Source organism: Bacillus sp. NEAU-242-2, assembly GCF_027853835.1.
Classification (GTDB): Bacteria; Bacillota; Bacilli; order Bacillales; family Bacillaceae; genus Bacillus; species Bacillus velezensis.
In genome coordinates, this window is the sequence record NZ_JAPNNY010000001.1 from 460,820 (window position 1) to 922,192 (window position 461,373).

Sequence of the window (461,373 nt, forward strand, 5' to 3'; positions counted from 1 at the left end):
TGCTGTCTTCAGCCACATAAACCCCTTTTAAGTCGAGCGCTTTGATTTCTTTCGCTTTTTTATTGGAAATTTTCCGCCCCTCGGGTGAGATTTTTTCTATGGAGGTTTTCTTAGTAATGTGTTTGTAGACCTTCTCTTCCGACATATTTAAAACTGACGCGAGAAGCTTGCCCGTTTTTATGGGATTTTGAATCTGGCGCGGTACGACAAAGACGGTCGGCGCGCTTTTATTCGTAGCCAGCTTCACGCCGTTTCGGTCAAGGATCTCTCCCCGCTCAGGCTCAAACGGCAAATTCCGGCTCCAGGAATCCTTAGCCAAAGAAGTCAGCTTTTCCCCCATCACAAATTGGACATAGCCTAATCTGCTGTCAATGATCAAAAAAATGATTACGCCAAAAAGCAAAACCAGTAATAAACGTTTTCGAACCGTTACATTTGAAACGCGCAAGGGACCGTCCACTCCTTATTTAGGCTTGTTTCAATTTATGCCTCAGCTTGGACACATAGAACGGCCGCGCATAAAAAAGAAGCCCGCGGGCATCCGCGGACTTCTCTGTCCCGTTAATCAGGATTTTTAAATTTCACCTTAATCACGGTATTTTCTTTCAGTTCTTTGCCTTTTTTCACACTTTGGCTTGAAGCGTAACCTTCACCGCTCACATCGATGTGAATGCCTGATACTTTGCTGAATTGAAGCACTTCCCGTCTCGACCATCCGGACATATCCGGCATCGTCATCTTTCCGTCTGTTTTCAAGAAGATTTTCTGATTGGTGATCACATCTTCTCCGGCTGTCGGATACTGCTCTTTTACGGCAACATCGCTGCCGATGACAATCGGTGTGAGGTGTTCATTTTTCGCTTCCTTCTCAGCGCCCGTGACCGTTTTATCTGTCAGGTCAGGCATCTTTTGGCTTTTCGTTTCTTCCTGACCGGAATCTGTTTTTTCCGTCGGTTCGATATTCATGTAGTGGAGGCTGTTTTTCATCGTCGGGTTAAAGATTTCCGCGACAGGATCAGAGCTGCTTTGACCCGCTTTTAACTGCGGCTGCTGCACGGCTACATAGATGACGAGCTTAGGATCATTTTTCGGCGCCATGCCCATGAATGAAAACACATAGTTGCTCGTTCCCCTTAAATATCCGCCCGTCCCGGCGATTTGTGCGGTTCCCGTTTTACCCGCGACGTCAAAACCTTCAATTTTATAAGGTTTCCCCGTTCCGATGTCTGATGTCACGACTTCTCCGAGCAGGTTCCGGACTTTTTTCGCCGTATCGGCTGAAATCGGCGTGCCTACTTGCTCTGGTTTTGTCTGCTTGACGACTTTTTTCGTATCGGGGTCGACAATATGATCAATGACGTAAGGTTTCATCATTTTGCCGTTATTAGCAATCGCCGTGACGGCCTGAAGCTGCTGGATCGGTGTTATCGCCGATGCTTGGCCGTAAGCCGTAGACGCTTTGTCAAAATCATATTTGTAGTTAATTTTACTTGATACTTCACCGGGCAGATCAATCCCTGTTTTTTGATAGAGCCCGAATTTGTGCAGGTACTCATTAAACCGGTCAAACCCCAGTTTTTCGTTGGCCAGTTTGGCGAAAGCAACATTCGATGACCTCATGAGGCCGTCATGGAAGCTTGTCATACCCCATCCGGCGCCATCGTTCCAATCTTTAACAGGTTTGCCTCCCACTTTATATGTTCCTGATTTATATTTCTCGTTTGCGGAAAACACATTTTCCTGAATCGCCGCGGCAAGCGTAAAGATCTTCATCGTTGAACCCGGTTCATACGCGTACGACACTAAGTCGTTGTAATAATTGGTGACGTTTCTGATATTCGGGTCAAAACTCGGACGCTGCCCCATCGCAAGCACTTTGCCTGTTTTCGGTTCTACGACAGCCGCCATAATTTTTTTCGGTTTATATTTTTCCGCTACTTTCGTCATGCTGTCTTCTAGAAAGGTTTGAATTTTCTGATCAATGGTTAAATATACATTGTCACCGTTTTTAGGTGCGGTGATTTTTTCCTTGCTGTTCGGAAGTTTCCAGCCGGATTTATCACTTTCGTAAGTGACGGACCCGTCACGTTCCGTCAGATAGTTATTCAGTATTTTTTCAAGCCCTAAAGAGCCTTGTATCTCGTTTGTTTTTTCATTCACATCGGCATAGCCGAGAACATTTGACAAAAATATGCCGTTCGGATAGTAGCGCTTCGTATCTCTTAAGAAAGAAATACCCGGAAGATCCATTTTTTCGATCTTCTGTTTTTTCGCATAAGAGATATCGCGGCCGGCCGAACCGAATTCCACCTGCTTCGCGCCATTCCTGTTTAAGATGTCCAGAATCTCGCTTTTATCAAGATTGATAACGGTCGCCAGTTTTTCCGCCGTTTTCTCTTTGTCTTTGACATGCTGAGGATGCTTCTTGTCGGTCGTCATCTTTTTATCAAGCACGGCAATGAGCTTATATGTCGCCGTGTCCTCTGCAAGCACTTTGCCGTTTCGGTCAAGAATAGAGCCGCGGCTCGCTTCTATCGTCCGCTTTTTTTCGTGCTGCTCGGTCGCTTTTGTTGCAAGTTCTACACCGTTTGCTTTACCGGTTAATTGAATGTACGCCATTCTCCCGAGAATGACAAAGAAAAAGAGAGCGAAACAAATACTGAGTATCGCTGCTCCTCTGTTCATAAACTTATTTTTTTTCGGCATGGGTTATCATTCCTGTATGTTTTTCACTTTTTTATCTTTCAGATTCAAACCGTGCTTTTTAGCGATATCCATCAGGCGCTGCGGCTGGCTTAAGTCAGCCGCCGTCTTTTCGAGATCACCGATCTGCTTATTCTTCTCAGATACTTTCTCCTCTAGTTTTTGCACCTCAATATTGGATTGGTACGCTGCGTATGCCTTTGATACGATAAACATTGATGTGGAGAGAACGGCAATGGCAAACAGGACGAGCAGCACCTTTTCCCCGAGTGTAATGGAAGCCCTCTTTTTGACAATCACCTTTTTTTCGGGACTTATCACTGGCCGTTGTTGTTTTTCCTGCTGGTAAGCTAAGTTGCTCATAGGCTGATGACCTCCTTTAATGTTGTCATTTGCTGCCCGTTATTTTCGTTTCTCCGCAATGCGGAGCTTCGCTGACCGGGCGCGGTTATTTTCTTCAAGCTCCTCTTTTGATGCCGTAATGGGCTTTCTCGTAATCAGTTTTAATTCCGGTTCAAATTCTTCCGGTATCACGGGAAGACCCGGAGGCAGTTCGGGAAGTGATGATTTTTCCTTGAATGTCGTCTTGCACATTCTGTCTTCCAGCGAGTGAAAAGTGATCACAGACACCCTTCCGCCCGGCTTCAGCACCTCTATCGCTTGCAAGAGGGCCTCTTCAAATACTTGAAGCTCGTCGTTTACGGCGATTCGAATGGCTTGGAATACACGTTTGGCCGGATGACCTCCGCTTCTTCTTGCCGGAGCCGGTATCGCGTCCTTTATTAGATCGACCAGTTGGCCGGTTGTTTGAATAGGCGATTTTTCTCTTGCCTCTTCAATTTTCCGGGCGATCTGCTTGCTGAATTTTTCTTCTCCGTATTTAAAGAAAATCCTCACAAGGTCCTCATACCGCCATTCATTTACGACTTCTTTCGCCGTAAGGGCGGCCGACTGGTCCATCCTCATGTCCAGCGGTGCGTCATGATGATAACTGAATCCCCGTTCCGGTGTATCAAGCTGCGGAGAGGATACTCCTAAATCAAATAAAATTCCGTCGACACTCGTAATGCCGTGTTCATGTAAACACTCTTTTAAATAACGAAAGTTGCTTTTTACCAGAATGAGCTGTCCTTTGTATTCGGACAATGTTTTCTTTGCGTTTTCAAGTGCCGTGTCATCTTGGTCAAAGGCGATCAAGCGTCCTTTTTCCGATAATTGCTGCAATAAATATGTACTGTGCCCGGCGCCGCCAAGGGTGCAGTCCACATAGGTTCCGTCCGGTTTGATATTTAAACCGTCGACGGTTTCACGAAGAAGTACTGTCTTATGCTGAAACATTTGTGTCGGTCCCACCTTTATCAGGAATGAATTGAATTGTCAGTTGTTGTTGTGATGCACGAAGATCCATTATATATCAAATCCAATCATGTTTTCAGCAATTTCAGCGAATGAATCTTCTTGCTCTTCTGTGTATTGTTCCCATATTACCTTACTCCACAATTCAATTCGATTGGAAACCCCGATGACAACACATTCTTTTTCCAGTTTTGCGTAATTCAGAAGAGATGACGCAATATTAACCCTTCCCTGCTTGTCCAGTTCGCATTCGGTCGCACCGGAAAAAAAGAATCGGGTAAATGCGCGGGCGTCTTTTTTGGTGAGCGGCAGAGCCTTCAGCTTTTCTTCAATCAGCTTCCATTCATTCATCGGATAGCCGAAAAGGCATTGGTCAAGTCCTCTTGTCAGCACAAACTGCTCACCGAGGCCTTCTCTGAATTTTGCGGGTACGATCATGCGGCCCTTTGCATCAATTGTATGCTGGTATTCACCCATAAACATGATAAGGACCCCCACTTTCTCCCCTAAACTCACCACTATCCGCCACTTCTCTCCACAACCTCATTTTACACTGTTTACACATAAAAAAAAACCCTGAACTATTCAGGGTTCTTTAAAACTTTATTTCAAAGTTTGACAATCTGATGTTGGTTTTGAAAAGAAAATGGCAGATGTTTGAAGGTTGTGAAGAATTTTGGACCGTAACGGTTCAAATAATACATCACATTCCAAATCCGTTCCTGCGGAGCGCCGAGCGGTCTGATGCTGTTTTGGATTCTTTCATAGTCACGCAGCACAAAACCTTCTTTTTCTTCAATTCTTTTCGTTACCGTCCGTTCTAAAAACAAGAGCTGATCCTGAATGAAGGCGGCATTCTTCTGTAAGAGCGGCTCAAGGCTTGAATCGACCTTCAGCGCTTCGTTCCTTGCACGTTTATGGACGGCTTCAATCTGTGACTTCGCCTGTTCCATTACAGAAGAAAACTCTTCCGGAATCTGCTCTTCAAAATAAGTGTCTTTCAGGTGTCCGGTGCCGTGTTCGATCGCTTCCTGAAGCGGGATATTCCGTTCTGAAAGCTTCTTTTCAATATGGCGCTCAAGAATCGTAATGTTCAGTCTCGGCACTACCGGAGTCATGCGAAAGCCCATTAATGAGAAAGCCTGCTTCAGCTCACCCCAATAATTGATCTCCCCCGGTCCCGCGATAAACGCCAGAGTCGGGATGAGAAACTCCTGCATAAGCGGCCTTGTCACAACGTTATTGCTGAAACATTCCGGTTTTTCTTCCATATGGGTATGAAGCTCGTCGTTCGTCCACTTCAGGTCAAGCTCCTTAATGACAAAAACGCCGTTTTCTTTTTCAATTAAGAAACGCTCTCCCTCGTGTTCGTAAAACAGATTAGCCTGATCTTTGTCCGATTCAATAATCGGGTGATAACCGGCTTCCCGCATAAGACGCTGCTGGTCTGACACAGCTTTGGCAAGCTCGTGATTGTGTTTTAAAATCTGCTGAAACATACCCGTTTCCAGCTTTTTAATCCCCGGATCTCCCGAATTCATCAGAATAAGGCCTTCTTCTTGAAACAAGTCGGCGATCAACAGCTCAAAAAAGTCCGTGAATGTCTCTGATGAGCGTAAACATCGCTTCACGTTTTGAAGGAGTGTGTTTGTGTGATCCGTTTCCTCAAAAGCAGCGAACACTTCATCAATCCAAGCCGCGCATTTTTCCTGATCAAGCTCGGTTTTAGCCGCCGATGTTTTTTTCCAGTACGACTGCGGCAGTTTCCGCTTCACCGGACCTTTATTCTCTGTTGACGTATGCACATAATTAATTTCTTCCAGATCGTGATCTTCACCGGCCACCCAGAAGATCGGAGCGACAGGAATCTGCAGCGCCTCTTCCTGCTGTCTGGCAAGTACGATAATGGAGATAATTTTATGTATGGTGTAAAGAGGCCCTGTTAAAAGACCGGCCTGCTGGCCGCCTACAACCGCTGCGCTTTTTGGATCTCTCAGTTTTTCGATGGAGGCCTGCATGGCGTCGGAATGAAATTTTTCGTGATAGGAGGATAAATAATCCGCTAATTCCTCTCTGGCAAACGGCCGCGAAGAGAGGTCATGAAGCCGCTTTTGCCATACGTCCTCTGAATGAATATCATAATCAAAAAATGAAGACATGTTTTCTCCATCTATATAGTGCTGCACAAACTTATTTTGACTTTTGATGGAAAGTTCAGTTAGCTGCATCTGTCTGGAACTTCCTTTCTCCAATAAATAGTTAGGTTTCCGAAATGAGTATAGCATGTTACCGGAAAACCTCAAAAGACTTTGTTTCAATTTCTTTCTAACGCTTTTATGCTGCGGTGTAAAAACGTGAGATGAACGGCCGGCAATCCGCGGCTTTCCGCTTCTTTTACAAGATAGCCGATAATCGCATCGGCCTCTGTCCGCCTGCCTGCCATGATATCGACGAGCATGGAAGAATGATTTTTTTCCGTCAGTCTGCAAACTTCGCAAACCTTGTTCCACGCTTTTTCTCTATCGGCGAGGCCAAGTATTGTCTCCGCTTCTTCAAACACGTTTCTCATATATTTTTTGTAAGCGTCATTTCTTAACAGCTCTCCGTTTTTCACACGCAGCAATGCAGTTAACGGGTTGATGCATACATTGATGATCAGTTTTCCCGTTAACAGCCGATACCAGTCGTTTTCATCATATACGGGAAAATCCCGGTGCATGCCGGAAAAGATGCTTTTGAGCGTTTCCGGCCGGGATGCGCTGAATACACTCCATCTTACGGCTCCCGCTCCCGTATGTTCAACGGCATGATCCGATATCTTTTTTGCTCCGTGCTCAACAGTGCCGGCATAAAGCGAATGATCCGTATGCCAATCTTTAATGTCGTGTATGTGTCCCATGCCGTTTTGCAAAAACAGCACATTCGTCCCTTTTACCGTCTCAAGATCCCGCAGCACAGCACTGAGCTGGTGCTGTTTAACGGCTGAGATTAAGAGGTCGAATCCGGAAGTGATGCCTGTTTGCGCTCTGCATGCCGCCGTACATTCTATTCCGTCTTTCAAAAGCCGTATACCGCCTGAGTTAATCGCATCAGCCTGCTCCGTCCGCCGCGTAATGACCGTTACCTGATGGCGGGACGATAAGTAGTAAGCACATAAAAGACCTACCGCTCCGCCGCCGATAATTCCGATTTTCACACTGTCACACCCTATATCTGCATTTTTCCATATTATCATAGCAGAAGCCGCCGCAAATTACTTCAATTTCGTTTTGAGCAAAAAGACAGGCAAGCATATTATAGTTGGAATTTTCAATTAAAGCGTTTACAATAATGGTAGAACACAACAAAGGGGGAGTTTGTGTTGAAAATAGAGCGCCTGCTCATCAACTTTAAGACACTCGAAGAATTTAAAAGGTTTAAGGAATACGGGATGCAGGAGCTGTCGATGCTTGAAGATCTTCAGGATAATATCATTGAAAATGACAGCACCTCGCCTTTTTACGGGATTTACTTCGGGGATAAACTAGTGGCGAGAATGAGTTTATATCAGGTAAACGGAGGCGCGAATCCGTATTTTGATCAGCGTCAGGACTTTTTGGAACTGTGGAAGCTTGAGGTTCTTCCGGGCTATCAAAACAACGGATACGGAAAAGCGCTTGTTGATTTTGCAAAATCTTTCAGAATGCCGATCAGGACAAATTCACGCATGAAATCAGCAGAATTCTGGGATAAGATGAATTTTGAGCCCGTTAAATATGATATGGCGCGTGATAAAGGAGAAAATCCTTACATCTGGCATCCCGATATGGACGGTGAAATGACATCCGGAGAAACGGCATAATAAAAAACCGGCCGGGCCGCCGCCCTCAGGCCGGTTCATTTTACAGGCTCTGCGCCGATTTCCTGTCGTCTTCTTTTGAATTGACCATCCTTCTCGCTCTGTCCATAATGTCAATTAACGCTTTATAATCTTCTTCCGTCATCTCCAGCTTGTTTCTCAAGCTTTCATTTTCCTCACGCAGATCCTCGACTTCTTTTTGCAGCGCGGTCAGCTGTTCTGTGAGTTTTTCTTTTTCATGACGAACATCCGCTGCGGCCGGCGACTCTTTAAATTGCTGAAGAAACAAAATGACATCATCAATGGACAGCTCTTTTTCTCCTTCCGCCCTGCGGATCGGAGGCTGTTTGACGGTTCCCGGCAGATTGGCGGAATGCACCCCGATCTGCTTTCTTAATTCCTTCCGCTGTTTTTTCGCCAGTTCTATCCCTGACTGATATTGTTTTCTGACATAAGAATTCCATCTGAACCCGCAGGCGGCAGCCGTTCTCGTCAGCGCTCTGCCGACTTCTTCAAAAGCGGAAAGCTGGGTCCCGCCTTCCCGAATATGCCTGAGCACCACTTCGGCCAGCAGCAAATCTTCATCTTGCGTCCAAGCGTCTTGTCTCGTTATCGTCAATCGTATCTCCCTCCATATTTGCTCATTTACCTCATACATATGCCGCTGATAGATTAGATAGACTACTGGCGCTCACAATTTTTTCGGCGGAAGCAGGCCGGAGGGGCAAAAAAAAAAGAAAAGCGCAGGAACCGAGATTCCCGCGCTTTTCTTCATACATTAATTGCTTTTAACATTTATGTCTTTGCCGTTGTATGATCCGCATGCTTTACATACACGGTGAGACAATTTCATCTCTCCGCATGACGGGCATTCTGTCATACCAGGTACATTTAGTTTGAAATGTGTACGGCGCAATCTTTTTTTCATTTTAGAAGTTCTTCTAAAAGGTACAGCCATTATTCCCACCTCCTTAAAGAGTTAAGATTCATCATCTTGTGTTAAGAGCTTTTTCAGATCCGCAAGTCTGGGGTCGATTTGATTTTTCTTGTCTTCCTCAGAAATCACTTGCCAATCCTTCCCCACTTGGGGAGCGGCTCCTTCTTTTTGTTCAGTTTCACAAAAGACTTGCATAGGAATTTCTAAAAGAATCTCTTCTTTTACGATCGGAGTTAAGTCAACGATATCGTCTTCAGCAATATGAACGTCCTCATCTTCTATATCATCCGACTTATGAAATCTAAACAGTTCTTTTGTCGCGATTGTAAATGGATACGGCACATCAACTAAAGTTCTTGAGCACGGCAAAACCATTTCGCCTGAAATCGTAAAGTCAAACGAAACTTGCTTGGATTCAATCTCCGCGCGGCCCTTCACCCGGACGGGAGAAATGCGGCGGATGTCAGAATTCAATTTTGTCAGCTCATTTAACTCAACTGTTTCATCAAATTCAAAGCTCTTTTTCGCCATTTGATGAAGCTGATAAATCGTCCATTTCATTTGTATCACCTCAGGAAAGCAACAAACATGATTATAGCTTTTCAGAATGTTTTTGTCAATATTTTTTCTTTACAGCATAATGCCGCCGTCATGCAATCGTTGACAGCCGGATAGGCTATGCATACACTAAACGAAGCGGACTAAAATATGCACTTCATTTGCAAATGTACCACACGAAGCAAAACATAGCAAGAAAGGCGGGACAAATATGAAAGCAGTCGGCCTGGTTGTTGAATATAATCCCTTTCATAACGGACACCGCTATCATGCGGAACAAGCAAAAATCAAAACGGACAGCAGCGTCGCGGCGGCGGTGATGAGCGGCCCTTTTTTGCAGCGCGGGGAACCGGCCGCCGTCTCAAAGTGGGCCCGGACAAAAATGGCGCTGGAAAACGGCGTAGATATCGTCATTGAGCTCCCTTATATATATGCCGTACAAAAAGCGGAATTATTCGCGCGCGGCAGCGTTTCGCTTCTTCATCATTTAGGATGCAGCAGCTTGTTTTTCGGCAGCGAAAACGGGCGGATCGAACCCTTTATTGAAGCGTCTGAAGCGTTCAGCCGAAAGGAAGATGACTGCAACCTGATTCTGAAAGAGGAGCTGAAAAAGGGTCTCAGCTATCCGGCCGCCGCCTCAAAAGCTTTTTCACACATATTCAAAGGGCGGGACATGCTCGATTTGTCCAAGCCGAACAATATTCTCGGTTTTCACTACGTTAGAGCGATACACGCCTTCGGTTCCGCTATGAAGCCTTATACGACAGCCAGAATCGCTTCCCAGTATCATGACGACGAGCTTCCCGGAGATAACAGCCGGATAGCCAGCGCAACAAGCATCCGGAAAGCGCTGATAGAAAAAGGAACGGCGGCCGCAAGGAGCTTTCTCCCGGAAGCGTCTGCGCGTGAGCTGGAGGCATACAGAAATGCATACGGGATATGGCACAGCACGGAAGACTATTTTTCATATGTAAAATACAGCCTCAGCACTCTGTCCGCTGAAGAATTGAGCCGAATCTACGAAGTGGAAGAAGGCCTTGAGCACAGAATTTTGCGCACCATCAGACAAGCCCGATCCTATCGCGAAATGATGGAACGATTGAAAACAAAACGATACACGTGGACGAGGCTGCAGCGGATGAACACGCACATTCTGACACGGACGAAAAAGGAAGACATGCATCGGCTTTTACAGCCTTCAAGCGCTCCTTATATCCGTCTTCTCGGAATGACGAAAAAAGGACAGGGGTACCTGTCGGCAAAGAAAAAAGAGCTTACCGCACCTCTCGTCAGCAAGCTCTCTTCTTTCTCTCATCCCGCTCTGGATCTGGACATACTGGCGGGACGGGTTTACAGCCTGCCGATAAAAGAACCTGAACGCACATTGTTTGAGAAACAGGAATTTTCACAAGCGCCGATCCGCTATGATGAAGACGAAAAGCGTTTTTTGAATGCGTAAAAAAAGCACCTGCCTGTATCAGGTGCTTTTTACTTTCAGCTGATCCAAATAGTCAAGTGCGTCCTGCATGGTGTCGACAGGGACGATCTTCATATCGGACTTGATTGCTTTCGCCGTTTTTACCGCATTTTTGTAATCAGAATTTTCAGCTCCGTTTTGATTCGGCGCAAAGAAAATATCTTTTCCCGCTTTGTCTGCGGCGACGACTTTCTGATCGATTCCGCCGATCGGTCCGACCTTGCCGTCCACGTCGATTGTCCCCGTTCCGGCTATATTATAGCCTTTTGTTTCGTCAGGTTTTGTCAGCTGGTTGTAAATTTCTAAAGACATCATGAGCCCCGCAGAAGGCCCGCCGATGTTTTCAATGCTGAAATGGAGATCCGGCTTCACTTTCACGTTCCGGTCCGTATATAACGCGACGCCGATTCCCGCTCTTTTCGGGTCGTCCGGGAATGATTTCAGCACAATGTCAACGGTCTTTTCTTTCGTGTCCCGTTCAATGTGAAACGTTACTTTTTCCCCCGCTTTTTTGCTGCTGATATAATCAATCAGCTTTTCAGCGGATTCGTATGTTTTCCCGTCCGCGCTGATGATTTTATCACCGACCTCTATTTTTCCTTTTGCCGGCATGTCAGAGACGACTGAGCTGGCGAAAATCCCGTTAAATGAATATTTCACCTGTTTCCCGGCTTTTTGATAAGCGGCAATGACCGCGTTTTCTTGGGAGCTTTTCATCATTTGCAGCTGGCGCTTCATATAATCCGAGTCCGATTCGCCCTCTTCTTTTATGCTTTCATCAGGGACGATTTCATCGTAAGGATGCACTTTCGCCCAAAGATATGTATACGGATTGGCGGGGCCTACTTTGACAGTCATCAAGGAAAGGCTTCCTTTTTCAGGATAGCCTCCGTCCACCTTAATCAGCGGTCTCAGCTCTGATGCTTCTCCCGGCTGTGTAATGTAATACGGAAGCTTAATAAATGTAACAGCAATTAATAAGATCAGGATGATAAACACCCAGCGAAAATGTTTTGCTTTCATATGAGTTAGCCCTCCCAGTTCTCTATTTCTTGTTTAATCCGGCCGATCATCCGGTCTGCGGCTTCTTCGCCCGCTGTGATCATATGATCAATGTTGGCAAAAGAACTTGAGCTGAATGATTCAAGAGAAGGGCGGATCATGACGTCTGCGGCAATGGTCTGGTGACGGACCAATTCATTTTGCAGTATATCCATACTTTGCATGATTACATCAAAAATATGTGCCGCTTTTTCCGTTTTTTTCACTCGGGATACGTCAGAGGCGATGACGATATCAGCACCCATGTCTTTTACGGCGGAAACCGGGATTCTGTCAACCACCGCGCCGTCGACTAACATACGTCCGTTCATTTTTTGCGGGACGAAAACGCCCGGTATGCTGATGCTCGCGCGGACGGCTTCGGACACTGAACCTTTCGTAAAAACGAGTTTTTCGCCGGTCTGAAGGTCGCAGGCCACGATGCCGAGCGGGATCCGCAGTTCTTCTATCGGCTTGCCGTACGTATAGGCATGAACAAGCTGCCTGATGCGGTCTCCTTTTAAAAATCCGAGCCTCGGCATCGTATAATCCGCGTACACCCGCCGCTTAAATGCTTTGGCGACTTTTTTCATCGTAGCCACGTCATGCCCGGCCGCATAAAAGCTTCCGACTAATGCTCCCATACTGCTGCCGGCAATCATATCAATTGGAATCTGATGCTTATGTAAACTGGATAACACTCCGAGATGAGCGATGCCTCTTGCCCCTCCCGAACCTAACGCTAACCCGATTGTAGGTTTGGCCAACGCGACGAACCCCCTAATAGACATCCTATACATGAATTCTATGGTCTAAATTGAACCCCTATGCTCGTATATTAGTACAGGATGACAAATAGGTACTTGCCCGGCCGCCTTTAAGGTCTGTTCTATATTTTATCATGATATAAATGTCAGTGTGCAATTTTAGCATCGGGGAGGTAAGAATGAATTTGTCTAAGTTTCATACATTTTTGATTTCATTGTTTTTCATTTTTTTGACAGCGACGGTTATTTCACACCCTCAGGCCTCATTCGAAGCCTCCAAAACCGGTCTTTCCATGTGGTGGGAGGTCGTTTTTCCTTCATTGCTTCCGTTTTTTATTCTATCTGAGCTTTTAATCGGATTCGGCATTGTCAAATTTGTCGGCCTTTTACTCGAACCCTTTATGCGTCCCATTTTCAGAGTGCCGGGGGTCGGCGGATTTGTACTGGCTATGGGCATGGCTTCAGGCAATCCGGCCGGCGCGAAGCTGACTGCACGGCTGCGCCAGGATAAACAAATCTCCAGAGTAGAGGCTGAACGCCTCGTCTCTTTTACCAATTCATCCAATCCGTTATTTATATTCGCTGCCGTGGCGGTCGGCTTTTTTCATAACGCGTCTCTCGGCATTCTGCTGGCATCGGCTCACTATCTCGGAAACATCGCCGTCGGCCTGACGATGCGTTCATACGGACGGAAAGAAGAAGCGGCGTATACCGGTAAAAAGACGATCGCTCTCCCTTCTCTGAAGGAAGCATTTCTGGCCCTCCACAAGGCGCGGCTTTCGGAAAAGCGGCCGCTCGGAAAAATTTTGGGCGACGCCGTCACCTCTTCTGTACAAACCTTGCTGATGGTGGGCGGTTTTATTATATTGTTTTCGGTTTTCAGCCGGTTATTATCAATCGTACAAGTCATGGATGTGCTTTCTGTATTTACAAACGCGCTGCTTTCACTTTTTCATCTTCCGGCAAATCTGGACATCCCTCTTATCAGCGGAATGTTTGAAATTACACTTGGGAGCAAGCTGGTCAGTGAAGCTGATGCCGCCTTGCTGCCGAAAGCCATGATTGTGAGTTTTATTCTCGGGTTCAGCGGCCTTTCCGTACAGGCCCAGGTAGCCGGCATTTTATCGGAAACAGATATCCGCTTTAAACCGTTTTTCGCGGCGCGTATCCTTCAGGGCATTTATGCCGCACTCTTTATTCTCTTACTGTGGAAGCCGCTTTACCTTGCATTGGACGAACCTTACCAGTCCGTATTCCTCCCTTTCCGCGATCAGGACGCGGGATCAGCTGCCGTCAGCGGATGGAATACACTTGTTGAAACCGGGCCCGCCATCACGCTGACAGCTCTCGCCGTATACGCATTGATTTATTGTTACAGGCTGTCAGCACGGACAAAAAAAGGATGAGACGCCGATCAGCGCTTCTCATCCTTTAAATTTCTGCTTCAGCGCCTGTTCAACTTCCGGAGGAACAAACTCTGAAACAGGCCCGTTATATTTTGCGACTTCTTTTACGATGCTTGAACTTAAAAAAGAGTACTGATTGTTCGTCATCATAAAAAAAGTTTCTATTGATTCGTCAAGCACGCGGTTGACGGAAGTCCCCTGCATCTCATATTCGAAGTCAGAAACGGCTCTGAGCCCTCTGATAATCGCTTTCGCCCGCTTTTTTTTCGCATAGTCGATTAACAGTCCCTGTGACGTCTCGACCGTAATATTCGGAATGTCTTTTGTCACTTCTCTTAACAGCTCACAGCGTTCCTCGACTGTAAACAGCGGCTGCTTAGAAGAATTATTGAGCACGCATACGTACACATGCTCAAACACGTTTGCCCCCCGTCTGATAATATCCAGATGTCCGTAGGTGACGGGATCAAAACTTCCGGGACATACAGCTATACTTGCCACATCATTACCCCCTATTTCGGTATATCGTCACTCCTGTAAGCCCGTAGATTTCCCTTCTTGTTACAGAAAGCGCGCCGACGGCTTCCGGAAGCGCAACGGCTTTATCATGCTCGGCTACGACAAAACCGTCTTCATTCAGCATGTTCTGCTCATCAATCATTTCGATAAGCGCTTTCAGCTTTTGTTCCTTATACGGAGGATCTAAGAAAATTCCGTCAAAACCTTTTTCCCGTTTCGCCGCGGCATAGAGGGCCCGCTCTGCATCATTGCGGTATACTTCCGCTGAAGCCAGCAGATCGAGCGCTTTGATATTTGCTTTTACCGTTTGGATGGCTTTGAAATCACGGTCCACAAAGATACAGCGGTCAAATCCGCGCGACAGCGCTTCAATCCCGAGACCGCCGCTCCCCGCAAACAAATCCAGCCCCGTTCCTCCGTCAAAATACGGGCCGATCATATTAAAAATAGACTCTTTTACTTTATCCGTCGTCGGCCTTGTTGATGTGCCCGGCACCGCCTTTAAGGCTCGTCCTTTTCTTGAACCGGAAATCACTCTCATTATTCACACCACTTTTTCTGAAAACTTTGATGTTTCTCATCGGCTGAGCCGTTATGTATAAAAACAATCCCTATCTTATCATAAAGCATTCTTTCAAACAATGAACGTGAAAAACGTGTATACATATTCACATTCCTGTCAAGACTACGTGTAACAGCATCAATGAATGATGTTGTTGCCAACCGCGGAGAAGACTTACGTTTCCCCATAAGTTCTTCCTCCGGTTTCTCCTCTCCCTTTTCCTTCTCCTTAACTTGTTAAGGAATAGAAGGACCCCGCAGGTATCTGCGGGGATTTTTTTATATGCCGACTTTATAATCGTACTCTTTCGCTTTATCAAGCTTTGATTCAAATTCCAGCTTTAAAAAAGGTTTATAAGAAGGCTCTACCTTCTTCACATAAGAATAAGAAGAAATCTTTTCCATTGTTTTTTCGATCAGGTCCATATCGCAATACAGCACAACGTATTTCAGCCGCTTGGAAACATAATGAACGTTGCCGAATTTTCTCAGCATTTTGCTGTGTTTTAAGGAATGCAGATATACGATTATGCCTTGGCGCTTATTTTCCATCATGATCACCCGCCTGACTTTCTGTTCATTTTATGTAAAAGACGAGACGGCCGTCTCGTCAGGAAACTTTGCATCCGCAGCCGCCGCCGGAACCGCAGCCGCCGCCGCAGGATGACAGGCCGTCAAAATAAGGATTCCCCGTCGGCACTTTTACATGCTCCGAGACGGCCGTTCCGAGTTCAATGCTGATCTCGTCAAGCAGCGACTGAAGCTCAGTCTCCGCTTTTTTAAATTCGGCCACCTTATCGTTTAAATCGAGCTCCCGCTTCATTTCTCTCATTTTGCGGGAAATCTCTCTATAATCAGGATGGTATTTGCCGAAGCGCTGCACATCCTCATACTGCTCTTTAACGCTCATAAAAGAACGAATGATCCGCCCTGCCTCTTCATCTTCACGGAGACGCTTGTAACAATCGCGGTAATTTTCAGCCGTCTCAGACTGCAGAATCATGCCGGCAAGCTGCTCCGCTTCACTTTGAAGCTTGACGGACTCAATTGTTGCATACATAAATACGCACCTCCAGTTGCTAGTTTACCATGAAACCACCCAATTGGAAAATGCGGCGTTTAAACGCTTTTTAATCCTGCGAACGCATGGCGTGTACCATCTGCATCATCATCTGCGCCATTTGAATCCCGTTTGAGAATTGACTTACCCGATGCGGTATCGTCTTTTCATAAAAATTCATCATGTCAAGCTGAAAAGAATTGAGATCGTCCGGTTTTCTCGCAAGTCTGCGGTACCAGACGGGACGCTGCCGTATAAACCGTTTCCGTTCCTCATCTGCGGATATGAATTCCTGAACCTCTTTTCGCATACACGATCCCCTTCTTTAATCCTTTCTGAATGAAAAAGGATGTTGTCCGGAGCCTTGCCGGGGCTGCTTCGTGCTGCTCCCCGAAAATTGGCTTAAAAGGCTTTGCAATGATGAAATGGACTGGCTCATTTTATTGATCTGCTCATTCATTTGGTTGATATCCATCTTTTTGACGGCAGTGACCATTTTTGAAACGAAATCGTTCTTTTCAGCTGGTTCCTGTTTGGTTTCCGCGTCGGAAGAAGGCTGAACGGCCTCGTCTTTAAAAGGGTCCCACATCGGATCATCCTCGCCCAGAAGAACCCAGTTTTCATAGACTTCCTGCCAGCTTCTTTGTTCCTTGCGAACATTTTGGATCAGTTTGGGATGCTTTTTTACGAATTGTTTAAAATCATCGATTGATTGCCGTGATTGCTGATTCGCCACAATTCTCACCCCCTCCGAAAAGTTTTGCCTGCTATAATGTATCGGTTCATGCGCCTTAATGTTCGCCTAAATTGCGAAAAAAAGCAGGTATATTTTTTTCAGCAGGAGCGCCGCTCGCGAAAAAACATAAAAAAACCGCGGGGGACGCGCCCCTCTGCGGTTTTTTACTGCCAAGGCTTAATGAAGTTTTGCGTATAATACTTCCGGTCCACGCCGACACCGAGGTGCGTATAATCCGGGCTTAACAGCGCCTTCCTGTGGCCTTCGCTGTTCAGCCAGCCCTCCACGGCTGCAGGACCGTCCACATAGTTGTAGGCAATATTTTCACCGGCCTCCCGGTATTTCACATCGCCTTTTTCCAAGCGGTCCTTCAGAGTCCCGTATTTCTTTGAGACGTGAGAGAAATACTTGTTATCCTTCATGTCCTTGCTGTGGCCGAATGCCACTTTCGCGGCGCCTTCGTCCCATTTCAGCCTTGCCAGTCCGTGTTTCACGCGGATGACATTTGTAATGTCGAGAATCTGCTGTTCACTCGCTCGTTCAATGTCGTTCCATTTTTTATCAGAAACTGGCTCGGGTTCTGTCAGCTTTCCTCTGTACATGACCTCATACGGCCTTTGTTTCACAAGCGTTTCCGCATCAAAAGCCCTGATGCTTGACAAGTTCCCGTCAAATTTGTCCATGTACAGCTGAACATACATTCCGCCTATCTTGACGGTGGGACGGGTATTGATATCTTCTTCGGAAAACTCAAACCGATACGTGTTTCCCTTGTCAGTCACATTGACAAAAGGAGAAACCTGCGTCGTTTTAAAAACTTCGCCCGTCGATTCGCCGATCTTAAACGGTTTTGCGTTGATGCCGCTTCCCGAAGCGTATAAAGTCACGGCTTTATCATTCAAAATACCGACTTGTACGTATTGGTCTTTCCCCTGGTTGTACACCCACCACTCGTAATCGTAGGCAGAAGGATCTTTCCGGGACGGTTCCCCAAGTTTCTTTTTCACATCGGCGGCAGATTTCCCCATGAGAGAAAGCAGTCCGGATGACGGCATTTTCAGCCGTTTTCCGCTCTCTTCTTCATTGGAAACCTGAGGCTCCTCCTGATTGGTCTTTTTCTGAGGAGCCGATCCATATTGTATAAACAGAACATACGCTCCGTAAATAAGCAAAAGGATAACGAGAGCCCTTGCGATATTTTTCAACCTCTCACCCCCATATCATCAAACCGTTCTGTTATTGTTTACTCTTATACAGTACAGCCTATTTGCATCGTCCGTGATTTATGTTTAATGGATAAACCCCTCCGGACCTCCGTCTTCAGAAATGTCAGACAGCGCCCGGCCTGCTTGCTCATTTGATTGCTCGGCCAACGAAAGATCGCCGAGCGTAACAATGCCGACCAGTTTTTTATCCCTTGTGACGGGAATTCTTCTGAGCTGATGTTCAGCCATCAAATGGAGCACCTCCTCCACAGAGGCGTCTTCTTCTGCACTGATAACCCGCTCTGTCATTGCGTCGGTTATTTTTTGAGAGTTCGGCTTTTTTGAAGCAATTCCCCGTAATACGAGATCTCTGTCTGTCACGATCCCGACAAGTGTGGCGCCGTCTTCATCCACTATCGGAATGGCGCCGACATCCGCGTCTTTCATCTTCACCGCAGCTTCATATACATTATCTAATACTGTACAATATTGCAAGTCTGACGTCATGAGCTTATTGATCTTTGTCATTGCGGAATTCCTCCTTTTTTCTGCTACTATTGTCGTCAAATTTTTGTTTTTGCATACTTTCACCGTATGAATCATTGAAAGTGTAACGCTTTCATACTATGATTGTCAGGAAAGGGCATTTTTAAAAGGAGGGGGAAGGTTTGAAGTTTGAAAACAGCGGTCTTGAAGGGGTAACAGCGGAGCTCAGCCGCTTGAATGATCTGATGGAAGGTAAAGGGCTCATTCTGGCTGGACAATGGGATTATGAAAGAGTGACTTACGACAAAAAGTTTTCAGTACCTGAGGGGACATTTTATCTGCGGATTCAAGGAACGGCAAAAGAGGGCGATGTCGGCGGCAGACGGGCCGTGATTCAGCTGAAGGCCCCTCTTTTAGGAAAGCATTATTATCCGCACGGCGTAGAATACGGCAGCGCTGAAGAATTTCCGGAACATGTCATCGCTGAAAGCAAAGCTTTACTGCTTGAATTGGAAGAGTCATTAAAAACAGTGCAAATGTAATAAAAAAGTACAGCATATTCTGCTGTACTTTTTTTTATGAGACGGTATGCTCGATATACGGCGGCTCTGACAGCGTATCTTTTTCCCGTTCCGTTCTGACCCACTGAAAAAAGATGACAGCCAAATATATTCCGTAGACCGCCTCTTGAATGATTTTCATCAGCACTGCCCCAAGCTGCTGATCTTCCAGAGGAGGCAGCGTGTTAAACATCTCCGGTCCGGATAAAGGGATCTCCTCCAGCAAATCTAAAGGAACGCAAAGCTTCATTGCTTCGGCCCAAGCCGCCGGATCTGTATACGTGGCATACATGGGCGCCCCGCTGAACATAATGAGCGCGCAGGCCGGCGTTAACAAAATCCCGTCTGCCATAATATACCCCAGCTTCATTAAACCGCTGAGACGGGGCAGACCGTCCACCTTATGCACAAGCGGCCACCACATAAAAAACGCCGTTACAAAGATGAGTCCGTTCATCAGCGTGTGATACAGCGAATCTGTTTTGACGAAATCAAATATAAACGGGATGTGATACAGCGAAAAAATACCGTTAAACAGCACTAAAGCGATAAGCGGCATTGAAAAAAACGAAAACAGCGGCTTTACGACAGGACGGAAGATCAGTTTTTTCCATGCCCAGCCGGGAATTCCGGAAATCAACAGCGGCGGTACGACTAAAAACAGAACCGCCATCTGCGCCATATGGGCGCTGAACATCACATGGCCCAATAAATCAACCGGACTTCCCGCAGCCGCGTAAAAAAATAGCGCGGAAAGCACAAACAGCACCTTCTCCTTAACGGCCACACGTCCTTTATGCCGGCTGCACCAGTAAAAGTAAACACCTGTTATCACGGCAGTTATACAAAACAGATACGGGCTCCACATTGCGCGAAACCCGAACATTTCCAAATTAATCAAATCTCTCACTCCCCGCCGCCCCGATTACCACCAAATAATCGTGACAAATGCAAGCACGGTGATAAACGCGACAAATATTCCCGAATACAGAAATAATGACGGCGCTTCATGCCCCTTCTGGCTCATATGCATAAAGTAAAACAGCTGAAAGATGACCTGAATGACCGCAAGCAGGATCAGAAACGGCATCGTAAACCATCCGGCAATGCCGTCTGCAGCCACCGTCAAAAACGCGACAAGCGTAAGGCCGATCATCAAGCCGAAGGATATGACCTGATATTTCATTTCCTCGGCATTTTTCCTTCTCCGATATTCGAGATCCGTACTGACAGTCCCTCTGTTTTTGTTATCGTCCATCGTTATCCCACCATCCCCATCAAATATACAACGGTAAAGATAAAGACCCACACGACATCGATAAAATGCCAATATAAGCTGGCCACATAATATTTCGGCGCATTATAAAGGCTGAGCCCTCTTTTCGCATTCCGGATCATGAGCGCGCTGATCCACAACAGCCCGAACGCCACGTGTGCTCCGTGTGTGCCGACGAGCGTGTAAAACGCTGAGCCGAGCGCAGAGCTTGTAATGGTAAAGCCGAATTCGTGAGTGTAATGCATAAATTCATAGATTTCAACCCCTAAAAATCCCGCTCCCAATAATACGGTAACCAGAAGCCACACCTGCATTTTTTTAAAGGAGAAATTTTTCATATGATACATCGCATACACACTCGTTAAGCTGCTCGTCAAAAGAAGCATCGTCGCGATAAACACGATCGGCAGCTCAAACATCTCAGCCGTTGACGGCCCTCCGGCTTTTGATTCCCGTAAAGCAAGGAATGTCGCAAATAGCGAGGCGAACAGAACTGTTTCGCCGCCGAGAAACAGCCAAAATCCCAAAAACTTATTTTTCCCCTCCAGCGTTGCTTTTTCAGGAGAAGCCGGAAAGGTTTCAGCCGTCATTTTTTCCTGCAGCTGCATTACGCCTTCACCCCTTTATCATCATTCGGCAGATCTTCTTTGTGAATATGATAGCCGTAATCATCGACCACAGAGCGAAGCAGCATGGTAAAGAATGTGATGCCGAGCCCTATGAAGATAACCGGAAGCCCCCATGAATAATCGGAGTGGTATAAAAACCCGAACGCTGCGACAAACAGCCCGAAAGATATGATAAACGGCATGATGGAGCCGTTCGGCATATGAATGTCCTCTACAGGCTCTGCAGGCGCCATCCCTTCATTTCCGGCCTGCTTTTCAATCCACAGCGGGTCAAGTCCCCGGACAAACGGAAGCTGTTTAAAATTATATTCCGGCGGCGGCGAAGAGACCGCCCATTCAAGCGTACGACCGTCCAGCCACGGGTCGTTCCCGACGTATTTCCCCTTTATTGAGGTATAAATAATATTGACGACGAGTAAAGCAGCCGCGCCCGCCATGAAAAACGCGCCGATTGAACTGATCAGGTTGCCGGTATCAAGCCCCTGGCCGGGCAGATATGTGTAAACGCGCCGCGGCATTCCCATCAAGCCGAGAAAATGCTGAATGAAGAAGGTAAGATGAAACCCGATAAAAAATAAGACGAACGAAATTTTCCCCATCGTTTCATGAAGCACCTTCCCGAACATTTTCGGCCACCAGAAATGCACGCCCGCCAGGATGCCGAACACAACGCCGCCGATAATGACGTAGTGGAAATGCGCTACGACAAAATACGTATCGTGGAACTGATAATCTGCCGCTGCGGCCGCCAGCATGACACCTGTGACTCCTCCGAGTACGAAAGAGGGAATAAAGGCGACGGCATACAGCATAGGCGTCGTGAATTTGACGTTTCCTCCCCAGATGGTCAAAAGCCAGTTGAAAATTTTAATGCCGGTAGGCACCGCGATCGCCATCGTCGCAACCGCAAATATCGCATTAGCGATCGGTCCGAGTCCCGTCGTAAACATGTGGTGAACCCATACCATGAACCCGAGAAAGCCGATCAGCACGATCGCAAAGACCATAGACGAATAACCGAACAGACGTTTCCTCGCAAATACGGGAATGATTTCTGAAAAAATCCCAAAGGCGGGAAGAATTAAAATGTATACTTCCGGATGCCCGAAAATCCAAAACAGATGCTCCCAGATTATCGTATTGCCGCCCAATTCAGGATTAAAGAAATTCGTTCCGAACAAACGATCCAGCATCATCAGCGCCAAACCGACGGTGAGCGGAGGGAATGCGAATAAAATGAGTGCCGACGCCACAAATGTCGTCCACGTAAACAGCGGCAGTCTCATATACGTCAAACCCGGCGCCCTCATATTAATAATTGTGGCGAGAAAATTGATTCCCGCAATGAGCGTCCCTAAGCCTGATATTTGCAGACCGAGCACGAAAAAGTCTATGCCGTGCCCTTTCGAATTCAGCGCAAGCGACGCGTACGACGTCCAGCCTGCATCAGGAGCGCCCCCTAAAAACCAGCTCAGATTCAAAAAGATGCCTCCGAAGAAAAACAGCCAAAATCCGAGCGCATTCAGAAATGGGAATGATACGTCACGCGCCCCGATCTGAAGCGGCACAACCGCGTTCATCAGCCCGAATAACAGCGGCATCGCTGCCAGGAAGATCATTGTCGTGCCGTGCATCGTCATAATTTCATTAAACTGCTGAGCACCCATAAAATCGTTCCCCGGCCTCAAGAGCTGAATCCTGATAAGCATGGCCTCAAGTCCGCCGACGACGAAGAAAAATCCCCCGGCGATCATATATAAAATCGCGATTTTCTTATGGTCAACCGTCGTCAAATAATCCCAAAGTAAAGAGCTTTTTCTTTGCTGTCCTGTAAGCGTATTCATCATTTGCGACCTCCCCCCTGATATCTCCCTGTCCTCACTTGTTCTCCGCTTTCAGCCCTTTTAAATATTCATACAGCGCATCCGTTTCAGCGTCCGAGAGCTTCGGATAAGTGCCTGTCATTTTATTGCCCGGTTTAATGCTGTCCGGATTTTTCAGCCAGGCTTTTATATTCTCTTTATTCGCATCCTTAATACCGGCCACTTTGACCCGTTCACCGAAGGTAGCGAGGTTCGGAGCCGTTCTTGCCGCTTCAGCCCGTTTATCATTGGGCTCAACCGCATGACAGCTCAGGCAGTTTTTTTCCTTAAACAGCTCTTCTCCTTGCGCGGCTAAACCGGAATCTGTTGTATGCTTATAATTTTTCATCGCTTTCGTCCATTGTTTAAATTCTTTTGACGGCAGCGGTTTCACTTTGAAATCCATCAGCGCATGTGAAGGCCCGCACAGCTCTGCGCATTTCCCGAAGAAATATTCTCCCGCTTCTTTGCTGCGTTTAGAATCGAAGGTCAGAAAGAAAGTATTGTCATTATCCGTATTCGTATCGATTTTTCCCCCGGCTGACGGAATCCAGAAAGAGTGTTTCACATCTGAGGACTTCAGCTTGAAATAGACGCGTTCATCTGTGGGAACGATCAGCTCCTGACTTGTCACAAACCCGTAATCGGGATACTCGAATTCCCACCAGTATAAATTCGCCCTTACATTAATCACGAGCGCATCCTCTGCTTTACGGTTTTTCTTATCCATCGGCGACGTATCCGCCAGTGCCAATGTATCAATGACAACCGGAATGACAAGAATAATCAGAAGCAGGATCGGAATAACGGTCCAGGTGATTTCTAAAAAACGGTTCCCCTCCACCTGTTTCGGTATCGTGTCTTCCCCTATACGCGACCGTCTGAATCTCACAATGACGTAAAAGAAAATAACTGCTACGACCGCAACGACGACAACCATGATAAGTGTGCTGAGCACCGTCAGATCATATTGTTTATCAGCCACTTCGCCGGCAGGCTTGAGTGTGGACAGAAACGGTTTTCCACAGCCGCTCAATAAAAGCGGCACTAAGGCTAATAATGATAAAAGACGCCAACGCTTTAACATTTCACCCAACCCCTTTTTTGAATCAGTACGAGATGCACAAGCAGTAAATCTGCTTCCAGCCGAAATACTTCATTTCCTCATTTCTTAAAATATGAGATTTTTTACTTAAAATTCCATCTATGTATAAAAGCAAAGCCGCCTGATTAAACAAAAGGTCAAGGCGGCGTTTACTAGTTGTCATTGTTTGTTTTGGCGATCAAACAAGCTCATTATTCAATTAAAACAGCGTGAAGACCACCATCGCTACAAAATAAATGGTCATGTAGTTAAGCGAATAGACAAACATAAGGGTTGCCCACTTCATGATGTTTTTCATGCGGAATCCCATCAGTCCGAGAACAAGCCATCCGACATTAAGCAAAGTGCCGAGAATGACGATCGGAAGACCGAGACTGCCGAGGAAAAACGGAAGCGGCAGCAGGCATGCGACCCAGACGATAATCTGTCTTTTCGTCACTTCAAAGCCGTGCACTACCGGAAGCATCGGAATATTCGCTGCTCTGTAATCTTCCGTCTTTTTAATCGCAAGCGCTAAAAAGTGCGGAATCTGCCAGATGAATAAAATCATGAATAAAACCCACGCGACAACACCAATGTGCCCTTCAACCGCTGTCCAGCCGATTAACGGCGGCACGGCGCCTGATACACTTCCGACAACCGTATTAATCGTATAACGGCGTTTCGTCCACATTGTATAAAGAACAACGTACGTAAACACGCCGATAAAACCGATGACTGCTGCCATCACGGTGGTCATCAAAAGCATGATAAGTCCTAAAGCAATGAGTAAAATTCCTGACCACAGCGCTTGATTCGGCTGAATCTTTCCGGTTACCGTCGGTCTTACTTTCGTGCGTTCCATTAAATGATCAATATCACGGTCGTAATAGTTGTTAACCGCACAAGAACCGGCGATGATCAAAGAAGATCCTATTAATGTAAGAAGCACGGTGTTTAAATTGCCTAAAAAACTCAGACCGGATATATGTAACGCAAGCCACATGCCGGTAAAAGTCGTAATTAAATTCGAATTGACGATTCCTATTTTGATAAGCGAAAGGAAATCCTTCCATGCCGTCGTCTCTTCAATCTGTCCGTCTATAGCTGTATCGTTTAAAATTCTGGAATTAGCCATAACGTAAACCTCCCTTACAAACCTAAAGCAGGTTTTTTAAGACCTGCAACTCTATCATACAAGATAATGACCTGTAAAAAAACATCCTCTTAAATATTAAACGAGAAACAGGAATTTATTTGTGAACTTTTTATGAATTTTACCAAATCCGCCGGTTTCATAATAAAGCGGTTACTTTATTTCTATCAGACCCATCTGGAATAATCAACCCCATTATCTAAGAAGTCCTGATTCTATTATATTTTTGTGAACAAACAGAATTGAGAATTGCCACAAAACACATATTCGCTTACACTTGGTACGTATATCATTTTGTCCAGTTTGTTAAGAAGGTGAATGTAAAATGAATAAAGCTTTGAAAGCGCTCGGTGTGCTGACGACGTTCGTTATGCTCGTCGTGCTGATCGGCGGCGCTCTTGTCACAAAAACAGGATCGGGTCTCGGATGCGGAAGGCAGTGGCCGCTTTGCCACGGCCGGTTTTTCCCGGAGCTTAACGCCGCTTCTATCATTGAATGGAGCCACAGACTCGCAAGCGGTGTCTCAATCGTTCTCGTGCTGAGTCTCGCTTTTTGGGCATGGAGAAAAGTCACGCCTGTTTTCCGTGAAACAACCTTTCTCGCCATTATGTCCATTATCTTTTTATTTTTACAGGCGCTTCTCGGCGCATTAGCGGTTGTTTTCGGATCAAATGCGCTCGTTATGGCGCTTCATTTCGGCATATCGCTGATTTCTTTCGCTTCTGTTCTGATTTTGACGCTGCTCATATTTGAAGCTGATAAATCAGACAAAAAGCTCGTCAAGCCGCTCAGAATCGGCAGGAAAATGCAGTTTCATATGATCGGCCTTTCGATTTACACGTATATCGTCGTTTATACGGGGGCTTACGTCCGCCATACGAAATCAAGCCTTGCCTGTCCTGACGTTCCGCTTTGCAGCAGGCTGAACCACGGGTTTCCGTCTCATTTTCAGGAGTGGGTGCAGATGGGCCACAGAACGGCAGCGCTGCTTCTGTTCGTATGGATTCTTGTCGCTTTTGCGCATGCGGTGCGCTCCTACAAAGACCAAAAACAGATTCTTGGGGGCTGGATAGCGGCTCTTGCCTTTGTTGTATTACAGGCGCTCTCCGGAATCATGGTTGTTTATTCAGAAATGGCCACCGGCTTTGCACTTGCCCATTCGCTCTTTATTGCCGGTCTGTTCGGCGTCTTATGCTATTTCTTATTATTAATCGCCCGCTTCCGCTATGAATCAAAACAGCGGAACATCTGAGGCACACGAAAAGGCCGAAGCATCAGAGCTTCGGCCTTTTTACATATAAAAAACCTGATCGCACACGGGGCGGATCAGGTTTTTTATGTTCATTTTTTACGCTTTTTCAATTTCGATCAGTAAATCGCCTGTCTGAATCGGTTCACCGTTTTTCACATGAATCTGCTGTATCGTCCCGGAGAACGGCGCCTGTACCGTCGTCTCCATTTTCATCGCTTCATTAATCATCAGATGATCGCCTTTATTCACCTTTGCCCCGGTTTCCGTTAACAATTTAATGACTGTTCCCGGCATAGATGCCGCAATGTGGCTTGGGTTTGTCCGATCTGCTTTTAATTTTTCCTGCACGGACGATTTAATGCTTTCATCTTTAATGACCACCTCGCGCGGCTGGCCGTTCAATTCGAAATAAACGACACGTGTTGCATCTGGCTGCGGTTCACCGATAGATACAAGCTTCACGATCAGCGTTTTTCCGCGCTCGATTTCCACTTCGATTTCTTCACCGAGTGTCATGCCGTAGAAGAAAGTCGGTGTGTCCAATACGGAAATATCACCGAAGCGTTCAGCCGTTTTAACATATTCAGTAAACACCTTCGGATAAAGAGCATACGCGATTGCGTCCTGATCACTCAATTCCATCTGATGCGTTTCTTTCCATTCTTCTTTAATGCCTTCAAAAGATACCGGTTCAAGCAGCTCCCCCGGTCTTACCGTGATCGGCGTCTGTCCTTTCAGAACGAGCTTTTGCAGTTTTTCCGGAAATCCGCCGTGCGGCTGGCCGATCTGCCCTTTAAAGAGCTCAACGACTGAATCCGGAAAATCAAGCGTTTCGCCTTTATCATAAACATCTTGTTCTGTTAAATTGTTTTGCACCATGTAAAGCGCCATATCTCCGACGACTTTGGAAGAAGGTGTTACTTTCACGACGTCGCCGAACATGCGGTTGACGACGCTGTACATGTCTTTCACCTCATTCCAGCGATCGCCCAGGCCGACTCCTTTTGCCTGCTGCTGCAGATTGCTGTACTGGCCGCCCGGCATTTCATGATTATAAATCTCAGTATGCGGAGACTTCATCCCGCTTTCAAATTCACTGTAATACTGACGGACGGATTCCCAATATTGTGACAGTCTTTCCACCTGCCGGACATCCATTTCAGGACGGCGGCTGTTTCCTTCAAGCGCATGATAAAATCCGCTTGCGCTCGGCTGTGAAGTCAGACCCGCCATTGAGCTGACGGCGACATCCACGATGTCCACACCCGCTTCAACAGCTTTGGCATAGAGAAAGACGCCATTGCCGCTCGTATCATGCGTGTGAAGATGAACGGGAATATCAATCGTTTCCTTCAGCGCTGAGACAAGTTCGTATGCGGCTTGAGGTTTCAAAAGACCGGCCATGTCTTTAATGCCGAGAATGTGCGCACCAGACGCCTCAAGCTCTTTCGCCATAGAAAGATAATATTGCAAATCATATTTCGTCCGGGTCTTATCAAGAATATCTCCCGTGTAACAAATCGCAGCCTCCGCCACTTTTCCGGTTTCACGGACGGCATCGATCGCCAGCGTCATCCCTTTTACCCAGTTCAGGCTGTCAAAGATCCGGAATACGTCAATACCGGACTCCGCTGACTGCCGGACAAATTTTTGGATGACATTGTCGGGATAGTTTGTATAACCGACGGCATTTGATGAACGAAGGAGCATCTGGAACAATGTGTTCGGCACTTCCTTACGGAGATCTTCAAGGCGTTTCCAAGGGTCTTCTTTTAAGAAACGGTACGCTACATCAAATGTCGCGCCTCCCCACATTTCAAGGCTGAACAGTTCAGGCCACAGGGCAGCCGTAGGATTCGCGATTTTTTTCAAATCATTGGATCTGATCCGTGTTGCGAGCAGGGACTGATGGGCATCCCTGAACGTTGTATCGGTCAGTAGCACGGATTTTTGCTCTTTCACCCAGTCTGCAAGCCCCTCGGCGCCTCTTTCACCAAGGATCTGTTTCGTACCGCTTGCCGGCTTTTCCCCGATATCTAACGTAACGGTCTGAGGCTTATCAAATGCAGGTTTTTCTTTTTTCCCGATTCCCGGAAAACCGTTCACCGTGACATTTCCGATATAGGAAAGCATTTTTGTTCCGCGGTCCTTCTGTTTTGGGAAAACAAACAGCTCAGGCGTTGTGTCGATAAACGATGTGTCGTATTGGCCCGTCAGAAATTTTTCATGCTTTGCCACGTTTTCAAGAAACGGAATATTGGTCTTAATGCCTCTGATCCTGAATTCCTGCAGGTTGCGGACCATTTTCGCTGATGCCTGTTCAAACGTCAGCGCCCATGTCGACAGCTTGACGAGCAGTGAATCATAATAAGGCGTGATGACGGCGCCCTGGAAGCTGTTTCCCGTATCAAGGCGGACGCCGAAACCGCCGCCTGAGCGGTAAGCCATAATTTTACCCGTGTCAGGCATAAAGTCATTCAGCGGATCTTCAGTGGTCACACGTGATTGTATCGCATACCCGTTTGTAAAAATGTCTTTCTGCTCTGGGATATTGACGGCACGGCTGTGCAGTCCGTGGCCCTGCGCAACGAGAATCTGCGTCTGAACGATATCAACCCCCGTTATCATTTCCGTAATCGTATGCTCCACTTGTACGCGCGGGTTCACTTCAATAAAGTAAAATTCACCGCCCGCTACGAGAAATTCCACGGTCCCCGCATTGATATAGCCGACATTTTTCGCAAGCGCCACAGCCGCTTCACAGATTTCGTCCCTTAATTCAGGCTGCAAAGATACACTCGGCGCCACCTCAATGACCTTTTGATGGCGTCTCTGAACGGAACAGTCCCGCTCATACAGATGGACGACATTGCCTTCTTTATCTCCGATCACCTGAACTTCAATATGCTTAGGATTTTCGATCAGTTTTTCAACATACACTTCATCGTTTCCGAATGCGGCTTTCGCTTCTGATTTGGCCCGCTCAAACGATTCTTTCAATTCGCTTTCGCTTCGGACGATTCTCATTCCGCGGCCTCCGCCTCCGAGCGATGCTTTAATAATAAACGGAAATCCGTGGACTTTTGCGAATTGTTCGACATCTTTTATTGTTTCAGCCGGTCCGTCACTCCCCGGAATAACGGGGATACCGGCTTTTTCCGCCTGCTCCCTCGCCTTTACCTTATCTCCGAACATATCCAAATGCGCTGACGTCGGTCCGATAAATACGATGCCCTCTTCTTCACAGCGTCTCGCAAATTGGATATTTTCAGAGAGAAATCCGTAGCCCGGATGAATGGCATCAACGCCGTTTCTTTTTGCGATCTCAATAATCCCTTCAATATCAAGATACGCGTCAATCGGTTTTTTGCCTTCCCCTACAAGATAAGCTTCATCCGCTTTATAGCGATGATAGGAGCCCGAATCTTCTTTTGAATAAACGGCTACCGTTCTGATGTTCAATTCTGTGCACGCCCGGAAAATCCGGATCGCAATTTCTCCCCTGTTTGCTACTAACACTTTTTGGATGGATTGTTGTGACAAACTTTTCTCCCCCTTGGCCTAATAAATATGTAGTTTATAATAAAGGAATATCCGCCCTGTGTATACACTTGTTTTTTAGAGATACACAGATTTTTCCGTCTGCCGTCTTTTTACCCCCTTAGACGGAACGGGCTCCCTCTTTTTCTTCTTTTCTGAGTACTTGACATGCATGCTGACATTCACCAATATACCGGCGCTCGTTAATAACAAAAACATTGATGATCCCCCGTAGCTGATAAACGGCAGCGGAACACCTGTGATCGGAATTAAACCGCTGACACCGCCGAGATTGATAAAGGTCTGAATCGCAATCATGCTGGATATCCCGATTGCCAAAAGGCTTCCGAACGGATCTTCACATTTTCTCGCAATATAAAAACCTTTTAACACGACAAAAGCCAGCAGCACAATGACAAACAGGACGCCGAAAATGCCGAGCTCCTCTGAAATAACCGCCATAATAAAGTCTGTATGCGATTCAGGCAGATAACCGTATTTTTGAATGCTTTCTCCAAGACCGAGACCGAAAAAACCGCCTGAGCCGATTGCATAATACGAATTTATAATCTGCAGGCCTGATGTGCTGGCGTATTTAAATGGATTTTCAAGGCTTTCAAACCGGCTCATACGCCCGGGTGTCAAAATATCGTCCCATTTCAGATAGATGATCGGGCTGACAAGGAGTAATACGATTCCCGCCATGAGAACCAGCCTGAGCAGGGTCCTTCCGCTGAATCCCGAACACATAATGACGCAAAACGCGATCAGACCGATAATCATCGCCGTTCCGAAGTCGGGCTGAATAGCGATAAGCGCACAAATGACTACGGTGACGATCACCGGCGGCGCAACCCCCGTCAAAAGCTGATCGATGTAGCTTTGTTTCTTTGCGTACACTGCGGCAAGATACAGTATCAGGGTCAGCTTGACAAATTCCCCCGGCTGAATGGCCATTCCGCCGATTTTAAACCAGCTTTGCGCATTTCCGGCAACATGTCCGAAAACAAACAGCGCGCAAAGCGCAGCCACTGACGCAAGCAGTATGATTTTCTGAATCTTTTGATGGGCGAACACTTTGTACGGAAAAACGGCCGCGATAATAAACAGCACAAACCCCGCGATGACGGCGAACAGCTGCCGTTTAAAGAAATAGTCGCTGCTCACGCCGTAACGCATAACGGCGGTAATCATGCTTGAGCTGTATACCATTACCAACCCGAAACTGCACAGCAGAATGATAGCGCATATCAATGAATAATCGTAAGATTTTAACATTCTTTTAAACATAACATCCTCTTTCCTGCTTAAAGCTTACGTTTAATACCTATTGCGTATTATATTTTACTATAATTCATAAACAATTTACGCAGTTTCTTTATAGTTTTTCGGATGAAATGCAGATTAAGAGACCGTCTTACGAAAAGAAGATGCAAAAAAAACGGTTTACGGTTATAAAAAAACCCAAACCGTTGAATAGTTTGAGTTTGATCATTTATTTTCCTGTAAACGCGTCATGCAAAGCAGACAGTTCTCTTTCAAGTCTGTCCAGCAGCTCTTTGCCGTCGTTTTCGTCAACTAATCCCAGGCGGACAGCAAAATCGATTTCCCTCGACAGTCCGAACATCTGAGTATCCAAGACCTCTTCATACAGAGGACATTGAGGCATCGTTAAGTTATCCATTTGTACTCGGATCAGCTTCAAAATCTTCTCAGCATCTAACTTCAACAGCTCGAATGCTTTCTGCTGATGGTCAACTATAATCTCTGAAGCCAAAAGTATCCCTCCGTTCCCCAGGCGAGTACCTAATTCTTCTATTTATCATAAAGGGTATCAGATGAAATTGCAAGAGGATTTAAGCAGATGTTATGATAAAAAATGTTTCAAAAAATACTCAGCCTGTATTTCTCAGACATGATTTCCAAAAGCTTCACACCCGCGATGCTGTTGCCTTTTTCATCAAGCGCCGGGCCGAATATACCGATTCCGAAGTTGTACGGCGAAATGCCCATGATTCCTCCCGAAACGCCGCTTTTAGCGGGAATGCCGACCTTTATTGCGAATTCCCCGCTCGCATTGTACATGCCGCATGTCACCATAAACGTCTTGCAGATTCTCGCCACATCTTTTTTAATGACCTGCTCCCCGGTTTCCGGATGCTTCCCGTCAAGGGCGAATACACAGCCGATTTTGGCTAAATCCAGACTGCTCATCTTAATCGCGCACTGTTTTGTATACAAATCCATGACCTCTTCAACATCGCCTTTAAAAATGTCATACTGCTTCATGTAATAACACATGGCCCGATTAATCATGGAAGATTTGAATTCCGATTCCGCGACATGTCTGCAATATGTAATGTCCTGATTGTTCGCAAGTCTTCTGATGAATCCGAGCAGGTAATCCAGGCGGTCTTTCGGCGAATGCCCTTTAATTAAACCCGTAACGATGAGAGCTCCCGCATTAATCATCGGATTTAAAGGCTTGCCCGGATTCACTGTTTCAAGCTTAATCATGGAATTAAACGGGTCGCCGGTCGGCTCCTGACCCACGCAGCTGAACACCTTTTCCTTTCCGTAATCCATCAGTACGAGCGCCAGAGAAAGCACTTTCGAAATGCTCTGCAGCGTAAATGTCCGGTCGGCGTCTCCTGCCGTCAGACATGTATTTTCCGCATGATAAATCGTGACCGAAAGGCTGTCTTGTTCGGATTCAGCAAGAGCCGGAATATAGTCTGCCACTTTGCCTTCTTCGGTCCTTTTTTTCGCTTCCTGAACTAATGCGTCCAGCTCTTGGTAATGCCGGCATACCATGTCGATCATCCTCACTTCGCTGCCGTTGTATACATCTAAGTTTGCGACGCAAAGTGACAATTCATGCGAAAACTTTTATACTTTAAGTAAAGGGGGGCTTCAACATGAGCGTTATTCAAGTAAAAGGCAATGTTACATACCCGATTACAATTGATCCGAGTGTCTGGATTTTCGATGACCGCAAGTTTCCGTTTGAAAACAATCAGCCCGTTCATCCGGACGGCTCTGCAGAAACCCAGGAGCATACACTTGATCCGGAACGGGTGATCAGAGAAGGGCGCATTTCGCCGCCGACTTTAAAAAGCGAAAAACGTTATGAAAAAGAAAGACTGATGAACGGCAGCTTCGCCATGAAGCTCGGCGCTGTTTTAGCAAATGCCGAGCCGAAAGAAAGCGCTGTCCTGTGCGCATTTATTTCAAAATCAGAAAGAATCGAAGTGCCGCTTGAAAAGGCGATGGACGCAATCGCGCATTTCAGCGATGCGGGGAAACCGCTTCAAGACGGCGGCCCGGTCCATTTTTACGTGGACGGAGACTTTGAAAAACCGATAACGGGCGTCACAGAAATCGAAGTTTTATAACAAATCGGCGGCAAGCTGTGCAAGGCCGGATCTCTCACCTTTCACAAGCTTCACGCTGCCGGAGACGGTTTGTCCTTTAAACCGCTCTACAACATAAGCAAGTCCGTTGTTTAAACTGTCTAAGTATGGGTGATCTATTTGCTCCGGATCGCCCATCAGGACAATTTTGCTGCCCTCTCCCACCCTTGTCAAAAGCGTTTTGACCTCGTGCCTCGTCAGATTCTGAGCCTCATCAATAATAATAAACTGATCCGGAATGCTTCTTCCCCGAATGTATGTCAGCGCCTCCACCTGAATCGATCCGATTCCTGCCAAAATCGCTTCAAGTTCACCCGGCTTTTTCGCATTGAATAAAAATTCAAGATTATCAAAGATCGGCTGCATCCACGGCTTGAGCTTTTCCTCTTTTTCGCCCGGCAAATATCCGATATCCTTTCCCACCGGGACGATGGGACGCGCGACGATCAGCTTTTTATAAATACCGAGATCCTCCGTCTGCAGAAGCCCTGCCGCGAGAGCAAGCAAGGTTTTTCCCGTTCCCGCTTTTCCGATCAGGGTGACAAGCGGGATATCTTCCCTCAGCAGGAGTTCGAGCGCCATTGTCTGCTGGACGTTCTTCGGCCTGATACCCCATACGTGCTCATCATCGAAAACGAGTCTTTTTACGGTCTCTCCTTTCTTATCCGCCATGCCGACCGCAGACGAAGATCCTCCTAATTCATCTTTCATCAGCACAAATTGATTCGGATAAACCTGATGCTGCTGAAGCTCCTTGACTGGAATTTGTTTGTTTTTATAAAACGAGGCAAACCGCTCTTTATTCATAAATATATCTTTGTACCCGCTATATATTTCATCATGGTCAACGACTCTGTCGTTTAAAAAGTCCTCCGCCAAAAGCCCGATGGCATCCGCCTTTACCCTGACAAGCACATCTTTGCTGACCAGGATGACGAGGCGGCCGTTTTCTTTCGTTTCCTCCTCAAGGCTTAAATTTTTTGCCACCGCCAAAATGCGGTTATCATTCGTTTTTTCGATAAAAATTTCTTGGAGCTGATGAAATGACCGGTGGTTCAGTTCAATTCTGAGCGTTCCTCCGTTTTCAAGCGGAACTTTCTCGTGCAGCCTTCCTTTCTCCCTGAGCCCGTCTATCAGCTTAGATACGTGCCTCGCATTTCTCCCGACCTCGTCCATATACCGCTTTTTTGAATCGACCTCTTCCAGCACGACGGCGGGGATGACAACTTCGTTTTCTTCAAAGGAAAAAATGGCGTTAGGATCCTGCAAAAGTACATTCGTATCTAACACATAAATTTTACTCAAGTCTCAGCCTCCTGAAATAAGGATCAAAGCCCATCGTGTGCTTCTCTTTCCGCGAAAAACGGGGATGCCTGCTAAAATATATGATTTGGTGAATAAAGATAGAAGGTTAATTCAACAATAAAATAAATGAAAGCATTCAAGGAGGGAATCTGACGTGCGAATTCTTTTCATTATCATACAAGCCTTGTTTATCCTGACCGGCTGCACTGCTGTACAGGACGGCCGCGGCCGCAATATTCAGAACGAATCAACCGATCAGCGTGATGCAAAACCGATTCATGTAAAAAATACGGCTCCTGAGACAGCTGAAAATCCCGGCCGGACAGACATCGCTAAGCATCTCGTCGAGGTAACCGAAAAAATCCCCGGCATTTCAGATGCCACCGCGGTAGTACTCGGAAGATACTCCGTTGTCGGAATCGATGTGGATGACAATTTAGAAAGAAGCAAGGTGGAGAGCATTAAATACACGGTTGCCCAGGCGTTAAAAAACGATCCTTACGGCGCCAATGCCGTTGTCGTGGCTGATCCTGATACGGTTTCCCGTCTGAGAGGCATGGGCAGCGACATTAAAGCCGGCCGCCCCGTTTCAGGCATTTTGGACGAACTTGCCGCCATCGTCGGTCGTGTCATGCCGGAAGTCCCGAATGATGTGACCGACAATGAAAAAGAATCACCGACTCAATCGAATGATGATCAGCTGAACCAAAGAGACCAGAACAAGCTGCAGAACGAACAGAACGATCAATCGGATCATCATATGAAAAACCGCCAGTAAAAAGCAGCGCCCGCTCCAAAAGAAGGGCGCTGCTTTCTTTCCCTTTGGCAGGAGGGGCATCCATGATATAATGCTTGTCATAGTGAAAGAGGTGAAAATCAATGAGAGTAAAATGTTCCATTTGCGACAAAATCGAACAAATTGATGATGAAACACTGACAGCCAAACGCCTCCGCAATCGTCCGATTCATACATATATGTGCCGGGAATGCCATGACCGAATCAAAATCAAAACGGAGGCGCGGCTGAATACCGGACACTTTTCCTTTCATCCTGGACAAAAAGCGAAAAAAGATAAACTGAAAAAATAAACAGAATAAAAAATGACCCGCCGGAAGGCAAGGTCATTTTTTATTGCGGTTTAGCTGACTGGCTTTTTTTGGACTGGTGCAGACGGATTTTGTAAATGATCAAAATCAAGGCGGCAACAACAAGCCCTTCTCCGACCGGCAAAAACACACCGAAAAAAGTCAGCACGGTGCAGCCGAGCACGAGAAAGAGATAAACTGCCGCAGCCTTCAAAACCGGCAGCCGTTTGGCAAAGCCGAGTTTAAATACAATCACCGAAAGCACGACGATCGTTCCGTATAACAGCCACATTCCCGCCAGCGGATGCTCATCCACTTGGTAAAGAGCCGCAAAGAACGACAGCCGTTCACTTACTTCATTCAAAAAGATCCCCCTCCCCTTTTCCGTTCGGGTTCTACCTTTTCAAATTCTGCAAGTGATTAAGACATTCCTGCTGTTTTTTTCTTTTTCGCCGCTTTTTCACGTTCGTTTTTATTCAGGATTTTCTTTCTTAAACGGATGGATTCCGGCGTTACTTCGCAGTATTCATCCTCGTTTAAGTACTCGAGTGATTCTTCAAGCGACATAATGCGCGCTTTCTTAATCGTAGTCGTTTGATCCTTCGTAGCGGAACGTACGTTTGTCTGCTGTTTCATTTTGCTGACATTGACAACAAGGTCATTGTCACGGTTATGTTCGCCGACAATCATGCCTTCATACACTTCTGTTCCGGGCTCAACGAAGATGACGCCGCGGTCTTCAATACCTTGAATTCCGTAAGATGTCGCTTTTCCGTTTTCCATGGAAACGAGCACACCCTGACGTCGGCCTCCGACTTGGCCTTTTTGCATCGGCTGATAGCTGTCAAACGTGTGGTTCAGGATACCGAAACCGCGTGTCAGTGACAGAAACTCAGTAGAATAGCCGATGAGTCCGCGTGAAGGTACGGTAAAGATCAGGCGGACCTGGCCGTTTCCGTTATTAATCATATCAAGCATTTCGCCTTTTCTCGCACCCATTGATTCCATAACAGAACCAGTATGCTCTTCAGGCACGTCAATCTGCACGCGCTCAACAGGCTCGCAGCTGACGCCGTCAATTTCCTTAATGATAACTTCAGGTTTAGACACTTGAAGCTCATAGCCTTCACGGCGCATGTTTTCAATTAAAATGGACAGGTGAAGCTCACCGCGTCCTGAAACAACCCATGCGTCTGGTGATGCAGTCGGTTCGACACGAAGACTGACGTCAGTTTGAAGCTGCGCATTCAGACGCTCTTCAATTTTGCGGGCTGTGACATATTTGCCTTCACGGCCTGCAAACGGGCTGTTGTTTACGACAAATGTCATTTGAAGCGTAGGCTCATCAATGCGCAGAACCGGCAGCGGCTCATGGTGGTCAGCCGGACAAACCGTTTCACCGACGTTGATGTCTTCCATGCCCGAAACGGCAACAAGGTCTCCCGCTCTCGCTTCTTCAATTTCCACGCGTTTCAATCCTTGGAAACCGAAGATTTTCGTTACACGGAATGATTTAACCGTTCCGTCAAGTTTCATCAATGAAACCTGCTGACCCACTTTCATCGTGCCGCGGAAAACGCGTCCGATACCGATACGGCCGACATAATCATTGTAATCAAGCAGCGCCACTTGGAATTGAAGAGGCTCTTCGGCGTTATCTACCGGGGCAGGGACATGTTCAAGAATCGTTTCATACAGTGATTCCATGTTTTCGTCCTGCTTTTTCGGATCCAGACTTGCCGTTCCGTTAATCGCAGAAGCGTAGACGACAGGGAACTCAAGCTGTTCTTCGTTTGCGTCAAGCTCGATGAACAAATCAAGCACTTCATCAATGACTTCTTCCGGGCGGGCGAAATCACGGTCGATTTTGTTTACGACGACAACCGGATTTAAGTTCTGCTCAAGGGCTTTTTTCAGTACGAAACGGGTTTGCGGCATGCAGCCTTCATATGCGTCAACGACTAACAGAACGCCGTCAACCATTTTCATAATCCGTTCTACCTCTCCGCCGAAGTCGGCGTGTCCCGGAGTGTCCAAAATATTAATGCGTGTATCTTTATAGTTAATCGCAGTATTTTTCGCAAGAATTGTAATACCGCGTTCACGTTCAAGATCGTTTGAATCCATTGCGCGTTCGGCAATATTTTCGTTGGCACGGAATGTTCCGGCTTGGTGAAGCAATTGGTCTACCAAAGTCGTTTTCCCATGGTCAACGTGGGCAATAATCGCGATGTTGCGAAGATCGTTTCGAAGTTTCACATTTTCATCTCCTAAAAAAATTAGATAACTTTCATATTATACCACACATCCTCTTTAAAAGCGTTACGTTTTTCTGTAAACTGAAAGTATGACGTTAAAGGGGATGGAAATATGAAAAAATTGAATTGGCTCTTATTATTATTTGCATTCGCAGCAGTCTTCAGCATGATGCTGATCGGCGTATCAATCGCTGAGAAAAGCGCATGGGGTATCATCGGAAGCATTGTTCTCGTTATCGCCATGATGGGAAGCGGTTTCACCGTAAAGAAAAAAATGCGCGAACAGGGACTGCTTGATTAAAAGCATGACCCTTTGCAAAATTCCGTAAACATGGAAAGACAATATCTTATGAAGCCTGAATCAAAGATTCAGGCTTTTTTACCTCCTCAAAAACAGACTCCAGATGTAAGGCTTATCTCCCCCGCCGTCTAGTCAGGAAGCCGGGAATGACGGCCCCCATTCTAGTTACATCAGCAGATTCCCTCAGAATATACAGTCTGAAATAGTCCGGCATCGTTATGCAGAAAATACCATACCTCCTATATCAATTCCATCATTGTCTTTTTATACTTGTGACTGTAAGCAAATACACATGACAAGGAGAGAATGAAATGAAAACATCTTTTTTGAAGAAAACCGCTGTAACTGCCGCCGCAACCGCCTCAGCCGCCTTGCTTGCATTCAGTCCGCTTGATTCTGCCGGCGCAAAAACGATCCAGGCAAATGAACCACATGCCCTGCAGGCTTCCGCAGAGAAAACACCGGAAGACGCGGCAAAACTCATTGACATCATCGGCCAATCGATTTACAAAAAAGACGGCATCTATTATTTTGACAGTAAAAAAGCGGTTGAATTGGGATTAGATAAAGAAACCGCACAGACCATTCAAAAGCTGTGGGACAGCTCAACGGAATTTTTAACCGTCCTTTCCCAATGTATTGAGAAAACGGACGGCGAATATACATTTAATAAAGAAAAAGCTGTGGAGCTCGGCTTTACGGAAAAAGAAGCTCTTATCGTTGATCAGCTGTTCACCGCTTTTTCCCAAAGTCTTCATATCCTTCAATCTGCGCTGATTGAAGAAGACGGTGTGTATACGTTTGATCAGGACCTTGCTGAAAAAGCAGGAGCAGGAAAAAAAGAAGCAAAGCTGTGTGCCGGATTCTTTAATTCACTGCCCCAAGAATTGCTTGAAGGTATTTATACAGCCTTTCATCCGGCTGAGTAAACGGATAAAACGCCCGGTCATTCAGCCGGGCGTTTTTTTAAATCAGCAGTTTAAGGATCAGCATGATAAAGAAAACAGCCCCGAACAAACCGGCTGCTTTTATCAGCAGCTTCCCGTAATACCGTTCCTTAAACCGCCTTTCTTCTTCTGCATAACAGGCTGGCGCCTTCATCTCAGGGCTGCCGAGGTCAAGCGGCTCCTTCATCATATGATATAAACTTTCGCACTTACCGCATGATTCAAGGTGGCGGGAAATAAACCGCTCCGTTTCTGTTTCACAATCGCCTTCAATATATAAAGGGAGTAAATCTCTCACTAAACAGCAAATCATATCTGTCCGTCCTTCCTTTTTTCCGCCAAGTGCTGTTTCAGCTGCATTCTCGCCCTGTACAGGGTGCTCTTCACCTTCGAAAGACTCCAGTCCAAAACATCAGCAATCTCTTCGTAAGACAGCTCTTGAAATATCTGTCGAAATGCTGAATAAAATGACTGAAAATCTCTGACATCTGAAACAATCCTTTTCGTTTATTAAGGCCTCACCTGTTTAGACAAACGGCTATAAAAAAAGTTTTACAGATCGGAACATTTTTCCTCTATCATTTTTCCCGACTTCATTTGTCATTTTTTTCAGAATAAATCGCATCATTCGACTCATGTCTGATTCAACACGTGCCTCTCGGCTTATCCCCTGACGCTGCCCGCCGGAAGCCTTTACGGGACGATTCTATCAATTCATCAGCGGAGTCTAGTTTTATATTGCAGAATGAGAGAATGCTGGTTTATTATAACAATATAAGTTTTCATTATTTTCAAAAAGGGGGATTTATTGTGGGTTTAGGTAAGAAATTGTCTGTTGCTGTCGCCGCTTCCTTTATGAGTTTAACCATCAGTCTTCCGGGTGTTCAGGCCGCTGAGAATCCTCAGCTTAAAGAAAACCTGACGAACTTTGTGCCGAAGCATTCTTTGGTGCAATCTGAATTGCCTTCAGTCAGTGACAAAGCAATCAAGCAATACTTGAAACAAAACGGCAAAGTCTTCAAAGGCAACCCTTCTGAGAGACTGAAGCTGATTGACCACACGACCGATGATCTCGGCTACAAGCACTTCCGTTATGTGCCTGTCGTTAACGGTGTGCCTGTGAAGGACTCGCAAGTCATTATTCACGTCGATAAATCCAACAATGTCTATGCGATTAACGGCGAATTAAACAACGATGCTTCTGCCAAAACGGCAAACAGCAAAAAATTATCTGCAAATCAGGCGCTGGATCATGCTTTTAAAGCAATCGGCAAATCACCTGAAGCCGTCTCTAACGGCAACGTTGCAAACAAAAACAAAGCCGAGCTGAAAGCAGCGGCCACAAAAGACGGTAAATACCGCCTCGCCTATGATGTAACCATCCGCTACATCGAACCGGAACCAGCTAACTGGGAAGTAACCGTTGATGCGGAAACAGGGAAAGTCCTGAAAAAGCAAAACAAAGTGGAGCATGCCGCTGCAACCGGAACAGGTACGACTCTTAAAGGAAAAACGGTCTCATTAAATATTTCTTCTGAAAACGGCAAATATGTAATGCGCGATCTTTCGAAGCCTACCGGAACACAAATTATTACGTACGATCTGCAAAACCGACAATATAACCTGCCGGGCACACTCGTATCAAGCACTACAAACCAGTTCACAACTTCTTCTCAGCGCGCTGCCGTTGATGCGCATTACAATCTCGGCAAAGTGTATGATTATTTCTATCAGACGTTTAAACGCAACAGCTACGACAATAGAGGCGGCAAAATCGTATCTTCCGTTCATTACGGCAGCAAATACAATAACGCGGCCTGGATCGGCGACCAAATGATTTACGGAGACGGTGACGGTTCATTCTTCTCGCCTCTTTCCGGTTCAATGGACGTCACGGCTCATGAAATGACACACGGCGTTACACAGGAAACGGCCAACCTGAACTATGAAAATCAGCCGGGCGCTTTAAACGAATCCTTCTCCGATGTATTCGGGTACTTCACCGATACTGAGGACTGGGATATCGGTGAGGATATTACGGTCAGCCAGCCGGCTCTCCGCAGCTTATCCAATCCGACAAAATACGGACAGCCCGACCATTACAAAAATTATCAAAACCTTCCGAACACTGATGCCGGCGACTACGGCGGCGTGCATACAAACAGCGGAATTCCGAACAAAGCCGCTTACAACACGATTACAAAAATCGGCGTGAAAAAAGCGGAGCAGATTTACTATCGCGCACTGACGGTATATCTCACTCCGTCATCAAGCTTTAAAGATGCAAAAGCAGCTTTGATTCAATCAGCGCGGGACCTTTACGGCTCTCAAGACGCTGCAAGCGTAGAAGCGGCCTGGAATGCGGTCGGCTTGTAAACAAGAAAAGAGACCGGAGAAATCCGGTCTCTTTTTTATATCTGAAACATTTCACAATGGCTTCACCATGATCATATATGTCTTTTCCCGATCGTCTTTTTCAAGCTTAAGCTGTTCAAAGCCGCATTGACTTAAAAACAAAACCCATTCCTGCCTGTCCAGGGGAACGGCTGAAAACATCGCTTTATGCTCTCCTCTCAGCCGGCCCGCAATCTCTTCAATGACCGCGCGTCCGATTCCTTTCTCTTTTGCCTCCGGAGCGACGGCCACGGTTCCGAGCCACGGTTTTCCGTTTGAAGGGGCCCATTCCAAATGAAAACTGACGGCGGCAGGAGCGCCGTCAATCTCCCATACGAGCCACGTTCCATTGTACATGGAGTATGCAAGCATAAACTCCGCCGCATTTTTTGTTCCGAACTCTTCCTTTTTCCACACCGGGTGCGATGCCGCCAGCTGCTCCAGAAACCCGAGATCTTCTTCTTCAAAATCTCTACCTGTCAGCATGTAAATAGTCGTCAAAGATAATTTTATGTATAGCCGGATTGCCCGCAAGCACGCTGTGGTTGTCTAAAAACGTGAACGGTTCGCCGTCTGTGGTCGTGTAAATGCCCCCGACTTCGTTCAGCAGCACGCAGCCGGCAGCGTAATCCCACGGCGCGAGCCTCATCGTAATATATGCGTCAATGCGGCCGGCCGCAACACTGGCCAGCTCAAGTGCCGCCGAACCGTAGGAACGCGTTCCTCTGACCCGTTTTACGAGCGGCGCCAAAATACTCGGGTCAATCCTTCTGTTTTCCGTCACCCATGTGGCATTGATTGCAATAATGGCTTCTTCAATGGAAGCTTCTTTTAAAGGAGCAAGCGGCGCATCGTTCAGATAAGCCCCTTTTCCGCTGAATGCGTGATACAGTTCGTCCTGCATCACATCATAAATTAAGCCGATTTTGCCTTTTCCGTCTTCAAAGATGCCGATGGAGATCGCGAAATGCCGCTTTTGATGGACAAAATTCATCGTCCCGTCAATCGGATCAATGATCCAGACGATTCCGTCAAGGGAGCGGAGTTTATCCCCCTGCCCTTCTTCTCCGAGAATCCGGTGTCCGGGAAAAGTTCCTTGTATACGGTCAATGAAAAAGCGCTCCGTCTCTTTATCAATATTTGTGACTAAATCATTCGGATTTGATTTTGTTTCAATCGTCAAGCTTTCCTGCATGGATTGTCTGATTCTCGTTCCGGCTTCTTTTACCCATTGTTTTGCGATATCATCAATTTCCGTCCAATTTGTCATACCGTGTACCTCTTTTCTATGTATAGCTTATTCTATAGCATACTGATAAAGGCGATGAAAAAGCAAGGAAAATGAAAAAAATGCCTTCTCACGTAAAAACGAACCATTTCCTGCGGTTCGTTTTTACTATTCTTTATCCGTTAAGCCGAATCCATTCTTTTCTGAGACGTTCCAGTTTTCTTTTGCTGAGATCGATTTGATCTTCATTCTCTTTTTGCATGGCCTCGTACAGGGTTGCCAATTCATAATCAACCTCTAGTCTCCAGACAGCTACACGGTTATTTTTTTCCTCCCTGAATCCTTCCTTCACCACTTGCCTCATTGTCTTTCGCCCCTTCCAGAGATCATTTGTTAAAAAAGCATCCCATTTTTCCAATTTATTAATGATACTTCTTATATCGTATGGAAACTTATATTCGGCTGTAACAACATTCTTAAAATTGTGTGTTTACCTATTCGTTTTTTACCACCAATCCTCTCGTCTCAAACGTTCTCAATGTTTTTGCGGCCGGCGGCGGCTGTGGTAAAATATGAATACTTACGATAAGGAGGAAAAAGATGACTCAGATGCGTTTTACAAAAGAAGACTTCGATACATTTACAATAGAAGGTTTAGACCCGCGCATGGAGGTGTTAAAAGAACAAGTCCGTCCGAAGCTGACCTTGTTAGGAGAGCATTTCGCACCGACATTGTCAGCATTGACAGGAGATGAAATGTTCCCGCATGTCGCCAAGCACGCGAGAAGATCTGTCAACCCGCCGGCTGACAGCTGGGTTGCCTTTGCCAACAGCAAACGCGGCTATAAGAAACTCCCTCACTTTCAGATCGGTTTATGGGACACCCATATGTTTGTATGGTTTGCCATCATTTATGAATCTCCGATAAAAGAGGAATACGGCAGATTGCTGGAAGCGAAGCAGGAGGAAATCACAAAACAGATTCCCGGTCATTTTGTATGGTCGCCGGATCATACGAAGCCAGGTGCGTACAAGCAGTCCGACATGGATCAGGAGCAGCTGAAAACATTATTTGAACGCCTGCAGACAGTGAAAAAAGCAGAGCTTTTATGCGGCATTCAGCTGCAAAAAGAAGACGTGATCAACATGAACAACAATGAATTCCTGCAAACCATTGAAGATGCTTTTAGGAAGCTTTCCTTTTTATACACAATGACTCAGAAAGTCTCATAACATAAAAAGCGGGCCGATTGCCGGCTCGCTTTTGTCTACATTTTGATAATCGCTTGATCTGATTGTTTCGCCTGTTTCACAGTCCGATACGGGGAATAGGTGCTGTCAGCTTCAAATTGGCTGCAGATTTTCTTTTCTTCCGCTTTCCCGGGAACGATTTCTTTAAAGCGGCGGTACGCATTCAGAAGTCTGTCTCGGTCAGCTCCTTTTTCATAGGCGTGTTCCACCTGCTGAAAAAAAGCAATGACGTCCACGGCCTCCTCTGTCGTCCAGTCCTCATTCATCGGATATTGATATTCCAAATGTCTTCACTCCTTTATCATCATGCTCAAAATAAGCATCTTCCATAGATCATAAATTGTTCTTTACTTTCTTTCAAGTTCATAATATAATTCATTTGTTTTACGTTTAAAAAACGGGTAATAAAACTGAATGTAATACAAACTAATCCGTAGGTATTATGATAAAGGTGGGAAAACAATTGCCGCAACATGAAACACCCCTGTACAGCGGACTGAAAAAGCACGCGGACAGACAGCCTGTCCAATTCCACATTCCGGGCCATAAAAAAGGCGCGGGAATGGACCCGGAATTCAGACAATTTATCGGAGAAAACGCGTTAAGCATAGATTTAATTAATATCGAACCTCTGGATGATTTACATGCGCCAAAGGGCATCATTAAAGAAGCCCAGGATCTGGCCGCGGAAGCATTCGGCGCAGACCATACCTTCTTTTCCGTACAAGGGACGAGCGGCGCCATTATGACGATGGTCATGGCCGTATGCGGACCCGGAGATAAAATCATCATTCCGAGAAACGTTCATAAATCCATTATGTCGGCCATTGTATTTTCCGGAGCGGTGCCGATTTTTATACACCCGGAAATTGACGATGAGCTCGGAATTTCTCACGGCATTACGCTTGAGTCCGCCGAGCGGGCTTTGACGGAACACCCTGACGCAAAAGGCCTGCTTGTCATCAATCCGACATACTTCGGTGTGGCAGCTGACTTGAGCAGCATTGTAAAGCTCGCGCATTCTTTCGATGTGCCTGTTCTTGTCGATGAAGCGCACGGCGTGCATATTCATTTTCATGATAAGCTTCCTCTGTCCGCCATGCAGGCGGGCGCTGATATGGCAGCCACAAGCGTGCACAAATTGGGAGGCTCCCTGACGCAGAGCTCCATTTTAAATGTGAGAGAAGGCCTTGTTTCCAAAGAAAGAGTACAGTCGATTTTAAGCATGCTGACGACAACGTCAACATCCTATCTGCTTCTCGCTTCACTGGATGTCGCAAGAAAACGCCTCGCTACAGAAGGCCGCGATCTTCTTGAAGAAACGATTCTGCTGGCGGATCAGACACGGGAACGCCTCAATCAAATTGAAGGCATCCGCTGTGTCGGCGAAGAAATCACTGGGTCAAAAGCTGCCTTCAGTTATGATCCGACTAAATTAATCATTTCGGTCAAAAACCTCGGCCTGACGGGTCATGACGTTGAAAAATGGCTCCGCGAATCATTTAATATCGAAGTCGAGCTGTCCGATTTGTATAATATTTTATGTATTTTCACCCCCGGAGACAGAGCAGGAGATGCCGACCGTCTTGTAAGCGCGCTTACAGACATTTCAAAGCAGGCTTCTGCAAATGACTATGCTCATCAGCAAGCGGAAGTTCTGCTTCCTGAGATTCCTCTGTTAGCGATGACGCCAAGAGACGCTTTTTACGCAAATACGGAAGTCATTCCGTTAACAGAATCCGCGGGACGGATCATTGCAGAGTTTGTCATGGTGTACCCGCCGGGAATTCCGATCTTTATTCCGGGTGAGATCATTACTGAAGAAAATATCAGCTACATTTTTAAAAACTTGGACGCCGGCCTTCCTGTGCAGGGTCCCGAAGATGCAACGCTTGAAATGATCAGAGTCATCAAAGAGCAAAAAGCCATCCAATAAACATAAATAAGCCCGAAACGAAATCGTTTCGGGCCTTTTTACGCTTTTTACTCTTCTTCAAGATGACACTGGCATTGTCCGCAGCATGTTCCGTATAACGTCGTGACCTTCTCATCCTCAAAGTAATGAATCGCTTCGTTACAGTCTTGGCAAACAATTGTACCCATCTGTCATTCCCCATTTCTCAGAATTTGAAAACGCTTAATTTTCACTTGTTGTTATTATATTATTATGTCACATTTAATATGTCAACTGATAAATTGTATAACACATTTATTTTTTACGGTCTTTTTATAGCTCGAGGGTCAATCACGGTATATCCTTTATGACGCAATCCTTTTACAATGTCCGGCATGGCTTCAGCCGTCCATTTCCGGTCATGCATCAATATGTTGGCGCCGTCCCGCAGGTAAGGACTGCTCAGGGTGATATCGGTAAGCGCTTTTTTGGATTGATATTTCTGATCCCAATCATACCCGAAGGTCCAGTTCATTTTCACCATTCCTTCTTTTTTTATAAGTCTGTCACTGTAGTCCGTATTGCTTCCGAAAGGCGCCCTGAAAAATGCGGGTTTCTCTCCTATTACCTTTTCAACCGCTTTATTGACGCCAATGATTTCTTCCCGTTGTTTTTGTTCGGAAAGATCTTTTAAGTTTTGATGAGTCATTGTATGATTTCCGATCATAAAGCCTAACTCATGAATATGCTTAAGCGCTTTCTTATTTTCATCTTTTTTCAAAAAATGTCCGTTTACAAAAAAGATCGCTGACGCATTAAGATCATGCAGTTTGTCCGCAATCTCAGCGGCATGCTGATCAGGCGCGTCATCGATCGTTACCAATGCGATCGGTTTTTTTTCTTTCTGTTCATCCATTTTTTCCACAGAAAAGGTTTTCGGATTGATATAGTAACGGGGCTCCGCCTTCTGTTTTTTCTCTTTTTTATGATGGTTTTCCCGTTTGGCATGATTGGCCGCGGCTTGAGAATAGGGTTTGTTTGTTTGCATCTTTTCATTTGATTGGCAGCCGGCGAGTAAGCACATACATATGACGGCTGCAGCGGCTTTATACATGACAATCCCTCCTGATATGGTTTTGCCCCCAGTATAACGAAAAAACAGCGCTCTCACGAAAAACAATGTGCCTTTTTTACACATCGGCTGTGCAAGTTGTCACACGTATTATTTCTTCATTAAAAACGGTTTCAATTATATAACAATTCAGTAACAAGCCTTAGGTTTTTCACCTCTCGTGATACACTTGATATAGTCCTTATAAATGGATGAACCAATATATTATATAAAACAGAGGAGTAAGATAGATGCGCTACCGTACGGTGATTCCCTTTTTTTTGATGCTGTTCGTTCTGTCAAGCTGTTCGGTTTCTACTGTCATTCCATTCAAAAATAACCGGATCGACAGCATTCATCACACTCAAATCTTGTTTTTTTCCGATGAAAATCATATAGATAAAGAAGTTCCTTATTACGATGCGATTCTTGATTTAGAAAAGAAATATCCCCATCATGTCGATCAAATGAAGGTTTATGACAACAGAAAGGGATGGGAAGAGGAAATCAACACGTTCCCTGCGCTGATGGTGATCAATCATCGGCATGTGGTCATGAAGATTGAGGGATCCGTAAAGAAAAAAGAGGATATCATCAAACCTATGCAGCATGTGCTTGCACAATAAAAACAGCCCCCGCTTTTACAAACGGGGGCTGTTTCTTTGTTACATCATTATTTTACGATGTGGATCGGGCTTCCGATTGCTACTTCGGCAGCTTCCATAGTGATTTCGCCCAATGTCGGGTGAGCGTGAATTGTCATTGCGATATCTTCAGCAGTCATCCCGCCTTCGATCGCCAGGCTCAATTCAGAAATCATGTCAGAAGCGCTTGCGCCGGCAATTTGCGCACCGATTACAAGACCGTCTTCTTTACGGGTGATCAGCTTCATGAAGCCGTCAGTTTCGTTAAGAGACAGCGCACGTCCGTTTGCTGCAAACGGGAACTTAGCTGCAACGACTTCAATGCCTTCTTCTTTCGCCTGTGCTTCAGTGTAACCGACAGAAGCCAGTTCAGGCTCAGAGAATACAACCGCCGGAATACCGAGGTAATCGATTTCAGCCGGCTCTCCTGAAATAGCTTCCGCAGCGATTTTACCTTCGTAAGACGCTTTGTGAGCCAATGGAGGTCCGTCAATGATGTCACCGATTGCGTAAATGTTCGGTACGTTTGTGCGGCACTGCTTGTCTGTTTTAATGACACCGCGGTCAGTCATTTCGATACCGACTTGCTCAAGGCCGAGCTCATCAGTGTTCGGACGGCGTCCGACAGTGATTAATACGTAATCAGCATCAACCGTTTTTTCTTCGCCTTTTACTTCGAATGTAACTGTTACGCCGTCAGGTCTTTCCTCAACGCCTTTAGCCATGGCGCTTGTATGGATTTCAACGTTGCCTTTTTTCTTCAGTCTGCGGGTAACAAGGGAACTCATTTGTTTTTCGAAGCCAGGAAGAATTTCATCTCCGCCTTCTAAAATAACCAATTCAGTTCCGAAGTTCGCATACGCTGTTCCAAGCTCAGTACCGATATAACCGCCGCCGATAACAACAAGCTTTTTCGGAATTTCTTTAAGCGCAAGTGCGCCTGTAGAGTTCAGAACGCGTTCGCTATATTTGAAGTTTGGCAATTCGATAGGGCGAGAACCGGTAGCAATGATTGCGTTTTTAAATGTGTATGTTTGCGCAGAGTTCTCATCCATTACGCGGACAGAGTTGCTGTCTACGAAATAAGCTTCCCCTTTTACAACGTCCACTTTATTTCCTTTTAAAAGACCTGCAACACCGCCGGTAAGCTTATTTACAACAGAAGCTTTCCATTCTTGGACTTTTGTAAAGTCAACCGTTACGTTCTCAGCAGTGATTCCCATGTCATCTGAATGTTTTGCATTCTCGTAACGATGGCCTGCATTGATGAGCGCTTTTGAAGGAATACAGCCGACGTTCAGACAAACGCCTCCAAGCGTTGCTTTTTCAACGACTGTTACTTTTTGTCCAAGCTGAGCAGCGCGGATGGCAGCTACATAGCCGCCGGGTCCCGCACCAATCACAAGAGTATCTGTTTCAATAGGGAAATCTCCTACTACCATAACATTACGCCTCCATTAAAATAAGTTGTGGATCGTTCAGTAAACGCTTGATGTGGTTTAACGCATTTTGTGCAGTTGCTCCGTCAATCATACGGTGGTCAAAGCTGAGAGAAAGAGCTAAGACAGGAGCAGCTACAATTTCACCGTCACGGACGATCGCTTTTTCAGCAATACGGCCGATACCGAGAATCGCAACCTCTGGGTGGTTGATAACCGGTGTGAACCATTGGCCTCCGGCAGAACCGATATTTGTGATCGTGCAAGAAGCGCCTTTCATTTCCGCAGGTGCAAGCTTGCCTTCACGCGCTTTTGTAGCAAGGCTGTTGATTTCATCAGAGATTTCGAAAACGGCTTTACGGTCGGCATTTTTCACTACCGGCACAAGCAGGCCTTTTTCGGTATCCGCTGCAATTCCGATGTTGAAGTAATGTTTTTGGATCACTTCATCTGTTTTATCATCAATCGATGTGTTTAAAACAGGGAATTTTTTCAAAGCGGATGTTAATGCTTTGACGACGTAAGGCAGATAAGTCAGCTTGATGCCTTGATCAGCAGCAACTTGTTTGAACTGTTTGCGGTGAGCAACAAGATTTGTTACGTCAACTTCATCCATAAGAGTTACGTGCGGTGCAGTATGCTTAGAGTTCACCATTGCTTTCGCGATCGCTTTACGGATACCGCTCATTTTTTCGCGTGTTTCAGGGAATTCGCCTTCAGGAGCCTGAGCCGCTGCAGGTTTAACTGTTTCCTGAGGTGCAGCTGTTTCTTGCGGTGCCGCTTCTTGAGCCGCTCCTCCATTTGCAAAGCTGTCGATATCTTCTTTTACAACACGTCCGTTATTGCCTGAACCTGTTACTTTACGGATATCCACGCCTTTTTCACGGGCATATTTGCGTACGGAAGGCATCGCGATCACGCGTTTGTTCGGATCAGCTTCCACTTGGTCCTGCTGTCCTGCGCCGGTTTCTTTTGCAGGCTCTTTAGGAGTCTCTTCTTTAGAGATATCCTGCCCTGCTTCAGCAGACGACTGAACTTGAGCCTCAGTTTTCGCCTCTCCTGAATCATGGCTTCCTTTGAATTGAAGATCTTCGTAACCAGGTGCGTCAAACGTAATAATCGTTTGTCCAACAGTTGCAACTGTTCCCTCTTCAACTTTTAATTCTAATACTTTTCCTTTAACAGGTGAAGGAATTTCTACCACTGCTTTATCATTTTGCACTTCAGCCAGAACATCGTCTTCTTCTACCTCGTCGTTCGGCTTAACAAACCATTTTACGATTTCGCCTTCGTGGATACCTTCCCCGATATCCGGAAGTTTAAATTCAAATGCCACAGTTTTCGACCTCCTAGTTGATTAAGCAAATTTTAGTTATGCATACGCAAGCATTGAACCTAGTAAACAGACTCCTTCATCATAAGAGAAAAGGACTCTCTTTACCGTCTTTTATGATGCCTGATTAAAATTCAAGAACTTTTTTCGCAGTTTCAAGAACGTCTTTATGGTTTGGAAGCCATACGCTCTCAGCAAGCGAGAAAGGAAATACTGTATCAGGCGCCGCAACACGCAGAACCGGAGCTTCCAGGCTCAGAATCGCGCGGTCATTGATTTCAGCTACAACGTTGGCAGCGATGCCGGCTTGTTTTTGAGCTTCCTGCACGACAATTGCGCGGCCTGTTTTTTCAACAGAAGCAATAATCGTATCAATATCAAGCGGGCTTACAGTGCGAAGGTCGATAACTTCAGCAGAAACGCCTTCTTTTTCAAGCTCTTCAGCAGCCTTAAGCGACTCATGAACCATCGCGCCGTATGTGATGATAGAAAGGTCAGTACCTTCGCGTTTCACATCAGCTTTGCCAAGCTCGATTGTGTATTCCTCCTCAGGAACTTCCTGACGGAAAGAACGGTAAAGTTTCATATGCTCTAAGAAAACAACCGGATCATTGTCTCTGATAGAGGCAATCAGCAGTCCTTTTGCATCGTAAGGAGTGGAAGGGATAACAACTTTAATACCCGGCTGCTGAGCGATAAGGCCTTCCAAACTGTCAGCGTGAAGTTCAGGTGTATGAACCCCTCCGCCGAATGGAGAACGGATTGTCACCGGAGAAGTCCAGCGTCCGCCGGAACGGTAGCGGAGACGAGCCATTTGTCCTGAGATTGAATCCATTACTTCATATACGAATCCGAAGAATTGGATTTCCATAACAGGACGGTAATCTTGCAGGCCTAAACCGAGAGCGAGACCGCCGATACCGGATTCAGCAAGCGGCGTGTCAAATACGCGGTCCTCACCGAATTCTTTTTGAAGGCCTTCAGTTGCACGGAATACGCCTCCGGCAACGCCTACATCTTCCCCGAAAAGCAGAACGTTTTCATTGTTTTTCAGTTCTGTGCGTAACGCATCAGTGATCGCTTGAATCATTGTCATTTGCGCCATGGCTTACTTCGACTCCTTCGCTTTGTAAATTTCAAGTTGTTCTTTCAAGTTGAACGTCGGCTCTTCAAACATATTCTCAATCAGCTCTGTTACTTTCGGTTTTGATTCGCCGTCAGCCTTTTTGATAGCTTGTTTGATTTCTTCTTTGGCCTGTTCAATCACTTTGTTCTCTTCTTCTTCAGACCATAGTCCTTTGTTTTCCAAGAACTTGCGGAAACGTACGAGCGGGTCTTTTTGCTCCCATTCATTTTCTATTTCTTTCGTACGGTATTTAGTCGGATCGTCACCGGACATTGTATGAGGTCCGTAACGGAATGTAAGAGTTTCAATCAGAGTCGGACCTTCACCGTTAATTGCGCGCTGGCGTGCTTCTGCGGTTGCAGCGTAAACGGCTAGTGCGTCCATTCCGTCTACTTGAACACCTGTAATACCGACGGCAACTGCTTTTTGGGCAATTGTCTGCGCGGATGATTGCTTTTCTACAGGAGTTGAAATCGCATAGCGGTTATTCTGAACAACGAAGATCGCTGGCGCTTTAAATGCTCCGGCAAAGTTCATTCCTTCATAGAAGTCACCTTGAGAAGCTCCGCCGTCACCAGTGTAAGTAATAGCAACCGCTTTTTTACCGCGCTTTTTAAGACCTAAAGCTACACCTGCGGTTTGAATAATTTGAGCACCAATAATAATTTGAGGTGATAAAGCATTTACTCCCTCAGGCATCTGATTACCTTTAAAATGGCCTCTTGAGAAAAGGAATGCCTGATGTAAAGGAAGCCCGTGCCAAATCAGCTGAGGAACGTCACGATAACCCGGAAGGATAAAGTCGTCCTGTTCAAGCGCGAAGTGTGATGCAATTTGAGAAGCTTCCTGGCCCGCTGTCGGTGCATAGAAACCTAAACGTCCTTGACGGGAAAGAGAAATTGAACGCTGGTCTAAAATGCGGATATACACCATTCTTCTCATTAATTCTTTTAACTGATCATCTGAAAGATCAGGCATTGCGTCTTTATTTACGACTTCTCCTTCAGCATTTAAAATTTGGAACGTTTCAAACTGCTTATTAATAGCATCAAATTGTTTTTTGCTATCAACAATTGAAGTTTTTGTCTTTGCAGCCATTTTTTAAACCACCTCTTCTTTTGATTTAACAGGGTTAGGATACCGTTTAGCCATCCGTATTAAAAACAGTCTTATCATGCTCTGCAATTCTAAAAATAATCATTCAGAAATTCACATAGCGCTTAAGCAAAGATAATGACGTTTAAACTGTACTAATAAAAAAAGATTTTTTATTAGTACAATATGATCAACAACCATAGTTTACAGTAATTAAACAAAGCCGTCAATTATTTATAACCTTATTTTGAAACCGCTTATAAAACTTAAGATCATACTGCGCCAAACTGTACTATAAAAGACTTTAAACTGTATTATAAAAAGGCTCTACTGTACTATAATTAAAAAAAATTACAAAGAGTAAATTAAGTTATTTAACTTCGAGGGCGGGCTTTGAGAAGATGCCGCGGGATAAAAACGGGCAGTTAGCAATCGTCCCGCCTGCCGGACAGACGGGACGATGCTTTTGTCTAATTATTCAATACCCGCCCACACGATATTCAGCGGCGTCAGCACGGCATGAGGATGAAACTCGGAAATCGGAGTGAAAAATACATACGTAAAATCTTCGGCTGGATCAGAAAACATGCCGCACCAACCCATTCCAAGATGTGAGAAGGTGCCTTCTGTCATGAAATAATGGTCACCGGCCGGCCACAAATTAATGCCTAAACCAAAGCCGCCTTCCTCTCTGGGCGCTCCGAAGAAGTAAAAAGGAAGACCGGGCTTTATTTGATTTCTCAGCATGGCCTCGACTGTTTTTCTTCCAAGCAGCTTCTTATCTTTCAATCTGCCTTTATTTCTAAACATTTCAGCTAACTTCCAAATATCTTCCAGCGAAGAGTACAGACCGCTTGTCGCTTTATTCGGAAAATACGGGTGATGACTTTTTTCCAGCTGTACGCACTCGTGTTCATTGATCACACAAACTTCTTCTTTTAACGCATCAGGCACATAAAAAAACGTTCTTTCTAATCCGAGCGCTTCAATAATATGCTTTGTCACATACTGTTCGTAGGATACGCCTGTTACTTTTGAAATAATGATGCCAAGTATAACAAAGCCGGTTCTGGAATAGTTCCATGCTTCATCCACTCCGTACTCTAAAGGCGTACTGATCAGATAGTTTATCCATTCTTCCTCATTCGTTAAGTCAATCGCTTCAGCCTTTTGAATATCCAGCTCAAAACTTAATCCCGCCGTATGAGTCAAAAGGTGTAAAATTTTAATGTCTCCGAAACCCGGTTTATCAAACGCAGGCAAAATGAGCTTGACCGGCATTTTCAGATCGAGCAGACCTTTTTCGACGAGCTGCATGACGGCTACAGCGGTAAACACTTTTGTCAAAGAACCGATTTCTCTGATTGTATCAAGCTGAAATGTTTGCTTTTCTTTTTGTCCGCCGGTAAATTCCCCTAACGACTCAGCTGCAAAAACCTCGCCTCCTCTTGACATCATATAACTCGCACATTGCAGATCTCCATTGTCTATCATCGTCTGATAATGGCTGTTAAGAGCGTTAATTTGTTTCATATCAAATGCCGGATTGCTTATTGTTTGTTTCATTGTTTTCTCCCCCTGTACTGTATGTATCGTTTTCATCCCTTACTTACTGATTTCTTGATGAATTCTGACACCGCTTTATTAAATTCTTCCGGATGTGTGAAGTTCGGAAGATGCCCCGCTCCCTTAATTTTCTTTAATTCTGCATTGCTCAGCAGTTTCTGCAGCCTTTTTGTTTCTTTCTGATCAACTACGCTTTCCTTCTCACCCGTAAGGATAAGCGTTCTTGTATGAATGTCTTTTAAAAAGCCGATCGTAGAATAGCCTTCTTGTTGATGTATCTTCATAAAACGTTCAATAGAAGCATTTAAGAATTGATTCCTGTATAAACTTTCATATTCATGCGATTTTCCTATAGCTATAAAATCATTTTTCAGTTTTTCCTCAACACTGCTTTCAGGGTCTTCTTCGTATTCGGTGTAACTTCCGGAAAGAATGAGTGTTTTTACTTTTTCAGGGTATTCATAGGCTATCCTCTGCCCTATCATGCCTCCCCAAGAAGCTGCCGCAATGTGGATCGGCCAAGCAACCCCTATCTCGTTCAGCACTTCGATAAAAGTCTGAGCCAGCCCGCTCAATGTAAAATCGGCGCTCCCCTCACTCAGCCCGTAACCCGGTGTGTGGATGACAATTACATTAAATTGGTCTGCCCACTCCTTCATCTGTTCTTTCCACATGTAAGCAGTGGTAGCAAAACCGCAAATCAGTAAAATTGTTTCACCCTTACCGCTCATCAATATTTCCATATGCCGGGCATTTTCTGTGTTTGCCAGAAAATGAACGGTTTCCGTTTCTTCTGTCTGGTAAAAAGCGATGAGTTTTTTTGCGGCATCGCTTTGATCGTGCTGAAGGGCTCCTTTCTTCAGTCTGCTCCAATAATGCAAATAATCGTCGAGATGACGATTGGAAGCTGTGCCGAGTATTCGGAATGGACTTTCAGCTTCTTCTTCCGTAACGATTGACGAAGCATCAAAATCGGCTGCAATCGCTGAATCTCTTACTAGAGGCGGTGCTGAACGGGCGGATAACGGATTGAAATCATTTTGTATTTTTTCTTTTTCTCCGTATAACACGATCAGCTGGTGGCCTTGGCCGAGAAGCGAGTGTTCAAAAGCTTTGATTCCGGCAGTATTTTCTAATGGGTGAAGTCCGTACTCGGTTTTCATAATGTCTTGAATGCCGGGATCAACTGACATGCCTCCGTCCTTCCAGAAAGGCCAATTTACAGCGATGGTTTTTCCTGATCTCCCCCCCTCCTTTCTCATACATTCCCTCCACTCGGCAAAATGCTCCAGAAAACGATTGGCGTAGGCGTAATCGGCTTGACCCAGACTTCCGATTTCTGATGAGATGGAAGAAAACAAAACAAAAAAGTCTAAAGGCATATTTCTGAGCGCTTCATCCAAATGAATCACACCATTGACCTTTGATTGCAGCACCGCCTGAGCTTCCGCGTCTGTTTTATTCATAATGAAAGAGTCTTTTAACACGCCTGCACTGTAAATGACCCCGTTGATTTCGGAATAATCAGCATGAATTTTTTCCGCTAACTTGATGACCTGCTGTTTATCTGACATGTCAGCCTGGATGTAAGAAATGCTTGCCCCGTCATATCGGATGCTGTCTAATTTTTCTTCCATTTCTGCTGTCATTTTCGATCGTCCGGCAATGATAACGCTGGCTCCGTGATTTGCATAAATAAACGCTGAAATAATCCAGCCGATGCCGCTTAACCCTCCGATTATGAGATACACTCCGTTTTTTACAAACTTTGCGGCCTTTTGCCCTGATTGCAGCGAAGCATCTTTGTATGCTGTCACCCGCCTTTTTTGATCGCCGTCATATTTCACAGCCTCATGATGTCCGGCGCTTAATTCAGTGAGAAGCAAAGGTGCTTTTTCAATGGTCTGTCTTGAAGAAATCTCAACCGTTTTACACTTTATATTCGGCTGCTCCGCATTCAGCGTTTTAAAAAAGCCTCCAATCGCGGCGTAAACCGGATTTGTATATTGATCCTTGTCATGTACGTACAAAATGTTGATGTTATCTTTTATTTTTTGACGGATCAACGCTTTGCTTAAATAAAGGATTGAATAAAAGCTGTGAGTCAAATCTAACGCTGCCTCAGTATAAGCTTTTTTTGACAGGTAATGAATGATTGACGCCGGAAACGCTCCGGACTTTTTCATATCATCTAACAGTCTGGTGTAATGAGCAGACTGCTCCGGATTAAATTTATAATGCTTTTCATTTACCATTTCATATTCAGCAGCGGCTTCCGCATAAATAACATTTTCACTGCCGATGTACTTTCGGATTTCATCACTCAATGAACTGTCGAAATCGAAAATCAATGTATTTTCCTTAGACACTTCTCCGGATTTTAATGGCGATTCTATCCATTCTTTTTGTAAATATAAAGATTCAAGCATCGGCTTTTCAGACGGCTCTTTCGTTTGCGTTTTTTCTTTAAAAGCTGCGGCCGGCGTATTACGCACAGCATATTTTTCTTCTAAATAAGCTGCTAAATCATGAATATTGTTATAATCAAAAAGCAATGTCGGATACAGTTGTGTATCTAATCTTTCCTCGAGCATTTTCGATATATGAAGCAGCTGTTTTGAGTCAAGACCCAGTTCGTAAAAAGATTGATGTTTGTCCGCTTTATTTGGCGGCGTGTTTGTAACATCTCCAATAATGGATGACAGCTCATCTGTTAATGTTTTTTGACTGTCTTGGTGCTGAACTGTATCAGAGATAGAGTCTGTAACGCGAGCTCCGTATTTCTCCTGCAGATATTCTGTCAATTCACCGATTGTGGAGTAATCAAATAATAAAGTCGGGTACAGCTTTGAACCTAACATCAGTTCTAATTTTTTGGATAAGTCTAATAACTGTTTAGAATCCAAGCCCATCTCGTAAAAGGAAATATCATTCTTCACCGTTTCAGCAGGCTTTTCAATCATGCCGGCTATCTCTTGGATCAAATTATTTCTGATCATTTCTTTATTGCTCGTTACGCTGCCGACCTCTTTTGCTTTATGGGAATGCTCCAGCCTTTGTATTGATTTTTCATTTCTGACTCTTTTCACACCGAATCGTTCATAATAAAAAGCAAGCTCTCCATCAGGCCTGTATACTTCTATGTCCGCATATAAAATGTCTTTAGAAGGCGGCTGCGTTATACTGTTTTTATTAATATACACAAAACAAGATCCGGTTGTTTTATGCAGTGCCCGGAATGTCTCAATATATATAGGGATAAACGCATTTGTTCCTTCATCCGGCAAGTCTGATGTAAGGATTCCCAACAGGCTGAGAGATCCATCCAAAAATGCGGGATGCATGTAAAAGTCATCTGTATATTCTTTTGAAAGTCCGCTTAAACTGACCTCTCCCAGAATATAATTTTCACCTTCATATACCGTACCTTCCAATTTCATAAAATCTTTATGAATCAGGCCGCCCCTGCGCAAATTACGATAGGCGGCTTCAGCATCCGAAGTCCGGACGGCCCCTTTCTTTAATGCTTCGATTGAAATTGTCTTTTCGTTTATCGCATTTTTTCTTATGATTTCCGCCTGCAAGTTGACTGACGCTTCACCTTCCGCCTTTTCAGCGACCCATTTCCTGCTTGTTGTTTCAACAAGCCAGCCGTTTTCTTGTTCCATAAACTGGAAGGTGACTTTTTTATCAAAATGGACTGACGTGGCAACAGGTTCACGGAATAAAACATGTTTGATTTCAAAACTTCGGGGTGATATCCCTTTATCAGCTAAAAATCGTGTTATTAAATCCAGATACGTTACGCCGGGTATCGTACGCACTTGATGAAGGACATGGTCTGAAACAATATAATCGTCATGTTTGACTAATACGCTGAACCTCATGCAACTCGACAACCTTTCTTCTTTTACAAAGTAAAGAAACAGAGCAGGTGCTACTCTGTTTCATCAATAATTTCAAGAAGCCGTTTTTTATTCTGTTTGATTTGTTTTTTCCGATTTGAATCCGGCCAGTACTCTTTTCTGACAAACTCGGCAGGCGGCAGCGGAGTTCTGACGGAATGATATGAATCATCCAGGCCGCTTACCAAAAGGTGGGCGTTTGTTCCGCCAAAACCGAAAGCGCTGATGCCCGCTCTCCGTTTTCCATCCTTCCAGCTTCTCAGTTCTGTATTCGGATAAAAAGGCGACTTTTCAAATTCAAAGCGGGGATTTGGCGTTTCACAATTCAATGTAGGCGGAATTTCCTTATGCCATATTGATAAAATCACTTTAATGAAACTTGCCGCTCCGGCAGCGCTTAATAAGTGTCCGATATTGGTTTTTACACTTCCTACTCCGCAAAATTGCGTTTTGTTTGTGTCTCTTCGGAATACTTTTGTCAGAGCCTGAAGCTCAATCGGATCTCCAATCATCGTGCCTGTGCCGTGAGTTTCGACGTAGCTGACTGATCCGGGAGTGATATCGGCTTTTTCAAATGCATCTTGAATAACCTGCTCTTGAAGCTTAGGATTCGGAGTCGTAATTCCCATTGTCGCACCGTCGTTATTAATAGCTGATGCTTCAATGATACCGTATATCCGATCTCCGTCAGCTTTTGCTTTCTCCAGCGGTTTTAACAGAACAGCGCCAAAACCCTCTCCGGGTACAAAGCCGTTTGCCCTTTCATCAAAAGTAAAACACTGACCGTCCGGCGAAAGAGCTCCTCCTTCTGTTAACATCAGGTAAGGAATTTCATCCAAAAGCAGATCCGCCCCTCCTGCCAGCGCCATTTCTGAATCACCGTTTTTTATGCTTTGGCAGGCTAAATGAATGCTGACTAATGAAGAAGAACAAGCGGTATCAGAAACCATGCTTGGACCGTGAAAATTAAAGAAATGCGACACATGTGAAGCAATAAAGTTTTGACTAAGCCCGACGATGTGGCTGCTGCTTTCTTTCGGCAGTTTGTGACCGTAGCCGCCCATTCTGGAACCGACAAATACGCCGACTTTTTTTCCCGATAATTCTGTTTCTTCATAACCGGCATCCCGTACAGTCTGTACACTCGTTTCCAAGAAATGTCTTATCAGCGGGTCCGTTTGGATGGCTTTCTCCTCTTCCATGCGGAAATACTCCGGATCGAAGCTGCCGATTCCATTGATAAATCCTCCCCATTTGCTGATGCTTTTTCCCTTTTGCTGCACCGGAGAGTAATTTTCTTCTATATTCCACCGGGAATCAGGTACTTCTTTAATATGATTCTTCCCTTTTCTCAGATTGTCCCAAAATTCCTCTTTATCAGCCGCGCCCGGAAACTTACATCCGATTCCGATAACAGCTATCTTTGCAGAGGAAGGCGTCTGCGGTTCTGTATCTCGGCTCGTCACAGACTGCATATCATGCTGATTGCTGCTTTGAGAATCAGTCTGTTCGATTTGTTTTTTCAACGGCGGCGCCGTCTTACCGATATATTCCGCAAGACCATGAATCGTGTTGTGTTCAAGAAGCACAGTAGGGTCGATTTTTTTCTGAATCATTGCTTCTATACGATGTATAATGCTGACAAGAAGTATAGAATCCACACCGTATTCCTGAAAATCCGTATTTGGGTTAAGCTTTTCAAGGGGTATGCTCAATTCCTCGGCAAATATGGCAGAAAGTTCACTGACAAGCCCTTCTGAACGATCAAAAGTGCCGGGAGTCTCCTGTCTTCGGGCTGGAAATGAAGCCTTGCCGGTTTTATTGATGTTCAGGAGACTGTCTGCATGAAACACTGTTCCTTTTTTCACGATAGGAATGATATTGGCCGATTTTTTCTCCAGTGCATGATACAAAATCGCCAGTCCTTCCCGCGTGGAAAGAGAGTCCAATCCCAATTCATCATATAAAGGACTCGTCACAGTCCCCATTCCGACTTCTTTCCAGCTCGGCCAATTGATGGACGTGAAATACGTTCTCCCCTTTTGAAAATGATAAGCCGCGAAATAGTCCATATATGCGTTTGCAGACGCGTAATCAGTCATTCCTTTCGACAGTTTGGGTGACTGTGCTGCAATTGATGAAAACAGAATAAAGAAATCCAGCGGCCTATTATTAAAAATCCGCTCCAAATTCTGAAGTCCAGTGACTTTCGGCCCGTACACCGTCTTAAATTCACTCATTCTTTTATGAATAAAGGCCGGATTTCCGCCGCTGTGCAGTCCTGCACAGTGTATGACACCGCTAATATCTTTAAATTCAAGGCTTACTTGGTGAAAGAATGAACGAAGCTTCTCTTCATTTGTGAGAGAACCGCTGTAATACAGATAGTCGACACCTTTCTCTTCAAAACTTTGAAACAGTTTTATATTGCTGACTGTCTTTTCGTCCTGTCTGCCCTCTTTCAGCAAATGATCCCATTCACTTCGCAAAGGTAATGGACGCGTACCCGTCAGCACGAGTTTTTTCACTCCCCGTTTCACCAAATCTTCAGCTATTGCTCTGCCAATGCCCCCTGTCCCGCCGGTAATGATGATGGCTTTATCCGCAGGAAATGAAACCGGCCCGCCGGTATGGATTCTTTCTTCTTCAAAATACGGAACATACCTGACGCCGCTGCGGTAGCATACTTCATTCTCTCCGGTACATTGCGCCCTTTCAATCTCAAAGATTTGTTTAAGCTTATGCGTTTCTTTCATGCTGTCTATATCTATTGTTTTCACATGAACAAAGCCGTATTCCGCAGAAAGGGCTTTCAGAAAAGCCGCTGATTCTGCACCCGTCAGCTTTGGTTTTTCCGCTTTAAATACCTGCAAGCCATTGGTGATTTGTAAAATGGATAATGGTGTTTCCTTTTTACTCCGCTTAATTATTTCTTGTATAAATAAGAATTTACCATATGGGATGCCGTTCTGATTGTCACTCTGGTTTCCGATATCTGAGAAATCAAATATATTTTCGACCTGCCGCTCACCGCCCGAGAAGATCTCACGGATAACGTCGTATGCGTGGTTTTCATCTAATAAAGAACACTCAAACATTTGATCAGAGTGTTTTATAAATGAAGAGTGATGTTTTATGACAATCAGATTCTCCTGATCTATATCCGAACAAATGGTGCGGGCAATTGATTCTGTGTCTTGATTCACAAATACAACTGTCAGTCCGTACTCTTTTGTTTCGGAAGGATTTACAAACGGATTCTCCCTCCATTTTTTTTGCAAGTGATGTTGAAAAGAATGCTGAGGGATCTCTGTCCTCTCAGTCCTGGACGGAACCCAATAACGTTCTTTTGCAAACGGATAAGTCGGAATTGAGATCCGTTTACCCGGCTGCTGTAAATGTTGATGAACGGATTTCCAGTCGATATCCGCCCCCCAAACCCATAATTGAGCCAGCTTTTCCGCTTCACCGTTCTCAATAATGGTCTTTACAAACAATTCACCTGCTCTGCCTTCCGTTAACGCCTTCATTTTTTCAGCAAATGCATCTGATTGCTGATTAACATATACGCCTGGAACTTGCTTGTCACCGCGGCAAAACTCAGATAATTTATCTTTCATTTCTTTAAGAGAGGTACCGGTAATCGCCGCTCTAGCCTCCATCGCTTCTCTGCCCGATTGTGTAGTGTATGCCAGATCCCGTAAAACGACGCTTTCCGATTGGCCGCCTTCCATCACTTCATTCGGGAACATGTTTCTTATCGCTCCGGCATATTCCTTCAGTAAGTATTCAGTAACCGCTTGAATAGAGGGACAATCCGTTAATTCATACATCGTGAGTTCAATATGAAACATTTCGTTAATAAAATCCGCCATCCGGCTTAATTCCAAAGGCCCTACGCCAAATTCACTCAGGTGATCAGAAATATTAATTTCTTCTGGATGGATATGAAGCAATTCCGAAACAAACGGTTTGAGTACTTCATTCACCTTTTCTTTCATATCAGGCTGTTTATCCTTTACTTCAGGACTTAGTGAACGCTGAATAAAATCTTTCATGTTTTCGGCATACTCAAGAAGACGTTCATTGTCTTTAGCAGATAACAGGACAATATGCGGTTCGTTCTCAACATGTTCTGTTGAGACGTTTGTTTCTTCATATTCTTCTATAATGATATGAACATTCGTTCCTCCGGCTCCGAATGAGCTGATTCCCGCTCTTCTCGGAACAGTTACTGTTTTTCCGTTTTCCTGCAGTTTCGGTTTCTTCCAGTCTTGCAATGACCGCTGTACATAAAAGGGAGATGCTTTAAAATCAATATTTGGATTCAACGTCTCCGCATGTATGGAAGGAAACAGTTTTTTCAATTTCATTTGCAAAAGAACCTTTGTCAAACCGGCAATTCCCGCTGCGGCCTCAAGATGACCGATATTTGATTTGACAGAACCGATTGAACAATATTGAGTGTGCTCCGTAAATTCCCGAAACGCTTTTGTTAATCCGGTGATCTCAATCGGGTCTCCCAGTGCGGTTCCCGTTCCGTGAGCTTCAATATAACTAATTGTACGAGGGTCAATACAAGCTTTCTGAAGCGCGTCCTGTATCAGTTCAGACTGACCATTTGGATTAGGAACCGTAAAACCGTTTGTTCTCCCTCCGTGATTGACCGCTGTCGCTTTAATCAGCGCATAAATATGATCTCCGTCCCTTACCGCTTCCGCCGCCGGCTTTAAAAGTACGGAGCCCACTCCTTCTCCCGGTACATAACCGTCACCGCCCTCGCCGAATGTACGGCATCGGCCATCACTTGCAAAGAAGCGGCTTTGATTTAATAATGTATATTTATTCGGATGAAGTGTAAGATTGACCCCGCCCGCAACAGCAAGTGTGCTTTCCCCTCTCCGTATACTTTCACAGGCTAAGTGAATGGCGTTAAGAGAGGATGAACACATTGTATCCACCGCCATACTCGGCCCCTTAAAATTAAAGAAATACGATATTCTGTTTGCTATTGCAGAAAATGGAGACCCGACGGCCAGTTCATTTCCTTTAAGTGATTCTTCAACGCCGAAAAATTGATAGCTTCCATATGTGACGCCTGCAAATACTCCGACCTTTTTGCGGGTCAGATCTGAAGGTTTATAACCCGCATCCTCTATGGTATTGTACACTGTCTCTAAAAAGAGACGTTCCTGAGGATCAAGAAAAGCCGCTTCTTTCGGTGATATCCGGAAAAATAAAGGATCAAACCGGTCTGGATTTTTCAGAAAACCTCCCCACTTATAGCAGCTTCCCTCGAGCATTTCCTTCCGGTCATCAGGAATTTCGCTTACGCAATCCCGTCCATTCATCAGCACATTCTGGAACTCTCTGATGTTTTCCGCACCCGGGTATCTGCCGCTGACACCAATAATGGCTATATCAGCAGAAAGGGGATCGGCCGCAAAGTGCTCTTTTGAATCTTCTCCTTCAGAGCGTGCCGGCGCTTTTGTTTCCACCGGTTTTCTTTTTTGCTTTTTTTGATATGAAACAAGTTCAGATTTGCCGGCCGGGTTCAGCAGTTTCATCATTCGTTCGCTGTGATGACTCAGGAAATATTCGGCTAACTGCGATATTGAATGATATTCAAAAAATAATGTTTTCGACAATCTGCCGATACTTTGCTCCAGCTTTTTGGTCAGACGCATGATCATCACTGAATCAATGCCGTATTTCTCCAGGTATTGTTTTTCATCTATGAGTGAGGCCGGTAATTTCAATTCCTCTGACATTATATTTTTTAGATAACTGATGATATTTTGTCTTAATTCATCGCTTTGTAAATCGGCATCTTCCTGCTGGTATGAATGTAAGCTGATTGTGCCGGCACGCTTCAGCACATCCTCAATCTTTTCTTTTCGGCCTTTCAGGGCAATCAGCTGTTCAGATGATTGACACAAGCTGTTCTCCAGAGCCTGTATTCCGTCACTGTCATCTAACGGGTCAAGGCCGAGTTCCTGTTTCATGTAGGATATTCCTTCATCGTCAATATTCATACCGCCGGAAGTCCATAGCGGCCAATTGACTGACACCACCCTTTCGGCAGACTCTTTTGCGGTCATAACTGCTGCATACTGATCCAAAAAGGCATTGGCGAAAGCATAGTCACATTGGCCGGCTGATCCGAAGACTGCCGATGTGGATGAAAACAAGACAAGTAATTCAACTTTCATTTTTTTGATTTCTTCCGCCAGCCAGAGCGTGCCATAAACTTTCGAACTTGTGACTTGATCGATTTCTTCTTTTGTCTTTCTTAAGATAAAAGAGTCACGGAGTACGCCGGCACTGTGAAATACTCCATGTAAGGTGCCGAACTGCTCTTTTGCAAAAGCAAACATCCGTTCAGCATCACTTTGTTTTGAAACATCAGATCGGATGTATTCAATTGTTGAACCTGAGCTTCTTAAATATTCGATCTTTTTTTTCTGCTCTTCAGTTAAATCAGAGCGCCCTGTCAATATGAGATTCGCTTTCCATTTTTCCGACAGATGTTTTGCCAGTATATAACCGAGACCGCCCAGGCCTCCTGTAATCAGATAATTCCCATGATGTTTCAGCGGCTGGGTTAAATCGAATGAGCCGGCTTTATTATAGCTTTTCGTAAAACGTCTGCCGTTTTCATAGCGCACTTCAAAATGGATATCCCGTTTTTCGTCACACTCTCTCTGATATATATCAGCTATTGCTGGAAGAGCGGCTCCCGCACCCTCTGAAAGAGTGATATTGATAATCTGATAGTGAAAATTGGGGTGTTCCTGGTGAACGGTTTTCACCAATCCGCCGAGAGCATGATGCAGCGGCAGTTGTTCTTTATTCTCAGTTTGAAAAACATGCGTCAGTTTTAGTATCTTTTTCCATTTTAGTTCAATCAGCGCCTGTGTAATATACAGAAGAGAAAACAATCCGTTTTCCAATTGTTTCTGTATACCTCCCTTACTCATGTCAGCCTGAGAATCAGACCACAAGTGAAGAATCTTTTCGGGCGTCTGATAATGATCATGAATGTATCGGAACAGCTTTAGATAATCGTCTTTTTTCACGTGGTTCATACAAATCGTATCATCATGTAAAACAGTAAATTCTTTTCCGCGGATGACAAACAAGAGAGTGCAGTCCTTAAACAAACCGCTCAATTCTTGTATTTGCCGTTCATTTTCTGCAAAAATCAGGAGCAATCCCGTCAAGGGTACGCTCTTCGTACTCGGAATGAACGATTCAGTCCATTCCGGCTTGTAATATAAAAGCGGATGGTTCGATGCCCGTGATTTTTGATTCTGAATGGATGTCACACGGGCATAGCCTTCGTCAGCCGACATTTGTCCTGTTTGAATCAGATCAAGAATATCGCTGATTTGTTCACGTTTTCCGTTCATCATTCTTCCCCCATTAATTGTTTCAATACAGCCTTCTGATCAATATCATTGGTTTCTAATTGACGCAGGAGACGAATGAGTTCATCGTCCGTCTGAACAGTGTCTTTTTCATGACCATATCTGAATCTCACATCTCTGCACTCCGCCAGAATGCTTCCGTTTCCATCTGTAAATGTCATATGACACGTTACATCACGGCTGTTCTGCCGGTTCTCTTTTTGAGTATAGACGTAAAAATTTTGAGCGAGAGGCTGATAGACATCCGCCGCTCCCATTCCGATCAATTCCGGGAAGGTTTCTCCGCTGACAAAAAACGCACTGGCTTGAATCGCGGACTCAAGCGCTTCAGGTGAAATCGTAAAATTTTCTCTTTTTGCATAAAGCTCATCCGGCATTGAATGAAGCGACAGCATTCCGTAACTGTTTTTCACTGATTCTATGACAAAAGGCGCTTCAGCCGGATGTTCAGTCATTTCTGATTTGACTTCAGCAATATCTAGCGCTTCAGGAAGCATACCGCTTTCAGGCTTAACCATATGCGCATTTCCCCTGGCAAGACGTACTTTATTCTCATTTTTTGTGTTTGCATATATGTCAAACCGCGCAAAGTCACGCTCAGGCGTCAGCGTAATCATCAGTTCCCGTATATCAGTCATCCCGTTCATGCTTTCGGTCCACAATAAATCGGTCAATGTTTGAACTGGTTGTCCAAATGCCGCCGCTGCATTGACGATAGCCATTTCAGCCAAGGATGCGTAAGGGAAAAAGGACACGTTTCCTTCAGACAGACTTAGTGCGAACGGATGATTACGGCTGATTTTTTTCGTGAAACTGAACTGATTAAAATCGGACGTGTTACTCCCCAAGAAAGGGTGACCCGTCTTACTCACATCCGCTGAAACAAGTGCTTCCCCTTTTTCCGCTATCCAATACCGCTGTTTGATCAGCGGTTGTCCCGGAATAGAAATCCTGCGGGCATTCCGATTCACCTCAAAAGTCTCCCAATCTATCTTTCTTCCGTTTACCCATTTGGATGCTGCTTCGGCGTAATCTGAACAAACGTGAGGCATTTCATTGTGAACTTCTGATTCGAATGTATTACCGGTATAGCTTAAGCTGCTTTTTTCACCCCTGGTATAAGCTGAAAGCTCTTCAGCAATGACCTGCCCGGAATCTGCCACTATCGCCAGCCGTTCTTCCATATGATCGCGTCCCGTCTGAAGTGTATAGGCAATATCCTGAAGACGCAGTTTATGATTGTTATCCTTCGATTCATTTTCTGATAGAAAATCAGCCATAACCTTCGCATATTTTATCAGCCGTTGTTTGTCTTGAGCCGATAAAACAAAGATCACTCGGCCGCTTTGATGATCAAAAGCTTTTGGCGGCTCATACGCTTCCAATATAAGATGCGCGTTTGTTCCTCCTGCCCCAAAAGCGCTTACCCCGGCTCTCAAAGGATGAACAGCATGGCTGTTTTGCGGAATATTCCATTCAGCCGCTTTCCGCTGCACTTGAAAAGGAACCTGATCAAAATCTATAAACGGATTAACAATATCGGAATGCAGAGAGGGAACAAGCTGCTTATTCTTCATTTGGAGAAGCACTTTCGTTACCGCAGCGATTCCTGCCGCAGATTCTAAATGTCCGATATTTGATTTCACCGAACCGATGGCGCAAGGATGGTTCAATTGATAGGAATCTTTCAGTCCTTGAATTTCAATCGGATCGCCTAATGACGTCCCTGTTCCATGCGCTTCAATATAATTGACGGTGTTCGGATCAATGTCAGCTTTACGAAGCGCTTCTGAAATGACCTCCGCCTGTGCATCCGGATTCGGTATGGAATACCCGCTCGTCTTTCCTCCATGGTTAACGGCGCTTCCCTTAATCACGCCGTATATTTGATCTTGATCTTCTATTGCTTTTTTCAATGGTTTTAACAATACGGCTCCGACTCCCTCACCGGGAACGTAACCGCTTCCGTCTTTTCCAAAACTCCGGCATCTGCCGTCACTTGATAGAAACTGTCCCATGCTGAGGAACTTATATTTATTCGGATGTATTGACAAATTCACTCCGCCTGCTAATGCCATATCGCTCTCTCCGCAATGTATGCTTTGGCATGCGTAATGAATAGAGGTTAGTGATGAAGAGCACATTGTATCCAGAGCCAAACTCGGACCTTTTAAATGAAAGTAATAAGACACCCGATTGGCAATTGAAGAATAGACGGAAGCCGGCGAGAAAGCCACTCCGTTTTCTTCTCCTTCAAATAGTTGATATTGGCCCCACATTGCACCGACAAATACACCGACTTTCATCTTTTCCAGCATGTTTCTCGGGTACCCTGAGTCTTCAAAACAATTTTTGGCCGTTTCTAAAAAGAGCCTTTCCTGGGGATCCATAAGTTCTGCTTCCCGTGGGGAAATATGAAAGAAAAGCGGATCAAATTGATCGGCACCGCTGATAAAACCTCCCCACTTGCTGTAAGACTTCCCTTTCATATCTCTGTCTTCGCTGAAGAAATCATCCATATTCCAGCGGTCAGGCGGGATTTCTGTAATACAATCTTTTCCGCTCTTTAAATTATCCCAAAATTCAGGTAAGTCTTCGGCCATGGGATACTTTCCGCTTAATCCGATAATGGCAATGTCTTGATGCCTTATATCAGCCGTTTCATTTATTTGGATCTCACGGCTTTCATCCTCCATTAAGGTATCTTGAAGTGCAGATTCCAATTTTTCTTTGTCACCTTCAAACACGATCAGCTGTGATGCGTTCAGAGAGAGTGAATCTTGAAAAGCTTTGATCCCATTGGTTTTACTAAGAGGAACCATACCGATTTTTTGTTTCATCCATTTTTCAGTTTGTTTATCCACTTTCATGCCGCCGTCTTCCCATAGGGGCCAGCCGATGGCTACTGAGACGCCGGAGCGTTCTTTTTTCCGCCTCATTCCTTCACGCCACTCAGCGAAAAGATCGATGAACCTATTGGCCAATGCGTAATCCGTCTGTCCGATATTCCCGTACATCGAGCTGCTTGATGAAAACATCACAAAGAAGTCCAAAGGTTCGGTTTGCAGCAAGCTGTCCAATAAGACCGTCCCATTTATTTTCGGAGCGATCACTTCCTGAATTTCATCTTTTGATTTTTGAATCAATAAAGCGTCGTGCGTCACACCGGCACTGTGTATCACACCGTTGATTTCTCCGAATTGCCTTTTAATGGTTTTTATGATTCGCTCTGCATCGCGGCTATCTGAAAAATCTCCTCTTATATATTGAACCGAAGAACCGCCTGCTTTCATTCGCCTGATTTTGTTCTTTTTGTCTTCCGTCAGTTCAGAACGGCCCGCTAAAATAATATTGGCTTTCGTTTGCGCTGCGATATGTTCTGCAAATATAAGGCCTAAGCCGCCGGCCCCTCCTGTAATCATGTATACTCCGTTTTCTTTAAAGGAGAAACTTGAGTTTTGAGCCGGTTCTGCTTCCCGTAAGGCACGGACCCAGCGCACATTTCCTTCATAATAAAGATCGGTTTCTCCCGGATGCGCTTCAGTTGATTCGCATCTGATGATTTCAGCTGTAAGAGCCGGCAACGATGACTTGTCTGAAACTGATATCCCGATTGTCTTAAGGGCCAGTTTCGGGTTCTCAAGCAAAATAGACTGCCCTGCGCCATGGACTGAAGCGTAAAGCGGCTGATCATTTTTATGATCCGCCGGATAAAGGAAAAGCGATACAACCTTTTTTTCCGCCTTGCTGCGCATCAATGCCCGGCTGAAAAAGAATAGCGGGTAAGCCCCTTTAGAAAGCTGTTCACTTATTTTTTCCGGGCCGGCAAATGATCCTTCCGGCCACCCGTAAACCACGGTGTCGGGCATTTGCCCCCTTTTTTTCAGATCAGCTGCAAGCCTGTCAAAGTGAGCTTCCTCCCTGTGGTCTATCTCATAAACACCGTCTCTATGATAGGAGAAACGATTCCCTGATAAAACGAGAATGATCTGTGTATTTTCGAATCCATTTTCAGCATTTTCCCGCATAAAATGAAAAAGCTCTCTGTCATATTGAAACAGCAGACATGTTCTTTTCTTTTTATTTCCGCAATGCGGGTCCCAAGCGGCAGCCTTTTGTCTCCAATACGGCGTTAAATAGGTCAGAGCCGTATGATTCTCTCCATGATGAAGAGGGAGGTCTTTTTCAACGGAAGTCTTTTCGCCGCTCTCCGCAAAATAATTTGCAAGTTTTTGAATCGTCGGATACTCAAACAATAAAGTAGGATACAGTTCCCTGCCTGTTTTCTCCTCCAATGCCTTTACGGCTTGCATAAGTGTGACGGAATCCAGGCCTTGTTCATAAAAACCTTTTACCACAGAGAGTGTTTCAGGGGCAGTCCCTTTGATGTCTGCGATCAGCTGCTGAATGTTTCCTTCTGTTATAAGAGCGGAAAGATTTTCGTTCTTACTTTCTTTCATGTCAGGCAGTTCAGCCGGTTGATTTTGCGTTAAGAAATAACTGGACATTTTTTGATTTTCTTTAATATACGCGGCGAGTTCCCGGATCGTTTTCTGCTCAAACAGGAGTGTAGGATACAGCTGTTCCCCTGTTTTGTTTTCAAGTTCTTTGACAATGGCAAGCAAAGAAGCGGAATCCAGGCCTTGTTCATAAAAACCAATGTCTGTCCTTATGTCACGCAGATCTAGATTTGAAACCCCGGATATTAATTCTTTAAGGTGTGTCTCAATGCTTTCGCTTCGATCTATGATGGAATCTTTTCTGATCAGGCCGTCTTTTGGCTGAGAAGCCGCTTCAGTTTCCAAACGAGTCTGCTTCAGGTTTTCAATTAAATCTTTTGAGCGAATATGTTTCACAGACAGCCGCGTAAAATAAGCGATCATCTCCCCGTGTGCATCGTACAAACCGTAACTGACTTGGATGACATCCCCTGAATCATGATGTTGGTCTTGCTTCTCTATGTACACATAACACCTGTCTTCCAGGCGCTTCGTCATACGGAAAGATTCAATATGAATGGGAATATACGTTTTCATCCGGCTTGCCGGAGATCCTTGTGTAAAATATTCGGGGCATGCCTGATAAAGGATCGATATGATGGTAGACGCATCAAGAAAAGTGGGATGTAATTGAAAATAGCCGGTATATTGTTTGGCAATTTGGCTGAGCGACAACTCTGCAAGTACAGAATGATCAGACGCATAAACCTTCCCCAGACTCTTCATAAATTCAAAATGCTCTATATCAACCTTTTTTAAATAGTCATAACATATCTCCATATCGGCTTCACGGACGGAGGCATGTTTGATTTCATCGATATGAATTGAACTCATGCTTTCCGGGAATTTCTGCATGAGCCTGCAGTTCATATTCTCATCCCAGCTTTCATCCAGAATGCGGTCATCTTTTACCTTTCTGCTCTTCGCCTGGATTTCCCATCCCTGTTCCAATCCCTGAAAACGGATGCGGATTTCTCTGTCAAAGGTATCCGATGTTGCTACAGGTTCCAAATACAAAATATTCTGACACTCGAGTTCTTCAATAGGCAAACCTTTACTCAGCGCCATACGGTATATCATATCTAAAAATGTGACACCGGGTATAATCCGGGTGCCATGCACCCGGTGATCCCTGACAATATAGTCCGTATGTTTAATTGTTAATGTGAACTGATAGTTTTGATTACTGGCCACCTGTCTCATTCCTTTTCTTTTCTTTATAATTCTTTGAAATCAAGTAAAGGAATCAGCAATTCTGACTCTTCCTTTTCTGGAGTTTCTCCATTGTCGATCCAGCATTGTTCCTTATTGAATATAACCGGAGAAAGCGGGTGTCTTTTTGTCTCTCCATATCCTAATGTGAGATGGCTGTCGCTCAATATCATATGTGCGTTCGTGCCCCCGAATCCAAAAGAACTGATTCCGGCTCTCAAAACCCCTTTTCTGGGACGCCATTCTTTTAAAGACGTGTTCGGAAAGAATGGCGACTGATCAAATTTAAAACGCGGATTTGGCGTTTTACAATGTAATGTCGGCGGGAGCATCTGATTTTTTATGGATAAGGCAACCTTTATAATACTCGCTATCCCCGCTGCGCTCATTAAATGTCCGAAATTCGTTTTTACGCTGCCTACTCCGCAAAATTGCGTTTCTTCCGTAACCTCCCGGAACACTTCAGTCAGCGCTTTTAATTCAATCGGATCTCCTATCATCGTACCGGTGCCATGCGTCTCGACATAACTGAGAGTATCTGCATCAATTCCGCCTTTTTTCAGGGCTTTTTTTATCACTGCGCTTTGCGCTTTCGGATTAGGTGTTGTCATTCCCATTGTCTGTCCGTCATTATTAACCGCGGATGAGTCAATTACCGCGTAAATTCTGTCACCTTCGGCAAGGGCGTCATCAAGTCTTTTCAAAAGGACTGCGCCGCATCCTTCTCCCGGTACAAATCCATCTGCCTTTTCATCAAATGTATGACATTTTCCTTCAGGTGAAAGCGCCCGAGCCTCACTCAGCATGACGTAAGGCTTTTGATCCAGCAAAATGTCAACCCCGCCCGCAATCGCCATATCTGACTCTTTTGACATCAGGCTTTGACAAGCGAGATGGACGCTGACCAATGAGGAAGAACATGCCGTGTCTACAACCAGATTCGGTCCTTTCAGATTAAAAAAATGTGAGATATGCGCGCCTATGAAATTTTGTCCTATACCCACGATCGTATTTTTTGAAGGTGAACCTATTTTGGACATAAACGTCCCGGTCCGCGAACCGATGAAAACGCCGACTTCTTTGTTTGATACTTCTTCTTTTGTATAGCCGCCGTCTCTCAATGTCTGGACGCTGACCTCAAGGCATTTTTTGATTAACGGATCAAGCTCTGATGCTTCACTTTTGTTCATATTAAAAAACGCGGGATCGAAAGACTCAATATCTTGAAGAAATCCGCCCCACTTACTGATACTTTTTCCTTTTTCATAGGTGTCAGAGTAGTATGAAGAAATATCCCATCGCGACGCCGGGACTTCACGGACACTATTTTGTCCTTTCTTCAAATTTCTCCAGAACGTTTCTGTGTCCGGAGCATCCGGAAACTCACAGCCCATTCCGATAATAGCGATTTGGTTCAGACTGGTTGGTTGCATTTGAGATCCGCTGTCCCGTACTTCGGAAGCATTTTGATTTATATGTTGCTCTTTTTTCCGAACCTCAATGTTTTCTGAATTAATTTGAGGACTGATCCCCTCACTTGCAAATAACTCGTTCAAATAGGCGCCCAGTTGTGAAAAACTCGGATACTCCAGAAAAGCCGAAGGTTCAATTTTTATTTGAAATGCATCTTCCGCTTTTTTGACAAGCTGAACGAGTAAGATTGAATCAACTCCGTAATCCGCAAAAGACGTATCCTGATCTAATTTCCCGTAAGGTATTTTCAGCTCTGCGGAAAAAATCTCCATTAACTTCCTGATCATAGCTTCATTGTCTCCATGACCAGAGATCACTTTTTCCTCAGCATCCGGGTTATTTTTAGCAGCTTGAATTCTTGTCTGAAGCAGCTGCTGCAGCTTGAATTTCTCCTGATGTGTCTTTGCCGGTATAAGGCATGGATATCCGTTTATCGTCATGATTTCATCTAGCATAGAAATACCTGTTTCTGTTGAGTGTGAAAGTAAACCGAGTGCCTGATATGATGGACTTGTCACCTCGCCCATTCCAATGTCCTTCCAGCTCGGCCAGTTAATTGATTGATAATATGTTCTGCCGGCTGCATGCTGATACGCCGCAAAGTAATCCATAAAAGCGTTCGCCGCGGCATAGTCACTTGTTCCGGCGCCTAATAAAGGAAAAGCGCTCGCAACAGATGAAAACAAAATGAAGAAATCAAGTTCGTCATCAATAAAAATGTCATGAAGTACCTGCATCCCTTGAACCTTTGGCTCAAATACTTCTCTTATTTCTTTATCAGATTTATGGATAAAAGCCGGATTCGAATGATTGGCTGCACCAGCGCAATGAATCACCCCGCCGATTTTGCCGAACTTCATTCTCACCTCTGAAAAGAAGCGATGTAATTTTTCTTTTTCCGTGAGCGGCCCGGAATACACTTCCACCTGAACTCCCTTTTGATCCAACTCATGCAGCAGTTGTAATTTCGAATAAAGAGGTGACTTTTCATCGGTGTCTTCTAACATGCCGGCTATTTTATCAGATTCCGGAAGGTCGGTTACTCCCATCAGCACAAGTTTTTTGACTCCCTTGCCGGCATAATGTCTGGCAAGTTCTGCTCCGATCCCTCTTGTTCCCCCTGTAATAACCAAGGTTTGATCCGTACGGCAGACCGGCAGACCGGATAGTTTCCGGTTTATTTCCGCTGCATGTAATTTCTCGACGTATGGAATATAACGTTCACCGTTCCGGTAGCAGATTTCACTATACAGCCCGTCAGCGCAAGCTTCATCTGTGATTACCTGTCTCAGTTCCGCCGCAGTCCCGACATGCCCGTCTACATCTATTGTTTTTGATTTTATCTTTTGATACTCCGCGCTCAGCATTTTATATAGTCCGGCTGTTTCGGCTCCGGCTAACGACGGCTTGTCATTCAGAAATGTCTGCAGCCCTCTTGTCACATGTAAAACGAAAAGCTGTTTACGTGTCTTTATGATTTCCTGCAGCAGTGTCAGCTTCCCGATTGTGCCGGTGCGTGCCCCGTTTTGATTACTCCGCAAATCTGACAGGTCAATCATGCCGATGATTTCCGGATTTTCTTCTATGACTGCTAGAGCCGTTTTTTTGGCTTCCCCATCCGATTGATCCCAGTTATCTGCGCAAATGACAGCGGATTCAATCAGAGGATCTGAATCAAACAATTCGAATGCAAGCCGCTCACTTTCACTATTAGCCAGGATCATCACCTGTCCTTTCGTAAAAGCGGAAGGCGCAGCCTTTTGTTTTTTCCACGATTTTTTTAATACATCAAATGATAAGTCAGTCGGTGCATGGGGCAGACTCTGCGGTACACCTGTTTTTTTCTGTTTCTCTGCTGCTTTAGCGGCAGGCACCCAATATCTGTTCCGTTCAAAAGGATATGCAGGAAGAGAGATAAGCTTCGGTAATTCCGCAGTGTACATTTCTTCCCATTCAACGTCTCCTCCGTTCACCCAGTGAATGGACATATCTCTTGCATTTTCAAAGTGAGCGGCTGACAGGGCATTCTTTTGACCAGCGCCTCGGCGGGCCTTTCCCCTATATAAACCGTTTAACTTATGATCTGACCGCAAATACATCGTCAGCTTATTGCGAAGATCGTCAATGCTGCTAACCTCAACAGCGAGCCGCTCTTCCATAGCGTTTCTCCCGGTCTGCGAGGTGTACGCGGCATCAGCTAGTGACGTTTTTGGCTCCAGTTCTTTTATATATGCATCAATCAAGAGTCTGAGCCGTTCTTCATTTTTGGCAGAAAGCAGAATAATTTGCGCCTTGTTGCTCTGTACCGTTTCCATCTTTTCTTCATTCTTATACTCTTCGATGATGATGTGGGCATTAGATCCTCCAGCGCCGAACGAACTGATGCCCGACCTTCTTGCTTGATTTTGCGGCGTCTTCCAATCAGTCAGTTCAGACTGCACGTAAAACGGTGTTTCCTCAAAATCAATATTAGGATTTAAGTTATCGGAATGAAGGGAAGGAGCAAGCTGTTTATACTTCATTTGCATCAGCACTTTTGTGATAGAAGCAATTCCAGCCGCGGCCTCTAGGTGTCCGATATTTGACTTAACCGAACCAATTGCACAACGATAATCGCTTTTCGAGCTGTGCAAAGCTTTGGTTAAACCTGAAATTTCAATCGGGTCTCCCAAAGATGTCCCGGTGCCATGCGCTTCAATATAACTTATGCTGTCTGCATCAATCCCCGCCTTATCAAGAGTTTCACTGATGACGTTTGCCTGCTCGCCCGGATTTGGCACAGTGTATCCGTTTGTTTTCCCGCCGTGATTTACAGATGTTCCCTTAATCACACCGTAAATCCTGTCCCCGTCAGCCTTTGCGGCAGAAAGCGTTTTCAAAAGAACGGCCCCGACTCCTTCTCCCGGCACATATCCGTCTCCTCCCGCTCCAAAGCTTCTGCAGCGCCCATCGCTTGAAACAAAATGATTTTGAGAAAGTAAAGTATATTTATCCGGGTGTAAGGATAAATTCACTCCTCCCGCTATGGCGAGGGTGGATTCTCCCCTTTTTATACTTTCACATGCAAAATGAACAGCAGAAAGTGAAGAAGAACACATTGTATCAATTGCAAGGCTGGGTCCGTGCAGGTCAAAGAAATATGACACCCGGTTTGCGATAGACGAATAAGAAGATAAGAGCGCCTGACGTCCCTCATCATCTGAAGCACCGGCTGCAAATAACTGATAGTGGCTGTAGGTGACGCCGACAAATACACCTGTCTTATGCCGTTTCAACTTTTTCTTTGTGTAACCCGCATCTTCAAACGTGTGCCATGCTGTCTCTAAAAATAACCGTTCCTGAGGATCAATTAACTCGGCATCACGAGGCGAAATTGAGAAGAACAGCGGATCGAATTTATCAGCGTCTTTTATAAAACCTCCCCATTTGCTGTCATGACGGGCATTGTCACCCGTGTGATAATATTTCCGAAAATCCCAGCGCTCTTTCGGTATTTCCGTTATACAATCTTTTCCGGAAGAAATATTTTCCCAAAACTGTTCCACATCCTTCGCCATCGGGTAGCGGCCGGCTATACCGATAATTGCAATATCTTCCTCGGAAGGTGCGGATGGTATGCGGGAAACGGAAAGCTTCTCCCGTTTCGCCGGCGCCGAATGATCAATTCGCTGTTCGGCTGCCGGTAAAAACGCCTTCTTCAACTCATGTTGATAGTGTTCAAGAAAATACTCTGACAACTCTTCAACACTGCTGTATTCAAAGAAAAGAGTCTTAGACACTCTTCCAAAATACTTTTCCAGACGGGAGTTAAGACCTAAAATCGTTAGAGAATCAATTCCGTAACGGTCAAATGTATCCTCGGGTAAAATGCTGTCCGCCGGTCTTCCCGTTTCCGCACCGACAATCTCTGTCAATAGACGGACCGTTTGCTTTTTCAGATCTTTTTCATTTAATTGCGGCAGACTGTTGTTTTCAGGCACAGTCTCTATCTTTTTATGGTCAGTTGAGAGTAATTCACTTATTCTATCTTTGTCTCCGCTGATAACAGCCAGCTGAGAAGCAGAACGGCTCATACTGTCCTGAAAAGCGGCAAGCCCTGCTTGGGCAGATAAAAGTTCCAGCCCCGTGTGTCTTAAAGCCTGCAGCTCTGCCGGACCAACTGTCATATTCCCCGCATCCCATAAAGGCCAATTAATAGAAAGTGTTTTCCCGGGACGTCCCTTCATGCTTCGATACTGGGTGAATCCGTCCATACATCCGTTAGCGAAGGCGTAGTCGCTCTGACCCGCATTAGGCAGAACGGCCGAAAGGGATGAAAACATAACGAAGAAATCAAGAGGCTCTTCTTCAGCTGCTTTATCCAGCCAAACGGTTCCGAATACTTTAGGCGCTATAACTTCTTCTATGCTTTCTTTCGCTTTTTTTATGATAAATGCATCCTTAACAAGTCCGGCACTGTGCAAAATTCCGTTTAATTCTCCGAATGTCTGCTTAATGTGCTTAATTAACGCGTCCGCCTCTTTTTCCTTTGAAATATCTGCCGGGACATATAAGGCTTCAGCGCCGCGATTTTCAAGAGCGCTCAATTTTTGCGCCGTTTCACGGGATGCCGGGGAACGCCCGGTTAATACCAGCTTGACTTCTGCCTGTTTCGCCAGATATTCCGCAAACAGATACCCGAGACCGCCGGCTCCTCCCGTAATTAAATACACACCGTTCTTTTTTACACTGAAACTATGTTTCTCCCCATCTTCTTTTTTTACTCTTTTAAGCTGCCTTTTATAATAATGTCTCGGCTCATAACAGGTAAAGTGGTCCGTCTTGCATTGATTGTTCCATTCAAAAGAGATGACATCTGCAATATGCTGCTTTGTAAACGGCTCGTCAAACATTGATTTCAGCTCTGCAGCCTTACATGTGAAATTCGGGTTTTCGGCCTGTACGGTCTTAAGAAAACTTTCAACCGCGTTATAAATGGGCTGAACCTCGCCCTCGGTATTTTCATACAGATACAAAATTTCTGCTTTCGGACAAAGTTTGTTCGCCATGAAGGCCTGAAACATTTGAAACAAGGAAAACAGACTTTTATTGAGCTGCTTTCTCATTGCATCTTCTGTATTTTTGAAGAGCCCGGCAGCTAAAAAATGAATAATATGGCGGGGTCTTATATTTTGAGAACGCAGAACCCCGCATAACGCATCATAATCCTTATCTTTTGCAAAGTTCATTTTAAAACGACCGTTCCGGCAATCTTCGAAACGCTCGCCGGAAGTCACGTAAATGAAAGGCGCCTCATAACCTTCAAGCTGTCTCTTCATTACGGTATACATGCTGTCGTCTTTGCAAAAAAATAAAATTGGCTCTTTCGTATTCGGGAATTTTTCACTGCCTTTAAATTCATGTCTATCCCATACCATTTCATATAGATGGGTTTTCCCCAAGCTCTTAATTAATTCCAGCCCTTCTTCACGCGTCAGGCTGCCTTCTTTCACCTTTTTCACGATTTGCTCAATTTGCATCGTTTTTTCATTCATGGAAAAGCAACTCCTCTATCAGCTCTGACGTCTCTTTCGTATTCATTTCACCTGTTTGTGCTTTTTCAAGAAGCGACATGATTTCTCCATCTGCTGTATCTTTATTTGAGTTGTGAAGCTCAGTGTTCGAGAAAGCCTCAGCCTTCTGCGCTTCATCTTTATTTAAATGAATCCAATGTCTGTTCTTGCTGAAAGGATAAAGAGGAAGAGACAGTTTAACCGGTTTGAGTTCCTCCTCATACAAGTCTTCCCAGCTGATTTCACAACCGATCGTCCACAACTGAGCCAGTTTGGCCGGCTTGTTTTGCTGAATCAGTGATTGAACATATGCATGACCTTCGGGGCCGCCGAATAAAGGAGCGTACAGACTATCAAAATCCGTTACATTTCCTTCATAAACACCTTGCAGCCTGCTCCCCTGAATGTAACCGTTTAATTTTTCAAGAAGATCTCCGATATTCGAGCAAGTGATCGCAAGGCGGCATTCAAATGGTTCCCTTCCGGTTTGCAGCGTATATGCTATTTCTTCAAGACCGATTCCGGACTTTTCTCTAAAATTGCCGTTATACGGTTTATCAGCTGATCGATTCCGCACGCTGCTGATATAGCGGCACAGCTCGCTCAGGGTCATTAATTCCTGAAATATGTCTAGTGATATTTCTGTGCCGTACATTTGGTTTATAAAAGAGATTAATTCGGAATAAGCCAACGGATCAAATCCGAATTCCGAAAGAGGTGTCTTTGCATCTATATTTGCGGTATCTAAACGCAGGATACCCGCTGCCGCTTCCCGAACCGCCTCTTGCACATCACGTTCCTGCACCTCTTGCTGACTGAATTGAACTGATAGTTCTTCATGTAAAAACGCTGTTAACTCTTTGGCTTTAACCATCAGCCTTTCCTTTGTTTTGGCCGATAGAACAATGATTTGATCCCGCTCGGCAGTTACTGCTTTATCTTGTCCGTATTCAAATTCTTCCACGATGACATGAGCATTTGCCCCGCCGAATCCAAAGGAACTGACTCCGGCACGGCGCGGAATTTCATTTCCTTTTCGATCTTTTAATCTGGCCCACTTCATAGTTTTATTGACAATATGAAACGGTGTTCCGCTTAATTGAATGTAAGGGTTCAGCTCCTTGACATGAAGTGTGGCAGGCAATGTTTTATACTTCATGGATAGTAATACTTTAATCAGCCCCGGCATTCCAGAGGCGGGCTCTAAATGACCGATATTCGTTTTTACTGAACCGATGCCGCAATATTGGTCATGATTCTTTCCTGGATGCGGCTCAAAAGATCCAAACGCTTTTTTCAAGCCTTCAATCTCAATCGGATCTCCCAGTTCTGTTCCGGTTCCGTGTGCTTCAATATAAGATATCGTATCAACAGGAATATCGGCATTTTTATAAACAGACGTTAACAGTTCTGCCTGAGCTTCCGGGTTCGGAGCGGTCAATGAAGCAGATCTTCCTCCGTGATTTTCTCCGGTTCCTCTCAGGACTCCGTAAATATTGTCTCTGTCATTCATTGCCGCTTGCAATGGTTTCAATAACAGAACAGCTGCACCTTCACCGCGGACATAACCGTCGGCAAGTTTATCAAACGTCTTACACCGGCCGTCCCTAGACAAAATACCGAGTTTATCGGTATACATATGCGTGACTGGATCTAAAAGCAGCGAAACCCCGCCTGCTACCGCCAGCTCACTTTCACCATTTTGAATCGAGCGCACAGCTCTGTGGATTGCTACAAGACTGCTTGAGCAGGCTGTATCAATGGACTCACTCGGACCTCTGAAATTAAAATAGTGGGATACACGATTGCTGATGAGCGCCTGGCTGTTTCCGGTTCCCGCAAACGCATGCGCCCCGTCCGAATGCCTCATCAGCAGCTGGCGGTAATCATTAAATTGAATGCCCGTAAACACCCCGATATGTTTGCCTGACAGCTTTGAAGCTTTGTAACCCGCATCTTCTATCGCTTTCCAGGTTTCCTGCAAATAAATTCTGTGCTGAGGATCCATGAGTTCTGCTTCCCGCGGATTAATATTGAAAAACGCCTCATCAAATTTATCGGCATCTGTGATAAATCCGCCCCATTTCGAATGTACTTCGCTGCTTCCTTTGCCTTCGGCGTATTTTTTCCAATCCCATCGATCCGGGGGAATTTCCTGAATCGAATCTTTTTCATTGATTAAATTGATCCAAAACTCATCTGCATTTTTTGCTCCCGGAAAAACACAACTCATCCCGATAATGGCAACCGGCTGCTTCTCCGGATGATGGTCAGCCTGTCTTGCTGTCTTTTTTTCAAACGGAAAACTTCGCGGCGGCTTCACGGTTTTCCCTGCGGTTTTCCCGGCGTGCACTACTTTCCTTTTTTCAGAAATGGTTTTTTCTGCATCTGTATTCCCTTTTGCAACAGTACGCAGTTCACTGCTTAGAAATTCTGAAAGAGACTTTATATGGCTGTAAGTAAAGAAAACGGCAGGTGTCAGCTTAAGCTTGTATTTTTTATTCAGTCTGACAGCTAATGTTTTCAAACTGATAGAATCAAAGCCGAGATTGCCGAAATTCTCTGCCGTATCCAGCTGTTCAATGTTTATTTTCAATAATTCCGACACCATTTGCTTCAGTTCTTCAAGGACATTGTCTGCAGAATCCGGTCCTGTATAAGAACTTTCCTCTTGACGAACCGGAAGTGTATTTACTTTTTGATGCGGCAGATCATTTTTTGCTGGTGTTGTTCCGGCATCCCCGGTAACAACCGAAATTTGCGGACAGTCACTTGCCAAAATTGTCTCAAAAGCCGCTATCCCTTCTTCCGTTTCCAAATAATCAAACCCGGATGCGGAAAGATATGCGTCTTCAGCTTCTTTGTTTAAATGCATTCCGCCTTTACGCCACAACGGCCAGTTAATCGAAATGCTCTTGCCTTGTCTCTCTTGCCGGCGGCTCTGTTCGGATCTCCAATTTATATATTGATCTTGAAAATAATTGCCCATCGCATAGTTAACCTGTCCAAAATCTCCGAAGACCGAAGACATAGAAGAAAATACGATAAAGAAATCAAGCGGCTCATCTTTCGTTAATTCATCTAAGCATACCGTTCCTTCAATTTTAGCAGTCATGCCTTCCGTAAAATCAGTCAGATTCATCTCTGTAAATAACCGATCATCGGCATGACCAGCTGAATGAATAACGCCTTGAAGGGAGCCCCAAGTCCGTTTCGTTTCTTCTATGACCCATCCCATCGTCTTTTGATCTGCGGCATCAGCTTGATAATATACCGCGTCTCCTCCAAGCGCCTGCAGCCGGTCAATGTTATGGCGTTTATCAGCTGTTAACGGTGACCTTCCCGTCAATACCAATTTTGCTTGATACTGAGAGGCTAAATATTTTGCGAAAATCAGGCCCAGACCGCCCAAACCGCCCGTTATGAGGTAAATCCCTTTCTGTTTCAGCTGATGAGAGTGCTCTGTATGATTGAATACATACTCCTTTAATGTCTTAACATACCTCTTGTCATTTATATATTTAACTTCTTCCGCCTGCCGTTCCACGCCTGAAACCATTTCGTTAAGACAAAATTCAGCCATTTTTTCAATTGATATACGTTCTGAAAAACCGATTGACTTCACATTCTCTGCGGATGGCACCAACATATTTGCCGTTTTTAAACAGCCTGCAAGAGCGCCCGTATACGGATCATTCACGCCTTCTTTAAAAGAGTGAACAAGAAGCAGAGAATGCAGATAAAGAGAGGCATCATTGCGGGCGCTCAGGGCTTTTAATAAATAAAAAATTGATTCCAGGCCGCTGAGAAGGCGGTCACCCGCGTAAAATGTTTCTCCCGTGTGCAAGATGACATCAGGAGAAAACCCCTTTTTCTCCAATTCTTCGAATAAACGAATATAATCTGACGTCACTTCCGGGTTTATACAGAATGTCAGCAGATTTTGATCGGTCTGCCGCTGATCCGGCGTGACGAGAATGACACGGCTGTCTGATTGATTTTTCAGAGCTCCAGCCAATGCTTCATCTTTTGCAAAAACCAGAATTGTTTTTGGCTCCCTATCTTTCATTTCAATCAGAGGGTTTTTTTGATCCCACTTATGCTCATAAAAACGTACATTTTTATTAGGCTTTTCGCCAAAAACCAGCCCGCTCAGTTCCATCAAAATCCCGCCGGCATTGTCTAATACATACACATCATAAGCCGAATCGCTTTCTTCAGTTTGTTCTGCATATACATAAACGGGTTCAGTCTCATGATCAAAAATCGTACATTCTTTAATATTTTCCGGGAGCTCTCCGGCATTTTCCCCCGCAAGGTATATGACGGCTTGATATGCGCTCTCAATCACTTCCGGTTTGATTATGCACCCTTTCGGCCCGGCCTTTGCTTTTATCTTTAAAAGCACCTGTCCGTTCCTGCTGACGCAGTGCTCTGCCGCTTTCAGACTGTCACTGCAGCTGTATCCGAATTCGGCAAGCCGCTGATAAAACGCTTCGTACGGTATCCGGTCTGCACGCTGAGACAGAAACGGCTCAAGATGAATATTTCCGTTCTCGTACGCCCCGTCTTCTAATTCGATCCGCCCTGAGGAATAAATGGATGAGTCGCTCTGTTTTTCTATAGAATACGATGCACCCTGATTATCCGGGGTTAATACAATCCGGATCTGCTCATTGCTTTCGCTTTGTAACATCGGTTCTCTAAAGGAGAGCTCAGTTAATTTAATAATCGGATTTCCTGAAGCCATCGCTCCGGCAGCTCTCGCCATTTCAATCTGGCTGAGAAACGGAAACATTTCCTTGTCTTGATACTTTGTTTTTATATACAAATTGGTATCGCTTACATTGATAAGAAACTTCTGTGCTTTAAAATCAGATATATTGCATGAAATGTAAGGATGCAGATCGTTATTTACGTTCATAAAGCGGCTTCCCGTATTTTGCGCATCTATTCTGCATAGCTCTTTGGCAAATGGATATCCGGGTGCTGATACCCGTCTCAAAGTGACATCTTTATAAAGTGACGGCCAATCTACTCCGTTACCGCCAACCCAGTATTCAGCAATCTTCACAAGATCCCTGTTTGCGGCTGCTTCTTCAATCTCAGCTTTGTTCATCCTTTGAGCTTCTGTTGTGTCTTTGCCGCTTGTAAAAATATGATCCCTCGCGTTTCCGAGAGTATAGTCTGTCAGCCCTTTAAGCAATTCATCTCTTGTGGAGGCGATAACAGCCAATCTGTGCGGCATTTCTTCTCTGCCGGTTTGTAAAGTAAATGCTGTATTTCTAAGTGTTTCTAATGGATAATCTCTGGCTGCTATATGTTCTTTTGCGCGTTTTGCATATTCTGCCAGCCTGTCGGCATTTTTTGCAGAAAAAACAAATAAAAGCTGTTCAGGTTCTTCAGCCGGGAGAGAAGAGAAAGCCTCATCCGTAAATTCTTCTAAAATAACATGGGCATTAGCTCCTCCTGCCCCGAAAGAACTGATTCCGGCACGCCTGGGAACGGATGACTCCCATTTTTCTGCACTGCCCGGTACATAAAAAGGTGTTTTTTGAAACGGTATATTTTCATTCAATTCAGCAGAATGAGTCAGTGACGGAACAATCGTTTTATGTTTCATTTGAAGAATAACTTTCGTAATGCCCGCTATGCCTGCAGCAGCCTCAAGATGTCCGATATTTGATTTAACCGATCCGATCGCGCATGTCTTCTTATCGCGTTCGGCACCTGAAAATGCTTTGGTCAGACCGGTGATTTCAATCGGATCTCCTAACGCGGTGCCTGTTCCGTGAGCCTCTATATAGCTGATGCTTTTTGGATCAATACATCCTTTTTTTAAGGCTCTCGTAATGACCTCACTTTGAGCTTTTGGATTCGGCACGGTATATCCATTCGTCTTAGCACCGTGGTTGATCGCTGTTGCCTTAATAACTGAATAAATCTGATCACCGTCGGCAATAGCCTTTTTTACAGGTTTCAGCAGCACGGCACCTGTCCCTTCTCCCGGCACATAGCCGTCTCCTCCTGAACCGAAGCTTCTGCACCGGCCATCACTGGATAAAAATCCGCCTTGAGTCAGGAGTTCGTATTTATGAGGATGAATGGATAAATTGACGCCTCCTGCAATTGCAAATTCACATTCATTCCTGATTAAACTTTCACAGGCAAAATGAACAGCCGTTAATGATGAGGAACACATCGTGTCCAAAGCAATACTTGGCCCGCTGAAATTAAAGAAGTAGGATACCCGGTTTGCGATTGATGCATATGAGGAAGAAACGGCCGCTTCGTGACCAACGCTGTACAGCTGATATTGGCCGTACATAACCCCTGCAAAAACACCGACGTTTTTTCTTTCAAGCGTTTTCTTTGCGTACCCGGCATCTTCTATGGTGTGCCAAACCGTCTCTAAAAACAGTCTTTCCTGCGGATCAATTAATTCAGCTTCGGCAGGAGAAATATTAAAGAACAACGGATCAAAATGATACACATCGTCAATAAATCCCCCCCATTTGCTTTGGTTTTTTACTTCGTCGCCCGCCGCAGGCTGATAGTGCAGCCCCGAATCCCACCGATCCTCAGGTATCTCAGTTATACAGTCTTTACCGTTCAATAAGTTTTCCCACAGAGTATCAAGATCATTTGCCATCGGGTAACGTCCGCTGATACCGATAATAGCGATATCATTGTCATGATACTTCTCCTGCTGGACCTGATTTTTCATCTGGATTTTCTGTTTCCCGTTAACATCGGCTGTCTGTTTATTATCTTTTTTCTTCTGAGATGGGGTGCCGCTCCCGTTTTCTCCTAACCGGAGTTTATGAAGAAGAGTATCCCTGTGCTCCTCAACGAAATACTGTGACAATTCTGCCGCAGTCTGATATTCGAATAACAGCGTTTTTGAGAGCGCGCCGAAATGTTTTTCAAGCTCATTCGTCATATTGATAATCATAACGGAATCAAGTCCGTATTTTTCCAATGCCTCTTCTGCATCTATTTTGTCCGCAGGCATCCTGAATTCTGCAGCAATTATTTTTATGATAAAATCAGATGTTTCAGCTGTCAGTTTCTCTGAATCAAATGATTCGATATTTCTCCCTTTTCCTTCATCTGCCTGAATGCTGTCTTTTCGTTCATATAATTGAGTAACATGGTTGTCAATTTGCTCATCTCCGTAAAATACAGTAAATTGCGAAAAACCGGAGGACATTGCGACTGCAAACGCTTTTTTACCTTCTTCTTTTTCTAAAGGATAAAAACCCGCCTTTTTCATTGTCTCTACCGTGCGCTCATCCACTTGCATGCCGACTTCTTTCCACAGCGGCCAGTTCAGAGAGAGAGAAATCGTATCAGAATGCTGGGCAGAACGCATATTCATGAAATGATCCATATAGCTGTTTCCAAACGCGTAATCAGATTGCCCGACATTTCCCAACACTGCGGAAGTAGAGGAGAAGCAAATGAAAAAGTCAGGATTTTCTTTCTCAACAGCATCATTCAGCCACATCGTACCCAATACTTTCGGTCTGATTACCTGATCGAATTCCTCTCGTGACTTGTTAAGAAGGAAAGAGTCACGGATGATTCCCGCGCCCTGAATGACCCCGTTTACTTTTCCATAAGAAGTTTTGGCTTTTTTGACTACATATTCGGCTTCTTCCTTATTGGTAATATCAGCCTGAACATAAACAGCTGAAGAACCGGCATCCTCCAATCGCCTCAGCTGTTTTCTTATATGGTCTGAAAGCGGAGATCTTCCTGTTAAAACAAGGCAGCATTTTGTTTGAAAAGCCAAATATTCTGCAAAGGTAAATCCTAATCCGCCCGCGCCGCCCGCGATAATATATACTCCATTTTCTCTCAGCGGCACATCTCCGCTTCCGGAATTTTTTTCGGGTTCATACGTTTTGAGGTGTTTGACATAACGCTGCATGTCTTTATAACGGATCTCTACATCTGAAGGCTGGAAATAGTTCAGCTCATTGCGTATGATATCAGCTGCGTGAACGGCTGCTATTGACTGCTCCATTTCAATGCTTTTTGCTGAGATTAACGGATTTTCCAGCTGCAATGTCCGCAAAAATCCGCTTGCCGCCGCGTAAAGAGGCTGTTCTCCGGAAAGATGCGAAAAATATCCATATAACAGCTTGATCGGTTTGCGGCAGTTATTTTTGAAGAGCGCCTGTTGTAATAAAAACAAAGAATTGACTCCGCTGTCGCATTGTTCACGAATCGCTCTCTCTGTTTTTTCAAACGGCATGTCTGACCATAAATGCACCGCTTCCCGTATATCTGACTTTTCTTCTTCTATAAGCCATCCTAACAGGTCTATGTAATCTTTTTCAGAGCGGGGGTCGATTTCAAATACACCGTCCCCGGTTTTTCGAAACTCTTTCCCCGGCTTAACCAAAATAACCCTTGTATCATGCAATGCAGCAAGTTCTTTACTCACATCTTCATTTTTATCAAATAATAAAAGGCTGCCCTCACGCCGGCCGCCTTTTACATGAATGCTGAGATCTGTCCGCTGCCAGACCGTCTGATAATATATCGCCTGTCCGTTAACCCCTGCGGAATGAAAACCAAGCTGCTGTATCCGCTTTACTCCTTCTTCCAAAGAAATGTTGCCGCTTTCTATGTCAGAAAGTACTTTTTTTCTAATATGACGGGCTTCTTTCATAAAAATCTTCATCCCCTTTACAAATGGCACTTCCGCAAAATGATAAACTAATCCTGCATGCGCTCCAGCACATAATCAGCTTCCTCCGCAGTCAGTTCGCCCGCTTTTAATTGTCTGAGGAGCTCTTTTACTCTCTCGTTCTTTCCATTGGAATCCGCTGTTGCACGAGTCTGTGCCTCCGCGGAAAACGTTTCTTTTTTACGAATGGTTACATCCTTCAAACCTGCAAGTCTTTCTCCTTGTTCATTAAGCAGCTGAATATCGTAAATAAGCTCGGATTGACCTTTTTGGCCTGTTTTACGCGCATAAGCCCAGCATTCTGCTGAAACTTTTTTCCGAATCGTAATCTCACCTATTGAAAAAGGAACATAAACAGATGCCTCTTCTCTTCCGTCCGTAATCCCGAACAAAGATTGCAGAGCCCCATCAATTAAAGACGGATGCATTGTATAATTTTCAAGTGCATATGCGGCTTCTTTTGGCAGCAATAAGTGTGCAACCGCTTCTGTTTTTCCGCCCCATAAACGTTGAATCGGCTGAAAAGCGCGCCCATACAGGAACCCGTTTTCCCGAAAATACTTGTAACATTCATCTTGTTCACGGACAAAAGCACTTCTGTTTATCATCTCTTGTCTGTCGATATTCTCTATATCATCATCGTAATGATGATCATAATCTAATTCCCCCGTCACAAATCCATTCCTTACAGCAGCATCCTCGTCAGATGACATATTAAATAATATTTTGCCGTCTTTTACGGAAATGTGAGTGTAAATGGTCAGGCTCTCTTGCAAAAGCATGGCCGGTCTTGCAAATATCACGTTTTTTAAACGAGTGACCTCTTTCTTTCGATATGACCGCGTTCCCGCTGCGCATGCCATTTCAAGAAAAGCAGCTGCCGGGAGAATGCTCTTGTTTTTTACGATGTGGTCTTTTAACCAAATCTCTTTTTCTCTTAATGTCGTTTTAAAAAACTGCTGTTCCAGAGTAGATTCATTCGAATCCAGAAGCGGGTGCAGTGAAGACTGCCGCGGCAATATTTCCGGAACTATTGCACTTTGATTTCGAGGCACCCAGTAAGACTCCTCAGCAAATGGATATAAAGGAAGCTTGACCTTTTGCGGAGTATACTCTTCATATAACTCTCTCCATTGAATATCAGCCCCGAAAGACCATAATTTTGCTAGAAGATTCAAGTCCTTTGTCTCCATCATCACTTCGAGGAATTTATCTTTCATCTTTTGATCATGAAAGATAAAGACTTTATCAAAGTCTTTCGTAACATTGCCTTTGTATACGCCCTCTCCAATTGTTCCTTCAGTACAGAAAGTTCTCAGCTTCTCCTTAAGTTCCGGCAAATCGGAAGCTACAACAGCAAGTCTGTCTTCCATCGGCTCCCTGCATGTCTGCAATGTAAAAGCGATATCAGCTGCCGAGGCTGTTGTCTCCCGCTCTGTGAATTGCAGAAGGCGCCGGGCGTATTCTTTCAGTCTGTCTTCATTTTTGGCAGAGAGAACTGCGGCAAACGGACCGCTTATTGTTTGTGTGTCCGCATGGTTTTGATATTCCTCCACAATGACATGGGCATTTGCTCCTCCCGCTCCGAACGAACTGATTGCTGCTCTCCTGTTAGAGGCGCCTGATTCTTTCCGCCACTCTTCTTCTTTCTGCTGAACGTAAAAAGGCGTCTTTTCAAATCGGATATTTTGGTTCAGCTGTTCCGAGTGAATGGATGGCGCCAATTTCTGGTGCTTAAATTGCAAAAGAACTTTTGTAAGGGCTGCTATACCTGCGGCAGACTCCAAATGTCCGATATTAGACTTCACTGAACCTATGGCACAAAATTGTTTATCATCCGTAAATTTCTCAAAAGCTTTTGTCAATCCTGCGATCTCAATCGGATCTCCGAGCGAGGTACCCGTTCCGTGTGCTTCCAAGTAGCTGACGGATCGCGGACTGATGCCCGATTTCTTGAAATTTTCAGCAATCAGCTCAGCTTGTGCATTCGGATTCGGAACCGTAAACCCATTGGTTTTTCCGCCATGATTTACAGATGTTCCTTTAATCACTCCGTATATATGATCCTGATCAGCAATTGCTTTTTCCAGAGGTTTCAACAGGACGGCTCCCGAACCTTCTCCCGGGACATAGCCGTCTCCGCCCTCTCCGAAACTTCTGCACAATCCTTCGGTGGAAACAAAATTACCTTGACTCAGCCAAAGGTATTTGCTGGGGTGTATGGACACATTAACGCCGCCCGCAAGCGCAATTTCACTTTCCCCTCTTTTAATGCTCTCACATGCCAAGTGAATGGCCGTCAGCGATGATGAACACATCGTATCCAGTGCAATGCTCGGGCCGGAGAGATTAAAAAAGTATGAAACCCTGTTCGCAATAGATGAAAAGAAGGAACTGAGCGCAATCGGATTGCCCCGCGCAGTTTCTTCTGCGCCGAATAATTGATATTGTCCGTACATGGCTCCGACAAACACACCGGCTTTCATACCGTTAAGCTTCTCTTTTGTATATCCTGAATCTTCAAACGTATGCCAGGAGGTTTCGAGAAAAATTCGCTCCTGAGGGTCCATCAGCTCAGCTTCTTTATGAGAAATATGGAAAAACAGCGGATCGAATTGATCAACACCGCTGATAAAACCGCCCCACTTACTGTTGATTTTCCCCTTCTCCATTCTGTCGGGACTGTAAATTGATCTGAAATCCCAACGTTCCTCGGGGATTTCAATAATACAGTTTTTCCCTCCGGCAATGTTTTCCCAGAACTCCTCAAGAGTATCGGAATTCGGATATCTTCCGCTCACACCGATAATGGCAATATCCTCACCCGGCTGAACCATGCTCGGTGCAGGTGTATCCTTCTGCTGCCGGTGCTGTTTTTTACTCGGATTTTCTCTTTTCTTCTGCACTCTTGTTACCGGAGCTGCCCCTGCGGCCTTAAGGACTTTTTCTTTAAAAGATGTTAGGAAGAAGTTTGAAAGCTCTTCAATGTTCTGATATTCAAAAAAGATTGTTTTCGGAAGATCCCCGAAAGTATCTTCAAGCTTTGAAATAAGTGACATGATCATAAGTGAGTTGATTCCGAACTTCTCAAAAGAGTCTTTCGCATTTATTTTATGAGCTTGGATTTTCAAGACACCGCTGATGATCTTGATTAAATAGTCATTGACTTTTTCTTTCGCAGCATATTCCTCTTCTTCATCGTATTCCGCCGTGAGTGTATCTTGATCTGCTGCAGCTGTATTTCTTTGAATCGAAAGCGCTTTTATCATTTTATTCCGCTCACCTTCTGCAGGCATTAAGCTGGTAAATGAAGACCCCAGCATTTTCAGAAACGCTTCCAGAACAGAGGAAGTTCGCATCGGAGTCATTCCGTATTTTTCTTTTATTTGAATGATTCCATTGCTGTCGAGACTCATTCCGCCATCTTTCAATAACGGCCAATTGATTGATAGTGTTTTTCCGTTTCGAGAGAGCTGGGATCGAAGCATTGCAAAACTGTCCATAAAATGATTTGCGTACGCATAGTCACTTTGGCCGGCATTTCCGTAAGCGGCAAAAGAAGAAAAGAGAACAAAAAAATCAAGATCTTCGTCTTTTGTCAGCTCATCCAGCCAGATTGTCCCGTAAACTTTCGGTTTCAGTACGTCCGTAAAATCACTGAGACTTTTATTTACAAGAAATGAGTCACGAAGGATGCCGGCAGCATGGATGATCCCGTTTATGCTGCCGTACCGCTGTTTAACGCCGAAAATGAATCGCTCTGCCTCTGTTCGATCTGTTATGTCCGTCCGCTGATATTCAACAATAGAGCCGCTCTCATTAAGCTTACTGATCCGTTCTTTTTGATCAGCTGTTAAAAAAGAACGGCCTGTAAGTATAATCACGGCTTGGTTTTCATTAGCGATGTGTTCCGCAAACAGCAGCCCGAGTTTTCCGGCTCCTCCGGTAATGATATATATGCCGCCTTTTTGATACGTTACAGATCCGTGATCGTGTTCCGGAATATCAATAGGCTGCAGCTCTTTCACATAACGGGTATATGAGTCTATTAAAACCTCACATTCATCCGTTTGACTGCGCTGCATTTCACTGATTGCAGCATCCCACATCTCGGAAACCGGAGGATTTATGTCAGAATCCTCGTGGCGTATCTGTATGGTTTTCGCTTTAAGCTTGGAGCTTTCCATGTTTACCGTCTTCATGTACCCTCCGACAGCTTCATGAAACGGCTGATTCAGACCGCTTTTCCAATAAATATGCAATAACGTAACAGGTTCGTTTCTTCGCATTAAAGCTTTTGATAATAAAAAGAGCGAGTTTATCCCTCTGCGAAGAGTTTCATTAACGGATTCTTCAGTGATTTCTCTGATTTCTCCGTTCCATAAATAAAGCACGACATCAGGTGTAAATCCGTTTTCAGCCAAATCAGACAGCAGCATTTCGACATGATGTTCATCAGAAGGATTGATTGTGCATCTATTCCGTTCAATTCTGTAATCAGAATCGGGCGTTACGAGAATGACACGGTTATGTTCTCCATTCATCATCTCGGCATGCTGAAAGAGACGGTTATCCTGATCAAAAATCAGCATATTCCCCGGTGCCTGCTGATTCGGCATATCAATGTGATTTGTCCTTACCCAATCGGTCTTAAAAAAAATGGTTGGGGACGGAGCTTGTGATCCCGGCTCCGCCTTTTTTTCCATTTGTTCTTTTCTGTAAGTGCGAATTAGCTCCAGTCCTGCATCAGGAGACATTTGCTGTTCTTCAATTAAGGAAAGTATTTGTTTGATCTGCACTATTTTCCCTCCAGCAGCTGATAAACTTGGTCAGCAGAAAGTTCACCGTTTTTCAATTGTTCCAATAAGAAGAGAATTTCCTGATCTTCATTTTTATGACCTGCGGTTAATTCTCCCCCGGTCACTTTTCTGACAGAGAAGTCTTTCATGCTCACGGCTATTTCGCCGCTCTCGTTAATAAAATCAATGTTATACGTATAAAAACCGGTTTCTCTCACCGAAACATGGCATCGGGCAGTAAGCGCCCTCTTAATGTGAAGCTCTCTAAGTGAATAAGGAACAAATAAGCCGTCTTTCTCATTTTCTCTTAACAAAAATGCCGCCGCTTGAAAACCGCCGTCAATTAATGAAGGATGGAGTGTAAAATGTGAAAACCCGTTCGCTAAATGATCCGGAAGCTCCAATTCTGCCATTAACTCCACATCACCGCGATATACGGCTTTCAACGTTTGAAAACCGCTCTGATATGTCAGGCCCATACGACTGAAGCGGTGATAACACTCTTTCCGGCTTATGACCGTTTTACTGCGGCGTATGGACTTATCAATATCGACATACTCAGGATTGCTGTTTATGTCTCCGAATACTGTTTCACATTGTGTGCAGATTTGCTGCACGCCATCCGGGCCCTCTTTACATATCGTTACGTTCAACTTATCTTGTTTCATTTCCAAGCCGGTATAAATGTGCAGCGTTTTTCCTTTATATAATATAGGTCTGTTCCACATCACGTCTTTTATTTTATATACTTTACTTTCTCCGCTTATTTCCGCACAAACAAGAGCCATTTCAAGCGAAGCGGCTCCCGGCAACACACAGTCTCCTGAAACAAGGTGATCAGTGACGAAAAATTCAGTTCCGGAAATAACAGTTTTAAATGCTTGTTTCTTTAATGTTGAGACATTCTCGCTGATTAATGGGTGAAGACTTTTGCTATTAACCTCGCTTTTGTTCTTTTTCGGAGTAAACCAATAACTCTCTTTTGCAAACGGATAAGACGGCAGCGGCACTCTATTCAATTTCTTATTGCCGATTGTCTTCCATTCAAACTCGGCTCCATTGGCCCACCATTGTGCGAGCAGCTCCTCTTTTCCGCTTTGAAGAGCCTCCTGAATCATATATTCAGAAACAGCTGCGCGCTCTTCAGTGTTTTCGCTTATAAATACGCCTTTTTGCACCTTGCTGTCATCAAAAAAGCTGACGTATTTATCTCTCAGCTCAGTCAGACTCGCTGCACATACGGCAATTCTTTCGTTCATTGCTTCCCGGCCGTTTTGCAATGTAAATTCCATGTCACTGGCATTAACGGTCATGTCACCGGCAATCACGCGATCCAAGTAATGAACCATAAGCCGGATATACTCAAGTAATTGATCTTTGGTTTTCGCAGATAAAACAAAAATGTGTGTTTTACCGTTGTTTTCCGGCACTTCTTTTTGAGGTTTCCTATATTCCTCTAAAACAATATGCGCGTTCACACCGCCGAATCCGAATGAGCTGATACCTGCTCTCCTCGGCAGATCGTTGTTCTCTTCATCTTTTATCGGATTCCACTTTTGAGCGGTTTCTGTGATATAAAATGGCGTATTTTCCAGTTTGATGTATGGATTGAGTTCTGAAAAATGGGCGAGTCCCGGAAGTTTGCGATATTTAAAAGCCAGTAATACTTTCAGCACTCCGGCTATTCCGGCAGCGGTTTCGAGATGGCCGATGTTTGTTTTCACAGACCCGATTCCGCAGCTTTTCTGTTTCTCAAAAGGAATGTCCCATTCTTGATATAACGTTTTAAATGCCTTTATGATGCTGTTTACTTCAATCGGATCGCCAAGACTTGTCCCTGTGCCATGCGCTTCTATATATCCCGCAGTGGCGGGACTGACCCCCGCCTTCCGCCAAGCTTCGGTTAATAAGTCCGCCTGTGCGTTCGGATTCGGAGCTGTCAAAGAATTGGCGCGGCCGCCGTGATTTACAGCTGACCCTTTAATCAAACCATAAATATGATCACCGTCTGCCTGTGCTTTGCTGAGCGGCTTAAGCAATACTGCAGCCGCCCCTTCACTCCTTACATAGCCGTCAGCGCTTTTATCAAACGTTTTGCACTTTCCGTCTTTGGAAAGCATACCTGCTTTATCAAAAGCTATAAACAGAGTAGGGCTTGTCATAATATGCACTCCGCCTGCAATCGCCATTTCAAAATCGCCTCTTTGAATCCCCTCAGCCGCACGATGGAGTGCAACTAACGAACTTGAACAGGCAGTATCAATCGGTTCACTCGGACCCGTCAGGTTCAGCTGGTAAGAAATACGATTAGCCAATATACAATGATTTAAACCGGTTGCGGTCTGCGCCTGAACAGAGACGCCATTTTCATTGAGACGTTCCGCATAGTCCGTTGTGGCGACCCCTGCAAACACCGCAGTTTTCGTCCCTGCCAAATCAGACGGCTTATAGCCCGCATCTTCTATTGTTTTCCATACAGTCTCCATAAAAATTCTTTGCTGGGGATCCATTAATTCTGCTTCGGCGGGAGAAATCCCGAAAAACAACGGATCAAAACTGTCCGCGCCTTTGATAAACCCGCCTTTTTTTATTTTTGTTCTATTAACGTCCCTGATCGGATCGCCGTCAAACTCTTTCCAGTCCCAACGGTCTTCAGGAATGTCTGTAATCATATCCCGCCCTTTTTCAATTCCTTCCCAAAAGTCTTCCAGCGTATCTGTTTGGGGGAAACGGCCGCTTATTCCCACTATTGCAACCGGCTCATTCATATGTCTTTCCTCTTGCCTGGTTTTGTTTTCAGGCTCAGGGGAATGTTCATAGGATTCGGGCGGAGGCGTGCTGTACAATGTTTTTTCGTCTGCTGCAGAAAAAGGTTCTGTCTCAGCAAAAAGGATTTCTCCGTATTGCTCGATTACATAATCAGTCAGTTCAGCCAGTGAATTGCATTCAAAGAAAATGGACGGCAATAATTCCGTACCATATTGTTGATTGATTTCATTTCCGAGTCTGGTAAACGTAATAGAATCAAATCCGTACTCGCCGAATGAAGTCTCTTCTTCTATTTCCTTTCTGTCAATCTTTAAAATACTTGACATCATCTTTGCGATGCCCTCAATCAGATTTTCTCTTCTGTCTTTCGCCGCAGATTCATCTGAAGAAAAAGACCCGCAGAGATGAAGCTCTTCGGAATACTCACTCTTTAAAAACTCAAGAAGTTCATTAAAATCAGTAAGACCGAAAAAATCTGACGGCATCATTGATATTCCTAATGTTTCGTTTAATTCGTTGCCCAGCATTGTAAACATAATTGAATCAAATCCGTATTCGCTTATCGGCAGTTCAAAATCAAATTCCCGTTCTTCAATTTTTAATACGCCGGTGATGATGCGCGTCAAAGTGCTTTTTAAAGATTCAGTTATTGACAGCTCTTTCGGTTCGTGATTTTCGTCGGCGATTGCCGGGTCACTTTTTCCGCTGTCAATCGTTATCATTCGTTCCAGCTTTAATTCATTACCGCTAAATACCATTATTTGATGTTCACACCCTGTCATTGCTTGATCAAATGCTGCAAGGCCTTCCCGTTTTTCCAGAGGCAGCATTCCGAAACGGTCATAAAGGAACTTCTCTGAATGAATGTCAATTTGCATACCGCCTTCTTTCCATAAAGGCCAATTAATCGAGACTGTTTTTCCAGGTTTATTTTCCGCCGCTCTCATTTCCGCAAAATAATCCATAAACCGGTTTGCATAAGCATAATCAGTTTGTCCGGCATTCCCGATTATTGCGCTGATAGATGAAAACATAACAAAAAAGTCCAGAGGTTCTCTGTCTGTATACCGGTCAAGCCATATCGTTCCGTAAACCTTGCTGGCCAAGACTGAATCGAGATCCTCTTCACGCTTATTGATGAGTAATGAATCTTTTATCACACCGGCGCTGTGAATAATTCCTTTAACAGGACCTAATTTGTTTTTGACGAGTTTTATCAGGTTGTTGACATTTTCCTTATCAGAAATATCGGTTCTTACATAAAAAACCTCTGATCCGTTTTTTTCGAGCTCTTTTACATTGCTTACGGCTTCCTCAGAAAGCTCTGACCTGCCGATAAGCACAAGTTTTATTCTCCCTTTTCGCACAAGATGTCTGGCGAAAATCAGTCCCAGACCGCCTGTTCCTCCTGTAATGAGGTAAACTCCCCCTTCTTTTACTTCCATCTTTTTGGAGGGCTCTGCCCTTTCAATTTCTGCAGAGTGTTTCACCTGCCTGATTCCATCTCTGTATCTGATCTCTGAAGCATCATCGCTGATGACTGTTTCTTTCACAAGGTTTTTTAATTCAGGCAGACCGGTGTTCAGCTGTAACTGAATTCCATCGCTGTGTATTTCAATATTTTTACCGGACAACATTGGATGTTCTAAATGAAGCGACCTAAAAAAGCCGCTCATTGCCATTTGATAAGGTAAGATTTGATTGTTCCTTGTGAAAAATACATGTGATATCAGGATTTTATGTCTTGGGATTGTTGCTAACAGAGCTTTCGTTACATTGAAAACCGGCAAAACAGCCTTTTCCAGCTTTTCATGAATGTTATGCTCAATTCCCGTTTCAGGGCTCATCCCGATTAAAATGACGCGGTCAATTGTCACTTGTCTTTCTTTAAGAATCGCCAGCAATTTCTTATAGCCTTCAAGTTTGACGCTGTTCAATTCAAAGGAATCAGCTTCTTTTTCTTGAAAACTGCCGCCATGGCGGACAAAGATCATGTTCAGGCCGATATCTTTATATGCCTGGCGGATCAGCGGTTCTGATATATCCTGACGGAGTGAAATCACAAGGCAGCTGTTTAAACCGCTGCCTTCAGGCTGATGAAGCATAGGGGCCCGCTTCCACATATCAGTGTAATACTTAGCTGAATGCCGCTCATTTTGAGTCTGCGGTGCAGCCCTTAATGCCTTCAACGCTAAGTTTTTTATTTTAAGACTTACAGATCCGTGTTCATCCATAAATAGTATATGAAACCTTTTGACATCATCATGTTGTCTTTCATCGGCAGCAGTAATGTAAGCATAGCCGCTTGCCGAAGGTGGTTGAAGAATTTCCAGCTCACCTAATTCAAAAGGCAAATATGCGGTGTGATCGTCTTCCTGAGTGGACGTAAACCCGGTTGTGGATTGAAAAATGCCATCCAATAAACACGGTTCCAGCAGCGCGCCGGATTTTTTATGAATGCTCTCAGGAAGTGATATTCGTGCAAGAACAGCATTTTCATGGATAAACAGCTGTTTTATTACCTGAAAGCCGGCTCCATAGTCCAAACCGCTCTGCCGGAAGTTCCTATAACACTCAGCGCCGCTGATTAATCTTTTCTGTCCGGTTAACCGGCTGTCCAATTTAAAATGCTCTGTATGAGAGGCGTCTTTATCTCCGCATGTGATAATGTTTCCTTGGCAATGAACTGCCGCTTCAGGCTGCATATCGGTTTTCACCACAAATCTGCCGTCTTTTTGATTCGGCAGCAGATCTATCATTATCGTCTTTTCTTTTTCAACGGTTATCGGAACCGCCCATACAACCTGACTCAGTTTTATGACTGATTTTCCGTACAGCCTCTCTCCCGCTTCTCTGGCCGCTTCGATGATTGCCGCTCCGGGCAGAACCGTTTTCCCATGCACAACATGGTCTTTTAAATAATATTCAGAATCTGAAAGCGTTTTATAAAATCGGCACTCACCTGCAGAAAAATCAAATAAAGGAGCTGTACCGGCTGCTGATGTTGTTTGCGCCTTATTTGATACCCACAGTCTGTTTTTTAAGAAAGGGTAAGTCGGCAGCGCAATTTTTGCCGGTTTTCTGCCGGTGCGGAAATCTTCCCAGCTTAAATTCCCTCCCGATACCCAGAATTCAGCCATTTCGGCTAATGTGGTTCTGCCGGATTTGAGCGGAAGATCTGATTGCCGCTGTCCGCGTTTATGATTCGGTTTTTTCCCTCTGAATATTTCGTGATCGTCAATTCCATTATAAAAGTGATTTAATTTCAACATCAGATCATCGATATTATTTGAAATGACAGCAAGCCTTTCCGGCATGGCTTCACGCCCTTCAAGAAGGGTATACGCAATATCAGAAAGGTGAAGCGGCTTATTTGTTCCCGCCGGCTGTAAACACTCGCCCTGCTTATGACGAGCCTTTTGAAGATATTCCTCCAGCTGTTTTGCTGATTCCTGTAAACTCAGTGAATGCTTGGCTGAGAGTACGATAAGTTCCTCACTTTCCTCACAATCCGTTTGACAGTCAGCAGCAGACTCATACTCTTCCACAAGGATGTGTGCATTTGCCCCGCCCGCTCCGAAAGAACTTAATCCCGCACGCCGCGGATATTTGCTGTCAGAATGTTTTTCATTCACGGGTTTTATCCAGTCGGCGGTTTCCTGCTGGAGACAAAAAGGTGTCTCTTCCAGATAAAGATCCGGATGCACCCGTTCAGCATGCAGTGTTGCGGCTATTTTTTTATACTTCATTTGTAAAATAATCTTTGTCAGGCCGGCAATACCCGCGGCCGCTTCGAGATGACCGATGTTAGATTTAATCGATCCGAGAGAGCAATATGAAACATCTTCGGTATAAGCTCTGAACGCCTTGGTCAGGCCTCGGACTTCAATCGGGTCACCCAGCGGCGTTCCCGTGCCGTGGGCTTCAATAAAGCTGACACTTCTGGCGCTCCAACCGGCCGCTTTAAGAGCTCCTTGGATTAAATCCGCCTGTGCGGCAGGATTAGGCACCGTATAGCCATTCGTCTTTCCGCCATGATTAATTGCCGTTCCTTTTATGACGGCGTACACAGTATCATTATCACGTATGGCATCTTTAAGCGGTTTAAGAATAACGGCCCCGACACCTTCCCCGGGCACGAAACCGTCGCCGCCTTCTCCAAAACTTCTGCATTTTCCCGATTTTGAAAGCATTCCCATCTGACACCGGTATAAATAGTCAGAAGGATGAAGATACAAATTTACTCCTCCCGCAACCGCAACAGAGCACTCACCTTTTTTTAAACTTTGGCAAGCCATGTGAATTGCCGTTAAGGATGAAGAGCAAGCCGTATCTACAGGGATACTGGGACCCGTAAAATCAAATGTGTAAGACACTCTGTTCGCGAGAGACCATGGGAACGAATTTGGAAGTACATCGTTTTTGTCCGTCGGTATTCTTTCGCCGAGCAGCTTGTAAGAATTGGTTGTAACTCCCGCAAATACACCGACATGTTTTTCGGTCTGCTTCCTCAACCCTTCAATGGTATATCCCGAATCTTCAAATGCTTTCCATACGGTTTCGAGAAATATTCGTTCCTGAGGATCCATCGCTTCTGCTTCTCTCGGCGATATTTGGAAAAACAAAGAATCAAATGATTCAGCATTCTTTAAAAATCCGCCCCATTTGCAATAAATTTTTCCCTCATGCGCTTTAGCGGGGTCTGGATCATAGTAGGTCTCATAATTCCATCGTTCTTTCGGAATTTCTGTGATTGCGGTTCTCTCTTTTGATAGAAGATCCCACAATTCTTCGATATTTTCAGCCCCGGGATAACGGCCGCTGATACCGATTACCGCTATCCCGTCAAGATGTTCTTTTTCCTCCGCCGCAGGTGCAGTGATGTCTTGTTCCGGCCTGGCGGGGGTAATGCTCTGAATCTGTTTTCCTTTTTCCTCCCGTGAAAATAAACGCCCCAGCCGATCCGGGTATTCCTTTACAAGATGATCTGCTAAATCTCTGATTGTATGAAATTCAAATAAAAGCGTTTTCGAAATTGCTCCCAGTGACTGCTCCAGCTTTGTGTTGCATTGATGAATCATAACCGAATCCATTCCATATTCAGCCAGATGCACATCTTGATCGATCTCTTCCCGTTCTGCACCGACCTCAGAGGAGATGATATTGGTTAAAAACAAAACTGTCTGATCCAAAATATCGCCTTGAGCCAAAGGAACGGCACTGCCTGTCTCTGTTTCGTCCGTCAAAAATCTCTGCTGCATAAATTGTTCAAAGCGTTCGTGATCACCGCAGACTGCAATATTATGCAGCTGACCCGAAGTTACAATCCGCGAAAACCATTGCGTTCCGTCTTCAGCAGGAAGTTCTTCGAGCCCGGAACCATGAAAAAGAGACGTCCGCCCTTGACCTGACAGGTTCGCCCCCATTCCGATGTCTTGCCATAAAGGCCAATTGATTGTCAGGGTGCGGCCGCTGCGCAGAAACTTTTGCCGTTTCTGTTCCCGATATTCGGCGAAATGATCTAAAAAGCCGTTTGCATATGCATAATCACACTGTCCTTCGTTCCCTGCAATAGAGACGACTGAAGAAAAAACGGCGAAAAAATCCAATTCGAGCGACTTCGTTGCATGATCAAGATTCAATGCGCCATGAACTTTCGGAGCAATCACCTCTGAAAGTTCATGCTTTGTTTTTCGAAAAAGCAGCGAGTCTCTGATAACTCCTGCACAATGAATGACGCCATGAAGACCTGCATGCTGATCGGTAATATCGTCAATCATTTTTTTTACCGCTTCTTTATCGGATATATTCGCCTGTATATAATAAACCTTTGCTTTAAAGCTGTTCAGGTATTCTAAATGTTTCTGCTTATCTCCGTTTAAAACAGATCGCCCCGATAGGATAATAGTGGATCTTTCAGTTTTCGCGCAATATTCAGCGATTTTACTGCCAATCCCCCCGAATCCCCCTGTAATTAAATATACTTTATCTTTTTCAGGGTATTGAATGGTCTTTCTGTTTGTTTCTCTCTGCTTCTCTAACATCCGTGCATATCTTACGCAGCCTCTGTAAGTGATATGAATATGCCGATCAGGCGCTGTGTTTATTTCTTTATAAAGAATGTCAGCCTTCTCTGAAAATGAAACGGATGCAGAATCATGTTCAAAGCAAACCGTCTTACAATGCAACTGCGGGTACTCTTGTTTTATCGATTTTAAAAAACCGTTCACACCTTCAAAATACGGCAATTTTTCTTTTTGATCTGCGCTGAATGTATAAATGAACGTTACTTTGTTTATAAGGTTCTCGCTGATTAAAGCCTTAGTCAGATAAAACACAGAATAAATTCCTGATTCGAGTGTTTCTTCCAGTTCAGGCTGTTTTTCAGACCAAGTATGCAAAATTGCATCAGGCGCTGCGCCTTTTTCCTTTAACAGACGAATGACACCTTGATAATCTTCGGGACGCTGCCTGTTGATGGTGAAAACACTGTCGCTTATCTGCTCTAAACGCTCACCGGGCATAATAAGGTATGCGGACGTATTCTCTCTTTTTTTCAGCTCTTCAAAATAGTCTTTATTCCCGGAGAACAACAAAATAGTACAGGCTTGTCCGCTGCCCGCTTCATTCTCAAGTTCGGTTTCTTTCCATACCGGCGTATAAAGTGCCTGATTCTTCTTTTCTGAAAAAGCCGCGTCTGATTTTACCGGCTGAGGGTTTAAAGAAAATTGAGAGCGCTCAAACGGATAAGGCGGAAGCGGGGCTTTTCTTTTATGATAATCACCTAGTTTCGCCCATTCAATCTCTTCTCCTGAAAGCCACATTTGCATAAATGAATGATAAAGAGCCTCATCGGCTGGTTTGTCCGCTTCAAAAGCAGCCGCTTTGTTTAGTTTTGCTGATGGAGGGAGCGATCCGAATTGAAAAACTGAAAAATCAGAGATATTCACATCCGGCTCCGTTCCCTTTTCTTCCGTGTGAAGCGGCATATGGTCAGCTATCTCCTGAGACACGGCATCCATTTGATTGTATTCTGTCATCAGCGGAAAACGAGTCTTATCATAAAAACCTGCCGGCTGCTCATTCATACAAGCAACAGCCTGTTTAATTCCGTCTTGCTTTTTCAATAACATGCTCAGAAAAAGTTCTTTAGACAAGATTCCCTCATCCAGTAAATTTAATATTTCCAGAACATAATCATTATCAAAGAATCCATCATAATCTGTTAAATCCCATCTCTTATACAGTCTTCTCATAGAGGCAAGGATAGCCATGATCGCCGCTTCCTCATCAGCCGGCAATGCGTTTCTTTTATCCGCCGTGCGATTCACAATATAAGATAAAATCTCGATTTCCTGAGTCTTTCCCGCTTTATCCCACTCTTCTAAAAACCCTTTAAACGTATATTGGTGCTCAAGAAGCAGCCGTGTTTTCCCGTACAGGCGGTCTGTAAAATCAGCCGGGAAGCTCAGACCGTTCAGCAGCATCCTTACATATTCTTCATTTAATCGAACCGGCGGGTACGTTTTTGCAGTGTACGGATTGACAAATGGAATGGTCGACGGCTCACAGGATAAGTGCGAAGGTTTTTCAGCGCCTGTGATGACAGAAATGGCCTTTTCAATTTTGATGATATCCGCTGCTGCAAGAGCGACGTAATATCCGTCTCCGGCGCCTGTAATGAGGCTTGGCTTAAAACCGGATGCCAGGATACTTTTTATGATTTCCGTATTGATAACTAAAGAATACAAGCGGATTTTCTCAGGCGTCCATTTTCTTTTAAATGAACTGTGCAATGTTGGTATACCCTTCAGCACCGACCTTACGTTCTTTTCTAAATCAGGGAACACGCGTTTCAAAACGGCAAATTGTTTATAACTTTCCCATTTGAAGTCACCGATGGCAAGCGCCCATTCAGAATCTTGTTTCCTCCGAAAACTTAATCCCTCTTTAAGCTGATTTTTAAATTCCTCCTTGCTGCCTGCCAATAAACCAGCCCTGTAATCAAACGATGCCCTTGTTAAAAGGGTGCTGCTGATCACTTCATTTGATATTTTGCAAAATTCCTCAGAATCGTCAGAAAAGGTTCTCCAATTATGTATCATTTGTTTCATGCTTTCTTCACTTTTAGCGGAAAAAAGGAAGGGAACCCTTCCCTTTCTGTCAGATTCGTCTTTTGTATGTATAAATTCTTCGATGATGACGTGAGAGTTAACACCTCCAAAACCGAAGGAGCTGATTCCGGCCCTGAGCGGAGCCCCGTCTGCCGCCTCCCAATCACTTGAATCAAGCGCCGGCCTAAACGGTGTTTTTTCAAACTGTATAATTGGATTTACCGTATGTACATTCAGGCTTTTCGGCACCCTCCGATGTTTCATCATCATTAGAACTTTTATCAATCCAGCCATTCCCGCCGCTGCTTCTGTATGACCGATATTTGTTTTCACACTTCCGATCCTGCAATATTGAGTATCCTCAGTATATTGCCGATACGCTTTTGTCAATGCTTCTATTTCTATCGGATCGCCCAGAGATGTACCTGTGCCATGTGCTTCTACATAAGAAACCGTCGCAGCATCAACAGCAGCGTTGTGTAAAGCTTCTGAGATGACCCGGCACTGCGCTTCTGCTCTGGGAGCGGTTATGGAACGGGATTTACCGCCATGATTAACAGCTGTCCCTTTTATGATCCCGTATATATGGTGACCGGCTTTTACTGCATCACCAAGGCGCTGCAGCAATACAACGCCTGCCCCTTCTCCGGGAACATACCCGTTCGCCGCTGCGTCAAAGGTTTTACATTTGCCGTCAGGACTCAGCATTCTGGCTTTAGAAAAAGAAATATATTTTCCGGGTTGGAAATTCAAGTTTACTCCCGATGCGATTGCATAATCGCTTTCTTTTGTCCGCAATGACTTAACCGCTTCATGTAAAGCAACAAGCGACGATGCACAAGCGGCATTTACAGACATGCTTTTTCCGGTCAAACCGAATGTGTATGAAAGCCGGTTGGAGAGCATAGCTTCGAAACTTCCTAAACAGGCGTAACTGTCGATTTCCGATTCAGCATGACCTGTCTGCCGGTAGTCAGAATTCATAATACCCGCAAAAACAGAAGTGGTTTTACGCTGGAGATCCCGCAAAGAGACCCCGGAATCTTCGATGCACCGCCAAGTTTCTTCTAAAAGGATTCTTTGCTCAGGATCCATGTTTTTCGCTTCCCGGGGAGAGATATTAAAAAACTTATGGTCGAAATGGTCAGCTTTATGAATAAAACCTCCCCACTTGCTGATTGTTTTGTTCGGTATACTGATATCAGCTGAATAATAAAGATCGGGATCCCACCGTTCAATCGGCACTTCCCGGATGGAATCTTTGCCGCTATTTATGTTTTCCCAGAATTCATGATAATGATCTGCATCGGGGAATCTGCAAGCAACCCCGATTATCGCGATATCCGCACTCTGTTTATTCAAATGAACCATTGGCCTCCACCCGCCCCTTCTTTAGTGTAGAAATAACGTATCCAATCTGCGCCTTAGCAGACTTTCGGTCTCATTCATCATTTTTTCACCAATGTCATCGACATGTCTGTTTCTCCATGATTCCAAATCCGTGCCCTTTACCCAATGATTAAAAGCGCCTAAAGACGGGCCGCAATGAACTTGGAAATTCACCTTTTGTTCTTCCTGCCCTTCCAAAGCAAGCAGACATCCTCTCTGCAAATACCACTTAAATAGTAACAGCATCTTATATTTTTGATTGCGCTCAGCTTTTTGGGCCAGGTTCGGCTGTTTTTCTATTATGCTTTCGTAGATTTCATCAAAAGTCTTGTTAAAATAAACATTTTCGAGCTGAATTTTTGTCTTTTCATCTATCTCACTCAAAGACTCATATTGTTGGTAGATTTGAAATAATTTATTTGCCCTGACCGGAAACAGCGTGCCCTTTTTCAGCACCTGCACCTTTGTTCCGAACTCAAACAGAGTCTCCGAAGGCGCATAAGCAGTGTCGCATATTCCTGTCTCACTCAGCATTTCTTTAACAAAACCGCTTGTTTCGGCTTCAACTGTACATTGATTAATGGATCCCGTCATAATAAAATCAGCGCCCATTAAAAAAGCAGACGCCGCAGACTCGGGAGTTCCGATTCCTCCCGCGGCCCCGACTCTGATCTTCCTTGCGTATTTGTGTGTTTCCATCATTTCATCCCGCAGGTTAACAAAAAACGGCAGCATCGCCGTCAATGAGCCCTGTTCGGTATTACTGCCGCAATCTGCTTCAATAATGATATCGTCTGCTGCCGGAACACGGCTGAGCCACTCCGCCTGCTCTTCCGTCAGCATACCCTGCTGACACATTCTCTTTACGATACTTTGAGGAGGCGGACTCAGAAATGCGGCCGCAACTTCCGGCCGTGAAACTTTGGCAATGATCCGATTATGAGGTATGACCCTGCCGCTTTTGTCCATCTTCAACTGATGCGCTTTGTAATAAATTAATGGCGCGCTGACGGAAAGATACGAAGACGCTTCTATTACCCGTACGTCATGCTTGATATATAAATCTATCAATTCCTTTTCTCTATCTTGATGATCCGGCTCAAATCGCAGATTCATTCCGTAGGGCTGGCCACTTTTGAGTGTCTTCTTAATAGTAATAAGAGCCTGTTCAATTTCCCTTATAGTTAAACCCGCTGTGCCAAAGAACCCCAGCATTCCTTTCTTCCCGAGGCGGATCAGCATTTCAGCGGAAGAGATCCCTCTATGCATCGCACCTGCCAAATACGCGTATGTCAAACCGTAATCTTCTTTGAAAGATTGATCACCCAATTGGGACACCGGTGAAGCCGCACTGCTTTCTATATTTTCGGCCAAGAGGCCCTTCTCTTTCCCGCTTTCCGAATTGTCCTTGTTCCCTTCAGAAAACAAGAGACTGTCTTCCGGCGCACTAATATTAAGCGGTTCCTCATCTCTTTGTATGGTTTGAATTAATTTAGTCAGAATGTTTCCGGGACCGATCTCTTCAAACACAGTGACGCCTTGTCCCATTAAGTACCTGATGCTTTCAGTCCATTTCACCGAGTTTGTTATTTGTTCAATTAAATTCCGTTTGATATCTTCTTGTTTATAAGGTCTTGCCGTATAGTTAGAGATGACCGGGAAATTCAATTCAGAAAAATGAAACTCCTCGATAAATTCCGCAAATTCACGCTGTGCACTTTCCATAAAACGAGAATGAAAAGCTCCGCCGACTTGCAATACGATATAAGCTTTCGCCCCTTCTTTTTCAAAAAAAGAGGCTGCCCGCTTTATCTCTTCTGCAGCCCCTGCTATCACAATTTGTGAAGATGTATTGTAATTGGCGATATCTATTTGGCCGAATTCATACTTTTGAAGTATTTTTTTTATGTGATGCTCATCCAGTCCGATCACGGCAGCCATTCCGCCCTCGGAAGCCTCACTCATTAACTCGCCTCTTTTAGCAACCAGCCGGAGACCTGTTTCAAAATTAAAAACGCCGGCCGCAAAAAGCGCAGTATATTCACCCAGACTATGTCCTGCAACAGCATCAGGGCGTGTATGACCTTCTTTTAAACCCTTTAAATATTGCAGTGCGCTCACTGTATAAATTGCAGGTTGTGTATACTTCGTATCAGTGAGCCTCTCTTTTTCATCTGTAAGGCATAAATCCTTTATGGAGTATCCTAAAATATGATCTGCCTTTTTAATGAGCTCACTGAATTCATCGAATAAGTCTCTGCCCATTCCTTTAAACTGCGCTCCCTGTCCGGGAAAGACGTAAGCAAGCATTTGTTTTCCTCCTTGTTCCGTATTTCTGCCGTTTCTTTTCGTTCCGATTGTTATTTGATTAACATTTTTCACTTCAATTTTAAAATTGTCATTTACTTAATAAGCAATACGAAGCAAAATAAAAAAACCTTTATGCCGGATAAAGGTTTAAAAGCAAAAAGCATGTGCAAATATCATATTGCCGCAAATATAAATAGATAGAATTTTCTGATAATTAAAACCACATTTTCATTCCGTTTTTTATATATCAATATAATAAAAACATTCCAACGTGCCGAAACAACGATTGGTTTTATGTGAATATTTCCCTAAATAAATACTATACCATGATTTACATGTTGTCAATGGGAAACACACGTATATACCAATTCTTCAGCCGCCATTTTACAGGCGGCTGAACTCGGTTGTTATCAGTTCATCAGCCCATGCCGATATGCCTTCACTATACTATTCGCGGAATAATAGTTCTTTCTCTTTGTTGTAGTCTTTAGTAAATTGATTGAACTCCTCTGCTTGTTTATGCACCTTTTCGTAAACTGAGTTTACTTTGCTGATCTGCTCTTCCAGCTGCGCTAATGTGAGCTTTTTATCTTTAATCAGTTTATAAAGGTCCTTATCAAGTGAAATGGCTTTTTCGTACTTTTTGTACAAAAGATCATAAGATGCATATCTTTTCTCCATTAAAGCGACAGCATGCCCGGCTTTTTCTTTTACTTTCTTATCCTTTATTTCTTGAGAAGTTTTTTTTGCGGATTCAAATGCTTTTTTTGAATCATCAATACTGTCTTTTTCTGCTTTCAGATGTTTTTTTCGCTGATTTGCATTGCTCAGAGCCTGATCAGACAGTGTGACGATTTTCTTGTAATCATCCATATTCAGTTTAACCGCGCTGTCGTAAAGCTTGTGCTCTTTTTTCTCCAATTTTTCCAATGTTTTCTGCTCTTTTTGAAACGGTTTTTCCGCTTGAACGGCTTTTTCCATCGAGTCATGAAGCGATTCAACCGGATCTTTTCCCCCGCAGCCCGCAAGCAGCATACTTGCGGCGCCGAGCGCTCCGATTCCTGCTAATACCTTTTTTTGAATCATATTCACTTAAAATCCCCCAATCTTGACAATTTCCACTATAGAAGCCCGAACGCTTTTTGACAATAGCTGAGCTGTAATTGGCATGACCGGGTAAAAAGACGCTTACGGTGCTGTCAAAGAATACTGGCGTAAAAAATTGAGAAAACAGGGCGGATGACCATACATCTTTTTGGCTTTTACATAGTTTATAGTAGACGCCGGCCCTGCTGACAAAGGGTCAGCGTAATTAAAAGAGGAGGTTTTTTTATGTACGGATATGGATTTGGCGGCGGATTTGGCGGCGGTTGCTGCGGCGGCGGATACGGTTATGGCGGTTACGGTTATGGCTGCGGCGGCGGATATGGCCGCACATTCGCATTAATCGTCGTATTGTTTATCTTATTAATCATCGTCGGTGCCGCTTATTTAGGCTGCGGCTGCTGACCTTATACACCATGAAAATCGGCCGGCCTGCTATGGCCGGCCAATTGTTTCGTTGCGCCGCGATAAAGAAATTCGCTATAATTTACATATTAAGCTTTAGGAGTGAAGTTTCTTGATTACTATGGAAAATATTGTACGCGACGGACATCCCGCGCTCAGAGAGATCGCTGAAGAGGTTCAGCTTCCCGCTTCTGACGAAGAAAAACAGCATCTTGCTGATATGATTGAGTTTGTGAAAAACAGCCAAAATCCTGAATTAGCCGAGAAATACAACCTTCGTCCGGGCGTCGGTCTTGCCGCTCCGCAAACAGACGTAAAAAAACGGATGATCGCCGTCCATGCAGAAGATGCGAAAGGCACTTTATACAGCTATGCTCTTTTTAACCCTAAAATCGTCAGCCACTCAGTGGAAAAAAGCTACTTGACGAGCGGAGAAGGCTGCCTGTCGGTAGACGAACCCATTCCCGGCTATGTGCCGCGCTACGCCCGCATCCGCGTGAAGGCGGTGACGCTTGAAGGAGAACAGATTGACATCCGCCTCAAAGGTTTTCCGGCCATCGTGTTTCAGCACGAAATCGATCATCTGAACGGCGTGATGTTTTACGACCATATCGATAAAGAAGATCCGTTCAAAGAACCTGAAAACGCCATTGCCATTGACCGTTAAAAAAAAACCGGCACTTCCCAAAGTGCCGGTTTTCTTTATTTCAAAAGGCCCAGTTCTTTGACGGCCCAGCTGATTCCCTCTTCATCCACCGGCTTTGTGACGAAATCGGCGGCAGCTTTTAATTCCGGAACCGCATTTCCCATCGCCACCCCGGTGCCGACAAAACGGATCATCTCAAGGTCATTTAGTCCGTCGCCGAATGCATAAGTATCACTTACGCCGTACGGAAGCCGCTCAAGCACTCTTTTAATGCCTTCCGCTTTTGAACCGCCTTTCGGAAGCACATCCGTGGACAATTCATGCCAGCGGACGTAATCAAACTCCGGAAAAGCGGCATATGCTTTTTCTTCATGTCCGCGGCAGAATAAAAGCAGCTGATAAATTTCTTTTCCTTTATAAAATGTTTCATCAACTTCGGGATAAGGCGCTTTCAGACTGCCGATTCCTTCCGAGACGTGCGGATGTCCGGGGACGGTCGTTTTCATCGTGTCTTCCGCCATAAATACGACGGGGTGCTCCCCTTCTGCCGCCTGCTTTAATAAACGCGCAACCGCATCTTCAGGAAGAGGATTTTTATAAATGACCTCACCTTCAAATACGACATACTGGCCGTTGTATGAAATAAATGATTCAATCTCAAGCTCTTCCAGAATCGGTTTTACCATAAACGGGGACCTTCCGCTGGCGATAAAAACGTGATGGCCAGCCTCTTTAAGTGCCGTCACGGCGTTTCTTGCGCTATCGGGAATATGTTTATCATGGTCATAGATCGTGCCGTCAATATCAAAAAAGATCAGTTTTGGTTTCATGTCAATTTCTCCTTTTTCCCGTTTATCAGTCGTGTCTTTTTCAATATCATCATACAGAAAGTTTTTCTTCCGGAAAACCGCCTTGATCAAATTCCAGTTTTACCCACGAAAACAAATTCATTTTTTCCGCATACTACTGCTATAAAGGGCTTTAAAGGAGGTATACGATGCTGCGCCGATTACGGAAGAAACTCAGAAGACAGTGGGGCGGAATGCTCCGGAAAAAAGTCATCGCGTAGAAGGGATCTTTCGGTTTTTGAAAGTCCCTTTTTTGCTCGAGACTTTCCTTATAATCCGTTTTCGAATATAATAGAATAAGCGAGTCTAACATACGGCATTTAAGGAGAGATTTGGATGATTTATAAGGTATTTTATCAAGAGAAGGCTGACGAAGTACCTGTTCGGGAAAAAACAGATTCACTTTACATTGAGGGCGTTTCAGAACGGGACGTCAGAACGAAACTGAAAGATCAGAAATACAACATTGAATTTGTTCAGCCTGTGGACGGTGCTTTTTTAGAATATGAGAAGCAGAGCGAAAATTTTAAAGTATTGGAGTTATGAGCGGAATGAAATTTGTAAAAAATGACCAGACTGCCGTTTTCGCCCTCGGCGGATTGGGCGAGATCGGGAAAAATACGTACGGGGTGCAGTTTCAGGATGAAATTGTACTGATTGATGCGGGAATCAAGTTCCCGGAAGATGAACTTCTCGGCATTGATTACGTAATCCCCGATTACACGTATTTAGTAAAAAATGAAGATAAAATTAAAGGTCTGTTTATCACCCACGGTCATGAAGACCATATCGGCGGTATTCCGTACCTGCTCAGACAAGTAAATATTCCCGTTTACGGCGGTAAACTCGCGATCGGCTTACTTCGGAATAAACTTGAAGAGCACGGGCTGTTAAGACAGACCAAATTAAACATCATCGGTGAAGACGACATCGTGAAGTTCCGCAAGACGTCTGTATCCTTCTTCAGAACGACACACAGCATTCCGGATTCATACGGAATCGTCGTCAAAACACCGCCGGGCAATATCGTACATACCGGGGACTTTAAGTTCGATTTCACACCGGTAGGCGAACCGGCCAACTTGACAAAGATGGCTGAAATCGGGAAAGAAGGCGTTTTGTGCCTGCTTTCTGACAGTACAAACAGTGAGGTGCCTGATTTCACCATGTCAGAACGCCGCGTAGGCGAAAGCATTCACGATATTTTCCGAAAAGTGGACGGCAGAATTATATTTGCGACATTCGCTTCGAATATACACCGTCTTCAGCAGGTGATTGAAGCAGCCGTTTTAAACGGCAGAAAAGTTGCCGTATTCGGACGCAGTATGGAATCGGCTATTGAAATCGGACAAAATCTCGGTTACATTACCTGTCCTAAAAATACGTTTATTGAGCATAACGAAATCAATCGTTTGCCTGCCAATAAGGTAACGATTTTATGTACGGGGAGCCAAGGTGAACCGATGGCGGCGTTATCACGCATCGCTAACGGGACGCACCGGCAGATTTCCATTAATCCCGGAGATACAGTCGTCTTTTCTTCCTCTCCGATACCCGGAAACACAATCAGCGTAAGCCGCACCATCAACCAGCTGTACCGTGCGGGCGCAGAAGTCATTCACGGTTCATTGAATGACATTCATACATCCGGACACGGCGGACAGGAAGAGCAGAAATTAATGCTCCGCCTGATCAAACCGAAGTTCTTTATGCCGATTCACGGTGAGTACAGAATGCAGAAAATGCACGTCAAACTCGCGACTGATTGCGGCATACCTGAAGAAAACTGCTTTATCATGGATAATGGCGAAGTGCTGGCCCTCAAAGGCGAAGAAGCCGCTGTGGCAGGCAAAATTCCGTCCGGCTCCGTTTACATTGACGGAAGCGGAATCGGTGATATCGGCAATATCGTGCTCCGCGACCGCCGCATTCTTTCAGAAGAAGGCCTTGTTATCGTTGTTGTCAGCATCAATATGGACGACTTTAAGGTTTCGGCGGGACCTGATTTAATCTCAAGAGGTTTTGTATACATGAGAGAATCCGGTGATTTGATCAATGACGCGCAGCAGCTCATTTCGAACCATCTGGAGAAAGTAATGGATCGGAAAACAACGCAGTGGTCCGAAATTAAAAACGAAATTACCGATACGCTTGCTCCGTTCCTATACGAAAAAACAAAACGCCGCCCGATGATCCTTCCGATCATTATGGAGGTCTAAAAAAACTGCACTCATTACGAGTGCAGTTTTTTTATTGCAGCGGAATATGCTGAAAGGCTTTGACATCAAACAGACCGGCCGCCGTCATTTTAATATCCGGAATCACCGGAAGGGCTAAAAACGATAAGGTGAGAAACGGATTGAAATCACCGGTGAATCCGAGCAGAGGAAGCTTTTCATGAAGCACGCCCAAGCTGTCATTGACCCATTCCGCCGACTTATCAGACAAAAGCCCGGCGATCGGAAGCGGAACGGAGTGAAGCAATTCTCCGTTTTTCACGGCTGTTAATCCGCCCCCGGTGTCACGGAGCCTGTTGATTGCTTTTGCCAAATCGGCATCGTTTGTACCGACGGCGATGATATTATGGGAATCGTGAGAAATGGTTGTGGCGATGGCGCCTTCTTTTAACCCGAACCCTTGTACAATCCCGAGTCCTATCATTTTTTCGCCGCTGTGCCGCTCTGCGACGGCGATTTTTAATAAATCATTATCTGTATCAGAACGAAACGCGTCAGCAGACGGTGCAGGCACTTCTTTTTTTCTCGTCTCCAAATGATTCGGTATCATTTCGATTACTTTCATTTTCCTGCCCTCTTGAATCGGTATATGAAAATCAGATTCAGTCAGCGGCGATTTCAGCCGCACTGTATCCAACAGTGCCTGGTCCGGCGAATAGGAACCGGCAGACTGTTCATCAACTGTTCGTCCGTTCTCGGCAACGGTACGGCCGGCGACCATGGTCTTCGTGACGGCAGCCTCCCGTACATCTGAAATGAACAGCAGATCTGCGTCAAAACCCGGCGCTACCGCCCCTTTTGTTTCAAGGCCGTAGCACTCAGCCGCATTTAAGCTGGCGAGCTGATACGCAAGGAATGGATCAAGTCCCGCCTTTATCGCCATTTTGACTTGGTGGTTCACACTTCCTTCTGAAAGCAGATCATCTACATGCTTATCATCCGTACAAAAGAAAAAGCGGCGCGCGTTTTTTTCATTCACCGCCGGCAGCACATTGAGCGTATTTTTGGCCACCGATCCTTCGCGCAGCATGACGTACATTCCCCGTCTGATTCTGTCCAGCGCTTCTTCTTTTGTCGTCACTTCATGATCATTTGACACCATTGCGGTTCTGTATATATTGATGATATCTGAAGACAGTCCGGCTAAATGCCCGTCGATCCGTTTTCCGTGACGCTTGGCATCAAGCAGTTTCTGAAGCATATCCTCTTCACCTTCCGCAACAGACACATAATCCATTACTTCCGCAAGCCCGAGCACCTCTTTCTCCTGATAAAAAGGCTTTAAATCCTCGGCTTTTAATACAGCTCCTGAGCGTTCAAAGCTAGCGGCGGGAACACAGGAAGGAAGCATGAAACGGATGTTCAGCGGCGCCTTTTTCGCCTGCTCTATCATAAATGAAATGCCTTTTGCTCCGGAAACATTCGCAATTTCGTGAGGATCAGTAATGACAGTCGTCACTCCGTGAGGGAGGACGGCTTTAGCAAATTCAATCGGAGTAACCATAGAGGACTCGATATGAACATGTCCGTCAATAAAGCCCGGAACGATCATTTGACCTTCTGCATCAATGACTTCTTCCCCTTCATATTCGCCCAGCCCGACGATCACTCCGCCCGTAATGGCGATATCTGCAGAAATCCATTCCTGGTTAAATACATCCATGATTTTTCCGTTTTTAATGACGGTATCGGCTTTTTGTCTGCCGGCTGATGCATTCAGCCGTTCAGCCAGTGTTTCTTTGTTCAAAATGAGGCCTCCTCTTTTTCTTTATATGGTACAATATGCTATCGGATCGCCTGATCATAGTCAATAAAAATTGCAGAATATACCGCTTACACAATAAATGTCTTTCTATTCTGACATAATAAAAGACCGTCCTTTTACGGACGGCTTTTCACTTTGTATGAAGCACTCTTTTTTCAAATCGGGAAATGTCCGTAAGAGAGCCGATAACGATGAGAATATCTTCTTTTTGAATCATTTCAGTCGCCAGCGGAGATACGATCACTTCTTTTTCTCTCTTGATGGCCACGATATTAATGCCGTACTTCGCCCGGATGTCCAGATCAAGCAGTGTGTTGCCCGCAAGCCTGCTGTTGGCCACGATCTCCACAATGCTGTGTTCGTCGGACAGCTCCAAATAATCAAGCACATTATTTGATACGATGTTGTGGGCGATGCGTTTTGCCATGTCACGTTCAGGGTGGACGATGTGATCGGCCCCGATTTTCGCAAGCACTTTCTCATGATAATCGTTCTGCGCTTTAACCGTGATCGTGTTCACGCCGAGTTCCTTTAAGATCAGCGTCGTTAAAATGCTCGCCTGTATATTTTCGCCGATTGCCACAATGACGTGGTCAAAGTTGCGCAGCCCCAAGTTTTTCAGCACCGATTCATCGGTTGAATCGCCGATGACCGCGTGTGATGCGATTTTGGCGTATTCATTTACTTTATCTTCATCAATATCCATCGCCATGACCTCAAGGCCTTCTTCACTTAATGCTTTGCAAATACTTCCGCCGAAGCGTCCGAGACCGATAACGGCAAACTCTTTTCTCATAACAGTACTCCTTTAAACAATATCTCTAATAGGAATAGTATCACATTTTCGGCAATGAGTTCATATAGCGTTTAAGCTTCTCTGAAAAGGCGGGTGATAAATACAGGTCCGCTCCGCGTTCGATTTCTTCCTGATAGTGACCCGGAGGCGCAATTTCCTCAGCTTTATCAAGAACCAGAAACGTCAGGACGCCTCTGTATACACGGCCGCCGGCACACACTTCTATGAACGCGGGACGGTATGTGTGATTATCAACACCTTCTCTTTTGTACAGATAGGTTGCCGCTTCAAACGGGAGCTTGTACAGCACGCCTTCAGTTCGTCCCCCGTCTTCAACAAGATCGGCTCTGGAACCGTCAGGACGCCTTAACGTGAATCTCGTCGAATACCCTTCAACAACCGCCCCTCCGACCGGCTCGGCAAAGAAGTGGTCGACCCCCGCCTGTTTAAACCGGGCATTGTCCATACAGGAGCCGTAAGCGAAATAATAAACCGGACTGTCATCCTCCCGTTTCATAAAACGGTATTCTTTCCAGTCTCCGCTTTTGATACGGCTGAATGAGGCACACTGGCCGGGCTTTACGACATATGCGAAGGCGGTTTTATTCCCGGCATCCGTCGTCACGGCAACCTCTTTCCGGTCAAAATCAGCATAATACATATCCAGCTTACGGATCATCTGATGATCTGTTTCATACAATTCCCCGTACACAAAAGCTGTTTCTGCTAAAGACGCCGCAGGCTGACCTTTATCCGTTTCGTACAGCACACCGTTTATCGCGGCCTGCTCGCACACACACGGAGCGCTTTTCAGCAGTTCATGGTTTTCTTCACGCTTCCGTAACAAACCGTATACAAAAAGAAGCAAGTTATTTTTCCTCCTTTTGGACAGCAGCCGCTTCTAACGGCAGAATCACCTGAAACGTACTGCCTTCTCCATTTTTGCTCTTAATGTTAAGTTTACCATTATGCTCCTTCAGAATTCGTAAACAAATCGGAAGCCCGAGACCCGTTCCCTGATCTTTTGTTGAGAAAAACGGTTTGCCGATGTTTTCAAGCTTTTCTTTCGACATGCCGTTTCCTTCATCCTGTATGCTGATCACCGCGTATTCTTCATCCCGTTCTGTATAAATATGAATATTCCCGCCGTCAGGCATCGCTTCAATCGCATTTTTAATAATATTGATAAATACCTGTTTCAGCTGGTTTTCGTCACCGTTGACCATACAGGACTCAGTCTGCCTGAAATCCTTCTCAATCACAGTGTTCGACAGCACCGCGTTCGTGTCAAGAAGCGTCGCCACCTGCCTTAAAATATGGTTGAGATGATGAGCGGTAAACGTCACGGTCTGCGGCTTGGCGAGCAGAAGCAGCTCCCCCAGCACGAGATCAATCCTTTTAATCTCCGAAAAAATAATATCGAAATAATCCGTTCTTTCCGGATACTGGGCTTTCATCAGCTGGAGAAAGCCGCTGACTGACGTTAAAGGATTTCTTACTTCATGGGCGATTCCTGCCGCAAGCTCTCCGGCAATGGCCAGCTTTTGAGATTGCATGGCAAGGCGTTCGTTCGTTTCCAGAAGCTCGTCGACCGCTTTTTTCCGTTCACTGATATCAGACATCGTCCCCAGGCTCCCGACAAATTTCTGTCTGCGGTCATAATACAGCTTATAATGGACTTCCCCCCAAAAAATCGTGCCGTCTCTTTTAATATATTTGGCCGTAAACATTCCTGACGGGGACTGCTGCTTGATTTGGGAGATAATATAATCAATGATATGTTTTTCTTTTATAAAATAATCATTATACATCGTGCCCATACATTCGCTGATGGAGTGGCCCGTAATCGTCGTCCAGGCCTGATTCAAATATGTAATATTCCCTTGTGAATCCGTCTGAAAAACGATTTCCTGCAAATTGTCCATGATCCGGTTTTTCTCATCTGAAAGCGCCTTTGCTTTCTGCTCGCTGTCCTTCAGCTCCGCCAGCAGCTGCTTTTTATTGTCCACATAATAAGCCAGCAGCCAGACGCTGATTAATGTGACGGCGGTAAAGGTGATGTCAACGGGCCAGTTAATCGGATTCCGTTCAATCATATAAAATAAATAATCCCAAAACATAATAAAAATCATTGCCAAGATTAAGGAAATGATACGCGCTTGATATTTTCCCATAGTCCCACCTGCCGCTAGCATTTCTACATATATTGTAACATTGTTGACTGCATTATTGACTAAAAAATGATAACTATTCCCAATTAATTGAGCAGGTTCGCTTACTTTTCCCGTGAGTTTTTGCACAAGTTCATAATAAAAGGACGGAATGATGCCCCGCCCTTTTTGCTGATTATGATCTATCTTTTAACGCTTCCTCGATTTCCTCAAGCAGCATTTTCGCTCCTTCAGGACTTAAAATAATTTTGCCGTTGCCGTACTCCTGATTTTCGGAGGTAATTTCCCCGGTCATTAAGCAAATGCCGTGCGGCTTGTATTTTTTTAAGACAATTTTGTCTCCGTCAACGAAAAATTCAATACTATCTTTAATAGCGATATCCAATGCTCTTCTCAATTCAATCGGCATGACAATACGCCCGAGTTCGTCTACTTTTCTTACTACACCAATTGATTTCATAGAAATCCCCTACTTCCTTTAATGTCTCTTCTTTATGTCCAAGGAAAATCCTTCATAAACGTAGACGAAAGGAACGGAGCAAAAGTTTCTCAGCATCCGGAAATGAATGTTTTTTACAGAAAAAAAGCCTTTTGAAATACGGGATACAGACTTTCCCTCCTTTTTTACAAAAACATTTCATTCCCGGCGGAAACCCCCAAAAATCGTGGTTTTTCTCAGAAACTTTAAATGTAGAATCAATTAAATCAGGATAGGGATTGGGTGAAAACATGTTTCAATCAACTGAGATCGGAATCGACTTAGGAACCGCTAATATACTTGTTTACAGTAAAAATAAAGGTATTATTTTAAACGAGCCTTCCGTTGTCGCTGTAGATACAACAACGAAAGCGGTGCTTGCCATCGGAACGGATGCCAAAAGCATGATCGGAAAGACGCCGGGGAAAATCGTCGCCGTACGGCCGATGAAAGACGGTGTCATTGCTGATTATGATATGACAACTGACTTATTAAAACACATTATGAAAAAAGCCGGAAAAAAAATCGGAATGACCTTCCGCAAACCGAATGTCGTCGTCTGCACGCCTTCAGGCTCAACAGCCGTTGAACGCCGCGCCATCAGTGACGCTGTCAAAAACTGCGGAGCGAAAAACGTTCACTTGATTGAAGAACCCGTAGCCGCTGCAATCGGGGCCGACCTCCCTGTTGACGAGCCGGTCGCAAACGTCGTCGTAGATATCGGCGGCGGTACGACTGAAGTCGCCATCATCTCATTCGGTGGCGTCGTATCCTGCCATTCGATCAGAATCGGCGGCGACCAGCTTGATGAAGATATCGCCTCGTTCGTCAGAAAAAAATACAACCTGCTGATCGGGGAACGTACGGCAGAACAAGTGAAAATGGAAATCGGATTTGCATTGATCGAACATGTGCCGGAAACGATGGAAATCCGCGGGCGTGACCTTGTAACCGGTCTGCCGAAGACAATCAGACTGCAGTCTAATGAAATTCAGCACGCGATGCGTGAGTCGCTCCTGCATATTCTTGAAGCGATCAGAGCGACGCTTGAAGATTGTCCGCCGGAGCTCAGCGGTGATATCGTTGACCGCGGCGTCGTGTTAACCGGCGGAGGCTCCCTTTTAAACGGGATGAAAGAATGGCTGACAGATGAAATCGTCGTTCCCGTTCATTTGGCGGCAAATCCGCTTGAATCAGTGGCTATCGGCACTGGGCGTTCATTAGACGTCATCGACAAGCTGCAAAAAGCGATTAAATAATAAGATTGTGCTTCTTTTTTCTCCGGCCGGCTCATATTGTGAGAACTGGAGAAACATTAAGGAGGAAGCATATGCTTAGAGATGTGGGAAGACGCGTAGCAGTAGCCGTCATTTTAAGCGGAATTATTTTGGGGGGTATGAGCATTTCACTGGCCAATATGCCCCATTCTCCGGCCGGCGGCGCCGTAAAACTGAATCACCCGTAAAGACGCAGCAAAAGCTGTGTCTTTTTCGTTTGTGCTCCTTTCTTTCCTTTATGAGGCGTTATTTGATATGATGAGAAAAACCGATGAGGAGGAATGAACGATGAGTTCGTTTACTGAAAAGTTAAATACATATGCTCAGCTGGCGGTAGAAGTCGGCGTCAATGTCCAAAGAGGACAGCATGTCGTAATCAATGCCTCAACTGATGTCCGGGAACTTGTCAGACTGCTTGCCAAACATTCTTATGAAAAAGGCGCAAAAAACGTCACCGTAAATTGGCAGGACGATGAACTGTCCAGATTAAAATACGAGATGGCACCTTTTGAAGCGTTTGAAGAGTATCCTGAATGGGAAGCAAAAGGAAAAGAAGAGCTCGCGAAAAAAGGGGCTGCGTTTATTTCTGTCGTCTCATCCGACCCCGACCTGTTAAAAGGCACTGACGGCAAACGGATTGCAGCGTTCCAAAAAGCCGCCGGAAAAGCATTGCATACATACAGACAATATATTCAATCAGATAAGGTCAGCTGGACGGTGATCGGAGCTGCTTCAACAGGCTGGGCGAAAAAAGTGTTCCCGGATCAGCCGGAAGAAACAGCCGTTCAGCTTTTATGGGAAGAAATTTTCAAAACGACCCGCGTAAATGAAGAAAACCCTGTGGAAGCATGGAAAAAACATGATCAAAATCTTCATGAAAAAGTGGAACACCTGAACAAAAAACATTACAGCGCCCTGCATTATCAGGCTGAAGGAACAGACTTAACCATTGAACTGCCGAAAAAACATGTATGGGCAGGCGCGGGAAGCGTGAATGAAAGCGGTCACGAATTCATGGCCAACATGCCGACAGAAGAGGTTTTCACCCTTCCGCAGCGTGACGGGGTGAACGGCACGGTTTCCAGCACGAAACCGCTGAGCTACGGCGGCAACATTATTGATAACTTCACTCTTACCTTTGAAAACGGCCGCATTGTCGATGTGAAAGCTGAAAAAGGCGAGGAGATTTTAAAAGGCATCGTCGAAACCGATGAAGGCTCACACTATCTCGGTGAAGTGGCCTTAGTGCCTTACGATTCACCGATTTCACAATCAAATATTTTATTTTACAACACACTGTACGATGAAAACGCCTCTAACCACTTGGCGATCGGCAGTGCGTATGCCTTTAATATTGAGGGCGGCAAACAAATGACACGGGAAGAGCTTGTTAAAGAGGGCTTAAATGAAAGCATTACACACGTAGATTTTATGGTCGGTTCCAAAGACATGAATATCGACGGTATTACCGCGGACGGGAAAAGAGAACCGATCTTCAGAAACGGAAACTGGGCATTTTAATAAAAAAAGGAGGCGATCAGGCCTCCTTTTTATTTCGCTTCATACATTTGCAAGTTGGCGCAGACGGTTTCCAAAACAGGTGTATCAATTGACAAGCCTTTCGCTTTCTCAAGCAAAAAGCCGTGTAAATGATCACCTTCCGTCACCCTGCCCTTTTCCATATCTCTCAGCATCGACGATTTCATATGGTAAGACATGCTTGTCAATGTGCGATAACTCTCTTCTTCCAGACCAGGATCTTTCGGGATGCCGGCAGCCTTGAAAATGGCTCCGATTTCGGCAAAGAGGCGCTTTGCCGTGCTGCGGCCGCCTGCTGTTTCTAAAATCGGTCCGACCGGCTGTTGAAACAGAGTGGTCACGCCCGCCTGCGCGGCAATAAACATATATTTTTTCCAAATGTCCTTTTCAATCTCCCGGCTGATGATGACATCCGCTTTCACACCTGCAAATGCGTTTTCCAGCTCATTTATACGTTCCGTGCGTTCCCCGTTCCATTCACCGAAAACAAAGCGGTGGGCAGCGCTCGTATGAAGAATGTCCCCTTTGTCGTTAAGGGCGCTCTCAATAAAGCAGAGGCCGCCCAGCACCTGCCGTTTTGAAAAAGCTTCAAACAGCTGGTTATAGTGCCTGTATCCGTTTAAAAAAGGAATAATGACCGACGAAGGTTTGACAAACGGTTTGACATCCCCAATGACGTCCTGCAAAGAATACGCTTTTGATGCGATGATAACGGCGTCAAACTCTCCATCTTCGCCCGCCATGATTATTTTCGGCTTGATTGAAACATCACCATTTGCACTTTTGACGGTCAATCCCGTCTCTTTTAATTGTTCCGCCCGCTTCTGACGGACGAGAAACGTAACGTCATTTCCCTTTTCTGCAAGACGTGCGCCAATATATCCGCCCACTCCCCCAGCTCCGACAACTAAAAACTTCATGATGCATTCCTCCGTCTCTTTTCAATTTATGTATTCCTTTATTGTAACGGGAAGTCAGAAGATTGAAAACTTTTTTCATAAATAAAAAAGCAGAGTCTCCCCTGCTTCTTTATTACGCGTATAGCTCTTCAAGCTTTTTCTGCACATCCGCGTTTTCAAGAAATTCGTCATAAGACATTTGTTTGTCAACAATGCCTTTAGGCGTTAATTCAATGATGCGGTTGGCAATTGTCTGTACAAACTGATGGTCATGAGATGAAAACAGCATAGCGCCTTTAAAGCTGATTAAGCCGTTGTTAAGCGCCGTAATGGATTCCAAATCTAAGTGGTTTGTCGGTTCATCCAGAATTAAGATATTCGCGCCGGAAAGCATCGCTTTTGAAAGCATGCAGCGCACTTTTTCTCCTCCGGAAAGGACGTTTGATTTTTTGTTGACTTCTTCTCCTGAGAACAGCATGCGTCCTAAGAAACCGCGCAGAAAGCTTTCGCTTTGGTCATGCGGCGAGTATTGGCGGAGCCAGTCGACAAGGTTCGCATCGCTGCCGTCAAAATATTCGCTGTTGTCTTTAGGGAAGTACGCCTGAGAAGTGGTCACGCCCCATTTAAATGTGCCGCTGTCTGCTTCCATTTCCCCGGAAATGATTTTAAACAATGTCGTAACGGCAAGTTCGTTGCGGCCCGTAAATGCAATTTTGTCTTCTCTGTTCATAATAAAGCTGACGTTATCAAGCACCTTAACCCCGTCAATCGTTTTTGTTAAGCCTTCAACCCGCAGCACGTCATTTCCGATCTCGCGTTCCGGCGTGAAATTGACATAAGGATAACGGCGTGATGACGGTTTGATATCATCAAGCGTGATTTTATCAAGGAGTTTCTTTCTTGATGTCGCCTGCTTTGATTTAGAGGCGTTGGCGCTGAATCTGGCCACGAACTCCTGAAGCTGTTTAATCTGCTCTTCTTTTTTCTTGTTGGCTTCCTGAGAAAGCTTTAAAGCAAGCTGGCTTGATTCATACCAGAAATCATAGTTGCCGACGTACACTTGAATTTTATTAAAATCAAGATCGGCGATGTGCGTGCACACTTTATTTAAAAAGTGACGGTCATGGGATACGACGATGACTGTGTTCTCAAAGTTGATTAAAAACTCTTCCAGCCACTGAATCGCTTTCAGATCCAAGTGGTTGGTCGGTTCATCAAGCAGCAGAACGTCCGGCTTGCCGAACAGCGCCTGTGCCAAAAGCACTTTCACCTTTTCTGAACCGCCTAAGTCGGCCATTTTCTTCGTATGCAGGTCTTCAGAGATGCCCAGCCCCTTTAACAAAATAGCGGCTTCACTTTCAGCTTCCCATCCGTTTAATTCCGCAAACTCTCCTTCAAGTTCAGCGGCGCGGATGCCGTCTTCATCTGAAAAATCAGGCTTCATATAAATCGCGTCTTTTTCCTGCATGACTTCGTATAAACGTTTATGTCCCATAATGACGACTTTCAGCACTTCACAGTCTTCATATTCAAAGTGGTTCTGCTTCAGAATGGCAAGACGTTCGCCCGGACTCATATGGACATCGCCGGTCTGCGGCTCCAGCTCACCGGATAAAATTTTCAAAAATGTTGATTTTCCGGCACCGTTTGCGCCTATTAATCCGTAGCAGTTGCCCGGCGTAAATTTAATATTAACATCTTCAAATAACTTGCGATCCGCAAAACGCAAGCTCACATTATTTACAGCAATCATTTAGAATCCTCCATCGTGTCTATCATCATTAAAAGTATACCATGAATAAAGGGGAAGAGAAATGTTTCCCTGCGAATATACGGGTTTGAAAAGATGCAGGCGTCAAACCCGGAGCGCTGTGATACAATAGATATATATACATATTCATCACGGAGGAACAAGTTGAAGCTTTTAACACTCACAGAATACTGTCTTATGATTTTCTTCACCGGGGTTTTTCTGGCCGTCACAGGCTTTACGGCACGTGACATCGGCTTGTATGTCGGAATCGCCCTCATTTATACGTTTTCGCATCTCTTTTCAAAACGGATGCTTGAAAAACGCGGCAAAGAGAAGAAGCAGGTGAATCTTTTTTTCAGCGTTCTGGCCATTGTCGGATCAGTGCTGGCCACGGTATTGTTCATCGCCGTCGCGGCCTCGTTTGCCAAATAAAAAACGCCTGCTGTCCGAATCGGGCAGCGCGGCGTTTTTATTTTGTCTGACGCATATCATGAAACGGGAAGAACACAAACTTCGAGGTGCCGACGATCCGGTTTTCGGCTATTAAGCCGAGGCCATTCCGGCTGTCCATTGAATTCAGCCGATTGTCGCCCATGACGAAGTATTTGCCTTTCGGAACCTTTACGGGGCCGAAATCTCCCGTCAGGTTGACTCCCAGTTTTTTCGCTTCTTTTTTATTGCTCGCGAGGTACGGTTCTGCGATTTTTTTGCCGTTTATATAAAGCGTGTCATTTTTCATTTCCACCGTTTCTCCAGGTTTTCCGATGAGCCGCTTTACATAATGGACTTTCGACGTATCGCCGTTAATAATGACGATGTCCCCCCGCTCGATTTCTCCGATATAATTGACGCTTTTGTTGACAAACAGTCTTTCACCGTCATGTAATGTCGGGTACATTGATGATCCTTCCACTAAGTACGGTTCAAACAGGAAATGGCGGATTAACAGCGCAAGTGCAACCGCTATAATGATGGCCTTTCCCCATTCCCAATACGTGTTGGATTTTCTTTTTACCGATTTTTCAGAAGTAGGTTTTTGTTCTTCAGTCAACGTGGTTCCTCCTAGACGATCACTGTTTCGGTTCATGTACCATCTTTACTTTATCACAACTCATCACAAAATACATAACGCTTCTATGCGCATATGATTGAAAAAAGCGCCCGTAAAGGACGCTTTTCGCTTATTTCTCTACTACCGGTTTTTTGATGATTCCCAAGATAACCGCCGTTACAATCGCTCCGATCACGATGCTCATTAAGTAAAGCAGCGGATGGTTCGTAATGAATGCAACGAATATTCCTCCGTGCGGTGCAGGAAGCGTTACCCGGAAAAACTCTGTCAGTCCGCCCGCTACCGCAGAACCGACAACGGCTGCAGGGATGACGCGAAGCGGATCAGCCGCTGCAAACGGGATGGCGCCTTCTGTAACGAAAGCTGCTCCCATGAAGTAGCACGTAATACCGGCTTCACGGTCACGTTTAGAGAATTTGTGTTTAAAGAATGTTGTCGCCAGTGCGATTCCAAGCGGCGGAGCCATTCCGCCCGCCATGATGGCCGCATGCGGCGCATAGTTTCCGGCATCGATCATCGCGATACCGAAAGTGAACGCCGCTTTATTGAGCGGGCCGCCCATGTCGATAGCCATCATACCGCCTAAAATAATCCCCATTAAGACAAGGTTTCCAGTTCCAAGGCTTTCAAGCCAATTTGTTAAGAAATTCATAAACGCTGCTACAGGTGTGTTAATGACAAACTGCATCAGGACACCGGTGATAAAAATACCGAGCAGCGGATAAATCAATACAGGTTTTAATCCATCAAGAGTCTGAGGGATAAAGACAAACAGCTTTTTCAAAAGGACTACGACATAACCGGCTAAGAATCCGGCAATCAGTCCGCCCAAGAATCCGGCATTCGCCTGCGTAGCCATAAATCCGCCGACCATACCCGGCGCAAATCCCGGACGGTCCGCAATACTCATTGCGATGAATCCGGCAAGAACTGCAACAATCAGTTTTAGCGCATTATCGCCGCCGATAAAGTTCAGCGCTGCAGCAAACGTGTTGTATGTCGGGTCTTTCGGATCAGCTGAATGAATTCCCCAGAAGAATGAAATCGCAACGAGAATTCCGCCGCCGACGACAAATGGCAGCATGTTGCTGACACCGCTCATTAAGTGTTTATAGAAAGTACTTCCGATGCTTGTGCCTGATTTCTGTTTCGGGCCGTCTTCATTTGAAGCGGAAGATCCTCCGCCGCTGCCCTCGTAAATCGGCGCATCTTGGTTAACTGCTTTTTCAATCAGTTCCTGTGGACGTCTGATACCGGCCGTCACAGGCACTTGAAGAACATGTTTGCCTTTAAAGCGCTCCATTTCAACCTGTTTATCAGCCGCCACGATAATCGCAGGCGCGTCTTCAATTTCTTGAGCCGTCAGCTTATGTTTAATACCGCTTGAGCCGTTTGTCTCGACTTTAATGTCAACGCCGAGCTCTTTCGCTTTTTCTTTCAGTGCGTCAGCTGCCATGAACGTATGAGCGATACCTGTCGGGCATGCCGTAACCGCAAGGATTTTCCCTTTTCCTGACGGCGCTGCCTGTTCTTCCTGCTCTTCTTCTTCCTCATCGTCATCTTTGTCATGCTGATTGATGATGTCAATGATCGCATCTTCTGATTCAGCTTCAAGAAGCTGTTTGCGGATTTCCTCACGCATAAGAAGCGTTGAAAGTCTTGATAATGCTTCAAGATGCGTATTGTTCGCTCCTTCGGTTGCCGCAATCATAAAGACCAAGTGTGCCGGCTGACCGTCTAATGATTCATAATCCACACCATCTTTAGAACGGCCGAATGCGATGGCCGGGTTAATGACGCTCGCCGTCTTCGCGTGAGGAATGGCAATACCTTCGCCGATTCCCGTCGAGCTTTGGCTTTCACGATTTAAAATGGCTGCTTTGTAAGCCTCTCTGTCATTTAATCTGCCGGCTTTGTCAAGCACTGTCACCATTTCATCGATAACGTTTTCTTTCTCTTTGCTTTCTATATTGAGATGAATTGTATCTCTTGTTAACAGCTCAGTTATCTTCACTTTTCTTTCCTCCTCTATAGACGTGTGACTTTAACTTCAGGAAGAAGCTGCTGTACAAACTCTTCAGTTCCGAGTTCTTCAGAAAATGCCGTCGCGCTTCCGGAAGCAACTCCTAAACGGAACGCATCTTCCAAAGGCAGCTGTTTTGAAATTCCCGCAAGGAATCCCGCGACGACGGAATCACCCGCGCCTACCGAATTGACAAGCTTTCCTTTAGGAACATTGGCGAGGAAAACCGCCTCTTTCGTAAATAAAAGCGCACCGTCGCCAGCCATCGAAACAATCGCGTGTTCAGCGCCTTGTTCAATTAATTTTTTACCGTAAGGAACGGCAGCTTCGGCTGAATCAATGACCGTATTGAACATTTCCCCAAGCTCATGATGATTCGGCTTCATCAAAAACGGTTTCATTTCTGTCGCTTTCATCAGCGCTTCACCGGAGATGTCCACCACTACCCGGGCATTCTGCTTTCTGCATGCCTCAGCAATTTTTTCATACGTGTTATGCGGCAGGGAAGAAGGGATGCTTCCCGCTAAAACGACGATGTCTCCCTCTTCCAGAGCGGAGAACTGTTCTAAAAAGGCATTGAACACTTCGTCTGAAATCGTCGGGCCCTGTCCGTTAATTTCCGTTTCATCGCCCGTTTTCAGTTTTACATTTATACGCGTGTCTTCATCCACCTCAGAAAAAGCCGTTTCCAGACCTTCCTGCTGCAAAAATGACGTGATATAATTTCCGGTAAATCCGCCGACAAACCCCAATGCTTTTGACGGCACATGGTGTCTTTTCAGTAATCTCGAAACGTTGATGCCTTTTCCGCCGGGATACTTCGTGTCATAGCTTGAACGGTTTAAACCGCCTACGGCAAAATCTTCAACGTGAACGATATAGTCAACAGACGGATTGAGGGTTACAGTGTAAATCATGGTTTCACTACCTTTACGACAGTTTTTTCTTGGTAATTATCGAATGCATGTTCTTCAGCTTCAGTGGTAATGATAGCTGCATCGCCCAAGGCGGCGAACGCTGCGAAAGAAATCTCGCCGAATTTAGAAGGATCGGCTAAAACATACGCATTTTTCGCCTGTCTCACAGCCTTTGTCTTCAGAAGAGCCTCATCCGGATCGGGTGTTGTAAAGCCGGCTTCAATGTGCACGCCGTTCACCCCGAGAAAGCTTTTGTCAAAACGGTACTGGCTGACCGCCGTTAATGAGGCGCCGCCGATCATCGCACCTGTTCTATGCTTCACATATCCTCCGAGAAGATAAAAAGGAATCCCTTTCCTTATTAAAGCGTCGATATGCATAACCCCGTTTGTGACAACCACAATGTCCTTTGTATGATCTATAAAATCAATCATGTGCAATGTAGTTGTTCCCGCATCAAGGTAAATACAGTCACCTTCTTCTAATAAAGATGCCGCTTCTTCAGCGATCTTCAGTTTATCCTGAAGGTTTTTGGAGGATTTTTCAAGCATATCGGGTTCTTGCCTGCTGTTGGAAAGTTTAGACGCCCCGCCGTGAACGCGCTTTAAAAACCCGCGCTCTTCAAGTGTTGATAAATCTCTTCTGATCGTTGATTCAGAAGCATTTGTCATGCTTATCAGCTCTTGAATCTTCACCACATCTCGCTTTTCAATCTGATCCATAATCAGCTGATACCTTTCAGGAGTGAGCATATTCCGCCTCCTTTGAAAACGTATTCATTTCGGCTGCAAGATAATTGTAAACGCTTTTTTTACTTCAAGCAACTAAAATCACTCAAATTCATTCAATAACTATCAAAATCTTTCACATTTGTTCATATTAACGTATGTACATAGGGTTTGTAAACTGTAAATTCGACAAAAAGGGGGACAATTGTATGACATTTTCTTTTTATCATAAATGAAAAAAGTCTATTATATTCATTCAATCATTAAAACACAAAAAACCCCATGCAGACTGCATGGGGCGCCGGTTATTCATACCGTAACGCTTCAATCGGATCTAAGCGTGATGCTTTGTTGGCGGGCAGCATGCCGAAAATGACACCGATCAGCATACTGAACAGCACGCCGATACAAACCACCTGCCAGGAAACGAGCGACGGCCAGCCTGCGATAAGGGAAACGAGTGTTGCTCCCCCGTAGCCGAGACCGATTCCGATTAAGCCGCCGATTAATGTAAGCACAACAGATTCAATTAAGAATTGTGTCAGAATCTGTCCTCTCGTGGCACCGAGCGATTTGCGGATGCCGATTTCTCTTGTCCGTTCCGTCACTGATACGAGCATAATATTCATGACCCCGATCCCGCCGACAACGAGAGAAATACCGGCGATCGAACCGATGATCGTCGTCATAACGGTCGTGACCTGACCGATTCCCGCCGCGATTTCTTCCATATTCATGACTTGATAGGCCTCTTTTGTACCGTGATTGTCATTTAAGAGACGGGCCGCTTCTTTTCCTGTTGTTTTGATCTGATCAGCGGACTCCGTCTGAACGGAAACGTTGCTGTAGTCGTTAGTACCGAAAGACGTTTTCAGCATGTTGAACGGCACATACATTTCACTGAGTCCTAACGATAAAAAGCCGCTCTCTTCTTTCAGTACGCCGATTACTTCTACGGGCTGTCCGCCGGCCCAGACGATTTTTCCGAGCGGAGACGTTTTCCCGAACAGCTTTTCAGCCATTTTTTTCGAGATGATTCCCGCTCTTTTCCCGGAAAGAAAATCATTGTCCGTAAATGTCCGTCCATCTTGAACGTCCAGCTTTTTTACGTCCAAGTAGCCGCTGTTAATGCCGTTCAGCGTAATATCCGTGTCTTCTTCATGGTAACGGGCCGTCATGGATTTTACCGCGGAAGCGACAACCTGCTTTACGCCGTCCACTCCTTTTAATCCATTAATATCTTCTTCTGTAAAACTCGCTTGCTGTAAGGCGTTCGGATTGGCTGTTAATTCTTCATCACTCGGCAGGTAAAACAATTCAATCGTATTGCCCGGCCCGCTGATGGATTGCTTCAGCATTTGCTCTCCGCCCTGGCCGACAGCCACAACAACGATTACTGAACCGACGCCGATAATGATTCCGAGCATTGTCAGAATCGATCTCAGCTTGTGAGCTCTTACGGAACTGAGGGCCATCCGGAGATTTTCTGACAGGCTCATTCCCCCACTCTCCTCTGCTCAGAATCGCGGGAAACGATCATGCCGTCACGGACGAAAATCACTCTGTTTGTACAGTCCGCCACTTCAGGCTCATGAGTGACAAGCACCACGGTCACGCCCTCTGCATTAAGCTCTGTGAACTGCTCCATAATGGAAATGCTTGTTTTCGTATCCAGCGCGCCGGTCGGTTCATCAGCTAAAATGAGCTTCGGTTCGTTCACGATAGCTCTTGCAATCGCGACACGCTGCTTCTGGCCGCCGGACAGCTCATTCGGCATGTGACGCATCCGATCCGCCAAACCGACTTTTTCCAGCGCGTGCTCAGCCCGTTCCTCACGCTCTTTTTTGCCGATACCGGCATAGATCATGGGGAGTTCGACATTTTTTCTTGCATTCAATCGCGGCAGCAGCTGAAACTGCTGAAAGACAAATCCGATTGATTTGTTCCGGACCGCCGCAAGCTCTTTTTCGGTGCATGAAGAAACATCTTCGCCCGCAAGCCTGTAACTGCCGGACGTCGGTCTGTCCAGACAGCCGATGATATTCATAATCGTAGATTTTCCCGATCCCGACGGTCCCATAATTGACGCATATTCTCCTTCTTCAATCGTCAGGTCGATTGAACGGAGAACATCAAACGTCTCCTTGCCGATCTGATAGCTTTTTTTCACCTTTGAAAGCTGAATCATCTATGCTTTCACATCCGTTCCGTCAGTCAAACCGTCAGCCGGATTCAGAATGACTTTATCATCCTTTGAAAGCCCCTCTTTTATCTCCGTAAGCTGATTTGCGGTATCGCCGACTTTAACTTTCACGCGTTTGGCCTTCCCGTCTTTTACCGTAAAGACCCAGTGCTCATCTCCGTCTTTTTTGACTGCGGAGGACGGCAGCGTGTCAGCTTTCCGTTTGTCGGTTTCAATGTTCATAATTAATTTAAATCCCGGCTTGCCTTCCGGAAGGTTTCCGATCAGCTTAACCTGAAACGGATACTGGACGGCTTGTTCCGTGCTTTCCCCCGAAGCAGCGCTTGACTTTTGATCCGGAACGAGGCCGACAGCCGCCACTCTCCCTTTCCACGTTTTGCCGGGGATGGCGTCTGAGGTGATTGTAACGCTTTGGCCCTTTTTCACTTTCAGCGTGTCGTATTCGGACAAATTGCCGGCAACGACCAGGTGTTCCGGGTCTCCTATATGTATAACCGGTTCTTGAATATCCGATTTTTTAGAAGCCGCTTCTTGATTTACCGAGATAACCGTCCCGTCCATCTCACTCTTAACATTGAGATTCGACACTTGATTTTCAAGAGACTGCTTTTGCAAATCAGATTGCTTTAATTCGATTTCCGCCGTTTTTTGCTGAAGCTGCAGATCAGTCCGTTCGGATTCAATTTGTTTTTTGGCTTCCGCTTCTCCCACTTGTTTTGCCAGATCTTGTTCCTTGCTGTTTAATGCTCTGAGTTTTTCTTCAACTTGTTCGATTTGCATCCGTTTTGATTGTTCTGTCAACTCATTTTGTTCTTTATCAAGGTTGAGCTGCTCATTTGTATAAGTGACTAACGACGACCCTTTTTTTACTTTGTCGCCTTCTTTTACTTTCACTTTATCAAGAGTTCCTTTATCTGCTTCATAAAAAACATACTGTTCTTTAGAGAATTTAAGTGTTCCCGGAACCATAACCGTAGATGAGATTTCTCTGTTTTCCATGGTTCCGGTTTCGATTTTTTTTCCGGCGCTGCCGCCCGCGGGAGCGGCAGACTTATAAATATTGATACCGATGAATACTGCAACAATTACGGCGATGCCGATTCCGATCCAAATTTTTTTCATGTTATACACCTGCTGTCACTGAACTTAACAGTCCTCCGACTGCCGAAACCAAAAGCATAATAACAAACAGGACAATCGCGGAAGTCCAGGCCGCTTTTTTCGAAATACCGCCTGTATAGCGAAGTCCCAAAGCGAGCAGAATATAGCTCCAGATGCTGAAAATATCGATCGCGCTTAAAAAGACCGATACGCCGTCTCCGGCCGGTATGACACTCGCCAAAGATGTGACAGGGTACAGTGAGCCCGCACCGGTAAAATAAATGACAAGTCCGTTAATGACTAAGCCGATGTTAGTAATAAATGCAGTAAAGAGGCCGAGTGAGAGCATTTTTTTATAAGTTGTCACGCCGCCTGAAATTTTGACGCACAGCCAATAAATAAGCGGAACGATAAAGAGACCGATAATGCCTCCGAAAATCCCTCCGAAAATCGAGCCGAATTTCGCAATGGTTTTGGTCATTTCAATCTGATCATCGGTCAATCCGTCAAGAGATGAGCTGTTCAGCAGTTCTTCATAATTCATCCCCAGTCCGCGCAAAATACTGCCGGCCGCGATGAGAATGATGACAATCAGGAGAGGAATGCCGATGACCGGCTTTTCTTTTAATCTTTTAAACTGCACAACAGGACTTGTAATGACGCCGAAAATTGACGGCTTTTCCGTGACTGCCGTATTGCTTTTTTCCAGGTTTGGTTCCATATGGCTGATGCCTCCTATGTATTATTCTGTTTATACGTACGCTTTAGGCTGAGAGAAGTTTCAATTTTTTTGCCGTTTGCGTATTTATGCTAAATTGTAACACAAATTCTCAGCTTTACGTTCCATAATTATGTAAAAAAAAGCATCGTCAGACCGGTATGACGGGTGGCTCAAAACCTTGTAAAGGCACTGTTATCAGCCTATTCATGCAGTGAAAACCGCCTCAATTGAAAAACCCTTTAAATCCCATTTAAATATTCTCTGAAATTCAGCGCCTATAAACAAAAAAGCCGGATGGCAATGATGCACATCCGGCTCTTTTTTCACCCTCCGCTTACAGGAGGGATAAAGGCAATGGTATCACCTTCTGTTACGGTGCTGTTGTCTTTTACATATGTTTCATTGATTGCGATCATGGCATTGTCAATCGTCTGAAGGCCGTACCGTTCCTTTAACAGCGTTTTTACAGCAGACGCCGCCGTCTCTTTTTCGTCAAGTTCAATGACCGGTGTTCCCGCCTGCTCCGCAAGCCCGGCAAATAATAATACTTTAATCATCGCGATTCCCCTTTATCCAAATCCGGTTTTCCGTTCGGATAGGGCGTTGTTTCCAGCTGATCGCCTATCCATTCTTCCCCGTCTTCCCAGATTTCCTTTTTCCATATCGGCACAATCTGTTTTATCCGTTCAATTGCATATTCATTCGCCTCATATGCCGCCTTTCTGTGCGGAGAAGACACGGCGATTACGACCGCTGCTTCACCGATATCAAGGACGCCGACACGGTGAGTGATTGCAGCTTCGGCTCCTTCCCATTTCGCGCTGATTTCACTGCCGATTTGAGAAAGCATTTGAACAGCCATCGGTTCATACGCTTCATATTCGAGACGCACCGTCCGCCGTCCTGCAGTCCACTCTCTGACCGTGCCGATAAACGTTGTGATGGCGCCGGCTTCACGCTTTTCAACTTTTTTTACGATATTTTCCGCAATGATAGGTTCCCTTGTAATTTGAAAACGTTCCATTTAAGCAGATTCCCCTTTCAGCTGCGAAAGCACAAACATAATGGCAGCCGGATCGTCCGCATGGAATACGGGCTTGCCTGCATCTGTCGGCATATGCTCCGTATTTCTGCTGACAACCGCGATCACGCGCTCCAAATGCTTCAGCTTTTGCCAATCTTCGCTGTTTTTGATCATAATGATTTTCGGATGCGGCGCATGTTTAAACCCCTCTATGAGAAGACCGTCAATTCCCAGACATTCATACAGACTGATCAAACCCGCCAGATCCCATTTTTTTCGCGCCGTAAGCTGCAGGACGCCGTCCCCTTCTACTGCCGTAACCGCGGCTCCGGCTTTTGAAAAACGCTCCGAGTCTTTTCCGTCAGAAAAAGGTTCCGGTTCTCCGCCATGTCCGTGATGTTTTAAACATCCAATATCGCACTCTTTCGGCGCCGCTTTCAGCACACGTTCAATAAACGTTGTTTTACCGCTGTTTTGAAAACCTACGATCTGGACGATCGGGAAAGAATTGACCACGGCCATTCACTTCCATTCTCATCACGGATGAGGAGCGCGTGAACCGTCCGGCCCGCTTCATATCCCCTCGTTCCTCCCGGCAGAAGGATAAACGCGTTTGCTTCGGCAAGAGATGTGACTGAGCTTGATTTGTCGAGACCGACCGGTGACGCCATCATTTTTCCGTCCTTATGATAAACAAACGCCCTCACAAATCTCGTAAACGGATTCGGCTTCGGAAAGTCGTTTGTTAACACGGCTTCCGCCCATCCGGAATGAGGTTTTTCATTCAGAAGCCACGTCTGAATCATCGGTTTGACAAACAGGGTGAATCCGACATAACATGCGGACGGATTGCCTGAAAGGCCGAACAGCAGCATGTCATCGGCCCGGGCGACAGTTGTCACGCTCCCCGGGCGCATTGCCACTTTGTTAAAAAGAACTTCCGCTCCGAGCTTATTATAAATGTCCGGAAGAAAATCAAAATCGCCGACTGACACGCCGCCGGTCGTGATCAGAAAATCAACTTTTTTCATAGCTTCCTTCACCGCAGCATAGCTGTCATCAAAATCATCGGAAATTTTCCCTAAGTTCAGCGGTACCGCACCCGCTTCAATGACCTGGGCATACACCATGGCAGCGTTGCTGTTGCGGATTTTCCCCGGCTCAAGCGGATCGCTGACATGAAGAAGCTCGGTTCCCGTTGCGATAATGCCGACAACCGGCTTTCTGACCACGGGAACGGAAGCATAGCCGAAGGTTGCTAAAAGAGCGGTTACGCCCGGCGTGATTTTCGTCCCTTTTTTTAATAGCGAGCTGCCTTTTTTCGCATCTTCTCCTTGATATGAAATATTATCGCCCGCATGAAAAGGGCGTTTCACTGACATGTAATTCGTGCCGTTTTCAGAAAACATTTTTGTCAGCTCAAGCATCACTACGGCATCGGCGCCTCTGGGAATCTGCGCCCCCGTCATAATGCGGACCGCTTCATAAGGCCCGAGTTCTTTTTCTGACACGGCGCCTGCTCCGATATGGTCAATGACTTCAAAGGTGACGGCATTGTCACGGGAAGCCGTTTTTGAATCGCTCGCCCTGATGGCAAACCCGTCATACGGGGAACGGTTAAAGGCCGGCACATCATGATCCGCCTTAACATCCTCCGCCAAATAGCGGTGGAGACTGTCCTCAAGCGCCACCCATTCGGTATCCCCCTGTTTTTTATACCGGCTCACCCGGCGGACTGCTTCGTCCACCTGAATCGGCGTTCTTTTTTCAAGCATAGCAATACATCCCCTTCCTACAGTCCGATCACTCTGGCCAGAACTGAATTCGCTTCTTTTATATCGTTTGTACCGTGAATCAGAGCCCGTCCGTCCTGAAAAATAACGATTCTGAAGCGCTCGTACGCCATGTGCAGCAAAAATTCATTTGCTTCCACTTTACCGATCTGCTTCAGACGTTTGACAAGCTCTTCTTTATCCAGCCTCTTTAAGGCTTCCGATCTGATTTGAACGGTGTCTCTTCCGCACAGCACGCTTGCTTTCGGCCTGTTTTCAGGCTGCAGATACGGATATACGGGCTCCGCGCCGCAGGAAGGGCAATGATCCCGTTTGATCTGATCCACATTTATGCTCATATTGGTGTTATTCCACACGTCAAACGTGAAAAAGCGCCGATTTACCGCCGCATGATTTCCTGTCAGCAATTTCAGCGCCTCCGCCTGCTGATAAGCGGAGACGATATGAACCGCCGGAGGTATGATGCCTGCTGTATCACATGTCGCTCCGCCTACGGGCATTTGCTCAAACAGGCAGGATAAACACGGCGTAACCCCCGGAATAATCGTCATGCACATTCCCTGACTGCTGACACAGGCACCGTAAATCCAAGGTGTTTTCGTTTTCTGCGCCAGATCATTGATGACCATTCTCGTTTCAAAATTATCTGTCGCATCCACGATGCAATCCGCTTGTTCGATCAGCGGTTCAAGTGTTTCCGCCGTACCTTCCGCCGCGTAAGCATCGATATGTATATCACTGTTTACCTCTAAAAGACGCGCCTTGGCCGCCATTGCTTTCGGCAGGCGCTGTCTCGCGTCTTCTTCTGTATACAGCTGCTGTCTTTGTAAATTGCTCCATTCCACATAATCCCGGTCAATAATCGCCATACGGCCCGCTCCGGCTCTTGCCAGGCCCTCTGCCGCGGCTGTTCCGAGGGCTCCGGCTCCGACAATCAGGACACTGCTGTCAGCCAGCGCCTGCTGCCCTTTTTCCCCTATCGGCTTAAATCTTGTCTGCCGCGAATAGCGCTCTTCCATCTGTGTTGTCCCCTTGCATTTTTATTTCCATCATACCATGTTTCTTCCCGATCAGTCCTGATTTGAAGACTCGACATGCGCCAAAAGTCTGGTGTAATCATCCCGTGTGTTGACATTAGCGAACTCCTCCGGCCCGGCGCCGATGTCTTCAGCCTGCACATAACAGACAGACAGCCGTTTCAGCGTGTCTGTCATTTTCAGTTTGTTTTGTGTCAGCTGATCAAAAAGCACATCCTGCACCCGTTTATGGTAAACCGCCAAGAGGGGCTGCTCTCTGTTTTCACAAACCGGTATGACAGCGTCCAGGTTTCCGGTCAGCTTCATTTCAAGCGCAGCCATCGTTTTTCTTGTCACGAGCGGCGTGTCACAGGATATGACCGTATATGTTTCGCCTTCCGTTTGTTCCATTGCCGTATATATGCCGGCAAGCGGGCCCATTCCCCGAAACCGCGGCTCATCGGCAAAAACATGCCGCTCCCTGTTTGATAAGAACTTTTTTATATGCTCAGGGCGGCTGATAATTACCGTTTCTCCGCCGCCGAAGGCTTTTTTCGCCTGTTCATAAAACATGCCGCCCTTCCACTTTGCAAAAGCTTTCGGTTCTCCGAATCTTCGGGAAGCTCCCCCCGCTAATATTACATTCACCCGTTTCATGTCATCTCTCTCCCATTCTATATAAAAGCATAGCAAACGCCTCAGCCGAAATACAATATTACGTTGCTTGTCTGTTTAATTAAGAGGAATAGCCGTTGTTCCTTTCCCATATTGTAGTGTTAACATCATGAGGGAGATGGTTCTTATGAAAATATCAGGTCCGTTTTTCCACGACACTTCTCAAGAGAACCTTTACTTGAAATCCGAACTTTCCAGATGCAGAAAAATAATTTCAGAATTTGAAGCAAGCTACTTCCATCAAAAAAATAATAAGCTTCAGGAGGAAAACGCCAATATTAAAGAGCGGCTTCACAAGCTTTCTGACGAATTGGAAGCCATGGCTCAAAAACACAAACAGACAAGTGACACGGAGCGTTCTTTGCATGAAATCAGAGCCGGGCTGCTCGATAAAATCGTCATTCTGCAAGAACTGCTTCAGCAGGAAACGTTTCGTCGGAAAAATGAGATGGAAGAAAAGCATCGTCTGCATCTTACAAATATAAAATTTGAAGAAGAAAATAAAAACTTACATACCCGCATCCGCTCACTTGAGACCGCCATTCAAACCGAACGGACTTCTCACGAAGATATGAAACAGCGTTATCATGCCGCTGCAGACGAAAATACCCGGCTCCAAACACAAATGATAGAAAAAGAATACCAGCTCAAACATATTAAAATAGAAATTAATCATATGAGAGATCGAATACTAGAAACAAAAGAACGGCTTGTAGAAATAGAAAAAACGAAAGAAAAGTTATTTCAAGAAACCATTCTTTCGTATAAACGGCAGCTGGACGAAAGTGATGCTTGGATTGCCGGCCATTTTGCTGATATTGACAGCCGCACGGCGGAACCGGCGGAACAAACTCTGGAAATCCCTTCCGTTTCCAAAGAGACTGTTCAGGCAGAAGACTTGCTTACAGCCGTTACCGAACAAGTCATCTCCCTGCAAAAACAATTTGTACAATCAGAGTCCCGCGATCAGTCGTTTGATGAAAAACTGGATGCGTTGAAAGAACGCGCTGACGGCGAAAAGCCTTTCCAAAAATATGTTGTCAAGCTTGAAAAAAAGCCTGGAAAAGATGCGTCACTTCCGCAGAATAAGCGGGAAAGCGCAAAAAAACTGCTTGAGTAACGCAAGCAGTTTTTACTGTTTTATTCAGCAGCCGTATCATTTGCCGTTTCTGCTGTTTCCTGAGAAATTTCTCCCTCAAGAATATATTGGCCGCGGTATGGTTTTTTCACTTCCGGATACATTTTAATTAAGCTTTGCATAAATGTTGTCATATTAGGAATTTCAAGGCCGCTTTCCTTTTCAATTTCCTTTTGCAGTTCGGAACTTTTGATCGCTGCATTGTGGCGTTTCAATGTTTTAATCGCTGCTTCGCGCAGTTTTGCCGCTTTCGATCCCGGTCTCGCCGTCCCTCTTCTTCTTCTTGTAGAACCGTCTGGAATGCCTGCGGGAAGAGACGTAATAGACTGCATCTGCTGCTGGGAGGATTGAGGCTGTGTCTGCGGCTTTTGATAGCTTCTCATTTCCTGTGCTGCAAGCTCTGCAAGTACCGGGAGGGAGTCATTTTTTTTCTCCGGACGAAACTCTTTTTTTGTATCGGACAGGCTGCCCGTATTGTCTAATTCTCTCAGTTTTGCATATATTTTATCACGTTCTATTTGATATTCACGAATGACTTTTACCTCTGCTTCGTTCAATTGTTCTAAACGTAAGCGCAGCGCTTCTCTTTCATTAAACATGTGTAAAACCCCCTGTCAAAAATTTAAACGCTTTTATTAAGATATTAGATTACAAAAGTAATTTTATCAACTATTATTTTATCATTTTACTATTTTATTTACTCTATGAAAAATTGCTTATTTTCTGAAAATGGTACTTTATATACAAAAATCCCTTATCATATAGGGGATTCTGGACAAAGTTCCAATTTATTCAACCATTTCAAAATATAACTTGAAATTACTTGTTTAATGAAAATTAGCGTGATATCTACAATTTTCGACTATAATATGTAAAAGATAATGATATGGATAAAACAAGCGGTACAGCGTGTTTACCGCTGTTTCTCTTATTTTTTAAGCCACACATGTCATATTGGAATTTTTTATCCAATAGACACAAAAAAACCCTGTTACCTAACGGCAAAGGGTTTGCAGAACCGAGACAATAGTCCGACGGAGATTGTCCCGATTACTCAGAAGCCTGCTCCGTTTCTGAAAGTACCCGGCTGATGCGTTTTTCAAGCATTTTCATCCCGCTCTCTCCCGCTTGAAAATGGCGGAGCTGTCCGTTTTTATCAAAAACGTAATAAGCCGGCACATATTCATTTTCAAATACGTCAGTCAGCGTATGATCGCTGTCGACGTAAATCGGCTGAGAGATATCGTGCTCAGCCGCTGTTTTCTTGATTTTCTCAAGATCAAGATCGTCTTCGGAACGGGGCGTGTGGACGGCCAACACATTCAGCTGATCTTTATATTTATCACGAAACCCGTTCACCTCAGGCATCGCTTCTTTACACATGCGGCAGCTGGCGGACCAGAAGTGAATCAGTGCCGGCTTTCCGCCGACCAGCTGTTCCTTCGTGACTTCTCTGTTAATCCATGCTTTAGCGCCGGACAATTCAGGCATTTGCTGATGTAATTTCATCTCATTTCCCTCCTTATGAAAAAGTTTTTTGCCGGGGCTTTCAGTCCGCCGGGCAACGTCCTCCTGTTTTCTCTCCAAAGGATATGATTTGGCTGAATCACCATGTTAAAATGAGTGTGGAGATTCTTTAGTACATATCTTCACAAAAATGAAGATATTGAAACCGGGGCAATATGAACAAATCATAAATGTAATAACTGGTTTCTATGAAAAGGTTTATCTTATTTAAAAAACGGGTATATCACTTTTAGCTTTTTCTGCAATAGACTTGAAAGGAAGACATCACTATGATTGATTTAAAACACTTTGATTGGGCCGGGCTTCTCACATCTGCCGGGATTTTCATCATAAAGCTGGCTCTCATTATTTTAGCGTACTTTATTTTCCGGACGGCAGGAAAAAAGCTGATCAAGCATCTGTTTCAGAAATTCGAGCAACAAAACAACCTCTCCACGGGCCGCGCTTATACTTTGCGAAGCCTCGCGCTCAATGTGTATGGATACATCCTGATATTCGTTTTTATCGTGATGATTTTGGATTTATTTCACTACAATCCGAGCGCTCTCATTGCCGGCGCCGGCGTGGTCGGTCTCGCAGTCGGCTTCGGGGCTCAGGGGCTTGTCAGTGACATCGTCACCGGATTTTTTATCCTTTTGGAAAAACAGATTGACGTCGGTGATTATATTACGGTTGCCGGCTACAGCGGCATTGTCGAGCAGGTCGGTCTCCGTACAACGCAAATCCGGAGCTTTGACGGCACGCTTCACTATCTTCCCAACCGGGGCATCACGAATGTGAGCAACCATTCCCGCGGAACGATGCAGGCGCTTGTCGATATTAAAGTGCCGCTTGAAAAAAATCTTGATGAAACCATTCAAATCCTGCAAACCGCGTGTGACAAAGCAGCCGCTGAGCTCCCGCAGATTAAGGAAGGGCCGGACGTCATCGGGGTTCAAGATTTAAGCACGTCAGAAATGGTGATCAGAATCATTGCCAAAACAGAAAATATGGAGCAATGGCGGGTTGAACGCGTACTGCGGAGAGAAATAAAAATCGCGCTTGACCGTTTTAAAAACGCCGCTTCCGCCGAATAGAAAAACCGAAGCGTAAGCTTCGGTTTTTTCTTTTTAATGAAATTTTTTTTCCACTTCGCTGCAGATTTCGTCGGCGGTCATTCCGGAAGCCGTAATGACGGGAGCCTGAGTTGATGTATCGGCAATTCCTTGAACATTGCTGTCAAGTCCGGTTACGACACAGCAGTCACAATTCTTCGCATCCTCAGGAGTCTTCATCATCACTACGTCATATCCTTTTTGTTTTAACGCCTGTTCTACATCCGATAAAGATTGTTCAATTCCAATTTTTTTCGTCATATTGAACACCTCCGTTATGTAGAATGCTCAATTTTTGTTAGATTATTCTTCTTTTCGGATTTAATTGGCATACTTCGAAAAATATCCAACCATGACATTTACCGCGGTTTCCATCGCATCTTCATCCGGGTTCAGCTTGGCGTGATGAAGCCCGTGGGATGAATCGGCCCCCAGCCAGAACATAAAGCCGGGATATTTTTTCAGCATATATCCGAAATCTTCTCCGGTCATCGCTTCTTTCGCCGTTTTCACGTCAGCAAGCTGATGATCGCTGACAAATTGCATAAATTCTTCGGTCAGGCCGCTTGTATTATAAACTTGATGATAAACGGACGGATACGTGACTTTTCCTTTGCATCGGAAGCCGATTTCAATTCCTTTGACAAGCTCTTCAATCCGCTTTTTCACCATACGCATTGATTCCTCGGAAAGCGTCCGGATGGTTCCCTCCAAATGAGCATGCTCTGCGATGATATTTTGCGCCGTGCCCCCGGTAATCGTTCCGACAGTAATTACAGCGCTGTCAAGCGGATCCGTATTTCTGGATATGACTGTTTGGAGCTGCGTGACAAGCGTGCTCGCGGCAATGACCATGTCGTCTGCTGTATGCGGATATGCCGCATGTCCGCCTTTCCCCTCAAGATCGATGACAAGCTCGCTCGTATTGGCAAACAGCAATCCGCTTTTGGTGGAAATGGTGCCGACCGGCAGCTCAGGTGCTATATGGAGGGCGGTGATCAAATCCGGCGTCCATTTTTTCAGCACATCGCTTTCAAGCATCGGTGCCGCCCCGCCCGGTCCTTCTTCAGCCGGCTGGAATAAAAAGAGCAGATCATGTTTGACGGGATGATGGACAAAATGATCAATAATGCCGAGCGCGATGGTCATGTGCATATCGTGTCCGCATGCGTGCATAAAACCGGGGTGCTCAGATGCAAACGGAAGCCCCGTCTGCTCTTCAATCGACAGAGCGTCTATATCCGCTCTGTAGGCGAGCATTTTTTCCGGAGCCGTGCCGTTGACTTTGACAAAGATGCCGGTTCTCCAAGTTTCGATTTCAATTCTTTCTTCCGGATATTGGTTTAATAGATTCAGCAGGTACTGCTGGGTTTTATATTCCTGAAAGCCGATCTCCGGAATGCGGTGCAGATCTCTTCGGATGGCAATGAGCCGCTCTTTTTCCATATGTATTCCTCCTTGAGATAAGAATAAGGCGTGGATTTTATCATCCACGCCCATTCTATCAAACCATTCCTTACAGCTGGCGTAATTCCTGTTTGATTTCTGTTTTTCCTTTTGTTTTTTCATCGATATCTTTGATTTTTTTCGCTGGTGTTCCCGCTACAACGGTATACGGCTCGACGTCATTTACAACGATGGCTCCGGCGGCGACAACCGCGCCTTTACCGATTGTTACGCCTTCAAGCACAACCGCATTTGCGCCGATCACAACGTCGTCTTCTACGACAACAGGCTTAGCGCTAGGCGGCTCAATAACGCCCGCTAATACAGAACCCGCTCCGATGTGGCAGTTTTTGCCGACAGTCGCGCGTCCTCCGAGAACAACGTTCATATCAATCATCGTACCTTCGCCGATGACTGAACCGATATTAATAGATGCACCCATCATGATAACGGCATTGTCGCCGATTTCGACTTGGTCGCGGATAATAGCGCCGGGCTCGATTCTCGCTTTCACATCTTTTAAATCAAGCATCGGGATCGCAGAGTTGCGGCGGTCATTCTCAATGACGTAATCCTCAATTTTGTCTTTGTTTTCTTCGATTGCGCTTTTAATTTCAGCCCACTCGCCAAAAACGACGCCGGATTGGCCGTTCAGGAATGTTTTAGCGGAATCGCCAAAGCTGATTCCTTCAAGATCGCCTTTTACATACACTTTTACAGGCGTTGATTTTGTACTATTTTGAATAAATGAAATAATTTCATTTGCATCCATCATTTTCATATGTATTGTCCTCCTCTGATTTTCTACCTCATTACTGTAACAAAGGAAGGATACAAAGACAAGAAAAAAAGGAACAAGCCTTTATTCTGCCGGCTGGCTGCACAGCGCGGCAAACTGTCTTCCGAATTCCCGGAGCTCTTCTTCCTCACTGCCCTCAGGATTGTTTTCAATTTTGACCGGCGGCAGCACCACCCGCCCGCCGCGGGCCGTGATTACTTTTTCCAATTCGTCAACCGCTCCGCAAAAAAACTCATAGGACGTATCTCCGGAACCGAACAAAGCAAATGTTTTTCCCGTAAGCTCCAGGTTTTCCATATCTTCAGCAATATCGAGCATTTCATCAGGAAGATCCCCGTCTCCCCACGTATATGTGCCTAATAAAATATACTCGTAATCATTAAAAAGTTCGGCATGAATATCCATCGCTTCATATCTGTCTACGGAGGCTTGTGCTTCGATCAGCCCTTTTTCAATTAAATCCGCCATCGCCTCGGTGTTTCCTGACATTGTAGCGTAAACAAGCAATACATTCCCCATCTTCGTCTCTCCTTTATGCATAAAAACTAATGTGCGAGCCGAACCGCCTCATACGGTCTGACAAACTTACTTTCGTAAAGGCCCGCGCAAAAAAAGTTTTCTTCCCGGTTGGCCACCCGCCATCCGTGACCGCGGATCGTATCAAACCACTTTAATTCACCGGCGGCAAGATCAGCTTGATAAATACGCGAAAATCCGCTTTCGCCCTGTGACGATGTGACATAAATAGTCCCGTTATCCTCAGAAACGTCGAGAAATGACTTTTCCCTTACAGCGTCCCCGGCTGTAATGGCAAACTCCTCTTGCGTCCGCACGTTTCGAACGGCAACCTCCCCCCGTTCTCCCTTTGCCGCGCCCTTTGCTGCAATGAGCCAGTCATTCTGATACATCATCATTGAAGCCGTCATGCGCTGCCTTTCACGGCTTATACGCCGGATGCGGCCTTCCGTCAGATCATACGCCCAAATGCCGCCATGATTCATATGAATCCGGGTGCCGATATAAATCGTCTGACCGTGTAAACAAAGCGAACGGATGACAGGCGGCTCCTTTAATTGTGAAAAGGGCTTAGCCACATGCCAAGTGACGCCGAAATCATCAGATAAGTAGAGGCAGTATGTGCCGTGCGCACAGACAAATCCGTCATTCCGTCCGGCAACGGCCCATACGGAGGCGCTGGTCGGAAATCGGGAGGCCGTCCAAGTCTTTCCTTGATCGGCCGATCTGAGGACGGCGCCTTTTTCTCCAGCTGCGAATATGTAGGGCCCTATATAAGTCAGCACATGAATCCTGCTTTTCACTCGGAATAGTCTTTTCCAGCCTTCTTCCGCCGAAAAATGAAAAATACCTTCGTCTTTCACAGCGACAAAAAATCCCGAAGATACTGATGCCATGACAGCCGTCGCGCCTTTATGAAACATGGTACCGGTCTCCGTGGTGAGCGGCCCATGCAAGAAAACCGCGGACAAATTCTTTGCAGCATTCTTGATCTTCAGCCGTCTCGGGCGCCAGCTCAATTTTCAGCGTTTCCGGGTATAAATTGGCTCCGGCCTGTTCAAACGCATCGCAAAACAGCGTGACCGCTTCGCAAAACTTCGGGTAGGCGTGATCGCCTGAACCGAAACAGGCCGTTTTCAGTCCGTTGAGCTGGCTGTGCAGAATATCTTCGTAAAAATCTTCCGCTTCGTAAGGAAGATCACCATCCCCCCATGTGTATGTGCCGACAAAAACATAATCATATGCTTTGAGAGAATCCGCATCTGCTTCGTCCATATCAAGACAGTCAACCGCTATCTGATGCCCGCTCAGTGTTTCTTTTATAATGCCGGCAATATCCTCTGTATTCCCCGACATGCTTGCGTATATCATTAATGCTTTCTGCATATGATCACCTCGTAATTGATAATGATTTTCATTAACATATATAACACTTTAAATGATAATGATTTTCATTGTCAATAAAAAATAAAAAAAGACAGCATGATTGCTGTCTTTCTAAAATGGGCGTTCCTGTTTCAGCATATCTTTAATGACAGAAACAAAAGCCTGCACCTGTTTTAATTCAAATGCCGGCTCATAACCGAGCAGCCATGTGTCACGGCCGATGGGATGATCCTTTGTATCAAGCAGGGGCATTTTATTTACTTTGTCTTCCTCTTCTAAGGTGACTGACGGCAGAATGGCATAACCGATCCCGTGCAGCGCCATCTGCTTGCACGTTTCAATCTGATCGACAAGGATGGTCTGTTTCGGCGAAGTTTTGAATTTTTGATGCCACCAATGCTGAATTTCCTGAAAATATGTACTGTCACTTTTGAATTGAATAAACGGCCGATCGGTATGGGCAATATCATCAATACAGGAAATTTCCGTATCGACCAAATATAAATGATCGGTCATTAAATAATCTTTCCGGCCTTTCCATTCCGGATTTCCCCGGATAATGCCGATATGTACCTGATCTTCATACAGACTTTTCAGCATTTCGCTGCTCCACCCTGTAATGAGAGAGACCTTTGCATTCGGATATCGTTCCACATATGTTTTTAACACTTTCGGAAGCCAGTGCTGCCCGATAATCGAGGCGACGGCAAGCTTTAATGTGCCGTGAATCTCACCCTCAAGTTCATCAATGTTTTCTCTGATTCTTTCTTGCCGATCCGTGACGTCATTTGCAAATTGTATGATTTTTTCTCCTGCCGGCGTTACCGTAAGTCCTTTTTGAGACCTAAGAAAGATCTTTGTTCCCCAGGCTTTTTCAATGGTCTGCAATCGCTGGGACAGAGCCGGCTGTGACACGAATAACCGTTCGGCAGCCTTCCTCATGTTTAATTCCTCAGCTAAAACTACGAGCATATGAAGCTCTTGAAGCTGCATGTCGTCCTCCTTTTCAATGCCTTTTCATATTTCTTATCTACCATTCTAATCAAATAAAGGCTGCCGAGGCAAGCGCCACTCATATGTATGCGTTTTCTTTTTCTGGCATGCGAAAGAACAAATAGGCTGATCGTGCGAGCCTACTTATTCAATGATCTGATATGACTGCTCAACTGCTTTAATACGACTCTTCTCGTGAAAATGCCTTCAAAGACGCCTTCATCATTTTCAACGCAGACAAAGCCGTTGTTAATGACCATGCTGAACCCTTTGATAATCGGATCATTGATGTGGAGACGGGGAATGTCTTTCAGCATGACTTCCTCAACCGTAATTTGATCCAGCTTCTCAAACTCGATCCGTTCAAGTCCGAAAATGCTGTTCATAATCATATTTGTCCCGATCAAACCGTGCAGACGGTACGAAGCGTCAAGGACGGGAATAGCGGTATAGCCGGTTTTCGTCAGCACTAATAGAGCATGCTCAAGGTTGTTTCCGACTTGAACGTGCGCCACTTTATCCGCCTCGATCATAAATTGTCCGACTGTTGCATCAAGAAGCTGATCTGATTGTAAGCTAATCATGTCACTTCGACCCCTTTACATTTTTCATCAAAGCATGTATTCCCTATATTGCAATAATATAAACATTATCATTTTTTGTCGAAAAGTTTCCGTCAATAAAAAAGATACTCTTTGCAATCGAGTATCAATTTATAGGCCGCTGATTAATTTTCGTTCCGAAAACGGTCATAGAGCGTTACGAGTTTTTTATAAGTGGTTCCATCAACGCTTTTTGACCCTGCTTCTATATCGTTGATTTCGCTGGTCAAAAGCTCAATGGCATATTCTTGATTGATCAGGATATTCAGCAGAAGTTTCTGTTCTTCTTCCGTAAATCGTTCACCGATAAGACTCATACGTAATCAGGCCCCCTATTTTTAACTGAATACCTCCGAAAGCAAGGTGAAATTTGCTTTCAGCTCTACCGCTAGAATAAGTAAACAGAAAAAAATCGTCAACCGCATAATTCGACATTTTGCGGATTCTGTATGAAATATTATTTTGTGTAACGATTGGCATAACTGAATGCTGTGCAGGAATCGGGCTTGATTTTCGCTTCAATGCCCATCGAGGTAATGCGGCCGGTCATTTCTTGTATCAATTCTTTTGTCAGCCCTTTTTGACCGATATCCAGATGCACTTCAAATGAAAGATCCGCCCCTTCATCCGCAAAAGGCAAGAGCAAATCTGTCAGTTCCATAAGACGGCCGTCGAGGATATGCGCAGCCATCTCCTGGCTGAACGCGGTTTCCAGCGAGATTTTTTCGCGAAGGCTATGTATCGGTCTTGCAAGATCGTGATTTTTCAAACAGCCCCAAGCTCCCTTGCCTGTACGGTGCAAGTGTATAGCCGTAATAAACTTTGTGAAGTCGCGGTAAACTTGTGAATCCGTCCCTACAGACAGCACGTATGCTGAACGGGGGTCTTTATTGACAAAGCGTTTCAGCCGCTCCGTCACGTCTTGAAAGGTCATCTGTGCCTCAGAAAGATTATAAAACAGAAAAGAATCAGCCATGTACGGACACTCCTCTTTCCAGAGTCTACAACCAAACGAACAAGCACGTTCCTTTGCATGATTTAATAAAGCTCCGCTTGCGGAAGACCGGAAGCTTGGTCAGCCTGAAAAATCAAATCACATTACTGAAGGAGCTCAAAAATTTCAATAGAAATCATGTCAATGTTATCAAACGGATACGTGTTAGGTTTTTCACCTTTTTGGAAAACCGTCAGTTCAAACGTTTGATTTTTTTCGAAATATTTAACACTGCAAATTTTTTCGCCGTTAACTTCAAAATAACGCTGCATCGGCTCGTTAGCCGCTTCCGCTGTTTCTTGCAGACTTTGCAGCCGCGTGATGATACCCATTAATTGTGACATTCTAAAAAAAGACTCCTTTCAAAAAACAACTTCAAATCAACAAGTATTTATTATAATACAAGTCCTACAGAGCATCATACCATAAAGTAGACCGGGATGGCATTTTCCCGCTGGATTTTCAATAAGAAAATAAACGGGAAAACTGTGTTTTCGAATAGTTTGAAGCTTTTTTCGGAATGTCATACACCTTTCAAAAATAATTTTTCGCTTTTTGAGCCGCCATTGTCAGATGTATGTGAGGAGAAGCCTTTTTATGAGGAGACAGCATAAAAAAACTTGGCGGGGGTAGCGCCAAGCTTTTTCGGATCTTGATCTGATAGAGGGGTTGGGGAACAGAGAGTAACTTCTCTCTATAACTAAATGATAATGATTATCACTATCATTGTCAATCGTTTTTTAAAACTTTTTCACATTTATAAAAAAAAGCGGCATACAGCAGCCGCTTTAAAGTAACCCGTCCTGTTCATATAAATAAGAGTAAGGCAGATCGATAAATAAATACATATTGTCATCCATCGGGTATGAAAAGGTTCTGATCATCTCACCCGTCTCAATATCACTGTACAGGTCACTGAAAAAGCCTTTTCTTGAATTCCGCATCTTCATAATGTTTTCTAAAAAGTACGGACGCCAGCTCCAGTTTTTCTCCACGTATTCAGGCTGATAAAGCCATTCGCCGGACTGCTTGAACACATTTCCCGTCAGCTGATAGCCTTCTTCATCACACATATAAATTCTGAAACAGCAGTCGGTCAGGTTTTCCGCCAGTTTTTTAATAAACTCATCGTCCGCCTGATGGGTTTTCTTCAGCTCGGAAACTGCCTGATTGACCCGCTTATAAAAATTCTCAGAGTGTTCGTATACTGTCTCCAGCTTCTTTTTTTCTCTCGTGATAAATTGCTGAAACTCCGTTTTCAAGCGTGCTTTTAACAGGCTCCGGTCTATAAAATCGCCGCTCGGCGCCTGCAGATAATAGCCTTGAAAAAATCGGCCTCCGTTTCTCCATGCGTACTGGAGCTGAAAATCAGCTTCTATATCTTCATACAGCAGCGCGGCGCCGATTTTTCTCGCCAGCAATGAAATGCTGTACAGCACATGCTCATACGAAGGTGACGGCTGAGATACTTTCAGCGCCTGCAAATCTATTTTCAGAAGGTCCGGTGAAAGGAGCGCGATTCTGTCCAGGTTGCTGCTCTCCTTACCTATATTGTCCACCGCGATTTTAATGCCGTATGTACGATAGTAGGCAAGCATATGGTACAGCTGTTCAATGTCGCCTTCGAAATTGTGCTCGGTGATCTCAAGCACAATACGGTTCAATTCAATGCCCTGCTCTTCGTATTCTTTCAAAAGCTCAAGAAAGCTTTCTCCGTGGTCAAGCATCAATACATTCGCATCCTGATTGATAAAAATCAACAGATCGCGATCAGCTTCTTTAAACCGCTCCAGCGCCTGCCTGATGACTCTGTCATCGACCTCAAGCTTATATTCTTCCGGAATGCCGGAATCTAAGAAAAACGGCCCGAGGCTCTCAATCTCCGCATCTGCCAAAATCCGCCCAAGCACTTCGTAGCCTACGACTCTTTGTTCCTCAGCGTTAAAAATCGCTTGGTAATACGGAATGACATCATCAATATTCGTCAGTATATCAAGTGGGTCCAACATGTTATCACCTGCTTCTCTATCTTTGTCTGATTATACACAATTATATCAGCACCACAAATGTTTAGATTAGGGGAAAAAGGAGGCAGTATGGCAGCAGTTTAAAATAAAAGGGGAAAACTTTTTAAGATCACTCTTCAGACCGGTTAATTAAGGACGTTATTCATTTGTTTCACCATCACAAATAAAAGGATAAATATAAGAGCATTATAACCGGCGGCTGTCCAAAAATAATGGCTCCAATCAGTACTGTTAAATATCCAATCATCATCATGTTTCAACTGAAAGAAAGTTCCTTTTTTATCTAAAGTGCCAAATGTAAGAGTTGTTAACCCGCCAGCACTCTTGGAAACGTCAACTCCATACATTGAACCGGCATGATCAGTATGATTTATTGGCATATACGTATAATCAGATAAAATTGTTTCCGCCAGCTTGGTTGGCAGAGACACATATCATACAGCCGATGTATCGCCTCCGAGCCCACTCAAATACTCCCTGGCTTTAATAAATTTCGTTTCATCAGGAAAATCTATATGATATAGCTTTTCAAATCTGATTATTTCATCAGATGTAAGATTGGTATTTTGATAATACTCCGGAGTAAAAGCGCAAATGATAAAGTACCAAATATTAAAGATGATAACGCAACTGCTTAAAAATAGTACAACGAACCATTTTAATAATTTCTTCACTTATTCACCTCTTAATCTTTAAAAATTATATCATAATTTTGAATAGAAAAATAAAACAAGCGAACGTTCACCTTTAACGTTCGCTTGCTTCGCAAAATATGTCATGTAAATTAAAACGGGTAAGGATTCAGCCATTGCCCCCCGTCCATTGTGATACAATCCCCGTTTATATAGGATGCTTCATCGGATAGCAAAAACGCTGCCAAAGCGGCGATTTCCTCCGGTGTCCCCAGACGGCCGAGCGGCACACTGTTCATAGTGCGGGACACCGCTTTTTCCGATTCAAACAGCTTCTCCGCACCGCCTGTCCGTTCAATCGGGCCGGGGGCTATCGCGTTTGTGCGGATGCCGTATTTGCTCCCCCATTCAACGGCCAGCGTTCTTGTCAGTGACAATACCCCCGCTTTGGCTGCAGCGGAATGAACGACACCCGCTCCCGCTCCCCATGCGTATGTAGCGGCCATATTTAAGATGACGCCCTTCTGCTCCTGCTCGATCCAATGCCTTGCCGCGGCTTGGCTGCAGAAAAATGTGCCGTTTAAAACAATCTCAATAACAGCTTTCCATCCATTGGGCGTCAGCTTCTCTGCCGGGCAAATAAAATTGCCGGCCGCATTGTTAATCAGCGCATCGAGCCGGCCAAAGACTTTTTTCGCTTCTGTAATCATGTCTGAAGCGGCGGAATCAGAACGGACATCCATTTGAAAACAGGCGACCTGCCCCTCAAAGGTCTCAATTTCTTTTTTTGTTTCCTCAAGTGCTTCACGGTTCCTCCCTGTCACCATGACGTGCCATCCTAATTCAGCCTGTTTTTTCGCCATTGCTTTTCCCATGCCGCTTGAACCGCCTGTAATGATTACCGCTTTCTTATCCATAACAAACCCCCCTTATATTGAATGAATAATCATTCATAATCTTATCATAGATGTCTTTCCGCGTCATTACATGCTGAGAAGGGATTTTTCAGCCAGGCTGATGATATAATAGAACAACTCTGACAAAGGTTGGTTTTACAGATGGAGAAAATGACGAGAAGAACATTTTTAAAAAGAGGATTCGGCATTTTGGGTGCAACTCTTGCAACGGCTTGCGGAGGTTACGGCTATGCCCGGTATATTGAACCGCGCATGATTGAGATCACCCGTCATACAATCACCAACCGCCTGATCCCCCGCGGCTTTGACAATTTTAAAATCGTTCAATTCAGCGATACGCATCTCAGTGATGTGTTTACATCCGGTGACTTGAATAAAGCAGCGGAAAAGATCAATCAGCTGAAACCCGATCTGCTCATCTTTACGGGAGATTTAATTGATAAGCCGCATTTATTTAATGATCACCAGCAAGCACTCGCCGTGCTGCAAAATCTGGAAGCTCCCTTCGGCAAACTTTGTGTTTACGGAAACCATGACCACGGAGGCTACGGTACGAACACGTACAAGGCTCTGATGGAAGCGGCTGATTTTCAAGTGCTTCGAAATGGCTGCCATCAGGTGCAGCTGACAGACGGAAGCCGGATTGAACTCGCGTTTTTGGATGATGTAATGCTCGGAAAACCCGATTATGAAGGCACCCTGTCCCGCCTTTCCGAAGATGCGTTTTCCATTTTAATCGTCCACGAGCCTGATGCCGCTCTCAAGATCGGCGGATATCCCGTAAACCTCCAGCTGTCGGGACACACTCACGGCGGCCAGGTCCAGCTCCCGTTTTTCGGCCCTCTCATTACGCCTCCATACGGAAAAACGTATACCGACGGCATGTATACGCTGCATGACACAACCGTTTACGTTAATCGCGGGCTCGGTACGACAAGACTGCCGTATCGATTTTTAGCCAGACCGGAAATCACGCTGTTCACATTGAAAACCGTACAAAAATAAGACTTTTATCCCGATGCACAGACACCCCCTCCGTAATATGTATATGGAAAAGAGCAAAAAGGAGGGTGATGAAACTGCTGACATATCAAGTGAAACAAGGAGAAACCATCTCAAGCATTGCGCAAGACTTCAGAATAAGCACTGCTGCTCTCCTTCAGGCAAATCCCTCAATCCAATCGGTCATATACGCGGGACAGCATATTATCATACCGAATCTTCCCGACCCATCCACCATCCCCTATTCCATTGTCGTGTATATCGGAGCGAAGAAACTGGAGTTATACCGCCTTGGCAGGCTCATCCGTACGTACCCCATCGCAGTCGGAAAAATATTGACGACCACGCCGACCGGAGAATTTTACATTGTGAACCGCCAGCCTAAGCCCGGCGGCCCGTTCGGCGCTTATTGGCTCAGCCTCTCTAAAATTCATTACGGCATTCACGGAACAAATAATCCTTCCTCCATCGGCAAAGCGGTATCAAAAGGATGCATCCGGATGTATAATCAGGACGTCACTGAACTTGCCGCTACCGTGCCTAATGGAACAAGGGTGACCATTATAAGATAGAAAGATCTTATTTGTTAATGGAACGAGCTGATGATAATATATTACAGTGGGACCTTTAGGGTAAGGAGCGTGTTTATGGATATATTTAAAAATCGCAATTTTGTCCGTCTCTTTTTCGCAGCACTCGCTTCTCAAATGGGAACGACTGTAGGTAATATGGCTTTCGCTTTTTACTTGCTGGACCATTTTTCAAACCAGCCGGCATACACAACTTTGGCTGAGCTGATGTATTCACTGCCGACAGTTTTCGTATTTCTGATTGTCGGTGTCGCAGCTGACCGGCTTGACAGGAAAAAGGTCGCAGAGAATTGTGACTGGATCAGAGCCGGACTGACGATCATATTGTTTGCCGCATTATACACTGGGAGCATCCCTCTCGTGTTCTGTATTTTGTTCATCAGAAGCGCCGTGACCAAGTTCTTTTTCCCGGCGGAAGCCAGCCTTGTACAAGCTATTCTGCCTAAGGAGCATTATGCGAAAGCGGCGGGACTTAACCAGATCCTGTTCAGCATCTTTATGGTATTCGGCGTCGGTATGGGCGCGTTTATGTATAAAACGATCGGTATGCACGGAGCCATTATCCTTGATTTTGTCAGCTTTATTGTATCAGGCTTTCTGATCCGCGCCTGCCGCATTCCGAAAGAAGCCCGTCAGCCGAACGGCCCTTTTAAATGGGGAGATTCGTTTCTGAAAGACTCGGTCGCTGATTTTAAGGAAGGGATCGTATATATTGTTAAAAACAAATTGCTTGCTTCCCTTATTTTCGGCTTTTTTATCTTTGGTTTTGTCAACGGCGGCTTTGCCGTACTGCCGATGTTTACGATGAAATACGGACTTGCGCCGGACCATTATGAATCACATACTTCCATCTTCACCGTCGCACTCGGCTTCGGCCTGCTTGCAGGAAGTGTGATCGGAACGATGATCGCAAAAAAAGTCAAACCGCATCATTTGATGTCGATTCCTATTTTGGCAGCCGGACTGCTCATTTTTGTCCTCGGCTATACGGATAAGCTGTGGATTTATTATGCGGCGGCTTTCATCCTCGGCATGTGCATCGGCCCCGTCAATATCGCCATCGGCGGCTGGATGCCGAAAATCGTTCACCCGAAAATAATGGGCCGGGTCAGCGGCTGGCAGGACCCTTTTATGATGTTTGCCCAATCGATTACACTCGGACTGGTTGCCCTGTTATTTCCGAAATTCGTTGCCAATATTGATTACCTTTATTACGGCATGGGAATCGTGATTTTAGCGGTATTTGTGTTCTATTTTATCGCTCTTCCGAAATACAGCGCCGAGGCAGCAGAGGTCGATGTACAGCAATCATTAAAGGCTGATTCCGAAAAACATGCGAAACCTGTCTAATAAAGGAAAAAAATGCGCCCTTTTCATCAGAAAAAGGCGTATTTTTATAATCAATATTTGCATTTCAACGCTAAAAAAGTATAATCTATATATGAACTTGATCAATGCAAAGGAGAGAAATAATGGACGACCACGCTTATTCGAAAGAGCTGCAGCCAACCATCGAGAATCTTTCAAAAGCTGTTTATACTGTGAACCGCCATGCAAAAACCGCCCCCAACCCTAAATACCTTTATCTGCTGAAAAAACGGGCATTACAAAAGCTTGTGAAAGAAGGCAAAGGGAAAAAAATAGGGCTTCACTTTTCAAATAATCCCAGGTTTAGCCAACAGCAGTCAGACGTACTTATCTCTATCGGAGACTACTATTTTCACATGCCTCCAACAAAAGAAGACTTCCAGCATCTTCCGCATTTAGGTACGTTAAATCAATCGTACCGCAATCCTAAAGCACAAATGTCTTTGACAAAAGCGAAAAACGTATTGCAAAAATATGTGGGCTTAAAGGAAAAACCGCTTGCCGCCAACAGGCAGCAGCCCGCTTATCATAAACCCGTATTTAAAAAACTTGGTGAGAGTTATTTTTAATTCCGCCGCAAAAAAGCCGATGCGTCATGCATCGGCTTTTTTCTATTCAATCACGTACGTATCCACTTTTTTAATGAGCTCGCTGATTTCAGGCTTGCTGATCTGTTCATCCGCTCCGACTACTTCGCCCCGGTGGCGCAGGTCGTCCGTTATGAGGGACGAGAAAATCATAATCGGCACATCAGAGCTTTGCGGGTTATCCTTAAGGAGCTTCGTCAAACGATGCCCGTCCATTTTCGGCATCTCAATGTCACTGATAATCATGTCAATATGATCTGACAGGTTTGCTCCGTTATCCGTCAGTTCCACGACGTAATCATACGCTTCTTTTCCGTTTTCAAACGCAACGATTTCACTGTACCCCGCCTCAGTCAGCTCATCCGTCAAAAGACGCATCAGAAGCGGCGAGTCTTCAACGATAATCAGTTTTTTACCCGCCCGTCTTTCATCAAATCCTTCCTGATGGACATGATAAGTCTCAACACCGGATGCTGATTCAATATCGTAAATGATCTTTTCATAATCAGGCAGAAAGATCATCGTGTCTTCCAGTTTGATGATTCCCGTTAAGTGCCGCTCCATGCCCTGGTTCAGGGAAGTCGGCTTTTCAATCGCCTCCCAGGACACCCTGTGGATTTGTGAAACGGAACCGACGTGAAAGACGATTTTCCGCTTGTTGAATTCCGTTACGATATATTTATCGTCTTTTGCTCCTTCGGCATCAACGCCGAAAAAGGTATACAGACTGATGACGGGAAGAATTTCGCCTCTCAGCTTAATCATCCCTTCTACGTCTTTATGAGACTGAGGCACAGATGTGACATCTACCGGCTGAATGATTTCCCGGACTTTCATCACATTTATGCCAAATGTATTGACGCCTACTTCAAATTTGACGATTTCTAATTCGTTTGTGCCTGAATCCAATAAAATATCGTATTGTTGTAAAGACAATTCAATCCCTCGCTATCCGCATTCAGTATTGTACTGTATATATCGGCTGTAAACGGAAAAAGTGAATGTATTCGGGCCAACTGGCCATGAACTCTTTATAAAAAGATGCTTTTTTCTGATATCCCATTGACTTTTTGACATCGAGTGGTAAAATAGTCAAGGATTTTTCAGGAAGAAGGGTGTAATAAATGGGTACAGTAGTCATATTCGACCAAGATCAAATGATGGTGTTAGAAGATATCAGCAAAACGGCTTACCTGCAAATGAAAAAAGAGGCGAAAGATCGTCCCGACAAGCCTGCTCCATACATCTTATGGCGGGAAGACGTCAGCTTTGAATACGGGTATTAATGACATTCGCCACATATCACAATAGATAGATCATGATACAATGAAGACAATCATTTCAGCTGGTTGTCTTATTTTTTTCTGAAAGAAGGTATGTTTTCACATATCGGACATATACTCGGGATAGTTCAATAAAAAGATGACAAATGCTCAGCTAGTGGTAAAATAGGATAAACTCAATATATAGTATAAGGTGATGAATTATGGAACATTTGCTTAATCCGAATGTAAAAGAAATTGAAATTTCAGGAATTCGCAAATTCTCAAATCTTGTAGCTCAGCACGACAATGTCATTTCGCTTACGATCGGCCAGCCGGATTTCTTCACGCCGCACCATGTCAAAGCGGCTGCCAAAAAGGCAATCGACGAGAACGCAACGGCATATACTCCGAACGCGGGCGGCCTTGAGCTGAGACAGGCCGTACAGCTTTATATGAAGAAAAAAGCTGATTTGAATTATGAAGCTGAAACTGAAATCATCGTCACAACCGGGGCAAGCCAAGCGATTGACGCGTCTTTGCGGACGATTTTATCTCCAGGCGATGAAGTAATTCTCCCCGGGCCGATATATCCGGGCTACGAACCGATCATCCGCATGTCGGGCGCCGTTCCGGTCCATGTAGATACGACGACTCACGGATTTAAGCTGACGGCGCGGCTCATTGAAGAATCGCTGACACCAAAAACAAAATGCGTCATTCTTCCTTATCCGTCAAATCCGACCGGAGTGACATTGTCTGAGGAAGAGCTGCAAAACATCGCAGCCGTCCTGAAGGGCAGAAATGTTTTTGTCCTGTCTGATGAGATTTACAGCGAATTAACCTATGACAGACCGCATTATTCGATCGCGTCTTATTTGAGAGACCAGACGATCGTCATCAACGGCCTGTCAAAATCACACAGCATGACGGGCTGGAGAATCGGTTTCATTTTCGCACCGAAAGAAATTGCCAAGCACATCTTAAAAGTTCACCAATACAGTGTGACATGCGCGTCTTCAATCTCTCAGAAAGCGGCTCTTGAAGCGGTGACAAACGGTGTTGATGATGCGCTTATTATGAGAGAACAGTATAAAAAGCGGCTTGACTATGTATATGACCGTCTTGTCTCAATGGGGCTTGACGTCGTAAAGCCGTCAGGCGCATTTTATATCTTCCCTTCCATTAAGTCATTCGGAATGTCATCGTTTGATTTTAGTATGGCTCTTTTAGAGGATGCAGGTGTGGCTCTTGTGCCCGGCAGCTCGTTTTCAAAATTGGGTGAAGGGTATGTGAGGCTGTCATTCGCATATTCACTGGATACATTGAGAGAAGGCTTGGACCGGCTGGAAGCATTTATTTTAAAAACGAGAGAATCCATGCAGACTATTTAAACAACGGCATAACGCCGTTGTTTTTTTATTGTTTCGGGAATGTAATGTGAAAGGCCGTGCCTCTGTCCGGTTTGCTGTCTACTTGGATGGCTCCCTGATGGTTTTTAATAAGGTTGAATGTGACCATCAGCCCCAGGCCGGTTCCTTTTTCTTTCGTTGTCAAAAACGGTTCGCCTATTCGTTTCAGCACGTTTTCCGGTATCCCGTCACCCTCGTCTTTCACCGTCACATTAACGGAATACTCATCTTCTGTCATGATGATGTGAACCGTTCCCCCATCCGGCATCGACTCAACGGCATTTTTAATCAGATTGATAAACACCTGTTTCAGCTGATTTTGATCACCGTTAATATACATGCTGTCATGTTCGTAATCCGTTTTGATAAAAATCCCTTTAAGATTCGCCTGCGTCTCTAAAAGAGCGGTTACTTCACTTATAATTTTCTTTAAGTTTACACGCTCTTTCACGGCGTTTTGCTGAGGTTTGGCAAGCATTAAAAGCTCACTTAAAATTAATTCGATTCTGCTCAGTTCAGAAAACACAATTTCAAAGTAATGTTCGTTTTCCTCCATCGTCGGCTTCATGAGCTGTAAAAATCCTTTGATCGCCGTCAGCGGATTGCGGATTTCGTGAGCGATCCCCGCTGCCAGCTGCCCTGCGATAGACAGCTTTTCCGACTTCAGCATTAATTCCTCCGTCTGCTTCCGCTCAGAAATGTCACGCAGAATGACCTGCACGGCCGTTTCTCCGAAAAACGTCGTCGGAATGCAGACCATTTCCGTGTAGATCAGCCGGTTTTTAAAGGTAAACCACGATTGCTTAATGATTTCTGACTCGGTCTTTCGGTTGATAATATTTTGGATCCGCTGTTTCACGCCGTCATGATCACAGGGATGAAGCTGATCATAGACGTTTTTCCCGATTAAATCTTCATATGTTTCAGCCTCAAACAGCGAAATGCCCGATTCATTCATGAATACCCATTTATCATTGTGAATCACGGCGATCGTGTCAATTGAATTCTGAATGAGGAGCTGATAACGTTCTCTGCTTTTTTGCAGAATCGTTTGGAATTTTTTCCGTGAAGAAATATCAATCAGAAGCAGCAATTCCGCCCGCTGATTTTTATATGTCGTCGGTGCCGCCTTCACTTCTAAATGAACGGGCGTGCCGTCGAGCCTTCTCCACGTCTGTTCGATCATTCCGACTTCCATTCCTTTTTGCATCCGCACAATTCGGTTTTTCACAATGTCGTGATACTCTTCTTCAATAAACTCATAAGAGCGCCTGCCGATTACCTCGTCTTTGCTTTCGGCTCCCAGCATGGCAAGCATCGCGTTGTTGGCGTAGGCGATTGTGCCGTTGATGCTGACATATAAAGGATTCGGCAGCATTTCGACAAGACGCTCGAATTCGCCGTTTCCAGCCGCATCTTCCGACTGTTGTTCTGCCTTTTGCTTCTTTTGTTCATACATATAAGGCCGGCGGGGTGTCTTCTCCTCAAGCACCTTGATTTTGAGGATGATTTCCCGATCCGTCCCCTCCATTTGCGGTGTGACAATTTCCACACCCGCTTCAAGCCATACGATGGTATGATCTTTTTTAATAAGACGAAAGGTGCAAGGCATCAAATGATGCTCATTATAGAAGTAACTTTCAACCAAAAATTGATCTTCTTCATGCAGGAATGTTTTGAGAAATGACCCGATCATCTCTTCCTGAGAATAACTGAAGTACGATTTGCAGTTTGCAGAAATATACATAATACGCCCGTTAGACGTCAAAACGGCATGAAGATCGGTTTTCGATTGAAACTGTTTGACATGCTGAGTATCCTGTTCCACAGAATCCCTCCTTTGCATTATACTCGCACTGCAGGCTGGACACGGACTGATATAAAAAGAAATTCCACTAGATTGATTCGCTAAAAAATGAGCATTCTCCTTCTATTCTTATTGTGAACGTCAATTTTCCTGAATGAAAGAAAGGGCGCACGAGATGTTCGGCCGCCCTTTCATTTGTTATTTTTTATTGTATTTCTTTTCAAGTTCTTTGTAAGCGTCAATTGCTCCCTTGGCAATGTTTTTGCTGACGGGATCGTGATCATCTCGAACAGACGGTACGACGACGCTGAATGCCACTCGTGGATGTTCTGACGGATAATAGCCGACAAAGGTTAGGTTATACGTGTCTTTCCCCCACCAGTTTTTGTTCGTGCCGTAATAGTGGGTCTCCGCGGTTCCCGTTTTTCCGGAAACATCGGCGCCGGACCCCTGGAATGTTGAATAAGCCGTTCCTTGAGGTGAGCTTGTGACCAGTTTCATTCCTTTATGAACTTGATCAAAATCGCTCGGGCTGTTATTTACTTTGTTCAAAATTTTAATATCCCGCTGTTCAATCGCTTTTCCAATCTTGTTTTTGCTGTCCGGTTCATGAATGCTTGTGACGATCCTCGGCTGGACGCGATACCCGCCGTTTGCGATGGCTGAAATATATTGAGCCATTTGAAGCGGCGTATACGTATCAAACTGTCCGATCGCAAAGTCAAGCAGCAACCCCCCGACCATTTGCGGATTTGACTGCATGCCCGCTGATTCCTGTGGAAGATCAATTCCGGTCTTCACACCCAAACCGAATTGGGCGTAGTAGTTGCGCATTTTTTTAATATCGTCTAATCCGGCCGGCAGTGTACCGTACGGCCTGTAGTTAATGCCGGCGATATGCATGGCCACATGAAACATATATACGTTTGAACTTCTTTGCAGCGCGGTCAGCTCAGTAATGGCTCCCATTTGTGTCCACGATTGTTTTCTCGTGTTGCCTTTAAATACAAGCGGTGCATCGACAAATGTTTTATAATGCGGGAGGCCGCTTTGGTAACCCGCGAGAACAGTCGCTCCTTTAACAGCAGAGCCCATCTCATATTGTGTCGTAAATGATCCGATCGCAAAATCCTGTATTTTATTTGTTTCGAGATCGATGCGTTTCCCCGCCATTGAGAGAATATCCCCGTTGTTCGGGTCCATCATGACGGCAAATCCTCTGTCAACCATATAGTTGCCTGCGGCGCGGCTTCTTCTCAGCTCTTTTTCAATGACTTTTTCAACTTTCGACTGCAATTCCATATCGAGCGAGAGCTGCAGATCGTAGCCTCTGCTGCCTTCATCGACGGGCTTTTGGCTGACGACTTCACCTTTGCTGTTTTCCACATACTCTACTTTTTCTTTATGTGCGTTTAAATAGTCTTCATACTGATATTCAATGTAGCTTTTTCCCACCCGGTCATTCAGTGAGTATCCTCTTGTAACATAATAATCTTTCCGTTCGCCCAACAATCCCTGTTCCGGTGTCGTCACACCGCCGAACAGAGAGTACAGTGTTTTGTCGTACGGATATTTACGCGTCCAGTCATTAATTACGTCAATGCCGGGGAGCTCTTTCAGGTGCTCGGATACGACAGAAACTTCTTCATATGTCAGGTCGCTTTTCGGTTTCTGTTTGTTGTTTTCATGTTCGTCAAGCAGTGACCCGCTGTTTCCGTTTCCGTTCAGCTTATTCGGGTCCATTGATTTGACGACTTGCGGCTGATAGGCGTTGCCGCTTGAAAAACGCGTATAAATCGCCGCGATTTCCAGCTCTTTTTTATTTTGTTTGATCGCATCAATCTCCTGCTTTGGGACGCGTTCAATCTGGCGTTTGTACACTTCTTGCGGCTTCAGGCTGTTTTCTGAATCCTTCATAAGCTTTTCCGCCTTCTTCGGATGTGCGGCAAGCCAGTAATCAATGATATTTCGATCCTTCATAAATTCAGTATCAATATGAATCAGTGCGGCGAGATTTTTTGCCGTTTTCAATTTGTCCTTTGCCGAGGTTTTTGAGGTGGATACATATACAATTTCAGGCACAGCCTGGTTATCAACCGCCACCCTGTTCCGCTTGTCATACATCTTTCCCCGCGGTGTCGGATAATAGGCGGTTTTTGCATTTGCCTTCTCCGCATCCTGGCGGTGTTTATCCCCTTCGACAATCTGGACGATGCCGAGTTTAAAAATCAGTGCCGTAAAGAGAAGAAAAACAATCAAAAAATAGAGATTCATTCTCAGCGCTCTGTAACGTTTCGTTTTTTTCTTTGGTTCGCGCGCAACTTCAGCCACTTTCTGTTACACCTCTCAAATCATTGAATATATTTACATAAACAGATTTTAATTGTAACATTTTTGTAAAAGTTGTTACAGCGAAAACGGGTAAAAAAAACTGTCAAGATCAAATTATCTTAAAATATATCTAACACTTCAAATAATTTGAAGAGATGTAACGGATTTTAAAAAATAAATACAGATCGTTTTTCCCGGTATAGAGCCATTTTTCTGCGCTCAATTACAATTATGACAAGAGTTTGTTGTCAAAGGAAATGGCTGGCTGCATTATGACAAAAAAGCTGTGATAAGATTTTTCATGTAGAAAAAAACTTCTCTGGGAGGCTATTAACTATGAAAAAAGCATTTCTCTTATCTGCCGCCGCGGCAGTCAGTTTGATTACATTCGGAGGCATTCAGCAGGCATCTGCCAAAGAGCTGTCATGCCAGCACGTCGTTACCGTGAAAAAAGGAAACACTGTACAGCATCTGACTCTTCAAGAGGCTGTTGAAAAACTACATATGAAAACGAGCGTGAAAAAGCTGAACGTTAAAAATGAGAAAGAACTGACTCAGCTGCTGCAAAAACACGCAAAGCATTCTGATATGACAGTTAAAGACGTTCAAAAAGAAACACCGGCAAAAACGGCCCCGACAGCTGCCGAAAAACCGAAAGCCGATCAAAACCAGACGGCTGACAATGCAAAGCAGACAGATAACACAAACAACAGCAGCGAGAAAACTCCTTCATCAGTCAGTGCGTACGAAAAGAAAGTCGTTGAATTGACAAATGCAGAGAGACAAAAGCAAGGCTTAAAACCTCTGCAGATTGATGAAAAATTAAGCAAATCAGCTCACGCAAAATCACAAGATATGAAAGACAAAAACTATTTCGATCACCAAAGTCCGACTTACGGCTCACCTTTCGATATGATGAAGTCTTTCGGAATCACTTATAAAACTGCCGGTGAAAATATCGCCAAAGGGCAGACGACTCCTGAAGCCGTCGTTAAAGCTTGGATGAACAGTGAAGGCCACAGAAAGAACATCATGAATCCTGAGTTCACTCAAATCGGTGTCGGTTATGTAGAATCAGGAAACATCTGGACACAGCAATTTATCGGAAAATAAATAATAAAAAAGATTGCCCCTGCGGGCAATCTTTTTTTTATTTCACCCAAAGCTTATAAATACTTTGAGTTCCGCTGTTTTCTTCACCTTGCGCGGAAAGCTTGTCGTACAATGATTTGGCAAGCGCCAATCCGGGCATTTCTTCTCCCATCAGCTCCGCTTCTTCAAGGGCAATGCCCATGTCTTTAATAAAGTGTTTCACGTAAAATCCGGGCGCAAAATCGCCTTTCAGCATACGGGGAGCGAGGTTTGACAATGACCAGCTGCCAGCCGCTCCGGTTGTAATGCTTTTCAGCACTTGTTCCGGGTTCAGACCGGATTTTTCCGCGTAAGCCATCGCTTCAGCCACTCCGACCATTCCTGCTGCAATCGCGATCTGATTACACATTTTCGTATGCTGGCCGCTGCCGGCCGGCCCTTGATACTGAATGTTTTCCCCCATAACAGAGAAAAGCGGCAGGCATGCTTCAAACGCTTCTTTTTCTCCTCCGGCCATAATGGCAAGCGTTCCGTTCCTCGCGCCGATGTCTCCGCCGGAAACGGGTGCATCCAGGGCGTGAATGGACTTTTCTTTGGCTTTCTCCGCTATTTTCTTCGCCAGAGATGGTTTTGATGTCGTCATATCAATGACAAACGCCCCTTCTTTTGCTTGCCGGAGAATGCCGTTTTCGCCGAGATAGATTTCCTCGACATCACTCGGATAGCCGACCATGGTAATAATGATGTCAGCTTTCTCTGAAAGGTCTTTGACCGTCTCCTGCCAGACCGCTCCCTTATTCAGAATCTCTTCCGCTTTTTGTTTCGTCCGCGTGTAGACTAAAACAGGATAGCCCGCTTCTAAAATGTGCGATGCCATACTGTTTCCCATGACGCCCAAACCGATAAATCCGACCGTTTTGTTCACTGCGCTTTCCTCCCCTGATGCGATTCATATATCACTCTTTCATGTCTATATTACCATATTATAGGCTGATAGAGTCCGCGTTACAAGGTGAATTTAGAAATGGCGCTGATCAGATCTTCGCTTGCGCTCTTTAACATATCAGTCGATTGCTTCACTTTTTCAAGCGTAACGAGCTGTTCATCAGTGGAAGCATTCACTTCTTCCGCGGCTGCCGCTGATTCTTGAGAAATGGCGGAGATGCTTTGAATCGCTTCTTGAATCGCGGCTTGTTCTTCACTCATTTTTTGAATGTCATTGTAAATATGATCTATACCTTGAACGAGAGACTGCATTTCCGTCGTGATCAGATTGAGAACCTCACCCGTTTCATGAATGGCGCTGTTTTGTTCATCATTCATTCTGCTTGCCTCAATCATCGCGTGTGACGCTTCTTTTGTCTCAGATTGAATCAGACGGACCGTCTCACTGATATGGCCGGAAGAAAGAGCTGATTGTTCAGCAAGCTTGCGGACTTCTTCCGCGACGACGGCAAAGCCCCGTCCGCTTTCTCCCGCTCTTGCGGCTTCTATGCTCGCATTCAGCGCCAAGAGATTCGTCTGGTCTGAAATAGCAGATATTGCCGTCACGACTTCTTCTATGTTTTTCGTTTGTTCTTCCAGGTCATTCAGCATTGCCTCTACTTTTTTCGTTTCTGAATTGGCTTCGTTTGACTTCATCAGCAGCTGCCCGAGCGCGTCCAGTCCTTTGTAGCTGGCATCCTCTGAAGACTTTGAGAGTTGTTTTATGCTGCCTGCGCGATCTGCGATTCCTTTTATTTTGACTGAGAGATTTTCCGATTTTTCGTTGATCGTCTCAACCTCTGACGCTTGCTCTGTCGCTCCGGCGGCGACTTCCTCTATCGCTTTTGCGATTTGTCCGCTCGTTTCATTTGTTTCTTGTGAAATGACGGTTAGCTGGTCAGATGTATCAGACACATTTTCTGAGGAGGCCTTGACCTGTTCGACCATCTCTTTCATATTTTCAACCATTTGGTTAAAGTCTTTTGTTAACTCGCCTACTTCATCTTTTGATTTCGTCTGAGCGCGGACGGTTAAATCTCCCGCTGAGACTGAATTTGTTTTTGCGATCAGCTGCTGAATCGGCCCGGTTATCGTTTTTGCGAGGAAATAGCTGAGTCCGATCGTAATCACAAGGGCGATCAGTGACATAAAAATGCTCACCGTGTTCATTTTGTCGGCTACTCCCATCAGCTGATCTTTTTCAAACTGCGTTCCGACTTTCCACCCTGTTTCTTTTACCGTTTGGTAGACGACCATGTTCCCCTGCAGCTCTTTGATGCCTTCTTTGTCCGCAGTGATGTCTTTTAACGTCTGATCTTCCGAAATATTTTTTCCCTGTTTTGCCGGATGGGCCAGAAGAGAGCCGTTTTCATCCGCTAAAAAGGCAAATCCTTTATACGGAACCTTTTGCTCGTTGACCATGCTCTGAATAGAGGACAGCTTCAAATCTAAGCTCGCCACTCCGACGACGGTTCCGCTGTTTTGAATGGCTTTTGACGCCGTCACGATCATGTCTCCCGTCACTGCATCTTTATAAGGGTCAGTCCAGACAACCTTATCGGGTTTTTCAGCCGCCATCTTATACCACGTTCGATTTGTCGGATCATAGTCTTTGGCAAAATCGGCCTTTGGATATGTAAACATTTGTTTGTTTGCGGTTCCGACGTACGCAAGCGCGACATATTTGTCATTCTGTCCGATCTGTTTTAACTCATCGTTAAAAAGCCGCGCGGTTTCTTTCTTCCCATCTGATAGAAAAGACCGGGACAATTCACCGTCTGCTAATCTCATTAATACGGTCTCATCATTTTTCAGCTGAAGCTCAATGTTCTGACCGAGTGAATTGGTGACATTCTCTGTCGTACGTTTTGCTTCCTCCGTCATCATCGGCTTTAATGTCAAATATGAAGAAACCGTTAAAAAAACAACCGTTACAATAAGCATTGCCGAGACAAACACAGCAATTTTGATATGCATTTTTTTAAACATAACCATCCCCTCCTGAGAGTTATATCGGTCTTTCGGCCAAGAAAATGAATAAATCTTGAAATAAATATCAAACATTTCCGTCATTTGGCGCAGCAAAAAAAAGAGCCGTCATGCCGACAGCTCTGCCTTACGTAAAATATTCGATTTTCGCTTTCGGAAAATAGGTTTCGATATAAGATTCGAGTGTTTCCCTTAAGGCATGTTCTTCGTCTTTTTGGTATATATATTTGCCGATTCCGTAGCGTCCCCATTTGTACCTGCGCTTTTCTTCATCAAGCTCAAGCTTTGTTTTCGGATAGTTCTTCTCAATCACCCGTTTGGCCGGTTTTGTAAAACGATGCTGGATCAGTTCAAATGTGATGTCATGCCGAACGTCTTCATCAAGCGCCGCATCCAATTTCTCAAACAGCTCCTTATAGCCTTCCTCCCAGCCATCGTGAATATAAATCGGCGCCACGATGAAACCGAGCGGATAGCCCGCTTTAGCGACTTTGACGGCGGCTTCGATCCGTTTGTCGAGCGGAGAAGTTCCCGGTTCAAAGTTCTTAATGACATAATCGGCATTGATGCTGAATCTGAACCTAGTCTTTCCGTTATGTTTTGCATCAAGCAAATGATCGACGTGGTGAAATTTAGTCACGAATCTGAGCTGTCCCAATTCGCTTTGTCCGAAATGTTCAATGGCTCTTTTTAATGTATGTGTCAGATGATCGATTCCTACGATATCAGACGTACAAGAGGCTTCAAATCTTGTAAATTCCGGCGCCCGTTCTTTCATATACTCATCAGCCTGATCCAGAATCTCTTCCACATTGACATATGTCCGGATGTAAGGCTTTGATCCCATCGTCGTCTGCAGGTAGCAATAGTGGCAATGCCCCATACAGCCCGTCGCAAATGGAATGGCATATTCGGCGGACGGCTTTGAAGAATCGAATTTCAGTGTTTTCCGGACGCCGATTACCAATGTTGATTTCGCGTTCCGGTATTGCTGCAAGTGATTTTTCCCCGGAATATTCCGGACTTGATTATGCGATGTTGTTTCTCTGATCTCAAGCCCCATGTTTTCAAACTTATTCTTCAGCTCTTGTCCTAACGGGTATTCGAGCGCTCTCGGTTCTATATAAACAAGCTGGGGCACAAACGGCTTCAGCATGAACTGACACTCCCTTTTTACATTTTCTCATGTTGTTACTTTCCGTTTAAAAGAGAGTGAATATGCGTTGTAAACATTTCCTTTGATCAATGGTACCGGTCTTCTTCAAAAAGCTCGCTGTAAAGCGCTTCCGCTTCCTCATATGTCGAAAAGACCGCGTCATCTTCGGCCAGCGGATGATAGGTTTCGTATAAAAACAGAGACAGTTCTCCCTCATGGTACGGGTGATGGACGATCTCCGCCTCTTTAATATGGGCAACATTGGCGGCATGCGGATTGCGGTAAATCACATAGACCGTATCCCCCGCTGCAAATGATTTTGTCATGATAATCCCTCCTGTTGAACGTTATTGTTCCCCCCTTTTTTCCGAATATGAAAAAAACCAGACGGCTTATACCGTCTGGCTGTTGTATTACTTATTGAATGTTTCTTTAACGAATGCGACAACCTCTTCTGTCGTGCTCATAGACAAGATTGTTTCTTTGAATGATTCAGCTTCTTTTTTAGAAAGCTTGCTGATCTGCGTTCTTGCCGGAAGGATGGATGTAGCGCTCATTGAGAACTCATCTAAGCCTAAACCGAGAAGAATCGGAATCGCAATTTCGTCTCCCGCCATTTCTCCGCACATGCCGACCCATTTGCCCTCTTTGTGAGCGGCTTCAATAACAAGGGTGATCAGACGGAGAATCGCCGGATTGTATGGCTGATACAGATAAGCTACGCGCTCGTTCATGCGGTCAGCAGCCATCGTGTATTGGATCAAGTCATTTGTTCCGATACTGAAGAAGTCAACTTCTGTAGCAAACTGATCTGCGATAACGGCTGTAGACGGAATCTCTACCATCATACCGACTTCAATATCGTCAGAAACCGCTACGCCGGCTTCGACGAGTTTTTCTTTTTCTTCGAGAAGAATCGCTTTCGCCTGTTTAAACTCGTTTACTGTCGCAATCATCGGGAACATGATTTTTAAGTTTCCGTATGTACTTGCACGAAGCAGCGCACGAAGCTGAGTTCTGAAGATTTCTTGCTCTTCAAGGCAAAGGCGGATGGCTCTGTAGCCTAAGAACGGGTTCATTTCTTTAGGGAGCTGCAGGTAAGGAAGCTCTTTGTCGCCGCCGATATCCAATGTCCGCACGACAACTGATTTTCCTTCCATACGCTCAAGAACCGTTTTATAAGCGTCAAACTGCTCGTCTTCTGTCGGAAGCTGGTCGCGTCCCATGTAAAGGAATTCCGTACGGTAAAGCCCTACAGCTTCTCCTCCGTTTTCAAGAACGCCTTTTACATCGTCAGGTGTGCCGATGTTTGCGGCAAGCTCTACATGATGGCCGTCTTTTGAAACAGTCGGTTCATTGACGAGCTTCGCCCACTCAGCTTTTTGCGCCAGGTAAGCACTGTGCTTTTCTTCATATTTCTTTAACGTTTCACTGGAAGGATCGATGATCACATCACCATCGATGCCGTCTACGATCACCGTAACACCGTTTTCAATTGTCCCTGTAGCCGCTTTTGTGCCGACAACAGCCGGAATTTCAAGCGAACGGGCCATGATCGCGGAGTGTGAAGTGCGTCCGCCGATATCAGTTGTAAAACCTTTTACAAACTGGCGGTTTAATTGCGCCGTATCAGACGGTGTCAAATCTTCAGCCACGATAACAACCTCTTCTGAGATCATGCTCGGGTTCGGAATTTCCACGCCCAGCAGGTGCCCCGTCACACGTTTTGTTACGTCACGGATATCCGCCGCACGCTCTTTCATGTATTCGTTATCCATTGATTCAAACATAGTAACGAACATGGAAGCTGTTTCTTTCAAAGCGAATTCAGCATTGACTGAATCTGTGCTGATTTTCTCCTTTACCGGGTTCAACAGCTCAGGATCACTCAGAACTAAAAGGTGCGCGGAGAAAATGTCAGCTTTGTCTTGTCCCAGTTCTTTTAAAGCATGCTCTTTAATTTTTTCAAGCTCTTCTTTAGAACGTACAATCGCTTCATCAAAACGGCTTACTTCAGCCGCAGCATCAGCAATGTTTTTCTTTTCAACCGTTAAGTCCGGCTCTTCAAGCCGGTATGCTTTCGCAATCGCAATTCCGGCTGAAGCGCCTATTCCTTTTAATTCTTGCATTACTCGCCGAGTCCTTCGCTTTTCATTGTTTCTTCTAAAGCGTTAAGAGCATCGTTTTCGTCAGCGCCTGAAGCGGAAATTGTGATTTCAGCGCCTTTAGCGATACCTAGAGACATAACGCCCATGATTGACTTAAGGTTTACTGTTTTGCCGTTATATTCTAAGTTTACGTCAGCATCGTATTTGCTTGCAGTCTGTACAAGAACTGTCGCAGGACGAGCGTGGATTCCGGAATCTGCTGTTACTTTAAATGTTTTTTGTGCCATGATTATCATTCTCCTTTAAATTAAAGCTATTTTACTACACAATATTATATCATACAGCCGTACTTGTCATCTGACAAGCACGGCGTATTTATATGCTTATTTTCCGATTTTCACAATATCTTTTTGTTCCCGTTTTACGGTACCTTCGGCCGAAAGGGAAATCGCTTCACCCTCGGCAAGATTTGTAAAGACAATCGGTGTCATTAATGAAGGAACATGAGGTTTAACCGCTTCAAGATCAACTTCAAGCAGCTTTTGCCCCGGTTCAACCCGGTCACCCTCAGAAACAAAAGAAGTGAATCCTTCGCCTTTCAGACTGACTGTGTCGATTCCGAAATGAATCAGGATCTCTCTTCCGCCGTCAGACTGAAGACCGATCGCATGTTTTGTCGGGAAAACATTCAGCACTTTTCCGCGGACAGGCGATACGACGATTCCTTCTTCAGGAAGAATCGCAAAACCGTCACCCATCATTTTTCCTGAGAACACCTGGTCAGGCACATCGGTAATCGGATGGATTTCGCCGGTGATCGGAGAAGCGAACACTTCTTCACCCTGCTCGTTTCGGAGCGGATCTGCGATAACCTCTTCAACCTGCTGGCTGACTTCTTCTTGCGCGGATACTTTCGGTTCAGGTCGCGGCGTGCGTCCGGCGATAATATCCTGCATCTGTGTTTTTAAACCGTCAGAACGCGGGCCGAAAATGGCCTGAATGTTGTTTCCGACTTCAAGAACGCCTGAGGCGCCAAGCTGTTTCAAACGAGTCTTATCCACTTTCTTCTGGTCGTTGACCGTAACGCGGAGTCTCGTGATACAAGCGTCAAGGTGCTTAATGTTTTCCTGGTCACCCATTGCCTGCAGGATTTCATAAGGAAGGTCGCCGGCTTCGCCTGAGGCGCCCGCACCTTCATCCGCAGCCTCTTCTTCACGGCCCGGCGTTTTCAGATTGAACTTTCTGATCGCAAACCGGAAACCGAAGTAGTAAATGAGTGCTAGTCCTAAGCCGACCGGAATGACAAGCCACCAAGCCGTCCGGTTAGGCAGAATTCCGAACAGGAAGTAGTCAATCAGACCGCCTGAGAACGTCATACCGATTTTTACATGCAGCAGCTGCATAACCATAAAGGAAAGTCCCGCGAATACGCAATGAATCGCAAACAGGATAGGAGCCACAAATAAGAATGAGAATTCAAGCGGCTCGGTAATTCCCGTTAAGCAACTTGTCAGAGCGGCAGAACCCATGATTCCGGCTACAAGTTTTTTCTTTTCAGGCTTCGCTTCATGATAGATTGCAAGCGCTGCCGCCGGAAGACCGAACATCATAAACGGATATTTCCCCGTCATAAATGTTCCCGCCGTCAGCTGTACGCCGTCTTTGATCTGAGCCATGAAAATCCGCTGATCTCCGCGGATGATGTCTCCGGCCGCATCTTTATAGCTGAAAAATTCATACCAGAACGGCGAGTAGAAAATGTGATGAAGACCGAACGGAATCAACGACCGCTCAATCATCCCGAAAATAAAGGCCGCCAAGGTTGGATTCGCTTCCACAAGACCCGTGGAGAAGGAATTCAGACCGTGCTGGATCGGAGGCCAGATCACTAACATAATAAGTCCGAGAATTAATGCGGAAATTGATGTGATAATCGGGACGAACCGCTTACCCGCAAAGAATCCGAGGTACTGCGGAAGTTCAATTTTATAAAACTTGTTGAACAATAACGCGGCCAGAACCCCGACGATAATACCGCCGAACACGCCCGTCGCCAAAGTGGGTATCCCCAGCATGTTAATATAGGCCGGATGGTTTTCCGCAAAAAACTTTGCCCGTTCAATTTTGTCAGACGGAATACTGCCGTTCGCCATAAGCACGGCGCTCATGGATACGTTCATGACCAGGTATCCGATAATGGCCGCGATTCCGGCAACACCGTCTCCGTTGGCAAGACCGATCGCAACCCCTACTGCAAAAAGAAGCGGCAGGTTGTCAAATACGATTTGGCCGGCGCTTTCCATGACGTTCGCCACAAGCTGAACGTTATCATTGCTTAAGAAATGCATGACTTGAATCATATCTTTGTTCTGCATGGCATTCCCTAACGCAAGCAAGATCCCCGCAGCCGGTAAAATCGCAACCGGAAGCATAAGAGCACGGCCGATTTTCTGGAGAACGCCGAATAATGCTTTAAACATAAAAGATGTACCTCCTCTGTTAGCTAGTGTGACCTTACAGCGAAAATTCATGACAACGAATTCACTGGCGCAAGTCTTCAGTTTAACCGTTTACATTTGCCCTTTTACACAACAAAAAAGGCATGAGTAAAAAGGGTGTGCAAAATAACGGGATCGTTCTTCCCGTTTTTTACCCTCAATCACTCATGCCTGATCGAATCAGTGACACGTTTTTAAGGTTTCAACTGAAATTATGAAATTTTATTGGTTAATCGGTACAAATGAAGCGTGAGATAAACCGCTTCCGCCTCATGAACTGGTTTTTTCAGTATTTGCTGCAAGATTTTTATCAGTTTCCAAGCAGTATTGTAGCATAGCGGGTATTCATTTTTCAATAATAACATTAACTTTTCTGGTTCTTTTGTCTGCTCTTCCCGATTAATCCTGTCTATGGTAAATCTGATATGCCGGATCAGCCGCAAATAGTGGACGCTTTCTTTATTCACTTTCATCTGGAAAGATTCCTCAATCACCTGAACGAGGCGGGACATCAGCTGTGAATGCTGATTGACCTCTGAAAGGGGCCGATTCGTCAGGGCGGAATGGATATGCAGAGCGATAAAGCCGATCTCTCCTTCAGGAAGGCAGATTCCCGTCTTTTCATTAATCATGCCGACGACTTCACGGGCAATTTGGAATTCTTCCGGATAAAGCGTTTCGGTTTCCATGAGAAACGGGTTTTTAATGTCAAACCCCTGCTGCAGCCGCTTTACCGCAAAGGCGATATGGTCAGTCAGCGCAATATGGATATGCTCATTTAACGGTTGGCTTGTCCGCTTCTTGATATGATAAATGACGTCATTGGAGATGTCGACAAGTGTCTCGTCCACATAACCGAGGAGCTTTTTAAATTGTTTTTGTTCTTTTTCATCCTTTAAGATGAACATCTTGTCATACCCTTTATCTTCAATGACATCCGCTTGTTTTTTTCCAAAGCCGATCCCTTTTCCGATTAAGACGACCTCACTGTATCTATCATGTGTTGCGATGAGCACATTGTTATTTAATACCTTTTCAACTGTAAAGGACCCCTTCATGATCCTCAGCTCCTTTGTCATTCAATACCTCATATCGTACAAAACGAACGGAAAGCGCGTCAATTCTTTTTTTAGACGGTTGATCGTTCAATAAGGCGGTAATCAAGAACTTTCCTTCCCGGAGGCCCGCCGCTGATCCGGTTCTCAAGCATGTGAAAAGCCTGCTTTCCCATTTCTTTCGTTTGTATATCTATTGTGGAAATACCTAACATCTTGCTGATATCATGATTGTCGATGCTCAAAATCGCAAGCTCTTCCGGGATGCGCGTCCCGTTTGCCTTGGCTTCAAGGTAAAGACCTGCGGATACTTGATCATTCGCCGCAAACAGCGCAGTCGGTTTGTCATCCCAGCTCTTCCATCTATGAAAAAGGGCTTTCCCGTCAAGCAGCGTCAGCACCTTTTCCACAACCAGCTCTTCCCTGTAAGGCTGCCCGATCTTCTTCAGTGCCTCTTTATATGCGGCGATGCGGACTTGACTGTTTTTTCCCTTTTTTCTGGCCAGGCTGATCGCTATTTTCCGGTGTCCCTTTTCTATCAGATAATCCAGACCGTGCCGAAATGCTTCCCGATGCGGATTACTGATGGAGGAAAGCCCTGCCGCATCAGTGTACTGGCAGAGGATGAGCGGTTCTTTCACGGTAAGCAGATGCCCATCAGGAATTGCTTTGGAGCAGATAATCAGGCCGTCCACTTGGCGCTCCTGTAATTGCGATAAGGCAAAACGTTCTTTTTTCTGCTGATAATCTGTCTGGTATAAAGAAAGATGCACGCCTGACGCTTCGGCAGCCTCGGCAATACCTGCAACAAGGTCTGCAAAATACGGAAGATTCACCGACGGAAGCACAACGCCGATCATATCGGAAAAACCTTTGGATAAATGCACAGCATGAATGTTGCGCGTGTATCCGAGCGATTGCATCGCTTTTTTCACTCTTTCTCTTTTGTCCTTACTTACATAAGGATGATCGTTTAAAACTCTTGATACCGTTGTAACGGAAACCCCGGCAGCGCCGGCAATGTCTCTGATCGTAGCCATGGCGTCCCCCCTTTCTTTTTTTCCCTTGATCTGGAATGCGTTTCATACAGTAAGCTAGAAACAGATACATCCTATTCGTTTGAAAGGAGAAGAACAGCGATGGGGATTCTTTGCTTAATCGGTTTGTGTCTGGCCATACTCGGCGGCAGTTACCTTGCCCTGCGGCCCCTGAATGAAAAGCATGATATCAAACCATTTCAGCATTTTGATGATTTTTTCATTTAAAAGGTGATAAAAAAGGACGCTGCGTTCCAGAACCGTCCTTTTTTATCACAAAGCTTTCTATTTCAGAATCGTTAATTCTTTCGGATACTGCGTTAATGCTTCGGCGCCGTCTTTTGTGACAAACACATCGTCTTCTATGCGCACGCCGCCGACATCCGGCACGTAAATCCCCGGTTCTATCGTGTACACCATGCCTTCTTTGAGGAGTGTGTCGTTCGCGCTGCTCATTGATGGATATTCGTGAACCGAAATCCCGAGTCCGTGGCCGAGGCGGTGCGGGAAATAGTCTCCGTATCCGGCTTTTTCAATAATGCCGCGGGCTTTTAAATCAAGATCGCCGATTCTGACGCCGGGTTTGCTTAATTGAAGCGCCGCCTGTTCAGCTTTAAGCACCGTTTCGTAAATCTCTTCCTGTTTCGGGCTGATTGATTGGTATGCGAATGTTCTCGTAATGTCTGAACAGTAGCCGTCAAGAATAACGCCCAGATCAAACAGGACAAAATCGCCTTTTTTCAACCTGTCTGCACCCGGATTCCCATGGGGCTGGCCTGATTTTTCCCCGAACAGCACCATCGTTGAAAATGACATGCCCTGCACACCTTTTTTCTTCAGCTCAAACTCAATCTGTGCGAGTACTTCGGTTTCACTCACACCCTCTTTAAGCGCCGCGACACCGACTTCAACTCCGTAATCCGCGAGTTTTGCCGCTTCCCTGAGAATGCTGATTTCCTTCTCATCTTTTACGAGGCGGAATTGGTTGAGCGTTTCTTCTGCCGAAACAAATGCTGCGCCCCCTGAAGCTTGTTTGAGCTGTTCTGAGCGGGAAAGAGAGATCGAATCCTTTTCAACCGCGATGGAATCAAGCGGCACATTTCGTTTTGTGAGCTCGGCTTTGATCAGCTCCCACGGATCTTCGTGATCGCCGTAGCCGATAATACCATGCTCCCATCCGGCGCTTCGGGCTTGTCCGGCTTCCATTCCCGGACAAACGAAAAACGGCTCCTGTTCCTGAAACAGGAACAATCCCATTAACCGCTCATGCGGATCTGTGTAAAAATCAGTTAAATAAAATACGTTTTCCTTTGTATGTATAAACGCCGCATCATGTCCTTCTTTTTTCAGCCAAGATGAAACACGTTCTAATCTGTTCATTTTTTGCTTTTCCTCCTTACCAAAGTGACTCTTTATTCATTCTATCAGTTTTCCGGCGTTTATGCTGTGAACGAACATTAAAAAAACAGCCGCCCGTGTGCGGCTGTCATGTTTATTTTAATAATCTCAGTCCGTTCAGTATGACCAGAATCGTGCTCCCCTCATGCCCGATTACGCCAAACGGCAGTTCCATCACCTGCAGAAAGTTGGCGCAGATCAAAAGGCAGATGACCGAGAGCGAGAAAACAATATTCTGCTTAATAATCCGGTTCATTTTCCTTGAGAGTCTGCACATTTTCACAAGCTTGTGAAGATCATTTTTCATAAGGACTAAGTCAGCCGTTTCTAGAGCCACGTCCGTTCCCCCGCCCATCGCAATACCGACGTCAGCGGTTTTCAGAGCGGGCGCGTCATTAATGCCGTCTCCGACCATGGCGATTGTGCCGTACGTTTCTTTCAGCTTCTTCACTTCTTTTGCCTTTTGGTCCGGCAGACAATCGGCAACAACCGTCGTCATGCCCGCCTCTTTCGCGATGGCAGCCGCAGTTTCAGACTGATCGCCAGTGAGCATGGCTGTTTGAATGCCCAGTGATTCAAGCTCAGCCATCACGGCTTTGGCTTCAGGGCGGATTTGATCCTTTAAGGCGAAGCAGCCTGCAATCCGGTCATCTTTTTTAACAAAGACCAGTGTAAAGCCTTTATCCTTTAATTCTTTTCCCGATGTCTGCAAAAAAGCATCTGCCGCATGTTCACCTGCAAATCCCGCTTTTCCGACCATCCATTTGACGCCTTCTATTTCAGCCTGAACGCCGAATCCCGACGTCTCGTCAATCGATAGATGGCCTGCGGGCGCGGCGCCCCGGCTTTCGGCAAATTCAGCTATCGCTTTTGCAAGCGGGTGGCTTGATTGCTTTTCTATCGCATACACCGCCTGCATGATCTCATCTTCACTCACATGTTCCGCTGCTTGAAATGCCGCGACTGCCGGCTGTCCCTTTGTGACCGTGCCGGTTTTGTCAAATGCGATCATCCGTACGCTTCCCAGCTGCTCTAAAAACACACTTCCTTTAACCAATAATCCGTTGCGGGCCCCATTTGAGATAAGGGAAAGCGCAGCGGGCATAATAGAAGCGACAAGCGCGCACGGGGAGGCGACCACCATAAACACCATCGCCCGGTAAAAGGTTTCACTCCAGCTCCAGCCTAAAGCGAAATGAGGAACGAATAAAAGCACAGCCACGGCTAACAGCACGCCTTTGACATAGACACTTTCGAATCGCTCAATAAATGCCTGAGCCGGTGACACGCTGTTTTGGGCTGATTCCACCAGCCGGATGATTTTTCTGAATAAAGACTGTTCATTTGTTTTCGTCACACGGACCGTTAAGGAGCCGTTTCCGTTTACCGTTCCTGTAAACACAGAATCTCCTGCTGTTTTTTCCGCCGGCATCGCCTCACCCGTCAGCGCCGATTCATCGAGGCTCGTCACGCCAGACTCAATAATCCCGTCTGCCGCTACGCGTTCGCCCGGCTTAATGACGATCATGTCACCGATCTTAAGTTCAGCAGCCGGCACCCGCTTTTCCCGTCCGTCCGCAAGCAGGGTCGCTTCCTCCGGTTCCAGTTTCATCAAAGATGTTAAATCACGGCTGCTTTTATTCATCGTATATGTTTCGAGCGCGCCGCTTAACGAAAAAATAAAGATAAGAACAGCGCCTTCCGCCCAATAACCGATCAGGGCGGAGCCGACAGCCGCAAAAATCATCAGCAGTTCTACATTTAACGCCTTCGTCTCAATGGTATCCTCAATTCCCTCTTTCGCTTTTGCAAATCCCCCGATCAGGAAGGCAAGGATATACAAAGTGACGGACAGGCCTTTTGTTTCGCTAAAAAACCAGGCCGCAAGAATAAGGACGCCGGATACGAGCGCCGCAATGAGTTCTGCATGCTGGAGCCATTTTTTTCCGGCCCGCTCTTCTTGTATCTGCTGTTGTGAATGGGTTTGTGTCATCACTTGTTCATTCATTATGAATTCTCCTCTCTAATTGAGAACGCAAATCATCTTCAATTCCCCGATAAAAGTAAAACAGCCGCCTGACAGGCAGCATTTTCACAGTGTTATCGCAGTGTTTTCTTTATTATAGCATGCCGGCGGAAGATTTCAATTATAATTGTTTTAATTTCTTTTTGATAATAATTATCATTAGCGTTTCTTCAGCTGTTCATTATATGCAAAAAAAGGTGCGGGAGGAATTCCTCCCGCACCTTTTTAATTCTCTGACCATTCTTTTAATTGTGAGGCGGTCATCGGACCGACGATCTTTTTTTCGATTTCTCCTTTTTCATTCAGCAGAAATGACGTGGGAATCGTCATGACATCGTATTCCTTCATAAGCTCGCCTTTCGTGTCAAGAACAATCGGGAATGTGAGATGGTGCTGAGTGACAAAGTTTTGAACGGTATTTTTATTTCGCTCGGCATTCATCAAATTTACCGTTACAAGGCTTACATCATCGGACTGATGCTGTTCAAAATACGTTTGGAATTGCGGAAGTTCTTTTTTGCACGGCGGACACCACGATGTCCAAAAATGTAAAATCGTTTTCTGCCCTTTATTCGGAATCGATATTTCGTCTCCTTCAATCGTCTTCATCAGAAACACGGCGGGAACTGCCTGTTTTTCTGATGAGGCTTTTGCTTCAGGCATCCAGACGGCGGCAGCTATCAAAAGGACTGCACATACAATTAGGCGGGTTTTATGCATATGATCTTCCTTTCACGCGTTTCGGATAGCTTGCCCTTCCTTATTGAAATGTATCAGCCTTTTCAGCTTTCGATCCGGGGCGCTGTTCTTCCGCCGCCCGTCAAAAACACGGAGACACCGAGGTCTTTGCAGATCGTCGCGTAATGTAAACTTGTCAGAAGGATCATGCCGGTATTCATACCGAGTATAATGCCGAGCATTTGCAATTCCGGCATAGAACCGAGCACATACATCATCGAAAGCCCTACAATGCTGCTCCATACGTTATGATAAAACGCCGTTTTCACGTGGCCGATGCCGATCAGACAGGCTTGAAGCGGCATCACAAACAGATGAAAAAGAAAAAACGGCCACAAAAGCTGCAAATAATACTGCGCTTCCGGAGACTGAAAAAACAAATGGGTCAGCGGGCCTGCGAACTGAAACATGACCCAGACTGCCGGAATGCCGTAGCCGAATGTAATAAAAATCGCTTGTCTCAGCCGTTTCAGCACAATATCATATTGGGACAGCGCATATGCTTCTGAAATGCTGGGAATCATGACGACCATCAGCGAATGGGCGATAAATGCGGGAAACGAACCGATTGTCATCGCTACACCGGCAAGCATGCCGTATTGATCAATCGCAGCTGTCCCGGCAACCCCGGACGCCAGCAGCGCTCCTTTAACCAAGAAGGGTTCAACTGCGTTTGTCACCGCATGAAATATACGAAGTCCCGTTGTCGGGATGGATACGGCCAGGAGGCGTTTCCGCACGTCTTTCCCGCGAAGATGAATGTGCTGATGGCCGGAAAGCGCCCTCCGCGCCAAAATAAACTGCGTATACAAATAAACGAACACCACAACATCGCTTGCGACCAGCACAAATAACGAAATAAGCACGGCCATATCAATTTCAAAAGAGTACCATTGAAAAAAGATAAACAGACAAAGCACTTGAATGATTTTTTTCAAGACATTCGCAACCGCGATTTTTCCCATTTGCTGCACACCCATAAAATAACCTCTGGCGATGGATGTAAAAGCGACAACTGGAATCAGCCCGATGACAATCCCTTTAATAAAGGGGTGATACGTATCGAATACAGGAATGAACGGCAGCGCGATGCTTGCGGCCGCGGTTGAAAACGCGGTAAAAACGGCGGTCATTCTGAAGGCATGCCGGAGCATGCTTTCATGCAGCTTCTGATTGGATTCCGCGATGAATTTTGAAATAGAGATCGGAAGCTCCAGACTGGCGATTACGATAATTAAAAAGATGGTGGGCAGAATGCTCATGTAAAGCCCCATCCCATGCTCGCCAAGCTCCCGCGCCAGTATCATATTCACGACAAATTCCAGACATTCCGCGAAAAAGGCGGCGATGGATAAAAGAATGATCCCTTTCACAAATCGATTCATGGTGTCTCTCCTTGTCTCACGTTCTTCCATCATCATATGAGACAAGTTCTGAAAATATTTTCGATTTCTCAAAATTGAAAAAAGCATAGCGGGGATATTTTTGATCCCGCTATGCTTACATCGCAAATACGTGTCTGCCGATCCGTTCGATAATTTTTCGGGAACGGATCCAGTGGTCAGATGCCGTTTTCGGATTGTAGAAAAACAACGCGTTCGTTTCTCTGCCCGGATGGTCAAGCGCCTCATTTGCGGCGGCGATGGAATCCTTATCCGGCTTTTGATTAATGCTTCCGTTTGCTACCGGTTCAAATGCATTCCTTTGATAGATCACGCCCCGAATGGTATCCGGGAAACCGTTTTTTTCAGTGCGGTTCAGCACTACGCTGGCTACCGCAACCTTCCCTTTATAAGATTCACCTTTCGCTTCTGCGTGAACGAGACGTGACAGGAGTTGTCTGTCAGCGCGGGAATACGTTTTTTTCGGCGGCTGATAAGCCGTCTCTTCCGGTTTTGCTTTCTTCTCTTGGTGAGATGAAAGCTTTATCGGTTGGATAGAATGCTTATGATCCGTTTTTGAAAGCTTCGGAACCGGGCTTTTTTTATTTAAATCAGCAACCAGGGTGCTGGGTTCTTGCTTTGGCTTCTTCGCAAAAGTAAACAGAGCTTCTGTATGTTCAATTTTTGATGCAGGCATAAAACATAGAAAAAAGACAGCCAAGGCAGCAAATTTTGTCGTCATACGATTTCCTCCTTAAATACTTCACTACCTTAACAAGAGCTGTGCGCAAATTCACGTTTAAAGATTTTCCAGTGCTCCCAATCAGCTTTTATAATGGAAGAAGTTTGTTAACAGCCTTGTTATTGGCAGGAAAACAGCCGTCATTTTCACAACATTAACCAAATAGCAGTAAAAGTATCCATCGGAGGGATTTTACATTTTGTTTACATCTGTTACAGCCAGATGAAATGAGAAACTGAAACCAAAAAAAGACTCCTCAAGGGCGAGGAGCCGTCAGCTTCTTGGATGTTCTAAATACTGGAAGATAACATCTCCGCCCTGCTGGGCAATACCGCGGAAATGCTTAAAATCTTCCTGCTTCGATAAAACTGCTCGAAATGCAAGAAAATGTTCTTTCTGCACCCTGAATTCTTTGATTTCACCGGTGCGCATTTGGTTGATACGTTCTGAAATTTCCTCAGGCAGCAACGAATACAGCCTCCTTTTCTCGGCTTTTTCCCGAAAAACAATATACCATCTTTCCCCCGCCGGGACAATGATTGAGCGGGCTGATACCCATATCGCTTTACTTCTTAAAGAAAATACTGCAAAATATTTTCAAACAGGATTTATGATAAAGGAGAGGAAGCTCGTGAAAATTGCTAAGGTTGGAAACGTCATTGAATTTAAAAACGGATTAACCGGTATTGTTGAAAAAGTAAATGAAAACTCCGTCATCGTTGATGTAACCATCATGGATAATTATCGTGACCTTGAATTAGATTCCCTCACTGTCGTCAACCATAAGAATTATAAAATCATCAGAGACTCCTATTAAACCCCCCGAACAATCCGAACCATTTACATATCCCGCACAAAAGCTGCCGCCCGGCAGCTTTTTCAAATGAATTCAGATCTCGGTCATTTCCACAAAAAAATCACCGGTCTCATCTTTATTGTAAAGATTTGTGACGGATGTATAGTAGTTGGTTATTTTACCGCGGAATTCAAGCCCACGCTCGGGCGCCTTGATGTCAAATGTTTTTTCGTACAAAAGGACGGCAATATCATGATACGTTTCAGAGGTCACCTTCAATACGAATGAAATCATACGGCCGTCTTTACCCGCACTTTCTTTACAATCATACATTTTCAGCCTTACACCGTTTAACTCTAACGGCTCCATAACGAACACTCCTTCTTTTTACAGGACATGCTACCATGCTGGCCATTCCTTTACAATTGATCCGCTCCGAATAAGAAAAAACAGCGCAGGTCTTTACAAACATACGTTCCCTATTTTATAATGAAACAGACGAGCTGCCATCCAGCACCCGTCACGTATTGAAGCGGCGAGTACACTCCCCCCGGGTTTACTCGTCTTTTTCTTTTCTCCAAATGATCTCTCTTTCCCTTATAGAAGTTCTGTGCGAATATCATGCACCTTTTTGGCTGCGTGGCAGAGACGAAAAATACCCCCGCTTAAAAGCCGGGGGTATTTAGGTTATATTCCGAGACCGCCGGCACTCCCGAGGAAACTTCCCATTCTTCACCGAACTTTTGAATAGCATATAGTCGCAGTTATCACATCGTCCTGCTGTAATCAAGACTACATTTAAAATAAGGGGTCATACATATTAGACATATATAATATGCAAATGCACCCGATTGTTAAGTGTATTACTTCACAAATTATCCAATTTGCAGTTCATTTGTTACAAGAAGTTCACCTAGTTTCTAAAGTATAGGTTTTTCCATTACTACTGTTTTAACTTCATAACCATTAGGGTTGGTAACCGTTTCTTCTTTATAAACTATGTAACCCATTCTTTCGTACAAGCTTATATTTTTTGGTAATGATGCACGAACACGGCATTCTATTTTCTTTTTTTTATTTTCAATAGCATAATTCTCAATCCATAATAATATTGCTTTCGCTATCCCTTTTCCTCTTGCGTGTGATGTAACGGATAATCTTGAAAAATATATCGAGGTATCTTTTAATGTGATTCTAGAAGAAGCAACTGGTTCCCCATCTACAAAGCACAACAATGCTTTTTCTAATCCTTGTTTCATTGCATTTAATAGATGATCTAACGGTTCATTTAATGCACTAGAGGGAACTTCAAGAAATCTATATTCTTCAAATGCCTCTAACATAATTTTATGCACAATCTGATATTCTTCTGCACTTGCTAATCGTATTTCTAAATTCATTTTTTCCCTCCAAGTTAATGTTATTTAGAACTATTATATCTTTTTTATAATTTTCTGTTGTGCTAACTGCCATGTTTCTTCCAAAATTAAATTTTTATTTATTACAGGAATGCTGCCCGGCTAAAAAAAGCAACTGCTCTTATTGCAATTGCTTTCGTTTTCAACATTTAGGTGGAGCATTTTATATATTTTTATACCTGAGCGTAAGCAACCTTAGAAATAAACTGAATAGACTATACTTGCTCTTTTAAAAAGACTTATAATGGTCGCAGAGGTGGTCAAAATGAAACTAAATGCAGCGCCGCGCCTAAACGCCGTTATGAAGGCGAAAGGGTGGACGCAGGTAAGACTTTCGGAAGCATCTGGTGTGCCACAAGGTTCGATATCGCGCTTCGATAAGAATAGTCGCCACTAAGACTGGCACGTTTTTTCGATTGCGAAAGCGCTCGACGTAGAAGTCGATGAGCTATTCGAAATTGAGGACGCTGAATAAATAGAACGTATTGAAAAATCCCCGCCTAGAAAGACAGGGATCGTGGTCACACTATGGCTTCTTCGGGTCACAGTCGGGTCACACTTCGCTGTGACTCGCTCACATTTCCGTCTAAAACTGACGCTAAATGTTCGGGTTTTACCGTGACCTCACTCCGTTTCACACTTCGGACCGCAACCGGGGGTATTTAGGTTATATTCCGAGTCCGTACTCCGTCTGAAATTAACGGTTGTCAATCGTCTCCGGATACATATCATGATTCATCATCCGATGTTCGGCCATTTTTTCATATTTTGTTCCCGGTCTGCCGTAGTTTGTATACGGGTCAATGGAGATTCCGCCTCTTGGCGTGAATTTGCCCCATACTTCAATGTAGCGGGGGTCCATTAATTCGATCAAATCATTCATGATGATGTTCATGCAGTCCTCGTGGAAATCTCCGTGGTTGCGGAAGCTGAAAAGATACAGCTTCAGCGATTTGCTTTCCACCATTTTTTCGTCCGGAATATAGCTGATGTAGATGGTTGCAAAATCCGGCTGTCCCGTTTTCGGGCAAAGCGACGTAAATTCCGGGCAGTTGAATTTAACGAAATAATCACGGTTCACGTGTTTATTCGGAAATGATTCCAAAACCTCCGGCGCATATTCAAATAAATAGTTTGTCCCTTGATTACCCAGGAGCGTAACTCCTTCTAATTCTGATTCTTTTCTTGTCATATAAATCTCCCTTTCTATTAAACTCCCCGTTTATTGCCCCAAAGCAATGTATGCAGCTGAGGCAGGACTCTGACGAGATTCAGATCCGAATCGGCAGAAACCTTATCAACGAGTGTTTCGTATTTTCCGAGCAGATGTGCGATCAATGCCCGGTCGTCCGTCGTATGGACGTTATCGTTTCCGACCTGAAGATAAAACGGAATATTCGGATATCGCTTGTGCACGGTTTTCGCGAATTGGAGATCTTCATCATTAAAAATGACGACCTTTAAGCTGACCGCGTTAAGCCTTTCTGCCGCATCAAGCGAAGACACAATGTGATCGAGCTTTGCAAAATCGGTTGTCATCCCCGAACTTGGCGGCTTCGGTGAAATCGTCAGGTCGTTAATCATTGTGAACCAATCCTGATAGACCGTTCCCTGCGTTTCTAAAGCGGCGCGCACCCCGTGCTCTTTCAGCAGCAGAATCAGCGCGTCAAGCTGCTTTAACAGCGCCGGGTTTCCTCCTGAGATGGTGACATGAGAAAAGGCGTCTCCGCCGATTTCTCTCAGCTCGCGGTAAATGTCTTCCGCTGTCATCCAGCGGATATCTTTTTTGGCTGAGCCGTCCCATGTAAAAGCGGAGTCGCACCAGCTGCAGGAGTAGTCGCAGCCCGCCGTGCGGACGAACATGGTTTTCTGGCCGATAACCATGCCCTCCCCTTGTATCGTCGGTCCGAAAATTTCTAATACCGGAATTCCTTTAGCCATTCCTATCACCTTTTTTCGGGCGGTATACGCAATAGCTTGTCGGGGTTTCCCTGACAAAAACCTGCACGCAGACCGGCTGATTCTCCAGTGTTTCGAGGTAGGACTGCACCTTATCATAAATCGTTTTGGCCACGACCTCGGTCGTCGGCAGTGAATATCTGTCATCTTCAGAAAATTCCTCATGGTCATTCAGCAATGTATGGTCATAAGCGCCGTGCACCAATTTCTTCAGCACGCTGAAATTCACGAGAAAGCCTGAATCGTCCAGTTCATCCCCCGCAACTGTAATATTTACTGTATACGTGTGCCCGTGGACTCTGCTGCACGCTCCGGCGCTTTCGCGGGGAATAAAGTGCGCGGCTGAAATGTGCATGTCCTTATTCAACTCAAACGAATAAGGATGCTGAACCTGCGGGTAAATTTGAGAAAGCAATTAGTTCCGCTCTCCTTTCATTTTCATATATTCATCATATCCTTTATTGCGGAGCAGGCATGCCGGGCATTCGCCGCATCCGTCCGCAATGATGCCGTTATAGCAAGTCAGTGTGTTATTCTTTACAAAATCAAGCGCGCCGAGCTCATCCGCAAGTTTCCACGTTTCTGCTTTGTTCAGCCACATAAGCGGCGTATGAATGACGAACGGCTTTTCCATCGCCAAGTTGACGGTGACATTGCAGGATTTGACAAACTCGTCACGGCAGTCCGGGTAGCCGCTGAAATCAGTCTCGCAAACACCGGTAATAATGTGGCGCGCACCGATTTGATATGCAAGAATCGATGCAAAGGATAAAAATACAAGGTTGCGTCCCGGCACAAAGGTTGTCGGCAATTCCCCGTCCTTCGCTTCAATTTCGATATCATCTCTTGTCAGCGCATTCGGCGCAAGCTGATTTAAAAGAGACATATCAAGCAAGTGGTTTTTGACACCGAGCTTTTCGGCAATCGATTTTGCCACATCGATTTCTTCTTGGTGACGCTGATTATAATGGAATGTAACAGTTTCCACTTCTTCAAAGTTTTGCAAAGCCCATAATAAACAAGTCGTGCTGTCTTGGCCTCCGCTGAACACCACAACTGCTTTTTCTTTTTTCATGTCTTTCTCTCCCTTATCTATCATTCCATAAAAAAAGCGCCTTTTTCGGAGAAGGCGCCCTAAAAAACATAAAAAAACCGTATCCAAGGATACAGCTCGTCCTTAGTTTTTTATAGAGGGTGTAGCTAGAACCTCTCCCGCATCAATACGGATTTTCTTCTTTTTTCACTTTTGCTATCATACCATAATATTGTTTCCCGTGACAATAAAAAAACAGCCTGAAACCTGTGTCAGGCTGCAAAAGCGGGTTTAAGCCCCGCGTTTCTTCCCCGGAAATACCATCAGCGCAATCCCGATCAGAACAAATAGAGCAGGCCAGAAAACAGAAACCGGAATGATCGGCTGATACGTCATCATAAAGCAAAGTGCTGTCAAGGTCAGCACCGCAACCGGGATGAGCAGCGCCTTCTGTTTCCCGCCGAACAGCCACAGCTCAAATAAACCGAATGCCGTTGCCAACAGGTAAACAGGCCATGTCACATCGGAGTAAGACCAATTGGTTGCCGTTTCAAAGACAAACAAGAACCCCGTAATCAATAAGATGCCGCCCGGTACGAGAAGCCCCGCGTTTTTGACAGGTTTCGGGCCGAAAATCGGAATGTGAAAAGCGGCGCCCAGCAAAAGAATGAGAACGGGCCAGCCGCGTTCGCTGATGACTTCATTTGCATTGGTGAATATGCCGAAAATGCCCGCGGCGCACAGAACCGCCGCAGCAGTCAAAAGCCCTCTTTGCCTTCTGCCGAACAGCCAGGCTTCAAACAGGCCGAACGCAACGGCAAAGAGGTAGACAGGCGATGTCACATTTGCGTATGTCCAATCCGTCAGCGTTTCAAACCATAACAAGCCGCCCGTCACAAGCAAAATGCCGCCCGGAATAAGAAGGCCCGATCTTTTTTTCGGCTGCATAAAGGCAGCGGCGTGAAACAAAAGCCCGGCTGCGATGATCAAAAGCGGCCACAGCCCCGTCATCAGCATTCCGGCAAAGCATAGTGCTCCCGCGGCTGTCAGGATGAAAGCAGGAATCAATACGCCGATCTTTCTCCCGCCGAAATACCACAGCTCAAACAGACCGAGAGCAGGCGCCCATATATAAACAGGCCACGTCACGCCTGAATACGTCCATCCCGTTGCGGTCTCAAAACAAAACAGGCAGCCCAGCACAAGAAACATACCGCCGGGAACGAGCAGTCCCGCCTGTTCAGGCGTTTTTTTCGCAAAAATAAATCCGGCGTGAAACCCTGCGGACATTATAATGAAAAGAAACGGCCACGCCGAACCTGCGGATATATGTATAACTCCCGCCTTCTGTAAAAAAAACGCAATGCCGATACAAATAAAAATAAATCCCAATAATACACGTCGATCCTTCATCTCTTACTCCTCCCCATCATTTCCCAATTCATTATACAGAAATGGCAGTAAAAAAGAAGGGGAATTCCCAAAAAATACAGACATTTTCCTTATATCCTTATTTTTCTTTCGGGATTTTTTTGCAAATCAATGCGCCGATGAAAGCGAGACTCACATACCCAAACACCGGATAAACGGTGGAAATCAGCTGCCCGTAACCGATTTGGCTGATAATGAAAGCAAACGCCAAAATGCCGCCGTAAATATATGTACTTTTTATATGAAGAAAACTGTTTAATTGTTTTTCCAATCCGTATAAATTGCCGATAACCGACGTAAACACTTCCCCGAAAATAATAAACAAATAAATGATATGAAGCGAACGCGAATACGAATAGACGACTTGAGCCATCGGAATGTCAAACTCCAGCACATCCGGCAGCACCGATAATGATAAGAAGCTCGCGGCAAGCACCAGTGTCAACAGAACGCCACCTAAATAAGCTCCCCTTCTGATCACCTTCTCTGAAGACATTTCGTTCGCAAGCGGCACAAGGACGGCTTGGGCGAGCGATAAATTTAACGCGCCGTAAGAGACGGCGGACAAAAGCCAGTTCCACTTATCAGGCCATACCCATTCGTCCGCGTTTCTCGTGCTTGTAAATACAAATGAATCAGCTGTCACGATAAAAGAGAAAGAAATTAAAAGCGGCACAACCAATATATTGACGCCGACCACACCTTTAACACCGCTTGTCATGACGGCAAAGCTCAGTACGATCGTCAGAAGGATCCCCGCTTGTGCGGGCCATCCAAGCTGTTCATGAAACAGCGCTCCAGCTCCGGACAGCATGACAGAGGTCACTCCCAGCAATATAAACATCATAAACATGTTCACGGCGCGGCCGATGGACTGGCCGAATAAATATGTGTTCAATTCCTGATAAGATGCTGCATGAATCCGTTTGGAAATGATCATGATTTTGGCGCCTAAATATGTAAACATCAGACCGCTTACCACGATACCGAACAGACCGATCCAGCCGAACTTCAGAAAAAACTCAACGATTTCCCGTCCCGTGGCAAAACCGGCTCCTACAACCGTGCCTACGTATACAAATGCAAGCTGACTTGCAGAACCTTTTGTTTGTCCCATTTCACCCTCCGGCTAAACGCAGATTTGTCCAGGCCTTTATATATGCTTATGAGACAAGTCTCCCGAAAAGACGAACAAATCGTCCTTCCCCGGAAAAAACAGATTCAGCTCTCTCCTCTAAGCAAAAATATTGAAAGAAAAAAAGGGCCGGCGTATACTCTTCATCAAGAAAGGTCAAATCATTCCATTTCCTTTCCGACTATATTGGTCAAAAATAATCAAACCTCACGAATATCACTTATCATGCTGTAAACATTTATTTTTCGGGGTTTGAAACAAAATACTTGAAAGTCAAAGAAGGTCAGAGTATACTAATAATCAAAGAAGGTCAAAGTTTCGGCCTTATTTTCTAATCCATTTGGTCAAAGATGATCAAACATTTTTCGAGGAGGTTTTGGCAAATGCGTTGTCAACATTGTCAGAAAAACGAGGCGACGATTCGCCTGAACATGCAAGTCAATTCCATTCAAAAACAATTCGTTTTATGTGAAACATGTTATACAGAATTAACCCGAAAACCGTCTATGAGCATGGGGCCGCAATCATTCGGATTCCCGTTTGAGCAAGGTTTCGCTCCCAATCAAAATAAACAGCAGTCCGGCCCTGAAAAAGGCCTGCTCGACGAGCTCGCTCAAAACGTCACAAACGGCGCAAAAGCAGGTCTGATTGACCCTGTGATCGGCCGCGATAATGAAGTGGCGCGCGTAATTGAAATTTTGAACCGCCGGAATAAAAACAATCCGGTGCTGATCGGTGAGCCGGGCGTCGGTAAAACGGCTATTGCAGAAGGCCTCGCGCTTAAAATCGCTGAGGGCGATGTGCCGAACAAATTGAAAAACAAAGAGCTTTACCTGCTTGACGTCGCTTCTCTCGTCGCCAATACAGGGATCAGAGGCCAGTTTGAAGAAAGAATGAAACAATTAATGAACGAATTAAAAGAACGGAAAAACGTCATCTTGTTCATTGATGAGATTCACCTTCTCGTAGGCGCCGGCTCTGCCGAGGGATCAATGGATGCCGGGAACATCCTGAAACCGGCGCTTGCCAGAGGCGAGCTGCAGGTCATCGGGGCGACAACGCTGAAAGAGTACCGCCAGATTGAAAAAGATGCGGCGCTTGAAAGACGCTTCCAGCCTGTCATGGTTCACGAGCCTACAATAGAACAAGCCATCAGCATTCTGGAAGGCATTAAAGATAAATACGAGAAATACCACGGCGTCACATTCAGCAATGAAGCAATAAACGCCTGTGTTACGCTTTCATCCCGTTACATTCAGGACCGCCACCTGCCGGATAAAGCGATCGACTTATTAGATGAAGCCGGCTCTAAGGCGAACCTGGAGCTTGATACCGTAAATGAAGAAGATGCGGCTGAGAGACTCAAAGCAATTGACGCGGAGAAAACAAAAGCGCTTCATGAAGAAAATTATGAGCTTGCCGCGAAACTGCGTGATGAAGAAGCGGCTTTGGAAAAGCAGCTGGCGCATGAAACACCGGCCTCTTCACCTGAAATCGGTGCGGAGCATATTCAAGCCATCATTGAACAGAAAACAGGCATTCCGGTCGGAAAACTCCAGGCTGATGAACAAGTCAAAATGAAGGAACTTGAAGAGCATCTTCATCAGCGTGTCATCGGTCAGGAAAAAGCCGTGAAAAAAGTGGCGAAAGCGGTCAGACGAAGCCGCGCCGGCTTAAAATCCAAAAACAGACCTGTCGGCTCCTTCCTCTTTGTCGGACCGACCGGAGTCGGAAAAACTGAGTTATCAAAGACACTCGCAGATGAACTGTTCGGTACAAAAGATTCCATTATCCGTCTCGATATGAGTGAATACATGGAAAAACACGCCGTATCAAAAATTATCGGTTCACCGCCGGGATATGTCGGACACGATGAAGCCGGTCAATTAACGGAAAAAGTGCGCCGCAATCCGTACAGCATCGTGCTGCTCGATGAGATTGAAAAAGCCCACCCTGATGTCCAGCATATGTTTCTGCAGATTATGGAGGACGGCCGTCTGACAGACAGCCAGGGCAGAACGGTCAGCTTCAAAGATACCGTTTTGATTATGACTAGCAACGCTGGAACCGGCGAAAAACAGGTGAAAGTCGGATTCCAATCTGAAGAGAGCGTCATGGAAGAACAAACGCTGATTGATTCACTGAGCGCGTTCTTCAAACCGGAGTTTTTAAACCGGTTTGACAGCATTATTGAATTCCAATCCCTAAAAAAAGAACATCTCGTGAAAATCGTCAGCCTGCTTCTCACAGAGCTTGAAGACACATTAAAAGAGCGCGGCATCAGCCTGAGCGTCACCGATGATGCGAAAGAAAAAATCGCTGAAATCGGCTACCACCCCGCTTTCGGAGCACGCCCGCTCAGAAGAACCATCCAAGAATTGATCGAGGACGAAATGACAGATCTTCTATTGGATGACAACGAAATCAAAGCCTTCCATGTCGTAATGGAAGAGGACGGCATCAAAGTCCGGGCACAATAACAAAAAAGCGGTTCCCTCCTCGCGGGGAGCCGCTTTTTTGTTATTTCTCCATGCCGGAAGGGAGAAACTGTGAAGAATTCGGGAACAATTTCTCAATCACCCTAAAGTTCCATGCACTGCCACCGATATTAACCATAGAAAGCTAGTATAAAGGATTTGGTGAAAACTATGGATAAAACATCGATTATCGGTATCATCCTCGCCGTGATTGCTTTAAGCGTGGGCATGGTGCTGAAAGGGGTCAGCTTAAGCGCACTCGCTAACCCGGCAGCTATTCTGATTATTTTGTTCGGTACGATTTCTGCGGTGATCATCGCATTCCCCGGAAAAGAAATCAAAAAAGTGCCTGCCCTTTTTAAAGTGCTGTTTAAAGAAAACAAACAGCTGACAATTGCGCAATTAATTCCTATGTTCTCTCAATGGGCGCAAATCGCCAGACGTGAAGGTCTGCTCGCATTAGAAGCAAGCATTGAAGACGTGGATGACGCATTTTTGAAAAACGGCCTGAGCATGGCGGTTGACGGACAAAGCGCAGAATTTATCAGAGATATTATGACTGAGGAAGTTGAAGCGATGGAAGACAGACACCAGGCCGGCGCAGCCATCTTTACACAAGCCGGCACATATGCGCCGACACTCGGCGTTTTGGGTGCGGTCATCGGCCTTATCGCCGCTCTTTCCAACATGAACAATACCGAGGCGCTCGGACATGCCATCAGTGCGGCGTTTGTCGCCACCCTTCTCGGGATTTTCACAGGGTATGTACTTTGGCATCCCTTCGCCAACAAACTGAAACGCAAATCAAAGCAGGAAGTCAAACTGCGTGAAATCATGATCGAAGGCGTTCTGTCAGTGCTTGAAGGACAGGCCCCGAAAGTGATCGAACAAAAACTTCTCATGTATCTTCCTGCGAATGAACGCGCAAAAGTCGCTGAACAAGAAGGAGAGGCAAACAATGGCGAGAAAAAAGAAGAAGAAGCATGATGACGAGCATGTGGATGAGTCTTGGCTGATCCCGTACGCGGATTTGCTCACCCTTCTTTTGGCTCTGTTCATTGTATTGTTCGCCATGAGCTCGGTCGATGCGGCGAAATTCCAAATGCTGTCTAAATCATTTAACGCCGTGTTTACCGGAGGCACGGGTGTTCTTGAATATTCAAGCGTCACCCCTCCTGAAAACGAAAAAGACGGCATTGATCAGTTAAAAAAAGACAAGGAAAAGGAAAAAGATAAAGAACAGAAAAAGAAAGAAAGAGAAGCAGCCGACCGCGAAGAACTTGAAGGCGTGCAAAAGCAAGTCAATCAATTTATAAAAAACAAAAAGCTTGAAACTCAGCTGGAAACAAAGCTGACTAAAGAAGGACTCTTAATTACCATTAAAGACAGTATCTTTTTTGATTCCGGACGGGCGGATATCCGTCAGGAAGATATTCCGCTTGCGAAGGAAATCTCGAATCTCCTTGTGCTGAATCCGCCGAGGAACATTATCATCAGCGGACATACGGACAATGTGCCGATTAAAAACTCACAATATCAATCTAACTGGCATTTAAGCGTCATGCGGGCCGTCAACTTCATGGCTATTCTCACGGAAAACCCGAAACTTGACGCAAAAGTATTCAGCGCCAAAGGTTTCGGAGAGTATAAACCGGCCGTGTCGAATAAAACCGCTGAAGGGCGCAGCAAAAACAGGCGCGTCGAGGTATTGATACAGCCTAGAAACGCCGCGACTGACCAAAATCAGTAATATAAAAAAGGAAGCCTTTCAAACGGCTTCCTTTTTTATTTCTGATGAAAATGTTTAGCGTTTAACCCCACTCTTTTCAGCATTTCCGTACACATTTCTATCTCTTCATCACTCAGCACACTGATCATTTCTTTAATTTCTTCAGCATGATCGGGGAAAATATCGTCCAAAAGACGGATTCCCTTTTCGGAAATTTGTGCGAAAGTCACTCTTCTGTCAGTCGGCGAGGCTTTTCTGATGAGAAGTTCTTTTTTCTCTAATTTGTCAACAACGTATGTAATACTTCCGCTCGCTAATAAAATTTTGTCGCCGATCTGCTGAAGCGGCTGGTTGCCTTTGTGGTACAGCAGCTCAAGCACCGCAAATTCCGTCGGGTTCAGACCGTGCTTATGAATATGTTTATTCATATGGTCGTTAATAGATCGGTACGCACGTGACAGTACAATAAATAATTTCAATGAGTTTTCTGTTTTATCCGTCATACATTCAATCATCCTTTTACAAAAGAAACCGTTACAGAGAAACATTAATAAACAAAATGAAAAATGTCAACAAAAATGTTTCCAAAATTTCTCTTCTTTTTGTCTGGCCTTAATAAAATAATTTGTTTTTCTATCATTTTGGTTATTTTTTCTTATTAAAGAAGTATAAAAATGATATAATACCTCTATTCAAGTGTGATGTTGGAGCGATGCAGAGTGAATACATTTAAAGGTGCCCGGGGAAAGATCAAACTTTATCTCATATTGGTGATCATCCCGGCACTTATTATCAGCTTTTTCATTTATGAAAAAGAAAAGCAGAAAATAGCCGATAAACACATACAGGAAGCCAGTATGATGCTCAACCTTCACCGCAATAAGCTCAATTATTTAATCGGTGAAACAAAAGCCCGGATGACAACACTTGCGATCGCTGTCGATAAGCCTGTCAATGAAGAAAAGATCATTGATATTCTCGATCAGGCTTTTGAGGATGAACCCAGATTCAGCGGTCTGTATATGCTGAATTCCAAAGGTGATGTCATCGCAAGCACGACTGATCTGAAATCAAAGGTGAATTTGGCCGACAGACCGTATTTTACGAAGGCGAAAAAGACGAAAAAAACGGTTATCACAAATGACTACTCCAGCAGAATTACAGGCCAGCGCATCTTCACGATCTGCGTGCCGGTGTTAGACGCAAAACGGGAAGTCACGGATTATTTAGTAGCCGCCATCCAAGTCGATTATTTGAGAAATATGATCAATATGCTGAGCCCTGACGTTTATGTCAAGGCAACCAATCAGAATAAAGTGATATTTGCCAGCGGACGGGCTGATCAATCAGAAGGGGTGCAACCGGTCAGCGGCTATCTGGATGATATTAATTGGAATATCAATGTTTATCCGAAACCGGTTGAGCTGAACGAGCTGACCAAAAGCGTGCTGCTGCCGATGTCCAGTATTGCCGTGCTGCTGAATATTCTGTTCATCCTCGTTCAATATTATCTGCTTAAGCGCAAGACCCAGCTGGAGCGCGCTCAAAATGAAGCGCAGAAATTGGAGCTGATCGGAACGCTTGCCGCCAGCACCGCCCATGAAATCCGCAACCCGCTTACAGGGATCAGCGGCTTCATTCAGCTTTTGCAGAAAAAATACAAATCGGAGGAAGATCAGCTGTATTTCTCAATTATTGAGCAGGAGATTAAGCGGATCAATCAGATTGTCAGTGAGTTTTTAGTGCTTGGAAAACCGACTGCTGAACGGTTGGAAGTGAACTCGCTGCAGGATATTCTTGATGAGATTATGCCGATTATTTATTCTGAAGGGAATCTGTATAATGTGGAAGTGAATGTGGAGATTCTCGTCAATCGGCCGCTCAAGGTCAACTGTACGAAAGACCATATTAAACAGGTGATTTTAAATGTCGCAAAAAACGCACTGGAATCCATGCAGGAAGGCGGCCGGCTGTCCATCTATTTAGAAGCCCGCGACCATAAAGCAGTCATTAAGGTGGCCGACAACGGAATGGGCATTTCTGAAGATATGCTTGAACACATTTTTCTTCCGTTTGTCACGTCAAAGGAAAAAGGCACCGGCCTCGGCCTTGTCGTATGTAAACGAATCATGCTGATGTACGGCGGTTCGATTGACATTCAAAGCGAAGTCGATAAGGGGACAGAGGTCACCATTACCCTCCCTGCCGCTTCACGATGAAAAAAACACCCTGGATCGGGGTGTTTTTTATTTAAAGAAGAATATGTGTAAGAGGATATACCAGAGGAACGGCATCATAGCCGGCAGATAGTACGAGGCGCTTCGTGAGCCGTGCCAGCGGAAAAATCTGCTGACTGTACGCGGTCATCTTTCGGATGCGGCGCTTGATCAGGAAGCGCATTCAGTCTTCGTTATCTGTTTTATCATCAATCATTTGTTTGCTTCATATGCAGGCATGACGTCACCGCGGGAGAACAAGCCTATTTTCTTCACAAGGCCCTGTATTCCTTGGTGATGTGTGCGATCACGGTTTACCAGCTGCTGATACGCGTTCATCAGACAGTCCAGTTCCTGGCTGTGCCTGATCGTGTCATATCCGGTAAACCCTTGTCTGTTAGCCGCATCTATCATCATTTTTCTTTTTTTATCAATAGATACAAGCAATTTTTCTTGTTCAGAATAACTGCCCATTCACTTCACCCCTCACCGCTAAAAGAATAGGAAACAAGTTTGATTGGGTTATTGAGCATTATTACAGATTATACTTTATTTGTAAACATTTTTTTACTAAATAACTTATTTTTTCATTTCATATTGGAATCTTTAGCATGAATACGAGAATAATACCCATTCAGGTAATGATATAAACAGAATGCGGCATATTCAAGATTTAAAAAACAGCCACAGCTGACTTTATATTACAATAAAAAACCTCTCATGCCGGCGGGGGCATGAGAGGTTCGGGCGTCTATCAGTTTTGCACACTTTCATTTTCGTAAATCGGCACCCAGCCCTCAGTCGTCACGAAAATTCGGATTGCGACGACCCGGCGGTCTTCCTGAAGCGTAAAGTAGTGGCGGATGTTCTCCGGAACTGAAATCAAATCTCCCGGATTTAAACGGACGTCGAAAAATGTGCCGTCTTTGCCTTGAATGACGAAGATGCCGTGTCCGCTGACGATAAAGCGGACTTCATCATCTGTGTGGTGATGTTCTCTTTGGAAATTTTTTAATAATTCATCAAGATTCGGCGTGGTATCTGATAAAGAAATGACATCCTGAGACTGATATCCGCGCCGGGCTGAAATATCCTGAATCTCCTTGTCAAACACTGCGAGAATCCTTTCTTTTTCATCTTCTGTCAGATTGTATTTCTCCGAAAGCTCAGACGGAAGTTTTTCAATGTTCCACTGCTCATAGATCACCTCTTGTTCGTCTAAGAAGCGCGCTACTTCTTCCTGTTTTTCAATGAGCGTATTCTTTTCGTCATGAATTCTGATGGTCGCCATTTTCTATTCCTCCTTTTATTTTACAAGCTGCGGCCGCAGTGACAGAAGCTTGAGGTGGCAGCTGAATAAAAATTCATAGGCTTCCAGCACCCTTTTCGCTTCAAATGCGGTCCGCCCCCATGCCGTAATGCCGTGATTGCGGATTAACACCGCGCCTGAGCCGGCGTCCGCATGGTGCGCGAAGCTTTCGGCCAATGCCGGGATGTGCGCCGGGTTGTCAATGATCGGAACGGTCACGGACGCGTTTTCCTCCCATAATCCGAGCGCCTTAATCATCTCCTGCCCCTGAAAAGTGATTTGTTTTTCATCCCCGTAAAGCTCTGAGATGACATTATTATTGACGGTATGGACATGCAGACAGCAGCCCGCGTCTGTCTTTTGGTATAAGTAAGTATGGAGAAGCGTTTCCGCTGAAGGTTTTAAAGAATGGCCGGTCTCAGCGGGCTTCCCGTTCTCATCGATTAAGAGAAAATCTTCGTCTGTTTCTTTTCGTTTGTCTTTTCCGCTCGCCGTAACGAGGAAAGTCAGCGGCGCGTCGGATACTTTGATGGAAAGATTCCCGCTCGTTGCCGGGAACCAGTCTCTTTCGGCCAGCTCGCGCTTTACCTCGGCAAGTTCTCGCCAGCGTTCTTCTTTTGCAGCCATGCCTGCACCTCCCCGATGTTTTCAATGCCTGTTCTCACCTCATGAAAATCTTGAAAAGGCAAATGCCGGAGGCCGAGTTCTTTGCATTCAGTCAAAAGATAATCTCTCGCAAAACACATATCGGATAACTTTGCAGCCTCGACATCCGTGACCGAATCACCGATCATAATGAGAAATTTCTGCTGATCGGACAGCTTCCGGATGACTGACGGTTTGCAGCAGCCGCATTGATTGGTGCAGCCTCCGTCACAGGCGTGCGGCCAGTCTATATGAATATATTCATTGTCAAAGGATGCATGATTGCAGAAAATCAGCTCCTTTTCTACGATCCCTTCCAAAAGCGGATGCACAAAAAAGTCCATTCCTCCGCTTACGATATAAAACGGGAGGCCGTTTGACCGGACAAACGAGACAAAATCCAAAAAGCCGTCCCGTATTTTCGCATCCTTCAGAATAAAGCCGGTCAGTTCTTCTTTTAAGCTGCTCGGCAGCAGTCCGAACATCCGGCCGACCCCTTCTTGGATTGATATGCTTTTAGACAGAACACCGTCTTTTAATTCAAGCCACTCAGGAGGCGCGAATTCTTTCATCATGCTGACAATGTTGTCGTTCATGGTGACCGTGCCGTCGAAATCACAAATAATCAGCGGTGTGCGGGTCATACGGCTTCCACCCTTCCCCATTTGTCTAATGCGAGCTGAAGATCTTTGCACGACGCGGCTTTTTCTTCAATCGGCTGCGCTTCAAGCACCGCATCAATGATGGCGCGGAACGCTTTTCCGCCGCCCTCGGCTCCTTTCGGATGGCCGTGAATGCCACCGCCGGCATTGATGATGTGATCGATACCGAAATCGCGCATCAACAATGGCACCATACCGGGGTGAATGCCTGCTGACGGGACGGCAAACGACGGATGAAAGACATCGTCTTTTACACATTCATCATGGATTGCAAGCGCGGACTCCTTCGGAAGAGCAACGGATCCGTAAGGTGACGGAAATAAGCTGAAATCAGCGCCGCAATAGCGGTTCAGCTTGCCGAGCAAAAGCGCATGCGACAAGCCGTAAACGGGAGATGATGTGAACGCGCCGCTGACTGCCGGATGCGCCATGATCGGAAGCGGGATTTCCCTGTCTTCGGCAAGGCTCTGCATCACATCTAAACCGTAAGCGAACACATTCAATAAAAGCGCGTCCGCCCCGAGTTCTGCCGCGCGCCTCGCTTTATCCCGCAGTTCAGCGGTCCTTCCCGTAAGGTTTACGGCATACAGCGTTTTATGCCCCGTCTCCTCCCGGGTTTCCTTCAGGACTTGTTTTCCTGCGATAATGCGGGTTTCAAACGGAGCCAGTTCATTTTCAAAGAAAATTTCGTCATCTTTAATCAGATCCACGCCGCCGAGCGCCTGCTGTCTGAGCTGCTCTTTAATGTCGGCGAGATCCCGTCCGATCACGCCTTTAAATATGCTCATCAGAAGCGGTCTTTCAAATTCGCCCAGCAGTTTGCGGATGCCGTATATACCGAATTTCGGCCCGGGAAGGGAGCGTTTAAACCCTTCGGAAAATTCAAGATCAGTCAATTTTATTTTTCCGTCCAGTGACAGCTTTCCGAATACCGTCGTCAGGACGGCCGGAATATCTCTTGAAAAGTTCGCCTCAGGATAGGCGATGGTGATGACGGATTGTGTTTCGTTTTCTGAGGTTCCTTCTTTCTCCTCAACTTTTACGACCCGGCCTTTATGTTTTCTGAGCTGTTCCTGCTTCACCAGGGGCAGGTCAGTCCAGGAGCCTACCGTCAGTCCCGCCGCAATCTGTTCCGCCCGCTTTTCACTGTCCGTTGTGTCTGTCAGAAGATATGTTGCCAATACTTCGCTCATGCGTGAACGCCTCTCTTTCTTTCACAAAACATAAAAAAACCTCTTCCGTATGAGCAGAAAGAGGCTTCGTGTTATGTCCGAATCTTATCTCTCAGCTCCTGCTGCAAGAATTAGCACCGTGCTTTATCAGTCGGTTGCCGGGCTTCATCGGGCTCGTCCCTCTGCCTGCTCTTGATAAGAATAATGATTTTATAAAGTATTTTGAATTATCGCATTGTTATCCTGATATGTCAATGCTTTTTCAGGTGAAAAGATTCAGTTTCCCGATCCGTTCCGCAGCTTCTTTAAGTCTTTCTTCACTTGTCAGAAGACCGACTCTTATATAGCCTTCCCCCCATTTTCCGAACCCGTTTCCGGCAGCGACGGCGACATCCGCTTTCTCGAGCAGCAGATCTGAAAACGACTGTGACGTATAACCGTCGGGCACAGGGAGCCATGCAAAAAAGGAGCCCGCCGGAGCCGTCACATCCCAGCCGATACCGCGGCAGGCTTCAATCCATGCATTGCGTCTCGATTCATATCTGTCATTTTGCGCTGCGACGCATGCCTGATCCGCTAAAAGAGCGGCTGCCGCCGCCTGCTGCGCCGCGGGAAACAGGCTGACAAACATATGATCCTGATAAAGGTTGATCGCTTCGATAACAGAAGCGTTTCCGACGGCAAATCCGACCCGCCAGCCCGCCATATTATACGTTTTGGACAAGGTATAGATTTCGATTCCGGTCTCTTTTGCGCCTTCCGTCTGCAAAAAGCTCAGCGGTTTATGCCCGTCAAAACCGACGGCTCCGTAAGCGAAATCATGAACGACACAAATGCCGTTTTGTTCCGCAAAACCGACCGTCTCCTCAAAAAACGCCTCTGTCGCCACAGCGCCGGTCGGATTATTCGGATAATTGAGATACAGCATCTTCGCCTCGCTCCGCACCTTTTCAGGAATTACGCTGTAATCAGGGAGAAACCCTCTTTCTTCCGTCAGCGGCATCATTTCCATTTTCGCTTTCGCAAGGGCGACGCCCGACCAGTAATCAGGATATCCGGGATCAGGCACCAGAATGGTATCTCCCGGGTTTAAAAGACATTGCGGAAGCTCAACAAGTCCCGCCTTGCCTCCGAACAGCACGGCGACTTCCGTTTCCGGATCAAGCGTGACCCCGTACTCCCTTTCATAAAATGCAGCGGCTGCTTTTTTGAAGCTGTAAGCGCCCCGGAATGAGGAGTATTTATGATTTTCCGGCCTTTCGACGGCACGCTTCATTTCTTCAACGATATGCTGAGGCGTCGGCTGATCAGGGTTTCCCTGCCCTAAATTGATGACGTCTCTGCCTTCTTTCAGCTTTTGATTCACTTTTTGCACCAATGATGCGAAAAATTGTTCCGGCAGCTGTTTGAGTACATCTGAGATTTCAAAGTTCATATTTTTCACCTTCTAAAAATGTCTTGAAATGATAGTCCATCATCATATATGGTTAAATAAAAAAAGTAAAGAGAAACTTGAGGTGTTAAAAAATGAAATGGACCGTTTCCTGTTTGCAATTTGATATTTCATACGGAAATCCTTCAGAAAATTTTAAAAAAGCAGAATCTTTGATTGAGCAAGAAAGCCGCCATGCGGATGTAATCGTGCTTCCTGAGTTGTGGACGACCGGCTATGATCTCACACGGCTAGACCAGCTGGCGGATGAAAACGGCAAAGTTTCGAAACAGTGGCTTAAAGAAACGGCAAAAACATACAACGTACACCTCGTTGCCGGATCTTTTGCGGTCAAAGAAGGCGAAGATGTCTATAACACCATGTACATCGCCGATAACAGCGGACAGATCGTGAAGCGGTATCAGAAAGCCCATCTGTTTCAGCTGATGGATGAACACCTTTACTTGTCAGCAGGAAACAGCGACGGTTCCTTTGAGCTTGACGGTGTCAAGTGCGCCGGGCTGATCTGCTATGATATCCGTTTCCCCGAATGGATCAGAAAGCATACGTCCCAGGGCGCGAATGTCCTGTTTATCTCTGCGGAATGGCCTCTGCCCCGCCTTGATCATTGGCGAAGCCTGCTTATCGCCAGAGCAATTGAAAACCAATGTTTTGTCGCAGCCTCTAACTGCACGGGGTCCAATCCCGATAATGAATTTGCCGGCCACAGCCTGATTATTGACCCGTGGGGCCGGATTTTAGCCGAAGGAGACCGGACGGAAGGCTCAGTCCGGGCGGAAATTGATGTGTCAGAAAGCGCGGCCGTCCGCGGAACCATTCCGGTTTTCCAAGACTTGCGGCGTGATTTATATTAATTTTCAAAAAAACGTTGACAAGAATATCCGGCACCTGCTAATATTTTCATCAACTGATTAATCCGAATTGTGATACAAATCAATATATTTTCTCTTATCGAGAGTTGGGCGAGGGAATTGGCCTTTTGACCCCAACAGCAACCGACCGTAATTCCATTGTGAAATGGGGCGCGTACATTTTGCGCCGAGACGATTGTCTCATAAGGCACGGTGCTAATTCCATCAGATGTTATCTGAGAGATAAGAGGCGGACTGCACTGTTTCAGCCTCCTTCTCTTTCAGAGAAGGAGGCTTTTTTTTCGGGCGTATTCTCCGTCACGATCTCTTACTACCACTACATAATTGGAGGGTAAATCCATGTCAGCAACTAAAACAAGTCTTTATGAACAATTAACAGAAAGCTCCGCCGCCGCGTTAGCTGTCAAGCTCGGCTTATTCCAAAGCAAAAGCACTCTGACATGCCGTGAAATCGGCGACGGCAATTTAAATTACGTCTTCCATGTTTACGATAAAGAAAACCAAAAAGGACTGATTATCAAACAGGCGATTCCTTACGCGAAAGTCGTCGGTGAAAGCTGGCCGCTTACAATTGATCGGGCGAGAATCGAAAGCAGCGCCCTCATCCGCCAGGGCGAACACGTGCCGCACCTCGTTCCGGCCGTTTACTATTCCGATACTGAAATGGCCGTCACGGTAATGGAAGACCTCTCACATTTGCAGATTTCAAGAAAAGGGCTGCTGGAAGGGCAGCATTATCCGAACTTATCGGTTCATATCGGTGAATTTTTAGGGAAAACGCTTTTTTACTCATCCGATTATGCGCTCGATGCGAAAGTAAAGCAGCAGCTCGCAAAGCAGTTTACAAATCCTGAGCTTTGCAATATTACAGAAAGGCTTGTGTTTACAGAACCGTTTCTCGACCATGAGACAAACGATTTTGAAGAGGAGCTGCGCCCATACGCAGAAAAAGTTTGGAACAATTCCCGGCTGAAAGAAGGCGCTGACGAATTGAAAGCCATCTTTCTGAATTCCGCGGAAACATTGGTTCACGGCGATCTGCACACGGGAAGCATCTTCGCCGATGAACATGAAACAAAGGTGATTGATCCCGAGTTTGCTTTCTTCGGACCGATCGGGTTTGACATCGGCCAATTTATCGCCAATCTGCTGTTAAACGCCCTCAGCCGCGACGGTGACGACAGACAGCCGTTATATGACCATACTGCCGCCGTATGGGATACATTTGTGAAAACATTCAGTGAAGCATGGGAGAAAGACTGCCTGCCTTCCCGCAGACACCTGCTGGAAGACACACTGAAAAACGCGTTTGAAGAAGCGGTCGGTTTTGCGGGATGCGAATTGATCCGGCGCACGATCGGACTCGCCCATGTGGCTGACTTAGATGAAATCACTCCGTTTGACAAACGAATCGAACGGAAGAAGCTGGCGCTTGAGATCGGCGCCTATTATATCGAAAACAGAAAAGAACTGAAGCATATCACCGAAGTTCTGGCCCAATTTAAGCTCCGTGTAAAGGAATGATGCAGCATGACCAATGAATTTGCCATCCCCCGTTCTGTGGAATGGAAAGAAACCTACATCCGCATTTTAAATCAGCAAAAGCTTCCCGACGTCACTGAATATGTGGAACTTGAAACAAAGGAAGATGTATTCGACGCGATTGTCACGCTGAAAGTAAGGGGCGCCCCGGCCATCGGTATAACCGCGGCATTCGGACTCGCGCTCTCCGCCAAGTCGTTTGAAGCCCGCGACCTTTCAGATTTCCGACGTCAGTTCGCGGATGTCAAAGCGTATTTAAACAGTTCGAGGCCCACTGCCGTCAACCTCGCGTGGGCGCTTGACAGACTGACGGATTCCATCAGGGATGCAATCTCAATCAATGAAGCGAAGACAACGCTCGTTCATGAAGCCATTCAAATTCAGATTGAGGATGAAGAAACCTGCCGAATGATCGGCCAAAATGCGCTGCACCTTTTTAAAAAAGGCGACCAGATCATGACCATCTGCAATGCGGGCTCGATTGCTACAAGCCGGTACGGTACGGCGCTTGCTCCCTTTTACTTAGCGAAACAAAAAGACCTCGGCCTTCATATCTACGCATGTGAAACAAGACCCGTTCTCCAAGGATCACGGCTGACGGCGTGGGAGCTGATGCAGGGCGGAATTGATGTCACACTCATTACGGACAGCATGGCCGCCCATACAATGAAGGAAAAACATATTTCAGCAGTCATTGTCGGCGCTGACAGAATTGCTAAAAACGGAGATACGGCCAACAAAATCGGAACGTACGGCCTCGCTATTTTGGCAAACGCCTTTCAGATTCCGTTTTTTGTGGCCGCACCGCTTTCGACCTTTGACTTGCAGATTGAAAACGGCGATCAGATTCCGATTGAAGAAAGAGATCCGGATGAAGTCAGACAGATCTCAGGCATACGCACCGCTCCCGAAGATGTGCCGGTCTTCAATCCGGCCTTTGACATCACACCGGGCAGCCTGATTTCAGGCATTATCACCGAGAAAGGAATTGTGACCGGTTCTTACACGGAAGAAATTGAACAATTATTCGCTGACTGCCAGCTGAGCTGAAAAACCGCTGATGATGTTGCCTCAGGCAATGTCAGCGGTTTTTTTGTCTGCATAATGTAATCACTTCATCTTTTTGGGCAGCTGAAATCAGATGCATTTTAAAAAACAGCTCTGCATAACCGGCTATCTTTTGCGGACGGCTCATTTTCATCAGGCTTCGTCCTCCTTTTTCATCAGACCAACTTTTTTCACTTAATAAAATGATATGTCGGACGCGAAAATACGGAACGTGCCATATGTTTTATTTTTCTTTATAGGATATTTGTTCGATGTTCAGCAGCACCGCTTTTACATCCGTCTTCGTGCCCGCGTATCCCGTTAAGGCGCTGTTTTTGCCGATTACCCGATGGCACGGGACAAAAATCGGCAGCCGGTTTCGTTTATTGGCTTGTCCGATGGCGCGCACCGCTTTCGGTTTTCCGATCGCTTCAGCCATATCGCCGTAGCTTCGGGATTCTCCGTAAGGAATCATCGTCAGCGCGTTCCATACCCTTTCCTGAAAGGGTGTGCCTTTTTGTCTCAGAGGCAGAGAGAATTGCTTTCTTTCTCCTGAAAAATATGATGCCAGCTGCTGTTTCGCCTCCGACAGCAAAGCGGTTTCGCACGGCTTTACGCCGGGCGCGTCTTTTTGCCATTCCTGAAAATCTTCCCCGGTGAGAAACAGGCCGGTAATAAAGCCCTCTTCCTCTGTTACGATAACGGTTCCAAACGGCGCTTTTACACTTGTAAAACAGATCATTCCCCGCTCCTTCTTTCTTCGGTATTCTGCCGGATCGGAAGCGTCAAATGAAAAACCGTGCCCTTCCCTTCTTCACTTTCCACATGAATGCGTCCCTGATGTTCTTCGATGATTTTATAGCTGACCATCAGACCGAGGCCCGTTCCCCTGTCTTTTGTCGTGTAAAATGGCTCGCCCAGACGTTTTAATTTGTCTTCGGAAATACCTGTTCCTTCATCTTGAAAAGAAATCAAAATGTGGTCTTGATCAGAAGGCTGGATGGTCACATAGATATTGCCGCCGCCCGGCATGACTTCAATGGCGTTTTTTAAAATATTGATAAACACCTGTTTTAATTGATTCGGTTCACAGTAAATCGGCGGGATGTTTCCGGTCAGGTTCAGATGAATCTGCACATTGACAAGATTGGCCTGGGCATTCAAAAGATCAGCCGTGTCTTTCATAATCTGCGTCACGTCTTTTTCTTCATATAATATCGCCTGAGGTTTCGCTAAAATTAAAAATTCAGTGATGATAGACTCGATGCGTTTTAATTCTGAGGTAATGACGTTAAAGTACAGAGAATATTCGCCTTCAATGCTTCCTTGAAGAAGCTGAATGAACCCTTTCAGCGCCGTCATCGGGTTTCTGATTTCGTGGGCGATGCCCGCCGCCAGCTCCCCTACAACATGAAGAGTGTCGGATTTCCGCAGCCTCTCTTCAAGCTCTTTGGCCTCTGTGACATCTTTAAAGATGGCCAGATTCATATTTTGAATGATATTTCTTTTGAAGGAGAATTCCAGTTTGCGGCTGTCACTGCTGCTTAACAGGAAGGGGATTTCATTATCCATTCCTTCTAAATCAATCTTTCTGGCGGGAACACCCGCGTTTTCAATATCAAATAAAGAAAGAATATCCGGAACGGTGTACGCTCTCAGCTCCTCATCCGGCATGCCGAGTATACGGCTTGCGAGAGGATTCGCGTCAATAATACGGAATTGGTTGTCAAATAAGACCTTGCCGTCCATTGAGCCGTTGAATACTTTTCTGAATTTCAGCTCGCTTTCCCGCAATTCTTTTTCCATCCGCTTACGATCGCTGACATTTCTTAAAATGGTTAAATGCTGACCTTCAAGTATGGTTCGTTTTGATGTGAACTCAAGCTCTTTAAATTGGCCGTTTGCCATCTGAAACAGCATCTCTTCACGGATTTCCCCGTATTTTTCATATTTCTTCTTAATCTGCTTGTATTTTTTCTGCGGATCAACGATAAACGTACATAAATTCGTCTCCACCAGCTTATCCATCGGCAGTTCGAAAATGCGGCACGCCGATTCGTTTGCTTTGGCAATCTTTCCGTCATCAGACCAAATGACAATCGCGTCCATGGCGTTTTCAAAAATTTCGCGGAATCGCTCTTCGCTTTTAAAGAGTTTCAATTCCATCAACCGTTTCTCTGTTATGTCTCTCATAATGGACATGTAGAACCCGCTGATTAAGTTGGACGTAATCGTAAATTCAAACAGCTTCTCTTCGCCGGACCGAAGCTTGACGGGCAGTTCTCCTTTGGCGTTTCCTTTTCTGCGGAGGGTTTCCCAGATTTCTTTCAGATGCTTTTTGTTTTCTCCGTCGGTAAAATGGCGGAGCGACAGATGGGACAATTCATTCTGGCCGATCTCAAAGCTTTTGCAAAAAGAGAGGTTCGCATCAATAAACCCGCCGTCCTTATCAAACAGCACGATGCCGTCGACAGCCCTGTCAAACAAATCTTTAAACAGCTGCTCGTTCATGGAGAATTCGCGCTCTAATATTTTTTTAGAGGAGATGTCCCTCATCACCACAAAAAAATAATCCTCCCCAATTCCGTCTCTGGCGAGGAATTCAATGTATTTCGTCGCGCCGCTGTCAAGCTTAATCGGCACCTCTTTCCACAGATGGCCTTTTTTTAAAAACCTTTTCACGGCCTTATTCAGTTCTTCCTGAGGCACGGAATATAAAAAGTCCAGGACGGAGCGGTTAATAAGGCTCTCTGCCTCAATCTGCATCATCCGGGCCGCAGCCTCGTTCGCCTGGACGATTTTCATTTCCTTACGGCATATAAAAATGGCATCAAGCGTGTTATTCATAATCACATGATACCGGTTCAATTCACTCTTCAGGCGGTCATTTTCCTCTTTCATCCGCTTCAGCTGCTCTTTCAGCGACTCGTTTGTTTGCAAATCCAGAGTTTCAGCCATTCAGTACACTCCTTCTTCAAAAACCTATCCTTCAATATTTCTACAAAATACCTCATCTTCCTTCAATCGCCCTATACATTTCAGAAAATTTCAATGATATGACAAGTTAAAGTCTTTTTCTACGATCCTTACCTCCCCGTTACATCATCCTAACAATCCCTTTTTTCCTCCTTCAATTTTTTGTTTTTTATTTTAAAATGAACACCAACAGGAAATAATCATGCAGTGGATGATTTTTGAAGAGAAGGTGATGCTATGACAAAATCGCGAGACAGTTACTTTGACAACGCCAAGTTTATCTTGATTTTTCTGGTAGTGTTCGGCCATATCCTCCGGTCATTTATTAACGGAAATGAGTTTATGCTCCATCTCTACAAATTCATTTATACTTTTCATATGCCGGCCTTTATCCTGGTTTCCGGCTATTTCGCAAAAAACTTTAAGCGGAAAGGTTATGTGAAGAAGCTGGCTGTGAAGCTGATTATTCCGTACCTGATTTTTCAGGGCATTTACTCGGTTTTTTACTACTTGATTCAGGATGAAAGCATGACAAGCGTCAATCCGATTGATCCGCAATGGTCTCTCTGGTTTTTAGTCAGCTTATTCTTTTGGAATCTGCTGCTTTATCCCTTTACGAAGCTGCCGAAAATGTGGGCGCTTGGTGTGAGCTGCGGGCTTGCCGTCATGATTGGGTATCTTGATTTTATCAGCAGCACGCTGAGTCTTTCACGGACGTTTGTCTTTCTTCCGATGTTCCTCGTCGGGTTTTATTTGAAAAAACAGCACTTTGATTTACTTCGGGCTAAAAGGGGCAGGCAGATTGCCGCGGGCGTACTGGGGATTGTTTTCCTCTTATGCTGGTGCATTGATTTTGATTACTCGTGGCTGTTCGGATCGGAGCCTTATTCTACATTCGGCACAGTGTCGCTGTTGAGCGGTCTGTCACGGATCGGCTGGTATGTTTTGGCCTTTGCCGCCACTTTCAGCTTTTTGGCGCTCGTTCCGCAAAAGCGTTATTTCTTTACGAAATGGGGTACGAGAACGTTTTACGTGTATCTGCTGCATGGATTCATTATAAAAATGCTGCGGCAGATCGGGCTTGAAGATCACTTGTCTGATTATCAGAATTTAGTCATACTCTTAATGTTAACGGCCGCTCTTACGTCCATTCTCTCCAGCAATGCGGTGAAAACGGCTGCACAGCCGTTTATTGAGCTGCGGATAACAGGCTTGCTTGAAGCGGTGAAAGGAACAAGAAACGGTGCTTATTCGAAATAATAAAATACCTCTTAAGCGTTATCGCTTAAGAGGTATTTTTTATTTTTTGCCGTCTTCTTTTTTCTTCGGCTTCGTCTGTTCAAGCGTTTCAATCCATTTTCCGGCGTTATAATCACCGAGCTCGCTTGAAAACTCTTCTTCAAGCAATTTAGGGTCCATCGGCTTTTTATGGTTTTGCATGTCTTTGCTGTGGCGGTTTTTTTTCGTCATGTTACTCGCCTCCTTGTTTGCCGTGTTTTGATTTGCGGTTTGCGCCTCTCAGTCCGGGATCACCGTCGTATTGTGTTTTGTATGCATCTTTGTCCATGCTCTCAGTCGGTGTGTTGTTGTTGGTCAAAGCTTCATTCTTTGCTGCTTTGCGTTTCATTTGATTTCCTCCTTCTGTCAGCAAATCTGTTTTGAATTCATTAAGCATTTTTTTAAAGTCGCGCACTGTCACGTGTTTGGCCTCATCAATGAGTTCATAGCCGATCTGTCCGTTCGGCTCAAGCAGCACATATTTAAAATCTTGAATGTCTCCGAGGCCTTCCTGCCTGATCCTCATTGACAGCTGGTCTTCGGTAAAACGCATTTTTTTTAAGTTTTCCGGGATGATTTTTCCGTTTCTGACAACGGCGACGGTTTTTCCTGAAAATAAAAACTCAAAAAAGCTTGATTTGATTTCTAAATATTCCATCAGGATCAGTACCGCAATAAAAATCGCCGCCGCGAAAATGGTTTCCCATAAATTATGTTCAATAAACGGCTGAATAATAATCGAGCCGATCGAAATCATGATGACTGTTTGGGTCACCGACAGCTGGCTGATTGATTTCCGTCCGGCGATCCGCAATAAAAAGGTACCGACCGCTATCATAACTACCGACTTCCAAAATACGGCAAACAATGACGTCACCTCTTTACAAGTAGAATCTCCAAAGAAACTGTTTCCACTCATCCATTTTACGGCAATAAAAAAACACCGCTTTCTGAAAAGCGGTGTCAGCCGATAATTATTCTTTCCTTCGGATAATGATAATTTGCTTCGATTTCTTTTCGTCCGATCAAATAAAGGAACGTCAAAATGCCGATCCGGCCGATAAACATCACAATCATGATCACACATTTTCCGATGTCGCTTAAATGCGGAGTAATCCCGAGCGACAGGCCGGTCGTTCCGAAAGCGGAACACACTTCAAAAAGCAGCCCGAGCAGCGTCTGATTTGTCTCCGTCACGGAAAGAATCAGCGTCGACCCGAACACGAGCAGAATCGCCATCATCGTAACGACCAGCGACTTCATGACATCAGCCTGATGAAGCTCGCGTTTAAAGACCTTGACCGCTTTATTCCCTCTGGCAAAATGAAACAGAGCAAGAAGGTTAAGCGCAAACGTCGTCGTACGGATTCCGCCGCCGACCGAGCTCGGTGATGCGCCGATAAACATGAGGGCACAGATGAAAAATAATGTCGGCGCCGACAGCTGGCTGATATCAATTGTTGCAAGCCCGCCGCTTCGTGTAGCGGTTGATTGAAAGAGACATAAAAATAAAACATCATGCCAGCTTTTCCCCTTCATAACATGGCTTCCTTCAAGCGCGTAAATGCCCACGGCTCCGAACAAAACGAGCATTCCGAACGTAACGGTCGTAATTTTCGTAAACAGCGTGAATGAGTATCTGCGCTGTTTTGAAAACAAAAAGTCTTTTACTTCTACGAGCACCGGAAAACCGATCGCACCGAAAATAATCAGAAGCATCGTAATAAACTGCACGAAATAGTCATGTCTGAACGGGACGAGTGAATTTCCCGTAATATCAAAACCGCCGTTTGTCGTGGCGCTGACGCTCGCAAAGAATCCGTGCAAGTACGCCTGTTCAAACGAATCATAATACGTTAAAAAATATGTTCCTAAGATGATGCCGCCTAAAAACTCGATTAATAAAATCAAAAACAGCACTTGTTTCATCAGGTTGACGATACCGGAAAACTGCGATTGATTCTGATCCACCATAATGAGCTTCCGTTCCCGCAGACCGATCCGTTTGCCCATAATGAGCCAGACGAATGTTCCGAGCGTCATAATGCCGATTCCGCCGAATTGAAGCACGAAAGCCAAAATGACAATCCCGGCCGTGCTGAATGTATCAGCCGTGTTGACGACCGTTAAACCGGTGACACTGACTGAGCTGACAGCCGTAAACAGCGCGTCTATAAACGACCAGCTGGCCCCTTGTTTGTGGGCGGCCGGCAGACTTAGCAAAATAAATGCCACCGTCACAGCAAGAAAATAATATAATGCAATCAGCTGTGCAGGCGACAAGATCTGTATGAATTTTTTCAGTTTTAATTTCATAAGATAGTTCCTTCTGCCTCTCAAATGTAGTACGTAATTATTCTAATGATATTGGGAGAATTTTTAAAGGTCTTTTTAGAAAGATTTTTCATTACCTTATGTAATTTGCCGATCTTTAAACAAAAAAACCTCTGAAACGATTGTCAGAGGTTTTGTTTATTATTTTGCTTCCAGCCTGCGGATACGCTCATCGAGATCAGGGTGTGTGGAGAACAGTGACGAATGCTTTTTGCCGTTAATTTTTAACGTCTGCACTGCCGTCTGGTCTTCTTCATTCACATGTCCTGTATAAGACTTCAGCGTACGCAGGGCGTGAATCATTTTATCCTTGCCGGCAAGGTCTGCACCGCCGCGGTCAGCGTGAAACTCTCTGTGGCGCGAGTAGGCGAAGACGACAAGACTGCCGAGAATGGAAAAGATAATCTGAAACACGATCATCGCGATAAAATGCACGACCGGTGCGAGGTCTTCTTTGACAAAGCGGCTTGCAACCCATGCCGCGATTCGGGAAAGGAATACGACGAACGTATTGACGATTCCCTGCAGCAGCGTCATCGTGACCATATCACCGTTTGTGATGTGTGCGACTTCATGGGCAAGAACCCCTTCCACCGCAGCATCATCCATCTGCTGCAATAAACCTGAAGAAACCGCGACAAGCGAACGGCGCTTAGAAGGTCCGGTCGCAAAAGCATTGACTTCCGGGGAATGATAAATGCCGACTTCAGGCATTTTCGTCATCCCTGCGGCACGGGACAATCTGTGCACACGGTCAACCAATTGCTGTTCTTCATAGCTGAGTGACTGTTTCTTCGGATTTAGTACCCGGACGCCCATCATCGTTTTGGCCATCCATCTTGACATTCCGAGAGAAATAAAAGAACCGACAAAACCGACGACAAGACTGAACACGAGCAATGCCATCAGATCAATGCGGCCATTTTGTATATACGAGCCGACACCGGTAACGCTTGTAATAATCGTAAGCACAATTCCGATTGTCGTAATGACCAAAAGGTTCGTTAAAATAAACAGAAATATTCTTTTCGCCATAATTACCTCCGTCTTTTTTAAGATCAAAAGAACTTATTTAATTAAATTATAAATGATCTGTTTGAAAATGCAACAATTTCGACGTATGATGTTAATGTAATTCTCAGTAATATTAGAAAGTGAACACGTAATCAATCAGAGGTGAACCATGAACACGTTTAAACTGACCCGAACTGATATGGTCCGGCTTCTTTACGCGTTAAAAGGCCAAGGAGACGCAACTCCTCTCCAAATCTTATTGCAATCAGCGGATATGACATTGGATGAAGCGGAAAGCCGTCTGCATATCCCTGAATTTCTGACGAGATTCGAACGAAAAAAAGAGAAAAAGGAATACGGGCTTTCAACTAACGAGATTGTCGAGCTGGGAAATCTGTGCGAGCTGACGTCTTTAAAATCAACCGCCGTCCAAAACTGGGTGAAGCGCGATATTAAAGATTTAATCGGCCACCCCTTACTCGGCAAAAAATATACAATTGAACAAGCTGTCATCCTTCTCATTGTACGTGATTTAAAATCAATTTATGACTTCGAACATATACGCGGCATATTAAAAATCGCTTTTAACACGATCACAGACAGATCAGACGACGTCATCAGCCCGATCAGCTACTATGAAAGCTGCGCCCAAGTGATTGATTATCTTCATCATAAGGCAAACCCGCCGATGAAGGAAACGAGCCTGCAGGAGCTCGTTGAAGAGCAGACGGACAAGCTCAAAGGCTGCTTTAAAGAACTCGGAAGCGGACAATGGAACGATATCAGATCCATCATCGCGGTCACGGTGCTCTCCGTTTTGACTTTCCATATTCAAGCCTCAGCCTACAAAATGACCAGCCATTTATTATAATTCATAACGCTTCTTCGCCCCGGTGTCTGCGCCGGGGTTTTTTTGCTGTACAACAATTGCCAGCATAATCAATACCGTTCCGTTTGAAACTAAAATGCGTAAACACATCTTGCCAGAGAAAAGGAGATGAAAAAGATGGCGAGCAGAAATAAACTCTTAGTTCCAGGGGCTGAGCAGGCACTTGACCAATTTAAATACGAAGTGGCTCAAGAATTCGGCGTGAACCTTAGCTCTGATACAGCAGCACGCGCAAACGGCTCTGTAGGCGGGGAAATGACAAAACGTCTTGTACAGCAGGCTCAATCACAATTAAACGGGAAAAATCAATAATGCAGCTTATTCGCCGGGACTTCTCGGCGAATTTTGATATTTATCGGCATTCTCCTTTCCGTGCCGGTAGCCGTTCGGATTCCTGCGGTCTGACGAATCTTCATGATGCCGATAGGAGTCCCAATGTTCATTGCGATCATGATTCCGCTGATTCCAGTAATGATTGTAATACTTTTGCTTAGGCTCTTTGTCATTTCCGTTTTCCTGAGGATTTTGTGTTGGGGGCTGCTCTGTTTCCCCATCTTGTTCCTTCTGTGTGTTTTCTTCTGATCCGGAAGCTGCATTTTTGTCGGTTTGCTGACTGCCGTCCTGACTGTCCGGCTTCGCTTCTTCCGTGCCGGGCGCTGTTTCATTGTTTTCCGGCTTCTCTGCTGCCTTTTCTTCATCAGGAGCTGTCTTTTCATCAGCCGCCGGCTTTTCTGTGTCCGGCTGCTTGCTTTGATCAGCGTCTGTTTCGGTATCTTTCTGATCTGTTTCATTGCCGTCGGTTTGCTTTTCAGACTGTTTTTCTTCTGTTTTCTTTTCGTTTCTTCTTATGTAGCTGCCTGTTGACATCCCTTCCTGTTTTGCTTTTTCTCTTGTTTCCATATCAGATTCAAGCGATTGGACCTGGTAGGTGCCCTTATATTTTTCAGTCATGTCAGCCAGCTGTTTTTTAACGCCTTTTTTATATGTATTGTCATCTGTATTTTCATAAACCGTGGAAATTAAAATCTCTTTTGATTCCTTTACATATCCATGCTTGCTGCAATCGGTAATAATATTACTGATGACTTCCTTAAAATCGCTGCTTTTCCAATCTCCGATGTCACTGATGACCTGTTTGGCGTCATGGTTCAGCGGTGTCAGTTCAATGACTTCATATTTGCTGTTTAAAGCCATTTCAATGCTGGGATTAATGTCAAGCGTCATATACGCGTAAGCTTTGTTATCAGAAAAAACCGGGAGTAAAATTAAAATAAACAAAATAATAGCAGTCATCGTAAACACTCCCAATTTAAAAGGGCGCAGTTTCAGAAAATCAAAAAAGCTGGCCCTTCTTCCCATACGCGTTTCGCCTTCGAACGTAATTTCCTCTCCGATTTCACAAGTGCGGTGATCATTTTTTGTTTTTAAAAATTGTCCGTCAGGGGTTAGCAACGTGACGAATTTTTTATTTTTCTCTACTATGATCCCTCTTCTCATGAGTGCAACACCCCTTTAAGATAATCTTTTAAATAAATATAATCACCTGTAATAATAATACTCATGGCGATGATATATTTTCGGTTCCGTTCGATCGTTTTTCTGCTGACCGAGACGAGCTGCTCCAGCTGTTTGACAGGAAGCTGTTTTTTCTGGTGCAAAATGGACGCCAGCTCTTCATTTTCAACAAGCGTGTAGGCTACCTTAATCGCATTCTGCCTCGCATCTGTATGCTTCGGCGATTGTTCCAGCAGCTCTTTAAAAGACAGGCCGTATTCTTTCAGCTGCTTCTGAAAAAAAAGAATTTCTTCCCGGCGCTGTTCCTGCTCTATCTGTTTGCGGTATTCATCAATGGAAAGCTCCGCTTCGATAAGGCTCTGCGAAGATTCCTGGTCGTCGCCTTCCTGCACATCCATATTGATATGCTGAGCGGTTCTTGCTTCTTTTCTGATATAGTCTATCACTTTTCTTTTTATAATCAGCTCTGCAAATGCAAGCAGCGAATTACCTTTTTCAGCCGAATACTTTTCAATGGCTTCGTTAAACGCGATCAGCCCGATGCTGAATTCGTCGTCTTTTTCATCTATATATCGTTTACAAACGGATGAAACCGTCTTCGCGATAAAAGGCTTATATTGCTGTATTAAATCGTTCTGCAGATCTTTGTCGCCTTTTTGTATTTTTTCAACAGATGTTTCAAGCGTTTGCTTCTTTTTTCCCAATTTAAACAAAAGGCTAAGCACTGGTTTCACCTCAGTTCCTCCCTATAACTACTCATAATCATAGCTAATTTAGTAGGGATTCGCAAAGGAAGAAAAAGAGAAATCGATTTCATTTGTCTCAATTATGACAAGCCAATAAGACGTACTATACATGATTTCGTGCCCCCATGCAGAATTAAGGGGGTTTTCTCTGTGTTTTTTGTAACAATGCTGTTATAAAATTGTTATCATATGTCTTAAATGTAAGCGTTTCAAACAAAAAAGGGAACCTGCTTTTTAAAAAGCCAGACTCCCTTTTTGATCATTTTACGCGTGTTCTCTTTTTTCCGATGCCGCGCCGGACTCTGTTTGTTTTGCTCCTGACATAAACCATCCGCAAACCGCAATGGCAGCCAGAACCGCCCAGAAAATGATTTTCCAGGCCGCCGAATGGATGACATCTGCCGGAATTATACCGAGTTCCTCATGGGCCAACGTATAAAGAGCGAGCTTCACGCCTACCCATCCGACAATCACAAATGCCGCCGTTTCAAGGCCCGGCCTGGTTTTCAGTAAGGATACGAACATTGATGCCGCAAAACGCATAATGATTAAACCGATTACGCCGCCGGCTAAAATAACGAGAAACTGACCGCCGTCCAAACCGCCGATGGCAGGAAGCCGTGTTCCCGGAAGCGTTACGGCAAGCGCGACCGCCGCTAAAATGGAGTCAACGGCAAAAGCGATGTCCGCGAGCTCCACTTTCAAGACAGTCTGCCAAAACCCGCTTTCTTTCTGCTTTTTCTGACCGGCGTTATCTTTAAATACATACCGCTTCAGCAAATGGCTGACCGCAATGTAAAACAGATATAAAGCGCCGATGGCCTGGACCTGCCAAACATTCACCAGAAAAGAAATAGCGAACAGCGACCCGAAACGCAAAATAAATGCGCCCGCCAATCCGTAAAATAAAGCCTTCTTCCTTTGTTTTTCAGGAAGATGCTTCACCATCACAGCCATCACCAGCGCGTTATCCGCCGCCAAAATCCCTTCCAGCCCGATTAAAACGAGAAAAACCCATCCATACTCCAATAATAATGCAAAGTCCAATCCATTCCCTCCGTTTCTTTTTTCTATCATCCGAGCTTATACCGGCGGTTTTTTTACGCAAAAAAGACCTTTGCCGATATAAGGCAAAGGTCTTGCTAGACATGAATGATTGGCATGCCAACAAAGCCGATGGATATGATCCATGAATTGACGACTTTGTTTCCGGAATATCCGGACGCTACTCCCCTTTGGGATTTCAAGAAATATTTGTTTATACGCTCATAATAAAGCCTGTTTCATCATTTGTCAACGCTTAACTTTTTTAACAAATTGAGAAATTTTTTCTGTTTTGATCCGCTGTTTTCTTCTCTTCCATAACATCCAAAGAACGAGAAGCAACACAATGAATATACCTAGCGGCAGCATATATTGATCGAGAATGGAACCGACGCTTTTCCAATTTTCCCCGAGTTTCATTCCGAGGTATACGTAAGCAAATGTAATCGGCAGCATCGCTGCATATGTATAGAGAGAGAACACCCAGATATTCATCTTTGCAATGCCGCACGGCAAAGAAATCAGCGTCCTGACCCCCGGTATAAAACGGCCGATGAACGCTACCAAACCTCCGTGCTTCTGAAAGAAATCATCTGTTTTCTCCAGGGATTCGGGTTTTATCCATATATACTTTCCATATTTCAGCAAAAACGGCCGACCGCCCAGCCTGCCGATCCCATATAAGACAAGCGGACCTGAAACACCGCCGAGTGAACCGGCAAACACGGCACCGGCAAGCGTCATATCCCCTTTTGAGACCCAATAGCCCGCAAGCGGAAGAACAATTTCCGCCGGGATGAATTCTATACTGAGCGCCAAAAAAATTCCGGCGTAAGATAAGCTTTTAAACGCTTCAATTATTGATATGATGAAATCTTCGATGATCTATCACTCCCGGCTTACACCTATATTCTGAAATTTAAGAATGATTTTAACACAAAACCTTGAGGCTGAAATATCTTTTAGACATGCCCGTTATAAATGTGAGTCGTTTCAGATCGGTATAGCGGGAGGGAATGACATGCGCAATACAACGTCCCGCCTGTCTCCTGATTGCTCGTCTGGCGGCGGTTACATCACTTAAGATCTCCGGAAAAGTTACCCTTCGCGGTAAGCGGCGGCTGACCGCGAATTCAGTTCATATGGGCAATGCGTTTTTGCCGGGATCTTTGCCACCGAATCTGTTTTATGGGAGCGGGAAACTCTCAGTCACTACATGGAAATGTGTGGGCATTTCCCGGGGAATGATTCTGTATAATCTTTTTGATCAACCATTGATGATTTTCGGGGACTTCAGCGCTTTAAAGAACTTACCGATTCACTGATTGTAAATAGATGAATAAGAATGCGATTTCCTTTTCAGCCGGCCATTACCGCATGAGGAAATGGAACAGCAGCTCCATGAAGCGCCGCATCACCCATAAGTTGCTACACATGGAACGGACCCGTTTATCCACAATAAAGACAAAAAGGAGTTTTTATTCATGCACACGATGTGGAAGGGTTCGATCAGTTTCGGCCTCGTCAATATCCCGGTCAAGCTCTTTGCGGCCACTGAAGATAAAGATATAAAATTCCGCAGTCTTCATAAAGAAGACCATGCGCCGATTAAATACGAAAAAATCTGCACCGGATGTGAAAAGAGTCTGGAGCCTGATGAAATCGTGAAAGGCTATGAGTATGTAAAAGGGAAATACGTCATTATGACTGACGAAGACTTGAAAGACGTAAAACAGGAACATGAAGAAAAAGCGGTTGAGATTGTTGACTTTGTCCAGCTGCAGGAAATCGATCCGATTTATTTTAACCGGTCATATTATGTCGGGCCGGGAGACAACGGTACAAAAGCCTATACACTTCTGCGGGAAGCGCTGAGGACGACGGGTAAAATCGGGATTGCTTCCATTACGATCCGCTCTAAACAGCAGCTTGCGATTCTTCGCGTGTATGACAACTGCATCGTGATGGAATCCATTCATTATCCGGATGAAGTCAGAAATGCCGGACATGTGCCGGGCGTTCCTGAGCAGACAGCCGTTAATGAAAAAGAGCTGCAGACGGCGATCACGTTAATTAATGAGCTGACAACCGAGTTTGACCCAGAACAATATGAAGACACATACCGGAAAGCCCTTCTCGCCAAAATTAACGATAAGCTCGAACATGAAGAAGCGGGCGTGACACCTGCTCCTGCCGGCCCTCGCGAAGATGTCATTGATCTTGTCAGCGCGCTTCAGGCAAGCATCGACCGGACGAAGCGGCCGAATCGCGAACAGGCTGCACCGGCACGGACAAAAGACACAGCGTCAGCAGGCGGCGGAGGCAAAAAGCAGAAGACGACCAGACAAAAAGCCGGAACGTCTTAATCATGGTGCTGACGATGCAGCCGATTTTGACCTCTGTACCGCCTGAAGGCAGCGAGTGGCGCTATGAGGTAAAGTATGACGGATTCCGCTGTCTTCTCCGCATAGACGAAAGCGGTGTTACATTAACCAGCAGAAACGGACAGACGCTGACGAATCAATTTCCGGAAATCACGGCTTTTGCGGCCCGGTGTTTTCAGCACATGAAAGACAGGTTCCCCATTACGCTTGACGGAGAGCTTGTCTATTTAATCAATCCGTACAGAGCGGACTTTGAGCATCTTCAAATCCGCGGACGTTTAAAACGGACGGAAGCAATTGAAAGCACCGCTGATAGACGGCCGTGCCGCTTTCTGGCATTTGATCTCCTCGTTCTGGAAGGCGCCGGCACCGTCTCATTACCGTATGTGAAACGGAAGCGCGCCCTTTCCAAGCTGCTTAAAGAAGCAAATCTTCCCGCCTGCCCTCATCACTTAGCGGAAGAAGCGATTCAATACATTCCGGAGCACACTGACTTTAATGCGCTTTGGGACAAGGTCGTCCGCCATGACGGAGAAGGTATCGTAGCCAAAAGGGCTTCCAGCGGCTGGTCGGAAAATAAACGGTCTCCCGACTGGCAGAAGTATAAACATATGAAAACGGCTCACGTGCTATTAACCGGATTCAATCCGAAGAACGGGTATGTGACGGCCTCTGTTTTGAAAGACGGCATCGTCGTCCCGATCGCTTCCGTTTCCCACGGCATGCAGGCGGAAGAAAAAAACGCCGTCAGAACCATTATGGAGACCCACGGAAAAAAACAAAAAAGCGGCGAGTATACACTTGAGCCTTCTATCTGCATGACCGTGCAGTATTTAACCATATTGCAGGACACGCTGCGTGAAGTATCTTTTGTGTCCTTTCAGTTTGAAATGGATTGGACGGAATGCACGTATCAGCAGCTTATCCTCCGCTCTAAAACGCTGCCGCCGAAGCTGCAGTTCACAAGCCTGGATAAGATCGTTTTTAAAAAACGTGAAAAAACGAAAGCAGATTTCCTTAGTTATATGGTAAAAATGAGCGATTTTCTGATGCCCTTTCTTAAAGATCGGGCCGTCACGGTGATCCGTTATCCGCACGGCGCGCCTGGCGAATCTTTTTTTCAAAAAAACAAACCGGACTACACGCCGGACTTTGTCTCAAGCGTGTTTGACGGGAGCCACGAGCACATCGTATGCAGCAGCATACCGTCACTTCTATGGCTGGCTAATCAGCTGGCGCTTGAATTTCACGTTCCGTTTCAGAAAGTTCATTCTGAAAGGCCCGCAGAAATCGTCATTGATCTTGATCCTCCGTCAAGGAATGATTTTCCCATGGCAGTAGAGGCTGCGCATGTGCTGAAACAGCTGTTTGACTCATTCAGCATGACGTCATTCCCGAAGCTCTCCGGAAATAAAGGCATTCAGCTCTACATCCCGCTTTCACCGGAAGCATTCACCTATGAAGAAACCCGTGCCTTCACAATGCTCATCGCCGATTATTGCGTCAGGACGCGCCCGGATCTTTTTACGACAGAGCGGTTTATCAAAAACCGAAACGGCAGGCTCTACCTAGATTATTTGCAGCATGCCGAAGGGAAAACCATTATCGCCCCCTATTCGACCCGGGGCAACGAATTGGGAACGGTTGCGGCTCCCCTTTATTGGAGCGAAGTCAACTCCTCTTTAACACCTGATGATTATACGATCGATACAGTAGTGAACCGCGTCAGGACAGAGGGAGATCCGTTTTATGATTTTTACCGGAATCCGCAGGACGGCCCGCTTTCAATCGTGCTTGAGCAAATCAAGAGAAAGAGCTGACGCTTTTTGTCAGCTCTTTTCAGTCTGATACGTGCACATCAATTTTTCTTTGGAAATAAATAAATAGCAGGAGTAAGGAATGTTTTTGAGGGTGAGCTGTTTTGCAGTAAAGTATAAAATCGGAAGATGGGCCGCTTTCTTAAACAGCCTGTAGCAGCCGCTGGACGGTTTTATCACATCAAAACCGAGTCTCGCCGCTCCTTTATGAAGCATTGTAATGCCGACGACTCCCTTAATCTCGTCTTTCCGTTTATGCCGGTTAATATAATCCGCTAAATGAGGCATGGATTGATATACCTTCTGATATAGCATAATCCCCCTTCTGACCGCGCTTTCAATAGGCTGCAGCTCTTTCAGGAGTTTGACATTATGAAGATGAATCTTAACTAACACGTCGTTTTTTTTAATTCTGGTTCCGTCGCTCAGGATGACTTCTTTTCCTTTATATCTAGTCAAACGGACGCGGAATACATTCGATTGCCGTTTATCAATCAGCGTCAGCCGGGTAAAGAAGAAATAAAGCGGATCAAGTAAGTACCATATAGACAGCAGACAGCTTCTCACATGTTCACCTTCTTTATATTCAAAGCACCCTCATATTTTGGCATGGGGCATGTCACATTATGATTGGTAAATAATGATGCCGCCCTGTATCAGCTTATGCAAAAACCGCGTCAGGCTCTACTGTCCGAAACAGAAAAAAACACTCTTCATGAAGAAGAGTGTCTGTATCCGCTTTCTTTTAACGGAAAAGCAAATGCTGGCTGTGAATTCCCGCTTTTTTCAGTAAGGCTATCAGCTGTTCCTGTTCCTCAGGCATAAGTCCTGAAAACGCTCTCGCAATTCTCAATGAATGAATCGGATAAATTTTATCCAAATACTCGTTTCCTTTATCAGTTAAATGGGCGTAAACAGACCGTTTGTCCTTCGGGTCTTGTTCTCTGACCAAAAACCCGTTTCTTTCAAGCTTGTCGATGACATAGGTGACATTCCCGCTGACAAGCAAAAGACGCGACCCGATTTGCTGAAGCTTTTGCGGTCCTCTCGTATAGAGCAGCTCCAAAACGGCAAATTCAGTCGGATTAAAACCGTGTTCTTTACTGTCGCGGATGCTGTGTTCAGACACACTCTTGAAAGCCCTTGCAAAAACTTTGTACAAATTCATCGAACGCATCACTTCTTCTTCGTTAAATGATAATCTCATCATATCTACCCCGTATTTAAGATTTTTATAAAAAAATAATGTAAACCCTTACAATTCATAAGAGTCGTTCTTTGTTTTATATTCTATTCGTGCCGTTTTTCAGAATTCCTTCTTTTTTATATAAAAAAATACCCTTATACATCATTTAATTTGTATAAGGGTTCCGTTCTTTATAGGGAATGTTCCGAAAAAAATACGCGTATTCCTTTCTCAGCTCCGTAATTGTCATGGAATTAAGTATTTCTTTCGTATAGACTCCGATCTGCAGAAGCTTTTTGGAATAATGGTTTCTCTCTTTATCCAATGCATTTTGAAGCAAACGACTCATGACGGCCTCCTTTGTTTTCCGTTATTCTATGATCAGAATAACGCTTTTATATCAAGGATGTATAAAGCCATTGTAAAACTTCTGTAGATTATGATGTTTTTCGGTAAAGACCGTTCTGGACGGCTCTGAGCAGCGGAAAAGCGTGTTCCCCGGCAAGCTGCATGAACGCCTCCAGCATTTCATCGCGTTTCATATCTAATTCAATGATTTCTTTTGCCAGTGAAACCGCTTTTTCTTTCTCCATTCCTATCCTTCCTCCTCATTGTGTCTGTATAATACAGAATAAAACGGGGCACAGGACCATGCATTAACCTTGTCAATTTTTCTGCCGCTTTTTTTCTAAAATTTTCTATTCCGCGTCAGAAAACCTGACAAGCGTCAGGTTTTTTCTCTTTTTTTCTTATATAATATGAGTAAAAGACATCCAGGGGTGGAAAAATGACGACAGACGAACAATCTTACAAAGATAAAAAAGTAATCTCGATCGGCATTGTAAGCGAATTAACCGGATTGTCAGTCAGACAGATCAGATACTATGAAGAACGGAAATTAATCTACCCGCAGCGATCATCACGGGGAACGAGAAAGTATTCCTTCGCGGACGTTGAGCGGCTGATGGATATTGCCAACAAACGGGAAGACGGCGTGCAGACGGCCGAGATTTTAAAAGACATGCGAAAAAAAGAACAGGCTCTCAAAAACGACCCACAGCTCCGCAAAAAAATGCTGGAAGGACAGCTTAATGCTCATTTTAAGTATAAAAACCGCTGATCAAAAAAGTCCGCCTCCTGTGAGACGGACTTTTTTTATAAAGCATGAAGAAATGCAGTTGCAATGCCGAAATAAATTAATAAGGACAAAATATCGTTCAGTGTCGTAATCAGCGGGCCTGACGCAATCGCCGGGTCAATGTTCAGTTTATGAAGAATAATAGGGACGATCGTTCCGGCCATCGTACCGATAATCAACGTTGCAAGCAGCGATGAACCGACGACAAAACCGAGCGTTAAGTCTTTCTGCCAGACGGTTGCGACAATCGTTATCGCGATCGCACAGACGATGCCGATGTAGATACCGGTTCTTAATTCACGGAAAATCAGTTTAAAGATGGTTTTTTTATTCATTTCTTCTTTAGCCAGTCCTCTGATGACGACGGCGAGTGACTGTGTGCCTGTATTACCCGTCGTTCCCGCGATCATCGGCATGAAAAACGCGAGGGCGACTACTTTTTGCAATGTATCTTCAAAATAATTCAGAATGCTTCCGGAAATCAATCCGATAAACAAAAGCAGAATGAGCCACGGCAAACGTCTGTACGCCGCCACGTATGCTTTCGTATCAAATGTAATCGCCTTACCGGAGGCTGCGAATTTTTCGTAATCTTCATCGGCTTCTTTGATCACGACGTCGATAATATCATCGACAGTGACAATACCGACAAGCACATTATTTTCTTCCACGATGGGAATGGCTAAAAAGTCATACCGCTGGATCAGCCGGGCGACTTCTTCCTGGTCTTGGAGCACCCCGGCCGAGATGACACGCGTAAACATGAGATCCTGCACTTTATCGTCAGGCTCGCCGAGAATTAAATCTCTGTAAGAGAGCACCCCGACAAGCTGCTTGCTGTCATTAATCACGTACAAGTAGTTAATTGATTCTGCGATTTCCGCAAAGCTTTTCAGCTTCACGACCGCATCTTTTACTGTATAATGCTGCGGAATCCAGACGAAGCGGTTCGTCATCATCCGGCCCGCCGATTCTTGCGGATAGTTCATCAAAAGCTGTACGGCCTTTGATTCCTCAGCCTCCATGCTGGATAAAAGCTGTTCTTTCAGTTCTTCATCCATCTCTTCCAGCAAAGCGGCGAGATCGTCGTTATCCATTTTATTCATTGCGAGAGTGGCTTTCGTTTTACCGACTTTATGCAAAACGGCAAGCTGAAATTCCCGCTCCAGCTCTCCGATCATGTCGGTGATGTCATCAACCGTCATATATGACAGATAGCGGGCCCGGTGCTTTTCCGGCATTTCTTTAAATAAAAATGCCATGTCATAGGGCTGAAGCTCATCTATCATGTTTCGGAATTCTTTTATTTTTCCGTCCCGCAATAAAATGATAATGCGTAATATGAGTTCGTCATAGGTCATGTTTTGGACCATCGGGACTCGTACCTCCTTTACGGAGACGCGCCGTCCGTCAAGGGAAGTGCGGCGGTTTGTCTCCTCATCATGTCGTCACTGGTTATCTGGCTGTATATGGGTACTTCTTCTGACATACTCGAATGGGGAGAATCCATACTCCGCACCTCCTTATCATGCTCAGTCGTGTACGTTTTGAGGCATAAAAAAAACCTTCCGATATGAAGGCGAAAACAAGCACGGCAAATAAACGTGCGGGGCCTCCAATCGTAGAGCTTTAGCACTGTATGGCATAGGACAGCCATCCAGCTGCGTTAAGAATCACCTTATGTCGATGATTCCTGTTGACCCATTGGCGTCTTTGGACATTTTTGGGCAGCAGCGTATCTCCATACAGGAGCCTCACCTAACGAAGTTCTTATTTGAATTGACACACTGAGATTACAGAAAAAAAAGGAATGTGTCAACCTTAAATTTGTGATTTCAGCACATGCCTATAAAATAAACGGAATAAAGGCATAAAACCCTTATTCCGGCAAATCGCTTTCATCCTCTTCTGAAAGGAAATGATAGGATTCATGCAGCATGAGCGCGTATTCCCCTTCTTTCGTCGGGTGCGGTACATACTCAGCCTCGTTGATATACTGCTCTTCCCTTTTCTTCATATGACAGACCTCCTTTTCAATTTTAGATTGTCCAAAAGAAGCTCCGTTATCATAGGAAAGAAAAAATCACTTGCGGAGAAGGACATGCAGCTATATTTTTCGGATCGTGAAAAAGTTCCTAAGCAGCCACGGGCCCGGTTTGAAACCGAGCGTTAATTGCCACGCGCCGATCGCCTGCAGTCCGAACTCCCGAACGAGAACCATTTTTTCACTCATGCTCCGTACATCCTCAAACCACACTTCATGCGTTCTTCCATTTTCATCAGTATACCGGAAGTAAGGGGAACGCTCCTGCTGGGAATAACGGATCATTGATTGATGCTTCATCGCCGTTTCCATGGCGCGCTGATTGGAGATGGCGGATCCGATCGTTCCCGGACGGTACGGAATCACCCAATCATACCCGTACAGCGGAACACCGAGAATCACTTTTCTTCTCGGCACCCTGCTGATGGCAAAATTGATCGTTTGCCTGACCTCTGTTAAAGGTGCCACGGGTCCCGGCTCACTGCCGGCGTGGTGCCAGTCGTACGCCATAATGAACATGTAATCGACGACGGCTCCGATTCCGCCGTAATCATATCCCCTCAGCCACGGCACTGCATCACTTGTTTTCGCCGGAACCGATATCGTTAACGCGAGCTGATGCTCTGAAAGCCGGGTTTTTAACTGCCGGAGAAATCCTGTGAAGAGATCCCTGTCAGCTTCTCTGACCCGTTCAAAATCGATATTTACACCGCCGTACCCCTTTCTTACGGTTAAGGAGACGATATTGTTGACGAGATTCGTTCTTGCCGCCGGATTTTGCAGCACTTGATGGGCTAATTCCGGACTGAATCCCCCTTCTGTCAGATTCGTAATGACGGCAAGCGGGCGCACTCTGTTCTGCCATGTGGTTTCTATTGCGGTTCTGTCGTTTAAATCATTCATGATATCTCCGTTCGGGCCGAAATGATATTCAAACAAAGAAATCGCCGATGAATAGGGTGCAAAATCATTAATGAGCTCTCTATCCGCTTCAGGCGTCCGAATGACATAAAATTGCAGGGTTCCCGCAAGATAGTTAGAGATATCAGGGATCTTCACTTTCATACCCGTCCGCAGCCGGTTCGGCGGAATATCCGGGTTTGCCTGCATCAGCTGCATCTGCGGCACATAAGCCTTACCTGCGATAACGGCATACGTATCATTCGGCTGAACCGTATATTCATTAAGGGGGATTAAAAGCGCCTGTCCCGGCACGATATTCGTTTCCTCAAGCCCGTTGACGCTTCTGATGCTGTCAACAGGATATCCGTACTTTCTGCTGATGGAAAATAACGAGTCGCCAGACTGCACTGTATGAACAAACATAGATGTCCTCCGTTTCCTTTTGATCAAAAGGGGTCTTCTTATCTTTATGAATGATCCTCCGGTCCGATTCCAAACTCTGTTCGGAGAAAGGCTGTTTACAAATCAGACATGATCAACTATGATGATGTCATCATAAAAAACTGTATAGGAAACGCACTAGGGGTGCTGTTATCGGCTGAGATAAAACATGCGGCAAGCGTGTTTTGATCCCTTATAACCCGATCTGGATAATACCAGCGTGGGGAAGTGCAGATTGACCGGAGCGCAGGGTTTTTCCCCATGCGTTTTCGTTCTGCTGCTGCATATTCCCTCGGATATGCAGTTTTTTATTTTTCATTAAAAAACGGGGGAGGACACCGCAATATGAAACTTACGATCAATCGTCTTTCGTAAAATCAACTCTTTCATACAAACAACTATCCGATAAGAAAGCAGGAGATCACAATGAAAAATTGGAAAATGAGAGAAATTGTCGTCATGTCCGTCATCAGTGTTGTATTTGCTGTCATTTATTTAGTATCAACTCATGCAAGCAATATAGCGGCAGGATTTTTCGGCCGGATGAGTTATGAACCGATTTACGGTATCTGGTTTATCGTCTCGGTGATTGCCGCGTACATTATTCAAAAACCGGGAGCGGCTCTCGTTTCTGAAATCATCGCCGCGTTTGTGGAGTGCTTACTCGGAAATCCGTCAGGACCGATGGTGATTCTGATCGGGATCGCACAGGGAATCGGTGCGGAAGCGGTCTTTTTAGCGACACGCTGGCGGGTGTATACCCTGCCCGTGCTTCTTTTATCCGGTATGGGGTCTTCTGTGACAAGCTTCATTTATGACTTGTTCGTTTCCGGATACTCTGTTTTGAATCCGGGTTTATTAGCCGTCATGCTTCTCATCCGTCTGGTCTCAGGTGCGCTTCTTGCCGGCCTTCTCGGCAAAGCAATCAGTGATGCGCTGGCTTACACAGGAGTGCTGAACGGCATGGCGCTCGGAAAACAATTCAAGAAGAAAAAGAAACAGGTGAACCAAGATGCAGGCATCTGAACCCCTTCTATCGGCCAGCTGTCTTACCTTTTCTTATGATCAGGATGAAAAGCCGATTTTTCAAAACGTGTCCTTTCAGCTCCGCAAAGGAGAGCGGGCTTTGTTGCTCGGGCCGAGCGGATGCGGCAAAAGCTCGCTCGCTCTCTGTTTAAACGGTCTGTACCCGGAAGCATGCGATGGGGTTCAATCGGGAACCGTTTCTTTATACGGAACACCTCTTTCACATCTGACAGAACCCGCCGCCAGATCCATCGGCGTCGTGTTTCAAGATCCGGACCAGCAGTTTTGCATGCTGACGGTTGAAGATGAAATCGCCTTCGGCCTGGAAAATTTGCAATATACAAAAGAAGATATGGACGCAATCATCGATGACGTTTTAGAAAAATTAGAGATCACTCATCTGAAAACGCGAACGATCGCTTCGCTGTCAGGCGGTTCAAAACAAAAAGTGGCGCTTGCCTGTATCATTGCAATGGAACCGGAACTCATTATTTTGGACGAACCGACGGCACAGCTTGATCCATATTCCGCACGTGAATTAGTGCGGCTGATCAAAGATCTTCAAGCAAAAAAAGGCTTCGGCCTTCTCGTTATCGAACATCAGCTTGATCACTGGGCGCCGTGGATGGACAGGACGATTGTGCTTGACGAAACGGGTCAGAAGGTGATGGACGGAGAGACGGATGTTATCTTTGAAACCAAGATTGAAGAGCTGATGCAGCTCGGCATTCCGATTCCGCGTGTGATCTCATTGCAGGAGCACGTCAGCATTCCTTTTACATTGTGTAAAGAAAATCTGTTTCACGAACCTGTACCATCTCTGCCTGAACCCAGGCCCGTTGCGCTTTCGGCAGAAGACGCGCTGAGCGTTCACGGGCTGTCATTCTCAAGAGGAGCAGACGTCATTTTTCAGGATGTGAGCTTTTCCGTAAAAAAAGGATCAATCACCGCGATTGCCGGCCCTAACGGAACAGGAAAATCCACGCTCCTTTCTGCTGCGGCCAAGCTCATCCGTCCGCTGGGCGGAGACATCAAAATAGACGGCAGACCGATTGATTCCTATTCTGAAAAAGAGCTGCGGCGGCAGATCGGATATGTTTTCCAGAATCCTGAACACCAGTTTGTCACAGATTCCGTCATTCAAGAGCTGATGTTCAGTTTTGAAAGCAACAGAGCCGCAAAGGAGAAAGCTCTTCAGCTGTTAACCCGATTCGGCCTGAGACGCCATGCCTCACAGCATCCGTTTTCTTTAAGCCAAGGACAAAAACGCCGGCTCAGCGTCGCGACGATGCTTATGCACAATGTGAACGTTTTGATGCTTGATGAACCGACTTTCGGACAGGATGCCAAAACGGCGCGGGAGTGTATGCAAATGCTCCGTGAGATTCAAAAGGAAGGAACGGCTGTTTTGATGGTGACACACGATATGGAACTCGTCTCGGATTATGCCGACACGATCCTTGTGCTCTGCGGCACGAAACTGGTATTCCGGGGAACTCCCGACGCTTTGTTTTCTGATAACATCGGGATCGCCGAGCAGGCACATTTGGCTTTGCCGCTGCGGTATGAATGGATGAAACACGACAGGAGGCGGAGAAATGAACTTGCGGCTGGAGGCTGTTAACCCGTCAATAAAGGCGGCGGCTGTATTGTTATGCGTCATTATGCTGTCATTTATTTATAATCCGTACACCCCTGCTTTGTTTTATATCATCATTGCGGGAGGCGTCCTCTCGGCGGGGCGTGTGCCGCTGAAAAAATGGCTGCTGTTCACGATTCCGTTTGTCATTCTGGCCTTCGGTTCTTTATGGACAGCCGCCGTATTCGGAAACGTCCCGACAACCGGAAGCAATCTGCTGTTTAAGCTCGGGCCGATTGCCGTCAACAGTGATAACGCGGCGCTCGGGATTTCTATCGCGTTTCGTATTCTATGTTTTTCCGCTTTGTCGATGATGTTTCTTTTTACAACCGATCCGATTCTGTTCATGCTCAGTCTGATTCAGCAGTGTAAGCTGCCGCCCAAGCTTGCATACGGCGTTATCGCGGGATTCCGGTTTCTCCCTCTTCTGAAAGATGAAATCCTGATCATCCGGCAGGCGCACAGAATCAGGGGTGCGGCGTCTGATTCCGGGCTGAAAGGGAAGCTCTCCGCCTTCAGGCGCTTCACCATTCCGCTATTGGCAGGCGCAATCAGAAAGGCGGAACGCACGGCGATCGCGATGGAATCTAAAGGCTTTACGGGGAGCCGAAACCGCACGTTTTACAGAACTGTTACTGTGCGCCGCGCCGACTGGTGCTTTTTCCTGCTCGTGCTTCTGTTATTCGGGGCAAGCTGGCTCATTTCATTGTTGTTTATATAAAAACAGGCCGCCGGAGTGATTCGGCAGCCTGTTTTGTTATGTATGTTATTGATGATAATTGAGAGCCTGAGCGAGATTGGACTTGACCGTAATATCTGAGAAATTAATGCCGAGCTGTACGGCGGTTTGAGCGATTTCCGGCCTGATTCCGGATAAAGTGGACGTGACGCCGATCAATTTCAGCGCCTCAATTAATTTAAAAATCTGATGCGCCACCATCGTATCGACAACCACTACACCCGACAGGTCAATTAACAGATGTTCAATCAGCCGTTTTGCACATGTGCTCAGCGTATTTTCAAGAATGAATTTGGCGCGCTCCGTGTCAATATCGCCGACAAGCGGCAGCAGCGCCGTCCGTTTGCTCAGCGTGATAACCGGCGAGCTTAACTCCAAAATCATTTCTCTTTGCGCATTCAGCTGCATTTTTGAGTTATGCTCAGCATGATCGACAAACGTGTAAATCGTAAAATCAAATACTTGCGTAATTAAATTCTCCCATTTCTTCCTTTCTCCCTGAGCAAACGAAGATTCATGTTTATCGGCAAACGCATCATAATAACTGATGTATAGTCTCCGGTTTCTCATGAATTCACGGACCACATACTGGACGGGAGTATCCAGATGCTTCTGGTCTTTCGCAAGCTCAATCACCCACCGCTCGAACTCTTCTAAAAATTCTTTTTCCGGCATGATATACATTTTATTAATATGCCGGTAAAATTCTTTATCCTGCTCCGTCAGTTCTTCTGTGATGACGGGATTTGTCAAAGAATAAATCGAATTCGGATCCGAATCTTCCATCGTTTCGATCCACTCTTTCGCAATTTGATCCACTTGTTCTGAAAAATAGCTGTATAACGCTTCATTTATCTTCATCTCTCTTCTCCTTTCCCATTTCCAATTATAGCGTCAGCGGGTCATGAATGAAAATGAAAGCTGTCAAACTATCCATTTATTTGAAATTTTTTAGTCCGATAGATTACGCCTTTTTTATGAAAATGCTTCAAATGACTCTTTCCGGCCGGCATGCTCTGCCATAAAATAGTAGCAACACCCTTGTATCCACTCGCAAGCATAAAAAAGGAGGGCTTTTTTATGAATGGTGAAATGCATTTGATTCCTTATGTCACGGATGAACAGATCATGGATGTGAACGAGCTTCCTGAGGGGATTAAAGTGATTAAGGCGCCAGAGTTGTGGGCAAAAGGGTTTAAAGGCAAGGATATTAAAATCGCGGTGCTTGACACAGGCTGCGACATCAATCATCCTGATTTGAAAGACCGGATTGTCGGCGGGAAAAACTTCACCGATGATGACGGAGGCAAAGAAGACGTGATTTCCGATTACAACGGACACGGGACACACGTTTCCGGAACGATTGCAGCCAATGATTCAAACGGCGGAATTTCGGGTGTCGCGCCGGAAGCAAGCCTTTTAATCGTTAAAGTTCTCGGCGGGAAAAACGGCAGCGGCAAATACGAATGGATTATTAACGGCATCAACTACGCCGTTGAACAAAAGGCGGACATTATTTCCATGTCACTCGGCGGGCCAAGCGATGTGCCTGAACTGAAAGAAGCGGTCACAAATGCGGTAAAAAGCGGTGTTCTGGTCGTTTGCGCGGCAGGAAACGAAGGCGACGGAGACGAGCGTACAGAGGAACTGTCGTATCCGGCCGCTTACAACGAAGTGATCGCAGTCGGATCAGTCTCAATCGCCCGTAAATCGTCTGAATTTTCAAACGCTAATAAAGAGATTGACCTGGTGGCTCCGGGAGAAAATATTCTCTCCACCCTTCCCAACCATAAATACGGGAAGCTGACGGGCACTTCAATGGCCGCCCCGCATGTGAGCGGAGCGCTTGCCTTAATAAAAGGGCTTGAACAGGACGCGTTTCAGCGGACGCTTTCTGAGGCTGAAGTCTACGCCCAGCTCGTGCGGCGGACCCTTCCTTTGGACATCGCCAAAACATTGGCCGGGAACGGATTTCTGTATTTAGACGCGCCTGAAGTACTGATGGAAAGAGCCGAACAGGCACAGCTGCTGTCTTTCTGATATTTTTCTCGTATAATGATTGATCAGTTTGTCACATCACCAATTTTTAAATTGTGAGATTTTCTATTGACAGTGATCTGAATAAGCTGATAAGATAACCAACAAATGATGTAACTTTTCAAAAAAATTGAAATACTTTCTCTTATCGAGAGTTGGGCGAGGGATTGGCCTTTTGACCCCAACAGCAACCGACCGTAATTCCATTGTGAAATGGGGCGCGTGATTTTTGCGCCGAGACGATTGTCTCATAAGGCACGGTGCTAATTCCATCAGACGTGATCTGAGAGATAAGAGAGGCTTGCATTTTGAAGTTAAAGCCTCTTTCTCTCATGAGAAAGAGGCTTTTTTGTTACATCTCACTTAAAGGAGGAGACTTAATGACAACAATCAAAACTTCGAACCTCGGTTTTCCGAGAATCGGCTTGAACAGAGAATGGAAAAAAGCACTTGAGGCTTATTGGAAAGGAAACACTGATAAAGAAACGTTTCTTAAAAAGCTTGACGGTTTATTCTTATCAGCTGTCAAAACACAGCTTGACCAACATATCGATATCGTGCCGGTCTCTGATTTCACTCATTATGATCATGTGCTTGATACCGCCGTCAGCTTTAACTGGATTCCGGAAAGATTCCGCAGCATCACGGATCCCGTTGATACATACTTTGCGATTGCCCGCGGTGTAAAAGACGCCGTTTCCAGTGAAATGACGAAATGGTTCAATACCAACTACCATTACATCGTTCCTGAATATGATGAAAGCATTGAATTCCGTCTGACGAGAAACAAACAGCTTGACGACTACCGCCGGATCAAAGAAGAATTCGGAGCGGAAACGAAACCTGTCATCGTCGGTCCGTATACATTCGTCACGCTTGCGAAAGGATACGAAGAATCAGAAGCGAAAGCGATTCAAAAACGCCTTGTTCCTCTTTATGTGCAGCTGCTGAAAGAGCTTGAAGCAGAAGGCGTCAAATGGGTTCAGATTGATGAGCCTGCCCTTGTGACAGCTTCTTCTGAAGATGTCCGCGCCGCAAAAGACCTCTATGAATCTATTACAAAAGAGCTTTCAGGACTGAATGTCCTCCTGCAGACATACTTTGATTCAGTTGATGCATATGAAGAACTCGTTTCTTATCCCGTACAGGGAATCGGACTTGATTTCGTGCATGATAAAGGCAGAAACCTTGAGCAATTGAAAAAGCACGGCTTCCCGAAAGATAAAGTGCTGGCAGCCGGTGTGGTCGACGGCCGGAACATTTGGAAAATCGATGTTGAAGAACGCCTTGATGCAGCTTTGGATATCCTCAGCCACGCTGATGTTGAGGAGTTATGGATTCAGCCTTCAAGCAGTCTTCTGCACGTGCCGGTGGCGAAACACCCTGACGAGCATCTTGAAAAGGATTTGCTGAACGGCCTGTCATACGCTAAAGAAAAACTGGCGGAACTCGGCGTCTTAAAAGAAGGGCTTCTGTCCGGAAAAGCGGCCGTCAGTGAGCAGATCGAAGAATCAAAAGCGGCACTTAAGGCTTTAAAAGCATTCGCAACAGGAGCGAACTCAGCTCAAAAAGAAGAGCTGAATCAGCTGACGGAAAAAGATTTCTCCCGTCCGGCAAGCTTTGAAGAACGATTGGCGCTGCAAAATGAATCACTCGGTCTTCCTCTTCTGCCGACGACGACAATCGGAAGCTTCCCTCAATCTGCCGAGGTGCGGAGCGCACGGCAAAAATGGCGCAAAAAAGATTGGACGGATGAACAGTACCAAGCCTTTATTAATGCGGAAACGAAGCGCTGGGTTGACATTCAGGAAGAAATCGGCTTAGACGTGCTCGTTCACGGAGAATTTGAGCGGACGGACATGGTCGAATACTTCGGTGAAAAACTGGCCGGATTCGCCTTTACGAAATATGCATGGGTGCAGTCTTACGGTTCACGCTGCGTACGTCCGCCTGTCATTTTCGGAGATGTCGAATTTATCGAACCGATGACGGTAAAAGATACGGTCTACGCCCAATCGCTGACTGAAAAACACATGAAAGGCATGCTGACGGGACCTGTCACCATCTTAAACTGGTCATTCCCGCGTGTGGATATTTCAAGAAAAGAAATCGCCTTCCAGATCGGGCTTGCCCTCAGAAAAGAAGTAAAAGCGCTTGAAGATGCCGGTATTCAGATTATCCAAGTGGATGAACCCGCGCTCCGCGAAGGACTGCCGTTAAAAACGCAGGATTGGGATGAATATTTAACTTGGGCCGCAGAAGCATTCCGGTTAACGACATCTTCTGTGCGAAACGAGACACAGATTCATACGCATATGTGTTACAGCAACTTTGAAGATATCGTAGATACGATCAATGATCTTGACGCGGATGTCATTACAATCGAACACAGCAGAAGCCACGGAGGATTTTTAGAGTACCTGAAAGAACATCCTTACGTGAAAGGCCTCGGACTCGGTGTATACGACATTCACAGCCCGCGTGTGCCGGCAACTGAAGAAATCTATCAAATTATTGATGACGCGCTTGAAGTGTGTCCGACTGACCGCTTCTGGGTAAACCCGGACTGCGGACTGAAAACAAGACAGCAGGAAGAAACCGTTGCGGCATTAAAAAATATGGTCGACGCCGCGAAACAGGCACGAAAAAAACAAGCTCAGCTTGTATAATGAAAACAGCCATCCGTAATTTGCGGATGGCTGTTTTTCTGGCGTGCTACTTATTATGCAGCGCTTCTGCAAGTTCGTACAATGAATCATACTGCTTCATTTGATAGCCCCGCCCTTCTTTTTGCAAATACCCTTTTTGGCAGAATTGCGTCAGCACATGCAAGAGATGACGGTAAGATACACCCAAATAATCACAGACCGTTACGTGCTTCTCTTTATAAACCCCTTTATAAGCCGTCTGCAAAATAAAATCAGCAAGCCGGTTTTCAAGCGGGAACGCCAGACTTTGTGAATATTTCGAAGCCATAAGCGTTGCCTTAGCACTTAAAAACTTAGCCAGCTCACGCAGGAATTTCGCATCCTGCAGCAATTGCGCGCGGCAGCGGTAAATAGGCAGAGCAAAACAAACAGTCTTCGCTGAGGCTTGAATTCCTTTTGTGTAATACCCTTCATGTAATAGTTCCATCTCTCCGATGTAATCATTTTTGTTGATAAAATTAATTAAAGAGACTTTCCCGTTTTGGTGGGTTACATATATTTTCGCTTTTCCTTCAATCACGTAAAACAGGAAGTCAGGTCTCCTGCCCTCTTGAATAATCCATTCGTCCCGCTCATATTCGCGCACTTCCATAAACTCTTCAGCGGGGAAAGAGAATAAATGCGCGATTGAGTGTTTTTTTAACTGATGCCGCTTTTTCTCGCCTTTATAAATTTCCATCGTCCACCCCAAAAATATGAGATATCTCATATTGTCTTTATGTCCTTACATGATAACATGCCAATTAAAGGAGGAACGGGAATGAAAGCATATCGCTGGATGAGTCTGCATTTTTTTAGTTTTTTTATGACATGGGGTGTTTTTCTGCCCTATTGGACGGGATGGATGGTGCATATAAAAGGGGTTTCCGTATCCGAAGCCAGTTTCATTATGAGTCTGGGCCTGGCGGCAAGAGGGATTTCCACATTATTTTTCTTCCCTTATTTATCAGGAAAATTCAGCAGCAAAGCCTTATTAAACGGCGCCAGAATCGGGACGCTTCTCGCACTTTTATGTTATATTCCGGCTGATTCTTTTCAAAGCCTGCTTCTTGTCACATTAGTGCTGCATGTGTTTTACCCGGCTTTAATGCCTGCTTTAGACAGCGCTTGCGGCGTCCTTGTACAGCATAACGAATTAAAGGCTTATGGGACTAGCCGACAGTGGGGATCCGCGGGTTTTGTTTCAGCCGGCGTCATCCTGTCCGTCTTTACAGGTATATTCGGAGATCAAGCGATTTTATGGGCACTGCTTTTGGGCACTGCTTTTGGGCACCCTGATATTCGCATCCCTAAGCTTTATGCATGCGCCAGCTGTTCTTTCAAAACGGCCGGAAACAGACCGTGCAAGAAAAGAGGGCATGTTTGCCTTATTCCGCATTAAATATTTCGGTCTGGTGCTCGCAATCGTTATCTTACTGCAGGCGGCACATGCATCTTACTACAATTACGGTTATCTCTTTTTGCAGGAAATCGATGCGCCCGCATATGCCATCGGAATCATCATCAACATCGCCGTTATCGCGGAGATTATCTTCTTTGCAATCGCTGACCGATACTTTCATCAATTTACGGCAGGCTCTTTGCTCGCCCTGGCGGCGCTTGGTGCTACCGTACGCTGGATACTCGTATTTGCCTTTCCGCATGTCATCATTTTCTGTATTGCGCAGACGCTGCATGCCTGTTCATTCGCGATGGGACACTATGCATTTATGAAATACTTAATTAAAAATATTTCACCCGCGCAAATCCCGAAAGCCCAAGGCATATATTCAGCGCTTGCTCTCAGCTGGAGCACTGCGGTATTTACTATTTTCGGAGGTTTTTTATATGAAATTGAACCCCGGTATGCCTTTATCGGAATGATTGTTTGTACGATACCGTCCATGCTTCTCGCCCTTTTATACAGAAAACTTGAAATGAAAAAGAGCGTTTTTGCAGGAAACGCACAAGATATATAGCCATCGCTTTATAGACGATCACATGTCCCGCTGTCATTTTGACCGATTTGCGAATGCTGTGCGATGTATTTTCTCTATATTTAAAGTATTTCCTTCATATATGATGAAAGTAATGAAGAGAATTCGTTCAGAAACTTGGACAGAATCAGTGAATATAATGATACAGTACTGCTTACGCTCATTTGGGGGAACTTTGTTCGTAATAAAATGATTTTCAGCCAACTCATAAGGAGGGACATTGTGTCACAGCCTAATTTGCCCAATATCACCCCTGTCGTTACACTTTCCAGAGACGATACCATTAACCTTCTTCTTTCGTCAATTGCTATGGAAGAGCTGGGAATGGCACATATTCTGAATGCGGAAGGGGAAAAAATCCAGTACGCGCTCGGAACGATTCCCGGATTAACAGGACCCCCGTCAAGTCTTGCGGATATTCTTAATCTGAATGAGAGCGTCCGGGATACGCTTGACAGCTTAATGAAACAGGAGCTTCTTCTCGGTTCAAAATTGGACAGTATCTCAAATATCCCTACACTGGCGGGGCCGACTGGTGCCACGGGGCCGACGGGAGCAATCGGCCCGGCCGGAGCGACGGGGCCAACCGGACCGATCGGGCCGACAGGGGTCACCGGTGCGGGTCTTCAAGGGATTGTTGCTTTTAATCCGCTGACCGCCCCTACTTACACGACCGGACAGGTTGTCTTGTATAACGGCAGCTCTTATGTCGCAAACGTAAACAGCCCGTCGGGAACCCCTGAAACCTCAGCTGACTATACACTTTTAGCTGCGGCGGGAAGCACCGGCGCTACTGGCTCCACAGGACCTACCGGAGTTACCGGGGTTACTGGCGGTACTGGATCAACTGGAATTACTGGCGTTACAGGACCGACCGGTGTTACCGGGGCTACCGGCATTACAGGGCCTCCGGGAAGCACCGGAACAAGTCTGACAGCCACTTCCGGCTATGCGAGCAATACGGGCGGCGGTGTTGTCGCAGTTATTAACGGCGGCACGGCCATTTCCTTACCGAATGAACAAAACCTCTCAGCGGATATTACCGCTAATGCCGCAAATACTGTATTCACCGTTGCTCCGGCAGGACGGTACTATATTTCCTACCATATTAATTTAACGGCCGGCCTGCTAGTAAGTTCGCGCATCTTAATCAACGGCACTCCGGCTGCAAGTTCGATTATTGCCCCGGTCGCGTCTTTGGCAAACTTCAATAACTCCTTTATTGTGACTTTGACAGCAGGCAGCACCATTCAGCTCCAGCTGTTCGGATTATTGGGTGCGGCCACATTGCTTGGAGGAAGTGCCGGCGCAGCTTTAAACATTATTCGATTATCTTAATGGAACATGCAAAAAAAAGGATCAGGCGTTTGTCCGCTGATCCTTTTTTAATTGAGACAGAAGTTCTTGCGCGGGTTTAAATTGCGGATTGAACTTCACGGATTTTTTGGCGTAAGCGATGGCCGTCATATCATGGTTTAATGCAGCATGGCATTTCGCCATATAATAAAAAGCTCTGAAATCGCCGGCACCTTTTAAAATGAAGTGATCAGCGTTTTCTCCTTCAACCTGAGTTCCGGCTTCAAATGCTTTGATTGCCGCTCTGTACTTTTCCAAATGATATAATACAAGGCCTTTATAATAATGAAGATTGCTGTAATCAGGATAAAGCTTGAGCACTTTTTCAATCCCTTGTTCGGCTTCTTCATATCGCTTGAGCTCAAGCAATATTGTATATTTTAGAAAATACAGAAGAGACGGAGGCATTCGTTTCTCACTTAAAAATTGAAATATCGAGCCGTTGACAAGATGTAATGCTTTTTCATAGTCTTTTATTCTGTAACATTCACTTGCCAAATGATAGACTAGCCACGGATCAGGATTTTCCTCTGAAAGTTCTTCATTTAATATGCTGATATTCCGTTTATGTTTTTGCTTGATTTTTTCTTCCTGCTCCAAGTAGCCGTAGTGATGAATCACACATGGGAGCGTGAAAAAAGCATTGTTTTCTTCCTCATTGGGAGCCGAGATATTCTCGTGAATTCTGCCTTGATACAGAAGGCCTTTATGATTGCGGAACAGCCTCGGCTGCATGCTTTCAAACGCTTCGTTTTCATCGAGCTGCTTCCCCGTATAATTGATGATTTTCAAAAGTCCCCGGCTCGGTAATCCGTCATGAAGCAGCGAAGTTAAAAAACGGCCCGTCTCCTGATCGAGCTCTTCATCCGCGTCAAGCACTAAAATCCAATCCCCTTCGGCATGCTGCAGGGCGTAATTTCTGGCCTTTGCGAAATCATTCTCCCATTCGAAATCAAACACTCTTGCCTGAAAGCTTTTGCATATATCTTTTGTATTATCTTGTGATCCGGTGTCTGCGATGACGATCTCATCAGCGATGTCTTGTACACTTGATAAACAACGGGAGATGTATCTCTCCTCGTTTTTCACAATCATGCAAAGAGTCAGTTTACATTCAGCATTTCCGCTCATTTTCTCACCTTTCCCGATTTTGGAGTTGTTGATTGAACCAAGGCCGTTCAGGAGTGCCGTTCATCGTTATGATGACAGGCCGCACCCATCTGACGGCAGGTTCGGCAGTTGATTCTGCATCCCATTCCTGAAGCTGCCTGACAGCCCGCTTCGTAATGGGATGCGCCCGAAATTCGCGCGGGCTTTCAAAAATGAATTTTTTCGTTCGTTCCGTCACTGTCTTCATTTCATGAAAGTGCCGCTCATACATCTGCTTCTGTTCTTCTTCCAAGCTGATCATTAAAAACAGCCGGCCGCCTGTTTCCATCTGCCAGCGGCACAATGCGGAGAACAGCCTGATTTCTTCTTTGTAATTTGAACCCCTTCTTTTATCCACGGTCACAGATAATATATTTAACAGCGCCATCGTGAGACAATGCAAGGCTTCAAAAGATGTCTGTTTCGCTTTTGAGATGCTTGGATACGGCATATGCTTCACCCGTCTTTTTTTATGAACGCTCCCCGCCTTTTTTCTTCCAATCGCATTCCTCACAATCCCCGCACTCACAGCAGCCAATGCGGCCGTAAAACAGGTCGTCACACGGATCTTCCGGATCACTGGGATCGTCCGGATTCCACGGGTCATCAGGATCGCCCGGATCACTCGGATTACTTGGGTCGTCCGGATTCCACGGGTCATCAGGATCACCCGGACCACTCGGATTACTTGGATCATCCGGATTCCACGGGTCATCAGGATCGCCTGGATCACTTGGATTACTTGGATCGTCCGGTTCTATACAGGCTTCAGCATCCTGTAAGTAGATAATGTCTTCAAGCTTCGTCTGCAAAAGGAGTTGTGATTTCATGACGGTGCGCAGGAGCCGTTCAGTGCTTCTATTGATTGATGATAATTCCCCTAAGGAGGGATCGCTGGAAGCGCTGAGAAACATTTGAATCCTTTCCGCTTCCGCCTGCAGAATATGGGATAGTCCGATTTCTTCCATAGCCACGGATGAAAGAAGGAGGTTCAGGGTCTCACATCTGGAGAGTGTAATGTCGGGGGTGATGTTCGGTATGTTTGGAAGAGACATCGATTTCTCCCTCTTTTCTCTTGGTGTCATTATGCAAAAGTGCTATATCGTATTCTTATTCCGGGAGAGAAGAGATCATTACTGATGTTTTCGTTAATAAAATATCCCGGATATGAAATCCGGGATATTCGTTCGTTTCTTTATTTCAATTCAAGTTTGACGTCTACATTTCCTCTTGTTGCTTTTGAATACGGACAGAACTCGTGAGCGGCGTGCACAAGTTTCTCCGCCGTTTCTTTATCAAGATCTTTTGTATCAATGACGAGCGTTACACCGATTTTGTAACCTCCGTCACTCTCATCTTTTAAAAGGCTGACCTGTCCTTCAATTTCAGAGGTCATGTCGATTTTTTGTTTTTGGGCGGCGAGCTCAAGCGCTCCCCCGAAGCAGGCGGCATATCCTGCCGCAAAGAGCTGTTCAGGGTTTGTGCCGGTTTCTCCGTCTTTTTTTGCATTCGGCATGATGATGTCAAAATCCAGCACCCCGTCTTCGGATTTAATATGTCCTGCTCGTCCGCCGACTGCGGTCGCTTTTGAAGTAAATAATGCCATTATTATCAGCCTCCTCATTGTACTTACTGTATATATTGCCCCTGCTCATATTTTTAAACATGATTGCAATAGGAAATGGGCCGTTTTTCGGCTACAATAGGGGTAACGTTAACAAAAAAGAGTTGGTGAAAGAAGTAATGGCAGAAAAAGATTTTGAACATATGAAACTGGAGAATCAGCTTTGTTTTTTGCTGTACGCAAGCTCAAGGGAAATGACAAAACGGTACAAACCGCTGCTTGATAAGCTCAACGTAACTTATCCCCAGTATTTGACGCTGCTTTTATTATGGGAGCACGAAGAACTGAATGTGAAACGGATGGGTGAGCTTTTGCACTTGGATTCCGGAACGCTGACACCGATGCTGAAACGGATGGAGCAGCACGGAATCATCATGAGAAAGCGGTCGGCTGAAGACGAGCGATCCGTGACGATCAGGCTCACAGATGAAGGACGGGTCTTGCAGAATACAGCGGCGGATATCCCCATTGCCATGCTGGAACAGACGGGACTGTCAAAAGAGGAATTAAAGCAGGTAAAACAGTCGCTTTATGAGGTTTTGAAAACGCTGCACGGCAAAAAATAAGGATGCCCCGAATGGGCATCCTTATTTTTATTCTGCTGCCAGAAGCTTCACTTCAATATTTCCCGCCGTCGCTTTTGAATACGGGCAGACACCGTGCGCTTTTTGGATAAGGGCTTCAAGCTCCTGTTTCTCAATGCCGGATGCTTTGACCTCAAGCGTAACACCGAGTTTATATCCTTGGTCGCTTTCATCTTTCAGCAGACTGACATGCGCAGTGACCTCTGTTTCAATACTCAGACGCTCTTTTCTTGCTACGAGTTGAAGAGCGCTGTCAAAGCAGGCTGAATATCCTGCGGCAAACAGCTGTTCAGGGTTTGTAGCTTGTTCGAGCTTTTTTGCTCTTGGCGTTCCCGGCATGGCAACATCAAGATTCAGCACCCCGTCAGAAGACGTGACTTTCCCTTCACGTCCGCCTGCGGCTGAAACGGTTGCAGTAAATAATGGTTTTGTCATGTAAATTCACCTCTGTTATATTGTGCACAACTTAATTTTACAAAATATAATAGAAGCCGTCAATCTTTCCGCATAAAAAAAGCTCACCCTTTTTGAAGGATAAGCTTAAAAGATTATACCCGGATTTGTCCGTTTCCTTTGATGATGATTTTTGTAGATGTTAACGCCGGAAGCCCCATCGGCCCTCTCGCGTGAAGCTTTTGCGTGCTGATGCCGATCTCGGCTCCGTATCCGAATTCAAAACCGTCCGTAAACCGGGTTGAAGCATTATGATACACGGCGGCGGCGTCCACGGCGGTCTGGAAGTAAGCCGCATGCTCGGCGTTCTCCGTCAGAATGGCTTCTGAATGGTTTGTGCCGTACTGCTGAATGTGGCGGACCGCCTCCTGTACGTCCTGCACCGTTTTCACACTGAGAATCGGCGCCAAGTACTCCGCTCCCCAATCGGCTTCTTCTGCTTGTTTCGCTTGAGGCTCCAGTCCGCAAATCACCTGGTCTCCTCGGAGCTCCACCCCTTTTTCTGTCAGCTGATTCAGCAGCTTTCGCCCGTGTTCTTCGGCCCATTTTTCATGAATCAAAAGAGATTCAATTGCATTGCAGACCGAAGGACGCTGTGTTTTGGCATTGATGACGACCTCGCTTGCCATTTGAGGATCTGCTGACTCATCTATGTACACGTGGCAATTGCCCGCTCCGGTTTCTAAAACGGGTACGGTTGATTCCCTGACCACAAGATCAATTAAATTTTTACCGCCGCGCGGGATCAATACATCCAGCCCGTCATTTAATGTAAAGAGCTGTTTGGCGGTTTCTTTGCTTGTATCTTCTATGAGCTGAACGGCATCAATCGGAAGCTTTGACAGTCCCAGTGCGCGCTTCATCACACTGACAAGCGCTATGTTGCTGTGGATGGCGGAAGAACTTCCTCTGAGCACAACCGCGTTTCCGGTTTTCAGACAGAGTGTGGCCGCGTCTACGGTAACGTTCGGTCTGGCCTCATAGATCATGCCCACTACTCCGAGGGGCACGCGGATTTTTTCAATAGATAATCCATTCTCTTTTTGAATGGTCTCCAATGATTCACCGACGGGATCTTCAAGACCGATTAGCAGTTCCACGGCGTCCGCGATATCGAGCAGGCGTTTTTCATCAAGCGTCAGCCTGTCAATAATGTCAGCTGTCAGTCCTCTGTTCCGTCCTGCTTCAATATCTTTCTGATTCTCTGTTAAAATCAGCTGCCGTTCATTTCTGAGGCCGTCTGCAATACATTGGAGCGCTTCGTTTTTTTCAGCCGTCGTTTTCATGACCATTTCGGCAGCCGCTTCTTTTGCCAAAGCCGCTTTTTGCAATACTTCACTCATTTGTGTTCCCCCTCGTCAAATAAATTCACCCAATCATCTCTGTGAATCACTTCCACCTGCTTCGTTCCTGAAAGCTGGTCGCTCCGCTTCCCTTTGGCTTCTAAAATTTCATCGGATGAGTACTGCGTCTGCCCTTTGCCGATAATGCCGCCGGGCCCTCTGACTTCCACTACGGCTCCTTTCGGAAAACTGCCGCAGACATCGGCGACGCCGGCCGGGAGTAGACTTGACCCGTTATGGATCATCGCCTGCTCCGCTCCCCCATCAATGATAATTTCCCCTGATATCGGAGAATGAAACATGATCCATTGCCGTGTATTATTCACTGAGGACAGGTCTTTATCGCCGATATAAGTGCCGTCGCCTTTTCCGTCTAAAATCACCATCAGTTTTTCACGTCCGGAGCCGGTTCCGATAAACACCTTCACCCCGAGCGACAATGCGGTCTGGGCGGCGAGAAGTTTTGACTTCATGCCTCCGGTGCCGACCTTTGAGCCTGCTGACCCGGCATATCCGAGCAATTCAGGTGTGATGTCATTCAGATAGTCAAACCGCTTTGCGTCCGGGTTTTCATTCGGGTTGGCATCGTACAGCCCGTTAATGTCTGTGAGAATCATTAATTGGTCTGCATGAATCAAACCGCTTACAAGCGCCGACAGCATGTCGTTATCACCGAACGTCAGCTCTTCGACTGATGTGGAATCATTCTCATTAATAATCGGCACGACGCCGCGCTCCAACAGTTCCATTACGGTGGCATAGGCATTTCTGTACCGCTCTCTTTTTGAGAAATCATTTCTTGTTAATAAAATTTGTGCCGGCGTCAGACCGTATCTTTTTAAATGGTCCATATATTGCTGCATTAAAAGCGTCTGGCCGACTGCGGCAGCTGCCTGTTTTCCTTTTATCGTAACGGGTCGCGACGGATAGCCGAGAGCGGAAAAACCCGCTGCTACCGCGCCTGAGGTAATGAGGATCACTTCATGCCCGTTTTCTTTTAATAAAGAAATGGCTTCCGTATGTTCCTTGATTTTTGCTTCATCAATACTTCCGTTACTGTTGGTGAGCGAGCTGCTCCCGATTTTCACAACAATTCTTTGTTTTTTCATCGTTTCTCCTCCGTGGCAATAAATCCAAACCGGCTCTCGTCAATAAAAAAAAGCCCATTCCGTCCTGAAAAATAAGGACGAAATGGGCTTTCCGTGGTACCACCTTGTTTGAACGCGTTTTTCACGCGTCCCGCTTTCCTGTAACGCCAGGTATCGCGCCTGAGTTTTCCCCTCAGGACTCCAAGGCAGGTTCGGCAGGTTTCATGCGGCAAAATGTTTCAGCGGGCCATTTTGCTCTCTGTCACAGAAAGTTCTGCGTACTGATCCTCTTCAACGCTCAATGATTTTTTTATATTATGCAAAGAAAACAGGTTCTTGTCAAGACATTTTCATCCATAAAAAACAGCCCGCCTCCCCGGCGGACCGTCATTAATTAAATACGATCGTTTTGTTTCCGTGAACGATGACGCGGTCTTCCAGATGCCATTTTACGGCTCTTGCCAACACGCTCCGCTCAATCGTTCTGCCGATATTCTTCAGATCCTCTGCGTGATCTCTGTGATCGACGCGTTCAATATCCTGTTCAATAATCGGCCCTTCGTCAAGATCGTCCGTCACATAGTGAGAGGTCGCGCCGATTAATTTCACTCCGCGCTCATAAGCCCGTTTATACGGATTAGCGCCGATAAAGGCCGGCAGGAATGAATGGTGGATGTTAATAATCCGATTCGGATGGGCAGATACAAAATCAGACGTCAAAATCTGCATGTAGCGGGCAAGAACGATCACATCAATCTTATACTGCTCCAGCAGTTCAAGCTGGCGCCGCTCAACTTCGGCGCGGATGTCTTTGTTAGCTTTCATGTAATGGAACGGAATATTCAGCGGCTCGACCACTTCTTTCGCCTCTTCATGGTTGCTGATGACGACCGCAATTTCGGCCATCATATTGCCGCTTTGCCATTCCCAAATGAGTTCATGAAGGCAGTGCAGCTCTTTGGATACAAAGATCGCCACTCGCTTCAGCTCACTTGCCAGAGAGAGGCTCCATGTCATGTTGAATGTCTGGGCGATTGAGGCGAACGCCTGCTTTAAATCCTCTTTTTTCTCACGAATGCCCTTGCAGTCGAATTCGATCCTGAGAAAAAAACGTCCGCCTTCAGGGTCAGTCGTATATTGATTTGATTCAATAATATTCGCGCCGTGTTCAAACAAAAACGCGGACACAGCCGATACAATTCCCGGCTGATCGGGGCAGCTGACAAGCAGGCGCCCTTTTTCCTCATTCCCGCGGCGGTATTCTTTCAGCCGCTGTGTCATATATGAATTCATCTGTTTTAATCCCTCGTATCTTCATAATTCGTAACTTATTATAGATTATACTGAAAATTTGATAAAAATCAATTTACGAAAGAATTTTCAGCCCTACGGCTGCGCACAAAATAAGCGCAATGAAAAAGATGCGCTTCGCATCCTTCTGCTCGCCGTAGAAAAGAATGCCGGCTAGTGCGCCGCCCGCCGTGCCGATACCGGTCCAGATCGCATAGGCCGTGCCCATCGCAATCGTCTCCATCGCATAAGAAAGCAGGGAAAAAGAAGCCGCAAATCCGACGATTATGAAGAGAATCCACTTGACTTTCTTTTCTTTTTGAAATTGATTCATTAAAATGACCCCGAGCATTTCACAAAGACCCGCGGCTATCAGGCTGATCCAATGCATTACGCCTTCTCCTCCTTCGTCTCAGGCTTATCCTGTGTGACCAGCTTTAATCCGATGACACCGATCAGCAAAACGCCGATCAGCACGATTTTCACCGGATCGGCCTGTTCTTTGAAAAGCAGGATTTCACTGAGCACGGTGCCCGCTGTCCCGAGTCCGGTAAAGACCGCATATACCGTTCCTACGGGCAGGCTGTCCGTCGCCTTGATTAATAGATAAAAACTGATGATGATTCCCGTAATCGTACCGCTCCACGTCAGTGCTGAATCAGCATGTTTCAGGCCGGTGACCCATACCACTTCAAATACGGCCGCTATAACCACTAAACCCCATTTCATGTTCTTCATCCTTTCTGTTTCCGGACAATACAAAAAGCCCGGAATAGTCGTCTCACATGAGATTGACTCTCCCGGGCTTTTTTCCCTCCGTGTGCATATGCGGGATATGTCCGCATATGTGTTTTCTCTCGGACCAGGCCATGTATGAACATGCGGAACCCTAGAAAACATGTCTGTTCGTATCATACTACATTTCGTCGAAACGTTCAACGTCAGATGTGATGTCAAATACCGTCAGCCGCCTCCCCCATTTGGTAACGGTCTCACCGGGCACCATGCCGATTTTTTCAGCGACGCGGACGGAGGCAGCGTTTTCCGGATCAATCAGCGCCGCTATGCGTCCGTATTGCTGCGTATGAAAACCGTAGTCCAGACAGGCGTTCGCCGCCTCTGTCGCATAGCCGCAGCCCCAGCGGCGGCGGGCAAACATATAGCCGATTTCCATCAAAGTGTTTCCGCTTATCGTCTGCGGAACGATTCCGCATTGACCGAGAAATGCGCCCGTCTCTTTATCCTCTGCGATCCAAAGACTGACGCCGTATCCTGCGGCCAATCGTTTGTTCCAGGCAATCCATTCCTTCGTTTCCCGTCTGCTTTTAAGAGAAGGATAATATTTCATGACCTCTCTGTCGGTAAACAGCCCGTACAAATTGTCTTCATCGTCATCCCGCATAGTCCGCAGACGGATACGCCCGGTTGTCAGGATGGTGCCGGAAGACTTATGTTTCATCATGCACGCCACGTCTCCTTTCCCTGTAATAGATTATGGATCCGGCAGGAAAAGTCCTTTTTCAGCATAAAAAAACCGCTTTTCAAAAAAGCGGTTTGACGATTACCAAGGCTTATCTGTTCCGAGCGCCTCGGCCAGGGCCTTGCTGTGTTTTAAGCGGTTTTTTCGTTCTCCGGCGCGCTGTACGGCCGTATTGTGAAGCATGATTTCTTCCTCGGTTTCCGGCACGATTCGCGGAACGCGCACCGATTTCCCATTTGAATCGAGCGCGACGAATGTCAGAAACGACGTTGCCGCAAGCTCGCGTTCACCCGTCATCAGGTGTTCTTTAATGACTTTGACAAACACCTCCATAGAGGATGTGCCGACCCATGTGACGTAGGATTCAAGGCATACGGAATCCTGTTGGCCGATCGGGCGCAAAAAATCTACAGAATCCATTGAGGCCGTGACTGTTTCACACCGGCAGTGGCGGGCCGCGGAAATTGAAGCGATATCATCAATATAGCTCATCAGCTTTCCGCCAAACAGCGTATTGTGATTATTCGTATCAAGCGGAAAAACCCTGCTTGTCTTGACAACCCTTGTTTCTTTGCAAAATCTTGATTCTGGCAACTTCATATTATTTAAACTCCCCTTTGGTGTCTGGTCGTTTTGACATTTCATCTGTACCCTATTAAACAATACTTTGCTCGTTTTGTCTAAAATTTTAAATATTAAGTTGGTTAGATATTCTATCAGAAATGTTTCATTATTCATCACATCCGGGAATAATAAACGCACATTGAATACCGATAGGAGGATATCACATGGACGTATCCATTCCCAAATCCACGCGGAAACCGGCTTGCCGCAGTGAGTTTGATGCTTTGCAGACAGTCATCTTATGCCGGCCGGAACACATGACCATCAAGGATATTATTAACGGAACGCAGAAACATTTCCAACAAGAAAATATTAACATACCCGTTGCCCTCAAACAGCATAGTGAGTTTATTGACATTTTAAGATCTCATCAGATTGAAGTCGTCCTGCTGCCTGCCGATCCCGCATTGCCTGAGCAGGTATTCACCCGGGATATCGGATTTGTCTTAGGCGAGACGGCGTTTATTTCAAACATGGCGGCTTCAGTCCGGCAGGGAGAAGAAAAAGTGTTTCAAGACCTGCTTGACGATAAGAAAATCCCTTATACGCAACTGAAAAAAGCGAACATTGAAGGCGGCGACATCTTGATCGCAGACGGCACCGTTTACGCCGGGCTGAGCAAGCGCACGGATAAAGCGGCTGTCCGGGAGCTGCGGGAGGCGCTGCCGGAGATGACTGTTGTGCCGATCCCTCTCAAGGAGGATTTCTTACATTTGGACTGTGTATTTAATATGATCTCGGAAACGGAAGCGCTATACTGCAAAAATGGCTTGCGGCAGAAAGAAATTGATCTTCTCGCCGAACGTTTTGAGATGATAGAAGTTCCTGAAGAAGAGCAATTCACGCTCGGCCCGAATATCCTGTCCATCGGGAATCAGACAATTATCAGCCTGCCGCAGCACCGCCATACGAACCGCGAGCTCAGAAAAAGAGGTTATACAGTCATTGAAACCGAGTTTTCCGAAATTATTAAGTCAGGCGGTTCCTTCCGCTGCTGCACCTTGCCGCTTGTCAGAACATCTTAAACATTTACAAGGCAGTTTCCTTCAAGATACGTTAATATAGAGAAGACAAGACTCTAAAGGGGGAAACCGAATGGCTAAGTACATAGGATACGCGGGAACATATACAAAAGGCGGAAGCGAAGGCATTTATTGTTTTGAACTTGATACAGAAGCGAAGAGGCTCAGCCGGCCGAAGCTGGCAGCAAAGCTCGGCAACCCGACATACGTCACTCCGAATTCTGATAACAGCATGCTGTATTCCATTGAAAAGGCAGACGGAAAAGGCGGCGTCGCAGCCTATCAGATTCATCAGAACAGCGGGGAATTAACGTTTGTAAACCACCAGCTGATTGAAGGCCCGTCTCCATGCCACGTCAGCATTGATGATAAACATGAATATGTGTTAACCGCTAATTACCACAGCGGAAAAGTGCACGCCTTTCCCGTCAATGAGGACGGAAGTCTGCAGGAGCCGGCTGCCGAAGCCGCTCATACGGGAACAGGTCCTCATGAAAGACAAGAGAAACCGCATACCCATTTCGCAGGCTATACACCTGAGCATAACTACATTGCAGCCGTCGATTTAGGGACGGATACGCTGTATACGTACCAAATGAAAAACGGTTCGCTCACAGAGGTGAAAACTCATTCTTTCGCACCGGGTTCAGGGCCGCGCCACATCGTTTTCCATCCGGCGGAAAAATACGCCTATGTCATGACGGAAATCAGCAATGAAGTCATCGCGCTTGAATACAACCCGACCTTAGGTGAATTCAGAGAGCTGCAGGTCATTTCCGCTTTGCCTGAAGGCTTTACGGACAAATCGCAAGGCAGCGCAATCCGCATATCTAAAGACGGCAGATTTCTTTATGCCGCCAACCGCGGACATGACAGCATCGCCATCTTTAAGATCAACCAATATTCCGGTGAATTGTCTCTTATTGAATGGGTGCCGACAGAAGGCAACTGGCCGCGTGATTTCGCGTTTGACCCTTCCGAGACATTCCTTGTCGCGTCAAACGAAGAAACGGGAAATCTGGTTTTGTTTGAACGCGATCCGGAAACAGGCAAATTGACTCTGCTTCAATCTGACATTCCGGTTCCGTATCCGGTCTGCGTGTCATTTCTGCATCAGGTTTAATCAAAAAGAAAGCTGACATTATATTGTCAGCTTTCTTTTTTGTATAAATGGCAGGCGACAAAACGCCCCGCCTTCACTTCTTCAAGCTCAGGCGTTATCTTACCGCAGAGCTCCATCGCTTCAGGACACCGCGTCCTGAATACACAGCCGCTCGGCGGGTTAAGGGGGCTCGGCAGCTCCCCTTTCAGAATAATCCGTTCACGCTTGTCCTCAAGAAGCGGATCAGGAATCGGGATTGAGGATAAAAGGGCCTTCGTATAAGGGTGAAGCGGTTCCCGGTAAAGCGCAGCGCTTTCTGTAATTTCCATCATGCGGCCCAAATACATCACGCCGATCCGGTCGCTGATATGCTTGACCATTGATAAATCGTGGGCGATAAATAAAAATGTCAGCCCTTTCTCTTTCTGAAGCCTTTTTAAAAGGTTGACGACCTGAGCCTGTACCGACACATCCAGCGCGGAAATCGGCTCATCCGCCACGATAAATTCAGGATGCAGAGAGAGCGCTCTGGCAATTCCGATTCTCTGCCTCTGTCCGCCGCTGAATTCGTGGGGATACCGGCTGCCGAAATCCGGGTGGAGCCCGACAGCTTCAAGCAGTTCATCCGCCATCATCAGACGGGCTTTTCTTGTATTGTAAAGATTGTGGATTTCCATCGGCTCTAAAATAATTTCCCTTACGGTCAGGCGCGGATTTAACGAGGCGTAAGGGTCTTGGAAAATCATCTGCAGCTTGCGGAAGAAGACCGACCGCTGTTCTGCCGCGGCACGGTGTATATCCGTCCCTTCATATGATACCGAACCGGCCGTCGGGTCATACAGACGGAGAATAACTCTTCCGAGCGTCGATTTACCGCATCCCGATTCTCCGACAAGTCCGAATGTTTCCCCTCTTTTAATGTGAAAACTGACACCGTCGACTGCTTTTACGGCTTTCTTTCTTCCTGCGTCAAAATGCATTTTCAGCCCGCTGACTTCAAGGAGCGGAGATGCCGTCATTTTCTATTCCCCCTTTTCGCTTATACAGCGGCGTACGGTGCATAATTCTTTTTCATAGATCGTTCCTTCCAAAGACAGCACTTCGATTGTTTTTCCCGTTTTCGGGGAGTGCAGCATTCGGCCGTCTCCCAGCGCCAAACCGACATGGTGGATCGCGCCTTTTCCTTCTTCATAGGCGAAAAACAAAAGGTCAGCCGGCCGGATATCGTTTACCGCCGCGCCGCACCCGGCTTTTGCTTGGTCCTTTGCATCACGGGGAAGGGTATAGCCGTTTGCTTTAAATATCGAATACATAAACCCGGAACAGTCAAACCCGAAACCGCTCAGTCCTCCCCATAAATACGGAAGCCCGAGAAACATCATGCCCGTTTCGATGACATCGGCTACCCGTCCTTCCGTATGCCGGTACTCGTCTGCGTCAGCTTCATTTACGAACCGTTCTCCGAGAGGCGTCACAACCCGAAAAAAGCCGTTCTCACGTCCTGATGCCGGAAGACGCGTTAAGAAACTTACTTCCAAGTCCGGTTCGCCGTTTGTGTGATATAAAAAAGCTGTCGGTTTGGTAATCCATACGGCGGGGGAAGATGTATAAAAGCCGTCTTTTGAAAGCTGGCTTTTTTTCATCCAGCCCGGATATCCGCGCGCATCCTTGTTTGAAGGCTGGCCGGGAACGGCAACAAAAGCCCATTCCCCTTCCTCTTTGAGAATGATCACCTCTTCCCCGAAAAGCGCTTGCGTTTGGACAAGGTTGTCTGTACATAATTGCAGCCGCTCTTCATATCCCATAGACGCTAACCATTTTCTGATCTGCGGCGGGTTTTCAAGCATCGGCGCATCATACGAACGGGGAGATGACGGCAGCGTCCATACGTTGGCTGCCGCCGCTGTAACGGCTGCTCTCATCTTTTCGCCTCCTCTTGTATCGACACACCGATAATGCCGAGACCCGGTTCATCGGGAATCGTAATCTGACTGCCGCTGTATGTGATGCCGCCTTTAATCAAATCATCTTTCAGCATAAGCGGCGCATCAAAATCAAACCTTGTCACATTCCGTTTGCCCGCGGCAAAATGAGCCGCGGCGGTGATGCCGAGCTTGGTCTCAATCATGCTGCCGACCATGCATTCCACGCCGCATGTTTCGGCCATGGCATTGATTGTTTCCGCCTGCTTTATGCCGCCCGCTTTCATCAGCTTAATATTGATTAAATCGGCGCTTCTCGTCTGCAGCACGCAAAAGGCCTGACGGGGGGTAAAGACGCTCTCATCCGCCATAATCGGCGTGTCTACGGCATCGGTGACCTGCTTCAGCCCGGCGATATCGTCTTTATGAACAGGCTGCTCGACCAGCTCAATGCCGAGGCCGGCGTCTTCCATCTTTCGGATCGCAGTCACGGCTTCTTTCGGCGTCCAGCCTTGGTTGGCGTCCAATCTCAGTTTGACGTTACCGCCGACACGTGATCTGATCGCCTGAATCCGGGCAACATCGTCCGATATGTCACCTATGCCGACTTTTATCTTTAAAATATGAAATCCCTTGTTCACATAGCGGTCTGCATCCCCCGCCATCTCCTCAGGAGAATTGACGCTGACGGTAAAATCTGTTTCCAGTGTATTCCGATAGCCTCCGAGAAGCCGGTAAAGCGGCTGTCCGTGCATTTGCGCCCATCCGTCATATACAGCCATATCCACCGCAGCTTTTGCGCTTTGATTTCTTTCCAACAGCCGGCTGATATCATACAAAACAGCTTCCATGCCGGAAAGGCTCCGCCCCAAGAGAGCAGGCTTCAGCACATCGCGGACTGCGCTTTCAATACCGTCCGTGCTGTCGCCTGTAATGACAACCGTCGGCGGCGCCTCGCCCCAGCCGGTCAGACCGTTGTCAAATGTGAGCTTCACAATGACCGATTCAGCATTGTAAACCGTGCGCAAAGCGGTCTTAAACGGCTTTTTCAGCGGCACGGACATCCGTCCCGTTTGAATATCTGTAATCCTCACACCTGATCACTCCCTTCCGGAAACCCCCGATTCAATCGTTACCGCTTTGGCCGCCGTATCCATAACCGCGCGGGCCCCGATCGGAACGGCGAAGCTCGGTGAACAATGGCCGATTTTAAAGCCTTTAAGCGCTGGCTTTCCTGATTTGACAATGTAATCGTTCAGCACTTGCTCTAAAGTAAGAGACTTTTCTTTATGCTTCGGTTCGCATTGGTGAAAATCACAGACCAGGATTCCGACTGCGTCTGACAGTTTTCCGGCCATCTTTAATTGATTCAGCATCCTGTCGATTTGATACGGCTCCTCATCAATATCCTCGATAAACAGCAATTTGTCTTTCGTATCAATTTCAAACGGCGTGCCGAGTGTGGATGTAATGAGCGACAGATTGCCGCCCGAAAGCTCTCCCTCGGCCCTTCCGCCTGTCAGCACCTCCAGCGGAGAAATGTCCTCCGTATAGGTGAATTCCGTTTCTGTAAAAAGCTGATGATACGACGCTTTTGTCAGGGGATCAGCATCTTCAAGCCCGACATCCGTGCTCAGCATCGGGCCGTGAAATGTGACGAGCCCCGTATTTTGATGAATGGCGGTATGTAAAAACGTAATATCGCTGTATCCCCAGAAAATTTTCGGATTGCGGCGGATTAAGCCGAAATCGATGTCGGCGGCAATGCGGCCCGTGCCGAATCCTCCGCACGCGCATATCACCGCTTTGACATTCTGATCACTAAACATGTCATGGAGATCATCGAGGCGCGCCCGGTCTTCTCCCGCCAAATAGCCGTGACGGGTCTTCAGCGCCCGGCCGAGTTTCACTTGAAGGCCAAGCTCATTCTCTAAAAACAGCAGCGCGGTTTGCAGCGTCCCGCTCTCAGGCGGGCTTGCGGGCGCAATCACACCGACCGTGTCGCCTTTTTGCAGTGCTTTCGGTTTATGGTTCATGACTTTTTCAATCTCCTTTCCGGATTGAAAAGTGAAACACGCCGCTCCTTTAACGGCAAAAGAGCGGCATATGTTTCCGCTGTAAGATCAGGACTTTTCCGCCCATTTCAGATCAATGTACCCGACGGGGTGCCGGACAATGCCCTTCACGCCGCTGTTCTGCAGATGCACCTGATTGTAAAAGTAAATCGGAATGATCGGAACCTCGTTCATGAGCAGCTTTTCCGCTTTATGCATGAGCGCAAAACGTTTTTTGGCATCGGCTTCCTGTTTTGCCTGCTTGATGCAGCCGTCGTATGCCGCGCTGCCCCAGCCGGTGCGGTTCATGGAATTATCCGTTTGGAAAGCCTCAAGAAAACTGATCGGATCTGCGTAATCCGGTAAAAATGAGCTTTGAGAGAACTGGAACTTCAGTCCTTTCTGCTCTTCTAAAAAGACGTTCCATTCCATATTGGCGAGCTTAACGTCTATACCGAGCACACTTTTGAGCTTCTGCTGAATCGCTTCCGCTATTTTCTTATGCTCCGGTTTTGTGCTGTATGTCAATGTAACGGCGGGCAGCTTGTCATAATGCTCTTCCGCCATGCCTTTTTCCAGCAGTTTTTTGGCTTCTGATTCATCCGGAGTTAGTAAACTGCCGCCCGCTTCGCGGAAATCTTTCCCGTCAGGCTGAGTAAATCCCGGGGATACAAAGGCATGTGCCGGCTTTTCACTGTTTTTGGTCACATAATCCGTGATTTCTTTCTGATCAATCGCTGCCGCGAACGCTTTTCTGATCTTTTCATTTTGAAACGGCTCCATTTTAACGTTAAAACGATAGAAATAGAGTCCGGCCTGATCCCAGGTGCGGACATTTTTTCCTCCCATCAGCTGCTCGCTCAGCTCTGCCGGCACAAAGGCGGTATCCAAATCCCCCGACTGGAACATCTGATAGTCGGTATTCCGGTCACTGACCATCGCCCATGTCACTTTATCCAGTTTCACCGTCTTTTTATCCCAATACGTCTCGTTTTTGACCATCGTCATGCTGTCGTCATGCTTCCATTCCGTCAGTTTGAACGGCCCGTTGCCGACAAAAGTTTTTGCTTCAGTGAACCATTTCGGATCAGCCTTGGCGACCTTCTCATTAATCGGGAAATACGCCGGATTGGACACGACGCTCAAAAAATAATCCTGCGGGGCCGCCAATGTGACGACAAGCGTTTTTTTATCCTTTGCCGTGACTTTCACGTCTTCTCGTTTGCCTTTTCCGCTGTTAAATTCTTCCCCGCCTTTGATCATGTAGCCGAGAAAAGCGGAAGATGCGCCCGTTTTCGGATCGAGCATCCGCTTCCAGGCGTACACGAAGTCTTCCGCCGTGACGGGATCGCCATTTGTCCATTCGGCGTTATCACGGATATTGAAGGTATATGTCAGCTTATCAGCGGACACCTCCCAGCTTTCCGCCATGGCCGGTTCGGGCTTATTATCTTTTCCGAGCCTCGTCAATCCTTCCATGATGTTATTCAGCGGCTGCCAGGAAACATTATTAAATCCGATCGGCGGATCAAGTGAGGTCGGCTCATTTTCGTTATTGAGCCGCAGCACCGTCTCACCCCCCTGTTCTTTTGCTTTGCCGGGTTCTGTCCCCGCCTGTTCATTGGCTGTACAGCCCATCAGAGCAAACGAAACAACAGCAATCACACCGATCGCCCATCTCTTTTTCATTTCAATCCCCCTTTTTCCTCTGCTGCCGTCAGCTGCTGCTTCAGCCGCTCTGCACGGTGATCCTGAAGCCAGCAGTTGACGATATGGCTTTTGGATTTCACGGTTGTTGCCGGGTATACCTTTTCACAGACGATCATCCTGTCCGGGCAGCGGGCGGCAAACGGGCAGCCCGGCGGCGGATCGAATAAATCAGGCGGCGTCCCGTCAATCGGCGAAAGCTCACTATCCTCCATATCCAGCCGCGGCACTGAACGAAGCAGCCCCTTTGTGTATGGATGAGCCGGACGGTAAAAAATATCATGCCTCGTGCCGATTTCGGCGATTTTCCCCGCATACATGACGGCAACTCTGTCGGCGGTCTGAGCGACGACGCCGAGATCATGGGTGATCAGAATAATAGACACGCCTGTTTTTCTTTGAATCTTCTTAAATAATTCAAGGATTTGTGCTTGAATTGTCACATCAAGAGCCGTTGTCGGTTCATCGGCGATCATAATTTCCGGCTCGCAGATCAGAGCCATCGCGATCACGATCCGCTGCCGCATGCCCCCGCTTAATTGGTGGGGGTACTGCTTCAGGCGGGATTTCGAGTCCGGGATACCGACCAGATCCAACATGGCGAGAACCTCGGATTCAGCTTGTTTTCTTGTCATGGCGCGGTGTTCCAACAGCGCTTCTGATAGCTGATCCCCTATGGTCAAAGTCGGGTTGAGCGCCGTCATCGGGTCCTGAAAGATCATAGAAATTTCGCGCCCCCGGATTCCCCGCATTTCCCGATCCGACATTTGGCAAAGGTCTTTCTGTTTAAATTGTATGCTTCCGGATTCAATCTTTGCCGAATGTTTCGGAAGTAGACTCATCACGGCTTGTGACGTCACGCTTTTTCCGCATCCCGATTCACCGACGATCGCAAACGTTTCACCTTTATATAAATCGAAGCTGACGCCTCTCACGGCTTTTACAGTGCCTCCGTATGTTGAAAAAGTAACATGCAGATTTTGAACGGAAAGAACTTGCTGCGCCATTTTTCCTACCTCCTCAGTTTCGGGTCTAACGCGTCCTGCAAGCCGTCTCCAAGCACGTTAAACGCGTACATCGTTAAGGAAATGAAAAAAGCGGGAAAAAACAGCCGCCACCAATGGCCTGATAAAATCGCCGGCAGCCCGTCATTTGCCATGACTCCCCAGCTTGCAAACGGCGCCTGAATGCCGAGTCCGAGAAAACTTAAAAATGATTCCGCAAAAATCGCCGCCGGCACCGTCAGCGTCATTTGGACAATAATGGCTCCCATCGTATTCGGCAGCAGATTTTTCTTAATGATCCGAAATGTTTTCGCTCCAAACGTTTTCGATGCCAATACGTGTTCATCATGCTTCATCCTCAGCACCTGCCCTCTCACAATCCGCGCCATGCCGACCCATCCCGTCACGGTCAGAGCGACGATAATGGAACTGAGCCCCGGCCCCATCAGCACCATTAACAAAATGACAACGAGCAGATACGGCAATCCGTAGAGAACCTCGATGATTCTCATCATGGCGCTGTCTGTCCGGCCCCCTTTGTAGCCCGCGACGCCTCCGTAGATAACGCCGATCAAAAAGTCGATCAGTGCCGCCATCACACCGACAAATAAAGAGATTCTCGCTCCGTACCACGTTCTTGTAAACACGTCCCGGCCAAGTTCATCGGTTCCGAACCAGTGTGAAAAAGACGGCGGAAGATTCTGCTCGGCGAGCGTCTGCCTTGTCACGCTGTGCGGTGATATCAGCGGGCCGAACACAGCCGCTAGAAACAGGCAGCATAATATCACAAGTCCGGCCATCGCCAATTTGTTCTTTTTAAGCCGCCGCCACGCATCCTGACTGTAAGACAGGCTCGGACGCTTGACCGACTCGGTTTCACCCTTTCTTTCCGCGCCCGGCTGAAACCAGTCATCAGGCACTTCTGTGTGTTTTACCGTTTCTTGCGGGAGATTCATCAGGATCACCCTTTCTTATGAAGTTTTATGCGCGGGTCTAACAGGCCGTATGCTAAATCAACCAGAAACAGCAGGACGATCAGAATCACACTGTAAAATACGGTCGTTCCCATGATGACCGGGTAATCACGCTGATTGATGCTTTCTACGAAATATTTGCCCATTCCCGGTATGGCAAAAATTTTCTCGATGACGAAACTGCCCGTTAAAATACTTGCGGCAAGCGTCCCGAGCACTGTCACAACAGGCATAAGAGCATTTTTCAATGCGTGTTTGATCACAATTTTGACGGGAGAAAGCCCCTTTGCTTTTGCCGTGCGGATGTAATCCTGAGTCAGCACTTCGGCCATGCTTGATCTTGTCAGCCGCGCGATAATGGCCATGGGACCGACGGCAAGCGCAACAGTCGGCAGAACCATGTGAACTGGACTCGTCCAGGTAGCTGCCGGAAACCATTTCAGATGAACCGCAAATTGCTGAATCAGCAGCGTAGCCATTATAAAATTCGGAATGGAAATCCCGAGCACCGCAAGGCTCATGGCCGCATAATCGAGAAAGCCGCCGCGCCTGAGAGCGGCCGTTATGCCGAGCGCGAGTCCGGAAATCACAGCGATGATGATCGCCGTTATCCCAAGCTCGAAGGAAACCGGAAATCCGCGTTCAAGCATGGCGTTTACACTGTCTGACGGTTTTTTGATTGAAGGACCGAAATCAAAGGTAAGAATGGATTTTAGATAGATGGCGTATTGAGTGATAAGAGGTTCGTTCAGATGGTAGTAGGATTCAAGATTTCGCTGGACCGCTTCGTTTGTGCCCCGCTCTTCGTTAAAAGGCGAGCCGGGTATCACTTTCATCATGACAAATGTCAGAGTGGTGATGACGAGGACGGTCATCATCATGGCGATAAAACGTTTGATAAAATACCGCAGCAATGCCGTTCACCCCTTTAACAGAATGTTGTTCTCATGGCGAGTTCTGTCATGACGAGCATGGCCTGATAGGCTTCCGGCATGTCTTTTGCCTGAAATTGAACGATTGTCGTTCCCGGGATGATTTCTGTGCCCGGCATTAAATGGGCCCATTCAGCCTGTCCGTAATTGGCAAATTCAATGCCTAATACAGGTCTTTCAGGCGGAGTCAGCGGTTTGACCTTATCTTTATTTTTGAGCGCATAGGCTGTTTTTTCCGTCAGGAGCCGTCCGGCTTTTTGAGGGGACAGGCATTTGACCGCAGTTCTTGAAATGGTTTGTTTGACGGCGGCAGTCGTCACATTCGGGATCAGCTCCTCCGCCTCTTTTGCGGCGCAATCATCTCCGGCAGCCATGATGACCGGGACATCGTAAAATCCGGCGAGATAGGCATTTAACCCCAGTTCACCGACCGGCTTATCATTTATGTAAAAGTGGCGGACGCCGAATATCATGCTGTGCGACATGACGCCCGGCATCGACGCTCTCGCATGATAGCCGATAAACATCACACCTGAATACGATTCATCAAGCCCCTGCATCATGGAAAACGGCTTGACATCCCCCGTAATCAGCTCTGCCTCAGGGTGAAGCTTTTCCGCGAGCAGATTATTCATCTTTGAGTGGCTGTCATTCACGGTCACTTCCGTGCATCCGTTATTAAACGCTTCTGCGATGCACCAGTTTGCTTCTTCGGTCATCAGAACCCTGCCGCGCTCATAATTGTGCATGCGGGAATTGACAAATGTTTCATCAGGCAGTCCGGAAATCCCTTCCATATCCACAGATAGATACAGTTTCATGTAATGCCTCCTTTTTTACTTAAAATTTCGATATTAAATTATGAATATTCTAACAAATTATATTAAAAAAGGATGAAACATGCAATATACCATTCTGCCATTATAGGAAAAAACAAACCCTTTTCACCGGGAAAAGGGTTTGCTGATAGAAAAAGTTACATACCGTTTTTGTTGATAGGGTGACCCCGAAACTGTCTGACCGCACTTCTGTATTCGCGATCGGGAATGACCTGATGCCTGATCGGTCCAGGAGCCTGCGGCGAAGGCTCTTCATCCGCCTGCTTACGGACGGCATGCGGTTTATGCGCCAGCTTATGTCCCATGCCGGTCGCATTCATGACAAATGATAAACACACTAAAAGCAAGCTTAAGATGAAAGCAATAAGAAACAAATCGCTGTATGTCCCCATCAGCAGGTCATGCGGCGATTGTGTGCCGCGCGCGCCCCGAAGCATGCCGGAAGCATCTCTTTTCGTAAAATACCCTATTAAAACAGGTGCGCCCATATAAATGAACAGCCTCAAAAACTGAACGGCCGTCATGCGTTTCACCAGTTCCGGAAGCGGTCCGCCCAACGCGGCTCCCATCAGTCCGGCTGCCACGATAAGCCCTGTCCCGGCCGCCAGCATCACGAAAAGCCCCGCAAATAGAATAAGGGGTATATGATGATCCGCCGTCATCCATTGGAAATTCACGAACACCAGTATAACAGAGCCTGTTATGCCGAGCATGCCCGGACCGACTTTATCATATGCTAATGCACTGATAACAGCGGCGATGGCCACGCCTCCCAAAAGGCTCGCATAAAGGAATATCTGTTGAGTTTGTGACATGTGATATGCGGTCTGAAGCTCCCCGTGAAATGCAGAAAGACTGACCGCTATGGAAATACTGCCCGCAGCGATCATGAAAACACCCAAAATCGGCTTTGGAATCAGCATAAGTTTAATCGAAATCAGCGCATGTTCGTTTCTGTACTGCATAATCAGCAAGATCAGAAGAATGACGATGCTTCCTCCAAATCCCGCCAATGTCTGCCATGATGAAAAGCCCCATTTCGGCAGATGAATAAATGTATAGGCGGTCAGCACAGCTGATACACCCGCTAACAGAAAACCGATGCCGTCAAATGGAGATTTTTCAGCATTTTTATGAACGTCATCCCTCAGCCACATATAACTGAAAATGAGGCCGAAAAAAGACAGCAGGCCAAAAATGCCGAACAGCCAATGCCAATGGCCGGCGCTTGCCGCCGCCGTGCCTAAAACGGTCCCCATAATGACGGACCCGTAAAATCCGCCGATTAACACAAATAATGCGTAATTCCGGCGTTCAATCGGAAACGAAAGCACCAGCATCGGAATCATAATCATCAGCATAGTGCCCGCCGCAGCTCCCTGTAAAAAACGGCCCGCGGCGAGCGGATAAATATCATTTGTCACAGCAGCAAGCAGCGCTCCGATGACACCCGCGGCCATCGAAATCATATAGACAGGCCGGGAGCCGAATCTTTTTCTTAAATACGGCCCCGCCGGCACGAATAAGGCAAATGCCATATTACCGATAATAATCGGATGAAGAGAGTCAAAGTTTTCCCCGCCGACCGTCTGCCGGACAAGGCTTTGGACAGCCGAAAGAGCGGTATTCGACATCAGCCCCGGCCCGACCGCCAGCACAGCAAGCAGAGAAATGATCCAGTGATGTTTTTCTTTCATTTGACAGCTCCTTTCTTACTATTTGACAAAGTGAAAAAGCTAACAGATTTCCCCCATTAGCTTAACAGAATTTTTCATATCTTTTCATGTGAAGGATTGAACATAATATCTCATTTATTATTTCAAATCCGATGGAAATTGTCAATATAAAGCGCCGCCGTCCGATTTCGTCTTTTTCACAATTTCCCACAATCTTTTCATTATTATCCCACACTTTTTGTTTAAGATGGAGTCAGTAATAATAGGCAAATCATGCTATGATGAAATAGAGAAACGGAGTGAACATGATGGATAACTATCGTGATGAAAATCGGACAGACCAAAAAGAACAGGAAGTCCTTTTAGTAAAAGAAAACCCGCAGCCGGCCGGATATTCCGCGCCGGACGAGGACAAGAAAAAACGAAGCTTCGGCTGGTTCAGACCGCTTCTCGGCGGAGTGATCGGCGGAGGGCTCGCCCTCGGCATCTATACATTTACGCCGCTTGGAGACCATCAGACTCAAGATACTTCCAATCCGGCTCCCGCTCAGGAAACGTCATCGGTAACCGCTAAGCAGACATCTTCTGAATCCGGCAGCGGCAAATCGGCAAACAGCTCATCGGCAAATTCAAGCAGCATTTCGAATATGGTGGAAGACATTTCACCGGCGATCGTCGGAATCACTAATCTGCAAAAGCAGCAAAGCAGTTCCGATTTATTCGGATTCGGATCAAGCTCAGATTCAAACTCTAATTCATCGGGTGATGATGCGGAAACGGGATCGGGTTCAGGCGTTATTTTTAAGAAAGCAAACGGCAAAGCGTATATCATTACGAATAACCACGTGGTCGAAGGCGCCTCTTCCCTTAAAGTGTCATTATATGACGGCACCGATGTAACAGCTAAACTCGTCGGCAGCGACTCTCTGACAGACTTGGCCGTTTTAGAAATCAGTGATAAACACGTAACAAAAACGGCAAGCTTCGGCAGCTCATCCGCTCTCAGAACGGGTGAATCCGTCATCGCCATCGGTGATCCGCTCGGAAAAGACCTTTCCCGCACCGTCACACAGGGCATCGTGAGCGGCTTAAACAGAACCGTCTCGATCTCCACGTCAGCCGGTGAGTCAAGCATCAACGTCATCCAAACCGATGCCGCCATCAATCCCGGAAACAGCGGCGGACCGCTCTTGAATACAGACGGCAAAATCATCGGCATCAACAGCATGAAAATCAGCGAAAATGATGTAGAAGGCATCGGCTTTGCCATTCCGAGCAACGATGTAAAACCGATCGCCGAAGAGCTTCTCACGAAAGGACAGGTGGAGCGCCCTTATATCGGCGTGAGCATGATCGACTTGGAACAAGTGCCGCAAAACTATCAGGAAGGCACACTCGGCCTCTTCGGCAAACAGCTGAATAAAGGGGTTTACATTCGCGAAGTGGCGCAGGGATCCCCTGCTGCCAAAGCCGGATTAAAAGCAGAAGACATCATTATCAGCTTAAAAGGGAAAGAAACTGACACGGGCAGCGAACTTCGCAATATTCTCTACAAGAATACGAAAGTCGGCAGCACCGTTGACGTGAAGATTATCAGAAACGGCAAGGAAATGACGAAAAAAATGAAACTGACTCAAAAAGAAGAAACATCTTCTTAACAAAAATCCAAGGCAGCCGCCTTGGATTTTTTTATATACAGCTGAAACTTTAGGCCTGGATCAGCCGTATGACTCAGTGTGCAAAGGAGGATACATACACATGAAACAAACCGGACTTTTGCTGGTCGTTACCGGCCTGATCTTGCTGCAGCTGAGCATTCAGCTTCCTCAGCAAAACGCTGCTTGGGGAATGACGCTTGGTGCAAGCATTTTACTGAACCTTTCGGGAACCGGACTGATCATGCGCTCTCTGCACACGCAGACCGGCCGCAGATGAATGAAAAAAGCCGCGGGACATTCTGTCATCCCGCGGCTTTTATTTTACATAAAAGCACCCTGTCCGCCGGCCGGACAGGGTGTTTGTTAAGACATATGCTGGTCCCGATAAATCTTTTCGTTTTTCATACCGTACGCTTTTTGCACGATATAGAGCGGACGGTCTTTTGCTTCGTCATAAATCCTTCCGATATATTCGCCGATCATTCCGAGCATTAATAGAACGATGCCGCTGAATAACAGCTGTATCACAATCAGAGAGGACCAGCCCGTAATGGTGCTGTCTGTAAAAAGCTTCATGTATAAAACGATAAACATATAGAGAAAACCCGCTCCGGACATGAGCATTCCCGCATAGCTTGCCGCCTTGAGCGGTTTATGAGAGAACGTTGTGATCCCGTCCATGGAAAGCTTCAGCATTTTTTTAAGCGGGTATTTCGTTTCCCCCGCAAGCCGCTCATCTCGTTCATATTCTACAGCAGTCTGCTTAAAGCCGACCCAGCTGACGAGTCCTCTGACAAAAGGGTTTTTTTCTTTTAATCTTTTCATCTCATCACAGACTTTTCTGTCCAGCAGGCGGAAATCTCCGGTGTCAAGCGGAATATCAATATCAGTCACGCTCCGCAGCAGCCGGTAAAACAGAGAGGCCGTCTGTTTCTTGAAAAAGGTTTCTCCCTTTCGTTTCGTTCTGACGGCGTACACCACATCGTAGCCTTCTTTCCACTGCTCAATCATATCAAGGATTAATTCAGGCGGATCCTGCAAATCGGCGTCAATGACGGCGATTGCATTCCCCTCTGCATAATCCATGCCCGCTGTGATCGCGATCTGATGTCCGAAGTTTCTGGAAAAATCAATAATTTTCACTCTCGGATCAATCAGACTTTGCTCTCTTAAAATCTCAATACTGCGGTCTTTGCTTCCATCATTAACAAAGATCAATTCATAATGCTCTTTTGTTTGATCCATGACTTCTTTCAGGCGCTGATAGGTTGTCTGAATGACGAGTTCTTCGTTATAAACCGGGACGACTATTGAATATTGAATATGTCTGCTCATGTTTTTTCCTCCTATTCATCAGATTGAAGTTCGTATAGTGAAGCTGACTGATTCATTCCGCCCGGCCCGCCGCTCATCCGGCTGTTTTTACCCGCGGCCTTGCTGCTTTTTGTATCAGCTGCATCATGATTTTTCGTTTTCTGATCTGTGCTTGATTGCCATTTGTCTGAAGATACTTTCTTTCCGTTTTTCTCAACCCATTCAACAATATCGTTGTTTCCGCCTTTGCCCATTCCGGATGTTAAGAAGTATTTTACTTTCCCTTCTTTTACGAGCTTTTTAAATTGAGTCAGCGTAATGGCCGGGTCAGACCCGCTGAATCCGCCGATCGCCATGACCGCTTTTTTCGTTTTTATAATGTAAGGCGCCGCTGTGTTGGAATCGGTTGTAGCAAATAGATAGTCTGCTCCGGCGTTATGTTTCTCTAAATAGTTGATCAGTTTTGTATTGACAGATGCGTTATCCATTCCCATGCCTTTTCCGCTTGCTGACGCAAGCTGAGGGCCTGTTTCAGGCAATGAGCTGTTGCCTCCGTACAGAAGCGGTGTGCTTGCCCAATAAATCGGCATCACCATCAAGACGAGAAGGGCTGCAAGTGAAACATAGTAACTGAGCGGTTTTTGGCGCTGTTTGAATACGAACAGGGCGATTGCTGCCACTGCGCCGAGAACGCCTGCTCCGATGCTCCAGCCTGCGCCGATTTGATCATTGTAGTTTCTGAGGATAAACAGTTCAAATCCGGTTGTCACAAGAATAGCGGCCGGCAATAGCCAAGTTTTCCATCCCGCCTGCTTGCGGTACAGATGAACGAGGGCGACCCATCCCGCACCGGTAAGAGCAGCAATCGGAGGCGCCAGCATAATGAGATAATAATGGTGGAAAAATTCCGCCACACTGAAGAATCCGGCAATCGGCACAAGCCACGCTGCCCAAAAGATCGTTTCCTTCTGTTCTGCTGATAATCTTCTTCTTTCTCTCGCCCCGGCGATCAATAAACCGGCCAATCCAAAAATCGCAAACGGCAGGAGCCAGCTGATCTGATCTGATAATTCTTGTTGGAAGAGTCTCAGCGGACCGGGTGTTCCCGTACCGAACATTCCTGAACCTGACTGCATTTTCGAGCCGGTGCCTGTACCGCTTTTTCCTCCGCCAGGACCGCCATTGCCGCCATCTCCGCCGCTTGGAGGGCCTCCTTGACCGCCGCTTGGCATTTGGCCGTTAGATGGAGGTGCCGTCATACTGCCGGTTTGTGATTTGTCTCCGCTTGCTGACTGGCCGGGCGGTTTTTGCATTTGTGAAGAACCGCCGGAAGAAGACATCTCTTTCGATGCGTTTCCGTCGGGCCCGCCCTGGCCGCCGGAACTTTGCCCCGTCAGCCGCTGAATCCCGTTATATCCGAAAGCCAATTCCAATACGGAGTTTGTCTGGCTGCTTCCGACATATGGCCTTTTGTCTGTAGGAATATTGTCAACAATGAGCGGCCATGACAATGAAACGGCTGCTAATACGGCCAGCGCGCTTACCAGTGAAATGATTTTTTTCTTAATCGTGGTATTTGCCGCCATCATATAGAACAGCAAGAAGGCCGGTAAGATCATATAAGCCTGAAGCATTTTTGTGTTAAAGCCTACTCCGACGACAAAAAATGCCGCCAAAAGCCAGATCAGTTTTCCTTTTCGAATCGCTTTAAAGAGAAGCCATGTGGCGAACAAGAGGAAAAAGACCAGTAACGCATCGACATTGTTTGTGCGCGCTACGGCTACAGCAATCGGCGTACACGCCATGACAAACGAAGCGATGCGCGCCGCCGTTTTTCCGAACGTCGGCTTTATTAATAAGTACATGAATAGAACTGAACCTACCCCCGCCAATGCCTGAGGCAGGATGACACTCCACCCGTGCATACCGAATATCAGCGCGCTGATCGTTTGAATCTGGTATGTAACAGGCGGTTTATCTACCGTGATAAATCCGGCTGCGTCAAATGAAGCGTAAAAGAAATTATGAAAGCTTTGAAGCATACTCGTTACCGCTGCGGTGTAATAAGGATTCACCGTATCGTCATTCCAGATGTTGTACATATTCAAGAATGCGGAAGCGAGTAAAATGAGGATTAAGACCGCGTCTATCTCGCGTTTTTTCATTTTCACCTGTGTTTTCACTCCTTTTGTTTAACTTTGAACAAGTGTAACAACCAAATGTGAAAAATTTATTAATAAACAAAGACAATTATTTTGCCGTTTACAAATAGGTAAAAAGAATGACAAAACGGGTAAAAAAGCAAAAAAAAGATGCCCCCGTCAAGCCGGAAGGCATCTTTCATTATTTCTGATTTACTGAATCGGTTTCAGCCGCGCTTCTATTTCAGAACGGCGGTGTTCGAGATAAGGCGGGAGCGCAACCGTTTTGCCTAGCTCCTCAGGTTTTTCATCAACCATAAATCCCGGACCGTCCGTTGACAATTCAAACAGAATTCCGTTCGGTTCCCGGAAGTACAGCGCTTTGAAATAATAACGCTCTACAATGCCTGAGTTGCTGAAACCTTCTTTCGTAATGATGCGGTGCCATAAAGCAAGCTCCTCCTCATTCTGAACACGGAAGGCCACATGGTGCACGCTGCCTTTTCCAGGACGCTCGCGCGGAAGATCGTTTCTTTCAATGAGATGGACTTCTGTACGCGCGCCACCGTTTCCGGATTCGAGCACCGTAACCATGCCCCGGTCTTCATGTGTTTCTTTCCCGATTTCAGTGAAGCCCAGCACATCGGTTAACACACGCAGCGTCGGTTCTGGGTACGGGACGGTCAATTCAACGGGACCAAGACCGCGGAAAGAATATTCTTCCGGTATGCCGCTTTGCTTCACCGCTTCACCGATGTCTTTTCCTTTTTCGTCAGCTGTCAGCACAAGCCGCTGTCCTTCATGATCCTGAAAAGCGAGTGTGTCCCTGCCCGCTATTTTCACGATCTCACTGTGAGAGACCTGATGCTCTTCAAATCGTTTTTTCCAATATTGAAGCGCTTGTGCATCCGGAACACGCAGGCCGATTGAAGAAATACTGTTTGTCCCCGCATGGAACGGCGCGATCCGAGGAATCTCGAAAAACGTCAATTCCGATCCCGGATTGGCTGATTCATCACCGTAAAATAAGTGATACATCGTCGGTTCATCCTGGTTTACCGATTTTTTCACAAGCTTCAGCCCCAGGATATTTCGATAAAAATCTAAATTTTTCTGCGCATCAGCCGTCAATGCTGATACATGGTGTATTCCATTAACTTTCATTATGTTATCCTCCAGTCAATTATCTCGATTTCGAGATATTTTATATATACAATTTATGTTATCCGGATCGTAAAGTCAACCCATCTGCTTCACAGACGGTCTGCAGACTGCCGTTCTCAAAATAACGAACTTTTGATATTAAAAAAACCATTAACGTTCGCTTTTAAAACAGTATTTTTTCCTTCTCAAAAGCATAAACCTTTATCTTTTAGGCAAAACACCAAAATCAGAAAATTTATTTTATTCGTGTTTCAGCAATTAGGGTTTACAATATGGAAAATAGTTTTTTCAGCATGACGATTTTACATCTGGAGGGAAAGGATATGCAGATTGAAGAGAACGGACTTAAAAAAGAGATCGGCCTTACCATCGCCCTCTCACTTGTTATCGGCACCATCATCGGTTCCGGCGTATTTATGAAACCAGGCGCCGTGCTTGCCTACTCCGGTGATGCGAAAACCGCGCTTATCGCGTGGCTGTTAGGAGGCATTTTGACGCTTGCCGGCGGCTTGACCGTTGCGGAAATCGGCACTCAGATTCCGAAAACGGGCGGACTTTATACATATCTCGAAGAAGTGTACGGCGAATTTTGGGGCTTTTTGTGCGGATGGGTTCAAATTATCATTTACGGCCCCGCCATTATCGGAGCAATCGGCTTGTATTTCGGCTCCTTGATGGCCCATCTGTTCAGCTGGGATTCCGGCTGGTCTAAATTGATCGGGATTTCAGCCGTTTTGTTTTTAAGCATCATTAACATTATCGGAACGAAATATGGCGGCATCGTACAGGGAATTACGACTGTCGGCAAATTGATTCCGATTATCTGCATGATCGTGTTCGGCCTTTGGAAAGGCGATCAGCATATTTTCACAGCCGTCACAAGCAGCATGTCGGAAATGAATTTCGGCGCTGCCATACTGGCCACCTTGTTTGCTTATGACGGATGGATTCTGCTTGCGGCACTCGGCGGCGAAATGAAAAATCCGGAAAAGCTGCTCCCGAGAGCGATGACGGGCGGACTTTTGGTCGTCACCGCCATTTATCTTTTCATTAACCTTGCGCTGCTGCACATTCTTCCTGCGACCGACATCGTCAAACTCGGTGAAAATGCGACCGGCACAGCTGCCGGAATGCTGTTTGGCGACATCGGGGGAAAATTGATCAGCGTCGGAATCATCGTCAGCATCTTCGGCTGTTTAAACGGAAAGATTCTCGCTTTTCCGCGTGTCTCGTTTGCGATGGCGGAACGGAAACAGCTGCCGTTTGCCGGACAGATTTCGCGGGTGCATCCGACATTCCGCACCCCGTGGATTGCCGTGTCATTTCAGATCGCGCTGGCCATTATTTTCATGATCGCCAGCAATCCCGATAAGCTGTCTGAAATCTCTATTTTCATGATTTATATTTTTTACGTCATGGCTTTTTTCGCCGTGTTTATCCTCAGAAAAAAAAGCGGAGGAAAACCGCGCGCCTACAGCGTGCCTTTGTATCCGATCATTCCTGTTTTGGCCATCGCGGGTTCACTGTTTGTGCTGATCAGCACGATCATTACAGATACACTGAGCTGCGCGCTGTCCCTCTTGATCGGCCTCGCCGGGCTGCCGCTTTATTTTTGGCTGAAAAACGGCAGAAAAAACTGACAAAAACGGTTCCTTTTACGGGAGCCGTTTTTTTTCTGGCAAAATCACGTGCAAAAGTTGACAGCAAATTCACATCTTTTGTTATACTTTTTAAGCAAGATGTCTGAATTCGAAGTATGTTACGTTTTTTTGGCGAAGTGGGTAACATAAGAAAAACAGGATGAGACACGTTTTTACGAAAAAATCAAGAGGCGTTTTTTTCGACTTTATCTGTTTTTTTTCGACAAAAGGCTATATAATAATTTGATGTGTGCATTGTCTCATTCAAACAATGGAGGGTTTTTAATGATAAAAAGAAAAAAAGATAAGTTCTCACTCCTTTTAACAGAAATCGCAAAAAACATAGACGAAACCGCAGAATACTTTGTCAACTTTAAAGTGACGAACCAGACGACTTTAAAGGAATTTGCCGATACGTTAAAAGAGTTTGAAACAAAAGGAGATAATCATGTTCATGTCATGATTAAAGAGCTGAACAAAGCTTTTATCACTCCCATTGAACGTGAAGACATCCTTGAGCTGACAAACAGCCTCGATGACGTGCTTGACGGAATCGAACATTTTTCAGCAATGATGGAGATTTTCTCGATCACTTCTTCAGATGAGCATATCGATAAGTTCAGCGGATACATCAGAGAGTGCGCGAAGGAAATTTTAATCACGATTGAGCTGCTTGCAGAAAACCGATTGAAGGACATTCACCCTCACGCCATTAAAATTAAGGAATACGAGCACAGCTGTGATAACCTGCACCGTAAATCATTAAAAAATCTGTTCGGCACAGAAACCGATCCGATTAAAGTGATTCAGTACCGCGAGATTTACGAAACGCTTGAGGAAATTGCCGACTCTTGCCAAAGCGTTGCCAATAACCTTGAAACCATTATTATGAAAAACGCGTAACGAGGGGTTATAATGGATACTCTATTACTTTTAACGATATTAATTGTCATATGCGCTTTGGTATTTGACTTCATTAACGGATTTCACGATACCGCAAACGCAATCGCCACCTCAGTTTCGACAAAAGCGCTGAAGCCGCGGCACGCAATCGTCATGGCCGCCATCATGAACTTTCTCGGAGCGATGACATTTACCGGTGTGGCGAAAACCATTACGAAGGACATTGTGAATCCTTATACATTAGACAACGGGTCAGTTGTCATTCTGGCGGCTCTACTCGCCGCAATCGCCTGGAACTTGATCACATGGTATTTCGGCATTCCGAGCAGCTCTTCACATGCGATTATCGGAGCGATCGCCGGAGCGGCCATTGCAGCGTCAGGTTTTGCGACGCTTAATTATAAAGGGTTCATTAAGATTATCGAAGCACTTATTTTATCGCCGATTATCGCCTTTGTTCTCGGCTTTATCGTATATTCGATCGTGAAGCTGATTTTTAAAGACAGCAATCTGGCGAAAACAAATAAACGCTTCCGCAGAGTGCAGATTTTGACGGCTGCCATTCAGTCCTATACACACGGAACAAACGACGCGCAAAAAGCGATGGGTATCATTACGATGGCGCTTATGACGGCCAATTTACATAAAAGTGATGCCATTCCTTTTTGGGTGCAGCTCTCTTGTGCCCTGGCAATGGGTCTCGGCACATCCATCGGCGGCTGGAAAATCATTAAAACCGTCGGCGGAAAAATTATGAAAATCCGTCCGGTAAACGGCGTATCTGCCGACTTAACCGGCGCAGCCATTATTTTCGGGGCCACGTTTATTCATCTCCCTGTCAGCACGACGCACGTCATTTCGTCTTCCATTCTCGGTGTGGGCGCTTCCCACCGCGTAAAAGGCGTAAACTGGGGAACGGCTAAACGGATGCTTATTACATGGGTCATCACCCTGCCGATTGCAGGTACACTCGGCGCCATCGCCTTTTTCATCTTAGATCTCTTTTTCTGATGACATCCGCTTCTTTACAGAAGCGGTTTTTTTTGTGACAGGAAAATGATGTCATGACATAGAATGAACATAGCAGACCATTTTTCGAATTGTGAGGGATGCTCATGCTTTTGTTTTTTCAGATCATGGTGTGGACGATGGCGGCCGCACTCATTTTATATGTGTACGCATCCTGGCGGTATGAGGCAAAGGTAAAAGAAAAAATGTTTGCCATCCGTAAAACGTGGTATTTACTATTTGTAGTAGGCGCCATGGTCTATTGGACATATGATCCCGAATCGCTCTTTGCCGCATGGAGACAATATTTGATTGTTGCCGTCTGCTTTGCCCTTATTGATGCGTTTATCTTTTTGAGCGCGTATATCAAAAAGCTCGCCGGCAATGAATTAGAGACGGATACGCGGGAAATTTTAGAAGAAAATAACGAAATGCTTCACTCCTATCTTGAAAAACTGAAAACCTATCAATATCTGTTGAAAAATGAACCGATCCATGTATATTATGGAAGTACAGAAGCTTATGCGGAAGGCATCAGCAGACTGCTGGCCGCTTATGGAGAAAAAATGAATGTCACGGCTTCCTTGTGCGACTATTCCGCACAATCGGATAAGGACCGCTTGACGGAGCATATGCCTGATGCGGCGGACGTTCAGTCCCGTCTTAACCGTAAAGACGTCTACTATGATCAAAAAGGCAGGCTTGTGCTTATTCCGTTTACAGTCCAGAACCGCCATTACGTGATCAAACTCACGTCGGAAAACCTGTTGACGGAATTCGATTATTTGCTTTTCACATCGCTAACGAGCATTTATGATTTAATGCTGCCAATAGAAGAGGAAGGTGACGGTTAAATGGAGCAGGCATTTCAAAACGGGCAGCCGGAACAAAGAGCGAAACCGTTCAAAATGTTTAAAAAACGTTCAATGACAAGTATCGCAAGTTACCAGGTCAGCCCTCATACCGCCAGAATTTTCAAAGAAAACGAGCGGCTGATTGACAAGTATAAACAAAAAAAAGCTTGATTACACTAAGGACAGGAGACACGGCTCTTGTCCTTATTCCTTTTTTCCTTATCTTTCATATAATAAAACCAACAAAGAGATGCGACAGGTGATGATGTGAAGAAAATTGTCAGGCGTGTAAAGTTTGTGGATTACGGACGCTTCGGGCTTTCCGCTTATTCGCTGAGGATGCGGGCGAGGAATCTCGGGCTATTGAACCGGTTGAAAAAGAAAAAAGGCTGAATCCCGCAATGTGAACGGGACTCAGCCTTTTTTGTTAAAGCTGCATCAGAATTTTCGCTTTTACAGCGGGACCGTAGACGCCGTCAGACGTCAGTCCGTTTACAGATTGGAAGCGGGCCACGGCATCTGCCGTTTTCGGACCGTAGATACCGTCAATGCCGTTATTGACAGCTCCTTTTTCAGGATAGAAATAAAGCGCTGCGAGCGCGTTTTGCACCTGGTATACCTTTTCACCGGACGTGTACGGCTCTGTCAGCTTGATCACCTCGTCCGGAAGAGAATACAGTGCTTCAACCGGCGGGCTGACGATCAGCACTTGTCCGACTTTAATCAGGTTCGGGTCAGCGATGTTATTCCATTTCTGCAGATCGGCCACGCTGACGCCGAATTTCCGCGCGATCGCCGACAGCGTATCTCCTTTTTGGACGGTATACGTCTGTCTTTCCTCAGAACCGATTCCCGCTTTAAACTCATCCCATGTATCCAGCAGTCTTCTCGGACAAAGCTTTCCTGACCAATGCTTGTGCGCAACGACATTCGCAAGCGGGATGCCGTGCGACGTCATTAATGTGCGGATGAGCCATTGGGCGTTTGCCACGGCCTGTGAAAAGTTGCCGTCTGCGTTTTCACAAATTTCAATACCGATGGATTTACGGTTGCCGTCCCCGTTTCCGTCACCGGCATGCCAGCCGTTTTCGTTCAGCGGAAGATGCTGATAAATTTCCGTATCATCGACTGTGAAATGCCAGCTTGTCGGTGTATCGGGATTTTTCACATAGCTTGCGTGACTTTTGGCGTTAGCTCCGACTGCGGTATTGGCTGTATTGTGCACCGTAATGTAAATCGGTGTCATTGCATAGCCTGGGCGGTTATTGTTTCCTGCCGGGATAAAATCCTGTGTGATTTTTACCATATTCTCATCTCTCCTATTTCGATAAATTGTTTATTTTTAATAAAGCCTGCTGTTTTTTCCCTTTTGCTGTAACATAATTGTTTTTAAACCAGGCGGCGGCAGTCGTTATGATTGTAAAAACGGCCGACCCGGCGGCATACAGCGTATCTGCAAGCTGGCTGACCTGGTCCTCCTGAATATTCAGCGGCGATTTGCCGAACATCAGCAAAGTTTGATTCAATAAAGCAAGCAAAAGAAGCACCGTCCTGACGACCGTGCCTTTGTCCGCGAATTTCATATCGGTTTCCCCCTTACTTTTGCAGCAGATTGTACATGATGGCGATGGCTCCGCCAATGACGCCCGTGCAGATTGCTGTCACGATCGCTCCTGTAATGGTCCGCTTAATCCATGTTGTGTTTTCGTCAATTTTGTTCAGTTTTTCATTCAGCGTCATGATTTGCTGATCCTGCCGGTCTGATACCCGCTCTAATGCGGCTACCCGCTGTTCAAGCACCTTTTGTTCACCTTTGATGCCTGCGAATTCTTTTTGCACCGCTTGTTCATCCAGAAGCACTTCCGCTCCCCCCTCTTACATTGTTCTCACCTCCCTTCGGAAGCTTCATTCTTAAGAAAATGCCGTGCCTTTGACAGAAAGGCTCCCGCCGGAAATGCTCTTGATTTCCATGACGATTTCCTTAAAGCCGGCAATATCAAACGACCACACTTCTTCTGTGCCTGACGTACCGGCGGCTGATGTCCCGTCATCAGACCTGATTCCTCTGATCGGCACATTTTTTCCCGAGATGGATCTCCCCCAAAACGCGACATGGCCCGACTCAGCCGTGCCGGTGATTTCGACGAGAAGTTTTTTCCAAGCGCCCGCTGAGAAGATGCTTCCCACGCCCGCCTCTGCTGCATTTTCATGAAAAATCACGTCAGTATATGAAAACGCCATATCACCGCCCGAACCGACAGATTGGTATAAAACAAATTCGGACTGTTTTTGATTTCCATTTTCAAAACGGAACCGGTAATATCTTTTTGTCAGGCAGACCCACCCCGAAGCGGTCAGCACTCCGCCTTTTACTGCGACAGAATGTGAAGCTGTCCACGAATTGTTATCCTCGCTCTCTTCGATAAAAAGAGTTCCGCTGCGGTCCGAATAAGCCCACCCCTGTGCTCTGTTTATTAAGACGGCTCCTAAACGGTCTTGTCCGAATTGACTGTAAACTTCAATCGCTTCTAGCGGCGTATTGGTAAGAAGCTCTGCCATTCCGGACAAATCAGCAACCGGTGTGACATAATCGTTTTTGTTACCGCGATAAGCTTTTACAGCGCCGGGCCTGCCAAGTTGATCGGCGGGAAATTCAAATGGATGCTTTTTCATCGGCCGTCCTCCTTTTCTCATTTATTAAAAATGACAAATAAAAAAAGCCGTCTGGCTTATGACACAGCATTTTTATAGTCTTCGTATGTTTCACCCGTTATTTCTTGAAATTCCTCAGGTGTGACATACTTCGCGGCCACACCTTCAGCCAGATCTTCGGCAGAGCAGTCATCATAGCCCATAGCCTGTTTTACCATTTCTGTTGAGGCCCACTCATAAAACAAGGCGTAAACCCAAAAGTTAAGCTTTTTCATTTTTTCATTCTCCTTTTACGTGTAAGAGTTCCAGTTTTAAAGACGCTAATTTTTCACCTAAAGCTTTATTCAACATCTCTGTTTTCTCCCTTGCTACCACTTCGGCAGACAATTGTACACCTAAAGCATTTTGAGCTTGTTCTGCTTGTTTTCTCGCTAGTTTTTCATCTGCCAGTTGCTGTCCGATTTCTTTCAACTGTTCCACAATGGGATCCGGCTCCACCACATCCTGATACTTGTTTTTTTGATTTTCCTTATATTCTTGATCAGCAGATTCGTTCCAAATTTTATTTACTTCATCAAACTGCGGTCTCCATAAGCCGTCCGGAGGTTTTATGGTTGTTGAGTTTTGCGGCATTGTACTTGATATACTGTCTAAGATTTCAGGCCTTTGAAAATAAAAACTCTCATCATACAAAAAGACTTGCATATTCATCCCTCATTACAAAGTGAAATTATTATCTATTGAAATCCCTGTAATATTTTCCTCTATTTTAGCGAATTTTCCGCTAAATCTCAGTTCACCCGTTGGTTCGGCATAATATTTTGTTACCCCCGTTGTTCCAAAGAAAGTGGCAGCCATTGCTTTCTGTGTTGAAGGATGAGCTTCAGCAGGGAGTACAGCAAAAACACTATCGAAGTCTGGAGGAACCACTTCACCACGGGTGAATACTTGGTTGCCCCACACTGCATACTGAGGTTTTCTTCCGCCAACCTTATGTCCATTAATTAGCGTTAAATCATACCAAGTTATTTTATTAAAATCTTCTTCAGTAAATAGACGTTTCCACCCCTTAAAAACACCGTCTGTATGAACAGTTGCAATCCATACATTGTTATCGTAACTTCTCCAAGCTAAAATCGACTTCCTCCCTGACTCCCCCTCAACCACATCATAGTTAAACCAGGAATTATCATTTTCAACCGGATTGTTTTTAAGCTGAGCACCCATTCCACAATAAAACCCCGAGCTCAGCGCCAGTATGTCTGATCCGTTTTCTAATCGTGTCCGTCTCCCATCATCCTTTGTCAACTTCGCCAACTGGCCGCCGTTCCATTTGTCTCTTTCGATAGGGCTTATATGAATTGATGAATCTATCGCATGTGCATCGACCTTTGACTGCGCTCCAGCTATGGATTCAATTGGATACCAATTGATTGCTGTTTGATTAGAGTTATAATAAAACCACCATGCATTACCCTTCACGTCTACAGCATAACCATTACCTATTCCCGGCTGCCCCACTAACTGCATACCGCGCAGACTCGTATTTGACGGGTTGTCTGTTACTGCATTGGTTCCGTAAAAAGTTACAGAACCAACATCTTTTAACGAGTCATAAAACGAGCCGGAAGTTAAATTGATTTTTTGCGTGCCGTTATCAGCGGTGATTTTAAACAGCTGCCCTGCATTCCATGTATCCTTCTCAGCTTTCGTTACATGGATATCAGTCTGATTTGTGTGGGCATCGACTTTTTTTTGGGCGCCTTCCGAAGTTTCTAACTGAACCCAATCGGTCCAGCCGGAAGCTTTAAGGGTTTTTCTCCATGTGCCTCCTTCATAATCCATTGCCAGAGCCTCACCATAAGACTTGAATCCGATATATAAGCCTCTGGTGGAAAGCGGAGGAGTATGAACTCCCGTGTTATTTGTGTAAAAGAAAAAAGATTGATTAAGCTGGTCTACAATTTGATGAAAATCCAAGCCATCTTGTATACTTATTAAATATTTCCCTGAATCATCCGTCAGCTTTGTTAATTGCCCGTTATTCCACTTCTGGCGCTCTTCTTTCGTCACATGCCGGTCCAGATCTTGATTGTGCTGGTCGAAATCTTTTTTTGCTGCCTGCTGGACGTTGTCCACGTTTCCGAGGCCGATTTGCGCCTTTGTCGTTTTGTGCGGGTTGTTCATGTCGTTTTTATGGGCCGCCAGATCCGTGTGGGCGTCTTTTATGCCTTTTTCCCAGCGGTTGACATCATCTTCATTAATCGGATCGTCCGGAAGCCAGTCTGTTTTTTCTTCGTAAGCCATCGTTACACCACCTCAAAGGTAAATCTTAAATCAAGCGTTCTGTTATTGCTGAGATCTAAATTTGTTTTTCGTTCTGTAATGACGCTTCCTGTTTCGTCAAGCATCTGCACGGTTTCAATGTGTTTGACGTCTTCTTCTCTGCGTGTGAGAACGGTGACTGCGGCATCTTTTACGGAAATGTCCGCAATCGGAGTTTCTTTGCCGTTTAACAGCACTTTTGTGATCCTGTTTTTCAGATCGGCTGCGGCACGCTGTCTGTAAGCGGCTGATATCATGGTAAGACCACCTCGTTATTGTTGAGTGTGACGGAATAACCGACCTTCAGTTCACTGACTTTTCGGTATCTCCGATTGTTGAGAATGACCCGGTCTTTGATTTCCAGTGTTTCGTTTAATGCGGCTCTCAGTGTATACGCCAAATGAGCGGGTTTGATTTTTTCAAGCGTTTCAATCAGCTCGTTCATGTGCTGCAGGTCATCAAGCCCGATATCGGCATAAAAACGATACTGCCCCGGGAACATCCGAACATAAGCTGACGGATGTTTTAAAAAACGGTTTAGCGCCTGCTCGATCGCTTGATGGGTGATGGGCGGAATATTCGACATCTTCGAAATCAGCCTGAGCCGTCTCATATCCTCCGTGTCACCTGATTCCCGCGGTATTTTTAATATTTTTTCCCAGCGGTCAAGCCCCCATGTCGCCGTCGTGATAAAGAGCTGATCGGTCAAATCGAAAATATCGTTATTCTGCCGCTCAAACTCAGGAGCTTCCGCCTCAAGCAGTTGTGCCATCTCTTTTAATCGGGTTAAAAACGGCGGGAGGTACGCCGTCATCTCATCGAGTCTGCTCAAGGATTCTCACCTCTTTGAGTTTCGGAATTTCCACGTCACTGAGCACGAGGTTTTCCGCCGCACCGTTCATTTTGATATCGGCGTAGTCACTGACGGATGCCGAGTTATAAACGATGTTGTTAATTTGTGATAAACGGACGGTGTTTTCTTCGAAGGCCATTTTCTTAAATAAATTCAGGACGCCTTTTTCAATCTCCGCTTTTACGTCATCGATCGAGCTGTTCAGCTCAGGCAGCACGGAAGCGGAGATTTCGATTTCTTTCCATACGGCGCTTTCCACCGTTACTGCCGCTCCGATCGGCGCCTGTCCTTCTCCCTGCCCTTCGTCCGGATCAATATAATCCTTTACTTTTTTGATCAGAATATCTGATGCCGGTTCCAAATTCGCATTTGTGATGACAACTTTCACCGTTCCGTCTCCGTTCCAAAGCGGGAAGATTTTCGCCCTGCCGACGCCGTCAACCTCTTCGGCCCATTGTTTATAATGCTGTTTATTTGCGCTGACTGCTTCCCGGCGGACACGGGTAAAATAGCGCGCCCTTAAGCTGTTGTCGTCTTCTTCCTCACGGCCGGGAATCAATATATCGCGCACGACTGCTTTCTCAAGCCCGGGTATCGTATCAAGCGGCAGCAGGTTTTGCCCTGAAATGCCGGCATTGCCCGCTTCACCGGCTGTTTCACATTCAAGCGTTCCATCCCCCGTATATTGAAAATACAGGTTATCAACGAAGAAACGGGAGCCTGGCGGAATGGTGATGCCCGCTGTGAATTCTCCGGCTCTGACCGCTTTTGTGGCAGGTGTTCGTTCAATTCCCGCTTCAGCAGCACGCCTGTCCAGAAATTCTCCCTGAGCCGTATCGGAAAACACGAGCTCCAGCACGGTATCCAGCCAAATATAAGACTTTGCGAGCTCAGCGGCCGCAGGCGCGAGCGCATTGTAAATGACGCTGCCTTCTCTCGTATCAATGTCCGCCGTAACGCGCGCCAGCATTCTGTCCATAATGTCGTCAAACGTCTGAGCTTCAAACATCCTCACCCAGCACCTCCTCTATCTCAAGCATGCCCTCATCAGTTTCAACGGTAAAAGAGACGATGAAGGCATCATCTTTTTTCTCAATCTCAAAATTGGTAACGGCCAAAATCCGGTCATCATACAGCAAGGCTTCTTCTATCAGTCTTGGAATCTCCATTTTTTTATAAGCATCCGTCGTGTTCTGATCTGAAAGCACTTCCTGAAGTTCGTTTCCGATATCATGGCTGAAAACCGAATATGAATACCGTTCTGTGTGAAGAGCGATATAGACGAATTGTCTGATTGCGTCCAGTCCGTTTATCAGTTCATTGGTAATCCGGTTGTTTTCAAAATCAATTCGGTAGGTTTGTGAAGTCTCAACGGCCTCACTCGCATCCTCCAAATCTTCAAATTCGATTTCCGGTGTCAGGGCCATTGCACCCGCTCCTTTTAGATTTGTTCATGTAAAAAAGCCCTCTTCGGCAGATAAAGCGGCTTTAATAGGCTGATATTCTCGTATATCTCCGTCCGGATGCCGGTTAAATTTTGTCCAGTACAAAGAAAGACTGTCCTCCTGTTAAAGCGGCGGTCATCACCCGATCTCCCGCCTGGAGCTGATCCTCTCCCCCGGATCTCAGCCGCTTCGGCACAATGAGTGCATCAGACGGAATCAAAAGTTTGTCGTGATCTTTCAGTTTCAGCTCGAGCGGCGAAACGGAGGTCACTTCGGCCGGGATCAGCTCCACCGGCGCTTCGGCGTCAACCGCTCCGACGGCTAAATGTTTAATGGCATCACTTAATCTCATCAGGATGTCCCCTCCGGAAGTGAATTTTTCTCCGTGACATCAATCGTCATGGTATGTTTTGTTCCTTGGAATTCATGGCGGTCCGTATCTACATAATAGGTTTTCTTCAGCCCGATTTCCGGAATTGAAATATAGACGGGCAATCCGCTTTCCAACCCAGGAATACCGATCGCCTGTATATTTTTCAGCTCTTTCTTAATGCCTTTTTTCTCAGCCTGCTTCACTTTTGCGCGCTGTTTCAGCTGGGCTTCGTTAATGTCGTCAGAAACCGTTTCGGTATACTGCAAAACGCCGAATGTTTTCATGCCGGCGCTGTCTGAGGCGGAAGCCTTTATCGTTTTATTGTCTTTTTGCAGCCGCATGACAACACGGGTTGCGGTGTCATCAATAGAGGTGCTGTATTGATACCCTGTAATATTAACTCCTGTTTCCAGCACCCATATGTCAGACGGCTCCGGCCATTCACGCAAGCCGAGCCTGCCTTTTTCTGAATAGAGCTGATAATTGCGCCCCGTCTGGCTTTTTGTCTGCTTTAACGCTTTTATCATCATATCGTAAAGGCTTGTATCATTTTTAAAAACGAGTGATTTAATGGTATGGCCTGTGTTGGCAATGGATGTGACGGGAATTTGAAAATCGCTGGCGATCCTTTTTAATATTTGATCAGCGCGCTTGTTGGAAAACACGTAAACGTCCTGGTTTTTCACAAGGTATTGGAGCATATCGTATGCGGTGAAGGCGACGGTATGCTCATCGGGCGTTCTTGCAAAAACAATACCGCGGAACAGCTCTTTTCCGTTCCATTTGAACAAAACCGTATCCCCTTCTGATACGCCGTAATACGTCTGGCTGCCCTGCTTTACGACAATCGTCGCTTCGATGGAGCGGGGCGCCTGATATCTGTGTCCTTCCAGCGTTACGCTTTCTGTGACAAGCTCAAGCCACTCCGTTTCTTTTATGACAAATAGTTCAATCATCTTTTCACCCGTTTCATTGCGGTATCTTCAGCTTCTGCCCCGGGAAGATCCAATGCCCCGGCTGCCGGATATTCCGTTTGCTGCGTTTAATCATGGCGGTTTTATTCGCGTTCCAGATTTTCCGCCACTCCGTGTGTTTTCCGTAAAACTTGCCGGCGATGTCCCAAAGCGTATCCCCTTTTTTGACGGTATATGTTTTGGGTGAAGCTTTGGACGGGCGCTTCGCTTTCGTTTTTTTCTTTTGTTTGATTTTTCTTGGCGAAGCGGTTTTATATTCTTTCAGTACGATATCAAAATTCCGGTCGCCGATTGCATTGTCACCTTCGCTGTAATTAAAGCTTTCAATACTGCATGTGACATTGATTTTTGTCCCTGTAATCAAAAACTGAACGGGTTTTTTCGCTTTCATCCATGCTTCAATGGCTGAAATGGCTTTTTCCGGTGAAGGAATGCTTTGATATTCGACAATCGGGCTGTACCGTTTCGGAAAAAAAGAAGAGAACGAAATTTCTTTCGCTCCCGGTTCTTCGATAAACGTCACCTCTCCAAGTCCGGTGACTTTCACGGAATCATTCTGCACGCTGTTTGCGATATCAATCGCTTCAGGGAGAACGGGAAGCCGGAGCTTGTCCTTCCCCTGAGACAGCCAAAATTCGTAAACAGATTTAGTCAAAAGCAACGGCCCCCTTTGCTCCGGTATAAATGTCTTTTTGCAGTTCATCAATCAGCGCCTGTTTGATTTTGGCGGCGAGGCTGTCGGCGTCCTGTCCGTTATGGAAATGCTGATCGCCGCTGAATTCGATTTTAATTTCTTTTGTTCCCGTTTTTTGAACGGTTTGTCCGCCGCCTTTAACGGCTGCGGATACCGTGCCGGCTGAAAGCGCCGCCGGTTCCGTCTGGGACGGATCGGACACTTCCATGCCGAGCGCCTGAGCCGCTTTTTGCAGCAGATAACGGCCGCGGATGCCCCGCTCTTCAGGGATGATCCACTCCCGTTTGTTCCCTTCGCCGACACGGGCGATCTGCTCCTTGGTAATCAGACCCCCATTGGCATAACCGACGTACGGGCCGCCATGAGCCATACTTTTAATCCCGGGGACATTGCTGATCGAGCCGTATCGGCTTTTAATATAGCCGATAGCGGCAGCGGCGTTGTGGATTGGATTTCTGATATCATTCATGCCCGGCGCTTTGTGATCTTCAAAGGTGCTCGGAATCGTCTGCATAAGCCCCTGTGACGGGTGTCCGGCTTTGGCGTTGCTGTCCCATAGATTAATGGAATTAGGGTTGCCGCCTGACTCATGCTGTGCGATCGTCATTAATCCCGGAAGCCAGCTGATCGGCGTATTGGTTGCTTTCATTGCGGCCAAAAGCCATTCTTTGACGCTTCCTCCCGCTGCACCCATGCCGGAAAAGGCTGCTGCAAGCGAGCCTGCCTGTTTTTCGGCGTATTTTTTCACGTCAACTGAGCTGAGGCCTTTGACGACGCCGACTGAAGCAAAGCGTCCGAGACTCATCATGACACGGGAAGGAGAGTGAATATCAAGCTCTTCCCTGAATGCGTCCTCGACTTTTTTGGCCATATCTTTGGCCGCCTGTTTGACTTCGCTTCCTTTTGCAGTCATTCCTGATACGAAGTGTCCGATCAGGCCTGATCCCCAGCCGTTCGCGGAATCTCTTGATTGAACAAACGGTTTATTGATATGTGTGCTTACGTATTGCGACGTTCCCGTATCTTTTGCATTCTGTCCGGCCGAATATCCTTTCACTGTGGCGGCGCCCCATGATGACGATTGATTAACCGCCGATTGATAAGGTGCTTTCACCTTTGTTTTTAAAAATGAATCGGTGCCCGTCGGCGATGTATTCTGACCTTTGGCATAGCCCGCAACGACTTGCTTTCCGTAACCGGGTGAAGACGAAATGAGGGCATTGAACGGCGTTCCGATGTTTTTCTCCTTCCAGCCGTCCATATCCACCGATTTATTGCTGATTCCGCTGTCAAAGCCTTCAGTAAACTGTTTGCCGAGTGATGAAGCCGTCCCGCCAAGTCCGGATGCCTCTACAGACGCTGCGGCCGATACAGATGCAGAAGAAGAAACACCGCCCGCTCCCGCCGGCACAGCGGAAGACTGAGCCGAAGCCGCACCCATATCATCGACAACACGCATGCCGAGCTTAGACGCAGCTTGTGAAAGCAGCATCTTTCCGCGTCCGCGATTGTTGTCGACGGGGATGACAAATTCTTTACCGGCTTCACCGATCCAGGAAATGGTCGGCTTTGTAATGTAGCCGCCCGTGGCGTTTTTGTCCGGTTTTTTCTTTTTATCTCCGCCGCCTGTGACGAAGTCCATTACGCCTGAAATCAATTTGCCGCCGGTTTTATCCCAAATCTTTTTCACCCAGTCGAATGCTGCAGAAAAAGCATCTGATATGGCTGTTCCCACTTTGACAAGAGGTTCTTTTATATGTTTCTCAAACCAGCCGCTTAACCCTTTCCATATATCCTTTACCGTATCTAAAGCAGTCGTGAAAGCGTCTGATATTCCTTTTCCGACTTTTTCCACCATGTTTTTCACCGGGTTCCAGACAATATCCATGAACCAGCCGGATACCGTACTGAAAACAGATTTAATTTTATCCCAAGCTCCTGTGATTTTACTCCAAATGGACGTCGCTACTCCGACGACAGCCGATTTTACGGGCTCCCAGACAGTGCTCATAAACCAGCCGGATACTGTGCTGAAGACACCTTGAATCGTCGTCCATGCATTCACGATATTTGACCAGATGCTTGTCGCCACTCCGACGACAGCCGTTGAAACCGGCGTCCATACATTCTCCATGAACCAGGATGACACCGTGCTGAAAATCCCTTGAATCGTCGTCCACGCATTCACGATATTTGACCAAATGCTTGTCGCCACTCCGGCGACAGCTGATGAAACCGGCGTCCATACATTTTCCATGAACCAGGATGAAACGCTTCCCCAAGTATCTTGTATTGTTGTCCAAGCACTTTGCGCCGCTTCGGAAATATCATTCCATGTGTCTTTCAAAGCCCCTGAATCAAAGGCCTCTCCCAAGCTGGAACCGCCTAAACTGCCGGCGATGCCGCCTACCGCGCCGCCGATTAATGTGCCCACTCCGGGAACAACGCTGCCGATTGCCGCTCCGGCCGCGGCTCCTGCAAGACCGCCGCCTGCTGAGCCGACCTTCTCTCCTGCATTATCTTTATTGATGCCGGCTAAATCAGTAAGTGATAACAATTCACCTATGCCGGGAATTCCTTTAGCGGCACCTTTTAACCCTTTCATACCGCCTTTCAGCGCCTTTGAATCTCCTAAGCCTTTCAAAAGCCCGCCGATGCCTTTACCTGCCCCTTTTGTTTTCGGCGTGTTTACGGATGCCTGTTTGCTTTCCTTTACGGAGGAACCTCTTTTCGAAGATTTATTCCGCCCTTCGACTTTACTGCTTTTGCCCCTCGTCACTCCGGTACAGCAGCAGCCCCCCAAAGCCCCGCCTGTTTTTTTGGCTGACCTTCCTGAAGATTTCGGTGATGGTCCCGTGCGCTGCGGACCCTTTGTCAGATCAGGACGCTTCGGGCTGTTGGTGCCGCCGGCAGAAAGGCTCCCCTTACTCTTTTCTTTTTTCGTGCCGCCTCCTAATAATCCGCCGACATTGAGTTTGCCTAATTTTTCAGCGATTCCTGAAAATATTTTTTCTATTAATTCCCCGGCTTTTTCGATGATTTTGTCCGGGCTGAATTTCTCAAATTTCTTGGCAATCTTGCTGACAATTTTATCAACAAATGCCTCAGCTTTTTCGATGATCGCATCAGGACTGAATTTGCCGAACTTTTTATCAATGCCTCCGAACAGTGAGGAAGTAAACTGCTCCACTTTTTCCAAAATCTTATCCGGATTGAGAAAATCGAATTTCTCAGAAATTCGGTCAATCGTGTCATTTACAAATTGTTCAGCACGGTCGATTAGCTTATCAGGACTGAATTTACCGATAACGTCGTCGACTTTCTTCATAAACGAATCAGTAAAATGATCCAGCTCTTTCAATATGGTCTCCGGACTGAATTTGCTGACAACGTCATCAACCTTTTTCATAAATGAATCAGTGAATTTATCCAGTTCTTTCAATATGGCTTCCGGACTGAATTTACTCACGACTCCGTCTACCTTTTTCATAAACGAATCAGCGAATTTGTCCAGCTCTGCTAATATCGTTGCCGGGCTGAATTTGCTTGCGATTTCATCCACTTTCCCCATGAATGAGGTCGTGAACTTGTCCAGTTCGGCTAATATCGTTGCCGGGCTGAATTTGCTTGCAATTTCGTCCGCTTTCCCCATGAATGAGGTCGTGAACTTGTCCAGTTCGGCTAATATCGTTGCCGGGCTGAACTTGCTTGCGATTTCGTCCGCTTTCCCCATGAATGAGGTCGTGAACTTGTCCAGCTCGACTAATATCGTTGCCGGGCTGAATTTGCTTGCGATTTCATCCACTTTCCCCATGAATGAGGTCGTGAACTTGTCCAGCTCGGCTAATATCGTTGCCGGGCTGAATTTGCTTGCGATTTCATCTACTTTTCCCATGAATGAGGTTGTGAACTTGTCCAGTTCGGCTAAAATCGTCTCCGGGCTGAATTTGCTTGCGATTTCATCTACTTTTCCCATAAATGAGGTCGTGAACTTGTCCAGCTCTGCTAATATCGTTGCCGGGCTGAATTTGCTTGCGATTTCATCTACTTTTCCCATAAATGAGGTCGTGAACTTGTCCAGTTCGGCTAAAATCGTCTCCGGGCTGAATTTGCTTGCGATTTCGTCCACTTTCCCCATGAATGAGGTCGTGAACTTATCCAGTTCAGCTAAAATCGTTGCCGGACTGAATTTGCTTGCGATTTCGTCCGCTTTCTTCATAAAGCTTGCAGCGAATTTATCCAGTTCCGCTATGATTGTTTCCGGATAAAATTTGGATGCGATGTCATTGACTTTTTTCATGAAGATGTCTGCAATGGAGTCAAGCATTGAAAAATCATTTTTCGGCGAAGCAGGAGCAGCAGATGCAGAAGCTTTTCCGACGTCCGGCATATTCTTTTGCATTGCAGCCAGCTGTGCTGTCACCGTTTCGTTTAACGATAATTGAATGACATTGTTTTTCCCCGTCAGCGAATCAATCCCCGCTGAAATTCGGCCGACTGTTTTCATGACGTGATCTATGACGCGTATAGTGACAGAGTACCCGTTCTTTAACGCAGATTGCATGTAGCGTTTGATACGTTCCATGGCAGGAGTCACTTCGTCTGACGCATACAGTGAAACGGTAAATCCTTTAAAACCGGCAGCCAGATCCCGCAATCTCTCAAATGCCGCTGTCGCGCTGTCTTTTGCTCCTATTTTAACGGTTAAAGACGCAGGCAGACCCGCTAATTGGGCTTGCACCTTTTGAATGACGGCACTGGCTCCGTCTTCAGCTGAAATAGAGATCGTTTGTGCGCCCAGCTTTCTTTTCATAGAGCGCTGGATGCGGTCAATTGTTCTTAAGACAGATTTACTCTCTTTGCGTATATCAATTTCACTTTGGCGTTTTGTCATTTTCCTGTATTTCTCAAGCGCTCTGAAGCCATTTTGGATTTTCCTTATTTTCTTTGAAACCCGATCTTCCAATTCAAAACGAGCGGTCAGCTTTGCCATGATGTCGCTCCCCCTTTCTTCGCTTGTTTTTCAAGAATGTCCAGCTTGTAACCGATTAAACCGTACAACAGCGCCTTAAAATGTCTCGGTGCTTCATATAACTCTTTCAGTTCTGATGGAGAATAATGAAGCTCATGCATCGCGTAATAGAGATACACGGCTTCCTTATTCCCATCTTTTATCAGTTTTTTGCTTCTTGCTCCAGATCTTCTAATTCATCTTCAAAACCGTTGATCTCAATCGCTTTATTCAGCCAATTTGCATACTCACCGCCGACTGAAAGAACGCGTTTTGCCACCTCGACCGGATCTGCCGTTTTGTAAGCGTCGCGGAGCTCCTTAGACCGGAAATCAGGGTAAATCGTAGATTCAACCGCGATCCGCGCATAGAAGCGCTGGCTGTCTAAGTCTTTTACGCGGCCTCTGCCCTTCACATTTTTATATGTCGTGCTTTCCTTCTCCAGTTCGTCAATGCGCTCAGTCGTAATGGCTTTAAAAATAAAAGGCACGATGTTTCCTTTTTTATCGACAAAACGCTTTGAAAGCGGAACCCGAATCTCCTCAGCCTCGACTGTTTTACCCGGCATAAAGAATGACAGATCAAATACTTGTTCGTTTTTTTCGCTCATGATGAAAACTCCCTTACTCTTTTTTTTATAAAAAACAGGCCTGTTAAAGGCCTGTTTCACTCATAATGATCCTGATTAAAACGTTTCAGAAAGCTTTTCCGGCACATCGAAATCTTCAAAGGTAAACGGCACTTCTTCTTCGAGCGCTTCTGAGTCTACGTCCAGTCCGGCGATTTTTGCAGAATCAAAGTTGACGTCATACAGGGTGACGCGTTCTGTTCCGCGGCCTGATGATTTGTCGTCAAGAACGGCTTGCAGCGTAAAATACGGGTCGCTGCCTTTTTTCACGTAATCCATCATAAGCACAGCGAATTTGGATGTGACCTTATAGAATGTTGCCGTGCCCGTTCCGTTGGCGCCTGTTGTTTTATGTCCCGTCATGCGGCGGCCCATGATGTTTACTTCTGATTTGTTTTTTTCCACGTTTGCTTCAAACGTTTTAATATGCGCCATCTCTTCTCCGTCGAGAAATAAACGGCCTTCTTTTCCTGAAATTGTGTTTTGCGCTTTTAATGCCATCTTAGTTTACCTCCACATTAAAGTAGAATTTTTCTGCCGCATCCACAGGCTGCACGGCGAGATCGATTAAAAAGCCGTCGCGGTCTTCATTAAGGCCGATTGTAATGTCTTTGTCTGAATCAAAGTTAGCGATGCCGCCCGCATCCTGAAGCGTTGTCAAATATTGAATAATCATCGTTTTGACGAATTGAAGGCCGTCATTTGTCGCTGGAAGATCGCTTCCGGTGCCTTTTTTCGATTTAATTAAGGCTTTCAGTTCACGTGTCAAATCGTTATTCACCGCATCAAGCACACGGACGATTTTGTTTTTCGCGAACTTTTTGTTTTTCTCTGCCGTAAATGTCACCAATGAGTTGATATCTTTTTCAACGCTGACTGACTTATCACGGGCATCATAAGAGAAAAGGAATTCACCTTTGGAAAGACGTTCGATCACTTCATCATGAGTCAGGCGGTGCAGCACATCGACGGCGCCTTCGTATTCAACGAATGTTAAGGATTGATTAAATGCGGCGCTGGCACTTGCGCCTGCCACCCAGGCGGTCGCATCTTCAGCTTTAATCTCAGTTCCGTCTTCCAGCAGCACACCTTCAGTCACATTGATAATGCCTTCATAATCTCCGCTGTAATGGGCAGTCACCCCTTGCACTTTCTGTCCCTGTGCATCGCGAAGGCGTTTAATGAATGCGGCAAATGTCGCTTTCAGCTGATCGTTTTCCGCGACAGGAAGAGCAATGACATCGAAATTCTCCGTTTCAGCCGCAGCTAAAAAATCCGTATAGTCTGAGTTGACCGGTGCTTTATCAGTTCCTCCCGCGAGACGGATGCCTGCCTGCGGGTTTAACGTTTCCCCGGATTCTTCCTCAGTGCCTGTCAGCGGGATGGAAGCCGACAGTTCGCCCGTTCCCGTAAATGTGACATAGCCGTTTGCTTTTAATTCTTCGGCTTTTTTCACCGTTTGTTTGTCAACTTCCGCTTCATCCATGTAAGTGGTCACATCGAAAGCGGTCTGATCAAGGACATTTTCACTGATGCGGATGATGATGTCATTTCCTTTTGAACCCCCGTACAAAGCGGTTGCTTTAACACCTTGCGAAAGATCTGCGCTCGCTCTGATTCCCTCTGTCAGACGGTACATCAAAACGGTTTTTGCTTTCTTTTTCGCCTCACGAAGCAGAATCAGTGACGGATCTTCAATACTGAGCCCCACTTTTTTATTCAAATCTTCAACGCTTGAAATGGAAACGAATGTTTTCGCTTCCCCCCAGCCGGATGCGACGGGAAGGGCGACAATCCCGCGTTCACCGATCGATACCCGCTCCTGGGCGGTTGTTTTAAAGTTAAAATAGATTCCGGCACGTTCTTTTTCTTTTCCTTGCGTAAATGTTCCGCCATTCATTATTGCATGACCTCCTTGGTTAAAAATGCTTCAATGTAAGACTTGGCTTGCGCTTTTGTCATTTGTTTTTGCTTCACGCCGAATAAAGCCCCCTGGAGAATCTCGGGTTTTACGCCGAAAAGCTCCTTCGCGTGCTTTGTTAAATCCGCCGTGTCATAAAGAACCGCTCGTTCCGCAGTTGCGGCGTTTTTCTTTTTATATTGTTTCACTTTTGTTTCACCCCGCTGTTAATGTCCACATCCCGCAGTGCGGGAGATGTTTGTTTCTGATAGTAGTAGCGGCTCGTCCAGCGGATGGTGATCACTGCCTCGCCTTTGTCTCCGACTCTTGTTTCGATACGGCTGATGCGGACGAAATCACCGGTATCCTCCCCTGATTCCGTAAGCAGCGGGATCAGCTGTCTTGATTCTCTCACCGCATCGGCGATCCGGTCGGCTGCATAGAGCGCCTGCACCGAGTCGGCATGGAACAGCTTCACATTCAGACTGTATGTCTTCTTAAAGGTGGAGACTGTGTCATTCTCGTCAAAAGCGTACGGGGGCGGGATGTAAAGTGACGGCACCTGAAATTGTTCAGGCAGTTCATTTTCATATACGGGCACGCCGCATTGCTGATACAAAAAAGCGGCGATTGAACCGGTTTCGCGATTCATCCGATATCTCCCCCCAACGTGTTAAGCCACTGATTGAAACGCTTATCCAGCGATTCGGCGAAGAGTGTTTCATACAAAAGAAGGGCTTTGTCCCAAAACCCATTTCCGCTGATCCACTGTTTTTTGAGCGCCATTCCCGTTGAAGCTGACGGATCATAGATGAACCGGGAGCCTTGAAAATACCCGGGCACCCATCTGACATTTTCATCTGAGACGGTCCAATGTCCGTCATTTATGAATGAGGCATACTCTACATTGGTGCCGATTTCAAGGGTCAGTCCCCCGTTTTCAATGATCCATACATGATCCTGCGCTCCTTTTCGGAAAGAAGACAGCAGGCTTTCTGTATCAATCCCTCCCGAATGAATAAGCTCCTCCCGTACCAAGTCGAGAAAATCCTCTCCTGACTGTTCCAGCCATTCGCCTGCCTGACGGGCAAATTCTCCAGATGATGCCTTTTGCAGCGACCGATTCCATTGTTCAAGGTTTTTTATGTTCATAGTCTGTCATCTCTCACAGCGATAACCTCCCAATGGTGCTGTCTTGCTTTCTTCGGCATTTCCAGAATATACGCCTGGCCTTCCCAAATGATTTTGTCATTGACACGCACAACGGCCTCTTTCGGAAAATGAACGAGAAACCGCTGATATACCTTATGATCAGGCTCAAGCTGAATAAGCTGCTGCTGTTTTTCAACAAACAGACACGGCACGTCTTCATAATCGGGCACTTCCGGATAAGAAAAGACAGGCTGGAGCTTTTCGGCGGGAATCCCGAAGCGTCCGGCCTTCGGAACTGACACCGTCTCATGATAAATATCGCATCTGTCAGTGAGCAGCCGTTCGTAGCTCATAAAGGCCTCACCTTTGCGTGTGCAGAAACCGGGGAATAACCCGGCGCGATATATTCACAGAGCAGATGGTGCACCGCCGGTTTTCTGATTCCGCCTTCACCTGCCACCGTATACGAGTAGTCGCCTATCTTTTCAGATTGATAGGCGGAAGCGGCTGCTTCATTCTGGTTGATCAGCGCAAAATATTGAGAAAGCTTTAATAACGCAAGCTTAATCTTTTCGGGAAGCGGTGAGTAAACAGGGTCAGTGAACGAATGCCCCGCTATTCTGGCCGCTTCCGCCTCCGCCTCCAGAATGTCCTGTATAAGAAGCGCCTCCGGCCTGTTTTTGACTTGATCATAAACTGAATATGAAACAACGTCAGACGGCTGAATTAACATAACTGCCACCCCCGTCTTATTCTTTAACGTTTACGATTTTGGCGCTTGCATCTTCTTCTTCAAATTTGCTGTCAAGTTTAGCCGTCAGTACGATAATAAATTTGCGGCTGCGAATATCTTTATCTACTTCGATTCGGATATTTCTTGAAAAACCGAGAATGATATTTTTCGGGTGAGTCAAAATGATGTCAGACGCATCGTACTGGGAATCACCTTCTCCGACTGAGTACGGCTGCAGATTGGACACTCCTTTGACCGGAACGCCGAATGCTGAAGACAAACCGCCCTGCACCGCAAGATCTCCCAGATTGGTCTGACGGTCAGCCACACGGTCTTTCCATTCAATCTCCATGCCTTGAGATGTGTAAAATCTGAATTCCTGAGGCAGTCGCAAATATTTTGCCGGAATGGCTTTTAAGCCTTTTTTAAATGTGGCTCTGGACAGCTCTTCCCCGTTTCCGTCAATGACGTGAGATACAGTCTGCTTTCGGATTCCGTCAAGCTGTGCCAAGTACGGATCAGAAGAAGATGTATCGCCGTTTACGACAAGCTCCTCAATATCGACTGCCGCCCGCTCCGCCAAAATCTGCATGATCGTCTGCTGCAGGCCGTCTTTTTCAATATTGTTTTCAAGCGTGTCATAGGTGATATTAATTTCCGCAATGACTTCTTTCGTATTCAGCTGCACCGTACTTGTTGACGGGACGGTCAGCTGATCGTCAGTTAAAGCTTTTCCTTCCTCAGCGGCACGCAGAATACGCTGGCCGAAACCGATTTTTTCAAATTTCTGCGAGTCATTTTCCATTTGAATCACACGCGATTCGCTGAAAATGGTCGGCGTGTTCTGCACCATGCGGATAAATGCTGAAGCTTGTGCGGGGTTCATTAAACCGCCGCTTTTTAAAGCGGAAAGTGACATTTCCGCCTTTCTGATGATATCTTGATTTCTCACTCTACAGTTCCTCCTTCTGACTGGGCTTAAAGCAGTCCGCTCCAAATGGATTTTTTAACAGGCTCTTGGCCGCCCGTCTCTTCTTCCGGCTGCTTTGATGCGCCTCTTACTTTTTCAAGCGCTTCAATGCGTTTAATAATCGGCGCCAGCATGTCCTCAACAAGCGTTTTCAGCTTTTCTTCATCAGACGGCGCAGCCGCCCCGTCTTTGTCTTCCGTGTTCTGGTCCAAACTGTCAAGCCGCTTTAAAAGCGGGTGCAGCGCGTGTTCAATCGATTCTCTTACGTCTTCTTTTCTCATCTTGTTCAAGTCCTCTCCCTTGCGGTTTCTTGATTTGCGGTCACGGTCGAGAAATTGCTTGACCGCGCCGAATAAGCCGGCTTGCTTTTCTGCCGGCTCTTCGTAAACGTCAGCGGTTCCCGCCATGCTGTAGCCCGTAATGATACCGGCTTTAATCTGATCCCATACTTCATCGGAAGCTTTGGTGACAAGCACCCAAGATCCTTTCCGGATCACAGCATTCCCGATTTCAAAGTCATCCGGGGCGACGTACGACTCCACCACCTCGCCGGTCCCGCCTTCAAAGTTATGATTTGTATCGATGTTGCGGGCGTCCGCCAAAAAACCGTGAGCGGCCTTTTCAATCTCTTCAGCCGTCATATAATCGCCATGTGCATCGGGGACATCCGGCTCGTAAACGATGCCGTAAACAAGCTTCTGCTCATCCGATTCGTTTTTTGTAAACACCTGCACCTTTTTTTCAAATGACGGAAGGCCTCCGGCTGATTTTGTAAAAAAGAATTCCGTTTGGTTCGCCGCCTTATCGACATAGCTCACAAAACTGATGACGGCATTTCTCAATTCTCTCGGCACGAGATGTTTTCACCCCCTTTCAGGATTGCTCCTATTTCCCTTTCAGCACCGGCCGGCTGTAGTACTCTTCAGGCCATTCCTCAAGCGTCTTGCCGAGCACTCTTCCCGCCAGATCACGGAGGTCATTAGGAGAGACCGCGCCGGCGGAAATAAATGGCGTAAGCACCTTCGCAATTTCAAGCGGATCGCGAAAATCAGGCCCTTTTAATGTGAGCTGTACATCGTGGAGACCCAGTTCAGGCAAAAATAACGTGTTGAGCTTATTAATCAGCGTTTTCCGCTCCGGCTGAAACACCTGCTCCTCCGTGATTTTCCGTGCCGTATCGGCTGTGGCTTTGTTGTATTCCTGCGCCTCTCCCGTATAAAGCGGCGGGAGACGGAAAGCGGAACGGAGTTTATTTCTGCTTTTGTCGTCATATTCAAGAAACAGCGCATCATCCTGCAGAATTTCCGCAAGTGATTTAATTTCAACAGACACGGGCGTAATGTCTTCGCCTCCGTGAAGGTCTTTTTCCTTCGCAATGCCTTCCGCCTCAATCAGCAGAAATTTGTGGGCGTTTTCCACCCCTTCCAGGTCATTCATATAATCCTGAAGCTCTTTGTACGAGGTTTCTGACAGCATGCCGTTTTCAACCGTAATGGCGGCCGGCACATGACGGCCCTGCTTGAAATACATAAAATTCAGTTCTTCCGCTTTCCGGGCGCCGTACAGATTGACGATATTGCCGACCCAGCGCGGAATGCCGTAAGTGCCGCTGCCGATTTTTAAGTGAATGGCTTCATTTGCCCGGTATTCTTCAGACAGGGTCTTTACGTATTCGCCGGTTCTCATGTCCATCATGCGGGGATCGCCGTATTCCTTAAAAAACACTTTCCGACCGTTCAGCATCTGAACATATTTACGGAACCGTTTTTGCCTTTTAATCGTTTTGGATGCGCCGTTTTCTTCATATGAAAATGTAACTTCAACGGGATCAGTCACACCGCAGACGCGCATATGTTTTACATCCAGATATTCAATCCCCGCCGGTTTTCCCGCGCCGTCCCGAAGCACTTCGAGGAAACCGTTGCCCGTTTTTTCGCGGTCTTCTATCGCATATCCGAGGACCGTCTCGGCCGATTCATCAAAATGAAGACATTTGTAAAAGCTCTCCAGCTTCATCCAGTTTTTTTCGGCCCGGGCCTTTTTTGACGGGGAGCAATCTGGGCTATTTACATCAAAGGTATATTCCACATCGAACCCAAAACCCGTAATATTGACCCGATACGCGTCAATGCACTGCTGAAGAATCGTCGAGTATTCGGCGATTGTTTTCAGTTCAATGAGATTATAGGGCGGTGAAATGATGTCTTCGCCGTACAGATCGGCAAATTGATCTTCGTTCATCTGCCTTGCCTGCGGCGCGGCCATTTTTGATTTAAAGACGGTGGCTCTAACGTTTTGATAGTTCGGCAACGCCTATCTCCTCCTTTCCCGATTCGGACGTCTCCGTTTTTGTGATGCATCTTTCAGATCCGCCGCGTCATAGTCATCCAGCGCATACCAAATGGCTGAAAGTGTGTGGGGATCAATCGAAAACTCATCTTCCGACAGAGCGCCGTTTTTGTTTTTTGCGTACGTTAAGTTCTGCAATTCGCGGATCGTATTTTCACAGCTGTCTGAGCAATAGATGTGTCTGAACCGTTTCAGCTTTTTTGTATACTGAAGTCTTGAGCCCGGAAACTTTTTGGCCGCGACCATGCAAAATCCCTGCCTGCGGAAATATTGGATGCTTTTCGGCTCAGCCGAATCCGCTTTGATCAGCTCTTTTTGATCCGCCAATTCCTGAAGCTCCTCAGCTGTCTGATCATCGGTCATTTTGTTTTTGTAATACTCCCAGAAAATATAAAGATCTTTTTGATCCGGATCGACGGCAAGCCGAATGACCGCATTGTATGACTCTTCAAAACCGAAATCCATGCCCGTCCGAAACAGGGGGCGCCTGATGGAAGCAATCCGCTCCGTTACTTCGTTGTGCTCCATGACCTGAAACTGCGGAAACACGCGGATGCCGTTGACGCCGAACTGTCCTTTGCGGGCGATCCGGTACAAATCAGGATCGTAATGCCGTAAGCTGTCCAGCTGCTTAATATAGCTTTTCGGCAAAAACAGATTATCGCACGCTGTGGAATGGTGGTAATACGTATCTCCCTTAACGACGGTGCCTTTTTCATACAGCGTCTGATCATCCAATACGAACCGTTTTTTTTGGTCATCACGAAAAAAATGCCGGTACGTCCAATTGGAGGTGCCGACGGGATTTGTGGTGCATATCATATGCAGCGAAAGCTCGGGATGACGCAGACGGCCGATCAGCTCCTTAAAGCCTTCATACTTCACTTCAGAGCATTCTTCAATCCAAATCAGTGAAATATGATGAATGGATTTCAATTTGGCCGGGTTGTCCATCCCTTTAAACATAATCCGGCTTCCGTTTGAAAATCTCAGCTGCATCGGCGAAGAAACGGCCTTTACGGCATGTCCCAGCTCAAGCTCCCCGATAATGTCTTCAAACAAGGCAAACGTAGAATCCCTGTGCGTATCGAATACTTCCCGCACGACAAGGGCCGTCCGCTTTTCACGAAGCAGCTTCAGGATGATTTTCAGCGCGGTATGATAGCTTTTTGACGAGCCGTAGCCTCCAACGAGAAATTGGTACGTTTCATTCCAATTGAACAAATAATCTTCAAAGCGCGGGTTGACCGCTTTTTCAATCATGACCGTTCCTCTTTCCGCGTAATGACAATGTCAATCGGCTTTTGGCTGTCTTCTGTTTTTTCCATCTTCTGCTGAGCCAGCTTTAATTTTTCATTTTCGATTTTTTGTTTAAATTGATCGGGGAAAAGGTCAAAGTACAAGGACAGCTTTTCAAGAGCCTTCATCTTGTCGGCAAGCTTTATTGCAATGCCTTCTTTCCCGAGTTTTGCTTCCGTGACGATGGTTCCGTCCAGAAGGTGCGAATCTTTAACGTCAACGTAGCTGATCTCCTGCATAATCGGATTATCATTTTCGTCAAAGAGCGGCCCTGATTTTCCGAAGGCCTGAACCTCTTTTTTTCCGAAGGTTACATAATCGGTAATGTCGGCGAAAGCGATTTTCACATAGACTTGAAGAACGTCCATCGCTTCGACAAACACTTTATTGACCATTTCCTTTTTCATGCGGCTGATTTCTTTAGCGACTTTTTCGTTTTTTAACAGCCTGCTTCCCGTCACATGCGCGCTTTCCGGTGAATACCCGGCTTTTATCGCAGATTGGGTGGCGTTAAAGCTTTTCACATAATAAAGACAAAACAGCCGCTGGCGTTCGTTTAACTCATCACCTTCGCCCGGGGTGTTTTTTCCGCCGCTTTCCGCGTTCTTATTAAGCGCCTCGTCCCAGCGCCCTTCTTTTTTCCATCTGCCGATCGTTCTTGCGGATACGCCTGATTTGCCGGCAAGGGCGCGATTTGTGATGCGGCCTTTATGAGACTGATAGATTGTAAATGCCTGTTCTCTTTTTGCGTTTTTCATGCTACGGCATCACCGCCACCTCCGACATGATTGTCTATAATAAAAAGCGGCTTCTAATCGGGCCGCTTTTTGTGATCTACTATTCACTTCTAGGTGGCAAACGTATGACAACTTATGAAGCAGGCGATTGATTTCTTTGTTCCTGCTGTTTTTGAATTTTCAGAAGCGCCCGTTTGACCGTCGTTTGTACGGTTGATTTCTTTACATTCAGCAAGGCGGCGATCCGTTCATACGAAAAGCATTCCGCTTTGTGGAGCAGCAGCATTTCTTTTTCTCTATCCGTTAAAACGGCTAATGCGTCCCGCAGTCTGATTCTGTCTTCTTCAGTCACATTTGCGGACGGTTCAAACATCAGCGCCTGCGAATAGGTTTCTATGATTCTCGGATCTTTAATGAGCATTCTCTGATAAGCGTCTCTGCGGTCTATCGCTCTTCTTATGCCGGGCTGCCGGCCTTTTTCAAGCCATTCGATGACATACTCCAAATCTGTAATAATCGTTCTGATGATTTTTTTATCTTTCAGTTCTTCTGAAGTAAGCACCGTTTCATCGGCTGCCTCCAGCTGCTTGTACCACTTTTTCGTCTCTTTCAGCGTGCGTTTATATTCAAATAGTAAGTCTTCCATGTAGATCCTCCTCTTTTTCGGAACAAAAAAAGGACACCAACCAATGCGCAGCATGTGCGCGATTGATCAGTGTCCGCAGGCTTTCCGTCTTGGACGTATTCTGTTTTTTTCGATTAATTCAATTTAAAGCCGATTTCATATTCGACCCGGGCCAGATCCCCTTTTCGTGTTTCGACAAGCGTTTTGCCGTGCTCCGGCGCTTCGGCGAGCCATGCTTCCTTCTTCAGTCCGTCTACTATAATCACCCGAACCTTGCCTTCTTCCAGCTGGCTTTTTAATGTTGTATGTTCAATGTCAGTCAGTTTTTTAGGATTCATGTTTTACGTCCTCCGTCTTTTTCAAAATGTTCACTTCATGTATGAGGCTTCCGAGCTTATTTATGAACGCTTCTTTTTCTTCAGAACTTTCTCCCCGGAGCAGGCGGAGAGCCGTTTCGGCCGCCTCAAAGAGTTCCGGGGCTTTCGCCATCAATGCCGCGTTGATCTGCTGTGAGTATGAACTTAAGTTGAAAACGGCCGCGATGAGCCTTCCGTTTGAATAAGGGAACTTCTCTTTATCCGCTTCGCTGTAAGCGGAATAAATGTAAATGGGTTTTTCTTCTCCGCTGTGTACGGCCCGCCATGGAGCGGGGCTGTGTTTTTCTTGCAATGGTGATCCTCACTTTCCATCAGCCTCATGCCATGCTTCAATTTGCTTTTCTATCCGTTTTGCCCTGAACAGCAGGCAAAAAAGCCATTTGATATATTTACACACGTGCATCAAGCCTCGCTTTTGCGTCTTGAACCATTCGTTCAAGCCGTTTAATGACCGGCGTTAAATCAGTGCCTGTTTTACAGTTCGGGCAAGGGTGAAAGACAGCGCCGAAACCCGTTTCCATCACAATGACCTTCTTCGGCCCGCACAGCTTACACATTATCTCGCCCCCTCTAATCTGTGGTTTACGTCAAATGAATTGCCATTAATGATGACTAAATAATCGCTGCACATCTCATAAATTCTTGTGCCCAAGGCTTCATCAACCTGCACCAATCCGTCACATGCCAGCTCGCTCGAGATAAGAACCGGCTTATGATTTAAATAGCGGTAATTCACGACGGCGTACATTTGTTCAATCTGCCAATCGGTCGCCCGGGGTTTTCCGTTCAGCGGTTTGAACAGATCGTCAATAAAAAGCACATCCGCCTGTTTCATACGGCCAAGCTTTGCATCGAGCAGATCAAAATCATTTTTTAAATCCGTAAAGCCCTCCACAAAAGGAAAATACAGCACCGGTGTCTGCTTCTGTCTCATGACATAATTGCTGAGAGCGGTCAAAAGATGGGTTTTTCCCGATCCCGGACGCCCTAAAAGGGCAATGCTGTTTTTCCGGCAGTTTTTCATCTTGTCGAAGTTCTCAACATATTCAAGGGCGCACTCATATGCGTCGACGACTGCCTGAGGCTTGCCCCGCGTGATAAATCCTTTGAAATCCAGCTTCCGAAAGGCATCTGTAATCTCACTTGCGCCGAGAATGCGTTCTACTTTCCGTTCGGCGGCGCAGCGGCACTTAACCCATACTTCCATTCCCAGCTGGTTTTTGAGATAACCGCCCTGATCTTTACAGAGCGGGCAGTCAAAGCGGCTTTTGTCTGATTCTTCCGGTCTGTCCGCCAGTAATGGACGTTTTCCGTTTTTCAGGTCGGCAAGAATCTGCTCGATCGTTCGTTTTGTCATGTATCGTATTCCTCTCTTTTTTTGTTGTGATTGTCCTTCCCGCAATTCGTGCATTCAAGCGGTCTTCCATAAACTTGGCGCAATAGCTGAAAGCCTTGATCGTTTCAGCTGAAGAGGTGCGCCGCTGTTCAAAAGCGGTAAAGCATTCGCCGAGCCATTTGATTGCTTCTTGTGCTGACGCACCGAGGGAAACAATACGGGCGATGGCCTGATAATCCCGGGGCGACGGATATACGCTCCGCCCCTCCTGTGCAGACCTTAATCTGATAAAATGGGCGGCAATGTCGTTAATCGCTTCTTCAGCAGTATGATTTTTTGTTATATCTATTTCTCTCCGGACATTTTTGTCCCGGTGATCCGCCGATATTGTCCGGTCAGTTGCTTCCGGGCGGGTTAATGTCTTTTTCGGCGTGAATCTTTTCGAGTGCTTTACGGAGACGATGAGTCCGTAAGGGGCGCGGACGGTTTTGATATACTCATGCTGTTCCAAGCTCTCGAGCCACCGCCTGACGGTTTTTTCGCTGACCGCGAATACATCGGCCATTTCTCTTGCTTTTACGGGCTTATGTCCGAGGACGATCCCCCACTTTACGCCGTCTTTTACATGTTCCTTTGTCGTTGAGCTGATGAACCATAAAAACAGCCAAATGGCGGACCCTATTTTGTCATAATGTTCAGAATTCAATAATCCGGAATAGATGAAAAACGGGTAGCTTTTACGATTCATAAGGGACGTCTCCATTTTTCTTCAGACGTATATAGCGCTCATACTGCAATCGGTTATCAAATCGGAATACCGGTAGTCCGCAAGCGGTAAAAGATATCGAACCGCCTGCTTTTCCTAAACATCTCTGGTCAGCCGGATTGCTGCTGAAACGGATGATTATCGGCTGCATCTCTCACCCTCCTGATCAATTTCTTATCGCATTTTGATACATTTTGTATCTCTATGATGTTGATTATATACGATACATTTCGTATCATCAAGACCTTTTTGATACTTTTTTTATCATCTCTTTCTTTTGATACATTTTGTATCTATAATCATAAGTAACTTAGGGTGTTGAAAAAAGAGAGGTCATTTCGGATGATAGGCGGAAGATTAAAGAGTCTCAGAGGTAAGAAAACGCAAGAAGAAGTCGCAAATCATATCGGTGTCTCGCGCGCCAGATATTCTCATTATGAAAACGGCCGATCTGAACCCGATTACGACACGCTGCAAAAGCTTGCGGATTATTTCAAAGTGTCGACTGATTATTTGTTAACCGGAAAAGAACCTTCAGATGAAGACATGTTTGCCGATCCCGACCTGCAGATCGCATATCGGGACATGCAGGACTTTTCCCCGGAAAGCAAGCAGCAGGCCATTGAATTCATTAATTATTTAAAAGAAAAAGAGAAAAACCGCAGGCCGAAACATAAATAATCCGCTCTTTTCCTTTAAACTGCTTAACGTTCAGCCGATATAAAAGCTGAATGTTTATTTTTAAAAGAAAAGGGAATTGATTCAAAGTCCGATCAGGGCTTTTCTTTCTCGCTTAAAAAAGAACATATGTTCGAAAGGGTGTATTCAATTGGGCGATTTTTTAACACATCTTGAGGAATACGTCAAAAACTTATATTGCCGCATGGGAATGACCGCCCCTCTCCATATTGATATGCAGATGATTGCCAAGGAGCTTGACATTTGGATTCATTTTGAAGATACGCACAGTATGATGCTGAAGCGGGACGGCATGTACAGCATCGTCCTGAATCAAAAAAAGTCACCCGAAGAGCAATGGCAGGATTTTGCGCACGAACTGTGCCATGTGCTGAAGCATACCGGGAACCATTTTCATATGAACAAGCTGTTCAGGGAACTGCAGGAATTTCAGGCCAACCATTTTATGTACCACTTCTGTGTGCCGACCTTTATGCTGTTAAACATGGAGCTGCCCCAGCGGAGGAGCCACGCCGTTATTTTAATCGCAGCCGCTTTCCGGGTGACGGCATCATTTGCGGAAAAAAGGCTCGAGCTGTTTGAACGGCGTAAAGCAGGTATTCAATTTCAGAAGCGGCTCGCTTGTCTGTTATCCGACAAGCGGCCGAATGTGTATTATGGAAGCGGACAGACACACTTGCATGCCGCTGAAGAAAAAACGCCGTATTTTATTGAAAATTAGCGATTCTCCGCCGGCTTAGAACACAGCCGGCAGAATGTCATCATTTTGACATCGGAGAAAAGGTTTTTGCATCATGACGCTGTAATCACCGTGCTGCCCGCCAAGCACTTCATGCACCGCATAGCTCCAGTGAATGTAAGAACGGGCCCCCTGTTCATTTATCATAAAAACCGGCCTTCACGGTTTCTACATACCGAAAAAACAGATCGGTTGGCGTGTATTTTTCTACCCGGCAGCCAAAATTGCTGAACAGCGCGTGTCTCTGCGCCGTGCTCACTTCCAATTGCAGCCCCATTTTCCTTTTTGTCCGATTGACAATGTTGCCGGGATTTACACCTGCCAGCCGATCATTCTTCTCTGTCAGCTCGGCATCAAATCCCGCTTCACGCAGCAGATCACAAATCAGTCTTGCTTTTTCCAGATCCGCGCCCCCGACGAGTGTATTTGCCTTTTTCAGATCATGATACCCGTGAAAAGCCAATGCGTAATGATGGGCGGCCACTTTTTCTAAAGCCAGAGGCTCGTCAAAGCGTGTGCTTGTCAAGTGGAGAGAACGGTTATCGCACCGCTTCGTCCCTTCAAATAAATAAATTGAGCTTTGGTCAGAAAATGCCTGCACCAGCTCACTGACACCCGGCTCAATCCTGCCGCCGTGGGGAGCGAGGACGATACATTTACTTCCCTCTTTTTCTTCATAAATAATTCTGTATTCCGATTCAGCAGCGGAAAGGGCTGCGAAATTGTCATATCTATCTTTCATGTGTAACATGCTCTCCTTTTCCAGTCAGCACCAGTTTACTCTACTCATCTGGGAATGGAAACCTTTTTATAGTATGATTGATAGAATACGTATCAGGGGGGAGATATTATGGGGTTCATCAACGGATTGCTGGGCAATGCGTCGACAATATCGACGGCTGAAGCAAAAGCAGAACTGGCCCGTATTTTGCTGGAAGGTGAGAATGTCAACGCCGCATTTAAGCTTGTCCGAGATATCATTGTCTTTACGGATAAGCGTCTTATTCTTGTTGATAAACAGGGACTCACGGGGAAGAAAACGGAGATTCAATCCATTCCGTACAAGAGCATTTCCAGATTCAGCGTAGAAACCGCCGGCCGCTTCGACCTTGATTCAGAGCTGAAAATTTGGATTTCAGGCGCGGAACTTCCCGCTGTCTCAAAGCAGTTTAAAAAAGATGAAAGCATTTATGATATTCAAAAGGCCCTTGCCGCAGTTTGTATGTAAGAAGAAAACGGAAGCCCGGGGAGCTTCCGTTTTCTTGATTACAGTTTTTCTTCAATTTTCGCCTTCGTTTTCGGGCCGTAAATTCCGTCTGCCGTTAATCCGCTGACGGATTGAAAACGTTTTACGGCATTTGCCGTTTTCGGGCCGTAAACGCCGTCCGCCCCATGATTTTTTGCTCCTTTATCGGGATAAAAATAAAGAGCGGATAAAGCGTTTTGCACTTGTTTTACGTTTGTCCCTTTCGTCAGCGGTTTCGTCACTTTGATCACACCGGATGGAAGCGGATAGGAAGACACAGCCTGACTTTTTGAAGAAGAACCCGTCTGAGCGAGCTTGATCACTTGTCCGACTGTAATGTGATTCTGATCGGTGATATGGTTGATGCTTTGCAGCGATTTTACGCTGACACCGTGCGATGCGGCGATTTCCGATAAGGTGTCGCCTTTTTTCACATGGTACTCAGACGCGGAAGAAGAAATAGAGGCTTTTTTCGCCGTCATACTTCCGCTTAATTTCTTTTCAATCTTCGCCTTCACTTCATCCCAGCGGCCTTCAGACAAAATGCGGTGCGGGCAGTACTTTCCGTTCCAGTCCTGATGCTTTCTGATTCTGTCAATCCCCCAGCCCCGTTCTTTCAAAAGCTGCGCCGCAAACGCAATCGCCAGTTCTTCTGCGGCTCTGTACCGTTCGCCGCCTGACTTGCTGTAACAGATTTCTATAGCAATCGACTTTCGGTTTCCGGTACCGTTCGTGCCGTCTCCCGAATGCCAGGCATTCCGGTCCAACGGAATTCCCTGGATCACTTCTTTGTCATCAACCGCAAAATGATAGCTCGTTGATTCGCTGTTTCCCGTCATATAGCTGATTTCATTAGCGGCGGATGCGTCGTTTGCCGTGTTATGAATGGTAATATACTCCGGCGTCATCGGATTCGGACATTTTAACGCATATTTATCAGCCGATACGAGCCGTTTTTTCACTTCAATCCCCACTCTTCATCTCTCCTTATGCCTTTTTCATCAATAGGTGGCATTCGTAGGACAGATAACTGAGTATATAGACCCTGCATTCGGATAAAAATGGAATGGATACGCATGCAAAAAATAAGGCCCTTCCAAAGAAGGGTCTTTATGTTATGTTTGGTTGCGCGCGGCAATATGGAATGTGCCGTCCGCTTGGTTTTCCAAATGGCTTTCATGGCCGATCACCTGTGTAAAGCTGAACCCGACAGCAACAAGCAGCAATCCTGACAATAGTTTAGATTTCATATAGACAATCTCCTCTCTGGATTTGTTTTTGGGCGTGCACCATTTTTTCATAAAACGTGAGCGCTTTTTCAGGCTGTCCGTGTTTCATGTAAAATTTGGCAGCGTCATGCGCCAATTCTTCCACATACGGATACAGCATGTGTTCTTCCAGAAAATCAAACGTGTGCCTGACGGATGCGTTATCCATTTCCTTGCCGTATAACGCATGCAAAAATTGGAACAGATTGACAAACAATTCATCATTGTATTCGCGGGCGATACTGAGCCCGAGGCGATATTGCTTCTCTGCTTCGGCTGTAGTGTTCTGTTTATAAAGAACCTGTGTTAATGAGTAAATAGAATGCGGAAGATTATCGAACTTTTCTGACCTGCAAATGGAAACGGATGTCTCAAAATATTCGGCTGCTTTAGAGAGGTCTCCCATTTTTTCGTAACAGTTTCCGAGATTATATAAGGCTGAACTGATAAGACGGGGATTGCCTTCTTGTTTTGCAAGATCTAAAGCAAGTTCTAAGTGGGGCAATGCTCTTTCTGGATACTGCATGTCATCATAATTCCCTGCAATAACGAATTCACATTGGATTCTGCGGACGTTGTACGTCTCATACGATTGGTACGTTTCAAGGGCTTGAACGGCATAACTCATGGAGACGTAGGTTTGTTTCAGGTTGTAAAAAATCTCGGCCATTTTAAAAGCAAACTCAGCTTTCTCGATGTCATCAGAAACGAGTGCAAGGTTTTTTTCAGCCCGTTTGTAATACATCATGGCGTTTAGGAACATTTTCTGTTTAAATTCGTACATTCCTCGAAAAAAATTAAAGTAGTAATCAAGCAGTCCTGTCAGTTTATACTGGTTGCCTTCAATGTCTTCCAATAATTCTGAAAACTCAGGCTGAGAAGGGTCCTCCTTTAAGGGCTTGATGTAATCCAGCATGACGCGGTGTCTGAATTCCATTAATGAATAATACAGCAGCAGATCCTGATCTTCTTCCATATCCTCAATCTCTCTCTCTACTTCACGTTTGACGCGCTCCGCCTCAAGGACGTGAAACTGCCGGATATGGGTATACCATTCATTAATTTTGAGCCCGACAAAAGAGGACGGAATAGTCTGCTTCATCCTCAATAAATCCCCCCTTTTGGAATGACCGAGATATGTCATATTTTATCATAATTGCTAGAAAAAGAAGAACGCAAAAAGACCGCAATTGTCGAATTTCGGATATCCGCAACGATTTATCTCCATCACAAGCTTATTGCTTGTTTCTTCCGTGCCGTTGATATAGCATATCCTTGCAGCTTTTATTCTGTATTAAATGGGGGTTTTCACATGACAGCACAAAATCAATTGGTCAGCCACTTTCTGTCACATCGAAACGTGACGATTGAGCTGGCGGAAAAAATCAGCCGCGAGCATTACGACTACAAGCCGGCAGAGACATCAATGTCCGCTCAGGAACTTGTAAAACACATCGTTTATTCTTTTCTTATGTTTGCAAACGTCATTAACGACGGAAACGGATCAGCTATCCAGAACAAACCGAAAGAAGAAGCGGAAACAGACCTCGTCAAACTGGCTGAAGCATGTACTGAAAAAACGACAAACATCCTGTCACAGCTGACTGAAGAGCAGCTGAACCGCGAAATTGACCTGACTGCCTCTTTCGGCAGAAAAATAACCGGCGCGGCTCTCCTTCAGCTTGCCATGGAGCATGAAATTCATCATAAAGGCAATCTTTTCGTGTATGTCAGAGAAATGGGCCACACGGAACTTCCGTTTTATCAGCAAAAATCATAATCCGGCCATCATCCGCCGATCTGCGAAATAACAGCAGGCAGGCGGATTTTTTTGTTCTGTATAAAATTTTCCGAAAATTTAATTGATTACCGCCTCTTAATCATATATAATCTGATAAAAATAGTAGGATTATTCAGGAGGCACACAGATGACTGTAAGCATTGTGTTTATGGGTTTCTTTGTCGGAACGCTGGTCGGATTGACGGGTGTGGGAGGAGCGGCGCTTTTGACTCCTTTACTGATCGTTTTAGGGATCAACCCCTCAATCGCCGTCGGCACTGACCTTTTATATAATTCCATCACCAAACTGTTCGGTGTCGTTTCTCATTGGAAGCAGCGCACCGTTCAATTTAAACTTGTCGGCTACTTGGCGCTCGGGAGCATTCCCAGCGCAACAGCCGCCATCGGTATTCTTCACTTGTTTCCCGCTTTTCACCAGCATCAGGAGCAGATTATCAAACAGGCGCTCGGCTACGTGCTGACCCTTGTCGCTATTTCCATTATCGCCCGCCTTTTTTTCGATAAAAAACTGCGGCCGAACCGCTGGCAGCAAAAAACACTTGAAGAAAAGCGGACACTCATGATACTGATCGGCGTCATTTTCGGCTTCATCGTCGGCCTGACATCTATTGGGTCCGGCTCATTATTTGCGATCGCCATGTTATACCTGTTCAGAATGAAAACGGCAGAAGTGGTGGGAACGGATATCGCACATGCCTTTCTGCTCGTAACTGTTGCCGGTCTGTTAAACGCAAGCTTCGGAAGCGTCGATTACCTGCTTGTATTGAATCTGTTGATCGGCTCTGTGCCGGGTGTGCTTCTCGGCAGCTTCTTTTCGCCGAAATTCTCACCGCGCCCGCTGCAGTTTGTGATGGCGGCGATTATTTTAATCAGCGGGATAAAATTAATCTAAAAAAGGCGGTCTGTTGTCAGATCGCCTTTTCTCTTATAACGTCACACCGGACTTAAAGATTGCAAGCTCCCGAAAATCGTTTTTTTCGTTATTGACGAATTGTCCGCTTGCAACGTTAATAATGTATTGAATAAAATCTCTTACAATGTGATCTTCTGTTGTTTCGTCTTCCGCCAATCTCCCCGCGTTGTAATCAATCCAATGAGGTTTTGATTGAAATAAATCGGTATTTGTTGATACTTTCACAGTCGGGACAAATGTGCCGAACGGCGTGCCTCTTCCGGTTGTAAACAACACGAGGTGACAGCCCGCCGCAGCGAGCGCCGAAGAAGCGATTAAATCATTGCCGGGCGCACTGAGCAGTGTCAATCCCTTTGTTTTCAGTGTTTCACCGTATGTCAGCACATCAGAAACCGGTGCAAGACCGGCTTTTTGGGTGCAGCCGAGCGACTTGTCTTCGAGCGTTGAAATGCCGCCTTCCTTATTCCCTGGTGACGGGTTTTCATAAATCGGCTGCTCGTGCTTCATAAAATATTGCTTGAAATCATTGATCAATCGGACTGTTTTATGAAACACTTCTTCACTCGCCGCACGCTGCATGAGAATCGTCTCAGCGCCGAACATCTCAGGCACCTCCGTTAAGACCGTGCTCCCTCCCTGTGCAATCAAGTAATCTGAAAATCTCCCTAATAAAGGGTTTGCGGTGATGCCGGAAAAACCGTCCGATCCGCCGCATTTCAATCCGATGCTCAATTCTGACAGCGGAATCTCCTCACGTTTATCTCCCTTTGCCGCAAGGTGTATCTCTTTAAGAAGCGCTGTTCCCGCTTCAATTTCATCTGTGACAGCCTGTGATTCGAGAAATTTCACCCGATCTCCGTTCACTTCAGAAAGCGTTTCCTTAATTGCCGCCAGCTCATTATTTTCACAGCCCAGCCCTAAAACCAGCACACCGCCCGCATTTGGATGACGGATGGCGTTTATCAGCATTTGTTTCGTATTCTCATGATCATCGCCAAGCTGGGAGCAGCCGTATTGGTGTTTTAAAACCAGCACATTGTCAAAGGGGGCAATGTCTTTCGCCTCTTTTACGAAGCGCTGCAGGATTTTCTCAGCGACGCCGTTTACGCAGCCGACTGTAGGCACGATCCACAGTTCATTCCGAACGCCGGATGTACCATTTTCTCTTTTGTAGCCTTGAAATGTCCGGTTCTCATTTGTAAAAGGATTGTCCTCGAAGCGCGGTGAATACGTGTATTCTTGCACATCGGATAAATTTGTTTGCAGATTATGGGTATGAATATGCTCGCCGGCCGAAATCCGCCTTGTCGCACGCCCGATCGAAAAACCGTATTTAATGATGCTGCCGTTTTCTTCAATGGTTTGCAGCGCGATTTTATGCCCCCGCTTTACAGGGTCCTTCACTTCAATCGTCAGTCCGTCTGTATGCAGCCGCTCCCCTTTGTTAAAATGGCGCATAGCGAGAAGCACGTTATCGTTTTTATGGATTTTTATGACCTCTTTCATTTCACTTCCCCCTTATTTATTGCCGCAGCATTCATGTAACGCATGCTTCATCCCCCGCTTATGAATGACAGAGAGAAAAAAAGCCGTTCGTTCAGTCAGTCCCGGAAGATGGTTCAGATTCTTTCCCCACAGTCGCTCTTCTCCTAATATAGTAAATGCCGCTTGAAACATATCATCTTTGCAACGGGACCGAGCCATTTGAAAACGGTTCAGAACCTCCTCGCCGTCTGCCGGTTTGTTCGGCCCGTTCCAGTATGAATAGATCATGGCGCTGAATGAAAATACCAGCCTCTCAGGAAGCCGGCCCTCCTGTTCGATATAAGCCTTCAGCGTCGGCAGGTTTCTTGTTTTGAATTTTGCGGCGGCGTTAAGGGTGATGCTTTGCAGATAATGTTGGATATAAGGGTTTTTAAACCGGTGTAACACATCTGCCGCATACTGGGTGACACCCTCCATTTGCAGCACGGGAAGGATTTCTTCATTGATCAGCTCTTCGATGAATCTGCCCGTCACCTCGTGCTCAGCCGCTTCCCGGACGGTTTGCAGTCCGTATAATAAAGCCACTGGCGCCAATGCCGTATGAGCGCCGTTTAAGATTCTCACCTTTTTTGTCCTGTAAGGCGTAAGGTCAGACGTGATCAGTGCGTTCAGCCCGGCATCAGCAAAAGGAAGCTCATTCTGAAGCTGTTCCGGCCCTTCTATCACCCACAAATAATAATGCTCACCGACCACAAGCAGACGGTCTTCGTATCCGAGAAAATCGGTAAGTTCTTCAGCGGTATCAACAGGAAATCCCGGAACAATCCGATCCACGAGGGTATTGCAGAAAATGTTCGCATCATGAATCCATTGAGTAAAATCAGGCTCCAGCTCCCACAGCCCGGCATATTGAAGCACGGCCGCCTTCAGTTTCCGTCCGTTTTCTTCGACCAGTTCACATGGAAGCACAATGCACCCTTTCTCGGCGTCACCCGCAAATGCCTTATAGCGGAAATAAAGGAACGCCGCTAATTTCCCAGGGAATGTTTTTTGAGGTCTATCCTCAAGCCGGTCGCCTTTCTCAAACGTAATTCCCGCTTCTGTCGTATTGGAGATGATAAAACGAAGATCCTCTTGTGCTGCCAGCCGTTTAAAGGAATCATAGTCAGAAAAAAGATCAATGCCGCGGCTGATGGATTTGACGATCGTGTGTTCTTCAGCCGGTTTTCCGTCCTTTATCCCCTGCAAAAAAAGCGTAAACAAACCGTCCTGTTCGTTTAAACGTTTTATTTTCTCAGAGCCTCTCGGCTGTACGGCGACCACGCTTCCGTTAAAATCCGTCAATTGATTCAATTGATCGATCTGCCAATCAGCGAAGGCCCGCAAAAAGTTGCCTTCGCCGAACTGAAGGACTTTTTCAGGATATTGAATGTATTCAACCAACATCTTTTTATTCAGCTGCCGCAAGCTGTCCGCCTCCTTCTGCATTTATGCACACGTTAACATTTTCCCGTACGAAAACCCGGATATTCAGACGGGCTGTTATGTGAGTTTTTTAATTGAGTCTCTTATCATCACCTCGGTGTTTTCGTATATTTTTTCCGCCGCCGTATCCGGGTCGGTGATAAGCGCCAAAATCTTCTCTGCGCCGAGTATGCTGATTTTTTCAACCGGGCGTTTTACGGTCGAAAGCCTCGGTGTCATGTATTGAGAAATGCCGATGTCATCAAACCCGATAACGGATATATCTTCCGGAACGTTCAGGCCTTTGGCGAAAATGGTATTCATCGCCCCGATCGCCATATCATCGTTTGAACAAAAAACAGCCGTAGGCGGTGATTGAAGCGCCAAAAGTTTTTCCATCGCCTGACTGCCGCTTTCCATATCATAGCGGCCTTTTACACTGTATTCATGCTTAATCGGGATAGAATGATCAATTAAAGATGTCAAATAGCCTTCTTTCCGCTGAGAAGTTGACCTGAATCCTTCCTTTCCCTCAATGATCGCGATATCTCTGTGTCCGTTTGCGATCAGGCAGTCGACCGCCTGTCTGGAGCCTTCTTTATCGTTTGACAGGATATTCGTGATGCTCCGGTCATCAATGTCCCGGTTCAGCACGACGAGCGGGATGTTTTTCTCGCGGATATGATAAATAAATGAATTATCACTGTCGCTTTGGCTCATTAAAATGATTCCGTCATATCTCATGGGCGTAATGGTTTCAAAGCTTTTCAGATCGTCAATCGCGCGGACGAACAAATTGTATTCCTCACTGATTGTGCGGTTTACACCTTTGATGGTATCGGAAAAAAAGCTGTGTGAGGTTCCGTTGGTGATGCTTGTAAAAAACAGTCCGATCGTATGGGACTTTTGCATGGCAAGGCTTTTTGCATTTACATTCGGTGTGTAATTCAGCTGTGAAGCGAGCTCTAATATTTTCTGTTTTGTATGCTCTTTAATGTAGGGGCTGCCGTTAAGTGCCCGGGATACGGTTGTGTGGGATACGTTGGCGAGTTTTGCGATATCTTTTATGGTTACCATCGTTTTTCCTTTCTTTCTGTATGCTGTCATTTATTTCTATTGTACCATTAACGGACAGTCCATAAAATCACTAAAGTTGAGGTTTTGCATGATGTAAGTCCTGAACGAGCTCGGCATGCTGCCGGTCCGTCAGTTTATACATTAAACCGATAATCAGCATGGCGCACGCTAAAGCGAAAGCCGGGTACAGCAGCAGAAGCCCTTTAATCCCGATTAACGTGCCTTTTGTCTGAGATGCATTCGGGATATAGCCGATAACGCTCAGCCCGATGCCTGAAAGAAAACCTGATAAAGATTGGGCGAGTTTTCTGGAGAAGTTAAAAAGCGAATATGTCGTCGCCTCCTTCCGTTCACCCGTCTTCCACTCTCCGTAATCAATAATGTCCGACACAAGCGCCCACGTAATGCCGTTTGGTATGCTGATCCCGATAAAAGCAATGCTCGCTAACGCCGTAAAGATATATACATTTGACGGGAGACAGAAATTCAGCGCATCAGCCGCGGCGCTGACGGCAAAACCGATCATCACTGTTTGCTTTTTTCCGAAGCGTTTGACGAGTTTCGGCATAAACAACACACCTAAAAATGAAGAACCGATGATGATAAAACTCATGTAGGACATCAGCTCCGCATTGTTGAGATTGTATTGGGCGAAGTAAACAAGCATAGCGGATTTAATGTTATATGCCGATATTGAGAAAATCGTCATGAAAACGACAGTCAGAAGCGGTTTGTTGCCGATAAAGCATTTGAAAACCGACATGACGGACAGCTTTTCTTTCGGCGCTTCACGGACGATAATTCTTTCTTTGCAGTTTCGGTAGCAGATCATAAATCCCGCGATTCCGATTACGGCCATCATTCCCATAACTGCCGGGTAGCCGATGTGAACGTTATCAAAATGAACGAGAATCGGGATGACGATGACACTTGTAATGAGCAGCGCGCCGAGAGAGCCGATCTGGCGGAATGCGGAAAGCGCCGTTCTGTCCTCCGCATCCTGTGTAATGGCTGCACCGAGGGAGCCGTACGGAATATTGACGAAAGAATAAGCGACCCCCCACAGCATGTAAGAAGCATAGGCGTACACAAGCTTCCAGGTGACACTCACGTCCGGTGACACAAAAATCAATACGGTCATGACCGCAAGAATAATACTTCCGAATAATAAGTACGGCCTGAATTTCCCCCGGGGTCCGATCTTTTTTCTGTAGTCAATGGCCGAGCCGACAATCGGATCAGTCAAAGCCGCAAACAGCTTGCTGACCAAAAAAATACTGCCGGCGAACGCTGCCGGAATGCCTGCGACATCTGTGAAAAACTTCAGCAAATAGATCTGCCCGAGATCAAACATAAATCCGTTCCCAAAATCTCCGAAACCATAGGATACTTTTTCTTTCAGACTCAGCTTATGCTCCTTCACTTTTGCGGCAGGTGCTGTCACGACAGGCACATTACTCATAGGCCACCTCTTTCATTCCATTTTTTAAAAGCGGAAATATTCCTCAGCATTCCGGTAACAAATTCCCTCGACAATCCTCCCTAAAAGCTCCATATCGCAGGGCGCTTCGCCTTGTTCCGCCCAGCCGCCGATCAGCGTGCAGACAAGCCGCCTGAAGTATTCATGGCGGGGATATGACAGGAAACTTCTTGAATCCGTCAGCATCCCGATAAAACGGCTGAACAGACCTGTGTTTGATAACGCTTTCATTTGTTGAAGCATTCCATCTTTCGTGTCATTGAACCACCAGGCTGTGCCGAATTGAATTTTCCCCGGTGTTTTCCCATCCTGAAAGCTGTTGATCATGCTGGCGATAATATAGTTGTCATTCGGATTCAGAGAATACAAAATCGTTTTAGGCAATTGCCGCTTTTTTTCGGCGGAATCTAACAGCCGGGCAAGCGGTTTTGCGATACGTTCATCATTAATCGAGTCATATCCCGTATCAGGACCGAGGCTGCTGAACTTATTTGTATTGGTATTTCTTAACGCGTTAATATGGAACTGCATCGCCCAGTCCAGTTCGGCGTAAAGACCGCAAAGATATTGCAGCGTCCGTGTTTTGAATTTCTTTTCATCTTCAAAAGACACATGCTCTCCACTTAATCCGGCGGCAAAAATCCGGGCCGCTTCCTCTTCGGTCGTCTCGGCATAAACCATTTGATCTAATGCGTGATCCGACACTCTTCCCCCGGCACTGTGAAAGAAGCGGATGCGGGATTCCAATGCATCCAAATACGATTGGTAGGTGGTGACAGCCATTCCGGAAGCGCTCTCCAGCGACCGGACCCAATCGGCAAAACCCGGGCTGCTGATGTCCAGTCCTTTGTCAGGCCGAAATCCGGGCAGCACTTGAACCGGAAAATCACTTTCTTTTAACAGTTCATGGTATGTCAGCGCATCGGCAGGATCGTCCGTTGTGCAAATGACTTTGACATTTGATTTCAGAATGAGATCCCTTGCGCCAAACCCGTCTCCCTGCAGGAGCTCATTCGTTTTTTTCCAAATTGCCGCGGCCGTTTTTTCATTCAATACGTCATAAATGCCGAACCAGCGCTGCAGCTCTAAATGCGTCCAGCTGTACAGCGGATTGCCTATCGCCATCGGCACCGTTTTTGCCCAGGCGAAAAACTTCTCTTCATCTGAAGCGTTTCCGGTAATGCAGCGCTCTTCAATGCCGTTGGCCCTCATGATCCGCCACTTGTAGTGGTCACCGTAAAGCCATGCCTCCGTAATGGTTGCGAAGGTTTTATTTTCATAGATTTCCTTTGGGCTTAAGTGACAGTGATAATCAATGATCGGCATGTTTTCTGCGTATTCCCGGTACAGCTTTACGGCCGTTTTACTATCCAGTAAAAAGTCATCACCCATAAAAGCTTTCACACTCTCATCCTCCCTCTTAAAAAATGTTAACGTTAACAAAATGGTTCTTTTTTATTTTAGCTTCCTCTTTCTCACATATCAATCATTTTTATTTTATTTTTCAGAAAATTGTATCCGTTAACATTTTCATGTAAAAAAGACATTGCCGAGAAAAGTCCGGCAATGTCTTCTGTGTGATCTTAAGGATTAGTAAGCGAGGCTGAATAATCCTTTGATATGTGTTAAATAACGTACGTTACTTGCTTCTTTCATTAAAGATGCCGGAAGGCCTTTCAGCGGAGTAGAGTTCGCTCCGATGATGGCAACCGCGTCTTTACGTCCAAGGCTTGCAAGCGTACCAGAGTTTACAGGCTTGAATGTTTCAAGCGTTTTTCCTTCTAAGTAAGCGAACAGGTTGTAACCGACAAGTTCACCCATCTGCCAAGCGATTTGCGCTGTCGGCGGGTACGGACGGCCGTCCGGCGCAAAGTATACAGCGCTGTCTCCGACAACGAATACATCTTCGTGAGAAGTAGATTGTAAGAAATCGTTAACCGTCGCACGGCCGCGGTTCACTTCAAGGCCGGATTCGCCGACTAACGGGTTGCCTTGTACGCCGCCTGTCCATACAAATGTGTTGGCAACGACTTTTGAACCGTCTTTCAGATCAATAACGTTTCCTTCAACATTTGTAACAGGAAGACCTGTTAAGAACTCAACGCCGCGTTTTTCAAGGCTTTTTGTCGCGCGTTCGATAAGGTCATCAGGAAGAACAGGAAGAATTTTCGGACCTGCTTCTACTAATTTCAGTTTGATTTCTTTCGGATCTACGCCGTATTTTTTCGTAAGGTTCGGCATGATGTCAGCAAGCTCACCGACAAGCTCGACGCCTGTTAAGCCGCCGCCGCCGATAAGGATTGTTGCATCAGCTTCGTTTTTCGTTTTAGAGTATTCACGCACACGGTCTTCCACGTGTTTGTATACTTTGTTGGCATCAGCAGCAGATTTCAGCACCATGCTGTTTTCTTCAAGTCCAGGAATGCCGAAATAAGCCGTAACAGAACCAAGTCCGACAACAAGCGCGTCATAAGTCAGCTTAGAACCGTCAGAAAGGGCAACTTCTTTCTTATCAACTGAGAAAGAATTGACTTCTGCGATTTTAATGTCGACGTCTTTTCCTTTCAGAAGTTTTTCAAGCGGCATAGCAACAGCCTGTTCAGACACGTTGCCGGCTGCAAGGCGGTGCAGTTCCGTAATGATTTGGTGAGTCGGGTATTTGTTCACAACGGTTACGCGTGCTTCATCTTTACTGTAATGTTTGCGAACGGTTAAAGCAGAAAGAACTCCGCCGTAACCAGCGCCTAAAATGACAATATGTTTTGACATCGTATATCCTCCGTCCTTTATATCAATTTGAATCTGAGATTATTTTTGTTTTTCGTTCATGATTTCAAGATAGCTGTTAGCAAAACGGAACAGCTTTTGAGCTTGAGGATCTTTCAGCATGCGCAGCAGGCCGAAAAGTCCGATCGTTTCATTGCTTGCATCCGCGCGGTCTTTTGCTTCGATCGCAGTAGCCGCAACTTCTTTCGCTGTTTCTTTCACCGGCTCAAGAATTTCTGTAAGCGCACCCACTGTATCGCTCTTCAATACTTCGTCTGTCGCTACAGACTGTGCAAAATCATAAGACTTCGTTAAAATATTTACTAACTCAGTCAGTTTTGGAAGCTGATCCACTAAAACAGTCAGTGATTCTTGAACTTCAGGTTTTAGCAGCTGATCAATAAGATCGCGTTGGCCTTGGCTGACAGATGCATTTGTTTGATCGATTGTTTCTGGCATATCCGATTCTCCTTTACTATAAGCAGTATGCTGATTTTTTTGGAAAGGGTAGCCTTTCCCCCTTCATGCAGAAAAGCATGAAAAAGCAAGATTGTGAATTCATGCACAATCATTTACAAAAATAAATGTTTACTACCCAGTTTTTCACTTTGCCATATCCAGTATTATTTTTATATCAACAAAAACAATTGAATAAGTCAAAATTTCTTTTTCCTCTCTGAAAATAGCAAACATAAAAAACCCCAATTTGATTTACTCTTATATAATAACACTTTTTGAACAAAATTTGAACGTGAATTGTTTCGTTTATGAAATTATTTATATGGCGGGGGTGTAATAACGTTTCTTTTAGGCTATTTTTTTACAGACCGTCCGCTTTTCCCCTGTCATTTTTCCCACAATTTTAAAAGCGGGCCCGATTTTCCCGTAAAGGGGTCACATTCCGGGAGCGGGACACGGCTGATTTCTTCTGAAGTTCTATCATTTTTCTCCGTTTTTGTATCGTACTGCCGGCCGCCCGGATAAGCTCCGATCACGGTAAAATCAGAACTGCCCGACAGTTTTTTATGTCCGGTGCCGGCCGGAATGACCGCTGCGTCTCCCGTTTGAAGAACGGCGTCCGCCCCTTGTTCCCCGCCGAACCTCAAAACCGCGGTTCCTTTTACCGCGACAAGAACTTCGTGCGTGGTGCTGTGAAAATGATGATACGGAAATACTCCGCCCGTCCAGCTGTTAGACCAATCGTGCCGGCGGAGGACGGACTCTGCTTTCTGTACCGTTTCTTCATTAAATACCGCTTTATAAATAACAAGCGGAAGATTCGGGTTATTCGGAATGCGGCCGTCATCTTCGAAATAAAGCACTTGAATATCCTCTTTCTGCATTGTGTTCACCTCCGTATATGTCTGTTTCCCATTCATCATTTATTAAAACGCTATTTTCTCATATTCCATTGCGAAGCCTGCCGGTGAATAGTATAGTATAAAAAAATATGTGTCAAAATGAGGGATTTAATGAAAGCCATCGTGATCGGAATATTGGCATCTCTGTTTTTTGCAGTCACATTTATTTTAAACAGGGCGATGGAGCTTTCCGGCGGAAGCTGGATGTGGAGCTCTTCCCTGCGTTTTCTTTTTATGATTCCGTTTTTATTTTTGATCGTTTATGCGAAAGGAAAATGGGCGCCGCTCTGGCATGAAATCCGGAAAAAACCGTTTTTTTGGCTGAAGTGGAGTTTTACCGGGTTCGTGCTTTTTTATGCCCCGATTACGTTTGCGGCGGCATATGGGCCTGGCTGGCTGATCGCCGGCACGTGGCAGATTACAATTGTCGCGGGTGTGCTTCTGTCGCCGTTTTTCTATGAAACAAAAAATTCACCGGCGGGCCCGGTTTCCGTCAGACAAAAGATCCCGCTGATTTCGCTGGTTACTTCCGTCATCATCCTGATCGGAGCCGGGCTGATTCAGCTTCAGCATGCGGGTTCTCTGTCGGGCCGCACGATACTATTCAGCGTGGCGCCGGTCGTCATCGCGGCGTTTGCCTATCCGCTCGGCAACCGCAAAATGCTGGAACAATACGGCGGAAAACTCGATACGTTTCAGCGGGTGCTCGGCATGACGCTCGCAAGCCTTCCGTTTTGGCTTTTGATCGCCGCTTTCGGCTGGCATAGAGACGGGCTTCCCTCAATGGGACAGACATTCCAATCCTTTATCGTCGCACTCAGCTCGGGCGTTATCGCAACAGTATTATTTTTCCGCGCCACCGATATGGTGAGGAATGAGCCGCAGAAGCTCGCTGCTGTTGAAGCGACACAGTCCGGAGAGGTTCTTTTTGCACTGATCGGCGAAATCGTCTTTTTATCCGCAGCGTTTCCGTCACTTCTTTCATTTGCCGGACTGTTCATTATTATTGGGGGAATGGTCATGCATACATTCGCTTCCCGGCAGACAGACCAGAAAACGGCGGAGCAAACGTCAGCCAATCTCACTGGTTCCTGATTTTTTACGAAAGGTGTCATCCCAAATGAAAGAAGAAATTCCGGCAATATCTTTTCTGTCAGCCGGCAAACGCCTTGAACAAAACAATACGTCCTTTGATGTCCTGAGCCGTGTAACCGGACATATTCAAAAAGGTTCTATCACGGCCTTGATAGGGCCTTCCGGCGCGGGAAAAAGCACATTGCTGTCACTTTGCAATCTGATGAATACACCTGATGAAGGGGAAGTGCTTGTATTCGGAAAAGAAATAAGGCGCTGGGATATCAGGGAGCTCAGAAAAACCGCGGGCCTTGCATTTCAATCAGCTCCCGTCACGGAGGGCACGGTGCGGGACAACCTTCTGCTCGCAGAAAAACTCCACGGGGCGCAGCACTATACCCCTGAAGAGCTCGCAGATTTTACAGACCTTCCGCGCGGGCTTCTGGATCGGAATGCAAAAGAATTATCCGGAGGTCAGCGGCAGAAGCTCTCATTAGCGCGAACTCTCGCCGGACTGCCTTCCATCCTGCTGCTGGATGAAATCACCTCGGCGCTCGACCCCTCATCCGTTCTCACCATTGAGAAACTGATTACGAAACTCCATCGGCAAAAACAGCTGACAATCCTGTGGATCACCCATAACCTTGAACAAGCGGAACGATTATCCGATACGGTATGGTTTATGGCTGAGGGACGGCTTTTAGAGACCGCGGAAACGAAAACGTTCTTTAAGGAACCGAAACACGAAAAGGCCCGGGCGCTTTTACAAGGGAGCGGGTGCTGATATGAATGATCTTTCACTGTTACTAACAAGTATATTTGTCATTATCGCTTTATTCCTGTCTAAATCTTTTAAAGCCGGCGTCGAAAAGGATATGATCGTCGCAACCGTCAGGGCCGTCATTCAGCTTCTCATCATCGGCTATGTGCTGTCGCTGATTTTTCGCGGTGATCACCCGATATTTATCATATTAATGGTGCTTCTCATGCTCACGGCCGCTTCGCACAATGTCGCCAAACGGAAAAAAATGCGGATCGGCTCATTTTGGCGCGTTTTTCTGACACTGGCAATCGCGGAAACCGTGACGCAGGGACTTTTACTGACCCTTCACATCATTCCGTTCACTTCAAGATATGTCATTCCGATAAGCGGCATGGTCATCGGAAACTCCATGGTGCTCTCAAGCCTGTTTTTAAGCCGGCTCAGTTCGGAAGCAGACCTGCGGAAAGAAGAAATCCAGCTGATTCTCTCTCTCGGAGGAACGCCTAAGCAGGCCGTCCGGCAGATATTGACGTCCAGTATGAAGCTCAGTATGATCCCGACGCTTGAAAGCCAGAAAACATTGGGTCTCGTTCAGCTTCCCGGCATGATGACGGGGCAGATTTTAGCGGGGGCTGATCCGATACAGGCGGTGCGCTTTCAGCTGCTGATCGTTTTTACAACGATGGCCTCCGCTCTTCTTACATGTATCATACTCAGCGCCTTGACATATCCTTCCCTTTTCACGGAACACTGGCAATTAAAAAAATTCAGCAGGGAAGCGTAAGCTTTTTCCCTGCTGAATGGTGGTTCATGACAAGGTCAGAGATTCATAGTAACGGGATAATTCAATAATCATCGCTCCCATCCGCTCAATGTCCGGAGCAAGGACCCTCTTTACCCCTTCATCCCGGATCGCTTCAGCCGTCACTTTACCGACTGCGGCGGCAAGCACGTGTTTTTCGAATGCCTGCTGCAATTCTTTTGCGGATCCTTTTTCTTTTGCATAATCAAAGAGAGAGCGCACTTGAATGGCTGTCGTAAAACATACGGCATCGACCTCTCCGTTTAACAGCTCTCCCAGCAGTTTATCGACCGTCTCCCTTTCAGGCGGAATATGCTGATACGGCAGAACAGGGAATACCTTCGCTCCGTTTTTCTCAAGGAACTCCGTTAAAACCGGCGCTTTCTCGCCATGAAGCTGTATCATGACTTTTTTATCTTTAAAGTCAAATCGTTCCAAGGAGCGGATCAGCCCTCTTGTTGTACCGTCTTCATCTGAGGCATGCGGCGTGATGCCGAGCTTTTTTAAGGCCGCATATGTTTTATAGCCTCTGCAGCCGATTTTCGCTTCATGAACGGCCGCTAAAAATTCTTCTTTCAGACCGATTTTTTCCGATACCGACAATAACGTTTCCGTACCGATGCCTGTGGTGAATATCACCCAGTCAGCTTTTTGCTCGGCAAATGTTCTTACGTCGGGTTCCATTTGATCCTCCGCCAGGTATACGGTTCCTTGGAGGGAACGGATGACTGCCGTTCCGCCCTGCTTTTCTATTAATTTTGTGATCTCTTCTGTTTTCCGCGAACCGCCGATGGCAATCCGTTTCCCGTTCAATCCTTTTCCCATCGCTGTTTTCTTCTTCCCTTCAGATGCCGGGCGCCCTATGGCAGGCCGTCATTTATTTCTATTATTGTTACGCAATCAGCCGGGAAAATCAAGCTATGCTCCCGTTGAATCCCCCGTGCAGTTGCTGTATCATTAACCGGGCAGAACGATTTGATTCGCGGAGGGACTTTCAATCATGGAAACAAAAAAAGAGTTCGAGACAAAAGGATACGATACTTCGGTCATTTATGAGTTCAATGAATATCCTGATGTTCACAGCGGCCGATGTGACAATTGCGATTACACGCTGTTTAAAAGTTCAGTGAAGGGTGGAAAATTTTTGAGGGAATGCCGGAGATGCGGCATGAAGAAAAATATATAACAAAACAGGCAGCCGTCCGGTGCTGCCTGTTTTCCTAATCAATTTTCGACGGACGCCTTTTCCAAAAATTCTTCAATGGCGCAAACAGCCTGTTTGGGGCCGCCGGTTTCTTTTATTTTCTGCTGCATGCTTTTCACGCGGCTGAGGATGTTTTTATCGCTGTATACGTTCTGAACGTCTTTTTGCAGACGGGCCACAGTGACTTCTTTCGGCGGCAGATGCACGCCAAGCCCCAATTCATCCACACGCTTTGCGGTAACCTCTTGTTCGTGCATTTGCGGAACGACAACGAGCGGAACACCCGCATTCATCGCCTCCATTGTACTGTTCATCCCGCCGTGAGATACGAACAGCTTTGCTTTCTCCAGCACATCAAGCTGCGGAACGTGCTGGCGGATGATAAAGTGATCGGGCACATCCGAAAAACTTTCCGGATCAATTGTTGTGCCGACTGACATAATAACCCGCCAGTCCGAGTCCCGAAACGCGTCAATACACATCCGGTAAAATTCAGGCCAGGCGTTAAACGCCGTTCCCAGTGAGATGAGCATAAGCGGACGGTCATCGGCTGCATCAATTTCCAGACTTCCCGTATTTGTGCGTTCTCCAAGAGACGGACCCGCAAAACAGAATCGTTCATCAAAGGTTTCCTGTTTCGGCTGAAAGGCCCTTGGCATAAAGACGATATTCAATTTTTCAGGCATGAAAAATTCTTCCATTGTCATCCGTTTCACTTGTTCATTTTCAATTTTCTCCTGATATTCTTCTATCGCCTGTTTGGCCGCTTCCATCGTTTCTTCGTCTCTTCCTAATTGAAAATACTCATTCATTGCATAGCTTGGGCAGAACTTTACGGCCGGGATGCCGCCATTATCCGCAAACAATTTTCCGGCAAGCGCTAAAAAATCAAACAGGACGATGTCAGGAAGGTCGTCTTTGTACAGCTCTTCCAGCTGCGGAAGCACTTCAACCGCTTCTTCCAGAAACATTACAAACGCGTCACTTTTATTTACCCGTTCTTTTATCGTCTTCGGGTCCGCCTTTATGCTTGTGCGGTATAAAACGGGAATAGCACCCGTTTTGGCAACGGAAGCTTCAAATTCCTCAGTCGTAGCGAATGTCACTTTATACCCGCGATTGACAAGTTCCTCGGCCACAGGCAGCGTGGGATTGACATGACCGTGAGCGGCCACATTAATAATGGCGATGTGTGTTTTTCTCATCTTTTTTCTTCTCCTTCATTTTCGTTTATCTCCGCTTCTAAAGACTCCAGCCCGTACATGACACTGTTTCGGATCGGCTCAATCCGGACGGGCTCAAGGTGTGAAAAGGTTTTTACAATTCCTTTCAGCGCGGCTTCCGCTTCAAGTCTGGCAAGCGGAGCGCCTAAGCAGAAGTGTACGCCGAATCCGAAGGAAAGGTGCGGATTCGATTGGCGATGAATATCAAATACGCCCGCCTTCTCAAATTTGTTTTCATCACGGTTGGCAGATGCAACATAGCAGAGAACGATCTCTCCGCTTTTCAAGCGGCGTCCGCGCAGCTCAGTGTCGTGCCGGACCGTCCTTCTGACAAACGGAGCGGGAGCGCGAAAACGCAGCGTTTCTTCCACCGTTTGCGCGATGAGAGAAGGGTCCTGTCTCAGCTCTTCATAAAGGCCGGGCGTCTCTAATATGCTGTAAACCGCATTTGAAATGAGATTAGTCGTTGTTTCATTTCCCGCCACTAAAAGCAGATTGCAAAACGGGATCAGATCTTCTGGCGTGAGCTTCTCTCCCTCTTCTTCCTCTTTTATCAAAATAGAAATAATATCTTGGCCGGGCTGTTTTCGTTTGCTTTCTATTATTCCCGCAAAAAACGCCGCCAGCTCCGCCTCACATTGGTCACGTTCCTGCTGATTTTTCTCCGCCGCTTCAGGACTCGCATCTTTCGGCATGCTGACGAGAATATCCGACCATTTTTTAAACTGATCCATACGTTCGGACGGAACGCCTAATAATTCTGAAATCACCATGACCGGCAAAGGGTAAGAGAGATCTTTAACGATATCAATCCGCCCTTTGTTCTTTGCCTGTTTCAGGAGATGATCGGTAATGTCTTTAATTCTCGGCCCCCATTCCTTCAAGACGCGGGGAGTGAAAGCGCGATTGACGGCAGATCTGATTTGGGTATGTTTCGGCGGGTCCATATTCAGCATGGACTTTGCAATCGAGCTTTTCACATCAGTCATGCGGCTTGAGAACGTCTCTTTATCACTGATGACTTTTTTGACATCATCGTATAAAAACACACTCCAAACCTTCGTCTCTTCATCAAAGTATATAGGGCTTTCCCGTCTCATTTTTTCATACCAAGGAAAAGGGTTGTATACGTCCAGGCCGTTTTTTCCTTTCATCAGGGTTCTTTGGATGGCTTGTCTCGTGCTCCTCAGCTTACTCATGTTACATCACTCCTGATTGTTTCATATTTGAATAGTTGACGTACCTTGAATTTTATCCTAGCACATATTTTCAATTTTTTTCTATTCATAACCTTAACTATTAACATAACACAACAAAAGTCATGAATCCGGAGGTGAAATTTCTCCCAAGAAAACAGCAGAAGTGCACAAAAAACCCGAGCCTTCGGCCAGGCTCGGGAGAAATGCTCACTCATTCGTCTGCGGTTTCTGGTGCTGCTTTTGGTCTTCAGGAGGCTGCGTATTTCTTTCCATATCGTCCGTATCAGCGCCCATGCCTTTCAGAAAAGAAAACAGCAGAGTGACGGCCTTGTTGATTTCCGGGTCTTTTAAAGCGCGGACGATATCAAAATACCCCGTCTTCCTGCCGCTGTCTTTTTCTTCGACGGCCTTTGTGACGCCCGCATTGATTTTAACGATAAACGGCTCAAGCTGTTTTACATCGAGCATGCCGAGAACGCCGCTTAACAGCAGGAGATTTTTCAGCATATTGGCCGTTTCCGGCGTATTCGCCTTCTTCACCAGAATATCCATCACTTTGTCTCCTTGGCCGAAGAGCCCGCGCAGAAGCGCCAAAACGCCGCGCTCGTTCATGTGCTGAAGAATGTGCAAAGATTCCAAAATCGCGTCTTTATTTCGTAAAAGAGCCGTCTCGATCTCTTCTAAGTCCTTTTTTCGTTTGTCTTCTTCTGTGACGATCTGTTTTCGGATGCCGCTGATTGCTTTAGCCATTTTGCTGTTTCCCCCTTTTTACGGCGTCTCCCGGAAATACATAATCTTGACGCGCCCATTTCCGATCAACCCGGACACCGATCTGCGGCTGCGGGTTTCCGTAACGGAAATTGATTTTCGGAAGCGGATTAACGCCTTCTTTTTTCAAAATCTCCATCTTCGCTGATGTTTCTTTATAAGCCGGTGTATCGGTATCCTTATCCGCATAGCTGCTTGTCAAAAGGTTAATGGCGGCGTCTTTTGAATCGTTCATCGGGAGATAGACTTGTTTGCCTTTTACCCTGTCTGTGATGACGCATTTGACTTTCACATTTCCGTACGGTGATGTCAGACGGACAAGCGTTCCGTCTTCCAGCCCTCTTTCTTCGGCGAGTTCGGGAGAGACCTCAAGGAACACACTCGGTGTTTTTTCGGATATTCCTTTTGATCGGTAAGTCAGATTCCCTTCGTGAAAATGCTCGAGCAGCCGCCCGTTATTCACATGGATATCATATTCTTCACCAAATTCTTTCGGCTCGGTCCACTGAACGGGATATAGAATCGCTTTGCCGTCTGAAAACGGGAACTTGTCCGTAAATAAAAGCGGTGAATCGGTTCCGTCCGCTGCAACCGGCCATTGCAGTGAATTGTAGCCTTCGAGACGTTCGTAAGTGACGCCTGCGTAGAGCGGCGAAAGCATTGCCGCTTCTTCCATAATGTCTGCCGGATGTTCATAGCGCCAATCAGCGCCCAGCCGGTTGGCGATGTCCGTAATGATCTGCCAATCAGGCTTTGAATCGCCCAGCGGTTCAAACACTTCGTAAAGGCGCTGCACCCTCCGTTCCGTATTCGTAAACGTTCCTTCTTTTTCAAGGCTCGGGCTTGCCGGGAGCACCACATCGGCGAACTCGGCCGTCCGCGAGAGAAAAATATCCTGCACAACGAAGAAATCAAGCTTTTCAAAGGCGGCATGAACATGGTTGATATTGGAGTCGACAAGCCCCATTTCTTCCCCTTTTACATACATACACTTCAGTTTTCCCGAGTGGATGCCCTCGATCATTTCATGATTTGTCATTCCGATTTCTTTCGGCAGGTCTGTTCCCCAGCCCTGTTCATACTTTTTGCGGGCTTTTTCATCCGTTACTTTTTCATAGCCGGGGAAGCTGTCAGGCATACTGCCGAAATCACTGGCTCCCTGCACGTTATTATGGCCCCGAAGCGGATATGAGCCTGCGCCGGGCTTTCCGTAATTTCCGGTCACAAGAAGCATGTTGGAAATGGCCGTGCTCGTATCACTTCCTCCGATATGCTGGGTGACCCCCATCGCCCACAGTGCGCATACACTTTTGGCTTCATGAATCATCCGGGCCACTTTAATTAAGGTATCCTTGTCCACACCGGTATGTTTTTCCGCATATTCCATCGTATAAGGTTCAAGGCTTTTCACGAATTCATCTAATCCGTTCACTCTCTCCTTCAGAAATGCAGTATCCGCCAAATCGTGATCAAGCAGATATTTCGATACGGCATTCAGCCAGACAATATCTGATCCGGCACGCGGCTGGAAAAACACGTCGGAGCGCTCGGCCATTTCATGTTTTCGCAAGTCAGCAACGACGAGCTTCTGCCCGTGCAGCTTATGAGAACGTTTAATGCGTGTGGACAGGACGGGGTGAGACTCAGATGTATTTGAACCGATAATCAGCACAAGCTCAGCTTTTTCTATATCTGTAATTGATCCTGAATCGCCGCCGTATCCGACCGTTCTGAACAATCCGGCCGTGGCGGGAGACTGGCAGTAGCGTGAGCAGTTGTCGACATTATTTGTTCCGATAACGGCTCTTGCAAGCTTCTGCATCACGTATGATTCTTCATTCGTGCACTTGGAAGATGTGATAAAAGCAAGCGCGTCCGGGCCGAAATGTTCTTTTATATCGGTAAATTTATCAGCGATCAGCTGCAGCGCTTCATCCCATTCCGCCTCCCGAAACGAGTCTCCTTCCCGGATAAGCGGTTTGGTAAGGCGCTTTTCACTATTGACGAAATCCCAGCCGAATTTCCCTTTCACACACGTCGAAATTCCATTTGCGGGCGCCTCAGCCTGAGGCTCGACCTTTAAAATGTCTCTTCCTTTCGTCCATATATCAAAACTGCAGCCGACACCGCAGTATGTGCATACGGTTTTCGTTTTCTTGATTCTTTCATCCCGCATGGCCGATTCCATATCCGATATGGCTAAAATTGATCCGTATCCGGTTTCGACGCCTTTTGTGATGTCAATCATCGGCCGAAGCGTCTCTTGGTTAATGCCTGTTAAATACCCAGCTTCGCCTTCCATGCCTTTTTCCATCATGGCATTGCACGGACATACCGTCGAACAATGTCCGCAGGAAACACATGATGATTCATTGATCGGCACATCCTGATCCCAAATGACCCGCGGGCGTTTCCGCTCCCAATCAATGCTTAACGTTTCGGTTACCTGTACGTCCTGACAGGCTTCGACGCAGCGTCCGCACAAAATGCACTGATCGGGATCATATCGGTAAAACGGATTTGATTCATCTTTAGGATACGGTTTTTGATCGAACGGAATGCTTTGATGATTGATTTTCATTTCCTTTACGGTATTATGTACTTCGCAGCTCCCATTGTTGTAATCACAGACCGTACAGTACAATTCATGGTTGTGCAAAATGTTGTCCATGCTGATAACCTGCGCTTTTTTTACATCGGACGAAAGCGTATCGATGACATCTCCGTCCTTTATTTGCGCGGAACACGAACGCACCAGTTCCCCGTTAACATTGACGATACAGGTATCGCACGTTTCAATCGGCCCGAGACTCGGGTGATAACACACGTGCGGCACGTCAATTGAACTATTGTTCAAAAGCTGCAAAACGGTTTGACCGTCCGGCGCTTCCATTTCAACCCCATTGATTGTAACTTTCTTTGTATCAGCCATTTTCTTTTCCCCTTTCTGTACCCCTCTATACATCCTCTATGATTCCCAACCGGCCTTTCACTAAAACATCTGGTTTATCTCAGGAAACATACGGGTATGAGCGGTAAAAAGGAGGCGTTCACATGTTGAAGAAAAAAACACTCGTCACGGGATTATCGGCAGTGATGCTCACGGGATGCGCTTTCGGAGCAGAAGCATTTTCGGATACACAGCCCGTCCATGCCGCAGCCGCTTCAAAAACGGAAAACCAGCGTGCACAAGAACTGGTGAACAGCCTTTACCAATCGGCATTTAAAGGGGAAATGCCGCAAAATGTGAAAGGCCTGGAAATCAACCAAAGCACAAGACAGGACGTTTACAATAAAATCGGCGAGCCGGAACAAAAAGCAGACAGCCGCAATCCATTTGATTTATACAGCTGGAACATGGGAAACCCCGGTTATGGATTTTCCTATCATAAAAACGGAAAAATCTCGGAAATACGCTATTTTGGAACGGGGGTCGAGCGGCGCTTAAACCTCGGCAGCGTCACACCTGACGTCTTAAGCAAACAAATCGGCAGCGCTGACAAAATCCTGACAGTGCCAAAAACGGGTGAAACAGATTACGTCTACCATACGGGGCAGTATGAGCTCCGCTTCGTCATCGGCAGTGATCAAAAAGCAGATCATGTCAACCTAAAAGCCAGATAACGCAAAAAAAGCGGCCTCCCGGGCCGTTTTTTTTCATAGACAGCTTCTCCGTTGTTCCTTACAATACATGGGAGTACAAAAAAAGGGGAACAGTGTGAAGTGAATAGACATCCATTGACATACGGAATATGTACCGTTTTTATCATCGCCCTCGGTTTGCTGTCCAGAACCGCATACATCACCGCCCTATTGCCCGGCATTATAAACGCTTATTTAGGAGATGCCCTGTGGGCGGCCATGATTTTTACAGGATTCGGGCTTTTGTTTCGGCACATCCGGACGGAAACAGCCGCAATTTTGAGCCTCTCGTTTTGCTTTCTGATTGAATGCAGCCAGCTGTATCACGCGCCGTGGATTGACGCGATCAGAAGCAGCACGCTCGGCGGGCTGATCCTCGGCTGGCAATTTGTCTGGAGTGACATTTTCGCCTATACCCTCGGGGTTTGCGCTGCCGCACTTTTAGAATGGGCCGTAAAAAGAAACCGCCAGCCCTCTTCATAATCGGAGCACGCCGCCGATATGAAGGGATAAGGAGGTGGAAGCTATGGATATCCCTGCGTTATCAATCGCAATGCATCAGGCATCTCTGGCGCAGAATGTAAATATCGCTTTAACAAAAACGGTCATGCAGCATGCACAGGCTGCGGCGGAAGAAACAGTGAAAATGCTGCCGTCCCAGCACCCGACTGCCGGCCATTCAATTGATGTGAAAGTGTAAAAAAAGATGCCGGATGATAACCGGCGTCTTTTTTTTGCCCATTGTACATACACCGTACCGGGCATACAGGAATAAGGTAAACGGAACCAACATTTGAAAAGGAGGTTTTCCTCTTGTACGATCCTTTCGATCATGAATACACAGCCGAGAGCCACGAACGGGTGCCATATCATTATCCGCGGCCGCCTTATTATTACCCCAGACCATATCCATACTATCCGCGGCCGCCTTATTATTACCCCAGACCATACCCATACTATCCGCGGCCGTATATCCCGTTCTATCCTTGGTATTAATGTTTGAAAAGAAATGACTGCAGACAGGAGGCTTCCCCTGTCTGCTATTCAACTTTGACCGACAGGATATACGGGAGGGCTTGAACTTTCTCCATTACCGCTGCTTTCCCGCTTTTGCTTTTCACCCTTCCCTTCACTTCAAGCACCGCCTTATTCAATTCATAGGACGTAATCAGAATTCCTTTTTCCTCAAGAGAAGTTAAAATATCATGCATGACGGCTTTCTCTTCAATCCTGAAACTGACAGACAAAGAATGCGCCGCCGGTTTAAACAGAAAATTTAACAGTTCAAGCCCGATTAACGCCAAAATCGTGCCGCTGATGCCGATGACATACATACCTGCCCCGATCGTTAGCCCGATCCCCGACGTAGCCCAAATCCCCGCTGCCGTCGTAAGCCCCCGCACGACATGCCGCTGCAAAATAATCGTGCCGGCTCCTAAAAATCCGACACCGCTGACGACCTGCGCCGCCACCCGGCTCGGATCAAAGGACGTATGGCTGTTGGATAACAAATCAAAAAAGCCGTATTTGGAAACGATCATCATCAAGGCGCTGCCGACGGCCACTAAAAAATGCGTCCTCAAACCGGCTTCCTTCGCCCTGAATTCTCTCTCCAATCCAATAAGAGCCCCAAGCAGACCCGCAACCGCCAGACGAATCACAAAATCAAGTTCCATCCGTCTCTCTCCTTTCCTTATCTTCTTACCCGCTTTTTATCCCCCGTATCTTTTTCAATCAGCACAGGACTGCCCTGCTGAAAAAAACTGCATTTGAATATATACTTTGGTTCTTTATCATATTGTCAGTGCTCTTATTTATATGCGGAAGGTATTAAGCTGCCGTTTCTTAAAATAAGGAAAATGACTTATTGAGAGTATATTAAATAAGTTTATTCGTTGAAGCTGCGGCCGCTTGTCTCTTCCAATCTTCTAAAAACAGAACGAATGCCGCTCCCTCATGCTCAAAAATTGCTTTCAATCCGCGAAAATATATCGTAATATAAGATATAATCTTAATAAACGATAAAAGGTGGCTTATGATGTCTAACGAAATTATACGATTAAATGACCTCTGGACAGATATTTACTATCGGCTCCGTTATCAGCACCATGAAAAAATCACTCACCAAGGTGTACGGATTCTGCAAGTCATTCAAAAAGAGAAGGCAGTCGGAATAAAAGACATTGCCGGAGCGATTCAAGTATCGCATAATACCGCTTCGGAACATATAAAGCGGTTACTGAAGAAAAAGTATGTTTATAAAACCAGAAGTGTTGAAGATGAGAGGAAAGTCATTTTAAAACTTACCAGTTTGGGGGCGGATGTCCTTTACCGGCATTCCGGTCTTGATGAAGAAAAGCTTAAACAGCTTCTTTTTGACAACATGAATAATGAAGAACGAACACTTGTCTTAAAAGCATTCTGTTTGATGAAGGAGCGTGCTGAAGATGTTTACGATCGTTAAAATCATTGTCTCCGCTGCTATTATTGGGGTTATCACTGAAATATCAAGAAGAAGCCCGAGTTATGGAGGTATTATAGCGGCTTTACCAATTGTCAGTATGCTGAGCATGATTTGGCTGTACATCCAAGGCGAAACGAAGGAGACATTAAGTCATTTTGCATTCAGCGTGGCTTCCGGCATCCCCTCTACAGTCATTATGCTGGTCATTATCGGCATCGCCCTTCGCCATTCACTGTCTTTCATTGCCGCATCAGGGCTTGGACTTACAGGATGGCTGGTTTTCTTGTATGCTCAGGATTTTATCGTGAAACATATAAACAGTCAGCAATAGGCACCTTGGCGCTTCTTTGGAAGAAATACGAGGAATTAAAAAGACAGGGATATCCCTGTCTTAAAAGTGACTCCGAATAAAAAGCGAAACTCCTTTCTTCACGAGAAGCGCCAAACACAAAAACATCCCGTGTTGCGAACGGAGTCTGCAGCCTGTACAGCCATACCCGCATGAAAACCGGCTGATCTCTCAAACAGAATGTCCGGCAATCACCTCAAAAAACGAGGTGAAATCTGTCAGTATCCCGTCACCCGCCAGCTGTTTTTCTTCAAATAGCGCGCGGTTTTTTCCGAGCGGGTCAATGGCCATAATCTTGCCCGCACCTGCTTTTTTTGCCGCTGTGAGCCCTGAAAAGGCATCTTCAATGACTAAGCATTCTTCAGGTTTGAGGCCTAATTTTTCCGATGCGATGAGAAAAATATCCGGCGCCGGTTTTCCGGGGAAGCTCCCGTCATCAAACGTGACTTTGTCAAAATCAAACCACTGATCCAAATGAAAGACGTCAAAGTAAAACTCGACATTTTCCTTTACCGTAGCCGTGGCGATGGTCATCGGTGTTTCCGATTTTTTCAGATGGTTCAATACGCCGGTCAGTCCCTTCGTCAGCTTTAACTCGTCTTTGTTTTCAAGGCATAATTCTCTGTAGTAGGCTTCTTTTTCAAAAGACAGCTTCTTGATTTCTTCATTTGTTAAATCGCCGGAAATAAAATACGTCAGGATTTCACTGTTTGTTCTCCCGTGAATGTTAACGAAAATGTCTTCATCAGAAATGGTTTTCGGTGCGTATTTTTTCACCATGAAAAACCATGCTTTTTCGTGCAGATGCGAATCTTGAAACATCGTGCCGTTGAAATCAAAAATAACCCCTTTCATCGAACCGCCCGCCTTTTTTATTTTTTTGCGATTTTGACATCTACATATTGCTCGTAATGAATTTGAACATCTTTCATGACTTTATCATCCGTAATCAGATAGTCCATATCGTGCAAGTTATAGAACACGTAAAAATCTTCCCGGTTGAATTTTTTATTATCCGCCAGCAAAAATTTCGTCCGCGAATTATTCAGCGCGATTTGGTGAGCTTCCCCTTCTTCAATGCTGTAAGAAGAAATCTCATCATTATGTATGCCGTTGGCGCTGATGAAAGCCTTCGTAAAATTGAATTTCTGCAGATTGCCGTTCACGATGGGGCCGACGAAGGCACCGGTATTTTTTCGGAAGTCGCCGCCAATCAGGATGGTATCCGCAGTGTCGCCATGTTTCAAAATATCAAATACGGGATAGTTGTTTGTGATAATCCTGATTCGCTTATGCAGCAGGTGTTTCGCTAAAAGTTCAATCGTCGTGCCGGGCCCTAAAAAAACGGTATCGCCGTCATTTACATAGGAAGCTGCGAGTTCCGCGATCTTCCCCTTCTCCTCCATTTGAACACCCAGTTTTTCATTATGCGATAATTCGTGATCAATGGAATAAGATATGCTCTGTGCGCCTCCGTGAATACGTACGATTTTTCCGGCCTTATCCAGCTCGTCCAGATCTCTTCTCACTGTCATATCAGAAACTTCCAGTTCATCGATAATATCACTCACCGTAATAAACCCCCGCGAGTTTACAATATCGATGATTTTTAAAAGCCGCTCTTTTTTTAACATGTTCAATCATCCCCTCAACTTTACACACAATCTAACATACTGCGGCAATCCGGTCAACAAAAACAAACACTAATAAACAACACAATCAACATAAAAAACAACGACAAACTTACATAACCCCTATAAATACAGATGTTATTTCTTTATGAAGCTATTGACAACAAAAATGTATGCGTTTACTATTAAACAAAAGATAACAATTACAAACATTAATAAACTACAATTCACACATTGGCGAAGGAGGATTCAGTAATGCTCAAATTACCTCATGACTTTATTTTCGGCGGAGCGACTGCGGCATATCAAGCGGAAGGCGCCACAAAAGAAGGCGGCAAAGGGCCTGTGGCCTGGGATGAATTTCTTGAAAAACAGGGAAGATTCAGCCCTGATCCGGCAAGTGATTTTTACCGCCAGTTTCCGGAAGATATTAAACTATGTGAAAAATTCGGAATAAACGGCATCCGCCTTTCTATAGCCTGGACGAGAATTTTCCCTGACGGCACGGGCAAAATCAATCAGGAAGGTGTTGACTACTATCATCGTATTTTCTCAGAGTGCCATAAACGCAACGTCACCCCTTTTGTCACGCTGCATCATTTCGATACACCGAAAGGATTATTTGATCAGGGAGATTTCCTCAACCGCGCTGCAATAGAAGCGTTCGTCAGCTATGCGGAGTTTTGCTTTAAAGAATTCAGCGAAATCAGATATTGGAGCACGTTTAACGAAATTTATCCCACAGCCACCAACCAGTATTTACTCGGGGTTTTCCCGCCATCTATTAAAAGTGATATCACAAAAGTCATTCAATGCCTCCATCACATGATGGTAGCGCATGCGATGACCGTCAATCTTTTTAAAGACGGCGGTTATCCGGGAGAAATCGGGGTCGTCCATTCATTGGAAACAAAATATCCCGCCAGCGGCACAGAAGAAGACCGCCACGCCTGTTTTCTGGATGACGCGTTATCAGTGAGATTCCTCCTCGATGCCACCTACCTCGGCTATTATTCTGAGGAAACCATGCGTGCTCTGGATGAAATCTGTGAGGCAAACGGCGCTTCATACGAGTTTTCAGACAGTGACTTTGACGTGATGAAAAAAGCCTCGACGCGCAATGATTATCTCGGCATCAATCATTATCAATGCCATTTCGTCAAAGCGTACGACGGAGAAACCGTTATTCACCATAACGGAACGGGCGATAAGGGCACTTCGGTCTATAAAGTAAAAGGAATCGGCGAACGAATTTACAAAGAAGGCCTGAAGCGGACCGATTGGGACTGGCTCATTTACCCTGAAGGCATGTATGACATGCTGATGCGCATCAAACGGGACTATCCGCAATATAACAAAATTTACATTACCGAAAACGGCATGGGCTATAAAGATGAGTTTGAAGACGGCATCATTATGGATAAGGCAAGGATCGACTACTTAAAAGTATATTTAGAAGCCGTCAGTAAAGCGATTACCGACGGAGTCAATGTAAAGGGGTACTTCTTATGGTCCTTAATGGATTTATTTTCATGGACCAACGGCTACAACAAACGTTACGGTCTTTTTTACGTCGACTTCGACACCCAAAAACGGTATCCGAAAGAATCGGCCTACTGGTACAAACTTGTAAGTGAAACAAAAACAATCATTTAACGATCATACATGGTGAAAAGAGTCTCTTTTCATCATGTGTGCCGTCTTTAGGAGGTTTTTTCATGACAAAGGAAGAATTGCAGATGCTCGGTTTTGAAATCGTCGCCTATGCCGGCGACGCCAGAAGCACTTTATTGAAAGTCCTGAAAGAAGTCCGTGGCGGAAACTTCGAAAACACGGAAGCAGCATTGAAAAGCGCCGATGAAAATTTAACCCTCGCCCACAATGCGCAAACGAAAATGTTAGCTGAAGAAGCTGACGGCAAGGACATGGATTTAGGGTTTATTTTCGTTCACGGTCAGGACCACTTGATGACAACCCTTTTGCTCCGTGATCTTATTCAGGATTTTATAGAACTCTACCGAAGCCGCCGATAAGGAGTGGAAAAATGAACGGTATCATCAAGCAATTCGAAAAGGGAAAACCGTTTTTTGAAAAAATCTCAAGAAACATTTATTTAGGTGCGATCCGCGACGGCTTCTTAACTGCCATGCCGGTTATTTTATTCGCCAGCATTTTCATCCTCACCGCCGCTGTGCCGGAAGTGTTGGGTTTCACTTGGCCTAAAAGTGTTTCTGAATGGCTTTGGAAAGTTTATAACTATTCAATGGGCACCCTCGGCCTGATCGTTGCGGCAACAAGTGCGAAGTGCCTGAGTGAATCAATAAACCGAAAAATGCCGAAAAACAAAGGGATCAACCCCGTTTCAGCGATGCTTGCTTCAGTCGTCGGGTTTCTCATTTTAAGCGTCACTCAAATCGACGGCGGATTCTCCACGGAATATCTCGGCACAAAAGGTCTTTTAGCCGCTTTTGTATCCGCTTTCATAACGGTGAACGTTTACAGATTCTGCGTGCTGAAAAATATTACGATTAAAATGCCTAAAGAAGTGCCGGGTACCATTTCACAAACATTTAAAGATGTTTTTCCGTTCGCTTTTTCCGTTTTGGCCATGGTGAGCGTTGATTTATTGATCAGGAATACGCTTAATGTATCGTTTGCGGAGGCTCTCTCCTCTCTCTTATCGCCGTTTTTTACCGCCGCAGACGGTTATCTCGGGATTTGTGTCATTTGGGGAATGATGGCGCTGTTCTGGTTTGTCGGCGTTCACGGGCCTTCTATTGTAGAGCCGGCCATCGCAGCTATTATTTACGCAAATGTGGAGGCGAACCTTCAGCTTCATAATGCCGGTGAGCAGGCGTCCAACGTGCTGACCGTCGGACTCGGGAACTTCGTGGGCACAATGGGAGGGACCGGCGCAACCCTTGTTGTTCCGTTTATCTTTCTTCTTTTCGCGAAATCCAAGCAATTGAAAGCAGTCGGAAAAGCATCCGCAGTTCCGGTGTCTTTCGCAGTAAACGAACCTCTTCTCTTTGCTGCGCCGATCATTTTAAATCCTTATTTTTTCATTCCGTTTGTTGTAACGCCGATGGTGAATGTCTGTCTGTTTAAATTTTTCGTGGATGTCATCGGAATGAACAGTTTTATGTATGTTCTTCCGTGGGCCACCCCGGCGCCCGCCGGCTTGATTCTCGGAACCGGCATGGGGCTCTCGGCTTTTGTTCTGACGGCTGTATTAATCATTGTCGATTTCCTGATATACCTGCCATTCTGTAAAGCTTATGACAAAGTATTAGCGGCGGAAGAAGCCCAACACACCGAGCCTGAAACCGCGCTGCAAACATTACAGCCCGCCATGGCCGGCGCCTCAGAAGACGCGGCTTCCGTCATCAGCACAAATCTTCAGGAATCCTCATCCGCCTTGGAACACGGCACCAATGTGTTAGTGCTGTGCGCCGGAGCGGGAACGAGCGCCATGCTTGCGAACGCACTGACAGAAGGAGCCGAAGAATACAACGTGCCGATCACCGCCTCAGCAGGCGCCTACGGATCCCATTACGACATCATGAAAGACTTCGATATGATCATTTTGGCTCCGCAAGTCGGCTCTTATTATGATGACATTAAAGAAGATGCGGACCGCCTGCATGTGAAACTCATCGCAACGAAAGGAGCGGAATATATCAGCCTCACCAGAAATTCACAAAAAGCCATTCAGTTCATACTGGAGCATACCCCAAAATAGAATCGGAGGTTTATCATGGATGCCAAACTTTTGAAATCGAGATTCGAAGACATTTTCAAGAGAAGTAACGGAGAACTGTTTTTCGCACCCGGCCGGATCAACCTGATCGGGGAACATACGGATTATATAGGCGGTCACGTTCTTCCCTGCGCGATCACGATCGGAACATATGCCGTATGCGCAAAACGCGAAGATCACCAGATCCGGTTATACTCAGAAAACTTTCCTGACAGCGGCATTGTCTGCCTTGATCTTTCCGCCACAGCATACAAAAAAGAAGACGGCTGGGCCAATTATCCGAAGGGGATGATCCATTATCTTCTTGAAGCCGGCGGCCAAATAGACAGCGGAATGGATATTCTTTTTCACGGTACGATTCCAAACGGAGCCGGTTTAAGCTCCTCTGCTTCCATTGAAATGTTGACCGGTTCCATTTTAAGAAAGTTATTCAGCCTGGATGTTTCCGATACTGAACTGGCGCTTATCGGAAAAAGAGTCGAAAATGAATTTATCGGCGTGAATTCAGGGATTATGGATCAATTCGCAGTGCAAAAAGGCAAAAAGAACATGGCCATTCTATTAAACTGCGATAAGCTTGAGCACGAAATGATTCCGGCTGCTTTTAACGGATATAAAATCGTCATTATGAATACGAACAAGCGCCGGGAGCTGGCGGCTTCAAAGTATAATGAACGCCGCAGCGAATGCGACGCGGCTCTCACGGAACTGCGGCAATATCGGAATATCGCATCACTTGCGGAATTGACGGGAGAAGAATTCAACAAACTCGAACCCCTTCTCTCCCGTGAAACTTTGCGTAAAAGAGCCCGGCACGCGGTCAATGAAAACGAGCGGACCCTCTCAGCCGCGGAAGCTCTCAAATCGAATGATTTGAAAACGTTCGGGGAGCTGATGAATGCGTCCCACCGTTCGTTACGCGATGATTATGAAGTGACCGGTGACGAATTAGACGCGCTGGCTGAAGCAGCCTGGAAAGAAGGAGCACTCGGAGCGCGGATGACGGGCGCGGGGTTCGGCGGCTGCGCCATAGCCATTGTGGAAAGTGAAGAAACCGCCGGCTTTATCCAGGCCGTTTCATCTCACTACCGCAGCAGGACAGGTCTTGAAGCTTCTTTCTACATCGCGGATATAAGCGATGGCGCGGCTGAATGGAGGGAAAAATAAATCATGGCGATTCTCGTTCTCGGCGGAGCCGGCTATATCGGTTCTCATGCGGTTGATCAATTAGTAAACAAAGGATTTGAAACGATAGCTGTGGATAATCTCCAGACAGGCCACCGGAAAGCCGTTCATGAAAAAGCCGTTTTTTACCATGGAGATATCCGTGACAAACCGTTTCTTCGCTCTGTGTTTGCGAAGGAGAACGTAACAGGCGTTCTTCATTTTGCCGCTCAATCCCTTGTCGGCGAATCAATGAAAGACCCTCTTTCATATTTCAATAATAATGTGTACGGTACGCAAATTACGCTGGAGGTCATGCAGGAATTCGGGGTGAAACACATTGTGTTTTCTTCATCCGCCGCTGTTTACGGCGAACCTGAAAAAGCGCCCATCACAGAAGACATGCCGGAAAAGCCGGAAAGCGCATACGGGGAATCAAAACTCATGGCAGAAAAAATGCTGAAGTGGTGTGAAACCGCCTGCGGCATAAAATATGTCTCGCTTCGGTATTTTAACGTTGCCGGCGCGAAAACGGACGGTTCCATCGGAGAAGATCATCATCCGGAAACCCACCTTATCCCTATCCTTTTACAAACCGCGCTCGGTCAGCGCGAGGAGGTTTTGATATTCGGCACTGACTATGATACAAAAGACGGCACGTGCATTCGCGATTATGTTCATGTTTCCGATTTAATCGATGCCCATATTCTCGCTCTGGAATATTTGCAAAACGGCGGAGACAGCGGCATTTTCAATTTAGGATCAAGCAGCGGGTTTTCCGTATCAGAAATGGCGGAAGCGGCCCGGCAAGTGACCGAAAGAGACATAAAAGTAAGAGCGGCCGCAAGAAGACCCGGTGATCCAAGCGCCCTCATCGCTTCCAGCGATAAAGCGCGGAACATTCTCGGCTGGAATCCGAAACAAACGGACATATCGGAAATCATTGCGTCAGCATGGAATTGGCATCGGCATCATCCTAACGGATACAAGGACAAATGAAATGGAGGCGGCGGTCATTGACGTTTTTGAATCAGTGGCAGGGTTTCTGAAAGAAAGCACTGTCTTAGGCGACATAAATGAAACAGATGTGATTTACACAAGAAACAGACTTCTCGATCTGCTCGGACTGACGGATTATGCAGAACCGAAACATATCAAGAAACAAAACAGGCTTCACTATGTGGACGAAATGGTGAAAGACGCGGTAAAACGGTCAATCATAAACGATACGCCGGCTGAAAGAGACATGCTGGGAAGCAGGATCATGGACGTGATCACACCGGCCCCTTCTCTGATCAATGCCGCCTTCAGCGAATTGTTATCAGATTGCCCGAAAAAAGCAACAGATTATTTTTACCGACTGAGCCAAAACAACGACTATATTAAGACGCGGGCCATTCGAAAAAATATCGTGTACCGCTCACCAACACCTTTTGGAGAATTGGACATCACCATTAATCTATCAAAACCGGAAAAAGACCCTAAAGACATCGCCGCGGTAAAAAACAGTCCGGAAAACCGGTATCCGACATGCCTGCTCTGTATGGAAAACGAGGGGTATGCCGGAACACCGCATCACCCCGCCCGTTCAAACCACCGCATCATCAGGCTTGACTTAGCGGGAGAACAGTGGGGGTTTCAATACTCTCCTTATGCGTATTACAGCGAGCATGCCATTTTTCTTTCAAGCGTGCACAAGCCGATGAACATCAGCCGCGACAGCTTCAGAAGGCTTCTGGCCATTACGGAAATCTTCCCGCATTATTTCGCGGGATCAAACGCAGACTTGCCGATCGTAGGAGGTTCCATTCTTTCTCACGATCATTATCAAGGCGGCGCCCATGAGTTTCCGATGGCAAAAGCGGGTTCCCTCTACCCTTTTCATATGCGTCATTTTCCAGACGTTCAGGCCGAAGCCGTAAAGTGGCCGGTATCAGTGATCCGCCTTCGCGCAAAAGATCCGGATTTGCTGACAGATGCCGCTGCGTATGTTTTTGAAAAGTGGCGGGAATATTCAGACGAAACCGTCAGCATCATCGCGAAGACAAATGAACCCCATAATACCGTCACCCCGATTGCCAGACGCAGGGGAACGGATTTTGAAATCGATCTCGCTCTCAGAAACAACCGCACCTCCGAAGATTATCCGGATGGCATTTTTCACCCGCATCAGGATGTCCATCACATCAAAAAAGAAAATATCGGTCTGATTGAAGTGATGGGGCTCGCCGTTTTACCTCCCCGCCTGAAAGATGAGCTGGCAGAAGTGAAAAAGTATTTACTGAATGAACCTCATGACATCAAAGACATTCATCTTCCGTGGGCTGAAAACATCAAAGCGGATAAAGACGTGACACCGGAAAATGCAGCCGCTGTTTTACAAAAAGAAACCGCGAATGTATTTTTACGCGCGCTGACCGATGCAGGCGTTTTTAAAATGACACCCGAAGGAATTCAGGCGTTTCAGCGTTTCACGACGTTATTGGAGAATGACAGCTGAAACATTCAGAGTGAAATCAATCAACAATCTTTTTTATCAGGAGGTATTGTGATGTTCAAAAACCGATTGAAACGTGTATTTGTAAACGCAATCTGTCTTTCTCTCATTTTCACCGCTTTTACATTTCTTGAGAAGTCTCCTAAAGCAAAAGCGGATGCCCCGTTTGCCTATGGCGCTGATATAGGATGGCTGAAACAAATGGAGGATGAAGGTGTGCGCTGGCTGGATGACGGCGGGAAACAGAAAGATGCCTTGCAGATTCTTAAAGATCACGGAATAAATGCCGTGAGACTGAGAGTGTTTGTGAATCCGCCAAGCAGCTATTATTGGCTGAAAGACGGCACAACATGGACCATGCTCGGCTATAGTGACAAAGCGGGCGTACTTGCGGCGGCCAAAAGGGCAAAAGCGTTAGGAATGAAAGTAATGGTTGACTTCCATTACAGTGACGTGTTCGCTGATCCCGGCCACCAGATCAAGCCGAACCAATGGACCGGCTATTCAAACAGCCAGCTGCAGGCAGCCGTGTATAACCATACGTACGATGTCATGAAAGAACTTAAAAATCACGGCATCTCCCCTGATTGGGTGCAAGTAGGAAATGAAATGAATTCAGGAATTTTACTGCCCGACGGCAGCACGAGCGATTTCAGCAAATTGACCGGCTTACTGAACAAAGGCTATGACGCCGTGAAATCCGTCAGCCCGGCCACCAAGGTCATCAGCCATTTGGCACACGGCACGGACAACAGCCTATTCAGATGGTGGTTTGATCAATTCTTTAAAAACGGAGGAAAAACCGACATCATCGGCGTTTCGTTCTATCCCTATTGGGAAGGTAAGCCGTACTGGGAGCTCACCGGCCATTTATCATCTAATTTGAATGATATCGCCTCACGCTACAACAAGGAAGTCATGGTGGTTGAACTGGGCGGAGATGAAAATAATCCGAAAGATTCCTACTGGACCATAAAAGACACCATAAAACTGGTGAAAGCCGTTCCGAACGGCAAAGGAACTGGCGTATTTTACTGGGAACCCGAAGCTCACTCCAGCGTTCTGTCAGACGCGTATCCATTAGGCGCAACCGCCAAAGTGTCTAAAAACGTCTTGAAATACACAACCGCAATTGACGCTTTTTATGATGCCGCAACAGGAAAATGATTGATGCAATTCTAAAGCAGGCTCTTTTCGCAGCCTGCTTTTTTGTAAGGCTGCAGAGTTAGCCTGTTATGAAGAGCTAGTAACGAATACGGAAAGAAACATACTCGAAAAACCACATTTCGGTTAAAAATAGGATACTTCTTCTGTTCCCCCTCCTTCTTATTTCTGCGCACTATCTCTCAGTTCCTAAATAATAACTTTACGATTGTTGAAAAAGAAACAAACATTTTATAATATTGTGTAAGCACCACCGAGCAGGAGGACGGGCCATGGACAAAAAAGAACAGCTCCTCACGGATTTCAGGGACTTTTTTAACAAGATGGTGTGGCTGAATAGGCTGAAGATGGAAGAAAGCCTTAAGGGGCATAAACCTTCTGAAGTGCATTGCATCGAATTCATCGAAAAAATTGAAGACGCCAATGTGACAAAACTTGCGGAGTCCCTTTATATGACAAGAGGCGCTATAAGTAAATTAACGAAGAAGCTTATCAATAAAGGCCTTATCGAAAGCTATCAGAAGCCGCTTAACAAGAAAGAAATCTATTTCAGGCTTACCGAGCAAGGAAAAGTCATTTATAAAATTCACGAGGAATTGCATAAAGAGTTTCAAGAACGGGACAAAATCGTGTTTGAACAAGTAACCGATGAACAATTTGACACAATGCTGAGCTTCGTGGAAACATACAGCAGGCATTTGGATTCAGAAATAAAGAAACTTGGTGCAGACATGAAATCGGAATAAATATGAATAAAACCATAGGCAGCCCCGCTCCATGAAAACGGGCTGCCTTTTTATATCCCTCTTATTGTTGACAAAGAAACAAAATCACTCTATTATTTTGTTGACAAGGAAACAAATACAGCAATTTTGAGAGGAGAATAATATGTCAACACATAAAAGAAAGGAACTTCGGCTGCCAAAAGAAGTTCTCACAGCCGCCTGGGCTATTGCACTGGGAGCAATTGCTCCAATGCTTGACTCTACGATGGTAAACATCGCCATCGCCAAACTGACCAAAGACTTCAACACAACATTGGATACCATTCAGTGGTCCGTTACAGGCTATATGTTAGCACTTGCGATTGCAGTACCCGTATCCGGCTGGCTTATGAATAAATATAACGGTAAGAAAATCTTCATCGGCTCAGTCATCGCCTTTGGTGTCATTTCTGTTTTTGCGGGAATGAGCCGTGACGTTTCCAGCTTCATCTTCTTCCGTTTGCTTCAAGGATTCAGCGCCGGCATTATCACTCCGCTTATGTCATCACTCTTGGTTAAAACGGCAGGTCCGGAAAACCTGGGAAAAGTGATGGCAATTGTCAGCACCCCTATGATCTTCGGCCCGATCTTAGGACCTGTCATCGGAGGCTTCATCGTCCAAGGCGCTTCATGGCATTGGATTTTTTACATCAACGTGTTCATCACTTTGATTGCCGCACCGCTTATGATGAAAACCATTCCAGACTTTGAACCATTCAACAAAGATCGTAAACTCGATATTTTCGGGATTATCAATTTGTCATTAATGAGCGCGGCATTGATGTACGGTATTACGAAAGCGGCGGATCATGCATCATTTAACAATAGCGACACCATTTTATGGGCGGGCATCGGTCTTGTTTCAGCAGTCATTTATCTTGTATATAATCTGATCAAGAAAAACCAAACCGTGCTGCCTATGAATTTGTTTGCAAACAAGAGCTTCTTAGCTTCTTCAATTGGGTTGTTCTTAGCGAATATTGCCATCATGGGGCCGATGTTAATCCTTCCGCTGTTTTTTCAAAACATTCGTCAGTTCACGGCAGTCGGAGCAGCACTCGCTTTAATCCCTCAAGGAGTCGGAATGCTCGTGACTCGTCCGCTGATCGGAAAAATGATTGATAAGATCGGTGCGAAATACGTGGTTACGGTCAGTCTTGTTCTTTCGCTGATCGGATCTATCCCGCTTATTTTTATCACCGATAACACAAGTATGATTTGGATTTCCGTCGTATTATTTATCCGCGGCACCAGTTTTGGAGGAATTATGCTCCCATTAATGAGTGAAGCTTATACAGGTCTTGACAGCAAACGGCTTCCGGAAGCAGGTGTCGGTATTCATATGATTGAAAACCTCGGTTCCAGCTTTGGGTCAGCTGTGATCGCAACCGTTACCGCAACTGTCATACAAGGATTGCAGCCAACGATTCCGAACAGTTTAAAAGGCTACCATGCCGGATTCTTAGTATCCGTCATCATCCTTGCGGCCATCTTCATTCCAAGTCTGTTCCTTACCCATAAAAAGACTGCGATATAAAGAACTTTTCAAAGTAAAAAACCCTTGCGCAGCAAGGGTTTTAATGAATGAAACTGATGATTGTTACCGGCAGAGTCGGCCAACAACAGACAAAGCCTTTTACTCACTCACATTGCTTTTCATTAACCATTCTACTTCCGTTAATTCTTGTTTTTGAACGTCTTTTGTGTGTTTTTTCGTAAAATGGACTTTAACAGCTTCTTCGTTTTCCCAAATCTCCCAAAGCATAATTTTGCGTTCTGATGGTTCAAGCGGATGAGCATGGAACTGAATACAGCCTTCTTCTTTGTTCGTTTCTTCCTCAAGTTTTTTGAATTCCTTCATTATTTCATTAAGGTCTTTATCACTGATGATTTTTAAGCATGCCGTTATGTAATGCATCGAAACTCCCCCTCTTCCCATCATTTTATGGCTTTACATTATAACATCGAAACCGGCATACCGCATTCTCAACATATAAAAAACCGTCCATAAAAAATGAACGGCAATGTTTATTTAAGATCATTAAGAGCGACTTTTGCAGCCTCAGCGATAAGAGCATTATGATAATCGGCATCTTCCGTAAATCGGTTTGACAGGATTGCCAAAACGATTGGAGCTCTGTCAGGCGGCCACACAATCGCAATGTCGTTTCGCGTCCCGTAACTTCCGGCTCCGGATTTATCGCCGACTTCCCATCCTGCAGGAGCGCCTGCCCGAATCAGTTCGTCGCCGGTAGCGTTGCCCCGCATCCAATCCGTTAAGATCGTGCGCTTGTCAGTCGTGAGAGTGTTACCTAAAGTGAACGCTTTAAGATCAGTTGCCAGTGCCTTTGCTGTGCTTGTGTCACGACGATCCCCGGGAATCGCAGAGTTTAGATCCGTCTCGAATCGATCCGCTTTCGTTACATGATCCCCGATCTGTTTCAGTGATTTTTCGAAACCTTTAGGGCCGCCAAGCTGCTGCAGCAATAGGTTCCCGGCAGTATTATCGCTGTAACGGACAGCGGCTTCGGAGATTTCTTTCAGGCTCATGCCTGTATCCAGGTGTTTTTCTGTGATTGGAGAATATGTAACTAAATCGTCTTTACTGTAGCGGATGATGGCATTAAGTTTTTCATTTGAGCTTTTCTTCAGAACAGCAGCTGCAGCCAAAACTTTATAGGTTGATGCGTAAGCAAACCGTTCATTCGGCCGATAGGCGATTGTCTTGTTTGAACCTGTATCAATCGCATAAACCCCAAGCCTGACATCAAATTTTTTCTCAAGCTGAACAAATTTTTTGTTCGTTGTACAGCTTGTCATTTTTGTGTCTTCTATGGATTTTGCTTCAGCGTGCGTAGAGCCGAATAAAGGGCTGAAACCGGTAAAGCTTAAACATAAAAGTCCAATGCATAGTCCAACTTGTATTCTCGCTTTATTTTTCACACTCAGGCCTCCTCATTATAATGTTTTTGTATACATCTTCTAATTAACATTACAAACAGGATGAAAGTCAATATATTTCCTGTGAGATGTTTTCCGTGACAGTTAGGAAAGCAGCTGAAATTTTAATTTCCGGCAGATATTTCGAGAAGAACCCATGTGATACAGCGTTTGATTTCTTGCCGGAGCCGCCCCGCCGCTCCACCCGAATTCATTTTGCCAGCTGGACCATGCGGCGGAGGCAGGCGGCGCAACGGCCGCCGCTCTCATAAGTAACACAATTGATAAATAATTGACTGAATCGTTTTTTCACCGTCATTGCTTCCCCTGTTTTTTGTATTCTGCGATTTCCTTAGGGGTAGCCTTTCGGACTCCGTCTGTGTCTGTCCTGTTTGCCACTTGAACGCCTTCCATGTTTTTTATCTCGCTGACGACTCCCAAATGCTCTAAATACACATGATCACCAATCTTGAAACGATTCAGTTTGGCCCGCTCCTCTGTCATGCTCCTGTATTCAGTCGCGGCTTTCATTTTTAATTCAGCCAGACACATTTGACAAAGGGTTACTGTTACAGAATTGCCGTTAAAATCAGTAAACGAAACCGATCTGACAGATTCCTTTCCCGGGTGCATCGTGCATGTTTTCTTCATAGGCAATGGCCGTGTAAATTCAATCATTCCGCTTCCTCCTCAAAAAAAGTCTTTTCGTCCCTCTGACATAACTCGGATGAATGGGAAGTTCCATACACCCGCATTCGAACTGTCACAACACATGGAGATTGCCTTTCCTTCGCCGTCTGACGGATTTTCATACATTTTTCATAGCTGTAAGCCTATATTCCTTTATATTCCCAATGCCCGCCGCATTTCCCTGTTATGATGAAGTTTTTAAAGCTGTTGACCAGTTGCCCATGTTAGTTCCATGCGAAAAGCGGTTTGACCGTCGTATCCTAATTCATTCGGGTGAATTTCAGCCCTCTAATATGTGTGTATGCTTTTCAAAGGAGGTGCGTCACATGATGTTCTAACAACCGATTCAACCCAAAGCTAACTCTACTCCAATTCCCGATCTTAAAATAAGTAAATTTACCCAGAACAAATTAATCATTTTGCACTTTCAAAATACTTATTTGGCTTTTCCTTCATTCTTCCATGGTAATATCTTGTTGAAGTATTTCGCATGAAAGGATATGGTCATGAAAGTTTTTGAAGCAAACACCCTCCTGGCCGCTGCCAAACAGCGCGCGGGTGAATACAAAAAACTGCGCGGTCAGATGGTCAACCTGAAAAAAGCCTTTCAAGGCATGGCTGATCTTGGTGACAATGATTTCTCCGGCCGGGGCGCAGACAACATTAAAGCTTTTTTCAAGGACCACGCCGGCGTCATAGACAGTTGGCTTGATCTGATCGATATGAAAATCGCATTTCTCACAAGCCTTCCCGGCAAGGTCGAAGATGCCGGACTTTCCAATTCACATGTAGAAGAATCATTTCTGGAACACGAGCTCACCCACGCCCTCAGTAAATCAAAGGCGATTATGGAAGAGCAGAAAAAGGACATGCGCTCCATCCTCGGAGAGATCGATGACATCATCTCGCTTGATCTGTTTTCAACCGAAAACACGGATCAGAAGCTCTCTTCAGCTGACAAAAAAAGAAACGAAACAATACATAAGCTCGGCAAACTTGATCACGATCTAACGAAAGAATACGCAGAAACCGAAGCAAACGAACAGTTCATCCAAGCCGACTTTCAGCAGCTCCAAAACGCCACAGGCAAAGGAAAAGGCGCCACGCCGCTTCACTACAATGCCAAAGCATACCGAGAAAGCGATATCCATAAGAAAAAAGGCGACATCGCAAGACATTCGGATGCTTATTTGACGATTAAAAAGGAAGAGGCGAAAGAGCGTGAAATCAAGGATCTGAAGAAAAAGCTGGCTGATGGTGTAACCGATCCGGATGAGTATTTGGAAATCGCGAAGAAGATCGGCTATGAAAACCTTGAACCCGCTCAGGTGCAATATGTGATGCAGCTCGAACAAGCAAAACAGCTCGAAGAAGTCGGAGAAACAGCTTGGGATATCGTCAAAGGAATAGGCGTCGGCCTTTATGATGTGGGAAAAGACACCATAATAGGCGTCAAAGATCTCGCTGTCGGCGCATGGGATTTTTACCATCTCTCTGATGAACAAAAAGTCGCTAAAACCATATCTGCTGTATTGAACACGCCCTCCTACGCAAAAATCATATGGACAAACCTGGCGGATTCATGGAATGATAAAATGGTTAACGGGGATGCGTATTCAAGATCCCATTACATCACTTACGCCATCGGGAGCATCGTCGGACTAAAAGGTTCCGGCTCAGCTGTAAAAGTATCAAGCAAGCTCGCCAAAACAGGTGCCGCCAAAGTGGATAACGTCTTGGAAGCCGGGGAAAAAGCGGCTGCAAAACATGTAAAAACCAGGATTGAAAAAGGAAAAAATTATATCAATTCCGTTTCTAAAAATAAGTATGAACCTGCACTTGCCGGAATAGGCCAGGATATTGAAAATACTCACAATGTGAAGAATACGCCTTTATTGAAAAGTATTATTGAAGATCAGAAAGAAAGTGTTCTCAGTAAATCTGTGACTTCTGACAATAACGGCATACATAGTGTTAAACAAGGAGACAGCAGTCCTCTCGCACCGGGCGGGGGTTTAGCTGCTCACGAAGCAAAAGGCGGACACCTTATAGAAAGGCATGTTGGTAAGACTGATGAAGAGTTATTACAGAGGCTACAGATAAACAAGAAGATACGTGCCTCTTCTAGTTTCACTGATAGGCCAACTGCAGAAAGAGTCGCTAATGAAACATTAACTAAACATAAAAAGGAAATTGAAGAGTGGTTAAAAAGTGATGTTAACGATCCATTACCGTTACCTTATAGAGGAACCGAAGTTATAGGTAGAGGAGTTCGTAAAGGTTCAAATGAAGTTAAAGATATGACTTATGCTAGAATAGTATTAAAGAAAAATAAAGATGGTAGCTTTATACTAACAGGCTACCCAACGAGGTGATATATAATGATTGAAATTAAAGTTTCTGATCCTGTATTTAGATTTCTCGGTGGACATTTTCACCAAGATATAGAGTCTCCGGAAAATGCACTTGATGAATATTTAAATGAAGCATCACAAAAACTAAAAGAAAGAGATTTAATAGCACTAACTGAGTTTGTAAATAGTGATCATTCAGAAGAAGACAAGAATGAATTTATAGAGGAAGCAGCGGATGGTATATACTTTCCTGAAGATGATATAACTCCATTAGAATGGCTTAAGCAAGTCACTGAACAAATTAAAAAGCATCTTAAACAACATAGTTAGAAAAAGAGCCCTCTTTTAAGAAGGGCTTCTTTTATTAATTAAATTTCGCTTTCGTTTTTGGTCCGCAAATTCCGTCTGGCTTCAAACCATACATGAGCTGAATCGTACTGAATCGTTCAGCCGCATTTACTGATGTAAGTGAATTTAAATAAATTGCAAAAAAACCCTCCTCATCTTGAGAAGGGCTCTGACTTATACTTCTTTTTCTCTAAATCAGTCCGAAGCAAAAAACTGATGCCGCTCAACTTTTCAATCGAAGTGCTTCAGCGGGTTCTCCAACTATTTGCCCCTATGCTTTTCTTTTGCTTTTTGTTTTCTGATTAAATATTCTTGTTCCTTTATTTTTTCTCTTTCTTTTCTTTTTTCAAGCTCCTGTTTTATTGCATTTTGCGCCTTAGTTGATATCCCGATATTTTTCATCTCTTTAGAAGCTTGTCATTGCAATCTTTTTGGATTTAATTTCTTAGATTTTGCTTTAACACAACCCCTTCTTGTTCAGTGTGGGAGAGAGTCTGTAAAAAAGGAAAGAGTCTCCGCTTATTTTAACAACACTTCAAGTTTTGCTTTGGTTCAAGCGCATAAATTCCATCAGCTTTTAATCCATTCACCAATTGAAATCAATTACTGCATTCGCTGTCTTCGCTCCATATGCTCCATCAACCCCAAAGTTCTTCCGCTTTAATAAAGGGTCGACAGCGCCGTTCGAATCTGTTTTACGCTCAATGGGCTTTTGACTTTAAAAAACCGGAAAGCAAGGGGAAGGATGATTTCTTGCCTTAGGATGGAGGGCCCCCTGTATCACTTCTTTATCATCGACGGCAAAATGATATCTAGTCGATTCGCTGCTACCGGTCATATAACTGATTTCATTAGCGGCTGCATGCGTCATTTCCTGTTCTATGAATGATTTCCAGAATTTCGCTGTATTTTTCATACAAAACTAAATATTCCGTTTTTCAAATACAAAAAAACAGCAGGATTAACCAGCTGCTGATCGTTATCACTTTAGCCGTTCAGTGATACGGAATTTCTGTATTTCTCTGTAATGAACAGGTTTCGGCAAAGACCGCCGCCTTAAAGGCGATGTTCACCTCCCTTGAAGTATACAGCGAATGTACTTCAAAATCGGCCCAAAAAAGCAGTTCCGTCCCCAATTCGCCCCTCGATGAATGATGACAAAATCAATAAATAAGCATTGTCGGGCTCAAAGGTTCCGGCTCAGCTGTAAAAGTATCAAGCAAGCTCGCTAAAACAGGTGCCGCCAAAGTGGATAACGTCTTGGAAGCCGGTGAAAAAGCGGCTGCAAAACATGTAAAAACCGGGATTGAAAAAGGAAAAAATTATATCAATTCCGTTTCTAAAAATAAGTATGAACCTGCACTTGCCGGAATAGGCCAGGATATTGAAAATACTCACAATGTGAAGAATACGCCTTTATTGAAAAGTATTATTGAAGATCAGAAAGAAAGTGTTCTCAGTAAATCTGTGACTTCTGACAATAACGGCATACATAGTGTTAAACAAGGAGACAGCAGTCCTCTCGCACCGGGCGGCGGATTAGCTGCCCACGAGGCAAAAGGCGGACACCTTATAGAAAGGCATGTTGGGAAAACAGATAAAGAATTAATAGAAAGACTGAAAACTGATCCTAACCCACATATTACAGCTTCATCTACTTTTAAAGATAGGGCTACCGCTGAAAGAATTGCTAATTCAGTTTTAAACGATCCAAAAAATATAAAGAAAATCGAAAATTGGATTGATGATCCTAAAAAACCTAAATTAATGTTAAGATACAAGGGCGATGGAGAAATAATAGGCAGAAGTGTATCAAGAAATTCAGAACTAGTAGAAAACGTTACAAACGCAAAAATTATACTCAAAAAAGATAATAACGGTAACTTTATCCTTACAGGATATCCAACCAAATAGAAAGAGAGGAAGTATCATGGATGAAAGGTATGATTTCTTAGATGAATTAGAAAATTTTTTAGGTGCAACATTTCATCAAGATATCCAATCCCCTGAACACGCCTTAGACGAATTTATTGAGGAAATTAGTAAAGAAGGTTTGGTATTTACAGTAAAGTATTGCGAAGAGTTTCTAAATAGCGATCTAACTAAAGAAGAAAAGGAAGACATTATAAAGTGTAATGCAGAAATATATTTCCCGACAATTGGCTTACCACCTATAGAATGGTTGAAAAGTGTAATAGAACAACTAAAAGAAGCTATTTAAAAGAAACACTGAAGGCCCCCATTTTATGAGAGGGCCTTTTTATATTGATACCGATTTTTTGGCTTTTTTATCCGGATAGAAATGCAATACCACACAGTGCGGTTTGGATCTACTTGACGGCATCACCAGCTGAACTTTTCAACTATTTTGATCCTAAAAAGAAATACGGCCAATAAATTTCGAGCCAAAAAATCAAGTTCGCCAACAGTTTGCGAACAACTTACGAATTTGATAAACCGGCTATATTAAAAGAAAGTAAAAAACCCTTGCTGCGCAAGGGTTTTGGCTATGATTCCGACTGGGCTCGAACCAGCGACCTCTACCCTGTCAAGGTAGCGCTCTCCCAGCTGAGCTACGGAATCATGATATGTATGTGTTGCTGGGTATGTTGTTGTCTCTCTGACATTTATAATTATATATCCTGATTTCTCATTCGTCAACACTTTTTTTATCTAAAATAAAAAAAGGGCGCGTCGCAAAATTGACGGCGCCCTTTTCGTTTATGATCTCACTTGGGCGGGGGTTATTTTTTTCAATGCCTGTTCGAAGTCCCGTTCTAAATCTTCGGCGTTTTCGACTCCGACGCTCAGGCGCAGAAGGCCGTCTGTGATGCCGCGTTTCTCCCTCTCTGCTTTCGGCATGGCGGCATGCGACATGGCTGCAGGGTATGAGAGAATGGATTCAACGGCGCCGAGGCTGACGGCAAATACCGGAAGCGATACGTTTTCGACCAGCTTTTTGACGGCTTCTTTGCTTTCCAATTCAAAGGACAGGACGGCGCCCGCTCCGCTCGCTTGACGTTTATGGGTATCGGCTCCCGGGTGTCCGGCAAGGCCGGGATAGTAAACGTTTTTGACGGCGGGATGCCCGTTAAAATAGGCAGCCAGCCGCTCAGCCGTCCGGCTCGCTTTTTCCAGTCTGACCTGCAATGTTTTTAAGCCTCTCAATACGAGCCAGCAATCCTGAACGCCGAGCACCGCTCCAAACGAGTTTTGCAGCTTATACAGCTGATTGCCGAGCTCTTCATCTTTTACGGCAGCAAGGCCTGACAGCACGTCACTGTGGCCGCTTAAAAATTTCGTCGCACTGTGAAGCACGATATCTACACCGAGATCAAGCGGACGCTGCAGAGCAGGCGTCATGAATGTATTGTCAAGGTATGTCAGACAGCCGTGATCCTTTGCCAGTTTGACGACGCCCTTAATATCCGTGATGCCGAGCGTCGGGTTTGACGGTGTTTCCATATAAATGGCTTTCGTGTTCGGACGGATGGCGCGGGCGACCGCTTCTGTGTCCGTCATATCGACAAAGGTATGTTCGATTCCGAAACGGGACAGAACCTCAGTCACCATGCGGAATGTTCCGCCGTACACATCCTCCGTGACGAGAACATGGTCGCCTTGGGATAAGAGCAGAAATGCCGTCGAAATCGCCGCCATACCGGAGCTGAAAGCAAAACCTCTCGTTCCGCCTTCAAGACCTGCAATCGTTTCTTCAAGCGCTGTTCTTGTCGGTGTGCCTGAGCGGCTGTAATCATATGTCCCGAATTCTTCAAATGAAGACTGATGGAATGTGGAAGCATGCTGGATCGGCACGCTGACGGCTCCGGTGGCTCCGTCTGTTTTAAATGGATTGTGCACGAGCTGGGTTTCCAGCGTCCAATTGTGATTACTCATATGACACGGCCCCCTCTTTTACTTGCTGTAATGCCTGCTTTACATCCCGCTTCAAATCTTCTGCATGTTCAATGCCCACTGAAAAACGCAGCAGGCGGTTGCAGACGCCGTTTGCGATACGGATATCTTCCGGAATGTCCATGTGCGTCTGTGTCGCGGGGTATGTAATAAAGCTTTCCACCCCGCCGAGACTTTCTGCGAAACAGATCGTTTTCAGCGCCTTTAAAAACGGATTGACCCATTCCTCTTTTTGCAGCCGGAAAGACAGCATCCCGCCTTTTCCGGGATATAACACGTCGGCGATTTCCTCTTCCTGTTCTAAAAATTCTGCAAGTTCACGGGCGTTTTCTTCATGACGGCGCATTCTGAGTCCGAGTGTTTTCATCCCTCTCATTAAAAGCCACGAATCAAACGGCGGGAGAACGGCGCCGATCGCATTTTGGTGATTAAACATGATGTCGCCGAGCTCTTCATCCTTAACGACAGCCAGACCGGCAAGGAGGTCATTGTGCCCCGCTAAATATTTTGTGGCGCTGTGAATGACGATGTCCGCTCCCAGTTCAAGCGGGCGCTGGAGCACCGGAGTATAAAACGTATTATCCACAATTAAAAGCAGGCCGGCTTCTTTCGTAATCCGGGCGATTTTTTCAATGTCCGCCTCCTGCATTAACGGGTTTGTCGGCGTTTCAACAAATACCGCTTTCGTGTTTTCCGTTATTTTGGAGCGTAAACAGTCTTCATCGCTGAAATCATCATAAATAAAGCTTAAGCCGTATTTTCTCCATTCGTTTTCAAACAAACGGTACGTGCCTCCGTATAAATCGGAGGATACAATCAATTCATCCCCGCTTTTAAATAAAGCCATAATGGTTTGAATGGCTGCCATTCCCGAGCTGAAAGCAAATCCTCTCGCACCGTTTTCCAACACGGCGATGGCGTCTTCGACGAGCTGGCGTGTCGGGTTTTTCGTGCGCACGTAATCAAAACCTGTAGATTCTCCTATTCCTCTATGGCGGTAAGCGGTGGACAGATAAATCGGCGGACTGACCGTTCCCGTTGCTTCTTCGCTTCTATTTCCAATTTGGGCTAATTTTGTTTCAACATGCTGCGTCATCAGTAAGCACCATCCTTTTTCAAAAATAAAAAAGCCCCCTCTTCATAAGAAGAAGGAGCTTTTCTCTTCCTCTTATCTTCCAAGCATGTGAATCGCTTGCTGGATTTAGCACCTTGGCACTTTGCCTTCCCGCGGCAAAGCAAACCGGTTGCTGAGGTTTCAAAGGGCCAGTCCCTCCACCTCTCGTGATAAGAATATTGTTTTGTATTTTCTGATTGTTCTATATTAACGCACTATAAAATGGATTTCAACAACTTTTTATTTATCTGAACTCTCGCAAGAAGTGCATCTGAAGAAAGAAATTTCTAATAATTCATGGTACAATAGGAAAAAACCATCAAGACAAGAAGCGGCCTGGAGGAATGCGAAGTGGCATCAAAAAACGGAATCATTCATGAGAAAACACTTTTCTCCCATGAGCTTGAAGAGGAAATGACCGTTTTGGTCTACCTGCCCGCCACCTTCTCCCCCCTGTATAAATATCATACGGTCATCGCTCAGGACGGCCATGATTATTTCAGATTAGGGAGAATCGGGCGTCAGGCGGAAGAGCTTATGTCAAAAGGGGAAATTGACCGCTGCATCATTATCGGCGTCCCTTATAAAAATGTGCGGGAGCGAAGAAACACATACCATCCAGAAGGCTCTAAGTTCGCCTCATATAAGCGGTTTATCGCCAATGAGCTCGTTCCATTTATCGACAAAGAATACCCGACTTATCAAGTCGGATACGGCCGCACCATGATCGGGGATTCCCTCGGCGGAACCGTTTCGCTCATGACGGCGATTGACTATCCGAATATGTTTGGAAACGTCATCATGCAGTCTCCGTATGTTGACGGGCACGTGCTGGATGCCGTCCGGCAGTCGGAGGATCTCAAACAGATTTCCGTTTATCATCAAATCGGAGAAAAAGAAACCGCCGTCCACACGACGGACGGCCAGGTGCTTGATTTCACCGCGCCGAACGAAGAGCTCAAACAGCTGCTGGAAAGCAAACAGTCTGAATACACGTATGAAACCTTTGACGGGGATCATAAATGGACATACTGGCAGCCGCTCATCACGCCGGCGCTGAAAAAAATGCTGTAACCATTCATTTAAGGAGGGAACTTTCATGAAATACGGTATTGTTTTATTTCCATCAAAAAAATTACAGGATCTCGCAAATTCGTACCGGAAACGCTACGACCCGAGCTACGCGCTCATTCCGCCGCATCTGACGGTAAGAGATCCGTTTGAAGCGACAGAACAGGAAATCGAGCAGGTCGTATCACAGCTGAGACAGACGGCGAAAGAGTCGCATCCGCTCGTTCTGAAAATCACAAAATACAGCTCGTTTTCTCCTGTGAATAATGTGATATATATGAAAGCAGAGCCGACGGAGGAATTAAAATCTCTGAGTGAGAAATGCTACTCAGGAGCATTATCCGGCGAGCCGGAATACAGCTTCGTTCCGCATGTCACGGTCGGCCAGAAGCTGTCGTCAGATGAACATTCCGACGTACTCGGACAGCTGAAAATGCAGGACATTTCCCACGAAGAAGTCATCGACCGTTTTCACCTGCTCTATCAGCTGGATAACGGCTCATGGACTGTGTACGAAACATTTTTATTAGGCGGAGGAGAATAACTGCTTGGAATCCATCATCGCAAAAACTGAAAAACAGCTGAACGACGCTTTTTTCGTCAGAAAAGAGGTCTTTGTGAAAGAACAGCATGTTCCGGAAGAAGAGGAAATTGATCAATTCGAAGACACGTCAGAGCATATAGTCATATATGACGGCGGCCAGCCGGTCGGAGCCGGCAGATGGCGCTTGAAAGACGGGCATGGAAAATTAGAGCGCATCTGCGTAATGAAAAGCCATCGTTCTTTAGGCGTCGGAGCCATCATAATGCAGGCGCTTGAAAAAGCGGCGGCAGCCAAGGGCGCCGGCAGCTTTATCTTACATGCGCAGACGCAGGCGGTTCCGTTTTACGAAAAACAAGGATACCGCGTCACTTCCGGCGAAGAATTTCTCGATGCGGGCATCCCCCATCTGGAAATGATAAAGGAATACAAACAATAAAATCAAAAGCACTCCTGTTGATATGGCAGGAGTGCTTTTTTTATGAAAATCATACTATTTCATGAAATTTATTGCATTTTATGGAAGGTTAATGTATGTTTAGTATACGAAGTATTACAATTCATACAAAAAATATAATTCATATTTCGGAGGGATAAACATGACGGCACCAAAAGGAAAACACATATTCGGGACTGTTAAAGTGGGCACAAAAGGACAGATTGTCATTCCTAAAGAAGCAAGAGATGTTTTCGATATAAATCCGGGGGATTCACTGCTTATGCTTGGGGATGACCAGCAAGGTATCGCACTTGTTAAACAAGAACTCTTTTTCGAGTTTGCAAAAGATATTTTAAACGCTAAGCAAATCGACGCAGATAGCGAGAACGAGTAAATGCACGCGATTGAGCTGAAGCAATTAACGAAACATTATAAAGAAACCGCCGCCGTTGACCGTCTTGAGTTCTCAGTTGAGAAAGGGGAATTTTTCGCTTTACTCGGTGAGAACGGAGCCGGAAAAACGACATTAATCAGTATGCTTTGCGGACTCCTCTCTCCGGATGAGGGTGATGCATCAGTGCTTGAACACAGTATTTTGACTGATTTGGATAAAATAAAACCGAAATTGAACATGTCCCCGCAGGAAACAGCCATCGCTCCTCATCTAACCGTACGGGAAAACTTAGAGTTTATAGCCGGAGTCTACGGAATTCCGAAAAAAGAAGCAAAAAAAAGAACAGATGAGATGCTCGAATTGTTTCAATTAAAAGAGAAAGAAAGAGCAAAAACCAAAACCTTATCAGGAGGAATGCAGCGCCGCCTCAGCATCGCAATGGGCATGATTACAAAACCGGATATTTATTTCTTAGATGAGCCGACATTAGGGCTGGACGTCCGTTCACGCCGCGAGTTGTGGAAAAATCTTGAGACATTAAAGGGAGACATGACGATTATTTTAACAACACACTATTTAGAAGAGGCTGAAGCCCTGGCAGACCGTATTTGCATTTTAGAAAATGGGACTCTAAAAGCACTGGGCACGGCGGAGGATCTGAAAAAACAAACTCATTCAGCCACATTTGAAGATGCCTTTTTAGCGATTTGTGACGGAGAGGCGGGTCTTTATGCTTGATTTCGCCATTCGCAACCGCAAAGAGATTTTTCGTGACCCCCTGTCTATTATCCTTGGAATCGCACTGCCTGTTATTCTATTGTTTCTGTTTACGGCAATTGAAAAAAATGCGCCACTTGATACCTTTAAAATTCAGCACTTAGCACCCGGACTCATTGTTTTCGGTTTCGCTTTCCTTACGATGTTCTCTGCATTGCTGATCGCAAAAGACAAACAGACCGCCCTTTTGACCCGTTTGTTTGCTTCCCCTTTAAAAACAGCCGATTATGTTATCGGTTACGCAATGCCGATGCTGCCGTTAGCCATTTTACAAATCATCATTTGTTTTATCGCAGCTGCTGCTGCCGGTTTATCCGCCGAGTGGATGAATCTTCTCGCAGGTATCGCTGTCTTGCTGCCGATTGCGATGATGTCCGTTTTCTTCGGTTTATGTTTAGGGGCTGTGTTTACGGACAAACAAATTTCAGGTATCGGAACGATTTATATTACACTCGTGCAATTTCTGGGCGGAGCTTGGATGGAGGTGAGCCTGCTCGGTGACACATTCAAACATATCGCTTATGCCTTACCGTTTGTTCACTCGATCGAGCTGGCCCAGGAAGTCATATCCGGAGATTATTCTTCCTTTCATCAGCATATTTGGCCGATAGCGGGATATACCGTTTTGGCGCTTGCACTTGCTTTCCTCAGTTTTATGAAAATCAGGAAGAGATAAAAAAAGCCGGCACTCCGTAATGGGAGCGCCGGTTTTCTTTTTTACGTTTCTTTCAGAAGGCTTATCGTATGCGGCAGCAGACGGTCATCCCCCGGACTGCCATGGCCCGGAACGACAATGCTGATGTCCTGATATCTTTTCATGACTTTGCGGACGGCGCGCGGCCACTGATCCGGATAAAAGCCCGGAGTTGGCACGATTTCCTTTGTTTCTAAAGCCTTGATTAAACAACCGCCGAATAAGAGCTTATCCTCAGGCAGCCAGACGGTAATATTGTCTTCCGTATGCCCTTTTCCCGGATAAAACGTTTCAATTTTCATATCGCCAAACTGCAGCTTTGTCACGTTTTTCAAATCTCCGAGCGGCCGGTGATATCCCTGCTGCCGGGCGAAGTCGGCGGTCAGCTTCGTGCTGTGCACCTTTACACCGTATTTGTACAGTGTGTTCAGCCCGCCGATGCGATCGTCATGGGCGTGTGTCACAATGGCATCGGTCATCCTTTTGCCGGGAAACCGCTGTTTTATTTCTGTCATTAATTGCTCTGTGAGACTGTCATTCCACGGAGTATCAATCAGTACGATTCCTTTGGAAGTTTCAAGAAGCAATCCGTTCGCAGGGACGGGACTTCCGTCTGCCGTACCGATGCTTGTATGCATCCAGACATGCGGCGCCAGCTGTGTAAGAGTGACATCTTTTGCTGCGGAGCTCTCCGCCGCGTGTGCCGGTTTCATTCCGGCAGTAAAGAGGCCGAATAGAAATAACCCCGCAATTAATAATGAAAGCTTTCTCAAATTGAATCATTCCTTTCCGCATCTTTCATCTATACGGCTCAAAAAAACCCGGAGATTTCCGGGCTTTTTCACACGTATTGATTTATCAACCGGCCTTTTCCCATAATTTGCGGCAGACGGGAAAGAGAGCGCTTACGTTTTTCTTCATGCACTTTCTTTGCTGCGGCTGCGGTGTTTTCCTGGCGGCGCTCCACCTCTCTGTACACCCTGTCATTGGCGAGGGCGGCCGCTTTCGTAATACCGGCGTAATCAGGCTTATAACCCGCTGCCCGGTTTGCGTATTGAGAATACTGCTGGTTTTGAATCCGTCCTGCATAAATCATATGTACCCCTCCCCTTCGCTTTTTATTTCCCTTAATCTTACTTTTTGAAACGCGGTTCTTTTGTTATGATATTCTTTGTCTATCAAATGGATGAACACCTTTTAATGGGAGGACCCCTTTTTGAAATGCGCCCGACTGAATAACCGAACGATACATTTACATACATATTCTAGAGAACATTACCAATTCCTTTTTGAAGAAGCTCAGAAAGGAAATATTTTTTGCGCACATTGTGACCAGCCCGTCTTGATGCGGCTTTCGATTTTAGAGCAGCCGGCATTTTATCATCGGCAAAAGGGAGACTTCACCGCCTGTGAAAAAGCATGTGCGGCCGAGGAACCACAAGCGGAGAAAGAAAAAGAAGAGTATAAGGAGGCAGGCATGTTCCGCCTGCCGAAAGGAAAAGCGATTTCAGAGAATCCGAAACCGATCGTCTCAGAATGGAAAAGCCCGAAAAAAGTGCCTGCGGCCGAACCGTTTTCACCAACATCCGAGGCGGCTGATACATCTTTGTTCCCCGGCATCGGCCTGAACCGCGAACAGATGAAGGCAGTTACTGAAACGGACGGGCCTTTATTAGTGCTTGCCGGAGCGGGAAGCGGAAAAACAAGGGTGCTGACAGCCCGCGCCGCCCATATGATTGAACACCTCGGCATTTCACCTGAGAATATGCTGCTTGTGACCTTTACGACAAAAGCCGTCGCCGAAATGAAAGAGCGGATGGCGAATGAGTACGGGCTGGCAGCCGGAAAAGTCTCCCGTCTCGTGACCGGAACATTCCACAGTTTTTTCTATAAAATACTCTATCATTATGATTCTTCAAAATGGAACGGCAGCCAGCTTTTAAAAATGGAGTGGCAAAAAGAGCAATATGTGAAAAAGGCGCTTTATGAAGAAAATTTGGATGAAAAAGAGTTTCCCGTCGACCAGGCGCTACAGCTTATCGGCTGCTGGAAAAACACGTATCTCCCCCATGAGACCATTCCGCTTGCGGACGACTGGGAGAAAAAAGTGTACCGGCTCTACGAACGTTACGAACGGCAGAAGCGGGAAAAACGGCAATTTGATTTTGATGACATGGCCCAAGGCTGTTATGAACTGTTTCAAAGCCGGCCTGATATTCTCGCGCAGTACCAAAACAGATTTTCTCATATTTTGATTGATGAGTTTCAAGATATTAATCCTGTCCAGTACAACATTATGCAAATGATCGCAAGCCCGGAGAATAACCTGTGCTGCGTGGGTGATGACGACCAATCCATTTATGCGTTCCGCGGCAGCAGCCCGTCTTTCATTCTTGATTTTCAAAAGGATTATCCGGCAGCAAAGACCATTTACTTAACGGCAAATTACCGCTCGCCGCATCCGATCGTCTCAAGCGCTCATGCCGTCGTAAAGAAAAATAAAAAACGGTATGAAAAAATACTTTCTGCCGTCAAAGACGGCGTTCACAATCCCGTGATATTTTATCCTTACGATGAAGAAGAAGAGGCGACCATGATCGTTTCGGATATGAAAGAGAAAATTCAAAACGGGGCGAGTCCTGACGATTTTGCCGTGCTTTACCGGACAAACAGCGCCGGACGGGCCATTTATGAAAGACTTCACCAATCATCGATTCCTTATCATGCCGACCGTGGCGTGCAGACGTTCTACAGCCGCAGAATCGTACGCCAGATCCTCGCCTACTTATATGCGAGTCAGAATGAAGATGATACGGATGCGGTGAAAGACCTGCTGCCCGCCTTATTTTTAAAGCAATCCGCCCTGCAAACGTTAAAGGCGCTGTCAATCACGGAAGATTGCACGATGATTAAGGCACTGACGAAACTGCCTGACCTGAAGCCTTTTCAAATAGGGAAGATCAAGCAGATCGTTCCGTTTTTCGCAAGCATCCGGACAATGAAGCCGGTTGAAGCCATCACCTTTGCAGAAAGCAAAATGGGTTTTTCCGAGTATTTAAAAAAACGGGGCAATGAGGGAAACAAACTGGAAAAAGGCTCTGATGATCTCAGGGATGTCAAAGTGGCCGCCAAAAAATTCAAAACCATTCCCGATTTTCTTGCGCATGTCGATCATATGCGCGCCGCTGAGAATCAGAAAACCGATGAAAACGGCGTCGAACTGCTGACCATTCACCGCTCTAAAGGTCTTGAATTCAATACGGTCTATATTTTAGGCGCGGCTGACGGCTCGATCCCCCATGACTTCGCGCTTGAGACGGCGAGACAGGGCGATCCCGCTCCGCTCGAAGAAGAAAGACGGCTCCTGTATGTCGCAATGACAAGGGCCATGCAGCATTTATATGTATCTTGTCCCGCGTACAGGCGGGGAAAAACAGCGCGCAGCTCAAGATTTCTCGAGCCCCTTCTCCGGACGGACAGACGGAGCGCACTCAGGATATAAAGAACCCGGCAGTGATCTGCCGGGTTTTTCTCACATAAAAAGGCCTTTTTAGCAAGGCCGGCTGACGCCTATTTATTGTTCAACATTTTAGAAATGGTGCCAAAATCAAGTTTCTCTTTACCGCTTGTAATCGATTGAACGATTTTGTCTTCCAATTCTTTCGGAACACGCTTGTTAGCCAGCTGGGACACCTTCTGAATGACGCCTCTCACCGTGTTTTCATCTTTGAAATTGGCATTTTGCAATGATCCTGCAAGGTTCATGACATCCTTCATGCTGACGCCTGTTTTCTTCTCAATATTTTTGAAAAATTGATTATCCATGGTGTGCCTCCTTTTGTGGAGTAATACGATATTGTATGAATAAAGAGCGGAACATGTGCCCGTAAGACAAGGAAAAAATTCAGAGTGCCCCGTCTCTATACTCCTTCATACATCAGGGAAGCACGGGACTGAACGGTCCCGCGCTTATCCAAAGTCTTGCTAAGGTTTAGCCAAAAAAGGATGCACCGACAATGATCAGAAGGATGAACAATACGACAACAAGAACAAATGTTGAGCCGTAGCCGCCTCCGACATAGCCGCCTCCGTATCCGCCGCAGCCGCCGTAACCGTAGCCGCCGCCGAATCCGCCATATCCGAATCCCATATCTAAGCACCTCCTTTACTCTCTATACTCTATGTGAGCCGACTTGTTTGGCTTGGATAAATGCATAGGGCCGGTGCGGATTTCATTCATTTTATTGAGAATGCTCATTTTTCTTCAGTTTCGATTCTGTTTCGGCGGCAAACACATCTATCCATTCCTCAAAGCGCGATCCCGCTTCATCAAACTCAGACAGCTGTTTTTCAATAGATAAGATATAGTTGTCATGCTCCTGCTGATTTTGATTGTGCCGGCGGTATTTACCGTTTATGAATGATTCAAATATATTCATAACATCCCCTCCTCCTATGATCTATGCCGGACAGAGGCCGGCGTTCGGCAAAAAACAAAAAAACCGGAAGCTCCGGTTTTTTAAAAACGGCTATTTCGGTTTTTTCTTTTGGCCGCAGCCGCAGCCTTTTTTCTTAATTTTTTTTTCGTAAGGCTGATGCACAGTTGATTTGTATGGAGAGTGTTGGGAAGGTTTGCTTGATTGATTCATGGTGATCCTTCCTTTCCTTATGTCATATATGCCAGTTTATGCCGAAAGTGACGGTAAGTTGCTGGTGGAACCGCCTTATTCCTGCAGAAGACGAGAAACCGCAGCTTCAATGATCCCGGCCGCGCCGGCTATGGCTAACAGCAAAATCAGCCATTGCGCGGCCTCGGGGATCACAATCTGCGCCGCAATTAAAAAGGCGGCGCACCATACGCCCGTACACCAATAGCAGCTGAGAAGTTCACCGATAAATGCCCTGATGCCTTTTCCTTTTATGACAATGTAGGTTTCTGTCGTGCCGTCGGGTGCGGTTTCTGTTTTTTCCTCGTGAAAAAGGCTCCGAAGCGGCGCCATAATGGTGTCAAATACGAAAAGCCTGGCCAGCCGGAAAACGGCAAACGATAACAGAATAAATGAAAGCCAATTGATAACCACCTGTTCACTCCTTTTCAAAACATGACCTCTTTATACATATGCGAAAACCCTGATCTTCATGAATCGCACCTTGTCCGGCAAAAAAATAGGTGCGGTTTAGTTGTTTTTCTTATTCCGCTCGGCGTTTCATTTGCATTATATAGAGTATGAATGAGAAAGGAGTGAAGGTTATGTCGTTTGAAGAAAAAGTCGAAACACTGCAACCGCAAATATACGAACAATTATCCAACGAATTCGAGCAGACGATCGAAGTGATTGATTGCGAAAATGTCACAATAGATACAACACATATAACGGCCGCTCTTTCTATACAAGCCTCAGTTACTACGGCGATTATCCTCGCGACACAGCTCGCGATCGCAGATGAAGACACAGCCGACCAAATCGCAACCGAACTGCTGATCCTGGATGATTGCCAAATAAAAAAGAGGACCGTCATTCAAGTCCTGAACAGCCGCAATATTAAAATCACACTGACAGCAGACGATATCATGGCCTTTGTACAAATTTTGTTTCAATTATTAAATATACTTTTTGCTGAACTAGACATCCTTTAACCTTTCTTTTCAAATATTTAAATAGAGGTGAGAACAAATGGCAGATAACGAAAAATTAAAAAAAGAACTCGAAAATCTACCAGAAGTGGATCCGCTTTTAAAGGTGCTTGTCAGCAATGTCTTCAAAAAACACGGCGTGACAAAGGATAAAATGCGGGAAATACCTGATGAAGAAAAAGAAATGCTGATCGCATTAGTCAAAGACATGCAGGCAAAAACAGAAGCTTTTCTTGAAAGCCAGAAACAGAAAAAAGAGCAGGAAAAAGCGCAAGAACAGCAGACAAATCCGCAAACCCGCAGAGAACAATTAATCGAACAGCTCCGGCAAAGACGCCAAAATCCCGGTCAATAACTAAAAAATAGTGATTTTTATCAGGATAGATGCCTGAGTCAAAATAAGAGGCCGGCTCATTTAATAATAGTAAAAGAAAAGGAGGAATAGATATGGAAAGCAGACCATACTCTTGGGTTGCACTTGATCCTGAATGCGAACATCCGCGAGAAGAAAAAGAAGAAAAAGAAGGAAGAAGATGTAATGTTTGCTGTAACGGACATGGATTTGGCGAAGATAATGCCTTCCTTGACCAAGACCTGGCTCAGGCGAATCTCAACAAACAAGTTTCTGAAGAAGCGATTATTATCAGAGACTCTTGTGATATTAACGTGACGTCAACAGACGTTCAAGCAGTCGCTTCAGTCATGACAGCGATTAATGCAGCAGTCGTAACGGCCACTCTCACTTCAATTGCTGACGGAGTCATCGCCGAATTGGTCGCACAAGACTTATTGCAGCTAACAGCTAACAAACAAATCAACCGTCAAAAACTGCTCATCGAAAACTCCCGCGGCGTAAACGTGACAACAGTAGATGCCGATATCGCAGTGTTGATCTCAACAGCCACAAATTTACTGATTGCTGTCTTAGTCATCACCCTCGTCCTCTAAAAAGAAAAAGCAGAGCTAAAAATGCTCTGCTTTTTCTTATTTTCTCCGCATATGATGAATATATAGACGTTCACCCACACCAAGTGAGGCTCGCGTACATATGTTGTTAAAGACAAAAGTCAAATACCCTAAAAGAAGGAGCTGAAATCCATGAGCTGCGGAAAACACCATGGCCGAGATGAAAGTTGTGTATGCGATGCAGTCGAGAAGATTTTAGCAGAACAAGAGGCTGTTGAAGAACAATGCCCGACTGGATGCTATACGAATCTTTTGAGCCCGACGATTGCAGGTAAAGACACCATTCCGTTTCTCGTATTTGATAAAAAAGGCGGATTGTTCTCCACATTCGGGAACGTCGGAGGATTTGCGGATGACAGCCAGTGCTTTGAGTCCATTTTCTTTCGTGTAGAAAGACTATGCGATTGCTGCGCGACGCTGTCAGTATTGCGCCCCGTAGATGTGCACGGCGACACCCTCAGCGTCTGCCATCCTTGTGATCCTGATTTCTTCGGTTTAGAAAAAACAGAATTTTGCATTGAAGTTGATCTGAGCTGCTTCAGCGCCATTCAGTGCCTTTCACCGGAGCTTGTTAACCGGCCTGAGCCGCACAAAGAGAAAAAGCATCACGGATAGTCATTGATTCGCATCTTTTCTAAAGAGAATCCCCTTCCAATCTTCTATTACAGATGCAATCATCAGCCCGCCCGGACTTCCGGGCGGCTGACTCTCCGATATCGTTTAATCCGGTCCCATTTAAAACGTTAAGGCAGGAGGGATATTATGAACCAGAAAACAACATACTGTGTGCGTGAAGCGGTAGAAAATATTGAAGACCTGCAAAATGCGGTCGAAGAAGATTGCCCGACAGGCTGTTATTCTAACCTTTTATCTCCGGCTTATACATTAGGCAATACAGTGCCGTTCGCCATCTTCACCTCAAAATCGAAACCGTTCACCGCATTCGGAAACGTCGGCGAGCTGGATAACGGTCCGTGTTTTAATACCGTTTTTTTCAGAGTTGAAAGGGTCTGTGACGGCTGTGCCACATTAAGCCTGCTTATTGCTTTTGATGAGCATAAACACATTCTTGATTTTACAGATAAAGACTCTCTCTGCGATGTATTCCGTTTAGAAAAAACGAACTATTGCGTTGAAGTCGATCTTAATAGCTTCTGCGCCATCAATTGCCTGAACCCGAGACTGATCAACCGCACACATTCTTAAATCAAAAAGCATAAAAATAAGCTGCCGGATTAAAGAATTCAGGCAGCTTTTTGTATGGTTAAAATCCAAGCGGATGCAGCGAGGTGATATCGTCTATTGCGAGTTCTGCCGGCGCTCCGTTGCTTGTCGTCCGCAGGAAGATCGCATTATTTTTTCTGCCGACGATTACGCCTCTGTAGGTTTTTCCGTTGGCTTCTATCAGACAAAGGGTCCGCGGCATATTATGCGGCAGCTTCGTTAAGAAATCAATTTTTTCAAGAATGGACATTCTGCTCATCGGCTTTTTCACGCGTTTTGGCGGAACCTTTTCCTCTGGGGCGGCATTGTGAACCGCTTCAGGCTCTTTTTCAGCGGCATCAGGCTCTTTTTTAGCGGCGTCAGGCTTGGCAGTGTCCTGCTCCGCTTGCGCCGGAACTTCTTGAACGGCTTCTTCTGAGCGGCTGTGCTGTTCAGGTACTTGCTTTTCTGGTTCGACAGCCACTGCTCCTTCAGGCTGAGTTTTACATTCTTCCTCCCGCTTTCCATGCATCGGCTCTTCTTCCGGCGGCTGCGGCGCTTTCCTTTTTTTGATTAATATGTCCTGCATTGATGATTGCGTGTCTGAATAATCCGCCTGAACAATATACATGAGCGGTTTTTTTTCCGCGTTTCTGTTTTGTTTTGACATCTTCATCCCTCCGATTCTGTCATGTTTTATTTATATGACGGAATGATTAAAATCAGAAGAAAGAAAAAAGCAATCCCTGAAAGGGACTGCTTGTTATTTAACGTGCGGTAATATGGAATCCTGAATCCACGTGAAGATTTTCGCCCGTGATGCCTCTTGACAGGTCACTGAACAAGAATGCAGCCGTGTCGCCCACTTCTTCAGGTGTTGTCGTGCGGCGCAGCGGCGCGCGCTCTTCAATTTCTTTCAGGATAGAGTTGAAATCACTGATTCCTTTTGCAGACAGCGTACGGATCGGCCCTGCTGAAATGCTGTTGACGCGGATGTTTTCTTTTCCTAAGTCAGCGGCTAAATATCTCACGCTCGCATCAAGAGACGCTTTTGCCACACCCATTACGTTATAGTTTGAAACGACGCGCTCTCCGCCGAGGTAAGTGAGTGTAACGATGCTTCCGCCTTCAGTCATAATCGGACGCGCCGCTTTTGCGACCGCTGTCAGAGAGTAAGAACTGATGTTATGCGCAAGCAGGAATCCTTCGCGGTTCGTATTTAAATATTCGCCGACAAGCTCTTCTTTGTTTGCGAACGCGATGCAGTGCGCGATGCCGTGAATCACGCCGACCTGCTCTTTAATGCTTGCAAAGCAAGTTTCGATCTCAGCGTCATTTGTCACATCACACGGAAGGATGATGGAATCATTTCTTTCTAATGTAGCCGCAAGGTCATGAACTGATTTTTCCAAGCGCTCTCCCGCGTAAGTGAAAATGAGGCGCGCTCCGGCTTCATGCAGCGAACGGGCGATTCCCCATGCGATACTGCGTTTATTGGCAACGCCCATCACAACGATGTTGCGGCCTTCAAGTGAGAAATTCATATGTATAAAGCCTCCTGTAATCGTCTTAAAGACATAGTTTTAGTACCTGATCTTAATTTTTATCATATCATAACCTTGTCCAGATTGAAAGCATGGGAAAAAGACCGCGGATGTTGACGCGGCCTCTTTTTTATCTCGTCTGCAGACTGTTCCTTTTAAAGGCAAAATGATTGGTCGGGCCGTGTCCCGCTCCGATGCCGAGCGTATGTTCCACGGCTTCCCGCACAAAATTGACGGCTGTCTCAAACGCGGTCTGAATGTTTTTCCCCTTTGCCGTTTCCGCCGTCAGCGCGGCTGCGAACGTGCAGCCTGTTCCGTGGGTGTGTTTCGTGTCAATATAAGCGTGGCTGATTTGGGTAAAAGACGAACCGTCAAATAATAAATCAACGATTCTCCCCTGTTCAGGCTGATGTCCGCCTTTTATGATGACATGCTTTGCCCCAAGCTTGCAAAGGCGTTCTGCCGCTTTTTTCCGGTCCTCAAACGTGCGGATTTCCATCCCCGTCAATACCTCAGCTTCCGGAACATTCGGCGTCACCGCATAGCTGCGCGGAATTAACAGCTCTTTTAACGCGGCCTGAGATTCCTCACGCAGCAGGGAAGCGCCTCCTTTGGCAATCATGACGGGATCGGTGATGAGATGATCAAGCCCGTACTGATCCGTTTTTTCCGCAATTTCCGCAATCATTTCCGCGCTCCACAGCATTCCCGTTTTTACAGCGTCAGGCCGCAAATCTTCCGCCACCGCGTCAATCTGGCTGCCCAGCGCCTCCCGGGTGAGCGGATAAATGCCGTGAACGCCCAACGTGTTCTGGGCGGTTACCGCTGTAATGGCTGACATCCCGAAAACGCCGAGCTCCTGAAAGGTTTTGAGATCCGCCTGTATACCGGCGCCGCCTCCTGAATCTGATCCGGCAATCGTCAATGCTTTGCATATGCTCATGATGTTTTTCGCTCCTTTCGCATTATCCGATCCATTTATGATAAAAGGATTTCGCTCTGCTGATATCACTTGTGCCGTGTATTAATGCTCTGCCGTCACGAAACAGTACCATCTTGAAATTGTCTGTGCAAAACGAAATTAAATACGGGTTGGCTGAAACATCAAGCCCTGCCCGTCTGAGCTGTCCCGCAAGGTTTTGCAGATCAAACTGTTCGGAAATCCCCGTTCTGATCTGCACCGTGTTCCGTCCGCACAGAACCGCCGCTTTTGTCTGATTTTCATAGGATAAAAACGGAAAATCGTTTGTGCCGCAGCTTGGACAATCAGCCGACTTAAGACGGGCGACGTTTATTTCTGACCGTTCATTTTTCCATAAATCAAAGGAACGGAGAACATGCTCGATAGATCCGCCCGTTAACAGCTTCAGCGCATCTGCTGCCTGAAAAACGGCCGTCTGCAATACAGCCGGGCTGATGATTCCCGCCGTATCGCATGTCATACCGCCTAAGGGCAATGTCTCAAGCAGACAGTGAAGGCACGGCGTGACACCGGGAATGACGGTAAAAGAGAGCCCGTAGCTGCCGACACAGGCGCCGTACAGAAAGGGAATTCCTTTCTGCACAGCCGCATCATTCACAATCAGTCTCGTTTCAAAGTTGTCGGCGGCATCCACGATGAGGGAGGCATCACGAATCAATCCGGGTGCGTTTTCCGCAGTGACATCCATGACAAATCCCTCGACCTCTACATCGCTATTTATAGATCGAAGCCGTTTTTCAGCCGCCGCGGCTTTCGGCATTTCCTGTCTGACATCGTCTTCGGTATAAAGTTGCTGGCGCTGGAGATTACTCCACTCCACATAATCTCTGTCAGCGATCGTTACCTTCCCGACCCCTGCTCTGACAAGCATCTCCGCACTTGCCGTCCCAAGCGCACCCGCGCCGATAATCACGGCATGAGATGACCGGAGCTTCTCTTGGCCGGAGGGACCGATCGGCTGAAACAGCTCCTGTCTGGAATATCTGTCCGTCATACCGGAAGACCGTCTCGCGGACTGCTTGCAGTTCCGTAATCTTTCACCGGAATTCTCCCGGCTTCATAAGAAAGACGGCCCGCTTCTACGGCAAGCTTCATCGCCCGGGCCATTTTGACCGGATCATCAGCGCCTGATACAGCGGTATTTAACAGCACGCCGTCAGCCCCGAGCTCCATCGCGTAGGCGGCGTCTTTTGAAGATCCGACGCCGGCATCGACAATGACCGGCACCTTCGCCTGTTCAATGATAAAAGAAAGATTCAGCGGATTTAAAATTCCCTGACCGGAACCGATCGGCGAAGCGCCCGGCATAATGGCATGCACTCCGAGCTCCTCAAGACGTCTTGCGAGCACGACATCGTCTGACGTATACGGAAGCACGATAAATCCCTCTTCGAGCAGCTGTTCTGATGCTTTCAGCGTTTCAACCGGATCAGGCAAAAGTGACCGGCTGCATCCGATGACTTCTACTTTTATCATGTCACAAAGCCCTGAAGCTTTGGCAAGCCTTGCGATTCGGACCGCCTCTTCAGCCGTTGCGGCGCCGGCCGTATTCGGCAGAAGCGTGTATTTAGACAAGTCAAGCTGTTCGAGAAAGTTAGGCTGAGACTCTTCAAAGATGTTCATCCGCCGCACCGCAAAGGTTAAAATATCTGATTCCGAGAAGGCCACCGCCTCTTTCTGAATCTCAAAACTCGGATATTTTCCCGTTCCTAACAGCAATCTTGACCGAAACTGTTTTCCGCCTATTGTTAACATCCTCATCCGCCTCCTACAAAATGGACAATTTCTATGACATCGCGGTCACACAAACTTGTATTTTCATAATTCTTTTTTTCAATGATTTCTTTATTTCTCTCCACAACTACGATTCTTTGATCAAGCTGGTACGATTCAAGCAAATCCTGAACCGTCCCCTCTTTTCGATTCCAATCAATTTGTTTTCCGTTCAGCTGAAGGATCATATATGAACAGCCTCCTTGCGATCGATTCGAAACGCTTCTTCCCATTCCCGTTTGACTTGTTGCCCCAAGATCATATCCCGCACCATTACAGCCGTTGCCGGCGCCAACAGGATGCCGTTCCGAAAATGGCCGGCGGCGAAGATGATGCCGCTGTCTTCAGGATGCCGCCCGATAAACGGCTTGCCGTCTTTTGTTCCCGGCCTGAGCCCCGCCCAAAACCGATCTATTTTCATATGTTCGATGGCGGGAAGCATGGTTTTCGCTTTTGCAATGACGGCCTCAATTCCTCCGATGTCAGGCGTATCGCTCCAGTCACCCTGTTTCATCGTGGCGCCGATGACAAGCCGGCCGCTTTTTCTCGGGACGACATAACAATGATCATGGTAAAGGGTTTTGGTCAGCGGGGTATCGTCATTCCACACGGAAAGGCATTCTCCTTTCACAGGAAAAAAAGGCTGTCCCAAGCCGAGCTGGCTGAAAAACCGGCCGCTCCATACACCGCTTGCAACTGCGACTTTGTCAGCATAAACATCCCCGCCGGACGTTGTGATGCAATATTCTCCGTTCACCCGTTTTACGGAGGTGACTTGTGTATGCTCATATATGTGAGCGCCATAGCGCCGCGCCCCTTTTGCATACGCTTTGCAAACATAGTACGGTTCGACATGGACATCGTCTTTTATAAAACTGGCACCGAGAATGTCTTTTGAAGCGTAAGGCTCTTTTTCAAGGGCATCTTCCGCTGAAAGCCAAGTGACGGAAGGCAGATCATCCATCTTCCGTAAACGGGCGATATCTTCTTCGGTACACGCCAGTTTAAGCATTCCGCCGTTATGGCGCCTGATGTCAATGCCGCAAGCTTCCTCAAGCTCTTGCCCCGCCGCTTCATACAGCCTTTGACTGTGCATGGCAAAATCAAAAAACGCATCCCGTTTTTCACATTCCGCATGAGCGCCCAGCATTCCCGCGGCAGCGCTTGTCGTTTTTCGGCCGACTTCTCCGCCTTCAAACAAGACAACGTTCTGCTGCGTCTTCGCCAGCTCATAAGAAATGGCGCACCCGATAATTCCGCCGCCGATCACCGCCGTATCATAGTGTTTCTTCATAATCGGCCTCCCTTACCGCGCGTGCATACCGTTTTGCCGCCTCCTCAGGATTTTCAGCTGAGAAAATGCCTGACATGACGGCAATTCCGTCCGGCTTCGCCTGCTTTGTGTGTCCGATCGTCTGCAGTGTCATTCCGCCGATTGCGATAACGGGGATGGAAAGCGTGCGTTTGATCTCTGAAAGCAGGCTGATGCCTCTTGCTTCAAGTCCTTGTTTACATTCGGTTTCAAATATATGGCCGAACACCACATAATCCGCATCTTCCTTTTCAGCTTGGATGGCTTCTTCCAGCGAATGAACCGAACGTCCGATATGAAGATGGGGAAATCTGCTTCGCACCTGTTTTACGGAAAAGCTGCGGGACGGAAGCTGAACACGGTGTATGTTGGCAAAAAGCGCGATATCCGCCCTGTCATTGATGATCAATTTGTCCTTATCCGCACCGCCCTTTTTCAAAAGGGACAAAAGCTGCATGATCTCTCCCGCTGTTTTATCCCGCTCACGGATATGGATAAAGCTCACTTCGCGCTGAATCGATAGAATATCCTCGGCCAGCTCGGCAACGGGTTTGCGATTATCAGTTACCGCGTGCAGCTCCAAAGGATTCCACCTCTTTTCCGTCCTTCTCGGACCAGCCTTCTTTTTGATAAGCCATTCCCCAAAATTGATATTCATAATAGCTTGAAATCACAAAATTCTCTTTCATTTTTGCGCGGATTTCCTCTGTGCTGTTTTCAGCAATCTCATCAAAACGGCTGATCTGTTCTTCGACCTGCTGTCTGAACCAGTCTCCGCCGTATGTACCGATCCATTTTTCATAAATCGGATGCTCCGGTTTGCACTCTTTTAAGTGTTCGCCGACTTCATAATAAAGCCAATAACAGGGCAGAAGCGCAGCTAATATTTCTCCAAAATTGCCGCTCATCACCGATCTGTACATATGAGACGTATAAGAATAGGCGGTCGGTGCCGGTTTAAATGCCGCACGCTCTTCTTCCGTAATTCCTAAAAGCTCCGTAAACTCGCGGTGCAGCGCCATTTCCGCTTCATATGTCCCTTGAGCGTGGCCCGCCATCCTGCCCGTCGTAAACAAGTCTTCGGCATATGCGGCGCCGAACGCCTGAACTTTTGCAAAATGCGTCAAATAGTAGGAATCTTGCAGCACGTAATAGCTGAAACGGTCAATCGGCAGGCTTCCGTCACCGATTCCCGTTACAAACGGATGAACAAAACTTCCGTCCCACCATTCGGCAGCCGCCTGTCTGCATTCTTCAGAAAATGTCATCATGTCTTCCCCCCTGATAAAATAAAAAAACCACTTTCCCGCATCGGAAAAGTGGTTTGGAATTTAAATGGATAAAAGGAACCCCAAAAAAATACCGCTCCACTTCCCTACGCAGGTCTGAACCTGTTCAAGTTATGAGGGTCTAAAAGTCTCACTTTTATCTCAGCCCTTATGAAGGACACCCCTAGTGGTCATACGATTAATGATTTATTTGTTATGCCTTCTATATTATCACGAATTGCAATTTGGTCAAGCTTCAAGGATTTTTCTCAGTTCCGACACGTAGTTGCGCGAGCCCGTGACGATGAGACGGTCTCCTGTTTTCAGCCGCGTGTCTCCGTGCGGAACGATGCTGTCCACACCTCTGAAAATCCGGACGAAAATCACATCGCCCATCAGCGGAAATTCCCGCAGAATGATGCCGTTATACGCCGGGTTTTCCAGATTGATCTGATATAACGAAGACTCCTCATTCGTCAGGAGGCTCATCACGCCCGGCGCCTCAATTAACGCGCGCAGCAGCGTTTTTGTAGACATAAGGATAGAAAAAATACTGATGCCCTCTTCTTTCAGTTTTGTTTCATGCTCAACCGAGCCGACGCTTGCGATGATACGCTCAGTCCCTTTCTCTTTCGCTAGTAAGGCGATTTCAGCGTTCACATCTTCATTTCCCGTCGCCACGACAAGAATATCCGTTTTAAAAATACCGTGCGACTCAAGCGTGCCGGGCTCGTAATCAGAAATCGTGTCAACTGAAAAAACGGATTCCGCAAGCGTTTCCCCGGCATTTTCCTGATACACATGGACGACCCGTACTTCATATTCCTCCTCTGGCAATTCCAGCGTAACCGGGAGCGTCATTTGATTGGCGCCGATAAATGTAATGCGCTTTTTTTCCTGCGGCGCGCTTTGCCGTTTGAATAATTTCTTAAAGCCGATCGGCGTGATGATGCTGGCAATAACCGCAACTAAAGTCAGCGCGCCGGACATATTGGCGCTGATAATGTGGAGCCTTTCTCCGATCGTAGCCGCCGCGATAACAAGCGACAGCGTGGACGTCAGCAAAAAGCCCGAAGCAAACACGGTTCTTTTGTCGTACCATTTCGTTAAATAAAACACCGGGAACATTTTGCTGATAAACAGCGCAAGCAGAAGAAGCGGAATCATCGTTAATGTTTTCGGATCTTGGAAAAGCGTCCAAATGTCCAATTTCACCCCGACCATGACGAAAAAGATCGGAATTAAAAACCCGTAGCCGAAGGAATCCAGCTGTTCCACCATTTCTTTATTCGGAGACAGAAGCGATACCAGAACGCCTGCCAAAAACGCGCCGAGAATATTTTCCGCCCCGAGAGATTCCGATAAAGCGACAAGCACGATAATCAGTGTGAAAATGGCTCTCGTGCCGATCTGCACAGTGCCTTTAGACATCGACTGCACAAATGAACGGTGTTTAAAGATCCTGCCGAAGAAATACAGCACGACCCCCGCGGCAAAGAGAATCAACAGAAGCCACATATTTCCGCTGTCTTCTCCGTAAAGAGAAGAGAAGAAAGCGAGCAGAATCATTGTAGCCAAGTCCGCGATAACGGCGACAAGCAGGATAATCTGGCCGATATTGGAGTTCATGATCCGTTCTTCTTTTAAAGTCGGGACCACCACACCGAGTGATATCGTCGAAATAATAAGCGTCATTAAAAATGCGTTTTGTATAAAACCGGCTAATACAAAGGCATAGGACAGCAGCAATGATAAAATAAAGATGCCGAAAAAGATAATCAGTGCGGCAGAAAACGTGTTGGGCGCTTCCTTGCCGTTCGAAAGGAATTGTTTTTTCTTCCCTTTCTCAAATGAAGAAAAATCAATTTCCAAGCCGCTTAAAAACATTAAAAAGATAAAGCCGAGAACAGACAGCGTCTCCAGCCACGTGTCTCCCTGAACGACAAGATTCAGGCCGCTTTTTCCGATAATAAGCCCCATGATGATCTCCGCGACGACGACGGGGATGCTGAGCTTAAACCGATGTAAAAGGAGCGGCGTCAAAAAAGCGACGATCAAAACGACGACTAAAGATGCGACTGATGTGTGTTCCATTTGTAAATACCTCCTTAAAACAAGGGTTATAAAAGCCCGCTTTAAGCGGGCGAAACCTTACTTTTTTTTAAAAACATAACGCATATTCTAACAAGGCTGAACGCGAAAAAAAAGTGATAAGGCTTTATTTCTTTAATTCTTTTTTAATTTGTGCAAAAACAGCGTAATTAGGTATAGGAATTAGCCCCATAATAAATAAAAAACCGTTAATAAGGAGGCTGACACGAATGGCTTACGACATCATCAGCGATATACACGGATGTTATGACGAAATGATCGCCTTAATGCAAAAGCTCGGATATGAAGTGAAAGACGGAACGCCCGTCCATTCTGAAGGCAGAACGCTTGTCTTTGCGGGGGATTTAACGGACAGAGGCCCAAAATCCGTAGAAGTGATGCGTTTTGTGGCAAAAGCATATGAAAAAGGAGCCGTCCGTTATGTCCCGGGAAATCATTGCAACAAACTATATCGTTACTTAAAAGGAAACCCCGTAAAAGTGATGCACGGACTGGAAACGACGGCAGCCGAACTGAAAGAGCTGTCTCCCGCCGACAGAACGGAAGTCTCCGGACAATTTATCCGATTATATGAGTCAGCGCCGCTTTATGACATTTTACATAATGGCGATCTCGTTGTCGCCCACGCCGGCATAAAAGCTGACGATATCGGTAAATACTCGCGTAAGGTAAAAGAATTTGTTCTGTACGGCGATATTACGGGTGAAACGCATCCCGACGGCAGACCCGTCAGAAGAGACTGGGCTGCCGACTATGAAGGTAAAGCGTGGGTTGTGTACGGCCATACCCCGGTAAAACGCCCCCGGATCGTCAACCGTACGATCAACATTGATACAGGCTGCGTCTTCGGCAATCAGCTGACAGGCTTTCGATTTCCGGAGCATGAAACCGTCTCTGTGGAAAGCTCAATGCCCTATGATGCTTCACGATTTCGCGAGGATCACGGCAGGCAGGCATGAAAAAAGCCCGAAACCGATAAACGGTTCGGGCTTTACATGTGTTCAATTAATGTTTTCATATCGTCAGGCACCGGGGCGTGAAAAACGAGCGTTTCTCCGGTCATGGGGTGTACGAATGAAAGCCGCTCACTGTGAAGAGCCTGCCGGGCAATTCCCTCATTTTTTCCGCCGTACAGTGTATCACCGACTAACGGATGGCCGAGGTAGCTCATGTGCACCCGGATTTGATGCGTCCGCCCCGTTTCCAGCCGCAGGGCTGCAAGCGTAAACGCATGTCCCGCTTTTTCCGTTTGAAAATGCGTCACCGCTCGTTGTCCATCCGGCGTTACCATCCGCTCAATAATACTGTCATGTTTTCTTCCGATGGGCGCGTCCACCGTTCCTTCCTTCTGCATCATGATCCCGTGTACGACAGCGAGATATCGCCTGCTGACAAGCCCCTTTTTCTGCGCTGCCGACAAAAGAGAATGGGAAAGCCGATGTTTGGCGATGAGCATCGCCCCCGATGTATCCCTGTCAAGGCGGGTGACAAGATGAACCGTTGATGGCACGCCGCTTTTTCGGTAGTGGCTGATCACTCCGTTAGCGATGCTTTCCGACGGGTGTTCTCTTGATGGAATTGAGGAGACATACGGCTGTTTATTGACCACAAGCACATGGTCATCTTCATAAAGAATATCAAGCGGAACCGGCTCAGGCAAAAGCGTTTCACTCACATGCTCCTTCGGAAATTCAATCTTAAGCACGTCTCCCTCCGCTAACACGGTGCGGACGGTTACATGCTCTCCGTTCACAAGCAGGTCTCCCCCGCCGAATTTAATGTCAGCGAGAAGCCGCTTTGAAATGCCGAGCTGCGCCGTATATTCTTTTACCGTCATGCCGGCTTCCCGGGCAGTCATGTTCTTTTGGATAAAAAAGTTGTCCAATCCGTTTCCTCTTTCTATTCGCCTTTTCCGATAAAGGAATCCTGCACCCTTTTCCAAAACGGAAAAGGGCGGAATCTTGCAAATCTGACTTTTTCATTTGCCACACGGCATAGAATGGACTTGACATCCTTATGCAGCAAGGTTAAATGATCAATTGTGACTTGAAAGTCGACGTCGTTTCTCGGTTTGATGACACAGTTATGATGATCGGGAAGCAAAAGCGGCGAGCCGACAGTCCTGAACACTCTGTTGTTGATGGATGCCATTTCCGCAAGCTGAATCGCCCTGATGGAAGGGTGGATGATCGCGCCGCCTAACGCCTTATTATAAGCCGTGCTTCCGGAAGGCGTGGACAGACATAAACCGTCTCCCCTGAACGTTTCAAACAGCTGGCCTTTAATTTCCACGTCAGCGACGAGACTGCCTTCTATGCTTTTGATTGTACATTCGTTCAAAGCCAGATACCGCTCCTCACGCTCTTCATCATGATAAGTGACAATCACCTCAAGAAGGGGATACTCCACGGTATGATACGGCGTTTTGGCAATGGCCAGAACGAGCTTTTCTATCTCCTGCGGAACCCAATCGGCATAAAAACCCAAATGCCCCGTGTGAACTCCGACAAACGCCGTTTTATCAAGACGGTCGCTGTACCTGTGAAATGCGTAAAGAAGCGTTCCGTCACCGCCGACGGAAATAACGATTTCCGGCTCTTTTTCATCCAAGGTCATATCAAAATCGAGTAAATACGCCTGTATTTTGCTTTTCAGTGTATCTGAAACCTCGTCTCCTTTTGAAGAAACGGCAAATTTCATGCCATTCCCCTCCTTTCCTACTGGCGGTCTCCCGCTTTTTTCTTTCGCGAGAACGCGGCTTGGGCTTCCTGGATTTCTCCGCGGATTTCTGACATTTCTTCATCGAGCCGGGATGCGGCTTCTGAGGCCCGCTGCAGCCTCAGCTTCACTTTTTCGGGAATGTTCCCGCTGTATTTGTAATTCAGTGAATGCTCAATGGTTGCCCAAAAGTTCATGGCAAGCGTCCGAATCTGTATCTCCACAAGAACGTGCTTTTCACCGGACGTTGTTTGTAAAGGATATAAAACGACAAGGTGGTAAGACCGATATCCGCTTTCCTTATGCTCTGCTATGTAATCCCGCTTATCGACAACGGTAAAATCTTTTCTGGCAAACAGCATATTTTTGACGATCTGGATATCATCGACAAATTGGCACATAATACGCAGCCCCGCGATATCCTGCATCGTTTCAATCTGATGAAGCGGTATGCTTTTTCGTCTCGCTTTTTCAAGTATGCTCGCCACCGGCTTCACGCGGCCTGTCACAAACTCAATCGGTGAGTGGTCATCTTCATACTCATAAAGGGTTCTGACGCCTTTCAGCTTCACCTTTAATTCTTCAACAGCCTGGCGGTATGGCGCTAGAAATTGCTCCCATTGTTTGTCATCCATCGTACATCCCCCAATTCCGAACCTGTTCTAAAGAAATACGTTTTTCACTTTTTCTTCCATATCTCCGTAGTTTGCATTATCTTTAATATTTTCAAGAAGATAATCGAGTTCTTCATGCAGCCCTGAAAGTTCAACCGTTTTTCCGCCGGCCTCAAGGACCGCCGGTTTTCCTTGGTCTAAGGCTTCTTTCAGATCCGGCCAGACATGTTCTTTTATAATGACATATTCAAAAGAGTCAGCTGATTCAAGTATGTATACAAAAGCAAAGTGATCGGAATCAACAAGCATTTGACCTGAGGCTTTGCGTTCCGCTCCGCTTAAGTCTTCTCCGCACTTCAAGCGGAGCGCGTCTTCTGTTAATGATGCATTCTGGATTTCAATTCTCTTTTGCATAATGTTCTCCTTTTTTAACAAAGTACAGCATTTATTTTATCATATCAAGGTCGATATTGATAAACGTAACCTCTAAAGAGATAATGGGAATTATACAATTTTTTTCGTCCTGAAAGGAAGACTGTCATGACCCAAGAAATAGAAATTGAATTCAAAAACCTGCTGACAAAATCAGAATTTCTGAAGCTGGGTGAAGCACTCTGCATGAAAGAACATGATTTTAAACAGCAGGTCAATCATTATTTCGACACGAAAGATTTTTCCCTGAAACAAAAAAAATCAGCACTCCGCATCCGAGAAAAAGACGGCTCGTTCGTTCTGACTTTAAAAGAACCTGCCGCGGTCGGTCTGCTGGAAACGCACCAACAGCTTGCGGCGGCACCGGATCTTGACGTCTTCAAGATTCCGGATGGCCCCGTCAAACGGCAGCTGGACGGTCTAGGAATCCGTTCAGAACACATTTGCTGCTTCGGAACGCTGTCGACCGCACGCGCGGAAAAAGAATCAGAAAAAGGCTTAATCATTTTAGATCACAGCCGATATTTAGAGAAAGAAGACTTTGAATTGGAATTCGAGGCTGCTGACTGGGATGAAGGAAAACGGGCGTTTGAACAATTGCTCAAGCAATTCGGCATCCCAGAGCGGATCACGAAAAATAAAATCCAGCGTTTTTATGAACAGAAACAAAAAAAGGTGGAATGACACAGTGAATATAACGAATTGGGCGGCCCTTCTCCAGCTGCAGTCAATGGCGCTGCAATCAATCTCTCATACAAACACGGCTTCAGGCGGACAATCTTCAGAAAGCCCGCTTGCCAATTTCAGCGCGCTGCTCAGCCAGTATACGGACACAGCCGTCCGGCAGCAGCCGGAATCGGGAATTTTAAACGGTGTGCGGACCGCTCACGCTTCATATTCACCGAGAATTCCCGTTTCATCCGGTTCCGCGGCAGCTTCCGCGGGCATAAAGTCTCCGGATGCGGCTTCTGACATCAGCACCGGAAACTTTTCAATAGACAGCGCCATTCAGAAAGCAGCCGAAAAATACGGAGTGGACGAAAAACTGATCCGCGCGGTTATTAAACAGGAATCAGGCTTTAATCCGAAAGCTGTCAGCGGTGCGGGGGCAATGGGACTGATGCAGCTCATGCCTTCCACGGCAGAATCACTCGGGGTGTCAAACCCGCTCGATCCCGTCCAGAACGCTGAGGGCGGCACAAAGTACTTAAAGCAGATGCTCACGAAATACGACGGAAATGTATCTCTCGCGTTAGCCGCCTACAACGCAGGCCCCGGCAACGTAGATCGGTACGGAGGCATTCCGCCGTTTAAGGAAACACAGCAATATGTCAAAAACATAACCCGGCAGTATTACGCGTAAACCAGAGAGGCTTCCTTCGCCCTCTGGTTTTTTTGCGGAGTGAAATCTTACACATGAATGAAGGCGATGTGATATGATATGAAATACAAGCGCCTGACAGAAAGGCACTTTGTTTGTAGAAATAAAATGTTATTGCTAAAATATACAGTAACTGAAGATAGTAAAACTGAAAGATAAATTCGCAATGGGAATTATGATTCCTATTAGCCATATAAAGGAGTAGTCAACATGGGACAATCGTTTAACGCACCATATGAAGCGATTGGAGAGGAACTTCTATCGCAACTTGTTGATACTTTTTATGAGCGTGTCTCGTCTCATCCCTTGCTGAAGCCGATATTTCCAAGTGATTTGACTGAAACGGCCAGAAAACAAAAGCAATTTTTAACCCAGTATTTGGGCGGACCTCCTCTTTATACTGAAGAGCACGGACATCCCATGCTCAGGGCAAGGCATCTCCCCTTTCCGATTACGGACGAGAGGGCTGATGCGTGGCTAAGCTGTATGAGCAAAGCGATGGATCAGGTCGGGCTGGAGGGCGATATTCGTGAATTTCTGTACGGGCGTCTGGAACTGACGGCCAGGCATATGGTAAACCAGTCAGAAGCGGAGGATCGATCATATTGACGAATTATCAGCATGAGCAATACTTCGCCCATTGCCACGGACATCCAAAAAAACCGCTCGAAATTTACATGTTTGTCGACCCTTTATGTCCTGAATGCTGGTCGCTGGAGCCCGCCATAAAAAAATTAAAAATCAAATACGGACGTTTTTTCACCCTGCGGATCATTGTTTCCGCGAGCATTACATCGCTGAATAAGCAAAAGCGGAAAAAACACCTTCTTGCCGAAGCTTGGGAAAAAATTGCGAACCGTTCCGGGATGCCCTGTGACGGAAGCCTTTGGCTTGAGCAGGATCAGCCTCTTTCATCGCCCTACCTTGCCGCACTCGCTTTAAAAGCGGCCGAACTGCAGGGAAGAAAAGCGGGCATTCTGTTTCTCCGCAGCATGCAGGAAAGCCTGTTTGTCTCCAAGCAGAATATTACGGATGAAGACGTTCTTTTAGAAATTGCCGAAAAGACGAAATTGGATGTTGAAGAATTCAAGCGCGACCTCCATTCGCAAAGCGCGGTAAAAGCGCTTCAGTGCGATATGAAAATCGCGGCGGAAATGGACGTCACCGTCAACCCGACATTGACGTTCTTTAACAGTCTGCATGATGATGAAGGGCTGAAGGTTCCCGGCAACTATTCTTATGACGTATACGAAGAGATCCTATTCGAAATGCTCGGGGATGAACCGAAGCCTTCTGAAACGCCGCCTTTGGAATGTTTCATTGAATATTTCCGGTTTGTCGCATCGAAAGAAATCGCACTCGTTTATGATTTGAGTCTAGAAGAAGTTGAAAAAGAAATGAAAAAACTGGCATTCGCCAAAAAGGTCGCCAGAGTGGAAGCAAAGCACGGTCTGTTTTGGAAATCTCTGGCCGGCACCCAGGAGGATGTCACCTGTTGTGACCATTAAAAAAAGCTGATTCCTTACGGAGCCGGCTTTTTTTGTGCAAATAAAGAAACCGCGCCGGGATAAGCGCGGTTTCATATGTCTTAACGACAACAAAGGGGATGGGAGAAATTTTTCACGGTCAAACAAAGGGGTAATGTTTGTTTGTGATCAATTTCACATCCTTATCATATCAAATCTTGTCGAGTTTTGACAAGCCATAAGATTAATGTTCATATTTTTGTCACAAAACATAACTGACTGCTTGTTTTCATAGAATATATCAATCATAAACAAGGAGGGAAATCAATGCTCCGCACCGTATTGATCATCGGAATGATTATGTTTTTCTTCTTTTTAAACCTGCTGGCCATGATGCACATGCTGCCGATTTACATTACATCTCCCCTGCTGTTTCTGTCCATATTGTTTGCCTTGTACCGGCTGAATCACCGAAAAACGTTTAAGGGGTTTTAGAAAAAGCCTGCGCATCTAATGCACAGGCTTTTTTGAATTACGAAGGGTTCACTTTCGAAAGAAGCTCTTCCATTTCGTTCAGTTTCTCTTCAAACATTTTGCAGGCCGCCTCGATCGGTTCAGGCGATGTCATATCGACTCCCGCTTTTTTCAGTATGTCGATCGGATATTCCGAGCTTCCCGCTTTTAAGAATTCGGTATAGCGCTCCACCGCAGGCTTGCCTTCTTTTAAGATCTGGCTGCTCAGCGCTTGGGCCGCACTGTAGCCTGTCGCATATTGATACACATAATAATTGTAATAGAAATGCGGAATTCTTGACCATTCCAGACTGATTTCTTTATCAATCACCATGTTGTCACCGAAATACTTTTTATTCAGATCATAATAAAGTTCGTTCAGCAGTTCAGGCGTTAGCGGCTCGCCTTCCTGCGCTTTCGTATGAATCAGATGCTCAAATTCAGCGAACATCGTCTGTCTGAACACTGTGCCTCTGAACCCTTCAAGCATGTGGTTGAGCAGGTACAGACGCTGTTTTTCATCCTTTAAGCTGTTCAGCATATATTCACCGAGCAGCGCTTCATTAGTCGTTGAAGCGACTTCAGCGACAAAAATGCTGTAGTTACCGTACGGATACGGCTGATATTTTCTCGTATAGTAGCTGTGCACGGAATGGCCGAACTCGTGAACGAGCGTAAACAGATTATTGACATTATCATGCCAGTTCATTAAGATGTACGGATTCGTGCCGTATGTACCGGACGAATAAGCACCGCTGCGTTTTCCTTTGTTTTCGTATACATCGACCCAGCGGTTTTCAAGTCCTTCTTTTAAAATAGACGCGTATTCCTCGCCCAGCGGAGCAAGTCCTTTGAGCATATAATCTTTCGCTTCCTCATATGTGACCTTCATTCCCGAATCTTTTACAAGCGGTGTGTACAGGTCATAAATATGGACTTCATCAAGGCCGAGCACCTTTTTCCGCAGGTCAATGTAACGGTGTAATAACGGAAGATGTTTATTGATCGTTTTGATAAGGTTATCGTAAACTTCTTCAGGAATGCTGTTATTGGATAAAGCCGCTTCCCGTGCTGATTTATACTTTTTCACACGGGCGTAAAAATTATCTTTTTTTACAGTGCCGCTGAGTGTAGTCGCCATCGTGTTTTTATACTGTCCGTATGTTTTATATACGGCTTCAAATGCGTTTTTGCGGACTTCACGATTGCTGCTTTCCAGGAAATTAATAAAGTTGCCGTGTGTGATTTGAGTTTCCTTGCCGTTTTCATCCTTAATCGACGGAAACGTAATATCGGCGTTATTTAAAACGCTGAATGTATTGGAAGGTGACGATAGCGCTTCTGAGGCTTCCGCAAGCAGGGCCTCTTCTTGTTCGCTCAGCACGTGCGGACGCTGTTTTGTAATTTCTTCAATTGCATGGGAGTAAAGCTTAAGCTCCTCTTTTTCCAGAATAAACTGGTGCAGCTTGTCCTCCTGAATCGCCAGAATTTCCGGTTCAATGTAAGCAGTCGCGCTGGCAGCCTGAGAATACAGGCTTGCGGCTTTGTCGTTCAGCCCTTGGTAGAAAGAATTTCCCGTATCCTGGTCTGAGCGCATATGTGCGTATGCATAAAGTTTCCCAAGGCGGTTCGTCACTTCATCCTGTGCCGTAAGCGCCGCGTATAAATTATCAGCCGAATGAGCAAGCGTGCCTTTAAAAGAAGATAAATTCGGAATTAATTCTTTAACTGCTTGAAATTCTTTATTCCAGGCCTCATCACTAGGAAAAATATCCTCTAGTCTCCATGTATGCTCTGCCTTTACTTCACTTCTGTCAGGCAGCTGTGCTGCTTTATTTTCCTCAGTCATGGTGATCCCCCTCGTTTTCTTTACTTCAAGCCAATTGAAAAAACGATTGTTTCTCCAAAAACTTGTGTTGTGATTATCTTCCGGCTTTTCACTGCCTTTTGTCAAATCATATGCGGCATATAAGACCGAGCATACCAATAATACAGTGAAAAAACGAAAACAAAATGCTTGTACGCCCCTCACATTCGCCACCACCTTGACGTTAGGGTGAACGAAATGAAGCATTCTCATTCCCCAAAAAAGAGCAGGTCCCGCCGGCGCAGCTCTTCTGCCGTTTGAGGGCGCTTCTGCTGAGATGAGGGCATATATACTTCATTCTCAATTTCCCTTAAAAAATCCTGCAAGCATAAGAAATCAGCATATTGTTTTACCGCCATTCCGATAAGGCTGTCTTGTGAACCATACCGCATCCGGATCTCCTTATGCCTGATTTTTTGCCGTAAATCATGAACCATGCCGGATAATCGGATCGGAGCGCCTTTTTTAGAAAGTTCCGCAAGCCGCATGTATAAATGGCCCTGCCACACAAAAACGGGACTTGCAAACACAAAGCCTGCTGAAACGGGAATAAACACTTCAGAGGGGAGAAATGGAAATGCAACCTGATGTCTTTCGTAAAAAAGACGCCGGATAAGACCGGCATCTTCAGATAAAAACCGCCCGCTTTTGCTGCGGAAGCCGGCAACGGCACGCCCCCACGAGGGAAGTCTGACGCTGTGCCGCCCTTCCGGATGACAAATGTCTTTCAGGTTTGCTTTGTGAAGAGGGATTGTGGTTAAGCCGGCATAAGAATAGCCGGTGTAAAACGGAGTGATGGAATGCAGCCTGTAAAAGGAGCGGACGTCGGGGCAGTAAAACATTAAGGAGGAAAATGAATTGACTTCAAAGAACTGCCAGTGAAAAGCAGAAAGCCGGAAAAATTGCGCAGCCATCCGTTTTAACCGTTTTGCCCCGATGATCCAGACCGGCCGGTACCCGGCACTTTTCAGGCCTGCCGTCCGGCTCTTTAAAGAGTCCGCCGAAAGGTTCGCACATTGAAATTCAAAAGCCAGCCTCTCTTCTCCGCTTTCTGCCGTCAAGTCAGGCCGCTGTCCAGCGGAAGTCAGATACGGTTCCAGGCTGACACTGCACCCTTGTGTCTTCAGCCAGAGAAAAAGCTGTCTTTTTCCTTCCAGATGGTATTCGCTTTCAGGTTCGGATTCCCCGGGACACAGCCTGCTTTTTTTATGAGCGAAGTGCGGCAGTTTCTCCCGTCCCAGTTTGATATCAAGCTCACTTTTGCAGACGGGGCAGAACCAGCGTTTCTTTCTCAGCTCCGCCGCTTTTTCCTTTGAATAGCTTCCGGCCAGCTGAATGAGCCGTCCGTCGGCAGTCACAGCACTGAACATGTTGCATCTTCTCCTTTCCTGAATCTTGTTGTATTCAGCAGGAAGAAGGCATAATCCTGTTTGCGGATGAGAGCCGTTATACGGTTTTCAGCCGTTCATCCTGTCATTCAGAACAAAAAAAACCGATTTCTGCTGAGAGAAATCGGTTTGTTATGATGCAAAGTGTTTTTTTATTGTATATAACGCATGATCAGCGATCACCAATTTGCCGTATTCTTCAAGACGGTGAATGCTGACTGATGATTCGTGCGCGTACTCCAACAGGATGCTTAGCTGATTTTCAACCTCTTCATCAGTTTGCTCATAAAAATCTGCATATAAATAATATCGGTCTTCAAACGAATACAAGGTCGTTTTGATTCCGTTAAGATTCAATTTTGATAGCGAGATGAGATCCTCAAAATCATCGAACCGCAAAGTGAACTGAAGCTTTTGCTCCTTATCTTCCCGGCTCTCGGCCTGCTCTTCTTTCTGGAAATCATCAAGTAAAGCATCGAGATTTTCATCTGCCGGCTCTTGTTTTTTATCTTCCGGGATCGGCAGTTCGAGTTTTTGTCCGTCCTTGGAAAGCTGGGCTTTTGTTACGATTATTTCCAGTCCTTTGTCCAATGCCTGAACCTGAATCCAAAGAGGACCCTCGACAGCGAATTCCTCTTCATCATGCACTTCATCCATGACTTCCCAGAACAGTTCTTCACTGCGCTCGCGATTGTACCAGATTTCTTCTCTGTCAAAACCGCGATCTTCAATATCACCATAAGACATATAAAATTTTACAGTATGCTCATTAATTCTTTCTATTTCCATTTTGCCAACCTTCCCTTCTTTATAAGATGTTGAAGGGACATCTAAGCTCCCGATGAATAGTACTTTACTACACTTTACCCATTCCGTCCACATCTTAACCTTATAGAAGACAGCGCAAATTCTTTATATTTCTATTTTATGATAAAACAGTTATAAAAGAAATAAAAAAGCATTTTCACACTGAAAAACAGGCTTTCTCCCGGTTCCCATCATAAATAGCGCACTGCTTCATATATTAGCTGTACAAGCAATCGATCTATAAGCGAGGTGTTACCATGCCGCACGATTACCTGCTGTCCCTTCTGCTTATTATCGGGATTGACCTTATTCTCGGCGGTGACAATGCCGTCGTCATCGCGATGGCCAGCCGGAATCTGGCCCATAAACAAAGACAGCAAGCGATCATCTTCGGAACATTTATTGCAGTCGTCTTGAGAATCGTTCTGACGAGCGCTGCGGTCTATTTATTGAATGTTCCTTTTTTACAATGCGCAGGCGGGGTATTTTTATTGTATCTCGGCTATCAGCTTCTGATTGAGAAGAAAGATGCACAGCATGTAAAAAGCAGTTCTTCTCTTTGGAAAGCCATCCGCACAATCGTTCTGGCTGATATCTTTATGTCGCTTGACAATGTCATCGCAGTAGCCGGCGCTTCTCACGGTGAGCTGACACTAGTAGTGATCGGTCTCTTCATCTCGGTGCCGATTATTATTTGGGGCAGCAAGCTCGTTCATGCCGCCATGGAAAAAATGCCTTTATTGATGTATGCCGGGAGCGGCCTTCTCGCATTTACCGGCGGTGAAATGATTGCCGGAGACAGCAAGCTGTCATTTTTCATGGCAGAACACGGCATGCTACAGATGATGCTGCCGATTTTGACCGTCGTTTTTGTTATCCTCGCCAGTATGATTTACCAGCAGACTGAAAAATAACAAAAAGCCCAAACCGCGATGGTTTTGGGCTTTTTCCATGCTTATCGTAAGCTTATATCAGTTAGCAAGACGCTGTGCTTCTCTTAATTGGAAAGAACGCACTTTTCTTGGCAGGAATCGTCTGATTTCATCTTCGTTATAGCCGACTTGCAGACGTTTTTCATCAATGATGATCGGACGGCGGAGCAGTCCCGGATGCTCATTGATCAAAGTATATAAGTCTTGAAGCGGCATAGATTCAACATTTACGTTCAGTTTCTGGAATACTTTAGAACGGGTAGAGATAATTTCATCCGTACCGTCTTCAGTCATACGCAGAATCTGCTTGATCTCATCAATTGATAACGGCTCGGAGAAAATGTTTCTTTCTACAAACGGAATCTCGTGCTCTTCAAGCCAAGCTCTTGCTTTTCTGCATGACGTACAGCTAGGTGATGTGTATAATGTAACCATTAATCTTCACTCCTCTAATTAGTAGGATGAACATGTTTGTATTCTCAAATTGAAATGACTTTAAAAAAGGAATCTTTATAGGTATTATACTATAAAAAAGTAAGTGTGAACAGTCTCCTGAGAAAAAAATGTGTCAATCCGGCAAATTTACGGCTGGCGGATTTTTCCCCATTCTCAATTAGCTCAGCTGATCGAAAATGTTTTTTTGTTTTTTCTCATCAATGACTTTGAGAACTTCATCCGTTTTTTCGTATGATTCTCCGTACCATTTTTCATCTTTATAAGTGTGAATGTTTTCATATGTCTGTTTCATCGCTTCAAATATTTCTTCTTCTGATTCCGTCTTAGGTGACCAGTACAGAATCTCCATTTTGTTCACTTCATTCGTAGCCAATGACCGGCGCCGATACCCGATTGACTGCGCGTGCTTGAAATGCTCTCTTTGATAAAAACGCAAGCGTTTCTGTGTATCCGTGTCATCCTCGTCAACAGGCTCCACCTCAAGCAGAATCGGCTTGTTCTTCTTTTTCAGTCTGCCGATCAGCTTGCTTCCGAGGCCTTGTCCTCTGGATTTCTTTGACACAAACAGGTAATCAATAAAGATGAAAGAGTCAAATTCCGCATACATCAGCACGTGGTACTGCCCCTCTTCTTTATGATAAACATCGCTTTGCTCCTTTAACAGAGCTTCCATATGCGCTTTTGATTTCATTTCTTCAATCGGAAAATATTCACTCAGCTTTTCGTACCAGTTCATTCATTTGCTCCTTATGGGTTCGTTGTCTTCACACTTTTAGATATACCCCATTTCCGATTGTTTAAACAATCTTACATCTATTAAGACGTGTGATCCCTTAACATGGTTTCAATTTTTTTAAAATGGTGTGTAATCGACGTTTTTGGTATAACGGTTTGCCGCGTCCCACAATAAAAATTCGTCAATTCCTTCATCATGCAGCGCTTTAACCTGGTCTTCCACCTGGCGTTTCCCGTACTTTTGATAATTTCCGCTGCCGAGATATGATGCCGTGAAATCCTGAAGCCACGGACGCGATACAGGCGGGTGTTTCAGCTTAGACAGCTTTTTATTTTCCACCTTCGCATATTCTTTGACGACATTGTAAGGCTCAAGATCCGGTTTATCAATGCCGAAATAGCTTGTCCAATGGCTCGGATAAATCATGGATGAAATGACATCGACCTGGTCTGAAATTTTGCTGAAATTCTGGCCGATACCAGGCGCTTCCGGCAGCGTGGCTGAATAGCCGAAAATATCAACCGACACATCCGCGCCGTACGGCTTGAGTTTTTTCTTCGCATAACCGACAAAATCGGTGACGGCGTGAACGCGTTTTTGCACATTGCTGTCTGCTGTTTTTCCGTAATCGCCGTGACCGTATGTCAGTTCGTCATCACGTTTTTCAAACCCTTCAGGAAAACGGACATAATCAAACTGAATTTCTTGAAACCCCATCTTTACGGCTTGTTTTGCAATCTTTACATTGTAATCCCATACTTCTTTCATAAACGGATTGACGAACGATTCTCCGCGGCCGTTTTTCCAGACACTTCCGTTTTTTTCTTTAAAGGACCACTCGGGCTTTTTGTTCGCGAGTTCGCTGTCTTTAAATACGACAATACGCGCGATCGGATAAATCTTTTTTTCCTCCAGCTTTTTCATCATCTTTTTTGGGTCTTTGATGTACGGCTTGGCGATTTTGGCATACTCAGAATGGCTGTCCGGCTTAAAGGTGAGGTTTCCGTTGTCGTCCTTGACATCAATCACCATTGTATTGAGCTCCGTTTTGTCCACAAAGTCTGTCAGCTCCCCGAATTTGCTTCCTCCCGCTGAATGTCCTGTGACGTAAATGCCCCGCACCTTATCAGGATGTGTAAAATGCAGCCCTGACGGATAAGCGAACCGTGCATTTGATTTCGGCAGTTCTTTTTCAGCCAGCGCTATTTTTACAAGCGGCTGCTCCTCTTTCACAGCGGCGCGGGCCGGATAAGCGGCTGCACTGATAAACAGTCCCGCACAAATGGCGCACAAAATGGTTTTCATACTGATCTCCCCCTTTTTTTCCATTATAGAAAAACGGGAGCAGGCTTAATAAACTTGAATGTGCGCAAAAAAATCCTCCAAGACTGAGTCTTGGAGGATGATACTTTTATAGATAGGTTTTAAATTCAGCTTCTGTGCACATGACAAAATGTCCCGGTTTCACTTCTCTGAATTCCATTTTTTCTCCTTCTTGGAGCTGATGAACTGCCGGATCGTATTTCTTTCGCATGCGATTTCTTTCATAGTCCGGATCAGGGAGCGGGATAGCGGACAGCAATGATTTCGTATATGGGTGAAGCGGGTTTTCGTAAAGCTCATCCGCCGGCGCAAGCTCCACCAATTTTCCGAAATACATGACGCCGATGCGGTCGCTGATGTATTTGACCATTGATAAATCATGGGCGATAAACAGGTAAGTGAGCCCTTTTTCTTTCTGCAATTCTTTCATTAAATTGACGACTTGCGCCTGAATGGAGACGTCAAGCGCCGAAATCGGTTCGTCCGCGATGATAAACTCCGGATCAACCGCCAGCGCTCTGGCGATTCCGATACGCTGGCGCTGTCCGCCCGAAAATTCATGCGGGTAGCGGTTGGCGTGCTCTTTATTTAAACCGACCGTTTCCAGCAGTTCGTGAACCCGCTGCATCCGCTCTTTTTTCGTTTTTGCCAGGCGGTGAATATCTATTCCCTCGGCAATAATGTCGGCGACTGTCATTCTCGGATTTAAAGATGCGTACGGATCCTGGAAAATCATCTGCATTTTCCGGTTAAACTCCAGCAGCTTCTTGCGGGATTTTTTCCCATGGACATTTTCCCCGTTAAAGAGAACTTCCCCGCCGGTTGCCTCATACAGCCGGATAATACTGCGGCCCGTCGTTGATTTACCGCAGCCCGATTCTCCGACAAGGCCGAGCGTTTCACCTTTATAAATATCAAATGACAAATCATCTACGGCTTTTACCGTTCCTTTCTGCGTGAAAAAATGCTGTTTTAAGTGTTTGATTTCGAGAAGTTTCTCAGTCATTTTTTTCACCTTCCTTCATTAAAACAGGATGCTGATACGTATTCGGAAGCTGACGGATTTTAGCCTTCACCGCTTCAGGCGGCTCGACCTTAGGCGCATCAGGATGCAGAAGCCACGATTTCACAAAATGCGTATCAGACACTTTATACATCGGCGGTTCCTGTTCAAAGTCAATTTTCATCGCATATGAGCTGCGGAGCGCAAATGCATCCCCTTTCGGAGGATTCGTCAGATCAGGCGGCGTGCCCGGGATGGCCGTCAGTTTTTCCTGATCGGTGCTGTCCAGACTCGGCATTGAGGCAAGCAGCCCCCACGTATACGGATGGCGCGGATCATAAAAGATTTCATCCACCGTGCCCGATTCGACGACCTGACCCGCGTACATGACGGCGACCCGGTCGGCGACATTGGCGACAACGCCGAGATCATGCGTGATAAAAATGATAGACGTATCAATTTTCTTTTGCAGATCTTTCATCAGCTCAAGGATCTGTGCCTGAATCGTCACATCAAGCGCTGTGGTCGGTTCATCGGCAATTAACAGTTTCGGATTTGCCGCAAGCGCCATCGCGATGACGACACGCTGTCTCATCCCGCCTGAAAATTCATGGGGGAATTGGCCGATCCGTTTTTCGGGCATCGGAATTCCGACGAGATCAAGCAGCTCTATGGCGCGCTTTTTCGCCGCTTCACTTGAGATTTTTTCATGTTTGAAAAGCACTTCCGTAATTTGTTTGCCGACTCTCATCGTCGGGTTCAGAGAGGTCATCGGATCTTGGAAAATCATTCCGATGTCCTTTCCTCTTATAGTCTGCATTTCTTTTTCGGACATCGGCACGATATCACGTCCGTCAAAAAGAATCTGTCCTCTTTTAAAGTAGCCCGGCGGCATCGGAATCAGCTTCATAATCGCTTGGGAGGTCACACTTTTTCCGGAACCCGACTCCCCCACGATCGCCAGCGTCTCTCCTTTATTCAAATGGAAATTGACGCCGCGGATTGCCTGTACCTCTCCGCCGTATGTTTTAAATGAAATGGCTAAGTCTTTTACTTCTAGCAAACGTGTCACTCATATCACTCCTTATTTGCGTAACTTAGGATCCAGCGCGTCTCTTAACCCGTCGCCGACAACGTTAAAGCCGAACATCGCCAGGCAGATAAAGCCGGCAGGGAAGAACAGACGCCAAGGGTAATAGGTTAATGCAGGCAATCCGTCTGAGGCCATCGTTCCCCAGCTCGCAAGCGGCGCAGGTACGCCGAGGCCCAAATAACTTAAAAACGCTTCTGTAAAAATCGCGGTCGGAACCGTCAGTGTCATCGTTACGAGGATAGAGCCCATCGCGTTCGGGACGATATGCTTAAACAAAAGCCGGCCGGTTTTGGCACCGAGTGTCTGTGAAGCAAGCACATACTCCTGATTCTTTAATTGCAGCACCTGTCCGCGGACGATCCTCGCCATATTGATCCAGCCCGTGATCGTCATGGCGACGATAATGGTGAGCAATCCTTTCGGCAGGACAACCATCAGCAAAATAACCATTAATAATGAAGGAACAGCCCACAGAATGTCGGCGATGCGCATCATCACTTCATCTGTGCGTCCGCCGCGGAATCCGGAAATGCTGCCCCAGATTACGCCGATCAATAAATCAAGCACGGCAGCTGCGACACCGATAAAGATGGAAATCCGCGCGCCCACCCATGTCCGGACGAATATATCCCTTCCAAGGTCATCCGTGCCGAACCAATGATCTTTCGACGGCGCTTTATCCGCATTTAATAGATTGGTAGTGGCATAATCATACCTTGAAAAGATAGGCGCAAAAATCGCCATCAGAATAATAAGAACGATCAGTACGAACCCGACCATCGCAAGCTTATTGCTGCGGAAGCGGAGCATGGCGTCTTTCCAGAGGGAAAGGCTTTTTTTATTTATTTTTTCGGCATCGCCGGCATTAGCTGAAGCTGGTTCAAACATATTTTTAGGAATGTTCTGCATGGTCTAGGCTCCTTTCTTTGCTTTGGAAAGCTTGATTCTCGGATCGATTAATCCGTACAGCACGTCTACAATTAATACGCATAGAAGCAGGAGCACGCTGAAGAACACGGTAACTCCCATAATGACCGTATAATCACGGTTTGTAATGCTGTTTACAAAATGCGCGCCTAAACCGGGAATTCCGAAAATGGATTCAATGATGAAACTTCCCGTTAAAATGGATGCCGCCATCGGCCCCATATATGTCACGACCGGCAAAAGCGCATTTCGCAGCGCATGGCGCACGGTGACTGACGGACGGGAAAGTCCTTTAGCTTTTGCAGTCCGTATGTAATCGCTGTTTAACACTTCAATCATGCTTGAACGGGAGAGTCTGGCAATGAACGCCATCGGCATGGAAGCGAGCGCAATGGAGGGCAGAAAGGTGTATGCCCAGGATTCCCACCCTGCGACCGGGAACAGTTCTAATTTAATTGAGAAAATATATTGCAAAATCGTCGCCAATATAAAGCTCGGAACTGAGATCCCAAAGATCGTTAAAATCGCAATGGTATAATCCTGCCATTTATTATGGTACAGGGCAGCAAGCACCCCGAAAAGCATACCGAACGCTAAAGCGAGGAGAATAGCTTCTGCACCGAGAGTGAATGAGACGGGGAAGCCTGAATTGATTAAATCATTAACACTTTGGCCTTTATATTTAAAAGAAGGCCCGAAGTCCCACATCGCCACAGATTTTAGGTAGCTGACATATTGAACGAAAAGAGGCTTGTCCAAACCATAGTGTTCGTTTAAGTTTGCCTCAATTTCAGGCGGCAGCTTTCTTTCGCCGGAAAATGGTCCGCCCGGCGCTGCCTGCATTAAGAAGAACGTGGCGGTCACAATCACAAACAATGTGATGATCATGTAAATGAATCGTTTACCGATATATTTCAGCAAGGTGAACACCTCCATGTTTTTTACAATTTTATACGTAATCAGTAAGAAAGGTATATGGGGACATCCTCCCCATATACCTTGGGTCTTTTGTTTTCAGAACCGGCTTTTATTCAAAAGAAGCGTTTCTGAAGTAAACTTCGCCTGTTCCTGTCAAGATCACATTTTTGAGGTTTTTATCCTGCACCCAAGGATCCGTATAGAAATAAACTGGCGCGACCGGCATTGCGTCAATAAAGATCTTTTCTGCTTTTTTCAGCTCTTCGATACGTTTATCCGGATCCGTTTCAAGCTGAGATTGGTTCAGCAGCTTTTTAAACTCAGGATCTTCCCACCCGGTATCATTGTTTCCGCCTTCTTTATCACGGAACAATTCAAGGAAGTTGATCGGATCGTTGAAATCGCCGAGCCAGCCCATACGCGCGATTTGGTAGTTCTGGCTGTGCAGCTTGTCGATGTAAACATTCCATTCGGAGTTATCAAGCTCAACTTTGACGCCCAAGTTCTTTTTCCACATTTCCTGTACGGCCTGCGCGATTTTCGCATGCGCGTCATCCGTATTGTAGGACAGTTTGATCGCCGGAAGGTCAGAGGCATTCTTGACGCCTAATTCCTTCAGTCCTTTATTTAAGAATTCTTTAGCTGATTTGACGTCATTGTCTTTGAAATAACCTTTTGTGTTATCCTTGAATCCCTTCATTGACGGCGGCACCGCAGCCATGGCCGGGATTTGTTCGCCCTGCGTTACATTTTTCACGATGGACGAGCGGTCGATCGCATAAGCAAGGGCTTTACGGATGTTGACATTGTTCAGCGGTTTCTCTTCTGTGTTGAATTTGTACCAATACACGCCTGCGATCGGTTCAACGTGAAGAGATCCGTCTTTTTTCAATGTCGGCAGAGATTCAGTCGGAAGCTGGCCGAGCGGCATTCCTGCCCAGTCAAGCTCACCGGCCTGGAATTTTTTCAGTTCGGTGTTGTTATTGTTAATCATCACCATATTGATTTTCTTCAATTTCACAGCGTCTTTATCCCAATATTGATCGTTCTTTTCGAGCGTGATGGAACCGCTGTGTTTCCAGGCCGTCATTTTGAACGGGCCGTTTGACACATAATTTTCGCCCGCATTTGTATTCCAGTTTTTATGTTTTTCCGCGATTTTCTTGTTGATCGGCATATACGTATAGAATGAAGTTAATTGCGTGAAATAAGGTGTCGGGTTATTCAGTTCAACCTTTAATGTTTTGTCATTTACGGCTTTTACGCCTACATCATCAATCTTGCCTTTTCCTGTATTGGCAGCTTCAGCGCCTTTGATGTAGTAGAGCTGATAAGCGTATTGTGATTCGTTGTTCGGGTCAAGCGCCCATTTCCATGCATATTCAAAATCCTGCGCCGTCACAGGGTCGCCGTTAGACCATTTCGCACCGTCACGAATCGTAAATGTATAGGTCTTTCCGTCTTTGCTTGTTTCAATTTTAGATGCCATTCCTTCTTCAGGCTCACCTTTGGAGTTTACGCGTGTCAATCCTTCAAAAGTCTGTCGGATTACGCCTCCTGACACGGAATCATTCGCTAAACCCGGATGCAGTGAGAACGGCTCGGTTTTAATATTGATATTAAGTGAAGTCTGTCCTTTGGTGTCTTTTTTACCGCCGCCTGATCCGCCGCTGAATCCGCCGCACGCACTTAATACAAGCGAGAAGATAAGCATCAAACCTACAATAGACCAACGCTTTTTCATGCACTAACCCCCTAATCAAATTTTTCAGCCTTTACTACTAAATACTCAGAAATATCAGACAAAATAACTTAATATTTTTCTAAACTTTAATTGTGTTCCGTCTTTTCTGATTATTTTATGTAAAGAAGCTGTAACAATAGAGTGAACAAGTTCATTATAATGAAATGAATAATTTATTGCAATACTATTTTCTCAATTTAAAATATTTAAATTTGGTCAGTTTTTCTGTCAAAAAGGTGATGCACTTCTATAGTTTAAAGCATGACCTAACTAAATTTTTTAAATGTAATTTCCAGTTCATATTGCTTTTTACATATAATATTCGTTATACGAAATGTTGATATACGTTATCATTTAAGCATTTTCAGTTCTTTTTGAGGATTTCCACCCCTAAAGCAAACTGGAAATAAGCTTGTATTCCTCTGATGACATTTGGCTATAATTGATTTATAATAGATCAATCAAATACATTTGTTGTGATTGCGATGATGAAGAGTAGTACACATTTTCATCCGTTTGAAGAGAGTCTGCGGTGCTGGGAGCAGGTAACGGGCGATGTGGAATGGACTTCTGAGCAGCTGACCGAACGTTAGTAGGCCCAGCCGGAGCAGCCTCCGTTACCAACGTCTCGAGCGATTCCATTGTAATGGAATAATCAGGGTGGCACCACGGTTCATTCGTCCCTTTTTTCTACGGGAAGAATGGGCTTTTTTTATTATGTTTTAAGAAATGAGGTAAGAACTATGAAGAAAACGATTTTTTCAGGCATTCAGCCGAGCGGTTCCGTTACCCTCGGCAACTACATCGGCGCAATGAAGCAATTTGTTGATTTGCAGCATGACTACAACGGCTACTTCTGTATTGTCGATCAGCATGCGATTACGGTTCCGCAGGATCGGCTTGAACTGCGGAAGAACATCCGCAATCTCGCGGCTCTTTACCTGGCCGTCGGACTTGATCCCGAGAAAGCGACCCTCTTTATCCAGTCGGAGGTTCCCGCTCATGCCCAGGCGGGGTGGATGCTCCAATGCGTCGCATATATCGGCGAGCTTGAGCGGATGACGCAATTTAAGGATAAGTCAAAGGGCAAAGAAGCCGTCGTGTCCGGACTGTTAACCTATCCGCCGCTGATGGCCGGCGATATTTTACTGTACGGAACGGATCTTGTTCCGGTCGGAGAAGACCAAAAACAGCATCTTGAACTGACCCGCAACCTGGCGGAACGCTTTAATAAAAAATACAATGACATCTTCACGATTCCTGAGGTGAAAATTCCTGAATCAGGCGCGCGCATCATGTCACTGGCTGATCCGCTCAAAAAAATGAGCAAATCAGATCCGAACCAAAAGGCATTCATCACGCTGCTTGATGAGCCGAAGCAGCTCGAGAAGAAAATCAAGAGCGCCGTGACTGATTCTGAAGGCATTGTAAAGTATGATAAAGAAAACAAACCGGGCGTTTCTAATCTTTTGACGATCTATTCTATTTTAGGAAACACATCAATTGAAGAATTAGAAGCTAAATATGAAGGCAAAGGGTACGGTGAATTCAAAAGCGATTTAGCCGAAGTCGTTATCGGCGCATTGACACCGATCCAAGAGCGCTACCGTGAATTAATTGAGAGCGACGAGCTTGACCGCATTCTCGACGAAGGGGCGGCGCGCGCAAACAAAACGGCCGGCAAAATGGTGAAGAAAATGGAAAACGCCATGGGTCTCGGACGGAAAAGAAGATAAAGAAAAGAGGCGGGAGAATCTCCGCCTCTTTTTTTAGTTCACTTTTGATTCCTGTTCCATTTCCCAAAGCTTTTCGAAAAACGGCTGCCCTTTAATCAAATTTTCACAGAACGCAAGATGTTTATCCGACCAGCCTTCAATTGTTTCATTGTAAAGCATGTCCCAGATCTCTTCAAAACTCATCCGTTTGATCTGCTCATACATATGCGGATTCCATTCCGTGTACCAATACACAATTTCCGCACGGTTTTTCAGCCCTTTCAGCTGGTCGAGCGCCATAAACATCAGCTGCTTGATCTGCCGCTCTTTTCTCGTCAGACCTCTGACATGCTCCGGCGCCAATGACAAAATGTGATATTCCTTTGAAGACTCCAATTGCGACGGGTCAAATTGAAACGATTCCGGTTCTACATCCTTTACCATTTCATAAACAAGCTGCTCCTGTCTCGGAATCAGGCGGCTCTTTCTGACCGGAATGGTATACCCGATCGTATCTACGGCAATGATGCCGATCCCGTCTGTCACGACAAAACAGTACTCCAGTTTTGTCCGCTCATGATTTTTTCGCACGTATGACTTCTGGTGGACTTGGTCAAGCAGCTCTTTCGGAAGCTCTGATAAGTCGTTTTCTATGTAATGAAATAATACCGACGGCACTCTGAGCAGCGGCGTCTGATCCAAAAGCTCAACCGTGTCTTCCTTCCGCCATTCGTGAAAATGGCATACATTGTAGCCGTTTTCTTCCCCTTCAAACCAATTGACCCATACATCATGAAGAAATAACATATTCGACCCCTCACTTTATAAAAACTGTTGTCCACAGTATAGGCAAGGGATAGATAAATTATTCCATTTCAATATGAGATTTCCGTATTACGGAGCTGGATTTCCGACTGCATTGCAACAAAAAAATCTCCCGTTCCGTCCGGGAGATCATTTCACATTTTTCGGATCAAGCGCATCACGCAGCCCGTCTCCGACAAAGTTAAAGCACAATACGGTAAGAAGGATCAACAAACCCGGGAATAACGGGTACCACCAAGCCTGAATCATAAGCGTAAAGTTCTGTGCATCCTGAAGCATATTGCCCCAGCTTGCGATCGGCGGCTGAATCCCGAAACCGAGATAACTTAATGTAGATTCCGCCAAAATAACCGTTCCCACCTTTAATGTGGCTGAGACAATAATCGGTCCGAGCGCATTCGGCAGTATATGAGAAAAGATGATGTGATGATTTTTTGTACCGATCGTCTTTGCAGCTAATACAAACTCTCTGGAACGAAGCGATAAAAACTCCCCTCGGACAAGGCGTGCCGTTGTTGTCCAGCCTGTAAGGGAGAAAATTAAAATTAATTTATCCATTCCGGGCTGAAAAATCGTAACAAGTGTAATAAGCAAAAATATATCAGGTATGGATAATACGATATCAACGGTTCTCATGAGAACGGCATCGACAATCCCTTTAAAATATCCGGCAACGGCTCCGACAACTGTCCCGATTGTAATCGCGCCGATCACAGAAGCGAATCCGACAAGCAAGGAAACGCGCGCCCCGTACAGAACCCTCGTAAAGATGTCTCTTCCGAATTTATCAGTTCCCATTAGATGTTTTAAGCTCGGCGGCTTCAAACGATTGATGAGAGATTGACTCTCCGGAGAGTAAGGAGCGATTACCGAAGCGAATAAAGCTGACAAGATAATGATGGTTAATATAACGGCTCCGATTACAGCTAGTTTATTTTGAAAGAACTTTTCGAAAAAAATCTTCGTCATTGTTTCCGGTTTGGATTGAATATTTTCCTTTAATTTCACATCGCTGGGGGGTGTGCCGGTATTTGGCTGTAACATTTGACCTCTCACCTCTCCTTGTTAATATTCAATGCGGGGATCAACCAGCGCATATAAGATGTCCGCAATTAAATTCCCCACTACAACCAAAACAGCTGAAATGACCGTCATGGCCATGATAACCGGATAATCCCGCGAAAAGGCTGAATCAATAAACAATTTGCCGAGACCCGGCCAAGTAAAAATCTGTTCTACCACTACCGCTCCCCCGATAAATGACGGTATCATCAAACCAAAAATAGTGATGACAGGAAGAAGTCCGTTTCTCAAACCGTGTTTAAAAATCACTTTATTATCTCGGAATCCTTTCGCACGCGCCGTTCGTATATAATCCTGTTTTAACACATCAAGCATACTGGATCTTGTGTATCTCGTTATCCCTGCCATGTCTGCCGTGGCGAGCACAAAAGCAGGCAAAATCAAGTGATGCAATCGGTCAAATATGTTAAAGTCAGCATTCAAAGTGCTTACTCCGCCAGTGGGAAACCACCCCAGATTTACAGATAAAACCATGATTAAAATCAAACCGAACCAAAAATTCGGAATGGCAAGCCCTAAAAATGAAGTAACAGTTATCCCGTAATCCAATTTTGAATAAGGACGTTTTGCTGACAGAACACCAAATGGAATAGAAATAAGAAGAGCGACAAGGGTTGAGAAAAGCATAAGCACAATCGTATTCGGTAAGCGGGATAAGATAAGTTCAGAAACCGGAGTGCCTTTCTTGACGATAGAAGTCCCAAAATCCCCTTGCAGCATATTCCCCAGCCATTTCACATATTGAACAGGTTCCGGATCATTCAACCCGTATTTTTCAATGAATTTCGCCCTGTCCGCCTGACTGATTGTAGGGTCCATCATAAGTGACATCGGGTCTCCCGGCGCTGCTTTCATGATGGCAAACGACAAAATTGTAATGCCTAAGAGAATCGGCAAGGACATTAATGTTCGCCGTAAAATATATGTAACCATATTCTTGTCCCCTTTTTAAATAGGATAAGAGAGGAAAGGAACCTCCTTCCCTCTCCAGGGCTTTTGCTATTTTTGATCCAGCCACCATTTTTCAATATTGTACAAGTCATTTTTAGGGTGGAATACATAGCCTTGTAAATTATTCGGCATCGCTCTGTGGTAATTGTAATAGAATAAGAAGCTGTACGGCTGATCTTCAGCTATCAATTTGTATATCTCTTCATACTTCTTTTGGTATTCTTTTCTGTCTGTAATTGTCTTCGCTTCTTCAAGCAGCTTATCGACTTTCGGGTTTTTATACCAGATATTATTCAGCCCGTTTTTCGATTGGCTTGAATGGAAGATAGAGAATTGATCCGGGAACGTTGCAAGACTCCATCCGAGAAGAAGAGCGTCATAATCCCAATTAGGGGCACTTGTCTGTTCGATTAACGCACTGAATTCAACAATTCGCGGTTTAGCCTCGATTCCCACTTCTTTTAATTGCTGCTGAACGACAACAGCTAAATCTTCACGAATTTTATTGCCTTGATTCGTTTTAATTTCAAATGAGAATTTTTTTCCGTCTTTATCAAGGTAGCCGTCACCGTCATGGTCTTCCCATCCGGCTTCTTTTAGCAGCTGCTTTGCTTTTTTCGGATTATAATCAAATGTCGGCACTTTAGACTTCGGATAATTCCATGACAGCGGACTCTCAGGAACATCCGCTACCTTACCGTCTCCGTTCAGCACTTGATCCACCATTGCCTGCCTGTCAAGAGCGTAAGTCAATGCCTGACGCACTTTTTTGTCCTTAAAAAGCTCTTTTTTCTCATTCCAGCCGATATAGCTGTAGTTTAAGCCAAGATCAGATTTGACCTTCACGTTTCCAAACGTTTTAACCGTATCAAAATCTGTGCCCGGCACAACGAAGAAATCAATATCTCCCGCTTTTAACTGGGCCACGGCCGCGTTAGAATCAGGAATTGTTTTGACTGTCACTGTATCAAGGTAAGGTCTGCCGCCAAAGTAATCATCATTTGCTTCCAGTTTGACATACTCACCTTTTTTCCACTCAACAAACTTAAACGGACCGGAGCCGATTGGATTTTTACGGTTAAATTCATTCTCTCCCAGATCTGCAACCGGCACCTTACCCAATATATGTTTTGGCAAAATGCCGTAACTGTCGAGAACGACATTATAGAAATAGGCATCTTTTTTCTTCATTTTAAACTGAATTTCATATTTTCCTTTTTTCGTCACGGATTTAAGGGACTCAAAACCCGAGCCACGCTCACCGTTGTAATCCTTGTTAAGAGGGATGCTGTAGGTGAAAACAACATCATCGGCCGTCAGCTCTTTTCCATCATGGAATTTAACGCCTTTTTTCAGTTTTACATCATACGTTAATCCCCCGTCAGCTTCTGTTACTTTTTCAGCCAGCGACGGCTTGACGTTTAATTTCTCATCCGTTTCCAATAATGTGCTGTAAAGCATGCCTTCAATATCAGAACTTGCAACATCGGTAGAATAAAGTGGATTAAAAAGTGTGGGTTCCCCGGTTGACCCGACAACCAAATCTCCGCCTTTTTGCGGTTTTCCTGCCGGTTTGGATTCGGTGCTTGTGGATTTTGAGCCGGAGCAGGCTGACAGGAAGATGGCGAGCGCCATAAAAACACTTAGCATCATCAGTGCGCTTTTACGTAATTTCATATCAATTCCCCCTTTGTGATATATATGCAGCAAACTGGTTATGTAATCCGGCATACCCCCTCTCGATGCTTGTCATTTCAGGCATATAAATGGCAGGCGACATAATGGCCGGGAGCGGCTTCTTCAAATGCCGGGATTTGTTCCTTGCAGATCGGTTTGGCCATCGGGCACCGCGTGTGGAACACGCAGCCTTTCGGCGGGTTTGCCGGGCTTGGCAGTTCTCCTTTCAGGATGATTCGTTCCCGCTTGACGGCGTCTTTTTTTCTCGTGACGGGCACTGAAGACAAAAGCGCTTGCGTATAAGGGTGAAGCGGATTGCCGTACAGCTCGTGTTTATCGGTCAGCTCCATCATTTTTCCCAGATACATGACGCCGACTCTGTCGCTGATATGGCGGACAACACTCAAATCATGAGAAATAAACAAATAGGTCAGGTTGAATTCATCCTGCAGTTCTTCCATCAAATTGATGACTTGGGCCTGAATGGAGACATCGAGTGCGGAAACGGGTTCATCCGCAATAATCAGCTCGGGATTCAACGTCAGAGCCCGCGCAATCCCGATCCGCTGGCGCTGGCCTCCGGAAAATTCGTGCGGATAGCGGTTTGCAAAGCTCGGGTGAAGGCCGACTTTCGCCAGCAGCTCCTCCACTCGCTCGTTCCGCTCGCTCATGCTGTACATATGGTGAGTCTGGAACGGCTCTTTAATAATGGAACGCAGCGTTTTCCTCGGGTTAAGGGATGCGAAGGGATCTTGGAAGACCATCTGGATGTTTTTGCGGACGCTTTTTCTCAGCTTTTCTTCAGATAAGCCGGAGATATCCTGACCCTTAAAAAGAATCCGGCCGTCTGTCGGCTTGTATAAACGGATCATCGTCCTTCCCGCCGTTGATTTGCCGCATCCTGATTCACCGACGATGCCGAGCGTCTCCCCGCGCTTCAGTGAAAAAGAAACGCCGTCAACAGCCTTTATATCACCGACTTTCCTTTGAAAAAAACCGGAGCGGATCGGGAAATATTTTTTTACGTCTTTCAGCTCTAAAATCGTTTCTTGGTCTGCAGCTGTCATTTTGATTGGGCACCCTCTTCCTCATATAAAAAACATCTTACAGAACGGCCGCTTTCATGCGTTATCAGCTCCGGCTGCCCTGTTTTGCATTTGTCCATCGCTTTTGAACACCTCGGGGCAAATCGGCAGCCTTCCGGAAGATTATCCGGTGTCGGGACACTGCCTTTGATCGCTTTTAATGTATCAATCTCTCCATCTATCACCGGTATGGAGTTTAACAGCCCTTCGGTATACGGATGAAGAGGGTTTAAAAATAAGTCCTCCACACTCGCACTCTCTACGACTTGTCCGCAATACATAACGATCACCCTGTCGGCGGCTTCGGAAACCACACCTAAATCATGAGTGATCAGCAGAATGGAAGTATCGAATTTTTTGCAGAGGTCTTTCATCAGCTCCAATACTTGGGCTTGTATCGTCACATCAAGCGCCGTCGTCGGCTCATCAGCGATCAGAAGCTTCGGATTGCAGCTGAGCGCAATGGCGATCATCACCCTCTGTCTCATCCCTCCGGAAAGACGGTGCGGATATTCTTTCATTACTTGTTCCGCTCTGGAGAATCCAACGAGTTCCAGAAGCTCGACGGCTTTTTTAGCCGCTTCTCTTTTATTCATTTTTTTATGGTATTCGAGCACTTCGGTAATTTGTTCGCCGATGGTCAGCACCGGATTCAGGGAAGTCATGGGCTCCTGAAAGATCATAGAGACGTCATTTCCGCGGATTTTGCAATATTCGTTTTCGGTGAAGGAGGCCAGGTCCCTGCCTTCTAGCTTAATCGAGCCGTCCATAATTTTTCCGCCCGAGCCTTGGACAAGTCCCATAATAGAAAGCGAGGTGATGCTTTTGCCCGAGCCAGATTCTCCTACAAGAGCGACGGTTTCGCCTTTGTTAATGTGAAAATCAACCCCGTCGACTGCGGGTATCGGCTGTTTCTTTCTGAAAAAATAGGTCTTTAAATTATTCACTTCTAATAGTGTGCTCATGATACGCCCCTTTCTCATTCCGCTGAAGCAGAGGGAAACATACGTTTCGCTATCACAAAATATAGAATAGTCGAAAAATTTTATAGTTGTATATTATTACATCATTATTACAAAAGCAAGAATTTTTTAGGATAAATGTAATATCCTTAAATAATTTCCATTCTTTTAATCTATTAAAGCGTTGCTTCCAGAAAGGTTTTTGAAGGGATGGCCAATGCTTCTTTTACTGTTTTTTGATGGTCGGTTAAATATTTTTTTACTATATTGAATCCGACGGCATAGCCAAGCATTGAGGGGAAGTATCCTTTTCCGTATAACAGCTGGGAAAACATTCTGCTGTCTCTCGTTAAGCGGAGGTTCGGCTTGACTCTTTTTTCAAACAAAAAGTCAAGCTGCTCAGGCGTATAGTAGGACGTCCATTCCGCCGTAAGACTTGAGCCGAACCGCTCATATACAGCATATTCTGCCAGCCCCTCCATCATGATTGTATCAAGAAATGTCTCATCTTTTTCGTCCTTTGTCACATGTTCTAACCGGCAGACGTGATTATATTCATGTGTCATAAGGGCGGATACAGCTGAATTGGAACTATCCGACGATAGAAAGAGGAACATTTTGTCCCGAAAGGCCAGACCGGATTTTGATCCGAATTCCTGACGGATTTTCCGGTTTCGTTCATCAACGGGCAAAACTACGATCGGCACGTCCGGCCCGTTCCACTTCTCCTTTAAATAGGCTTCCTCCTTTTGTATATGGCTGTAGCATCCTTTTTCTTTCAGCCGTTTACTGGTCCTAACGCCGTCCTTCAGATGGCGGAACATGCCGTGGTTTTGCAGCATCCCGAGTATCGGCTTCCACTCTTTCTTATCGGCCCCTGAAAAAAGCGGCAAAAGATGCGGGGCCAGGTCATTTACGGATGCCGCCTTTTCCATCCATTGATATGTCTGCTTGACGCTCATACCTGTTCGCCTCCTCTTGTTGTTATCATATGCACGCACAAAAAAACCGGCCACCTTTTTCAGGCAGCCGGTCAAAAACTGTATTATTGATATTTTTTAAAGATCAAAGTGGCATTATGTCCGCCGAAGCCGAGCGAGTTGCTGAGAACGATGTTGACATCCTGCTCGCGCGCTTTGTCCGGTACATAATCTAAATCACACTCTTCATCAGGTGTTTCGATGTTAATCGTCGGCGGGATAATGCCGTCTTTAATTGCCATGACGGAGAAGATTGCTTCAATTCCTCCGGCAGCGCCTAACAAATGACCCGTCATTGATTTTGTCGAACTGACGGCAAGCTTGTACGCATGATCACCGAAAACGGTCTTAATGGCTTTTGTCTCGTATTTATCATTGTAGTACGTGCTTGTGCCGTGAGCGTTGATGTAATCAATTTCTTCAGGCTTGATGCCCGCATCTTTGATTGCTTCCTGCATCGCTCTTGCACCGCCTTCCCCGTCTTGGGCAGGCGCGGTAATGTGGTAGGCGTCACCCGTTGAGCCGTAGCCGACAATTTCCCCGTAAATTTTCGCACCGCGGGCAAGGGCATGCTCAAGCTCTTCAAGCACGACGATCCCCGCGCCTTCTCCCATGACAAAGCCGTCACGGTTTTTATCAAACGGGCGGCTTGCCGTTTTCGGATCAGGATTTGTAGAAAGGGCTTTGTTTGCGCTGAAGCCCGCAAATGACATTCTTGTCAGCGGCGCTTCCGTTCCGCCCGTAATCATCGCATCGGCATCGCCGCGCTGAATGACTTTAAACGCGTCACCGATAGAGTTCGTTCCCGTCGCACATGCCGTCACCGTACAGGAGTTGACTCCTTTTGCTCCGAGAGCGATTGAGATTTGGCCTGTCGCCATATCCGGAATCATCATCGGAACAAAGAACGGGCTGACCCTTCTCGGCCCTTTTGTCAGGAAGATTTCGAATTGGGATTCAAGCGTTTCAAGACCGCCGATTCCGGATCCGACCCAAACGCCGACTCTCGGCGCGATCTCGTCTGTGATGTTCAGACCGGCATCTTGAACGGCCATTTTCGCGGCTACGACTGCATATTGCGTGAAGCGGTCCATTTTTCGCGCTTCTTTTTTATCCATGTGATTTTCAATATTGAAATCTTTCAGTTCAGCAGCTACTTTCGCCGGATACTCGTCCGATTCCACACGTGTGATCGGTCCGATTCCGGATACGCCGCCGATTGCATTTTTCCAGCTTGTTTCGGCGTCGTTTCCAAGCGGAGACAAGGCTCCAAGCCCTGTAACGACTACTCTTTTTTTACTCATCTTGTGTGCACCTCACCTTTTTTTATCGTCCCCAGCGTATTGCTATGGCGCCCCATGTCAATCCTCCGCCGAAACCGACCATGACGATGACATCGCCGTCTTTAATTTTGCCTGCTTCCAGTTCCTCTACTAATGAAATCGGAATGGATGCTGCGGATGTGTTTCCATATTTATGGACTGTTTTAGACATCTTTTCAACCGGAAGCTCCAAACGTTCCCGTGCCGCTTCCATGATGCGGATGTTTGCCTGATGCGGAATCAAAAAGTCTACGTCCTCTTTGGAGAGGCCGGCTTTTTCAATAACATTTACACTCGATTCACCCATTTGCCGGACGGCGAATTTGAATACTTCTCTTCCATGCATGATTGTATGCCCTTTTTCATCTAAGTACAAGTGCTGACCGCCTGTACCGTCTGCTCCGAGCTCAAATGACAGTATGCCTCTGTCGTCGCTGACCGGTCCGATGACCGCCGCTCCGGCTCCGTCTCCGAACAGCACAGCCGTATTACGGTCGTCCCAGTCGGTAATGCTTGAGAGCTTTTCCACGCCGACCACGAGGACATGTTTGTATGTTTGCGATTCAATGAATTGTTTGGCGGTTACGATACCGTACATAAAACCCGCACATGCGGCGCTGATATCCATCGCGCACGCTTTTTTGGCCCCGAGCTTCTCTTGTATCATACAGGAAACGGTCGGGAAAGACTGGTCAGGAGTAACCGTCGCCACGAGGATCATATCAAGCTCTTCTGCGGAAATGCCGGCCTGATCAAGCGCTTTTTGAGCAGCCTCGGCGGCCATGCCGGATGAATACATATCTTCCGCGGCGATTCTTCTTTCTTCTATACCTGTTCTCGTACGAATCCACTCGTCCGATGTATCTACCATTTGTTCAAGATCATGATTTGTCAGCACTTTTTCCGGGATGTAACGGCCGACGCCAAGAATTCCAGCTTTCATTGGAAAAGACTCCTTTTTTATAATGAATTTAAAACTAATTAGTTATGATCAATTATTAGTATCAGGTACTAATTCTACCCTATTTTTTTTCTGTTGGCAATATATTCGTCTAAACTATCGGACGCTGCTCCTCATAGAATAAAAGGAAGACGAAAGGAGGCTTCACTATGGATATTTTCTCCAAAATGATGTTCGGCGATTCCAGAGACCGGGATAAAGAGCCGGAAGAAAACCCGGAGCAGCCTCAGGCTGAAAACGAAGAAGAGATCGATTACAACCACGTGTTGAATCAGCTGGGGTCCATCATGAACTCCCTGGATCAATTAAAGCCCGTATTTAAAGACTTTGCGCCGATGGTGTCCGCCATAAAGAAAAAAATCATGTGAAAAGCCACTTCATGAAAAAGTGGCTCTCTTTATTTATTCAGCTCCCCGGCATCAGATCTGCCAAGCTCATACGCTTCCGCCATGACCGATGTAAACAGGTCCATAAACGGCTGAATCATTTCCATAGACAGATCTATGCCGGATTTCTCAAGCTCCGCCTTTGCTTCCGGCAGGTATTTCATCGCGATCTGCATAAATTCAAGAGACTTTTCATGCTGCATGTGTATCCACCTCTATTCATTTGACGGCAGTTCATTTGTTTGGTTATACGTTTTTACAAGGTCTGAGATTTTGTCTTGAAACGCTTTGTCCACCAGCGGGCTGAACGTCCCCATTTCAACGACTCCTTCCCTGAAATCAAAGTCGTGATCTCCGCTCTTGAGCGTACCTTTATTATATTGCTCGGCAATTAATGTATAGGCTTTATCTACGTTTTGCACCGTGCTTGTCAGCACCGTGTTTTTGCCGAGATTCGATTGCTCGGCGACATAGCCGATGGCGTAAAGCCCGTCTTTTTTGATTTGCTGAATGACAGGAACATTATACCCGTCTCCGGCCGGATATACAACATCCGTGCCTTCCGCTTTTAACTTCTCGTAAAGATGCAGCGCTTCATTGCCGTTATCCCAGTGGTCCGTAAATTCCGTATTGACGGTGATATCAGGCTTTTCATATTTCGCCCCTTTGATAAAGCCGTCTACTTCAGGCTGCCACAGAAAGGAGGCGATGACACCTACCTCATTGGTTTTTGACATATGGGCGGCCGTCATTCCCCCGAAAAAGCCCATTGCTTCTCCCATAAGGTGAACGCTTGTGACATTATCGCTTTTCGCCGTTCCGTTTGCGACGACGAATTCCATGTCGGGATAATCCTTGCTGATCATATTGAAGATTTCCTCGTATTCATTTCCGTGCCCGTATAAAAGATTGACTCCTTTTTTATGAAAATCATCTATCGCTTTTAAAATATCTTCATCGGATCTGATATTTTCTTTATAATAAACGTCAACGTTAAATTCAGATTGTATCGCTAATAAACCTTTGTAACCTTTTGTGCCCCATACCAAGTCACTGATGGTATCGGGAAAAAGCATTCCGACCTTCTCAATTTTTCCTTTAAACGGAGTTTGTGCGCATCCGCTCAATAAAAGGAGGACAGAAAAGATCATGACAAGCCTGGTGATCAAGCCATGTTCAACCCCTTTTCAAACTCATAACATATATAATTGATATACGTTTATTGTAGCGGTAATGCACATAACATGGAAGGTATTTCTTAAAAAATGTCGAATATTGATGAAAATTGTCTTTTCCATTCTTTAATTTTTTCTTCCGCTTCTGTTTTTTGCGTTTTTTCTTTTATTTCCAGGGTAATAATCTGATTTTCGTCTTCTGTGCCGTCAGCCTCCAGCTTATTCATCAGCCCGCAGACCGCGTCTTCTAAAAAGATCCTGCTTTCGCCATCTTCTTTTTCTTCCGTCCACGGACCGTAAAGGGGAGGAAGGATAATCGCTTTTGCCGTATCCCGCTGACCGTTTTTTTCCCAGTCTCCTTGATCCTCACTGTAAACAATCCAATATAAAGGCTCAGCCCTTTCTTCGGGCAGACACCCGCTCCCGTATTGAACGCAGATACGATCGTATTCCTTTTCACTGATTTCACCTATTATTTGAAAAAGCCCGTTCCTCGCGAGCCACATTAAACGTTCTTCTAAATACAGCTGCCTCGTTTTGTCCTCCGGTTCTGCCAAAATGACATCAACGTGCACACCCTCATCCATCAACCGTTCGCACAATGAAAGGCCGAGAAATTCATCTGCTCCAATGATCAGCGCTGTTTTCATCACATCTGCCGCCTTTCCGGTTTTTCATTCACACACAAGCCAAACAGCCCTCTGAAAAGAGATGGCTGTTGTATTCTATTCATTACAGGTCTTTTTCATGACTGCGGAAAAACCGGCAGATGGCTCTGTAAATACGAGCAGGGTTCTCAAGCAGGTGATACGTGATATCAGTCTTGCTTCCGGTCTTTTCCCGGGCTTCTTTATACGCGTTCGCATGCAGGGTGTACGGGTACGGCGCTCCGGTCGTTCTTTGCCATATATGTACCGGCGCGCGGGTGCGGCAGCCGGTAATGGTCTGATAGCTCAGTGAGCTTGCCTCTTTTTCAGAAACACCGAAGCTTTGTGCCGTTTCCCTCAGAAACTGCTTATAAAAAAACTTATTTTCTTTCTCTGATTCAAAATGGGCTTGAAGATCAAGACAAGGATCTAACATTGCGGCTGAACGGATATGCTCCGGTGAAGACTGCAGCAATTGATCGGCGATGAGGGCGCCCATGCCTTCTGCGAGCAAATGTATTTTCGGATTGAGGGTTTCTTGTTTCAGCACATAATGAATCAGCTGTCTGGCGTAAAGGGCGGCTTTTTCCGAACCCCAATGCCGTCCGTATAAATTGCTGTTGAAAATGGTGTACCCTCTGTCAAGCAGCGTATTTAACAGCCGGTTTCTCCCTTCATGTTCGAGCCAAAAGCTCGAGTCCCGGCTGACAAAGTGGGTTCTGTCCCCCAGAATAAAGATACAGAAGCCGTTCGGCCGATACGGCAGATGGATGACGTTCAGCTCAGATCCGAATTGGAAAAATCTTTCCGTTATCCCCATGCCTGCCCGCCTCCTTTTACTCCTAATCTCTCTATTGGCTATCATATGTAAGAAGAATGAAAACGGATCGGATAAACTCCTATTTGCTGCTATGTTTTGGCTATTATCCCAAGCACAGGAACCGAATTTTCCGTCAGACGGCCGGACAGGCGGGCATATGTCAGTTTCAGGCGCGCTTTTTGATGAGAAAATGACCTTCCGCCCGCGCTTTATGTATGGTATGATACAACGTAGAATAAAATGAAGGACGAGGTGGAAACGTGCGGTTAGTTATCGGTTTTATTTGGACGTTCCTTTTAACACATATGGCCTGTTATTTGATCGCCTCCATGAACAGCGCGGCGTACAATTTCAAGCAATCATCCGTTATTGCCGTGGTTATTGCGGTGCTAGTCTTTGTTCTTGCGGAGATCATGCCTGTCAAACAGGATGCAAACCAGCATTAAATAAAAAAACCTGCTATTCAGCAGGTTTTTTTGTGTTCACGGTTTTCGTTGGTACGTCCACAATCTGTTGTGGTTTGAAGTTTCAGGGAACATTTCTCCCACCGTAAGCTTGATTTTTTGCGGGTTTTTGACCATGCTTCCCGTTTCGCCGATTTCAACGTACACACCGTTATTCGGCGCTTTTTGTCCCGGTCGGAATTGATGCTGCTGTCCCACGTCATTTCCTCCTTTTTCTTTTTTATGTAGTATGCGCTTGTATGCGGAGAAATATCAAAAACCGCTGAATGAGATTCAGCGGTTTTTTTGTTCATCCTGTTTGTAAAGAAGAGCTTTCAGGAGCGCTTTTTGCGCGTGAAGCCGGTTTTCCGCCTGCTGGAATACCGCCGAGTTCGGACCGTCTATAATCTCGGACGTGACCTCTTCTTCCCGATGCGCCGGCAGGCAATGCAAAAATGTATAGTCGGGTTTGGCGAGACTGACGAGTGAGGCGTTGACTTGATACGGTGCAAACACATTCAGCCGCTGCTGCGTCTCTTCCTCCTGCCCCATGCTCGTGAAGACGTCGGAGTAAATCACGTCTGCATCCCGCACCGCTTCCTGCGGATTTTCGGTAAGGGTGATTTTCGCTCCGGAAACAGCCGCCGCTTCTCTCGCGGCATTCACTGCCTCTTCCTCTGCTTCATAGCCTTTCGGCGAAGCAACCGCAATGTCACAGCCCATTTTTGCGCAGCCGATCATAAGTGAATGCGCGACATTATTTCCGTCACCGATATAGGCGACTTTTACTCCTTTTAATTTTCCTTTTATTTCTTGTATCGTTAACAGATCCGCGAGTGCCTGACACGGGTGATACCGGTCGGTCAGCCCGTTTATGACGGGAATGTCTGCATGCTCGGCAAGCTCTTCGACTTTTTCATGCTCAAAGGTGCGGATCATAATGGCATCAACGAAGCCGGACAGTACCTTCGCCGTATCCGCGACCGTCTCCCCCCGCCCAAGCTGCAGGTCGCTGCTTGAAAGAAATAGTCCTGTTCCTCCGAGCTGGGCCATTCCCGCTTCAAAAGACACACGTGTGCGGGTTGAAGATTTTTCAAAAATCATCGCCAATGTTTTCCCTTGGAAAATCGGCTGTATCGGATGTTGTTTTAATAATGAAGCTTCTGTCAGAAGCGCATTGATGTCTGACGGGCTGACATCTTTTAATGAAAGAAAATCTTTGCCGTACAAATGGGTTAATGTGTGTTCCGCTTTTATTGTGTGCATGATGCCACTTCCTTTTGATAAAGATCTTTGAGCGATACAGGCTGAGGTTTGCCGGAGCCGCTTGCTAAAAATGCCTTTACGGTTTCCGGTTCAGTAAAGACCGTCACACCGTGCGTCATGGCTTCGATCCGTTGTTTACGCGCTTCTTCAGAGTGATTGAAATTAATATGGACCGCTTTATCCTTTCGCTCTGCCCATGCCGGGAACGCATCTTTGCATACGGTAAATCCCGCCTCTTGAGCCTGACGTTCCAATTCCGCATCACAGCCTTCCAGATAGATGCTGCCTTTTTTCTCCCAGACGTGCGCGTAGATTTTTTTCAGTGCGCTTTCTGCGTCAAACGCGACACACATGCCTTCTCCGGTCGACTTCATTTCCGGCCCGGGCTTTACGTCCACATCCTGAATGGCGTGAGAAGAAAAAACCGGGAATTTCACTGCAGTTCCGTGCTGATTTTGAACCTCGGGCTTGATGTCTTTAAGGGAAGCGCCGGCCAGCAATCTGGCGGCAAGCGGGATCATCGGCACCCCCATCACCTTAGACACGACAGGAACCGTGCGGCTTGCCCGCGGATTCACTTCAAGAACGAGAATATCCCCTTTGTCATCAATGACAAACTGAATGTTCATAATGCCTTTAAAAGCCAGTTTTACCGCGATTTTTTCGGCGGCCTCTTTTATATTCCGCTGCATATCAGGTGTGACAGACGGACCCGGAAGAATCGCAAAACTGTCGCCCGAATGGACGCCGGCCCGTTCAATGTGCTCTGTGTAAGTCGGCACGAATACTTCATGTCCGTCGGAAATCAGATCGATCTCCAATTCTTTTCCTGTAATGTACTGATCGATCAAAATCGGGTACGGCATGCCCGCTTCTTTTTCCAGGAGCTCTGACATTTGCGCTTCTGAATGAACGATGATCATGCCCATGCCCCCGATGACATAAGACGGACGGATCAGCACGGGGTAGCCGATTCGGCTTGCTTTTTCCGTTGCTTCTTCTTTTGAATAAGCCGTTTCGCCTTTGGCATGTTTGAGGTCAAGATCATCAAGCAGCTGATAAAACAGATCCCGATCCTCCAGCGCATCAAGGGTTTCAAAGGATGTTCCGAGCAGCGGAATGCCCGCTTTTTCCAGCGGTTCAGCGGCATTGATCGCGGTCTGTCCCCCAAACTGGACGATGGCAAAATCAATGTTTTCATGTTCCGCCACGTTTAAAATATGTTCTGTCGTCAGCGGTTCAAAGTAAAGCCGGTCGGCGATTTCATAATCCGTGCTTACTGTTTCCGGATTGTTATTGATCATAATCGTTTCATATCCCAGCTTTTGCAGGGTCAGGACGCCGTGGACGGCGCTGTAATCAAATTCCACTCCCTGACCGATGCGGATCGGGCCTGAGCCGATGATGAGAGCGCGTTTTTTCTCTTTTCGGCTGACATCTCCGTCGCTTTCCCCAAGGTAGGTGGAGTAGAAATAATTCGTCTTGGCATCAAATTCAGCGGCGCATGTATCTACGATTTTAAACGACGGGACGATGCCTGATTTCTTTCTGAGAGCACGGATGTCTTCTTCCGTTTTTCCCGTGAGAGATGCGATCATGACATCCGTGAAGCCTTTTACCTTCGCCTGCTTTAAAAGCGGGACAGACAGATGATCCCCTTCTTCCATCAGCTTGTTTTCCAATGTGATGATATTTCGGAATACATGGAGAAAAAACGGGTCAATTTTCGTTTTGGCATGGATATCTTCTATCGTTTCACCGCGGCTTAACAGTTCCATGACGACGAAAAATCTCCGGTCATCCGGCGTTACCGCTAATTCCCACAGCTGATTGATCGTACAGCCGCCGAGTTCAGGCAGGCGGGTGCCGATCGTTTTCAGTTCAAGGGAGGCCGCCGCTTTTTGAATGGCCGCTTCCATATTTCTTTCGATCGCCATGACCTCTCCCGTCGCTTTCATCTTCGTTCCGAGCGTGCGGTCGGCATGTTTAAATTTATCAAACGGCCAGCGCGGGAATTTGACGATGACATAATCAAGCGCCGGTTCAAAGCTTGCATAAGTAGAGCCCGTCAGCGGATTTTTCAGTTCGTCGAGCGTATAGCCGACGGCAAGTTTCGCCGCCATTTTGGCAATCGGGTAGCCGGTTGCTTTTGACGCGAGGGCCGATGAACGGCTGACACGCGGGTTCACTTCAATGACATAGTACTGTTTGCTGAACGGATCCAGCGCAAATTGAATGTTGCAGCCGCCGACCACATCCAGCGCCGAAATTATCGCCAGGCTTGCGGAACGCAGCATCTGATATTCTTCATCCGTTAACGTCTGGGACGGTGCGACGACGATAGAGTCTCCTGTATGCACGCCGACGGGATCGATGTTTTCCATATTGCAGACGGTGATGCATGTATGATTGCTGTCGCGCATGACCTCATATTCGATTTCTTTAAATCCGGCAATGCTTTTTTCGACGAGGCATTGGCTGATCGGGCTTGCTAACAGCGCCTGTTTAATAAGCGTCTGAAACGCTTCTTTCGTTTTCGCGATTCCGCCTCCCTTTCCGCCTAACGTGTACGCCGGTCTCAGAATAACCGGAAATCCGATAGACTCAGCGAAGCGGAGGGCGTCTTCTTCGTTATCGACGATTTCGCTTTCCGGAACGGGCTGGTCGAGCTCTTTCATCAGAGCGCGGAACTGCTCCCGGTCTTCGCCTTTTTGAATGGTTTCCACCGATGTTCCTAAGAGCTTGACGTGATGCTTCTTCAGCACGCCTGCTTCTTCAAGCTTAACGGCTAAATTCAATGCCGTCTGGCCGCCCAAATTGGCAAGCAGACCGTCGGGTTTTTCTTTTTCAATAATGGCCTCGATGCTGTCGGTTGTGAGCGGTTCAAAATATATTTCATCGGCAAACGCCTCATCCGTCATAATCGTTGCCGGGTTGTTATTGACTAGAATAACGCGGTATCCTTCTTCTTTCAGAGCCATGCAGCCCTGCGTTCCTGAATAATCAAATTCTGCCGCCTGGCCGATGATGATGGGGCCGGAGCCGATGACTAATATGCTGGAAATGGTTGTATCTTTAGGCATGAGCGATTTCTCTCCTTGCTGGTATCACTTTCTCTAGAAATTCATCAAATATCCACTCGCTCTCAGCCGGTCCGGGGTGAGCTTCAGGGTGGAACTGGACGCTTAATACGGGAAGGCGCTTATGAATGAGCCCTTCCACTGATGTATCATTGACATGATGAAATCTGATCGATAGTTCGTTTTCGTCAATTGACGCTTCATCGACGACATAGCTGTGGTTCTGGCTTGTCATAAACACCCGTTTCGTTTTCCGGTCAATGACGGGATGGTTGGCACCCCTGTGGCCGAACGGCAGCTTATACGTATTTCCTCCGAAAGCCAGGGCAATCAGCTGATGCCCGAGGCAAATGCCGAGTGCGGGGAAATCACTGAGTAAAGATGTAATCCGGTTCATGTACGGCGCAATCGCTTTCGGGTCGCCCGGGCCGTTTGAGAGCACGATTCCGTCAGGCTGAATGTCATAAACGGCATCCATCTGCTGATACGGAATGACCGTTACTTTACAGCCGCGCTTTACAAGTGACGAGGCGATTGATTTTTTATAACCGAAATCAATCAGCGCAATATGCCGGTCTCCGTTCCCCATTGAAGTGATGTCTTCAGACTGCGCCAGCTCCGCCGGGTTTTGTGTTCCGGATGCTGCGGGAATTTCTCCTGTTGTTGACACGGCAGCGTTCATCGTGCCGCCGGAGCGGATGGTTTTGACGACGGCCCGTGTATCCACTTCGGTTAAGAGCGGGACGTTCCATTTATTTAAATACTCTCTCAAGCTTGAGACTGCTTCATGGTGAGAAAAATGTTCACACGCTTCATAGACGGCAACAGCCTTGACTTGAGGAATTTTACTTTCAAGGTCTTTTTCATTAATTCCGTAGTTTCCGATCAGCGGATACGTAAAGACGATAATCTGCCCCTTATATGACGGGTCTGTAAGCACTTCCTGATAGCCCGTCATTCCGGTGAAAAAAACAGCTTCTCCAACACAGCGGGCCTCTTTTTCAAGTTCACCGCCGAATGATGTTCCGTCTTCCAATACTAAATAGCCTTTCATCTAAAGCCCACCTCTTGATGAATAATTAATTAAAAAAATGAATTTTTATACTTTTATATTGAAAAAAATTACCGTTTCACTGCCGAATGCGCTTCGATCGCTGCTTTCAGCATACTGACGGCCGACAGCATTTCTTCTTCAGAAACCGTAAGCGGCGGGAGCAGCCTGATGACATTCGGTCCGGCCGGAAGCACGAGAAGCCCGCGTTCCTGCAGATCTCCGATGATGCCGGACACGGGACCTGCGCATTCAATGCCGATTAATAACCCTTTTCCGCGGATTTCTTTTACAAAAGGCCCTGTCAGTTCACGGTTCAGCTGCGCTTTTAAAAAAGAGCCTTTGTCTGCCGCCGCCTGGAGAAAGTCCGGCTGAAACACAATGTCCAAAGTTGCTTTCACAGCTGCCATGGCGAGCTTATTGCCGCCGAAAGTCGTACCATGCGTACCCGGCGTAAAGGCGTCGCCAAGCTTCTTTTTGCCGATCACGGCTCCGACGGGAAAACCGTTTCCAAGCCCTTTCGCAGCAGTGATAATGTCCGGAGAGATGCCGAAGTGCTCATAGCCGAATGCCTTGCCCGTCCGGCCGATTCCAGTTTGAATCTCGTCTGCGATAAGCAGCGCCTGTTTGTCTTTGCAAAATGTCTGTAAGGCTTCGATGAATTCCGGATCGGCGGGATTGACTCCCCCTTCTCCCTGCACCGTCTCAAGCATGACGGCGGCGATATCATCCTCTTTTGAAAGCGTGCTGAATGCCGACGGATCATTGAACGGAAGATAGTGAAAGCCTTGAAGCATCGGTCCGAAACCGGTCTTGATTTTGTCTTGTCCGGTGGCGGCCATCCCCGCATAGGTCCGTCCGTGAAAGGATTGATGGAATGTTACGATTTTTGTCTTTCCCGTTGCTTTACGGGCAAGTTTAATGGCGCCTTCATTCGCTTCGGCTCCGCTGTTGCAGAAGAAAACGAGATCCCCCTCGCTATGTCCGGCAAGCTTTGCCGCGGCTTTTTCCTGAAGATCATTTTCAAACAGATTGGAAACGTGCCATACGCTGTCAAGCTGTTCTTTCACCGCTTCTGTCACCGCATCATGACAATGGCCGAGATTGGAAACGGCGATGCCCTGAATAAAATCGAGATACGTTTTTCCGTTTTCATCCTCTGCGATTGTCCCTTTCGCTTTTTTAATATCGATAGGCCAGCGGCTGTAGGTTTGAAATAGGCTGCTCATGACACGCTCTCCTTTTCTTTGACGATTTTTGTTCCTCGGAAGGCTTGATTGGTGAAAAACGCTCCTTTTCCGTTTACGATCATCACTTCCGCGACATCTTCACTCAGTGCCGATAATGCCGAGTTTACCTTCGGAATCATCCCCCCTGAAATTACGCCGTCATCGATAAGGGCCTGAATTTCTTGCGGCGTCAAAGTATCCAGCCTGCTCTCTCCGTCCATAATTCCTTCGACATCCGTGACAAATAAAAGTTTATCGGCGTGTAAGGCTGAAGCGACGGCCGATGCCGCGGCGTCTGCATTGACGTTCAGCGTTTCGAAATCACTTGTCATGGAAAGCGGAGCGATAACGGGAATGATGCCTTCTTTCATTAATGCGTGAATGATTGACGGATCGGTTTTTTGTATTTCGCCGACTTCTCCGTATTTGTCTTGATTAAGGTAAGATGCTTGAAGGAGACCGCCGTCCTTTCCTGATATTCCCGCGGCTTTCAGCCCGTTTTTCGCGAGTTCGGTTACGAAAAATTTATTGATCGTCCCTGACAAGACCATTTCCGCTGTTTCCAGCACCGGTTTGGTCGTTTTCCGCTGTCCATCGACAAATTCCGTTTCAATCTGCAATGTTTTCAGCATTCTTGAAATGTCCGGGCCGCCTCCATGCACGACGGCAATGTTCCAGCTCGATTGCATAAGCTCTTTTACATTTTGAAAAAAATCGGCGGATAACTCGCGGATTACGCTTCCGCCGCACTTAAAAACGATGGTTTTCTTCATGCCGCTCCCCTTTGTTATGTGCGATAGCTCGCATTGATTTTGATATAATCATAGGTTAAGTCACAGCCCCATGCCCGGCCGCTGCCGGAGCCTTCCTGCAGGCGGACTGCAATCGTAATTTCATCACCTGATAAGTACTCCTTGGCATCAGTTTCCGAAAATGGCTGAGGTTCGTTGTTTTTAAACAGACACTGACCGCCGAGGAAAACTTCCACTTGTTCGGCCGTTACGCTTGCCGCACTGTGCCCGATTGCGCCGATGATGCGCCCCCAATTGGCGTCTGTGCCGTAAACGGCGGTCTTCACAAGGCTTGAGCCGACGATTTTTTTGGCGATAATATTCGCCTCAAGGTTATTTTTCGCGCCTTCGACTCTGGCTTCAATTAATTTCGTCGCTCCTTCACCGTCTCTGGCAATATCTTTGGCAAGGTCTTCGCATACAAGCTTTAATCCCTTTTTAAAAGCCGGCCAGTCAGGGTGATCCTCCGCCAGGCAATCATTCCCCGCGCAGCCGTTCGCCATCACAAGCACCATGTCATTCGTCGATGTTTCACCGTCAACGGTGATTTGGTTAAATGAAACATCCGTAATCTCTCTGAGCGCGTTTTTGAGCGCCTGTTCTTCCACGGCCGCGTCCGTTGTGACAAAGCCGAGCATTGTCGCCATGTTGGGGTGGATCATGCCGGAGCCTTTCGCCGCTCCGCCGATCGTGATGATGTCTCCGCCGATCACCAGTTCATAACACGTCTGTTTCGTCACTGTATCCGTCGTCAAAATGGCTTCTTCAAATGCTCCGGACACTGACGGCGCTTGACCGAGCTGTTCAATGCCCGCCTGAATTTTTTTCATATCTAAAAGCTCGCCGATCACCCCGGTTGACGAAACCGCAACAAGCTCCGGCTCAATGCCGAGCTGGCTCGCGAAGCCGTCCCGCATTTCATAGGCGTCCTTTAATCCTTGGTCTCCCGTACAGGCGTTGGCAATCGCGCTGTTGACAATAACCGCCTGAAGCACGGCCTCTTTTTTTAAGCTCTCTTGCGTCACTTTCAAGGGCGCTGCCTGAAAATGGCTCTGCGTATATACCGCCGCACTGACTGCAGGCGCTTCGCTGATAATCGCTCCGAGATCTTTTTTTGAATAGCGCAGGCCGCAGTGCACGCCCTTTGCCTCAAACCCTTTCGGCGAGGATACGCCGCCTTTTATTTTCGTGATTTCCTCACTCAGCTGAATCATATTTTCGAATCCCTCTTTCGTTCTATGGATAGACTGGCGTCATCGTAAGTCCCGTTTCTTCCTGCCAGCCATTCATGATATTTAAATTTTGAACCGCCTGCCCTGCGGCGCCTTTCATCAGATTATCTATGACAGAAACGATGGTGGCACGGTTTGTTCTCTCATCCACGGTGACACTGATATCACAAAAATTGCTGCCGTATACCTCTTTCGTCGCCGGAAATTCACCTTCCGGCCTGATTCTGACAAAATATGAATCTTTGTAGAATTCGGAATACAATTCTCTTACCTGTGCAGCAGACATACCCGGAGGGGCGTCGGTATACATCGTCGCCATAATGCCCCTTGTCATCGGCGCCAAATGAGCGGAAAACGTGATCGGGCCTGTGCCGGGCTGCCATGCCGCCAATTGCTGTTCAATTTCCGGAGTATGCTGATGCTCATTAACCTTATAAATTTTGAAATTATCATTCAGCTCAGAATAATGAGTGCCCATGGATGCTTTTCGGCCGGCACCGGATACGCCTGTTTTCGCATCAACAATCAGAAATGAATCTTGTAAAAACTTATTTTTCGCCAGCGGGGCGAGCCCGAGCAGCACAGCCGTCGGAAAACATCCCGGATTGGCAATCAGCTTAGCAGTCTGAATCTCTTCTTTTTGCAGTTCGGCTAAACCGTAAACCGCGCTTTGAAGCGTTCCTTTCGGCGCGGCCTTCCGCTTATACCACTTTTCATACACGGCCGGGTTTTGAATCCGCAGATCACCGGATAGATCAATGACCGGGATGCCCGCCTCCGCCAGCTTGGGCGACCACTCTCCGGAAACGCCGGGCGGCGCGGCTATAAACATGACATCAATTTCGTTTCGAATCGTTTCTATATGAAGCGGCTGAAGTGATTGTGACGCTATATTCCTCAAATGCGGATATGAAGCGGCATATTCTTTCCCTTCGTCGCTCGATGAATATAATATACAATCTTCTGTATAAGGGTGATGGTTAAGAATCCTGACAAGTTCGGCGCCTCCATAACCAGTCGCGCCTATAATACCTATTTTCAACGGGTTCACCTTCTTGGTTTTTGTGAAATTATTTAACATTATAACATGAATAAAAATTAATTCAATTGTATATTTAATATTTTTTCATTCATTTTCCATCGGTTTTCGCTGACAAAAAACCCCCTCTCGATCGAGGGGGTTTCATAAGAAAAACAGGCTGATCGGATCAGTCTGTTTTTTTCAGCATCATCAGCCCGCTTATAAAAAACTGCACGGAGCTGGCGTAAAAAATAATATAAACCGTAAAGAAATCAGCGAGAAACCCGCCGAGAATAATGGCGGCAGCGGAAAATACGGCCGTCCAGAAATGATAGCTGCCGACTTTTTTCCCCCGCTCCCCGCCGTCGGTGTAATCGGCGATCATGATTTTCTCGCCGTGTTTTTGCATGGCGCCGAAGAGGCCCAAAAGCACCTGCACAACATAAACCTGGTGCACGCCGGTAATATGCGGGAGCGTCAGAAGAAGCACCGCCATCCCCCACGAATTCGCCATCAGGAACCAGCGGGGATCCAGTCTTGCCGACAGCCGGCCGAGCAGCGGATGAATCAATGCGCCGCTCAGGCCGAACAAGCCGTATGAGAGACCGAATTGCGTGTAGCTGGAACCGATGTTTTTAATAAATAAAATATAAAACGGAAAGATCAGGCTGCCGGCAAAAAAGACACTGCTCTGAGACAGGATCAGCCATTTTAAATGGTTGTGTTTCATGATTTGTACCTCTGATAAAAATAATTCATAAACAAGTCATCGGGATCATATTTGTGTTTTTTCCGAAAGAACGTATCGCTTTTCGGATATGCCTCGCGCATCTGCTCTTTCGTTTGATACAGCATATACGGCAGATAATAACTGCCGCGGTGGCACAATGCCGTATCCGTCATTTTTCTGACAATCCGCGCTGTACTCGCCTGGCTGTCTTTTGAAAACCCTTCATTGATTAAAAGAACGAGTGAAAACATGTCTTCCTTTGCGTATGACAGATCGGCTTTTTCATTTTTTTGCACGTAGCGGATCGTAATATTTACGAGATTGAGCTCTTCATGTGACAGCGTCTTGCGTAAATCATGAATGTACGGCGCAAATTCGCCGACGGGCACGAAGTATTCTTGAAGCACGTCGGTGTTGTCCGTGTTTTCATATTCCAAAAACTTCGATTCTGACCGCATGACATTGTTCCTGGAGACTTTCACACCGTTTTGGCTGAGAAAATAAGACTGCTGGGTGGACCAGAACCAATTTCTTCCCCAGTCATACCGGCGGGAGAGGCCGAGCGCGAATTTCGTCAGCGCCAGATGCTCATCTTCTTTCAGTTCATTGTGCCGCTTTAATTCTTTCTGGTTGTCTGAGAGTGTGTAATCAGTCACATACATATCGTGTAAAAAGCCTTTATCCCCTGTTGCGATCCGCGCGAGATGCATGCGCACGGCGGGGTTGCGCTGAACATGCTGCGTAAAATATTGACTGTATGTATCAGCGTTCATGCGTTTCGTTTTCATTTCATAAAGCTCATCATCCGTCAGCTCAATATCCGCGTCAAGGATGACCCCGAACAGGCCGTAGCCGCCGATGACGGCTGAAAACAGGTCATCTTTCGGAGTAACGGTGATGACTTTGCCGTCCGCCTTTAAAAGATGAAACGATTTGACCGTATCAATCAGCGAACCGTACCGGATATCCCGGCCGTGGGCGTTGGCGCTCAGTGAGCCCCCGATCGTAAAAATGTTTTGCGATTGCATGACTTTTACCGCGAGCCCGTACGGATTGACATAGCGCTGAATATCATTCCACGTCGCTCCCGCCTGCACTCTGATGATTTTTTTCTTTCGGTCGAGACCGAGTATTTTGTTGTAGCCCGTCATGTCGAGAACGATACCGTCTTCATAATACGTCTGGCCGCCCATTGAGTGCTGGGCGCCTGCGATTGAGATCTTCAGATGCTTTCTCTTTGCTTCCTTAATCGTTTCGACCAATGTTTCTTTCTCTTTTCCTTTGACCGTCTGCTTAATTTTCACGGGCATGAGACGGCTGACATCCGTCATTGTCCCTGCCTGCCGCTCCGGCTCTTTGTGAAAGGCGGAAACAGCGAACAGCGCCGTATAAACAAGAATGCTAAGGATAATGAGAAGTAATTTTTTCTTCATGGGTTCCTCCCTCGCATGCAGCCGGTCTATTATATCATGCCTCCGTCCGTTTTTTTCCTTTTTAACCCGATACCGCAAAAACCCCCGAATGGCGGGAAACTTGGTTTTTTTAGTGACTTGCCCTTCTTTCCGCACGCCGGTCTGCAGCGACAAAGCAGACAAAACGGGCCCCGGCAGAATCATGTTTAGTACAGTTCAAAACGGTCATCCGGAAAACACCGGGCATAAAAAATACACAGAAATCCCTAAAAATGATTTTTAGTCAGTATATAATCGATATATATGCAGATGTATTACCAAAGGGATTGTTTAAAACAAAGATGTTAAATGAGGTGGGGAAAATGAACATAAAAGGGATCAATCATCTTCTTTTTTCTGTTTCAGATTTGGAAAAATCAATAGAATTTTATGAGAAAGTATTTCATGCACAACTTCTGGTTAAAGGACAAAAGACAGCATATTTTGATCTGAACGGGCTTTGGCTTGCACTTAACTTAGAGGCGGATATACCAAGAAATGAAATACATAAATCCTATACGCATACAGCCTTTACAATTGACCCAAAAGATTTTGATGCAATACATCAAAGGTTAAAAAATCTAAATGTAAATATATTAAATGGGCGTCCTAGGGATAAGCAAGATCAAAAGTCAATTTATTTTACTGATCCCGATGGACATAAATTTGAATTCCACACAGGTACACTCCAGGACAGACTGTCCTATTACAAAAAAGATAAACCTCATATGAAATTTTATATATGAGGATTTTGTTTGCGATCCAAAACAAGCCCTCACCGTCGCTTATATGCAGACAAAAGAAAAGCACCTCCAAACTTTAGGATGTACCTAAAATCCGAGGTGCATTTTCTTATTACTGAATCCCTAATGCGATTTTTGCGTAGCGTGACATTTTGTCTCTTGTCCACGGCGGATTCCAGACGATGTGGACTTCCGTCTCTTTTACATCCGGAATGTCGGCGAGCGCTTTTTTCACCTCGTCGACGATGATCGGAGCGAGCGGGCACCCCATTGATGTCAGTGTCATCGTAACGTGCGTCAGGCCGTTGTCATCCATATCAACGTCGTATACAAGACCGAGATTGACGATATCGACGCCGAGCTCAGGGTCAACAACCTGCTCCAAGGCGCCCATGATGTTTTCTTTTAATGCTTCTTCCACGTTCCATCACTCCTTTTTCCTCAGTATAACGTAAAAGCGGGTATTGTTAACACCTTTGTGCTTTATAAATGCTTATCGAACCAGGCGACGGTTTCTAAAACGGCGTATCTCGGGACTTTATGATCAGCCCGTTCGTCTTTCAGAAACTGAAGATGGTCAGGCCGGCTGCTGTAATGAGGTTTAATCGTTTCATAAAAGCCGCGGGTCGGTGCATACGGAACGACTTTGTCTTGAACGCCGTGCCAGAACAGCAGCGGGCGGCTGCGGAGTTTTTCCGGTTCCAGACTGAGATCGAACGGTTTGAGCCGCGCAAACAGTTCGTCGACCTGTTCTTTTGTGACGTCAATGTCGATGTCCTGCTTTTGAATGTGGTCAATCTGCTGCTGAAAAAATGCCGTATAGTTCGGGCTTCCCATCAGACTGACGCCGGCTTTGACCCAATCATACGCGGCCATCGCGCCGAATGTCGTAATTCCGCCCATTGACGTCCCCGCAAGACCGATCCGCCCGTCTTCAATCAGACCGCGCGCTTCAAAATCCTTTTTCAGCACGTCAAGCTCCTCGATTTCATTTAAGACAATGTCCCAAAAATGGACGGCGAGCTCTTCTGCTGACAGCTGTTCAGCGCGTTCACCGTGGTAAAGAGCTTCCGGCAGCACGGCTCTGAAACCCTTTTCAGCAAGCAGGTAAGCGAAATGAAGATTATGCTCCTTCGCGCTTGTAAAACCGTGAATAAAGAAAACAAGGGGAGCGGGATGGTCCCGATTTTCTTCTTTTACAATATGTAAAAACGGAATGCCTGATACAGTTTGATGATCAATAAGAATCACGTTGACTCCCTCCTTAGGATAACCATAATCATAAGTGTAACATGTAGACAATAAAGATGGTAAAAAGCTACACTGTACATAAGAGAAAAACAGCAAATTATATGACAAAAGGAGTTATTTATGGAGACAAAACCTTACCTCATCGCCTTAGATCTGGATGGAACCTTATTAAAAGATGATAAAACCATTTCCCCTGAAACGGCACGGACGATTCAGACGCTGAAAGAAGCGGGCCATCATGTCTGCATCTCAACCGGCCGCCCTTTCCGTTCCAGTTCGATGTATTATGACGAGCTTGGGCTGACAACGCCGATTGTCAATTTTAACGGAGCGTTTGTCCACCACCCGAAAGACGAGTCATGGGGACGCTACCACACGTCTCTATCTGTCGATGTGGTCAGACAGCTTGCCGAACTTACAGAGACCTATCAAATACATAATGTGCTCGCTGAGATCATTGATGATGTGTACTTCCACTATCATGATGAGCATTTAATTGAGGCGTTTCATATGAATACGGCGAATGTCACATTCGGCGATCTGCGCGAAACGGTCCAAGAGGATGTGACGTCCGTATTGATTCACGCGAAGGAAGAGGACGTCGCGGACATACGCGCGCATTTATCTGATGTGCACGCCGAGGTCATTGACCACAGAAGATGGGCGGCTCCTTGGCATGTGATTGAAATTATTAAACACGGGATGAATAAAGCGGTCGGCCTGAAGAAAATCAGCGACTATTACCAAGTGCCGAGAGAACGGATCATCGCGTTCGGCGACGAAGACAACGATCTTGAAATGCTCCGATTTGCCGGGTGCGGCGTAGCGATGGGAAACGGCACGGATGAAGTCAAACAGGCCGCCGATCGCGTCACGGGTTCAAATGAAGCGGACGGAATCGCCGAATTTTTAAAATCCTATTTCTCCCTGTGAGGTTTTCCCGCTCATAACACAAAGCCTTCCGCCCATACTAAAACAGACGACTCATCTCGTCTAAATATGGAAGGGGGACATTGCAATGGGTAAACGAAACAAATCAAAACGGTTTATTCAGCAAGGCAAGGACTCTGTCAGTCTTCATGACGCAAGATTTCCATATCGGTCTACATTAGAGGAAGCACAGCATGATGCAGCAAAAGATTCGGCTGAAAGGCAGGTTGACTTTTAATGAGAAACGAACTGTTTTCTCAAGCCAAGTCATTTGTCCAGCAGGCCGTCATGATTGCTAACGGTTTCGAGGACGGCGACCAGGAAAAAGCTGTCTCACGCGCCAAAAATGCCGTGTCTTCCGCGTACGCCAATTCGACGGATGCAGAACGTCAGCAGCTGCACCAATTTCAGGATCAGCTGGAGAAATTGCAATAAAAAAAGGCGCCCCGTTTGAGATGAGGGCGCCACTTTTTTATTTTACTTCAAATGTTTTTACCGTTTTCAGTCTTTTTCCGATCTGATCGGACTTCCCTAAAAACGTCACCGTCACCGTGTATGTTCCCGGACCGGGCACGTTCTTCCACACATCTGAAAAGTCATACGTTTCATTCGGCATTAAGGTCACGGTCTGAAACGCCTGGGTAAACATTTTGTCTTTTGAATAGCGGTACAGTTCTTTGTGATGTTGGTCATGTACGGTCAGTTCGAATTTCTGCCCTGAGCTGAATGTGAAATCGATCGGGCTTTCGCTTTTGTTTTTTAAAGACATTTGAAATTCGATCTGCTGATCTGTCTGCACAGGATTTACGGCTAATTCCGCTTGCTGTTCATTCATCTCTCCGGATACCTCCTCAGCGGGCTCCTTCTGCCCGGATTGACTGCTGCATCCGATCAATAAAATGACCGGTAATAACAGGCCAAACAGCCACTTCATTCTATCCGCTCCTATCAGTCTTTTCTGAAGAAACCAAAGATCCCCGTCGTTTGCACGATGTTTGTGAAGGCTTTCGGGTCGACTTCTTTCACGATTTTCTCAAGGTCATACAATTCGTACCGCGTGATGACGATGATCATCATTTCTTTCTGTTCGTTTGTGTAAGCGCCTTTTGCCGGCACCGTCGTAATGCCTCGGACCATTTTCCCGTAAATCGCTTCTTTGATTTCATCAGCTTTTTTTGTAACGATCATGGCGGTCAGTTTCATGTGGCGCGTGTGAATGGCGTCAATCACCCTTGTTGTGACATACAGAGCGACAAGGGTATATAATGCTTTCTCCCATCCTTGCAATAATCCTGCCGTCAAAATGATAATCCCGTTCAAAATGAAGAAATATGTGCCGACCGGTTTATCCTTCCATTTGGCCAGCACCATCGACACGATATCAAGACCGCCTGTCGAAGCGCCGAATTTCAGCGTTAAACCGATGCCGATAGCTGAGATGACTCCTCCGAATACGGTATTCAGAAGAATATCGTGTGACAGTCTCATTTCCGGGAGAATCCCCATAAAGACGGACGTCAGCGCTACGCTTAATATGCTGTACACGGTGAATGATCTGCCGACTTTCAGCCATCCTAACACACCGATGGGAATGTTTAAGAGGAACATGAGAACTCCTGTCGAAATATAAAAGGGGGCGTATTGATCAACGACGCTTGACAGCAGCTGGGCGACACCGGTAAAACCGCTGGCATATACATTCGCCGGTATCAGGAATAAATTCAGTCCCGCCGCATACAGAAACGCGCCGATGACGACGATTGCTAATTTTTTTACTTGTTCTAGTACCATGGCTTGCTCCTCCGCTCATTTTCATTATTAGCTTTTCCCTTAAAATAAAGTTTTGAACACTATTTTGCCAAATTTATATGATATAGTTGGCATACTCTCACCAACCGGAAAGAAGGGAATTATGATGACAGTTCACCTTATTGCTGACAGCGCCTCTGACCTGCCGAAATCTTATATTGAAGAAAACCGGATCGGGTTCATTCCGCTGCACGTAACACTTGACGGAAACGAATATGAGGACGCAGTCACCATTCAGGCGGATCATATCTTTCAAGCGATGCGGGACGGGAAAGTTCCGAAAACATCCCAGGCATCACCGGATACGATAAAAAAAGTATTTTTACAATACGCGGAACTGGGAGAACCGGCGATATACATCGCCTTTTCCTCAGGTCTTTCCGGCACCTATCAGACGGCCGTAATGATCGCCAATGAAGTAAAAGAGGAATTTCCCGATTTTGATTTACGGATTGTAGATTCCAAATGCGCTTCACTGGGCTGCGGCCTCGCGGTGATGCACGCGCAAACACTCTGTGTTAACGGGAATACAATACAAGAAATCGAAACGTCTGTAAAGAACTTTTGCGCACGGATGAAACATATATTTACGGTCGATGACGTCGCTTATCTCGCGCGGGGCGGCAGAATTTCAAAAACGTCCGCTTTTGTCGGGGGGCTTTTGAACATCAAACCGATTCTGCATGTGGATGACGGCAGGCTCGTGCCGCTCGAAAAATTGCGCGGACAGAAGAAACTGTTTAAACGGATTATAGAAATGATGAAGGAAGAAGGCGGCGATTGGGCGGATCAAACCGTGGGAATCAGCTATGCAGATAATGAAGAGACGGCGATTGGGATGAAGGAAATGATTGAAGAAGCGTTCCATCCGAAAGAGATCATTCTTCATTCAATCGGCTCTGCGATCGGCGCCCACTCCGGGCCGGGCACGCTCGCGATTTTTTTCCTGAAGCCATAATTTCAATGCGGGCGGGCATCCTAACGGACAGAAGGGAGGCTTTGCCGCATGAAAGATGATGACAAAAAACCGTTGGACAATAACGCCGTAAATCAGAAAAAGAACCGGCTTGCCGAAAAAAACCGGCAGGCGGGAAAAAACCAGAATTCCAAAAAACCGGACCATCTGTAAAAGCAAAACAGCCCTCTTGTCTTAGAAGAAAGAGGGCTGTTTTTTGCGCACGGATGTCTGTTACAAAGTAAACCGGCGGACCTGATCATTTAACCGCTCTGTCAGGCTCACCAGATTATTGACGCTTTCCGCCATTTTATGAAAAGAAGACAGCTGCTCAAGCGCGGAGGCAGAAATCTCTTCGCTTCCTGCAGCCGTTTCCTGAACGACGGCGCTGATGCTTTCTGCATGATGCAGCACTTGCTCACCAAGCTGTTTCGATTCGATGATCCGTCCGTCCAATTGAGTAAGCTCCGCCTTAATATGGGCGGCTTTTTGTTCAATATGGGCGAATGATTCTGACGTTTTCTCCATCAGCTCCTGCTGTCTGTCCGCTAAAGCGACGCCGGTCGTGACAGCTCCGGTAATAGATGTGATGCCGTCTTCAATTTGCTTTACCATATCGAAAATCTGCGCGGTCGCTTTGGCTGATCCGTCTGCGAGCTTCCGTATCTCCTCGGCAACGACGGCAAATCCTTTTCCGGCCTCGCCTGCTCTGGCCGCCTCGATTGCGGCGTTTAATGACAGCAGATTGGTCTGGCCCGCAATGTCGGAAACGGTCTGCGCCATCATACTGATGCCTGCCGCATGCTCTATGAAGAGATCGGCGGCTTCGGAAATCTCTTTTGATGTCTCATTGCTTTTATCAATGGCTTGCTTGGTCTCGGCTAAAGCACCTCGCCCCGCAGCCACCGCAGCAATCGTCTCTTCGCTGCTTCTCGTCGTTTGTTTTGAACGTTCGGCGTTCGCCTTTGAATGTTCATCCATTTGTTCAATGAATTGCACCGCATGCTGCAGATCTTCTGAAATGGTTTGGGAGCCTTGCGCCATTTCTTCCGTCGATACGGACACCTGCTCGGTCATGTCCTTCAGCGTCTGGTTTTCCTTCGTCAAACCTTCCGCAAAAGTCTCGACTTCACGGCCGACCTCTCCGATCGCCTGAATTAAGGTGCGGAGCTGTTCAGCCATCATTCCGAATGAGTCATTCAGCTCTTTCAGTTCGTCCTTCCCTTTATAATCAAGCATTTCAACAGCAAGGTTTCCTCCTGCAATACGACGGGCATTTTCAGCCATGCGGCGGATCGGCCCTGCAATTCTCTTCGTCAGCCTGATGGAAGATATGACGGTGACGGCAAGTATCACGATGGTCAGCACGGCTGCGCTGTAAACGATAAACTGAATCTGGTCAGCCGTCTGCTTCTGCATGTCTTCATAGTGATCCCGGCTTTTCAGATTCAGCATATAAATATCATTCAGGAGACCGTTGATGCGGGCCGCCGTCCTTGTCGCTTCAGCCGGGCTTTTCGAATCAAGGGCAGCGTCCGCCTCCGCCTGCCATGATTCGTATTTTTTGGCGAGTTTGTCAAAAGCGGCTTTGTCCGCATCGTCCCTCATCGTTTTTTTGAGCGCCGCCAGTTTGTCTGAGCTGCTTTTCATATAGCTTCGTACATCTTCTTTCTGGGCGTCTGCGAGCGTATAGGAATAGCCGGTGATACTTTCTTTTAACGTATTAAGGTCAGCTTTTGCTTCCTGGACGTTTAACAGCGTGTCCACTTCATCTTCATTTGAAGCCTGAATCTTCATCATGTTTACGATGGTAAAGCCGATGACGGCGGCGAAGCAAATCATCGTAACGGCTGCGTTAACGAGCAGCCTTGTCCGTAATGTCACTTCAGATCGCCTCCTTTTTCAATCAGACTGTTTTTCATATCCGTGATCTTTTTCGTCAGCCCGCCTGCGTTTTTGACAACTCTGATCTTGGCTAAGTCCATGCCGTTTTCCTTCAGTCCGTAAACGATCTCACCGCTTTTGATCTCCTTGTTGTCTTTTAAATCTTTCGCCAATTCATAGATGACATGGTCGACGTTTTTCACTAAAGAAGAGATAACGGCGTGCTCGGCGGTGTAATATTGATCGCTGTCAACACCGATGGCGTATACTTTTCGCGCCTCCGCTTCTTTCAGTGCGCCGACACCCGTGAAGCCGGCCGCCGTAAACAGGACATCGGCTTTTTTTCGGATCATGTTTTGGGCGATGCGCTTCCCGAGCTTATCATCATCAAACGTACCGCTGATTTCCGACAGCACGCGGATGTTCGGTTTGACTGATTCCGCGCCTTTCAGATAGCCTTTCTTAAACCGTTTAATGACGTCGGCATCTGAACCGCCGATAAATCCGATCGTGCCGGTTTTGCTCGTCATAGCCGCCAGCGCTCCGGCTAAGAAGCTTCCTTCATCCTCTTTAAACGTGACGGAGGTGACATTATCCAGTCCTGATACAGAATCAATCAGCACAAACCGCTGCTTCGGATATTTTTTGGCGACCTTTTCTAAATCCGCCTGCATGCTGTAACCGAGCCCCACAACAAGATCATTGCCTTCCCGGACAAGCTGGGTCAGTCCTTTTTCGTACGTACCGGTGTCTTTTATTTCTCTGTAATCAAATGTGATGCCGAGCTCGTCTCTTGCTTTCATCAAACCTTGAAAGCCTGAATCATTAAATGATTGGTCGCCGAGGCCGTTGTCTGTCAGCATGATGCCGATTGTTTTCGTTTTTTCGGCCGCCGTCTCCTCGGATTTGCCGGCACATCCCGCCGTGCTGAGCGCAAGCAGCAGTACAGCCGCAAATATCGCCATTTTTCTCATTGAAACTCTCCTTTTGTTTTTTTCTATAGTTATATATCGGTTCGGATGTCAGAATATTTTATTTCAATAAAATATGTATGTTCGGCAGGTTGATAAACAAATGAGGGATATAGGAGCTTTTGAGAAAATAAAAAACACCGGTTTTGGTTCACCGATGTTTTTGCAGAAAATTTATTGTTTTTCGTATGTCCAGCCGTCTTTCTGATACACTTTGCCGTTTTTCATCAGGTGCCCGAGCGCCCGCTTAAAGGCGGCTTTGCTTAAATGAAACCGTTCGCGGATATCGTCAGGATCGCTTTTGTCTCCGTAAGGCATCGCGCCGTTTCTTGATCTCAGATAGGTCAGAATCTCCTCCGCGTCAACCGAAAGCGCATCCTGCTTTCTCGGCAGCAGGGACATGTTGACGGAGCCGTCTTCCTTCACCTCGATAACACGCCCCGTCACGCGGCTGCCGAGTCTCGGCTCTTCTTTTCTTTCTGAAGGGTGAATAAACGCGCGGATGCCTTCATCGGTAATCAGAAAAGAGCCTGATGCGATCAGTCTGTACACCGTGCCTGTCAGGTCTTTATTCATGACGTCTTCCTCTGCATCCGTAAATAATTCACTGATGATATCCTCAGGCGCCGGCTTGGCAAACATGCGTCCGCGGCTTGTCACCTTCAGCATGCAATACAGTCTGTCGCCTTTTTGCGGCCAGACGGATTTGTACGGAGGCAGGTGCTCCGTTGCGACGAGCGCGTCTTTTGACAGACCGACGTCGACGAATACGCCCATATCCTCCACAGCGTCCGTCACTTCCACCCATCCGTAGTCATAAAAGCTGATAAGCGGCTTTTTCATCGTCGCCGCGAGTCTTTCCTGATGATCGACGTAAATAAATACGTCCACTTCATCTCTGTCTTCAATATCCTCTGTAATTTCACTGTTATGTAAAAGAACCGTATCCTCGCCGTCAGTTAAAAAATAACCGAAATCGGTTTGGTGATCTATACTAAGCGTGAGCTGCTGCCCTGGTCTCATGTTATCGTCCTTCCTGATTCGCCCGTATGGGGCTGATGTTTTTCTCATTTTTTCCAATATGCATAAATTCATGCTTTATGCAGTTGGACATTTCTCTTTATTCTACTATAATCAACTCATAAGTGAAATGTTATAGGAGGTTTTCTCATGGCAAAAGAAAGTTCTTTTGATATTGTATCCAAAGTTGAATTTCCCGAAGTGCAGAATGCGATTCAGATGACGCTGAAAGAAATCGGCACGCGCTATGACTTTAAAGGATCGAAAAGCGATGTAACTTTAGAAAAGGAAGAACTTGTCCTGATTTCTGATGACGAGTTTAAACTGAATCAGCTCAAAGATGTGCTGAGCGGCAAGCTGATCAAACGGGACGTGCCGACGAAAAACATTGAATACGGCAAAATCGAAAATGCCTCAGGGGGCACGGTGCGCCAGCGCGCGAAGCTTGTACAGGGCATTGATAAAGACAGCGCCAAAAAAATCAACGCGGTGATTAAAAACTCCGGCTTGAAGGTCAAGTCTCAGATTCAGGACGACCAAGTGCGCGTCACCGGAAAAAATAAAGATGATCTGCAGCAGATTATTGCAGCCGTCCGCGGGGCAGACCTGCCGATTGACGTTCAATTTATTAATTTTAGATAAATTATGTGATTCCTATTGATTATTGTCTCTATTTTCGGTAAATTTGGAGAAAGGGATTTTCACAGTTAAGTTTTGGAAACCCATGACAATTATATGAACGTTCTTATCAAGAGAAGCCGAGGGACTGGCCCGACGACGCTTCAGCAACCGGTGTAATGGTTTAACCCAAACCATGACCAAGGTGCTAAATCCAGCAAGCTAAAAACAGCTTGGAAGATAAGAAGAGAGACAAATGATTACAAAGTCTTCTTCTTAAGAAGACTTTTTTTATTTCTCTTTTTTCCTTGCTGAATGTGACGAAGGAGGCAAACAATGGGACTATTACAAGACTTAAAAGAACGGATTTTAATCGGAGACGGCGCGATGGGCACTCTCCTCTATTCCTACGGCATTGACAGATGTTTTGAGGAACTGAACGTATCAAAGCCCGAGGAAATCAAGCGGATACATAAGGCTTACGTCGAAGCCGGGGCAGACATCATCCAGACAAATACGTACGGCGCAAATTTTATTAAGCTCTCAAGATACGGACTTGAGGATGAAACAAAAAAAATCAATCAGGAGGCGGTCAGAATCGCGCGCGCTTCCTCAGACGGCGCTTATGTATTGGGAACGATGGGCGGCATCCGCACCTTTAACAAAAACGCCTACAGCCTGGAGGAGATTAAACGCAGCTTTCGGGAGCAGCTTTATTTATTGCTTCACGAAGAGCCGGACGGTCTGCTCTTGGAAACATACTATGATTTAGAAGAGGCGCGCGAAGTGCTGAAGATAGCGAGAAAAGAAACGGAACTTCCGATTATGCTGAACGTATCCATGCACGAACAGGGCGTGCTGCAGGACGGAACACCGCTTCGGGAAGCCCTCAGGTCAATTGCCGATCTCGGCGCTGACATAACGGGAATCAATTGCCGGCTCGGCCCGTACCACATGATTGAAGCGCTCACCGAAGTGCCGATTTTCCGTGACGCTTATTTATCGGTCTATCCGAACAGCAGCCTTCCGTCTTTAGAAGAAGGCAGGCTTGTTTATGATACGGACGATGCCTATTTCCGGGAGAGCGCCGTACAGTTCCGCACTCAGGGCGCGCGCATTATCGGCGGCTGCTGCGGTACGACGCCAAACCATATCAGAGCCATGGCTGAAGCGGTCCGCGGACTTTCTCCCGTCACTGATAAAGAAGTGAAAATCAGACGGGAAGAAGAAATCATCTCCGTCCGGAATGAACGGACCGAGCCTGGTTTAAACGAAATCGCCGCTCAAAAACGGTCAATTATCGTAGAGCTTGACCCGCCGAAAAAATTGAATTTTGACAAATTTCTGCAAGCGGCGGCTGAATTAAAAGAAACCGGCATAGAAGCGCTGACGCTCGCCGACAATTCATTGGCGACACCGCGGATCAGCAATGCCGCCTGCGGTTCATTGCTGAAAGAACGCCTTGATATCCGTTCTCTCGTTCACATTACATGCAGAGACCGCAACATCATCGGCCTTCAGTCACATTTAATGGGGCTGGATACGCTCGGGCTCACCGACATTTTAGCCATCACGGGTGATCCTTCAAAAATCGGCGACTTTCCGGGAGCTACCTCCGTCTATGATTTAACGTCCTTTGACTTGATCAGGCTGATTAAGCAATTCAACGAGGGCATTTCTTTATCAGGGAAACCGCTCGGCAAGAAAACGAACTTTTCCGTAGCCGGAGCATTTAATCCGAATGTCCGCCATCTTGATAAAGCAGTAAAACGGCTGGAGAAAAAAATCGAGTGCGGAGCTGACTACTTCGTGTCCCAGCCTGTCTACTCGGAGCAGCAGCTCATTGACATTCATCATGAAACGAAACACCTCAAAACACCGGTGTATATCGGAATTATGCCGTTAACGAGCAGCCGCAATGCAGAGTTCATTCATCATGAAATCCCGGGCATTAAGCTGTCAGACAGCATCCGGGAAAAAATGGCGCTCGCCGGCGAAGACAAGCAAAAGCAGAAAACCGAAGGCCTCGCCATCGCCAAGTCGCTTCTCGACACGGCGTGCGAACTGTTTAACGGAATTTATTTAATCACCCCGTTTCTCCGTTCTGATTTGACATCAGAGCTTGCAGCTTATATTAAGCAAAAGGATGAAAAGCGGGCTGATGTATATTTGCATTGACGCGGAAGAGGCCGCCTGATATGACAGGCGGCTTTTTCATGGTACGATACAGAAAAAGAATCAAGCAAAGGAGGATTTTTTTATGGTTGAAGTAAAACCCATCACCGCAGAAGACACATACGCGATCAGACACAGCGTGCTGCGCCCCCATCAGACGATTGAGGATTGTAAATATGATCAGGACAGCGTCAAAGGAGCATTTCATCTCGGAGGTTTTTACGACGGGACATTGATCAGCATCGCTTCTTTCTACCCGCAGAACCAGCAGGCTTTACAGGCGGCGCCCGCCTACCAGCTGCGCGGCATGGCGACGCTTGAAGAATACCGGACGCAAAAAGCGGGAAGCACGTTAATCGCCTATGCGGAACGAAAACTGGCAGATATGGGGGCGGCGCTTGTCTGGTGCAACGCCAGATGTCACGTGAAGGGATATTACGAGAAGCTCGGCTGGAAAAGCACGGGCAGCCCCTTTGACATACCCGGCATCGGCCCGCATGTGATCATGTATAAAGAACTCGCCTGAAACAGACAAAAGCCCTTGGGGACATGTCTCTAAGGGCATTACCTTGAATGTCACGTCTGCTTTTATATGCGACACTATTGACGCCCTCCCGCTTTTTTAATACCCTTTGTACATTACGCAACAGCAAGGTTGGCAGGCAGAAAGCGATATCTGCCAATTGCCGATTTCAGCTATTATGTTTAGAAAAGGGAGTATGAGATGAATACGATCCAAAAACCGAAAATCCCGAAAGAATTGCCGGTGCTTTCTTTCACTGAAGCGCTTCAGGATGAGGAGCTCAAAGAAGTCATCATTGAAAACGGCATCGTAAACGGCAAACTGGACGGCCTGCGTGCCGAAAAAGTCATTTTCAGAAACATCGTTTTTACGGATATCTCTTTCAGACATATGGAATGTACGGATGTCCTGTTTGACAAATGCGATGTCTCAAACGCTGATTTCAGCGGAAGCATCATCCATAGAACGGCGTTTCAGCATTCAAAACTTCTCGGCTTGAATCTGGCGGATTCCGCCATGCGTCATGTACGGTTTGAAGACTGCCTCGCAAATTACAGCTCCTTCAGCTATTCCAATATGAAGCATGTCCGTTTTGACTCGTGCGGCCTTTCAGAAAGTGAGTGGAATGATGCCGTTCTTGAATACACAGATCTTGACGTCTGTGATTTGAACGGCGCAAACTTCATCGGCACGTCTCTTTTTAATATGGATATCAGCACGTGCACATTTGATCATCTGCATGTCTCGCTTGATAAGCTGAAAGGATGCCGCATCTCTCCGGCGCATGCCGTTACATTCGCAGAAGCGCTCGGCGCCATTGTGACGTGATCTTTTATTAAACGAAACGGCGGGCAATGTCCGCTATCGTTTGAATGCCTTTTTCCAAGCCCGGTAAAGATGCGTACGAATAGGAAAGACGCAGGCTTTGCCGGTCTTCGGGAAGATAGAGAGCTCCCGGATTGATCAGCACGCCGGCCTCCAAGGCACGGATGAAAAGCGTCTGAACGGTGAATGCTTTATGGAAGGTGACCCAAATATAAAAGCCCCCCTCCGGCACACGCCACTCCGCAATATCTCCCGCGTATCTTTCAAGAAAACGCAATGCCGCATCTCTCCTGATTTTGAGTTCCTTTCTGAGACGCAAAAGACGCTCTTCATAGCGGCCGCTTGACAGCCATTGACATGCCGCCCATTGAGATAAAGCGCTGGAGCCGTAATCCGTCTGCATTTTAATATCGGCGAGCCTGTCTGCAACCGGCTCAGGGGCGACGACCCATCCGATGCGCAGACCCGGGCTTACGGTTTTTGACAGCGTACCGATATACAGTACATTCCCCTCACCGTCCATGGATTTTAACGGAGGCGGCGGTTCTTTATCGATCCATATATCACCGTATGCGTCATCTTCAATGACAGGCAGACGGTGATTTCTTGCGAGCGCGATGAGTTCCTTCCGCCGCTTGAGTGACATTACCGTTCCGGTCGGATTATGGAATGACGGAATGGTGTACAGCAGCCCCGCTTCGTATTGCCGACGGTAAGCGGGAAGATGATCCGTTTTGATTCCGCTCCCATCCATCGGCACTCCCTTAAGCTTGACGCCCGCTGATTGAAACACACGCAGGGAATGGAGATACGACGGGTTTTCAGTCAGCATGACGGAGTTTGGTTTTAGCAGCCCGATTGAAATGAGCTGAAGCGCCTGCAGCGCGCCTGAGACGATTACGATGGATGCCGGGGACGCGTGAATCCCCTTTGTTTTCAAATGTTCCGCGACGCTTTGCCGAAGCTGCAGGCTGCCCTTCGGTTCTTCATAGCCGAGCGCAAAAATGTTAGTTCCCGCTTCACGGAACAGTTCGCCCATCTCCTGCTCAGGCAGCAGCTCTTGACTCAGCTCACCCGTCCCCAGCCTGATCAGATCCGGACGCGGCTCGTTTTGATTAATGGCCTGAATCAAGGATGAATTCGGCTGATGACTCCCCGATGTAACGTACGTGCTCCAATCAAGGGGCTTAGCCGCTGCCATGATGCTCCACGTATTGTTGACGACCTTTGTGCCTCCCCCTCTTTTTCCTTCCAGAAGACCTTGGGCGATTAACTCATCAACTGCTGCCGTCACTGTGCTTCGGTTGACCTGAAGCTCCTCGGCGAGCTTTCTTTGTGAGGGAATTTTCGTGCCAATGGTCCATTCGCCATGAAGTATTTTTTCTTTTATATGCTGTTCGATCTGGAGATAAAGCGGTATGTGCGACTCCCGATCCGGACGCCAGCTGTTCATACGTCATCCCTCCTTCTTTATTTATTATACATTTGGCTGGTTTAAGTACCAGCCAAATGGCCGGAGACATCAGCACACAGTGCGGCTGCAATGAGATGTAGTTGACGATTGGGGGGTTTTACGATATGAATGCCATTCTTCACGGAGTGATGCTCGCTTTCGGCCTTATTTTGCCATTGGGCGCGCAAAACGTGTTTATTTTTCAGCAGGGAGCCTGGCAAAAACATGTGTGGCAGGCGTTTCCCGCAGTGATTGCCGCGGCGGTATGCGATACGATTCTCATCAGCGCGGCCGTCGCAGGCGTGTCAATGATTATTGCAGAGATTCCCGTTTTTCAGACCGTCATGCTTATAGGCGGCTTTTTGTTTCTCAGTTTTTTAGGCTGGCAGACTTGGAGAAGCAAACCGCAGGCCGAACAGGCGAAAAAAACAGTTTTCACGGCAAAAAAACAGGCGGTCACGGCCGCCATGGTATCCCTTTTGAACCCGCATGCGATTTTGGATACTGTCAGTGTCATCGGCACAAGCTCCGCCGCCTATCCGGGAATTGATAAATGGCTGTTTGCCGGTGCTTGTATCATGGTTTCCTGGGTATGGTTCGCCGGACTGGCATTCGCGGGACGGCTCGTCCAAACGGCGGATACAGGCGGCCGGCTCCTCGGCATCCTGAATCAATGCTCGGCATTGGTGATGTGGGGTGCTGCTTTTTATTTTGCGGCGCTTTTGTTTCGATAAAAGGAATTCGGCCAGGTCATGTTGAATGTACCGGAAGGAAGAGGGGGAATTGGAATGTCAGACATTTTAAAGCTGTATCACTACCACAGATGGGCAAATGAGCAAGTTATTCAGCATCTGAAGACCCTGCCCGCGGCAAGCTTACAGCAGAAACTGGATAGTGTTTTTCCGACTGTGAACGCCGTGCTTGTGCATATATACCGGGCGGATTACATTTGGCTTCACGTGCTTTACGGAGAAACTTACGAACAAATCGTCTCGCAATTTGATCAATTTGAAAAGCTTGACGGAGATTTTGAGGCGGTTGAACATAGAATGACTGAACTGGACAAAGAATACAGCGAATTTTTAAGAGACTTGGAGAACACGGAAGGTCCGATCTCCATTTCTCATCCGCGCATGGGAACGCTCCGGACGACATATGCCGATGTGATCCGGCATATTGTGAATCACGGCACATACCATCGCGGCAATATAAGCGCGATGCTTCACCAAATGGGCTATAAAGGCGTGCCGACTGACTACATTTTATTCTCATACGAATCATAAAAAAGCAAAGGCCTCCTGTGCCTTTGCTTTTTCACTTCGAATCTATCATAATCCGGCATAGTTGGGGGCGCCCGGGGTAAGCTTTACAGGCCTTCCGGTTTTAAAAGATTCCGTCGCGGCGATCCCGATTTCTAAGTTAATCGCGGCATCGATGTCTGTCACAATCGGCGTTTCCCCTTTTTTCACACATTCGGCAAAGTGCTCAAGCTCCAGACGGTAAGCGTCTTTAAAGCGGGCTTGAAAATCCGGAATAATTTCGTAGCTGCTGCCTGACTCCGTTAAAATGGTGACATGGCTGTTCCGCAGCGTGCCGACTAAAATGCTTCCCGCCGTCCCGATTATTTCGGCGCGGATGTCATGGCCGTACGGAGAATTTCGGCTTGCCTCCACATCGCCGGCCGCGCCTGAATCAAACTCAAGATACGTTATTGCCTGATCGACATCGCCGCACTCCTCCATGAATGGGTGCTTTAAAACCCTCCCGTGCCCGCTCACGGACGTAACCTCAGCATTCATGAGATATCTTGCGATGTCGTAATCATGAATCGAGCAGTCAATGAAAAGCCCTCCGCTATGTTTGATAAATTCCGCGGGCGGTGCGCCTTGATCTCTTGTAAATCCTTTATAATAAATGGGTCTGCCGATTTCCCCGGCGTCGATTCTTCTTTTCGCGTCAGCGTATGCCGGATCAAACCGCCTCATAAAACCGACCTGGCAGATGACGTCCGTTTCTTCGATTTTTTTCATGACTTTAATCGATTCCTCAAGACTCAGGGTGAGCGGCTTTTCAACAAAGATGTGCTTGCCGTTTTCAGCAGCCTTCATGATCATTTCCGCATGTGTGCTTGTCGGCGTGACAATGATGACGGCGTCAATCGTGTGATCTTCCAGCAGTTCATACGGGCTCTCCGTCCATTTGGCGATTCCTAATTCTTTCGCACACGCTTCCGCCTTCCCCTTCATCGGGTCACAGACGGCCGCAAGTTCGGCTCCCCGCACTTCGCCGGCTAAATGCTTCGCATGAAAATACCCTAATCGTCCTAATCCCAGCACCGCACATCTGACTTGATCTGTCATCTATCACCGCTCCTTTTTTCTTGAGGCCGCATGCCGTAATTGAGCAAGCGGTTTCCCTTATTAAACAGAAATTATTATTTTGAAAGCGTTTTATTTATAACTCAAGCTGTTGGCTTTCTTTGCTTGCAATCCGTAGTATTTGCGCAAGCGCTTTCCCAAAAGCTGTTTTAATTTTACAATGCTTTTCGCTCGTTTGACAATGTTTTTCACAGAAAAAACGCCCTTATCGCTGAGGGCGCGTTTTTACCGGTGCCGTAGAATGCCTGATGACGAGTTCCGGAGATAAAATGATTTTGCTTTTTGTTTTTTTCTTCCCTTGAATCTCATCAATGAGAAGTTCAACGACACGCCGCCCCATTTCGCGGATGGGCTGAGAAATCGTCGTGAGCGGCGGTGCCGTCATTTCAGCGAGAATGGTATTGTCAAAGCCGATGACGGACAAGTCTTCCGGCACCCGAATGCCCCGGGAGCGCGCCGCCTGTATCGCCGCGCATGACAAGACATCATTAAAGGCGAAAACGGCGGTCGGAAGGTCTCTGTCAAACAGCTCGCCCGCTGCCTGTTTTCCGCTTTCCAGCGAATATTCCGTCGGTATGATCAGCGATTCATCTAGTGTCATCCCCGCTTCCCGCATCGCTTTTTGAAAACCTTTGATTCTGTCTCTTTCACCCGTGGTCGAGCCGTTTCCGACGATACAGGCGATTCTTTCATGGCCTAAAGATATGAGATGCTCAGCCGCCGTATAGCCGCCGAGAAAGTCATCGATAATGACGACGTCCATCGGCGCGAGCGGTTTATCCTGCGTAATCATCGCAAGCGGGATGCCCGATTTCACAATATCATCAAGCGCCGTGACGCTGTCATCATGATCAAGTCCCGTCGCGAATATAATGCCGTCCGCCTGCTTCTGACGCAGCATCGAAAAATACTTCGTTTCTTTTTCAGGCTGATAATCGGTGCTGCAGATAATGATATGAAACCCAAGTACACCGGCGCTGTCTTCAATGCTTTTCGCCAGTTCCCCGAAAAACGGGTTTGAAATGTCCGGGGTGATCAGGCCGATCATATTCGTCTTTTTGCCCGTCAAAGCGGATGCGTGAACATTCGGATGATAGTCCATCTCCTCCATGACACGGAGCATCATCCGGCGGGTTTTGTCACTGATCCTCCCCGTATTGTTGATGACCCGCGAGACGGTCGAGATGGAGACGCCCGCTTTTTCGGCCACGTCGTAAATTGTCATTTTCATGCTTACCGATCCCTCTTCTGTTCTCTGGTATTAGGTCAGTCCGTTTTCCGGCTTACGAATTTGCGGTATTCAAGCGGCGAAATGCCTTCAATCTGTTTAAACAGTTTGGAAAAATAGGTTGGGTCCTCCATGCCGATGGCGTCCGCGATCGCCCCCATTTTGTCATTGGTTGCGGACAAAAGACGTTTCGCCTCCGTCATTCTGACTTTGTTCGTATACTGGCCGGGCGTGACGCCGAGCACCTGCTGCATGCAGCGGGTCACGTAGTCTTGGTTGTAATGAAGAGCCGAAGAGAGCGCTTTGATGGTTGTTTTCTCCTGATAGTGCTCCTGCAGGTACCGGGCGGCCTCCCATGCGACTCTTTCCTTTGCGGACGGGATTTGGAACGCTTCTTTCTGAAGATGGAGCAGCAGCTCTTCAAACAGAATCTGCTTTCTGAGCGGCAGGTCGGAGTTCTCGGCGCTGTCATCTGTCAGCACACTGAATTGCCCGGCCATAAACTGCGGGCGTCTCACCTTCCCTTTTTGCGGCAGGGACAGCCGGTAGCGGGACGGCTCTTCAAAGCTCCCTTTTTTTCGCCTCAGCTCCGACCAGTTGTTCCCGGTGGTTTCCGTCACCTCATAATCCGCTCCTTCAAAATGAAGCCACGAATAAGATGTCGTTTCTTCACTGCCTTTTGTTCCGTAATGTTCAAGACCGGGAGAAAGCAGAATGTATTCTCCCGCTTCAACGGAAAAGGCGTTTTCGTCTTCTGTAATGTAGAGGACGCCTTCTTTCACATACAGCAGATCAAACACCGGGAAGACCCGTCTCACATGGGTTTCGCCTTTTTTGAACACTCCTTCTCCCGCAGCGATAAAGACCGGGAACGGAGGGACTGTGAACTCGAGAAAGGACATGTTTCCGGCCCTCCTTTTTAAGTCGGATTTTTGCAAGAAGTTTCGTTTCTCTCCCTTTTTATTATAAGAAAATGGAGGTACACTTTTAAACGTTGATTTTTTCAGGAAAGGGGTTAAAAGAAATGAAACAAGCGATTTTAAAACGGGCTGCATTCAAACAATCCTCTGATCACAAACTCTCATTATACGCGCTGACTTGGCCGATATTTATTGAGGTTTCATTATATATGTTTATGGGAAACGCCGACACTCTTATGCTTAGCCAATACTCTGACAACAGTGTGGCGGCCGTGGGTGTCAGCAATCAGATTTTAAATTTAATTATCGTGATGTTCAGCTTTATCGCAACGGGTACGACAATTGTGATTTCACAGTTTTTAGGATCTAAACAGAAAAAAGAGGCGCAGGAAGTGGCTTATGTATCAATAGGAGCGAACTTTGTCATCAGTCTCGCCATCAGCGCCGCCATATTTTTTGCGGCCGTTCCGCTGCTTCATGTGATGGGTCTTTCCAATGAATTGATGCCGGATGCCAAAGTCTTTTTGCAGGTGGTCGGCGGGCTGTCCTTCATTCAGGCTTTGATTATGACGTTCAGCGCCATTTTAAAAAGCTACGGTCATACGAAGGATACGATGTTCGTTACGATCGGGATGAATATTTTAAATATTGCCGGAAACTTTCTTGTCATTTTCGGGCCGCTCGGCCTTCCGGTGTTAGGCGTCGCCGGTGTTGCGATGTCAACGTCCTTTGCGCGGATCATCGGGCTGATCGCGATGATTGTGATCGTCAAAAAACGCATCGGACTCGGTCTGACATGGCAAAAGATTTTTCACGTCCATAAAGAGCACTTGCGGAAACTCCTGAAAATCGGGATTCCGTCTGCCGGCGAACAGCTGTCTTACAACATTTCACAAATGGTTGTCACTTATTTTATCGCCATTATGGGCGCTCAGGCGCTTACAACAAAGGTTTATACACAAAACATCACCATGTTTATCCTGCTGTTCGGAACGGCGATCAGCCAGGGCACACAGATTTTGATCGGCAGATATATCGGCGCCAAACGGTTTGACGACGCTTATGACCGCTGCATGAAAAGTCTGTACTGGGCGCTTGGCATTGCCGCTTTGACATCCGTGATCATGACCTTGTTTTCAAAACAGCTGATCGGAATTTTCACAAGCAGTCCTGACATTATTGCGACGGCGAGCATGCTGATCGCCATGACGATCATTCTTGAGCCCGGCCGTTCATTTAATGTCATTATCATCAACTCGCTGCGGGCTGCCGGAGATGCAAAATTCCCCGTCTACATGGCGATGATTTCCATGTGGGGTATCGGACTGCCTCTCGCTTATCTGTTCGGCATCCATTTCGGATTGGGGCTTATGGGCATCTGGATTTCATTTATCGCGGATGAATGGGTCAGAGGCATTCTTATGTACAGAAGATGGCGGTCGCGGATTTGGATTCAAAAAGGGATTGCATAAACGCCCGGAGCTTCGTTAAGAAGCCGGGCGTTTTTTTATGCTTGCGAAAGCCGTTTTCTCATGTCACCGAGCTCTGACCGGTAATGTGCCAGCAAACTGGTAACGGCGGGCCTTGAGTATAACGGAAACAGCTCCAGCTCTTCAGACGCCTCCTCGAAATACGCCTCAGCCTCGAATGCGATGTACTCCCATACATTCATAAAAGCTTTGTTGACAGTACGGCTCTCCAGCTCTTCTTCCGTATAGCCGAATTGCATCATCACCTGGCGCGGGAGACGCTTTTTCGACCGCTCATCCGTATGGACCCCCAGAAGCACCCGGGTCAGCTGAATGGCTGCTCCTAATGAAACGGCTGCATGGCGGAGTTTCTCTTGGTTCCGGCGCGCGCAAACCGGCAGCAGAAGCAGGCCGATGGCTCCGCCTGTTCGGCCCGCGTACATCAGCAGGTCATCAAACTCTTGATACGTTACTTTTTCTCTGTCAGAGATGTGGCCGGCGATAAACTCACGCAACGGCTCTTCTTCAAGCGCAAATTGCTGCCGCACATCAGTGAGCGCCTCCCACAAAAAGCCGTCGGCGAGTGCCCCGTTCAGAAAGTCTTGTGCCGCCTGTTCAAATCCTCCAAGTTCCTGCACATCAAGCCGATCAGCTTCGTGAAACAAAGCAAGCACCGCCCATGCGGCCCGCCTGTTTTTTGGCGGCAGGGATGAGAAAGTCCGTTTATATAAAGGAAAGTGCGCCTCGGCAAGCTGGGCGCATGTTTCATATTCGGTCATGGTATCACTCCTCTGTTTTTTAGTGTACCATATGTTTCACAATAAAAAGACCGATATCCTTCAGCGGAAACCGGTCGCGGCACTGTTATTCTTCTATATCGATACGGTACGCCTCAAACCATGTATGGATCTGGGCAAGATGGGCGATCAGCTGCGGGCCTTTCATCAGCTGGCCGAACCACGGCACCTGAAAAGATGAACCTTCTGTCTCCAGCAGCATTTCCAGCTTCTTTCTGTCAAGCAGGGTGTGAAGCACGGAATCTTTCTGTTGCAAAATCGTTTTCAGCCATTCTGTAACCCCCTGCGTGTATTTCGGGTGATGCGTTTTCGGATAAGGGCTTTTTTTGCGGTACAAAATATCTTCAGGAAGCAGTCCTTCAAGCGCTTTCCGCAAAATGCCTTTTTCCCGGCTGCCATGCATTTTCATTTCCCAAGGAATATTCCAAACGTATTCCACAAGTCTGTGGTCGGCGAACGGCACCCGTACTTCAAGACTTGCGCCCATGCTCATGCGGTCTTTGCGGTCGAGCAGATTTGTCATAAACCAAAGCATATTTAAGTAGAACAGCTGCCGTCTCGCTTTATCTGTTCCCGTCTCACCGTCTAACAGCGGCGTTTCCGCAATGGTTTCTTCATATCTCGCATTCACGTATTCTCTAAGATTCAGCCGTTTTTGCCACTTTTCATCCAAGAGCGTGACCCTCTCCTCAGTCGACCTCATCCAAGGAAATCCGTCTTCTTCTGCCGCGGTGTGAAACCACGGATATCCGCCGAAAATTTCGTCCGCGCATTCTCCGGAAAGACTCACGACAAAATCTTTTTTAATTTCCCGGCAGAACCATAATAGCGATGAATCAACATCAGCCATGCCCGGCAGGTCTCTGACGAGAACGGATTCCTCCAGATGTTCAACCAGCTGATCCTGCGTAATCACGCATTTATGATGCTGTGTGCCGAATGCATTTGTCATTTTATCGATCCACGGGCCGTCATCATTCGGCTGAAAGGCGCTCGCTTTAAAAAATTTGCTGTTCTCCTCATAATCAATTGAATAAGTATGAAGGGGATCTCTTCCTTGTTTCTCAAAATGAGCGGCGGCTATCGCGGTTATCGCGCTCGAGTCAAGCCCCCCTGATAAAAACGTGCAAACCGGCACGTCAGATACGAGCTGGCGTGTCACTGCATCCTGAAATAAGTACCGAATGTGAGCGGCGGTTTCATCGAAGCTGTCTGTATGCTTTTCGCTCTTTACATTCCAATAACGCCATATGGACAAACCGTCCTTTGAGAAAGTGAACGCATGGGCGGGACGCACCTCGTGAATTCCTTTAAACACCCCGCAGCCCGGAGTTCTGGACGGCCCGAGTCCGAATACTTCCGCAAGTCCGCCGCTGTCTGTGCGGGCTTTCACATCAGGATGAGCAAGGATGGCTTTCAATTCCGACCCAAACAGAAAGGAAGAGCCGTGTTCTTTATAAAAAAACGGTTTGACGCCGAGCCGGTCTCTTGCCCCGAACAGCCGCTTGCGCTTTTCATCCCAGATGGCAAAAGCGAAAATACCGTTCAAGCGGTCCACGCACTCCTCCCGCCACTCAATATAGCTGTGCAGCAGCACTTCTGTATCAGAGGTCCTCTCAAAACGGTGGCCCCTCGCCTGAAGCTCCTTCCGCAATTCCTCCGTGTTATACAGCTCGCCATTATAAATGATGGTGTACGTTTCCTCTTGATGCGTGCAGGCCATCGGCTGGCGGCCGCCTTCAATGTCAACGACCGAAAGTCTTTTATGTCCGAATAAAACATGGGGCTCTCCCCAGACGTTTGAATCATCAGGCCCTCGTTTTGAAAGAGTGTCTATCATATTGTTCATAATATGTTTCTCTTGGACGAGCTGCTTTTGAAAATCGACCCAACCCGCAATTCCACACATGTGATATCAGCTCCAATCCCGTTTCTGTCGGTTTCAAATTCGTTTCTATCAGCACTTTACCCAGTTTATGCAAAGAAACTCAGATAGTTGATTTGTCCCACTAAGACTTGTATGAGACAAGCCCGATTTGGAAAGAACGGAAGAGAAGAAACAAACAAAGGAGACCGGCACGGTTATGAAACGAAAACAGCTTTTCTCAGAAAAAAACAAATGGGGGCGCGGCACCCTGATGATAGAGGACGGCATCTGCCTCGTCGAAAACGATGAAGGCGATATCCTGCTTGCAGACAGTCTAGGAAACGCAGCCGTATTGATGAAACACGGCGGCCGATGGCAGCCGGCACGGATTTGCGGCGGTTCGGCCGAAATCGGCGCAGACACCATCCCCCTGCTCGGCGGGGAAGAAATCCGTTATGAAAAAGCGGTCAAACGGCCGCTGTTAACCTTGCTCGATTCGCTGGACGATGAAACGTTTCTGCTGTTTCTCAGCCATCTGCACGGGTTCGGCCTGTCTGTATATGATTGCGTATTTTCCTACAATCAGGCGCTGTTTTCCGGTGAAGGCGTTTCGTTTTATCACTTCTCGGCGGATGACGCACAATGCGCCCTGCAGCATCACCGCGGCAGCTCGGGTAAACACGACAGATTTGAATGGACGGCATCTGACGGGCGGCGCTCCATTATGTATTCTGCGGCAAAACAAGACGGCACCGCGTAACAAACAGGCGGCACCTTTTAAATAGGTGCCGCCTGATGTATTCAGCTTTGTTTTTCACGCTGATTGACGGCCGGCGTTTGCTTTTACCCTTCACAGCCGTAGCTTTTACGGCAACAAGAGTGATTGATGCTTTTGGCATCCTGCACATCTCCTTCGCCTCATCACCATCCCCCTGTCACGGCATTTCTCATTCAGCGGCACAGTTGCGCAACTAAAAAAACCCGGATGCATCCGGGTTTTTCAAGCGATTGATTAAAATACGTGAAAGCCGATCGGCAAGTGAAGGCCGAGCAGCACCGTCAGGACGAGCACGATAATAAAACCGATCCACAGTCCGCCGGTTGATTTGCCTTTTTTCTTACGGATGACGAGCATTTCCATCAGTCCGATGGTAATGATGCCGAGCAGCATTTTTCCGGCGTACTCTCCGTTCCAATTCGCAAAACGGACAAAAAGCTCAGCTCCGGTCAGAATAATAATAATGTAGAATAAGCGCAGAATCATATGCGTAATTTTTGCGCCCTTCGCTTTTCCGGCACCGTACAGCCCGTAGCTGACAAACACCAGGATAAGCGCAACGACCCATGAAGTAATATGCCAATGTGTCATTATGTTCAATTCCCCCTATCAGATCAATCTGCCTCACTTATGGTACCACAACAAGCCTCTCGGAGCATTATCAAGCGTGCGAAAGACACACAATTATCCGATTTGGTTCGACAGCGTGCCGATCGGTTCAATTGTAATGTCAATACGGTCCCCCGGCTTTAAAAATTTCGGCGGCTTAAATCCTTTTCCGACACCGGACGGCGTCCCCGTCGCTATAATGTCACCGGCTTCAAGCGTCATTCCTTTTGACAGCGTCTCGATTAATTCAGCTATCGGAAATATCATGTCACCCGTTGATCCTGATTGGCGCAGTTCACCGTTCACCCGCGTTTCAACTTTCAGGCTTTGCGGATCGCTGACGGCCGACTTATGTACAATGACCGGGCCCATCGGGCATGTCGTATCGAGGCTTTTGCCGATAAAAAACTGTTTATGTTTTTTCTGCAGATCGCGCGCTGTGATATCATTTACAATTGTATAGCCGAATATATGATCAAGCGCATGTTCTTTGGAGATGTGCGATCCGCTATTTGATATGATTACCGCAAGCTCCCCTTCATAATCAAGCTGCTCCGTTACGTCCAAGTGGCTCTTCACTGTTTCTCCGTGTCCTGTAACGGCAGCCGGGGCTTTCGTGAAAACCATGGGATGCTCCGGTATATCCGCCTCACTCCCCATTTCAACGGCATGATCACGATAATTTTTCCCGATGCAGATCACGTTCTTTGAAGGTCTCGGAATAGGCGCGCAAAGCGTTACGTCAGACAGCGCATACATAAATGAACCCGACTCGTCATTCGGTTTTTTCGCCCATTCCGCAAGCTGTCCGGCATGCGCGACAAACTTATCTCCTTTTTGAATGCACTCGATCAGCGAACCCGGAATCGTCTCAAGTTCAAACAATTTTTTTTCAGCCTTTTGCAGATCTAAGATTTTGTCATCATCAATAATCAGACCGACAAATTTTCGGCTGTTCAGTTCCCCTGTCGCAAATTTCATGTTAATCCCCCATCATTTTTAAATGGCATTCCTTTATGTATTCTTCCTCCGAACGGGAAATCCCTCTTTTAAACAGGCTGAAAATAAGTGTAAAAGAGTATCAAAAATTGTCACTTTTTTAGTCATATTGACGAAATAAAACCTTCTTGGCCAAAATGGGTTATACTATTATCATCCTATGTTTTCCAAAATAATCGAGAATTGGAGATCACACGATGAACAAAATTGAAGAAAAAAGATTAACTTTATTCGAGACAGCGCAAAAATTCGGAATCAATGCGACGGAGACCATCAGGTGCAGCCAGGAGCTGGACAGCCTTTTAAACGGGTGCCGGGGCGGGCTCATCCAACAAACGAAAGACAGCGGGACGAACCCGGCCGCACAGATTCAGCACGGCCGCGAAAGAAAAGAGGCTTTCTCATAAACGTGATATGTATATAAATCTGTATCATTTATGTATAAGACCCGGCATGTGTAAAGCGCCGGTGTTTTTTACGTCTAAAGTTTTTTCCGCTCACAAAAATGTGCATTTGTCATAAGCTATTTTAGGCAGGCAGCCCAGATAAGCTCCTGGAGTGCAGTCATGAAAATCTTCACGAAAAGGATGTGCTCGTATGCCCGCAATTGTCGGAGCGTTTAAAATTAATGCCGTCGGTACGAGCGGAGTCGTTCATATTGGCGACTGCATCACCATTTCTCCAAAAGCAGAGGTTAAGACATTTGCCGGAGCGGGCAGCTTCAATACCGGAGACAATCTCACACTGACGAATTACAGGAATTCAACGAATGTGTACGATAATGATGTAATCGATCAGCCGATGGCAGGAAACGCATAAAGGAGGCGCCGTATGAATTTTTACGTCAATCAGTCGATCCATATCAATTACATGCGTGTAGAATCTGTCAGCAATTCCTCCATACTGCAAATCGGAAGCGCCGGTTCAATTAAATCTCTTTCCAATCTGTACAACACAGGGAGTTATGTTGAGCCGGCGCCGCCTGTCACCGCGGGGCAGCAGGCTGTAACAACAGGGGGAGGTCCCGGCACCTCATCATTTGTACCGCTCCAGCCGCCAAGCCGGTAGTTTTAATGAAGGAAACGAGACGCGAGGTGAATGTCATGTATGATCAATCCGTTTCATCCTACCTGCAGAATTTAAATTCTTTCGTCCAGCAGCAGGCGCAGCAGATTCAGGAGCTCGAACGGCAGCTGAAAGAATTCCAAAATGAAATTTCAACGCTGAAGCAGCAGCCTTCTACAAGAATTGATCGGCTCGAGTATAAATTTGATCAGCTGAAAATTGAACGGCTGGAAGGAACGCTGAATATCGGATTGAATCCGACTGATCCGAATGCCGTGCAAAACTTCGAAGTCGGCCAGACATCTCCGCAGGTCGGAATGATGCAGCAGGAACAGGCGGGCCAGCAAATGCAGCAAATCCGTCAAAACGTCGATATGTACCTGAATGAAGAAATCCCCGCGCTTTTAGAGCAGCTCGAAACTCAGTATGAGAGCAGGCTGGACGAAGCGAACAAATATCATATTATTGAAGATATCAGAAAGCAGATGGACAGCCGGATTCAGTATTATCTGTCCCATGTCCCGAAAGAAGAAAATACGGCGCCCGCGCAATATGCCGAGCAGATTGCCGAACATGTGAAGCGTGATATTGTCAGGGCCGTCGAGCACTTTATTAAACACATACCTGGTGAAATGAAAGGTGATGATCCGTCATGATTTTTACAGTGATTAACCGGAACATTGAAGTCGGCGACATCCGGTCTACCGGTGTATCCAGTTCTTCCTTATTATTAATCGGCGACACCGATTCCGTCTATCTGTCTTCCATCTTTGACACGCCTCCGGAATCTCTTATTATCGGGCCTTATGTGCCGCTGGCGCCGGAATAATGTTAAAGCGCATTTCACGCCTCCGGAACGCCAAAATCAATTCAGTCGGGATTGCGAGTGTCTTTCAAGCAGGCGATACGAATGAAATCAATATGCGGATCAAAGTATTGGCCGATCAGCGTAGTCTTGCTGTATACAGAGATGATGAAGGCTCATTTAACAAAAAAGAATACCAGATCTTTCGGCAGCCGGCCGTCATGCCGTTACCGGAAACGGGAGTCCAAAGCGCATTCTGCCATGAAAACCCTTCAATTCGGGTAAGGAATGTGAAAATTCAAGGGGTATCGTCAGCGTCCGTGGTTCAAATCGGATCGACGTCGATCGTTCTGGGAGATTCGCGGCTGAAACATATTAGGCAGATCTTCACGCCAAGCTCACAATCACAGCAGCCCTGACATATAATGACGGTGAGACTTCTATAAAGGGTGTCGTTTATGCCAGCAATTACCGGACCTATAGCTATCAATTCCATATCGGGCGGAGTCGTAAACTTTGGTGATTCCTTTTACCTTTCTCCAAAAAGCTCTTCTAAATCTGCGCTCGGTTCGGGAGCAGGCAATACCGGAGATTTCCTGTTATTAAACAACGTTGTCAATGCGACAAACTATATAGACCCCGATGTCAGCGATCAAAATGTGGTCGGAAACGCCTAAAAAGCAGCCGCTCTTTCAGAAGAGGGCTGCTTTTGGTTCAGCGTTATTTTCGTTCATTTGCTTTTTTTGTTTTTACAAGCTTTTCCGGCGGCTGTTTTCTGATCCATTTCACAAACCGCGCGAGTTTCGGGTCACGCCGCAGCTCTTCTATTCCCGCGAGCCTTGCCGCAAGCTCCTGATTCGTATAGAGCGCGTGAATCTGTTTATGACAAGGGATGCAGAGCATTGCGGTCGGAAGGAATGTCCCGCCTTCTTCCTTAGGCGTTAAGTGGTGCTCCGTCAGCCGCACATGATGGCGGCCGCATAATTCACATGTGCCCTCGGCAGAATCGGCCATAATTCCTTCTCCTTTCTACATGATCTCCAATGTGACCCGGGTGCCTTTCCCGCCCGGTTCGGACGGATGAACGATTAATTTTTTCGGCAGACGCGCTCTCAGCTCCTGCACATGGCTGATCACTCCGACGGATAAGTTGTCCGATTGCAGCTTTTCGAGCGCTGTGACAACGGTGTCTAAGAGCCCTTGGTCAAGAGTCCCGAATCCTTCATCTAAGAAAAAGAATTGCAGCGGGTATTGCCCCCGCAGCTGAATCTGGGCGGACAAGGCAAGCGCAAGCGACAGCGATGTCAGAAACGTCTCCCCGCCGGAAAGGCTTGATACGGGCCGTTTGACGCCTCCGTTCGCGTCATCACGCATGACGAAACCGCCTTCTGAATCGACTAATATGGCATACCGCTGCCTTGTCAGCGCTCCGAGACGGGCAGAGGCGTCCCGAGCCACGCTTTCCAGCTGTTCTTCCGCTAAAAATTCGACGAATGTATTGCCTTTACATACAGACTGGAGCTTATCAAGCCTGTCAATCTGTGTCTGCCAGCTTTTCAGCTCGGCTTCAATTTCTTTAAAGCGCTTATGCTGTTTTTGCATAACCGCGTAGGCTTTTGCCTGTGCTCCTTTTTCCTCCATGGCGGCGCCTGACTCAGCCTCTGCATGCTTCAGCAGAGAAACCGATGCTGTCCATTCTTCCTCCGATATCCGGCGCTCGGCTAATTTATCAGTAACACGGCTGATATTTGCCGATAGCTGTTTGGAGGTGTCCAGAAACTCATCAATTTCTTTTTTCATTTCCTCTGCACGCCCTTGCGGAAGCAGACTTTTTTTAACTTGGTCCGGTTCGGTAAACCCGGTGTCTTTTGACCTCACGCGCCAGTCGTTTTGCGCTTTCTCAAGAGAGGCCTCAGCATCCCTGAGTGACATGAGACTCCCTGATTCCCGGCCTTTTGCGTCATTCAGCGATTGCTGCGCCTGCTTCAGCGCATCGAATAGGGACTGTTCTTTTGATTTTAACAGCTGTAATTCCTGCCGCACCGCTTCAAGCTTTGCGGAAATTGATGTTTCTTCAGCTGCTGTTCCGAGCTCTTGTTCATATCCGTCAATCACCTGCTGCAGGCGCTCAGACGCATAGTGAAGCTCGAGCCGTTCCCGTTCAAGCCGATGCTTCATCTCCTGCAGGCGTTCTTTCTCCTCTTCATGTTCCTTGAGGAATGCGATGCTTGTTTCAATGCGCTTCTCACATTCTTCTGCCTGCCTGTCCTTCTCATCTATCGAAGCCTGCCAGGCGTCAATCCGGTTTGGCGGAATATCACCGCAGACTTCGTTGTACTGATTCAATCGGCTTTCTGACAGCGATTCAAGCTCTTCTAATGAATGTCTGAGACGGCCGGCTTCTTTTTCCTCGTAGCGGATTCGTTCGGCAAGCTGCTCAGCTTGTTTTACCGTCTGCTGATGCGCGCTGATCAGTCTTGTGACCTTCTCTTTTACCGACAGCATATCCTGTTTCATTTGTTTCCATTCCAAGCGGACGGCGCTGAACGCTTCATCAAGCGGGCGTCCGCTGATGGAAGAAGCGGCTTCCAGCTCCGGAACCCGGGCGCTTTGCAGAAACGGACATTCTTCGGTAAAACGCCCCGACTGTTCTTCTAATGCAACCTTGGCTGTCAGCACTTCCTGAGAAAGAGCCGCCGCCTCAGAAAGCAGTGCTTCCACCTGCTGCAAATGTTCCTGCACAGCGGTATCAGGCGAGAATGTTTCATGAGCGGAACGCGGGCGGTCATGCTGCGTCGAGCCGCATACAGGACAAGGCTTTCCTACGATCAGTTTTTCCGATAATTCTTTTGTTAATGCAGCCGTTCTCGCTTCCTCTGAGCGCCTGCGGAGATCGGCTTGCGTTTTTTCAGCCCGTTCGGCTGCGGCTTTCAGTGAACGTTCCGTTTCACAGACCATATGGTAAACGGTTTGCAGCGTTTGATAAGCGCGCGTAATGTCTTCCTCTTCCGTTTTCGCTTTCGCTGTGAGCGACTCGCTTTCTCCGTTGAGCTTCTCCACGTTTTTCAGCTGCGTTGTCAGATTGGCCCGCTCTTTCGTGATTTGTTCCTGTGTCTGCTGAAAGCCCGCCGCCAGCTGTGCTGCGGTCTGGCATTTTTTCCGTTCATCGGCGGTCACTTGAACTGCTTTCAGCTCTTCTTTCAGCTCATTCTGCCTGTTTTGGCCGCGGGTCAGGCGGTCTTTCACTGCGGCCAGCTGTTTCGAGGCGGCTTCGTATTCTTCCTCTTTTTTGCTGTGCTCCGCATTTGTTTTTTCCGCTTCTTTTTTCGCTTCAAGCAGTTTTTGTTCAATGGCTGAAAGTCTTTGATACAGCTCTTCTTCCTTGACAAGTTTCGGCTCCTGTTCGGCCTTATGGGCGCGCCATGCTTCATAGGCTTCATTTTGCCGGGTAAATGAAACGGTTTCCGCCTCTGATTTCCGTTTGGCCAGTTCGTGTTCCTGTTCGGCGCGCTGCTTCCGGCGGACGGCTTCGGTGCAGCGGTCTGCGTACGGCTCAAGGGCGAGAGCTGTTTCCGCCTCTTTAAGACGCTCAGTCAAATCCGTGATGTACGGGCGTCTTTCCTCGAGCTTTTTCTCCCGGCGCTCATATTCATCTCTTTCTGTCTGCAAGTTCCAAATTTCCTGGTGATTTTCAAAACGCTCTTTTGCCCGGACCCGTTTCTTCTCAGCTGCTTCAAGCCGTTCGTTCGCTTCGTGAAACTGCTGTTCAGCCTGCTTCAGCGCATCTTCTCCTGCGTCTCCGAGGCCGGATTGTTCGGCCAGCATTTCATTTTTTTTCGCTGCCGCTTCCTGCGCCCGCCGCCGCAATTTTTTGACAAGCCTGTCCCCGTACTGTTCCAGATTAAACAGGCGCTGGAGCATATGTCTTCTTTCCGCGCCTTTAAGCGACAGAAACTCGGCAAACTTTCCTTGCGGCAGAACGACGGCTCTTGTAAAGTCGTCAATGGTCAGGCCAAGAAGCTCCTCTACCTTTTTGTTCACTTCATTCGCTTTATCGGCCAGCACCGTTTGTTCGTCTTTGATTTCAATCAGCCGGCAGAGGGCGGTTTTTACTTTCGTTTCATCCGTTCTCTTAAAAACGCGCTCGACCTTGTAGGAAACCCGGTGGCCGGATTGAAGCGCGAATGTAAATGAGACGGCAAGCTGATCTTCGGCATGATTCAGAATGCCGTGCGTATTATTTGCGGCGCGCTCCACTTTTCCGTATAAAGCGAGTGTCATGGCATCAAGGATCGACGATTTTCCGCTTCCGGTCGGCCCGAAAATCCCGAACACCCCGGCTCCTGACAGTCCGGCAAAATCAATGGTCTGTTCCTCCCTGAAGCTGTGGAGCCCTTTTATCGTTAACAGAATCGGCTTCATGTCGCATCCTCCTCATCATCTGCTGACGCAAGCTCTAAAAACAGCTTGACCATCTCCTCATCCGGCACGCCGCCGCCCGTTTGTTTTTCATAAAACTTCTTAAATCGATCCTCAATTGATGTGTGTTTCACTTCAATCCGGTCATTTTCGGTCTCTTTTTCTTCAAAAACCGGCCTGATATGGATAAAGCCGGGATGCGCCTTTCTCAGCCGATGAATTTCCTCGAGAGAAAGCTGATCCGTCAAATGGATATCAAGATCGATCCAGGCATTCCGGTCACGCCCTTCATCAAGCCAGCCGTGAACCTCGCTCAGCCCCTGCGCTTTCCATTTGACGAGCGGTTTACCGGAAGACAGGAAAATCTCTTCCCACTTCGCTTCTCCGCCGGGCTTCGCTTCTACCACTGTCACCGATTTGGCATAACCGGCTTCCGAAAAGCTGTATGCGAGCGGAGAGCCTGAATAACGGGCAGCCGTCTTGGCGCGCTTGATCGTTTGCGGACGGTGGAGATGGCCGAGAGCCACGTAAGCCGCATCAGCCGGCAGGCTGTCAGCGGCGACCGTGTAAGCGCCCCCGACTTCAATCGGGCGCTCTGAATCGGTCTGATTTCCCCCCGCGACATAAATGTGGCTCGCCGCGATTTTCACGGCATCGTTCCGGCACAGCCCGCACATGTGAGCAAACGCCTCTCTGATTTTCACATCGTAATGATCGCGAAGAAGCTTTTCCTCAAACGTATCAGAAAGCACTTCGTTTAATCTCGCCTCTGACGGATATGCCAGCGCGGCTACGGCTAACAGCTCGTCCGCCGACGGCACCTCAATATGGACGGGTTCTGTCCGCGGATAGCCGATTAAATGAATGCCGCGCTCATTTGTTAACGGAGAAGCCGCCGCCAGCCTGTCGGGATTGTCATGGTTTCCGGCAATGACGACAACCGGGCGTTTTCCGCCGTCAGAAAGCGCGGAAAGACTTTCGTAATACAATTGTTCAGCGAGCGCAGGCGGGTTGACCGTATCGAATACATCTCCTGCCATAATGACCGCATCAATGTTTTCTTCCTTGACAATGGTATTCAGCTCTTCCAGTACTTCGGCCTGCTCGCTCAGCCGGCTTCTGCCTTCCAGCGTTTTGCCGAGGTGCCAGTCAGCTGTATGTAAAATGCGCATACCGCATTCACCTCACTTTTTGATAGAAAAAAAGATCCGCTCCAAAAAGGAGCTTCGGATCTCGTTACAGTGTAAGAACGTGACCTCCATCGAAGAAATAGAGCGCACGCCCTTTCACTTTCGTTTTTGTAATTTGTTCAACCGCTTTTGTATACAATTCGATTTGTGTTTCATATCTTTTTTGCAGAATCGGAGCCGCGCCTTCAAATCCGTTCCGGAATTTCCCCTCTATCCGATCTGTTTTATAGTCCAGCAAATAGAGACCGTCCGCAGTTTCGTAGAGGCAGTCAATAATCCCTTGCACGAGCAGCGGTTCACCGGCCGTTTCGGCATCCTTGTACACCTCGCCGGCCGGAAGCGCCATACTGAACGGCACTTCCCGGTCAATCCGCAGCGCTCCGAGAAGGTCTTTACCGATTTCAGTTCCGAAAAACCGGACAATTTCTTCTATATCAATGGCTTCCTGCTGCTCTTCTGTCAGCAGCTCTTTTTCGTAAAGCATCCGGACCGTCCGCTCTGCTTCTTCGGCAGTCGGAACGTGCGTCAGCGGTATGTGCTGCATCACCGTATGCATCGCCGTCCCTTTTTCGGCGGCTGTCAGCCCTTTTTTCATCATAAAACCGGGACGCCTGTATAAAAGCGTGTCTCCTGACGGTTTGATGAGAGAGCGGCCGCTGTATTCATCCTCGTACTCTTGCTTTCTCTTCAGCTCAGAAACTGACTGCTTCGTTCTGATAGCCGTCAGCTCTCGGTACGGATATTCCCATTCAAGCAGACGGCGCGCCTGATCATCAAATGAAAACGAACCAGGAATCGGCTCGCCCTGCTGTATCGCCTCGAGACGTTTGCTCTTTTCTTCAGCACGTTCTTTTGGATTCTCTTCCAGCAATTCACTTTGCTGAAGCATCCGGATGTGAAAACGCGACGGGTCGCGCAAGATATCCTCAGTCGAAGAAAGTCCCGGCGTCCTGTGCGCCTCCATGTCACGGTGGCGGATGAGCGCCGGCCCGATAAAGTCCAAATAAGATGACGCCTGATAGCGGTCGAATTCAGAAAGAAGCCAATCAGCCCGGTCTGCTTGGGCCTGCCATTTGGCCAGCTGTTTTTCCCGGTTTTTGCAGGAACCGACGAGAAACAGCTTTTCCTTCGCTCTGGTCAGCGCCACATACAATACGCGCAATTCTTCGGATAAGAGCTCTCTGCGCATCTTTTTCTTCATCGCCACAAGCGGAAGAGTCGGATAGCTGATTCTGAGTTCCGGATGAATATACTTCGTGCCGAAACCGAGCTCTTTATCAAGCAGGTATGATTTGTTGAGATCCATCATATTAAAACTTCTGCCGAGTCCGGCGGTGAAAACGACGGGAAATTCAAGTCCTTTGCTGCTGTGGATCGTCATCAGCCGCACGACATCCTCCTGCTCGCTGAGCGCACGGGCGGTCCCCAGATCATCGCCGCGCTCCTGCATCCGTTCAATAAACCGCAAAAAGCGGAATAACCCGCGGAACGCCGTCGCTTCGTACGAGCGCGCCCGGTCATACAAGACGCGCAGATTGGCCTGGCGCTGCTTTCCGCCGGGCATGCCGCCTGCATAGTCAAAATATCCGGTATCGCGGTATACTTCCCAAATCAGCTCAGACACCGAATGATTCGTCGAAAATGACCGCCACTTTTGCAGACTGTCATAAAAGGTTCTCAGTTTTTGATACAGTTCATCATGCCTGTCACCGTTCGCTATATATGCTTTCAGCGCTTCATAAAACGGCGCTTTTTTCTTTTCAAGGCGTATCAGCGCAAGTTCATTTTCGTCACAGCCGACGATGGGCGAGCGCAGCACGGAAGCAAGCGGAATATCCTGATACGGATTATCAATCACCTTCAAGACTGAAAGCGCCGCAGCCACCTCCACGGCTTCAAAGTAACCCGACGTCAAATTGGCGTACACCGGAATGCCCTGGTTTTTCAGCTCTTCCATTAATTGCGGCGCCCACGGCATGGAGCGCAGCAAAATCACGATATCCCGGTACTGGATATTCCGGTGTGTTTTTGTTTTCCCGTCATAGACCTTAAACGGAGATGAGACAAGCTTTCGGATCTCCCCGGCTATCGCTTTCGCTTCCCAATGCACGGTTTCAAAGTCTTCGGCATCCTCGGAGCTGCTTGCGTCATCAGCGCTGTCAATCAGCAGCAGTTCCGTTTTTGCCGCGTCATTCGGCGGATACGATGCGCCGAGCTTCAATGCCGCCTGTTCATCGTAGTCCACTTCGCCGATTTTTCCGCCCATCAGCTGCTTAAACAAGAAATTCGTACTGTCCAAAATATCGGAACGGCTGCGGAAATTTTGGTTCAGGTCAATTTTCTGCCCCGCGCCTTCCCCGCTTTCTGTGAACCTTTTATATTTCCCGAGAAACAGCAGCGGCTCAGCAAGTCTGAAACGGTAGATCGATTGTTTGACGTCGCCTACCATAAACAGATTTCCCGCCTGTTCATCCCCGCTTTTCACAAGCTGCAGGATAGACTCCTGCACAAGATTGGTATCTTGATATTCATCAACCAGAACTTCATGAAACTGGTCTTGATAATAAACGGCCGCTTCGCTCGGCACCCGCCGGCCTTCTTCATCAACCGCAGTTAGAATCGCCAGGCAGTAATGTTCCAAATCTGAGAAATCAATAATTGATTTTTCTTGTTTCGCCGCTTCAAATCGTTTTCCGTACGATATCACGAGCTGAACGAGCGTTTCGATGACAGGCTTCATATCTGTTAAACTCTTCAAGTGATCTTGCGGACTTCTTGTAAAGTAATCGGTCTTTAACTTTTCGATCAGTTTCTTCGCGCCGTTTCGCAAATCGGTCGCTTCGTCCAAAAGCGCTTTGTCAAATTCATCACCCTTTACCGGCTTCGCCCGCTTAAATGAGACTGCGGGGACCCGTTCATACAGCGCATCGAAGTCATGCCGGCAGCTGATCAGCTCTTCTATCTGCTGAAGGTCATCCAGAAAATCACCAGCGCGCGGGGCCGGCCCGCCGGGCGCTTTTGTCAGTTCAAGCGCCTTCTCAAGCTTTTGTTTTGCCCCGAAGAGCGCCATTTCCGCATCTTCTCTCACATACTGGTAAAACGGAAGCTCTTCCATTTTGCTTTCTTCCGTCACGTCATACAAGCGGACAAAGCTCTGCAGCCACGCTTCCGGGTCAGGATGCGATCGGGAATACTCGTACACCCGTTTGACAAGGTCTTGAAGATCCAGATCATGCCTGTCTGTCGTATATCTGTCCGCAAGCTCAAAAAACGCCTGATTCCCTTTTGCGTATTCATCTTCAAACAGCTCATCAAGCACTTCGTCTCCGAGCAATTCGCCTTCCGTCTGGTCAGCCATGCGAAAACCTGGGTCAAGATCAATCATATAATAATATTTTTTAAGCACTTGCAGACAGAAAGAGTGAAGCGTCGAAATGCTCGCCCGGTTTAATAGAGAGAGCTGCCGTCTGATATGCAGAGATCCCGGATTTTTGGCGAGCTCTTTTTCTAATGCTTCAGCGATCCGATGCTTCATCTCCGCTGCTGAGGCGTTTGTAAAGGTCACCACAAGGAGCCTGTCAACATCAACCGGATCTTCCTCCGCGGTTATCTTTCTGATCATCCGTTCCACGAGCACGGCCGTTTTACCTGATCCGGCTGCGGCAGCGACAAGAATATCGCGGCCCGAAGAAACGATGGCGCTCCATTGGTCATCCGTCCATATGCTGTCTTTCGGTTTAGGAATTTGCATCATCATCCGCCTCCTTTTTCAGCCAATCCAGTATGGTGCCGTCTTTTTCCGCTTTCAGGCTGCGGTATTCATTTTCCTTAAGCGACTCATCAAACTGGCACACCGATTTAAACGCACAGTACGTACAAGGCGTCTTATCTTTCAGCTTATACGGGGTAATGGACACAAGTCCGTCCGTTATCGCTTCGCCCGCCTGTTCAAATGTCCGCCGCACATGGTCTGTCAGCAGATGAAAGTCCTGTTCGCTGACCGCCGCTGAGTCGGATCTTAAAGACCCGTCCTTTTTCAAACCGGCATTGACGATATTTGAACGCCCTTCCTCCAAAGTCGTGTCCATCAGGCTGATCGCCTCCCGGTCACCGAGGAGAAGGCCTTTCATTTTAAATTTCTTAAAAATTTCCTGCTCGATTTCATCAAGCCCCATCGGCAGACTGGCCTGAATCATCGGATCATGGATATGGAAATACAAAACGCCTGCCGGGGTCGCTTTCATGCCGAGCCAATCCGCGGAATGTGTAATCGATAAGTCAAGATATGTGAGCATTTGCAGAGCGAGCCCGTAATACACCTCAGCCAGATCAAGCCCCCTGTCGCTTGATTTATAATCAACGATTCTCAGCAGCAGGCCTTTTGAACTTTCCGCTTTATCCACGCGGTCGATCCGTCCGACGAGTTCCATCGTACAGCCGTTTTTCAGCGTGAAAGTGAGCGGAGGCAGCGGTCCGCTTCCGCCAAAGCCGAGTTCAAGACCGACCGGGACGAAACCGCTCGCCTTTGCATGCTCGCTTAATATGCCAGAAACACGCGTGACGATCTTCTGCAGTTTTTCCTTCACATAGAAGTGTCTGTTTGAGCTGAGCAGAATCTCTTTTTGCAGCTTTGGCGCAAGCCGTTCCACCGCTTCATAGGAGAAATTCCGGCACTGATCTTTCGTCAGATCGCGCCATTCCAGCTTCTGCTCACGAAGCCGGTCTGAAATCAGCTTCAGACTGGAGTGAAACAGCTGGCCGATATCCGGCGCTTCCAGCTTGAAAAACTGCCGCTCTTTTAATTGCAGCCCGTGAGAGGCAAAATGGGAAAACTGGCAGGCATTAAACGCCTCCATCCGGGAGACGCTTCCTTTAATATGCTCGCCGTAAAGCTGGCGCGAAACAGGCCGTTCAAGACGCTTCGCCTCATTGCGGAAAAACAGGCTTGAAAACAGCTTTTTCGCACGCCGGTGATCAGACTCTTTCATCAGCACATTGTATGCGCTCCACCATACGTCACTGATCTCGTACTCTCTTGTCCACAGCCTGAGCTGACTTGCCGTATACGTCTGAGCCACCTGTTTATTGACGAGATACTGAAGCTGCTCTTCTTCGCTTACCTGCTCGGGATCAGCCGCTGACAGCTTTTCCTGATGATCGGGAAACAGCTCGCCAAGCCTGTTTACAACGATTGACGGCAGGAGCGTTTTTCCTTCCGCATCGGCAATCGGGTATGACACATAGAGACGGTCAGACGGACTCGACAGCGCCATATAGATGAGAAAATGCTCATCAAGCAGCCGCTCACGCCCCGCGGAAGACAGCTCCACTCCGACTGCTTTCAGCCACTCCCGGTCATCATCAGACAGCACGCCGTTTTCATCCGGGCGCGCCGGAAGAACGCCGTCATTGGCCCCGATGACGAATGTGCAGGACGTGCCGTATATTCTTGAGAGATCCATATTCCCTACAAATACTTGGTCAAGCGCAGGAGGAATTAAAGAAAAATGAAGCGATTCCGTTCCCGTTTCAAGCATTTGCTGGAACAGCGCTAAAGATATTTCATCTTCACCCATCATGCCGGCAAACTCCTCGAGAAGCTGGATAACGGCATCCCACGCCTGGCCGTGCTGCTGCGCTTCGATCATGTTTCCGGCCTCTTCGGCCCGCTGCCTTTTCCGGTCCAGCTTCAGGGGAACATCGGTATCTTCCAAAAAGAGATAAAGAGCCTCCGCCATACTTTGAACCGTTTTCGCTTTTTTCATCCGGTTCTGCAGCCGGACAAGGGGTGCAGCTATCCACTCTCTCGTCTCATTCAGCATGTGTTCCATCTCGATTTCCTGATCCGTCTGCGCGAAATCCTCATCGAGCGATACGAAGCGCCTGTATACAAACCGCTCGCCGTTCGTCCAGCGCTCCCCTTTAATGCCGTAGGCGATACAGTAATTTTCAAGCTGATCAACCTGCTCTCTTATTTTCTGCTCCGGCTGATCAAGCGGGAATAACAGTTCGGTTTTCGCACAGCGGAACACCGCTTCATATCTCCAGTTCCCCTTCACGACATCCAGGCTTGAACGGATGAATTCAATAAGCGGGTGATGCTGCATAGAAGCTTTTCCGTCAATAAAATAAGGAAGCCCGTAATCGGCAAACACTTCCTTCAGCAAATCTTTATAATCTTCCGGCTGACGGATGAGAATCGCCATATCTTTGTACCGGTATCCTCCGTCCCGGACAAGCGATTGAATTTCCCGGGCAATACCTTCGAGCTCAGCTCTTCTGTTTTGCGCCTGCATGACGGTAAAAGCTTCCTGTCCGCCGGTATACGCCGCGGCGGGACGCACATCGTACTGCGACTCTATACAGGCAAGCTCCGGCACATGCCGATGCCGCTTCGTGCCATGCAGTTCCTTGCAGGAAATATCGGCATTCAATTCCTTTGCCGTCTGATAAAGCTTATAGTATGTGCTTCCCGTCATTCTGAACAGATCGAGCTCATCCGGTGCCTGTTCCGCCGAAGGGCTGTCCGCCGTCAGCGAGAATGTGACATGTTCAGCATGCATGATCAGCTGCTCCAGCACCCTTAATTCCTGCGGCGTAAATTGATAGAATCCGTCGACGTAAACACGGGCGCCTTTTACAACGTCCGCCAAAGGAATCTGCTGAGCGAGCAGCGTCAAATAGTCCTCTGAATGCAAATAGTGTCCGGCGAGGCTTCTTTCCATCTGCTGATATAAAATCCCTAAATCATGAAGTTTTTCAGACAGCATCCGCTCTCCGCGATATTCTGACGCCGTTCCGCTTTCCGCCATGCGGCGGACGTCTTCAGGCTCAATACAGTATCGCTTAAACTCTGTCAGCATCCGTTCCACCTGCTCAGTGAATCCGGCTTTGTCACTCGCTTTTTGATACACTTTAAACTCGTGCTTATGTTCTTCAATCAGTTTCCTTAAAAGCATCTGCACACCCGTCGTCGTCACAAAAGGACGGTTCATGCCCCCGGTATGCTGAAGCACGCGCCACGCCAAACGCGAAAAACTGAACACTTGAGCGCGTATCATGCCGCCGATATCCGGCGTTTTAGCAAGCTCATATTCCATTAAAAACGTCATTTGATCCGGGACTAGAAAAATGATCGGTTTCCCGAACGGCTCCCGGCGCAGTTCATCTTGAATGCTGTCGATAATCAGCCTCGTTTTCCCACTCCCCGATCTGCCTACTAAAAACTCAACACCCAAATTAGAAGACCCCTCTCTTTTTATCTTTCTACATTTTATCGAAAGTTGACGAAAATGACCAATCTCATCTGCTGGTAAAAACGGGATGACTGTTTTAAAACATATCGTTTTTGACCAAATTAAAGAAAAAAAGGATTAAATATGATGACAGAATATCCCGAAGTGATTGTGCGAACGATTCTGTCGTTCAGCATTTTGTTTATCGGCGCCCGGATACTCGGAAAACAAACCATTTCACAGATGACGCTTTTTGATTTCATTGCGGCCATCTCCCTCGGCGCCATCACAGCCAATCTGTCGTTTAATACAAAACTGCCGATTCATTTTACTGTCAGTGCTTACACGATTTTCGTGGTCATTATTTATCTCGTCGCATATCTTTCTATGAAAAACAGAACCGCCAGGGGTTTCTTTGCGGGCAAACCGACCATTATCATTCAAAACGGAAAAATACTTGAGCATAATATGAAAACGATGCGTTATACCCTCGACTACTTGAACCAGCAGCTTCGTGAAAATGATGTATTTGACATTTCTCAGGTTCAGACTGCCATCATTGAAACAAACGGCAGCATGTCAGTGGAGGTCAAACCGGAATTTGCGCCCGTTACAAGACAGGATCTCGGCATCTTTGCCGGACATGAAAAGAACTTTGCCGTTGAGCTGATTATGGACGGCCGGCTGGTGATGAAAAATCTGGAAGAAAACCACGTATCGGAAAAATGGCTGAGAGAAGAATTGGACAAGAGAAACCTCAAACCGGAAGACGTTGTATACGCTGTGCGCGGAAGCAACGGCCGGCTTTTTGTCGACACATACGACGACCATATTACATCGCCGCTGGATCAAGAATAAAAATGACATCCGCACATGTCACGGGCTGCCGCCGTATAATACCCTATAAACATCCGGGGGTGAGTCCAATGCACGAGAATTTTTTTCATTATACAGCCATCTGCAGTGACGATTCTGTGCTTATAAAGGATCTGGTAAAATCCATAAACGGTGAATACAGCGCTGTGATTTGCTACTCAATATTAGCCGAAAAAGCGCCGACCGCAGAAATCAGAAGACGAATCGAACATATCAGAGAGGAAGAAGTGCGCCACATGCACGCTTTCTCTTCACTGTATACGTCAATTACCGGAAAACAGTTGACGCCGAAACAGACGGAGCATTGTCCGCACACATACAGAGAAGGACTGAGGGCGGCGTTTTATGATGAGCAGAAAACGAATGATTTTTATTTGCAGGCATCCGATAGAGCGGTGCATCCGGAAGCGAAACGGTTATTTGCCCGCACGGCATTTGACGAGCAGCGTCATGCCGTCTGGTTTTTATACGATATGGCCCACTCTGCCCACTCTCCTTTCCACCATACAGGGGGAACGGTATCAAACGCGCCGAACACAAGCTACACCGAGGTAAATACCGGAAAATAACGATTCAGGCAGATCACGCTCCCCCGCCGGGAGTCTTCAGACGGCTGACAAACCCCGTTCTTTCAACAGGAGAGAATGGGGTTTATTTTTCGAGCCGTTTTTATACTTCCACTAAACAATGGATAACTTCTTCATTGTATAGTCAGCAAAAACCCTTTATAATAAAATAAACCAACTGGTCGGTTTTAAACGACCCGAACCCGCTTTGCCGGGACAACGATATGAATGAGGCGGAAAGGATCTGTGTGAAGTGACAAATACAAAAGGCGGTGCAGGAAAGAGCGAAAAGACGAAGAACAGGCTCGTATCCGCTTCGCGTGACTTATTTGCAAAAAAAGGATATTCAGAAACATCGATTCGGGATATTTTAGAGGCGGCCGAGATCAGTAAAGGCAATCTATATCACCATTTTAAAGGAAAAGAGTTTCTGTTTCTTCATATCATGGAAGAGGATCACCGCGTGATGATCGAGACGTGGAGGGAAATGGAATCCGATCTGAAAGATGCTGCCGAAAAGCTGACGGGCTTTGCGGAGCTGCTGAGCCGGATGAGCATCAATTACCCGCTTATGAGAGCAAGTGAAGAGTTTTATGCGAGTGCGTTTACGTCAGAGGAGGTCGTAAAGCGGCTCAACAAAATTGATATTGAATATGACGATGTGATGAGAGAGATCTTAGAAGAGGGAAATCAAGACGGCAGCTGGTCCATTCCTCATGTCGAATCAAAAGTAAAAATCCTGCTATCCGTCTTCTACGGTTTAGATGTGTTATATAAAAACGATACCATTCAGCAAAGAATCGAATTGCAAAAAGAAGCCATCTCCGTGTTTATTCACGGGTCGATCAACGCTGATAAACAGAATGACAGCTGACAAAGGAGAAACAACATGCAAAAACCGATCAGAGAACAAAAGGCTGTACTCATCATCTTATTAAGCAACATATTTATTGCGTTTTTAGGCATCGGATTGATCATTCCCGTTATGCCGCTGTTTATGAATGTGATGCACTTGACGGGCAGCACAATGGGATACCTTGTCGCTGCCTTCGCCGTCGCGCAATTAATTGCATCCCCCATTGCGGGGAGATGGGTTGACCGCTTCGGCAGAAAAATCATGATTCTCGCCGGACTGTTTTTATTCGCATTATCCGAACTGACCTTCGGATTGGGCACACATGTCTCCATTTTATATTTCGCAAGGGTGCTGGGGGGCATCAGTGCCGCTTTTATCATGCCCGCTGTTACAGCGTATGTCGCAGATATTACGACGGTGCAGGAAAGATCGAAGGCGATGGGCTATGTATCTGCCGCCATCAGCACAGGGTTTATCATCGGGCCCGGCATAGGAGGATTTATTGCCGATCACGGCGTTCGTATGCCGTTTTTCTTTGCGGCGGGAATTGCATTTATCGCAGTGATTTCCTCTGTCTTTATGCTGAAAGAGCCGTTAACTAAAGAAGAACGTGCAAAGCAGATGGAAAGCGCCAAAGAATCAACCTTCTTAAAAGATTTGAAAAAGTCGATTCACCCAAGCTACTTGATCGCCTTTATCATCGTCTTTGTTTTGGCATTCGGGCTGTCGGCGTACGAAACGGTATTCAGCTTATTTACAAACCATAAATTCGGCTTCACGCCAAAGGATATCGCCATTATTATTACGTTCAGCTCCATTGTGGCAGTCCTCATTCAAGTGCTCGCGTTCGGCAGACTTGTCAACTTCCTCGGGGAGAAAAAAGTCATTCAGCTTTGTCTGATCATCGGCGCTGTGCTGGCTTTCGTTTCTACGCTGATGTCAGGGTTTTTGCCCGTGCTCGCTGTCACCTGCATCATTTTCCTTGCGTTTGATTTACTGCGCCCGGCACTGACTACTTATCTATCGAAGATCGCAGGAAATCAGCAGGGGTTTGTTGCCGGTATGAACTCAACATACACGAGTTTGGGCACCATTTTCGGCCCGGCTCTGGGCGGTATTTTATTTGATATGAATATTCACTTCCCGTTTCTGTTCGCAGGTGTGGTTTTATTTCTCGGTCTGGGATTGACGCTTGTGTGGAAAGGAAAAGCGGGCGAGGTTTCGGAGTAGGGTGCACTCACCCATCTCCGGAGCTTTTTTTGTGTTTTCGATAAGAAAAATGAATGGATTATGAGAAATAATTCATTATTTATTTATCTCAAAATCTATACTATAGTAATAGTAAGGTTAACGAGCTTAACAATTTAATATGAATGTTTCAGGAAGAAGGGTTTTCATTGAAGAAAGACAAACATCTCCTTACGGATATCTGGTTTATTCTCATCAGTGCGGCAGGGGGGTTTCTTCTTTCGCTCACAGGGATGTCGATCGCCTGGATGCTCGGAACGCTTGCCGCCGGCTGCATCCTCTCCATGACGAGGCCCCGCTGGCTGTTCATGGCGCCTGACAGAAGAGGGATTCACCGCAGATGGCTTGCGGCGGGACAAATGATCCTCGGCATCGAACTCGGCCAGAAACTGAACCTGTCCGTTCTGTCGGTTTTACGGGAGCATTGGCTTCCGGTAGGCTTCATGCTGATTTTCTCTATCGTGATGGCGCTTGTTTCCGGATATGTGCTCTTTCGGTTCAGCCGGACGGACATGATGACAAGCTTTGTAGGCACGGCGCCGGGTGGTTTATCCGCCATGCCCGGTATCGCCCAGGAAGTCGGCGCAAACACCGCGATTGTAAGCCTTATTCAGCTGACGCGCGTCCTTTTGGTCGTCATGACAATACCGTTTCTCGTCATTTTCTTATTTACCAAACAAAACGGTGCGGCTCAGACATCAGCCGGAGCCGTTTCGGCAGGAGCTTCACATCCGGGCCTTACTCCCGTCTTGTTAACGGCCGGATTTATTTTGGCTGCCTGGCTTGCAAGTAAAGGCGCAAAACGGCTGAAATTTCCCGCCCCTTGGCTGCTCGGCAGCATGATCGGCGTTGCTGCTGCGGAAATCGGCGTGTCCGCCTTGGCGGGCAAAGACATGCTGGCCTGGTGGCCGCCGGAAGCGAACCAGCTGTCACAAATTTTTCTCGGCGCCACAATCGGATCAAAAATGTACAAAAGCATGTTCACCGGCGTGACGAGAGTGCTGACCGTCGGGTTTATTTCTTCCGTCGGATTAATCGCCGCCATGATTCTGAGCGCGGTTGCGGTTTCTAAATTAACGGGCATCTCCATGATTACATCTGTTCTCGCCTTTTCTCCCGGCGGGATCGCCGAGATGGCGGCGACTTCGATTACCCTGCACGAAGACTCGACTTTCGTCGTCGCGGTTCAGGTCATCCGGATCGTTCTCGTCATCGCCATGCTTCCGCCCTTCTATCGGCTGCTGCACCACCTTTCTCAGCTGAAACGGGCACACGGCGAAAGAGGCCGGGCAGAAAGAGGAACATGATCCGAATAAAAAAACACGCATCCATATGCGTGTTTTTTATTTGAACAGCTCTCCGCCGCCATTTACAGACCGCCAGTTTGCTGAAAGATCACGGAACAGCCGTTCAGCAAATAACAGTTCTTCATCTGTATAGCGGTCTAAAAACGCCAAGAGCCGCTTTTTTATCAATTCATGATATTCATGATGAAGGGAATGCAGCTCTTTCCCGGCAGGAGTCAGCCGGAAATAGACTTCTTTTTTATTGTCACTCAGCCGGGTTCTGCGCAGGAAGCCGGCTTCCAAAAACTTCGCGCAGCTTCTCGACACGGTCGGCTTTGTCGTCTTCATTTTTTCCGCTATTGACGTGACATT

The 461,373-nt window shown here is 46.2% G+C and carries 442 protein-coding genes, 1 tRNA gene, 10 pseudogenes, 10 riboswitches and 2 other annotated features (2 of these 465 only partly in view); of the genes and pseudogenes, 141 read left to right on the top strand and 312 right to left on the bottom strand.

The features are described from left to right. The 7 genes from OWN49_RS01700 to OWN49_RS01730 form a co-directional block, all read right to left on the bottom strand. A protein-coding gene (locus OWN49_RS01700; RefSeq protein WP_003154438.1) for a stage V sporulation protein D crosses the window boundary here: on the bottom strand, nucleotides 1-448 show its 5' end (the start). It extends 1,472 nt beyond the left edge of the window; the window shows 448 of its 1,920 coding nt (coding positions 1-448); it begins with the start codon at nucleotides 446-448; the stop codon falls past the left edge of the window. Between the two features lie 113 nt (nucleotides 449-561). Continuing rightward, nucleotides 562-2,706: a penicillin-binding protein 2B gene (gene pbpB / locus OWN49_RS01705; protein ID WP_077722175.1), complete on the bottom strand. Its 2,145-nt coding sequence runs from the start codon at nucleotides 2,704-2,706 to the stop codon at nucleotides 562-564. A gap of 6 nt (nucleotides 2,707-2,712) precedes the next feature. Beyond that, nucleotides 2,713-3,066 (bottom strand): cell division protein FtsL, encoded by a 354-nt coding sequence (gene ftsL, locus OWN49_RS01710; RefSeq protein WP_003154442.1) that lies wholly within the window; start codon nucleotides 3,064-3,066, stop codon nucleotides 2,713-2,715. A 39-nt stretch (nucleotides 3,067-3,105) separates the two neighbouring features. Next, a complete protein-coding gene (gene rsmH / locus OWN49_RS01715) occupies nucleotides 3,106-4,041 on the bottom strand; it encodes a 16S rRNA (cytosine(1402)-N(4))-methyltransferase RsmH (RefSeq protein WP_007409704.1) in 936 nt (311 codons plus the stop codon). Nucleotides 4,042-4,110: 69 nt separating this feature from the next. Continuing rightward, nucleotides 4,111-4,542, bottom strand: coding sequence for a division/cell wall cluster transcriptional repressor MraZ (gene mraZ / locus OWN49_RS01720; RefSeq protein WP_013352164.1), 432 nt, complete (start codon nucleotides 4,540-4,542; stop codon nucleotides 4,111-4,113). A 125-nt stretch (nucleotides 4,543-4,667) separates the two neighbouring features. Then, nucleotides 4,668-6,287 carry a bacillithiol biosynthesis cysteine-adding enzyme BshC gene (bshC, locus tag OWN49_RS01725; protein ID WP_077722174.1) on the bottom strand — a complete coding sequence of 540 codons (1,620 nt, stop codon included), beginning with the start codon at nucleotides 6,285-6,287 and terminating at the stop codon, nucleotides 4,668-4,670. A gap of 86 nt (nucleotides 6,288-6,373) precedes the next feature. Further along, nucleotides 6,374-7,255 carry a 2-dehydropantoate 2-reductase gene (locus tag OWN49_RS01730; protein WP_229154045.1) on the bottom strand — a complete coding sequence of 294 codons (882 nt, stop codon included), beginning with the start codon at nucleotides 7,253-7,255 and terminating at the stop codon, nucleotides 6,374-6,376. 162 nt (nucleotides 7,256-7,417) lie between these two features. Between OWN49_RS01730 and OWN49_RS01735 the strand changes: the two genes are divergently transcribed. Next, a complete protein-coding gene (locus OWN49_RS01735) occupies nucleotides 7,418-7,900 on the top strand; it encodes an N-acetyltransferase (protein ID WP_015388272.1) in 483 nt (160 codons plus the stop codon). A 40-nt stretch (nucleotides 7,901-7,940) separates the two neighbouring features. Here the strand turns inward: OWN49_RS01735 and gerR are convergent, their stop codons facing one another. The 3 genes from gerR to OWN49_RS01750 all read right to left on the bottom strand — a co-directional run bounded on the left by gerR (nucleotide 7,941) and on the right by OWN49_RS01750 (nucleotide 9,395). Further along, the gene (gene gerR / locus OWN49_RS01740) at nucleotides 7,941-8,516 is read right to left on the bottom strand and encodes a sporulation-specific transcriptional regulator GerR (RefSeq protein WP_003154450.1); all 576 of its coding nucleotides are present in this window, start codon (nucleotides 8,514-8,516) and stop codon (nucleotides 7,941-7,943) included. 159 nt (nucleotides 8,517-8,675) lie between these two features. Further along, a complete protein-coding gene (gene rpmF / locus OWN49_RS01745) occupies nucleotides 8,676-8,855 on the bottom strand; it encodes a 50S ribosomal protein L32 (RefSeq protein WP_003154457.1) in 180 nt (59 codons plus the stop codon). Between the two features lie 21 nt (nucleotides 8,856-8,876). Beyond that, nucleotides 8,877-9,395: a YceD family protein gene (locus OWN49_RS01750; RefSeq protein ID WP_003154459.1), complete on the bottom strand. Its 519-nt coding sequence runs from the start codon at nucleotides 9,393-9,395 to the stop codon at nucleotides 8,877-8,879. Nucleotides 9,396-9,603: 208 nt separating this feature from the next. Here OWN49_RS01750 and OWN49_RS01755 point away from each other — a divergent pair, with 208 nt between their 5' ends. After that, the gene (locus OWN49_RS01755) at nucleotides 9,604-10,851 is read left to right on the top strand and encodes a nucleotidyltransferase (RefSeq protein ID WP_176283311.1); all 1,248 of its coding nucleotides are present in this window, start codon (nucleotides 9,604-9,606) and stop codon (nucleotides 10,849-10,851) included. An 18-nt stretch (nucleotides 10,852-10,869) separates the two neighbouring features. Here OWN49_RS01755 and OWN49_RS01760 read toward each other — a convergent pair whose 3' ends face one another. Together OWN49_RS01760 and OWN49_RS01765 are read right to left on the bottom strand one after the other, a co-directional pair. Continuing rightward, the gene (locus OWN49_RS01760) at nucleotides 10,870-11,892 is read right to left on the bottom strand and encodes a SepM family pheromone-processing serine protease (protein ID WP_003154464.1); all 1,023 of its coding nucleotides are present in this window, start codon (nucleotides 11,890-11,892) and stop codon (nucleotides 10,870-10,872) included. 5 nt (nucleotides 11,893-11,897) lie between these two features. Beyond that, nucleotides 11,898-12,677: a patatin family protein gene (locus tag OWN49_RS01765; protein WP_015388274.1), complete on the bottom strand. Its 780-nt coding sequence runs from the start codon at nucleotides 12,675-12,677 to the stop codon at nucleotides 11,898-11,900. Nucleotides 12,678-12,856: 179 nt separating this feature from the next. Here OWN49_RS01765 and ylbJ point away from each other — a divergent pair, with 179 nt between their 5' ends. Then, complete coding sequence (gene ylbJ, locus OWN49_RS01770) at nucleotides 12,857-14,083, top strand: sporulation integral membrane protein YlbJ (RefSeq protein ID WP_003154466.1); 1,227 nt, start codon at nucleotides 12,857-12,859, stop codon at nucleotides 14,081-14,083. A gap of 18 nt (nucleotides 14,084-14,101) precedes the next feature. Here ylbJ and coaD read toward each other — a convergent pair whose 3' ends face one another. From coaD to OWN49_RS01815, 9 genes are all read right to left on the bottom strand, one after another. Next, nucleotides 14,102-14,584 carry a pantetheine-phosphate adenylyltransferase gene (gene coaD / locus OWN49_RS01775; protein WP_003154467.1) on the bottom strand — a complete coding sequence of 161 codons (483 nt, stop codon included), beginning with the start codon at nucleotides 14,582-14,584 and terminating at the stop codon, nucleotides 14,102-14,104. Between the two features lie 4 nt (nucleotides 14,585-14,588). After that, entirely contained in the window at nucleotides 14,589-15,143 is a 555-nt protein-coding gene (gene rsmD / locus OWN49_RS01780; RefSeq protein ID WP_077722171.1) for a 16S rRNA (guanine(966)-N(2))-methyltransferase RsmD, read from the bottom strand. Next, complete coding sequence (locus OWN49_RS01785) at nucleotides 15,143-15,352, bottom strand: hypothetical protein (protein ID WP_015388275.1); 210 nt, start codon at nucleotides 15,350-15,352, stop codon at nucleotides 15,143-15,145. The genes rsmD and OWN49_RS01785 overlap by 1 nt, the downstream gene beginning before the upstream one ends. 90 nt (nucleotides 15,353-15,442) lie before the next feature. Further along, entirely contained in the window at nucleotides 15,443-15,715 is a 273-nt protein-coding gene (locus OWN49_RS01790) for a YlbG family protein (protein WP_003154470.1), read from the bottom strand. Nucleotides 15,716-15,773: 58 nt separating this feature from the next. Next, complete coding sequence (locus OWN49_RS01795; protein WP_003154472.1) at nucleotides 15,774-16,223, bottom strand: YlbF family regulator; 450 nt, start codon at nucleotides 16,221-16,223, stop codon at nucleotides 15,774-15,776. Nucleotides 16,224-16,293: 70 nt separating this feature from the next. Continuing rightward, the gene (locus OWN49_RS01800) at nucleotides 16,294-16,533 is read right to left on the bottom strand and encodes a YlbE-like family protein (protein ID WP_003154475.1); all 240 of its coding nucleotides are present in this window, start codon (nucleotides 16,531-16,533) and stop codon (nucleotides 16,294-16,296) included. A 15-nt stretch (nucleotides 16,534-16,548) separates the two neighbouring features. After that, a complete protein-coding gene (locus OWN49_RS01805; protein WP_071391875.1) occupies nucleotides 16,549-16,959 on the bottom strand; it encodes a YlbD family protein in 411 nt (136 codons plus the stop codon). A gap of 164 nt (nucleotides 16,960-17,123) precedes the next feature. After that, a complete protein-coding gene (locus OWN49_RS01810; RefSeq protein ID WP_003154477.1) occupies nucleotides 17,124-18,164 on the bottom strand; it encodes a CAP domain-containing protein in 1,041 nt (346 codons plus the stop codon). Nucleotides 18,165-18,248: 84 nt separating this feature from the next. Beyond that, nucleotides 18,249-18,692: a CBS domain-containing protein gene (locus tag OWN49_RS01815; protein ID WP_003154478.1), complete on the bottom strand. Its 444-nt coding sequence runs from the start codon at nucleotides 18,690-18,692 to the stop codon at nucleotides 18,249-18,251. A 140-nt stretch (nucleotides 18,693-18,832) separates the two neighbouring features. Here OWN49_RS01815 and OWN49_RS01820 point away from each other — a divergent pair, with 140 nt between their 5' ends. After that, nucleotides 18,833-19,192 carry a YugN family protein gene (locus OWN49_RS01820; protein ID WP_044053184.1) on the top strand — a complete coding sequence of 120 codons (360 nt, stop codon included), beginning with the start codon at nucleotides 18,833-18,835 and terminating at the stop codon, nucleotides 19,190-19,192. A 34-nt stretch (nucleotides 19,193-19,226) separates the two neighbouring features. Here the strand turns inward: OWN49_RS01820 and ctaG are convergent, their stop codons facing one another. The 6 genes from ctaG to cyoE form a co-directional block, all read right to left on the bottom strand. Further along, complete coding sequence (ctaG, locus tag OWN49_RS01825; protein ID WP_003154480.1) at nucleotides 19,227-20,111, bottom strand: cytochrome c oxidase assembly factor CtaG; 885 nt, start codon at nucleotides 20,109-20,111, stop codon at nucleotides 19,227-19,229. Nucleotides 20,112-20,135: 24 nt separating this feature from the next. Beyond that, entirely contained in the window at nucleotides 20,136-20,468 is a 333-nt protein-coding gene (gene ctaF / locus OWN49_RS01830; RefSeq protein ID WP_015388278.1) for a cytochrome c oxidase subunit IVB, read from the bottom strand. A gap of 2 nt (nucleotides 20,469-20,470) precedes the next feature. Next, nucleotides 20,471-21,094: a cytochrome c oxidase subunit III gene (gene ctaE / locus OWN49_RS01835; protein ID WP_003154482.1), complete on the bottom strand. Its 624-nt coding sequence runs from the start codon at nucleotides 21,092-21,094 to the stop codon at nucleotides 20,471-20,473. Next, complete coding sequence (gene ctaD / locus OWN49_RS01840) at nucleotides 21,094-22,962, bottom strand: cytochrome c oxidase subunit I (RefSeq protein ID WP_007611227.1); 1,869 nt, start codon at nucleotides 22,960-22,962, stop codon at nucleotides 21,094-21,096. Before ctaD ends, ctaE begins: the two co-directional genes overlap by 1 nt. A gap of 31 nt (nucleotides 22,963-22,993) precedes the next feature. Then, on the bottom strand, nucleotides 22,994-24,064 hold the full coding sequence (coxB, locus tag OWN49_RS01845; RefSeq protein WP_003154484.1) for a cytochrome c oxidase subunit II: 1,071 nt from the start codon (nucleotides 24,062-24,064) through the stop codon (nucleotides 22,994-22,996). 217 nt (nucleotides 24,065-24,281) lie between these two features. Beyond that, nucleotides 24,282-25,199: a heme o synthase gene (gene cyoE / locus OWN49_RS01850; protein WP_003154486.1), complete on the bottom strand. Its 918-nt coding sequence runs from the start codon at nucleotides 25,197-25,199 to the stop codon at nucleotides 24,282-24,284. Nucleotides 25,200-25,542: 343 nt separating this feature from the next. On the opposite strand from cyoE, the gene ctaA reads away from it, so the two are divergent. Further along, complete coding sequence (gene ctaA / locus OWN49_RS01855) at nucleotides 25,543-26,469, top strand: heme A synthase CtaA (protein ID WP_014304955.1); 927 nt, start codon at nucleotides 25,543-25,545, stop codon at nucleotides 26,467-26,469. Between the two features lie 96 nt (nucleotides 26,470-26,565). On the opposite strand, the gene pyc is transcribed toward ctaA, so the two are convergent. The 4 genes from pyc to glsA all read right to left on the bottom strand — a co-directional run bounded on the left by pyc (nucleotide 26,566) and on the right by glsA (nucleotide 32,823). Then, complete coding sequence (gene pyc, locus OWN49_RS01860) at nucleotides 26,566-30,012, bottom strand: pyruvate carboxylase (protein ID WP_077722170.1); 3,447 nt, start codon at nucleotides 30,010-30,012, stop codon at nucleotides 26,566-26,568. Nucleotides 30,013-30,087: 75 nt separating this feature from the next. Then, nucleotides 30,088-31,299, bottom strand: a complete 1,212-nt coding sequence (locus tag OWN49_RS01865; RefSeq protein ID WP_003154492.1) for an FtsW/RodA/SpoVE family cell cycle protein — start codon at nucleotides 31,297-31,299, stop codon at nucleotides 30,088-30,090. 205 nt (nucleotides 31,300-31,504) lie between these two features. Next, nucleotides 31,505-31,786, bottom strand: a complete 282-nt coding sequence (locus OWN49_RS01870) for a YlaN family protein (protein WP_003154494.1) — start codon at nucleotides 31,784-31,786, stop codon at nucleotides 31,505-31,507. Nucleotides 31,787-31,893: 107 nt separating this feature from the next. Further along, a complete protein-coding gene (gene glsA, locus OWN49_RS01875; RefSeq protein WP_003154495.1) occupies nucleotides 31,894-32,823 on the bottom strand; it encodes a glutaminase A in 930 nt (309 codons plus the stop codon). A gap of 104 nt (nucleotides 32,824-32,927) precedes the next feature. Here glsA and OWN49_RS01880 point away from each other — a divergent pair, with 104 nt between their 5' ends. Continuing rightward, nucleotides 32,928-33,404 carry a peptidyl-prolyl cis-trans isomerase gene (locus OWN49_RS01880; protein ID WP_165409013.1) on the top strand — a complete coding sequence of 159 codons (477 nt, stop codon included), beginning with the start codon at nucleotides 32,928-32,930 and terminating at the stop codon, nucleotides 33,402-33,404. Here the strand turns inward: OWN49_RS01880 and OWN49_RS01885 are convergent. Next, nucleotides 33,399-34,727 carry a PhoH family protein gene (locus OWN49_RS01885; RefSeq protein ID WP_070081776.1) on the bottom strand — a complete coding sequence of 443 codons (1,329 nt, stop codon included), beginning with the start codon at nucleotides 34,725-34,727 and terminating at the stop codon, nucleotides 33,399-33,401. The two genes, OWN49_RS01880 and OWN49_RS01885, sit on opposite strands and share 6 nt — an antisense overlap. Nucleotides 34,728-34,881: 154 nt before the next feature. Here OWN49_RS01885 and OWN49_RS01890 point away from each other — a divergent pair, with 154 nt between their 5' ends. After that, on the top strand, nucleotides 34,882-35,505 hold the full coding sequence (locus tag OWN49_RS01890; protein ID WP_003154498.1) for a YhcN/YlaJ family sporulation lipoprotein: 624 nt from the start codon (nucleotides 34,882-34,884) through the stop codon (nucleotides 35,503-35,505). Nucleotides 35,506-35,606: 101 nt separating this feature from the next. Continuing rightward, nucleotides 35,607-35,816 carry a YlaI family protein gene (locus tag OWN49_RS01895; RefSeq protein ID WP_003154499.1) on the top strand — a complete coding sequence of 70 codons (210 nt, stop codon included), beginning with the start codon at nucleotides 35,607-35,609 and terminating at the stop codon, nucleotides 35,814-35,816. A 40-nt stretch (nucleotides 35,817-35,856) separates the two neighbouring features. Here the strand turns inward: OWN49_RS01895 and OWN49_RS01900 are convergent, their stop codons facing one another. Together OWN49_RS01900 and typA are read right to left on the bottom strand one after the other, a co-directional pair. After that, the gene (locus tag OWN49_RS01900) at nucleotides 35,857-36,177 is read right to left on the bottom strand and encodes a YlaH-like family protein (RefSeq protein ID WP_014304952.1); all 321 of its coding nucleotides are present in this window, start codon (nucleotides 36,175-36,177) and stop codon (nucleotides 35,857-35,859) included. A gap of 56 nt (nucleotides 36,178-36,233) precedes the next feature. Further along, the gene (gene typA / locus OWN49_RS01905) at nucleotides 36,234-38,072 is read right to left on the bottom strand and encodes a translational GTPase TypA (RefSeq protein WP_003154502.1); all 1,839 of its coding nucleotides are present in this window, start codon (nucleotides 38,070-38,072) and stop codon (nucleotides 36,234-36,236) included. A 111-nt stretch (nucleotides 38,073-38,183) separates the two neighbouring features. On the opposite strand from typA, the gene OWN49_RS01910 reads away from it, so the two are divergent. After that, a complete protein-coding gene (locus tag OWN49_RS01910; RefSeq protein WP_003154504.1) occupies nucleotides 38,184-38,372 on the top strand; it encodes a YlaF family protein in 189 nt (62 codons plus the stop codon). Between the two features lie 311 nt (nucleotides 38,373-38,683). Then, nucleotides 38,684-39,301 (top strand): hypothetical protein, encoded by a 618-nt coding sequence (locus OWN49_RS01915; protein WP_176283310.1) that lies wholly within the window; start codon nucleotides 38,684-38,686, stop codon nucleotides 39,299-39,301. Nucleotides 39,302-39,338: 37 nt separating this feature from the next. Here OWN49_RS01915 and OWN49_RS01920 read toward each other — a convergent pair whose 3' ends face one another. Both OWN49_RS01920 and OWN49_RS01925 read right to left on the bottom strand, forming a co-directional pair. After that, nucleotides 39,339-39,632, bottom strand: a complete 294-nt coding sequence (locus OWN49_RS01920; RefSeq protein ID WP_176283309.1) for a zf-HC2 domain-containing protein — start codon at nucleotides 39,630-39,632, stop codon at nucleotides 39,339-39,341. Beyond that, a pseudogene (locus tag OWN49_RS01925) lies at nucleotides 39,629-39,763 on the bottom strand (RNA polymerase sigma factor); the annotation flags it as partial. The pseudogene OWN49_RS01925 and the gene OWN49_RS01920, both read right to left, overlap by 4 nt. A 366-nt stretch (nucleotides 39,764-40,129) precedes the next feature. Here OWN49_RS01925 and OWN49_RS01930 point away from each other — a divergent pair. Next, nucleotides 40,130-41,695 (top strand): M4 family metallopeptidase, encoded by a 1,566-nt coding sequence (locus tag OWN49_RS01930; RefSeq protein WP_069473399.1) that lies wholly within the window; start codon nucleotides 40,130-40,132, stop codon nucleotides 41,693-41,695. A 51-nt stretch (nucleotides 41,696-41,746) separates the two neighbouring features. Here OWN49_RS01930 and OWN49_RS01935 read toward each other — a convergent pair whose 3' ends face one another. The 3 genes from OWN49_RS01935 to OWN49_RS01945 form a co-directional block, all read right to left on the bottom strand. After that, a complete protein-coding gene (locus OWN49_RS01935; RefSeq protein WP_128574608.1) occupies nucleotides 41,747-42,199 on the bottom strand; it encodes a GNAT family N-acetyltransferase in 453 nt (150 codons plus the stop codon). Further along, the gene (suhB, locus tag OWN49_RS01940; RefSeq protein WP_070081769.1) at nucleotides 42,186-42,983 is read right to left on the bottom strand and encodes an inositol-1-monophosphatase; all 798 of its coding nucleotides are present in this window, start codon (nucleotides 42,981-42,983) and stop codon (nucleotides 42,186-42,188) included. The genes OWN49_RS01935 and suhB overlap by 14 nt, the downstream gene beginning before the upstream one ends. 133 nt (nucleotides 42,984-43,116) lie before the next feature. Continuing rightward, complete coding sequence (locus OWN49_RS01945; protein ID WP_003154513.1) at nucleotides 43,117-43,305, bottom strand: hypothetical protein; 189 nt, start codon at nucleotides 43,303-43,305, stop codon at nucleotides 43,117-43,119. A 236-nt stretch (nucleotides 43,306-43,541) separates the two neighbouring features. On the opposite strand from OWN49_RS01945, the gene OWN49_RS01950 reads away from it, so the two are divergent. Further along, the gene (locus OWN49_RS01950; RefSeq protein ID WP_167860114.1) at nucleotides 43,542-44,174 is read left to right on the top strand and encodes a DUF1054 domain-containing protein; all 633 of its coding nucleotides are present in this window, start codon (nucleotides 43,542-43,544) and stop codon (nucleotides 44,172-44,174) included. 35 nt (nucleotides 44,175-44,209) lie between these two features. Here the strand turns inward: OWN49_RS01950 and OWN49_RS01955 are convergent, their stop codons facing one another. Then, nucleotides 44,210-44,476, bottom strand: coding sequence for a UPF0223 family protein (locus tag OWN49_RS01955; protein WP_167860113.1), 267 nt, complete (start codon nucleotides 44,474-44,476; stop codon nucleotides 44,210-44,212). A gap of 179 nt (nucleotides 44,477-44,655) precedes the next feature. Between OWN49_RS01955 and OWN49_RS01960 the strand changes: the two genes are divergently transcribed. Continuing rightward, the gene (locus OWN49_RS01960) at nucleotides 44,656-46,128 is read left to right on the top strand and encodes an aminotransferase class I/II-fold pyridoxal phosphate-dependent enzyme (RefSeq protein WP_077722165.1); all 1,473 of its coding nucleotides are present in this window, start codon (nucleotides 44,656-44,658) and stop codon (nucleotides 46,126-46,128) included. A 47-nt stretch (nucleotides 46,129-46,175) separates the two neighbouring features. On the opposite strand, the gene OWN49_RS01965 is transcribed toward OWN49_RS01960, so the two are convergent. Together OWN49_RS01965 and OWN49_RS01970 are read right to left on the bottom strand one after the other, a co-directional pair. Beyond that, entirely contained in the window at nucleotides 46,176-46,295 is a 120-nt protein-coding gene (locus OWN49_RS01965; protein ID WP_003154518.1) for a GapA-binding peptide SR1P, read from the bottom strand. Between the two features lie 113 nt (nucleotides 46,296-46,408). After that, nucleotides 46,409-47,200, bottom strand: coding sequence for a polysaccharide deacetylase family protein (locus tag OWN49_RS01970; RefSeq protein ID WP_176283308.1), 792 nt, complete (start codon nucleotides 47,198-47,200; stop codon nucleotides 46,409-46,411). Nucleotides 47,201-47,448: 248 nt separating this feature from the next. On the opposite strand from OWN49_RS01970, the gene OWN49_RS01975 reads away from it, so the two are divergent. Then, on the top strand, nucleotides 47,449-47,823 hold the full coding sequence (locus OWN49_RS01975) for a hypothetical protein (protein WP_014304946.1): 375 nt from the start codon (nucleotides 47,449-47,451) through the stop codon (nucleotides 47,821-47,823). A 47-nt stretch (nucleotides 47,824-47,870) separates the two neighbouring features. On the opposite strand, the gene lpdA is transcribed toward OWN49_RS01975, so the two are convergent. The 14 genes from lpdA to OWN49_RS02045 all read right to left on the bottom strand — a co-directional run bounded on the left by lpdA (nucleotide 47,871) and on the right by OWN49_RS02045 (nucleotide 107,639). After that, entirely contained in the window at nucleotides 47,871-49,283 is a 1,413-nt protein-coding gene (gene lpdA, locus OWN49_RS01980) for a dihydrolipoyl dehydrogenase (protein WP_033574600.1), read from the bottom strand. A gap of 4 nt (nucleotides 49,284-49,287) precedes the next feature. After that, nucleotides 49,288-50,616, bottom strand: a complete 1,329-nt coding sequence (gene pdhC / locus OWN49_RS01985) for a pyruvate dehydrogenase complex dihydrolipoyllysine-residue acetyltransferase (protein WP_176283307.1) — start codon at nucleotides 50,614-50,616, stop codon at nucleotides 49,288-49,290. 124 nt (nucleotides 50,617-50,740) lie between these two features. Further along, nucleotides 50,741-51,718 (bottom strand): pyruvate dehydrogenase complex E1 component subunit beta, encoded by a 978-nt coding sequence (pdhB, locus tag OWN49_RS01990; protein ID WP_003154528.1) that lies wholly within the window; start codon nucleotides 51,716-51,718, stop codon nucleotides 50,741-50,743. A gap of 3 nt (nucleotides 51,719-51,721) precedes the next feature. Beyond that, entirely contained in the window at nucleotides 51,722-52,837 is a 1,116-nt protein-coding gene (gene pdhA / locus OWN49_RS01995; RefSeq protein WP_003154530.1) for a pyruvate dehydrogenase (acetyl-transferring) E1 component subunit alpha, read from the bottom strand. Between the two features lie 471 nt (nucleotides 52,838-53,308). After that, nucleotides 53,309-54,400, bottom strand: a complete 1,092-nt coding sequence (locus OWN49_RS02000) for a serine hydrolase domain-containing protein (protein ID WP_176283306.1) — start codon at nucleotides 54,398-54,400, stop codon at nucleotides 53,309-53,311. Nucleotides 54,401-54,432: 32 nt separating this feature from the next. Beyond that, on the bottom strand, nucleotides 54,433-58,287 hold the full coding sequence (locus OWN49_RS02005; protein ID WP_176283305.1) for an alpha/beta fold hydrolase: 3,855 nt from the start codon (nucleotides 58,285-58,287) through the stop codon (nucleotides 54,433-54,435). A gap of 50 nt (nucleotides 58,288-58,337) precedes the next feature. Then, nucleotides 58,338-65,717 carry an SDR family NAD(P)-dependent oxidoreductase gene (locus OWN49_RS02010; RefSeq protein ID WP_176283304.1) on the bottom strand — a complete coding sequence of 2,460 codons (7,380 nt, stop codon included), beginning with the start codon at nucleotides 65,715-65,717 and terminating at the stop codon, nucleotides 58,338-58,340. Continuing rightward, nucleotides 65,717-71,428: a type I polyketide synthase gene (locus tag OWN49_RS02015; protein ID WP_176283303.1), complete on the bottom strand. Its 5,712-nt coding sequence runs from the start codon at nucleotides 71,426-71,428 to the stop codon at nucleotides 65,717-65,719. Before OWN49_RS02015 ends, OWN49_RS02010 begins: the two co-directional genes overlap by 1 nt. 23 nt (nucleotides 71,429-71,451) lie before the next feature. Beyond that, nucleotides 71,452-78,453 carry an SDR family NAD(P)-dependent oxidoreductase gene (locus OWN49_RS02020; RefSeq protein WP_176283302.1) on the bottom strand — a complete coding sequence of 2,334 codons (7,002 nt, stop codon included), beginning with the start codon at nucleotides 78,451-78,453 and terminating at the stop codon, nucleotides 71,452-71,454. After that, nucleotides 78,446-87,154 carry a type I polyketide synthase gene (locus OWN49_RS02025; RefSeq protein WP_176283301.1) on the bottom strand — a complete coding sequence of 2,903 codons (8,709 nt, stop codon included), beginning with the start codon at nucleotides 87,152-87,154 and terminating at the stop codon, nucleotides 78,446-78,448. The genes OWN49_RS02020 and OWN49_RS02025 overlap by 8 nt, the downstream gene beginning before the upstream one ends. Before the next feature lie 47 nt (nucleotides 87,155-87,201). Further along, nucleotides 87,202-91,971 (bottom strand): type I polyketide synthase, encoded by a 4,770-nt coding sequence (locus OWN49_RS02030; RefSeq protein ID WP_176283300.1) that lies wholly within the window; start codon nucleotides 91,969-91,971, stop codon nucleotides 87,202-87,204. After that, nucleotides 91,971-104,225 (bottom strand): SDR family NAD(P)-dependent oxidoreductase, encoded by a 12,255-nt coding sequence (locus OWN49_RS02035; protein WP_176283299.1) that lies wholly within the window; start codon nucleotides 104,223-104,225, stop codon nucleotides 91,971-91,973. The genes OWN49_RS02030 and OWN49_RS02035 overlap by 1 nt, the downstream gene beginning before the upstream one ends. A gap of 21 nt (nucleotides 104,226-104,246) precedes the next feature. Beyond that, complete coding sequence (gene fabD / locus OWN49_RS02040; protein ID WP_077722155.1) at nucleotides 104,247-106,553, bottom strand: ACP S-malonyltransferase; 2,307 nt, start codon at nucleotides 106,551-106,553, stop codon at nucleotides 104,247-104,249. A 447-nt stretch (nucleotides 106,554-107,000) separates the two neighbouring features. Next, nucleotides 107,001-107,639 carry a YkyA family protein gene (locus tag OWN49_RS02045; protein ID WP_077723151.1) on the bottom strand — a complete coding sequence of 213 codons (639 nt, stop codon included), beginning with the start codon at nucleotides 107,637-107,639 and terminating at the stop codon, nucleotides 107,001-107,003. Nucleotides 107,640-107,885: 246 nt separating this feature from the next. Between OWN49_RS02045 and OWN49_RS02050 the strand changes: the two genes are divergently transcribed. After that, the gene (locus tag OWN49_RS02050; protein WP_032862645.1) at nucleotides 107,886-108,062 is read left to right on the top strand and encodes a YjcZ family sporulation protein; all 177 of its coding nucleotides are present in this window, start codon (nucleotides 107,886-107,888) and stop codon (nucleotides 108,060-108,062) included. Between the two features lie 112 nt (nucleotides 108,063-108,174). After that, nucleotides 108,175-108,729, top strand: a complete 555-nt coding sequence (gene def / locus OWN49_RS02055) for a peptide deformylase (RefSeq protein WP_071391889.1) — start codon at nucleotides 108,175-108,177, stop codon at nucleotides 108,727-108,729. A 35-nt stretch (nucleotides 108,730-108,764) separates the two neighbouring features. Here the strand turns inward: def and OWN49_RS02060 are convergent, their stop codons facing one another. Then, complete coding sequence (locus OWN49_RS02060) at nucleotides 108,765-109,538, bottom strand: Cof-type HAD-IIB family hydrolase (RefSeq protein ID WP_031378771.1); 774 nt, start codon at nucleotides 109,536-109,538, stop codon at nucleotides 108,765-108,767. Between the two features lie 354 nt (nucleotides 109,539-109,892). Between OWN49_RS02060 and OWN49_RS02065 the strand changes: the two genes are divergently transcribed. Both OWN49_RS02065 and rnjA read left to right on the top strand, forming a co-directional pair. After that, entirely contained in the window at nucleotides 109,893-110,102 is a 210-nt protein-coding gene (locus OWN49_RS02065) for a DNA-dependent RNA polymerase subunit epsilon (RefSeq protein WP_003154548.1), read from the top strand. A gap of 5 nt (nucleotides 110,103-110,107) precedes the next feature. Then, nucleotides 110,108-111,775, top strand: a complete 1,668-nt coding sequence (gene rnjA / locus OWN49_RS02070) for a ribonuclease J1 (RefSeq protein ID WP_007409649.1) — start codon at nucleotides 110,108-110,110, stop codon at nucleotides 111,773-111,775. A gap of 31 nt (nucleotides 111,776-111,806) precedes the next feature. Here the strand turns inward: rnjA and ade are convergent, their stop codons facing one another. From ade to OWN49_RS02095, 5 genes are all read right to left on the bottom strand, one after another. Continuing rightward, entirely contained in the window at nucleotides 111,807-113,540 is a 1,734-nt protein-coding gene (ade, locus tag OWN49_RS02075; RefSeq protein ID WP_176283298.1) for an adenine deaminase, read from the bottom strand. A gap of 148 nt (nucleotides 113,541-113,688) precedes the next feature. Next, nucleotides 113,689-114,354 (bottom strand): Ktr system potassium transporter KtrC, encoded by a 666-nt coding sequence (gene ktrC, locus OWN49_RS02080; protein WP_003154554.1) that lies wholly within the window; start codon nucleotides 114,352-114,354, stop codon nucleotides 113,689-113,691. A 40-nt stretch (nucleotides 114,355-114,394) separates the two neighbouring features. After that, nucleotides 114,395-115,222, bottom strand: a complete 828-nt coding sequence (locus OWN49_RS02085; RefSeq protein WP_146283566.1) for a gamma-glutamylcyclotransferase — start codon at nucleotides 115,220-115,222, stop codon at nucleotides 114,395-114,397. Nucleotide 115,223: 1 nt separating this feature from the next. Beyond that, nucleotides 115,224-116,528 (bottom strand): ATP-binding protein, encoded by a 1,305-nt coding sequence (locus OWN49_RS02090; protein WP_014304932.1) that lies wholly within the window; start codon nucleotides 116,526-116,528, stop codon nucleotides 115,224-115,226. Nucleotides 116,529-116,700: 172 nt separating this feature from the next. Next, nucleotides 116,701-116,985: an AbrB/MazE/SpoVT family DNA-binding domain-containing protein gene (locus OWN49_RS02095; RefSeq protein ID WP_024085249.1), complete on the bottom strand. Its 285-nt coding sequence runs from the start codon at nucleotides 116,983-116,985 to the stop codon at nucleotides 116,701-116,703. Between the two features lie 269 nt (nucleotides 116,986-117,254). On the opposite strand from OWN49_RS02095, the gene mreBH reads away from it, so the two are divergent. From mreBH to OWN49_RS02110, 3 genes are all read left to right on the top strand, one after another. Further along, nucleotides 117,255-118,262: a cell shape-determining protein MreBH gene (gene mreBH, locus OWN49_RS02100; RefSeq protein ID WP_003154558.1), complete on the top strand. Its 1,008-nt coding sequence runs from the start codon at nucleotides 117,255-117,257 to the stop codon at nucleotides 118,260-118,262. Nucleotides 118,263-118,333: 71 nt separating this feature from the next. After that, nucleotides 118,334-118,468 (top strand): protein YkpC, encoded by a 135-nt coding sequence (locus tag OWN49_RS02105; RefSeq protein WP_003154559.1) that lies wholly within the window; start codon nucleotides 118,334-118,336, stop codon nucleotides 118,466-118,468. Nucleotides 118,469-118,568: 100 nt separating this feature from the next. Further along, nucleotides 118,569-119,801 (top strand): aminopeptidase, encoded by a 1,233-nt coding sequence (locus OWN49_RS02110; RefSeq protein ID WP_070081754.1) that lies wholly within the window; start codon nucleotides 118,569-118,571, stop codon nucleotides 119,799-119,801. 29 nt (nucleotides 119,802-119,830) lie between these two features. Here OWN49_RS02110 and OWN49_RS02115 read toward each other — a convergent pair whose 3' ends face one another. Beyond that, nucleotides 119,831-120,739: a ketopantoate reductase family protein gene (locus OWN49_RS02115; RefSeq protein ID WP_077722151.1), complete on the bottom strand. Its 909-nt coding sequence runs from the start codon at nucleotides 120,737-120,739 to the stop codon at nucleotides 119,831-119,833. Nucleotides 120,740-120,851: 112 nt separating this feature from the next. Further along, nucleotides 120,852-122,471: an ABC-F family ATP-binding cassette domain-containing protein gene (locus OWN49_RS02120; RefSeq protein ID WP_003154562.1), complete on the bottom strand. Its 1,620-nt coding sequence runs from the start codon at nucleotides 122,469-122,471 to the stop codon at nucleotides 120,852-120,854. 162 nt (nucleotides 122,472-122,633) lie between these two features. Between OWN49_RS02120 and OWN49_RS02125 the strand changes: the two genes are divergently transcribed. Beyond that, the gene (locus OWN49_RS02125; RefSeq protein WP_021493749.1) at nucleotides 122,634-122,903 is read left to right on the top strand and encodes a hypothetical protein; all 270 of its coding nucleotides are present in this window, start codon (nucleotides 122,634-122,636) and stop codon (nucleotides 122,901-122,903) included. A 37-nt stretch (nucleotides 122,904-122,940) separates the two neighbouring features. On the opposite strand, the gene sipT is transcribed toward OWN49_RS02125, so the two are convergent. From sipT to OWN49_RS02195, 14 genes are all read right to left on the bottom strand, one after another. Then, nucleotides 122,941-123,522, bottom strand: coding sequence for a signal peptidase I sipT (sipT, locus tag OWN49_RS02130; RefSeq protein ID WP_003154568.1), 582 nt, complete (start codon nucleotides 123,520-123,522; stop codon nucleotides 122,941-122,943). 130 nt (nucleotides 123,523-123,652) lie between these two features. After that, nucleotides 123,653-125,557, bottom strand: coding sequence for a PTS fructose transporter subunit IIABC (locus OWN49_RS02135; protein ID WP_077722150.1), 1,905 nt, complete (start codon nucleotides 125,555-125,557; stop codon nucleotides 123,653-123,655). A 14-nt stretch (nucleotides 125,558-125,571) separates the two neighbouring features. Then, entirely contained in the window at nucleotides 125,572-126,483 is a 912-nt protein-coding gene (gene pfkB, locus OWN49_RS02140; RefSeq protein ID WP_003154572.1) for a 1-phosphofructokinase, read from the bottom strand. Continuing rightward, nucleotides 126,480-127,235: a DeoR/GlpR family DNA-binding transcription regulator gene (locus OWN49_RS02145; protein ID WP_077722149.1), complete on the bottom strand. Its 756-nt coding sequence runs from the start codon at nucleotides 127,233-127,235 to the stop codon at nucleotides 126,480-126,482. The genes pfkB and OWN49_RS02145 overlap by 4 nt, the downstream gene beginning before the upstream one ends. A 281-nt stretch (nucleotides 127,236-127,516) precedes the next feature. Beyond that, nucleotides 127,517-128,710, bottom strand: coding sequence for an ABC transporter permease (locus OWN49_RS02150; RefSeq protein ID WP_071391893.1), 1,194 nt, complete (start codon nucleotides 128,708-128,710; stop codon nucleotides 127,517-127,519). Continuing rightward, nucleotides 128,707-129,399, bottom strand: coding sequence for an ABC transporter ATP-binding protein (locus OWN49_RS02155; RefSeq protein WP_077722148.1), 693 nt, complete (start codon nucleotides 129,397-129,399; stop codon nucleotides 128,707-128,709). The genes OWN49_RS02150 and OWN49_RS02155 overlap by 4 nt, the downstream gene beginning before the upstream one ends. Continuing rightward, entirely contained in the window at nucleotides 129,400-130,536 is a 1,137-nt protein-coding gene (locus tag OWN49_RS02160; protein WP_043867055.1) for an efflux RND transporter periplasmic adaptor subunit, read from the bottom strand. Between the two features lies 1 nt (nucleotide 130,537). Then, complete coding sequence (locus OWN49_RS02165) at nucleotides 130,538-131,236, bottom strand: YIP1 family protein (protein WP_077722147.1); 699 nt, start codon at nucleotides 131,234-131,236, stop codon at nucleotides 130,538-130,540. A 323-nt stretch (nucleotides 131,237-131,559) separates the two neighbouring features. Continuing rightward, nucleotides 131,560-131,793, bottom strand: coding sequence for a molybdopterin converting factor subunit 1 (moaD, locus tag OWN49_RS02170; RefSeq protein ID WP_007611118.1), 234 nt, complete (start codon nucleotides 131,791-131,793; stop codon nucleotides 131,560-131,562). Further along, nucleotides 131,790-132,260 (bottom strand): molybdenum cofactor biosynthesis protein MoaE, encoded by a 471-nt coding sequence (locus OWN49_RS02175; protein ID WP_003154579.1) that lies wholly within the window; start codon nucleotides 132,258-132,260, stop codon nucleotides 131,790-131,792. The genes moaD and OWN49_RS02175 overlap by 4 nt, the downstream gene beginning before the upstream one ends. Continuing rightward, the gene (gene mobB, locus OWN49_RS02180) at nucleotides 132,261-132,782 is read right to left on the bottom strand and encodes a molybdopterin-guanine dinucleotide biosynthesis protein B (RefSeq protein WP_041482361.1); all 522 of its coding nucleotides are present in this window, start codon (nucleotides 132,780-132,782) and stop codon (nucleotides 132,261-132,263) included. Beyond that, the gene (locus tag OWN49_RS02185; protein ID WP_077722146.1) at nucleotides 132,743-134,035 is read right to left on the bottom strand and encodes a molybdopterin molybdotransferase MoeA; all 1,293 of its coding nucleotides are present in this window, start codon (nucleotides 134,033-134,035) and stop codon (nucleotides 132,743-132,745) included. Before OWN49_RS02185 ends, mobB begins: the two co-directional genes overlap by 40 nt. Nucleotides 134,036-134,052: 17 nt before the next feature. Then, complete coding sequence (locus OWN49_RS02190; RefSeq protein WP_077722145.1) at nucleotides 134,053-135,072, bottom strand: molybdopterin-synthase adenylyltransferase MoeB; 1,020 nt, start codon at nucleotides 135,070-135,072, stop codon at nucleotides 134,053-134,055. 51 nt (nucleotides 135,073-135,123) lie between these two features. Further along, nucleotides 135,124-135,726, bottom strand: a complete 603-nt coding sequence (locus OWN49_RS02195; protein WP_077722144.1) for a molybdenum cofactor guanylyltransferase — start codon at nucleotides 135,724-135,726, stop codon at nucleotides 135,124-135,126. Between the two features lie 145 nt (nucleotides 135,727-135,871). Between OWN49_RS02195 and OWN49_RS02200 the strand changes: the two genes are divergently transcribed. Beyond that, on the top strand, nucleotides 135,872-136,864 hold the full coding sequence (locus OWN49_RS02200; RefSeq protein WP_069473386.1) for a sporulation protein: 993 nt from the start codon (nucleotides 135,872-135,874) through the stop codon (nucleotides 136,862-136,864). Between the two features lie 20 nt (nucleotides 136,865-136,884). Here OWN49_RS02200 and rok read toward each other — a convergent pair whose 3' ends face one another. Together rok and OWN49_RS02210 are read right to left on the bottom strand one after the other, a co-directional pair. Then, entirely contained in the window at nucleotides 136,885-137,481 is a 597-nt protein-coding gene (gene rok, locus OWN49_RS02205) for a transcriptional regulator Rok (protein WP_070081746.1), read from the bottom strand. 451 nt (nucleotides 137,482-137,932) lie between these two features. After that, nucleotides 137,933-138,391, bottom strand: coding sequence for a redoxin domain-containing protein (locus tag OWN49_RS02210; RefSeq protein WP_077722142.1), 459 nt, complete (start codon nucleotides 138,389-138,391; stop codon nucleotides 137,933-137,935). Nucleotides 138,392-138,678: 287 nt separating this feature from the next. On the opposite strand from OWN49_RS02210, the gene OWN49_RS02215 reads away from it, so the two are divergent. Further along, nucleotides 138,679-139,485, top strand: coding sequence for a mechanosensitive ion channel family protein (locus OWN49_RS02215; protein WP_060386912.1), 807 nt, complete (start codon nucleotides 138,679-138,681; stop codon nucleotides 139,483-139,485). A gap of 33 nt (nucleotides 139,486-139,518) precedes the next feature. On the opposite strand, the gene OWN49_RS02220 is transcribed toward OWN49_RS02215, so the two are convergent. The 14 genes and pseudogenes from OWN49_RS02220 to fadH form a co-directional block, all read right to left on the bottom strand. Next, entirely contained in the window at nucleotides 139,519-139,764 is a 246-nt protein-coding gene (locus tag OWN49_RS02220) for a YkuS family protein (RefSeq protein ID WP_003154596.1), read from the bottom strand. Nucleotides 139,765-139,824: 60 nt separating this feature from the next. After that, nucleotides 139,825-140,949 carry an N-acetyldiaminopimelate deacetylase gene (locus tag OWN49_RS02225; RefSeq protein ID WP_173612708.1) on the bottom strand — a complete coding sequence of 375 codons (1,125 nt, stop codon included), beginning with the start codon at nucleotides 140,947-140,949 and terminating at the stop codon, nucleotides 139,825-139,827. 70 nt (nucleotides 140,950-141,019) lie between these two features. Then, nucleotides 141,020-141,730, bottom strand: coding sequence for a 2,3,4,5-tetrahydropyridine-2,6-dicarboxylate N-acetyltransferase (dapD, locus tag OWN49_RS02230; protein ID WP_007409623.1), 711 nt, complete (start codon nucleotides 141,728-141,730; stop codon nucleotides 141,020-141,022). An 81-nt stretch (nucleotides 141,731-141,811) separates the two neighbouring features. Further along, on the bottom strand, nucleotides 141,812-142,267 hold the full coding sequence (locus OWN49_RS02235; protein WP_172614650.1) for a flavodoxin: 456 nt from the start codon (nucleotides 142,265-142,267) through the stop codon (nucleotides 141,812-141,814). A 26-nt stretch (nucleotides 142,268-142,293) separates the two neighbouring features. Next, nucleotides 142,294-143,187, bottom strand: coding sequence for a WD40/YVTN/BNR-like repeat-containing protein (locus OWN49_RS02240; protein WP_071391904.1), 894 nt, complete (start codon nucleotides 143,185-143,187; stop codon nucleotides 142,294-142,296). Next, nucleotides 143,177-143,650, bottom strand: coding sequence for a flavodoxin (locus tag OWN49_RS02245; RefSeq protein ID WP_173612707.1), 474 nt, complete (start codon nucleotides 143,648-143,650; stop codon nucleotides 143,177-143,179). The genes OWN49_RS02240 and OWN49_RS02245 overlap by 11 nt, the downstream gene beginning before the upstream one ends. Nucleotides 143,651-143,761: 111 nt before the next feature. Next, nucleotides 143,762-144,643 (bottom strand): transcriptional regulator CcpC, encoded by an 882-nt coding sequence (ccpC, locus tag OWN49_RS02250; RefSeq protein ID WP_007611101.1) that lies wholly within the window; start codon nucleotides 144,641-144,643, stop codon nucleotides 143,762-143,764. A 140-nt stretch (nucleotides 144,644-144,783) separates the two neighbouring features. Continuing rightward, nucleotides 144,784-145,227: a cyclic-di-AMP-binding protein CbpB gene (gene cbpB, locus OWN49_RS02255; protein WP_003154608.1), complete on the bottom strand. Its 444-nt coding sequence runs from the start codon at nucleotides 145,225-145,227 to the stop codon at nucleotides 144,784-144,786. Between the two features lie 143 nt (nucleotides 145,228-145,370). Then, nucleotides 145,371-145,562, bottom strand: a complete 192-nt coding sequence (gene abbA, locus OWN49_RS02260) for an antirepressor AbbA (RefSeq protein WP_007409618.1) — start codon at nucleotides 145,560-145,562, stop codon at nucleotides 145,371-145,373. A gap of 140 nt (nucleotides 145,563-145,702) precedes the next feature. Then, entirely contained in the window at nucleotides 145,703-146,221 is a 519-nt protein-coding gene (locus OWN49_RS02265) for a ribonuclease H-like YkuK family protein (RefSeq protein ID WP_020955744.1), read from the bottom strand. Nucleotides 146,222-146,343: 122 nt separating this feature from the next. After that, nucleotides 146,344-146,583 (bottom strand): YkuJ family protein, encoded by a 240-nt coding sequence (locus tag OWN49_RS02270; protein ID WP_003154613.1) that lies wholly within the window; start codon nucleotides 146,581-146,583, stop codon nucleotides 146,344-146,346. A 444-nt stretch (nucleotides 146,584-147,027) separates the two neighbouring features. Next, the gene (locus OWN49_RS02275; protein ID WP_003154615.1) at nucleotides 147,028-148,248 is read right to left on the bottom strand and encodes an EAL domain-containing protein; all 1,221 of its coding nucleotides are present in this window, start codon (nucleotides 148,246-148,248) and stop codon (nucleotides 147,028-147,030) included. A gap of 143 nt (nucleotides 148,249-148,391) precedes the next feature. Further along, nucleotides 148,392-148,940, bottom strand: a pseudogene (locus tag OWN49_RS02280) (hypothetical protein). A gap of 110 nt (nucleotides 148,941-149,050) precedes the next feature. Beyond that, nucleotides 149,051-149,815, bottom strand: coding sequence for a 2,4-dienoyl-CoA reductase (gene fadH, locus OWN49_RS02285; protein WP_076851224.1), 765 nt, complete (start codon nucleotides 149,813-149,815; stop codon nucleotides 149,051-149,053). Nucleotides 149,816-149,956: 141 nt separating this feature from the next. Between fadH and OWN49_RS02290 the strand changes: the two genes are divergently transcribed. The 4 genes from OWN49_RS02290 to OWN49_RS02305 all read left to right on the top strand — a co-directional run bounded on the left by OWN49_RS02290 (nucleotide 149,957) and on the right by OWN49_RS02305 (nucleotide 153,344). After that, nucleotides 149,957-150,820 carry a metallophosphoesterase gene (locus OWN49_RS02290; protein WP_146276666.1) on the top strand — a complete coding sequence of 288 codons (864 nt, stop codon included), beginning with the start codon at nucleotides 149,957-149,959 and terminating at the stop codon, nucleotides 150,818-150,820. A 74-nt stretch (nucleotides 150,821-150,894) separates the two neighbouring features. Further along, nucleotides 150,895-151,389: a L,D-transpeptidase family protein gene (locus tag OWN49_RS02295; RefSeq protein WP_088037173.1), complete on the top strand. Its 495-nt coding sequence runs from the start codon at nucleotides 150,895-150,897 to the stop codon at nucleotides 151,387-151,389. 75 nt (nucleotides 151,390-151,464) lie between these two features. Next, entirely contained in the window at nucleotides 151,465-152,757 is a 1,293-nt protein-coding gene (locus OWN49_RS02300; RefSeq protein ID WP_003154621.1) for an MFS transporter, read from the top strand. Between the two features lie 122 nt (nucleotides 152,758-152,879). Next, nucleotides 152,880-153,344 (top strand): YkyB family protein, encoded by a 465-nt coding sequence (locus tag OWN49_RS02305; RefSeq protein ID WP_003154622.1) that lies wholly within the window; start codon nucleotides 152,880-152,882, stop codon nucleotides 153,342-153,344. Between the two features lie 42 nt (nucleotides 153,345-153,386). Here OWN49_RS02305 and cheV read toward each other — a convergent pair whose 3' ends face one another. Beyond that, nucleotides 153,387-154,298, bottom strand: a complete 912-nt coding sequence (cheV, locus tag OWN49_RS02310) for a chemotaxis protein CheV (protein WP_003154623.1) — start codon at nucleotides 154,296-154,298, stop codon at nucleotides 153,387-153,389. A gap of 188 nt (nucleotides 154,299-154,486) precedes the next feature. Here cheV and OWN49_RS02315 point away from each other — a divergent pair, with 188 nt between their 5' ends. After that, nucleotides 154,487-154,648 carry a hypothetical protein gene (locus tag OWN49_RS02315; RefSeq protein ID WP_003154625.1) on the top strand — a complete coding sequence of 54 codons (162 nt, stop codon included), beginning with the start codon at nucleotides 154,487-154,489 and terminating at the stop codon, nucleotides 154,646-154,648. Nucleotides 154,649-154,848: 200 nt separating this feature from the next. After that, a pseudogene (locus OWN49_RS02320) lies at nucleotides 154,849-156,068 on the top strand (aminotransferase A). Here OWN49_RS02320 and OWN49_RS02325 read toward each other — a convergent pair. Together OWN49_RS02325 and OWN49_RS02330 are read right to left on the bottom strand one after the other, a co-directional pair. Next, nucleotides 156,044-157,864: a PAS domain-containing protein gene (locus tag OWN49_RS02325; protein ID WP_003154628.1), complete on the bottom strand. Its 1,821-nt coding sequence runs from the start codon at nucleotides 157,862-157,864 to the stop codon at nucleotides 156,044-156,046. The pseudogene OWN49_RS02320 and the gene OWN49_RS02325 sit on opposite strands and share 25 nt — an antisense overlap. A 177-nt stretch (nucleotides 157,865-158,041) precedes the next feature. Beyond that, nucleotides 158,042-160,174 carry a peptidoglycan D,D-transpeptidase FtsI family protein gene (locus OWN49_RS02330; RefSeq protein WP_176283297.1) on the bottom strand — a complete coding sequence of 711 codons (2,133 nt, stop codon included), beginning with the start codon at nucleotides 160,172-160,174 and terminating at the stop codon, nucleotides 158,042-158,044. 336 nt (nucleotides 160,175-160,510) lie between these two features. Here OWN49_RS02330 and OWN49_RS02335 point away from each other — a divergent pair, with 336 nt between their 5' ends. Further along, a complete protein-coding gene (locus tag OWN49_RS02335) occupies nucleotides 160,511-161,287 on the top strand; it encodes a CAP domain-containing protein (RefSeq protein ID WP_176283296.1) in 777 nt (258 codons plus the stop codon). 37 nt (nucleotides 161,288-161,324) lie between these two features. Here the strand turns inward: OWN49_RS02335 and OWN49_RS02340 are convergent, their stop codons facing one another. From OWN49_RS02340 to OWN49_RS02380, 9 genes are all read right to left on the bottom strand, one after another. Next, nucleotides 161,325-162,191, bottom strand: coding sequence for an NAD(P)-dependent oxidoreductase (locus OWN49_RS02340; RefSeq protein ID WP_146283581.1), 867 nt, complete (start codon nucleotides 162,189-162,191; stop codon nucleotides 161,325-161,327). A gap of 80 nt (nucleotides 162,192-162,271) precedes the next feature. Beyond that, a complete protein-coding gene (locus tag OWN49_RS02345; protein WP_044053153.1) occupies nucleotides 162,272-164,239 on the bottom strand; it encodes a methyl-accepting chemotaxis protein in 1,968 nt (655 codons plus the stop codon). Between the two features lie 127 nt (nucleotides 164,240-164,366). Further along, nucleotides 164,367-165,395 carry a spore photoproduct lyase gene (splB, locus tag OWN49_RS02350; protein WP_003154644.1) on the bottom strand — a complete coding sequence of 343 codons (1,029 nt, stop codon included), beginning with the start codon at nucleotides 165,393-165,395 and terminating at the stop codon, nucleotides 164,367-164,369. A gap of 86 nt (nucleotides 165,396-165,481) precedes the next feature. Further along, nucleotides 165,482-165,721, bottom strand: a complete 240-nt coding sequence (locus tag OWN49_RS02355; protein WP_003154646.1) for a transcriptional regulator SplA domain-containing protein — start codon at nucleotides 165,719-165,721, stop codon at nucleotides 165,482-165,484. 87 nt (nucleotides 165,722-165,808) lie between these two features. Then, nucleotides 165,809-167,524, bottom strand: a complete 1,716-nt coding sequence (ptsP, locus tag OWN49_RS02360) for a phosphoenolpyruvate--protein phosphotransferase (protein WP_007409600.1) — start codon at nucleotides 167,522-167,524, stop codon at nucleotides 165,809-165,811. Continuing rightward, nucleotides 167,524-167,790 carry a phosphocarrier protein HPr gene (locus OWN49_RS02365; RefSeq protein ID WP_003154654.1) on the bottom strand — a complete coding sequence of 89 codons (267 nt, stop codon included), beginning with the start codon at nucleotides 167,788-167,790 and terminating at the stop codon, nucleotides 167,524-167,526. The genes ptsP and OWN49_RS02365 overlap by 1 nt, the downstream gene beginning before the upstream one ends. A gap of 96 nt (nucleotides 167,791-167,886) precedes the next feature. Beyond that, entirely contained in the window at nucleotides 167,887-169,983 is a 2,097-nt protein-coding gene (gene ptsG / locus OWN49_RS02370; protein ID WP_176283295.1) for a glucose-specific PTS transporter subunit IIBC, read from the bottom strand. Between the two features lie 230 nt (nucleotides 169,984-170,213). After that, nucleotides 170,214-171,080: a glucose PTS transporter transcription antiterminator GlcT gene (gene glcT, locus OWN49_RS02375; RefSeq protein ID WP_012117426.1), complete on the bottom strand. Its 867-nt coding sequence runs from the start codon at nucleotides 171,078-171,080 to the stop codon at nucleotides 170,214-170,216. Nucleotides 171,081-171,130: 50 nt separating this feature from the next. Next, nucleotides 171,131-172,096: a LacI family DNA-binding transcriptional regulator gene (locus OWN49_RS02380; protein WP_103526936.1), complete on the bottom strand. Its 966-nt coding sequence runs from the start codon at nucleotides 172,094-172,096 to the stop codon at nucleotides 171,131-171,133. Between the two features lie 99 nt (nucleotides 172,097-172,195). Here OWN49_RS02380 and OWN49_RS02385 point away from each other — a divergent pair, with 99 nt between their 5' ends. Then, nucleotides 172,196-172,321: a hypothetical protein gene (locus tag OWN49_RS02385; RefSeq protein WP_003154659.1), complete on the top strand. Its 126-nt coding sequence runs from the start codon at nucleotides 172,196-172,198 to the stop codon at nucleotides 172,319-172,321. A gap of 57 nt (nucleotides 172,322-172,378) precedes the next feature. On the opposite strand, the gene OWN49_RS02390 is transcribed toward OWN49_RS02385, so the two are convergent. The 6 genes from OWN49_RS02390 to OWN49_RS02415 form a co-directional block, all read right to left on the bottom strand. After that, nucleotides 172,379-173,473, bottom strand: a complete 1,095-nt coding sequence (locus tag OWN49_RS02390) for a M24 family metallopeptidase (RefSeq protein ID WP_057079974.1) — start codon at nucleotides 173,471-173,473, stop codon at nucleotides 172,379-172,381. Nucleotides 173,474-173,585: 112 nt separating this feature from the next. Continuing rightward, nucleotides 173,586-175,499: a heavy metal translocating P-type ATPase gene (locus OWN49_RS02395; RefSeq protein ID WP_077722135.1), complete on the bottom strand. Its 1,914-nt coding sequence runs from the start codon at nucleotides 175,497-175,499 to the stop codon at nucleotides 173,586-173,588. A 243-nt stretch (nucleotides 175,500-175,742) separates the two neighbouring features. Continuing rightward, nucleotides 175,743-176,237, bottom strand: coding sequence for an endospore biogenesis thiol-disulfide oxidoreductase StoA (gene stoA, locus OWN49_RS02400; RefSeq protein WP_039251632.1), 495 nt, complete (start codon nucleotides 176,235-176,237; stop codon nucleotides 175,743-175,745). 62 nt (nucleotides 176,238-176,299) lie between these two features. After that, complete coding sequence (locus tag OWN49_RS02405; RefSeq protein ID WP_172614642.1) at nucleotides 176,300-177,640, bottom strand: polysaccharide biosynthesis protein; 1,341 nt, start codon at nucleotides 177,638-177,640, stop codon at nucleotides 176,300-176,302. A 115-nt stretch (nucleotides 177,641-177,755) separates the two neighbouring features. Then, a complete protein-coding gene (locus OWN49_RS02410) occupies nucleotides 177,756-178,379 on the bottom strand; it encodes a cell wall hydrolase (protein ID WP_039062984.1) in 624 nt (207 codons plus the stop codon). A 273-nt stretch (nucleotides 178,380-178,652) separates the two neighbouring features. Next, nucleotides 178,653-178,847: a hypothetical protein gene (locus OWN49_RS02415; RefSeq protein WP_176283294.1), complete on the bottom strand. Its 195-nt coding sequence runs from the start codon at nucleotides 178,845-178,847 to the stop codon at nucleotides 178,653-178,655. Nucleotides 178,848-179,010: 163 nt separating this feature from the next. Here OWN49_RS02415 and OWN49_RS02420 point away from each other — a divergent pair, with 163 nt between their 5' ends. Further along, complete coding sequence (locus tag OWN49_RS02420) at nucleotides 179,011-179,196, top strand: YkvS family protein (protein WP_003154669.1); 186 nt, start codon at nucleotides 179,011-179,013, stop codon at nucleotides 179,194-179,196. A 72-nt stretch (nucleotides 179,197-179,268) separates the two neighbouring features. On the opposite strand, the gene OWN49_RS02425 is transcribed toward OWN49_RS02420, so the two are convergent. The 3 genes and pseudogenes from OWN49_RS02425 to OWN49_RS02435 all read right to left on the bottom strand — a co-directional run bounded on the left by OWN49_RS02425 (nucleotide 179,269) and on the right by OWN49_RS02435 (nucleotide 180,575). Next, on the bottom strand, nucleotides 179,269-179,544 hold the full coding sequence (locus tag OWN49_RS02425) for a DUF3219 family protein (protein ID WP_146283585.1): 276 nt from the start codon (nucleotides 179,542-179,544) through the stop codon (nucleotides 179,269-179,271). A gap of 313 nt (nucleotides 179,545-179,857) precedes the next feature. Next, nucleotides 179,858-179,953, bottom strand: a pseudogene (locus OWN49_RS02430) (hypothetical protein); the annotation flags it as partial. 142 nt (nucleotides 179,954-180,095) lie between these two features. After that, entirely contained in the window at nucleotides 180,096-180,575 is a 480-nt protein-coding gene (locus OWN49_RS02435; protein WP_077722134.1) for a GNAT family N-acetyltransferase, read from the bottom strand. 283 nt (nucleotides 180,576-180,858) lie between these two features. Here OWN49_RS02435 and OWN49_RS02440 point away from each other — a divergent pair. Beyond that, a pseudogene (locus tag OWN49_RS02440) lies at nucleotides 180,859-181,068 on the top strand (helix-turn-helix domain-containing protein). A 222-nt stretch (nucleotides 181,069-181,290) separates the two neighbouring features. Here OWN49_RS02440 and queF read toward each other — a convergent pair. From queF to OWN49_RS02470, 6 genes are all read right to left on the bottom strand, one after another. Continuing rightward, a complete protein-coding gene (queF, locus tag OWN49_RS02445) occupies nucleotides 181,291-181,785 on the bottom strand; it encodes a preQ(1) synthase (RefSeq protein WP_003154673.1) in 495 nt (164 codons plus the stop codon). Nucleotides 181,786-181,802: 17 nt separating this feature from the next. After that, complete coding sequence (gene queE, locus OWN49_RS02450) at nucleotides 181,803-182,534, bottom strand: 7-carboxy-7-deazaguanine synthase QueE (protein ID WP_003154676.1); 732 nt, start codon at nucleotides 182,532-182,534, stop codon at nucleotides 181,803-181,805. Continuing rightward, nucleotides 182,527-182,967, bottom strand: coding sequence for a 6-carboxytetrahydropterin synthase QueD (gene queD / locus OWN49_RS02455; protein WP_025650398.1), 441 nt, complete (start codon nucleotides 182,965-182,967; stop codon nucleotides 182,527-182,529). The genes queE and queD overlap by 8 nt, the downstream gene beginning before the upstream one ends. Continuing rightward, the gene (gene queC, locus OWN49_RS02460; protein ID WP_003154679.1) at nucleotides 182,968-183,627 is read right to left on the bottom strand and encodes a 7-cyano-7-deazaguanine synthase QueC; all 660 of its coding nucleotides are present in this window, start codon (nucleotides 183,625-183,627) and stop codon (nucleotides 182,968-182,970) included. It lies immediately after the preceding gene. Nucleotides 183,628-183,723: 96 nt separating this feature from the next. Beyond that, nucleotides 183,724-183,768, bottom strand: a riboswitch (PreQ1 riboswitch). A gap of 108 nt (nucleotides 183,769-183,876) precedes the next feature. After that, nucleotides 183,877-184,998, bottom strand: a complete 1,122-nt coding sequence (locus OWN49_RS02465) for a hypothetical protein (RefSeq protein WP_077722133.1) — start codon at nucleotides 184,996-184,998, stop codon at nucleotides 183,877-183,879. Between the two features lie 97 nt (nucleotides 184,999-185,095). Then, nucleotides 185,096-186,133 (bottom strand): YkvI family membrane protein, encoded by a 1,038-nt coding sequence (locus OWN49_RS02470; RefSeq protein ID WP_070081724.1) that lies wholly within the window; start codon nucleotides 186,131-186,133, stop codon nucleotides 185,096-185,098. Between the two features lie 401 nt (nucleotides 186,134-186,534). On the opposite strand from OWN49_RS02470, the gene clpE reads away from it, so the two are divergent. The 3 genes from clpE (at nucleotide 186,535) to motB (ending at nucleotide 190,378) form a co-directional block, all read left to right on the top strand. Further along, the gene (clpE, locus tag OWN49_RS02475; RefSeq protein ID WP_165408977.1) at nucleotides 186,535-188,631 is read left to right on the top strand and encodes an ATP-dependent protease ATP-binding subunit ClpE; all 2,097 of its coding nucleotides are present in this window, start codon (nucleotides 186,535-186,537) and stop codon (nucleotides 188,629-188,631) included. A 168-nt stretch (nucleotides 188,632-188,799) separates the two neighbouring features. Further along, nucleotides 188,800-189,615: a flagellar motor stator protein MotA gene (gene motA / locus OWN49_RS02480; RefSeq protein WP_003154684.1), complete on the top strand. Its 816-nt coding sequence runs from the start codon at nucleotides 188,800-188,802 to the stop codon at nucleotides 189,613-189,615. Beyond that, nucleotides 189,587-190,378, top strand: coding sequence for a flagellar motor protein MotB (gene motB, locus OWN49_RS02485; RefSeq protein WP_014417581.1), 792 nt, complete (start codon nucleotides 189,587-189,589; stop codon nucleotides 190,376-190,378). Before motA ends, motB begins: the two co-directional genes overlap by 29 nt. A 35-nt stretch (nucleotides 190,379-190,413) precedes the next feature. Here the strand turns inward: motB and OWN49_RS02490 are convergent, their stop codons facing one another. Next, on the bottom strand, nucleotides 190,414-190,860 hold the full coding sequence (locus OWN49_RS02490; RefSeq protein WP_003154686.1) for a MarR family winged helix-turn-helix transcriptional regulator: 447 nt from the start codon (nucleotides 190,858-190,860) through the stop codon (nucleotides 190,414-190,416). 198 nt (nucleotides 190,861-191,058) lie between these two features. Here OWN49_RS02490 and OWN49_RS02495 point away from each other — a divergent pair, with 198 nt between their 5' ends. After that, nucleotides 191,059-192,576, top strand: a complete 1,518-nt coding sequence (locus OWN49_RS02495) for an ATP-binding protein (RefSeq protein WP_050556563.1) — start codon at nucleotides 191,059-191,061, stop codon at nucleotides 192,574-192,576. 210 nt (nucleotides 192,577-192,786) lie between these two features. On the opposite strand, the gene OWN49_RS02500 is transcribed toward OWN49_RS02495, so the two are convergent. The 6 genes from OWN49_RS02500 to OWN49_RS02525 form a co-directional block, all read right to left on the bottom strand. Then, nucleotides 192,787-193,047, bottom strand: a complete 261-nt coding sequence (locus OWN49_RS02500) for an aspartyl-phosphate phosphatase Spo0E family protein (RefSeq protein WP_003154690.1) — start codon at nucleotides 193,045-193,047, stop codon at nucleotides 192,787-192,789. A gap of 280 nt (nucleotides 193,048-193,327) precedes the next feature. After that, nucleotides 193,328-193,864 (bottom strand): 1,2-dihydroxy-3-keto-5-methylthiopentene dioxygenase, encoded by a 537-nt coding sequence (locus tag OWN49_RS02505; RefSeq protein ID WP_069473373.1) that lies wholly within the window; start codon nucleotides 193,862-193,864, stop codon nucleotides 193,328-193,330. Between the two features lie 15 nt (nucleotides 193,865-193,879). Beyond that, complete coding sequence (locus OWN49_RS02510; RefSeq protein ID WP_069473372.1) at nucleotides 193,880-194,509, bottom strand: methylthioribulose 1-phosphate dehydratase; 630 nt, start codon at nucleotides 194,507-194,509, stop codon at nucleotides 193,880-193,882. Continuing rightward, the gene (gene mtnX / locus OWN49_RS02515; RefSeq protein ID WP_077722129.1) at nucleotides 194,467-195,171 is read right to left on the bottom strand and encodes a 2-hydroxy-3-keto-5-methylthiopentenyl-1-phosphate phosphatase; all 705 of its coding nucleotides are present in this window, start codon (nucleotides 195,169-195,171) and stop codon (nucleotides 194,467-194,469) included. The genes OWN49_RS02510 and mtnX overlap by 43 nt, the downstream gene beginning before the upstream one ends. Beyond that, nucleotides 195,168-196,382, bottom strand: a complete 1,215-nt coding sequence (gene mtnW, locus OWN49_RS02520) for a 2,3-diketo-5-methylthiopentyl-1-phosphate enolase (protein WP_077722128.1) — start codon at nucleotides 196,380-196,382, stop codon at nucleotides 195,168-195,170. The genes mtnX and mtnW overlap by 4 nt, the downstream gene beginning before the upstream one ends. Before the next feature lie 81 nt (nucleotides 196,383-196,463). Continuing rightward, a riboswitch (SAM riboswitch) is annotated at nucleotides 196,464-196,563 on the bottom strand. Between the two features lie 60 nt (nucleotides 196,564-196,623). After that, the gene (locus OWN49_RS02525) at nucleotides 196,624-197,796 is read right to left on the bottom strand and encodes a pyridoxal phosphate-dependent aminotransferase (RefSeq protein ID WP_069473370.1); all 1,173 of its coding nucleotides are present in this window, start codon (nucleotides 197,794-197,796) and stop codon (nucleotides 196,624-196,626) included. 92 nt (nucleotides 197,797-197,888) lie between these two features. Here OWN49_RS02525 and OWN49_RS02530 point away from each other — a divergent pair, with 92 nt between their 5' ends. The 3 genes from OWN49_RS02530 (at nucleotide 197,889) to mtnA (ending at nucleotide 201,278) form a co-directional block, all read left to right on the top strand. Next, nucleotides 197,889-198,668, top strand: a complete 780-nt coding sequence (locus OWN49_RS02530) for a carbon-nitrogen family hydrolase (protein WP_167860087.1) — start codon at nucleotides 197,889-197,891, stop codon at nucleotides 198,666-198,668. 91 nt (nucleotides 198,669-198,759) lie between these two features. Then, nucleotides 198,760-198,915: riboswitch (SAM riboswitch) on the top strand. A gap of 110 nt (nucleotides 198,916-199,025) precedes the next feature. Further along, nucleotides 199,026-200,210, top strand: a complete 1,185-nt coding sequence (gene mtnK / locus OWN49_RS02535) for an S-methyl-5-thioribose kinase (protein WP_176283293.1) — start codon at nucleotides 199,026-199,028, stop codon at nucleotides 200,208-200,210. 6 nt (nucleotides 200,211-200,216) lie between these two features. After that, complete coding sequence (mtnA, locus tag OWN49_RS02540) at nucleotides 200,217-201,278, top strand: S-methyl-5-thioribose-1-phosphate isomerase (RefSeq protein WP_003154704.1); 1,062 nt, start codon at nucleotides 200,217-200,219, stop codon at nucleotides 201,276-201,278. A gap of 241 nt (nucleotides 201,279-201,519) precedes the next feature. On the opposite strand, the gene OWN49_RS02550 is transcribed toward mtnA, so the two are convergent. Together OWN49_RS02550 and OWN49_RS02555 are read right to left on the bottom strand one after the other, a co-directional pair. Next, nucleotides 201,520-202,017: a methylated-DNA--[protein]-cysteine S-methyltransferase gene (locus OWN49_RS02550; protein ID WP_077722126.1), complete on the bottom strand. Its 498-nt coding sequence runs from the start codon at nucleotides 202,015-202,017 to the stop codon at nucleotides 201,520-201,522. Continuing rightward, on the bottom strand, nucleotides 202,014-204,233 hold the full coding sequence (locus OWN49_RS02555; protein ID WP_165408972.1) for a PAS domain-containing sensor histidine kinase: 2,220 nt from the start codon (nucleotides 204,231-204,233) through the stop codon (nucleotides 202,014-202,016). Before OWN49_RS02555 ends, OWN49_RS02550 begins: the two co-directional genes overlap by 4 nt. 255 nt (nucleotides 204,234-204,488) lie before the next feature. Here OWN49_RS02555 and OWN49_RS02560 point away from each other — a divergent pair, with 255 nt between their 5' ends. Then, the gene (locus OWN49_RS02560; protein WP_176283292.1) at nucleotides 204,489-205,511 is read left to right on the top strand and encodes an acyltransferase family protein; all 1,023 of its coding nucleotides are present in this window, start codon (nucleotides 204,489-204,491) and stop codon (nucleotides 205,509-205,511) included. Between the two features lie 39 nt (nucleotides 205,512-205,550). Here the strand turns inward: OWN49_RS02560 and OWN49_RS02565 are convergent, their stop codons facing one another. The 4 genes from OWN49_RS02565 to htpX form a co-directional block, all read right to left on the bottom strand. Then, the gene (locus OWN49_RS02565; RefSeq protein WP_003154711.1) at nucleotides 205,551-205,721 is read right to left on the bottom strand and encodes a hypothetical protein; all 171 of its coding nucleotides are present in this window, start codon (nucleotides 205,719-205,721) and stop codon (nucleotides 205,551-205,553) included. 1 nt (nucleotide 205,722) lies between these two features. Beyond that, nucleotides 205,723-206,397 (bottom strand): DUF421 domain-containing protein, encoded by a 675-nt coding sequence (locus OWN49_RS02570; RefSeq protein WP_176283291.1) that lies wholly within the window; start codon nucleotides 206,395-206,397, stop codon nucleotides 205,723-205,725. 95 nt (nucleotides 206,398-206,492) lie between these two features. Next, nucleotides 206,493-207,845, bottom strand: a complete 1,353-nt coding sequence (locus OWN49_RS02575) for a TrkH family potassium uptake protein (RefSeq protein WP_176283290.1) — start codon at nucleotides 207,843-207,845, stop codon at nucleotides 206,493-206,495. A gap of 159 nt (nucleotides 207,846-208,004) precedes the next feature. Continuing rightward, the gene (htpX, locus tag OWN49_RS02580; protein WP_007407207.1) at nucleotides 208,005-208,898 is read right to left on the bottom strand and encodes a protease HtpX; all 894 of its coding nucleotides are present in this window, start codon (nucleotides 208,896-208,898) and stop codon (nucleotides 208,005-208,007) included. A gap of 148 nt (nucleotides 208,899-209,046) precedes the next feature. On the opposite strand from htpX, the gene OWN49_RS02585 reads away from it, so the two are divergent. Continuing rightward, nucleotides 209,047-209,748: a DUF1836 domain-containing protein gene (locus tag OWN49_RS02585; RefSeq protein WP_025851714.1), complete on the top strand. Its 702-nt coding sequence runs from the start codon at nucleotides 209,047-209,049 to the stop codon at nucleotides 209,746-209,748. Between the two features lie 135 nt (nucleotides 209,749-209,883). Beyond that, nucleotides 209,884-210,078 carry an alpha/beta-type small acid-soluble spore protein gene (locus OWN49_RS02590; protein WP_003154717.1) on the top strand — a complete coding sequence of 65 codons (195 nt, stop codon included), beginning with the start codon at nucleotides 209,884-209,886 and terminating at the stop codon, nucleotides 210,076-210,078. Between the two features lie 6 nt (nucleotides 210,079-210,084). On the opposite strand, the gene OWN49_RS02595 is transcribed toward OWN49_RS02590, so the two are convergent. From OWN49_RS02595 to OWN49_RS02610, 4 genes are all read right to left on the bottom strand, one after another. Further along, nucleotides 210,085-211,263, bottom strand: coding sequence for an anti-sigma-I factor RsgI family protein (locus tag OWN49_RS02595; protein WP_025851717.1), 1,179 nt, complete (start codon nucleotides 211,261-211,263; stop codon nucleotides 210,085-210,087). Next, a complete protein-coding gene (gene sigI / locus OWN49_RS02600) occupies nucleotides 211,260-212,015 on the bottom strand; it encodes an RNA polymerase sigma factor SigI (RefSeq protein ID WP_003154719.1) in 756 nt (251 codons plus the stop codon). Before sigI ends, OWN49_RS02595 begins: the two co-directional genes overlap by 4 nt. A 276-nt stretch (nucleotides 212,016-212,291) precedes the next feature. After that, nucleotides 212,292-213,074 (bottom strand): TerC family protein, encoded by a 783-nt coding sequence (locus OWN49_RS02605; RefSeq protein ID WP_077722123.1) that lies wholly within the window; start codon nucleotides 213,072-213,074, stop codon nucleotides 212,292-212,294. 246 nt (nucleotides 213,075-213,320) lie between these two features. Then, nucleotides 213,321-213,890 carry a DedA family protein gene (locus tag OWN49_RS02610; RefSeq protein ID WP_077722122.1) on the bottom strand — a complete coding sequence of 190 codons (570 nt, stop codon included), beginning with the start codon at nucleotides 213,888-213,890 and terminating at the stop codon, nucleotides 213,321-213,323. Between the two features lie 665 nt (nucleotides 213,891-214,555). Here OWN49_RS02610 and ku point away from each other — a divergent pair. Together ku and OWN49_RS02620 are read left to right on the top strand one after the other, a co-directional pair. Further along, nucleotides 214,556-215,437: a non-homologous end joining protein Ku gene (gene ku, locus OWN49_RS02615; protein ID WP_003154722.1), complete on the top strand. Its 882-nt coding sequence runs from the start codon at nucleotides 214,556-214,558 to the stop codon at nucleotides 215,435-215,437. A gap of 2 nt (nucleotides 215,438-215,439) precedes the next feature. Then, the gene (locus OWN49_RS02620) at nucleotides 215,440-217,275 is read left to right on the top strand and encodes a DNA ligase D (protein ID WP_176283289.1); all 1,836 of its coding nucleotides are present in this window, start codon (nucleotides 215,440-215,442) and stop codon (nucleotides 217,273-217,275) included. Between the two features lie 9 nt (nucleotides 217,276-217,284). Here the strand turns inward: OWN49_RS02620 and OWN49_RS02625 are convergent, their stop codons facing one another. The 4 genes from OWN49_RS02625 to OWN49_RS02640 form a co-directional block, all read right to left on the bottom strand. Continuing rightward, entirely contained in the window at nucleotides 217,285-217,839 is a 555-nt protein-coding gene (locus OWN49_RS02625) for a YkoP family protein (RefSeq protein WP_077722120.1), read from the bottom strand. A gap of 178 nt (nucleotides 217,840-218,017) precedes the next feature. Beyond that, nucleotides 218,018-218,482: a MarR family winged helix-turn-helix transcriptional regulator gene (locus OWN49_RS02630; protein WP_007610911.1), complete on the bottom strand. Its 465-nt coding sequence runs from the start codon at nucleotides 218,480-218,482 to the stop codon at nucleotides 218,018-218,020. A gap of 142 nt (nucleotides 218,483-218,624) precedes the next feature. Next, nucleotides 218,625-218,807 carry a Fur-regulated basic protein FbpA gene (locus tag OWN49_RS02635; protein ID WP_003154731.1) on the bottom strand — a complete coding sequence of 61 codons (183 nt, stop codon included), beginning with the start codon at nucleotides 218,805-218,807 and terminating at the stop codon, nucleotides 218,625-218,627. Between the two features lie 88 nt (nucleotides 218,808-218,895). Continuing rightward, complete coding sequence (locus OWN49_RS02640) at nucleotides 218,896-219,051, bottom strand: hypothetical protein (protein ID WP_003154733.1); 156 nt, start codon at nucleotides 219,049-219,051, stop codon at nucleotides 218,896-218,898. Between the two features lie 194 nt (nucleotides 219,052-219,245). Between OWN49_RS02640 and tnrA the strand changes: the two genes are divergently transcribed. Continuing rightward, nucleotides 219,246-219,578 carry a MerR family transcriptional regulator TnrA gene (gene tnrA / locus OWN49_RS02645; protein ID WP_003154734.1) on the top strand — a complete coding sequence of 111 codons (333 nt, stop codon included), beginning with the start codon at nucleotides 219,246-219,248 and terminating at the stop codon, nucleotides 219,576-219,578. Between the two features lie 35 nt (nucleotides 219,579-219,613). On the opposite strand, the gene mgtE is transcribed toward tnrA, so the two are convergent. The 3 genes from mgtE to OWN49_RS02660 all read right to left on the bottom strand — a co-directional run bounded on the left by mgtE (nucleotide 219,614) and on the right by OWN49_RS02660 (nucleotide 222,966). Next, the gene (gene mgtE / locus OWN49_RS02650; RefSeq protein ID WP_014304888.1) at nucleotides 219,614-220,969 is read right to left on the bottom strand and encodes a magnesium transporter; all 1,356 of its coding nucleotides are present in this window, start codon (nucleotides 220,967-220,969) and stop codon (nucleotides 219,614-219,616) included. A gap of 234 nt (nucleotides 220,970-221,203) precedes the next feature. Further along, nucleotides 221,204-221,369, bottom strand: a riboswitch (M-box (ykoK) riboswitch). Between the two features lie 106 nt (nucleotides 221,370-221,475). Then, on the bottom strand, nucleotides 221,476-221,613 hold the full coding sequence (locus OWN49_RS02655; RefSeq protein ID WP_003154740.1) for a transcriptional regulator SplA domain-containing protein: 138 nt from the start codon (nucleotides 221,611-221,613) through the stop codon (nucleotides 221,476-221,478). Between the two features lie 90 nt (nucleotides 221,614-221,703). Further along, nucleotides 221,704-222,966, bottom strand: a complete 1,263-nt coding sequence (locus OWN49_RS02660; RefSeq protein ID WP_003154742.1) for a glycoside hydrolase family 18 protein — start codon at nucleotides 222,964-222,966, stop codon at nucleotides 221,704-221,706. Nucleotides 222,967-223,114: 148 nt separating this feature from the next. Further along, nucleotides 223,115-223,228: riboswitch (TPP riboswitch) on the top strand. A gap of 182 nt (nucleotides 223,229-223,410) precedes the next feature. Between OWN49_RS02660 and OWN49_RS02665 the strand changes: the two genes are divergently transcribed. The 3 genes from OWN49_RS02665 to OWN49_RS02675 are packed head-to-tail and all read left to right on the top strand — an operon-like array spanning nucleotide 223,411 to nucleotide 226,370. Further along, nucleotides 223,411-224,010, top strand: a complete 600-nt coding sequence (locus tag OWN49_RS02665; protein ID WP_003154744.1) for an ECF transporter S component — start codon at nucleotides 223,411-223,413, stop codon at nucleotides 224,008-224,010. Next, nucleotides 223,997-225,634, top strand: a complete 1,638-nt coding sequence (locus OWN49_RS02670; protein ID WP_176283288.1) for an ABC transporter ATP-binding protein — start codon at nucleotides 223,997-223,999, stop codon at nucleotides 225,632-225,634. The genes OWN49_RS02665 and OWN49_RS02670 overlap by 14 nt, the downstream gene beginning before the upstream one ends. Further along, nucleotides 225,609-226,370 carry an energy-coupling factor transporter transmembrane component T family protein gene (locus OWN49_RS02675; protein ID WP_101562941.1) on the top strand — a complete coding sequence of 254 codons (762 nt, stop codon included), beginning with the start codon at nucleotides 225,609-225,611 and terminating at the stop codon, nucleotides 226,368-226,370. The genes OWN49_RS02670 and OWN49_RS02675 overlap by 26 nt, the downstream gene beginning before the upstream one ends. A gap of 45 nt (nucleotides 226,371-226,415) precedes the next feature. On the opposite strand, the gene OWN49_RS02680 is transcribed toward OWN49_RS02675, so the two are convergent. Next, on the bottom strand, nucleotides 226,416-227,249 hold the full coding sequence (locus tag OWN49_RS02680; protein ID WP_176283287.1) for an STAS domain-containing protein: 834 nt from the start codon (nucleotides 227,247-227,249) through the stop codon (nucleotides 226,416-226,418). 219 nt (nucleotides 227,250-227,468) lie between these two features. On the opposite strand from OWN49_RS02680, the gene OWN49_RS02685 reads away from it, so the two are divergent. Together OWN49_RS02685 and metE are read left to right on the top strand one after the other, a co-directional pair. After that, nucleotides 227,469-228,428, top strand: a complete 960-nt coding sequence (locus OWN49_RS02685; protein ID WP_014304883.1) for a S8 family peptidase — start codon at nucleotides 227,469-227,471, stop codon at nucleotides 228,426-228,428. A gap of 139 nt (nucleotides 228,429-228,567) precedes the next feature. Beyond that, nucleotides 228,568-228,722, top strand: a riboswitch (SAM riboswitch). Nucleotides 228,723-228,805: 83 nt separating this feature from the next. Continuing rightward, nucleotides 228,806-231,094: a 5-methyltetrahydropteroyltriglutamate--homocysteine S-methyltransferase gene (gene metE / locus OWN49_RS02690; RefSeq protein WP_176283286.1), complete on the top strand. Its 2,289-nt coding sequence runs from the start codon at nucleotides 228,806-228,808 to the stop codon at nucleotides 231,092-231,094. Between the two features lie 46 nt (nucleotides 231,095-231,140). Here the strand turns inward: metE and yeiL are convergent, their stop codons facing one another. Further along, the gene (gene yeiL / locus OWN49_RS02695) at nucleotides 231,141-231,812 is read right to left on the bottom strand and encodes a transcriptional regulator YeiL (protein ID WP_176283285.1); all 672 of its coding nucleotides are present in this window, start codon (nucleotides 231,810-231,812) and stop codon (nucleotides 231,141-231,143) included. Between the two features lie 81 nt (nucleotides 231,813-231,893). Between yeiL and OWN49_RS02700 the strand changes: the two are divergent. Then, nucleotides 231,894-233,091, top strand: a pseudogene (locus OWN49_RS02700) (MFS transporter). A gap of 240 nt (nucleotides 233,092-233,331) precedes the next feature. Continuing rightward, entirely contained in the window at nucleotides 233,332-234,447 is a 1,116-nt protein-coding gene (locus tag OWN49_RS02705) for a BclA C-terminal domain-containing protein (protein WP_077722114.1), read from the top strand. Nucleotides 234,448-234,468: 21 nt separating this feature from the next. On the opposite strand, the gene OWN49_RS02710 is transcribed toward OWN49_RS02705, so the two are convergent. The 4 genes from OWN49_RS02710 to OWN49_RS02725 form a co-directional block, all read right to left on the bottom strand. Next, nucleotides 234,469-235,596, bottom strand: coding sequence for a glycosyltransferase (locus OWN49_RS02710; protein ID WP_071391940.1), 1,128 nt, complete (start codon nucleotides 235,594-235,596; stop codon nucleotides 234,469-234,471). Between the two features lie 4 nt (nucleotides 235,597-235,600). Next, a complete protein-coding gene (locus OWN49_RS02715; RefSeq protein ID WP_077722112.1) occupies nucleotides 235,601-236,065 on the bottom strand; it encodes a hypothetical protein in 465 nt (154 codons plus the stop codon). A gap of 19 nt (nucleotides 236,066-236,084) precedes the next feature. Beyond that, a complete protein-coding gene (locus OWN49_RS02720; protein ID WP_214124455.1) occupies nucleotides 236,085-236,669 on the bottom strand; it encodes a hypothetical protein in 585 nt (194 codons plus the stop codon). A gap of 140 nt (nucleotides 236,670-236,809) precedes the next feature. After that, nucleotides 236,810-237,220 (bottom strand): organic hydroperoxide resistance protein, encoded by a 411-nt coding sequence (locus OWN49_RS02725; RefSeq protein ID WP_003154758.1) that lies wholly within the window; start codon nucleotides 237,218-237,220, stop codon nucleotides 236,810-236,812. A gap of 137 nt (nucleotides 237,221-237,357) precedes the next feature. Between OWN49_RS02725 and OWN49_RS02730 the strand changes: the two genes are divergently transcribed. Continuing rightward, nucleotides 237,358-237,804: a MarR family winged helix-turn-helix transcriptional regulator gene (locus OWN49_RS02730; protein WP_077722111.1), complete on the top strand. Its 447-nt coding sequence runs from the start codon at nucleotides 237,358-237,360 to the stop codon at nucleotides 237,802-237,804. 27 nt (nucleotides 237,805-237,831) lie between these two features. On the opposite strand, the gene OWN49_RS02735 is transcribed toward OWN49_RS02730, so the two are convergent. From OWN49_RS02735 to OWN49_RS02770, 8 genes are all read right to left on the bottom strand, one after another. Beyond that, the gene (locus OWN49_RS02735; RefSeq protein ID WP_014304876.1) at nucleotides 237,832-238,257 is read right to left on the bottom strand and encodes an organic hydroperoxide resistance protein; all 426 of its coding nucleotides are present in this window, start codon (nucleotides 238,255-238,257) and stop codon (nucleotides 237,832-237,834) included. A gap of 113 nt (nucleotides 238,258-238,370) precedes the next feature. Beyond that, nucleotides 238,371-239,618 (bottom strand): glutamate-5-semialdehyde dehydrogenase, encoded by a 1,248-nt coding sequence (gene proA, locus OWN49_RS02740; RefSeq protein ID WP_077722110.1) that lies wholly within the window; start codon nucleotides 239,616-239,618, stop codon nucleotides 238,371-238,373. After that, on the bottom strand, nucleotides 239,615-240,727 hold the full coding sequence (gene proB, locus OWN49_RS02745) for a glutamate 5-kinase (RefSeq protein WP_044053138.1): 1,113 nt from the start codon (nucleotides 240,725-240,727) through the stop codon (nucleotides 239,615-239,617). Before proB ends, proA begins: the two co-directional genes overlap by 4 nt. A gap of 70 nt (nucleotides 240,728-240,797) precedes the next feature. Further along, nucleotides 240,798-241,010: a binding site (T-box leader), on the bottom strand. Between the two features lie 86 nt (nucleotides 241,011-241,096). Further along, nucleotides 241,097-241,999 carry a formyltetrahydrofolate deformylase gene (gene purU / locus OWN49_RS02750; protein ID WP_176283284.1) on the bottom strand — a complete coding sequence of 301 codons (903 nt, stop codon included), beginning with the start codon at nucleotides 241,997-241,999 and terminating at the stop codon, nucleotides 241,097-241,099. Nucleotides 242,000-242,072: 73 nt separating this feature from the next. Next, a complete protein-coding gene (locus OWN49_RS02755; RefSeq protein ID WP_003154765.1) occupies nucleotides 242,073-242,387 on the bottom strand; it encodes a DMT family transporter in 315 nt (104 codons plus the stop codon). Beyond that, entirely contained in the window at nucleotides 242,387-242,725 is a 339-nt protein-coding gene (locus OWN49_RS02760; protein WP_071391946.1) for a DMT family transporter, read from the bottom strand. Before OWN49_RS02760 ends, OWN49_RS02755 begins: the two co-directional genes overlap by 1 nt. A 66-nt stretch (nucleotides 242,726-242,791) precedes the next feature. After that, nucleotides 242,792-242,900, bottom strand: a riboswitch (guanidine-I (ykkC/yxkD leader). A gap of 12 nt (nucleotides 242,901-242,912) precedes the next feature. Beyond that, entirely contained in the window at nucleotides 242,913-243,458 is a 546-nt protein-coding gene (locus tag OWN49_RS02765) for a GNAT family N-acetyltransferase (RefSeq protein WP_165408956.1), read from the bottom strand. 99 nt (nucleotides 243,459-243,557) lie between these two features. Continuing rightward, a complete protein-coding gene (locus tag OWN49_RS02770) occupies nucleotides 243,558-244,076 on the bottom strand; it encodes an acyl-CoA thioesterase (RefSeq protein ID WP_017417623.1) in 519 nt (172 codons plus the stop codon). Between the two features lie 188 nt (nucleotides 244,077-244,264). Between OWN49_RS02770 and OWN49_RS02775 the strand changes: the two genes are divergently transcribed. After that, entirely contained in the window at nucleotides 244,265-245,125 is an 861-nt protein-coding gene (locus OWN49_RS02775; RefSeq protein ID WP_094247011.1) for a dimethylarginine dimethylaminohydrolase family protein, read from the top strand. Between the two features lie 70 nt (nucleotides 245,126-245,195). Then, a complete protein-coding gene (locus tag OWN49_RS02780) occupies nucleotides 245,196-246,245 on the top strand; it encodes a lactonase family protein (RefSeq protein WP_024085204.1) in 1,050 nt (349 codons plus the stop codon). A 26-nt stretch (nucleotides 246,246-246,271) separates the two neighbouring features. On the opposite strand, the gene OWN49_RS02785 is transcribed toward OWN49_RS02780, so the two are convergent. The 10 genes from OWN49_RS02785 to OWN49_RS02830 form a co-directional block, all read right to left on the bottom strand. After that, nucleotides 246,272-247,243 carry an ABC transporter ATP-binding protein gene (locus tag OWN49_RS02785; protein WP_071391950.1) on the bottom strand — a complete coding sequence of 324 codons (972 nt, stop codon included), beginning with the start codon at nucleotides 247,241-247,243 and terminating at the stop codon, nucleotides 246,272-246,274. 3 nt (nucleotides 247,244-247,246) lie between these two features. Beyond that, on the bottom strand, nucleotides 247,247-248,146 hold the full coding sequence (locus tag OWN49_RS02790; protein ID WP_146283598.1) for a C40 family peptidase: 900 nt from the start codon (nucleotides 248,144-248,146) through the stop codon (nucleotides 247,247-247,249). Beyond that, a complete protein-coding gene (locus OWN49_RS02795) occupies nucleotides 248,143-249,210 on the bottom strand; it encodes a dipeptide epimerase (protein ID WP_217365440.1) in 1,068 nt (355 codons plus the stop codon). Before OWN49_RS02795 ends, OWN49_RS02790 begins: the two co-directional genes overlap by 4 nt. Before the next feature lie 36 nt (nucleotides 249,211-249,246). Beyond that, complete coding sequence (locus OWN49_RS02800) at nucleotides 249,247-250,182, bottom strand: S66 peptidase family protein (protein ID WP_146283599.1); 936 nt, start codon at nucleotides 250,180-250,182, stop codon at nucleotides 249,247-249,249. An 87-nt stretch (nucleotides 250,183-250,269) separates the two neighbouring features. After that, complete coding sequence (locus OWN49_RS02805) at nucleotides 250,270-251,889, bottom strand: peptide ABC transporter substrate-binding protein (protein WP_146283600.1); 1,620 nt, start codon at nucleotides 251,887-251,889, stop codon at nucleotides 250,270-250,272. After that, nucleotides 251,886-252,914, bottom strand: coding sequence for an ABC transporter ATP-binding protein (locus OWN49_RS02810; RefSeq protein WP_176283283.1), 1,029 nt, complete (start codon nucleotides 252,912-252,914; stop codon nucleotides 251,886-251,888). Before OWN49_RS02810 ends, OWN49_RS02805 begins: the two co-directional genes overlap by 4 nt. Nucleotides 252,915-252,919: 5 nt before the next feature. Continuing rightward, nucleotides 252,920-253,867 carry an ABC transporter permease gene (locus OWN49_RS02815; RefSeq protein ID WP_024085201.1) on the bottom strand — a complete coding sequence of 316 codons (948 nt, stop codon included), beginning with the start codon at nucleotides 253,865-253,867 and terminating at the stop codon, nucleotides 252,920-252,922. 5 nt (nucleotides 253,868-253,872) lie between these two features. Beyond that, a complete protein-coding gene (locus tag OWN49_RS02820; RefSeq protein ID WP_014304864.1) occupies nucleotides 253,873-254,799 on the bottom strand; it encodes an ABC transporter permease in 927 nt (308 codons plus the stop codon). A 14-nt stretch (nucleotides 254,800-254,813) separates the two neighbouring features. Further along, the gene (locus tag OWN49_RS02825) at nucleotides 254,814-255,638 is read right to left on the bottom strand and encodes a M55 family metallopeptidase (protein ID WP_007407248.1); all 825 of its coding nucleotides are present in this window, start codon (nucleotides 255,636-255,638) and stop codon (nucleotides 254,814-254,816) included. 155 nt (nucleotides 255,639-255,793) lie between these two features. Next, nucleotides 255,794-257,353 (bottom strand): MFS transporter, encoded by a 1,560-nt coding sequence (locus OWN49_RS02830; RefSeq protein ID WP_146283601.1) that lies wholly within the window; start codon nucleotides 257,351-257,353, stop codon nucleotides 255,794-255,796. Between the two features lie 287 nt (nucleotides 257,354-257,640). Here OWN49_RS02830 and htrA point away from each other — a divergent pair, with 287 nt between their 5' ends. Both htrA and OWN49_RS02840 read left to right on the top strand, forming a co-directional pair. Further along, nucleotides 257,641-258,990 (top strand): serine protease HtrA, encoded by a 1,350-nt coding sequence (htrA, locus tag OWN49_RS02835; RefSeq protein ID WP_152036128.1) that lies wholly within the window; start codon nucleotides 257,641-257,643, stop codon nucleotides 258,988-258,990. 100 nt (nucleotides 258,991-259,090) lie between these two features. Next, a complete protein-coding gene (locus tag OWN49_RS02840; RefSeq protein ID WP_014417532.1) occupies nucleotides 259,091-259,267 on the top strand; it encodes a hypothetical protein in 177 nt (58 codons plus the stop codon). Nucleotides 259,268-259,353: 86 nt separating this feature from the next. Here OWN49_RS02840 and OWN49_RS02845 read toward each other — a convergent pair whose 3' ends face one another. From OWN49_RS02845 to OWN49_RS02855, 3 genes are all read right to left on the bottom strand, one after another. Next, nucleotides 259,354-260,325 (bottom strand): glycosyltransferase family 2 protein, encoded by a 972-nt coding sequence (locus OWN49_RS02845; protein WP_003154790.1) that lies wholly within the window; start codon nucleotides 260,323-260,325, stop codon nucleotides 259,354-259,356. Nucleotides 260,326-260,336: 11 nt separating this feature from the next. Further along, entirely contained in the window at nucleotides 260,337-262,475 is a 2,139-nt protein-coding gene (locus tag OWN49_RS02850; protein ID WP_176283282.1) for a glycosyltransferase family 39 protein, read from the bottom strand. A 183-nt stretch (nucleotides 262,476-262,658) separates the two neighbouring features. Beyond that, on the bottom strand, nucleotides 262,659-263,609 hold the full coding sequence (locus OWN49_RS02855; protein WP_176283281.1) for a ring-cleaving dioxygenase: 951 nt from the start codon (nucleotides 263,607-263,609) through the stop codon (nucleotides 262,659-262,661). A gap of 323 nt (nucleotides 263,610-263,932) precedes the next feature. Between OWN49_RS02855 and OWN49_RS02860 the strand changes: the two genes are divergently transcribed. The 6 genes from OWN49_RS02860 to OWN49_RS02885 all read left to right on the top strand — a co-directional run bounded on the left by OWN49_RS02860 (nucleotide 263,933) and on the right by OWN49_RS02885 (nucleotide 268,407). Then, nucleotides 263,933-265,249, top strand: a complete 1,317-nt coding sequence (locus OWN49_RS02860) for an APC family permease (RefSeq protein ID WP_094247018.1) — start codon at nucleotides 263,933-263,935, stop codon at nucleotides 265,247-265,249. 285 nt (nucleotides 265,250-265,534) lie between these two features. After that, nucleotides 265,535-266,152 (top strand): DUF47 domain-containing protein, encoded by a 618-nt coding sequence (locus OWN49_RS02865; protein ID WP_003154804.1) that lies wholly within the window; start codon nucleotides 265,535-265,537, stop codon nucleotides 266,150-266,152. A 12-nt stretch (nucleotides 266,153-266,164) separates the two neighbouring features. Further along, complete coding sequence (locus OWN49_RS02870) at nucleotides 266,165-267,163, top strand: inorganic phosphate transporter (protein WP_003154805.1); 999 nt, start codon at nucleotides 266,165-266,167, stop codon at nucleotides 267,161-267,163. Nucleotides 267,164-267,267: 104 nt separating this feature from the next. Continuing rightward, nucleotides 267,268-268,014 carry a type II toxin-antitoxin system SpoIISA family toxin gene (locus tag OWN49_RS02875; protein ID WP_057079950.1) on the top strand — a complete coding sequence of 249 codons (747 nt, stop codon included), beginning with the start codon at nucleotides 267,268-267,270 and terminating at the stop codon, nucleotides 268,012-268,014. Further along, the gene (locus OWN49_RS02880; RefSeq protein WP_003154807.1) at nucleotides 268,015-268,185 is read left to right on the top strand and encodes a type II toxin-antitoxin system SpoIISB family antitoxin; all 171 of its coding nucleotides are present in this window, start codon (nucleotides 268,015-268,017) and stop codon (nucleotides 268,183-268,185) included. Between the two features lie 96 nt (nucleotides 268,186-268,281). Continuing rightward, on the top strand, nucleotides 268,282-268,407 hold the full coding sequence (locus tag OWN49_RS02885; RefSeq protein WP_003154809.1) for a hypothetical protein: 126 nt from the start codon (nucleotides 268,282-268,284) through the stop codon (nucleotides 268,405-268,407). Between the two features lie 34 nt (nucleotides 268,408-268,441). On the opposite strand, the gene OWN49_RS02890 is transcribed toward OWN49_RS02885, so the two are convergent. From OWN49_RS02890 to OWN49_RS03065, 36 genes are all read right to left on the bottom strand, one after another. Beyond that, entirely contained in the window at nucleotides 268,442-269,320 is an 879-nt protein-coding gene (locus OWN49_RS02890; RefSeq protein ID WP_024085195.1) for an N-acetylmuramoyl-L-alanine amidase, read from the bottom strand. Between the two features lie 13 nt (nucleotides 269,321-269,333). Beyond that, on the bottom strand, nucleotides 269,334-269,597 hold the full coding sequence (locus tag OWN49_RS02895; protein WP_003154813.1) for a phage holin: 264 nt from the start codon (nucleotides 269,595-269,597) through the stop codon (nucleotides 269,334-269,336). A gap of 13 nt (nucleotides 269,598-269,610) precedes the next feature. Continuing rightward, nucleotides 269,611-269,874, bottom strand: a complete 264-nt coding sequence (locus tag OWN49_RS02900; protein ID WP_003154815.1) for a hemolysin XhlA family protein — start codon at nucleotides 269,872-269,874, stop codon at nucleotides 269,611-269,613. A gap of 51 nt (nucleotides 269,875-269,925) precedes the next feature. Beyond that, nucleotides 269,926-270,687, bottom strand: a complete 762-nt coding sequence (locus tag OWN49_RS02905) for a phage portal protein (RefSeq protein ID WP_094247020.1) — start codon at nucleotides 270,685-270,687, stop codon at nucleotides 269,926-269,928. Between the two features lie 56 nt (nucleotides 270,688-270,743). Further along, nucleotides 270,744-270,941: an XkdX family protein gene (locus OWN49_RS02910; protein WP_071391956.1), complete on the bottom strand. Its 198-nt coding sequence runs from the start codon at nucleotides 270,939-270,941 to the stop codon at nucleotides 270,744-270,746. A gap of 4 nt (nucleotides 270,942-270,945) precedes the next feature. Further along, nucleotides 270,946-271,371 (bottom strand): XkdW family protein, encoded by a 426-nt coding sequence (locus tag OWN49_RS02915; protein ID WP_176283280.1) that lies wholly within the window; start codon nucleotides 271,369-271,371, stop codon nucleotides 270,946-270,948. Between the two features lie 12 nt (nucleotides 271,372-271,383). After that, complete coding sequence (locus tag OWN49_RS02920; protein WP_077722100.1) at nucleotides 271,384-272,973, bottom strand: hypothetical protein; 1,590 nt, start codon at nucleotides 272,971-272,973, stop codon at nucleotides 271,384-271,386. 2 nt (nucleotides 272,974-272,975) lie between these two features. Beyond that, nucleotides 272,976-273,248 (bottom strand): hypothetical protein, encoded by a 273-nt coding sequence (locus tag OWN49_RS02925; protein WP_003154822.1) that lies wholly within the window; start codon nucleotides 273,246-273,248, stop codon nucleotides 272,976-272,978. After that, nucleotides 273,245-273,823: a YmfQ family protein gene (locus OWN49_RS02930; RefSeq protein ID WP_007407262.1), complete on the bottom strand. Its 579-nt coding sequence runs from the start codon at nucleotides 273,821-273,823 to the stop codon at nucleotides 273,245-273,247. Before OWN49_RS02930 ends, OWN49_RS02925 begins: the two co-directional genes overlap by 4 nt. After that, complete coding sequence (locus OWN49_RS02935; protein ID WP_070081679.1) at nucleotides 273,807-274,853, bottom strand: baseplate J/gp47 family protein; 1,047 nt, start codon at nucleotides 274,851-274,853, stop codon at nucleotides 273,807-273,809. Before OWN49_RS02935 ends, OWN49_RS02930 begins: the two co-directional genes overlap by 17 nt. Continuing rightward, nucleotides 274,846-275,271: a DUF2634 domain-containing protein gene (locus tag OWN49_RS02940; protein ID WP_003154825.1), complete on the bottom strand. Its 426-nt coding sequence runs from the start codon at nucleotides 275,269-275,271 to the stop codon at nucleotides 274,846-274,848. The genes OWN49_RS02935 and OWN49_RS02940 overlap by 8 nt, the downstream gene beginning before the upstream one ends. Nucleotides 275,272-275,374: 103 nt before the next feature. Next, on the bottom strand, nucleotides 275,375-275,641 hold the full coding sequence (locus tag OWN49_RS02945) for a DUF2577 family protein (RefSeq protein WP_176283279.1): 267 nt from the start codon (nucleotides 275,639-275,641) through the stop codon (nucleotides 275,375-275,377). Then, nucleotides 275,641-276,618 (bottom strand): XkdQ/YqbQ family protein, encoded by a 978-nt coding sequence (locus tag OWN49_RS02950; RefSeq protein WP_077722099.1) that lies wholly within the window; start codon nucleotides 276,616-276,618, stop codon nucleotides 275,641-275,643. Before OWN49_RS02950 ends, OWN49_RS02945 begins: the two co-directional genes overlap by 1 nt. A 13-nt stretch (nucleotides 276,619-276,631) precedes the next feature. After that, on the bottom strand, nucleotides 276,632-277,291 hold the full coding sequence (locus OWN49_RS02955; protein ID WP_176283278.1) for a LysM peptidoglycan-binding domain-containing protein: 660 nt from the start codon (nucleotides 277,289-277,291) through the stop codon (nucleotides 276,632-276,634). After that, nucleotides 277,284-282,323 (bottom strand): transglycosylase SLT domain-containing protein, encoded by a 5,040-nt coding sequence (locus tag OWN49_RS02960; RefSeq protein WP_212102599.1) that lies wholly within the window; start codon nucleotides 282,321-282,323, stop codon nucleotides 277,284-277,286. The genes OWN49_RS02955 and OWN49_RS02960 overlap by 8 nt, the downstream gene beginning before the upstream one ends. Beyond that, nucleotides 282,311-282,463: a hypothetical protein gene (locus tag OWN49_RS02965; RefSeq protein ID WP_015239684.1), complete on the bottom strand. Its 153-nt coding sequence runs from the start codon at nucleotides 282,461-282,463 to the stop codon at nucleotides 282,311-282,313. The genes OWN49_RS02960 and OWN49_RS02965 overlap by 13 nt, the downstream gene beginning before the upstream one ends. A gap of 41 nt (nucleotides 282,464-282,504) precedes the next feature. Continuing rightward, nucleotides 282,505-282,951 carry a phage tail assembly chaperone gene (locus OWN49_RS02970; protein WP_032874591.1) on the bottom strand — a complete coding sequence of 149 codons (447 nt, stop codon included), beginning with the start codon at nucleotides 282,949-282,951 and terminating at the stop codon, nucleotides 282,505-282,507. Between the two features lie 75 nt (nucleotides 282,952-283,026). Further along, entirely contained in the window at nucleotides 283,027-283,470 is a 444-nt protein-coding gene (locus OWN49_RS02975; protein ID WP_003154837.1) for a phage tail tube protein, read from the bottom strand. A 1-nt stretch (nucleotide 283,471) separates the two neighbouring features. Further along, nucleotides 283,472-284,869 (bottom strand): phage tail sheath family protein, encoded by a 1,398-nt coding sequence (locus tag OWN49_RS02980; protein WP_044053125.1) that lies wholly within the window; start codon nucleotides 284,867-284,869, stop codon nucleotides 283,472-283,474. After that, complete coding sequence (locus OWN49_RS02985; protein WP_003154839.1) at nucleotides 284,869-285,078, bottom strand: hypothetical protein; 210 nt, start codon at nucleotides 285,076-285,078, stop codon at nucleotides 284,869-284,871. Before OWN49_RS02985 ends, OWN49_RS02980 begins: the two co-directional genes overlap by 1 nt. After that, nucleotides 285,075-285,521, bottom strand: a complete 447-nt coding sequence (locus OWN49_RS02990; RefSeq protein WP_039251775.1) for a hypothetical protein — start codon at nucleotides 285,519-285,521, stop codon at nucleotides 285,075-285,077. Before OWN49_RS02990 ends, OWN49_RS02985 begins: the two co-directional genes overlap by 4 nt. Further along, complete coding sequence (locus OWN49_RS02995; protein ID WP_043867016.1) at nucleotides 285,518-286,021, bottom strand: HK97 gp10 family phage protein; 504 nt, start codon at nucleotides 286,019-286,021, stop codon at nucleotides 285,518-285,520. The genes OWN49_RS02990 and OWN49_RS02995 overlap by 4 nt, the downstream gene beginning before the upstream one ends. Next, nucleotides 286,018-286,374 (bottom strand): DUF3599 family protein, encoded by a 357-nt coding sequence (locus tag OWN49_RS03000; protein WP_003154844.1) that lies wholly within the window; start codon nucleotides 286,372-286,374, stop codon nucleotides 286,018-286,020. The genes OWN49_RS02995 and OWN49_RS03000 overlap by 4 nt, the downstream gene beginning before the upstream one ends. After that, nucleotides 286,371-286,754 carry a protein YqbG gene (gene yqbG, locus OWN49_RS03005; RefSeq protein ID WP_070081674.1) on the bottom strand — a complete coding sequence of 128 codons (384 nt, stop codon included), beginning with the start codon at nucleotides 286,752-286,754 and terminating at the stop codon, nucleotides 286,371-286,373. The genes OWN49_RS03000 and yqbG overlap by 4 nt, the downstream gene beginning before the upstream one ends. 16 nt (nucleotides 286,755-286,770) lie before the next feature. Further along, on the bottom strand, nucleotides 286,771-287,706 hold the full coding sequence (locus OWN49_RS03010) for a phage major capsid protein (protein ID WP_003154848.1): 936 nt from the start codon (nucleotides 287,704-287,706) through the stop codon (nucleotides 286,771-286,773). A gap of 26 nt (nucleotides 287,707-287,732) precedes the next feature. Further along, the gene (locus OWN49_RS03015) at nucleotides 287,733-288,578 is read right to left on the bottom strand and encodes an XkdF-like putative serine protease domain-containing protein (protein ID WP_015417286.1); all 846 of its coding nucleotides are present in this window, start codon (nucleotides 288,576-288,578) and stop codon (nucleotides 287,733-287,735) included. 31 nt (nucleotides 288,579-288,609) lie between these two features. Next, nucleotides 288,610-289,989 (bottom strand): phage portal protein, encoded by a 1,380-nt coding sequence (locus OWN49_RS03020; protein WP_088037172.1) that lies wholly within the window; start codon nucleotides 289,987-289,989, stop codon nucleotides 288,610-288,612. A 48-nt stretch (nucleotides 289,990-290,037) separates the two neighbouring features. Further along, nucleotides 290,038-291,336 (bottom strand): PBSX family phage terminase large subunit, encoded by a 1,299-nt coding sequence (locus tag OWN49_RS03025; protein WP_077722096.1) that lies wholly within the window; start codon nucleotides 291,334-291,336, stop codon nucleotides 290,038-290,040. Then, nucleotides 291,333-292,130, bottom strand: coding sequence for a terminase small subunit (locus OWN49_RS03030; protein ID WP_025851819.1), 798 nt, complete (start codon nucleotides 292,128-292,130; stop codon nucleotides 291,333-291,335). The genes OWN49_RS03025 and OWN49_RS03030 overlap by 4 nt, the downstream gene beginning before the upstream one ends. A gap of 112 nt (nucleotides 292,131-292,242) precedes the next feature. Next, a complete protein-coding gene (locus OWN49_RS03035) occupies nucleotides 292,243-292,755 on the bottom strand; it encodes a sigma-70 family RNA polymerase sigma factor (protein ID WP_017417605.1) in 513 nt (170 codons plus the stop codon). A 113-nt stretch (nucleotides 292,756-292,868) separates the two neighbouring features. Then, on the bottom strand, nucleotides 292,869-293,072 hold the full coding sequence (locus OWN49_RS03040; RefSeq protein WP_003154859.1) for an XtrA/YqaO family protein: 204 nt from the start codon (nucleotides 293,070-293,072) through the stop codon (nucleotides 292,869-292,871). Continuing rightward, nucleotides 293,062-293,403 (bottom strand): hypothetical protein, encoded by a 342-nt coding sequence (locus OWN49_RS03045; RefSeq protein WP_039251797.1) that lies wholly within the window; start codon nucleotides 293,401-293,403, stop codon nucleotides 293,062-293,064. Before OWN49_RS03045 ends, OWN49_RS03040 begins: the two co-directional genes overlap by 11 nt. A gap of 97 nt (nucleotides 293,404-293,500) precedes the next feature. Then, on the bottom strand, nucleotides 293,501-293,668 hold the full coding sequence (locus OWN49_RS03050; RefSeq protein ID WP_095836059.1) for a hypothetical protein: 168 nt from the start codon (nucleotides 293,666-293,668) through the stop codon (nucleotides 293,501-293,503). Beyond that, nucleotides 293,668-294,468: an ATP-binding protein gene (locus tag OWN49_RS03055; protein WP_063174228.1), complete on the bottom strand. Its 801-nt coding sequence runs from the start codon at nucleotides 294,466-294,468 to the stop codon at nucleotides 293,668-293,670. The genes OWN49_RS03050 and OWN49_RS03055 overlap by 1 nt, the downstream gene beginning before the upstream one ends. Further along, complete coding sequence (locus tag OWN49_RS03060; RefSeq protein ID WP_077722095.1) at nucleotides 294,368-295,195, bottom strand: phage portal protein; 828 nt, start codon at nucleotides 295,193-295,195, stop codon at nucleotides 294,368-294,370. Before OWN49_RS03060 ends, OWN49_RS03055 begins: the two co-directional genes overlap by 101 nt. Continuing rightward, nucleotides 295,185-295,364, bottom strand: a complete 180-nt coding sequence (locus tag OWN49_RS03065) for a hypothetical protein (RefSeq protein WP_003154869.1) — start codon at nucleotides 295,362-295,364, stop codon at nucleotides 295,185-295,187. Before OWN49_RS03065 ends, OWN49_RS03060 begins: the two co-directional genes overlap by 11 nt. Before the next feature lie 191 nt (nucleotides 295,365-295,555). Here OWN49_RS03065 and xre point away from each other — a divergent pair, with 191 nt between their 5' ends. Next, the gene (gene xre / locus OWN49_RS03070) at nucleotides 295,556-295,894 is read left to right on the top strand and encodes an HTH-type transcriptional regulator Xre (protein WP_003154871.1); all 339 of its coding nucleotides are present in this window, start codon (nucleotides 295,556-295,558) and stop codon (nucleotides 295,892-295,894) included. A gap of 148 nt (nucleotides 295,895-296,042) precedes the next feature. Next, nucleotides 296,043-296,633, top strand: a complete 591-nt coding sequence (locus OWN49_RS03075) for an ImmA/IrrE family metallo-endopeptidase (RefSeq protein WP_003154873.1) — start codon at nucleotides 296,043-296,045, stop codon at nucleotides 296,631-296,633. 15 nt (nucleotides 296,634-296,648) lie between these two features. On the opposite strand, the gene OWN49_RS03080 is transcribed toward OWN49_RS03075, so the two are convergent. Together OWN49_RS03080 and OWN49_RS03085 are read right to left on the bottom strand one after the other, a co-directional pair. Continuing rightward, the gene (locus OWN49_RS03080) at nucleotides 296,649-296,798 is read right to left on the bottom strand and encodes a hypothetical protein (protein WP_172614616.1); all 150 of its coding nucleotides are present in this window, start codon (nucleotides 296,796-296,798) and stop codon (nucleotides 296,649-296,651) included. After that, the gene (locus OWN49_RS03085) at nucleotides 296,788-297,393 is read right to left on the bottom strand and encodes a poly-gamma-glutamate hydrolase family protein (RefSeq protein WP_077722094.1); all 606 of its coding nucleotides are present in this window, start codon (nucleotides 297,391-297,393) and stop codon (nucleotides 296,788-296,790) included. The genes OWN49_RS03080 and OWN49_RS03085 overlap by 11 nt, the downstream gene beginning before the upstream one ends. A gap of 108 nt (nucleotides 297,394-297,501) precedes the next feature. Between OWN49_RS03085 and OWN49_RS03090 the strand changes: the two genes are divergently transcribed. Beyond that, the gene (locus OWN49_RS03090; RefSeq protein ID WP_007610770.1) at nucleotides 297,502-297,879 is read left to right on the top strand and encodes a PH domain-containing protein; all 378 of its coding nucleotides are present in this window, start codon (nucleotides 297,502-297,504) and stop codon (nucleotides 297,877-297,879) included. A 38-nt stretch (nucleotides 297,880-297,917) separates the two neighbouring features. On the opposite strand, the gene OWN49_RS03095 is transcribed toward OWN49_RS03090, so the two are convergent. The 3 genes from OWN49_RS03095 to OWN49_RS03105 form a co-directional block, all read right to left on the bottom strand. Further along, on the bottom strand, nucleotides 297,918-298,871 hold the full coding sequence (locus OWN49_RS03095; protein WP_077722093.1) for an N-acetylmuramoyl-L-alanine amidase: 954 nt from the start codon (nucleotides 298,869-298,871) through the stop codon (nucleotides 297,918-297,920). 141 nt (nucleotides 298,872-299,012) lie between these two features. Further along, on the bottom strand, nucleotides 299,013-299,147 hold the full coding sequence (locus OWN49_RS03100) for a PhrA family phosphatase inhibitor (RefSeq protein WP_003154881.1): 135 nt from the start codon (nucleotides 299,145-299,147) through the stop codon (nucleotides 299,013-299,015). After that, on the bottom strand, nucleotides 299,137-300,273 hold the full coding sequence (locus tag OWN49_RS03105; RefSeq protein WP_087920760.1) for a Rap family tetratricopeptide repeat protein: 1,137 nt from the start codon (nucleotides 300,271-300,273) through the stop codon (nucleotides 299,137-299,139). The genes OWN49_RS03100 and OWN49_RS03105 overlap by 11 nt, the downstream gene beginning before the upstream one ends. Nucleotides 300,274-300,477: 204 nt before the next feature. On the opposite strand from OWN49_RS03105, the gene OWN49_RS03110 reads away from it, so the two are divergent. Together OWN49_RS03110 and OWN49_RS03115 are read left to right on the top strand one after the other, a co-directional pair. Further along, nucleotides 300,478-300,945 (top strand): DinB family protein, encoded by a 468-nt coding sequence (locus OWN49_RS03110; RefSeq protein WP_017417598.1) that lies wholly within the window; start codon nucleotides 300,478-300,480, stop codon nucleotides 300,943-300,945. A 148-nt stretch (nucleotides 300,946-301,093) separates the two neighbouring features. After that, nucleotides 301,094-301,858 carry a sulfite exporter TauE/SafE family protein gene (locus OWN49_RS03115; RefSeq protein ID WP_015388360.1) on the top strand — a complete coding sequence of 255 codons (765 nt, stop codon included), beginning with the start codon at nucleotides 301,094-301,096 and terminating at the stop codon, nucleotides 301,856-301,858. A 33-nt stretch (nucleotides 301,859-301,891) separates the two neighbouring features. Here OWN49_RS03115 and OWN49_RS03120 read toward each other — a convergent pair whose 3' ends face one another. The 8 genes from OWN49_RS03120 to OWN49_RS03155 form a co-directional block, all read right to left on the bottom strand. Beyond that, a complete protein-coding gene (locus OWN49_RS03120; protein ID WP_077722092.1) occupies nucleotides 301,892-303,385 on the bottom strand; it encodes a UxaA family hydrolase in 1,494 nt (497 codons plus the stop codon). A 12-nt stretch (nucleotides 303,386-303,397) separates the two neighbouring features. Next, complete coding sequence (locus tag OWN49_RS03125) at nucleotides 303,398-304,831, bottom strand: tagaturonate reductase (protein WP_077722091.1); 1,434 nt, start codon at nucleotides 304,829-304,831, stop codon at nucleotides 303,398-303,400. A 75-nt stretch (nucleotides 304,832-304,906) separates the two neighbouring features. Continuing rightward, nucleotides 304,907-305,905 (bottom strand): LacI family DNA-binding transcriptional regulator, encoded by a 999-nt coding sequence (locus tag OWN49_RS03130; protein ID WP_070081665.1) that lies wholly within the window; start codon nucleotides 305,903-305,905, stop codon nucleotides 304,907-304,909. A 70-nt stretch (nucleotides 305,906-305,975) separates the two neighbouring features. Then, entirely contained in the window at nucleotides 305,976-307,367 is a 1,392-nt protein-coding gene (locus OWN49_RS03135; protein ID WP_049589350.1) for an MFS transporter, read from the bottom strand. A gap of 24 nt (nucleotides 307,368-307,391) precedes the next feature. Further along, nucleotides 307,392-308,789 (bottom strand): glucuronate isomerase, encoded by a 1,398-nt coding sequence (gene uxaC / locus OWN49_RS03140; RefSeq protein ID WP_154066719.1) that lies wholly within the window; start codon nucleotides 308,787-308,789, stop codon nucleotides 307,392-307,394. A gap of 186 nt (nucleotides 308,790-308,975) precedes the next feature. Next, complete coding sequence (locus OWN49_RS03145; protein WP_003154907.1) at nucleotides 308,976-310,154, bottom strand: NAD(P)/FAD-dependent oxidoreductase; 1,179 nt, start codon at nucleotides 310,152-310,154, stop codon at nucleotides 308,976-308,978. 39 nt (nucleotides 310,155-310,193) lie between these two features. After that, nucleotides 310,194-310,610 (bottom strand): DUF1641 domain-containing protein, encoded by a 417-nt coding sequence (locus tag OWN49_RS03150; protein WP_003154908.1) that lies wholly within the window; start codon nucleotides 310,608-310,610, stop codon nucleotides 310,194-310,196. A 386-nt stretch (nucleotides 310,611-310,996) separates the two neighbouring features. Further along, complete coding sequence (locus OWN49_RS03155) at nucleotides 310,997-311,494, bottom strand: cupin domain-containing protein (protein ID WP_077722090.1); 498 nt, start codon at nucleotides 311,492-311,494, stop codon at nucleotides 310,997-310,999. A gap of 129 nt (nucleotides 311,495-311,623) precedes the next feature. Here OWN49_RS03155 and OWN49_RS03160 point away from each other — a divergent pair, with 129 nt between their 5' ends. From OWN49_RS03160 to OWN49_RS03170, 3 genes are read left to right on the top strand one after another with little or no spacing between them, the layout of a single operon-like run. Then, nucleotides 311,624-312,607, top strand: a complete 984-nt coding sequence (locus OWN49_RS03160) for a DMT family transporter (protein WP_070081663.1) — start codon at nucleotides 311,624-311,626, stop codon at nucleotides 312,605-312,607. A 25-nt stretch (nucleotides 312,608-312,632) separates the two neighbouring features. Further along, nucleotides 312,633-313,370, top strand: coding sequence for an ABC transporter ATP-binding protein (locus tag OWN49_RS03165; protein WP_077722089.1), 738 nt, complete (start codon nucleotides 312,633-312,635; stop codon nucleotides 313,368-313,370). Between the two features lies 1 nt (nucleotide 313,371). Beyond that, nucleotides 313,372-314,133 carry an ABC transporter permease gene (locus OWN49_RS03170; RefSeq protein WP_003154915.1) on the top strand — a complete coding sequence of 254 codons (762 nt, stop codon included), beginning with the start codon at nucleotides 313,372-313,374 and terminating at the stop codon, nucleotides 314,131-314,133. Nucleotides 314,134-314,157: 24 nt separating this feature from the next. Here OWN49_RS03170 and OWN49_RS03175 read toward each other — a convergent pair whose 3' ends face one another. Next, nucleotides 314,158-314,976: a uroporphyrinogen-III synthase gene (locus OWN49_RS03175; protein WP_077722088.1), complete on the bottom strand. Its 819-nt coding sequence runs from the start codon at nucleotides 314,974-314,976 to the stop codon at nucleotides 314,158-314,160. A gap of 175 nt (nucleotides 314,977-315,151) precedes the next feature. Here OWN49_RS03175 and OWN49_RS03180 point away from each other — a divergent pair, with 175 nt between their 5' ends. Beyond that, nucleotides 315,152-315,337 (top strand): hypothetical protein, encoded by a 186-nt coding sequence (locus tag OWN49_RS03180; RefSeq protein ID WP_003154919.1) that lies wholly within the window; start codon nucleotides 315,152-315,154, stop codon nucleotides 315,335-315,337. Nucleotides 315,338-315,375: 38 nt separating this feature from the next. On the opposite strand, the gene OWN49_RS03185 is transcribed toward OWN49_RS03180, so the two are convergent. From OWN49_RS03185 to fdhF, 4 genes are all read right to left on the bottom strand, one after another. Continuing rightward, nucleotides 315,376-316,560: a macrolide family glycosyltransferase gene (locus OWN49_RS03185; RefSeq protein WP_077722087.1), complete on the bottom strand. Its 1,185-nt coding sequence runs from the start codon at nucleotides 316,558-316,560 to the stop codon at nucleotides 315,376-315,378. After that, nucleotides 316,557-317,777 (bottom strand): cytochrome P450, encoded by a 1,221-nt coding sequence (locus tag OWN49_RS03190; RefSeq protein WP_176283272.1) that lies wholly within the window; start codon nucleotides 317,775-317,777, stop codon nucleotides 316,557-316,559. The genes OWN49_RS03185 and OWN49_RS03190 overlap by 4 nt, the downstream gene beginning before the upstream one ends. Before the next feature lie 207 nt (nucleotides 317,778-317,984). Continuing rightward, complete coding sequence (locus OWN49_RS03195) at nucleotides 317,985-318,527, bottom strand: DUF1641 domain-containing protein (RefSeq protein ID WP_176283271.1); 543 nt, start codon at nucleotides 318,525-318,527, stop codon at nucleotides 317,985-317,987. Continuing rightward, nucleotides 318,520-321,477 carry a formate dehydrogenase subunit alpha gene (gene fdhF, locus OWN49_RS03200; protein WP_077722085.1) on the bottom strand — a complete coding sequence of 986 codons (2,958 nt, stop codon included), beginning with the start codon at nucleotides 321,475-321,477 and terminating at the stop codon, nucleotides 318,520-318,522. Before fdhF ends, OWN49_RS03195 begins: the two co-directional genes overlap by 8 nt. 122 nt (nucleotides 321,478-321,599) lie before the next feature. Between fdhF and OWN49_RS03205 the strand changes: the two genes are divergently transcribed. The 4 genes from OWN49_RS03205 (at nucleotide 321,600) to OWN49_RS19485 (ending at nucleotide 323,183) form a co-directional block, all read left to right on the top strand. Then, the gene (locus tag OWN49_RS03205; protein WP_077722084.1) at nucleotides 321,600-322,169 is read left to right on the top strand and encodes a YjgB family protein; all 570 of its coding nucleotides are present in this window, start codon (nucleotides 321,600-321,602) and stop codon (nucleotides 322,167-322,169) included. Nucleotides 322,170-322,268: 99 nt separating this feature from the next. Beyond that, nucleotides 322,269-322,670, top strand: coding sequence for a ribosomal maturation YjgA family protein (locus OWN49_RS03210; RefSeq protein WP_063636828.1), 402 nt, complete (start codon nucleotides 322,269-322,271; stop codon nucleotides 322,668-322,670). A gap of 43 nt (nucleotides 322,671-322,713) precedes the next feature. Continuing rightward, on the top strand, nucleotides 322,714-322,887 hold the full coding sequence (locus OWN49_RS03215) for a YjfB family protein (protein ID WP_012117340.1): 174 nt from the start codon (nucleotides 322,714-322,716) through the stop codon (nucleotides 322,885-322,887). Nucleotides 322,888-323,000: 113 nt separating this feature from the next. After that, nucleotides 323,001-323,183 (top strand): hypothetical protein, encoded by a 183-nt coding sequence (locus OWN49_RS19485; protein WP_071543315.1) that lies wholly within the window; start codon nucleotides 323,001-323,003, stop codon nucleotides 323,181-323,183. 283 nt (nucleotides 323,184-323,466) lie between these two features. Here the strand turns inward: OWN49_RS19485 and OWN49_RS19490 are convergent. Then, nucleotides 323,467-323,863 (bottom strand): annotated as a pseudogene (locus OWN49_RS19490) (MgtC/SapB family protein); the annotation flags it as partial. 362 nt (nucleotides 323,864-324,225) lie between these two features. On the opposite strand from OWN49_RS19490, the gene OWN49_RS03225 reads away from it, so the two are divergent. Beyond that, nucleotides 324,226-324,651 (top strand): MarR family winged helix-turn-helix transcriptional regulator, encoded by a 426-nt coding sequence (locus tag OWN49_RS03225; RefSeq protein ID WP_077722083.1) that lies wholly within the window; start codon nucleotides 324,226-324,228, stop codon nucleotides 324,649-324,651. Beyond that, nucleotides 324,635-324,982, top strand: a complete 348-nt coding sequence (locus tag OWN49_RS03230) for a DUF3147 family protein (RefSeq protein WP_015388376.1) — start codon at nucleotides 324,635-324,637, stop codon at nucleotides 324,980-324,982. The genes OWN49_RS03225 and OWN49_RS03230 overlap by 17 nt, the downstream gene beginning before the upstream one ends. A 189-nt stretch (nucleotides 324,983-325,171) precedes the next feature. On the opposite strand, the gene OWN49_RS03235 is transcribed toward OWN49_RS03230, so the two are convergent. Both OWN49_RS03235 and OWN49_RS03240 read right to left on the bottom strand, forming a co-directional pair. Continuing rightward, nucleotides 325,172-325,855 (bottom strand): HAD family hydrolase, encoded by a 684-nt coding sequence (locus OWN49_RS03235; RefSeq protein WP_070081657.1) that lies wholly within the window; start codon nucleotides 325,853-325,855, stop codon nucleotides 325,172-325,174. Between the two features lie 17 nt (nucleotides 325,856-325,872). Beyond that, on the bottom strand, nucleotides 325,873-326,634 hold the full coding sequence (locus OWN49_RS03240; RefSeq protein ID WP_003154937.1) for a DeoR/GlpR family DNA-binding transcription regulator: 762 nt from the start codon (nucleotides 326,632-326,634) through the stop codon (nucleotides 325,873-325,875). Between the two features lie 252 nt (nucleotides 326,635-326,886). Between OWN49_RS03240 and lacG the strand changes: the two genes are divergently transcribed. From lacG to OWN49_RS03285, 9 genes are all read left to right on the top strand, one after another. Then, nucleotides 326,887-328,287, top strand: coding sequence for a 6-phospho-beta-galactosidase (gene lacG, locus OWN49_RS03245; RefSeq protein ID WP_057080073.1), 1,401 nt, complete (start codon nucleotides 326,887-326,889; stop codon nucleotides 328,285-328,287). Nucleotides 328,288-328,349: 62 nt separating this feature from the next. Then, the gene (locus tag OWN49_RS03250; protein WP_176283270.1) at nucleotides 328,350-328,664 is read left to right on the top strand and encodes a PTS lactose/cellobiose transporter subunit IIA; all 315 of its coding nucleotides are present in this window, start codon (nucleotides 328,350-328,352) and stop codon (nucleotides 328,662-328,664) included. Nucleotides 328,665-328,675: 11 nt separating this feature from the next. Continuing rightward, nucleotides 328,676-330,373, top strand: coding sequence for a PTS lactose transporter subunit IIBC (locus OWN49_RS03255; RefSeq protein WP_176283269.1), 1,698 nt, complete (start codon nucleotides 328,676-328,678; stop codon nucleotides 330,371-330,373). Between the two features lie 15 nt (nucleotides 330,374-330,388). Further along, nucleotides 330,389-331,558, top strand: coding sequence for a galactokinase (locus tag OWN49_RS03260; protein WP_176283268.1), 1,170 nt, complete (start codon nucleotides 330,389-330,391; stop codon nucleotides 331,556-331,558). Between the two features lie 3 nt (nucleotides 331,559-331,561). Then, on the top strand, nucleotides 331,562-332,554 hold the full coding sequence (gene galE, locus OWN49_RS03265) for a UDP-glucose 4-epimerase GalE (protein WP_176283267.1): 993 nt from the start codon (nucleotides 331,562-331,564) through the stop codon (nucleotides 332,552-332,554). A 1-nt stretch (nucleotide 332,555) separates the two neighbouring features. Next, entirely contained in the window at nucleotides 332,556-334,055 is a 1,500-nt protein-coding gene (gene galT / locus OWN49_RS03270; protein ID WP_176283266.1) for a UDP-glucose--hexose-1-phosphate uridylyltransferase, read from the top strand. Between the two features lie 51 nt (nucleotides 334,056-334,106). After that, entirely contained in the window at nucleotides 334,107-335,219 is a 1,113-nt protein-coding gene (locus OWN49_RS03275; protein ID WP_063174247.1) for a glycoside hydrolase family 53 protein, read from the top strand. A 269-nt stretch (nucleotides 335,220-335,488) separates the two neighbouring features. Beyond that, nucleotides 335,489-335,962: a MarR family transcriptional regulator gene (locus OWN49_RS03280; protein ID WP_003154948.1), complete on the top strand. Its 474-nt coding sequence runs from the start codon at nucleotides 335,489-335,491 to the stop codon at nucleotides 335,960-335,962. Between the two features lie 142 nt (nucleotides 335,963-336,104). Further along, nucleotides 336,105-337,517: an MDR family MFS transporter gene (locus OWN49_RS03285; RefSeq protein WP_176283265.1), complete on the top strand. Its 1,413-nt coding sequence runs from the start codon at nucleotides 336,105-336,107 to the stop codon at nucleotides 337,515-337,517. Nucleotides 337,518-337,616: 99 nt separating this feature from the next. Here the strand turns inward: OWN49_RS03285 and OWN49_RS03290 are convergent, their stop codons facing one another. The 3 genes from OWN49_RS03290 to OWN49_RS03300 all read right to left on the bottom strand — a co-directional run bounded on the left by OWN49_RS03290 (nucleotide 337,617) and on the right by OWN49_RS03300 (nucleotide 339,598). Beyond that, nucleotides 337,617-337,898 carry a putative quinol monooxygenase gene (locus OWN49_RS03290; RefSeq protein ID WP_077722075.1) on the bottom strand — a complete coding sequence of 94 codons (282 nt, stop codon included), beginning with the start codon at nucleotides 337,896-337,898 and terminating at the stop codon, nucleotides 337,617-337,619. A 110-nt stretch (nucleotides 337,899-338,008) separates the two neighbouring features. Next, nucleotides 338,009-338,929 (bottom strand): class A beta-lactamase, encoded by a 921-nt coding sequence (bla, locus tag OWN49_RS03295; protein WP_176283274.1) that lies wholly within the window; start codon nucleotides 338,927-338,929, stop codon nucleotides 338,009-338,011. Nucleotides 338,930-339,235: 306 nt separating this feature from the next. Beyond that, on the bottom strand, nucleotides 339,236-339,598 hold the full coding sequence (locus OWN49_RS03300) for a hypothetical protein (protein ID WP_176283264.1): 363 nt from the start codon (nucleotides 339,596-339,598) through the stop codon (nucleotides 339,236-339,238). Nucleotides 339,599-340,116: 518 nt separating this feature from the next. On the opposite strand from OWN49_RS03300, the gene OWN49_RS03305 reads away from it, so the two are divergent. Then, nucleotides 340,117-341,985 (top strand): ribonuclease YeeF family protein, encoded by a 1,869-nt coding sequence (locus OWN49_RS03305; protein ID WP_176283263.1) that lies wholly within the window; start codon nucleotides 340,117-340,119, stop codon nucleotides 341,983-341,985. A gap of 6 nt (nucleotides 341,986-341,991) precedes the next feature. Beyond that, entirely contained in the window at nucleotides 341,992-342,294 is a 303-nt protein-coding gene (locus OWN49_RS03310; RefSeq protein ID WP_060657717.1) for a contact-dependent growth inhibition system immunity protein, read from the top strand. 279 nt (nucleotides 342,295-342,573) lie between these two features. Here the strand turns inward: OWN49_RS03310 and OWN49_RS03315 are convergent. Both OWN49_RS03315 and OWN49_RS03320 read right to left on the bottom strand, forming a co-directional pair. Further along, nucleotides 342,574-342,812, bottom strand: a pseudogene (locus OWN49_RS03315) (DUF2992 family protein); the annotation flags it as partial. Between the two features lie 272 nt (nucleotides 342,813-343,084). Beyond that, nucleotides 343,085-343,199, bottom strand: a pseudogene (locus OWN49_RS03320) (N-acetylmuramoyl-L-alanine amidase); the annotation flags it as partial. A gap of 286 nt (nucleotides 343,200-343,485) precedes the next feature. Between OWN49_RS03320 and OWN49_RS03325 the strand changes: the two are divergent. Further along, a pseudogene (locus OWN49_RS03325) lies at nucleotides 343,486-344,226 on the top strand (RNase A-like domain-containing protein); the annotation flags it as partial. A 16-nt stretch (nucleotides 344,227-344,242) separates the two neighbouring features. Next, the gene (locus tag OWN49_RS03330) at nucleotides 344,243-344,533 is read left to right on the top strand and encodes a contact-dependent growth inhibition system immunity protein (protein ID WP_176283262.1); all 291 of its coding nucleotides are present in this window, start codon (nucleotides 344,243-344,245) and stop codon (nucleotides 344,531-344,533) included. Between the two features lie 289 nt (nucleotides 344,534-344,822). On the opposite strand, the gene OWN49_RS03335 is transcribed toward OWN49_RS03330, so the two are convergent. The 3 genes from OWN49_RS03335 to OWN49_RS03345 all read right to left on the bottom strand — a co-directional run bounded on the left by OWN49_RS03335 (nucleotide 344,823) and on the right by OWN49_RS03345 (nucleotide 347,323). After that, nucleotides 344,823-344,895: transfer RNA gene (locus OWN49_RS03335), tRNA-Val, on the bottom strand. Between the two features lie 138 nt (nucleotides 344,896-345,033). After that, nucleotides 345,034-346,209 carry a cystathionine beta-lyase gene (gene metC, locus OWN49_RS03340; protein ID WP_082997850.1) on the bottom strand — a complete coding sequence of 392 codons (1,176 nt, stop codon included), beginning with the start codon at nucleotides 346,207-346,209 and terminating at the stop codon, nucleotides 345,034-345,036. After that, entirely contained in the window at nucleotides 346,202-347,323 is a 1,122-nt protein-coding gene (locus OWN49_RS03345; RefSeq protein WP_052585709.1) for a methionine biosynthesis PLP-dependent protein, read from the bottom strand. Before OWN49_RS03345 ends, metC begins: the two co-directional genes overlap by 8 nt. Before the next feature lie 69 nt (nucleotides 347,324-347,392). Continuing rightward, a riboswitch (SAM riboswitch) is annotated at nucleotides 347,393-347,518 on the bottom strand. A 174-nt stretch (nucleotides 347,519-347,692) separates the two neighbouring features. On the opposite strand from OWN49_RS03345, the gene OWN49_RS03350 reads away from it, so the two are divergent. The 6 genes from OWN49_RS03350 (at nucleotide 347,693) to OWN49_RS03375 (ending at nucleotide 351,239) form a co-directional block, all read left to right on the top strand. Further along, nucleotides 347,693-348,415, top strand: a complete 723-nt coding sequence (locus OWN49_RS03350) for an esterase family protein (protein WP_060675072.1) — start codon at nucleotides 347,693-347,695, stop codon at nucleotides 348,413-348,415. A gap of 25 nt (nucleotides 348,416-348,440) precedes the next feature. Beyond that, a complete protein-coding gene (locus tag OWN49_RS03355; RefSeq protein WP_003154969.1) occupies nucleotides 348,441-348,956 on the top strand; it encodes a YjcG family protein in 516 nt (171 codons plus the stop codon). A gap of 4 nt (nucleotides 348,957-348,960) precedes the next feature. Next, nucleotides 348,961-349,392 carry a GNAT family N-acetyltransferase gene (locus tag OWN49_RS03360; RefSeq protein WP_070081645.1) on the top strand — a complete coding sequence of 144 codons (432 nt, stop codon included), beginning with the start codon at nucleotides 348,961-348,963 and terminating at the stop codon, nucleotides 349,390-349,392. A gap of 160 nt (nucleotides 349,393-349,552) precedes the next feature. Beyond that, complete coding sequence (locus OWN49_RS03365) at nucleotides 349,553-349,786, top strand: AbrB/MazE/SpoVT family DNA-binding domain-containing protein (protein WP_070081644.1); 234 nt, start codon at nucleotides 349,553-349,555, stop codon at nucleotides 349,784-349,786. Beyond that, nucleotides 349,787-350,524, top strand: a complete 738-nt coding sequence (locus tag OWN49_RS03370; protein ID WP_176283261.1) for an ABC transporter ATP-binding protein — start codon at nucleotides 349,787-349,789, stop codon at nucleotides 350,522-350,524. Next, nucleotides 350,517-351,239: an ABC transporter permease gene (locus OWN49_RS03375; protein WP_077722070.1), complete on the top strand. Its 723-nt coding sequence runs from the start codon at nucleotides 350,517-350,519 to the stop codon at nucleotides 351,237-351,239. The genes OWN49_RS03370 and OWN49_RS03375 overlap by 8 nt, the downstream gene beginning before the upstream one ends. Before the next feature lie 41 nt (nucleotides 351,240-351,280). On the opposite strand, the gene bla (OWN49_RS03380) is transcribed toward OWN49_RS03375, so the two are convergent. Together bla (OWN49_RS03380) and OWN49_RS03385 are read right to left on the bottom strand one after the other, a co-directional pair. After that, the gene (gene bla, locus OWN49_RS03380) at nucleotides 351,281-352,030 is read right to left on the bottom strand and encodes a subclass B1 metallo-beta-lactamase (protein WP_094247070.1); all 750 of its coding nucleotides are present in this window, start codon (nucleotides 352,028-352,030) and stop codon (nucleotides 351,281-351,283) included. A 68-nt stretch (nucleotides 352,031-352,098) separates the two neighbouring features. Then, complete coding sequence (locus tag OWN49_RS03385) at nucleotides 352,099-352,353, bottom strand: hypothetical protein (RefSeq protein WP_070081642.1); 255 nt, start codon at nucleotides 352,351-352,353, stop codon at nucleotides 352,099-352,101. 120 nt (nucleotides 352,354-352,473) lie between these two features. On the opposite strand from OWN49_RS03385, the gene OWN49_RS03390 reads away from it, so the two are divergent. Next, nucleotides 352,474-354,759 (top strand): ATP-dependent helicase, encoded by a 2,286-nt coding sequence (locus OWN49_RS03390; RefSeq protein WP_176283260.1) that lies wholly within the window; start codon nucleotides 352,474-352,476, stop codon nucleotides 354,757-354,759. Between the two features lie 68 nt (nucleotides 354,760-354,827). Here OWN49_RS03390 and OWN49_RS03395 read toward each other — a convergent pair whose 3' ends face one another. The 4 genes from OWN49_RS03395 to OWN49_RS03410 form a co-directional block, all read right to left on the bottom strand. Beyond that, nucleotides 354,828-355,082 carry a stage VI sporulation protein F gene (locus OWN49_RS03395; protein ID WP_003154986.1) on the bottom strand — a complete coding sequence of 85 codons (255 nt, stop codon included), beginning with the start codon at nucleotides 355,080-355,082 and terminating at the stop codon, nucleotides 354,828-354,830. Nucleotides 355,083-355,248: 166 nt separating this feature from the next. Next, complete coding sequence (locus OWN49_RS03400; protein WP_070081640.1) at nucleotides 355,249-355,407, bottom strand: YjcZ family sporulation protein; 159 nt, start codon at nucleotides 355,405-355,407, stop codon at nucleotides 355,249-355,251. A gap of 91 nt (nucleotides 355,408-355,498) precedes the next feature. Then, nucleotides 355,499-355,696 (bottom strand): hypothetical protein, encoded by a 198-nt coding sequence (locus tag OWN49_RS03405; RefSeq protein WP_176283259.1) that lies wholly within the window; start codon nucleotides 355,694-355,696, stop codon nucleotides 355,499-355,501. Nucleotides 355,697-355,981: 285 nt separating this feature from the next. Next, the gene (locus OWN49_RS03410) at nucleotides 355,982-356,338 is read right to left on the bottom strand and encodes a DUF1360 domain-containing protein (RefSeq protein WP_015388440.1); all 357 of its coding nucleotides are present in this window, start codon (nucleotides 356,336-356,338) and stop codon (nucleotides 355,982-355,984) included. A gap of 170 nt (nucleotides 356,339-356,508) precedes the next feature. Between OWN49_RS03410 and OWN49_RS03415 the strand changes: the two genes are divergently transcribed. The 5 genes from OWN49_RS03415 to cotZ all read left to right on the top strand — a co-directional run bounded on the left by OWN49_RS03415 (nucleotide 356,509) and on the right by cotZ (nucleotide 359,064). Continuing rightward, nucleotides 356,509-356,895, top strand: a complete 387-nt coding sequence (locus tag OWN49_RS03415) for a spore coat protein (protein ID WP_003154992.1) — start codon at nucleotides 356,509-356,511, stop codon at nucleotides 356,893-356,895. Nucleotides 356,896-356,932: 37 nt separating this feature from the next. Further along, complete coding sequence (locus OWN49_RS03420; protein WP_003154993.1) at nucleotides 356,933-357,247, top strand: hypothetical protein; 315 nt, start codon at nucleotides 356,933-356,935, stop codon at nucleotides 357,245-357,247. A 92-nt stretch (nucleotides 357,248-357,339) separates the two neighbouring features. Next, nucleotides 357,340-357,840: a spore coat protein gene (locus OWN49_RS03425; RefSeq protein WP_044802820.1), complete on the top strand. Its 501-nt coding sequence runs from the start codon at nucleotides 357,340-357,342 to the stop codon at nucleotides 357,838-357,840. Nucleotides 357,841-357,990: 150 nt separating this feature from the next. Beyond that, the gene (gene cotY, locus OWN49_RS03430; protein ID WP_061890540.1) at nucleotides 357,991-358,473 is read left to right on the top strand and encodes a spore coat protein CotY; all 483 of its coding nucleotides are present in this window, start codon (nucleotides 357,991-357,993) and stop codon (nucleotides 358,471-358,473) included. Between the two features lie 147 nt (nucleotides 358,474-358,620). Then, a complete protein-coding gene (gene cotZ / locus OWN49_RS03435) occupies nucleotides 358,621-359,064 on the top strand; it encodes a spore coat protein CotZ (RefSeq protein WP_061890539.1) in 444 nt (147 codons plus the stop codon). 58 nt (nucleotides 359,065-359,122) lie between these two features. On the opposite strand, the gene OWN49_RS03440 is transcribed toward cotZ, so the two are convergent. The 10 genes from OWN49_RS03440 to OWN49_RS03485 form a co-directional block, all read right to left on the bottom strand. Continuing rightward, nucleotides 359,123-359,731, bottom strand: a complete 609-nt coding sequence (locus OWN49_RS03440) for a CotO family spore coat protein (RefSeq protein WP_070081637.1) — start codon at nucleotides 359,729-359,731, stop codon at nucleotides 359,123-359,125. 97 nt (nucleotides 359,732-359,828) lie between these two features. Further along, nucleotides 359,829-360,605: an enoyl-ACP reductase FabI gene (gene fabI / locus OWN49_RS03445; protein ID WP_003155001.1), complete on the bottom strand. Its 777-nt coding sequence runs from the start codon at nucleotides 360,603-360,605 to the stop codon at nucleotides 359,829-359,831. A gap of 130 nt (nucleotides 360,606-360,735) precedes the next feature. Then, on the bottom strand, nucleotides 360,736-361,548 hold the full coding sequence (gene thiD, locus OWN49_RS03450; protein WP_070081636.1) for a bifunctional hydroxymethylpyrimidine kinase/phosphomethylpyrimidine kinase: 813 nt from the start codon (nucleotides 361,546-361,548) through the stop codon (nucleotides 360,736-360,738). 22 nt (nucleotides 361,549-361,570) lie between these two features. Further along, the gene (gene thiF, locus OWN49_RS03455; RefSeq protein ID WP_014304797.1) at nucleotides 361,571-362,581 is read right to left on the bottom strand and encodes a thiazole biosynthesis adenylyltransferase ThiF; all 1,011 of its coding nucleotides are present in this window, start codon (nucleotides 362,579-362,581) and stop codon (nucleotides 361,571-361,573) included. Continuing rightward, nucleotides 362,578-363,348, bottom strand: a complete 771-nt coding sequence (thiG, locus tag OWN49_RS03460) for a thiazole synthase (protein WP_176283257.1) — start codon at nucleotides 363,346-363,348, stop codon at nucleotides 362,578-362,580. The genes thiF and thiG overlap by 4 nt, the downstream gene beginning before the upstream one ends. After that, a complete protein-coding gene (gene thiS / locus OWN49_RS03465) occupies nucleotides 363,345-363,548 on the bottom strand; it encodes a sulfur carrier protein ThiS (protein WP_003155008.1) in 204 nt (67 codons plus the stop codon). Before thiS ends, thiG begins: the two co-directional genes overlap by 4 nt. Then, nucleotides 363,545-364,654: a glycine oxidase ThiO gene (thiO, locus tag OWN49_RS03470; RefSeq protein WP_176283256.1), complete on the bottom strand. Its 1,110-nt coding sequence runs from the start codon at nucleotides 364,652-364,654 to the stop codon at nucleotides 363,545-363,547. Before thiO ends, thiS begins: the two co-directional genes overlap by 4 nt. Beyond that, on the bottom strand, nucleotides 364,638-365,255 hold the full coding sequence (gene tenI, locus OWN49_RS03475; protein WP_061890947.1) for a thiazole tautomerase TenI: 618 nt from the start codon (nucleotides 365,253-365,255) through the stop codon (nucleotides 364,638-364,640). Before tenI ends, thiO begins: the two co-directional genes overlap by 17 nt. After that, nucleotides 365,233-365,940 (bottom strand): thiaminase II, encoded by a 708-nt coding sequence (gene tenA, locus OWN49_RS03480; protein WP_003155011.1) that lies wholly within the window; start codon nucleotides 365,938-365,940, stop codon nucleotides 365,233-365,235. Before tenA ends, tenI begins: the two co-directional genes overlap by 23 nt. A gap of 87 nt (nucleotides 365,941-366,027) precedes the next feature. Beyond that, a riboswitch (TPP riboswitch) is annotated at nucleotides 366,028-366,136 on the bottom strand. A 53-nt stretch (nucleotides 366,137-366,189) separates the two neighbouring features. Continuing rightward, nucleotides 366,190-368,034 carry a monovalent cation:proton antiporter family protein gene (locus tag OWN49_RS03485; protein WP_077722061.1) on the bottom strand — a complete coding sequence of 615 codons (1,845 nt, stop codon included), beginning with the start codon at nucleotides 368,032-368,034 and terminating at the stop codon, nucleotides 366,190-366,192. A 227-nt stretch (nucleotides 368,035-368,261) separates the two neighbouring features. On the opposite strand from OWN49_RS03485, the gene prpE reads away from it, so the two are divergent. Continuing rightward, a complete protein-coding gene (prpE, locus tag OWN49_RS03490; protein ID WP_077722060.1) occupies nucleotides 368,262-369,011 on the top strand; it encodes a bis(5'-nucleosyl)-tetraphosphatase PrpE in 750 nt (249 codons plus the stop codon). Nucleotides 369,012-369,043: 32 nt separating this feature from the next. Here the strand turns inward: prpE and OWN49_RS03495 are convergent, their stop codons facing one another. From OWN49_RS03495 to OWN49_RS03510, 4 genes are read right to left on the bottom strand one after another with little or no spacing between them, the layout of a single operon-like run. Continuing rightward, on the bottom strand, nucleotides 369,044-369,937 hold the full coding sequence (locus tag OWN49_RS03495; protein WP_077722059.1) for an RluA family pseudouridine synthase: 894 nt from the start codon (nucleotides 369,935-369,937) through the stop codon (nucleotides 369,044-369,046). A 14-nt stretch (nucleotides 369,938-369,951) separates the two neighbouring features. Continuing rightward, the gene (locus OWN49_RS03500) at nucleotides 369,952-370,752 is read right to left on the bottom strand and encodes an NAD kinase (protein ID WP_003155018.1); all 801 of its coding nucleotides are present in this window, start codon (nucleotides 370,750-370,752) and stop codon (nucleotides 369,952-369,954) included. A 17-nt stretch (nucleotides 370,753-370,769) separates the two neighbouring features. Continuing rightward, entirely contained in the window at nucleotides 370,770-371,405 is a 636-nt protein-coding gene (yjbM, locus tag OWN49_RS03505; protein WP_003155019.1) for a GTP diphosphokinase, read from the bottom strand. A gap of 27 nt (nucleotides 371,406-371,432) precedes the next feature. Beyond that, complete coding sequence (locus OWN49_RS03510) at nucleotides 371,433-371,798, bottom strand: hypothetical protein (protein WP_070081630.1); 366 nt, start codon at nucleotides 371,796-371,798, stop codon at nucleotides 371,433-371,435. A gap of 126 nt (nucleotides 371,799-371,924) precedes the next feature. Here OWN49_RS03510 and OWN49_RS03515 point away from each other — a divergent pair, with 126 nt between their 5' ends. The 5 genes from OWN49_RS03515 (at nucleotide 371,925) to OWN49_RS03535 (ending at nucleotide 375,158) form a co-directional block, all read left to right on the top strand. Next, entirely contained in the window at nucleotides 371,925-372,500 is a 576-nt protein-coding gene (locus tag OWN49_RS03515; protein WP_077722058.1) for a CYTH domain-containing protein, read from the top strand. Nucleotides 372,501-372,504: 4 nt separating this feature from the next. Continuing rightward, a complete protein-coding gene (locus OWN49_RS03520) occupies nucleotides 372,505-373,179 on the top strand; it encodes a lytic transglycosylase domain-containing protein (protein ID WP_077722057.1) in 675 nt (224 codons plus the stop codon). A 228-nt stretch (nucleotides 373,180-373,407) separates the two neighbouring features. Beyond that, nucleotides 373,408-373,806 carry a globin domain-containing protein gene (locus tag OWN49_RS03525; RefSeq protein WP_003155023.1) on the top strand — a complete coding sequence of 133 codons (399 nt, stop codon included), beginning with the start codon at nucleotides 373,408-373,410 and terminating at the stop codon, nucleotides 373,804-373,806. Further along, nucleotides 373,803-374,705, top strand: coding sequence for a protease adaptor protein SpxH (gene spxH, locus OWN49_RS03530; RefSeq protein WP_003155024.1), 903 nt, complete (start codon nucleotides 373,803-373,805; stop codon nucleotides 374,703-374,705). Before OWN49_RS03525 ends, spxH begins: the two co-directional genes overlap by 4 nt. A gap of 285 nt (nucleotides 374,706-374,990) precedes the next feature. Then, nucleotides 374,991-375,158 carry a hypothetical protein gene (locus OWN49_RS03535; protein ID WP_165408905.1) on the top strand — a complete coding sequence of 56 codons (168 nt, stop codon included), beginning with the start codon at nucleotides 374,991-374,993 and terminating at the stop codon, nucleotides 375,156-375,158. Between the two features lie 37 nt (nucleotides 375,159-375,195). Here OWN49_RS03535 and pepF read toward each other — a convergent pair whose 3' ends face one another. The 3 genes from pepF to mecA all read right to left on the bottom strand — a co-directional run bounded on the left by pepF (nucleotide 375,196) and on the right by mecA (nucleotide 379,220). Then, entirely contained in the window at nucleotides 375,196-377,025 is a 1,830-nt protein-coding gene (pepF, locus tag OWN49_RS03540) for an oligoendopeptidase F (RefSeq protein WP_003155028.1), read from the bottom strand. Nucleotides 377,026-377,252: 227 nt separating this feature from the next. Next, nucleotides 377,253-378,413: a competence protein CoiA family protein gene (locus OWN49_RS03545; protein WP_176283255.1), complete on the bottom strand. Its 1,161-nt coding sequence runs from the start codon at nucleotides 378,411-378,413 to the stop codon at nucleotides 377,253-377,255. Between the two features lie 150 nt (nucleotides 378,414-378,563). Then, complete coding sequence (mecA, locus tag OWN49_RS03550) at nucleotides 378,564-379,220, bottom strand: adaptor protein MecA (protein ID WP_003155032.1); 657 nt, start codon at nucleotides 379,218-379,220, stop codon at nucleotides 378,564-378,566. Nucleotides 379,221-379,495: 275 nt separating this feature from the next. Between mecA and OWN49_RS03555 the strand changes: the two genes are divergently transcribed. Beyond that, nucleotides 379,496-380,152, top strand: coding sequence for a TerC family protein (locus tag OWN49_RS03555; RefSeq protein WP_176283254.1), 657 nt, complete (start codon nucleotides 379,496-379,498; stop codon nucleotides 380,150-380,152). 57 nt (nucleotides 380,153-380,209) lie between these two features. On the opposite strand, the gene spx is transcribed toward OWN49_RS03555, so the two are convergent. The 8 genes from spx to OWN49_RS03595 form a co-directional block, all read right to left on the bottom strand. After that, complete coding sequence (gene spx / locus OWN49_RS03560) at nucleotides 380,210-380,605, bottom strand: transcriptional regulator Spx (protein WP_003155034.1); 396 nt, start codon at nucleotides 380,603-380,605, stop codon at nucleotides 380,210-380,212. Nucleotides 380,606-380,783: 178 nt separating this feature from the next. Further along, entirely contained in the window at nucleotides 380,784-381,362 is a 579-nt protein-coding gene (locus tag OWN49_RS03565) for a GNAT family N-acetyltransferase (protein WP_003155035.1), read from the bottom strand. Between the two features lie 117 nt (nucleotides 381,363-381,479). Then, nucleotides 381,480-382,667 carry a putative glycoside hydrolase gene (locus OWN49_RS03570; protein WP_176283253.1) on the bottom strand — a complete coding sequence of 396 codons (1,188 nt, stop codon included), beginning with the start codon at nucleotides 382,665-382,667 and terminating at the stop codon, nucleotides 381,480-381,482. 106 nt (nucleotides 382,668-382,773) lie between these two features. Then, nucleotides 382,774-383,691, bottom strand: a complete 918-nt coding sequence (oppF, locus tag OWN49_RS03575; RefSeq protein WP_017417453.1) for an oligopeptide ABC transporter ATP-binding protein OppF — start codon at nucleotides 383,689-383,691, stop codon at nucleotides 382,774-382,776. Further along, on the bottom strand, nucleotides 383,684-384,760 hold the full coding sequence (locus OWN49_RS03580; RefSeq protein ID WP_061890535.1) for an ABC transporter ATP-binding protein: 1,077 nt from the start codon (nucleotides 384,758-384,760) through the stop codon (nucleotides 383,684-383,686). Before OWN49_RS03580 ends, oppF begins: the two co-directional genes overlap by 8 nt. A gap of 12 nt (nucleotides 384,761-384,772) precedes the next feature. After that, nucleotides 384,773-385,690 (bottom strand): oligopeptide ABC transporter permease OppC, encoded by a 918-nt coding sequence (gene oppC / locus OWN49_RS03585; RefSeq protein ID WP_003155041.1) that lies wholly within the window; start codon nucleotides 385,688-385,690, stop codon nucleotides 384,773-384,775. Nucleotides 385,691-385,693: 3 nt separating this feature from the next. Next, nucleotides 385,694-386,629, bottom strand: coding sequence for an ABC transporter permease (locus OWN49_RS03590; RefSeq protein WP_176283252.1), 936 nt, complete (start codon nucleotides 386,627-386,629; stop codon nucleotides 385,694-385,696). A 106-nt stretch (nucleotides 386,630-386,735) separates the two neighbouring features. Then, complete coding sequence (locus OWN49_RS03595; protein ID WP_069013066.1) at nucleotides 386,736-388,370, bottom strand: peptide ABC transporter substrate-binding protein; 1,635 nt, start codon at nucleotides 388,368-388,370, stop codon at nucleotides 386,736-386,738. A gap of 476 nt (nucleotides 388,371-388,846) precedes the next feature. Further along, nucleotides 388,847-389,058: a binding site (T-box leader), on the top strand. A gap of 55 nt (nucleotides 389,059-389,113) precedes the next feature. Between OWN49_RS03595 and trpS the strand changes: the two genes are divergently transcribed. Then, a complete protein-coding gene (gene trpS, locus OWN49_RS03600; RefSeq protein WP_014304785.1) occupies nucleotides 389,114-390,106 on the top strand; it encodes a tryptophan--tRNA ligase in 993 nt (330 codons plus the stop codon). Nucleotides 390,107-390,139: 33 nt separating this feature from the next. Here trpS and OWN49_RS03605 read toward each other — a convergent pair whose 3' ends face one another. From OWN49_RS03605 to OWN49_RS03645, 9 genes are all read right to left on the bottom strand, one after another. Then, nucleotides 390,140-390,892: a YjbA family protein gene (locus OWN49_RS03605; protein ID WP_121984163.1), complete on the bottom strand. Its 753-nt coding sequence runs from the start codon at nucleotides 390,890-390,892 to the stop codon at nucleotides 390,140-390,142. Nucleotides 390,893-391,039: 147 nt separating this feature from the next. Further along, nucleotides 391,040-391,954, bottom strand: coding sequence for an oligopeptide ABC transporter permease (opp4C, locus tag OWN49_RS03610; protein ID WP_176283251.1), 915 nt, complete (start codon nucleotides 391,952-391,954; stop codon nucleotides 391,040-391,042). A gap of 21 nt (nucleotides 391,955-391,975) precedes the next feature. Continuing rightward, on the bottom strand, nucleotides 391,976-392,926 hold the full coding sequence (locus OWN49_RS03615; RefSeq protein WP_003155051.1) for an ABC transporter permease: 951 nt from the start codon (nucleotides 392,924-392,926) through the stop codon (nucleotides 391,976-391,978). 66 nt (nucleotides 392,927-392,992) lie between these two features. After that, on the bottom strand, nucleotides 392,993-394,621 hold the full coding sequence (locus tag OWN49_RS03620) for a peptide-binding protein (RefSeq protein WP_077722053.1): 1,629 nt from the start codon (nucleotides 394,619-394,621) through the stop codon (nucleotides 392,993-392,995). 77 nt (nucleotides 394,622-394,698) lie between these two features. Then, nucleotides 394,699-395,688 carry an ABC transporter ATP-binding protein gene (locus tag OWN49_RS03625; RefSeq protein ID WP_025851953.1) on the bottom strand — a complete coding sequence of 330 codons (990 nt, stop codon included), beginning with the start codon at nucleotides 395,686-395,688 and terminating at the stop codon, nucleotides 394,699-394,701. After that, a complete protein-coding gene (locus tag OWN49_RS03630; protein WP_029325950.1) occupies nucleotides 395,685-396,671 on the bottom strand; it encodes an ABC transporter ATP-binding protein in 987 nt (328 codons plus the stop codon). The genes OWN49_RS03625 and OWN49_RS03630 overlap by 4 nt, the downstream gene beginning before the upstream one ends. A 173-nt stretch (nucleotides 396,672-396,844) precedes the next feature. Then, nucleotides 396,845-397,630: a DUF2268 domain-containing protein gene (locus tag OWN49_RS03635; protein ID WP_012117278.1), complete on the bottom strand. Its 786-nt coding sequence runs from the start codon at nucleotides 397,628-397,630 to the stop codon at nucleotides 396,845-396,847. Nucleotides 397,631-397,713: 83 nt separating this feature from the next. Then, nucleotides 397,714-398,952, bottom strand: coding sequence for a beta-ketoacyl-ACP synthase II (fabF, locus tag OWN49_RS03640; RefSeq protein ID WP_003155056.1), 1,239 nt, complete (start codon nucleotides 398,950-398,952; stop codon nucleotides 397,714-397,716). A 22-nt stretch (nucleotides 398,953-398,974) separates the two neighbouring features. Next, the gene (locus tag OWN49_RS03645; RefSeq protein ID WP_007409122.1) at nucleotides 398,975-399,913 is read right to left on the bottom strand and encodes a beta-ketoacyl-ACP synthase III; all 939 of its coding nucleotides are present in this window, start codon (nucleotides 399,911-399,913) and stop codon (nucleotides 398,975-398,977) included. A gap of 167 nt (nucleotides 399,914-400,080) precedes the next feature. On the opposite strand from OWN49_RS03645, the gene OWN49_RS03650 reads away from it, so the two are divergent. Beyond that, a complete protein-coding gene (locus OWN49_RS03650) occupies nucleotides 400,081-400,299 on the top strand; it encodes a hypothetical protein (protein ID WP_003155059.1) in 219 nt (72 codons plus the stop codon). Nucleotides 400,300-400,328: 29 nt separating this feature from the next. On the opposite strand, the gene OWN49_RS03655 is transcribed toward OWN49_RS03650, so the two are convergent. The 4 genes from OWN49_RS03655 to OWN49_RS03670 all read right to left on the bottom strand — a co-directional run bounded on the left by OWN49_RS03655 (nucleotide 400,329) and on the right by OWN49_RS03670 (nucleotide 402,959). Beyond that, nucleotides 400,329-400,520: a ComZ family protein gene (locus tag OWN49_RS03655; RefSeq protein WP_003155061.1), complete on the bottom strand. Its 192-nt coding sequence runs from the start codon at nucleotides 400,518-400,520 to the stop codon at nucleotides 400,329-400,331. A gap of 12 nt (nucleotides 400,521-400,532) precedes the next feature. After that, nucleotides 400,533-401,486 (bottom strand): BMP family ABC transporter substrate-binding protein, encoded by a 954-nt coding sequence (locus OWN49_RS03660; RefSeq protein WP_070081621.1) that lies wholly within the window; start codon nucleotides 401,484-401,486, stop codon nucleotides 400,533-400,535. 89 nt (nucleotides 401,487-401,575) lie between these two features. Beyond that, nucleotides 401,576-402,142: a hypothetical protein gene (locus tag OWN49_RS03665; protein ID WP_077722051.1), complete on the bottom strand. Its 567-nt coding sequence runs from the start codon at nucleotides 402,140-402,142 to the stop codon at nucleotides 401,576-401,578. 82 nt (nucleotides 402,143-402,224) lie between these two features. Beyond that, nucleotides 402,225-402,959, bottom strand: coding sequence for a hypothetical protein (locus OWN49_RS03670; protein WP_176283250.1), 735 nt, complete (start codon nucleotides 402,957-402,959; stop codon nucleotides 402,225-402,227). Between the two features lie 260 nt (nucleotides 402,960-403,219). Here OWN49_RS03670 and OWN49_RS03675 point away from each other — a divergent pair, with 260 nt between their 5' ends. After that, nucleotides 403,220-403,405 carry a YjzD family protein gene (locus tag OWN49_RS03675; RefSeq protein ID WP_032874447.1) on the top strand — a complete coding sequence of 62 codons (186 nt, stop codon included), beginning with the start codon at nucleotides 403,220-403,222 and terminating at the stop codon, nucleotides 403,403-403,405. Between the two features lie 36 nt (nucleotides 403,406-403,441). Here OWN49_RS03675 and OWN49_RS03680 read toward each other — a convergent pair whose 3' ends face one another. The 10 genes from OWN49_RS03680 to OWN49_RS03725 all read right to left on the bottom strand — a co-directional run bounded on the left by OWN49_RS03680 (nucleotide 403,442) and on the right by OWN49_RS03725 (nucleotide 415,235). Then, a complete protein-coding gene (locus OWN49_RS03680) occupies nucleotides 403,442-403,621 on the bottom strand; it encodes a YjzC family protein (protein ID WP_003155070.1) in 180 nt (59 codons plus the stop codon). 75 nt (nucleotides 403,622-403,696) lie between these two features. Next, nucleotides 403,697-404,668, bottom strand: coding sequence for an ornithine carbamoyltransferase (argF, locus tag OWN49_RS03685; protein ID WP_063174200.1), 972 nt, complete (start codon nucleotides 404,666-404,668; stop codon nucleotides 403,697-403,699). Further along, complete coding sequence (locus tag OWN49_RS03690; RefSeq protein WP_032857786.1) at nucleotides 404,656-407,751, bottom strand: carbamoyl phosphate synthase large subunit; 3,096 nt, start codon at nucleotides 407,749-407,751, stop codon at nucleotides 404,656-404,658. The genes argF and OWN49_RS03690 overlap by 13 nt, the downstream gene beginning before the upstream one ends. Beyond that, complete coding sequence (locus OWN49_RS03695; RefSeq protein WP_156735205.1) at nucleotides 407,744-408,802, bottom strand: carbamoyl phosphate synthase small subunit; 1,059 nt, start codon at nucleotides 408,800-408,802, stop codon at nucleotides 407,744-407,746. Before OWN49_RS03695 ends, OWN49_RS03690 begins: the two co-directional genes overlap by 8 nt. A gap of 68 nt (nucleotides 408,803-408,870) precedes the next feature. Beyond that, nucleotides 408,871-410,028, bottom strand: a complete 1,158-nt coding sequence (locus tag OWN49_RS03700; RefSeq protein WP_029973152.1) for an acetylornithine transaminase — start codon at nucleotides 410,026-410,028, stop codon at nucleotides 408,871-408,873. Then, on the bottom strand, nucleotides 410,025-410,801 hold the full coding sequence (gene argB / locus OWN49_RS03705) for an acetylglutamate kinase (protein ID WP_176283249.1): 777 nt from the start codon (nucleotides 410,799-410,801) through the stop codon (nucleotides 410,025-410,027). Before argB ends, OWN49_RS03700 begins: the two co-directional genes overlap by 4 nt. Before the next feature lie 14 nt (nucleotides 410,802-410,815). Continuing rightward, nucleotides 410,816-412,033 (bottom strand): bifunctional ornithine acetyltransferase/N-acetylglutamate synthase, encoded by a 1,218-nt coding sequence (gene argJ / locus OWN49_RS03710; protein ID WP_176283248.1) that lies wholly within the window; start codon nucleotides 412,031-412,033, stop codon nucleotides 410,816-410,818. Nucleotides 412,034-412,055: 22 nt separating this feature from the next. Beyond that, a complete protein-coding gene (argC, locus tag OWN49_RS03715) occupies nucleotides 412,056-413,093 on the bottom strand; it encodes an N-acetyl-gamma-glutamyl-phosphate reductase (protein ID WP_176283247.1) in 1,038 nt (345 codons plus the stop codon). Nucleotides 413,094-413,259: 166 nt separating this feature from the next. Next, nucleotides 413,260-413,802: an MFS transporter gene (locus OWN49_RS03720; RefSeq protein ID WP_176283246.1), complete on the bottom strand. Its 543-nt coding sequence runs from the start codon at nucleotides 413,800-413,802 to the stop codon at nucleotides 413,260-413,262. Further along, nucleotides 413,799-415,235, bottom strand: coding sequence for an FAD-binding oxidoreductase (locus tag OWN49_RS03725; RefSeq protein WP_176283245.1), 1,437 nt, complete (start codon nucleotides 415,233-415,235; stop codon nucleotides 413,799-413,801). The genes OWN49_RS03720 and OWN49_RS03725 overlap by 4 nt, the downstream gene beginning before the upstream one ends. A 341-nt stretch (nucleotides 415,236-415,576) precedes the next feature. On the opposite strand from OWN49_RS03725, the gene fosM reads away from it, so the two are divergent. Further along, nucleotides 415,577-415,999 (top strand): FosM family fosfomycin resistance protein, encoded by a 423-nt coding sequence (fosM, locus tag OWN49_RS03730; protein ID WP_094247889.1) that lies wholly within the window; start codon nucleotides 415,577-415,579, stop codon nucleotides 415,997-415,999. A gap of 109 nt (nucleotides 416,000-416,108) precedes the next feature. Here fosM and OWN49_RS03735 read toward each other — a convergent pair whose 3' ends face one another. Together OWN49_RS03735 and OWN49_RS03740 are read right to left on the bottom strand one after the other, a co-directional pair. Further along, nucleotides 416,109-416,417: a metal-sulfur cluster assembly factor gene (locus OWN49_RS03735; protein WP_094247082.1), complete on the bottom strand. Its 309-nt coding sequence runs from the start codon at nucleotides 416,415-416,417 to the stop codon at nucleotides 416,109-416,111. 62 nt (nucleotides 416,418-416,479) lie between these two features. Further along, complete coding sequence (locus tag OWN49_RS03740) at nucleotides 416,480-417,247, bottom strand: prolyl oligopeptidase family serine peptidase (protein WP_094247083.1); 768 nt, start codon at nucleotides 417,245-417,247, stop codon at nucleotides 416,480-416,482. Between the two features lie 120 nt (nucleotides 417,248-417,367). Between OWN49_RS03740 and OWN49_RS03745 the strand changes: the two genes are divergently transcribed. The 3 genes from OWN49_RS03745 to OWN49_RS03755 all read left to right on the top strand — a co-directional run bounded on the left by OWN49_RS03745 (nucleotide 417,368) and on the right by OWN49_RS03755 (nucleotide 418,612). Then, entirely contained in the window at nucleotides 417,368-418,180 is an 813-nt protein-coding gene (locus OWN49_RS03745; RefSeq protein WP_007610550.1) for a Cof-type HAD-IIB family hydrolase, read from the top strand. Between the two features lie 85 nt (nucleotides 418,181-418,265). After that, nucleotides 418,266-418,415 (top strand): hypothetical protein, encoded by a 150-nt coding sequence (locus OWN49_RS03750; RefSeq protein WP_003155094.1) that lies wholly within the window; start codon nucleotides 418,266-418,268, stop codon nucleotides 418,413-418,415. After that, nucleotides 418,415-418,612 carry a DUF3813 domain-containing protein gene (locus OWN49_RS03755; RefSeq protein WP_003155097.1) on the top strand — a complete coding sequence of 66 codons (198 nt, stop codon included), beginning with the start codon at nucleotides 418,415-418,417 and terminating at the stop codon, nucleotides 418,610-418,612. The genes OWN49_RS03750 and OWN49_RS03755 overlap by 1 nt, the downstream gene beginning before the upstream one ends. Nucleotides 418,613-418,649: 37 nt before the next feature. Here the strand turns inward: OWN49_RS03755 and OWN49_RS03760 are convergent, their stop codons facing one another. Both OWN49_RS03760 and OWN49_RS03765 read right to left on the bottom strand, forming a co-directional pair. Further along, on the bottom strand, nucleotides 418,650-419,111 hold the full coding sequence (locus OWN49_RS03760) for a BsuPI-related putative proteinase inhibitor (RefSeq protein WP_003155099.1): 462 nt from the start codon (nucleotides 419,109-419,111) through the stop codon (nucleotides 418,650-418,652). A 14-nt stretch (nucleotides 419,112-419,125) separates the two neighbouring features. Further along, nucleotides 419,126-419,968, bottom strand: coding sequence for a YitT family protein (locus OWN49_RS03765; RefSeq protein ID WP_003155101.1), 843 nt, complete (start codon nucleotides 419,966-419,968; stop codon nucleotides 419,126-419,128). 124 nt (nucleotides 419,969-420,092) lie between these two features. Between OWN49_RS03765 and OWN49_RS03770 the strand changes: the two genes are divergently transcribed. Beyond that, complete coding sequence (locus tag OWN49_RS03770; RefSeq protein WP_014304769.1) at nucleotides 420,093-420,944, top strand: DegV family protein; 852 nt, start codon at nucleotides 420,093-420,095, stop codon at nucleotides 420,942-420,944. Between the two features lie 48 nt (nucleotides 420,945-420,992). After that, on the top strand, nucleotides 420,993-421,115 hold the full coding sequence (locus OWN49_RS03775; RefSeq protein WP_003155105.1) for a hypothetical protein: 123 nt from the start codon (nucleotides 420,993-420,995) through the stop codon (nucleotides 421,113-421,115). Nucleotides 421,116-421,175: 60 nt separating this feature from the next. Here the strand turns inward: OWN49_RS03775 and OWN49_RS03780 are convergent, their stop codons facing one another. The 3 genes from OWN49_RS03780 to OWN49_RS03790 form a co-directional block, all read right to left on the bottom strand. Continuing rightward, a complete protein-coding gene (locus tag OWN49_RS03780) occupies nucleotides 421,176-422,825 on the bottom strand; it encodes a methyl-accepting chemotaxis protein (protein WP_176283244.1) in 1,650 nt (549 codons plus the stop codon). Further along, nucleotides 422,822-423,799 carry a BMP family lipoprotein gene (locus tag OWN49_RS03785; protein WP_070081611.1) on the bottom strand — a complete coding sequence of 326 codons (978 nt, stop codon included), beginning with the start codon at nucleotides 423,797-423,799 and terminating at the stop codon, nucleotides 422,822-422,824. Before OWN49_RS03785 ends, OWN49_RS03780 begins: the two co-directional genes overlap by 4 nt. Nucleotides 423,800-423,970: 171 nt before the next feature. Beyond that, on the bottom strand, nucleotides 423,971-424,867 hold the full coding sequence (locus tag OWN49_RS03790; RefSeq protein WP_169539338.1) for a CvfB family protein: 897 nt from the start codon (nucleotides 424,865-424,867) through the stop codon (nucleotides 423,971-423,973). 99 nt (nucleotides 424,868-424,966) lie between these two features. Here OWN49_RS03790 and OWN49_RS03795 point away from each other — a divergent pair, with 99 nt between their 5' ends. From OWN49_RS03795 to OWN49_RS03810, 4 genes are all read left to right on the top strand, one after another. Next, nucleotides 424,967-425,458 (top strand): YajQ family cyclic di-GMP-binding protein, encoded by a 492-nt coding sequence (locus tag OWN49_RS03795; RefSeq protein WP_003155112.1) that lies wholly within the window; start codon nucleotides 424,967-424,969, stop codon nucleotides 425,456-425,458. Between the two features lie 100 nt (nucleotides 425,459-425,558). Next, nucleotides 425,559-425,681: riboswitch (SAM riboswitch) on the top strand. Nucleotides 425,682-425,770: 89 nt separating this feature from the next. Continuing rightward, a complete protein-coding gene (locus OWN49_RS03800) occupies nucleotides 425,771-427,612 on the top strand; it encodes a bifunctional homocysteine S-methyltransferase/methylenetetrahydrofolate reductase (protein WP_176283243.1) in 1,842 nt (613 codons plus the stop codon). An 82-nt stretch (nucleotides 427,613-427,694) separates the two neighbouring features. Beyond that, nucleotides 427,695-428,135, top strand: coding sequence for a GNAT family N-acetyltransferase (locus tag OWN49_RS03805; RefSeq protein WP_007409151.1), 441 nt, complete (start codon nucleotides 427,695-427,697; stop codon nucleotides 428,133-428,135). A 198-nt stretch (nucleotides 428,136-428,333) separates the two neighbouring features. Further along, complete coding sequence (locus OWN49_RS03810) at nucleotides 428,334-428,960, top strand: pentapeptide repeat-containing protein (RefSeq protein WP_071392012.1); 627 nt, start codon at nucleotides 428,334-428,336, stop codon at nucleotides 428,958-428,960. A gap of 7 nt (nucleotides 428,961-428,967) precedes the next feature. Here OWN49_RS03810 and pdxR read toward each other — a convergent pair whose 3' ends face one another. Further along, a complete protein-coding gene (gene pdxR / locus OWN49_RS03815; protein WP_176283242.1) occupies nucleotides 428,968-430,410 on the bottom strand; it encodes a MocR-like pyridoxine biosynthesis transcription factor PdxR in 1,443 nt (480 codons plus the stop codon). 125 nt (nucleotides 430,411-430,535) lie between these two features. On the opposite strand from pdxR, the gene OWN49_RS03820 reads away from it, so the two are divergent. Beyond that, a complete protein-coding gene (locus OWN49_RS03820) occupies nucleotides 430,536-431,144 on the top strand; it encodes a LysE/ArgO family amino acid transporter (RefSeq protein ID WP_058906696.1) in 609 nt (202 codons plus the stop codon). Nucleotides 431,145-431,198: 54 nt separating this feature from the next. Further along, complete coding sequence (locus tag OWN49_RS03825) at nucleotides 431,199-431,693, top strand: DinB family protein (RefSeq protein ID WP_176283241.1); 495 nt, start codon at nucleotides 431,199-431,201, stop codon at nucleotides 431,691-431,693. A gap of 45 nt (nucleotides 431,694-431,738) precedes the next feature. Here OWN49_RS03825 and iolG read toward each other — a convergent pair whose 3' ends face one another. From iolG to OWN49_RS03840, 3 genes are all read right to left on the bottom strand, one after another. After that, nucleotides 431,739-432,770, bottom strand: coding sequence for an inositol 2-dehydrogenase (gene iolG, locus OWN49_RS03830; RefSeq protein WP_063174190.1), 1,032 nt, complete (start codon nucleotides 432,768-432,770; stop codon nucleotides 431,739-431,741). A gap of 223 nt (nucleotides 432,771-432,993) precedes the next feature. Then, entirely contained in the window at nucleotides 432,994-434,019 is a 1,026-nt protein-coding gene (locus OWN49_RS03835; protein ID WP_176283240.1) for a LacI family DNA-binding transcriptional regulator, read from the bottom strand. Nucleotides 434,020-434,054: 35 nt separating this feature from the next. Next, entirely contained in the window at nucleotides 434,055-434,918 is an 864-nt protein-coding gene (locus OWN49_RS03840) for an AraC family transcriptional regulator (protein ID WP_044053084.1), read from the bottom strand. A 122-nt stretch (nucleotides 434,919-435,040) separates the two neighbouring features. Between OWN49_RS03840 and OWN49_RS03845 the strand changes: the two genes are divergently transcribed. Further along, nucleotides 435,041-436,408 (top strand): MATE family efflux transporter, encoded by a 1,368-nt coding sequence (locus OWN49_RS03845; protein WP_003155121.1) that lies wholly within the window; start codon nucleotides 435,041-435,043, stop codon nucleotides 436,406-436,408. Between the two features lie 35 nt (nucleotides 436,409-436,443). Here OWN49_RS03845 and OWN49_RS03850 read toward each other — a convergent pair whose 3' ends face one another. Next, nucleotides 436,444-437,184 (bottom strand): squalene/phytoene synthase family protein, encoded by a 741-nt coding sequence (locus tag OWN49_RS03850; protein ID WP_176283239.1) that lies wholly within the window; start codon nucleotides 437,182-437,184, stop codon nucleotides 436,444-436,446. Between the two features lie 85 nt (nucleotides 437,185-437,269). Then, on the bottom strand, nucleotides 437,270-439,111 hold the full coding sequence (gene asnB, locus OWN49_RS03855) for an asparagine synthase (glutamine-hydrolyzing) (RefSeq protein WP_003155123.1): 1,842 nt from the start codon (nucleotides 439,109-439,111) through the stop codon (nucleotides 437,270-437,272). Nucleotides 439,112-439,286: 175 nt separating this feature from the next. Between asnB and OWN49_RS03860 the strand changes: the two genes are divergently transcribed. Next, complete coding sequence (locus OWN49_RS03860; RefSeq protein ID WP_176283238.1) at nucleotides 439,287-439,829, top strand: DUF2777 family protein; 543 nt, start codon at nucleotides 439,287-439,289, stop codon at nucleotides 439,827-439,829. 252 nt (nucleotides 439,830-440,081) lie between these two features. On the opposite strand, the gene OWN49_RS03865 is transcribed toward OWN49_RS03860, so the two are convergent. Beyond that, nucleotides 440,082-440,438: a YisL family protein gene (locus tag OWN49_RS03865; RefSeq protein WP_003155128.1), complete on the bottom strand. Its 357-nt coding sequence runs from the start codon at nucleotides 440,436-440,438 to the stop codon at nucleotides 440,082-440,084. 93 nt (nucleotides 440,439-440,531) lie between these two features. Then, entirely contained in the window at nucleotides 440,532-441,437 is a 906-nt protein-coding gene (locus OWN49_RS03870) for a fumarylacetoacetate hydrolase family protein (protein WP_176283237.1), read from the bottom strand. A 215-nt stretch (nucleotides 441,438-441,652) separates the two neighbouring features. Between OWN49_RS03870 and OWN49_RS03875 the strand changes: the two genes are divergently transcribed. The 7 genes from OWN49_RS03875 (at nucleotide 441,653) to OWN49_RS03905 (ending at nucleotide 444,002) form a co-directional block, all read left to right on the top strand. Beyond that, nucleotides 441,653-441,862 carry an aspartyl-phosphate phosphatase Spo0E family protein gene (locus OWN49_RS03875; RefSeq protein WP_165408884.1) on the top strand — a complete coding sequence of 70 codons (210 nt, stop codon included), beginning with the start codon at nucleotides 441,653-441,655 and terminating at the stop codon, nucleotides 441,860-441,862. Nucleotides 441,863-442,052: 190 nt separating this feature from the next. Continuing rightward, nucleotides 442,053-442,274 (top strand): spore germination protein, encoded by a 222-nt coding sequence (locus OWN49_RS03880; RefSeq protein WP_003155135.1) that lies wholly within the window; start codon nucleotides 442,053-442,055, stop codon nucleotides 442,272-442,274. Between the two features lie 12 nt (nucleotides 442,275-442,286). Further along, nucleotides 442,287-442,523, top strand: coding sequence for a spore germination protein GerPB (locus tag OWN49_RS03885; RefSeq protein ID WP_003155138.1), 237 nt, complete (start codon nucleotides 442,287-442,289; stop codon nucleotides 442,521-442,523). A gap of 35 nt (nucleotides 442,524-442,558) precedes the next feature. Beyond that, the gene (locus tag OWN49_RS03890) at nucleotides 442,559-443,176 is read left to right on the top strand and encodes a spore germination protein GerPC (protein WP_031378472.1); all 618 of its coding nucleotides are present in this window, start codon (nucleotides 442,559-442,561) and stop codon (nucleotides 443,174-443,176) included. Continuing rightward, nucleotides 443,173-443,349 carry a hypothetical protein gene (locus OWN49_RS03895; protein ID WP_003155141.1) on the top strand — a complete coding sequence of 59 codons (177 nt, stop codon included), beginning with the start codon at nucleotides 443,173-443,175 and terminating at the stop codon, nucleotides 443,347-443,349. The genes OWN49_RS03890 and OWN49_RS03895 overlap by 4 nt, the downstream gene beginning before the upstream one ends. Beyond that, nucleotides 443,349-443,744 carry a spore germination protein GerPE gene (locus tag OWN49_RS03900; RefSeq protein WP_077722031.1) on the top strand — a complete coding sequence of 132 codons (396 nt, stop codon included), beginning with the start codon at nucleotides 443,349-443,351 and terminating at the stop codon, nucleotides 443,742-443,744. The genes OWN49_RS03895 and OWN49_RS03900 overlap by 1 nt, the downstream gene beginning before the upstream one ends. Nucleotides 443,745-443,783: 39 nt before the next feature. Further along, nucleotides 443,784-444,002, top strand: coding sequence for a spore germination protein (locus OWN49_RS03905; RefSeq protein WP_003155143.1), 219 nt, complete (start codon nucleotides 443,784-443,786; stop codon nucleotides 444,000-444,002). 43 nt (nucleotides 444,003-444,045) lie between these two features. On the opposite strand, the gene OWN49_RS03910 is transcribed toward OWN49_RS03905, so the two are convergent. From OWN49_RS03910 to addB, 5 genes are all read right to left on the bottom strand, one after another. Further along, nucleotides 444,046-444,339 carry a hypothetical protein gene (locus tag OWN49_RS03910; RefSeq protein ID WP_070081602.1) on the bottom strand — a complete coding sequence of 98 codons (294 nt, stop codon included), beginning with the start codon at nucleotides 444,337-444,339 and terminating at the stop codon, nucleotides 444,046-444,048. Between the two features lie 15 nt (nucleotides 444,340-444,354). Next, nucleotides 444,355-447,747 (bottom strand): exonuclease subunit SbcC, encoded by a 3,393-nt coding sequence (gene sbcC, locus OWN49_RS03915; protein ID WP_176283236.1) that lies wholly within the window; start codon nucleotides 447,745-447,747, stop codon nucleotides 444,355-444,357. Continuing rightward, nucleotides 447,744-448,916, bottom strand: a complete 1,173-nt coding sequence (gene sbcD, locus OWN49_RS03920; protein ID WP_003155146.1) for an exonuclease subunit SbcD — start codon at nucleotides 448,914-448,916, stop codon at nucleotides 447,744-447,746. The genes sbcC and sbcD overlap by 4 nt, the downstream gene beginning before the upstream one ends. A gap of 64 nt (nucleotides 448,917-448,980) precedes the next feature. Continuing rightward, nucleotides 448,981-452,685: a helicase-exonuclease AddAB subunit AddA gene (gene addA / locus OWN49_RS03925; protein ID WP_176283273.1), complete on the bottom strand. Its 3,705-nt coding sequence runs from the start codon at nucleotides 452,683-452,685 to the stop codon at nucleotides 448,981-448,983. Then, nucleotides 452,672-456,172: a helicase-exonuclease AddAB subunit AddB gene (gene addB / locus OWN49_RS03930; RefSeq protein ID WP_172614583.1), complete on the bottom strand. Its 3,501-nt coding sequence runs from the start codon at nucleotides 456,170-456,172 to the stop codon at nucleotides 452,672-452,674. The genes addA and addB overlap by 14 nt, the downstream gene beginning before the upstream one ends. 141 nt (nucleotides 456,173-456,313) lie before the next feature. On the opposite strand from addB, the gene OWN49_RS03935 reads away from it, so the two are divergent. The 5 genes from OWN49_RS03935 to OWN49_RS03955 all read left to right on the top strand — a co-directional run bounded on the left by OWN49_RS03935 (nucleotide 456,314) and on the right by OWN49_RS03955 (nucleotide 461,022). After that, the gene (locus OWN49_RS03935; RefSeq protein WP_176283235.1) at nucleotides 456,314-457,027 is read left to right on the top strand and encodes a DUF421 domain-containing protein; all 714 of its coding nucleotides are present in this window, start codon (nucleotides 456,314-456,316) and stop codon (nucleotides 457,025-457,027) included. Nucleotides 457,028-457,095: 68 nt separating this feature from the next. Beyond that, nucleotides 457,096-457,614, top strand: a complete 519-nt coding sequence (locus OWN49_RS03940) for a ferritin-like domain-containing protein (RefSeq protein WP_070081598.1) — start codon at nucleotides 457,096-457,098, stop codon at nucleotides 457,612-457,614. Between the two features lie 250 nt (nucleotides 457,615-457,864). Then, nucleotides 457,865-458,485, top strand: coding sequence for a TetR/AcrR family transcriptional regulator (locus OWN49_RS03945; protein ID WP_070081597.1), 621 nt, complete (start codon nucleotides 457,865-457,867; stop codon nucleotides 458,483-458,485). 15 nt (nucleotides 458,486-458,500) lie between these two features. Then, complete coding sequence (locus tag OWN49_RS03950; RefSeq protein WP_058906688.1) at nucleotides 458,501-459,697, top strand: MFS transporter; 1,197 nt, start codon at nucleotides 458,501-458,503, stop codon at nucleotides 459,695-459,697. 167 nt (nucleotides 459,698-459,864) lie between these two features. Further along, entirely contained in the window at nucleotides 459,865-461,022 is a 1,158-nt protein-coding gene (locus tag OWN49_RS03955) for an AbrB family transcriptional regulator (protein ID WP_025284526.1), read from the top strand. Nucleotides 461,023-461,058: 36 nt separating this feature from the next. Here the strand turns inward: OWN49_RS03955 and OWN49_RS03960 are convergent, their stop codons facing one another. Further along, nucleotides 461,059-461,373, bottom strand: the 3' portion of a protein-coding gene (locus OWN49_RS03960; protein ID WP_012117244.1) for a MarR family transcriptional regulator. Its footprint extends 207 nt past the window's final position; 315 of the gene's 522 nt are visible here — the last part of the coding sequence; the start codon falls outside the window, past its right edge; the stop codon is at nucleotides 461,059-461,061.

Bases quoted from the DNA above. Each gene is read 5' to 3' on its own strand.
- OWN49_RS03800 (WP_176283243.1), top strand. From the start codon at position 425,771: ATGGGACTATTACAAGACTTAAAAGAACGGATTTTAATCGGAGACGGC.
- OWN49_RS03135 (WP_049589350.1), bottom strand. From the start codon at position 307,367: ATGAGTAATGTGCCTGTCGTGACAGCACCTGCCGCAAAAGTGAAGGAG.
- asnB (WP_003155123.1), bottom strand. From the start codon at position 439,111: ATGTGTGGAATTGCGGGTTGGGTCGATTTTCAAAAGCAGCTCGTCCAA.
- OWN49_RS02300 (WP_003154621.1), top strand. From the start codon at position 151,465: ATGGATATATTTAAAAATCGCAATTTTGTCCGTCTCTTTTTCGCAGCA.
- metE (WP_176283286.1), top strand. From the start codon at position 228,806: ATGACAACAATCAAAACTTCGAACCTCGGTTTTCCGAGAATCGGCTTG.
- OWN49_RS03175 (WP_077722088.1), bottom strand. From the start codon at position 314,976: ATGGGAAAAGGATTGAACGGGAAACGGATTGCCATCGGCGGTTCGCGG.
- OWN49_RS02270 (WP_003154613.1), bottom strand. From the start codon at position 146,583: ATGTCACAATTAATGGGTATCATCACGCGGCTGCAAAGTCTGCAAGAA.
- OWN49_RS02630 (WP_007610911.1), bottom strand. From the start codon at position 218,482: ATGATGAGATTATCATTTAACGAAGAAGAAGTGATGCGTTCGATGAAT.
- OWN49_RS03020 (WP_088037172.1), bottom strand. From the start codon at position 289,989: ATGGCCGCGCCGCAGGCAAGGCAGATGAACGAAGATCAATTTGCCGAT.
- OWN49_RS03385 (WP_070081642.1), bottom strand. From the start codon at position 352,353: ATGATTTATGCAGGACGGATTCAAAACCAGCAGTATTCTCAATACGCA.
- ku (WP_003154722.1), top strand. From the start codon at position 214,556: ATGCACACGATGTGGAAGGGTTCGATCAGTTTCGGCCTCGTCAATATC.
- OWN49_RS03040 (WP_003154859.1), bottom strand. From the start codon at position 293,072: ATGAATCCTAAAAAACTGACTGACATTGAACATACAACATTAAAAAGC.
- OWN49_RS01950 (WP_167860114.1), top strand. From the start codon at position 43,542: ATGACTCAGATGCGTTTTACAAAAGAAGACTTCGATACATTTACAATA.
- clpE (WP_165408977.1), top strand. From the start codon at position 186,535: ATGCGTTGTCAACATTGTCAGAAAAACGAGGCGACGATTCGCCTGAAC.
- cbpB (WP_003154608.1), bottom strand. From the start codon at position 145,227: ATGATTAGCTTACAATCAGATCAGCTTCTTGATGCAACAGTCGGACAA.
- fabF (WP_003155056.1), bottom strand. From the start codon at position 398,952: ATGAGTAAAAAAAGAGTAGTCGTTACAGGGCTTGGAGCCTTGTCTCCG.
- OWN49_RS02235 (WP_172614650.1), bottom strand. From the start codon at position 142,267: ATGGGGAATGTATTGCTTGTTTACGCTACAATGTCAGGAAACACCGAG.
- OWN49_RS03090 (WP_007610770.1), top strand. From the start codon at position 297,502: ATGGGGTTCATCAACGGATTGCTGGGCAATGCGTCGACAATATCGACG.
- OWN49_RS02195 (WP_077722144.1), bottom strand. From the start codon at position 135,726: ATGAAACGGGTGAATGTAATATTAGCGGGGGGAGCTTCCCGAAGATTC.
- iolG (WP_063174190.1), bottom strand. From the start codon at position 432,770: ATGACAGATCAAGTCAGATGTGCGGTGCTGGGATTAGGACGATTAGGG.
- OWN49_RS02240 (WP_071391904.1), bottom strand. From the start codon at position 143,187: ATGTTTCATAAAGGCGCGACGGCTGTCATGGCATCAGTATCTTCGGGA.
- OWN49_RS02825 (WP_007407248.1), bottom strand. From the start codon at position 255,638: ATGAAACTGTATCTATCTGTGGATATGGAAGGGATTTCCGGACTGCCT.
- OWN49_RS03195 (WP_176283271.1), bottom strand. From the start codon at position 318,527: ATGGCTAAAGCAATCAGCGGCATCCGAAAACAGATCGTCACAGAAGAA.
- OWN49_RS03820 (WP_058906696.1), top strand. From the start codon at position 430,536: ATGAATGCCATTCTTCACGGAGTGATGCTCGCTTTCGGCCTTATTTTG.
- OWN49_RS02495 (WP_050556563.1), top strand. From the start codon at position 191,059: ATGTTGGAGCGATGCAGAGTGAATACATTTAAAGGTGCCCGGGGAAAG.
- OWN49_RS03785 (WP_070081611.1), bottom strand. From the start codon at position 423,799: ATGAGAAAAATGGCGATATTTGCGGCTGTACTGCTGCTTGCGCTCAGC.
- OWN49_RS02730 (WP_077722111.1), top strand. From the start codon at position 237,358: ATGGCAGAAAAAGATTTTGAACATATGAAACTGGAGAATCAGCTTTGT.
- OWN49_RS02470 (WP_070081724.1), bottom strand. From the start codon at position 186,133: ATGGGACAAACAAAAGGTTCTGCAAGTCAGCTTGCATTTGTATACGTA.
- OWN49_RS02775 (WP_094247011.1), top strand. From the start codon at position 244,265: ATGGACGTATCCATTCCCAAATCCACGCGGAAACCGGCTTGCCGCAGT.
- cyoE (WP_003154486.1), bottom strand. From the start codon at position 25,199: ATGGCTAATTCCAGAATTTTAAACGATACAGCTATAGACGGACAGATT.
- thiO (WP_176283256.1), bottom strand. From the start codon at position 364,654: ATGAAGAAACACTATGATACGGCGGTGATCGGCGGCGGAATTATCGGG.
- OWN49_RS02265 (WP_020955744.1), bottom strand. From the start codon at position 146,221: ATGGCTGATTCTTTTCTGTTTTATAATCTTTCTGAGGCACAGATGACC.
- OWN49_RS02410 (WP_039062984.1), bottom strand. From the start codon at position 178,379: ATGACGACAAAATTTGCTGCCTTGGCTGTCTTTTTTCTATGTTTTATG.
- OWN49_RS03515 (WP_077722058.1), top strand. From the start codon at position 371,925: ATGACCCAAGAAATAGAAATTGAATTCAAAAACCTGCTGACAAAATCA.
- proA (WP_077722110.1), bottom strand. From the start codon at position 239,618: ATGAGTGAAGTATTGCAAAAAGCGGCTTTGGCAAAAGAAGCGGCTGCC.
- OWN49_RS02190 (WP_077722145.1), bottom strand. From the start codon at position 135,072: ATGGAAGAGCGCTATTCGCGGCAGACAAGATTTAAGCCGATAGGGGAA.
- OWN49_RS03050 (WP_095836059.1), bottom strand. From the start codon at position 293,668: ATGTGTAAGCTGTGCGGGCCGAAGAAGGTCATTGTGATGGAAACGGGT.
- OWN49_RS02655 (WP_003154740.1), bottom strand. From the start codon at position 221,613: ATGAAGAAAAGGGAAGAGCAGTATATCAACGAGGCTGAGTATGTACCG.
- OWN49_RS02865 (WP_003154804.1), top strand. From the start codon at position 265,535: ATGATAAAAAGAAAAAAAGATAAGTTCTCACTCCTTTTAACAGAAATC.
- OWN49_RS03055 (WP_063174228.1), bottom strand. From the start codon at position 294,468: ATGACAAAACGAACGATCGAGCAGATTCTTGCCGACCTGAAAAACGGA.
- OWN49_RS02950 (WP_077722099.1), bottom strand. From the start codon at position 276,618: ATGATTGAACTATTTGTCATAAAAGAAACGGAGTGGCTTGAGCTTGTC.
- OWN49_RS03110 (WP_017417598.1), top strand. From the start codon at position 300,478: ATGACAGCACAAAATCAATTGGTCAGCCACTTTCTGTCACATCGAAAC.
- oppC (WP_003155041.1), bottom strand. From the start codon at position 385,690: ATGCAGAACATTCCTAAAAATATGTTTGAACCAGCTTCAGCTAATGCC.
- opp4C (WP_176283251.1), bottom strand. From the start codon at position 391,954: ATGTTACAGCCAAATACCGGCACACCCCCCAGCGATGTGAAATTAAAG.
- OWN49_RS03825 (WP_176283241.1), top strand. From the start codon at position 431,199: ATGTCAGACATTTTAAAGCTGTATCACTACCACAGATGGGCAAATGAG.
- prpE (WP_077722060.1), top strand. From the start codon at position 368,262: ATGGCTTACGACATCATCAGCGATATACACGGATGTTATGACGAAATG.
- OWN49_RS03225 (WP_077722083.1), top strand. From the start codon at position 324,226: ATGTCTAACGAAATTATACGATTAAATGACCTCTGGACAGATATTTAC.
- pfkB (WP_003154572.1), bottom strand. From the start codon at position 126,483: ATGATTTACACTGTAACCCTCAATCCGTCTGTTGACTATATCGTTCAC.
- OWN49_RS02925 (WP_003154822.1), bottom strand. From the start codon at position 273,248: ATGATATCAGCCGCTTACAGACAGCGTGCCGCAGCCGATCTGAAAAAC.
- OWN49_RS03910 (WP_070081602.1), bottom strand. From the start codon at position 444,339: ATGGCCGATTCTGCCGAGGGCACATGTGAATTATGCGGCCGCCATCAT.
- OWN49_RS02920 (WP_077722100.1), bottom strand. From the start codon at position 272,973: ATGGCTTACGAAGAAAAAACAGACTGGCTTCCGGACGATCCGATTAAT.
- OWN49_RS03525 (WP_003155023.1), top strand. From the start codon at position 373,408: ATGGGACAATCGTTTAACGCACCATATGAAGCGATTGGAGAGGAACTT.
- OWN49_RS02000 (WP_176283306.1), bottom strand. From the start codon at position 54,400: ATGAAACAAACAATAAGCAATCCGGCATTTGATATGAAACAAATTAAC.
- OWN49_RS03810 (WP_071392012.1), top strand. From the start codon at position 428,334: ATGAATACGATCCAAAAACCGAAAATCCCGAAAGAATTGCCGGTGCTT.
- OWN49_RS02315 (WP_003154625.1), top strand. From the start codon at position 154,487: ATGGGTACAGTAGTCATATTCGACCAAGATCAAATGATGGTGTTAGAA.
- OWN49_RS03630 (WP_029325950.1), bottom strand. From the start codon at position 396,671: ATGAGCACACTATTAGAAGTGAATAATTTAAAGACCTATTTTTTCAGA.
- OWN49_RS01965 (WP_003154518.1), bottom strand. From the start codon at position 46,295: ATGGGTACAATTGTTTGCCAAGACTGTAACGAAGCGATTCATTACTTT.
- ctaE (WP_003154482.1), bottom strand. From the start codon at position 21,094: ATGCAGCTGCAGGAAAAAATGACGGCTGAAACCTTTCCGGCTTCTCCT.
- OWN49_RS02145 (WP_077722149.1), bottom strand. From the start codon at position 127,235: ATGCTCACTCCTGAAAGGTATCAGCTGATTATGGATCAGATTGAAAAG.
- OWN49_RS02880 (WP_003154807.1), top strand. From the start codon at position 268,015: ATGGAGCAGGCATTTCAAAACGGGCAGCCGGAACAAAGAGCGAAACCG.
- OWN49_RS03720 (WP_176283246.1), bottom strand. From the start codon at position 413,802: ATGAAACACAACCATTTAAAATGGCTGATCCTGTCTCAGAGCAGTGTC.
- OWN49_RS03205 (WP_077722084.1), top strand. From the start codon at position 321,600: ATGTTGAAGAAAAAAACACTCGTCACGGGATTATCGGCAGTGATGCTC.
- OWN49_RS02200 (WP_069473386.1), top strand. From the start codon at position 135,872: ATGAAAATATCAGGTCCGTTTTTCCACGACACTTCTCAAGAGAACCTT.
- OWN49_RS02585 (WP_025851714.1), top strand. From the start codon at position 209,047: ATGAACACGTTTAAACTGACCCGAACTGATATGGTCCGGCTTCTTTAC.
- OWN49_RS02020 (WP_176283302.1), bottom strand. From the start codon at position 78,453: ATGAATGAAAAAACGATGCAAATTGAGCAAATCGTGAAAAAGGTGAAA.
- OWN49_RS03895 (WP_003155141.1), top strand. From the start codon at position 443,173: ATGATTTTTACAGTGATTAACCGGAACATTGAAGTCGGCGACATCCGG.
- OWN49_RS03355 (WP_003154969.1), top strand. From the start codon at position 348,441: ATGAAATACGGTATTGTTTTATTTCCATCAAAAAAATTACAGGATCTC.
- OWN49_RS03240 (WP_003154937.1), bottom strand. From the start codon at position 326,634: ATGTTAAAAAAAGAGCGGCTTTTAAAAATCATCGATATTGTAAACTCG.
- OWN49_RS03310 (WP_060657717.1), top strand. From the start codon at position 341,992: ATGATTGAAATTAAAGTTTCTGATCCTGTATTTAGATTTCTCGGTGGA.
- OWN49_RS03330 (WP_176283262.1), top strand. From the start codon at position 344,243: ATGGATGAAAGGTATGATTTCTTAGATGAATTAGAAAATTTTTTAGGT.
- OWN49_RS03595 (WP_069013066.1), bottom strand. From the start codon at position 388,370: ATGAAAAAGCGTTGGTCTATTGTAGGTTTGATGCTTATCTTCTCGCTT.
- OWN49_RS02710 (WP_071391940.1), bottom strand. From the start codon at position 235,596: ATGAGCGGAAATGCTGAATGTAAACTGACTCTTTGCATGATTGTGAAA.
- OWN49_RS01880 (WP_165409013.1), top strand. From the start codon at position 32,928: ATGAGCGTTATTCAAGTAAAAGGCAATGTTACATACCCGATTACAATT.
- queF (WP_003154673.1), bottom strand. From the start codon at position 181,785: ATGACAAGAAAAGAATCAGAATTAGAAGGAGTTACGCTCCTGGGTAAT.
- OWN49_RS02995 (WP_043867016.1), bottom strand. From the start codon at position 286,021: ATGAACATAAAAAACCTTGAACAATGGAATCGGTCGCTGCAAAAGGCA.
- glsA (WP_003154495.1), bottom strand. From the start codon at position 32,823: ATGGTATGCCGGCATTACCAAGAGCTGGACGCATTAGTTCAGGAAGCG.
- OWN49_RS03255 (WP_176283269.1), top strand. From the start codon at position 328,676: ATGAACGGTATCATCAAGCAATTCGAAAAGGGAAAACCGTTTTTTGAA.
- addA (WP_176283273.1), bottom strand. From the start codon at position 452,685: ATGCAAATTCCTAAACCGAAAGACAGCATATGGACGGATGACCAATGG.
- OWN49_RS03250 (WP_176283270.1), top strand. From the start codon at position 328,350: ATGACAAAGGAAGAATTGCAGATGCTCGGTTTTGAAATCGTCGCCTAT.
- OWN49_RS02890 (WP_024085195.1), bottom strand. From the start codon at position 269,320: ATGGTAAAAATCACACAGGATTTTATCCCGGCAGGAAACAATAACCGC.
- OWN49_RS02290 (WP_146276666.1), top strand. From the start codon at position 149,957: ATGGAGAAAATGACGAGAAGAACATTTTTAAAAAGAGGATTCGGCATT.
- OWN49_RS02365 (WP_003154654.1), bottom strand. From the start codon at position 167,790: ATGGCACAAAAAACATTTAAAGTAACAGCAGATTCCGGAATCCACGCT.
- OWN49_RS03365 (WP_070081644.1), top strand. From the start codon at position 349,553: ATGACGGCACCAAAAGGAAAACACATATTCGGGACTGTTAAAGTGGGC.
- OWN49_RS02805 (WP_146283600.1), bottom strand. From the start codon at position 251,889: ATGAAAAAGAGATGGGCGATCGGTGTGATTGCTGTTGTTTCGTTTGCT.
- OWN49_RS03870 (WP_176283237.1), bottom strand. From the start codon at position 441,437: ATGAAATTTGCGACAGGGGAACTGAACAGCCGAAAATTTGTCGGTCTG.
- stoA (WP_039251632.1), bottom strand. From the start codon at position 176,237: ATGCATAAAACCCGCCTAATTGTATGTGCAGTCCTTTTGATAGCTGCC.
- OWN49_RS03260 (WP_176283268.1), top strand. From the start codon at position 330,389: ATGGATGCCAAACTTTTGAAATCGAGATTCGAAGACATTTTCAAGAGA.
- OWN49_RS03665 (WP_077722051.1), bottom strand. From the start codon at position 402,142: ATGAAAACAGCGCTGATCATTGGAGCAGATGAATTTCTCGGCCTTTCA.
- OWN49_RS03795 (WP_003155112.1), top strand. From the start codon at position 424,967: ATGGCAAAAGAAAGTTCTTTTGATATTGTATCCAAAGTTGAATTTCCC.
- OWN49_RS03400 (WP_070081640.1), bottom strand. From the start codon at position 355,407: ATGGGATTCGGATATGGCGGATTCGGCGGCGGCTACGGTTACGGCGGC.
- OWN49_RS03940 (WP_070081598.1), top strand. From the start codon at position 457,096: ATGCACGAGAATTTTTTTCATTATACAGCCATCTGCAGTGACGATTCT.
- OWN49_RS03700 (WP_029973152.1), bottom strand. From the start codon at position 410,028: ATGAGCAGCCTATTTCAAACCTACAGCCGCTGGCCTATCGATATTAAA.
- OWN49_RS03835 (WP_176283240.1), bottom strand. From the start codon at position 434,019: ATGAAAATGACAATTTACGACGTGGCCGAAAAAGCGGGCGTCTCCATC.
- dapD (WP_007409623.1), bottom strand. From the start codon at position 141,730: ATGAAAATGATGGATGCAAATGAAATTATTTCATTTATTCAAAATAGT.
- OWN49_RS02945 (WP_176283279.1), bottom strand. From the start codon at position 275,641: ATGAGATTAAGTGATGCCATTAAACATTTAGCCGTCGGAGCGGTTGAC.
- OWN49_RS03565 (WP_003155035.1), bottom strand. From the start codon at position 381,362: ATGAACTGGTACGAAAAGCTGAGTGAATATTTTCCGATTGAAGAAATG.
- OWN49_RS03030 (WP_025851819.1), bottom strand. From the start codon at position 292,130: ATGAAAAACGCAAAAAGAGAACAGGCATTTACAATCTATCAGTCTCAT.
- htrA (WP_152036128.1), top strand. From the start codon at position 257,641: ATGGATAACTATCGTGATGAAAATCGGACAGACCAAAAAGAACAGGAA.
- sbcC (WP_176283236.1), bottom strand. From the start codon at position 447,747: ATGAAGCCGATTCTGTTAACGATAAAAGGGCTCCACAGCTTCAGGGAG.
- rok (WP_070081746.1), bottom strand. From the start codon at position 137,481: ATGTTTAATGAAAGAGAAGCGCTGCGCTTACGTTTAGAACAATTGAAC.
- OWN49_RS02490 (WP_003154686.1), bottom strand. From the start codon at position 190,860: ATGACGGATAAAACAGAAAACTCATTGAAATTATTTATTGTACTGTCA.
- OWN49_RS02110 (WP_070081754.1), top strand. From the start codon at position 118,569: ATGAGTTCGTTTACTGAAAAGTTAAATACATATGCTCAGCTGGCGGTA.
- mraZ (WP_013352164.1), bottom strand. From the start codon at position 4,542: ATGTTTATGGGTGAATACCAGCATACAATTGATGCAAAGGGCCGCATG.
- OWN49_RS02345 (WP_044053153.1), bottom strand. From the start codon at position 164,239: ATGTTTAAAAAAATGCATATCAAAATTGCTGTGTTTGTCTCGGCAATG.
- mobB (WP_041482361.1), bottom strand. From the start codon at position 132,782: ATGGCCGTGGTCAATTCTTTCCCGATCGTCCAGATCGTAGGTTTTCAA.
- cotZ (WP_061890539.1), top strand. From the start codon at position 358,621: ATGAACCAGAAAACAACATACTGTGTGCGTGAAGCGGTAGAAAATATT.
- OWN49_RS03615 (WP_003155051.1), bottom strand. From the start codon at position 392,926: ATGGTTACATATATTTTACGGCGAACATTAATGTCCTTGCCGATTCTC.
- OWN49_RS02840 (WP_014417532.1), top strand. From the start codon at position 259,091: ATGAAACAAACCGGACTTTTGCTGGTCGTTACCGGCCTGATCTTGCTG.
- ftsL (WP_003154442.1), bottom strand. From the start codon at position 3,066: ATGAGCAACTTAGCTTACCAGCAGGAAAAACAACAACGGCCAGTGATA.
- OWN49_RS02050 (WP_032862645.1), top strand. From the start codon at position 107,886: ATGTACGGATATGGATTTGGCGGCGGATTTGGCGGCGGTTGCTGCGGC.
- OWN49_RS02220 (WP_003154596.1), bottom strand. From the start codon at position 139,764: ATGACGAAAAAAATTGGAATTGAACAATCTTTATCGGATGTAGAACAG.
- OWN49_RS02215 (WP_060386912.1), top strand. From the start codon at position 138,679: ATGATTGATTTAAAACACTTTGATTGGGCCGGGCTTCTCACATCTGCC.
- OWN49_RS03065 (WP_003154869.1), bottom strand. From the start codon at position 295,364: ATGCAGCCGATAATCATCCGTTTCAGCAGCAATCCGGCTGACCAGAGA.
- ktrC (WP_003154554.1), bottom strand. From the start codon at position 114,354: ATGAGAAAAGAGTTTGCCGTTATCGGTCTCGGACGCTTCGGCGGAAGT.
- OWN49_RS03690 (WP_032857786.1), bottom strand. From the start codon at position 407,751: ATGCCTAAAGATACAACCATTTCCAGCATATTAGTCATCGGCTCCGGC.
- OWN49_RS03025 (WP_077722096.1), bottom strand. From the start codon at position 291,336: ATGATTGAAAAAGCGGTCAACCCGCGCTTTGAAGATTATTTGTTCAAT.
- OWN49_RS03950 (WP_058906688.1), top strand. From the start codon at position 458,501: ATGCAAAAACCGATCAGAGAACAAAAGGCTGTACTCATCATCTTATTA.
- OWN49_RS02915 (WP_176283280.1), bottom strand. From the start codon at position 271,371: ATGCAAGTCTTTTTGTATGATGAGAGTTTTTATTTTCAAAGGCCTGAA.
- pdhA (WP_003154530.1), bottom strand. From the start codon at position 52,837: ATGGCTGCAAAGACAAAAACTTCAATTGTTGATAGCAAAAAACAATTT.
- OWN49_RS02005 (WP_176283305.1), bottom strand. From the start codon at position 58,287: ATGAGGTTCAGCGTATTAGTCAAACATGACGATTATATTGTTTCAGAC.
- OWN49_RS03725 (WP_176283245.1), bottom strand. From the start codon at position 415,235: ATGAAGAAAAAATTACTTCTCATTATCCTTAGCATTCTTGTTTATACG.
- OWN49_RS03770 (WP_014304769.1), top strand. From the start codon at position 420,093: ATGACAGTTCACCTTATTGCTGACAGCGCCTCTGACCTGCCGAAATCT.
- OWN49_RS02660 (WP_003154742.1), bottom strand. From the start codon at position 222,966: ATGTTTGTTCATACAGTGCAGTCTGGCGACTCGTTATTTTCCATCAGC.
- fadH (WP_076851224.1), bottom strand. From the start codon at position 149,815: ATGGATAAGAAAGCGGTAATCATTACAGGCGGTTCAAGCGGCATGGGA.
- OWN49_RS02385 (WP_003154659.1), top strand. From the start codon at position 172,196: ATGGGGATTCTTTGCTTAATCGGTTTGTGTCTGGCCATACTCGGCGGC.
- OWN49_RS03880 (WP_003155135.1), top strand. From the start codon at position 442,053: ATGCCCGCAATTGTCGGAGCGTTTAAAATTAATGCCGTCGGTACGAGC.
- OWN49_RS02155 (WP_077722148.1), bottom strand. From the start codon at position 129,399: ATGATTCAGCTTTCAAAGGTGAAAAAAAGCTATCAGATCGGCAAGGAG.
- queC (WP_003154679.1), bottom strand. From the start codon at position 183,627: ATGAAAAAAGAAAAAGCAGTTGTGGTGTTCAGCGGAGGCCAAGACAGC.
- OWN49_RS01760 (WP_003154464.1), bottom strand. From the start codon at position 11,892: ATGAAAGCAAAACATTTTCGCTGGGTGTTTATCATCCTGATCTTATTA.
- OWN49_RS02815 (WP_024085201.1), bottom strand. From the start codon at position 253,867: ATGAATCTCCCGCAAGAAACGGTAAAACACACAGAAGTGCCTGATGAC.
- mgtE (WP_014304888.1), bottom strand. From the start codon at position 220,969: ATGGTCCAAAACATGACCTATGACGAACTCATATTACGCATTATCATT.
- OWN49_RS03775 (WP_003155105.1), top strand. From the start codon at position 420,993: ATGAAAGATGATGACAAAAAACCGTTGGACAATAACGCCGTAAATCAG.
- splB (WP_003154644.1), bottom strand. From the start codon at position 165,395: ATGCTGAAGCCGTTTGTGCCCCAGCTTGTTTATATAGAACCGAGAGCG.
- tenA (WP_003155011.1), bottom strand. From the start codon at position 365,940: ATGACATTTTCTGAAGAATGCAGACAGGCGGCTGCCGAATGGTGGGAC.
- OWN49_RS03865 (WP_003155128.1), bottom strand. From the start codon at position 440,438: ATGACACATTGGCATATTACTTCATGGGTCGTTGCGCTTATCCTGGTG.
- OWN49_RS02875 (WP_057079950.1), top strand. From the start codon at position 267,268: ATGCTTTTGTTTTTTCAGATCATGGTGTGGACGATGGCGGCCGCACTC.
- galE (WP_176283267.1), top strand. From the start codon at position 331,562: ATGGCGATTCTCGTTCTCGGCGGAGCCGGCTATATCGGTTCTCATGCG.
- OWN49_RS03345 (WP_052585709.1), bottom strand. From the start codon at position 347,323: ATGACGCAGCATGTTGAAACAAAATTAGCCCAAATTGGAAATAGAAGC.
- argB (WP_176283249.1), bottom strand. From the start codon at position 410,801: ATGAAGAAAACCATCGTTTTTAAGTGCGGCGGAAGCGTAATCCGCGAG.
- OWN49_RS02390 (WP_057079974.1), bottom strand. From the start codon at position 173,473: ATGAACAGATTAGAACGTGTTTCATCTTGGCTGAAAAAAGAAGGACAT.
- OWN49_RS02275 (WP_003154615.1), bottom strand. From the start codon at position 148,248: ATGTTGGACCCACTTGATATACTGACGAATATTGATGATGTCATTCCG.
- OWN49_RS02555 (WP_165408972.1), bottom strand. From the start codon at position 204,233: ATGGCTGAAACTCTGGATTTGCAAACAAACGAGTCGCTGAAAGAGCAG.
- OWN49_RS01790 (WP_003154470.1), bottom strand. From the start codon at position 15,715: ATGGAAAATAAGCGCCAAGGCATAATCGTATATCTGCATTCCTTAAAA.
- ctaA (WP_014304955.1), top strand. From the start codon at position 25,543: ATGAATAAAGCTTTGAAAGCGCTCGGTGTGCTGACGACGTTCGTTATG.
- cotY (WP_061890540.1), top strand. From the start codon at position 357,991: ATGAGCTGCGGAAAACACCATGGCCGAGATGAAAGTTGTGTATGCGAT.
- OWN49_RS02095 (WP_024085249.1), bottom strand. From the start codon at position 116,985: ATGAAATCAATTGGTGTAGTAAGAAAAGTAGACGAACTCGGGCGTATT.
- ptsG (WP_176283295.1), bottom strand. From the start codon at position 169,983: ATGTTTAAAGCATTATTCGGCGTTCTCCAGAAAATCGGCCGTGCTCTT.
- OWN49_RS02305 (WP_003154622.1), top strand. From the start codon at position 152,880: ATGGACGACCACGCTTATTCGAAAGAGCTGCAGCCAACCATCGAGAAT.
- OWN49_RS02335 (WP_176283296.1), top strand. From the start codon at position 160,511: ATGAAAAAAGCATTTCTCTTATCTGCCGCCGCGGCAGTCAGTTTGATT.
- OWN49_RS03130 (WP_070081665.1), bottom strand. From the start codon at position 305,905: ATGGTAACCATAAAAGATATCGCAAAACTCGCCAACGTATCCCACACA.
- OWN49_RS02975 (WP_003154837.1), bottom strand. From the start codon at position 283,470: ATGGCATTAAAAGCGCAAAACACAATTTCAGGAAAAGAAGGCCGTTTA.
- OWN49_RS03215 (WP_012117340.1), top strand. From the start codon at position 322,714: ATGGATATCCCTGCGTTATCAATCGCAATGCATCAGGCATCTCTGGCG.
- OWN49_RS02245 (WP_173612707.1), bottom strand. From the start codon at position 143,650: ATGCAGAAAGCATTAATGATATACGCAAGCATGTCGGGGAATACAGAG.
- OWN49_RS02120 (WP_003154562.1), bottom strand. From the start codon at position 122,471: ATGATTGCTGTAAATAATGTGAGCTTGCGTTTTGCGGATCGCAAGTTA.
- OWN49_RS02635 (WP_003154731.1), bottom strand. From the start codon at position 218,807: ATGAGTCGTTTGCTTCAAAATGCATTGGATAAAGAGAGAAACCATTAT.
- OWN49_RS03890 (WP_031378472.1), top strand. From the start codon at position 442,559: ATGTATGATCAATCCGTTTCATCCTACCTGCAGAATTTAAATTCTTTC.
- OWN49_RS03635 (WP_012117278.1), bottom strand. From the start codon at position 397,630: ATGAGCGTCAAGCAGACATATCAATGGATGGAAAAGGCGGCATCCGTA.
- bshC (WP_077722174.1), bottom strand. From the start codon at position 6,287: ATGCAGCTAACTGAACTTTCCATCAAAAGTCAAAATAAGTTTGTGCAG.
- OWN49_RS03230 (WP_015388376.1), top strand. From the start codon at position 324,635: ATGTTTACGATCGTTAAAATCATTGTCTCCGCTGCTATTATTGGGGTT.
- metC (WP_082997850.1), bottom strand. From the start codon at position 346,209: ATGAGTAATCACAATTGGACGCTGGAAACCCAGCTCGTGCACAATCCA.
- OWN49_RS01970 (WP_176283308.1), bottom strand. From the start codon at position 47,200: ATGTATAAAGCCGCTGCAGCCGTCATATGTATGTGCTTACTCGCCGGC.
- OWN49_RS03760 (WP_003155099.1), bottom strand. From the start codon at position 419,111: ATGAAGTGGCTGTTTGGCCTGTTATTACCGGTCATTTTATTGATCGGA.
- OWN49_RS03160 (WP_070081663.1), top strand. From the start codon at position 311,624: ATGAAAGCCATCGTGATCGGAATATTGGCATCTCTGTTTTTTGCAGTC.
- OWN49_RS02175 (WP_003154579.1), bottom strand. From the start codon at position 132,260: ATGGAACGTTTTCAAATTACAAGGGAACCTATCATTGCGGAAAATATC.
- OWN49_RS01920 (WP_176283309.1), bottom strand. From the start codon at position 39,632: ATGATTTGCTGTTTAGTGAGAGATTTACTCCCTTTATATATTGAAGGC.
- OWN49_RS03935 (WP_176283235.1), top strand. From the start codon at position 456,314: ATGATGACAGAATATCCCGAAGTGATTGTGCGAACGATTCTGTCGTTC.
- OWN49_RS03415 (WP_003154992.1), top strand. From the start codon at position 356,509: ATGTCGTTTGAAGAAAAAGTCGAAACACTGCAACCGCAAATATACGAA.
- OWN49_RS02855 (WP_176283281.1), bottom strand. From the start codon at position 263,609: ATGAAAGTTAATGGAATACACCATGTATCAGCATTGACGGCTGATGCG.
- OWN49_RS02425 (WP_146283585.1), bottom strand. From the start codon at position 179,544: ATGGAGCCGTTAGAGTTAAACGGTGTAAGGCTGAAAATGTATGATTGT.
- moaD (WP_007611118.1), bottom strand. From the start codon at position 131,793: ATGATTAAAGTATTATTATTTGCCGGGCTTGCGGAGCAGGCGGGAACA.
- OWN49_RS03535 (WP_165408905.1), top strand. From the start codon at position 374,991: ATGCTCCGCACCGTATTGATCATCGGAATGATTATGTTTTTCTTCTTT.
- OWN49_RS02800 (WP_146283599.1), bottom strand. From the start codon at position 250,182: ATGAACCATAAACCGAAAGCACTGCAAAAAGGCGACACGGTCGGTGTG.
- OWN49_RS02640 (WP_003154733.1), bottom strand. From the start codon at position 219,051: ATGGAGAAAGAAAAAGCGGTTTCACTGGCAAAAGAAATCATTGAATTA.
- OWN49_RS03485 (WP_077722061.1), bottom strand. From the start codon at position 368,034: ATGGAACACACATCAGTCGCATCTTTAGTCGTCGTTTTGATCGTCGCT.
- OWN49_RS03510 (WP_070081630.1), bottom strand. From the start codon at position 371,798: ATGCAAAAGAGAATTGAAATCCAGAATGCATCATTAACAGAAGACGCG.
- OWN49_RS03695 (WP_156735205.1), bottom strand. From the start codon at position 408,802: ATGAAAGGCTATTTAGTATTGGAAGACGGAACATCATTCGGCGGTGAA.
- OWN49_RS03035 (WP_017417605.1), bottom strand. From the start codon at position 292,755: ATGGAAGACTTACTATTTGAATATAAACGCACGCTGAAAGAGACGAAA.
- glcT (WP_012117426.1), bottom strand. From the start codon at position 171,080: ATGACAAAGGAGCTGAGGATCATGAAGGGGTCCTTTACAGTTGAAAAG.
- OWN49_RS03500 (WP_003155018.1), bottom strand. From the start codon at position 370,752: ATGAAATTTGCCGTTTCTTCAAAAGGAGACGAGGTTTCAGATACACTG.
- OWN49_RS02165 (WP_077722147.1), bottom strand. From the start codon at position 131,236: ATGGAACCAAACCTGGAAAAAAGCAATACGGCAGTCACGGAAAAGCCG.
- suhB (WP_070081769.1), bottom strand. From the start codon at position 42,983: ATGACAAATTGGACGGAAATTGATGATATCGCAAAACAATGGGTAAAA.
- oppF (WP_017417453.1), bottom strand. From the start codon at position 383,691: ATGACTGAGAAACTTCTCGAAATCAAACACTTAAAACAGCATTTTTTC.
- OWN49_RS01935 (WP_128574608.1), bottom strand. From the start codon at position 42,199: ATGCTGACAGGTAGAGATTTTGAAGAAGAAGATCTCGGGTTTCTGGAG.
- OWN49_RS03905 (WP_003155143.1), top strand. From the start codon at position 443,784: ATGCCAGCAATTACCGGACCTATAGCTATCAATTCCATATCGGGCGGA.
- OWN49_RS02575 (WP_176283290.1), bottom strand. From the start codon at position 207,845: ATGAAATTAAAACTGAAAAAATTCATACAGATCTTGTCGCCTGCACAG.
- OWN49_RS03080 (WP_172614616.1), bottom strand. From the start codon at position 296,798: ATGATAAATGAACAGGGGGCCCGTTCTTACATTCACTGGAGCTATGCG.
- OWN49_RS03875 (WP_165408884.1), top strand. From the start codon at position 441,653: ATGAACAAAATTGAAGAAAAAAGATTAACTTTATTCGAGACAGCGCAA.
- OWN49_RS03440 (WP_070081637.1), bottom strand. From the start codon at position 359,731: ATGTCAAAACAAAACAGAAACGCGGAAAAAAAACCGCTCATGTATATT.
- htpX (WP_007407207.1), bottom strand. From the start codon at position 208,898: ATGGCGAAAAGAATATTTCTGTTTATTTTAACGAACCTTTTGGTCATT.
- OWN49_RS01815 (WP_003154478.1), bottom strand. From the start codon at position 18,692: ATGACAAAGATCAATAAGCTCATGACGTCAGACTTGCAATATTGTACA.
- lpdA (WP_033574600.1), bottom strand. From the start codon at position 49,283: ATGGTAGTAGGAGATTTCCCTATTGAAACAGATACTCTTGTGATTGGT.
- OWN49_RS02785 (WP_071391950.1), bottom strand. From the start codon at position 247,243: ATGACGGCATCTCCGCTCCTTGAAGTCAGCGGGCTGAAAATGCATTTT.
- OWN49_RS02685 (WP_014304883.1), top strand. From the start codon at position 227,469: ATGAATGGTGAAATGCATTTGATTCCTTATGTCACGGATGAACAGATC.
- OWN49_RS02725 (WP_003154758.1), bottom strand. From the start codon at position 237,220: ATGGCATTATTTACTTCAAAAGCGACCGCAGTCGGCGGACGAGCAGGA.
- OWN49_RS01910 (WP_003154504.1), top strand. From the start codon at position 38,184: ATGAAAAAATTGAATTGGCTCTTATTATTATTTGCATTCGCAGCAGTC.
- OWN49_RS02860 (WP_094247018.1), top strand. From the start codon at position 263,933: ATGCAGATTGAAGAGAACGGACTTAAAAAAGAGATCGGCCTTACCATC.
- OWN49_RS03790 (WP_169539338.1), bottom strand. From the start codon at position 424,867: ATGAGAAAAACATCAGCCCCATACGGGCGAATCAGGAAGGACGATAAC.
- OWN49_RS03625 (WP_025851953.1), bottom strand. From the start codon at position 395,688: ATGACAGCTGCAGACCAAGAAACGATTTTAGAGCTGAAAGACGTAAAA.
- thiG (WP_176283257.1), bottom strand. From the start codon at position 363,348: ATGAGGATGTTAACAATAGGCGGAAAACAGTTTCGGTCAAGATTGCTG.
- OWN49_RS02010 (WP_176283304.1), bottom strand. From the start codon at position 65,717: ATGAACGGAAAACGTGAACAAATCAGCGATATTCTTGATCTGATTCAA.
- OWN49_RS02115 (WP_077722151.1), bottom strand. From the start codon at position 120,739: ATGAAGTTTTTAGTTGTCGGAGCTGGGGGAGTGGGCGGATATATTGGC.
- OWN49_RS02780 (WP_024085204.1), top strand. From the start codon at position 245,196: ATGGCTAAGTACATAGGATACGCGGGAACATATACAAAAGGCGGAAGC.
- ctaD (WP_007611227.1), bottom strand. From the start codon at position 22,962: ATGATGAATACGCTTACAGGACAGCAAAGAAAAAGCTCTTTACTTTGG.
- OWN49_RS02355 (WP_003154646.1), bottom strand. From the start codon at position 165,721: ATGACAAAATCATTTGCAGCGGGGGATACGGTCTATGTGATTTACCGC.
- OWN49_RS02590 (WP_003154717.1), top strand. From the start codon at position 209,884: ATGGCGAGCAGAAATAAACTCTTAGTTCCAGGGGCTGAGCAGGCACTT.
- OWN49_RS03745 (WP_007610550.1), top strand. From the start codon at position 417,368: ATGGAGACAAAACCTTACCTCATCGCCTTAGATCTGGATGGAACCTTA.
- OWN49_RS02025 (WP_176283301.1), bottom strand. From the start codon at position 87,154: ATGAAAGAAGCCCGTCATATTAGAAAAAAAGTACTTTCTGACATAGAA.
- OWN49_RS02510 (WP_069473372.1), bottom strand. From the start codon at position 194,509: ATGGCTGCAAAAGAAGAACGCTGGCGAGAACTTGCCGAGGTAAAGCGC.
- argF (WP_063174200.1), bottom strand. From the start codon at position 404,668: ATGCACACAATAAAAGCGGAACACACATTAACCCATTTGTACGGCAAA.
- fdhF (WP_077722085.1), bottom strand. From the start codon at position 321,477: ATGGCTGATACAAAGAAAGTTACAATCAATGGGGTTGAAATGGAAGCG.
- OWN49_RS03300 (WP_176283264.1), bottom strand. From the start codon at position 339,598: ATGATTGAATTTACACGGCCATTGCCTATGAAGAAAACATGCACGATG.
- OWN49_RS02150 (WP_071391893.1), bottom strand. From the start codon at position 128,710: ATGAGCCTGTCAGAAAATCTCCGGATGGCCCTCAGTTCCGTAAGAGCT.
- OWN49_RS03650 (WP_003155059.1), top strand. From the start codon at position 400,081: ATGGATATTTTCTCCAAAATGATGTTCGGCGATTCCAGAGACCGGGAT.
- spx (WP_003155034.1), bottom strand. From the start codon at position 380,605: ATGGTTACATTATACACATCACCTAGCTGTACGTCATGCAGAAAAGCA.
- OWN49_RS01895 (WP_003154499.1), top strand. From the start codon at position 35,607: ATGAGAGTAAAATGTTCCATTTGCGACAAAATCGAACAAATTGATGAT.
- pepF (WP_003155028.1), bottom strand. From the start codon at position 377,025: ATGACTGAGGAAAATAAAGCAGCACAGCTGCCTGACAGAAGTGAAGTA.
- OWN49_RS02675 (WP_101562941.1), top strand. From the start codon at position 225,609: ATGAACTTGCGGCTGGAGGCTGTTAACCCGTCAATAAAGGCGGCGGCT.
- thiD (WP_070081636.1), bottom strand. From the start codon at position 361,548: ATGAGCATATGCAAAGCATTGACGATTGCCGGATCAGATTCAGGAGGC.
- OWN49_RS02380 (WP_103526936.1), bottom strand. From the start codon at position 172,096: ATGGCTACGATCAGAGACATTGCCGGCGCTGCCGGGGTTTCCGTTACA.
- OWN49_RS01865 (WP_003154492.1), bottom strand. From the start codon at position 31,299: ATGTTTAAAAGAATGTTAAAATCTTACGATTATTCATTGATATGCGCT.
- yeiL (WP_176283285.1), bottom strand. From the start codon at position 231,812: ATGGAAATTTATAAAGGCGAGAAAAAGCGGCATCAGTTAAAAAAACAC.
- OWN49_RS03405 (WP_176283259.1), bottom strand. From the start codon at position 355,696: ATGAATATATTTGAATCATTCATAAACGGTAAATACCGCCGGCACAAT.
- ctaF (WP_015388278.1), bottom strand. From the start codon at position 20,468: ATGGACGATAACAAAAACAGAGGGACTGTCAGTACGGATCTCGAATAT.
- pdxR (WP_176283242.1), bottom strand. From the start codon at position 430,410: ATGAACAGCTGGCGTCCGGATCGGGAGTCGCACATACCGCTTTATCTC.
- galT (WP_176283266.1), top strand. From the start codon at position 332,556: ATGGAGGCGGCGGTCATTGACGTTTTTGAATCAGTGGCAGGGTTTCTG.
- OWN49_RS01795 (WP_003154472.1), bottom strand. From the start codon at position 16,223: ATGTATGCAACAATTGAGTCCGTCAAGCTTCAAAGTGAAGCGGAGCAG.
- OWN49_RS01755 (WP_176283311.1), top strand. From the start codon at position 9,604: ATGAAAGCAGTCGGCCTGGTTGTTGAATATAATCCCTTTCATAACGGA.
- thiF (WP_014304797.1), bottom strand. From the start codon at position 362,581: ATGACGGACAGATATTCCAGACAGGAGCTGTTTCAGCCGATCGGTCCC.
- OWN49_RS03165 (WP_077722089.1), top strand. From the start codon at position 312,633: ATGAAAGAAGAAATTCCGGCAATATCTTTTCTGTCAGCCGGCAAACGC.
- mreBH (WP_003154558.1), top strand. From the start codon at position 117,255: ATGTTTCAATCAACTGAGATCGGAATCGACTTAGGAACCGCTAATATA.
- OWN49_RS02435 (WP_077722134.1), bottom strand. From the start codon at position 180,575: ATGAATTTAGAAATACGATTAGCAAGTGCAGAAGAATATCAGATTGTG.
- OWN49_RS03000 (WP_003154844.1), bottom strand. From the start codon at position 286,374: ATGAGCTACGAACGGCTGCTCACTGACAGATGCGATATTTATCATGAG.
- thiS (WP_003155008.1), bottom strand. From the start codon at position 363,548: ATGATCCTTCAGCTGAACGGAAAACAAATTGATTGGAATCGAAAAGAG.
- purU (WP_176283284.1), bottom strand. From the start codon at position 241,999: ATGAATTCATATATGACACAGCGGCTGAAAGAATACCGCCGCGGGAAT.
- rsmD (WP_077722171.1), bottom strand. From the start codon at position 15,143: ATGAGAGTGATTTCCGGTTCAAGAAAAGGACGAGCCTTAAAGGCGGTG.
- OWN49_RS02845 (WP_003154790.1), bottom strand. From the start codon at position 260,325: ATGAGCAGACATATTCAATATTCAATAGTCGTCCCGGTTTATAACGAA.
- OWN49_RS03765 (WP_003155101.1), bottom strand. From the start codon at position 419,968: ATGGTACTAGAACAAGTAAAAAAATTAGCAATCGTCGTCATCGGCGCG.
- OWN49_RS02525 (WP_069473370.1), bottom strand. From the start codon at position 197,796: ATGAACTTTGAAATCTCAGATGTACTCAAACAGCTGCCGGAACAATTT.
- OWN49_RS02465 (WP_077722133.1), bottom strand. From the start codon at position 184,998: ATGAAGGATCGACGTGTATTATTGGGATTTATTTTTATTTGTATCGGC.
- motB (WP_014417581.1), top strand. From the start codon at position 189,587: ATGGCGAGAAAAAAGAAGAAGAAGCATGATGACGAGCATGTGGATGAG.
- OWN49_RS02990 (WP_039251775.1), bottom strand. From the start codon at position 285,521: ATGAATCGCGAAACCGGTTCAATCGCCGCTTTTTTGTATCAGCAATGC.
- proB (WP_044053138.1), bottom strand. From the start codon at position 240,727: ATGAAAAAACAAAGAATTGTTGTGAAAATCGGGAGCAGCTCGCTCACC.
- OWN49_RS02405 (WP_172614642.1), bottom strand. From the start codon at position 177,640: ATGAATCGATTTGTGAAAGGGATCATTCTTTTATCCATCGCCGCCTTT.
- OWN49_RS03395 (WP_003154986.1), bottom strand. From the start codon at position 355,082: ATGGATAATCAATTTTTCAAAAATATTGAGAAGAAAACAGGCGTCAGC.
- OWN49_RS02910 (WP_071391956.1), bottom strand. From the start codon at position 270,941: ATGAAAAAGCTTAACTTTTGGGTTTACGCCTTGTTTTATGAGTGGGCC.
- OWN49_RS03120 (WP_077722092.1), bottom strand. From the start codon at position 303,385: ATGAAAGAGGTCATAAAAATCCATAAAAACGATAACGTGCTTCTCGCT.
- OWN49_RS03425 (WP_044802820.1), top strand. From the start codon at position 357,340: ATGGAAAGCAGACCATACTCTTGGGTTGCACTTGATCCTGAATGCGAA.
- OWN49_RS02810 (WP_176283283.1), bottom strand. From the start codon at position 252,914: ATGGCGCAGCAAGTTCTTTCCGTTCAAAATCTGCATGTTACTTTTTCA.
- ccpC (WP_007611101.1), bottom strand. From the start codon at position 144,643: ATGCAGCTTCAAGAGCTTCATATGCTCGTAGTTTTAGCTGAGGAATTA.
- OWN49_RS02550 (WP_077722126.1), bottom strand. From the start codon at position 202,017: ATGATCTGTTTTACAAGTGTAAAAGCGCCGTTTGGAACCGTTATCGTA.
- OWN49_RS03605 (WP_121984163.1), bottom strand. From the start codon at position 390,892: ATGTTATTTCTTCATGATGTATGGGTCAATTGGTTTGAAGGGGAAGAA.
- OWN49_RS03750 (WP_003155094.1), top strand. From the start codon at position 418,266: ATGGGTAAACGAAACAAATCAAAACGGTTTATTCAGCAAGGCAAGGAC.
- OWN49_RS03235 (WP_070081657.1), bottom strand. From the start codon at position 325,855: ATGAAAGGGGTTATTTTTGATTTCAACGGCACGATGTTTCAAGATTCG.
- pdhB (WP_003154528.1), bottom strand. From the start codon at position 51,718: ATGGCGCAAATGACAATGATTCAAGCGATCACTGATGCGTTACGCACA.
- OWN49_RS02035 (WP_176283299.1), bottom strand. From the start codon at position 104,225: ATGGTTCATTTGAATAAACAGAGTGCGGATATCGCGATAATCGGGGTT.
- OWN49_RS03085 (WP_077722094.1), bottom strand. From the start codon at position 297,393: ATGAAAGATAGATATGACAATTTCGCAGCCCTTTCCGCTGCTGAATCG.
- rpmF (WP_003154457.1), bottom strand. From the start codon at position 8,855: ATGGCTGTACCTTTTAGAAGAACTTCTAAAATGAAAAAAAGATTGCGC.
- OWN49_RS02680 (WP_176283287.1), bottom strand. From the start codon at position 227,249: ATGAAGATAAATGAAGCGTTATACAGCTATTTTTCAGAACAAGTGGAT.
- OWN49_RS02905 (WP_094247020.1), bottom strand. From the start codon at position 270,687: ATGAAAAAGCATCCATTTGAATTTCCCGCCGATCAACTTGGCAGGCCC.
- OWN49_RS02790 (WP_146283598.1), bottom strand. From the start codon at position 248,146: ATGAGAGCAGCCGTTACAGCGGCGGCAGCCAACGTATGGACGCTGCCG.
- OWN49_RS01945 (WP_003154513.1), bottom strand. From the start codon at position 43,305: ATGAGGCAAGTGGTGAAGGAAGGATTCAGGGAGGAAAAAAATAACCGT.
- yjbM (WP_003155019.1), bottom strand. From the start codon at position 371,405: ATGGATGACAAACAATGGGAGCAATTTCTAGCGCCATACCGCCAGGCT.
- fabD (WP_077722155.1), bottom strand. From the start codon at position 106,553: ATGCTTGCTTACGTCTTTCCCGGACAGGGAGCGCAGTTTAAAGGAATG.
- OWN49_RS02870 (WP_003154805.1), top strand. From the start codon at position 266,165: ATGGATACTCTATTACTTTTAACGATATTAATTGTCATATGCGCTTTG.
- OWN49_RS03305 (WP_176283263.1), top strand. From the start codon at position 340,117: ATGAAAGTTTTTGAAGCAAACACCCTCCTGGCCGCTGCCAAACAGCGC.
- OWN49_RS03060 (WP_077722095.1), bottom strand. From the start codon at position 295,195: ATGAATCGTAAAAGCTACCCGTTTTTCATCTATTCCGGATTATTGAAT.
- OWN49_RS02760 (WP_071391946.1), bottom strand. From the start codon at position 242,725: ATGAAATGGGGTTTAGTGGTTATAGCGGCCGTATTTGAAGTGGTATGG.
- OWN49_RS02595 (WP_025851717.1), bottom strand. From the start codon at position 211,263: ATGAGAAGAGGGATCATAGTAGAGAAAAATAAAAAATTCGTCACGTTG.
- abbA (WP_007409618.1), bottom strand. From the start codon at position 145,562: ATGAGTCTTATCGGTGAACGATTTACGGAAGAAGAACAGAAACTTCTG.
- OWN49_RS03155 (WP_077722090.1), bottom strand. From the start codon at position 311,494: ATGCAGAAAGAGGATATTCAAGTGCTTTATTTCGAAGATGACGGCCGC.
- OWN49_RS02045 (WP_077723151.1), bottom strand. From the start codon at position 107,639: ATGATTCAAAAAAAGGTATTAGCAGGAATCGGAGCGCTCGGCGCCGCA.
- OWN49_RS02505 (WP_069473373.1), bottom strand. From the start codon at position 193,864: ATGGCGACCATCAGAATTCATGACGAAAAGAATACGCTCATTGAAAAA.
- OWN49_RS03840 (WP_044053084.1), bottom strand. From the start codon at position 434,918: ATGTCCTTTCTCGAGTTCACAGTCCCTCCGTTCCCGGTCTTTATCGCT.
- OWN49_RS03755 (WP_003155097.1), top strand. From the start codon at position 418,415: ATGAGAAACGAACTGTTTTCTCAAGCCAAGTCATTTGTCCAGCAGGCC.
- OWN49_RS01915 (WP_176283310.1), top strand. From the start codon at position 38,684: ATGAAAACATCTTTTTTGAAGAAAACCGCTGTAACTGCCGCCGCAACC.
- OWN49_RS02060 (WP_031378771.1), bottom strand. From the start codon at position 109,538: ATGAAACCAAAACTGATCTTTTTTGATATTGACGGCACGATCTATGAC.
- OWN49_RS03620 (WP_077722053.1), bottom strand. From the start codon at position 394,621: ATGAAATTACGTAAAAGCGCACTGATGATGCTAAGTGTTTTTATGGCG.
- OWN49_RS02560 (WP_176283292.1), top strand. From the start codon at position 204,489: ATGACAAAATCGCGAGACAGTTACTTTGACAACGCCAAGTTTATCTTG.
- OWN49_RS02720 (WP_214124455.1), bottom strand. From the start codon at position 236,669: ATGTCTCTTCCAAACATACCGAACATCACCCCCGACATTACACTCTCC.
- OWN49_RS03900 (WP_077722031.1), top strand. From the start codon at position 443,349: ATGTTAAAGCGCATTTCACGCCTCCGGAACGCCAAAATCAATTCAGTC.
- OWN49_RS02960 (WP_212102599.1), bottom strand. From the start codon at position 282,323: ATGGCAAAGCTGACCGCTCGTTTTGAATTGGAAGATCGGGTTTCAAAG.
- xre (WP_003154871.1), top strand. From the start codon at position 295,556: ATGATAGGCGGAAGATTAAAGAGTCTCAGAGGTAAGAAAACGCAAGAA.
- coxB (WP_003154484.1), bottom strand. From the start codon at position 24,064: ATGTTAAAGCGTTGGCGTCTTTTATCATTATTAGCCTTAGTGCCGCTT.
- OWN49_RS03545 (WP_176283255.1), bottom strand. From the start codon at position 378,413: ATGTTCAGTGCTGTGACTGCCGACGGACGGCTCATTCAGCTGGCCGGA.
- OWN49_RS03375 (WP_077722070.1), top strand. From the start codon at position 350,517: ATGCTTGATTTCGCCATTCGCAACCGCAAAGAGATTTTTCGTGACCCC.
- OWN49_RS03115 (WP_015388360.1), top strand. From the start codon at position 301,094: ATGACTGTAAGCATTGTGTTTATGGGTTTCTTTGTCGGAACGCTGGTC.
- sbcD (WP_003155146.1), bottom strand. From the start codon at position 448,916: ATGCGCATTTTACATACAGCTGACTGGCACCTCGGCAAAACGCTGGAA.
- OWN49_RS02090 (WP_014304932.1), bottom strand. From the start codon at position 116,528: ATGGGAAAATATCAAGCGCGTATCATTTCCTTAATCTTGGCAATGATT.
- lacG (WP_057080073.1), top strand. From the start codon at position 326,887: ATGCTCAAATTACCTCATGACTTTATTTTCGGCGGAGCGACTGCGGCA.
- OWN49_RS02620 (WP_176283289.1), top strand. From the start codon at position 215,440: ATGGTGCTGACGATGCAGCCGATTTTGACCTCTGTACCGCCTGAAGGC.
- OWN49_RS02065 (WP_003154548.1), top strand. From the start codon at position 109,893: ATGATTTATAAGGTATTTTATCAAGAGAAGGCTGACGAAGTACCTGTT.
- tnrA (WP_003154734.1), top strand. From the start codon at position 219,246: ATGACGACAGACGAACAATCTTACAAAGATAAAAAAGTAATCTCGATC.
- OWN49_RS02715 (WP_077722112.1), bottom strand. From the start codon at position 236,065: ATGCCGTATCCAAGCATCTCAAAAGCGAAACAGACATCTTTTGAAGCC.
- OWN49_RS03290 (WP_077722075.1), bottom strand. From the start codon at position 337,898: ATGCATTACATAACGGCATGCTTAAAAATCATCAGTGATAAAGACCTT.
- OWN49_RS03145 (WP_003154907.1), bottom strand. From the start codon at position 310,154: ATGTCAAAACATATTGTCATTTTAGGCGCTGGTTACGGCGGAGTTCTT.
- OWN49_RS03275 (WP_063174247.1), top strand. From the start codon at position 334,107: ATGTTCAAAAACCGATTGAAACGTGTATTTGTAAACGCAATCTGTCTT.
- mtnW (WP_077722128.1), bottom strand. From the start codon at position 196,382: ATGAGCGAAGTATTGGCAACATATCTTCTGACAGACACAACGGACAGT.
- fabI (WP_003155001.1), bottom strand. From the start codon at position 360,605: ATGAATTTCTCACTTGAAGGCCGCAACATCGTTGTGATGGGCGTTGCC.
- OWN49_RS03670 (WP_176283250.1), bottom strand. From the start codon at position 402,959: ATGGGGATAACGGAAAGATTTTTCCAATTCGGATCTGAGCTGAACGTC.
- queE (WP_003154676.1), bottom strand. From the start codon at position 182,534: ATGGCTAAAGGAATTCCGGTATTAGAAATTTTCGGACCGACGATACAA.
- OWN49_RS02735 (WP_014304876.1), bottom strand. From the start codon at position 238,257: ATGACAAAACCATTATTTACTGCAACCGTTTCAGCCGCAGGCGGACGT.
- OWN49_RS02210 (WP_077722142.1), bottom strand. From the start codon at position 138,391: ATGAAATTACATCAGCAAATGCCTGAATTGTCCGGCGCTAAAGCATGG.
- OWN49_RS01975 (WP_014304946.1), top strand. From the start codon at position 47,449: ATGCGCTACCGTACGGTGATTCCCTTTTTTTTGATGCTGTTCGTTCTG.
- rsmH (WP_007409704.1), bottom strand. From the start codon at position 4,041: ATGTTTCAGCATAAGACAGTACTTCTTCGTGAAACCGTCGACGGTTTA.
- OWN49_RS02980 (WP_044053125.1), bottom strand. From the start codon at position 284,869: ATGAATGGCGGAACATTTACGCAAGGAAAAGAAAAAGAACGTGCCGGA.
- argJ (WP_176283248.1), bottom strand. From the start codon at position 412,033: ATGATTCAGCTGAGTGAGGAAATCACGAAAATAAAAGGCGGCGTATCC.
- OWN49_RS01750 (WP_003154459.1), bottom strand. From the start codon at position 9,395: ATGAAATGGACGATTTATCAGCTTCATCAAATGGCGAAAAAGAGCTTT.
- OWN49_RS01785 (WP_015388275.1), bottom strand. From the start codon at position 15,352: ATGGGGAAACGTAAGTCTTCTCCGCGGTTGGCAACAACATCATTCATT.
- motA (WP_003154684.1), top strand. From the start codon at position 188,800: ATGGATAAAACATCGATTATCGGTATCATCCTCGCCGTGATTGCTTTA.
- OWN49_RS03370 (WP_176283261.1), top strand. From the start codon at position 349,787: ATGCACGCGATTGAGCTGAAGCAATTAACGAAACATTATAAAGAAACC.
- OWN49_RS03190 (WP_176283272.1), bottom strand. From the start codon at position 317,777: ATGAGTAAGCTGAGGAGCACGAGACAAGCCATCCAAAGAACCCTGATG.
- OWN49_RS03185 (WP_077722087.1), bottom strand. From the start codon at position 316,560: ATGAGAAAAACACACATCGCCATTATTAATGTGGCCGCTCACGGTCAT.
- OWN49_RS02940 (WP_003154825.1), bottom strand. From the start codon at position 275,271: ATGGCCCTGACACCGGAAATCGAATTTGAAGATTTGGAGGATGCGAGT.
- mtnX (WP_077722129.1), bottom strand. From the start codon at position 195,171: ATGACCCGCACACCGCTGATTATTTGTGATTTCGACGGCACGGTCACC.
- OWN49_RS03845 (WP_003155121.1), top strand. From the start codon at position 435,041: ATGAAACAAGCGATTTTAAAACGGGCTGCATTCAAACAATCCTCTGAT.
- OWN49_RS02830 (WP_146283601.1), bottom strand. From the start codon at position 257,353: ATGAAAGAAAAACATCACTGGATCATTTCTCTGCTTGCTGTGCTGGCG.
- ylbJ (WP_003154466.1), top strand. From the start codon at position 12,857: ATGAATTTGTCTAAGTTTCATACATTTTTGATTTCATTGTTTTTCATT.
- OWN49_RS02185 (WP_077722146.1), bottom strand. From the start codon at position 134,035: ATGCTTGAAAAAAGAACGCCGATTCAGGTGGACGAAGCAGTCCGCCGG.
- OWN49_RS03180 (WP_003154919.1), top strand. From the start codon at position 315,152: ATGGAAACAAAAAAAGAGTTCGAGACAAAAGGATACGATACTTCGGTC.
- OWN49_RS02530 (WP_167860087.1), top strand. From the start codon at position 197,889: ATGAAATGGACCGTTTCCTGTTTGCAATTTGATATTTCATACGGAAAT.
- OWN49_RS02395 (WP_077722135.1), bottom strand. From the start codon at position 175,499: ATGAATGAACAAGTGATGACACAAACCCATTCACAACAGCAGATACAA.
- ptsP (WP_007409600.1), bottom strand. From the start codon at position 167,524: ATGCAAGAATTAAAAGGAATAGGCGCTTCAGCCGGAATTGCGATTGCG.
- trpS (WP_014304785.1), top strand. From the start codon at position 389,114: ATGAAGAAAACGATTTTTTCAGGCATTCAGCCGAGCGGTTCCGTTACC.
- OWN49_RS02895 (WP_003154813.1), bottom strand. From the start codon at position 269,597: ATGAAATTCGCGGACAAAGGCACGGTCGTCAGGACGGTGCTTCTTTTG.
- OWN49_RS02755 (WP_003154765.1), bottom strand. From the start codon at position 242,387: ATGCATTGGATCAGCCTGATAGCCGCGGGTCTTTGTGAAATGCTCGGG.
- OWN49_RS02500 (WP_003154690.1), bottom strand. From the start codon at position 193,047: ATGGGCAGTTATTCTGAACAAGAAAAATTGCTTGTATCTATTGATAAA.
- OWN49_RS03805 (WP_007409151.1), top strand. From the start codon at position 427,695: ATGGTTGAAGTAAAACCCATCACCGCAGAAGACACATACGCGATCAGA.
- OWN49_RS01800 (WP_003154475.1), bottom strand. From the start codon at position 16,533: ATGCGAAAAGAGGTTCAGGAATTCATATCCGCAGATGAGGAACGGAAA.
- OWN49_RS03280 (WP_003154948.1), top strand. From the start codon at position 335,489: ATGGACAAAAAAGAACAGCTCCTCACGGATTTCAGGGACTTTTTTAAC.
- OWN49_RS03170 (WP_003154915.1), top strand. From the start codon at position 313,372: ATGAATGATCTTTCACTGTTACTAACAAGTATATTTGTCATTATCGCT.
- mtnA (WP_003154704.1), top strand. From the start codon at position 200,217: ATGACCAATGAATTTGCCATCCCCCGTTCTGTGGAATGGAAAGAAACC.
- OWN49_RS03860 (WP_176283238.1), top strand. From the start codon at position 439,287: ATGAAACGAAAACAGCTTTTCTCAGAAAAAAACAAATGGGGGCGCGGC.
- OWN49_RS02665 (WP_003154744.1), top strand. From the start codon at position 223,411: ATGAAAAATTGGAAAATGAGAGAAATTGTCGTCATGTCCGTCATCAGT.
- OWN49_RS02935 (WP_070081679.1), bottom strand. From the start codon at position 274,853: ATGTTTGAAGCTCAGACGTTTGACGACATTATGGACAGAATGCTGGCG.
- rnjA (WP_007409649.1), top strand. From the start codon at position 110,108: ATGAAATTTGTAAAAAATGACCAGACTGCCGTTTTCGCCCTCGGCGGA.
- OWN49_RS02565 (WP_003154711.1), bottom strand. From the start codon at position 205,721: ATGACGAAAAAAAACCGCCACAGCAAAGACATGCAAAACCATAAAAAG.
- OWN49_RS02105 (WP_003154559.1), top strand. From the start codon at position 118,334: ATGCTTAGAGATGTGGGAAGACGCGTAGCAGTAGCCGTCATTTTAAGC.
- OWN49_RS02670 (WP_176283288.1), top strand. From the start codon at position 223,997: ATGCAGGCATCTGAACCCCTTCTATCGGCCAGCTGTCTTACCTTTTCT.
- mtnK (WP_176283293.1), top strand. From the start codon at position 199,026: ATGTCAGCAACTAAAACAAGTCTTTATGAACAATTAACAGAAAGCTCC.
- OWN49_RS02160 (WP_043867055.1), bottom strand. From the start codon at position 130,536: ATGAAAAAAATTTGGATCGGAATCGGCATCGCCGTAATTGTTGCAGTA.
- OWN49_RS03570 (WP_176283253.1), bottom strand. From the start codon at position 382,667: ATGAAAACCATTTTGTGCGCCATTTGTGCGGGACTGTTTATCAGTGCA.
- OWN49_RS03655 (WP_003155061.1), bottom strand. From the start codon at position 400,520: ATGCAGCATGAAAAGTCTCTTGAATTTATGCAGATCGCGATGAAATAC.
- OWN49_RS03420 (WP_003154993.1), top strand. From the start codon at position 356,933: ATGGCAGATAACGAAAAATTAAAAAAAGAACTCGAAAATCTACCAGAA.
- OWN49_RS03555 (WP_176283254.1), top strand. From the start codon at position 379,496: ATGCCGCACGATTACCTGCTGTCCCTTCTGCTTATTATCGGGATTGAC.
- OWN49_RS02225 (WP_173612708.1), bottom strand. From the start codon at position 140,949: ATGGAAAAAGAGCGGCTCATTGCCATCCGAAGAGATCTGCACCGCATT.
- OWN49_RS03150 (WP_003154908.1), bottom strand. From the start codon at position 310,610: ATGCCAGAAACAATCGATCAAACAAATGCATCTGTCAGCCAAGGCCAA.
- mecA (WP_003155032.1), bottom strand. From the start codon at position 379,220: ATGGAAATAGAAAGAATTAATGAGCATACTGTAAAATTTTATATGTCT.
- OWN49_RS03285 (WP_176283265.1), top strand. From the start codon at position 336,105: ATGTCAACACATAAAAGAAAGGAACTTCGGCTGCCAAAAGAAGTTCTC.
- OWN49_RS03100 (WP_003154881.1), bottom strand. From the start codon at position 299,147: ATGAAATCTAAACTATTGTCAGGATTGCTGCTTGTTGCTGTCGGGTTC.
- yqbG (WP_070081674.1), bottom strand. From the start codon at position 286,754: ATGTTAATTCAGCCGTCTGACGTTGTTTCATATTCAGTTTATGATCAA.
- OWN49_RS03885 (WP_003155138.1), top strand. From the start codon at position 442,287: ATGAATTTTTACGTCAATCAGTCGATCCATATCAATTACATGCGTGTA.
- fosM (WP_094247889.1), top strand. From the start codon at position 415,577: ATGAACATAAAAGGGATCAATCATCTTCTTTTTTCTGTTTCAGATTTG.
- OWN49_RS02765 (WP_165408956.1), bottom strand. From the start codon at position 243,458: ATGATGAAACATAAGTCTTCCGGCACCATCCTGACAACCGGGCGTATC.
- OWN49_RS02970 (WP_032874591.1), bottom strand. From the start codon at position 282,951: ATGAGCGAAAAAAACGAACAAGTATTTGATCTGTCATTCTTTATGCCG.
- OWN49_RS02770 (WP_017417623.1), bottom strand. From the start codon at position 244,076: ATGAAGTTGCCAGAATCAAGATTTTGCAAAGAAACAAGGGTTGTCAAG.
- pbpB (WP_077722175.1), bottom strand. From the start codon at position 2,706: ATGCCGAAAAAAAATAAGTTTATGAACAGAGGAGCAGCGATACTCAGT.
- OWN49_RS02965 (WP_015239684.1), bottom strand. From the start codon at position 282,463: ATGCATGAGCTTCATTATTCTCCATCAGAACTGAAAGAGTTATATGAA.
- OWN49_RS02795 (WP_217365440.1), bottom strand. From the start codon at position 249,210: ATGTCCGTGCCGCTGAAAAAGCCGTTTAAGACCGCTTTGCGCACGGTT.
- OWN49_RS03850 (WP_176283239.1), bottom strand. From the start codon at position 437,184: ATGACCGAATATGAAACATGCGCCCAGCTTGCCGAGGCGCACTTTCCT.
- OWN49_RS03645 (WP_007409122.1), bottom strand. From the start codon at position 399,913: ATGAAAGCTGGAATTCTTGGCGTCGGCCGTTACATCCCGGAAAAAGTG.